Below are 461,373 nucleotides of genomic sequence, written 5' to 3' on the forward strand. Positions count from 1 at the left end.
TGCCTGATGCAGACATTGATAAAGCAGCCAAAGATGCTGCTGAAGCTCGGCTAGCTAACGCTGGTCAAGTTTGCACGGCAGCCAAGCGTTACTTGGTTAGTGACGAAGTTTATGATGAATTTTTGGATAAAGTTAAACAAGCCTTTGATAGTTATCAATTCGGTAATCCACTAGATGAGAAAACTACTTTAGCACCGCTATCATCGCAGAGCGCGAAAGATAATTTGCAAGAACAAGTAGAGAAAGTTGTTGCAGGTGGATCTGAAATATTGTACGGTGATCTGACTAAAAATGAAGGACCTGGATTCCAGTTTTCACCGTTGATATTGACGGGGATGACTCATGATAATCCAATGTACGACGAAGAATTATTTGGACCAGTTGCACAAATTTATCGTGTGAGCTCGGAAGAAGAGATGGTTGAGATAGCTAACGATTCTCGCTATGGGTTAGGTGGTGCAATTTATACAGCTGATGTCGCTCATGGGAACGAATTAGCTACTAAGATTGAAACCGGACAAGTGGCAATTAATCAAGTACTAGATGAACAAGCCGAAGTACCGTTTGGTGGCGTGAAAGACTCTGGATACGGTAGAGAGCTCAGTGATTGGGGGCTCTTTGAGTTTGCTAACGTCAAGTTGGTGTTGAACTAGAACTGATAGTTTGGATTATTTGTACAGATAGTACTGATTTCAGAATTAAATAATTAAAAAAGCAACTAAATTCATCGTGAATTTAGTTGCTTTTTGTCTAGATTTGACATTTATTGCTATGAATTCTAATTAATAGAAGACAGAGGTAACCAAGCGAAAACTTTTTTAATTTCATTATCCCAGAAGGTCCAATCATGATCACCAGGAGTAACTGAGTAGGTTTCGTTCATGCCCAATGAATTCATAAAGTCAGTGAAATGGTCATTAGAGTCACGCATAAAATCATGATCACCAATTGACCGATACCACTGTATTTCTTTAAGTTGATCATTCGGCGCAGCTAGTGCCAAGTTCTCTAAGTAGTTTTTCGGTAAACTTGGACCGAAAACACGTGATATATCAGGCATGATTGGAATGATATCACTTAAATTAACAGCAGGCGATAGTGCTGCAACTGCGCTGAACCATTCAGGGTGTTTAAAACCAAATTTTAATGCACCGAAGCCCCCCATTGAATTACCTATAACAAAGTTTTGGTTACGCAATGTACTTAGTGGCAGCATACGCCGTAATTCAGGTATCATTTCTTCGGTTAAATAAGTCCAGTAGGGTAGGCCATTGGTTTCATCCATATAAAAACTACGATATACATTAGGCATAATCACAGCAACTTGATATTGCGTTGCCAGATTTTCAATAGTTGTAAAACGATACCAACAAGATCCGTTTTCGCCTAGTCCATGTAGCAACCAAATAGTTGGTAGTGGCTTGTTAGGTAGATTATCCGGTAAGATAACACTAATTTTTAAATGTTCTTGTAAAACTGCTGAGAAGCGCGTGATATGAGTTAAAGACATTGTTCCTCCAAATTGTTCTTCCTTCAATAAAAATATCGCCTATTTTATTTAGTCTGAATAGTAAACATTTGCTTTTATATTTTGGCGATGATTACCAAAATGTTCACCAAAAAGTGTTAGACCACCATAGACATCATTTTTAATTGGTAACACCGACATTTTTAAGGTTAACCGTGAACTGTCAGATAGATTTAAGTCGCTAATTTTAACGTTTGAAATACTATTACTATCAATAGAAGTATCAAGTTCACCGACTCGGAGGTGTTTGAGTAGACCGTATTGGCTAAACTTTTCCGGCCACAAATCGGGCGTGTAATTACCTTGAACATCAGAATAATTACCAGGTAGTTCGGTTTCACCAATATAGTTATCATTGATCCAAAAGCCGATTCTAGAGTGCCAGTTATTGTTAGATAGCGGAAATTCACTCGCCATTTCTAACTCAAATTCAATCATCTCAATTTTACTATCGGCTGGTAGTTCGTTCGGGATGATGTATTCAATTGTTCCCTGAGTAAACCACAAAATTTGTGAACGAAAACGTTCAGCTGAGAAGAATGCATTCACATCGTCCATTTTAGAAATTAATGAGCTTTCAGATGATAAACCACAAGATGGCACGACATGGTTGATTGCAAAATAGTTACCAATGGGAATGTCGTAAGCTTTTTTGTGGTACTCTGGAAATATTTTTTGTGGAAAATGAATATTAATCTGGTCGATATTCATAACTGGATAACTTTTTCGACTATCAGCATTTTTTTTGAAACTAATGATATTTGCTTTTTCTAAAATGTGTAAATTTTTAGAGATAGCTGCTTTACTGATATTCATTCTCTGAGCTAATTCAGTAGCAGTTACTGTCTCGCCGGAAATAATTTCCAGAATTTCCAATCTAACCTCGGAATCCAAGGCCTGATAGACATGTAAAGAATTTGGACTAATATCAATATCCATATATTTGTCTCCTTAATAAATTGGTTAACTTTTATGTTAATTATTATAAAGACAATTATCCGTATAAAGTGGATGGTTGTCAATATGATTAACCGCTTTCAATACTGTTTCAATAGCATTGACATCGCTTTCATAAAGCGTGATAATTCAATCGTTGGGATGGTTAATAATGATGTTAATTATTTAACAATGTAGGTTTATTAAGAGGGGATATTTATGAAAAAGGCACAAATTTTTGGTGCAATTATTGCATCATTTTTTTTATCATTTGGGCTAACAGAAGTGTTTAATCCAGTGGTTCATGCGGACTCTAGCAAAGAAATTGTTTTTTGGAATCCGTTTACTGGTCCAGATGGTACGAGCATGCAAAAGTTAGTGAATGAATATAACAAGACGAATCCTGAATACAAAGTGAAGAATGTGTCACTGACTGAGGCGGATATGTATTCTAAGATTCCAACAATTGTTAATTCTAAAAAGGGAATACCCGATTTACAGATTGTGCATGTGGAGCGCATTAAGGATTATGTGAATAACGGGTTATTGGACAACTATAATCCTTACTTAGACGATTTTTCTGATATTAATAAATCGAATTATGTACCTGAGGCTTGGAATAATGGAGCCTATAAGGGGAAGCGGTATGGTGTGCCATTAGATATACATACAACCTTTATGTACTACAATAAGGCATTAGTTAAAAAGTATGCACCACATGCGCTTGATGATAATATCGTCACTTTTGATGAAATTAAAGCAGCTGGTGAAAAATCTCAGAAGGATGGAATAACAGGTCTAGGATTAACCTGGTGGAAGCCTAACTTTTTATCACTATATGGCCAATTGGGGGGTCAATTAACAAAGGATGGCAAAAATCCTAATTTAAATAATCAAACATCACGTAAAGTTCTCCAAATTTATAAAGGGCTTTATGATAAAAAAATTACTTCTCAAGATGGTCAAGATCCAATGCAATTGTTCTTGACGAATAAAGAAATATTTTTCCCAGAAGGTATTTGGATGAACAATCAAATTAAAGAATCCGATGTGAAGTATGGGGTTACTAACGCAGCGCAATTATCAGATGATCCCGACAAAATGGTTAATTGGTCCTCAAGCCATCAGTTTGTACTATTAAAACAACCAAAGCGTGATAAAGCCAAGACAGAGGCGACTTTGAAGTTTCTTAGTTGGGTACGGACCAATTCATTAGAATGGGCAAAGGCTGGTCAAAACCCTGCAACGTTGGCAATTACTAAAGACAAGGAATATCGAAAAATGCAACAGTCTTTCTTATTAACTAATAAGACTGAACAAGAATCATTAAAGATATTTAATTACCGATATAACGGATACTTAGCAGACTATTTAGACCGGTATGCTTATGATTCAGTTTTTGGTAAGACTAGTATTTCTAGCTATTTGAATAAGTTACAAAACACTGTCCAGGATGAAGTGGATGCACAAATGACTGACTAGTCAAAAGGTAACTTTATTGCAACATATTGATAGGAGTAAAAAACAAATGGCAGATATTTCTTCTAAATCAGGAAATGTTAGTACAAATAGAAAAAAGACGTGGCACTTGCATGGGAAGAGTTTCCCTATATTATATTTGCTACCGCACTTAGTAGTTTTCACAATATTCTTTTTAATTCCATTAATTTTTGGTATTTATATAGCCTTTACGAAGTGGGATTTAGTTCGAACACCTGTGTTTGTTGGATGGGATAATTTCAAAACACTGTTATTTTCAGACTCAATATTTCATGACCAATTAACGAGTGGGCTATGGCACACAATTTTGTTTGTGTTGATTTCAGTGCCATTTTGTATTTTGGTACCACTACTTTTGGCGGTGGTGTTAAATACAAAACCAGCTTTTGCAAAATTCTTTCAAGGATTGTTCTATTTGCCCAGTCTATTTTCAATTTCGGCAGTGGTTATTGTTTGGTCACTAATTTTTAATCCTAATTACGGCCCCTTAAACACGTTGTTTCACTTAGACCAAGTTTGGACAGGTACACAACCATGGGCATGGATGACAATCGTTATTTTGACAGTTTGGTGGACTATTGGTGGAAATATGATTATCTACCAAGCAGCTTTAAACGGTATTCCACAAGATTATTATGAAGCAGCCGATATTGATGGTGCTTCACGATGGAAAAAATTTATTCACATCACATTGCCTAGCATTCGCGGGCAATTGTTATTTACCATCGTGACAACAACAATTGCGCAATTTAATATATATGGACAACCATTAATGATGACCAATGGTGGGCCAAATGGATCGACAACTGTATTAATGATGAATGTTCAACAAAATGCCTTTGGATCTGGACAATCGTTGGCTGGTATATCATCAGCCATGGCGGTCATTTTAGGTATCTGTATAACGATTGTTTCAATGGTTCAATTATTTCTACTGAGAAATAAAGATTAATACGGGTAGGTGAGAAAGTAATGAAAAATAAGAAACAAGGATCAGTTCAGTGGCTATCACTAATTTTTCTAATTGTATTGGGCGTTGTTTGGATTACACCATTGTTGTATGGTTTGATGTCATCGTTCAAAAGTAACCTTGAAATGCAATCGGTTGGTTTTAAATTTTTACCAATTAATTGGTTGTTTACTAATTACACCAGGTTATTGCAGAACACATCAAATACACCAGTCTTTCGCTGGTTTTTAAATTCAATTGTTATTTCAGGTGGGTCAACTATTTTGGTACTGGTTGTGACGTCGCTTTCAGCGTTTGCGTTTTCACGTTTACGCTTTAGAGGTCGTAACGTCTTATTTATGTTTTTGTTATCGACAATGATGTTCCCGCCAGTTATGAATATTATTCCGCTATATAAAATTATGACAACTTTGGGTTGGGCTAATACGCCATGGGCGATGATTTTTCCGGCTGCAACAGGAGTGTTCAATATTTTCCTAATTCGACAGTTTATGGATAATATTCCAATTGCGTATGATGAAGCCGCCAGAATTGATGGTGCGAGTGATTGGCGAATTTTCAGAATTGTTATTTTACCATTAATCAAGCCAGTTTTGTTTGTGGTTGCGCTGTTTACATTTACGGGATCATGGAATGATTTTTTGTGGCCATCAATTGTCTTTTCAGATATAAATAAGATGCCGATTACACCAGGGTTAAAGTTGTTACAAGGAATGTATGTTGCCGATATTCCAACATTAATGGCGGGAGCAATTATTGCAATTATCCCAACGTTTATTTTGTATCTTGTTGCGCAAAAGTATTTCTTACAATCAATGTCTTTGTCAGTAGGTGTAAAGGGATAGTTGTTTATGTTAGATAAAAAGTGGGATAAAAAATTATTGATTACTTGTGCTACGTGGCAATTTATCGATGGGCTCATTACAATTATTTTAGGCTTTTTAAATATGACGAAAATGTCTGATATTAGTAAAACAGTGCCAATTAGCTCATTTAATGGTTTGGTGGGTACAATGTTTATTTTAGCTGGCTTAACCAATTTATTAATTGCTTATTATTTCTTGTCACAAAAAGAAATTAACAAGTGGATCATGCCAATACTAGTTATGGAAGTGATTATTTCTTATTTCTGTATGGATATTATTGCAGTTGGAACTTTGGTACCGGCTGTGATTATTATCAGTTTAAAGAAAAAAAGACAAAAGTTAGTCAATGCGCAGTAAAGAAAGTGAGAGAAAGTATGTATCGTACAGAATATCCGGAACCACAATTTCAAAGAGAACATTGGATGAACTTAAATGGTGCTTGGCAATTTACATTTGATGATCAAGATTTAGGCATTAAAGAAGGTTGGTATCAGCAACACGATTTTGATAAAAAAATTGAAGTGCCATTTGTTTACCAAACTGAATTGAGTGGTATTGATGATCAAAGTGAACATGGCATCGTTTGGTATCAACGTCACTTCACTGTTAAAGAAGCAGAAGATTTTGCGACAATTTTACATTTTGGCGCTGTTGATTTTGAAACAGACGTTTGGCTTGATGCTCAACACATTGGCACACACGTAGGTGGACATACAAGCTTCTCTTTTGATATTACTGATTATATTTCAGCCGGTGAAGATCATGTCTTAACAGTCCGTGCAAAAGATCTGCTCCTATGTCAATAAATGGCACATCTTTTTCTAAACACTCGTTCTAATTCTGTCGGAATTAAACCAACTGATGTAATTTGAGGTTCGGATTACCAAGTCCTCAAAATTGGAAAAAGTTGTTTGAAAGGCAAACTCTCTCTTCAACAATGAGTGAAAAGCTTCAATTGGCCCATTATCATAAGGATAACCTTGTTTTGAGTATGAGTGGCTAATCTGGTGCCGTTCAAGTAAAGTTTCAACTTCGTTGCTGGTGTACTGTGAACCCATGTCAGAGTGAAAATATTGTGGCTTTTGATGACATTCAAGCGCCTGATTAATCGTTTCTACAACTAACGTCGCCTCCATCTGACGACCAATCTTGAAAGCAAGAACTTGATGAACCTTTGGTTCGTAAATAGAACTGAGATAAACCCAGGTTCCTGGACGTAATTCCAAATAAGTAATGTCAGCACGCCATATCCTTGCATTGGGCTGGTGCTTGATTAAATTGGGGCGTTGTGAATGATCCACATGAGTGCCAGGTTTTTTAAATCGCCGATTCATTAAAGAGTGAATTTCCATTTCTCTCATTAATCGTAAAATTCGTTTTGACCCAACACAGATGCCTGACTTGCGAAGCACCATCGTTATTCGTGGATAACCATAGGCACGATAATTATTTTCCCAAATTAATTTAATTTTTTCTTTGAGCTGATTATCAACACGTTCGTGTTGACTAGGTTGATATCTTTTCCAATGGTAATAGGTGCTGCGCGGTAATTTCAGTGCCGAAAGAATAATTGATAAGCGGTGTCGCAATAACTGATCTTCTATGAAGACAAGGCAATTAATTCGTCCTAATGCTTTCCCAGTAACACCGCCGCAACTTTTAAAATTTCAAGTTCCTCCTTTAATCGCTGATTTTCCTTTTGAAGTTGTTTGAATTCTTTGGACGTTACTTCAGTACCGTCTTCTAGCTCAACTGATTTAGCGCCTTTAACCCAGTTATGAATTGCGGCTGGAGAAACACCGTATTCCTCGGAAAGCGAGCGAATAGATCTTTTCTCTTCACGATGCATCTTCACAATGCTGGCTTTAAAATCATCTTGATATCGTTTCATTGGAATGCTCCTATCTTGTTTTATTAATTATGGCACAACTGTTCAGAAATTTATGTACCAAATACTAGGATAGGAGCAATCCAATTCGTGACGAAGAACTTACCAGAGGTAAACAGAACTGGACAGGGGAAAGTGCAGGTATTTGGTATACAAATACAACCGGAATTTGGCAAACTGTTTGGCTAGAAATGAAACCATTAACCAATTTGGCAAGTATTAAATATGTGACAGATATTGATAAAGGTAATGTGAACATGACTGGTGAAATTGCTAATTTTATTCCTGGTACTGAAGTTGTTGCTGATATTAAATTTAAAGATGAACAACTAGCAAAAGTAGCTATTTATCCAGAGGAAGGATCATTTGAATTAAGCGTCAATGTATTAGGTAAGCATATTTTCCGGATGGGGTACCACAATGAGGGGTGGATGTGGTCGCCTGAGCATCCAAATTTGTTTACTGTTAATTTTCAGACAACCGCACCAGGTGCGCGAACTGATCAGGTAGCATCGTACTTTGGTATGCGTAAAATTCATACTTCTAAGGGGATGGTTTATTTAAACAACCGTCCATATTATCAAAAATTAGTATTGGATCAAGGGTATTGGCCAGAAGGGTTATTAACAGCACCGAATGATGAAGCCTTTAAAAAGGATATTACTTTAGCGAAGGAAATGGGATTTAATGGTGCTAGATTGCATCAAAAGGTTGAAGATCCACGTTTTCTATATTGGGCTGATCAATTAGGGTTTATTACGTGGGGAGAATGTGCAGCAGCGCCGGTATTTACGCCTAAAGCTGAAACAACGTTGTATCAAGAATGGTTAGAAATTATTGGAAGAGACTATAATCATCCATCAATTTTGACTTGGGTTCCTATTAACGAAAGTTGGGGTGTGCCACATGTACATATTGATCGGCAACAACAACACTTTACTCAGGCTTTGTATCATATGATTCATTCATTAGATACAACCAGACTTGTACAATCAAATGATGGTTGGGCACAAACCGAAACGGATATTTGTGCGGTTCACAATTATGCTCATGGGACGAAGGACGACCTTGAAACATATAACTATTACACTGAAACATTAAGTTCTTGGGAGAAGATTATACGGAATCCGCCTGTATGGGATATCTTTGCTGATGGTTTTTCATACAAGGGACAACCCATTCTATTAACTGAATTTGGTGGTATTGGTTACAACAAACAATCACCGTCAGAAGGATGGGGTTATACAGGTGCAAAATCTGATGAGGAATTCGTAAGTGAGTACCAAAGAATTATAAGTGCGGTAAGCCAATCACATTGCTTGTACGGTATTGTCTATACACAATTAGCGGATACGGAACAAGAGGTGAATGGCCTGCTAACAGTTAATCGCGAACCAAAGGTTGATCCGAAAATTATTAAAAAAGCTAATGACTTTTTTATTCGTTCGTTTGTTGAAACGCCGCAAAAAGATGTAGAAATTGTTGATGTTTTAGATGATAACTTGGACTAAGGGTTTAGTCAGAATTTATAGAAGGATAGGGTGACATTCTAATGGTTCAAATAGCGCTGGATCACATTTATAAAAAGTATGAAAATGCTACAAATTACTCGGTGACAGACTTTAATTTGCACATTAAAGATCAAGAATTTATTGTTTTTGTTGGTCCATCAGGCTGTGGTAAGTCAACAACTTTACGTATGATTGCTGGATTGGAGGACATCTCAAAAGGTGAGTTAAAAATTGAAGACAAAGTTGTTAATAATGAGTCACCAAAAGATCGCGATATAGCAATGGTATTCCAAAACTATGCTTTGTATCCGCACATGACAGTATATGATAATATGGCATTTGGTCTTAAACTTCGTAAATATGACAAGACTGAAATCGACAGGCGAGTTAATGATGCGGCTGAAATTTTGGGATTAAGCGAGTATCTAAAGCGTAAGCCATCGGCTTTATCTGGTGGTCAACGTCAACGTGTTGCCTTAGGGCGATCAATTGTGCGTGATGCACCAATATTTTTAATGGATGAACCACTATCTAATTTGGATGCCAAATTACGTGTTTCAATGAGAGCGGAAATTGCAAAATTGCATCAACGTTTGAATACAACGACAATTTACGTTACTCACGACCAAACTGAAGCAATGACGATGGCGGACCGAATTGTGATTATGAAAGAGGGAAAAATCCAGCAAGTAGGAACGCCTCAAGAAGTCTATGATAATCCAGCAAATGTTTTTGTTGGTGGATTTATTGGATCACCAGCAATGAATTTTTTTAATGTGATTTTTAAAGGTGACCGAATTAGTGACGAAGAAGGGAATTTTGAACTTGAAGTACCGCAAGGATGTGCTAAAGTATTGAACGATAAGGGATATCAAGGTAAAAAATTGATTTTTGGAATTAGGCCCGAAGATTTACATACAGAGAATGCTTTTTTGGACACTTTCCCCAATGCGGTTGTTTCTGCGACGGTTGTCGTATCAGAATTACTTGGTGCTGAATCACAATTATATAGTAAGATTGGTAATACAGAAGTGGTTGCTAAAGTTGATGGACGTGATATTAAAGAAACTGGATCAGAATTGAAACTTGGCTTTGATCTGAACCGTTCACATTTTTTTGATTCTGAAAGTGAAGTTGCAGTCTACTAATTAATGAATAGGGTTATAACCAGTATCGGAAATTTCTGATACTGGTTTTTTAATAATAAAACTATTTTTTAAACGTTTAGATAATTTTACGTCATGAAAAATATTGTTTTGATAACATAAACAAAGTAACATGTGAATATAATTATTTGCTGGAAGGTTACCTTATGAAGTTTAAAAAACAATGTGTAATAGGGAAAAGGAATAAAATAGTTCCTGAAATAAAAGATTTTGAACAATTTTTAAAAAAGATGGGTACAAGTGATAGTTTATTATCACGTCAACAATTGACTAAGTTGACACAAACGAGTCAAGTAATGCTGCATCCGTTGCAATTACGTTTGAATGGAAAATTACCCAACCGACCATTAAATTTATCATTGATTGTTTATAAGAATGACTTACGGTTAAGGCAATTACATGTTCTTTTGCCCACGGGCGAGGTAGCCGAAATTTACCAATTTTTGAATCAGCTCAACGCGTTGTTAACAGAAGTTATTTTTGAAAATGACTTCTATGATAATCTTATGATTAAATCTGAACCAAGCGTACAAGTAGCAACAGCAGATAAGTTAAACCGTGCGAACCAGTCATTGAAACAAAGAATTAGACAGTTAACAGAAACGAAAATTCAACTAGCCTCACAGTATGAAGGTGCTCAAGCAAAGTTAAAGCAACAGTTAAATCAATTAGCGGTTAGCGATAAACAAAATCAGGCGTTACTGTTAAAAATTGAACAACTTGAGCAAACAATCAAAGATTATCAGTTTAAATTCACCAAGCAAAAAGAAGAAATGAGCATTATCCGTGAACAAATTCGTGTTAAGCAGACAAAACAGAACCAACAAAAATTGATGAAAAAGGTTCAAGTTATTGAACATGTCTGTCCGAAATTAGATGATAAACTTTTCAAAGAGGAAATTGTTGATTTACAAAAGCAAGTCGCCAAAGCACAACAAGAATTACAGATATATAGGAAACAACGTACTGCCGGTTTGCAAGTTAGTCGCTCGGAAAAGATAAGACAGTTGACCAGTGAATTGAATTTAACTTGCATTGATGATTATCATCCATTACTTCGTTTAGTTCATAAGTATAATGAATTAGTTGCTGAGGATTTAGTTTTATGGCAACAAATTCAAGGCCGTTTTGTAAAGGTCGATAATCGATGGCAATTTATTGATCAGAATAGTCAGGCTTATGAATTATCTGAACTATCTTTAAATGGCATTCTACTACAGACACTGACAACTAATTATTATTATTCAGCACGTCAACGGTCTGATACAGGTTATATCATGTTGATTAGACAATTAAATAAGCAGGTGACTGGTAGTCAAATTGAAACTCATAAAAATGAGACGAGTAGTCCGGTACGCCTAATGAATAAGCAAGTGCTAATTATCTCTTGGTGGGGTGAGACGGTTAAAAACGCAGCAAAAAAATTAAGCTATTTTGGTATAGATGTTGTCTGGTTGGATCCATCAGATATTAGTAATGATAAAATTATGCATGAGATGAATAAGACACAATATGACTTTGAGTTAATTGTCATGCGGGGCGCCCACCATGAAACGGTAACAGCAGCGCATCGTCTGCGCCGGTCTGGTAGACAAGTTAAGGTAGCAAATAATCCTGGGGCCAGTGCAATGTTTGATTACGTTAGTGGTGCGTTAGGGCTAAGTGATGGCTAGCGTATGTTTGGTGTGCTAAAAATAACTTGCAGAATGGTTAAAAAATCAGTATTATAGGTTAGGTATTAGAAAGTAAATAACTCGACATCCTATCAAGAGTCAGGGAGGGACTAGACCCCGTGATCTGACACCAACTACCGTACGGTGAAGTGGTAATTTCTAGCAGATGGGCGCATATCGACTGAACCCCGACGTGCCGCCTATGTGTGGTCGTCGGGGTTGTTTATTTTGATTTTCGCTATGTAAAGGAGATATTAATAAATCATGTCAGAAAAGCGTTTATTTACATCAGAATCAGTTTCAGAAGGACACCCAGATAAAGTATCTGATCAAATTTCAGATGCTATTTTGGATGCCGTCCTAAAAGATGATCCACAAGCTCGTACTGCTGTTGAAACATCAGTAACCACTGGCTACGTTAATGTATTTGGTGAGATATCAACGAAAGCATATGTAAACATTAATGATATTGTACGTAAGACGTTGAAGCGTATCGGATACGATGATCCTGATGCTGGTTTCTTAGCTGATGATATTCACGTGGGCGTTACACTTGATGAGCAATCACCAGATATTGCGCAGGGTGTTGATGCAGCTATTGAACAACGTGAAGATGGTGGTATTGATCCACTCGACCAAATTGGTGCAGGTGATCAAGGTCTGATGTTTGGTTTTGCAACCAATGAAACCGATGAATATCTACCATTATCAGTTGTTTTGTCACATAAGTTAGTTAAGAAGCAAGCTGATATTCGTCGTGCTGGTATTTTGGATTATTTGTTGCCTGATGCAAAGGCACAAGTAACTGTTGAACTTGATGAAAATGGTAAGCCATTCCGTATTGATACAGTTGTTTTGTCAACTCAACACCGTGCATCAGTATCATTGGAGCAATTGCGTCGTGATGTACGTGATCTTGTTATTAAGCCAATCCTACCTGCAGATATGATTGACGACGAGACACGTTACTTGATTAACCCAACAGGTCGCTTTGTTATTGGTGGACCTAAAGGGGATGCTGGTATGACCGGACGTAAGGTCATCGTTGATACTTACGGTGGTTATGCTCGCCACGGTGGTGGTGCTTTCTCTGGAAAGGATGCCACAAAGGTTGATCGTTCAGCCGCATATGCTACTCGTCACATTGCGAAGAACATTGTTGCTGCTGGTTTAGCTGAAAAGGTTGAAATCCAAGTTGCCTATGCCATTGGTGTGGCAGCACCAGTTTCAGTTAATGTTGAAACATTTGGTACTGGTAAGGTCTCTGATGATGGATTAGTTGCCGCTATTCGTGATTTGTTCGAATTACGTCCAGCTGGTATTATCGAAGACTTAGATTTGCGTAAGCCACGTTATGAAGCAACTGCTGCCTACGGTCACTTTGGTCGTCCTGAATTGGACTTGCCTTGGGAGCGTTTGGACAAGGTTGATGAATTGAAAGCTTATTTCAATAAATAATCAAATAAGTTGAGCCCCGTAAGTTGGTATAATTACCAAGACTTGCGGGGCTCAATTTGTACTCTAAGAATAGGGTCAATGAGCTGTGTTAAAATGAACATCACAAACGTTCTGCTGATGCTTGGATCGGGTGCGGTATCTTGTTTTTATGTTGAAAGGAAGGTTACGCTATCATGCAAATTACGATTTTTGGCGCAAGTGGTAAAACTGGTAGACTAGTCGTGCAACAAGCTTTAAGTCGTGGTTATCAGGTTGTTGCTTACGTTAGAGATGCAACAAAGCTATCTTTTACAGACGCAAATTTAAAAGTTGTTCAGGGCTAGTTGGATGACTTAGATATGGTCAAACAGGCAGTGACAGGTAGTCAAGCCGTTTTAAGTGCACTAGGTCCGATTGGTAAAAAAGAGAGTGATCAGCAGATTAGCGTGGAGATGGTTAATATTTTAAATGCGCTAGATACGCTTGATGTTAAACGATTTATCGCGTTATCAACCACGAGCTCACAAGACTCGCTTGATATTGATAGTATGCAATTTAAGTTAAGGTGTGGCACGATTCGTATGGGAAGACCTAGTGCTTATGAATCAATTGTTAAATACACTGCGTTAGTACGCCAGTCTAAATGTGATTGGACATTACTTAGAATTGCATCACTATTAACCAATGCGTCATTAACTAAAAGTGTACAAGTTGGCTATTTAGGTAGAGATAAATTCAAGGTTAAATTGTCACGGGCTAACCTTGCTTGGTTTATGCTAGAACAGCTAGATAGCACAGAATTTATACGTCAAGCGCCAGCAATCAGTGACTAAATTAAAACTCCGATTTAGTAAGCTTAAACAAGTTTACCAAATCGGAGTTATTTTTTTATTTAATTTGCCTGGTTGGCACGGGCCACAGCAGCTTTAATATTAACAGGTCGACCGGCTTTTCGCAGATCACTGTATTCAGCTGTTGCAGTAAATAATAAGTCGGAAGCTGAATTAACAGCCGTTTCTACGGAATCTTGAATAACACCGATGACGAAACCAATTCCAACTACTTGCATTGCAATATCATTGCTAATGCCGAATAAGCTACATGCCATTGGAATCAACAATAGTGAACCACCAGCGATACCTGAAACACCAGTTGAAGCAATTGCTGTTAAGAAGCATAGAAGTAGGGCAAGTGGAATTGAGAATTCCATGCCTAATGTATGAGTAGCAGCCAGCGTCATAATTGAGATTGTGATAGCAGCACCACCTGAGTTGGCTGATCCGCCAAGTGGGATTGAAACACTATAACTTTTTTCGTTTAACCCAAGATTCTTACAAGCATTTAAGTTGATTGGGATATTGACCGCACTACTACGAGTAAAGAAGGCGGGAATCCCTGAAACTTTTAACGTCCAGAATGCTAGGGGGAATGGGTTTTGATGGGTCAATACCCATACTAATAATGTGTAAACGACTAAGTAGACAAATATCATCGTACCAACTAATAGTAGAACTAGTTGTCCATAACGCATCACGCCATCAGTTCCTGTTTCTACTAGGGCTTGATGAATCAGACCAATGATACCAAAGGGTGCACATTGAATAATCCAACTAGCAACTTTACCAATAATACTTGATAAATCTTGAATGACTGATTTTGTTGTTTGGCTAGCCATTTGTAGAGCGATACCTATCAAAACAGACCAGAATAGAATTGTTAGATAATCGCCCTTCATTACTGCTGAAACCGGGTTTGACACAATATTAGTAATCAAATCATTCATGATTGATCCTAAATCTTTCGGTGCATCAGCGCCATTAGCTGTTGTTGACTTAGATAATGCTAATTTTATTGGGAACAAATATGAAGCAATGACTGCAGCGACGGCAGATAAAAAGGTTGCTCCTAAGTATAAAACAATGACGGTTTTAAAATGATTATGAGCACCTTTTTGATACCCCGAGATTGATGACATAATGACCATAAATACCAATAATGGTGCAATGGCCTTTAAGGCACCGATAAATAATTGTCCTAATACATCAATCCAGGTCCAGGAAGGAGCAACAACTCCAACGAAGACACCGATAATAATAGCAATTATTATTCGAGCAATTAAAGGGATTCTGATGTATTTTTGTAACATACGTTTTTCCTTCCGCGTAATTGTTCTACCCAAATTTTAGGTAAAACATTATAATATTGTTAGCTTAGTTTATCGGGGGAATAGACTAATGTCAACAAAATAATGAGAAATATTATATTTAAATGATAAAAATACCAAATTGTGAACTTTTAGTTAGTAAAAAAGGCTGAGACATTTTTGTCCCAACCTCCTCATGAGTTTATTGTATTAATGCTTAAGCGTGATGTTCATAAATTTTGCTGATTCGTGCTCTTGTTTCTTCGACTTTCTGTTGTGATTCTTGGTAGTGCTTACTAATATAGGCGTAGAACAAGATATCAACAACGTATAATTGTGACAGTAATCCAGTTGTTGATGCAAAGCGAACCTTGTCAAATTGTTGCGAGGTCGTCGTTAGCGTGACGTCGCAACCGCGAGAAACTTCAGATTTAATGTCATTGGTTAACACAATGATCTTTAATCCTAAATCAAGACTGATATTTTTAAATTGTAAAGTCTCGAAAGTCTGTCCTGATTCAGATATGACGATTGCTAAGTCTTGTTTACTTGCCGTTGCTTGCATTGTTGTTATCATTTGATGGAAATCAGCATGACAGATAACGTCTAGACCAACCCGAGTGAACTTATGCTGAATATCTTGTGCGACAAGTGATGAGGCCGTGACACCATATACGAAAATATGACGGGCATTTTCTATCAACTTTGTTGCACTTGAAAAAGCGGTAGTTTCATTTTGTGCTGTAATGACATCAGGTATTGTTTTAAAACGAGCACTGGTTTTTTCTAAAATAGTCGTAATTGATTCGTTTGCTTCAACTTCTGTTAAATCACTATTATTTTGATCACTGTTCGTTGCAACAGCGATGTCTAATTTCATCGCAGGGAAACCGCTGTAACCGAGTTTTTTTGCAAAGCGAACGACTGCCGAACTACTTGTCTGAGTGAGCTTGCCTATTTTTTCGGCAGTGGCATCGATAGCTAGTTGCGGTTTTTCTAAGAAAAAATTTGCTATTTTTCGTTCACTAGCTGTGAAATTTTTTTCTGAAGATAAACGTACAAATAACGAATTCATGATTAACCTCGTTTTGTGATTTAAGAGACGATTCTTTATGGCTCATTAACCTGTATGATAACATCACCGACTTCGACAGTTTGTTCCGCTTGGGTGGTCACTGCCTCAAAGTCGGCACTATTTGTCAGAATAACCGGCGTTATCGTTTGATAGCCTGCAGATTGAATGGCTTGTAAATCCATATTTACCAGTGGTTCGCCGGCTGATACTGTTTGGCCTTCGGTGACTAAAATGTCGTAACCTTTTCCTTCTAAGTTGACGGTATCTAGTCCCATATGAATAAGCACTTCTGCGCCTTGTTCACCCACTAAACCAATTGCATGTTTGGTAGGGAAAATGGGTTGTACCGTCCCATCAATGGGTGAAAAAATTTCGCCATTACTTGGTTGAATAGCGATACCTTGTCCCATCATACCTGTAGAAAACACTTCATCAGGCACGTTGTCTAAATTAATTAGTTGTCCTTCAGCGGGTGCTTTGATTTCAAAAGCTTCAGTATGTGCTACTGTTGGTGTTTCGTTTGTAACAGTTGATGCTGTCGTAGTGGGTGAGGTAACTGTTTGTGCTTCGCGTTTTAACTCTTTGGGAATACCAAAGAAGTAAGTCAGGATAAAACCACCAATATAACCAGCAACCAAACCAATGATGTAATAGAGTGTTTTATTGTGGGCGATCAGTGGAATTAATGCCCATCCAGATGGTCCCACCGCAATTGATCCGACATGACCGAGCATACCAATGACAGCACCACCAATACCACCACCAAGACAAGCAGTGATAAACGGACGACCAAGTGGTAGCGTAACGGCATAGATCAATGGTTCACCGACACCTAACAAACCGACAGGCAAGGCACCCTTAATATTCTGAATTAATCCTGATTGCTTATCATCTTTGCGGAGAAATAGCCATAATGCAAATGCGGCACCAACTTGTCCAGCGCCTGACATGGCTAGAATTGGCAAGAGTGGGGTACTTCCCATTTGATTAATCATTTCTAAATGGATAGGAATTAAAATCTGGTGTAGTCCAAGCATGACCATTGGTAGGAATAAGGCTCCCAGAACAAAGCCAGCGACAGGACCACCAACGTCTAAGACAACATTAATAAATTGTAGTAGTCCATCTGATACGACACCTGCGATTGGCATAATTAGATAAATAGTTGCTAAACCGATTGCTAACAGACTTAAAGTTGGCGTGATGATAATATCAACAGAATCGGGCACCCATTTATGCAATCTTTTTTCGACTAATGATAGTAACCAAACGGCAAAAATGACCCCAATGATACCACCTTGACCAGCAGCCAGTTCTTGACCGTTAAATAAGTTTTGAATAGTCGTATCCGTGGTCACGCCTGAAAGTAGGGTGACAGCCCCGACGGTACCTCCTAATGCAGGCGTTGCGCCAAGTTCAGCAGCGGCATTAATACCTGTGTAGATTGCTAGATAGGTGAATAGCCCATTTTTAATAACATTAAGCACCGTTACAAGTTGCGTCATGGTATCGCCCGTTAAAGTTCCTGCAGTTAGTAAATTTTGCAGGATAGAAGCAACTCCGGCAATGATACCAGCACCAACAAGCGCCGGTATCATGGGAACAAAAATATTTGCCAATGACTTGAGAATGTTTTTAAATTTGTTTGGTTTATTGTATTTTTGTTTTGCAGCCGCTTTGTTTTGATCCGTCTGTTCATTCAAGTTGTTATCTTCAGGTGTCTGGTTTTGACCTGGAAAATCTTCCCCTAATTTAACCCCGACAGAATCAACCATACTTTGGGCAACCTTATTTACTTTGCCAGGCCCCACAACGACTTGCAAGGTTTCATCTTCAACAACGCCGAGCACGCCTGGGAGTGCTTCTAATTCTTCAAGGTCAGCCTTACTTTCGTCTTTTAAAGTTAACCTCACGCGGGTCATACAGTGAATTAACTTTGAAACATTTTCTTTACCTCCCACATGCTGGAAAATGTCTTGTCCTAATTGATCATAGTCTTCTTTCGCCATAATAATATCTCCCCAATTAAGTAATTAAACTGATTTGTTAATAAAACCGTTGGCCTGTCGTAATTTTTCTTCAGATTCATTACGATCAACACCTGTTAGAATCATAACGATTGCTACTTTGACATTTTGACTTGCGGCAATAAAAGTTTGCTCAGCAACTTCAAAAGAGCAATCTGTTGCCTCCATGATAATGTGTTTTGCACGCTCGACTAATTTTTCGTTGGTTGGTTGAACATCAACCATTAGGTTTTTATATACTTTACCGACACCAATCATTGAGATAGTTGAAATCATATTTAATACCATTTTTTGAGCAGTACCTGATTTCAAACGAGTAGAGCCAGTTAAAAATTCAGCGCCAACGTTAACTTCAATGGCGGTATCTGCGTGTTGACTAATCAAAGCATCGGTGTTTAGGGCTAAACTAACCGTTGCTGCATGCACACTTTTCGCGTAGTCTAACCCGCCAATGACGTAAGGGGTGCGACCGCTTGCCGCGATTCCTACCACCGTATCATTTTTTGTTAAATTCAAATTTTTTAAATCATTTGGCCCTAAAGTCAGACTATCTTCAGCACCTTCCACGGCATGAATCATGGCTTTATTACCACCAGCGATTAAACCAATCACTGTATCAGGACTGACCCCAAAAGTTGGTACACATTCGGCGGCATCCAAGACGCCTAGGCGACCACTGGTGCCGGCCCCCATATAAATGATTCGACCGCCAGATTGGAGGGAGGCGGTTGTCTTTGCAATCGCGTTTTCAATAGCGGGTAGGGCCTCAGCAACAGCTAAACCTACTTTTTGATCCTCATTATTCATCAAAATGGCTGCTTCATGAATTGTTAAGCTATCTAGGTTCATGGTTTGCTGATTTCGCTTTTCTGTTGTTAAGTTAGTTAGTTCATTGAGGTCCATTAATTTCTCCTTATATGAAAGCGGTTTCTTTATACCCAGTCATTATATCGTTATAGCAATTTAATTTCAATTAATAGATTTTAAAATAATTAATTGAAATATTATTTCATAACTTGTTATAAAACGTTATTTTTTAAACATTTGAAGGTTTTGTGAAATTATTCATTAATTATTAGGCAAGGGGCTATGAAATAAATATGACAATAAAAAACAATTATTTTATATATGAAACATTTTTTTGCACATAGTAATATTATATAAAATAATCTTAAAGTATTATATGTGCTATTAATTTGATTTCAAGTATAATCTATTTGTAGTATTGAGTGCATGCGCTTTTATATTGTTTTTATTTATCTAATCAAAAACTAACTTGACGCATACTGTTATTTAAAATACAATAGGATTTGTAGAAGTAAGAAAGCGTTTCCAGAACGCAAACATGTAGGGAGATATGTTAAATGTCAGAGAATAAGATAACTGCTGGATTAGCAGCTTTGAAGGTTATGGAAGGTTGGGGTGTGCCCACTGTATACGGTGTGCCATCTGGAACTTTGAGTGGATTCATGAACGCCATGGGTGATCCTGAAAACAACGTTAAGTGGTTACAAGTTAAGCACGAAGAAGTTGGTGCTATGGCTGCCGTTATGCAATGGAAGTTTAGTGGTAAGCTTGGTGTTACTGTTGGATCTGGTGGACCTGGTGCAACACACTTGATCAACGGTTTGTACGATGCAGCAATGGATAACGTTCCTGTATTGGTAATCTTGGGTTCAAAGCCAGTTCGCGAATTGAACATGGACTCATTCCAAGAGTTAAACCAAAACCCAATGTACGAGAGCATTGCCGTTTACAACCGTCGTGTAACGACTGCTGAGCAATTACCTCACTTGGTTGACGATGCTATCCGTACTGCTATTGCTAAGCGCGGTGTAGCCGTACTTGAAGTACCTGCAGACTTTGGATTTGCTGAGCTTGATGCAGATTCAATCTACTCAACACCATTGTATTCTTCAGGACTAAAGTTCAAAAACTACCAATCAGCACCTGTTGATGAAAAGGACATTGATGAAGCGGTTGAACTATTGAACCAAGCAAAGCGTCCAGTAATTTACGCTGGTGTTGGTACAATGGGACATGGACCAGCCGTTCAAGAATTGGCTCGTAAGATCAAGGCACCAGTTATTACTACTGGTAAGAACTTTGAGACTTTCGACTGGGACTTCGAAGCTTTGACTGGATCAACATTCCGTGTTGGTTGGAAGCCAGCTAACGAGTCTGTTCTTGAAGCAGATACAGTATTGTTCGTCGGAACAAACTTCCCATTCTCTGAGGTTGAGGGTACTTTCCGTAACGTTGAAAAGTTTATTCAAATTGACAACAACCCAGCTATGCTAGGTAAGCGTCATGAAACTGATGTTGCTATCCTTGGTGATGCTGGTGAAGCAATTGATGCTATCCTTTCTAAGGTTTCATCTGTTGAAGAATCAGCTTGGTGGACTGCCAACATCAAGAACGTGCAAAACTGGCGCGATTACATGAACAAGCTTGAGCAAAAGTCTGAAGGTGATCTTCAAGCTTACCAAGTTTACAATGCTATTAACAAGTACGCTGCAGAAGATGCAATCTTCTCAACTGATGTTGGTAACGTTACACAAATGTCAATCCGTCACTTGCACATGACACCTAAGAACATGTGGCGTACTTCACCATTGTTCGCAACAATGGGAATTGGTTTGCCAGGTGGTATCGGTGCCAAGAACGTTTACCCAGATCGTCAAGTTTGGAACTTGATGGGTGATGGTGCGTTCTCAATGACTTACCCAGACGTTGTGACAAACGTTCGTTATGACATGCCTGTCATCAACGTTGTCTTCACTAACACTGAGTATGGATTCATCAAGAACAAGTACGAGGATACAAACGAGTACAACTTCGGTGTTGACTTTACTGACGTTGACTACGCTAAGATCGGTGAGGCACAAGGTGCTGTTGGTTTGACTGTTAGCCGTATCGAAGACATTGATAGTGTCATGAAGAAGGCTGTTGAATACTACAACCAAGGCCGTGTAGTTGTTATTGATGCTAAGATCACTAAGGATCGTCCAATCCCTGTTGAAACATTGAAGCTTGATACTAACTTGTACAGCGAAGATGTTGTTAAGTCATACAAGGAAAAGTACGAAGCAGAAGATCTTGTACCATTCCGTGAGTTCCTTGAAGCTGAAGGTCTAACTTCAAAGTACATCAAAGAAGATAACGGTAACAAGTTTAGCTTCTAATTAAATAGATTTATAAAGTACCATGAGCATTGCGCTGATGGTGCTTTTTTGTTGCGATAAAAAAGTGGTTGGGACGTTTACTCTGTCCAACCACTTTGAGAATATTAGAATTTAATTTCCGAAACATACGTTAGTTTTCTGCGATAATCCAGTTCGATAAAATCAGTTGGTTGCACATGGCCAGGTTCTTTATCGAAATAGGTGACATCAGCAATTTGAAGCATGGTATAAACAAACTGTGAACAAAACATGATGTTACGACGAGTGGAATGCTTTGTTACTAATCCTAGGATGTTATAAGCACTACCTGTTTGATTGATTTGTTTAATTGTATCTAAGACTTTTTGTTTCTGAGCAACTGAGACAGGTAGTCGATAAATTAACACGGATGCGTCTGCCTTTTTATGAAAGGCTTGAATCATTTCGGGGTTAAGACCAGGTGGATAAACTCGCTCACCACCGTTATAGCTGATGATAGTTGTTAAATCAGCGTCAAAGCTAAGCGAGGCGTGATTAAATTGCTTTTGGGTAAATAGTCCGATTAGTTCACTAGCGGCGCTACCAGTATTGGAAATGACGATATAGAGCGCTGGATCCACTAATGATTGTTCAGCCTTTTCGAAATAGTTAGCGTCCAAAGAACCGTTATTAATATAACGGATTGTGCTGTGTCGGTTTAAATCACTAAAAATTTCTTGGATGTTTTGAATCGATAGGGTATGGCGAAATTTACCAAAAGTATCGGTCGCTTGGTGAATACGTTGTTGATTGCGCTTCATCTGTGTGAAGGTAATTGTGCTAACTTCTTCCACTGATGGTAGATAGAAAGAGGTACTTTTTGCATGAACAACAACACCTTCTAATAAAAATGGTAAGGGTAACAGCATCGCAGCAATAAAGTGTAGTAAGAATTGGTTAGTATCTTGACTTGAAAAAACAATAGTCGCATAAAAAGTGAGTTGCAAAATCAGAGTAAGTGCGTAACTGAATAATAGCGTCAATTTTAGGCCAAAGGAATATTGCACCATTGTGAATAGTTTAATAGTTAAAAATATGAAAATGAAGATTGCGGTCAGAGCAAATAAAGGTAGTGTGCCGAATAGTGCGATAACCAACAATAGTAAAGAAGCGATTATCCAAATAAAACGTTGGTAATTAAGGATGTTGTTCATATAAAAGTTTGCCCCTGTTTGATATTAGCCCCCAAATAGAATGAAGAGATGCTTTAAATATACTACCGTATCTAATATTGAAATAGTAGATTTAATTATGTTTGCCCACAAAAAAACAAGTCATACTTGTTAGAAAATTATCGGCAATTATGACTTGTCTAAATAATATGATAATTTTTATTGCTTAAGCTTGGTTGGCGTTACCAAAGACATCGATACGATCAACCAAGGCGCTCTCAATTGCTTTAACACCAGTTGCTAATAACTTACGTGGGTCGTAATTCTTGCCTTCTAGATCATGATCAGCAAGAATGAAGTCACGCAATGCTTGATGGAAGGCTAGTTGGGCCTCGGTGTTAACGTTGACCTTTGAGACACCCATTGAAATAGCTGTTTGAATTTGATCATCCGGGATACCTGAACCACCATGTAATACAACGGGTACTTTATGACCAGCGGTTTCGTTGATAGCAGTGGTGATCTTTTGGAGATGGTCAAGTTGGAGTCCTTTCCAGTTTTCAGGGTAAGGGCCATGAATATTACCAATACCAGCAGCTAAGAAATCGATACCAGTTTCTACCATTGAAATGGTCTCCTCAACAGGTGCAATTTCACCATTGCCAATCACGCCATCTTCTTCGCCACCAATCGTGCCAACTTCGGCTTCCACAGAGACACCCTTGGCGTGGGCCAATGAAACGATCTCACGAGTTTTAGCCAAGTTTTCTTCTAGTGGTAGGTGAGAACCGTCAAACATGACTGAAGTGAAGCCAGCAGCAATTGCAGACTTTGCTGCTTCATAATTACCATGGTCAAGGTGAATGGCGATTGGAACGGTGATATTAAGCTCATGGTCAAGATTACGAATTAAATCAGCGACAGTTTTAAAGCCACCCATGTACTTAATAGCTCCCATTGAGGCAGCAACGATGGTTGGTGCTTGTTGAGCTTGTGCAACGCGCAAAATTGCTTCTGTCCATTCAAGGTTGTTGGTGTTAAACGCCCCAACCGCATAACCAGATAAACGAGCCTTTGAAACGATAGCTTCTCCTGAAACAATAGTCATTTTTTATTCCCAACTTTCTTTTTTAAATTCTGTCGTGGCGTGACGAAGTTGATATTGATTAGTTTTATTTGCCAGTGCAATATCCTCACGCAAAGTACCCTCATTAGCGTTAGCAATACTAATTAAAAAAGGTACTAGTTTTTCTGTCCACACTAATTGATCGTCATAGCCATATTGTAGCCAAAAACTGTCGATCTTAGCGTCATCCCAATCGCTGGCGCCGTGATAAGGACGGTCATCTAATAACAAACTATTAGGCATTTTTACCAAATTTTTTTTGTGGGTCATAACGACCTTCTTGTAGAATGGGCTGTTGATATCGTTACCGAAGTAATCGGTCAACCATTCAATTTTATCTTGCCAAGAACTAGGGTTTTCCCAAGGCGCAGTAGAAAGAATATATAAATCAAAGTGTTTTGCTAACTCTTTGACACCACCAATTGCACCGGGTAATGGCTTTAGGTGGCGGAAAATACCAGGGATTTGGTCTGGTTTCTTTACATTATATTTTTGGACATTTTGACTTTCGGCATTTAATACTGACAAAGTATCGACTAGCGTATTGTCCATGTCAATAAATAGTTTTTTAATAACGTTCCCTCTTTTCTGCGTATATGTACTAACGTGACACAAAATGAGTATACAGCCAAAATATTTGGAACACAAGACAGTTCTTTGTAATGGTATATGTTCACAAATTGAATGAAAATTATTTTCATTTGTGAATTTTTGACCTTTTCGACCTATATCAATAATGCTAAATTCTTATAATCGCATGGTAACAATCTTTTAAACGTTTGTGCATTTTTTGAGTATCAGTTTCTTCGTTAGTGGTCAGTATGTGAATATGTATATTGGTATATAGTAATTTTTGAGTGGTTGTAAAAAATAAAAATTATTTTCATTGTTTATAGATGGAAATTTTTGATCATAATAAAGAAAATTTACATGAGTTCCTTATTATATGGGATAATGGTAGGAAGCAATAAACGTCATTAGGTTATTGGAGGATTTAAACGATGACCGATAAAGAAAGATTACGCCAGTACCAAGATTTATTGGAAGCTGGTGCTATTACCGAAGAAGAATATAATGATATGACTAAACATCTACGAGAAAGAATTCAAGCAGATGAACAGTCAACGGATGAGCCTACAGAAGCGCCTAACTCTGATGACACGCCCTCGGCTAGTGAAGATACAGCTGACGATTCAGTGATAGATGAGACATCGGCTACTGACGAAGATGTGGCTGAAAGTCTATCAGCAGAGACGGTTGAGCTAGATGAGACAGTATCTGATGAGGAAGAATCAGCAACTAACATATCAGATGAAGAACCTACAGATCAGGTCGTTCCAGAAGTGCTTCATCCAAATGATGATCACGAAATTCAACCAGTAGTTAGTCAGCGACCAAAGCGTAATTACGATATGATTATCGCAGTGGTTGTTGTGTTGGTTGTATTGATAGGTGGCGGTATTGTCGTGGTTAAACACAACCACCAAAATGCCCAGATTGGTACTGAAACGACCAAAAAGGATACGAGTAAGTCTGATGATACGGCTGCAAAGTCATCAAAGAAAGCCACCACTAAAAAGGACGATAGTGAAAAGGAAAAGGCAAGCAGCAAGCAGAAAAAAGACTCAGAAAAAGTGGCTGCGCAATGGTCAGAGGATCAAACAAAGAAATTGGCTGATTATATGGGCGTCTGGCAGAACGCAATTGGCCAAACGTTTGTGGGAACCTATAATGGTGATACACCAGAACATTTGACATACAAGTTCCCTGAAGCATTAAAAGAAGGCAAGCTTGATGGGCATATAAAACTTGATAATGAGGATGTAAAATTTACTTGGTCAGCTAAGGCTGATAAAAAAGCGGATTATCAAGTCGTAGCGGTTGCTACTGGTTCTCGACGGGGTTCAGATAAACCAACGTCATATTTCTTTGTGATACATGATGGGCAAGGGGTTGTCTATGCAACTGAGACAGCAGATGGTGATGACCTAGAATTAACGAAAACACAGAACGCTGATTTGCAGAATAATTTCGCTGGTATTGTGGATGAAAAAGCGGATGATTCATCAGCAACGTCAGAATCACAAGCAAACATTACTTTTGATGACGATGTAACAGTATCTGAATCTTAATAAACGTATTTTAAATGGCAGCTGGGACACGAAAATGTCCTGGTTTTTTGCTAGTTTGGATAAACATAGCAACCATGTGAGTATTTATGATACACTTACTTTTAGTAAACGAACAACAAAAAAAGAGATATGAAAAAATGGAAACAACAAGATATGATATTCAACATTTAACGATGCATGTTGTGGATGAAGAAAGGACACGTGTTTTTTATGAAAAAGTTTTAGGGTTGGTAGATGTTTCATCCGATGATGAACATATCGATTATGCCTTTCGAAAGGACGAAGCACCATTTCTAACGATGTTATTAAAAGGTAAAGCACAAAGTGTTGCCCAAACGGGGTTGTACCACGTTGCGCTATTATTCCCGAATGCGGCAGAATTAGCATCATTATTACATCGTTTACTAACATTACAGGTTCCGGTTGGTGCCGGTGATCACACGGTTAGTGAGGCGTTGTATATTAATGATTTTGAAGGCAATGGCATTGAGCTTTATCATGATCGAGATCCAAAAGGGTGGCAGTGGACAGATGGTCAGGTGACGATGGGTACTAGCGAAGTGGATGCAGATGCATTGCTGAGCAAGAAAGAGTACGACTGGACAGGATTTCCGATAGGCATGAAAATTGGTCATCTTCATTTTATGGGCAATGACTTAGACGTGGCTGATCATTTCTTTTTAGAATTTCTACAAATGGATTTAGTTACTGATATGCGACCTGGTGCTAGTTTTTATTCAAATAATCATTACCACCACCATCATGCCGTTAACTTATGGCAAAGTCAGCATAGCGAACTACGTCACCTTGACGAGGCCGGTATTGTCAGTTGGCAGGTTATTGTTGACGAAAAGTATTTTTCACTACTAGCAACACGCGCTAAAGACATGCCTGGGTTAATGGAAAATACTAATGACCAAATTGATATCGTTGATCCAATGGGTTCGCTATTAACGATTATTCATGATTAATTTACATGGTTTTGTATTTCTTAATGCTTACTTTTAGTCAATGTTAACCTTCTAGGTTTATAATAAAATATGTAACAAAGTTTTGTTATAAAAAATTACCTAAATAGTAAATGAACCTGCAAACGGTATTGTGTAAGCTATATCTTTAATGCTTTTATTTTTAGAAAGAAGGGTACGATGACATCAATTTATGATTTTTCGGAAACGGAAATGAACGGTAAAGAAATTAACTTAAAAGATTACGCTGGTAAAGTTGTGATCATTGTTAATACAGCTAGTAAATGTGGATTAGCCCCACAACTTGAAGGGTTAGAATCTCTCTATCAAAAATATCGGGATGATGGCTTGGTTGTATTAGGATTACCATCAAATCAATTTAAACAAGAATTAGATACGGATGAGGAGACTAGTGATTATTGCCAAGTGCATTATGGTGTAACTTTCCCTATGACCAAGCGTGTGCTGGTTAATGGTGACGATGAAGATGGATTGTTTACGTATTTAAAATATATGTCAGGAAATGGTCCGATAAAGTGGAACTACACTAAGTTTTTGGTGGGTCGCGATGGGCAACTCATTCATCGCTATGCACCAATTACTAAACCTGAAAAGATGGAAAAAGAAATTGCTGCGGCATTAAAAATCAAGGCATAATGCCTCGATTGTGATTTTGTAAACAATAACAAATACTTGCAAAAATTATATTTTTATGATGTAAGGGTTTTCATGTTATAAAGTTCACTAACTTTGCTGTTGTGTTAATGTTTCCTGAAAACAGGACTTTAATTGTACCACTTTTAGCAAACAACACTATTGCACCATTTGAAATTAGAGAATAAAATGAAGTTGTTCATGAGATATGAATTTCATGAAATGATGATTTTAGTATTTATTTTTATAATTTATGTTTTTGGGGGTATTAACATGAAGGCAGCAGTATGGCATGGCGTAAAGGATATTCGTGTTGAAGATGTAGACTTGAAACCAGCAAAAGATGATGAAGTCGTTATTCGTGTGGCATATGCCGGAATCTGTGGTAGTGACTTGCACGAATACTTAGAGGGTCCTGTATTTATTCCGGTTGATAAGGTTGACGAATTAACTGGTGGTGAAGCACCAGTTACTATGGGACATGAATTCTCAGGTGTCATTGAGTCAGTTGGTAAGGATGTTAAAAATTATAAAGTCGGTGATCATGTTTCAGTTAATCCAACGGTTACACATGGGGAATCACCAGATGACGTCGATGTTTATGATGGTTATAGCTTTATTGGTTTGAGCTGTAATGGTGGTTTCGCTGCGCATGTTAATGTGCCAGAGGGCAACTTATATTCATTACCAGAAGAGTTCCCACTAAAGTTGGCTGCTACGATTGAGCCAACTGCCGTTGCTGTACAAGCTGTTAAAGAGGGTGGCTTGAAGTTTGGTGAGAAGGTTGCCATCTTTGGTGCTGGACCAATTGGTGTGTTAGTTGCCGCTGCTGCTAAGGCTGCTGGTGCAACTAAGATTGTGGCAGTTGATCTATCGGCTGTTCGTTTGGAAAAGGCATTGGCGATGGGAGCAACTGATGTTGTAAACCCTAGTGAAGTTGATGACGCAGTTGCAACTGTCCGTGAAATTTTAGGTGGCGGCGCAGACGTATCATTCGAAGTTGCTGGTGTACAACCTACTTTTGAACAAGCAATTGATGTGACAAAGGCTCGTGGAACAGCAGTGATTGTTTCAATCTTTGCCCACCCAATCTCATTTGATCCAATGCAATTAATGAATGCTGGTGTTAAGTTGACATCAACCATTGCATACTCACGTGAGACCTTCCAACAAACTGTTGACCTAGTTAGCTCAGGTCAGATTAATGTTGAGCCAGTTATTACAGATATCATTGGTTTGGATGACGTTGTTGAAAAAGGATTTGATCGCTTATCAACAGACAAGTCACAAGCTAAGATTTTGATTGACTTGACTAAAGAAAATTAATTTTTAAATAATGAAGCTGGAACAGATAAAATGTTCTGGCTTTTTATATTACTTATAAAAAATAGGTGTTTACAACTTCCAAAAAGTAAGTTAAGATAGTGATAACGAGATATAAGTTGTACATAGTAAATGATTTAAGGAATTTTAATATGACAAAATATGGTGTAATTATTGGATCAATTCGTAAGAACTCATACTCATTGGGTGTTGCCGAAGCATTGGTTGCCGGCTTGCCTGAAGATGCTGAAGTGACATACTTGGACATTGCAAAGTTGCCTTTGTACAACCAAGATTACGATGAAGCTTCTCCTGCTGAGTATACTGAATTCCGTGAAGCCGTTAAGGCACAAGATGCATTTATTATGGTAACGCCAGAGCACAACCGTAGCATTCCAGCCGCATTAAAGAATGCCTTGGACGTTGCTTCTCGTCCATGGGGACAAAGTGTTTGGGCAGGTAAGCCAGTATTGCCAGCTTCACAATCAATTTCTGGCATTGCCGGTGTTGTTGCACACCATGTATTACGTAACTCATTGGACTTCTTGGATATGAAGATCATGCACCAACCTGAATTGTACATTGGTAACACAATGGCTCTTGCTAATGAAGATGGTAAGATTACTAACGAAGATACAAAGGGATTCTTGGCTGGCGTTGGTGCACAATTTGCTGAATTTGCAACAAAGTAAGCAACTATTTTCAAATGTAAATCATTAAGTCAGTTATAATAACTGTCAAAGGGGTGGACAAAACAATTGTCTACCTCTTTTTGTATTAAAAATGTGTTGATTATCAGTCTGTAAAGTTTATAGCATAAACGCGTTACACACCGGCTTCAAAACGACTTTTTCCACGCTCTCTCTTTTTATTTTTCTCATTTTGTTATATGGTTGTGAGTGGAATTTATTTGAAGGAGAATGAGATGAGAAAAAAGTGGGTATTTACACTGAGTATTGTGTTATTAGGTGTTGTGATGCGGGCAACATTTACAACAATACCGGTCGTGATTGATAATGTTGCGCATTCATTTGGACTACCAGTTAGTCAACTTGGTATCCTAACAACTTTACCTTTATTAACGTTTGCAATTTTTTCGCCAACCACGAGTTATGTGACACGGCGCTTTGGTATGGAAAAGACCTTGTTAGGGGCATTACTATTGGTGCTTTTGGGTTCACTTTTACGTGTTGCCAGCGCCTCAATGCTATTTGTCGGTACAATTTTAGTGGGAATTGGTATTGCTTTTATTAATGTTTTGTTACCGGCAACATTAGTTAAATTTACGCCCAACAAAATTGGGGCTTATACATCATTGTATAGTACAACCATGACTTTAATGACGGCGATTTTTCAAATCATTGCGGTACCAATTACCAAAACGTTTAGTTGGCAAATGCTAGTCGTATTCCTTTCGGTAATTGTTTTGTTGGTTGTCGTGACGTGGATATTGCATATGTATGTGAATGTTGATTTGTCTGCTAATAAGCGTGTGCAGCAAGCTGATAATAAAACAGAGCAAGTCCATCCATGGCGTAATAAATATGCTTGGGCAATGCTAGTCATGGCCGGTATTCAATCGGCAGTTTTCTATACCAGTATCGCTTGGGTACCGACAGTTGCTCAACGTACCGGATTATCAGCCACGCAAGCTGGTTGGGTGATTGGTGTGATGTCCTTAATTGGTATTCCAGCGTCAATGTGGGTACCTAGCTTTTTAGAGCGATCTAACTATAAGCAACGGGTGCGCTTTATGACTGGGGCAACTAGTTTATGGCTGATTGCAATCATCATGATGTATAATACGCAAGCTGGCTTGATTTGGTGGTTGATTGTAACGAGCTTTATTGGCTTGGGAGGAACCGCTGTGTTTGTTTACATGGTAACTTCATATGCCATTAGAACGCGTAGTCCGCTGGAAAGTTCAGCACTATCTGGTATGGCACAAACGGGTGGCTATTTAATTGCTGCCGGAGCACCTTGGGCTTATGGTGTGTTGTTCGCCCAGTTAGATAGCTGGTTTTTGCAAACGACGGTCATGGCCGTTGCCATCATCATTTTTATTGGCTTAATGTGGTTTGTTGAGCGTGATGAAACCATTTTTGAATAAGTAATCATTTGTTGCGGAGGTCTTTTGGCTAACGCAACTTTTTTTATACGTATAAAAGTACGTCTATGTCCTTGAAAGTATTTTGGTACAATAAATTTTACTAGTCACGAAACGAGGGAAAAACATGGCTACAGCAGAATTAGAAGTGCATAGCTTAATGACCGTAGATGATTTTATGTCATTCAAAGATGATGATTTTAAACATTTACAACAAGACGTGGCATCTTTAAAGCATGAAAGTGTTCATTACAATCATGAAATTTCTGATTTAAAAAGTGATGTCCAAATTTTAAAGGTCAGTGTGACAGAGTTACAGATAGATGTGCGCTATCTAAAGCGCGATGTTAGTGACTTAAAACAGGATGTCCAAGAATTGAAATTGGATATGGCTGAAGTTAAGGTAGGTCTGAAAACAATCGTGGCAGATATGCGCTTTTTTAAATGGTTGATTGGTGTGAGTGTAGCATTGCCAAGTATGATTTGGATGGTGCAACAACTTTGTCGTCTGATTGGTTGTCCAATTGATTAATTGCCTACAACCAATAAACTAGTATAATAGGGAAAAGAATGCTAAAGATAATGAGAGAAATAAAATGAGCCATATAATCATGCCTGTACGTTTGGGACAAAAACTGACGGGGCAGGTGATCGATGTTCGCTACAATGGGTTTGGCGTTGTGATGTTGGATGATTATCCTATTCACATGGCCAATGCATTTCTTGATGAAACGGTCACTTTTGAAATTACACAAGTTAATCGAAAGTTTGCCCGCGCTGAAGTGATTGCGGTCGTAGAACCATCACCAGATCGTGTGGAGACTGGCAAGGATTACCTATTGGATGTTGGGATTGCGCCCTATATTAATTTGCGCTACGAGGCACAATTAAAGTTAAAGCAGTTCCAGGTAGAAAAGTTCTATCGAGCAGCAGGTATTGAGGCGACTATTGCGCCAACGATTGGCATGGAAAACCCAACCCACTATCGTAATAAAACAGTTGTACCTATTAAACGTGATGGGGATAAACTAGTCACTGGCTTCATTAAACGACGGACGCCCGGAGAAATTTTACCTTTGAGTGACTACTATGTGAACGATCCGGTGATTGATCAAACAATTGGGACCGTCCGTGATATTTTAAACGCACACCATGTATCTGTCTTTAGTGATGAGACCCAACAAGGCGAGATGCGCTATATTATGGTTCGTCGCGGTTACTATAGTCATGAATTAATGGTTGTTTTAGTTGCACAAACAGCAACCATTAAGGATGAAGATGCCATCGCAAATGAAATTGCGACTGTTGTGCCAGGCATTCGTAGCGTTGTTTTGAATCACAATCCCAGAGCGTTACATTTGTTAATGTCAGGTGATAATCGGACGCTATGGGGGGCAGATGCCATTCATGATACGTTGCTTGGTATTGAATTTGAAATTGGACCAAATTCATTTTATCAAGTAAATCCACAAACAACAGAAGTACTATACGCTTTAGCTGCTAAAAAGGCCGAGTTAAAGCCAACTGATACGGTTATTGATGCCTATTCTGGTATCGGAACGATTGGGTTAACAGTTGCTAGTCAGGTAAAGCAAGTACTTGGTGTGGAAGTTATTGAACGGGCGGTTATTGATGCGCAAAAGAACGTAGCGAATAATCAGGTGAAGAACACCACCTTTATTACGGCAGACGCGCCTGAACAGATGCACAGGTGGCAACAAGAAGGTATGCATGCTAATGTTATTTTTGTTGATCCGCCTCGCCGTGGTTTAACTAATGAATTACTTGATGCAGTGACTGAAATGCGCCCTGATCGTTTTGTCTATGTATCATGTAATCCGGCCACGATGGCTCGAGATGCGAGATACTTGATTGACCAAGGCTTCCACATTAAAGGGGATGTGCAACCATTGGATCAATTCCCTCAAACGGCCCATGTTGAAGTGGTTACAGTTTTTGAACCAAATAATTAAAAAAAGCGGTTGGAACATTTTTTAATGTTCCAACCGCTTTTCTAGTTGATTTTGTTTTGCTCGCTCCAATAATTAATGGCGTTGTACGACCAAGGCGCTACTTTGCGTTAAGACGTCTTGATAATAAGAAACGCTATATGAAGTGTCAGGTAATTTTGCTAAGTAACTTTTAATAGCTAGTAGTGAATCGCTATCTTCGCTAAGTAAGCATAGCAAACCATCTGTTTTTAAAACCATTAGTAGGGACTTAATAACTGTTTGAACATCAGACGCGCTACTTTGCTCATCTAATTGAAAAATGGCTGCGCCAATGGGTTCAGTTGGATCCAAGTAAGCGGGGATATTAGTAAATCCTTTGCTAATTAGATCGACACGTTCATTTAAACCACTTAAAAATAGGGAAGCTGCGACATCATCGATTTCAGACTTTGAGTCCGAAAAAGATAGGACCTTACCAGTATCACCAACTCGACTAGCTAAGAAGCGGGTGATATCACCGTGACGAATGGTTGCATCAATTGCGACGTCGCCGGGGGCCAGATATTCGTTAAGTGATATTTGTACTAGATTTTGAATTGAGCGCATTTTCGAAAACCTCTCGTGTGCGATATTTAAAAATTATTTCTTTAGACATGATTAATAAGAAAGTTCCTAAACCAAAACCGGCCAGAACATCTGAGAAATAGTGTACACCCAAGTAAACACGGCTAACAGGAATAGCAATAACTAATCCTGCAAATAAGGTCATAAAGGCGTAACGAATATTATCTTCAGATTTTAGGTAATAGTGTACCAAAACAATCAATGAACCATATAACAAGATAGCATTCAGCGCATGTCCTGATGGGAATGAGTAACCTGATTGTTCGATAACGTGGTAAATCGCTGGTCGTGGTCGGTGAAATAGATGCTTAAACAGTGACATGACTCCTAAACCAAAGACACCAACATTGACAATCATAAATATAGCCACGTCTAACTTGCGAATCAATAAGGCAATAATTGCAGTGACTACCATGACGAGTGCTGTCCATTTGGTATTTCCGGCACGTGTAATATTACGAAAAAACCAAGACCTTTCTGGAGTCAGTGGTTCACGAAGGTAGCGGAACCCAAATTGATCTAGCCAGTCAATATAGCCAAGGTGATATACATAGCCAACCGCCATGACGATAAAAATGATTAATCCAGTGCAAGCGGCAGCTATTTGTAGATAATCGAATTTTCTTAGACGCCTCATTTGAATCCCTCCTTCTCAATCATTTCTCATTTAATTAGTTTAGCACAAAATGTTCCGAAAATATGAATAATAATTGATTGGTTTAATCCTTGATGAATATTGAAAGCTCGGTCTTTTTTTGATAAAGTAAGATTATTAAAGTGAGGTTATCAATCATGGCATATCAACACAAATTAGTAGAGAAAAAATGGCAACATTTTTGGGATGAACATCAGACATTTAAAACATCAAATGTTTCTGATAAGGAAAAGTATTTTGCAATGGACATGTTTCCATTTCCTTCTGGCCAAGGGTTACACGTTGGTCACCCAGAAGGTTATACTGCAACAGACATTGTGTCACGTATGAAGCGTATGCAAGGCTATAATGTCTTACATCCGATGGGATTTGATGCTTTTGGTTTGCCGACTGAGGAGTACGCCATTAAAACTGGTGAAGATCCAAGGACAGTGACAGCTAAGAATGTTAAGACATTCCGTCACCAAATGAAATCGCTTGGCTTGTCATATGATTGGTCACGTGAAGTGAACACGACTGATCCAAAATATTATAAGTGGACGCAATGGATTTTTGAGCAATTGTACAAAAAAGGTCTTGCTTACGAAGACGAAATCATGGTCAACTGGGCACCAGATTATAATGGTGGAACGGTTGTTTCAAATGAGGAAATCATTGATGGTAAGACTGAACGTGGTGGATATCCAGTTTATCGTGTGCCAATGCGTCAATGGGCACTAAAGATTACTGCATATGCGGATCGTTTGCTCGATGACTTAGACGATGTAGATTGGCCAGATGCAATTAAAGAACAACAACGTCACTGGATTGGACGTTCTGTTGGGGCATCAGTTACATTTAAGGTGCAAGACTTTGATGACGAAATCGAAGTCTTTACGACACGTGCCGACACTTTGTTTGGTGCAACGTATCTTGTATTGGCACCTGAGCACAAATTGGTTGATTCAATTGTTAGTGCAGATCAGCAGGCTGCTGTTGACGCCTTTAAGGAAGAAATTGCTTCTAAGTCAGATTTGGAACGTACAGATTTGAACAAAGATAAAGCTGGTGTCTTCACTGGTGCGTATGCCATTAACCCGGTTAATGGTGAAGCATTGCCTATCTGGATTGGTGATTATGTCTTAGCTTCATATGGAACTGGTGCAATTATGGCAGTTGCTGCTCATGATGCACGTGATTATGATTTTGCTAAGAAATATGATTTGCCTATTCGTCCAGTTATTGAAGGTGGCGATGTTACCAAAGAAGCTTACACAGGCGATGGCAAGCACATTAATTCAGGTTTCCTAGATGACTTGGGTAAGGAAGAAGCAATCACAAAGGTGATTGATTGGCTGGAAGAGCATGATGCTGGTCAAAAGAAGATCAATTATCGTCTACGTGACTGGATCTTTTCTCGTCAACGTTACTGGGGTGAGCCAATTCCAGTTATCCATTGGGAAGATGGTGAGCAAACACTAGTTCCTGAATCAGAACTACCATTGCTTTTGCCAGATGTCGACAATATTATGCCTTCTGGTACCGGTGAATCACCTTTGGTTAACGTAGAAGACTGGGTCAATGTTGTTGATGAAAATGGTCGTAAGGGTAAACGTGAAACAAACACGATGCCACAATGGGCGGGTTCATCATGGTATTACCTACGTTACATGGATCCACACAATGAAAAGCAAATCGTTTCACCAGAAGCAGAATCATACTGGCAGAACGTCGACTTGTATATTGGTGGTGCCGAACACGCCGTGCTACATTTGTTGTATGCACGTTTCTGGCATAAGGTATTGTACGATCTAGGTGTTGTGCATACCAAGGAGCCTTTCCAAAAGTTGGCTAACCAAGGTATGATTCTTGGTGAAAACCACGAGAAGATGTCAAAGTCAAAGGGTAATGTTGTTAATCCTGATGATGTGGTTGCCGAATACGGTGCTGATACATTACGTTTGTACGAAATGTTTATGGGACCTTTGGATCAATCGATTGCTTGGTCTGAAGATGGCTTAGCTGGATCACGTCGTTGGCTTGATCGTGTATGGCGTTTGTTCATTGATGATGACGATAAGTTACGTGATCACATTACGACGATCAATGAGCATAAGTTAGATAAAGTTTATAATGAGACTGTTAAGAAGGTCACTGAAGATTATGAGAGCTTGCACTTTAACACGGCGGTCTCTCAAATGATGATCTTTGTTAATGAAGCATATAAGCAAGATAGTTTGCCAGTGGCTTACGTTGAAGGCTTTATCAAGTTGCTTAACCCAATTGCACCTCATATGACTGAAGAGTTGTGGAGCTATTTGCATGCGGATGAATCAATTGCATACGCAGAATGGCCAACTTATGATGAATCAGCATTAGTTGCTGATGAAGTTGAATTGATTCTTCAAGTTAATGGTAAGCTACGTGGTCATGTTACCGTTGCTGCGGATGCTGATCGTGACACCATCACTGCTGCTGCCAAGCAAAATGAAAATGTCCAAAAGCAACTAGATGGTGCAGAGCCTAAGAAGGTAATTGTTGTGCCCGGTAAGTTGATTAACTTTGTGATATAACAGTAGTGAAATGTACGAATTAATACAATTAAAATAATTAATACTTAGATGCTTTTTATTCTGAGTACGCGGAGGCTGGAACATTTTTGTTTCAGCCTCTACTTTTTATAGCATTTTTGTAGAGACGGCCGTTTAGTATGTTGAACTGCCTAAAACGTTAGCAAAAAGTCGTTAGAGTGGGCGGAAATCTTTGCGACGGTGCCGTTTTTAAAACAATGGTCAACACGAATTGATTAATCATTAACCCATTATTTGTAGAAAAACATCTACAAACAATGGGTTTTCTTGTGTATAATAGGTTACTAGGTTGTCATTGGCGCTATAGTTCAACAGGATAGAACAAGGACCTCCTAAGTCTTAGATCACAGTTCGAGTCTGTGTAGCGTCATCGAAATATTAGGAAGGGGAAGTGACATGGCTGACGATAAATCACCCCAATCAAAAAAAGGCTCGTCAACGTCGCCGTTTCGGCGTGACATTAGTTTTGATGAATTAAATCAATTACTTAACGGTAAGAAAATTGATGAAATCTTTGAAGAACGTGAAGACGAAACATCTGTTGAAGATACAGTAGCAGAAGATGATATTGTTTCTGATCAGCAAGTGACAGAAGTCAAAGTACGGCCGAATGGTGTGTCAACATTTAAGGTGCATGAAGTTCCAGATACGGTTGCTCCAAAAACGAATGCTCCAACACCAACGAGTGATAATGCCACGGGTATCGAAAAAAGGCCGTTTGTTGACCCTAACCCTAAGCAAGAAGTAACTACGAGTGAAGCGGATACGTCAGATAGTCAACCTGAAGAAACAGAGACGGCCGCTAAGTCGCGTATGTTACGTGGCTCAGCTTGGATGACTATTGGTAATCTGACATCTAGATTATTAGGGGCCTTATATATTATTCCGTGGATTGCGATGATTGGGAATGTTTATTATAATCTTGCCAATTCATTGTTCTCACAAGGTTACCAAATATATAGTGTTGCCTTATTAATATCGACAGCTGGATTACCTAATGTGTTAGCCCGGCTAGTCGCAGAGTACAGTGCCTCCAAACAGTTTGATGCTGTTCGGCATGTCTTTCGGCAGGCTATCAATTTAGGAGCGATTCTAGGAATTGTTGTTGGGGCTGTTCTATACTTGTCGGCCGGATTGCTATCTCAAGGTGATCCAAACGTCGTACGAGTCATTCACGCTTTGTCAGCTGCGGTAGTTATTATCCCGATCCTGTCGATGTTACGAGGATACGTACAGGGATTCGAATTTATGGGGCTGTCAGCGTGGTCGCAATTTATTGAACAATTAGTACGTGTTATCTACATGCTAGCTCTGACCTATTGGATTATGATTGGTCATCATGGTGATTGGGTCGATGCGACGGTCCAGTCAACATTTGCTGCCTTTTGGGGAGCATTGGCTGGTATTCTGGTACTGTTACTAGGTATCGTGATGCGCCGTCGGTTCTTTGCAGAACAACGTCGTCATTCTGTTAAAACGCAAAACTTTGATGCTCGAGCTGTCTTGATAAAAATGGCTCGACAATCGGTACCTGTTATTTTTGCCGGTTCAGCGATTTCACTAGTTCAAGTGTTTGATCAATATACGTTCTTTAGAATTATCCGAGCATTTACGAATATTTCGAATGATGCAATGCAAGCAATGTATGCCCAATTTGCTTTTAATTCTAATAAGTTAGTCATGTTGGTTGTGTCACTAGCCGTTGGGATGGCAGAAACTGCCCTGCCAATGTTGGCACGCGCAAGAGAGCTTGGTAACTTAGAAAATATTGGTCGTCAAATCCAATTTGCTTTAAAGCTACTAGCATTTGTTATGGTACCAGCAGTTTTGGGGATGGTTGCAATTGCACGTCCACTTTATATTCTGTTCTACCGGACGTCGGATTTGACGAATGGTACCTTGATTTTGCAATTCGCTAGTTATTCAGCTATTTTCTTAAGCTTATATATGGTCGTATTGGCAATTTATCAAGGGTTGGGTAGATTGCGTTATACAGTTAAATTACTTGTTTTTATATTTGCCATTAAAATTATTTTGCAAGTACCATTAACGATTTGGTTGCAAGGTATGGGACCACTTGTATCAACAACGATTGCTTTCTTGGTCGGTATGGTTGTGGCTATTCGCCACCTATCAAGTCTATATCATATTGATTGGGCATCGTTTAATAATACCTTTATGGTTATCCTATTCTGGAGTTTGGTGATGTACGTGATTGTCGCACCGGTCTCTTATACACTGGGACTATTTATACCAGATACCAAGTTATTCCAGTTATTGAATTTAACAATCGCTGGTATTATTGGTGCCGCCATTTATGGTATTGCCGTACTGAAGACACACGTCGGCGAAGCTATCTTAGGTCCACGTGCCGTTTGGATAGCAAAGAAATTGCATTTAAAGTAATCGTGCCATTAGGATAAAGTTGATCTCAATTATTGGGGTCAACTTTTTTTGATTAACTCTGTGGAAAAATCTGTGCAAAACTTGCATTTTCTGTGGATAAAAGGTGGAAAAGGGTGGGATTATTCTGTCTTTTTCCACTGGTACGGTCTAATTTAATATAAAATAAAACAAATTTTTCGCTAAACATATTAAAAACTGCATGATGGCGACGGTCGCTGAAGTACCGCCAAGTTTACTTGGGTGTGGAAAACGATATTGTTCAGTTATTTTCCAAAATTTAAGATGGATAGCGTATAATTCAAAGTAATAGAAAATAAGATAAGGAAATGGGTTAACTATGACACGTTCATTTAAAGAATTAACAGAAGAACAGTTTGAGTCATTTGCACAAGCACACCCTGCTGGTAGCTATTTGCAAACAGCAGCACAAGCGCGCTTATTGGCTCGTCGTGGCTGGCAAACAAGCTTGGTTGGCTTGGTTGAAGATAACCAAGTAGTCGCAGCCGCCGTGTTGGGATGGATTCCTGTACGAATGGGTAATCTGTTCCAAATTGATGGTGGGATGCTAATTGACTTTAGTAACCAAGACTTGGTAAAGGATTTTGTTGAAGGTGTGATGGCATTTGCAAAAGAACGTCACGGTTTGTTTTTGCGAATCATGCCGAATGCAATTTATCGGCGCTTTGATGATGAAGGCCAGCAAATTGGTGATACGGAGAGCACAGTTATTGATGCTTTGACACGCATTGGTTTCGAGCATACGCCAGCTACTAAGGGATGGACAACCAATTCTTCGCCTTCATGGCAATATGTAAAGTCACTACAACCAATTTTGGAAGCGCAAGATACTAAAAAAGCTTTACGGTCATCATTAGCGAAAGATGGTAAGTACTATCTGAAGAAGACAGATCAATTTGGTATCCAGGTGCGACGGTTAAGTAAGGCTGACTTACCTGATTTCAAAGCATTAACACAAGACACAGCAAATCGCTTAAACTATCATGATAAGGACTTAGATTTTTATCAAACAGTTTTTGATGAGTATGGGGATGATGCCTATTTTGTTTTTGCAGAAATGAATTTTCCGGCATACATCAAGGGCCAACAACAAGCACGTGATCATTTAGCTGAAGTTGTGGCAAATCTTGATGCAAGAATTGCTGAGAAACCTAACTATAAAAAGTTAAAGCGTCAACGTGCAGAGTATGCTGATCAACATAAGCAACATGAAAAGCGGATTACACAAGCGAAGATGGCTCATGAGCGAGCTGGTAAGGATATTGTCACTATTGCCGGTGCGTTGTTCTTAGCCACGGCTAATGAAATGATTTATTTGTACTCAGGTACTTATGATGAGTATAAAAACTTCTACGGACCATATGCTGTCCAAGAATATGCCTTTGAACAAGCATTAAAGCGCCAAATTCCACATTACAATTTTTATGGTATTTCAGGTGTGTTTGATGGTTCCGATGGTGTCTTAGGATTTAAGCAAGGATTTTCTGGCCATGCAGAAGAAAAGGTTGGTTCGTTTGTTCGTCCAATTAATGGTCCAAAATATGCCATCTATCACTTCTTAAAGAAAATACTAGCCCGTGGGTAGTGAAACAAAAGGTGTTTTGGCATGTGTTTATCCGGTGAAAATCATTAATATGTGCTAAATACGAAAGAGGTTGAGACAAAAAAGTCTCAACCTCTTTTTAACTGTGATAAATTTTGTCGCACTCGCAGTATTCAATGGCTACTCCATAGCTACTAAATGAACATTACTTGCGCCAGAAATTGTTTGAATTTCCTGCATCAATGCCGTTAAAGTCTGGTTCATTTGGTTGATATCTAATGAAATAACAATACTGGCGACATCGTGAATAGGGACATTTTGGTTAATCGTTAGCACGCTTGCGCCAGACGCAGAAGTTATTTGCAACACCTGAGCTAATAAGCCACTCTTATCTTCCAGTAGGAACGAGATAATTGCTTTACGGTGACCGATATTTTCGTCAGGTAAAAAGACTAAATCTTTGTATTTGTAGAATGTTCCGCGACTGATACCGACTCTTTTGACCGCTTCACTGACTTGTGTAACAACGCCTTTTTCTAGTAGTAAGCGTGCTTCAATAACTTTACCAAAAGAATCCGGCAAGATTGAACTGTCAACGATATAATACTTCTCCACGGTTTATTACCTCACTTTGTACACCGTTTTTATCAATTTGAACTGGTGAAATTATCCATTGTGGAAACAACGCTTGGGCGTGAACCAATAGGCTATGAGCGGCTTGCTGGTTAGGCATAATTGCCATCAAAGTTGAGCCACTACCACTAATATACATCGTACCATATTCGCTTTCAGCAAGCTGTTTGGCCTGTTGATATTCTGGAATTAATTTCGCACGATAAGGTTCGTGAATAAGATCCTGACATGTGCGTTGTAACAAGTCAGCATCCCCAGTTTCTAATGCGTGCGTCATCATGGTGCAACGGCTGACCTGATGAATCGCAGTTGCGTAATTCATGGTTGTTGGCAAAACACGCCGTGCCTCATGTGTGCTGATGGGATAGTTTGGCACAAGGGCGACAAATTTTAGTTCATCAGAAATCGGATATTGCGCAACTACGGGTTGCTGTTGATCATTTAAAAACGAGACACATAAGCCGCCGTAAATCGATGGTGTCACATTGTCAGGGTGTCCCTCCATTTCAACAGCTAGTTTTAACAGATTAGTTGTTGAAATGGCATTATCGAACCAGATACTGGCAGCTTTGAGACCGGCAATAATACAAACGGCAGAACTACCTAATCCGCGAGCAACCGGCACTTGACTAGCAATCGTTATGTTGAGATTAGGTGTAGGCTCTTGAAGAAATTCACAACCTTTCAGAAATGCCTGGTAGACTAAATTACGATTATTTTGATAGGCAACGTCGCAACCGCTGATTTCTAGGGGTTGATCACTGGCTTCAAAATAGAATTCTGAATACATGGAAACTGCTAGCCCCATACAATCGAAGCCAACGCCGAGGTTTGCGCTAGTAGCGGGCACTTTGATTTTGAACATTAAAAATTACCTCCGCTTGTTGTTTAACGTATGCTTGCATTTTTTCAGGTGACAAAATGTTTTTGTGTCGTATTGGTAAACCGTGCAGACGGGCAAGATTGTCTGGGACAGGTGCATTGGTATAATCTGCTAATCGTTGTATTAAATCGAAACTATTAGAAGCCTTATCAACATCTGGCAAAATAGCAGGGGCGGTTGTTTCGACAAATTTATAGGGACTGGCTGTTGCTAATAAAATCATCGGTGTTTGATCATGTTGCTGATAATCACGCATTACATGATAGCCGGCAGCCGTGTGCGGATCCATTAAATAACCTTGTTCTTCATAAACCTCTTTGATTGCTGTTTGAATATCGTGATCACTACTGAATCCGCAAGCAAAATCTCGTTGCAAATTTTGTAAAAGTTTATCTGAAATTTGATAATGTCCGTTTTTCTCTAGTTGATTCATTAGTTGGTCAATATAAGCGCTATCTAATCCTGATTCGTAATATAGCAAACGTTCTAAATTGCTTGATACTTGGATATCCATACTTGGTGCAACAGTATGTAAGAAGGGTCGCTGTCGATCATAAATACCAGTTTTGAAGAAATCGGTTAATACATTATTAGCATTGGCCGCTACAATTAGTTTTTTAATTGGCAAACCAAGTAACTTGGCATAATAACCAGCTAAAACGTCGCCAAAGTTCCCAGTAGGAACCGTGAAGTTAACCAAATCACCTTGGGCAATTTCTCCTTGTTCGACTAATTGTTGATAGGCAGAAAAATAGTAGACGACTTGCGGTGCTAAGCGTCCAATATTGATGGAATTTGCACTAGAAAGGTGCAAATCACTGGCTAATGTTTCTTTAAATATGTCATTGTTAAAGATTTCTTTGACGTGACGTTGGGCGTCATCAAAATTACCAATGATAGCAGCAACGCTAGTATTTTCTCCAGCAGTCGTTAGCATTTGTTTTTCTTGAATATCACTCACGCCACCTTCTGGATAAAAAACAGCAATGCCAACGTTATTGATGTTTTTAAAACCTTCTAAAGCTGCCTTGCCAGTATCGCCGCTCGTGGCAGTTAATACGAGACTATGTTCATTTTTCTCTAGGGCTAGCTGCATGAGATGAGGCAGGAGTTGTAAGCCAATATCCTTGAAGGCGCTGGTTGGACCATGCCAAAGTTCTAAAACGTGGCAATCGTTGATTGTATGTAAAGGGGTGATTTTAGTGGTATCAAAATTTTGATAGTAGGCGTTGTGAACAGCTTGCGTAAGCTCGGTTGGCGTAAAATCTGGCAACAAAAGATGCAAGATGTTTTGCGCAAGTTGTTGATAATCTAACGGTAGTAGTTCAGTTAAATTGATTTTTTCCTGACCGAGGTTGGGGTCAACGAATAATCCATGATCAATAGCTAACCCTTGCTTCACAGCCGTTTTAGCTGAGACTGGTTGCTGACGACCTCTAGTACTAACAAATCTTCTTTTCATTTGATATCACTCCTTGCCTTTTAGTATTTATCATGATAATCTGTTCATCATAAAAAGACAAGTGTTTATATAAAATAAACATATTTTTGGAGGTGGGTTAGTTTGAATATTGCAATTTTAGGATTTGGTACAGTTGGGACAGGCGTATTTAAAATGATTAATCAGGTGCATCGTCTAACCGAAAATCTCCACGTAAAATATGTGTTTGTGAGAGAAAATAAAAAAGATCAATTGGCAGAAGCAACTGCAAGTTTTGATGAAATTATTAATGACCCAGAGGTTGAGGTGGTTGTCGAGGTTTTAGGCGGTTTAGAGCCGGCACATCAGTATATTTTAGCGGCGTTACGACATCATAAACATGTTATTACGGCGAATAAGGCTGTGATTGCTTGTTATTTAGAAGAATTCACGCAAGCTGCTGCTGAAAATCAGGTGCATTTTTATTTTGAATCAAGTGTGGGTGGTGGTACACCTTGGATTTCAGAAATAGAACGTGCTGCGCGGGTTGATGATATTGACCACATCCAGGGCATTTTCAATGGAACAAGTAATTTTATTCTTGATCGTATGGCGCAGAGTGGGGCTGCATTTGCAGATGTACTTGGTCAGGCACAAGAGCTTGGTTATGCTGAAGCTGACCCCAGTGCAGACGTTGATGGTTGGGACATTGCCAATAAACTATGCATAAGTTGCGACATTGCTTATGATTGTTTTGTGTCACCGAGTCAGGATTTGCCAGTCTTTGGTATTCGAAACATCACAGCGGCAGATATTAATGCCTTTGCTCGCCAGGGATATACGGTGAAATTAATGGGTAAGAGTCGTCAAATAGGGAATGCTTTTGATTATGCGGTCGAGCCCACACTGTATCCTAGAAATACATTTGAAGCGAATACGCGTGAAAACTATAATTTGATTAGTCTGCATGGTCAAACAATCGGCGATTTAAATTTCATTGGTCAAGGAGCGGGGCAGTTACCAACTGCTAATGCTATTATTCAAGATATTTTAGATATTGTGGAACGTCGAGACCATTTAAAACGCGGCTTTGAACGACAATTAACATTTCAAGCGAACCTAACGAAAAGTGACTATTTACTGCGGTCAACAATTAATTATCAGCAATTATTTAGTAATTATGATGCGCATCAAGTGGGTGATTATGTGCTAGTTCATCAAATCCCAGTTGGCTTGATGCATAGTTTGATGAAAAATATTCAAGAAAAAGATCCGCATGCTTGGATGGTTAATCTACCTGCTGAATCTCATGAAGGCGCTATACAGAAAGTTGCCTATAACTAATCTATTTTTAGCACAAAAAGGGTTTGGAACAATTGATTTGTTCCAAACCCTTTGTGCTAAGAATGCATGAATTGTAAGGCTGTAAATTTTATAGCCTAAACGCGTTCCAAAAGTCTGAAGCCTCAGTGTAATGTCATTTACATCATTCCCGTCCTTCGCTTTGCTACGGCCAAAAATGGCGCAAACAACATTACACACCGGCTTCAGAGCGGCTTTTGTCTCGCTCTCTTTTCTATGCACCAGCATGTTATCTGTTTATTTTTTGAAAAATCCGAATCGCCATAGAATCACTGTAATGATAACCATTAAAATGATTGTAATAACTATAGTATATAACCAACCGCCAGATTCATTGGTGAAAGGGAGTGAAACGTTTTGTCCGAAAAATCCCGAAACAATCGTGGGTACGGTGAGGACGATTGATGACACTGTCAGTAGTTTCATTGTCCAATTCAAGTTGGCATTCGCCACATTGTCAAAGGCGTTAGCGACACTTTTTGTGACTTCTTGTGATAGTTTTCCGGTATCTAATGCCTGTTGCAACTCAACTTGAACGTCATCAATACGCTCAAGCTGCTTGGTATTTAACTGCTGTTGATCATGGGTTTGTAGTGTTTTCAGAAGCACATCGTCCGTCTGTAACGAATTAATCAAGTAGATCAAGTCGGTTTGTAGTGACATTAGCTGATTAATTGCGGGTTGGGTTGGTTTTGTTGACTTAATCGTGCTTTGAATAGATAAACGTTTACGATTAATGGTTAAGATTGCTTTCATAAATTCGCTAGATAATGATTCTGTCAGATTTAGGATGATATCAATCGGTTGTGTGAATGTTTTTGGAGATAATTTGGTCAATTGATTAATGGCGTATTCAGTTTCTTTACGGGTGAATATATACAGGGTAGACTGGTCGGGTTTGTATAGAAACCCCACAGGCTCAGTAGTTGCTCGATTTGATATGGGGGTCACAATGTCAAATATCATTAAATGATAGTGATTGATTTCATCAAATTCCATACGGGCGCTTTCATAGGGGTCAATCGCATAGTTGATCAACTCATTCGGAATACCATGTTGATTAACTAGGGTGACGCGATCGTCAGGGGTCATTTCATCAACATGGTATACCGTGCATTTAGAAAATAATTGCTGTTCTTTTATCATCTATCATCAACTCTACTTTCTTCATAGGCATATGTATGTTTTGTTATTATCAGTATAACGAAATAATTAATTGGTGATGGCTTTTTTTAAAAAATTAGCAAAAAGTGGTTGGGACATTTATTTTGTCCCAACCACTTGAATATTCATTGTTAAATTTTTTCGAATCTTAAGAGATTTGGGTACCAGCTTCTAATGAGTTATCTAATTTGAAAATACTTTCAATATCAATGATGACATAAGCAGCACGTGGAAAACGTTCAAATAGACTGTCGGGCAATTTTTCCTTAGCCAAGTCATCATCTTCATGAATATGAACTTGACCTTCAAAGCGAAAGCCTTTTTGTGCAGAACGATCGGCAACGGCAACAGCGGCACGACCATTATCAGTTAAGTTATGGAATGCATGATGGAAGGTATGCTCGAAGTAGGCTAAGTGAGTATCGTCCAGAACATGGAGTGATCCCTTAGGACCGACCTTAGGCATACCGTTTTCATCGGCAGTAGCTAAAAAGGGTAACTGTTCGTTAAGCATTTGTTTCATTTCTTCGGTTAATTCAGCCATGTTAAGTCCTCTTTTCAATTATTGCTTACTAATTATAAGAGGATGTGCTTTAAAAATCAAATTTATTGGCTTAAATTGGTGGAATGTAAATACTGATAGTTGACTAACGGTATAAAAATCGGTATACTTTAACAGTTATCGATAACAAAATTGGAGGAAATAATTATGGCAACTAGATCACCATATAACACATGGGCCCGTCGTCGTCCAGTTTCACATGACTATTCAAAGAAAGTTCGCGAAGCTGAAGTTGTTAACATTCAACAATGGGCTAAGGGTAAAGCTGAATTAGAATCAAAGTAATTTGATCTATTTAGCGATAGAACCATAAGACTAACGTAGATATACGTTAGTCTTTTTTTTATAGAAATAATTCAAATTGTTATAATGAAAGTACTACGCAATACATAGATGGAGGTCGGCATGGCAAGTAAATATCCAACAGCGGAATTAGTTGGCGTGGTAATGACGCAAACTAATAGTGGTCAGTATGAACCAAAAGAAACACAACTAGATATGAATGCATTTCATAGTTGGCGCATCGGTAAACATACCAAAGGAAAGTTGCAAGAACCCGGACAATTATTTTTGACGGAAAATAATTTGGTTGTGATGTTAGTTGCAATCAAGCCATTGGCGTTTAAAAATCGACATGATATTACACCGATGGCCCGCTTTTTAACAACTTCAGGGTCTGAGGAAGTGAAAACACAATTATTAACAATCTATCATGACTAAATTGGTTGCTGGATTAAAGTAATGCTTTTTTAAGATTCTCGCGTTACACTATTAGCTACAGAATGTTTTTTGTCAATTATAGGGGGAAAATAATAAATATGACAACAGCAGAGTTTGGAGTCGTTGGACTTGCCGTTATGGGTCGCAACTTAGCATTAAATGTTGCTTCACGCGGTTACAAAGTGGCGTTATATAATCGTACATCTGGACGTACGGATGACTTGGTTGAGAAGCATCCTGATTCAGGATTTGTACCTAGCTATTCAATTAAAGAATTTGTGGCATCGATAGAAAAGCCACGCCGAATTTTATTGATGGTAAAGGCTGGTGCTGGTACGGATGCGGTCATTGAGGAATTGATACCATACTTAGATAAGGGGGATATCCTGATTGATGGTGGTAATACTTTCTTTGAGAATACCATCCGTCGTTCTAATAAATTAGAGAAGTCAGGAATCAACTTCATTGGTATGGGAGTTTCTGGTGGTGAACTAGGTGCGCTGCAGGGACCATCAATGATGCCTGGAGGTCAACGTGAAGCTTACGATTTGGTTGAGCCAGTCTTGCAAGAAATTGCCGCTAAGGCACCGGAAGATGGTAAGCCAACCGTGACGTATATTGGTCCAAATGGTGCCGGGCACTATGTCAAAATGGTGCATAACGGGATTGAATATGGTGATATGCAACTTATCGCCGAATCTTATGACATCTTAAAGCGTGTCTTAAAGTTGGATAAAGATGATTTGGCTACGACGTTTGCTGACTGGAATAAGGGTGAGCTAGACTCATATCTGATTGAGATTACTGCCGATATTTTGACACGTAATGATGATTTGGGATCTGGTAAGCCAATGGTTGATATGATCTTAGACCGTGCTGGTAACAAAGGGACTGGTAAGTGGTCATCACAATCAGCTTTGGAAGTTGGCGCACCACAATCATTGATAACGGAATCAGTTTATGCCCGTTATATTTCAGCATTAAAGACTGATCGTGTGGCTGCCGCTGATGTGCTAGCCGGACCAGAGTATGAGTTTGATGGTGACATTGCGGCTACTACTGAAGATATTCGTAAGGCACTTTACTTTGGTAAGGTGATGTCATATGCTCAAGGATTTGACCAATTACGCATGGCATCAGACAATTATGATTGGTCGTTACCATTTGGTGAATTAGCCCAATTGTGGCGTGCTGGTGCAATTATTCGTGCGCAATTCTTGCAACGCATTACCGATGCTTACGATGAAAAGCCTGAATTACACAACTTGTTGCTAGCACCTTACTTTAAGCAGATTGCGGAGTCATATCAAGCATCTGCTCGTCGTGTGATTGCTTTGGCAACCGCAGCCGGTGTACCAGTGCCATCGTTATCAGCGGCAGTGGCTTATTATGATTCATATCGTTCAGCAGTTTTGCCAGCTAACTTGATTCAAGCACAGCGTGATTACTTTGGTGCACATACTTATGAACGTGTTGATAAGCCAGCCGGTGAAATGTACCATTATTCATGGTATGACGAAGCCTAAAATAATAATCAATGATAATTGATGTTGTTTTGCAGTTTAAAACATGCTAATATTTGTCTAGCGAAAAATAAAAACGTACATTAATTGAGGAGAGACCATCAAATGTTTGATTTTATTAATAACAATAATAATAATCGTTTGAACTCAACACAATTAGTGATTGGGCGTTTTTGTAACGCTTAAACTGTGAGAACTTACGAAGCAGTCAACCAATTACTAAATTGGCTGACTGCTTTTTTGTTGATTTTTTTAATTAGGAGAATAGTTATGCCACAGCAAGTTGAATTAAAACGATCAATGGGTATTTGGTCAGGATTATCGTTAGTTGTTGGAACAGTTATTGGTTCAGGAATCTTTTTTAAACAAGCTGGCGTATTACAAACGGCTGGTTCGTCAACTTTAGGAATATTGGCTTGGTTAACTGGCGGTATTATTACTTTAGCAGCAGGCTTAACGATTGCAGAAATTGGTGCTCGTTTACCCAGGACTGGCGGCTTGTATAGTTATATTGAGTCATTATATGGTCCAGTTGCTGGTTTTTTGACTGGTTGGATGCAGGTAGTTATTTATGCACCAGCCGTGATTGCATCAATTGCTGGATATGCAGCCTTTTTGACGGCTAATTTTCTTGGGTTACCCACAAGCTCGGCAACTTGGATTGCCGTACTCTATGTTGCTTTTATTGCCGGTATTAACCTCTTTGAAAATCGAGTGGCTGCTAGTTTTCAAGTGATTACAACATCGATCAAATTAATTCCAATTGCGATTTTAATTATTTATGGTCTTTTCTTTGGGAAGGTTAACGCATTAGGACAAACTGTTTCAGACACTGTTTCTCATGGTGGCGGATTTGGTATGGCGATTTTAGCAACTTTGTTTGCCTATGATGGTTGGATTTTACTAGCGAATATCGCTGGTGAATTGAAGAATCCACGCCGCGATTTACCTCGGTCGATTGTTGGCGGAGTGAGTTTAATTGTGGTTGCTTACGTCGGCGTTTCCTTTGGGGTGTATCATGCTTTACCATCTGACCAAATTGTGGCCTTACAAAATAATGCGACATTTGCGGTGGTCCGCACAGCTTTTGGTGACTTTGGTGGCCGTGCATTAAGCATCACGATTATTATTTCTATGCTTGGTACGCTCAATGGTAAAATGATTTCCTTTCCAAGAATGGCTTATGCCATGGCACTGGATGGTTTATTCCCAAAATATTTATCTAAATTAACACCTAAAACGCAAGAGCCAACTAATGCGATTTTGACGGTCTCGTTAATGACGATTACTTTAGCAGTTTTGTACACTAATGGTGTGGATCGTTTATCAGATATTGCAATCTTTACTATTTGGATTTTTTACACGGCAGCCTTCTTTGGTGTCTTTATTTTACGTCACAAAAAACTAGATAAAGATGTTGATCCAGCAACCTTATTTAAAACGCCATTGTTCCCAGCGACACCATTGGTGGCAATTATTGGCGCATTATTTGTGATTGGTTCAACTATTATGAATGATTTTTCAGGAGCGGTCATTTCAATTGCCTTAGTACTGGTTGGATTACCTGTCTTTTACTATTACCATCATAAACGCGAACAACCGTAATATCAGTATATTGTCACTCGCTATAAAACGCGGTACACTGGCTCTATTAGATTTTGATTAGAGGTAGTGCGATATGACGTGGGTAAGACAAGCAAAGCAGTATGAGGCAGCTTTGATTAATGATTTAAATCAAATTGTTCGAATTCCGTCTGTATTGGATCCAAAAACGCAAACAACACAAACACCTTTTGGGATTGATATGATTCGTGCGTTATCCAAAATGGAGGAATTAGCTAATCGAGACGGTTTTCGTTATGGACGAGTTGATAATATGATGACATGGATTGAATTTGGACCAGCCGATGCGCCAGAGTCGTTGGGTATTTTAACGCATATTGATGTGGTTCCAGCAGGTGATGGTTGGCTCCGTCAGCCATTCAATCCGGAAGTTTTAGATGGTTTATATTTTGGGCGTGGTGCTGCAGATATGAAGGCCGACTTGATGTCAGCATATTATGCATTGAAGATGCTTGCTGATCAAGGTCGCATTTTGAAGCGCAAGGTACGTTTGATTATTGGTACTGATGAAGAAAATGGGTGGCGTGATATGCCACGTTATCTAGCACAAGAGGGTGAACCAACAATGGGCTTTTCACCGGACGGGGCTTTTGCGGTCGTCAATGGTGAGAAAGCTTTTCAAACCGTACAACTACGTTTTCCAAGTATTTCAGAAGGTCCCTATATTTTGGAACGATTTATATCAGGTAATCGGGCGAATGTTGTTCCTGGTGAAGCGAAAGCTAGAATTAACGTGCCACAGGGGATGCTGATTGCGGCCGACTTCGCTGATTTTTTGGAACAATATCCTTTCTTAGAAGGAAATGTACAACAAGTTAATGAGACGGTTCGGTTAACGTTGTTTGGTGTGCAAGCTCATGGGGCGTACCCAGCTGACGGTAAAAATGCCGGCACATATTTGGCTCATTTTTTACAGCAATATCCGTTTGGTGGCGATGCACAAGCCTTTTTGAACTTCTTGGGGACAACCATTCACCAAGATATTTATGCTAAGAACCTGGGATTAGCTTATCGTGATCAAGAGATGGGTGCTTTAACGTTGAATATTGGTGTGATGCGTTACAGCCATCGTGGTCAGGGAAGTATATTGCTTAACTTCCGTTATCCACAAGGGGTTAACCTGCAAGCCATTATTACCCAAGTCCAGCGACATATGGGTGAATTAGCGGCTGAGGTCACTAATGTGCAAGCTGGTATGCCACCACACTTAGTCGCAACTGATGATGAATTAGTAAGCACCTTGTCTGAGGTTTATGCGGCACAAACTGGCCAATATTTACCGCCACGGACATCTAATGGTGGTTCATATGCGCGGTTATTGAAAAGAGGCGTTGCCTTTGGTGGTCAATTCCCTGATGTGAAGGTAACTAGCCATCAAGCCAATGAATTTACACCAGTGGCTAATTTAACGCGATCGATGGCGATTTTTGCAGAATCGATTTGGCGTTTGTGTCAGTAAAAAATAATTTGATAAATGGCGTTTTGAGCCGGTTGTCACGTATTGGATGCGACATACTGAATTCAAAACGCTTTTTTCTTGCACGTTCATTTGCATATTAATGACAATGTAAAAAAGTTAGCTGATAACTGGTAGAATAATAGTAATAACTAGTGATATTGGAGGCAACACATGGCGTTAGAATTATTATTTGGTCGCTCAAGCGCTGACCATGAATTGGCATTATTACAGCGCATACAACAGGTTTTAGCGGCAGATAAACAAGCACAAGTATTTTATATTGTCCCAAATCATATCAAATTTGAAACAGAAATAAATGTTTTAACCAGGCTGGCAACATTAGAAGGACACCATGGTGCGGCTATTTCAGTGCCTAATGTTTCAGTCTTTTCATTAAGCCGTTTAGCCTGGTACTACATGCAAAATGATCCCATTTATCAACAGGCAAACTTGTCGCAAAATGGGCTCACGATGTTGGTCCAGACACTCCTACAACAGCATCAAGATGAATTGCAATTATATGGTAATTTATTGACTAAGCAGGGATTCATTGGCCAATTTACGACCCAATTATTAGAGCTAAAACAGTCCGGCTTAGCATGGGACGATGTCACAGCAATGGCCGATGGGCTGACAAATCAAGAGACGTTGCAGATGAAACTGCATGACTTAGCGACCATTGGCCGTTCGTTAGAAACTGAATTGACCCAGCGTGGCCAGTATTTAAGTAGTGATTTATTATTGGCCTTGAAAGTTTATTTAGCAACGGAAAAAACAGATATTTCACATCATTACTTCTTTATTAATGATTATTCGCAAATGACATCGCCTGAACGTGGCCTAGTCGAAGCATTAATTACGTATGCCGGTGGGGTAACGATTGCATTACCGGCAGATGATGGTTCGGCTAGTTTGACCGAATCAGCCATTTCTGAAAATGATTTGTTTTATCGGCCCAAACAACTTGGTCGGCAACTACGGGATGCGGCTGTTACACATCAAGTACCAGTTGTCGCAAATACGATTGCAACCCAACGTCAGATGAGTGCGGGGATGTTGGCTGTTGAAGATTTCTGGATAAAGTATGAGCAGCAGGGAATCGTGCGTGAACAATACGATGCCCAGGGAGGTCTTGAAATTTGGCAGACCCATACGCGTTATCAAGAAGTAGAACAGATGGCGCGTTTGATTCGGCAGGAAGTCGCTACCGGTAAACATCGGTACCGTGATTACTTATTAATGACGCGTGACTTGGGGCAGTATGAAAATATTGTGCCAGCGGTTTTTGCCCGTTATGACATCCCTATGTTTATGGACTTAGATCGGCCCATGTCAGCCCACCCGTTAGTCGCTTTTTTGGATAAATTACTCCATTTGGCACCGACATATACGATTACAGATGTCATGAGTTTTTTAAAAACGGAGTTGTTGATACCAGCAGACGTTTCATTGGCGGATTATCGTGAAGCACTTGCGGAAACTGAGAACTATGTGTTGGCCAAAAACATTGCTGGTTGGCAATGGACGGATAAAACGCCCTGGCAATATGATCGCCAAGCATTGACCAGTGATGATGAAGTAACTCGTGAACGGGTTGCGGGTAAAGATGCGCAATTGGCAATGATTCATGACCAAATTAGTCAAGTGGTTGCCCCGTTTTTGCATCAACTACAACATGCACAAACTGCCCGTGAAATGGCTCGTGAATTATATCAGTTTATAACGCAAATCGGTGTCCAAAAACGATTGCTTGATTGGCGTGATCAGGCGATTGCCCAAGGAGATTTGTGGGCTGCACAACAACCCGAACAAGTTTGGCGAGTATTTATTGGTATTTTGGATGATTTTGTTCAAGTATTTGATACAGCGGAAATGACCTTAGAAACGTTGCAAGATGTTTTTAAAGCCGCTTTTGATAGTGCGAATTATGCTGGTGTGCCATCCACGATGGACCAAGTGCATATTTCTGAAAGCGGAATCGTGCAACGAACTGGCTATGAAACGGTTATTGTATTCGGGGCGACGAATCATAATTTACCAGCCGTTACGCGAATTAAAGCAATCCTACATGATGGTGACCGGGCAGTTTTGCAACCAGCATTGCCTGATAATGTTTTTTTGAAAGAGACTTCGGAACAACAAATGGCCCAAGAATCATTGTTGATGTATCGTGCAATGATGGTTGCTGATCAACGGTTGATATGGACATATGCCACAAGCGATGGGGATGGGGCGCAACAACCATCTACCTATGTCACACGTATGCAAAAGCAATTTAAGTTGGATCCAATTCAATTTGATGCCTTGCCTGATCCAATGAGTAACCAGGTTGCTAATTATGTCGGTACACCCACGAGTACGATTGCCCAAATTGTGATTGCCAATCGGCAGGCTAAGCAATCTGGGACCGCGGATAATGATTTAAGTAGTGCCTGGCGTAACTTGATGCAACAGGTACAACAATTGGCACCACATCAATTACAACGATTATTAGGTAGTTTGCATTATCAAAACGAACCAGAAAAGCTACAACCAGCATTGGTCAATAAACTCTTTGGCCATGATTTAAAAGCATCGATTTCACGTTTGGAAAGTTATTCACGTAATCCGTATGAATTCTTCTTACAATATGGTTTGAGGCTACAAGAACGACAAGTTTTGCAGTTAACACCAGCTGAAAAGGGAACTTTGATGCATGCTATGTTGGAACAAGTTTTCCAAGTGTTAATTACTAACGAACAAGTACTCGGTGCATTGACTGATGACCAACTGCGTAAATTAGAACAAGATATTTTACAAGGGCTTTTGACCAGTGATGATCCAACATATGATATTTTCAATAGTTCATCACGGATGCAGTTTTTGACTCAACGGCTGGCGATGCAGGTTCATGAAACCATGACGAGTATGAAACGTGGTCAACTGCTTGACGGTGGTATTCACACAATTGGTGTTGAAGCCGGTTTCGGGTTGCCGCAAAGTAATCTAAAACCAGTTGCGTATGAGATTCCGTTTGGACACGTTAAAGTTCGTGGTAAAGTTGATCGTTATGATTTGGTTGAAACCACTGCCGGTAATTTTTTGACCATTGTCGATTACAAATCAAGCAAACGCGTGTTTGATTATAGTAAAGCTTATGCCGGGTTAGAATTACAATTAATGACCTATTGGACAGCTATGCTAATGAACAAAGATATCTTACCGGATAGTGAGATGGGGGGCGCGCTATTTTGGACACTCCAGAATCCATGGATCAGCATGAGTGATTTGACAGGAGATTCCTTACAACAATTGCAGTCAGCCGCTGATAAACAAGCGATTGATCAAGGTCGTTATCGGGGAATCTTACGCACAAACGAGGATTATATTACACGGCTAGAAAGCACGCCTGATATTGTGGCTCCTTATGCAATTGACCGGAAAAAAGATTCATCGTTTAAGAAGAGTGCTGATGTTGTTTCGGACAGTACCTTAGAGACGTTGTTGCAGTTTAACGAATACAAAATTAAAGATATTGCTGAGCAAATTATAGATGGGGCCTTTCCGTTATATCCATTCCGTGATGGTGCTGCCAATACCGGGTTGATGTATTCACCGTATAAACCAATTATGATGTTTGATGCCATGATGGGAAATCGGTATAACAACCTACAAAAGTTATCAGTCAGTGCGACGTTAGAAGCGATGACGCGTTTTATTCAGAATTATCATCAGGAACCAGAGGAGGGTCAAAAATAATGAAATTTACTGATTCTCAATCAGCAGCCATCGAGACAAAAGGTCGTAATGTGTTGGTATCAGCATCAGCCGGCTCAGGGAAAACGCGTGTCTTGGTTGAGCGTGTGATGCGTCGCTTATTGGCTGGTGAAAATGTTAATGAGTTTTTGATTGTGACGTTTACCGAAGCAGCGGCAAGCGAAATGAAAGAACGTTTAGAAGGAGAAATCCGTGCCAAGCTTATTGAGAGTACTGGTGACCAACGACAACATCTTTTGAAGCAATTGCGGCTGTTGAATATCGCTAATATCTCAACATTACATGCTTTTGCGCTACGCCTAATTGAACAGTATCATTACACGATTGATTTGGATCCACAGTTTCGACTGATGGACGATGCAGAACGCACCTTAGTGATGCTCGAAGTCTACAATACGTTGTTAGAAGAACAATATGCTCATGATGAACAGCAGACCTTTGCGACCTTCGCTGCGCAATTTACGACGAGCAGTACAGATGATAAATCTTTGCAGGAAGCAACTTTTTCTTTATATGATTTTGCGACTGCCCGTCCTGACACGATTGATTGGTTGAATCATCTATCGGATTTATATCAGGTAGGGTCAGCAGATTTCACAACTAGCCAGTTTTATCAAGAGCAGTTAAAACCACAAATTTTACAAGAATTACAAGGCATTGTTGTTAAGGCATCCGGGTTGGTTGCACAAGGACCCGATACAATGGATGCAGCCCCGGCGGTGAATCGTTTATTGAATTTGCAAGCAGATGAAACGACCTATCAACGGGCTTTGCAAGTTGTCCAAAGTGAAACCAGTGATTGGGACACTATCCGACAAACATTACGACAGTCGGAGCTGATGGGATGGGGCCTTGATGAACAAGGTAAACGTAAAAATTTCACGAAGAAACATGATCCGGCGTTGAAAGCAGCTTGGGATAAAGTCAAAGATGAACGTGAAGCATTAAAGAAGCGCTTTACGACCTTATTGGAAAAGTATTTTGTACTCGACCAAGCGGGGTTGTCATTAGCCATTGCAGGGGCTGGGTCTGTGATTACACGTTTGGTTCAGTTAACAAAAGATTTTAGTGATGACTTTTTGGCTGAAAAATTACGCCGTAAAGTGTTGGATTTTAACGATTTAGAGCATTTTGCTTTGCAGATCGTTAGCCAAGAAAAAGTGAAAACAGAATTACGGACACACTATACTGAAATCATGGTCGATGAGTATCAGGATACGAATCAATTGCAGGAGGCGATTCTGCATGAAATTACTGCGGGTGATAATTTATTCCAAGTTGGTGATATTAAGCAATCTATTTATAAGTTCCGTCAAGCGGACCCAACATTATTTGCGGGTAAATTAGCAACTTATCCAGCTGATTCAACAAGTGCCGTCATTACGTTGCAGGAAAATTTCCGCTCACAGCCTAACGTGACGAATTTTATTAACTATATCTTTGCGCAAGCGATGAGTCGTTCATTGGGTGATATTGAGTATACTGGTGAAGCTGAATTGGTTGCTGGTGCAACGTATTATCCAGAGGAGTTGCCCAAAAAAGCAGAACTTTTGCTTTATTTAGATGATGCTAGTTCAGAAGACTTGGATGCAGATACAGAAAGTAACAAGGAAGTTGAGCCAGCAACTTCTGAGGCCCCTTATACAAAGGCGACGGGGCAGATTAGGTTAACAGCATTAAAAATTCAAGAATTGGTGCAATCAAAGTTTGAAATTTATGATCGGTCTGCTGAAACGAAGCGACCAATCAACTATGGTGATATTACGATCTTGGTGCCAACGAAGAGCCAAAACTTAGATGTCTTAGATATCTTTCGTGAAATGGGCATACCAATCATGATTGATGGGACGGAAAATTATTTTCAGACAACTGAAATATCAGTGATTATGAGTTTCCTACAAGTGATTGATAATCCACATCAGGATATTCCGTTGGCAGCTGTATTACGTTCACCGCTATATAGCATTGCTGAGAATGGCCTGGCATTGATTCGCGCACAAACGCCAGATGAAGATTTTTATACGGCTGTTAAGCAATTAGCAAGTATTGAAACGCGTGTTGATGTTCCTGGTATTTCTGCTGAATTGGTAACAAAAACACAAGCACAAGTCCAACGCTTCTTAGCTGATTTAGCAGTATTTCGTGATTTGGCCGTGCAAAACCAAATTGTGACGTTGTTGTGGGCAATTTATAACCGAACTGGGTGGCTGGATTATGTTGGTGGGCTGCCTTCAGGTGCGCAGCGACAAGCCAATCTGCATGCACTGTATGAGCGTGCAGCTGCCTATCAAAAGAGTAGTTTTGTGGGGTTATATCAATTTATTAACTATGTGACTCAGTTACAGAATCAAGATAAAGACTTAGGTGAAGCCGATGCAAATGTGGCCCAAAATAGTGTGTCATTGATGACGATTCATCATTCCAAGGGATTAGAATTCCCGGTTGTCTTTCTATTAAATGCGACTCGTACAATGATTAGTCAACGAGAGACACAAGGCAGTATTATTCTTGATGCCCAGGCTGGTGGTGGGATGAATTATATTGATTTACCGCATCATCTGAAATTAAGTACCCCACAGCATGAGTATATTGCACAAGTAAAACGCCAAAATGCATATGCTGAACAATTGCGAGTGTTGTATGTGGCCCTAACCCGTGCCGAGCAACAATTATTTATAGTTGGTGCTTATGATGGTGTTGATAAGTTATGGCAAACTTGGCAGCAGAGTGCTGGGGTAACGGAGTGGATGTTGCCAGATACGATTCGCCTTGCTGGAAAATCATTCATGGATTTGATTGGGATGACGTTGATTCGCCATCCCCAAGCGCCAGAACGTATGGCACCGTTGCACGCTTATGATGAGCATGACATAATGCAGTTTGATGATATCCGAGCCAAAGCGCCTAAAAATGCTTTTGAATATGACGTGGAAGCTGTGAATACACAAGATTTAGTGACACGAGTGGCAAACTACCAACCAATGGTTGATGAAGAACCAGATACGGGGGATGTCGCACAAACGGTAACTGAAAATACCGATTGGCAGCCGGTTCTTCAATTTCAGTATCCTTACGAAACGGCAACACGCGCGACTGCCTATCAGTCGGTGTCCGAAATCAAACGATTATTTGAAGATCCTGACTTAACCGAGGGACGTCAGTTGGTTGATCGCCGGTTGGTGACGGATGATTTGGCGGGACTACGGCTGACTGATGAAGAGTTACCGGCGCCGGATTTCATGCAGGAATCGGCGACACGCTTGTCTTCAGCTGCCATTGGAACGGCGACGCATTTGGTAATGCAACGGCTAGATTTAACAGGCGGTCTGCCAACATTGGCAACAATCAAGGCGCTTATCCAAGAACTAGTTGCTGAACAATTAATTGACGATAAAATTGCGCCGTTAATTTCGGTTGATAAAATCGTACGGTTCTTTACTGATTCACCACTTGGTAAACAAATGGTCCGACATGCTGATACGTTACAACGAGAAGTACCATTTTCACTGTTGTTAGATGCAAAGCGGTTATACCGCGCGTTTGATGGTGACGATAAGGTGTTAGTACACGGGATTATTGATGGGTATTTCCAAGTGGATGATGAAATTTGGTTGTTTGATTATAAAACAGATCACGTTTCACAGAAGTCGGCGACAGATGTTTTGACTAAGCGATATGCTGGACAATTAAACATCTATGCACAAGCGCTAGTTGCGATGGGCCTACCGATGCCTAAACGATTTATTTATGCCATTAATGCCGAAAAATTAATTCGGTTGTAATGCGGTTATGTTGTAAAAATTAAACATAAAAGAGGTTGGGACAATTGTTTTGTCCCAACCTCTTTGTGCTAATAATGCATTAATTATAAGGCTGTAAATTTTATAGCATAAACGCGTTCCAAAAGCCTGAAGCCTCAATGTAATGTCATTTACGCCATTCCTGTCCACGGCCAAAAATGGCGAAAACAACATTACACACTGGATTCAAAGCGGCTTTTGTCTCGCTCTCCTTACTTTTTTAGATGACGTATATTCAATATTAATGTCAAAGCGACGAAGAACATCATCAGAATAAAGACGGATGCAAAGAGTGACTTGTATGAGCCACCATCGATCAATAAACCACCATAAAGTGGGCCGATCGCACGTCCTAAGGAAACGAACATAGTCAACAATCCTTGAGCATGACCTTTTGCAGTAGGATCACTTAATTTGTCGACCCAAGCAGGAATCTGTGGGCTAGCAAAAATTTCTCCAATAGTTAAGATAACAAAACTAACGATGAACATGGGATATGTTTTTGCTTGAATCAATACTAGGAATGATAACGCAAATAAAGTTGAGCCACCTAAAACAGTTAGGCGTAATGGTAAACGGTCAATAATTCGATTTAGTAATCCTTGGCCAAAAATAATGATGATACCATTTAAGGTCCACAAGAATGAATAATCTTTGGTTGTCATACCAAGATCGGTCATATGCGTTGCGATGACGGTTTCCCATAACATGTATGACATATAGAAGGCGAAAGCTAATCCTAAAATGGCATAGATGATAGTAGGTGTTTTGAAGGTGCTTTTTGCGGCTCGAGCGGCTGCTTGTGCGCTTTGTTTTGCCAACCCTTTAATATTAAAGTATTTGATGACAAGTATAAAAAATACGGTGTACATGATAGCGGCACTACCAAATACGTATTGAACACCGTAATCAAATAGGAAACCGACGATTGCAGTACCGGCAACCACACCAACGTTCATAAAGAGGTATTGGAAATTGAACACCTTTCTCGTATCTATGGATTGGATGGTGGTTGCGTAGGCATTTACTAAAGTGTAAATAAGACCATCTGCAAAACCAATTAATAACATAAATAGCGCGAAAACTGGCCAACTGTGCCAAAAAGTTAGCATGATTAGAATCGCTAGGGCGACGCCGACTGAGAGGGTCATGGCTTTATACGGACTCCAGCGATCAAAGAGGCGCCCACCTAACCAATTACCGAACATCATGGTTACCGAAAGCCCCATCACAACGACTCCTGATATAGTCATACTTTGATGTAAGACATTATGCATATAGAGTGTCGTGATTGGCCAAATCAGTGAAGCGCCTGTGGATTGGAAAAACGTTGTAATGTATAAAATGATGGCTTTAATTTCGACGTGCTGTGGTTTGTGCACATCGCCGTCTGGTGACGACTGACTTATCATAAATCCTCCATGAATGTGTGAACTGATATAAATGAAATTTGTGATACGATATCATTTTAAGATACCCCTTATATGTGGTATTATGCACCTAAAAAGTGTGTCTATTTGTTTTGACTCCTAGAAAAGTTTAGCATAATCTGTGGGAATTGGTATACTTAATGAAGATGAGTTTCAAATCTAGATAGAATTATTGGGGAATAAAAAATGGCGATTAAGAAACCAGAATATATTTTAGCAATTGATCAAGGAACAACCGGCACGCGAGCGATTGTTTTCAATCATAATGCCCGGCGTGTGACATCGGTTGCTATTCCAATGACGCCAGTGATCCCAAGGACTGGTTGGCTAGAACAGCGGCCGTTAGATATTTGGCATGCAACTCAGACAGCAGTTGCTGATGCGTTAATCAATGCCGGTATTCGGGGGGATGAGATTAAGGCGTTGGGAATCGCAAACCAACGTGAAACAACGATTATATGGCATCGTCAAACGGGGCAGCCGATTTATAATGCAATTAGCTGGTCATCAACACAATCACAGGATATTGCTCAAAGTATTGCTGATGATGCTGAAAAGACGGAATTGATTCGTCAAAAAACCGGTCTGCCAGTTAGTGCGTACTTCTCAGCAACCAAAATTCGCTGGATTTTGGATAATGTGCCTGGTGCTCAGGCAGCAGCCGAAAATGGAGATTTGGTTTTTGGAACGGTTGATACCTGGTTAACGTGGCAACTGACCGATGGTGCGGTTCATGCAACTGATGCGACGAATGCTGCCCGGACAATGTTGTACAACATTCATACACAAGAATGGGATGATGAATTATTAGAGATATTCAACATTCCATTAAGTATGCTACCCGAGGTCCATAACAGTAGTGAAGTGATTGGTCGCACGAGTCCTATGTCGTTCTTCGGTGGGCAAGTCCCAATTGCTAGTGTTATTGGTGATCAAAATGCTTCGATGGTCGGTCAACTGGCACTTGAAAAGGGTATGGTCAAAAATACGTATGGTGCTGGAGCATTTATGATTATGAATACTGGTAATGAACCGGTGATGTCTAATAATCGTCTAGTTACGACCATTGCTTATAAAATCGATGATCAACCTGTCTACGCCTTAGAAGGATCTATTTTTTCAGCTGGAACAGCTATTCAATGGTTACATGATCGCTTAGGAATGATTGAAACGCAATTAGATGCCTGGTCATTAGCTGAAGAATCAGACAACCATAATGAAATTTATGTGATTCCCGCATTTAATGGGTTGGGAGCACCATATTGGGATCCGAATGCACGTGGAACCGTCTTTGGTATGACACGGGGTACAAGTAAAGCTGATTTTGTAAAGGCAACTTTGCAATCGATTGCTTATCAAACTGCGGATATTTTATCAACCATGAAGAAAGACTCGGGCTATGAATTAGCGACAATGAAAGCGGATGGTTCTGTTTCACGTAATCCATACTTAATGCAATTTCAGTCGGACATTGCTCATGTTGACATTGAACGTTCCTTAGATGAGGACGCTACGCCACTTGGGGCAGCCTTTTTGGCTGGTATTGCAGTTGGTTACTGGCAGGATCTATCGGACTTACAACACTATGTCCAAGCTGGTCGTCAATTTAAGCCAAACTTGGCTGAAGAGCAACGCCAGCACTTACGTCAAGGTTGGCGTAATGCAATCAAGGCGACTCGATTTTTTGGAGAAGTCTAAAATTGTAAGCGATTTACATTGTTATAGAAAACTTGTGAAAAAAAGTTTATAATTGTTGATGAAAGTAATGATGTACTTATTTAATAATTGTTTTAAGAACTCACTAGTAAAGGAGCATTCATCGTGCCTAAAGAAATTACAACATTGTTGACGTTTTTTGGTGGGACTGGAGACTTAGCTAAGCGTAAGTTATATCCATCTACCTATAACCTTTTTAAGAAAGGTTTCTTACAAGAACATTTTGCGATTATTGGAACTGCTCGTCAGGATTTAACGACAGATGAATTCCGTGAGCTAGTTCGCACATCAATCGCTGATTTTACTGAAGATCAGGCGAATGCTGAAGAGTTTGTTTCACACTTTTATTACATTCGTTTAGATATTACGGATAAAGCTGGCTATGCTGAAATGCTTACATTGAATAATGAATTGGATGCTAAGTATGATTTGAAGGGTAACCGTATTTTCTATATGTCAGTTGCACCTCGCTTCTTTGGTACAGTTGCTAAGTATTTGAAGTCAGAGAATTTGCTAACTGAAAATGGTGAATTTAACCGTTTGATGATTGAAAAGCCATTTGGTTCTTCATATGAGACAGCTGAAGAATTGCAAAACGAATTGTCAGAAGCTTTTGATGAAAGCCAAATTTACCGTATTGATCACTATCTTGGTAAAGAAATGGTTCAAAATATTGCAGCGGTTCGTTTTGGTAATCCACTATTTGATGCGGCTTGGAACAAGGACTACATCGAAAACATTCAAGTGACTTTGTCAGAAGTTTTGGGTGTTGAAGAACGAGCTGGATACTATGATACAGCTGGTGCCTTGCGTGATATGATTCAAAATCACACGATGCAAGTGATTGGTTGGTTAGCCATGGAAAAGCCAGCATCATTTAACGATAAAGAAATTCGGGCAGCTAAGAATGCAGCCTTTGATTCTTTGAAGATTTATAACACACCTGAGGAAGTTGCGGCTAACTTTGTGCGTGGTCAATATGGTGAATCAGCAGATGGTTCACAAAAGAAATATTTGGATGAAATGGATGTACCAGCAGATTCACAAAATAATACGTATGTTGCTGGTAAACTACAATTTGATATGCCCCGTTGGGAAGGTGTACCATTCTACATTCGTTCAGGTAAGCGTTTAGCTGCGAAGTCAACCCGTGTCGATATTGTCTTTAAGAAAGGCTTGAATATCTTTGGTGAAGACGTTTCATTAGATAATCCAGTATTATCAATTTTGATTGATCCTAAGGGTGGTATTGAATTTAAGATCAATGCAAAGGATATTACGTCAGCATTTGCAACACGTATGATTAACCTAGATTGGCAAGTTTCTGATAAAGATAAGGCCGTTACTCCTGAACCATACGAGCGTATGATTCATGATGCCATGAATGGTGATGGATCAAACTTCGCTGACTGGAATGGTGTGGGAACTGCTTGGAAGTTCGTTGATGCCATTCAAGCTGCTTGGGATGCTAAGAAAGAATCATTCCCTAACTATGTTTCAGGTTCAATGGGACCAGTTGCGGCTGATGAGTTGTTAGCAAAAGAGGGCAACGAATGGGTCTTTAAGGGTTAAACTTGTTTTTAAAAATTAAATAGATTGTCGATCCTCCGTAGTGCTTGTTATTTGATAATAAGTGACGGAGGATTATTTGTTTCAAGAATAAAGGAGTCATTATGGCCAGATACACAGCAATTGAATTAACTAATATGATTATGATTGAAAATCCGCAAACACACGAAATTTTAGTCGAAAATCGACGGAATCCGGCGTGGCCAGGTGTTACTTTTCCGGGCGGACACGTAGAGGAGGGAGAGACGGTCACACAGTCAGTTTATCGAGAAGCCTATGAAGAGACCGGTTTAACAATTGCATCACCTAAAATGGTTGGTATCAAAGAATGGCCATTGGCAGATGGGGCGCGCTATATCGTCTTTTTATATAAGACTGATCAATATCAAGGTGAAATTCAAACTGGACGTGAAGGTGAAATATTCTGGACGACCCGCGAGGAATTATTGAGTGGCCAGTTTAAATTACCGCACACGTTTGCAGAGATGCTGCCCGTTTTTGATAAGCCTGAAATTAATGAATTAGCATTATATGCAACGATTGATCAGCAGCGGCAAGATATAAGTTGGCAATAATATGATAAAACACGAACGTCCGAAAAAATGCTGATTATTATAAGAACTTATCGGCTGTCTTCGGCTTTAAACGTTTTTTTAAAACGAAAAATGAACGGATATGTTATACTGTCAGTATTAAATTAAAAAATACCGAACGTTCGAGGTTATAAAATATGAAAACACGTCGAAGCGATCGCTTAGTAGATATGACACGTTATTTGCTAGAACGACCACGTACTTTAGTTTCACTAACACATTTTGCTGAAGAATATGAAAGTGCCAAATCATCTATTTCAGAGGATTTGACCATTTTAAAGCGGACATTCCATGAGCGCGGCATTGGCCTTTTGGAGACGATTCCTGGGGCTGCTGGTGGTGCCCGTTTCACACCATATATGACGAAAGATGATGCCAAAGAATTTGTGGACTCATTAGTTAATGCCATTGATGATGAGACTCGTGTCTTGCCAGGGGGCTATGTTTATTTATCAGATATTTTAGGCCAACCCTGGTTTTTGCAACGCATTGGTCGCTTGATTGCAACACAATATTTGCGCGAGCCAATTGATGCTGTTATGACGGCAGCAACCAAAGGTGTCCCAGTTGCTCAAGCAGTTGCTGAGGAATTAAATGTCCCATTCGTGATTGTCCGTAATGATACAAAGGTTACTGAAGGACCAACGATGTCGGTCAATTATGTCACTGGTCAGTCACAACGGCTAGAAAAGCTTGAATTATCACGACGTTCTTTGCCAATGGGATCACGTGTATTGATTGTTGATGACTTTATGAAGGCCGGTGGTACCATTCGTGGTATGGCTTCCTTAGTTAAAGAATTCGAAGGTCAAGTCGTCGGTTCTGCCGTTGTCGCTGAAGGCCGCGTCGAGCATCGTGTAATTGATGAATACACATCATTGATTCATGTGGATACAAATAAGGATGATGGCATTATTCACGTCACACCTGGTAATTATGCCGATGAAATTTATACCAAGTTTGAAGAAGAATTAGAAAATAAATAGTATTAGATTAAGGTGGAAGTCATGCAAAGATTTGTCATTGTTTTAGCTGCAGGAAAAGGGACCCGAATGAAGTCTACTTTACCAAAGGTGTTGCATAAAGTTGGTGGTAAGCCAATGGTACAACTGGTAGTCGATACGGTAAAAAATGCCGGTGTTGATAAAACGGTTACTGTTGTTGGCAACGGTGCGGATCAGGTAAAAGAGACGCTAGGGGATTCTTCTGAATTTGCAGTGCAAACGCAACAATTAGGTACTGGTCATGCTATTCAGATGGCCGCCCCATTGTTGGCAAGCGAACAAGGTGTCACGCTGATTGCTTCAGGGGATGCACCAATGTTTACTACCACCACTTATGAAGACCTATTTAGCTATCATGAACAATCAAATAATGCTGTTACTGTATTGACAGCCAAAGCACCAGATCCAACTGGGTATGGCCGCATTATTCGTGATGAGCAAGGTAACGTTCTACGAATCGTTGAACAAAAAGATGCTAATGATGATGAGAAAAAGGTTGATGAAATCAATACCGGTGTCTATGTCTTTGATAATCAATTATTATTTGAAAGCTTGCAACATGTTACGAATGATAATGCACAAGGTGAATACTACTTGCCTGACACATTAGAGATTTTGCGTGAAGCCGGTCAAACGGTTGGCGCCTTCCAAATTAGTGATTTTGGTGAATCAATGGGTGTCAATGACCGCGTTGCCTTAGCTAAAGCTAATCAAATTATGCGTCAACGCACTAATGAAGCCCATATGCGAGCCGGTGTCACTTTGATTGATCCAACGAACACTTACATTGATGTGGATGTCCAAATTGGGGCCGATACTGTGATTGAACCAAACGTCTATCTGAAGGGTCAAACTAAGATTGGTAGTCATGTTGTCTTAACGGCAGGAACAACCATTGTTGATTCGATTGTTGCCGATGGGGCTCAAATAGATGCCAGTCATTTGGAAAAGGCTGAAGTACGTGAGGCAGCAACGGTCGGTCCGTTTGCTCATCTACGTCCAGCAGCTTTCTTGGATCGTGAAGCCCACGCTGGTAATTTTGTTGAGGTGAAGAAGGCAACCTTAGGCGTACGCTCAAAAATGGGGCATTTGTCTTATCTGGGTGATGCAACGATTGGTGCTGATGTAAATATTGGTGCTGGGACTGTATTTGTTAACTATGATGGTATGAACAAATGGCATTCAAATGTTGGTGATCGTGCCTTTATTGGTTCAGGATCAAAAATTATTAGTCCGGTAGATATTGCTGATGAAGCGTTTATTGCCGCTGGTTCGATTATTACAGATAATGTGCCAGAGCATGCCATGGGGATTGCCCGTGCTCGCCAAACGGTTAAAGCAGATTTTTGGCAACGGACACCATTATTCAAGAAATTTAATAAATAATTATTGAATTAAGTTGATTGTCATGTTGGTCGGTTAATAATGGATTGAAGAATGCGTTGAAAAACGGTACAATGGGATTATTAAAGACTGGAATACGCACGTGAATGTGTCTATGGAGGAAAGCATGTCAACTTATTCGGATCCACATTTGAAAATATTTTCATTGAGTAGCAATCAACCATTAGCGGAAAAGATTGCTGCTGCTGTTGGTGTGGAACTATCGAAAATCAATATCGCCCGATTTAGTGATGGGGAGATTCAAATCAATATTGAAGAATCTGTCCGTGGGGATAATGTTTATATTATCCAACCAACATCAGCACCAGTTAATGACAGTTTGATGGAACTGTTGATTATGATTGATGCATTACGTCGAGCAAGCGCACGTTCAATTAATGTTGTGATGCCTTATTACGGTTATGCACGTCAGGATCGTAAAGCACGTTCTCGCGAACCAATTTCAGCAAAATTGGTTGCTAACATGCTAGAGATGGTTGGTGCAACACGAGTGTTAGCACTTGACTTGCATGCATCACAAATTCAAGGATTCTTTGATATCCCTGTTGATCACATGACTGGTGCCCCATTGTTGGCTGATTACTTAATTACAACGGGTATCGCTGATAATAATACCGTGATTGTATCTCCTGATCATGGTGGTGTTACTCGTGCACGTGCTTTGGCAGAATTATTAGGTTCACACGAACCAATCGCCATTATTGATAAGCGTCGCCCAAAGGCTAATGTTGCGCAAATTATGAATATTATTGGTGATGTTAAGGGTAAGCGTGCCATCATGATTGATGATATGATCGATACTGGTGGTACCATTACGCAAGGTGCTCAAAAGTTGAAAGACGAAGGAGCTGCCGAAGTATATGTGGTTGCAACACACGCAGTCTTCTCAGGTAAAGCTGTGGAGAATTTGCAAAACTCAGCATTTGAAAAGGTTATTGTGACGGATTCAATTAATCTACCAGAAGAAAAGAAGTTCCCTAAGTTGGTTCAAGTTTCTACTGCAGAATTGATTGGTGAAGCAATTAAGCGCATTAATGAGAACAAGGCTGTTTCGCCTTTGTTTAAGACACGCTTTCACCGTACATCTGACTAAGAAAGAAAATGATTCGTTGTTCTAGCAAAGTTTAGAGCAACGTTTTTTTATAAGAGGGGTAATGTAATGGCAAAAAAGAAGATGATTTTAGACCTAGATACTGGTGTTGATGATGCATTGGCATTAGCTTATGCATTAGCAACGCCGGATGCTGATTTAATTGGTGTGGTATCCTCATTTGGTAATACCCAAGTTGAGACTGCTGCACAAAACACCTTGAAGCTATTAGAGCTACTAGGAAAATCGGATGTACCAGTTTTTGTTGGGGCGGCACATTCTTCAACCACTGATAATTTTGAGACTATGCAGGTATCAATGGATATTCATGGTAAAAATGCCATTGGGGACGTTGCGTTACCAGAGCCTAAGACAATACCAGCAACAACATCAGCGGTTGATTTCCTGATTGCATCAGCCCATCAATATGCTGATGATTTGGTCGTAGTACCAACTGGTCCATTGACTAATTTGGCTGCAGCTTTTAAGAAGGATCCGCAAATCGCTGATTTGATTGGTAATATTACGTTAATGGGGGGCGCACTTGTTGTGCCAGGAAATGTGACACCATACACTGAGGCAAACATTAACCAAGATCCTGAAGCGGCTGACTATGTGTTTAAGCATGCTAAACATTTGGTAATGGTTGGCCTAGACGTTACCTTACAGACTTTGTTAACAAAACAAGAAACACAAAAATGGCGCGATTTAGGGACTGAAAAAGGGCGCGTTTTTGCAGACATTTTTGATTATTATATTGATGCTTATTACAACTTAGATATTAATAAGGCTGGGGCAGCCTTACATGATCCGCTCGCAGTGGGTGTGGCGGTCGATCCAAATTTTGTGACATTATTACCACTCAACATGATGGTAGATGTTAACGATGGTCGAACGATTGGTGATCCTAGCCGGTTGCGTGACCCACATAAGAACAACTATGTCGCTGTCGAGGTTGATGAACCATTTTATTTGGAGCGATTCATGAATTATACATTGGCAGTATTATCGTAATTAATGAATAGCTAAGGCTTGCAAAATGCCTTTTTGTCGTGTAATATAAGTGTTTGTGAGTTATCACTTATTGATAGCTTTCCTTGCCGGCAGGTAGTCGGCCATAGACCAAAAGGAGGAATATATAATGGCATACGAATTAACATACATTATTCGCCCTGACATGAATGCTGACGCTAAGAAGGCATTGGTTGAGCGTTTTGACAAAGTGTTGTCAGATAATGGTGCTACGGTGGTTGAGTCAAAGGACTGGTCATCACGTCGTTTTACTTTTGAAATTGCAGGTTACCGTGAGGGTCTTTACCACGTGGTTAACTTTACTGCAGAAGATGACGCACCTGTTAACGAGTTCGATCGTTTGGCTAAGATCTCAGAAGATATCTTACGTCACATGGTTGTAAAGCGTGAACTAGCATCAGCTGAGTAATTTTTAAAAATTACATTAATTTAATAAAATTTAGTGGCTAGGTCTAAGGACCTTGAAAGGAGGCTTTCCATATGATAAATCGTGTTGTTCTGGTTGGTCGTTTGACACGTGATGTTGAATTGCGTTATACGACTTCTGGTGCTGCTGTTGGGTCATTTACAATTGCCGTTAATCGACAATTTACAAATGCTAACGGTGAGCGTGATACCGATTTTGTTAATGCTGTCATTTGGCGTAAGTCAGCAGAGAATTTTGCTAATTTTACATCAAAAGGTTCGTTAGTTGGTATTGAAGGCCGTATTCAAACTCGTAATTATGAAAATCAACAGGGACAACGTGTTTATGTCACGGAAGTAGTTGTTGATAACTTCTCATTGTTGGAAAGTCGTGCTGAAAGTGAAGCGCGCCGTTCTCATAATGGTTCAAATAATACGAATAATTTTGGTGGTGGACAACAGCGTAGTCAGGGGAATTTTAATTCTTCAGCATCACAAAACCCATTTGGCGCACCAGCATCAAGTGGTAATGTGTTCAATGGCAGCTCAGCTAGTTCACAGTCATCAAATGATCCTTTCAGTGGTGGTCAAGAGATTGATATCTCTGACGATGATCTACCATTCTAAATTATTAACAACAAGATTGTCTAACGACATCATTCTATCAGGAGGAATTTAATCATGGCACAACAACGTCGTGGTGGCGGACCTCGTCGCCGTCGCAAGGTTGACTTTATCGCAGCCAACCACATTGAATACGTGGATTATAAAGATACTGAATTGTTGGAACGTTTCATTTCAGAACGTGGTAAGATTTTGCCTCGTCGTGTAACTGGAACTTCAGCAAAGAACCAACGCAAGGTTACGACTGCTATTAAGCGTGCTCGTATCATGGGTCTTTTGCCATTCGTTGCAGAAGACTAATTGCATATAAAAAAGCCAAGGCAATCGCCTTGGCTTTTTTTGACCCGTTTTAATCGATTTTCCGAGAAGTATTAGTTATAATGCTAACGTAAAGGGGGAAGCTTATGAAAAAAACATTGATGTATATTTTAGTATTTGTACTAGGTATTGTATTAGGTGGAGTCGGCGTTCATTATGCTTCGGATTACCAAAATGATAGAGCAGAGGATCAATATGAATCAAGCTATAGTGAATCACGTGCTTCATCGCTAAAGCAGAATTCAAGTAGCTCTGTAAGCAGTCAAAGTAATGACACACAAAATAGTAGCTCTGTTGCATTACCTTCACAAGAAGAAGCCAACAAGCGTGTAAGTGATGATCTTGATAAGTTCATTAAAGAACAGAAGAATGACTTGATTAAAACAGCGTCTGTTGAAGATGCGGTTGACGCATTTGAAGATTCATATGTGGATACGTATGAGGAAGAATTGCAGGCAAAGTATCCAGGCGATGCTAATGAAGACAATATTGAACGTTTGATTGATACAGCAGAAGCAACGGTTAATGTGCAACAAAAGATTTCAGATAATAAGTAATCAAAATTAATTTAAACAAAAGAAGAGTTGGGACAAAATAAGTTCCAGCTCTTTTTTTGTTGAAATCGTATGACTTAGGGTCTAAAAAACTAAGGCATAAACGCATCACGAAAGTCTGAGGTGCATTGTTACCACCAGCTTTAAAACGATTTTTGCACTATTCCTTTTATACAAATATAGATAAAAACGAACTTTATTAAAATAAAAAACAGATTAAAAACTAAATTGATAAATAAACACGAACGAAAAGTGTTGACTCGATTAATAAAGTTAAGTATTATGAAGGTGAAAAATAGGGCAAGACAATAAAAAGTAAAAGGTGGGGAAGAATGGGGACAAACGACGTTGCGATATTGATGGGGTCGATTTCAGATTGGTCAACAATGAAACTAGTATGTGAGCAACTTGAAAAGTTAGGGATATCATATGAAAAGCATGCCATATCAGCCCATCGTATGCCTAATGAACTACAAGAATTTGGACAAAAGGCACGCACACAAGGAAATAAGGTGATTATTGCTGGTGCAGGAGGTGCCGCTCATTTGCCAGGGATGATTGCAGCAAATACGACATTACCTGTGATTGGGGTGCCGATAAAAACACGAACATTAAATGGAATGGATTCATTGCTTTCAATTGTTCAGATGCCAGCGGGGACGCCAGTTGCGACAGTTAGTATTGGTGAAGCTGGTGCTAATAATGCAGCTATTTTAGCGGCGCAAATTTTGGCAGTCACACAATTGGATGTGCAAGAAAAATTAGTTACATTCAAACAGATGCAACATCAAGAATCTATCGAAAGTGAGGCGCGTTTTGATTGAAACAATTTTACCACCAGCTACTATCGGTATTGTTGGGGGTGGACAATTAGGTCAAATGATGACACTAAGTGCTAAAAGTATGGGGTATAAGGTAGGCATCCTAGATCCTACACCGGATGCACCCGCTGCCCAAGTTGCGGATTTTCAAATAAAAGCAGCTTATGATGATGAAGCAGCGTTATTGGATTTAGCCCATCGTAGTGCGGTTTTAACCTATGAATTTGAAAATGTTGCTGAAGAAACTTTAAAAAAGGCTGCGGCATATGCGACCTTACCGCAGGGTGTTAATTTACTGCACATTACAGGGCAACGTTTGCGAGAGAAAAATTTTTTGAGAGATGTACAGGTACCAGTAACAGAATTTGCAGCAGTTGTTGATGCAGCATCGTTACAAACGGCTATTACGAAAGTTGGCTATCCAGCGCTTTTAAAAACAGTTAGTGGTGGGTATGATGGCCATGGTCAGCTTGATATTAATAACTCTGCAGACTTGATAACTGCTAAGCAATTGTATGATCAAGCACCATGTATCTTAGAAGCACGTCAAAATTTTCAAGCGGAAGCCTCAATTATGGTGACACGAGATTTGCATCAAAAAACTTATACTTTTCCGTTGGTAACGAATCAACACAAAAATCACATTTTACATACAACGATTGCTGCTGATCAATTTCCTGAAACGTTACGTCAAAAAGCCAAAAGTTATGCTGAAAAAATTGCTGAAAAGCTCGATCTCTATGGTGTTTTAGGTATTGAATTTTTTGTTATTAATGATCATGAATTGATTGTCAATGAATTGGCTCCTCGGCCACATAATTCAGGTCACTATACGATTGAGGCATGTAATATCTCACAATTTGAAGCTCACATTCGGAGTATTTGTGGGTTGCCGATACCAATAATTAAGCAAGAGCATCCTGCAGTGATGCGTAATTTATTGGGAAATGACTTAACACTAGCACGAGAATTACTAAATAAACGTCCCGAATGGCATTTTCATGATTATGGCAAAGCAGAAATTAGACCACAAAGAAAATTAGGCCATATTACCGTTGTTGGCACTGATGTTGATGAATTACTTGCAAAGACCGCCATGCTAAAAGGGGAGAATTAACCATGCTTGAATTGTCAGGAGTAGAAAAACAAGAACTGTTGTATCAAGGAAAAGCAAAAGAAATGTACGCCACTACTAATCCGGAGGTTTTGTGGGTCCATTATATGGATCAAGTAACGGCCTTGAATGGTAAACGCAAGGTGCGGATGGCAGATAAAGGGAAGGTGAATTGTGCCATCTCATCACAATTATTTACCGACTTACGGACACAAGGCATTGAGAATCATTTTATTGAACAACTTGGGCCAACTGATCAATTGGTCCAGCGGGTCCAAATTATTCCTTTGGAAACGGTTGTTCGTAATTATGCATCTGGTAGTTTTGTAAAACGTTATCAAGTAGATTATTTGCAAAAATTTGAACAACCAGTCATTGAATTTTTCTATAAAAACGATGCATTAGATGACCCCTTTTTGAATGATGATGATGCTTTGGCATTGGGGGTTGCGACAAGCGATCAAATTACAGAGATTCGTAAACTTGCACGACAAGTTAATCAACATTTGATTCAAATTTTCACCAAAATGAATGTACAACTTGTTGATTTTAAACTTGAATTTGGATTAACAACAGCCGGGGATGTCATCTTGGCGGATGAATTGTCGCCTGATAATTGTCGTTTAGTTGATATGAACACAAAAGAGTCACTAGATAAGGACATTTTCCGTAAAGGATTAGGTGAAATGGTGCCGGTCTATGAAGAAATTTTGCAACGCTTACAGCACTCGGAGGAGGTCTAAAATGACAGTCGTTAAAGTTTTTGTGAACTACAAAGAATCAATTTTAAATCCAGAGGCTGAGGCAATTAAACAAGCATTAGGTCGCCTTGGTTATGATGATATTGTTGATTTAAAGGTGGGAAAGTCTTTTGAATTAACGTTTGCAAATCAATTGAGTCATGCAGAAATTGAAAATGAAGTTAATGAGATTTGTGATCGGATGTTAGCGAATTTTAACATGGAGAACTATCGCTATGAAATTAGCGACTCGGAGGCAATACAATGAGATTTGCGATTTTAGCATTTCCTGGATCTAACTGTGAGTTAGATGCCTATTATGCTGTTTCGGACGTGTTTCATGAAGAAGCAGAATTAGTTTCTTATGAAGCAGATTCGTTGATTGATTTTGATGCAGTGATTGTGCCGGGTGGGTTTTCTTATGGCGACTATTTACGTAGTGGTGCGATTGCACGTTTTGCACCGATTGTTCCAGCGTTACAACAATTTGCGAAAAGTGGAAAACCAGTTATTGGTATCTGTAATGGTTTTCAAATTCTTACAGAAGCGGGTCTTTTACCAGGTACCTTGCAAAAAAATACTGTTGCTAAATTTGTGTGTCGAGATCAACAGCTAGTTGTTGCAAATAATCAAACACCCTTTTCATCATTGTACGAAACCGGTGCAGTCATTACGTTACCAATTGCTCATGGTGATGGCAATTATTATTGTGATGCTGAAACACTTAAAACGTTAGAAGAGAATGACCAAATTGTTTTTAGGTATCAAAACAACCCTAATGGTAGTTTGGGTGGTATTGCTGGTGTTACTAATAGTGAAGGCAATGTTTTGGGCATGATGCCACACCCAGAACGAGCGGTTGAAAAAATATTGGGATCAGATGATGGTGTCCAATTATTTGCATCGATAATTAACTTTGTTAAGAAACATGAGGTGGTTAGCTATGAGTAGTGTTGGTGTTAAAACGGCAGAAATTTCACCCGCAGATATTGAAGAACAAAAACTTTATCGTTCATTGGGGCTATCGGATGACGAATATCAATTAATTAAAAATGAAATTCTAAGGCGTTTACCAAATTATACTGAAGTCGGATTATTTTCAGGTATGTGGAGTGAACACTGTTCATACAAAAATTCAAAACCAGTTTTAAAAAAATTCTTTACCACTGGACCTCGTGTTGTAAAGGGGCCAGGTGAAGGTGCCGGCATTATTGATATCGGTGATGGCCAAGGGGTAGTTTTTAAAGCTGAAAGTCATAATCATCCATCAGCAGTTGAACCGTTTCAAGGAGCAACGACTGGGGTTGGTGGTATTTTACGTGATATTTTTTCAATGGGTGCTCGCCCAATTGCAAGTTTAGATAGTTTGCGTTTCGGGACGCCTCGTACTGCAGCAGATCATTATTTAATTTCACAAGTTGTCGCTGGTATCAGTGCATATGGTAATTGTATTGGTGTTCCTACTGTAGGTGGCGATATGGCGTTTGATGATGCTTATGATCATAATCCACTGGTCAATGTGATGTGTGTTGGCCTAATGGATTTGGAAAACATTCAAGTTGGTGCAGCGGCGGGTGTCGGTAACAGTATTATTTATGTTGGTGCTAAAACCGGTCGCGATGGGATTAATGGTGCATCATTTGCATCAGCACAATTTGATTCCGAACATGAAAGTCAACGGTCTGCTGTTCAAGTTGGGGATCCCTTTACTGAAAAATTAGTTATGGAAGCATGTTTAGCAATCAGTGAGCATCATGCAGATGCTTTGGTTGGTATGCAGGACATGGGTGCTGCAGGGCTGGTATCTTCTTCAGCAGAAATGGGTTCAAAAGCTGGCGGCAATGGTATGATTTTAGATTTGGATTTAGTGCCTCAACGTGAGGCCGATATGACACCTTTTGAAATGATGTTATCAGAATCACAAGAACGAATGTTGTTATGCGTCAAGAGTGGCTGTGAAGATGAAGTATTAGAAGTATTTGACGAATATGGTGTGGAAGCAGTTGTAATTGGACATGTTACTGATAATGATAGTTATCAATTAGTGCATCATGGTCAAGTTGTTGCTGATGTGCCAGTTGATGCACTCGTATCACAGGCGCCTGTTTATCACCGTGAAAGTAAAGTGCCAGCACGAATCGAGCAAGCTAGTAAACAACAGTTTATGCCAGAAGTTTCTTCAGCCACTGAAGTTTTAATGCAAATGTTAGCTCAGTTGACAATTGCTTCGAAGGAAAGTGTTTATGAAACTTATGACTCACAAGTTCAAACGAACACGCTGGTGAAACCTGGTTCTGATGCAGCGGTTGTTAGAATTCGTCACCATGATAAGGCACTGGCAATGACAACAGATGTTAATGGACGTTACCTATATCTAAATCCACGAATTGGTGGTCAAATGGCTGTGGCCGAAGCGGCAAGAAATATTGTCGCTTCCGGAGCTGTACCACTAGGTATAACGGATTGTTTGAATTTTGGTGATCCAGAAAAGCCGGAACAATTTTATGAATTAGATCAAGCGGTGCAAGGAATGGGTGAGGCGTGTGAAAAGTTTGCCACGCCAGTTATCTCTGGTAATGTTTCTTTAAACAATGAATTCAACGATGTACCAATTTACCCAACGCCAATGGTGGGGATGGTTGGTTTGATTCAAGGACTCGAACACATTACCACTCAGGATTTCAAACAAGCTGGTGATTTCGTTTATGTCATTGGTCAAACACATCAGGATTTTAATGGTTCTGAGATTCAGCGATTGCAGACCGGTGAAATTTCAGGTCAATTATTTGATTTTGACTTGGATTATGAAGTTAAAATACAAAATCTTGTGACGCAGGCAATTCAAAATAACCTGTTGCAAAGCGCACATGATGTTTCAGAAGGTGGCTTGATTGTTGCGATTACCGAAGCGACATTTGGTAATCAGTTAGGTGTTGACTTGACGAGTAAATTATCGGTTCGTCAATTTTTCGCTGAAACGCAATCGCGTTTTGTTGTTTCTGTTAGTCCTGAAAATCAAGTGGCATTCAAACAATTAGTCGGCGCACCTGCAACGTATTTAGGTCAAGTGACTGACGATGCCCGTTTGCAAGTCACGGCGCAAGATGGTGCATTTGATCTGTCAATTGCTCAAGCATTGGATACTTGGAAAGGAGCTTTGCCATGCAGTCTGAATTAAGTCATTTGAATGAGGAATGTGGTGTCTTTGGCGTCTGGGGTACGCCAGATGCAGCATTTTTAACCTATACTGGTTTATTTGCATTGCAACACCGTGGTCAAGAAGGCGCAGGCATCACGATTAATGATGATGGACAACTTAGAACGAAACGTGGTTTAGGTTTACTTAACGATGTATTCAATGCAGCAGATCTTGAACAACTCCAAGGACAAGCAGCGATAGGACATGTTCGTTATTCAACGGCAGGTAGTAATTTACTAGAAAATATTCAACCATTACCTTTCAATTTTAGTGACACACAGTTTGCACTTGCTCACAATGGTAATTTGACAAATGCAGAGACAATTCGAAAAAACTTAGAAGATAGAGGTGCGATATATCATTCAAGTTCAGATTCAGAGAATTTAATGCATCTTATCCGATTGAGTAAAGCAACAACGTTAGATGAACAAGTTAAGGATGCTTTGCGGACAATTAAAGGTGGTTTTGCTTATTTATTATTGACGAAGGATTGTCTTTATGCTGCCCTTGATACAAATGGTTTTCGACCACTTGTTGTTGGTAAATTGCCGAATGGTGGCTTTGTGGTCTGTAGCGAAACCTGCGCCTTAGATGCTGTCGGTGCGATTTTTTTCTGTGATGTACAACCCGGTCAATTATTGCGAATTGATGAGTCAGGGTTATCAATTTCTGCTTACACGACAGACACGCAATTAGCAATTTGTTCAATGGAATTTATTTATTTTGCCCGCCCAGATTCAGATATTTACGGTGTAAATGTGCATTCTGCTCGTAAACGTATGGGAGCACTATTAGCCAAGGAACAACCAGTTGAAGCCGATTTGGTAACCGGTGTGCCCAATTCTTCTTTGTCGGCGGCCATGGGTTATGCCCAGGAGTCAGGGGTGCCTTATGAAATGGGGTTGATTAAAAATCAGTATTCTGCCCGCACATTTATTCAGCCTACTCAAAAATTACGTGAACAAGGTGTGAATATGAAATTGTCAGCTGTCAAAGGTGTTGTAGCTGGGAAACGAGTTGTTCTGGTTGATGATTCTATCGTACGTGGCACAACTAGCCGGCGCATCGTGAAGTTATTAAAAGATGCTGGAGCAGCAGAAGTTCACTTGCGAATAGCCTCACCAGCACTAAAGTATCCTTGCTTTTATGGGATAGATATTCAACACGCCAGTGAATTGATTGCGGCAAATCAAACTTTGGCAGAAATGCGACAAACATTTGGAGCGGATTCATTAGGATTTTTAAGTGTACCAAGTTTAATAAAAGCCGTTGGGTTAAATACTGGTGCACCGAATGGTAGTTTGTGTGTTGCTTATTTTGATGGTAAATATCCAACACCACTTTATGATTATCAAGAACAATACGACCAAGAGCAAGAAAAATTAGGTCGGCAAGATGAGCCTCAACATGTAACGACATCATAATATCTTAACAGGAAAGGATCATAGAATGGAGGCCTATAAAGAGGCGGGCGTTGATATCAATGCAGGATATCAATTGGTCGATCAAATAAAAAAATTAGCACACAATGAATCGTTGGGTTCGTTTGGCGGACTATTTTCGTTAGACATTGGATCATATCAAGAACCGGTTTTAGTTGCAGGAACTGATGGTGTTGGCACCAAATTGCTGATTGCAATTCAAGCGAATAAGAATACGCAAGTGGGCATCGATTTGGTGGCTATGTGTGCTAATGATGTGTTATCGCAGGGAGCCAAGCCGTTGTTTTTTCTCGACTATTTGGGAACTGGTCATTTAGATCAAGGACAAGCCAAAGATATTATAACTGGCGTGGTCGAAGGGGTGAAACAAGCTGGTGCACTGCTATTAGGTGGTGAAACGGCTGAAATGCCCGATATGTATGCTACGCAACATTATGATTTAGCGGGATTTGCGGTTGGTATTGCTGACAAAAAACAGTTATTAACAGCTGAGAATACGAAAAATGGTGATGTACTCATTGGTTTAGCATCAAATGGTTTACATTCAAACGGATTTAGCTTGGTACGTGATATTTTATTTAAACAAAATGACTTTTCATTACATGAGACATTGCCAGGTTACAAACACGATTTGCAAACTGAATTGTTAAAACCTACCCGAATCTATGTTGATGCGGTCTATCCTTTGATAGAACAAAAGCTAGTACATACCATTGCCCACATTACTGGTGGTGGACTAATTGAAAATGTTGGTCGTATTTTGGATAAAGACCAGAGTGCTGAAATAAATGTAGCGACTTGGCCAATGCCACGAATTATGCATTCGTTACAAGAATTGGGTCGGCTAACATTTACGGATATGACGCAGACTTTTAATTTAGGAATTGGCATGGTTCTAGCAGTTGATCCGGCCAATGTAGAAAAGGTGATGACGTTATTACAACAGTCAGGTGAAAGGGTTTATCAAATTGGTCGAGTTGTTTCGGGACAACAGGAAGTCAAATTGAAAGGCGAATTGCAGTGAAGTCAATAACCAAAAAAATAGCGATTTTTGCTTCAGGTGAGGGATCTAATTTTACAGCCTTATGTCAGGCATTTAAGCGTGAAAAAATGTCAGTTCAAGTTGCGTTACTAGTCTGTGATCACCAAAATGTGCCAGTATTGCAACGTGCTAAAAATGAGGGTGTCCCTACCTTGGCAGTCAATTTTCGTGACTATCCAGATAAAGCATCAGCAGAAGCTATTATTGCAGCAAGGTTAGCTGCTGAACAAATTGATTTTATTTTGTTAGCAGGATATATGCGAATTATCGGTCCAACCTTATTAGCAGGATATGCCGGTAAAATGGTCAATATTCACCCAGCATTATTACCGAGTTTTCCTGGTCGTCAGGGCATTGAGGATGCTTATGAAGCAGGCGTGTCAACAACTGGCGTAACAATTCATTGGGTTGATGCAGGTGTCGATTCGGGTCGGATTATTGCCCAGCGTCAGGTACCGATTTATAAAACAGATCAGCTTACTGATCTTGAGCAAAGGATTCATCAAGTTGAACATAAATTTTATCCATCAGTTGTTAAAGAGCTATTAGAAAAAGGAGAATTCTAAAAATGACTAAAAGAGCATTGTTGAGTGTTTCAGATAAAACAGGTTTATTGGAATTCGCGCGCCAGTTAATTGTCCTAGATTTTGAAATTATTTCAACTGGGGGAACAAAAAAAGTCCTTGAAGATGGCGGACTATCCGTTATTGGTGTTGAAGACATTACTGGTTTTCCTGAAATGCTAGACGGCCGTGTCAAAACTTTGCATCCGAAAATTCATGGTGGATTACTAGCAAAACATCATAATTCGGCGCACATGGCACAACTCGAAGAAGCGAGTATTTCACCTATTGATTTAGTTGTTGTTAATTTGTATCCTTTCAAGGAAACGATTAAAAAACCTGAAACAACTGAAGCAGAAGCAATCGAGCAAATTGATATTGGCGGGCCATCAATGTTACGTGCGGCCGCAAAAAACTTTGCCGATGTTTTGTCAGTGGTGGATACTGCCGACTATGAACGGGTGATATCATTTTTAGAAGCTGGTCAAGAAGATTTAACTTTCAGAAAGGAATTGGCAGCAAAAGTATTTCAACACACGGCGGCGTATGATGCGTTGGTTGCAAATTACCTGACAACTGAAGAATTACCTGAGAAGTTAACATTAACATATGAGAAACAACAAAGCCTACGTTATGGTGAAAATAGCCATCAATCAGCGGCTTTTTACCGTAACCCTATTCCGGCAAAGTTATCAATTATCACGAAACAATTACATGGTAAGGAGTTATCTTTCAATAATTTGAAGGATGCTAATGCAGCCTTAAATATGGTTAGTGAATTTGCAGAACCATGTGTGATTGCAATGAAGCATATGAATCCGTGTGGTGTTGGTATTGCTGATAATATTGAACAAGCTTGGGACGAGGCGTATGAATCAGATCCGATGTCGATTTTTGGTGGTATCGTTGCAGTTAATCGTGAGATTGATGCAGCGACTGCCCAAAAAATGAATGAAATTTTCTTGGAAATTGTCATTGCACCATCATTTAGTGCTGAAGCCTTGGAGATTCTTGGCAAGAAAAAGAATATTCGTTTATTGCAGGCCGACTTAAGCCATCGTGATGAGGCAGAACGTTTCGAAACGATTGCAGTTAGTGGTGGGTTACTTGTCCAGGAAACTGACCGACAAGTTGAAAAAGTGTCAGATTTCAAAGTGGTAACTAAGGCACAACCAACGGCTGCACAATTGCAAGCGTTGCAATTTGGTCAACATGTCGTGAAGTTTGTAAAAAGTAATGCCATTGTTGTCACAACAGCTACAAAAACTCTAGGCGTTGGCATGGGACAACCTAATCGCATTGATGCAACCAAGATTGCAATCCAAAAAGCGATGCCTAAAGAAGGTTATGAACATGCTATTTTGGCCTCAGATGCCTTCTTCCCAATGGACGATTGCGTTGAGTATGCCGCACAGCACAATATTAAAGCGATCGTTCAACCAGGAGGAAGTATTCGTGATAAAGATTCTATTGCGATGGCCGATAAGTATGGTATTGCCATGGTGACGACTGGTGTGCGTCACTTTAGACATTAGAAGGGGGAATCTTGATGGCTAATGTTCTTGTCATTGGCACTGGTGCCCGTGAACATGCAATCGCTGTGACTTTTCTTAATAGTGATCAGGTTGAAACAGTTTTTTGTGTGCCTGGAAACTCGGGGATGCAATCTGACGGCATTCAAACGGTTGCTATATCAGAGAAAGATTTTGAAAAAGTCGCGTTGTTTGCTCAACAGCAGCAAATTGATTTAGTATTTGTAGGTCCTGAGGCGCCTTTGGCAGATGGAATAGTGGATTTTTTGATGGCTAAAGGGTTACGAGTTTTTGGACCTAAACAAGTGGCGTCTAAGTTAGAAAGTGATAAGCAGTTTGCTAAAGAATTTATGAAACGGCATCAAGTGCCTACCGCTGACTTTGCGTCGTTTAAAGATTTTGAGCATGCATTTTCATATGCACAACAATTGTCCCTACCAATAGTCATTAAAGAGAATGGTTTAGCAGGTGGTAAGGGGGTTCAAATTGTTAAAGAAACCAATGAACTAGCCCCAGCCTTGCAAGATGCTTTACAAAAAACAGATCAGATTTTGGTGGAAGAATATCTTGATGGTGAAGAATTCTCGTTGATGTTATTTTTGGGCGGTCCAGAACCAGTTATTTTGCCAATCTCACAGGATCATAAAAAAATATATGTAGGGGGCACTGGCCCTAATACAGGTGGTATGGGTGCTTATTCACCCGTGCCCCATATTACAGATGAAGTTATTGATCAAGTTAAACAAATGGTGGTAACACCCATTATGACTGGTCTGCGACGAGAAAAATTAATGTATGCGGGGACGCTATATATTGGATGCATGTTAATGAATACAGGTGTTAAAGTGATTGAATTCAATGTTCGTTTAGGTGATCCGGAAGCTCAAATTTTGTTACCACAACTAGAGAGTGATTTTTATACTGCAATCACAAATTTGATTGTTGGGAAAGATCCACAAATGGTCTGGCAAAATCAAGAATATTATTTAGGAACTGTTGTTGTGGCATCAGGGTATCCGGCTATGCCTAAACAGCATATTGCCTTACCGGACTTACCACAAAATGTATTCTATGCGGGTGTCGTTGCAGAAAATGGCCAATTATATAGTGTTGGCGGTCGTATTTTTACACTTATTGCACATGCATCAAGCCTGAAAGAGGCCCAAAAACGTGTTAATGAAGCGTTGGAAGATTTAAATCTGGCGGGATTTTACTATCGAACGGATATTGGATTTCGTGACATCGAGGATTGAAATGAGTTTATGCTTTATTTTTTATGAGCTCTAAGTCATACATTCTAAGCATAAAAAAAGGGAATGACTATTAGTCATTCCCTTTAAATTAGTGGACAAGCAGGGGCTCGAACCCTGGACCCACGGATTAAGAGTCCGTTGCTCTACCAACTGAGCTACTTGTCCAAATGAATTAATTGTCTCGCAACAACAAATAATATATCATATAATAAGTATATGTGCAAGAGTTTTTTAAAATAAAAAAGACTGATTTAATATCAGCCTTTACGTAGTGGACAAGCAGGGGCTCGAACCCTGGACCCACGGATTAAGAGTCCGTTGCTCTACCAACTGAGCTACTTGTCCAAGTGAATTAATTGTTTCACAACAACGGATAATAATATACCATATAAAGCAGAGGTGTGCAAGGATTTTCTTTATAAAAAATTTGTACTTGCATTTTTTCTTGAGATGAGTAAAATCAGTTGATAAATAAATATGAAATACCTTGTAGATTTAATCGTTAGATAAATGGGCTAACAAGTTTCTACCGCCTACCCAATAATAGGCGACAATCCACAACTGTTTAGTAAAACTTTCGACTTTACTAGCATTTGTTGGATTCTATACAATCTAACAAATGCTTTTTTTATACAAAAAAATGGAGGAAATATGGCTGGATATAGCATTGCAAACAAATTTGTACCAATGGGATTAACCTTTCAAGACGTTACATTACCAACTGGTTATTCGGGTGATCAAGAAGATGAACTATCTATGAAAACCATCCTTACGCCAACGCTGAAATTAAATCAACCAATTTTATCGGCTGCGATGGATACGGTCACAGAATCAACAATGGCAATTGCTTTAGCAAAGTTTGGTGGTCTTGGCGTGATTCACAAAAATATGTTGATTGCGGAACAGGCGGCTGAAATTCGTTTGGTGAAAGAATCACCTGTAGATTTAAGCATTGACGTCAATGCTGCTGTTGACCAACAGGGTCGTTTATTAGTTGCTGGTGCCGTTGGTGTCACATCAAATACTCTTGAACGTGTTGAAAAATTGGTAGCGGCTGGTGCCGATGCAATTGTACTTGATTCAGCTCATGGACATTCGGCAGGTGTCTTACGTAAAATTCGTGAAGTCCGTGATGCTTTTCCTGAAATCAATATTATCGCCGGTAATGTTGCCACAAAAGCTGGTGCAATTGCACTATATGAAGCCGGTGCCGATGTGGCTAAGGTTGGCATTGGCCCTGGATCGATTTGTACGACGCGCGTTGTTTCTGGTGTCGGTGTTCCTCAAATTTCAGCCATTGCTGGGGCAGCAGAAGCAGCCCAAGAATATCATCGAACAATTATAGCTGATGGTGGCATCAAAACATCAACGGATATGACGAAAGCTATTTTAGCTGGTGGTCACGCGATTATGTTAGGGTCAGTTCTTGCAGGTACGTTTGAAACACCGGGTGAGGTATTTACGGATAAAGAGAGTGGGCGCCGCTTCAAAGCTTATCGGGGTATGGGATCGATTGCTGCTATGCAAAACGGTTCAAAAGATCGCTATTTCCAAGGTGAAGTTAACGAAGCTAATAAGATGGTACCAGAAGGCATTGAAGGGCAGACGCCATACAAAGGCACGTTACTTGATGTGTTACAGCCATTATTAACAGCAGTATCCGACGATTTGATCAACGGTGGTTTTCACGCTATTTCACAGGCTGCCAAAAATGGTCGGCTGGTAGCTACGACAGATACACAAGATTATGCAAAAGTGCCACAAAGCGTACGCATCATGCAAAACAAGGAGGAATTAGTATAATGTTTAGCCAAAATGGACTAGGACTTGATGATGTGTTGTTGGTACCAAGTGCTTCCGATGTATTACCAAATGAAATTGATATTAGTACACAGGTTGCTGAAAATATGACACTATCAATTCCGGTAGTTGGCGCAACGAGATTTGCAGCTGTGGCAAATGCAATTGATTTTGCAAAAGAAGGCACATTGGCCATTTTGCCAGTACAGTTGTCAACGCCTGAAAACGTGACCAAAATTAAGCAATTAGATAATCAATATCTAGTTGGGGTATCGGTAGAAGCTGCTGATACTGTAGATGAATTGGTACAAGCAGGTGCTGATGTTGTGCAAGTCCTACCAACTGATAATCAAAATTTTTTGGTAAAAAACATTAGTGAAATTAAATCTGGCTTTAATGCATTACCAGTCTGGATCGGACCAGTAGATGATTTGGAAATTGCAAAGCAATCATTATTAGCAGGTGCAGACACAATCATTATCGGTACAACAGCTGGTCAGCCGTTGCAGCATACGGTTACCACTGTTATGGATTTTGCAGAACAAGCGGCTAAGTTTGATAAAAACGTTATTCTTGGTTCGGATATCCAATATACTGGTGATGTGGTTAAGGCGTTGGCTGCTGGTGCGGTGGCAACGATGATTGATGAAAAAATGATTACAGATAGTGTTTCTGATAATCTTTTTCAAATTAGTGGTGGTTTGCGATCAGGTATGGGTTATACAGGATCGGATAACGTTGAAACGCTACGTCAAAAAGCACAATTTGTGCAAATCACTTCAGCTGGTTTAACTGAAAGTCATCCGCATGATATTGCATCAATTAAGGCTGCGCCAAATTATCATCATGTCTAAGTTTGAACTAATGGTGGTAAAGGTTAATAACAATAATTAGAAAAAACCGTCGGAATAAAAATTCCGACGGTTTTCTATATTAGTGGACAAGCAGGGGCTCGAACCCTGGACCCACGGATTAAGAGTCCGTTGCTCTACCAACTGAGCTACTTGTCCAAATGAATGATGTTGTTTCACAACAACGAATAATAATATACCACCTGCGAAAAAATAATGCAAGTAATAAATAGGAAAATAGTATTATTTTTTGCACAGTCAGGAGTTTTGACGATGGAAAATAGGTTAAAAGTTAAGAATGGTCGGTTGTTTTTATTAGTTTTTTAAATTTTTGATAAAGTTTTATTTTGGTAAAGCCTACTTGCATGATATAATATCAACCAGAGACCCACTCCTGGGAGGATATAGTGATGAGTAAAATATTGGTCGTAGATGACGAAAAGCCTATCTCAGATATTATAAAATTTAATTTAACTAAAGAAGGTTATGATGTCGCTGTGGCGATGGATGGTCGTGAAGCTTTAGATTTATTTGAGAGTGAGGAACCAGACTTGGTTTTGCTTGATCAAATGTTACCTGAAGTTGAAGGAACTGAAGTATTACGTCAAATTCGGACAAAATCTCAGACACCAGTTATCATGGTTACTGCTAAGGATTCGGAAATTGACAAAGTACTTGGATTAGAAATGGGTGCAGATGATTACGTCACAAAGCCTTTTTCAAATCGAGAACTATTAGCGCGAATCAAGGCTAATTTACGTCGCCAATCACCAGTTTCTGGCCAACCAGGTCAAATCGATGATAGTAGCGATATTAAAATCGGTGCATTAACTATCCACCCCGATGCCTATATGGTTTCTAAAAACGGACAAGATATTGAATTGACCCACCGTGAGTTTGAATTGTTGCATCATTTGTCAAAACATATTGGACAAGTTATGACACGTGATGATTTACTACAAACGGTATGGGGCTATGATTATTTTGGTGATGTACGTACAGTAGATGTTACCGTACGACGTATTCGTGAAAAAATTGAAGAAACCCCAAGTCATCCACAAATTTTGATGACGCGTCGTGGTGTTGGTTATTATCTGAAAGCTTCAGAAGAATAGATCATTAAATTTAAAGGCTAGTGCCTTGCCGAGTGGCATGGGACTAGCCTTTTTCGTAATTAAGGAAGGCAATATATATGCAAAGTAGTCGCAAATGGCGTCGCTTTTTTTCATCCATTCACTTTAAAATTGCACTAGTATTTACGCTAACATTAATTGTTACTTTGGAATTAGTTGGTGCCTTTTTTGTGCGCCAGTTGGAACAGCAAAGTTTAGCATCTTTTCGTGATCAAATTGCCTTGCCTGCGTATGTTGATGATTCTTTGACACAACAATTAGCTAGTAATAGCCAATCGAAAGTGAATCAGAATGTGCATACGATTCTGAACTCGACGAACAATGCGGCAATTTCAGAAGTTCAGGTCTTTGATACGGCAGGGGTATTGCGCGGAACAGATGACGTTAATAACCAAGATAAAATTGGTCAGAAGACGACCGATAAAAATATTAAAGCGGCTATTGATGGTAATAAATATCGGAAAAACCCCATTGTTACAAATAATGGGACACGTTATCAATTAGTTGTTAAACCACTTGTTAGTACAGTGAACGGAGAAAGTAACGTGGTTGGTGTCGTTATTGTCCGTGCCAGCTTAGAATCTGTTTATGATAATTTAACGAAGATATCATACATTTATTTTGCCTCATTAGTTTTTGCAGTTGTTTTGGGAATTATTATGGCGATTTTTATTTCGCGTAGTATTACACGACCAATTGCCGAAATCAGTGCCAGAACGGCTAAAATTGCCCAAGGAGATTATTCTGGTGGTATTGTTGTTCGCACAAATGATGAAATTGGTAAATTAGCGCAAGATGTGAATGTTTTAGCTGAACGAATCGAAGAAACGACTAATTCGATGGATTTTGAACGTCGACGTCTAGACTCTGTTTTGGAACACATGACTGATGGGGTCATTGCCACTGATCGACGTGGTAATATCAACATTATCAATATTGCTGCTTTACGGATGACAGGTATACCAGAAAATAAAGCGGCTAATGGACGTTCGATTTTGGATGTTTTACGTATTGCTGATCAATATAGTTTACGTGATCTATTAGATAATCGACACGAGTTGTTACTAGATTTTAGTACGGATGAACATCCATTAATGATTCGAGCATACTTCAGTCTGATTGAACGATCATCTGGTTTCATTTCAGGATTAGTTATTGTACTGCATGACGTTACGGAACAACAACGTACTGAACGTGAGCGGCGTCAGTTCGTTTCGAATGTTTCGCATGAGTTGCGAACACCGTTGACCTCTGTTAAATCATATGTTGATGCCTTACAAGATGGTGCGGTGGATGATCCTGAGGTTGCCCATAGTTTCTTACATGTTGCTCAGGATGAAACAACTCGTATGATTCATATGATCAATGATTTACTAGAATTGTCGCGTATGGATTCAGGAACCATGAAGATTGAGGAAGAGTATATTAATATTGCCGAATTGTTTAATTACATTTTGGATCGTTTTGATATGATTATTGCCAATGATGATAAGCCGGAGAAATATTATACGATTAAGCGGATGATTCCTCAGCTGCAAATATGGGTAGAAATTGATACGTCGAAATTCACGCAGGTTATTGATAATATTATGAACAACGCGATTAAGTATTCACCTGATGGGGGTGTTATTACTGCTCGTTTGGAAGATCGTGATAGTGAAGTTGTTTTGAGTATTACCGATCAAGGTCTAGGTATTCCAAAGTCAAATATGAAACAAATTTTTGATCGCTTCTTCCGTGTTGATAAAGCACGTTCTAGAGCACAAGGTGGTACTGGACTTGGATTGGCTATCTCAAAGGAAATTATCGAGCGTTTTGGTGGTCGCGTATGGGTGGAATCAACTGAAGGTGAAGGTTCAACATTCTCGATTGCATTACCATATGAGCCATATGATGAACTAGATGATGAATGGGACGATGGTACTTGGGATGAAGAAGAATAAGCAATGGCGAGTTAATATTAGATATTTCAGGCAACGCTATGGTGTGATTATCGCATTGATTATTGCGATACTGATCAGTATATTTTTGTCGGTACAATTATGGTACAGTCCTGGTCAGTCCACGAAACAACAAAGAGCTAATGAAACATCCCAAGAGAATGCGACTGGTGAAAACTTAACAAGTGTCTATAGCATTTCACAAATGGTTTTTAATCGGCAAGACAAAAACATCAGCGCGATTGATTATCGGACGTTATATGCAACAATTGTTGATCGTGTAAAAAAATGGGATGCTGGCTATAAATCGAGCGAAGTATTAAAAAAACAGGACTATCTTGATGCACTTTCGCAAGAAAAGTCAATCGTGATGACTTTTCCTGATGCGGTTTCTGGACATGTGATCAAGTCTATTTTTGGTAAGCGTATCAAGCTAGCTAATAATGCAACGATTAATCATGTGCAGGTGCCGCAAGGCGATAGTAATAAGTTCTATTTTTATGATGATCGACATCGTAAACGATATACTTATCAAATTTCAAATGCGCCAAAAAAGTTGCAACATCTAAAACCAGGCAAAAAGACGGCTGATGTTAGTTATCAGTGGGTTGGCAAACATGTGATGGCAGCAACGACAACGTCGGTTAACTTACAAAGTTACAGTTATTTGTTAGATGTCGACAGTACGGTGTCAAGATTGACCAAGCTGTTTGCAGATGGTGGTACGCGTGATGTTAATAATGGTCAAGAAATTTTAACGTATTCTAATGGTGATAATCGTCGGATGCAACATAACGTAACAACGGGGCTTATTAACTACGATGCTTATAATATTAATCGTGATGTAAATAGTCTTAGTCAGCGACAAAGTGAAGGCTATCGCTGGTTGTTGCGTCTACATCAAAATGCTGATAATTTGTATTACTTTGAAGAGCACGATAAAGGGCAAACTTTAACCTATCGTTTGTTTGTTAATGGCTTACCAATTTTTGGTCAGACGACGTATGGGACTGTGCGTGTCAAACAATTACCTAATAACCATGAACGAATTGGCATGTCGCAATATTCATTGCGGGTACCACTGCCAACGGATCAAAAAAATCAAGTTAATCTTGAACCGATGAACGATGCGATGGCTAAATTACAAAGTGTTGGTGTAGCTAGGGATGATATTGAGCAAATGACAATTGGCTATCGTTGGCAATTAGACACGGATAATCAGATCGTTACGTTGAACCCAGAATGGTGTTTTGAACAAGATCATGTTTGGCGGTCAGTCAATGAGCAAGTTAAAAGTGAGCAAGGAGGTCATTAAATGGATTTTAAAAAAGTCTTAGCGGCCTTCTTGGTAGTGTTTGTTGCGGTAGATATTTTTCTAGGTGTGCAGTGGGTACAGGAATATCCATTTAGCGATAATCGTACGACTGATCAGCAAATACTAGATGAAATGAGTGATGATGGGATTTCCTATGGTAAGTTGTCACAGAGTCGCCATACGGGTTCGTATTTGGCAGGTAAAAGTGGTAAACAAGAACTTGCTAATCAGCAAAAAAAGTTGAAGTCAGGTTGGCAATCATTATTTTCAGATGACCAATTGGTAGTCATACCAGCCACAGATGTGCAATTAGGTACGGATGAAGATAGCGATCGTGTGGCTTTAGATAAATTAGTTGCGAAAGAAAATCGGGTTATTAAAGGTGATGAGTATCAATATAGTCAGAAAATGACCGAACTCGTGCGGGCTAAAGAAAATACGTCTGCAAAACTTTATGCTTATGTAGAAAAAGTACCATCAGATAATCACCCTCTTGTGACTGGCCAGGCGCAAATCGTTTTTGAAGTTGATAGTAAGCATCGTCTACAAAAATACGAGCAGCAATATGTTAATCAATTGCAGTTCTTACGAGATGATATGCAATTGATTTCTGAGAAACAGGCACTGATTAATTTATATCAATACAATGAATTACCTAATAATAGTACGGTTAAATTGTCAAAATTAGGTTATGCGCCATTAACAACAGTCAAAGATGATATTATTTTTATACCTGTCTGGCAATTCCTGGTAGAAACCAGTAATAAAGAAACGACCCTGATTACTGTTAATGCAATAAATGGGTCGATTATGAAATAAATATTCCATCACGTGTTAGAATATAACTTATAGTGGAATCATAGATGAAAAGCGCGTTGACATCGTTGTCTTTTCTTGGTTGCCCGTAATCTCACAGAAATTAGTGGATTGCGGGCTTCTAAGTATACTTTGACAGGAGTCGTCGTATTTTCATTTAGTAAGGAGTTAGGAATGGCGAACGATTTTAAAGTATCAATGTTAGCATCTGGTAGTAAAGGTAATGTGACGTTTATTGAAACGCCACAGCATAATGTACTGGTGGACGCAGGATTATCTGGTAAGAAAATAGCTGGTTTGATGGATCAGATAGGACGGTCCCTGACAGATGTGGATGCTTTGTTTGTGACCCATGAACATAGTGATCATATCGCAGGTGTTGGTGTTTTGGCCCGTAAATACGGGATGGATATCTATGCTAATCAAAAGACATGGGCGGCCATGCAAAATAAGGTTGGTAAAATCAATCCAGATCAGATGCAATTATTTGAACCAGGACGAACAAAGTTAATGGGAGACTTGGATATTGAGAGTTTCAGTGTATCTCATGATGCAGCTGACCCACAATTTTACGCCTTCCACCATGATAATAAAACCTTTGCTATGTTAACGGACACCGGGTACGTGAATGACCGGACGATTGGTGTGATTAAAAATTCGGATGCTATTCTAATGGAAGCCAACCATGATTATGAAATGTTACGCATGGGGAGTTATGCTTGGCCGTTGAAGCAACGTATTTTGAGTGATCAAGGTCATTTGTCTAATGAGGACGGTGCATTGGCCTTGACGCAAATTCTTGGTAATCGTACAAAACATGTCTATTTAGGACACTTAAGTCAAGAAAATAACCAAAAACCACTGGCACACTTAACCGTACAATCAGTACTGGAGGAACACGATTTTGGTGTTGATCATGATTTCGGTTTATTAGATACGGATCCGTCTGTTGCAACGCAATTGATTCAAATATAGGATAAATCACTACGAGTTAAGGCGATTTAAAGGGGAATGTCTTAAAATTGTGGTTACATAGACAAACAAAAATTAAAACAGGGAAACATAAGATACGGGGCATAAATATGAAATTATCATCAGGAACAAAAGTTGTGGTAATGAGTGTCGTCGCTGGATTGATTGGTGGGGGAGCTGCTGCCGGGGGTGTGACATATTTTTCACAGGACAACCAGGCAGCCGAAACGTCAAGTAAGACGACCGCTGTCAAAGTGAATGACAATAATGTTAAAGGAACTTCAAGTGCGACTAAGGCATTTAAGAATGTGTCTGGTGCGGTCGTTTCAGTTATTAATCTACAAAAACAACAGTCGCTACAGTCAGGCATGTATGGTGGTATAACTGGTGATTCGTCTGATAGCGATTCGTCTGATCTTGAGACGGCCTCAGAAGGTTCAGGTGTTATTTATAAAAAGAATAATAATACGGCCTATATTGTGACGAATAACCATGTTGTTTCGGACTCAAATGCTATCCAAGTCTTGTTGAGTGATGGTACAAAGTTAACGGCTAAATTAGTTGGTACTGATGAGCAAACCGATTTGGCAGTATTAAAGGTGTCAGCAAATAAAATCAAGGAAGTTGCAGACTTTGCCGATTCGTCTAAGGCAGAGGCTGGACAATCAGTACTAGCCATTGGTTCACCACTAGGTTCTGACTATGCAACGTCAGTGACAGAGGGAATCGTTTCAGCAACAAAACGACAAGTTGATGCAACTGATGAGAGTGGTAATTCATTAGGGAAAGCAACCGTTTTGCAAACTGATGCAGCTATTAACCCTGGAAATTCAGGTGGCCCACTAGTTAACTTGGCTGGCCAAGTAGTTGGTATTAATTCAATGAAATTAGCATCCTCAGAAGATGGAACATCTGTTGAAGGAATGGGCTTTGCAATTCCTTCAAATACGGTCGTAAGCATTATTAATGAGCTAGAGAAGAATGGTAAGATTGAGCGGCCGGCCTTAGGAGTCTCAATGGTTGATTTGAGTAATGTTTCTACGAGTGATCAAAGCGATGTTTTGCATTTGCCTGCTAGTGTATCAGGTGGTGTTGTCGTGGTTGACACTGAGAGAGATTATCCGGCAGCAAATGGTGGCTTGACGCAATATGATGTGATTACCAAGGTTGATGGTAAGAGTGTCGATAATTCAGGTGAGCTCCGTGATGTACTGTATAAACACAAAATCGGTGATTCTGTTAAGTTAACTTACTACCACAGTGGTAAGGAAAAGACGGTGACAGTGAAGTTGGATAAATCAACGAGCTCGCTAAGTAATGCCCAATAGATAACAATAAAATGTGAGAAAGGTATGAATAAATTCGTACCTTTTTTATTTTGTAAACAAAATGAAATATTTGCGTAACATAAACGAAACAGTGATTGTTTATATTATAAATATCCGCTTTTGTTAGTGGAATTCATTACTCCCCAAAGTATATGAAAAATTACATAGTTCCCCAAACTATGTATCCCCCCTTCGCTGGTTGCGATAGTAGCCGGCGGTGGACCATCGCTGCGTTCCCCCTCTTGCACGATGGTCTTTTTTTTATCCAAAAAAGTCGTTTACAAAAGATAATTTGACTAGATGTCAATTTTTTTGTAAACGACTTTTCTTTTTATGATTGTATGTTTAATGTCAGTTGGTATTGGCCAATGACTGCATGGTTATTTAACAAAGTGTATGCGACGACTAATTCGCCATAAGGGTGATCGGACGTGATCTCATTGCTTAATTGGTCAGTTCTAACTGCAATGGGGATATTTCCTTGTGATGTTACGTAATTTGATTGGAATTCTTGACCAGGAATAAAGTGTAGTTGCACATCCGTGAAATCATTATGCCGATGTAGCAATATATCGTCGCTATGTGCTATTTTAAAAGTAACCGGTGTTGCGACACCTTGCTGATGCTCGGTATAGCGTAAGTACAGTGCATTTGTTGTTAAGGTTAATTTACCAGTTTCTTCAAAGTCAAAAGTTTCAACTTGGTCATCTTGTGTGATTTTGGTTGATAGGGAAATGGTTGTTGACCATGTTTTTCTCATAGGTTGCATATAAAACTCCTTAGAATATGATTGTTTCAGTCCATTATACAGGCTTTAATAGGGTATAATGTAATAAAAATATGTATTATTCGTCAGAATTAGAAAGGAAATCATGACGCAATTTATTAAAACAGGTTCAGAAAAGGTTTTTAGGGATCCCGTGCTGAATTCAATTCGGGTAAAAGATCAAGTCATTCTTGAGTTAATTGGGACGTCTGAATTTCAACGTCTGCGCCGAATAAAACAATTAGGGGTCGCTGGTGCTGTTTTTCATGGTGCCGAACATTCACGCTTTTCACATTCGCTTGGCGTCTATGAAATAGCAAGAAGGTTTTCGGATCATTTAGAACGCTTTTATCCTTCACAAGAACCAGGGGATGGCTTATGGGATGTTAATGAACGGTTAGTTTTGTTGTGTGCCGCATTATTACATGATGTTGGACATGGACCATATTCGCATACATTTGAACATATTTTTAATACAGATCATGAAGCCTATACGCAAGCAATTATTTTGTCACCTAGTACTGAAATTAATCAGGTGTTAGTTCAAGTGGCACCTGATTTTCCTGAAAAGGTTGCCAGCGTGATTGCTAAAACTTATCCTAATCCACAAGTTGTGCAATTGATTTCTAGTCAAATTGATGCCGACCGGATGGATTATTTGTTGCGTGATGCTTATTATTCTGGGGCAACTTATGGACAATTTGATTTGTCACGGATTATTCATGTCATGCGCCCATATGCAGGAGGCATTGCCTTTGATGAAAAGGGTTCTTATGCCATTGAAGATTATGTGGTTTCACGTTATCAGATGTATGTACAAGTTTATTTTCACCCCGTATCGCGTTCTTTTGAAGTGTTGTTACAACACTTATTAGAGCGTGCAAAATTTGTCTTTGATGAGGGCCAAAAAGATTCACGCGTTAATACGGATTTTATTTCTCCAACCTTACAACCATTATTTGCGGGCAACTTAACCTTGCAACAGTATGTGATGTTAGATGATTCCTTGATGTTAGCGAATATCAGTGCTTGGCGATATGCGGAAGATGCTATCTTGGCTGACTTAGCCATCCGATTTATTGATCGGAAACCATTGAAATCTATTGTTATTACTGATGAATCGAAAAAGTTATTACCAACAATTAAGCAGTTGATTGACTCGGCTGGGTTTGACACCAGGTACTATACAGCTGAGAACGATAGCTTTGATTTACCATATGATGCTTATAATCCAAAAGACAAAAAGCCGCGGACACAAATCGAACTCATGCAATTAGATGGTTCTTTAACTGAATTATCAACGCAAAGTGCGTTGGTTGAAGCAATGACCGGGCGGATTTTTGGTAATGCGCGTTTCTTTTTCCCACGAGAAATGCTCGTGAAACATGCTGTGGATGATATTATGGCGCCAATATATGCGGATTTTCAACGTTATGTACATAATGAGACGTTAGTTGATCCATTGAATGACGAATTAAAAGAGGAGTAGTTTTGAATCATGGGGATTAAGTTAATTACGATCGATATTGATGATACGTTAGTGAACTCTGATAAGCAGATTACTGCACGTGTCAAACATGCACTGCAAAAAGCCACGAATCAAGGAATTAAAGTCGTGTTGGCGACAGGTCGCCCACTTTCGGGAGTACAAGATTATTTAACAGAGTTGGCACTAGCTGATCAGTCGGATCAATTTGCGATTACCTATAATGGTAGTGTTGTTCAAACAACAGCTGGTGAACAAATTGGCGGTCATGAACTATCTTTGGCTGACTATAAGAAATTTAAAGGCATCGCTGATAAATTTCACTCTTATATTCAAGTAGAATCATTATCTTATGCCATTACGGCTAACACGATGGTCAATCGGTTTGCTAATGGTGAAAATAATATGGTACGTATGCCACTAAAATTTCAACCGATGGCGGAAATGACAAGCGATGAACATTATGTTAAATTTATGTTCATTGATACGGCAGAAAAAATTGATGAAATTGCTGATAATATGCCGCAAGATTTAAAAAATGAGTATTATATTGTCAAATCAACGCCTAATTTTTTAGAAGTGATGCATAAAGAATCAACAAAAGGAAATGGTTTACAATTGTTGGCTGATAAATTAGGCATTGATATAAGTGATACGATGGCATTAGGTGATCAGTATAATGATTTAACAATGATTGCAGCAGCTGGCACAGGTGTGGCAATGGCAAATGCCGTACCAGAGGTGAAGGCAACGGCGGATGTGATGACAACTTCGCAAAATGAGGATGGGGTCGGATTAGCCGTAGAAAAATGGGCTTTGAACCAATCTGTCCCAGAATTAGAAAATTAAAAGTAAAAGCATTTGCCGAAATGACAGAAATATTGTAATATTAGACATTGAGTAAGACCGCGAAAGGACGTGCAGTGATTTGGCATTAACACAATTTGACGACCAAAATAAGAATGAGCTTTCAATGATTGAAGTTGCTCGTGCAATTTTGTCTGACCGTCATGAAACCATGGGATTTAATGACTTGTTGAATGAAGTACAAGCATTTACAGGTAAGTCGGATAAAGAAATTCGGACGCGCTTAGCACAATTTTATACTGATTTGAATATTGATGGTTCATTCATTTCATTGGGTGATACAATGTGGGGACTGCGTTCATGGTACCCAATTGACTCAATTGATGAAGCTGTTCATTTAGATCTAGAAGAAGAAGTTGAAGGCAAGCCTAAGAAAAAGAAGAAGCGTAAGAAGATTAACGCATTCTTGGCTGATGCGGATGACGACGATGACGTTATTGATTACAATGACGATGATCCTGAAGATGACGACTTCGATGTTGCAGATACTGATGATGATGATGATAGTACTGACGATGACGATGATGATGACAAGAAAGATACCGATGGTGATTTTAATCATGATGAGGTTTCTGGTGGACTTGGTGACGAGATTAGTGGCATCAAGACCAACGTAGATGATGACTACGGTTCAGGTGATATTGAACATTAATCATCAATATAATTAATTGACAAATATGGGATTTTCATGTATTATTAAATTCCGGGCTCTTGTATTAAATACAAGGCGTAATCAAAGTTGATTAATGCTCCCAACGCTACCATAAGCATTGGGAGTTTTTTTATTTTTTGTTGGTATTGGCATAGAACTCGGAGGATATATTTATATGACGGCTAAATACATCTTTGTTACTGGTGGTGTGGTTTCATCATTAGGAAAAGGTATTGTTGCAGCATCACTAGGACGGTTATTAAAAAATCGCGGTTTTAAAATTGCGGTACAAAAATTTGATCCATACATCAACATTGATCCAGGAACCATGTCACCATATCAACACGGTGAGACATTCGTCACTGAAGATGGATTGGAAACAGATTTGGACTTAGGTCACTATGAACGTTTTATTGATATTGACTTAAACAAATATTCAAATGTGACATCTGGACGTGTATATTCAGAAGTTCTTGCAAAAGAGCGTCGTGGTGATTATGATGGTGCAACTGTCCAAGTTATCCCACATATTACAAATGCTCTAAAAGAAAAGATGATGCGTGCAGCTGAAACAAAGGATGCCGATATCGTGATTACCGAAGTTGGTGGAACGGTCGGTGATATTGAGTCATTGCCATTTATTGAAGCATTGCGCCAAATGAAGCGAGAAGTAGGTCCTGAAAATGTGGCTTATATTCATACTTCATTGATTCCATACTTGCGTGCAGCAGGTGAGATGAAAACAAAGCCAACCCAACACTCTGTTGCTGAATTACGTTCATTAGGGATTCAACCAGATATGTTAGTTGTTCGTACGGAGCAACATATCACAAAGGGTATGCGTGATAAGTTAGCATTGTTTACTGATGTGGCACCTGAGGCTGTAATCGAGTCATTAGATGTTGATATTTTGTACGAAGTTGTCTTGAACATGCAAAAGCAGGGGATGGATGATGTTGTTTTGAAGCGCTTAGGACTTTCAGCACCAGCCGCTGACCTAACGGAGTGGCGTGGTATGATCGATAAGATTCGTAATCTTAAGAAGAAAATCAAGATTGCACTTATTGGAAAGTACGCTGATTTACAAGATGCTTACATTTCAGTTAATGAAGCTTTGCGTTCTGGTGGTTATGCAGTCGATACTGATGTGGAAATTAGTGCGATCAATTCTGAAAACGTGACATCAGAAAATGTGGCTGAAGTACTTGCGGATGCCGATGGTGTGATGATTCCTGGTGGCTTTGGTTCACGAGGAACTGAAGGTAAGATTGCGGCTATTCAATATGCTCGTGAAAATAATTTGCCATTCCTTGGTGTTTGCTTAGGTATGCAATTAGCAACTGTCGAATTTGCTCGTCACGTCTTAGGACATGCTGATGCTAATTCTATTGAGTTAGATGAAAATACAGCGGCACCAGTTATCGCTTTGATGAACGGTCAGAAAGAGATCACAAATCGTGGTGGTACCATGCGTTTGGGATTGTACCCTGCATCATTAAAGGAAGGTAGCCTAACCAAGAAGTTGTATGGTGATCAAGCAGAGATACAAGGCCGTCACCGTCATCGTTATGAATTTAATACAACATACCGTCAAGAGTTTGAGGATGCCGGAATGATTTTTGCTGGAACTTCTCCTGATCAGAGTTTGATGGAAATTATTGAGATACCTGCTAACGACTTTTTCGTAGCAGCGCAATATCATCCAGAATTAACTTCACGTCCAAATCGTCCAGAACCTTTGTATGCTGGATTTGTTAAGGCTGCTTTGAATCATAAAGAAAAATAATTTTAAAAATGATTGATAATTTTAACTATCAGTCATTTTTTTTAGGTTATTATAGTATTCAGTTGTTATAATAGTTTAAGTGGTTGTTCTTGAAGAAGTTTATTTCTCTGTTTATGCTTTTTCCGAGTAAAAAGATAAATAAGCGACATATTCTTGTAATTTAATTGTAACTACTGTAAACTTGTTTAAGTGTATTGTTAGCAATGGTGAACGACCATTATCGTTCGGCGATAGTCGAATGGTTAATAACAATGAAAAAATTTTGAATGAATGGACCTTAATAAAGGATGATAGAGTAAAAACTCTAAAAGGATTGATAAAATGAAGAAGTTGGTAATCCATGGTGGACGACGGCTCAGTGGTGAAGTAACCATTGGTGGGGCAAAAAACTCAACTGTTGCACTAATCCCAGCAGCAATTTTAGCTGAAACACCTGTGAAATTTGATAGTGTACCTGATATTTTAGATGTTTATAATTTACAAGCTATTTTGAATTCAATGAACGTCACATCTACATTTGAAGGTGGTGAATTAATGATCGACCCAACTGATATTGTTGAGTCTGAATTGCCATCAACAGCAATTAAGTCATTAAGAGCATCTTATTACTTTATGGGATCTTTATTGGGTCGTTTTGGACGAGCAACCGTAACATTCCCAGGTGGTGATAATATTGGACCACGTCCGATTGATCAGCATATCAAGGGCTTTGAAGCCTTAGGGGCAACAGTTCATGAAGAAAACGATACTGTATTTATTAATGCAGAGAACGGTTTAAAGGCCGCTCGTATTTTCTTGGACGTTGTTTCAGTAGGTGCCACAATGAATATTATTATGGCAGCTGTACACGCTGAAGGAACAACAGTACTAGAAAATGCTGCTCGTGAACCAGAGATCATTGATCTGGCTACTTTTTTGAATAATATGGGTGCACAAATTCGTGGTGCCGGAACTGATGTTATTCGTATTACAGGTGTTGAACACTTAGAGTCTAAGAACACACATACGATTATTCCAGATCGTATTGAAGCTGGTACATATCTTGCTTTGGCAGCCGCTCAAGGAGATGGTGTGCTAGTTAAAAATGTTATTCCTGAACACTTAGAGTCATTTACAGCAAAATTGTTGGAAATGGGCGTTAAACTGGATGTTCGTGAAGACAGTATTTATGTTCCAAAATCAGTTGATTTACAGCCAATCCATGTTAAAACGGCACCTTTCCCAGGATTTGCGACTGATTTACAACAACCAGTTACGCCACTATTAACGTTGGCTGGTGGGACAAGTGTGATTCAAGAGACTATTTATCCAGAACGCACACGTCATATACCAGAATTGCAGAAGTTAGGTGTTGATATTTCAAACAATACCTATGGACAAATTGAAGTGACACAATCAAGTAATTTTCATGGTGCTCGGGTATCTGCTGCCGAAATTCGCGCGGGTGCTTCATTAGTTGCAACGGGATTAATGGCTGATGGTGTTACTGAAGTGGTTAATGCAGAGCACGTTTTGCGTGGTTATGATCATATTATCCATAAACTAACAATGTTGAATGCAGACATTCAAATTGCGGAAGAATAAAGAACATTTAAAAGTGTAAAAAATGAAATGTTGTGCAGAAATTTAGACATTGGTCTAGTGAAAGCGCACACATTTTGTTTTTTACATTTTTTTTAACAAATAATTCAAAAAAATAAGCTTAATGGTTGCTAATTACCTCTTATCAGGATAAACTAGATAAGTTACAAAAATAGGACGATTACTAATAGTAAACGCAGTATGGACGCCGGATTGTGTCTAGTTTATTGTTATGTTGATAAGTTCACGATATTGAAGAACGATTGTTGCGGCAATCGTTACCGGAGGAAAAATTTTGAAGTTTTCAGAGTTAGGTCTTACGAAAGACCTGTTAACGGCCATTGAAAAGCATGGCTATGTAGAAGCAACGCCAATCCAGGAAGAAACAATTCCCTTGACTATGGCTGGTAAAGACGTTATTGGTCAAGCACAAACGGGAACTGGAAAAACAGCGGCGTTTGGGTTGCCAATCTTAGAGATGATTGACAATGAAAATAAAGATGTGCAAGCATTGGTTGTCTCACCAACCCGTGAATTAGCCATCCAAACACAAGAAGAATTATTTAAATTAGGTCATGATAAGCACGTCCGTGTACAGGCTGTCTTTGGTGGTTCAGATATTCGTCGCCAAATTAATGGTTTGAAACATGGTGCTCAAATTGTTGTTGGAACACCTGGTCGTTTAATTGACCATATCCGTCGTGGCACAATTAATTTATCACATGTTAAGACATTGGTTTTGGATGAAGCTGATGAAATGTTGAACATGGGATTCTTAGAAGATATTGAATCAATTTTGAAGGCCGTTCCTGATGAGCGTCAAACATTGTTGTTCTCAGCAACAATGCCTGCAGCAATCAAGCGTATTGGTGTGCAATTTATGACTAATCCTGAGCACATTCAAATTGCTGCTAAGGAATTGACAACCGACTTAGTTGACCAATATTACGTACGCGTACGTGATTTTGAAAAATTTGATGTGCTAACTCGTATTTTGGATGTACAACAACCAAAGCTAGCAATTATGTTTGGTCGTACAAAGCGCCGTGTCGATGAATTGACACGTGGTTTGGAACTACGTGGCTTTAATGCTGCTGGTATCCATGGTGACTTAACACAACAAAAGCGTACCCAAGTTTTGAAGCAATTCAAGCATGGTGAAATTCAAATTTTGGTTGCAACTGATGTTGCTGCTCGTGGACTAGATGTTTCTGGTGTTGATTACGTTTACAACTTTGATATTCCACAGGATTCAGAATCATATGTCCACCGTATTGGTCGTACTGGTCGTGCCGGTGCTCATGGTAATTCTGTAACCTTTGTAAGTAATTCAGAGATGGATTACTTAAAGGATATCGAAAAGCTAACTAAGAAGCGTATGCAACCATTAAAGCCTTATACTCGTGAAGAGGCTTTGGCTGGTCGTATGAACGTAGCAGCTGATTCAGTAGCCGACATTGTTAAGTCAACTGCTGGTGTTGCTAATTCAGAACAAGTTGACAAATTAGTTGAGCAATATGATGCCCAAGAATTAGCGGCTGCCTTGTTAGGTGCTGTTGCTAATGTTGAGCAGATGGATGCTGACTTTAAGTTGTCTCATGAACGTCCATTACCACACAAGCATGGTAACTTCCGTGGTGGACGTCGTGGTGGCGGACGCCGTGGTGGTGGTGACCATCATCGTGGTGGTGGTTATCGTGGTAACCGTGGTCAACGCGAGCGTCGTTCATATGATCGTGGTTCACGTAATGGTTCAGGTGATCGCTCACAACGTGGTCATTCAGGATCTTCACGTCGCCAATCACGTAATTTTGTGATTAAAAATAACGACTAATTAATATAATTTAAGTATAAAAGGTTGAGACAAAAAGTGTCTCAACCTTTTTTGCTGTCTTTTTTATGTTCATTAAATAAAAAAATAGTCAAACATTGATGGGCTATAGAGGGTATAATGAATATAATATTTTCGGAGGTATGTACATGATTGTTGGACATGGAATTGATGCGCAGATTATTAGTCAGGTTAGTGCCGTTGCTGAACGACGCCCCGGATTTGTTGATGTTATTCTGACGCCAGCAGAACGTGCGGTTTATGATGCAAGAAAAGGCAAGCATCGTCAAGAATTTTTAGCGGGCCGATTCTCGATCAAAGAAGCCTATAGCAAAGCAATTGGGACTGGTATTGGTTCACAAGCACATTGGCAGGATATTGAAATTTTACCTAATGAAGCTGGACAACCTATTATGGTCAAGCATCCTAGACAAAACCAAGTTGTTGTACATATTTCAATTTCACATACTGGTGATACTGTTCACAGTTCAGTTATTCTAGAGAAGGCGATTGCGCCATCAGTAGCAGGTGAGAATCAAGAGAAAGTTGCGAATCAAGCCGTTATTAGTACCAGACGACCCGCTTGGATCGAAATTTCGGCCAGCGCGATTGCACAAAACATTGCTACGGTACGTGAATTAACTGGTACGCATCATTTTATCGCAATCGTGAAAGCAAATGCCTATGGTCATGGCTTGGCACAGGTCGTGACTGCTGCCAAGCAAGCTAACGTAGATGGCTTTGGTGTGGCAACTATTGATGAAGGCATTTGGCTACGTCAGTATGGTGTGATGGAACCCATATTTATCTTAGGCGTAACACCGTCTGACTATGTTGACGACCTTGTGACGTATCAATTAATACCAGTTGTCACGAGTGAAGCATGGTTGGATGCTGTAAGCCGTAAATTATCTTCTCAGGCAACCTTAGTACTATCAATTGGTGTTGATACGGGAATGGGTAGAATTGGTATCCGACATCGGGAAGAACTACAACGAGTCGTTGAGAAAATTAATCAAAATAATCAATTGATTCTGAAAGGTGTTGGGATGCATTTTGCAACAGCTGATGAAAAAGACCAGACATATTATCAACAACAGGTGAAAACTTGGCATAAATTGGTTGATGATTTACCATTACCTAGTAATATCTGGTATCATTTAGCAAATTCAGCAACATCATTGTGGCATGAGCAACCAAGTCACGATGCAATACGTGTGGGTGCTGCTATGTATGGCTTCAATCCTTCTGGTAAAGAAATAACAACAGATAAATTGACGCCAGCATTAACCCTAAAAGCTGAGCTTGTTCATGTTAAAAAAGTCGCGGCTGGTACTGCGATTTCCTATGGTGCAACGTATACAACCACGCAACCAGAATGGATCGGTACGCTACCACTCGGTTATGCTGACGGTTACGCACGTCAATTGCAGGGGATGTATGGTTTATTACCCGATGGTCGACATGTTGAAATAATTGGGCGTATTGCCATGGATCAACTGATGGTATGTTTACCTGAAGACATGCCAATTGGTACCGTTATTACGCTAGTTGGTAAAGCAGGCCAAGAAGAGATTACATTGGCAGATTTGGCGGATCATTTAGATACGATTCCGTATGAAATTGCAACTAGTTTATCAACACGCTTGCCACGAAAGTTAGTAAAGTAAAGAGAGACATATGGCTAATAAAAATGAGATGAAACGTGGTGATATTTTTTTTGCTGATTTATCACCTGTAGTTGGATCGGAGCAAGGTGGTCAACGCCCGGTCGTGATTGTTCAAAATAATGTCGGGAATCAACATTCTCCGACTGTGATTGTGGCACCAATTACAGCTAAAATAGCTAAACCCAAGTTGCCGACACATGTTGGTTTACCGGCTGAATCGGCGAATACGGGGATTGGAAAAGATTCTGTTATTTTATTGGAGCAAGTTCGAACGCTTGATAAGCGCCGTCTGCAAGATAAAATTGGCGTTGTACCAGCAGAATTGATTGTTAAAATTGATCAAGCCCTATTTATCAGTCTTGGCTTAGTATAATGAAATAATCTGTGGATGGGGTTGGGACAAAAAAGTGTCCCGACCTCTTTATGCTTAAAATGTATCAAAGGGGGGTAGACATGCATCAAGAACAGGCGACTGAACAAAAAAGGTTAGATACTGTCGTACAAAAAATAGATCAGCAATTGTTGGAAGCAAAAGACGCCTATGCAAAGGCTCACTCAGAAACACGAGCCGTTGAAAGTAACTACATTGCTAACACATCAATTAACACGGCTGAAGTTGATGATTCAATGGAGACTAATGCTGAAATTCAGCAACAACGTAATATTGTTGCTCGTGTCACAGAGACCGAAAATATTATGGCCAAATCCGTGGATACTTTAACCATGTTACGTCCAAATCCATATTTTGGTCGGGTAGATATTGTTGAAGATAACTGGCCAGAAACACTCTATATCGGGTTAGCATCCCTTCAAGATGATGATGGTGAGTTTTTAATTTATGATTGGCGGGCATCGATTAGCGGTGTTTATTATAATGGGACTTTAGGACAAGTTAGCTATCCAACTCCTAATGGTGAGCAGACTGTTGATTTACAAAAGAAAAGACAATTTGTTATTAGTGATGCCAAGATTACGAACATGTTTGATACGAATGAAACTGTTGGTGATGAAATGTTGCAATTTGCACTGGGACAGCAAAATGATGAAGTGATGCGGAACATCGTTGCAACGATTCAAAAGGAACAAAATCAAATCATTCGCGATACAACGAGTGATTTATTAGTCGTCCAAGGAGTGGCTGGTTCCGGAAAAACATCAGCTATCTTACAGCGAATTGCATTTTTACTTTTCCACGCGCGTGAAGCTCTTAATTCCGATCAAATCGTGCTTTTTTCGCCAAATCGGTTATTTTCGAGCTATATTGCTGATGTCTTACCATCATTGGGTGAGCGGAACATGCGTCAGGTCACATTAGCTGAATTTTTCAGTGCGCGTTTACAGGGATTGACGGTGCAAACTTTATTTGATCGTTATGAACAGGAGCAACAAGTGATTGGGTCGGCTAGTCGACGTATTCGTGAAGTGCTCGAAAGTGCTGATATTGTTACATTTATTCAGCAATATGTTGCGCAATTATCGACGAAGGACTTACATTTTGTTGACATTTATTATGAGGATAAGGTGTTTTTTAGTGCGACAGAGTTAGCTAGTTATATGGCATCATTGTCTGATAATTATTCAGTGCGTGAACGTATTGATAAAGTTCAAAAACATTTTATGCAGGTATTAATGGATCGTATCGATAGTTTACAAGATGCTGATTGGGTATTAGAAGAATTAGATAATTTGACAGATCAGGAATATCAAAACTTACTGGGTGACGAAGATATTGAAGAAACATTGGTATCCGAAAATGTTGATGATGTTATTTCATTGGTGGCTAAGCGGTATCTAATAAAACATTGGCAGGTTATTGATGATGCTTTGTATAATAATTTCTATCTTGATATTTATGAGCAATATGCAGCCTTCTTGACATATATGGGTACGCAAGATGAGGCACATGCCGATTGGTGGGAAGCTAAACAAGAGCGATTTGCAAGGCAATTAGAGTACCATCGCATTGACTTAGAGGATGCAGCACCGTTGCTATTTTTGCGAGATGCTTTGACCGGTGGTGGTACAAATCAGGCCATGTCATACGTGTTTGTGGATGAAATGCAAGATTATGCTTTATCACAACTGTTGTACTTAAAACACGCATTTCCCAAAGCAAAATTCACGGTATTAGGCGATTCTGAGCAAGCTTTGTTCCGGGCTGTTGAAACCCCACAAGCTCTCCTAAACAAATACGCCCAAGCCTTCGCTGCTAAACAGCCAACCTTGATTAAGTTGAATAAGGCTTATCGTTCAACACAGGAGATTATGAATTTTGCTAAGGCATTGCTACCGGATGGTGAAGATATTATCACCTTCACAAGACATGGGGATAAGCCATTATTGATTCAAACGGAAGCAACGCAGGTTGATGATGTGTTAATAGATGAAGTGGCGCGACTACGTCAAGGGTTTCAAACGGTGGCTATTTTGACTAAAACTGCTGATGAATCAACTGTGGTAATGGATGCTTTACGCAATTATCCTGAAACAGTACAATTGCTACATGCGACGGATCGTTCACGTGTGGCTAATGTACTAGTAATGCCCATTTATTTAGCAAAGGGATTGGAATTTGATGCCGTTATTGGCTATAACGTTTCACAAGAAAATTACCCGGATGGTAAAGCAACTGGCTTACTATACACTTTGGCATCACGTGCGATGCATGCGCTTAGTTTGATTAGTATTGGGCAAGTATCTGGACTGATTACACACGTGCATGAGACGATTGAAAATAAACAATTACATAATAACTGATGAAACGCTTGTTATCGTCTTCAAAAACTTTTACAATTGATTTTGACGAATTTGATTTTGTGACCATGTCACAATGGAAAGAAGAAAAATATGACTGAAAAGAAAGTTTTGTTAACTGGCGATCGCCCGACCGGTAAACTACATATTGGACATTATGTTGGTTCATTAAAAAACCGAGTTGCAATGCAAAACTCTGGTAAATATGACCCTTTTATTATGGTAGCCGATAAACAAGCATTTACTGACAATGCCCGTAATCCTGAAAAAATTCAAAACTCTCTTTTGGAAGTCGTTTTGGACTATTTAGCAGTTGGTATCGATCCCGCGAAGACAACGATTTTCGTGCAATCTGCCGTACCGGAACTATCAGAACTAACAGAATACTTTTTGAATCTAGTATCAGTGGCACGTGTGCAACGTAACCCAACTGTTAAGGCTGAAATTCAACAAAAGGGATTTGGTGAAAGTATTCCAACTGGTTTCTTTATTTATCCCGTGTCACAAGCAGCTGATATTGCCCTATTTAAAGGTCAAGTCGTACCAGTTGGAGATGACCAAAAACCAATGTTAGAGCAAACACGTGAATTGGTTCGTACGTTCAACCATTACTACAATACTGATATATTGGTAGAACCTGAAGGTATTTTTCCACCAGAAGGACAAGGACGTATTCCCGGTCTAGATGGTAATGCGAAAATGTCAAAATCTTTGGGTAATGCGATTTACCTAAGTGATGATGAAGAAACACTTTGGACTAAGGTAAAGTCAATGTACACTGATCCAACCCATGTACGTTTGTCAGATCCAGGTCATGTTGAAGGTAACATGGTATTCACTTACCTTGATATTTTTGATGAAGATAAAGCATATGTTGCTGATCTAAAGGCGCAATACGAAGCCGGCGGATTGGGCGATATGAAAATTAAAAAATATTTGTTTGAAGTATTAAACAAAGAATTAACACCAATTCGTGAACGTCGTGCACAATATGCAGCGGATAAAGACGCTGTTTTGGATATTGTGAAGGCGGGATCTGAAAGAGCCCGTAATATTGGCCAACAGACGATGGCGGAAATTCGCCATGCAATGGGAGTCGATTACTGGGGTTAATGATTAATTGATACCTTGAAGGAGCATGAAATGAGTTATTTGGCAGTCATTGACTTGGGTTCAAATTCAACCAGAATGGTGGTTGAGGAACTACAAGATGATGGAAATTTTGTTGAATTACGTCGACGCAAATTAGATACGCGTTTGGCAGAAGGCATGGATGAAAATGATGGTGAGTTGACGGACGCGGCAATGACGCGTGTTGTTGATGCACTATTAGAATTCCAGCAAGATTACATGATGTTTGATGATGTGACGGTGGTTGGCATTGCAACAGCTGCCGTTCGTGAAGCAGAAAATCAAGCTGAATTCTTGGACAAGGTTTTTCGAGCAGTCGGTGTCGAAATTCGTGTGTTAACGGGTGACCAAGAAGCTTATTATGATTATTTAGGTGCAGCTTCAGCATTGGATATACCAGATGCTTGGTTACTAGATACAGGTGGTGCTAGTGTTGAACTAGTTGGTATTGAAGATCGCATGGCCACAAATATGATGAGCCTACCTTTTGGCGCGGTCAACTTATCTGAAAAGTTTAAATTGAACGTTGCCGGGGTGGTTTCACCAGAAGTGCTTGCTAAAGCCACTAAGTATGTGAATAATCAATATGCTAAATTACCTTGGTTGGATGATACGGTTACATTACCAATTATTTTATTAGGTGGTGCTAACCGATCACTAGCTAGGTTAGATCGGGTACAACATGGCTTGGCCGCTGATTCTGATTTTCATGGTTATGAAATGACGACGGCAGCAGTCATGGCGATTTATGAAAAGTTGATCAAGATGACTAGATCAGAACGAGAAGAACTATTAGGATTAGAGGCTAATCGTGCGGATATTATGATCAGTGGGTTGTTACCCTTGGTTGAATTGATTAAACGTACAGGTTCTAATAAAGTTGTCTTTTCATCTTCAGGAGTACGCGAAGGGCTCTTACAAGAGTATCGTATGAATAATTAAAAAATAAAAGAAGTCGAAGCTTTCCGGTTCAAATCGGAAAACTTCGACTTCTTTTGTGTAAAACAGGCCTTATAGCAGAATACTAAGCGCTGGGCGTCACACTCTCATAAACGCGCTCCATCCAGCAGCATTCTTTATATAAGCCCAATTTTGACCCAGACGCTTGCAGCGTCAGGGCACAAAACAGGCCTTATAGCAGAATGCTAAGTGCCGGGTGTCACGCTCTGCATTAAAAAACCGCCGGTACGTTGACCCGCGGTTACTTTTGTTATATCTATGAACAATATAACAAGGGGAGCACTTGAGTTTGCTACCCTATATTCAATTGTAGTGGCAATGTCTAGAGGCTTAATCTGCAGATTTAAGCGACTGTCGCTAGCACCACCGAAACCAAATACATCTTGCTCGCAACTACTACTCATCCACATTTATTCGTTTAAAAAGCGAACCGTGTCGGGAGCAGCCTTCAAATCAACATACATGTTTTCACCCTTAGTTATAAGAGCTATCGTATATTGTTGAAGTAACCGATGCTAATGTCTGCAAGACTGTCAATTCATGACTTAATGTTTATCATTCAAAATGTGATACGAAGTTATATCTTGCATCATTACTGTGACACGCCCATATGGATTTTAGTAGCTAAAGCGATGTTTGAGGTTGAAAAGAAATCAATTTTCAAATCATCTACCTACCTTTCCTTTGGTACATCATTATAGTAACACGCGTTGGAAGCGGTTACAAATATAAAGTCTTGGATTAATGATCAAAATTTACAATGTGTGGGTTAGTGCCTGTTACACCAGCCTCTAATATACGCATGGTCGTTAATAATTGATCATCAGATACTAATTTTGGTTGTTCGTTAACGAGTGTTTCAAAAATAGTATCGTAAACAGAACCATAGTCACCTTGAATAGAAGGAATGAACTTTTCTAAACGATCATTATTTTGATTGTAGTAAGTAACTTTGCCATAATCTTGCGGTGCATCTTGACCGAAGCCAGGATCACCTGGCATAATACCAGTTTTCAAATCATATTCTTGTTGGTCAATATTGTGCTTGATATAAGATCCTTTAGTACCATGCAGAATCCACTTAGGATAGTGATTAACAGTTGTTTCGCTTGACTGTACAGTTGCCTTAAAAGCATCTTGGTAAAATAAGTTCACCTCAAATTGGTCGGATAATGTTGCTGATAAGTCGCGCGTTGATCTTAAATCATAGGCAACTGTTTGTGGTGCACCAAATAGTGAAACAATTTGGTCAACTAGATGAGCGCCATGGTCAAACCAGGTTGTTTCCATGGGACTACCAGTCAATTTAGCATCATTTGGTCGATAATGATCCATATGTAGTTCAAGTTCAACGGGTCGACCAACATAGCCAGCGTTTAAGACATGTTTTAATGTTAAAAAGTCACTATCAAAGCGGCGATTTTGGAACGGCATGAAAAATAGGCCTTTTTGGTTGGCTAAGTCAACCAGTTTTGAAGCTTCTTCGGCTGTTGCCACTAATGGTTTATCGACCAAGATGTTTTTTCCAGCAAGCAACAATTGGCGAGCAACTGTAAAGTGGGTTGGTGCTGGCGTTACGACGATAACTAAATCGATTGTTTTGTGAGTTATAATATCTTGGATATCTGTTGAAAAAATTGTCCCTGTTTTTTCAAGAGCCGCCCGCTCTTCAGGACGTTTGTCAATGTGCGGTGCAACAACGCGACTAATATGAAATTTATCAGGTCGTTGACGTACATATGGAATGTGATAGCGGTTGGTACTTTTTCCAAATCCAACATAAGCGATGTTAAGCATAAGTAGCCTCCAAAGTGTGTTTTGATACTATTTTCACTTAATTCATGTATTTGTGCAATAGATGTTAGAATAGTAATATGAAATAGAATGATAAGTGAGTTTTTATACAAAGGTATAAGCGATATTTTAGGAAAAACTGGAGAATCACCATGGTTAGTGAACTAAAATCAGATATTTTACATGAAGTTATTTTAAGGCGACCTGATCAAAGTCATAAAGGGGACTATGGTCATGTGCTGCTGATTGGGGGAAGTTTACAATTTGGTGGCGCTATTTTAATGGCCAGTCAAGCAAGTGTTGGAGCTGGAGCAGGGTTAACTTCAGTAGCAACTGATAAAGTGAATTTAACGGCTTTGCATGCCCGAACACCAGAAGCAATGTTTATCGACTGGGAAGATAGTGACCAGGTGGTAGAAAATATAAAAAAGAATGATGTAATTGTGATTGGACCAGGTTTAGGTACGGATCAACAAGCGGTTGATTTGGTCAAACAAGTATTTGCAACCGTCAAGCAAAATCAAATTTTGGTAGTTGATGGGTCAGCATTGACGATTATGGCGGAGCATCATTTAATGTTTCCACGTCAACCATATACGATTGCCACACCACACCAAATGGAATGGGAACGTTTGAGTGGTATTCAGCTAAATTATCAGACGGAACATCAGTTAAATGAAGTGCAACGTCAAATTCTGAATTTGGATGTATTGGTATTAAAGCAACATCACACGTTGATTTATGCGCAGGATGAACTTCGTCAGTTGTTGATTGGTGGTGCTTACCAAGCAACCGGCGGTATGGGGGATGTTTTGGCTGGTACGATTGGGGGCTTTGTTGGCCAATTCAAAAAGAGTCATTTAAAGGCAGTTGAAGCAGCTGTCTATGCGCATTCGATGATTGCTCAGGAAATGGCTAGACATAGCTACGTTGTGAAACCATCTTTCATAGCAGATGCTTTACCAAACTATATGGCACGTATTCAATCTAATTTATAAAGCATACATGGGTCGATGCGAATTTCCATAAAGAAGTGTATAATTGAAAAGAATGTTAATCGTGGAGGAGTTAAATAATGACAAAACAATGGCGTGCTGAAGCGTTGAAATATGAAGATGATTTACTAAAAGATTTAAAAGAAATGTTAGCAATCAAGTCGGTTCGTGATGATGAAGCGGCCACAGCAGATGCACCTTTGGGACCAGGTCCTAAAGAAGCATTGTTGAAGTTTGAAGAGTTTGCTAAGCGTGATGGTTTCCGTGTGGGTAACTATAAGAATTTAGTTGCTTACGCTGAGTTAGGACCTGAAGATGCTGAAGAAACAGTTGCTATTATTGGTCACTTGGATGTTATGCCAGAAGGTGATGGTTGGACAAAAGACCCTTGGACACCAGTAGTTGAAGATGGTCGTCTATATGCCCGTGGTGCATCTGATGATAAAGGACCAACCTTTGCAGCTTATTATGCATTGAAGATGATCAAGGAACTGGGACTAAAGCTAAACCGTAAATTAGTATTGGTAGTTGGAATTGATGAAGAATCTGACTGGACTGGTATGGATGAATTCTTCGCTGAGTATGGTGAACCAACGATGGGATTCTCACCAGATGCTGAGTTCCCAATTATTAACGGTGAAAAAGGAAATGTATCAGTTGTAACACGTTTTGCCGGTACCCAAGGTGGTTCATTGAAGTTGCTTTCATTTACTGCTGGTCAACGACCAAACATGGTACCTGGTGTAGCGAAAGCAACGGTTGAAACAGCCGATGCTGACGCCTTAGTAGCTGCTATGCAAGCTTACTTAGATGATGAAACTCGAGTTAAGGGTGAAGCAACAGTTGATGGTAACCAGGTAGCCGTTACCTTCTATGGTAAGCAAGTTCATGGTGCGATGCCTGAAACTGGTGAAAATGCCGGAACTTACTTGGCTAATTTCCTACAAGACCAAGACTTTGGTGGTAATGCACAAGGATTCTTGACATTCTTGGGTACTAAGTTACACGATGACACGGTTGCGGAAAAGATTGGTGCTAAGAAACATGATGAATTAATGCACGATTTGTCGATGAACGTGGGAATCCAACGCTTTACTGATGGGCAAGACGGTTTTGTTAACACGAACTTCCGCTACCCACAAAATACAACGGCCGATGCAATTGAAAAGCATGTTGCGCAGTCATTACCTGTTGGATTTGATGCAGTTGCTAAGCAAGAAGGTCATGCACAAGTGCCACATTATGTACCTGGTAATGATCCACTTGTACAAACGTTGTTACAAGTTTATCGTGAGCATACTGGCTTGCCAGCTGATGAACAAGTTATCGGTGGTGGTACATTTGGTCGCTTACTAAAGCGTGGTGTCGCCTTTGGTGCTATGTTTGAAGGTACGCCTGATACAATGCATCAAGCTGATGAATTCTATCCAGTTGCTGATTTGACACGTGCCATGGCTATTTTTGGTCAAGCAATGTACGAATTATCAAATGTGGAATAGTTTTAAAATCAAATAATTATTAAAAGTTAGCGGAGAGATATCGCTAACTTTTTTCATTTCCAATAAAAACGTGTTACAATTATGTAACAGAAATGCTAAAAACACTGCCATGACAATCAGGTAGTGTGGTGCAGGACAGGGATGGTGTTACTAACGTCACGCCATTCCTGTCCTCTGTTTTGCCATAGTTAAAAATAACGCAAAGAACGCTATATTTTGTGACCTTTACTATGACTGATTAACGAAACTATAGTAACCTAATATTGAAAACAAGTTATTATTAAAATGTTAGGGAACCTTAAGGATTAGGCAGTATACTAATAACAGTAAAAAAAGAGAGTAGAAAGAGTTATGAATCGAAAAGTTTTCGTTCTGACAGGTAATACGGGAACTGGTAAAACGACCGTTGCCAATTATTTAAATGAATTTTATGAAATGCCCAAGGTGATCACACACACAACAAGACCACCCCGGGAAGGTGAAATTGACCAAATTGACTACTATTTTGAAACCGAACAGTCTTTTGAGAATAATCATTATTTAGAAAGTGTTGCCTATGCCAATTATCGTTATGGGTCATCATATGAAGGTCTTGAACGTGCTTGGGAAAAGAGTCCATTAATTAGTATTGTTCTCGATACCGCTGGTGCAAAAACCTATTCAGAAAAATTGGGAGATGCGGCGGTCGTTATCTTTTTGACCGTCACAAAAACTGATGAACTTTTGGGTAGACTATCAAAACGAGGCGATAATTTAGAAGAAACTCGTCGACGGATGGCAAGTGAAGAATACAAACGTGATGTGCAATTACCCAAACCTTTACAAGGAATTGCCCACGTTGTTGTTAATGATGATTGGTTAAGTACAAAAGAAAAAATTGACAATATTGTTAAGCAGGCCTTAGTTTTTGACCTGGAGGAGGAGTAACATCTTATGGCATATCGAACACCACCGTTTATGACACCAGTTGCGTTAGTATCAATTATTTTAGCAGTTAGTGCTGGTAATGCAGTCGTTAATGTTTCTACAAATTCTTCCAATGGTGCCGCAAAGTCATCATCAGTATCTAGTAGTATGGTTTCATCATCAAGTGTTGAATCTTCGGTTAGCTCTTCAGATGATTCCGCTAGTGTTTCAAACGAATCGGATGTAACTGATGAAGATTCAGTTGCCGATGATACATCGGTTAGTTCGGCATCGAAATCATCAGCAAGCAACTCAAGTCAATCAACTGATGAGGCGTCTACGGATACCACAACGGATGGGACGACTGATGATGCAACCAATAATGATACCGATACAAATAATACGACTGATAACGCCACTGACAATAATACAACTGGAACAAATAATAACACGACCGGAAATGCAACCAATGACAATGCGGCACAAGGAGGAACTAATTAATGTTATCGATATTAGATTTACTTAATCATTATCTTGGTTTCTTCAACGTCAATGCTCGTTGGAAGGGGCAAATGTATACGATCCTAGCCGGTGTTGGTAATTTTTATATTTTATATCTAGCGGTACGGCATATTCAAAACGGTGCCTACTTACGAGGTGTGTTACTAGCGTTAGGATTTTTGTTTATTCTTTATTGTGTCATTTTAAATATCGTTTACTATTACACGCAGAAAACAGTGAAGTGGGATATTTCGCCAAAACTTGAGAAAGTTTTGGGTGGCCCACAAGCAGCGAAAACAACGGACAGTCAGGCAATGCCTTATGTGCCAGCCAATGGTCTTTATGATAAACAACAAGTTCTACCAGCAACTGCCGTTTCAGATGATGATATGGCTGCCGAGCTAAATAAAGTTGTTGGTCAATTACGTGAAGGTGGCCTGATTAGTGAAAATTATGGTGGCTTATCAGAGAAAGAACAGTTAGCTTTTCTAGCTACTGGTCAACAAACTATTTTTGCTAACCATCCAGGTACGCCATTACCTTACTTCCGATTGGAAGAAGAACGTGGTGGTTTGTCGATTTATGGTGGGATGAATGAAATGTTGGCGTCACGTTTGGCGCGGATTCAAACAGTTGGTTTGCAACCAGTTGACTTAGCATTAGAATCATACAATTTATATATTGCATCAGTTGTCGTGACTGGTGGACCAGGGAAGTCCCGTGGCCGTCATGATTTAATGCCTGTCGAAAAACCTTACGAGTTAGCAGTTGAGTTAGCATATACAAAAAAATAGATAATCGCACATAATTGATTATTTCTTCATGTCAACAAACTTAACAATATGTTTGACAATTAAGATAAACTCAGATTATTATTAAATTAGCGACCCGTCACGAATAAAATCGCGACGGGTTATTTTTATATACGGGATAATTTTTTAAGGTAAATTATCCATAAGGAGGAACCACTATGTCGATGATCGAATTCAAAGATGTCAACAAGTTTTATGGTGATTTTCATGCGTTGACGGATATCAATTTAAAGGTAGAAGCTGGGGAAACGGTTGTTTTGATTGGACCTTCAGGTTCAGGAAAATCAACATTGATTCGTACGATTAATGGTTTGGAGCCAGTTCAGGGTGGACAATTAATTGTAAATGGGCAGGATTTAGCTAATCCTAAGACAGATATGAACCGTACGAGAAAGAATGTGGGGATGGTTTTCCAACATTTTAATTTGTATGCAAACAAATCAGTTTTAGAAAATATCATGTTAGCACCACGATTAGTGTTGCATCGTGATGAAGAAGAAAATAAGAAAGTTGCCATGGAATTGCTTGACCGTGTTGGCTTAGCTGACCAAGCTGAAAAGTCACCATCAGCTCTTTCTGGTGGACAACAACAACGTATTGCGATTGCGCGGTCATTAGCAATGAAACCAAAAGCATTGCTATTTGATGAGCCAACATCGGCTTTGGATCCTGAGATGATCACTGGTGTCTTGCAAATTATTCAAGATATTGTGGGTGATTCTTCAATGACGACTTTAGTTGTGACTCACGAAATGGGCTTCGCTAAGGAAGTTGCCGACCGTGTTATTTTCATGGATAAAGGGAAAATCCTTGAAGATTCACCAACTAAAGAGTTCTTCTCTAACCCAAAGGAGCCACGTGCACGGGAATTCCTATCGCAAATTATTCGTTAAGGAGGCGCAACATGAAAAGTAGATTTCAAGTTGTTATGAAGACAGTTCTTGCAGCTGCTGCAGTCACCTTGTTTGCTGGGGCAACCGGAGAAACAGTCATTCACGCAGACAACGTTAAAAATGAGACGTATAATCGGGTGATGAAAACTGATCGTATGAACTGGGGTGTCAAGGGCGATACGAAATTGATGGGGCTAATGAATATCAAGTCAGGTAAGCTTGAAGGATTTGATGTTGATATGGCCAAGGAAGTTACGAAGCGTATCAATCCTGATGCGAAGGTCGAGTATACGCAGATTACTTCTGGTACGCGTGTACCTATGCTGCTAAATGGTAACATCGATGCTATTATTGCGACGATGTCTGTTACACCAGACCGACAAAAAGTTGTTGATTTTTCAGACCCTTATTTTGATGCTGGGCAGTCAATTATGGTTAAAAATTCAAGCAAGTACCATAATGTGAAGGAATTGAATACACCTAAGGCCCGTGTCTTGGCTGTGCAAGGTTCGACTTCAATTGATGAAATTAAAGACTTTGCGCCAAAGGCTAAAGTTGTTGGGTTGCAAGATTACGCAACGGCATTAACTGCTTTAAAGGCAGGTCAAGGTGATGCGCTAACGACTGATAATGGTATTTTATATGGTGTGGCTGCTGGTTCTAAAAACTTAGAAGTTCGTGGTGGTACCTTCACTAATGAGCCTTATGGTGTGGCGATGCAAAAGAAAAATCCTAAGTTAGTCAAAGCCGTGAATAAGGCAATTAAGGATATTAAGTCAGACGGTACTTATGCTAAGATGGTCCAGAAATGGTTCGGTAGCGTTAAGGGAATGGATTGGAAGGAGTTGGTTAAATAATGATCTCACTATTTCAATCACATGCTAGTGAATTTTTGACGGGATTCGGCTGGACAATTGCTTCATCAGTTCTAGCGCTGATTGGTTCGCTTATTTTAGGAACAGCTTTCGCGCTACTAGAAGTGATTCCGAACAAGCTAGCTAATATTATCGGTCGTGTCTATATTGAAGTTGTTAGAAATATTCCATTGTTGGTTATTACGATGTTTTTCTACGTTGTTATTGCTAACATTATTAAAATTAGTGGTTTTGCGGCCGGAACGTTTGGTTTAACGTTATATACTTCAGCTTTTATTGCTGAAACGGTTCGAGCAGGTATTAATGCGGTGCCAAAGGGCCAACTAGAAGGGGCGATGTCAAACGGTCTTTCTTGGTGGCAAGCAATGCGTTACATTGTTTTACCACAGGCTTTTAAGTTGGTTATTCCACCACTAGGTAATCAATTTATTAATTTGATTAAAAACTCATCAGTGCTTGCATTCGTTGCCGGGCTGGATTTAATGTACCAAGCAAATCAGATTTCACAAACGACATTTGATACATTTGGTCCATTTATCATTGTTGGTATATTCTATCTTATCCTAACAATGCCAATGAGTTATTATATGCGTTATTTGGAAAACAGACTTGAAAAGAATGGAGGTCGCGCATGAGTGGATTCTTTTCAGCATTTTCGTGGGTGAATATGCGCTTCTTGATGATGGGGCTAGGTGTGACTATCCAAGTTGCGGTAGTCTCAATTGTCTTGAGTTTCATTATTGGATCAGTGTTGGGTGTGATTAGATATGTCAAAATCCCTTATTTTTCACAAATTGTGGGATTTATTATCGACTTAATTCGTAATTTACCATTACTATTAATTATCTTTTTCACCTATTTTGCTTTGCCAAAGGTTGGTATTCACTTTGGTGTTGTCACGTCAACTATCTTCGCCTTGACGATTTTTGAGTCGGCAATGTTGGCTGAGATTATTCGTTCAGGTATTTTGGCAGTTCCTAAGGGACAGCTAGAAGGTGCCTTATCAAATGGATTAAACTTCAAACAAGCTTTGTGGCACATTATTTTGCCACAAGCATATAAGAAGATGATTCCACCAATCGTGTCACAATTTGTTTCTTTGATTAAGGATACATCACTAGCAACTATTATCATGTTGCCAGAGGTTACTTATCGTGCCCAAATTGTGTACGCACAAGAACCAAGTGCAATTATTTCAATGTTCTGTGCATTGGCAGTGATTTACTTTATCTTGAACTTCATTATTTCAAAGATTGGTGATCTATTAGATCGTCGGATGACGGCCTAGAGTTATCATTAATACAAAGAGAGCGAGACAAAAGGCTTCAGACTTTTGGAACGCGTTTATGCTATAAAATTTATAGCCTTGTAATTAAAACATTTTTAGCACAAAGTGATTGAGACCTTTATTTTGTCTCAATCACTTTTTTTATTGAAAAAATGAGAAAACGATGACCTGCTAAAATGAACTGAATATGAGAGCGCATTGTAGCTATCCGAATGTCATTATGTTGTCATACCAGCGATGATATTAACAAAAATGATGAAAATCCAAAACTTCATTAAAATGAACTTAAAAAATCGTTGACTATAAATTTGGTTTATTATATGATTATGAAAAAGTTATCACGTAATATGAATGTGGTTAAGGAATGGGGAAAATATGAATAAGACATTAAAGATTAGTGCATTGTTGTCGGGTGCAGTTATTCTAGGATCGGCTGTCGTGCCGGTTACAGCTAGTGCTGCGAAGTATAAGACGATTAATTGGACTGAAAGTGCCAATGTTGGAACAATGGACCCTTCAAAGACAACGGCAGCGATTGATTTTAACTACCTACAAGCAATTGGTGAAGGTTTGTACCGTATGGACAAGACGGGTGAGCCAAAATTGGCCGGCGCAACATCTGTTGATAAGTCAGATGATGGGTTAACCTTAACGTACCATTTGCGTGATATGAAGTGGTCTAATGGTGATGATGTGACTGCTGATGATTATGTTTATGGTTGGCAACGTACCAATGATCCAAAGACAGCTTCACAATACGCTTACTTGTATTCAGGTATTAAAAATGCTGATGCTGTGCAAGATGGTGATAAGCCAGTCACAGATCTAGGAGTTAAAGCAATTGATGATCATACGTTGGAAGTAACGCTTGATCGTCCAATGCCACAACTTGAGTCAGTATTGACGATGGCTACTTTTGAACCACAAAACAAGAAGTTCGTGGACAAGGTTGGTAAGAAGTATGGTACTGCTGCTAAGTACACGCTTTCTAATGGACCATATACAATGAAGGGCTGGACAGGTTCAAATAATAAGTTTTCTTTGGTTAAGAACTCAGATTATTGGGATGCTAAGACTGTGAAGTCGCCAAAGATTTCAATTCAAACGATCAAGGATCAAAATACAGGTTACAACTTGTATAAGTCAAAGAAAGCTGACTATACGACCCTTTCTCCTGATCAATATAAGGCCTCAAAGAACAAGAAGGATTACACGGTTATTGCGCAAGCTTCAACAGCATTCCTTGAGTTTAATGAGAATAAGAAGCCTTTGGAAAACACGAACATCCGTAAGGCTTTGTCAAAGTCAATCGATCGTAAGACCATGGCATCAAAGATTCTTGGTGGTACGGGAACACCCGCAACTTCATTTACATCAACTAAGTTAGCTAAGGATCCTGAAACTGGTAAGGACTATGCCAAGGTTGCTGGTGATAAAGAAGCTGTTGGTTATGACTTGAAGGAAGCTAAGAAGCTTTGGAAGCAAGGCCTAAAGGAAACTGGTAAGAAGAAGGTTACCTTGCAATACTTGACGGATGATACTGATGCCGCTAAGCGTTCAGCACAATTTATCCAATCACAAATGGAAAAGTTGCCAGGTTTGAAGGTGACGATCAAGACCGTGCCATTTAAGCAACGTATTTCATTATCAGATGATAAGAAGTTCGATATGGTTCAGACAATCTGGGGTGCTGATTATGCTGATCCATCAACATTCTTAGATTTGTATACATCTGATTCATCATTTAACAATGGTAGTTGGAAGAATACGGATTATGATAATGCAATGAAGGCTGCCAAGACGACTGATGTTAACGATGAAACAAAGCGTTACGCAGACTACGCTAAGGCTGAAAAGATTCTACAAGATGATGCCGCTGTTGCACCAGTTTACTATCAAGCAAAGCCATCACTATTGAACACAAAGGTTAAGGGTGTTGTTTCAAATACTGTTGGTGCACCATTCGACTGGAAGTGGGCATACAAGAAGTAATTTGATTTTTAATTAATCAAACAACGCTAAAAAGATGAGAGAGTGTGGCAAAGGTATTTGTCCGGCTCTCTCATTTTTTATCGCTAAATTTGTGAAAAAATAGCTTTAAATAAAAAAGTTTTCATTTTGATGCGAAGTATTTACTAAAGCCTAGTGAATACAGGGCGAAAGGATACATTTCATAATAGCTTTTTGAAATGTTAATCGTTATATTTTGTGATAAGATTAAATATTTATGTGAGGTTTTATAACAAACTCTTTAACATTTATGAAACCTCTGGTAAAATTAAAAACATCTAATTAATAGCTATGAGATATGAGAGTATGGTTGTTTACGGAATGACTTTCTAGCATATTATGAGTAGAACTAAAATAGGGAAGGCATGGCCATGTTCAAATATATTATTAAACGGTTAGCAATTATTGTGTTAACTTTGGTCTTGATTATTTCAGCGACATTTTTCCTAATGAAACTGATGCCAGGATCACCGTTGGCAAACGCAGAACGGTTATCTGCGAGCCAGCAAAAAATGATTGAAGCGCAATATGGATTGGATAAACCAGTTATCGTGCAATATGTGACTTATCTATGGGATGCGTTGCACTTTGACTTTGGTGTTTCATTCCAGTTTGCAAACCAAGAAGTATCAACTTTGGTAGCACAACGTCTCGGTCCATCTGCACAACTTGGACTACAAGCATTAGTCTTTGGTTTGATTGCAGGTACTGGATTAGGAGCCGCTGCGGCTGTTCGTCGTAATACGAAGACTGATACATTCCTTTCAGTGCTAGCGGTGTTGGGTATCTCAATCCCTTCATTCGTCTTTGCGGCTTTGTTGCAATACTGGATTGGTTTGAAGTTAGGTTGGTTGCCAATTGCTGGCTGGAAAGGCTTTGCAGCAACGGTATTACCAACGATTGCCTTGGGAATGAGTCCTTTGGCAACCTCAGCACGTTTCATTCGTACCGAAATGGTCGATGTGTTGGGCTCGGATTACATTGAATTAGCACGTGCAAAGGGATTGTCAAAGAACGAAATCATTTGGAAGCACGCTTTGCGTAATTCATTGATTCCATTAGTTACATTAATTGGACCAATGGCAGTTAATCTATTAACTGGATCAATTGTTGTCGAGAACATCTTCTCGATTCCTGGAATTGGTAGCCAATTCGTTGATTCAATTTTGACTAATGATTATCAAATCATCATGGGAACGACAATTGTCTACTCAATGATGTTGATGGTTGTGTTGCTATTAACTGATATCTTGTACGGTATCATTGATCCACGTATTCGTTTGGCTGAATAAGGAAGGAGTAGCTAATGTCTGAAAAAGTAAACTTAACAGCAGATGATTTTCAATTGCTTCCCGCAGATCGTCAAACTGATAGTGATAAAATTTTAAAGCCTTCAGTTAGTTTTTTGAAAGATGCTTGGCGTCGGTTGAAGAAAAATAAAGGAGCCTTTATTTCACTTTGGGTACTAGCTTTTGTTTTCGTCGTTGCCTTTGCCTCGACACCAATTGCTAACTCAAAAGTAACGGCACGACAAGATGTTACGATTCAAAACTTGCCTGCTCGATTGCCGGGAGTGTTAGGTGAAGTTCCTGGTTTCACTGGTGAAGGTAAGTTAGACGGCACAAAGATTGACCAATATGAATCTGCAGGTGTTTCTGACAAGAAAAACTATTGGTTCGGTACTGATCAATTTGGTCGTGATATTTTCAAGCGTGTGTTGTACGGTACACGTATTTCACTAGAAGTTGCGCTAATTGCCACCTTAATGGATTTGGTGTTTGGTGTGACGTATGGAATCATCTCCGGTTGGCGTGGGGGTAAAACCGATATCGTCATGCAACGTATTATTGAAATTGTTTCTTCGATTCCTAACTTAGTTGTGTTTGTGCTTTTGATCTTGATTATGAAGCCAGGAATGTTGTCAATTTCATTAGGAATTGCCTTAACCTCATGGACGTCGATGGCCCGACTCGTACGTGCCCAAGTTTTGACAGCCAAGGAGCAAGATTACATTTTGGCAGCACGAACACTTGGTTCTTCAACGTGGCGGATTGGATTACGACACTTGGTACCAAACCTTAGTTCAACAATTATCGTGCAACTAATGTTTACGATTCCATCAGCAATCTTCTTTGAGGCATTGCTTTCATTTATTGGACTAGGAATTCCAGTGCCAATGGCCTCATTGGGTACGTTGTTAAACGATGGACAAAAAGCAATGCAATTCTATCCATATCAGTTAGTTATTCCAGCTGTAATTTTGGGTATCATTATGATTGCATTTAACTTATTAGGTGATGGATTACGTGATGCGTTTGATCCACGTACAAAGGATTAATGGAAGTGAGTAGAGATATGGCAGAGAAAATTCTTGAGGTTGATGACCTTAAAATTAATTTCAATACTTATAATGGAAGTGTTCAAGCCATTCGCGACGTTTCATTTGATTTGTACAAAGGTGAAACATTAGCGATAGTGGGTGAGTCTGGTTCTGGTAAATCAGTGACGACTCGTTCTTTAATGGGCTTGTTAGCTAAAAATGCACGTGTTGAAAAAGGATCAATTACATTTAAAGGTGAGGAAATTATTGGTAAGTCTGAAGCACAAATGCAAAAAATTCGTGGTTCAGAGATTGCAATGATTTTCCAAGACCCAATGACGTCGTTGGACCCCACCATGAAGATTGGTCAACAAATTGCTGAACCATTAATCAAGCATCAACATTATAGTAAGAAAAAGGCTTGGGATAAGGCCTTGGAAATGATGAAACTGGTTGGTATTCCAAATGCAGCCGCTCATATTAATGATTATCCACACCAGTTTTCTGGTGGAATGCGTCAGCGTATTGTGATTGCGATTGCTCTAATTGACAATCCAGAAATTCTGATTGCCGATGAGCCAACAACTGCATTGGATGTAACGATTCAAGCCCAAATTTTGCGCTTGATGAAGGATATTCAAGAACAATCAGACAGTTCAATTATCTTTATTACCCACGACTTGGGTGTGGTTGCCGGTATGGCCGATCGTGTTGCAGTTATGTACGCTGGTGAAATTATTGAAATTGGTAAAGTTGATGAAGTGTTCAACTTCCCACAACATCCTTATACTTGGGGCTTGTTGAATTCAATGCCAACGACTAAGACAGAACGTGGTAAGTTAGAGGCTATTCCAGGTACACCACCAGATTTGTTGAATCCACCAGTTGGCGATGCCTTTGCTGCACGTAATCGTTATGCAATTGCTGCTGATGAAAAGGTTAAGCCACCATTCTTTAAGTTATCACAGACGCATTACGCTGCGACATGGCTATTAGACGAACGTGCACCTGAAGTTGAACCACCTCTAGAGGTGCAAAAACGTTGGGCACGCTTCCAAGCTGAACATCCAGAAGCGGATCGTTCAAAGGCCGTTGCTGTCGACAATGCTGCTGTTCTTGGAAATGGAGGTGGCAAGTAATGGCCGATGAACGTAAAAAATTAGTTGAACTGCAAGGATTAGATATTACTTTTAATGAAGGTAAGTCTAATGAAACAAAAGCGGTTCAAAATGCTTCATTTGATATTTATGAAGGTGAAACATTTGGGTTGGTTGGTGAATCAGGTTCAGGAAAGACAACTATTGGTCGGGCAATTATGAAATTGTATGAACCAACTAATGGTAAAATCTTGTTTGAAGGTGAAGACCTAGCCAAATTAAAAAAGCGTGGTAAGTTAAGTAAGTTCCATCAAGCTGTTCAGATGATTTTCCAAGATCCACAAGCATCACTTGATTTGCGTATGAAGGTGAAAGATATCGTTGCGGAAGGAATTGATGTTAATCACTTAGCTAAGAACGATGCTGATCGTTCAAAGCAGGTTGAAGACTTGTTGGAAACAGTTGGCTTGAATCGTGATCATTCTAGTCGTTATCCACATGAGTTCTCTGGTGGACAGCGTCAACGTATTGGTATTGCGCGTGCGTTAGCCGTGCGTCCTAAGTTTATTATTGCTGATGAACCTATTTCGGCCTTGGATGTTTCTATTCAAGCCCAAGTTGTTAATTTGTTGAAAGAATTACAACAAAAGCAGGGACTGACTTACTTATTCATTGCCCACGATTTGTCGATGGTGAAATACATTTCTGACCGAATCGGTGTTATGCACTGGGGGAAAATGGTCGAAATCGGTAGTGCTGATGAAGTATATAATCATCCATTACATGACTATACGCGCTCATTACTAAGTTCGATTCCGGTACCAGATCCAAGTGTTGAAGAGCAACGTGTGCCAATCGAGTATGATCCAACCGATGAATTAGATGGTCGTGATCGTCAGATGGTCGAAATTGCACCACAGCATTTTGTTTGGGCTGGTGAAGATGAAATTGCCGGTTATCAAGAACGTGCCCGTGAATTTGGTTTAATTGATTAAAAATGTGAAAAACGTACATTGAGTTTTAACTTGGTGTACGTTTTTCTGTATACAAAGGGGCTGATTTTATGGATATGTGTGTTTATGGTATAATGATACGATACAAATAAAAGAATAGGCTAGGTGAGACGGGTGAGAAAATTTACAGCGTTACCGACATTCTTTAAAAATCAACGCCTTGGTGGCTTGGCAGCCTTAGTATCATTTATTGCAATCGTGGGGACAATTTTAGCTTGGTTCGTTAATTGGATTGTAGGTATTATTTGGCTGATACTAGTCATCATTGCATTAATCGTTATTTTTAAAACACTTCAAGGCTTAAGTGAACAGACAACGCATTATATTGAAAATTTATCTTATCGTATTAATCGTGGTGAGCAAGAATCAATTATTCAAATGCCTTTAGGGGTTATCCTTTGTACTGACGAAGGTGAAATTGAATGGGTCAACCCATATATTCAGCAATTATTAGGTAATGAAGCAATTGTTGGTAGTGACTTGCAACAAGTTTCTGAACAATTGGCTGAGATCGTTAGTCTTTGGCCGGATGAAGAAAAGCGGGTGACTGAATTAGAGTGGTTAGGGCACGTATTTCAATTACAAGTACAACCAGAATTGAATGCGGTCTATTTAATGGATCGCACGACTGCGGCACAAGTAACAGCAGATTTTGAAGATCATAAATTGTTTTTGGGAATTGTCTCACTAGACAATTATGATGAGGTGACTGAGGGAATGAGTGATGCCGAGGCATCGACTTTACGTACTTATGTCACGAAAACTTTATCGGACTGGATGACAGATCACGAGATTTACGCACGGCGTTTGTCTGTCGATCGGTACTTGCTGATTGGTTATCGCTCGGCTCTAGAAAAAGCTGAAAATGATAAGTTCAATTTATTAAAAGCGATTCGTGAATCAACATCTGTGCAAAATGCTCAGATTACGTTGAGTATTGGTATTGCTTATAATGAAATGGCAATTGATACATTAGCTGAAAATGCGCAAGCAAACTTAGACTTGGCATTAGGTCGTGGTGGTGACCAGGTTGTTGTTAAATCATCGACTGGTTCCGCAAGATTCTATGGTGGTAATACAAATCCAATGGCTAAAAGAACGCGTGTTCGTGCGCGTGTTATTTCACAAGCATTGGCTGATTTGTTTGATCAAGCCGATCAAGTCTTCGTTATGGGCCACAAGCGTCCGGACATGGATTCGTTTGGTGGTGCCCTAGGTGTTCGTAGATTAGCCGAAATGTTGGGCAAACCAGCGTGGGTAGTTTACGAAGAGACCGGTCGGGAACATTCAGATATTGGTTTGTTGCTTGAACAAATGTCTGAAGATGTTGCTGATGAGAATGCATTATTAACACCAAATGAAGTTTTGACACAAATGACAGATCAAAGTTTGTTAGTACTTGTTGATCATTCAAAGCCATCGTTGTCAGAGTCGCAAGAGGTCTATGAAGCCTTAAAAAATCGGGTAGTAATTATTGACCATCATCGACGTGGTGAAGAATTCCCAGAGGAACCACAATTGGTTTACGTGGAATCGTATGCTTCATCAACTTCTGAGTTAGTGACTGAATTATTTGAATATCAACCAAGACGCGCACAAGGTTTGCGTAGATTGGAAGCGACGGCAATGTTAGCTGGTATCCAAATTGATACCAAGTCATTTACGTTACGTTCTGGTACTCGTACATTTGATGCAGCCAGCTATTTGCGTGCCGTTGGCGCTGATGGTAATTTGTTGCAGGACTTTATGAAAGAAACGGTCGATTCATATCGTAATCGAGCCCATCTCATTGAGCGGGCCCAAATTCATGGTTCAGTAGCCATTGCGGTTGGTGAAGATGATTCACAATATGATTCAGTTGTCGCTGCACAAGCGGCAGACTCATTGCTACAAATGATTGGGGTGACGTCATCATATGTTATTACCAGACGTGACAATGACACCGTGGCTATCTCAGCCCGTTCAACCGGAATCGTTAGTGTTCAACTAGTTATGGAAGCCATGGGCGGTGGTGGCCATCTAAGTAATGCGGCAACTCAGGTTAAAGATACGTCTACTGAGGAAGTTTATGAGTTACTGTTAGCCGAAATCAACAAAGATGATGATGAGCAAGAAAATTAGTAAGAAGAGGGTATGAAACAATGAAAGTTATTTTCTTAGAAGATGTAAAAGGTCGCGGTAAAAAAGGTGAAGTAAAGAATGTCCCTGATGGTTATGCCAATAACTTTTTGATTAAAAATAAAAAGGCTAAGCCAGCAACGAATACGAATGTTTCTGCCTTACGTGGTAAAAAGAAAGCTGCTGACCGTGAAGCTGCCGAAGAGAAAGCTGAAGCCGTTGCCCTGAAGAATAAGTTAGAGGATGACAAGACGGTCGTTGAGCTAAAAGCAAAAGCAGGTACCGATGGTCGTTTGTTTGGAGCGGTTTCTTCAAAGCAAATTGTCGCAGCTTTACTTGATCAATTTGGGATTAAGATCGATAAGCGTAAGATGGATATGAAAGAGCCTATTCGTGCGCTAGGTTATCGCAATGTGAAGGTCAAGTTACATCGCGACGTTGAAGCAAACATTCGCGTGCATACTGATGAACAATAATTAAATAGGCATTAAATAGAGATTTAACGGTAAAATGATACGGTTATGTCTCTATTTTTTAATTGTTAGTAATTTGGTACAATGAACAGTAGACTATTTTGGAAGGAGGTTATGTTCACATGGCTGATCAAAATGAAGGCGCACCATTACGTGTGCCACAAGATGCTGAAGCAGAGCAAGCTGTGCTGGGTTCAATTCTGTTGGCAACAGATCCCCAAGATTTATTGGCGGATATTATGACAATTCTTGAGCCCAATGATTTTTATCGGACAGCGCATCGTTTGATTTATTCAGCTATCTTAGCGCTGGATGAGACACAAAGAGCAATCGATATCTTAACCATCACTGATGAATTAGATAAAGATAATCAGGTTGAGAATGTGGGTGGCATGGCCTACCTAACTGAGTTAGCATCAAGTGTGCCGGTTGCTGGTAATGCTTTGTATTATGCTAGAATCGTGCGTGAGCGTTCAGTACGGCGTAATATGATTGATACCCTACAGGACAGTTTGACCCAAACTTATGAGGGTAGCGATTCGGTCGATGATGCAGTTGCGGACTTGTCAACAAAGTTGGATTTAATTAATGGTGGTGAGAAGAGTGCCGACTTTAAGAATATCGCCGACGTTGTTAATAAGTCTTTTGAACAAATTGAACAAAATTCACGTACTGATGAAACTGTTACGGGGTTAGCTTCAGGTTTTCCGGCACTCGATAATTTAACGACTGGTTTTCATGATGGTGAAATGGTCATTATTGCTGCGCGTCCTGCCGTTGGTAAAACGGCATTTGTATTGAACATTGCTCAAAAGGTAGCGGTTGCTGACCCGACACTACCAGTTGTTATATTTTCGTTGGAAATGCCAGATACGTCTTTGGTTAATCGTATGTTAGCGGCGGAGGGAAATATTAATTCGCAGCATATGCGAACTGGACAGTTGGAGCCTGAGGAATGGAATTCATTAGCAGTGGCAACAGGATCACTGGCTCGAACAAATATTTATATTGATGATACACCTGGTATTAAGGTGACAGAAATCAGGTCGAAGCTACGGCGCCTTTATAAACGTGAAGGTCGCTTAGGTTTAGTGATTATTGATTATTTGCAACTAATTCAAGGTACAAGTAATGAAGGGCGTCAGCAAGAGGTCTCGGCAATTTCACGTGCGATTAAGATGATGGCGATGGAGATGAACGTGCCAATCATTGCGTTATCACAACTTTCACGTAGTGTTGAGCAACGTCAAGACAAGCGACCAATGTTGTCGGATATTCGTGAATCTGGATCAATTGAGCAAGATGCGGATATTGTTGCCTTTTTGTATCGTGAAGATTATTATGAAAAGTCTAACGATGATACGGATAATCAAAACGACCCTCGTGATGAAGAACAACAAGATATTGGTGAAATTGAAGTTATTTTAGAAAAGAATCGTTCGGGAGCTCGTGGAACTGCCCGGCTATTATTTGTTAAGTCATATAATAAGTTTTCTAATATTGATTTTCATAATGAAGAACCTGGTGGATTCGGCTAAAGAAAGAGAAACAAAAATCTCAGGTATATTGTAAAGTTCGTTACAATATAGGAAGAGTTTTTTAACATAGAGTGCAGCTTAAAATTAATCAAATAATAATGAGATTTAAGCAAAGCGAGGCTAGGACATTTTGTCCCAGTCTCGCTATTTATGTGAGCAGGTAAAAAGAGGTTTATGATGCAAAGTGTTGGAAAAGGAATGTCATTACGCTGGTTATTAGCAGCGAGTTTTATTAATAGTTTTGCGATTGGTTTTATTTGGCCATTAACGTCGGTTTATTTATATAATGAGCTTTATCAAACGTTGGTAACGATTGGTTGGGTCATGATGGCTAATGCAGTTGGGCAAGCGATTGGTTCGATCATCAGTGGGCGACTGTTTGATCAGTTTAAACCTTATCGACTCATTCAGTTTGGTGTGATCACGATGATTATTCTACAAATTGCGTTTATTCTTTGGCATGGTTGGCCAACGTATGCAATCATTTTGACGTTAGTCGTCTTTTTTGGTGGCTGGTTAACAGCTTCCATTAACGCCTACGGTACACAAGTTCGATCGCATGATGGGCGCTTTGTGTTTAATATGCTTTACTTTATGAGTAATTTTGGAATGGTCTTCTCAACGGCGTTAGTTGGGCCAATTTATCCGTTTGGTATTACATGGCTGTTTGTATTAGCACTAATACTTTACGTTGTATTATTTTTTATTGTGCATAGCAAGTTTCGCATTAATTTGGGCAGTTATAAACGCGAGCAGCAAACGAGCAAGGTTACTTTACCAAAATGGAACTTGGTCCTTGTTTACTCTAGTATCTTGGGGCTTGTTGTTTTGTGGATTTCATATGCCCAGTGGCAAGGAAATCTATCAGTATATATGAATAGTGTGCTGAAATTACCACTTTGGCAATATTCAATGCTTTGGACGATTAACGGGGCTTTGATTGCGGTAATTCAATTAGGTATGAATGCACTGAACTTATCAGCTAATCGACGCTCGATGTTTGTGCAAATATTTGTGGGAATTATCATGTTTGGCTTGTCATTCCTAGTATTACCATTTAGTCGTCACTTTACTGGTTTTGCGCTAGCGATGGTGATTACGACTATTGGTGAAGCGACAGCCTTTCCAATGATTCCAGCATTAGTCAATGAACTAACACCGTTATCGTTGAAAGGGCGTTATCAAGGGTTATCGGCAGCTGCTCCCTCTGTAGGTCGGGCAGTTGGCCCGTTAGCGGGTGGTTTTATTATTCAACAACAGGGCTATAGTACTTTGTTTTATGCAGCTGCTGCGTTGACCTTTGTGGCATTTGTTGGTGTTTTGCTAAGCATTGTATTAGGTTATCGTCATACGGTTCGATATGAGGAAAGTTAAAATTAATCTATTTTTAGCGCAAAGAGGTTGGAACAATTATTTTGTTTCAATCTTTTTTTAATCAAATGATTATTATTTAACTAACTTTGTTTCGCAATTAATGTCAACTTGCTATAATTAGAATAATCTATGAAAGGACTTGGCCACGATGGAAGTATTAGAGCAAGCCTATGCAAAGTTAAATATTAGCCTTGATACCCCGTTTATTCATAAAAATGGTGAACAAGAATGGGACATGTTAATGGTGGCCATCGACCTAGCTGATACGGTGACAATTCGTACCACGACTGATCATCAGAATATTGTTGTTGAATCAACGAGTGGTTTATTACCACTTAATGAAAAAAATTTAGCGTACCAAGCAGCGCGTTTGATGCGCACGATAGCCGGTAAAGATGAGGGAATTGAAATACATATCATGAAGCGCGTACCGGTCGCTGCAGGACTGGGTGGTGGCTCTTCGGATGCCGCGGCGGTTTTACGGGGATTAAATCGTATTTGGCAACTTAATTACACTGAAGATAAGTTAGCAGTGTTGGGATTGCAGATTGATGCCGATGTACCTTTCTGTGTCTATTCTCGTCCGGCTCGTGTTCGCGGACGTGGTGAGGTTGTTGAACCCCTGACCCAGGCGTTGCCACCTTTATGGGTGATCGTTTCTAAACCAGGTATTAGCGTTTCGACGCCTAAAATTTTAAAGCTGGTAGACTATGCTAATGTGCAACATGGGGATATGGTTGGGCTGATGGCAGCAGTCAATGCTGGCGATTTCCAGTCGGCATATTGCAAAATGTTTAATGTCCTTGAATCTATTACTGGTACAAAATATCCAGAAATACTACGCTTGAAACAAAAGATGTATGATTTTGGTGCTGATGCAGCACAAATGTCAGGAACGGGGCCAACCGTATTTGCAATTTCTGAAAAGGCATCACGTGCAAAACGTATTTATAATGCCGTTAGAGGATTTGTGTCAGAAACCTATTTAGTTCGGTTAGTAAATTAAGATTTTTAATAGCAAAGAAACAAAGTTCGTGTTTTAAACATTTTAGCTTGTTTTTTTGCTTTTATTTGCATTAAAAACGAACGAAACTATTTACTTTTTGAACATTACCCATTATATTTAAAGTGTAGTTCGTGATTGACGAACAATATGAGTAAGCTTTTATAAAAAGGGGATAGAAAAATGGCTTCAAACGCAAAGATGTGGGTGGCAGGTGCCGCGGTTGTAATTATTGCAGGTGGTGCATATGCTGCTTGGTCTGGAAACAAGTCAAGTGATGATAAGAGTGATAAGACGTCAGTTGCGCTGGTAACCGATGGTGGTGGTGTTGATGATAAATCATTCAACCAGTCAGCATGGGAAGGCATGAAGTCGTGGGCAAAGGATAATGATGTGAAGCAAGGCAAGGGCGGTTATGCTTATTATCCTTCAAAGACAAATGCAGATTTTACAACGAACATGGATCAAGCACGTTCAGACGGCTTTAAGAATGTTTACGGTATTGGTTTTCAATTGGTTGCAACAATTAATGAGCAATCAAAGAAACATCCAGATACAAATTATATGATTATTGATGACGTTGCCAAGGCTCGTAAGAATACAGTATCGGTTACTTTTAAGTCTGAACAATCATCATATTTGTCTGGTGTTGCTGCTGCTAAAATGACGAAGACAGATAAACTTGGTTTCGTCGGTGGTCTGCAATCAGCTGTTGTTAAGACGTTTGAAGCCGGCTTTATTGCAGGGGCAAAGTCAGTTAATCCTGATATTCAGGTTGATGCGCAATATGTAGGTAGCTTTACCGATGCTGGTAAGGGGAAGACGATTGCTTCATCAATGTATCAAAACGGTGCTGACGTTATCTTTACGGCAGCTGGTGGTTCAGGAGCCGGGGTCTTTACTGAGGCAAAGGATTTGAATGAGGAAAAGAACGCGGCCGACAAGGTTTGGGTCGTTGGTGTCGATCGTGATCAAAATGATGATGGCGCCTACAAAGCTAAGGATGGTAAATCTAACTTTACATTGACTTCTGCTGTTAAGAAGGTTGGTAAGGCTGTGGTTGATGTTACTGACAAGACGGCTAAAGGTAACTTCCCTGGTGGTAAGCACTTAGTATATGGTTTGAGTGATAAGGGTGTTGCAATTACACGTGGCCATATGACAAGTGATGCCTGGCAAGCTGTGCAAGATGCCCGCAAGGATATTGTCAGTGGGGATGTTAAAGTTCCTGCTAAGTAATTAACAAAATATTATCATTACAATGTGTTTTATAACGCATTTTATGCCATTCCTGGTTAAACAAGTATTGTTTTTATGATACTTGTTTTTTTAATGTCCTGAAAATAGGTAAAACTTAAAACCATTGACCATATTAATGAATTTAAACGCTTTCAATTTTTATGTTTTAAATACTAAAAGATTTGTATTTTATTTATATCAACTTGACTATACCTGGTAAAAAGTATTAATTTAGTAAGGTAGGTTTTATTTAATTTTTATTATTAAGGAGAGGTCTGTTGGAAGGTAAGGAGAAGTTATTCAATAAGGGGTTTATCAGTATTACACTGGTTAATTTCTTAGTTTTTTTGGTTTACTATTTATTAATGGTAATCATTGCCGTTGTTGCTCAAGAAAATTTGGGTGCAACGTTAAGTCAAGCGGGATTGGCGTCAGGAATTTACGTTATTGGTACGTTATTAGCTCGGCTTTATGTGGGAAAGAAGCTAGAGGTTCTGGGACGTAGACAAACATTACGTGTTGGTATTGTTTTGTACTTCATTACAACATTGATGTATTTGTATATGCCATCACTGATGGTGCTTTATATCGTCCGTTTATTAAACGGATTTTTCTATGGAACTGTTTCGACAGCAACGAATGCGATTGTGACAGAATATATTCCATTATCACGGCGTGGCGAAGGGATTAATTATTACGGTTTGAGTACTAGTTTGGCAGCGGCCATTGGTCCGTTCCTAGGTATGCTATTGTTACAAGCAACTAGTATTGACTTCATTGTTATGATGTCGAGTGTTATTTTGGCATTCACCGTTGCCGGTTGCTTGATGTTGAAGGTCAATAACTTGGACTTGACGAAGGATCAACGTGCATTAGCTGACAGTTGGAAAATTAATACCTTTATTGATTCAAAAGTTGTCTTTATTGCGACAATTGCCTTTGTTATGGGACTTGCTTATTCAAGTGTGTTATCATTCTTGGCATCTTACGTTGAGACAATTGATTTAGTATCAGTTAGTTCATTTTTCTTTGTGGTGTACGCCTTAGTTATTACAGTGACCCGTCCAATGGCAGGCCGTATTTTTGATCGATATGGTGAGAACTCAGTGATGTATCCTAGTTACTTGTTCTTAGCAATTGGTTTGTTTGTGTTAAGTATAACGACCTCTGCTTGGGAATTGTTATTCTCTGGTGCCTTGATTGGGTTGGGATATGGAACGTTTATGTCAAATGGTCAAGCAGTTGCTTTGCATTTGGAGAAGGATGTCAGCCGAGTTGGTGTTGCCTTATCAACATATTTTGTTGGCTTGGACTTAGGAATCGGTGTTGGGCCTTACGTGTTAGGTGCCTTGCGTAATTTTGTTGATTTCAAACAAATGTATTTGATTGCAGCAGTGCTACCAATCATATGTGGTATTTTGTATAAATTATTCTATAAAGGTGCCAAAGATTAAAAAATATGTAATACATTAATTAATGTTCGTGTTTTACTCAAAATAATCATTTATATTAATATTATTAGGCAATAAACACAATATTATCGACTATTTGCTATGGTAAATCAATAAAACACGAAGTATGTATTTACTTTAAGTGACTTTTAAGCTATGATGAATTAGTAGCTTGAGGGGAAACGCAGAGCACATTAAAATACATATAGTGGATACAATTATTTGGCATTGATTTAATGGCCAGATATTGACCTTGATTTGTCATAATGTGAAATAAGAGGTTGGGATAAAAATTCCCCAACCTCTTTTTGTGTTTAGCATATATGGATTATCATTTTTGGGAGCTAGGTTTGTCCTTTGTATTATGGCAAGGTGAGCCCCTGACAAACATAGGCTTTTCCGTTATACTTGTTAAAAAGAGATGAGAAATTATAAGGAGAATGATTACGCATGGATAATGATGAGGAACTACGTAACGATAAATTGCTTGATGCGATAGCAGTTTTTCGTGAGGAACAAAATGAGGTCACGGAGCATAACTTTATCCAAGCATTAATTGATGCTGTATTTATTGCGCCAGTTAATTTTTCAGAACCACCCATTGTTAAGGATGATGGTGGTGTTGAAATTCCAGATAATGCGCAAATGCAGCTGGTAACGTTTGAACTAGAAAATGGTAACGGCGTTTTCCCAGTGTTTACTGATTTGGAAGCCTATAATGCACAAACTATTGAAGCTGATTTACCCGTTTACCCTTGGGCAATGGCGTTATCGGATTACTTGCCAATCTTGCAAGACGATGATACACAGAATATCGAAGGATTAGCCTTAAATCCGTTTACTAATGGCATGCCAATCACACGTGATAACATCGCTTATATAGCACAACAAATTGCTGAACAACAGCAAGCGGATGAACATGATGAAGCAGGCGACAATGAAATGGAAATTACGTCAGCTGAAGAGTTGATTCCAACGCCACTGCGTTATGAATTGATTGGAATTGCTGACGATGCAATGGGAACCATTGAAAGCATGTATCTTCTTTGGTTGACTAATAATGATGCCAATACGTCAAACTATCTATTAGTAGTGGATGGTCCAGATCGGGATGCAGTGCAAGCTCTTTACCAACAAATAGCAACAGCATTTGAAGAAAAAGCAGGTGATGAAGGCAGTGCAGTTGACATTGTTTATGCATCTGACTTCCAAGTTGATCTGTCAGAGTTTGATAGTTTATACAATCGAACTTTAGATTAAGTGAGTCGTTCTCAATAAAATAGTAATAGGAAGTTTTCTATAATAATGAATGAAGAAGTAGATTTAACAATTATCGGTGCTGGTCCAGTAGGGATGTTCGCGGGCTTCTACGCTGGTTTACGAGAATTAAAAGTGGCCATTGTTGAAAGCTTGCCCGATGTGGGTGGACAAGTTACGAATTTTTACCCAAAGAAAACCATCTTAGACGTGGCGGGATTTACAAATGTTTCTGGTCAAGCATTGATTGATGATTTAACTGAACAGCTGTCTCAATTTGATCAAACAATCTTATCAGGCGCAACTGTTACAGACATTATCCCGGATGAGGATGGTTATCAAATTAAGATGGATCAACAGTCGGGGTTCCATACAAAGGGTATTGTACTAGCCACTGGGGCAGGTGCCTTTGAACCACGCCGTATTTCAGCAGATTTGTTAGGGGATGATGTTGCCGATAATATTCATTACTCTATTCATGAACAAGATTTATTCGCTGGTAAACGTGTTTTAGTAGCTGGTGGTGGTGATTCAGCAGTCGATATGGCATTACAACTAGAATCAATTGCTGCCGAGGTTAGTCTTACGCATCGTCGCGATAAGTTTCGTGCATTAGAACACAATTTGACACAACTTGAGCACTCATCAGTAAGTATCGAGACACCATATACGATTAAAAACATTACGCGTGATGTATCAGGCGCTTTATCAGTAACCTTGCAAGTTGCCCGTGCTGAGGAAACGAAAGTTATTACGGTAGATGAAGTTGTGGTTAGTTACGGCTTCCAAACCGAGAACAAAGTGATGGCTGATTGGACGATTAAGCCAGCATTAAACGATCAAAACCGGGTTTTGGTGGCGCAAAACATGGCGACGTCAGTCAAAAATGTGTATGCAATTGGGGATGTCGCTGCTTATGATGGCAAATATGATGTGATTGCGACTGGCTTTGGTGAAGCACCAACCGCTATTAATGATTTGATGACGCATATTCTACCTGAAAAGCAAGGACCAGCACATTCCACGGCATTGACGTTGGAAAATGGGACTGTTAAACGTTAGTGATTATTTTGTGAAAAGATTACCAATTACTACTAAATATCTTGAAAATTTGTTACAATAATAACGAACAAAATTAGAAAAAAGAGGTGTACCAATGGCAAAGTTGGTTTTAATTCGTCACGGTCAAAGTGAATGGAATGCATTGAACTTATTCAATGGATGGGTTGATACAAAGTTGAGTGACAAAGGTGTTGCTCAAGCTAAGACAGCTGGACAATTGTTGGCTAAAGAAGGTATTCAATTCGACCAAGCTTATACGTCAGTTTTGACACGTGCCATCACGACATTGCACTTGGCTTTGGAAGAAACAGATCAAATGTGGATTCCAGAAGTTAAGTCATGGCGTTTGAACGAACGTCATTACGGTGCTTTGCAAGGTTTGAACAAGGCCGATGCAGCGAAGAAGTGGGGTGATGACCAAGTTCATCAATGGCGTCGTTCATATGACGTTTTGCCTCCATTGCTAGAAGAGCAATCAGAAACAATGACAATTGATGGTAAGACGTATCCTGCATTGGATCGTCGTTACCAAGATGTGCCAGCAGGTGAAATGCCAAAGGGTGAGAACTTGAAGGTAACTTTGGATCGTGTCTTGCCATTCTGGGATTCAGATATCTCAAAGGCTTTGAAGGCTGGTAAGAACGTTGTTATCGGAGCTCACGGAAACTCATTGCGTGCCTTAGTAAAGCACATTGAGCAAATCTCTGATGATGACATCATGGGTGTTGAAATCGCCAATGGTGAGCCATGGGTTTATGACTTGGATGAGAATTTGAATGTTGTTTCAAAGCAAATCTTGAAGCCTGAAGCTTAATTAGCAATTATGATAGAGACTACTGACAGTGATGTTGGTAGTCTTTTTTTGATTGGGTAATTTCGCGAATCATCTGGAAAATAAAAATCAGGATTTCCAAATTTAGGGAATCCTGATTTTTTATGTAGTCATAAAATTTTAATTGAAGAAGTTAGCTAATGCTTTTTGATGGCAAATTTTTCATGTTTAACCTTAATAATCAATTTATATAGGTTTAACCAGTCCGGCACTTCTGGCACGTTATCCCAAATCACTTGTGGCCTATCAAAATTTGGATTATAAGTATTGGATATATAAATATCTGTTTTATCATCAATGTCTTCATATGCAACGATGTTGAGATTAGTAAGAGATTGACATTCTTTCAAAACATGCTGTGTTAAAAGACGGCTTTGCGTAAAATTGACAGAAAGATAAACAGTATCTTCAAAAATGTTTGCTGGTAAGGTTGTTGAAATGTAAATACCAAATAAATAACGACATTGTTTTTCATCAAGTACTCTATCATCCGCTTGTGAGGAATGACTGAGTAGAATATCAGTTAATTGTTGGGATAAGTAATCAATACCAGGATGTGATTCCTTATGCCACATGATTGTTTTGTCACTTATAGAGTCTTGCATTGGCACAATTGGTAATATTGCTGCTGCATTAACAGCTGCTAGGTTATGTGTAAATTCATTGAATTCTTTTATATTGGCTTGGTTACCTAATATCTCTCGAGCAGTTTTTAATTGTAATGAAGTAATCCCTTGTATTTCTTTAGCATTATTTAAATGATTGATATTTTTAATTGGAAGTGAGCCATGATATAAGACATAAATTAAAAGCATATTCGTACTCTGAATAGCAAATTCGCGCGAAGTATTTAGTTTATGCATAATTCGATGTGTGAATTTTTGGATGTTTTTAGAAGTTTCATAGTTCACTAGATAATATTTTGCAGGAACGTTTTTAACGCCACGCGTTAAAGATCGAATGTAGTTGACCATTAATAATTTGGCGCAACTACGATAAACATCTTCAGGTAGTTTAAAATCCCAAATGTCCTCAGAAAGGGCGATGAAAGGTGCTAAATCAGCGGCATTGTAATCTATTAGGTAATCAAAATAGTTGAAATACGTTAATGCATCAAAGATTAAGAAACGGATTTGCATTTCATCTAAACAATTAATATTAAGATCGTTAAATAATCGTTTTCTGATTCTAAAGTAAGTGGCACTACTAATATTAAGCTTTTGTTGAATCTGTTCTTCTGTGGTATTTCGTCCTAATATCCCGTTAAAAATAAAAATTTGAAATGGGATAGATTGATCAGCGATATATGATTTTAGATTGTTAAATGTAGCATAACTAATGGTACTAAAAGTAACGTGTGTTTTATCGATTTTTAGATTTATTTCCGAGAAATGGGAACTAATTTCTTGTGCTCTTGTTAAAGTGACGGTTAGTTTATATTTACTGATATCCAATTTTTGTTGTAGTTCAATTAGTAATAAGTCATTATTTTCTGACTGAAATAGTAGCTCGAAAAAAGACAAGGTAAGTGCATTTTCCCGGCCTAGAAATGGTTTGAATTTTTTTAACATAGTAGACTCCAATAATACATACACTAACATTAAGTACAGTTCTCATCGTAAGATTTTATAGTAAAAAAACCTATCATCTCTATCATAAACTAATAAATTGTTACATAATATCGAATTATTCTCTAAATTGTGCAAAAAATGAATAGTGCAATCTAACTATTTTCCAATATATAAAAAAACAGGTAGGGATAAATCGGTTTTTAATAATAACATGGACCCTAACAAATTGTTTTTGAATATTTTTAATATCTTTTAACAGATTTAAGGGGGGCGTAGTTAACAATGGAGACGAGAAAAATAGTTCGCTTTAAAATGTATAAAGCTGGTAAAAAATGGATGTTTGCTGGTATTACAACATTAAGTTTGGGACTGGGAATTGAAGGGGCATCTCAAAGTGTTCATGCGGATGAAACGACCATTGATCAGGCTAGTACGACATTTGAACCGTCTGAATCTTCAAGTGATTCGGTAGGTTTCAAAATAGTTACTAGTGGTGATATCAATACAAGTGACGCGGCTGCAGAAACAACCAATGATGCTACAGATGTAACAAATGTCACAACAAGTTCTGCAGCGGTTAGCCAAACTGATAGTGTGGCAAGTAGTGATGCAGATACTACCAGTATTGCGGATAGTAGCATGGGTTCACCGACAGCGACTAGCTCAGCAATGACTAGTGAAGATAAACCTGTAACGGATAGTACAGCCACGTCTGATACTGCTACAAGTGACGCGATTGAAAATGAAACGACGACGTCAAAGGACACTGCAGTTGATTCAGTAAATCAAATAGCACAGTCACAAGCAAGTCCGACTACTTCTGCAGCTACTTCAAACAATGATAGTAGTGCAGTACAAAGTAGTCAGGCAAGCCAAGCAATTTCATCAGCAGCAAACACAGATAACCGTACGTCAGTCATCAATGAAAAAAATTATGTGAAAGTAAGGGACGATACACAAGCAGAAAATGCCATTACTGTAAATACGGCTCAACAGTTATCAGATGCCATTTCTAAGGGAACTTATAATACTGTCTATATTGCTAATAATATTGATATGTCTGATTTAAGTGGTTGGAAAGGAATAACTATTTCCAACTCTAGAAGTATTATGATTACTTCTTTGGCAGGCAAACGTTACACTCTTGATATGGATTCATATTATTTTACAGATAAAGGTAATGGTATTATTACTATTCAAAATTTGAATATGTTTGGTCGTAGTTATTACGGCATGATCAGGAACGCAAAAGAATACCACTTTAATAATGTGATCTATACTGGTTCACAATTTGTTTATTCACCTAATGCAGATATTTATATGCATAATAATGTGACAGTGACAACGGTTGCCCAATATAGTAATGGTATTGCTGGACATGACCAATTAAAGATGACACAAGACTCGAGTGTTAATCGTGGAAATAACCAGCAAGTTATTCAGGGAGCATCTGTCATTTTCACTACGGGTAGTCACTTTATTGCAACAACTAGTAATGGTAATGTTTTGCAACTAACTAATGGTGGTAAAGGCGCTGTTTTGGAAGCTGGTGCTACTGTTGATTTGTATCCTCATACAAATGCTAATGGTACCGGTGAGGGTGTACAAAATGGGGCATCTTACGCTATTTTAACAGATGGTAATGTTACTCTTGGGAAAGGTGCGAAGTTAAATATTTATTTAAACGTTGACCCAAGTGATGCAGGTGCATCAGGGGCTATTGCTTTAGGAAGTGGGGCAACGGTGACAGCTGCAGCTAATGCAAAAATTAATATTGTTGCTAATGGCAAATTATTAGCTGAGCCAATTTACTTTAATGGTGCCAATGCAGCAATCATTATTGGTTCGGGTGCAAGCTTCAATTTCCAAGGTAATAATCTAGGCGATTCAACAAAAAGTATTTTTAGTATCACGAAAAACAATGCAAATTTTACTATTAAAAAAGATGCATCGTTTAATGTAGCTATTGATGGTACTGGTGCGATTGCTATTTTTAATATTTCAGGTGGTGGTCAGTTCACTGTTACTAATCCAAAAGAATTTTTGATTGATCAATCAAAAAACACTAATACGGGTAGTACGATTATTAATAATGCTAGTTTAACCTTTAACGATGTGCGTGTTAAAGATGGGGATGGCTATACAAATGCAATTAAAAAGTTAACCCTAACTTTTAGTAACGGTAAAGTAACGGTTGCTAGTGTTGAGGGTAAAACACAAGATACCGAAAATAGGGTAAAAGAGCTACTAAATAACCAATCGATTAATATTTTGCACCTAATATCTGCTGGAGAAGATGTTGCTATTGATAATGTTAGATTAAACGGTACTTCATTGACTGGAAGTCTGGCAAACGGCTTGACTGGTGCTTATATCAATGTCGGTATTAAGCATAAGGATGGAACAATCGATAATCTTGGAACGATTAATCAATTGACTAGCCCTTATTGGAAAGACGATAAATATTATGCAGCTATTACTAAGGAAAATGGGCAGTTTGTTATTGATTTGTCAGGCATATCATTGGGTGATGGGGATTCAATTACGCTTTACGCAGTTAAGGACTTTTTAGAAGATATTGAGGATTACAATGTTAGTGAGCTAAGACTAGCTAATAAGAAAATTCTTGGTAAAGAAGCTTTAGTTGCATATGGTGAACAAGCTAAAAATAAAATTGATACAACAATGCCGGGATTAACGACTGCTGAAAAAGAGCAGTATAAATCTGACATTGATAATGAAGTGACAAAAGAAAGTGTAGCAATTGATGCTGCTACGACTCAAAATGATGTTGACACGTTGACAGATCAATCAAAGTTAACGATTGATGGCTACACTTCAGCAGCTGGTAACCAAAGTGCCGCAAAAATCCAACAAGCTAAGCAAGCAATCATTGATGCCGTTAATCAAACTAAGACAAAAATCGACAACGATAAGACGTTGACAGTAACTGAGAAGCAGACGCAAAAAGCTAACGTCGACAAAGCCGCTAATACTGCAAACACAGCAATTGATGCAGCAACAGGTGCGAATGGTATCGATAGTGCTGTCGCAACGGGTAAAATTAATATTGCTAATATTCACCAACCTGGTACGAGTGTTACAGATCAAAAAAATACTGCTAAAGAAAATATTCAAGCCATTGTAGATCAAATCAAGCATGAAATCGATAATGATACGACGCTGACAACAACTGAAAAGAATAAACAAAAGGCCAATGTAGACAAAGTTGCGAGTGCTGCCAATACCGCTATCGATGTAGCAAAGGGCGCTGATAACATTAACCAAATGATCGTTGACGGCAAGACAGAGATTGCTAACCAACATCAGATGGGTACAGCAGTTGCAGATCAAAAAGATGCGGCCAAGGAAGCACTACAAGCTGTGGCAAATCAAACAAAGCTGGATATCGATAACGATAAGACGTTGACGACAGCAGAGAAGAGTGCGCAAAAATCTAACGTTGATAAAGCGGTGAGTGCTGCTAATAAGGCAATTGATACATCAACAGATGCAGACGGTATTAATCAAGCAGTTAGTGAGGGCAAGGCAGATATAGCTAACCAACACCAGATTGGTACGACAGTTGCAGACCAAAAAGATGTGGCCAAAGAAGCATTACAAGCTGTGGCAAATCAAACAAAGCTGGATATCGATAACGATAAGACGTTGACGATAGCCGAAAAGAGCGAACAAAAAGCTGACGTTGATAAAGCAGTAAGTGCTGCCAATGCCGCAATTGATGCAGCAACAAATGCGGATGGCATTAACCAATGTGTAGCTGACGGCAAGACGGCAATCACGAATGTGCATCAATCCGGTCACCCAACTGATGATCAGAAGGATGCAGCCAAAGAAACCATTCAAGCAGCTGCGACTAAAGTGAAGCAAGCAATCGACAACGATAAGACGTTGACGACAGCAGAGAAGAGCGCGCAAAAATCTAACGTTGATAAAGCGGTGAGTGCTGCCAATGCCGCCATTGATGCAGCAACAAATGCGGACGGAATCAATGAATCTGTATCTGATGGCAAGATAGCAATCGAGAATGCGCATCAAGTCGGCCAAGCAACTGATGACCAAAAGGACGTTGCCAAAGAAGCAATCCAAGCAACAGCGAAAAAAGTAAAGCAAGCAATCGATAACGATAAAACTTTAACGACAGCCGAAAAGAATGCGCAAAAATCTAACATTGATAAAGCGGTTGGTGTTGCTAATGAGGCAATTAATGCAGCAACAAATGCGGATGACATTACTCAAGCAGTCGCCGATGGCAAGACAGACATTACTAACCAACACCAGACTGGTACGGCAGTTGCAGATCAAAAAGATGCGGCCAAGGAAGCACTACAAGCTGTGGCAAATCAAACAAAGCTGGATATCGATAACGATAAGACGTTGACGACAGCAGAGAAGAGTGCGCAAAAATCTAACGTTGATAAAGCGGTGAGTGCTGCCAACGCCGCAATCGAAGTAGCAACAGATGCGGATGACATTAATCAAGCAGTAGCTGACGGTCAGACGGCAATCGCGAATGCGCATCAAGCTGGTCAAGCAACTGATGACCAAAAAGATGTAGCGAAAGAAGCGATTCAAGCAACTGCAAATGAAGTGAAGCAATCAATTGATAACGACAAGACGTTGACGACAGTCGAAAAGAGCGAACAAAAAGCTAACGTTGATAAAGCGGTGAGTGCTGCTAATGAGGCAATCGAAGTAGCAACAGATGCGGATGACATTAATCAAGCAGTCGCCGATGGCAAGACAGACATTATTAACCAACACCAGATCAGTACGGTAGTTGCAGATCAAAAAGATGTGGCCAAGGAAGCACTACAAGTTGCGGCAAATCAAACAAAGCTGGATATCGATAACGATAAGACGTTGACGACAGCCGAAAAGAGCGAACAAAAAGCTGACGTTGATAAAGCAGTAAGTGCTGCTAATGAGGCAATTGATGCAGCAACAAATGCGGATGACATTAATCAAGCAGTCGCCGATGGCAAGACAGACATTACTAACCAACACCAGACTGGTACGGCAGTTGCAGATCAAAAGGAAGCAGCTAAGATAACGATTCAAGCGACAGCAAATCAGATTAAGCAAGCAATCGACAACGATAAGACATTGACGACGTCAGAGAAGAATGAGCAAAAAGCTAATGTTGATAAGGCAGTGAGTGTGGCAAACGCAGCGATTGATAAAGCAACAAATGCGGACGACATCAATCAATCTGTGGCTGATGGCAAGATAGAAATCGAGAATGCGCATCAAGTCGGTCACCCAACTGATGGTCAAAAGGACATCGCTAAAGAAGAAATCCAAGTAGCTGCGAACAAAGCAAAGCAAGCAATTGATAGCGATAGAACTTTAACAACAGTCGAAAAGAATGCGCAAAAAGTTAATGTTGATAAAGCGGTGAGTGTGGCCAATGCCGCAATTGATGCAGCAACAGATGCAGACGATATTAATCAAGCAGTTAGTGAAGGTAAGGCAAATATAGTTAACCAACATCAGAGTAGTACAGCAGTTGCAGATCAAAAAGATGCGGCCAAGGAAGCACTACAAGCTGCGGCAAATCAAACAAAGCTGGATATCGATAACGATAAGACGTTGACGACAGCCGAAAAGAGCGAACAAAAAGCTAATGTTGATAAAGCAGTGAGTGCTGCTAATAAGGCAATTGATACATCAACAGATGCAGACGGTATTAATCAAGCAGTTAGTGAGGGCAAGGCAGATATAGCTAACCAACACCAGAGTAGTACAGCAGTTGCAGATCAAAAAGATGCGGCCAAGGAAGTACTGCAAGCTGTGGCAAATCAAACAAAGCTGGATATCGATAACGATAAGACGTTGACGACAGCCGAAAAGAGCGAACAAAAAGCTGACGTTGATAAAGCAGTAAGTGCTGCTAATGAGGCAATTGATGCAGCAACAGGCGCCGATGGTATTAACCAGGCGGTAAGTGTTGGTCAGACAGCAATCGTGAATGCGCATCAAGCCGGACATCCAACTGATGACCAAAAAGATGTAGCGAAAGAAGTAATTCAAGCTGCCGCGAACGAAGCGAAGCAAGCAATAGATAATGATAAGACGTTAACGACAGCCGAAAAGGACAAACAAAAAGCTAATGTTGATAAGGCAGTGAGTGTGGCAAACGCCGCAATTGATGCAGCAACAGGCGCTGACGGTATTAACCAGGCGGTAAGTGTTGGTCAGACGGCAATCGCGAATGCGCATCAAGTTGGTCACCCAACTGATGACCAAAAAGATGTAGCGAAAGAAACAATACAAGCCGCTGCAAAAGAAGTGAAGCAAGCAATAGATAATGATAAGACGTTAACGACAGCCGAAAAGGACAAACAAAAAGCTAATGTTGATAAGGCAGTGAGTGTGGCAAACGCAGCGATTGATAAAGCAACAGATGCCGATGAAATTAATCAAGCGGTAGCTAATGGCAAGACAGTAATCACGAATGCGCATCAAGCCGGTTTCTCAACTGATGATCAAAAAGATGCAGCGAAAGAAGCGATTCAAGCAACTGCGAACCAAATAAAGCAAGCAATCGACAACGATAAAACGTTGACGAGAGCAGAAAAGAACGCACAAAAAGCTAATGTTGATAAAGCGGTGAGTGCTGCTAATGCAGCGATTGATGCAGCAACAAATGCGGACGACATCAATCAAGCGGTAGCTGATGGTGAGATATCCATTGCAAACGCACATCAAGCCGGCCGCTCAACAGATGACCAAAAGGATTCAGCTAAGGCAGAACTTCAAGCGGTAGCAAATCAAACAAAGTTGGATATTGAAAACGATGTTACATTGACGACGGCAGAAAAAAATCAGCAAAAGGCTAATGTTGATAAAGCGGTGAGTGTTGCTAATGCGGCAATCGATGTAGCAACAAATGCCGATGAGATTAAGCAAGCAGTTAGTGATGGCAAGCCAAATATAGCTAACCAACACCAGATGGGTACGACAGTTGCAGATCAAAAAGATGCAGCAAAGGGAACCATTCAAGCGACAGCAAGTCAGATTAAGCAAGCAATTGACAATGATAAGACATTGACCACAGCTGAAAAGGACGCGCAAAAAGCTAATGTTGATAAAGCGGTGATTGCTGTTAATGCAGTAATCGATGTAGCAACAAATGCGGACGACATCAATCAATCTGTAGCTGACGGTCAGACAGCAATTGCGAATGCACATCAAGTCGGTCAACCAACTGATGATCAGAAGGATGTAGCCAACGCAGCAATCCAAGCAGTTGCGAACGAAGTGAAGCAAGCAATTGATAATGATAAAACTTTAACAACAGCAGAGAAGAACGCGCAAAAAGTTGATGTTGATAAAGCTGTGAGTGCTGCCAATGCAGCAATCAATAAAGCAACAGATGCAGACGGTATTAATCAAGCAGTTAATGAAGGTAAGGCAAATATAGCTAACCAACACCAGAGTAGTACAGCAGTTGCAGACCAAAAAAATGCGGCCAAGGAAGCCATACAAGCCGCTGCAAACGAAGTGAAGCAAGCAATCGACAACGATAAAACATTGACGGCGGCAGAGAAGGACGCACAAAAATCTAAGGCTGATAAAGCGGTGAGTGTTGCCAATGCAGCGATTGATGCAGCAACAAATGCGGACTATATCAATCAAGCAGTAGCTGACGGTCAGACAGCAATCACTAATGCGCATCAAGTCGGTCACCCAACTGATAAACAAAAAGATGCAGCCAAGGGAGCACTCCAAGCGGCAGCAAATCAAACAAAGTTGGATATCGACAACGATGCCACGTTGACAACGACAGAAAAAGAACAGCAGAAGCAAAAGGTAGATGAAGCGGAAAATGCTGCAAATGCAGCGATTGATGCAGCAACAAATGCGGACGATATCAATCAAGCAGTATCTGATGGTAAGACGGCAATCGCGAACGCGCATCAAGCCGGTCAAGCAACTGATGACCAAAAAGATGTAGCGAAAGAAGCAATTCAAACAGCTGCGAACGAAGTAAAGCAAGCCATCGATAAAGATAAAACTTTAACAACAGCAGAGAAGAACGCGCAAAAAGCTAACGTTGATAAAGCGGTTAGTGCTGCTAATGCTGCAATTGATAAAGTAGCAGACGCTGATAGCATTAACCAAGCGGTAGCTGGGGGTAAGATATCCATTGCAAACGCACATCAAGTAGGTCAAGCAACTAATGATCAAAAGAATGCCGCTAATGCAACGATTCAAGCGGAAGCAAATAAGATTAAGCAAGAGATTGATAACGATGTAACATTGACGACAGTCGAAAAAGATCAGCAAAAGGCTGATGTTGATAGGGCCGTAAGTGCCGCCAATAAGGTAATTGATGCGGCAACAGATGCAGATGAAATTAATCAGGCTGTGAGTGATGGTCAAACAGCAATTGTCCATCAACACCAGAGTGGTACAGCAGTTGCAGAACAAAAGAATGCCGCTAATGCAGCAATTCAAGCGGAAGCAAATAAGATTAAGCAAGCAATCGACAATGATAAAACCCTGACGACAGCAGAAAAGAACGCGCAAAAAGTTAACGTTGATAAAGCCGTGAATGCTGCTAATAAGGCAATCGGTGCAGCAACGAATGCTGATGGGATCAAGCAAGCGGTAGCCAATAGTCAGATCGAGGTTGCTAACCAACATCAGGTTGGTACGACAGTCGCAGAACAAAAGGCTGCGGCAAAAGAAGCAATCCAAGCAGCTGCGAACGAAGCAAAGCAAGCAATCGATAACGATAAAACTTTAACAACAGCAGAAAAGAATGCGCAAAAAGCTGATGTTGATAAAGCGGTTAGTGCTGCTAATGAGGCGATTGATAAAGGAACGGATGCCGATGAGATTAATCAAGCAGTTAGTGATGGTAAGACGGCAATTATGAACGCGCATCAAACCGGTCATCCAACTGATGACCAAAAAGATGTAGCGAAAGAAGCGATTCAAGCTGCCGCGACTGAAGTGAAACAAGCAATCGACAACGATAAAACGTTGACGACAGCAGAAAAGAACTCACAAAAAGCTAACGTTGATAAAGCGGTTAGTGCTGCCAACGCCGCAATCGATAAAGCAACAAATGCGGACGATATCAGGCAATCTGTAGATGATGGTAAGACGGCAATCACAAATGCGTATCAAGCCGGCCACCCAACTGATAATCAAAAAGATGCAGCCAAGGGAGCACTCCAAGCGGCAGCAAATAAAACAAAGTTGGATATCGACAACGATGTCACATTGACCACGGTAGAAAAAGAACAGCAGAAGAAAAAGGTAGATAAAGCGATTAGTGCTGCCAACGAAGCGATTGATGAAGCGACAAATGCGGACGATATTAATCAATCTGTAGATGATGGTAAGATGGCAATCACGAATGCGCATCAAGTCGGTCAAGCAACTGACGACCAAAAGGACGTTGCCAAGGAAGCAATTCAAGCAGCTGCGAACGAAGTGAAGCAAGCAATCGACAACGATAAGACGTTGACGACAGCAGAGAAGAATGAGCAAAAAGCTAACGTTGATAAAGCCGTGAGTGTCGCCAATGCAGCCATCGATGAAGCAACGGATGCGGATGAAATTAACCAAGCGACAGTCGATGGCCAGACAGAAATTTCTAATCAACATCAGAGTGGTACAGCAGTTGCAGAGCAAAAGGATGCAGCTAAAACAACGATTCAAGCGGTAGCTAATCAAGTGAAACAAGTAATCGACAATGATAAGACGTTGACGACAGATGAAAAGAATGAACAAAAGCAAAATGTTGATAAGGCCGTGAGCGCCGCCAATACGGCAATTGATAAAGCGACAGATGCCGATGGTATTAACCAAGCGTTAGCCAACGGTCAGACAGTAATCGCAAAAGCACATCAATCAGGCCGAGCGGTTGATCGTCAAAAGAATGATGCTAAGGCAGCCATTAAAGTGATAGCAAGTCAGATTAAACAAGTAATTGATAATGATAAGACATTGACCACAGCAGAGAAGAACGCGCAAATGGCTAACGTTGATAAAGTGGTGAGAGCTGTTAATGCAGCAATTGATGCAGCAACAGATGCTAATGGAATTAATAAAGCGGTTAGTGATGGAAATCTAGCGATTGCAAATGCCCATCAATCAGGTAAATCAACTGATGACCAGAAGGATGCAGCCAAGGCAGAAATCCAAGCAGCTGCGAATGAAGTAAAGCAAGCAATCGATAACGATAAGACATTGACGGCAGCCCAGAAGAGCGAGCAAAAGGCTAATGTTGATAAGGCCGTGAGTGCTGTCAACATAGTTATTGATGCTTCGGATAGCGCGGACTATATTAATGCTACAGTGGCGACTGGCGAGGAAGATATTGCTAACCAGCACAAGCATGGGGTTACTCTAGGTGATCAAATGAATGCTGCCAAGGAAGCAATTCAAGCGGCTGCAAATCGAACAAAGTTGGCTATTGATAACGATGTGACATTGACGACAGCCGAAAAGAACAAACAAAAAGCTAATGTTGATAAAATAGCCAACGATGCTAATGCGACAATTGATGTAGCAGATAATGCGGATGATATTAATCAAGCGGTAGTCGTTGGCAATGTGTCAATTGCTAAGCAACATCAAGTGGGGATGAGTATTAATAAGCAAAAGGCACTTGCTAAAGATAAAATTCAAGCAACGGCCAATGAGACTAAACTGGCTATTGATAACGACCCAACATTAACTGCCGAGCAAAAGCAAGCTCAAAAGGCAGCAGTTGATCAGGAAGTACTTTTAGCAAATCAAAGAATAGATCGTGCACAAACTGCTGATGATATTCAACAAGTAACGATTGCTGGTGTCAATGCGGTTAAGGCACAGCATAAAGCTGGCCAAAACGTTGATAACCAAAAAGATCAAGCTAAGGTGGATATCATTGCTGAAGGTAATAAAATTAAGCATGATATTGACAAAGATGCATCACTTACTGCATCTGAAAGAGCAAAACAGAAGCATGCTGTTGATGTTGCTGTACAGCACGCTTTGCAGGCGATTGATGAAGCTAAAACTGCTGACGAGGTTAATAAAATATTGAGTGAAGGAAAGGAGAAAATTGATAAACAACACGTACCCGGTACGAATTATGGCCATGTGACGGAGTCAAATCCATATCAACATGCAGATACTAGCGCCAAAACAGTTATTCATGTGACTGAGGATGAAAAGCAACCATCATCGAGTGCTACTGACCACAATAAGAAGGCTCATAAATCAGATAATGTAAAATTACCGAATACTGGTGTTCAGACAACTGACGAAAAGCATGGAACAACAGCAATGCTAGTTGTACTATTAGCTAGTTTATTGGGTACAATAGGCGTAAAAGGTAAGAGACGTGACAATAAAAATTAATGGGTGGCAAGGTACACACAAGCAAAATTAAGTCTTGTCACATAGTAAAAGCAGTCTGATGATAAAATCGGACTGCTTTTTTACGGTGGAAATAGTGATTAATAATATGTCAAGATTTTAGTCAATAAATGACGGCATATAGTTGTCCCATAATGGAACGATAAAGCACTAGCTAATAGCGATGTAAACGGTTACACTATGATGGTGATAGATTTTATTATGTTTATTTTATAGGGAGATTTTATTATGCCATTGTTTTGGGGATCGGTAGGCATTGTTTTATTGATTTTGCTAATTGTGAAATTTAAATTAAATACATATGTCTCATTATTAGTAACCGCTGTCTTTTTAGCTTTAGTACTAGGGATTCCAGTTGATAAAATTGGACCAGCTATCGAAAACGGTATTGGCGGCCAGCTTGGTCACTTAGCCATTGTTTTCGGCCTAGGATCAATGATTGGAAAACTTGTTTCTGATACTGGTGGTGGTTATCGAATTGCACACACACTAATTCAAAAGTTTGGTCGTAAGCAAATTCAAATTGCGATTATTCTAGCTTCATTTATTGTTGGTATTGCGTTGTTCTTCGAAGTTGGGTTAGTTGTCTTACTACCAATTTTGTTTGTGATTGCTAAAGAGTTGAACGTGCCATTGCTTTACTTAGGAATTCCAATGGCTGCGACTTTGAATACTGCACACGCATTCTTGCCACCACATCCAGCACCAACTGCTGTTGCAGGCGTGTTTGATGCAAGTATTGGTCAAGTCTTGTTGCTTGGTATTATTGCGGCGATTCCAACGATTATCATTGCGGGACCAATTTTTAATATGGTACTGAAGAAGGTTTATCCAAGTGCCTATCATAAGGACACACCAAATGTTTTTGGTGAATTTAAAACATTTGCAATCGAAGAAACGCCTGGTTTTGGTATCAGTATTTTAACGTCAATGATGCCAGTTATCTTAATTGGGATTGCAACGATATTAGATCCATTCTTAGATAAAAAATCAGTTATTGGTCAAATAGTTGGCTTTATTGGTAGTCCCGATATGGCAATGCTACTGTCACTGCTCTTTGCATTATTTACCATGGGTATTTTACGTGGTGTTAAAATGTCAGAAATTGGTAACACGTTAACGGAATCAATTAAGCAAATTGCCATGATGCTATTAATTATTGGTGGTGGTGGTGCCCTTAAGGAAGTATTGATTGAGGGTGGTATTTCAGATTATGTTTCGGCATTATTTGCTAATACAGCAATGTCACCAATCATCGCTGCTTGGTTGATTACCGCTGTACTACGTGTCAGTTTGGGATCTTCAACGGTTTCAGGAATTACAGCTGCAGGATTAATTGCACCATTGGTTGCTAGTTCTTCAGTTAATCCGGCTTTGATTGTTTTGGCAATTGGTGCCGGTTCAGTATTCGCTGATCATGTTAATGATGCTGGTTTCTGGATGATCAAAGAATATTTTGGCTTGTCATTAAAGGAAACGTTGTTATCTTGGACAACGCTGACTAGTGTCCTGGCACTTGCCGGATTAGGTTCAGTGCTATTACTATCATTGTTTGTATAATGATTTAAGCAATAGAAAATTAACCGATTATTTAAATCGTTCAGTAGCTAAATTCATTGTGAATTTGGCTGCTTTTTTATATATAAAAGGTACATATTAGCATCCTGTCATAAGTAAATAACATTTTAAAAAATTAACCCTTGCATAATATCTAAATGCGACTATCATATATGTCGGACATACTTTTAGCTTTAGGAGGCAATAAACAGGAAAATGGACAGCGGAACCGATAAATCTAGTGATAGACGGCGCTTTATTGATTTAAGTAGTAGGGTTACTATTGTAAGGTTGATTAGTATATTAGCAACTATTATGTGTGTGCTCATGTATTTATCGTATATAACCGAAATTCAAAGTAACCTTGCTGGTAATCCAGTACCACTTGTTCAGCCACTAACTATGATGTTAGATGCCATGTTGTGGGCTGGATATGGATGGTTAAAAAAATACCGAGATTGGCCATTAGTGATATCAAATGTGCCAGGTATATTCTTGGGAATTCTAACTATCATTACAATCTACGTTCATTAAATTTGAATATAATTAATAGAGACAAAAGACTACTGACGATGTTCGGTAGTCTTTTTTACTAGTTAAAATATGCATTATAAAGTGAATATACGTTTAATTTATGAATAAAACGCAAAAAGCATTGCATTTAATGTATATTTATTCTATTATTTAGAAAACGTTCAAAGAGAGGGAATTGTTATGAGTAATGAGAAAGTTGTTTTAGCTTATTCTGGTGGTTTAGATACGTCAGTCGAGATTGCCTGGTTAAAAAATGCCGGCTATGATGTGATTGCATGTTGTATCGATGTTGGTGAGGAAAAAGACTTAGATAAGATTCAAGCCAAGGGGAAGCAAGTTGGTGCCATTGAATCAGTTGTTATTGATGCACAACAAGAATTTGCGGAGGAGTATGCATTAGTTGCCTTACAAGCTCATGCTTATTACGAAGGGGAGTATCCATTAATTTCAGCATTGTCACGACCTTTGATTGCCAAGAAATTAGTTGAAGTTGCTAAGCAATATGGGGCAACTGCGATTGCCCATGGTTGCACGGGTAAGGGAAATGACCAAGTCCGTTTTGAAACAGAGATCCATGCCTTAGCACCTGAGATGAAAATTGAAGATCCTATTCGTGATCAACACATGTCACGTGAAATGGAAATCGCTTATGCTAAAGAAAATGGTATTCCTGTTCCAATTACAACCGAAAGCCCATATTCAATTGATGAAAATCTTTGGGGACGTGCAAATGAATGTGGTGTTTTGGAGGATCCATGGGCCACAGCACCTGAAGATGCGTATGAGCGTACAACTGCTTTGGAAAATACGCCAGATGAACCGGACTATGTTGAGATTGCCTTTGAACAAGGTGTGCCAGTTGCTATTAATGGGCAAGAATATGCCCTAGCCGATTTGATTAAGGAATTAAACCAAGTGGCAGGTAAGCATGGAATTGGCCGCATTGATCATGTTGAAAATCGTTTGATTGGTATTAAGTCACGTGAAGTTTATGAAGCACCCGGTGCAGAAGTGTTACTAAAAGCCCATAAAGATTTGGAAGATTTGACTACGACTAAGGATCTTGCCCATTTCAAACCAATTATTGAAAAAGAGATTGCGGATACAATTTATAATGCTTTGTGGTACACACCTTTGTTTGATTCATTGAAAGCATTTATTGATGAAAGCCAAAAAGAAGTGAATGGTGTGGTTCGCGTTAAGTTGTTTAAGGGTAATGTGATTTGTGAAGGTCGTCAATCAAAGAATTCACTATATAGTCTAGATTTGGCAACATACACATCAGCTGATGCCTTTGATCAGGAATCAGCTGCCGGATTCATCAAGCTATATAGCTTACCTTCAGTCGTGCATGCGCAAGTACAACAAAAATTAGCAGATGCAGAAAAAGTTGTTTTAAAGTAGAAAGTAGGCAAAATAATGGCAACAAATCAAATGTGGGGTGGCCGTTTTGAAAAAGGAAATAGTGCTGATGTTGTAGCTTTTAATGCGTCAATTTCCTTTGACCAACGTTTAGCAAAACATGATTTGGAAGGTTCAATTGCCCATGCAAAAATGTTGACGCATACCAAGATACTTTCAGAAACAGAAGGTGCGCAAATTGTTGGCGGATTAGAAAAGTTATTGAAAAAATTAACTACGGGAGAGTTAACTTTTTCTGATACGTTCGAAGATATCCATATGAATATCGAGCATCTGTTACAACAAGAGATTGGGGATGTTGCTGGTAAGCTACATACAGCGCGTAGCCGTAATGATCAAACAGCCACTGATATGCATTTGTTTATGAAAGATGAAACGGTACAAATCATTGCATTACTAGACGAATTGTTAAACGTTGTGGTGACAAAGGCTGACGCTAACGTCAACACATTGATGGCAGGTTATACGCATTTGCAACATGCCCAGCCTATTTCATACGCTCACTATTTAATGGCGTATTATGAAATGTTTACGCGTGATAAACAAAGATTTGAAACAGCTTACCACAGTACAAATCAATCACCGTTGGGGGCTGCCGCTTTAGCAGGAACGACCTTCCCAATTGATCGGGAGGATAGTGCACAAGAATTGGGTTTTGCTGGCAACTACCAAAATTCAATCGATGCTGTGTCTGACAGAGATTACCTGTTAGATTTCCTACATGCTGCAGCGACTTTGATGATGCATTTAAGTCGATTCTGTGAAGAGATTATTCAATGGAATTCTTATGAGTTCGGGTATATTGAAATTAGTGATGAATTTGCTACTGGTAGTTCAATCATGCCGCAAAAGAAAAATCCAGATGTTGCTGAGTTGATTCGTGGAAAAACTGGTCGGGTCTATGGTTCATTGTTCTCATTGTTGACGACCCTAAAAGGTTTGCCATTAGCCTATGACAAAGATTTACAAGAAGACAAGGAAGGTGTTTTTGACACGATTGATACGGTGAAAGCTTGTGTCTCATTGTTTACGGAAATGTTGGCTACTATTCAAGTGAAATCAGATAAGTTAGCAGCTTCATTGCAGGATGATTTTTCGAATGCGACCGAGTTGGCAGATTATCTAGCTGACAAAGGGTTACCGTTTAGACAAGCGCATCAGGTAGTCGGCAAGTTAGTTCATTATGGGATTGCCAATAACTTACCCTTACAAAAAATGCCCTTAACCCAGTTACAAGAATTTGAGCCTTTGATAGCAGATGATGTTTATGATGTACTTGACCCAGAAAATGCGGTCGCCCGGCGAATTTCTTTGGGATCGACTGGCTTCGAGCAAGTGAAATATCAGATTAAAAAAGCGCAAAAAAAGTTAGCTAGTGAATGATATTGATAAAAACACATGAGTTAGATAATGCTGTCCAGCGAGACAGATCTAACTCATGTGTTTTTTATTTCTATTATTATTTTTTTGATTGGCGATGGCGATTATCATGTGCCAGGCTTAAGTAAATTAGAATTAATATAATAGCAGCACCGCTAATTGTATAAAGGTTATTAACTATCTTATGATCAGCAACTGCCCATGCTAAGTAAATGAGGGTAATTTGTAAAAACCATGAGATAAGTGATTGGCCAGCGAAAATTTTATTGAACAGTTTCATTAGTGGGTACTCCTTTTAGTATGTGTATTAGTATCAGGCAAATCACCATTTTCTGGAATGTAGTCCAGGATATCCTCAATACGTTTAGGAATTGGGATTTGTGGATCAATGTGCGGATTATTTTGATGAACTAACCGATAAGATTTTCGGTAATCCGTAGGTGATAGGCTAGTCGTCGCTTTAAATTTATGCGCAAATACTTTCGGGTCGGTAAAATAAGCAGCCGTTGCAATTTGCTTAATCGACATTTCTGTGCGGATTAATAATAATGAAGCGACTTCAATTTTTAAATGATTCAGATATTGTAACGTTGTCATCCCCGTGTATTTTTTAAATAAGCGGGTTAGGTAATCTGGATTTAAATGGACATGGGTAGATATCTCTGCAACAGATAATGTTGCAGAGATATTAACGCGTATCCATTCCTTAATATAATTAATTTTTGAACGTTCATCGGTTTGATTTTGTGATAAGAATTCTTTAAATAAATAAATCAACAACGTGGAAGTTAGGTAATCACGTTCATCAATGTAGGGTAACTTATTATTTATTGATAACATTTGATGGACAAGAATTAAAATTTGTTGATCATTTTTTAATGTGAAATGTTGTGGTAAAACAATTTTTTGATGTTTATTAGTTGCTGATTGCATGTGTTCAATTAATTCTGTGGTTGTGCTGGTGAATATTCTTTCTTTATATTGTGAAAAGAAATGGAGCCAATAAAAATCAACCGGAGCATCACTCTTACGAAAACCACCAAATTGGGTAAATGGTGGAATGACCAGTACATCGTGGGACTTAAGTGTTACCAATTGTTGTTCAATTTCTAAGTAAATAGGGCCTTTAATGCAAATAATTATTTCATAATCACCTCGATGGAACATTTGCTTATGTTGCCAATTCTGGTGGCTAATGAATTCACCACCTTTATAAAATAGCATGGTTTTGTCTAGTGTAAACGTTGAGAAAATCATAAAATCTCACCTCGATTTAAAAGTCGGAAATGGCCACTTGATATCGCATATGAACTTCACGATACTTCTATCTAAAATGCGATGATGGTACGTCGTTTTCTTAACGCGTCCCAAAACTGAAGTAGTCGGAAATGATTACCTTATGTTCAAGTATAAATCTTTTTCTGTGTTTTGAAAACGGTCACAATTATTTTGTGAATAAGTAATCAAGTGTTTGATTACTAGTAAAATAATTAGAGGGAGACAACTATCATGGAATCGAATACGAATACTAATGATCGAGTGAATAGTGAAGTTGACGCAGCAAAAAAAATGTTAGCACAAGACAAATTACCATTTCACCGTAAAATTACGTATGGATTTACAGACCTGTCAGGTAACTTATTGTACTGTATTATCAGTTCGTACATGTTATATTTTTTTACCAATGTTTTTGGTCTTTCTGTCGGAGTTGCGGGAATCTTACTATTAATTGGTCGTATATTTGATGCGATTGGTGCACCAATTATGGGAATTCTGGTGGATCATACACATAGTAAATATGGAAAGAGCCGACCATGGTTCTTATGGGGAGCATTGCCGTTTGCAATATTTGTTTGGCTGCTATTTACAACACCGGATATCAGCAACACAGCTAAGATTATCTATGCTGGTGTCATGTATATTTTGGCTGATTTTTCATATACTGCTATGTCTACACCTATTACATCGGTCTTGCCTAATTTAACAACAAATACAGATGACCGTATGCAAGCAAATTCTATTCGTTTGGTTTTGGGGAACGTTGGTAATTTCTTCGCAGTGACATTTATTATTCCGTTTGCTGACTTGTTAGGTCAGGGCAATGAGCAACGGGGTTGGTCGTTAGCTGTTGGTATTTATGCAATTGTGGCATTTATATTGTTGATTATTGCGTTCTTTGACATGCGTGAGAAAAACATTGCTAAAGAAAAAATTATTAGTATTAAGGAAAGTTTGAAAGCTACTAAAGGTAATTGGCCATGGGTAATTATTGTTTTGGCTAATTTAGCTTATTGGACAGCATACACGGTACGAAATTCGGCATTACCTTATTATTTTCAATATAATCTAGGTGATAAGTCGTTAATTTCATTCTTTAACGGTTTCTCAATTATCCAGGTTATTGGGATGGCTTCAGTACCATTTGTTGTAAAGATATTACACAAATGGGGATCAACAGTATTTTTCCTTTCTTTGACAATTGTTGGTCAAATTTGGTTAGGACTTGCGGGAAGTAATATAGTTTCGGCATTAATTGCTTGGTGTATAGCATGTATTGGTGCTGGATCAGCATGTACCATGTTTTTTGCCATGGTTGGTGATACTGTTGATTTTGGTGAATGGAAAACAGGTATTCGTGCAAATGGATTCTTAACGGCTATTGGCGCAGCATTTTGTATTCAAATGGGTTCTGGTTTAGGTTCGTTCATTGTTTCTATGTTATTAGATAGCGTCGGTTTCGATGCATCACGTGCTGCGCAATCGGCAAGTAGTCTAACGGGTATCAACCTATCTTTTGTTTGGGTACCAATTATTATTTATGTCATTAGTTTGGTATTAATGATTGTCTATCGCAAATGGGAGCATCATGAACCAATCGTTCAAAAAGAGTTGGCTGAGCGTGATATTGAAGCAGAAAAAGTTTAACTGAAAGGATTTTTAAAATATGAGTTATCAAGAGACAATCCAATTAAATCAAGTGAAAGTGACGTCAGAATTTTGGCAACGCTATCGCGATCTCGTTGTTAAGGAAGTACTGCCTTATCAATGGCAAGTTATGAATGATCAAGCAAATATCGATATTGCTGATGATCCGCAAAATAATGGTCAAGATAAAAATAGTCACGCCATTGCCAATTTAAAGATTGCAGCTGGTCGTGAAACGGGGCATCACTATGGTTTCCCTTTTCAAGATACAGATGTCTATAAATGGCTAGAAGCAGCGGCGTATTCGTTTTCATACCATCAAGATGATAATCTAAAAAAAATCACGGATGAATTAATTAATTTGATAGCTGATGCACAAGATGAGGATGGCTATCTATCGACTTACTTCCAAATTGATGAACCCGAAAGAAAGTTTAAGCGTTTGCAGCAATCGCATGAATTGTATACAATGGGCCATTATATTGAAGCCGGTGTTGCGTATTATCAAGCAACTGGGAATAAAAAGGCCCTGCAGATTGCTGAACGTATGGCAGATTGTATTGATCAAAACTTCGGATTGAAAGAAAATCAAATTCATGGTTATGATGGTCATCCTGAAGTTGAGTTAGCCCTGGTTAGACTATTTGAAGTAACACAAGAGCAACGTTACCTAGATTTAGCGCATTATTTCTTAAATCAACGTGGCCAAAATCCTGAATTTTTTGATGAGCAAATTAAATCAGATGGTGAAGAACGTGACTTGATAGCTGGCATGCGTGATTTTACGAGACGCTACTACCAAGCGGCAGAACCAATTAAAGACCAGCAAACAGCTGATGGGCATGCAGTTCGCGTTGTCTATCTATGTACCGGCATGGCAATGGTTGCTCGTCATACTGACGATCAAGAGTTATTAACGGCATGCAAGCGATTTTGGAATGACATTGTCAAGCGCCGTATGTACATTACGGGTAATATTGGTTCAACAACAACTGGAGAAGCTTTCACCTATGATTATGATTTGCCTAATGATACGATGTATGGCGAAACTTGTGCTTCAGTAGGTATGTCTTTTTTTGCAAAAGAAATGTTGAAAATTGAGGCAAAAGGTGAGTATGGGGATGTTTTGGAAAAAGAGTTATTCAACGGCGCACTAGGCGGCATGTCGTTAGATGGTAAACATTTTTTCTACGTTAATCCATTAGAAGCAGACCCAGCAGCTTCAAAGTCAAATCCAGGAAAGTCACACATTCTGACGCATCGTGCCGATTGGTTCGGTTGCGCTTGTTGCCCGGCAAATTTGGCACGATTAATTACATCGGTTGATCAATATATTTATACGGTCCACGATAATACGATTTTAAGTCATCAGTTTATTGCAAATAAAGCAAATTTCAGTGATGGTATTACTGTGACTCAGAACAATAATTTTCCATGGCAAGGGGATATTAATTACCATCTTGAAAATGATAATCACAAATCATTCCAGTTTGGTATCCGAATACCTCAGTGGTCGCAAGACAATCTAAGTGTTTCAGTTAATGGTAAACAAGCTGATGTTACAATTGAGGACGGTTTTATTTATTTAACCGTGAATCAGGCTAATATTGATATTGAGTTGACATTGAACATGACAACAAAATTGATGCGTAGTAGTAACCGTGTGAAAGATAATTTTGGTCAAATTGCCGTGACACGTGGTCCGCTAGTTTATGCGGCTGAAGAGGCTGATAATGAAATCCCTCTTTGGGATTATCATGTTGCTACTGAAGATGATGTGACAACCTATGCCTATCATGCAGACTTGCTTGGTGGTGTTGGCGTTATTCATTTGCAGGCAACAAGAGAACGACTTGATTCCGCAGATGACGCATTGTATCAGACATTAGCGGAAGCGCCGGTCAAGGATAAGGCTCGGCTAACATTAGTGCCATACTATAGTTGGACTAATCGTTCAAATGGTCAAATGCGAGTCTGGTTGTATAGATAAAAGTATTAACAAATTAAATTAATTATCTAACGTGTGACTGAAAAGCGGGTTAACCTTTTCAATCACACGTTTTTAACAATAGATACATTGGTGATTAATATTGATATGTTGATTTTCATTACATTTATTAAATAATAAAAAAGAGTGACGAATGGAGAGTTGGTTACCTTGGTTAATCCAATTGCCATTATAATTATTAGTGTTATTAGATAACCTGTTGGTTGTGTACGCATTTCTAAGTTGTTACCGGTATAATGAAGGTTGAAAGAGGGGATCAGTGCTTATGTATCAAGAACATGCTGTTTTGAATGGATTACATTGGGGTAGTATCACTGATCCAACACATGATGATATTCAAAAATTACATAAAAAGTTTGACTTAACGCCTAAATTTCAATCATACGTACAGGATCCGCGCGAACGTTCACGTTATGATTACAATGAAGCGACAGATACTAGTATGCTGATTTGGCAAGTTGTTATTAAAGACGAATTGGAGCAAGGATACCATGTGATGCCGGTAAGTTTTATTGTGACAGTTGATACCTTGATTTCGGTTGTGCCTGCACAGGCACAACAGGTCAATGACGAATTACAACATCTATTTACCCAAAAAAGTAAGCAACAACAAAGTATAATCACGATTTTATTGCGACTCTTGTGGCGTTTAAACGACCAATATATGGATCAAATAGATGATATTAATGCAATCCGTGCAGACTTAGCAAAATATCGCAAAAATCCAACCAATAAACAAATTGAAGCGCTAGCATCGCTTAGTAATCAATTAGTACACTTAACCACAGCCACTGATAACAACGTCATGGCTATTAAACAAATGAAACTGAGTGGGGATGCCGATTCTGATGCAGTGTCATCAAATAAGCGCGAACGTGAGATGGTAGCTGATGTGGAAATTGAAACAAATCAGAGTCAACAAATTACGCAAGATACTTCTGATTTGGTTGAACGGCTATCCAATACGTATAATAATATTCTGAATAATTCACTGAATGACACAATGCGCTTTTTGACAGTGTGGTCACTTATTTTGGCAGTTCCGCCCATTATTTCAGGTTTTTATGGTATGAATGTGCATTTACCGCTAGCTGTTGGCCAATGGGCTTGGGTAGGCACGTTATTTATGACAGCTGCGTTGATTGCTGCAGTGGTGTGGTTAGTGCATCGAAGAAAATAATTTTTTAATTTTAATGTTGACAAATAAAAGGCTTTATCTTACTATTTATATAAATTAATTAGTTTTTGCTGAGAAAAGATGAGTAATTGATTAGCGACTTTTGACAGAGAACCACATGAGGTGAAAAGTGGTAGAGAAGCGTCGATGAAGATGGTCTTGGAGTGCAGACAAACAGTGAGTTTATTAAATGTTATATGAGCTGTTTGCGGGTCCGCCCGTTATCGCGGACAGGTATAGCTAGTAGTAGTGTATCTGACTGAGGGTATTGTTTGAAAAAATAATACCAAATAATGGGTGGTACCACGTGAACAATTAACATCACGTCCCTAGGAAACAAGCACACACTTGTTTCCTAGGGACTTTTTTAATGCAATTATCAATTAATCATAGTCTTGTTTATTAGAAAGAGGGGATTTAACCATGGCAACATTAACAGCAACAAAATTACATTACGATATTGTCGGTAGTTTTTTGCGTCCGGATTCAGTTAAGGAAGCACGCGCAAATTTTGCGGCAAATAAGATTAGTCAAGAACAATTAACGGCAGTTGAGGATGAAGCAATTCGAGATTTAGTTGCTAAAGAAATTGATGCTGGTTTGAAGATTGTGACCGACGGTGAATTTAGACGTAGTTACTGGCATCTAGATACTTTCTGGGGCTTTTCTGGTATTGAACACACATATGCAGAGCATGGTTATTTGTTCCATGATGAAGAGACCAGAAATGATTCTGCTCAGGTAGTGGGAAAGATTGCCTTTAATCCAGAACACCATGATTTAAAAGCCTTTAATTTTTTAAATGAATTGGTAAAGGATCAACCAGGAGTGACTGCACGGCAGAGTATTCCATCACCTGCCCAATTTTATGCTGAGTTAGCGCGTGGTGCCGAAAATGAAGCTGCTCTGCAAAAGTACTATCCTAATCAAGAAGAGTTAGTGCAAGATATTGGTAACGCGTATCATGATTTGATTTTGGCATTATATGATGCGGGTTGTCGTGATGTGAAGATTGATGATTGTACTTGGGGTATGGTAGTCGATGGTGATTTTTGGCAAGAAATGACAAATGGTGAATTTAATCGTGATGCCTTACAAGACCTTTATTTAGCATTGAACAATGCGGCCATCACTGATTTACCATCAGATTTGCGCATTAGTACGCACATTTGTCGTGGTAATTATCATTCTACATGGGCCGCTAAAGGGGGTTATGCACCAGTTGCGGGCCACTTGTTTGCACAAGAAAAAGTGGATGCATTCTACCTAGAATTTGATGATGAACGTTCAGGTGATTTTGCACCATTAGCTGAAGTACCAGCAGGCACACAAGTAGTTTTGGGACTGGTTACTAGCAAGCGACCAGAACTTGAAACTAAGGAAACATTGCTTCATCGGATTGACGAAGCCACACAGTATGTTCCTTTAGAAAACTTGTCATTAAGTACGCAATGTGGTTTTGCTTCAACTGAAGAAGGAAACCAACTGACTGAACAACAACAGTGGGATAAAATTCGATTGGTTGTTGATACAGCGCAAGAAGTTTGGGGAGATTAACGTAAAAGGTCGAGACAATTGCTGTTGTCTCGACCTTTTACTATAGATAGAAATAGTGACTAATTAATGTGTGAAATCAACAACCATGCGTCCAACGATTTGGTTGTTTTTCATTTCATCAATGATATCGTTGATTTCTGATAATTGACGTGTTTGGACAATTGGCTTGACGCGTTTTTCAGCACCAAATTGGAAGGTTTCTGCTAAGTCTTGACGCGTCCCAACTAATGATCCAGCAACTTTAATACCATCAAGGACAGTCTTTGAAATGTTTAGTCCCATATCTCCTTGAGGTAGGGCAATAGCAACCAACGTACCATCAGGACGCAAGGCGTTGACTGCGGTTGTAAATGAATCGGGGCTAACAGCTGTGATAATAGCACTGTGGACGCCACCTACTTTATCTTGCAAAACTTGTGAGGCATCTTCATAAAGCGAGTTGATTGTTAAATCGGCGCCTAAATCTTTAGTGGCGGCCAGTTTATCATCATCAATATCAACTGCGGCAACATGAGCACCGAAGACATTGTGAGCATATTGTACGGCTAAATTACCTAGGCCACCAGTACCAACAACTTCGACCCATTGACCAGGCTTTAAATCACCAGTCTTGAGCCCTTTATAGACGGTCACACCAGCACAAGTTAATGAAGTTGCTTCGATTGGATCAAGTTCATCCGGTACTTTAACTGCATAGTCAGCTGGGACGATGCATTCCTCAGCCATAGCACCATCAACATTAAATCCTGAATTTTCAACATTACGACAAAGCGTCTCGCGGCCAGTGGTACAGTATTCGCAATGGCCACAGCCGCGGTAGAACCAGGCGACAGATACGCGATCACCAATGTTTAGATTCGTCACGCCATCTGCAATTTTAGTTACTTTACCAACACCTTCGTGGCCAATGATACGACCAGGAACTTTACCGAAATCGCCAGCGGCAACATGTAAATCTTTGTGACATAAACCACAATATTCCATTTTTACAAGTGCCTCACCGTATTTTAAGTCTCGCAATTCAACATCTTTAATGTCCACGTATCCATCACAATTATCTCTAACAACAGCTGCTTTCATCGTCTTATCCCCCAAAACTATTTTGTTATATTTAAACACCTAAAGCATAACAAAATAGGGTATAGAAATAAAGTGAAAACAATCACAAATAAAGCAGTTTATACTGGTTTATTTATTTGACAACGTGTTAAACAAATTAGTTGCTATTGTGTAGTGAATTTTCAATTAAATGTGTGTATTCTAAAGATAAGGGGTACTAGTTAGAGGGTATTTCTTAAGTATTTTTGTTTTGAAGGACCATGGTTTTGTTGTACGAAAGAGGGGGAAATTTATGAACTACAGTAGTGGTAATTTTGAAGCTTTTGCACACCCACGGAAGCCAGAAGGTGTTGATCAAAAATCAGCTTATATTGTCGGTGGTGGTTTAGCTGGACTATCTGCAGCGGTGTTTTTAGTTCGTGATGCGCAAATGCCGGGGGATCAAATTCATATTTTAGAAGAATTGTCGGTACCAGGAGGATCGCTAGATGGTACTGAACGACCAAATATTGGTTTGGTCACTCGTGGTGGTCGTGAAATGGAAAATCATTTCGAAACCATGTGGGACATGTATCGGTCGATTCCATCATTAGAAATTCCAGGTGCATCATATTTAGATGAGTTTTATTGGTTAGATAAGGATGACCCAAACTCATCAAACACACGTTTAATTTATAAGCGTGGCCAACAGGTACCAACTGATGGTCAGTATACCTTAGATGAAAAGTCAGTAGAACTTATCAAACTGATTATGACACCTGAGTCAAAATTAGGACGAACAACGATCGAAGAATTCTTTTCACCAGAATTCTTTGAGAGTAATTTTTGGATGTACTGGGCAACTATGTTTGCTTTTGAAAAATGGCATTCAGCTGTGGAAATGCGGCGCTATACGATGCGGTTTATTCACCATATCGATGGCTTGCCTGATTTTACGGTGTTAAAGTTTAACAAGTATAATCAATATGATTCAATGGTTTTGCCAATTATCAAATATCTTGAAGGTTTTGGCGTTGATTTCCAATACAATACGACAGTAGATAATATTGATGTTGATATTGATGACGAAAACAAGACTAAGACTGCCCGTAAACTATATTTGCATGTAGACGGCGAACAAAAGGAAGTTAAATTAACACAGAATGACTTAGTATTTGTCACGAATGGTTCGATTACTGAAAGTTCAACTTATGGTTCACACCATGAGGCAGCACCAGTCACTCACGAATTAGGGGGTAGTTGGACACTTTGGAATAATCTAGCCCAACAATCCGAAGAATTCGGTCACCCAGAAGTATTCTATGATAATTTGCCAGATCGGAGCTGGCATGTTGCAGCAACCTTGACGATTAAGAATACGGCCTTAGATCCTTATATTGAGCGTCTAACTAATCGTGATTTACATGATAATAAAGTTAATACAGGTGGTATTGTTACCATCACAGATTCTAACTGGTTAATGAGCTTTGCTGTCCATCGCCAGCCACACTTTAAAACACAGGCTGAAAATGAAACTGTTGTTTGGGTATATGCTTTGTATTCTGATACAAAGGGAAACTTTATTGATAAGACCGTTGTTGAAAGTACAGGTGAAGAAATTACCCAAGAGTGGCTATATCACTTAGGGGTACCAGAAGCAAAGATCAAAACATTGGCCAAGCAGGATAGCGTTAATGCCGTCCCTGTTTATATGCCATTTATTACATCATACTTTATGCCACGAGTTGCGGGTGACCGTCCAGCTGTAGTACCGGATGGCTCAGTGAACTTGGCATTTATCGGTAATTTTGCTGAATCACCAACACGTGATACGGTCTTTACAACAGAGTACTCGATTCGAACAGCAATGGAGTCAGTATACTCATTACTAAATGTTGAGCGTGCCGTCCCAGAAGTCTATAATTCAGTTTATGATATTCGAACATTGCTACGTGCGGTGTACTACATGAATGATAAAAAGAAGTTAGCAGATATTGATTTGCATTTGCCGAAGTTGGTGCAAAAGACTGCTTTGCGTAAAATTGATGATACTTGGGTAGCAGAGTTACTGAAAGAAGCTGGCTTGCTTTAATGTCTTGATACTAGTTATCAAAAAATGAATCTAGGAGAAATTAACGTGCCAAGTACTGAAATTAAAAATTATTGGGAAAAATTTTGCCAGTCTAATCACTTGGATACTGCAACGAACTATTCAGCGTGGGCGTACGGTAATAGTACTGAAATGGCCAATGACTTGGCAGATTTGACTGTTCGTGGTATTAAAACGGCGACGACTTCGGCGGCCGAGCTATATGAGTTTGGTGAACCTAAACCATATGTTGGTGAATATAATATTATTTTAAATGGTGATCAAAAACCTGTTTGTATTACACGAACGACGGTTGTTGAAACGATACCTTATGATTTAGTGTCAGCTGAACATGCGTACCATGAAGGTGAGGGTGATCGTTCATTAGGTTATTGGCGTAAGGTTCATGAGCCGTTTTTTAAACAAGAATATGCGCAAATGGGTCAGAATTTTCATGAAAAAATACCATGTATTTGTGAAGTGTTTGAGGTTGTGTACAGTGGTGCTGACTAGTGTGTACAACAAAAGTTATTTAGAATTTAATTCTAAATAGTACAATTTTAATCACAAAACATATAAATAAAGTAATAAACAGACGTTGATAACAGCACCTACTGGATAGGTCGTTAGTTACCAACGTCTGTTTGATTATGACGATAAAAATTTACTTTGTCTCTGTCGCATTAACTTGTGATGAATGCTTGGAGATTGATGCGTCTTGTACACCGAGAATACTTAGGATAAAGGCAACAATTGGGACACCAATAATTAGTCCCCAGGCGCCTAATAAATGCTCCATGACAATGATTGTTGCAAATGTTAAAAAGATTGGTAATTCTGTTCGAGTAGCCATTAATCTTGGGTGTAAGAAGTATGATTCAAATAGATGAATAACGGCAATTAAAATCCAAACTTCAATCATACCAGTCCATCCCAGCGCTGCGAATGAAATGACACTTAATGGAATTAGTGAAATCAAAACACCAGCAATTGGGATTAGGCCAAGAATAAAGATTAATAGCGCCATCACTAGAATACTAGGAACCTTCAGTAAGCTCAAACCAATCACCATGAGTACGGTATTGATAAAAGCAATGGTCATTTGTACTTCGATAATGCTTCCTAGAATTAAAACAAAGGTGCTTGTTAGTTCATAAACATTAGTGAAAAATTTAGGATAATTTGAATTAGCAAATTGTGTGCCAAAAATGCGTAATCTTTGCCATGAAATGGCGAAGATAAAACTAAGAAAGATTGAAAGCAATACTTTAGAAAGCACACTACCAATAACATTAAGGGTATCCCATCCGCTCTCGAGCAGCGTCCGCCAATTTTTAGTCACCTCATTCAACAAATCCAGATTTTGATAAGTGTCATTGAGATATTTTTTGACATCCGGGAAGTTTTTCATGAATTTCATGACTTCGTCAGGAATAATGGCAAATTGATTGACTAATGTGGGGACGATATACATAAAAGCTGTAACAAAAATAACTATACTAACGGTGAAAAAGATTAGTACCGAAAAACCATAAGGGATTTTAGTCCAACGGTTAATTTTGCGTGCACTTTTAACGGCTAAATAACTAAAAATGGTCGTTAATAGCACGATGCTAATTAAATCACGGATAATATATAAAATAGCTAAAATAAAAATCAAGGCAATTAGTTTCTGAACATCGGCCCGTTTAAATATTTTCTTAAAATCTGTCACACACACTACCTCATTCTTCCTATAAGGACCACTCTACTTATAAATCTTATTTAATTATAGACATAGTTATTGCGAAAAGTGCAAGCGGGTTATTGATTAGTGTATAAAAAATCAGTTAGCTAATTGATGATTATCCAGAAGGGAACCCTCGTGAGATATTATGATAACATAGCGTTATGCATTGTATTTGGTGAACTAATAACGTATAAGTTGTGAAGTAAATTCAAACAATGTTCGTTTATAAAATGAAAACCCCTTTGTATCAGTCGCTGTTAGGGTTTTGTTATTTTAAATAACGAAAAATACACTTGAAAAATAGCGAATGTTAACCGTATAATTTGAATGGTAATAAATAAAAGGATAACAGAACGTTACTTTTAACGATTCAGAAAGCGGGCAAAAATGGTTTCACGACGACTAAAAATAATTGGTGGTGTTGTAGGGGTTGTTATTATTGGCGGGGTCGCCTATGGCATGATCAATTCATCTGAGTCTTCAGATAAGAAAAATTATACGGTAGCAATGGTAACTGATGTTGGTGGTATCGACGATAAATCATTTAATCAATCAGCATGGGAAGGATTGCAAAGTTGGGGTAAGGAACACGATTTAACAAAGGGAAGTGACGGTTATAATTATTTACAATCTAAGTCACAAGCTGACTTTGCGCCCAATTTTCAACAAGCGATTCAAGGTAAGTATGATCTGATTGCTGGTATCGGGTACTCTTTGCACAATGCGACAATATCATCAGCTAATAAAAACCCAAAAACAGATTATGTTTTGGTTGATGATATTGATACCAAGAAAACAAAGAACGTTGCATCAGTCATGTTCCGTTCTGAGCAGTCATCATATTTGGCAGGTGTTGCGGCAGCGACAAAAGCTAAGGCATTAAACCAAAATACCGTTGGCTTTGTTGGTGGAATGCACAGTAACATTATTGATGCATTCGAGGCAGGTTACACTGCTGGTGTGAAATCAGTTGATAAAAACTTGGCAGTTGATGTCCAGTATGCTAATTCATTTGGTGATGCAGCGAAAGGACAAACGATTACTGATGCGATGATGGCCAAAGGTGAAAAAATTATTTTCCAAGCAGCTGGTGCTACTGGGAATGGTGTGTTTACTGCAGCAAAAGATAATAACCAGGATTTAACAGCTGATTCAAAGGATAAGGTTTGGGTCATTGGGGTTGATATGGATCAATCTAATATGGGAAATTATCAAACCAAAGATGGTAAGAAAGATAACTTTACTTTGACTTCATCAATTACTGGAGTTGGTCGTGGCTTGCATCTGATTGCAAATAAAGCCATGAAGGATCAATTCCCTGGCGGTAAGATTGTTGCATACGGTTTGAAAGAAGGCGGTGTTTCAACACCAACCAAGAATTTGACTAGCGATGAGAAGAAGGCAGTCGTAAAGGCCAAGAAGGCCATTATCAAGGGCGATATTGATGTGCCAGCCCATCCAGAAAATTCAAAGTTCAAGCAAACATTCTAAAATTGTTACATAAACGTAACTTAAAAAAATAACGAATAGACGTCATTAAATATTGTTAATATATTCATTTAAAACGTTTTATAGCAAACATTTTATAGCTTATTGTTTTGTTTGTTCGTTTCTACACGATATAACTCGCTAAAATATTCATAAAACGTTTTACTAAATTACCTTTTTCAACCGTTTGTTTATTGCGGATAGGGGAAGCTCAGGCTATACTATTCAAAGGAATTAGCGGTCTAAACGATGTTAACCTATTGTTAACTAAATAATATGAGTCGTTTAGATGAACGAAAGTTGAGGAGAAGGAAACATGGTTTCACGTCGTAATTTAGTAATTGGTGGCGTTGCTGTCATCATAATCGCTGGTGTAGGTGTAACGTTGGTTCAAAACAAGCAATCAAGCACTGATAAGAAAGATTTCTCGGTTGCCATGGTGACTGACGTTGGCGGTGTGGACGATCGGTCGTTTAACCAATCTGCGTGGAAGGGAGTTACTGACTGGGGAAAGTCACATAACTTACAGAAGGGTAAGGATGGATATAATTACTTCGCTTCAAAAACTAATGCGGATTTTGCACCAAACTTCCAACAAGGGGTTTCGGCAAATTATAATTTGTTAATTGGTGTTGGCTATGCAACTAATGATGCTTTAGTCGAATCAGCTGAGAAAAATAAAAATACAAAATATGTTTTGGTTGATGACAAGGCTAAGAAGTCGTTAAAAAACGTGGCTTCAATGATGTTTAAGCAGCATGAAGCTTCTTATCTAGCTGGTGTTGCCGCAGCGACAAAAGCACAAGACCTAGGTGATGACAAGGTTGGTTTCATTGGTGGTATGAGTTCAGCAACAATTAAAGCTTTCCAAGCAGGTTATATTGCCGGGGTGAAATCGGTTGATCCTAACATGAAAGTTGAATCTCAATTTATTGAATCATTTACGGACACAGCAAAATCAAAGACCATTGCGGATGCGATGTATACATCTGGCTCACACGTTATTTTCCAGGCGGCTGGTCCTGCAGGAAATTCAGTGTTCACATCGGCTAAAGATATTGATGCAAAGCTAGCGGCTGATGACAAACAAAAAGCTTGGGTAATCGGGGTCGATATGGATCAAAAGGACCAAGGAGTGTATAAAACTAAGGATGGTCAATCAGCAAATCTAACGTTAGCTTCAGCAGTCAAAAAGATTCCTAGTTCGGTAGTGAAATTGGCCGATCAGGCGATGAAGGGCGATTTCCCCGGTGGCAAGACAGTAACGTTTGGCTTGAAGAATGGTGGCGTTGGTCTAACAAGTGATAATTTGGATAGTGCAGAAAAGCAAGCTGTTCAAAAAGCTACGGATGACGTAAAGTCTGGGGATGTAACTGTACCAAGTAAAATGAAGTAAAAGTTAATAATCAGTACTTATATGGGGAAGCGGGGCAGTTAATGTTCGGCTTTTTCTTCGATTTCCACCTCTTTTAAGACTAGTTTATGTCAATTACATTAAAAGACGAATGATTTTTAAATAGGCGCTAGCAATACGCAAACAAAATATGTAAAATAATTGCTATATATTGAGTTTTATAGATCAGCAAGTGAATTTTTTTCAGGGAGAGAGCAAATATGGCAGATGAGCCAATTGTGTTAGAAATGCACAATATAGTTAAGCAATTTGGCGATTTTCGTGCAAATGATGAAATTAATCTGCAAGTAAGACGTGGACAGATTCATGCCTTACTTGGAGAAAATGGTGCAGGAAAATCAACCTTGATGAATCAATTATCAGGTTTACTCCAACCGACCTCTGGTGACATTTTAATTAATGGCCAGAAAATTACCGTGGATAGTCCAGCCAAGGCATCCGAACTCGGCATTGGCATGGTGCACCAGCATTTTATGCTAATGGATGCTTTCACAGTTACTGAAAACATTATTTTAGGTTCTGAACCAGTTAATGGTATGAAGTTGGATATCAAAAAGGCTAGCCAAGATATTAAGAAATTATCTGAACAATATAGATTGGATGTTAACCCGGATGCCCTAGCAGGGGATATTTCGGTTGGTATGCAACAACGTGTGGAAATTTTGAAGACATTGTATCGTGGTGCCGATATTTTAATATTTGATGAGCCAACAGCTGTATTAACACCACAAGAAATTGATGAATTGATGGCTATCATGCGCCATCTTGCCGCAGAAGGTAAGTCAATTATCTTGATTACTCACAAGTTAGACGAAATTAAGGCAGTAGCGGATCAAGTGACGGTTATTCGCCGTGGAAAATCAATTGATTCATTTCCGGTAGCTGGTGTGTCATCACAAGAATTAGCAGATATCATGGTTGGACGTTCGGTCTCTTTGTATGCGACAAAAAAGTCACCAGCACAACCTAAAGAAACGGTCATCTCATTGGATCATGTCACTGTTAAAGATGGTCGGGGTCTGACAGCCGTTAAAGACTTAAGTCTTGATATTCATGCGGGTGAAGTGGTTGGCCTTGCTGGTATTGATGGTAATGGTCAATCTGAATTGATTTCAGCCATGACGGGATTGATGCCAACGGCTTCAGGGAAAATCATGTTAAATGATAAGAACATTGCCAATAAAAAGCCACGCCAAATTACTGAAGCGGGTGTTTCTCATATTCCTGAAGATCGACAACGTTACGGGTTAGAGTTAGACATGACGCTTGCTGAAAACATTGCCTTGCAAACATATTATAAGCGACCACTTTCAAAGCATGGCGTCTTAGACTATGAAGCGATTAATAAACATGCGCGTGATTTAATTACTAAATTTGATGTGCGGACAGTGAATGAATTAGTACCAGCCGGGTCATTATCTGGTGGTAATCAGCAGAAGGCCATCATTGCACGTGAGTTAGATCGTAACGCTGATTTCATTATTGCTGCACAACCAACACGTGGACTTGACGTTGGTGCGATTGAATATATTCATCAACAACTAATTTACCAACGTAATGCGAATAAAGCCGTGATGTTGGTTAGCTTTGAATTGGATGAAATTTTGAATGTTGCTGATCGCATTGCCGTCATTTCACATGGTGAAATTACAGGTATCGTGAATGCAAATGAAACAACGAAGAATGAGCTCGGTTTGTTAATGGCTGGTATGTCATTAGACGATGCTCGCGCACAATTAGCAGGAGAATGATCTCGTGAATAAAATTAATTCATATAGTACTGGTCTCGTCGCTGCCTTGGCAGTCTTCTTTGGGTTACTGGTTGGTGCGATTATTATGCTTGTATCAGGATTTAACCCCGTTACAGGTTATATCAGTTTAATTCAGTCAGCCCTTGGTTCATCTTTAAATATTGGTGAAGTCTTACGAGCGATGACACCATTGATACTAACAGCAGCAGGATTTTTGGTGGCTCAGGCCGCCGGATTCTTTAACATTGGACTTTCTGGTCAAGTTTGGGTCGGTTGGATTGCATCAACCTGGTTTGTGTTGGCAAATCAAGGCATGAATCCTTGGATTTTAATTCCAGTTGCTGTAATTATCGGTGCACTTGGTGGGGCTATCATGGGCTTTATTCCAGGATGGTTGCGTGCTCAGTTTGGTGCTTCGGAAGTTATTACAACGATTATGCTGAATTATATTGCTTTATATGGTGGTAATGCGATCGTGCAAGGATTACCTAATAAGATGATGGCGACAACCGATATGACGAAAACATTAGATGCATCTGATTCATTACGTTGGGATTTCTTGTCGAACCTAACAGGTGGGTCGCGTTTAAATATCGGTTTTCTTATTGCGTTGATTGCGTTGTTTGCAATCTGGTTTGTTATGAAACGTACGACCCTTGGTTTTGAAATTCGAGCCGTTGGGTTAAATCCAAATGCCGCCCGCTATGCAGGTATGTCAGCTAAGCGCAATGCGATTACAGCGATGACAATTTCTGGATTGTTAGCTGGTTTGGCGGGTGCGACTGAAGGATTGGGAACTTACCTAAATATCTTTTCACAATCAGCAGCACCGCAAGTTGGTTATGACGGTATGGCTGTTGCATTGTTAGCTTCGGGTTCATTCTTAGGTATTATCTTTGCCGGCTTTTTGTTTTCCGTTTTGTCTGTTGGTGGTTTGGGAATGCCGTTAGCAACAGGTGTTCCGACTGAATTGGTTTCAGTTGTGACAGCTTCGATTATCTTCTTCATTGGTGCCAATTATCTGATTCGTTTAATTTTAGTTAAGTTAGATGAGGACGATTCGAAGGATAAAGATAAGAAGAAAAAGAATAAAGCAACAAAAGCTGCTCAAAAGGAGGCAAAGTAATCATGAGTGTGGAAACAATTTTACAATTAGTGATTTCAAGTACACTGGTTTACTCGGCACCTTTGATTTTTACCGCATTGGGTGGTACTTTCTCAGAACGCGCGGGTATTGTTAACGTTGGTCTTGAAGGAACGATGATTATGGGAGCCTTTGCAGGGGTTGTCTTTAATTTGAGTTTTGCCGACCAATTTGGTAGTGCGACACCTTGGTTAGGATTAATTGCCGGTGCTGTTATTGGTCTGATTTTCTCATTGATTCACGCGGTAGCGACGGTGACTTTACGTGCTGATCATATTGTTTCAGGTACGGTCATGAACTTGATGGCACCAGCGCTTGGTGTTTATATCATTAAGTTGATGTATGGTAAGGGACAGACTTCAATGATTTCACAAAACTTTGGTTACTGGAACGTACCAGGTTTAAGCAAGATACCTTTTATTGGTCCAATTTTGTTTACAAAAACATCATCAACCGCTTGGGTAGCAATTTTTATCGCCTTTGTGGCATCGTGGTTACTATATAAAACACGTTTTGGATTGCGCTTACGTTCTGTAGGAGAAAACCCACAAGCAGCTGATACGTTAGGGTTGAAGGTATATACGCTACGCTATTCTGGTGTGCTAATTTCCGGTGTCCTTGGTGGTATTGGTGGTGCATTATTTGCGCAATCAATTGCTGGTAATTTCTCTGCTTCAACCATTGTTGGACAAGGTTATATGTCAATGGCAGCGATGATTTTTGGTCGCTGGAATCCAATTGGTGCCATGGGAGCTGCGCTATTCTTTGGCTTTTCACAGTCAATGGCCATCGTCGGTGCGCAATTACCAGTTATTAACCAAATTCCAGCTGTTTACCTACAAGTTGCACCTTATGTGCTAACGATTTTGATATTAGTTATTTTCTTTGCTAAATCAAAGGCACCAGCAGCGGATGGAATCAATTACATCAAATCAGTTTAAAAACTTCTAGGCTAGAACAAAATAAAAAGTTCTGGTCTTTTTTGTTGCTATAATAGATGTATCCATAACTAAAAAAAGGTGGCTAATGATGATTACGACAATTGCACTAGATCTAGATAATACATTATTGAATTCTGCAAAAGAAATTTCAGCGGAAAATGAACGTGTTTTGAAACAACTACATAAAATGGGCAAACGTATCGTTTTATGTACCGGACGACCTATTCAAGGTATTCAAAGATTATTAACACAATTGGAATTATTTGAGCCAACGGATTATGCCATTACATTTAATGGCGGTTTGATTCGACATAATCAAACGCAACGTATTTTAGCGCAGACTACCATTGGTAAACAAGAAGTTGCTGCTCTGTATCAGGATGCGGAGCAACGACACTATCCGATTGATGTGATTGGTGCTGATAAAGTTTATTCAATCGTTACATTAGGCAAATCTGATTATGAATCATCAATGGGTGCGGTGTTGCCATTTGCTGATATTTCATTTGATGAACTACCGGCGGATCGCGCGTTTGGGAAAGCAGTGTGCGCGGCACCGGCAGAAGTTGTTCAGCGTGTGCGTAAAGAAATGCCTACTGAATTGACTGATCTGTTGCATATCGTACCTTCGCGTGCGGAATTGTTGGAATTCTTGCCAAATAATGTCAACAAGGCCCATGGATTGTCGCAGCTGATGGCGCACTTTGGTGAGACATTGGATAATGTGATGACATTTGGTGATGAAGAAAATGATTTTGAAATGATTGCACAAGCCGGGGTGGGGGTTGCTATGGGGAATGCGATTCCTCAAATTAAACAAGTCGCTAATGCTGAAACACTAACAAATAATGAAGATGGCGTGGCTGCTTATTTAAAGCAATACTTTGACTTGCGGTAAAATAAAGAGCCGCCAATCTACCAGTAACTGGTTAGATTGGCGGCCTTTTTTTAAGTAACTGCTAACTTTATTAAGTTATTTTTTAAGTTGCGCGACGATATTTTCTAGATGAACGCCATGTGAACCTTTCAGCATAATTTCATCATCTTGTGTCAAATCAGCTAGCAGGTCCTTTAGTAATCTGTCTGCATCATTGATTGCATATCGCTTAACTGTACCAGCTGGGTAAAGCGGTTTTAAGGCATCCTCAAGTGGTGAAATCTCTTCACCAACTAAATAGACATGGGCAATTTTGGTTGGGTCAAGGCTTTCAATCAGGCTAGCATGTAATACTGGTGAAGCTTCACCAAGTTGTAGCATGTCACCTAAAACGGCAATGCGCTTACCTTGAGTTGGCGTATCGGCAAAGAAATGGAGCACTTCTTTAGCGGCGGTTGGATTAGAGTTATAAACATCAGACAGAATTTTACCACCAAACTGGCCGTCTAACCACTCAGTACGATTTTCCGTAATTGGTGCTTCAACTAGTGCCTGTGCAATTTTTTCATCTGAGATGTGTAGTAAATGACCGACCGTAATGGCAGAAAGCGCATTGGTTACATTGTAACGTCCCGTCATTGGAATGATGAACCGTTGGGTGCTTTGGTTAGTCGTGAAACTTGCTTGCAAGGGGGTCATGTCAATGTCACTAGCAAATAAATCGTTGGTGCTGTTTAGTCCGAATGAATCGCGTAATAAGTGGGGATGCTGGCCGACACGTTCAAGCAATAAAGGTTCATCCCCATTAAATACTAAGTGACCATTTTCTTTCAAACCAGTGATGATTTCCATTTTACCGTCAGCGATGCGTGCACGTGTCTTGAAAAATTCAATATGTGCTTCACCAATCATTGTTAGTAGGGCGATGTCTGGTTTGACGAGGTTTGATAGGAAAGTTAAATCGCCAGGATGGTCCATGCCGATTTCAATCACTAGTAGTTCGGTATCGGTAGGCATAGACAGAATGGTCTGCGGCACACCAATTTCATTATTGAAGTTTTCGGGTGTTTTAACAGTTTTATAACTTGTTTGTCCGATGGCGGCAATAAAGTCTTTCGTTGTGGTTTTACCATTTGAACCAGAAACTGCAACAACTAGCGGATCGACTTGGGCAAGATAGTGGCTTGCTAATTGTTGGTAGGCTGCCAAGGTATCGGAAACAATAATGACTGGTAGATCGGTTGGGACATCTTTATGGTCAGCTTGCCATAAGGCCACTGTTGCCCCATTGTTTTTAGCCGCATCAACATACTGATGACCATCATTATCGGCCACTAAAGGTATGAATAGATCGCCAGGTTTGACTTTGCGCGAATCGAATGTGGTATTCGTAACAGTGACATCGGCCTCGTTTTTTATTGGCGCATTTAAAATGGTTGCCATTTCTTTTAGAGTTAGCTTCATTAGTTTTATGTCCTTTGTAAACGTTTTTTCTTTTATTTTACCTTGTTCAGTAAGGACCGGCAAACAAAGATAACGGTTATGGATTTTTCAAGATTTTTTTTGGTGTATGGTTTATACTATTAAAGATAGTAATTAGAAAGTTTGGACGGGTTTGTTCAAGAAAGAACTTGCTCGATAAAAAATAAGAGGTGAATTTCATGGCCAAGGAAATCGGCGTTGATTTAGGGACGGCAAATGTGCTGATTTATGTTGATGGGGAAGGCATTATTCTAAATGAACCTTCCGTAGTGGCAATCGATACAAAAACAGAAAAAATTTTGGCTGTTGGAACGGAAGCTTACCAAATGGTCGGTCGTACGCCAGGTAATATAAGAGCCGTTCGTCCGTTAAAAGATGGGGTTATTTCGGATTTTGATATGACTGAGGCAATGTTGTCACGGTTTATGTCAAAATTAAATGTCAAAGGTGTCATGTCACGACCAAATATTATGGTTTGTGCGCCAACTAACATCACTAGCATTGAGAAAAAGGCTATTATTGGGGCAGCTGAAAAATCTGGTGGTGGTAAGGTCTATTTGGAATATGAGCCCAAAGTTGCGGCAGTAGGTGCTGGATTGGACATTTTTTCGCCAATCGCATCAATGGTCATTGATATGGGTGGTGGAACGACAGATATCGCTGTGCTCTCGCTTGGGGATATCGTTACTTCTGAATCGATTCGCGTTGCTGGTGATAAAATGAATGCTGATATTACCAACATGGTGAAAAAAGATCATGGATTGATGATTGGTGAGCGAACAGCTGAACAAATCAAAATTCAAATTGGTACCGCAACACCCTTAGACGAACCAGAAGAGATGGAAGTTCGTGGTCGTGATAGCTTTACTGGTATGCCACGTACGGTGACGCTAAATGCGAATGAGGTTGAGGCATCAATGCATGATACATTAACGCAAATCGTTGAAGCAGCTCATGCAGTCTTGGGACGAATTCAACCAGAATTAGCATCAGATATTATTGACCGTGGTATTGTACTAACGGGTGGTGGTGCGTTATTGCGTGGTGTTGACAAGTTGATTGCGCAACATCTCGGTGTACCAGTTATGATTTCAGAAAAGCCACTAGACAACGTTGCTAAGGGAGCAGGAATGTTACTTGCTCACATGCATGCAAATTAAGGAAGGTAAATATGTCACGAAAAAACAAACCAGTTGCTGTCGAAATTAATGAATTAGATGATAGCGTCTCAGAAGTGATGATTAATAAGGTAACGTTAGGAACGGTTGATGAAAAGAATTCACCACTTGTTGTAACGTTTGCTGATGGTCATCAAACAACAGCAGATAATTTTGATGATGCAGTCGCAAGTTTACTTGCAGAATTTAATTTGCACCATTAATTAATCGAATAAATAAACCAATAAAATAAGGGGGAAACATGCTAAAACGTTTTTTCTCAAAAGATGGTGGTGAAATAGACTGGTCGATCATTTTCGTGGTTTTGATGTTGGCATTGATTGGTTTAGCGTCGTTGTATGTCGCTGGAACGCATGATGCTAGTGTTAATGTGACACGAATGGTGCTACTGCAATTAGCCTATTATGTCGTTGGTATCGTTGGTGTCATGATTATCATGCAGTTTGATTCCGAACAGTTATGGCGAATCGCACCTTATGCGTTTGCTGTCGGCATGGTACTGATGATTGCGGTTCTATTTTTCTACTCGAAATCTTATTATGCTAGTACAGGTGGAAAATGGTTTGCTCTGGGACCGATTACTTTTCAACCTGCTGAAATAATGAAGCCGGCCTTCATTATTCTGTTGGCTCGCGTAATTACTGATCATAATATTTCAAATCCTGATCACACCATGAAGTCAGATTGGCGCTTGTTGTGGAAAATCATCTTATGGACATTACCAGTTTTGATTGTAAATGGTAGTGATTTTGGAACTAACTTAGTCTTTATTGCCGTAGTATTTGGGATGACTTTGGTATCAGGTCTATCATGGTTATATTTAGGACCAATTATTGCTATTGTCGGTTCACTTGGTTCAGTCGCGATTTTGTTCGTTACGCAAACTTGGGGACGTCATTTACTTGAACAAATTGGCTTTAAAGCTTACCAATTTACGCGTGTGGATGCGTGGTTGAATCCACAAAATGATACTTCAAATGGTGCCTATCAATTATGGCAGTCAATGAAGGCAATCGGATCTGGCGGAGTTACCGGAACTGGCTTTAACGTCTCACATGTTAATGTGCCTGTTCGTGAGTCCGACATGATTTTCTCAGTCATTGGTGAGAACTTTGGTTTCGTTGGCGGCGTTTTGCTACTGATTTTATATTTCTTGTTGATTTATCAAATCATTCAAGTTGTTTTTGATTCATCAAATCAATTCTATGCGTATATTGCCACTGGGGTTGTCATGATGTTGTTATTCCATATTTTTGAAAATATTGGTATGAACATCGGATTGGTGCCACTAACTGGAATTCCATTGCCATTTATTTCGCAAGGTGGTTCTGCACTGATTGGTAATATGATTGGTGTCGGATTAATTATGTCAATGCGTTATCATAATAAGTCTTTCTCGCTATCTGAGCGTGAAGGCTTTTCATAAAATAAAAGAGTTGAACAAAAGGCTGACTGTACCATATTGATGGCTTGCAGCATGCAAAACTTTTGTTCGACTCTTTTTTATTATTGCTATGTTATGATAAATGTAATTATTATTAAAAAGGGATGTCACATGCTAACTATCGGATTTATTGGTGCAGGTAATATGGCACAGGCCATGATTAAAGGATGGTCAGGTAATCAAGAAATTCAACAGGTCGTTTATTCACCACATGCTGGTCAAAAAGTGGCCGACGATTTACACATTGAAGCTAAATCTTCAGCTTTGGAAGTATGGCTAGCATCTGATTTGGTCGTTCTAGCAACACCACCAGATCAGTTAGCAGCTGTTGCTCGTGAGTTACAACCAGGTATTTTAATTAAGCCAAGTGTTATTGTTGCGTCGGTTTTGGGTGGTATCTCATTAGAGCAGTTACACAAAGCATTAGGTAATACAGTGGTGGTTACGCGAGCCTTGCCTAACGTGAATGTTGCTGTTAAGTATGGTTATACAGCTTTGGCATTTGATGAGCAGGTTGATGCCGACGTCAAAGGTGCCGTTGCTGCCTTGTTCTTGGAGTTGGGCCGTACGGATGAGTTAACGGAAGAACAATTTGGTGCTGCGAGCGCGATTGCTGGCTCTGGTCCAGCCTTTGTGGCCGCATTTACTGAGGCATTCAAAGAAGCCGGGGTAGCAAAAGGTTTGGATGAAGAAGTGGCTGCTAAACTAGCCGAACAAACGGTGGCTGGGACTGCGCAACATATGACCCAGGCTAAGAAAGCACCGTTGGATTTGGCTAATGAAGTTATGACACCTGGTGGTTCAACTGCAGCTGGCTTTGATGTGTTAACGCAAGGTGGACTAAACCAATTAGTGTTAGATACCATCACGGCAACAATGGCTAAAAATGCGGAATTTGAATAAATTATATTTTTTGTGAAAAAAGGGTTGCAAACGTCTGACGAAGCTGGTATTATTATTTATGTTGTTGAGGCAACGAAATGATATTGGCTCATTGGTCAAGCGGTTAAGACTCCGGTTTTTCACACCGGCATCCAGGGTTCGACTCCCTGATGAGCTATCAAGTTAAAAGGACTGACTGAACTGAACCCCGTAAGTTGGAGTAATTTCCAAAACTTACGGGGTTTTACTATGTTTTCAAAAGAAGTACAAATTGAAGCAGTCACGATGTACCTACAAGGTATTCCGCCTTATAAAATACGGAAAAAGTTTGGTATTAAAGGAACAGACACCATTCGTAACTGGGTTACTAACATCAAGGAGCTTGGTATCTATGGGTTAAACAACGCTAGTCAAAGTAAGACAAATTATCAATATTCCTTTAAAATCAAGGTAATTAAATGGCGCCTTGAGCACAAAGCTTCGCTTCCGGTAACTGCTAAGAAATTTCATATTCGTACCCCAGCTACCATTTGGCAATGGGAAAGAGCACTGGAATCTGGGCGCCTGAAATCTAATAAGAAAAGGCGGAAAAAGATTATGACTAAGCAAGAAGATAATAAAATTAAGAAACTTGAAGAAGAGAATGAATTACTGCGTATTAAGGTAGCCTATCTGGAAAAACTCGAGGCCTTAGCACAAGAGAAAAAGAAATTACAAACCAAGACAAAGCGGTAGTAATTACTGTGTTAAGGCAGGAATTGAAATGTAAATTGAAATTAATTCTTCAAGTAGCAGAAATGTCTAGTAGTGGCTACTATGATGCTTGCAAGCGAGCATATAAAGAATATCCTCGTGATTTGATTAATGCCATTACTGCAGTTCGTAATGAAAATCCCGATTATGGTTACCGTCGTGTCACTCAGGAATTGCATAACCAAGGGTTTAATACCAACCATAAGGTTGTATTGAAAATCATGAAAATGAACGGTATTCTTTGTACTGCATTTAACCGAATAACTCGTAAGTACAATTCATATGTCGGAACAGTTGGTCGTATTGCACCAAATCGTGTTAAACGTCGATTTATAACAGACCGACCTTATCAGAAAGTGCTCACAGATGTTACTGAAATGCGTTGGGGTTCTGGAACAGTATCTGAACGAGCATATTTTACGGCCTATATTGATGTTTATAGTGGTGAGATTCTCACTTGGAATATTGATCTTCATCCAACCGTTGATTTCGTTACGAAACCACTGGATGAACTATTAAATACTAGGCCCAAATTAAATTACCGTTTGACGATTCACTCTGACCAGGGATTCCAGTATCAAAATTATGAATATGTCTCACGTTTGCAGAACAACCATGTGTTTCAAAGTATGAGTCGCAAAGCGACCTGTCTAGATAATGCTATGGCAGAGAGCTTCTTTCATATCTTGAAGGTAGGAACTGTCCATAATAACCATTATCAAAACTATGACGAGCTGAAGTCTGCCGTCAATAATTATATCTATTACTACAACAATAAGCGGATTAAAACAAAGCTGGCCGGAAAAACTCCGGTTCAATACCGAAGTCTTTCCGACCAGCTAGTTGCTTAAACTTCTCTCCAATTTTTGGGGTTCAGTTCAGACAGATTTCTGTCAGTCCTTTTTTGTTTGTAATGTGAAAAGAACGACTTCAAGGCGTCTTTGTTCACGCTCTGTATAAACGCGCTCCCTAAAACTGAAGTCTCAATGTAACGAGGTTTACGCCATTCTTGTCCTACGCGTTGGCTACGGCCAAAAATGTCGCAAACCACGTTACAACCGACTTCAAGACGTTTTAGGTCACGCTCTGCGTAGACAATCAGCGAGTACACTTACCATAACTCTATGATAAAATGAAAGCAGCTAAAATATTATCAATCAATTTGATATTGAGCGATACATAAAAGGGGATTAGGGATTTATGGTAGAAGGACAGCGCTTGGTCGACGTATTTCGACCAACTCATTATGATATTTATTTAGATATTAATCGAGAAACAAAAGTCATTGCTGGTAAAACAACGATCAAAGGATCTGCAACACAAACGGCGATTACTTTAAACCAAAAGTTCTTATCGATCAATAATGTCACCGTTGATGGTCAGACAGTCATTGCGACGACTAACGATACGGATGAGACACTGACGTTTACTGTACCGGAGCCGGGTGAAATAACCATCGTGGTTGATTATACAGCGCCATTGACAGATACGATGATGGGTATTTATCCTTCATACTACCAAATTGATGGTCAAAGAAAGCAATTAATTGGGACACAATTTGAAACAACTGCTGCCCGTCAAGCATTTCCAAGTATTGATGAACCTGCTGCTAAAGCAACTTTCTCATTGGCGATTAAATATGATGAGCATGAAAATGAGACGATTATCGCAAATATGCCTGAGGAACGTGTCGTTGACGGTGTTCACTATTTTGCCCAAACGGTTAAGATGTCAACCCACTTAGTTGCCTTTGCCTTTGGTGAGATGCAGAGTAAGTTAACTGAGACTAACAGTGGTGTGAAGATTGGGGTGTTTTCGACAAAAGCTCATCAACCAGCCGAATTAGATTTTGCCTTAGATATTGCAAAACGTTCGATTGAGTTTTATGAGGATTATTATCAAACACCATATCCTCTGCCACATTCATGGCAATTAGCCTTGCCAGATTTTTCTGCTGGAGCGATGGAAAACTGGGGCTTAGTAACTTACCGTGAAGCTTACCTAGCTATTGATGCAGATAATGCCTCGGTAGAGATGAAGCAACGTGTGGCAACTGTTATTGCACATGAGCTAGCTCACCAATGGTTTGGTGATTTAGTGACGATGCAGTGGTGGGATGACTTATGGCTAAATGAAAGTTTTGCCAACATGATGGAGTACGTGGCAATTGATGCCTTACAACCAGATTGGCATATTTGGGAGCTATTCCAAACGTCGGAAGCAGCTTCGGCATTGCAACGTGATGCTACTGATGGTGTCCAATCTGTGCATGTTCAAGTTGAAAAGCCAGCCGAAATTGATGCTATTTTTGATGCTGCCATCGTCTATGCGAAGGGTTCACGTATGTTAGTGATGGTTCGCTCATTGATTGGGGATGATGCCTTACGCCGTGGGTTGAAAGATTACTTTGAAACACATAAGTTTGCGAATGCCAAAGGAGCAGATTTGTGGGCAGCACTTGGCAAAGCCGCTGGTATTGATCTAACAGCAATGATGGCTACGTGGCTAGAACAGCCTGGTTATCCAGTGGTCAATGTTAGTGTGGTTGACGGTAAACTGACCCTTGCGCAAGAACAATTCTTTATTGGGGAGGGCATTGATCAAGATCGCCAATGGCAAATTCCTTTGAATAGTAATTATGCAGCATTGCCAGAACTGATGGTTACTAAGACATTAGAACTTGGTGATTATGAAGAATTACGACAAAATGCTGGGACACCATTCCGTTTAAATGTTGATAACACTGCTCACTTTATTGTCAATTACGAGCCAGCATTGTTGCAAGATATCTTAAATCATGTTGATAGCTTAAGTGCTATCACGCAACTGCAATTGCTGCAAGATTTGCGTTTGTTAGCTGAAGGGCGTCAAATTTCGTATGCAGTGGTGGTACCGCTATTAAAGAGCTTTGCAACAAGCCAATCAAGTGTTGTGAACACAGCACTTTATCAAGTAGTTGGTAATTTGAAAAAATTTGTGGCATCGGATTCTCCTGAAGAAAAAGCATTGCAACAATTAGTAGATACACTAAGTGCGGCACAATTCGATCGTTTGGGTTGGCATAAAAAGGCCAATGAGACCATTGATGATCAAGTTAGTCGACCAGTGATTGCTGATGCAGCTTTGTTCGCTGAAGATAAAAATGCAGTGGCATCAGCTCACGACCTTGTACAACAAAATCAACAAGCGCTTGTTCAATTGCCAGCTGACATTCGGGCAATCGTCCTTGCTAATGAAGTTAAGCACTATGGTAGCCAAGCATTGTTTGATCAACTATTGACTGATTATCGGACAACGTCAGATGGTGGTTATCAACGTGATATCATGGCTGCATTAACTAAGACGTCAGATAAAGCGTTGCTAGAGCAAATCGTTAGTCACTTTGAAGATAGTGAAACAATTAAGCCCCAAGACTTACGTGGTTGGTACAAAGGCGTCCTTGCTAACGATGCTGGTCAACAATTAGCTTGGGATTGGATTCGCGATGATTGGGCCTGGCTTGAAAAGACGGTTGGTGGTGACATGGAATTCACCACGTATATTACGGTGACTGCTCGCATTTTTAAAACAGCTGAACGTCTTACAGAATTTAAAGCTTTCTTCGAGCCAAAGTTAGACACACCGGGACTAACTCGTGAAATTACAATGGATATTAATGTTATTGCCAGTCGTGTAGCGTTGGTTGAGGAAGAAAAGCTAGCCGTTCAACAAGCAGTTAAGGCATCGCTATAAAATATTGCATAAGGAGAAATAGGATGACACGCTTATTTGTGACAGATTTAGATCAAACATTTTTAAATTCAGAACGTCAATTTAATGTGCCACGTTTTTCGGCCATTTTGGATCAACTTGATAAAAGAGGTGATCAGTTTGCAATTGCGTCAGGTCGTGACGAAAACTGGGTCCGTAATAAGTTTGGGAAATTAGTTGACCGCATTCATTTGGTTACTGGCAATGGGGCGACATGGCGTGTTAAGGGTTCAGATGAGTTACATGTTCGAAATATTGATGCGTCAGCACTGAAAAAATTAGAAGAGATTTTAATTAGTGATACTTTTGAAACGATTAGTGTTGTCGCCTTTTCTGCTGATAATATGTATAACTTGGCAGGATTACAACAATTACCCGAAAATATGCAGGACTACATGGCACAAGTTTATCCTAATATGGCGACGGTTGATCATTTAACTGATATCTCAGAACCATTGACTAGTGTTACTGGTATTTTCCCGCCTGTTCATTCTGAAGAAGCAATTGCCTTGATTGACGATAATAACTTACCATTGCATGCGACAACGTCGGGGTATGGAACCGTTGATATTTTAGCCGAAAGTGTCAATAAGGCGACGAGTTTGTCAATGTTGATTGATCAAGTTGATTTAGCACCTGAAGATTTAACGGTCTTTGGGGATGGTATGAATGATTTGGAAATGATGCAACTGGCTGGTCAGGTCTATATCATGCCAAATTCTGATGATCGTTTATTCGGTCGCGGTTACAATGTGGTGGCTAAAGATAGTGATCACGATGGTGTCTTGGAAACCCTTGAAAAAATTATGTAGATATTTAGAAGAAGCACATCATTAGCTTATGACAGGTCTGATCGTAAGTATTGGTGTGCTTTTTATTTTAAAGAAGTTAAAGGCTAGCCCTCACTGCCTTGACGTTAGTTTGTTGTAAAGGTTAAACTAAGTACCATAAATTGCACCGTAAATGAAAGCCGGAGGAAAATTAATGGCGTACTTAGAGTTACGAGATATACAAAAATCGTACTATCTTGGTAAAGAAGAGTTTCCTGTCTTAAAAGGAATCAATCTAGATTTTGAACTAGGGGAGTTTGTTTCAATTCTCGGTGAATCTGGTGGTGGTAAGTCAACTCTAATGAATATCATCGGTGGTTTGGATCGTGAGTTTGAAGGGTCTGTGACTAATGATGGTCAACTTCTAGATCACAAACAAGAAAAACAACTTGATGAATATCGTCGCGGGACAATTGGTTATATTTATCAATCATATAATTTGATTAGTCATCTAACAGTTTTGGAAAATGTGATGGTGTCGCTAGAAATGACACCACTATCACAGTCTGAGAAGGTAAAACATGCGACTTCATTATTGGAACGAGTGGGATTAGCTGAACAAATCAAAAAGCATCCCAATCAGTTGTCGGGTGGACAAAAGCAACGTGTTGCCATTGCGCGTGCGCTAGCTTCTGATCCACAAGTCATCATTGCTGATGAACCAACTGGGGCTTTGGATTCAGAGAATACAGCTGATGTATTACGAATCTTAGATGAAATTGCTGCTGAAGGCCGCTTAGTTATTGCTGTTACGCATTCACAAGAAGTTGCCGATCACGGTACGCGTATCGTACATTTGGCTGACGGTCAAATCGATGATGACCAGCGTCTGCGGGAGGCATATGACGTGCCGGAGAACGATAACCGGATGACTGATCGGCCGTTACCAGCTAGTGCGTCTTATCGAAATGCTTATAAACATTTGACCTTCAGTTTTTGGCGTAATTCATTAATTATGTTAGGAACTGCCATTGGATTATTTGCCGTTATGCTATTTTCGGGATTAGGAAATGGTGTAAAGGCTTATATTGATAATCAGGTCAACTCATTAGCAAATCCGACTGCAATTACGGTTACTCGTCATCAAGATGACGAAGACGAAAATTCGGGCATTGGTCAAGCAAGTGCTGGTGGTGGTGCAGCTGATATTGAAAAACAGATGATTTCTGATGATCAGATGAAACAAATTAAGCACGTTAAAGGTGCGAAAAATGTGCAACCTGGTTACCAATTGTCTGGTGTGAAATCAAAATTGCAAGATCAAGATTATAATCTAGGGACAGTGCAAACTTGGTCAGCAACGTATCAAAAGAAGCTTGTTAAAGCTGGCCATGTACCAGGTAAGAATGAAATCCTAGTTGATAAGAAGACGGTTGCTAAGAAGTTTAATACGAAAGATTGGCAATCAGTTATTGGTAAGACAATGACGGTTTCATGGACAACAGTGAAAGAGGATGGTCGTACACCGGTCAACATCACGAAAGATTTGAAAGTATCTGGTGTTATCGATGCCGACAAGGCCGGAACAGCTAACGTTGTTAATTATCGGACAGTGCGTTCAGCCTATAAAGAAGCTGGGGCGCCAACTAACGCAATGTTCGCAACGGTTCGGGTAGCTAACCCAGACGATGTTAAGCCATTCCAAAAAGCAATCAATAAGTTGAAGGACGACGATAATAAACGTCTATATTCAGCCATTACAGTTGGGTCGATTCTTGATACGATCAATACCATCGTGACATTGGCAACGAACGTGTTGGCTGCTATTGCGGCTATCTCACTGATTGTTTCAGCCTTGATGATTATTGTGACAATGTTTATGTCAGTTTCAGAACGTACGAAAGAAATTGGTATTTTGCGTGCGCTAGGTGAGAGTAAGAAAGACATTCGTCGTTTATTCACTTCAGAATCATTATTAATTGGTATGGCAAGTTTTGTTCTATCTGTCGTATTAGCTTATGGTATCGGAGCAATAATGAATGCAGCCTTATATAAGATTGCCAAATTTGATATGATCCAGATTTCATTCGGCAATGTCGTCACGACTTTGATATTAGCGCTAATTATTTCATTCTTGGCGGCCTTGTTGCCAGCACGTCGCGCAGCAAAGTTGAACCCAATTGATGCTTTGTCCGCTGATTAATGAAAATTAGATTGATTTAAATGATATGAAACACAGTTTGCGATACAATCGCTAAGCTGTGTTTTTTTATTGGACGTAAACTATCTGACTAGAAAAATCGGTCTAGACCGTGTAAACTTGAAGACGATTAGAAGTGAACTTCAGGCGGTTGCTATCCGCTGGCGTCATTGAAGAAATAAGGGGAATAAATCATGAGTAAAGTTTTAACACATGCAACAATCTATACTGGAGAAGCTGAGCGCCCAGTGATAAAGGATGCTTACATTCGATTTGATCAACAAATTGAAGCGATGGGACCAATGTCAGAACTCGTTGCAACTTCGGCGGATGAATTGGTTCGTGCTGATCGCCAAGTGATCGTGCCAGGATTTATTGATGTTCATACACATGGTGCTTATGGTTTTGACACGATGGATGGTGAGACGACTGACATTGTAAAGATGGTCCATGGCCAAATTTCAGAAGGTATCACAGCCGTTTTCCCTACAACAATGACACAATCAGTTGATAATATTTCAAAGGCGATGACAGCTGTTAATGAAGCTGCTGAACAAGAGCCAGCAATTGTTGGGGTTCACCTTGAAGGACCATTTATTAATCCTCACTTTAAGGGTGCACAACCAGAAAAATATATCATTGCACCTAGTAAAGAATTGGTACAGAAATGGCATGAACTATCTGGTAACCGTGTCCGTTTGATTACTTATGCACCAGAACAGGCCGAAAATGTCGCTGAGTTTGAAGATTATCTAGCTGATAATCATATTATTGGCTCGATTGGTCATTCAAATGCGACCCGTGATTTTTTGCAAAAGCAATCAAAGGCTAGTCACATCACACATTTGTATAATGCACAACGTCCAATGGCTCATCGTGAGCCTGGGGTAACTGGCCATGCTATGCTTGAAGATAATATTCGTACGGAATTGATTGTTGATGGTTTCCATGTTTATCCAGATATGGTAAATGTGGCATATAAACTTAAGTCAGCACATCGCATTGATTTGATTACCGATTCAATGCGGGCAAAAGGCCTTGGTGATGGTGAATCTGAACTTGGTGGTCAAAAAGTTTGGGTAAAAGATAAGCAAGCACGTTTAGAGGATGGCACTTTAGCTGGTTCTGTCTTGGAATTTGATGATGCTTTCCGAAATATCATGGCTTTTACGGGAGCTACTATTCACGAGGCAATTCAAATGGCGTCGGTTAACCAAGCGGTTGAATTTGGATTAGATACCAAAGGAACCTTAGCAGTTGGTAAAGATGCTGATTTAAATGTCTTTAACGCAGATTTAACTGAATTACAAACAACATATAGTATGGGCCGTCGCTTTTCAAAACAAGACGGTGTTGAAACAAAGGAGTAGAGACTATGGGTTCTCCGGTATATATTCAAATTCATGATGAAATTCATGAAGCAATAGATGCAGGTCGGTGGGTTCCTGGAGATAGAATTCCAGCAGAACGTGAATTAGCGGAACAATTCAGTGTCTCACGTATGACGTTACGCCAAGCTATTATGCTATTAGTGGATGAGGGCGTTTTAGAACGACGAGTGGGCTCAGGCACGTTCGTGTCTGAACAAAAAGTGCAGGAGCATTTGAATGGTATTACATCATTTACCGATTTAATGGCTGATGCGGGAAAACAAGCAACTTCAAAGACGGTTAGTTTTCATGTCGGACGCGCAACAAATTCAGAACAGGAACAATTGCAGTTATCATCAGATGCCCGGGTATTACGAATGGAACGTGTTCGCTATGGTGATGACGAACCGATTGCCTTTGAAGTGGCAGCAATTCCTGAGTCACTTATCGAAGGGTTATCAAGAAACGACTTAACTGCTTCACTATATCGAACGCTTGCTGAAGAGCGTGGCTTGAAAATTGGCCGTGCCCAACAAGTAGTGACTGCCGCGGCTGTTAATGAACGAATTTCTGAATATTTAGCAATTAAACGAGGTGATCCAGTTTTGATTTTGCGTCAAATTACTTATGATGCCAAAGGAACGCCATTTGAATATGTTCAAACACAATATGTTGGTTCGCGGTTTGAATTTTATATGGAAAAATCATAATAAGGTCGTGACTAACCAAATGGGATTATGATTTAACACTTGTTTATAGTTTCATATTTTGGTAAACTATTTGAAGTGTTGAAAACTGCAGCGGGCTGTCCGCAAGCTCGTCAACAATTTACCGACCCGTTTCAATTATGGCGGAGAACACGCTAGTACCCGCGCTGCAGCGGTGAAAGTTTGGGCAAATTGCACGAATGTGAGGCAACTCTCTAGAATTCAACAAAATAAAAAATTCTGGAGGACATTTAAATATGTCACGTTATACTGGTCCTAAGTACCGTTTGTCACGTCGTCTTGGTGTTTCACTCTCAGGTACTGGTAAGGAAATTGCTAACCGTAATTATGCACCTGGTGATCACGGTGCCGGCCGTCGTTCAAAGCCATCAGATTATGGTATTCAATTAGCAGAAAAGCAAAAGGTACGTTACACTTACGGTTTGACTGAGCGTCAATTCCACAACTTGTTCTTGAAGGCAGGTAAGGTTCGTAAGGGTACTCACGGTGACAACTTCTTGTCATTGCTAGAGCGTCGTTTGGACAACATGGTTTACCGTCTAGGTTTGGCTACAACACGTCAACAAGCTCGTCAACTTGTTAACCATGGTCACATCTTAGTTGATGGTAAGCGTTTGGACGTTCCTTCATACGAAGTTGCTGTTGGACAAGAAATCTCAGTCCGTGAGAAGTCACAAAAGAATGTTTACATCCAAGCTGCTGTTGAAGCACAAGCTGGAACACTACCATTCGTTGAATTTGATAAAGATACATTAAAGGGAACTTTGGTTCGCGAACCAGAGCGTGCTGAATTGGATCACGAATACAATGAAGCCCTTATCGTTGAGTACTACAACCGTATCGGATAATTTTTATTCGCTTACCGGTTTGTGGGTACACAATAAAAAAGCCAAGGCATTTGCCTTGGCTTTTTTATTACTTTAAAATGTTTATAAATTGTTTTTATTTATTTATTTGAACAAAAAAATAGTAGAATAAGTTAAAAAAGGTTAAAGAACACCAAATAAAGTCTAAACAAATGTAAAAAATTAACATGTAATAGAAGTCACGTGGTACGCTAATCTTATTAGAATTCCCGATAGTTAGGAGTATGGTGATAATTGATCACCAGATAAAAGAGTATGACACAGATTGGACACATTGTAATTGGCTTAATCATTGTAGTAGCAGCCATTTATTTGATTATCTTTGTCTCTCAACGATTGACAGCGCGAAAAGTTAATAAGTTAATTCAAAAGAAAGCCCAATTGGCTGAGATTCCAATGCGTGATCGGTTAGTTAAAGGGCGACAGTTGAGCTTAACGGGACAGTCTTTGAAGCAATTTCAATTGTTGGAAGCAAAGTATAACCATTTGGAAACAAACGAGTTTAACAATATTGATTTAAAAGCAAATACCATATTATTTGATTCGCAGGGGTTAAATTTCTTAAAGACTGCGCAAGGCATGAAAAACCTTCAGCAACAAATTCGTGATGCAGAAGCAATCATTGATGTTGTGAACCAGGGTTTAAGTGATTTAGAACAAATGGATGCTGCCCATAAACAAGCAGTTAAGGATTTAGAAAGTAAGTATCAAGAGCTTCGAAAAGTGCTGTTGTCGCAAAATTTTGCATTTGGACCAGCAATTGATAAGTTGGAAGAGATATTAGGCTCGTTAGAAGATGATTTTGCAGAGTTTGCTCGTCTGACCGAGGCTGGTGATCATGCAACGGCTGCTGGAATCTATGAAACTTTAGGTATGGAAACCAACCAATTGGAACAGCGTATTGAGCAAATACCTGATCTTTTCAATAAATTGGATGATACGATTCCGGGTCAGTTATCAGAATTGCAAGATGCATATAACAAGATGTCTGCTGAAGGATTTAGGTTTGAAACGAATATTGAGAAGGAATTGGCAAATATTCGCGAAGAATTAGAAGCAGCTTTGGATTTGTTGAAAGAGTTGACGCTCAAAAAAGTATCAGAAGAGATCACACGGATGGAAGACCGTACAGAACTCTTATACGAGACTTTTGATAAAGAAGCGAAGGCTGCCCAAACAGTTTGGGAAAATAATGAGAATTTGACCGGGTACCTTGCCCACAATAAACGTCAAAATCATGAATTATATGCCCGTTTAGATCGTTTGAACCAAGATTTTGTATTTTCAAAAGATGAAGTGGGACAAATTCGTACTTGGGAAATTCAGTTATCAAATGATACCGTCAATTTTGAAGAATTGAAGCAAAAAATTGCGCGTCATGAAGCGGTATTTTCTAACTTAATCAGTGAACAAGTTGCCATTCAAAAAGATCTTGAACGAATTGAACGCGAACAAGTTGCCCGTTGGCAAACTTATCAAGAGTTGCCAGGACAATTGGAGCAGTCAAAGAAACGGGTAACCTTGTTGTCAGACAAGTTGCGTTTGATTCAGCGATCATTCGAACGCCAAGGGTTACCAGGACTACCGGAAACCTATCTATCAATTTTTTATTCAGTGAGTGATGAATTAGAACGCGTTAAACAGCAACTTAATATGGCGCGCGTCAATGTTGATGATGCGCTACGACAGTTGAGTATCGTGACAGCAGACTTAGATACATTGCAGGAACGAACGGATGAGTTGATTGAAGCGGCTACGGTTACTGAACGCTTGGTTCGTAAAGCATTGTTGTATCGTGATAACCCTGCAGTGGCTCAGGCAACTCAGCAAGCACGGTATTACTATGAAACGGGCTATGATTATGAACAAGCTATGAAGACATTAGGTGTCATGCTTGATCAATTGGAGCCTGGATTAACTGAACGGGTTGTTCAGCAGTATCGTCAAGAGCAAGCACAGTTACAAGCAGAATTTTCTGATAATGATTAATTTTTATTAAAGTATAAAGTGGTTGGGACAAAAAGTGTCTCAACCATTTTTTGTGTAAAAATGTTGAAAAACATGTTACACACCGGCTTCAAACCGATTTTTGTCACGCACTCTTTTAAACGCGATCCAAAAATCTGAAGCTTTAATGTAACGCAATTTGCGCCATTCCTGTCCTACGCTCTGCTCCGGCCAAAAATGTCGCAAACTACGTTACATACCAGCTTCAAAACAATTTTTTTCACGCTCTCTTTTACCTTAAAAGTTACGTTTTTACTTAAAATTTTACAAAACTACTAATATCTGGTAAGCTTATATACATAAGGCATACGAAATTTTTATGAAACAAAAGGAGAGTTTATGGAAGATAAGTTACCAAGTGATCATGCGTCAACCAATGTCGAAAAAGGGTTGACAGAAGTCCAAGTGCAGCAGGCACGAGATAAATATGGAACAAATGAATTTAACGAAGCACCGAAAGAATCGTTATGGTCAAAGATAAAGCGTAGTTTAAGTGATGTGGCGACGATTATTTTGATTATCGCTGCAGTTATTTCACTGCTTACATCAATCATGGAAAATGATGGCCGTTATTTTGAAAGTTTGCTAATTATTGGAATTGTTATTATTAATTCAGTGCTATCTATTTATCAGGAAGGGCGAGCTGAAGCAGCTTTAGACTCCTTAAAAGGTCTAGAGAGTGCGGAAGCAACTGTCAAGCGTAATAACAAAGTGACTACCATTCCAATTGCCGACATTGTTGTGGGTGATGTTTTAGTTCTTGAGAACGGTGAGAAAATTTCTGCCGATGCGCAATTAATTGAATCAAGTGAGTTACGAGTTGAAGAATCTGCGTTAACTGGAGAAAGTGATGCCATCGAAAAGGACGAGACGGAAATCTCTTCTGAAGATGATTCATTAGGAGATCGTTTAGATCGTGTATACCGTGGAACAGCTGTTGTGAACGGTCGCGGAACTGGTGTAGTTACTGCTATTGGTATGCAGACTGAGATGGGTAAAATTGCCGGCTTATTAGGTAATGAAAAACGTGAACAGACACCATTACAAATTAGACTTGCCCAACTTGGTAAGCGTTTGAGTGTCATTGCGATTTTGGCAGCCCTAGTTGTTATTGGATTAGGAATTGCTTCTGGTGAGCCATTACTATCACTATTCATGACTGCCGTATCATTGGCGGTTGCCGTTGTGCCAGAAACGTTGATGATTATTGTGACGATTACATTGGCACTTGGTGTGCAAAAGATGGCCAAGCGTCAGGCAATTGTCCGTCGTCTACCAGCCGTTGAAACATTAGGTTCAGCCACGGTTATTGCATCTGATAAGACGGGTACGTTAACACAAAACAAAATGACTGTTCGTCGAGCTTGGGATGCAGAAGCAGATCATGTTTATCATGATGAAGAATTAGTCGAGCAAATTCCTGATGTATTGAAGTTTGGAGCATTGTCAACCAATGTGACGAAACCTGGTGATGAAGTATCTGGTTTACCAACCGAAGTTGCCATGGTCAATGCACTCGGTGAGTATTCTGAATATGAAGCTCTGCAAAACAAATATCCAAAGGTTTATGAAATACCATTTAATTCAACCAGAAAGCGAATGACAACAGTTCATCGTGTTGAAGATGGTTATCTAGCAGTTACCAAAGGGGCATTTGATGTCTTGTTGCCTAAGTTCCCAGCAGAAATGCATGAACAGGCAATTGAGATGAACAAAGAGTTTGGTACGAATGCCTTACGTGTTATTGCTGTCGGAGTTGTTAAGTTACCTGAAATTAGTATGGAACCAACCGCAGATGAATTAGAAAAGGGTATGACCCTATTGGGATTGGTTGGAATTATTGATCCACCAAGACCAGAATCAGCACAGGCTGTTGCGGAGGCCCGTGCCGCTGGTGTTAAGCCACTTATGATTACGGGTGATCATGTGGTCACTGCCAGTGCAATTGCGCGTGAAATTGGTATTCTAGGTGAAAACGATTTGGCCCTTTCAGGTTCAGAATTACATAAAATGTCTGATGAAGAACTTGATAAGAATGTTGACCGGTATGCTGTTTATGCTCGTGTCACGCCAGAGGATAAGATTCGAATCGTTAAATCATGGCAAAAGCGTGGGGACGTTGTTGCTATGACTGGAGATGGTGTGAATGATGCGCCAGCCTTACGTAGTGCAGATGTTGGAATTGCTATGGGTAAGACAGGAACTGACGTTGCCCGTGAAGCATCAGACATTGTCTTGACTGATGATAACTTTGCAAGTATCGTTCGTGCCGTTGAAACTGGTCGTGGTATCTATGGTAATGTTCGTAAGACTGTTAATTTCTTGATGAGTGCTAACATGTCAGAGATTATTATCATTATTGGTGCTATTCTCCTTGGTTGGGGATCGCCATTGATTGCTACGCAACTATTGTTCATTAACTTGGTTGCCGATGGGTTGCCTGGATTTGCTCTTAGTCGTGAACCAGTTCATGGTAATGTGATGAATCAAGACCCTGTTAGCCCCAAGGATAGCTTGTTTGCAAATGGTTTAGCAACTAGAATTGTTATTAATGTTGTCCTCTTTGCTGCCGTTAGTTTGTTGGCACAAGGTTATGGTGTTTATACTCATGATAGCGCCGTAGGAACGACAATGGCCTTTGTTGTTTTGTCATTGATGTCAATTTTGCACGTATTTAATATTCGTAGTGAGTCTTCAATGTTCAAGGTTAAATTTAGTGCTAACCCAATGTTAGTATTGATGGCAATTTTAGCAGCGGCTATTACAATTCTTATTGTATTAATACCAGCTACCCAAACATTGTTTAGCTTTGTACCATTGAGTGGTATGGCTTGGCTAATTACAATCGTATTATCATTGGTTCCGAATATTTATTGGGAAATTCATAAAGCGATTAAATCAGTTATATAAAAACTATAAGCACAGGATGTTCGCATCCTGTGCTTATTTTATATGGTATTACGTTAAAAAATCGCTTTTATTTATTAAATTGGTAGGATATAAAGGCTTGGATGATTAAAAGTCGAACTTTTAACGAAAGACCGTTGAAACGAATAAAGTTTGTTGTTACAATTGAATAGGTGTTGAAAAAGTTGAGAATGTTCGTGTTTTGACGAATTTAAAAATAGGAGGCCATTATGGCAGGGATTGTAGTTGTTGGTAGTCAATGGGGAGACGAAGGTAAAGGAAAGATAACAAACTTTATCTCACAAAAATCCGATATGGTAGTGCGTTACCAAGGTGGTAACAATGCCGGACATACCATTTATGTTGATGGACAGAAGTTTGAATTGTCTTCTGTACCATCTGGTATTTTCAATCCAAATCGTTTGGCGGTAATTGGAAATGGTTGTGTTGTTAATCCAAAGGCTTTATTAGACGAATTACATGAAATCCAAAAAAAGGGTGTAACGACTGAGAATCTTCGTATTTCAGATCGTGCCCATGTTATTTTTCCATATCATATGTTGCTTGATCGCTTGGCTGATGCCAAGAAGGGTGATGGCAAGATTGGTACAACTGGCCGTGGTATTGGTCCAACGTATATGGACAAGGCCGCTCGTGTAGGAATCCGTGTCGTTGATTTGTTGGACGAAGAGGTATTGCGTGAGCGTCTATCTAATGTACTTGCTGAAAAAAATGAAGTACTTGAGAAAATTTATGACCATGCGCCATTTGATCTTGAAGAATTAGTTGCAGAATATGCTGATTATGGTCAACAATTGAAGCCATACATTGTCGATACGACTGTATTGATCAATGAATACTTGGATGACCAAAAGCGCGTGTTATTCGAGGGTGCCCAGGGTGCCATGTTGGATATCGACCAGGGAACGTATCCATACGTGACATCATCATCACCTGTTGGGGGTGGCGCAACTATTGGTGCCGGTGTCGGCCCAACTAAGATTACGCGGGTTGTTGGTGTTGCTAAGTCATATACGTCACGTGTTGGGGATGGTCCTTTCCCAACGGAGCTATTTGATGAAGTTGGTGATCGTATTCGTGAAATTGGTCATGAATATGGTGTTGTTACAAAGCGTCCACGTCGTATTGGTTGGCTAGATACAGTTGTTCTTCGTCATTCAGCTCGGATCGGTGGCTTTACTCACTTATCATTAAATAGTTTGGACGTTTTGTCAGGACTTGAAACGGTTAAGCTTGCCGTGGCCTATGAACTAGATGGTCAACGCATTACGCACTATCCAGCTAACTTGAAAGATGTGCAACGTGTGACACCTATCTATGAGGAATTGCCAGGTTGGTCAGAAGACATTACGGGTATTAAGTCACGTGAAGAACTACCTGCTAACGCTGAAAACTACTTGAAGCGTGTTGAAGAATTGATTGGTGTGCCACTATATACATTCGCAGTTGGGCCATCAAATGAACAAACTATTATCTTGTTTGATATCTGGAATGAGGAATAATAAGCATGTCTGAAATGAGATTAGCACGAACGATTTTATCTGTAGATGACATTGACCAAATGGTGAAACGTGTTGCAGACGAAATCAACGAAGTACTAGTTGATGTTGAACGACCAGTATTTGTCGGTGTCATGAAGGGCGCTTACATGTGGATGGCTGACTTGATGCGGGCTATGAACCGCGAGATTGAATTGGATTATATTGATGTATCTAGCTATGTTGGTGATCAATCAACTGGTCATATCACAATTCAAAGAGACTTAAAGGTTGACCTGTCTGGGCGAACAGTTGTCATATTAGACGAAGTCGTTGATTCAGGATTAACGTTACGGTATTTAAAGGCGGACTTTGAAGCACGCGGTGCCGAAAAAGTGTATGTTGCAGTTGCAACAGATAAGCGTCAGTCGACTACTGCAGGTGGTATTACACCAGACTTTATTGGGGCCCAAGTGCCTGATGAGTTCTTGGTCGGGTACGGGATGGACTACAATGAATATTGTCGTAGTTTACCGTATGTGGCTGTTTTAGAATTATCTGAATAAAAACAACAAAGAGGTTGAGACAAAACAATGTCTCAACCTCTTTTGTGCTAAAAATGCATTAATTGTAAGGCTATAAATTTTATAGCATAAACGCGTTCCAAAAGTCTGAAGCCTCAATGTAACGCAATTTACGACATTCTTGTCCTTCGCTTTGCTTCGGACAAAAATGTCGTAAATAACGTTACACACCGGCTTCAAACCGACTTTTGTCTCGCTCTCTCTTTTATTTATTGATTAAATGTCATTATAGGGTTCGTTCGGCATATTATTTTCCAGTTGAATAGTTGTATGTTGAATGTGCATGTCATCTTGGAGCATGTGACCGAGATGAGAGAGTAACGTCATATCACCAGGATCTTTAACAACCAGATGAACGGTTAAAGCAGTTTCTGTTGTTGAGATACCCCAAATATGTAAATCATGTAAACTGATGACCTGTGGATTATCCAGGATAGCTTTTTTAACGGAAACTTCATCAATGTTTTCAGGGACACCATTGAAAATAAGTAGAACCGATTGTTTGAAAATATCCCATGATGACACGATGATAACAATACCAATAATGATGGAAACAACTGGGTCCAGCCAGAACCATTTGGTTAGCTTGGTTAGTAAACCAGCTACGACGACTCCTAGGGAAACGCCAGCATCAGCCATTAGGTGAACATAGGCACCTTTCGCGTTGATGTCCGATTTGTGATCGCCAGCCATAGCAAAGAATTTGGCTGCTAGAAAATTAACGACAATCCCAAAAGCTGATACGATCATAATCAAATTACCAGCTGGCTCGGCACCACCGTTCAGCAACTTAACAATTGCTTCATACCAGATAACAAAGACGGCAACTAGCAGGAATAGCGCGTTAATAAAGCTGGCTAGGATAGTTGCATTATGCCAACCATACGTGTGAGTATCCGTGGCTCTCAACCCAAAAACAGCCACAGCAGCCCAAGCTAGTATCAGTGATGCGACATCGCTGATACTGTGCAAAGCATCTGCAAATAAAGCTGTTGAATGGGCGTAGTGGGCAAAAATCATTTCAGCAATGATAAAAGCAGTATTTAGGATAATGCCTGTTAAATAGGGTACTTGCCTTTTTGGAACGGCTGCATGCTCGTGATGATTATGCATATTATAATTTTTCCTCCAAGTGGGTTGTTGCTAATGCAATGATTGATCGGATATGGTCGTCCTTTAACACGTAAAAAATTTGTTTGCCGTGTTTGTGGGAACTAATAATATCGGCATTCTTTAGCATTTTTAGCTGTTGCGAAATATTTGATTGCGAATAGCCAGTGGCTATAACTAAGTTTGAGACGTTCTGTTCATGATCAGCTAAAATCTTTAAAATTTTTAGTCGTAGAACATTTGAAAATAATTTAAAAAACTCTGATAATTTTTCATCCATAAACATATTATAAAACGTTAATATGTTTTTTTGAAAGAAAAAGGACCTGAAAAATAATGTTTTTTTAGATCCTTTATCGTATCGTTTAGTTTTGTTGTAAAAAGATAACCATGATGGTCAATGTCTGTAGAATGGTAAAGAATACCATCCGGTAACGTTGCTTTAAATTGAAATTAATTAATACCATCCAAGTAAAGATGATGATAATAATTGTTAGAATTGTCCAAAAATTCCAAGGTAGAGTTAGGACGTTGAGTAATAGGATAACGCCAAAAACCAGCGAAGTTAATCGTTTATTGCGCCCCTGTGTGACGAACACACTACTCATGAAGTAGAGGTAACTGAAAAATAGCGGCAATAAACTAATAATAAATGGTTGTGTTAAATATGTATTTTGTTGGTAGAAAATAACGACAGGCATAACGATAGTTGCGATACCTGAATATAAAATTAGACCAAGTACATTTTGTAAACTTAACCATGAAATATTTATTAATAGTAGGGCAATTGGGAGTAGTGCAAGTAACATGACTTGTTGCCCAGTGAATTGTTTATATAAGAAATATAAGAATAGCAATGGGAATAAAATGACTACATAGTTTATCCAACGGGAAAAGCCGCGATTAAATGTTAAAAATATTGCTATCGCTATGATGATACTATAGGTGATTAATAGTGGATTATGTTGCCATTGCCCTCCAGCCAGGTTGTTTGAATAGATGAGCGGATACACCCACCAGATAATATTTTGTGAAATAACACAAAGCAATAAGGCTATCCATTGAATATCTGATTGTTTTATTTTTTTCTGTAAGCGAGATTGGCGACTGACGGGATGTTCCGTTGTTGGTCTTTCTTTAAGTTGTTTTAAACGAGATACATTATCATGAGATTCTGGATTCATAATCATGCCTTCCTAAATCATTAAGTTAAATTTGTAAGAACTGTCTATATAATTGTAGCAAACTAACCAGCTTCCGAGTGAGTTTGGTATAATGTTTTGAGTGTTATTTTGTAAATTGATTGAAATGGAGTAACGAAATGCGTACAGTAATTGAGATGCTAAGTAAATATCGAATGCAAATTATGTATTTGATTTTTGGGGGACTGACAACTGTCGTTAACATTGTGGTCTATACAGGAGCACGTTGGTCGCATTTATCGATAAACATTGCGTATGTTCTTGCTTGGATATTGAGCGTTTTGTTTGCCTATTTAACCAATCGTAAATGGGTGTTTGATAGTCAAACAACAGGCTTTGCTAATATTTTACTCGAAATGGTTAAATTTTTCTTTGCACGCCTGGCAACGGGTGTTGTAGGATACTTAATTTTGCTATTTGGTGTACATATCCTACACCAAAATGATATGATTTGGAATATTATCCAAAATGTATTTGTAATTGTTTCCAATTATGTATTGAGTAAATTAATGATATTTAGATTGAAGGAGAAAATTGAAAAATGACGATTAAATTAATTGCAACAGATATGGATGGTACATTATTGCGTGATGATCGGACCTTTGATTATGCACGAATGGAAGACTTACTAGATGAATTGGATGCGAAGGGAATTCGTTTTGTAGCCGCCAGTGGTAACCAATATAAAATGCTTCGTTCATATTTCAATCCTGTTGATCCTAATCGTGTCACCTATGTTTCCGATAATGGGGCCTTAGTTATGGATCATGATGAGGTGGTTGCTGAAACGAATATTACCCGTGAACAAATTGATCGGGTTATTGATTGGAATAACAGTGTTAATCCAGGAATGGAAAACCTAATTGTATTATCAGGCCATAATGGTGCATATGTTTCTAACCATGCAACACCAGAAATTATTAGTATGGTAAAACAATTTTATCCGGTCGTTCACCAGGTAGAGAAGTTTAAAGATATTGATGACAATATCTTCCGCTTTACATTCGTTTGGGAACAGGGCATTGATGTCCATCAATATATTCAACAGCTACGAGCAGAATTTGGTGAAGAACTACATACCACTGGTTCTGGTTTTGGAACAGTTGATATTTTAGCACCAGGGGTAAACAAACGAACTGGTCTTGAAAAATTAGGTGAAATTTGGGATATCAAGCCTGAAGAAATGGCGGCCTTTGGTGACAATGGTAACGATTTAGAGATGCTCCGTTATGTGAAGTATCCTTTTGTTATGCCAAACGCAGAAGATTTTATGAAAGTACGTATTGATAATTTAGCGGTTAATGATAACAACCACAATGGCGTTATTGATACCATTGAGGCATTATTAGCGGGTGCCTTTGATGATCGTACAAGTAAAATTTTTGATAAGTAATAGTTAATAGGCAAATATTATGTGACAAACTGGTATAATATATAAGATTATGAAGTGTGTCATATTTCATAGTGATTATTTGTTAGAATCTTGGAGGGTAAATCGTGTTTTTTAATGACCGACATGAAGAACGTGCTGATAAACAGGCCATCGAGCTGGACGGTCAGCAGATACCACAACATATCGCGATTATCATGGATGGTAACGGACGATGGGCTAAGGGCCAAAATCTACCACGAGTTGCTGGGCATCAGCGTGGCATGGAAGTCGTTAAAGATATTACTAAAGCTGCCAGTGATTTGGGTGTGAAAGTTTTAACGTTATACGCTTTCTCAACTGAAAATTGGAAACGTCCGGAAACTGAAGTTGGATTTTTAATGAAGCTACCGGGTAAGTTTTTTGATACCTTTGTACCCGATTTAATTGCAAATAATATTCGCGTCAATGTTATCGGATATGTCGATCAATTGCCTGCTTATACACAAAAAGCTGTTAAAAACGCCGTTGCGCAAACGGCTAATAATACGGGCATGGTCTTAAACTTTGCCTTGAATTACGGTGGTCGTAGCGAAATTGTGTCCGGCGCGCAACAGCTTGCCCAACAGGTATTAAATGGTGAAATCAAGCCAGAAGATATTGATGAGACGCGGTTTAGTCAATCTTTGATGACCGCATCACTAAATAAGTATGCTGATCCTGATTTATTGATTCGCACGAGTGGTGAAGAACGGCTATCGAATTTTTTGCTTTGGCAGATTGCCTATTCAGAGTTCGTCTTTGTGGACGAACATTGGCCTGACTTTACGTCAGAAGTCTTAAAGCGTGCCATTATGATATATCAGTCACGTCATCGACGATTTGGTGGTTTAGCAGAAAATAAAAGTGATAAAAAATAGGAGATAAAATAATGAAAACACGGGTAATCACGGCAGTGGTAGCATTGGCAATTTTTATACCCATTTTGATTGCTGGTAATATCTGGATTCAAATTGCTGCTTCAGTACTTGCCGTTGTTGCTGCATCAGAAGTTGTCTTAATGCGTCGTACATTGTTAGTTGACTTTGGTGCTATCTTGACGATGCTCGGGGCGTTTATCATGACATTGCCAAACGATATTTGGCAAAATCTTGATTTACCAACGACATTACAGCCTGCTTCTTTACTTTACATATTTGTAATTTTGATGTTATTACATACAGTAGTAGCTCGCAATAAGTTTAACTTTGAGGACGCGGGTGTCTTCACATTAACAATGATGTATGTTGGTTTAGGGTTTGGCATGATGGTATCAGCGCGTGAAGCCGGTCTGGATACCTTGATGTATGCCTTTTTGATTGTTTGGATTACTGATTCTGGTGCATACTTGGTTGGTAGACAAATTGGTAAGCATAAACTAACGGCTATTTCACCAAATAAAACTTGGGAAGGTTCAATTGGTGGAAGTGTCATCGCTGTGATTGCAGCAGCAATTTATACGTATTATTTCCCACAAGCATATAGCTGGTGGATTATGCTGGTAATCAGCATTCTTCTTTCAGTTGCTGGCCAGTTTGGTGATTTGATTGAATCTGCTTTGAAGCGTTTCTATCATGTCAAAGATTCTGGTTCAGTATTACCAGGTCATGGTGGTATTTTAGATAGATTTGATTCAATGTTGATTGTTTTGCCAATCATGTACTTACTGGGTGTTTTTTAATAAGTTAATGATAAAAGGCTGATGTTAGACGTCAGTCTTTTTTGTTAGCTTGGTTTAACTGTAATAGCATAAACAACGTTACACACCGAATTCAAAGCGTCTTTTGTCACACTATGATTTATAGTATACTAACCCTACTTAGATTGGGATGGAGATAAGGAATGACAGCAATTATTACATTTATTATTGTATTTGGAGTCATCGTGATTGTTCACGAATTTGGTCACTTTTATTTTGCTAAAAAATCTGGCGTTCGAGTACGTGAGTTTGCAATTGGGATGGGACCAAAATTATTGCAAACGCAACGCAATGGGACAACTTATACTTGGCGCATTTTGCCGGTTGGTGGTTATGTGCGTATGGCTGGTCGTGCAGATACTGAAGAAGAAACGATTCAGCCTGGGATGTCGATTACTGTTGTTCTGACTGATGGTGTGGTCACCCGTATTAATTTGTCGGATGAAGAGGAGTTGGTGGGTGGCCGTACGATTACTGTTAATCAAGTTGATTTAGTTGATGATATGGTGATCGAAGGTTATTGGCCTGAAGATGGTGAGTTAGTACGTTTACCGGTCGATCACGATGCCTCAGTTGTTGAGGCAGATGGTACAGTCGTGTTAGTAGCACCAAGAGATACGCATATTGAATCGGCAAAATTATGGCAACGTGCAGTGATCAACTTTGCTGGTCCTATGAACAACTTTTTGTTGACTCTGATTTTGTTTATTGGTTTGGCATTTACGTTACCTGGTGTTTCTACAACTACAGTAGACCACGTTGCTAAAGATTCACCAGCAGCTATGGTCGGTATTAAATCCAACGATACAATCACCGAGATAAATGGTAAAAAAGTTAATTCATGGCAAGGTATGCAAAATAAGATTCAAACATTGCCTGATAAAAAAGTTTCATTGACATTTGAACGTCATGGTCAAACGAAGCATACGACGTTGACTCCCAAGGGTGTTAAAAATGGCGGGATGAAGATTGGTCAAATCGGCGTGACATCTAAACAGACAACCGCCTTGGGGGCTAGGTTACGATATGGCTTCCAAGCAACTGCGCAATCGATGACACAGATTTTCCGAGCAATTAAGAATCTTGTACAAGGATTTTCACTTAATAAGCTAGGCGGACCAGTTGCTATTTATAAAAATACTTCAGAAGTCAGCACTATGGGAATATTAGCCATTGTGTCCTTTATGGCCTGGTTGTCAGTTAACTTGGGGATGATGAATTTGCTACCTATTCCTGGATTAGATGGTGGTAAGTTATTGTTGAATGCGGTCGAAGCGGTAATTAGACGTCCGGTACCAGAAAAAGCTGAATTAGCGGTGACCTTAGTTGGTGTGGGATTATTATTTATTTTAATGATTGCGGTAACAGGAAATGATATTCTACGCTATTTCGTGAAGTAAATAGTAGGTGTTTATCAGCTATTAGAACGAAATATTTTGACTGCTAATAATATGAAACGTTTTCGGTTATATGTAGGTCAACGTGAAATAAACAAATGTGGTAAGATAGAAAAAGAATTTTAATGCGCTTTTTTGTGCAAAGATTAGGGATGGGTATAAGTCATGAAACAATCAAAGGTTTTTATTCCAACGTTGCGTGAAACACCAGCAGATGCGGAAGTCATTTCGCACCAAATGATGTTACGTGCGGGGTATGTTCGCCAAGTAACAGCGGGTGTATACGCGTATTTGCCATTGGCACAACGTGTATTAAATAAGATAAAAGCAATCATTCGTGAAGAGATGGAAAAAGTTGATGCGACAGAAATGACGGCACCAGTTCTTTTGCCTGCAGAATTATGGCAAGAATCAGGACGTTATGAGACTTACGGTCCAAACTTGTTTAAGTTAAGAAATCGTCATGGACGTGATATGATTCTTGGACCAACGCATGAAGAAACGATGACGACGTTGATTCGCGATGATATCAAATCATATAAGCGGTTGCCATTAACGATTTATCAAATTCAAACCAAGTTACGTGACGAGGATCGACCACGCTTTGGTGTTCTTCGTGGTCGTGAATTTATTATGAAGGATGCTTATTCATTCTCAATTGATGAAGCTGGTCTGGACGATGCTTATAAGAAGATGGAATCAGCTTATGTTAATATCTTCAATCGTGTCGGTTTGGACTACCGGGTTATCGTTGGTGATGCTGGTGCCATGGGAGGCTCAGATTCTAAAGAGTTCTCTGCGCCAGCAGCTGCTGGTGAAGACACAATTGCCTACTCAGACGAATCAGATTATGCAGCAAACTTAGAGATGGCTAAGGACCTGTATACACCAAACAAGTCACATGCACCATTGGCTGATTTGCAAAAGATTGCAACGCCTGACGTTGCCACAATTTCTGAATTGGCTGACTATCTACAAATTGCTGAAGATCAACTAGTCAAGACGTTGTTCATGATAGCTGATGGGGAACCTGTTATGCTTTTGGTTCGTGGTGATTATGAAGTCAATGAAGTTAAAGTGAAAAATTATTTGCAAGCTGGTGAATTACGTTTAGCAACTGAAGAGGAAGCGCAACAATACTTAGGGGCACCATTTGGGTCATTAGGTCCTGTTGGCGTTGGCGAAGAAGTGAAAATTATTGCCGATGAATGGGTCACAGATATGGCTAATATTGTCGTTGGTGGTAATGAAGCTGGTTTCCATTACTTAAATGCTAATGTTGACCGTGATTTCCGTATCGATGAAGTAACCGATATTCGTGTTGCGCGTGAAGGAAACCCAGCTATTGATAACAAGGGTCATCTACAATTTACTAAGGGAATTGAAGTTGGGCATATCTTTAAGTTAGGTACTCGTTATTCTAAAGCTATGGGTGCACAAGTATTGGATGCAAATGGTCGCCAAGCTGATGTCATCATGGGTTCTTATGGTATTGGTGTGTCACGTCTTTTGGCAGCGATTGCTGAACAAAATGCAGACGAAAATGGTTTGTCATGGCCAGCAGCTATTGCGCCATGGAATGTTCACTTGGTACCAATTAAGTACAAAAATGAAACGCAAGCAAAGTTGACAGATGAATTAAATGATAGCTTGGTAGCGGCTGGTTATGAAGTGTTAGTCGATGATCGTAATGAGCGTCCTGGCGTAAAGTTTGCTGATTCAGACTTAATTGGCTTGCCAGTACGAGTAACGATTGGTAAAAAAGCGAGTGAAGGTATTGTCGAAGTTAAGTTACGTCAAGCAGATGAAGCTATTGAAGTTCGTGCAGATGAACTTGTTTCAACGCTACAAGTTTTTCTAGATGGACATAAAAACTAAATATTATTAGGTCATTTATTCTTGTTTTAAGATTATGGCTTTATAGTGTAATTATCGATGAGGGATACAGAGATATCCTATCGATGCCCATAATGATTACTCATAACCTAGCAGGAATGCCCGTTCCTGCAACTACTCCTTAAATTTGGTATATGTGAGTATACCGTTAATAATAGATTAGGAAGCCCATCCATATCTATTATCGATGATGACATAGCACTTTGAGCTATTTATCATCAGTAGAGGAAGCAATGGCCCATTGCTTCCTCTTTTTTTGTGTCTCAGTATTAATTAATTCATCGATTTGATATTTCCATGACTCATGGACAATGTATAATAGCAATAGATTGTAAAACAAATGAAAGGGGCTATAAGTGATGGCGTTGAACCCACAAGAACAATTTCGAATATTGTTACAACAGTTGCAATATGAGGAGGTGCCCGACATCTTCCAAGAAGCAACTCTGACCAAATTGACAATTCATAAACAGTCACGAGTTTGGCAATTCCATTTTGCACTACCTGAATTACCTGATGTGACCACTTTAGCGACATTGATCAGTAAATTGCAGACAACATTTGCAAATATCGCATCTGTTAATTATGAAATTAAATTAACTTCGCAGCCACATATGACACAGGCTGTTGATTATTGGCGCTGGGTTTTACAACAACATCAAAATGAGCCAGGTGCTTTTCAACAAGCATTTAGTCAAGTGATGCCGGTTACTGAGAACGATCAACTTGTTCTCACATTTGATTCACAGGCGTGGGCAAATTATGCTCAGCAAACAGGCCTTAATTTAATTCAACAAACTTACCGCCAAATTGGTTTCGCTGAGAGGTTACCATTCGTTATTAATGTTGATGATGAACTCGTTGCCCAGTCACAAGCTGAGGCAATTGCCCAACGAGCATCACAGGATGAACAGTTGGCTCAAATGGCTCAAGTACAAATAGAACAAGCGTCGAAGCAACGCCATACCTCTAACCATGGTGGCGGTAATGGTGGTAATAACTTGGGTCGTAAGATAGCTAATGATGCTGAAATTACTGATATGGCCAATATTATTGACGAAGAACGGTCGGTAATCGTTGAAGGTTATGTATTTGATGCAGAAGTCAAAGTCCTTAAATCAGAGCGCCAACTATTGACGATGAAAGTGACTGACTATACGAGTTCGTTTATTCTTAAGAAATTCTCACGTGATGAAAATGATGAAGCATTTTTTGCGAATGTTAAGGCCGGCATGTGGATTCGAGCACGTGGTCCGGTCCAACAAGATGACTTTTTACATGACCTCACGATGATGGCGTATGATATCCAAGTTGTTAAGCATGAGCCACGTGTTGATAAATACGAGGGTGATTCAAAGCGTATTGAACTACATGCACATTCTTTGATGTCAACGATGGATGCAACTAATGGGATTAAGGATTATGTTAAACAAGCCAGTGATTGGGGCATGGACGCTATAGCAATCACTGATACTGCAGGTGCACAAGGTTTCCCTGAAGCAGCATCTTCTGCAGCCGATAATAACATCAAAATGATTTATGGAATTGAAGTTAATTTGGTTGAAGATGGTGAACCAATTATTTTTAATCCCGCCCACATAGCTTTAGATGATGCTGAATATGTTGTATTTGATGTGGAAACAACCGGTTTGTCAGCAGCCTATGACAAGGTTATTGAATTATCTGCCGTTAAGATGGTCAAAGGGAACGTGACAGCAGAGTTTTCTGAGTTTATTGATCCTGGATTCCCGTTAAGTCAGACAACTGTTGACTTGACTTCGATTACTGATGATATGGTTCAAGGCTCAAAATCAGAACAAGAAGTTTTTGCGGCCTTCCGTGAATTTTATGGGGATGCTATTTTGGTCGGTCATAATGTGACCTTTGATATGGGATTCATGAATGAAGGGTATGAACGTCATGGTATGGGATCAATTACTAATCCAGTTATTGATACATTAACCTTAGCGCGTTTCTTATACCCTAATATGCGTTCGTATCGTTTGAATACATTGGCCAAGCACTTTGGCGTTCTACTAGAACAGCATCACCGTGCGATTTTTGATTCGGAAACTACGGGACACTTAAATCGTATTTTCTTGGAAGAAGCAAATGAGTCTTATGGCATTGCGTATGCTGATCAATTAAATGATCATATGACTGACAATGATGCTTGGCGCCATGGTCGACCAAATCATGCGGTTGTCCTTGTCCAAAATCAAACCGGGGTCAAAAATCTATATAAATTGATTTCAGAATCTAATATTCACTATCTTTATCGCACGCCCCGCGTACCACGATCAGTACTGAATAAATACCGCGAAGGCCTATTATTGGGAACAGGTGATAGTTCCGGCGAATTCTGGGAAGCACTCATGCAAAAGGGATACGCTGCAGCCAAAAATAAGGCGAAATATTATGATTATATTGAAATCCAGCCGTCAGCTAATTATTTACCTCAAATTGAGGGTGAATTGATTAAGGATGAAGCACGCTTACGTGAACTAATGATGCAAGCTGTTAAAATTGGTGATGAATTAAATAAACCGGTCGTTGTGACGGGGGATGTTCACTATTTAAATCCTGAAGACAGTATTTATCGCAAGATTTTAATCAGTTCACAGGGTGGTGCTAATCCGTTGAACCGGCATAGCTTACCTGAGATGCATTTTAGAACGACCCAGGAAGTGTTAGATGATTTTAGCTGGATGAAACCAGAACTAGCAAAGAAATTAGTGATTGATAATACACATGTTGTCGCTGATATGATTGACGATGTCGAGGCTATTAAAACGGGTAATTATCCGCCAAATATGCCGACGGCCAATGACGAAATTCGTCAAAAATCATATGAAACAGCGTATCGCATGTATGGTAATCCTTTGCCTGAAGTGGTTGAGGCTCGAATTGAACAAGAATTACATTCAATTATTAAGAACGGGTTCGCGGTTATCTATTTAGTTGCTCAGCGACTCGTTTCGAAATCAAATAAAGATGGTTACTTGGTTGGTTCACGTGGATCGGTTGGTTCTTCACTTATTGCCTTGCTAATTGGTATTACTGAAGTCAATGCCTTACCACCACATTATCGTAGTGTGAATGGTGATTATGTTGAATTCGTTAATCCACGTGATTACGAATCTGGGTATGATTTACCAGAGCGTTATAGTCCGATTGATGGTACCAAATTGATCGGGGATGGTCACAATATTCCTTTCGAGACCTTCTTGGGATTCAAGGGTAACAAAGTGCCGGATATTGATTTGAACTTTTCGGGTGATTATCAGCCTTTCGCGCATAATTATATGAAATCATTGTTCGGGGAAAATAATGTTTTCCGAGCAGGAACCATTGCGACAGTTGCTGATAAAACAGCTTTTGGTTATGTTAAAGCTTATGAACGTGATCATGAAAAGCAATTTAGAGGTGCTGAAGTAGAAAGATTAGCCATGGGAGCCACGGGTGTGAAACGTACGACTGGTCAGCACCCGGCTGGAATCCTAATTGTTCCGGATGATATGGAAATTTATGATTTTACGCCTATTCAATATCCAGCCGATGATTTATCGGCCACTTGGCGAACGACCCATTTTGATTTCCACTCAATTCACGATAATATTTTGAAGATGGATATTCTTGGACATGATGATCCAACGATGATTCGTGCCTTACAGGATATGTCAGGGATTGACCCAACGACGATTCCAATGAACGATCCAGGTGTTATGAGTCTATTTTCGTCACCAGAAGTGCTAGGGGTCAATGAAGACCAAATCTTTTCGAAAACAGGTACTTTAGGTGTGCCAGAATTCGGAACAGCCTTTGTCCGGGGGATGTTGGAAGAAACCCATCCCAAGAATTATTCTGAGTTGTTACAAATATCAGGTCTGTCTCACGGGACAGATGTTTGGCGTGGTAACGCTGATGAATTGATTGAACGTGGTGTGGCGACAATTGGTACGGTTATTGGAACACGTGATAAGATTATGACCGACTTGATCAATTATGGTGTTAATCCGGAATCATCATTCCAGATTATGGAAAAAGTACGTAAAGGTAAAGGAATTATCGATGAATACCAAGCTGAAATGCGTGCAGCAGGTGTGCCAGAATGGTATATTGAATCTGGTTTGAAGATTAAATACATGTTCCCACGCGCCCATGCCGCTGCATATGTGCTGATGGCCTTGCGGATTGCGTATTTCAAGGTTTATTTCCCGATGCTGTATTACGCAGCATACTTTTCAGTCCGTGCAAGTAATTTTGATATTGTGTCAATGTCACGTGGATTAAATAGTACGAAAGCTAAAATTATGGAAATTAAACATCAAGGTAATGATGCTTCTGCTAAAGACAAGGACTTGATGACTGTACTCGAAATTGCTAATGAAGCCCTAGAGCGTGGGATTAACTTTAGCATGGTCGACTTATATAAGTCTGATTCAGATGCTTGGCTGATTGATGGTGATACATTAATTGCACCATTTAATTCGGTACCTGGACTAGGTGATAACGTGGCAAAGCGTATTGTTGCTGCAAGAGCCGAAGGTGAATTCTTATCTAAAGAAGACTTAGCGCAACGAGGTGGCATTTCAAAGACTTTGTTGCAGTTTATGGATGATAATGGGGTCCTTAATGGTATGCCAGATGAAAATCAATTGGCTCTATTTTAGCGCAGTCCCAGTTTTGAAAATTAATCATGTAAAATAGAAGGCTATTTAAAGCCTTATGGTAAGCAAGTTAAAGACCGTCAATCTAGTTAGATTGACGGTCTTTTTAGTTATTAACAGACTACTTTATCATTTAAAAAACAAATGCATATATAAAATATAAAATATTATTGACTTTTTCATTTTAAGTGTGTAGTATATATCAAGTCGGCAACGGCGTTACATGAAGTTAACTTGATGAAATAACTTAAAAGAAGTTGTTGACAAATTAAATTAACTTCTGTAATATAGATTAAGTTGTCAGCGAGACAACAACTGTTGATCATTGAAAACTGAATATCGTTTCGATGAAACAAATGTGTAGGGTCATCAAGTAATTTACTTGATACAAAACATTTGTGAAGTCAATTCACTAATAAATTCGTTTAACTTCTGTTAAACAAATAACAACAAATTGAGTTATACTCAAACTTTTAAAATGAGAGTTTGATCCTGGCTCAGGATGAACGCTGGCGGCGTGCCTAATACATGCAAGTCGAACGCTTTGTCTTTAATTGATCTGACGAGCTTGCTCTGATGTGATTTTATCTGACAAAGAGTGGCGAACGGGTGAGTAACACGTGGGTAACCTACCTCTTAGCAGGGGATAACATTTGGAAACAAGTGCTAATACCGTATAATACTAACAACCGCATGGTTGTTAATTGAAAGATGGTTTTGCTATCACTAAGAGATGGACCCGCGGTGCATTAGCTAGTTGGTAAGGTAATGGCTTACCAAGGCGATGATGCGTAGCCGAGTTGAGAGACTGATCGGCCACAATGGGACTGAGACACGGCCCATACTCCTACGGGAGGCAGCAGTAGGGAATCTTCCACAATGGGCGCAAGCCTGATGGAGCAACGCCGCGTGTGTGATGAAGGGTTTCGGCTCGTAAAACACTGTTATAAGAGAAGAACGACATTGAGAGTAACTGTTCAGTGTGTGACGGTATCTTATCAGAAAGGAACGGCTAAATACGTGCCAGCAGCCGCGGTAATACGTATGTTCCAAGCGTTATCCGGATTTATTGGGCGTAAAGCGAGCGCAGACGGTTATTTAAGTCTGAAGTGAAAGCCCTCAGCTCAACTGAGGAAGGGCTTTGGAAACTGGATAACTTGAGTGCAGTAGAGGAAAGTGGAACTCCATGTGTAGCGGTGAAATGCGTAGATATATGGAAGAACACCGGTGGCGAAAGCGGCTTTCTGGACTGTAACTGACGTTGAGGCTCGAAAGTGTGGGTAGCAAACAGGATTAGATACCCTGGTAGTCCACACCGTAAACGATGAGTGCTAGATGTTCGAGGGTTTCCGCCCTTGAGTGTCGCAGCTAACGCATTAAGCACTCCGCCTGGGGAGTACGACCGCAAGGTTGAAACTCAAAGGAATTGACGGGGACCCGCACAAGCGGTGGAGCATGTGGTTTAATTCGAAGCAACGCGAAGAACCTTACCAGGTCTTGACATCCCTTGCCAATCCTAGAAATAGGATGTTCCCTTCGGGGACAAGGTGACAGGTGGTGCATGGTTGTCGTCAGCTCGTGTCGTGAGATGTTGGGTTAAGTCCCGCAACGAGCGCAACCCTTATTATTAGTTGCCAGCATTTAGTTGGGCACTCTAGTGAGACTGCCGGTGACAAACCGGAGGAAGGTGGGGATGACGTCAAATCATCATGCCCCTTATGACCTGGGCTACACACGTGCTACAATGGCATATACAACGAGTCGCTAACCCGCGAGGGTACGCTAATCTCTTAAAGTATGTCTCAGTTCGGATTGTAGGCTGCAACTCGCCTACATGAAGTCGGAATCGCTAGTAATCGCGGATCAGCACGCCGCGGTGAATACGTTCCCGGGTCTTGTACACACCGCCCGTCACACCATGAGAGTTTGTAACACCCAAAGCCGGTGCGGTAACCTTTTAGGAGCCAACCGTCTAAGGTGGGACAGATGATTAGGGTGAAGTCGTAACAAGGTAGCCGTAGGAGAACCTGCGGCTGGATCACCTCCTTTCTAAGGAAAATCGGAATCCTACACATTCAACGAAACGATATTTAGTTTTGAGTGGTTAACACTCAGCATTAGTTCTTTGAAAACTGAATCATAATTGTAAATTTTTAAATTCATTTAAATTGATTTTTATCAATATAAATTGAGCCGAAAAAATACACCGCGTAATTTTTTGAGTTTTTTAAATAAGTTTAAAATCGCTTGTGACCATTGAGTCACAATACTCAAACGAAATCATCAACGTAAGTTGATCGGTTAAGTTATTAAGGGCACATGGTGAATGCCTTGGCACTAGGAGCCGATGAAGGACGGGACTAACACCGATATGCCTCGGGGAGCTGTAAGTAAGCTTTGATCCGGGGATTTCCGAATGGGGGAACCCAACTTGTTATGCAAGTTATCGTTTTAATGAATACATAGTTAAACGATGGTAGACGTTGTGAACTGAAACATCTCATTAGCAACAGGAGAATAAAGAAAAATCGATTCCGTCAGTAGCGGCGAGCGAACACGGAGAAGCCCAAACCAGAGTGCTTGCACTCTGGGGTTGTAGGACTACCGTTGTGGAGTTACAAATTTGTTTATTAGCAGAATCAGCTGGGAAGCTGAGCGACACTGGGTGATAGCCCCGTATGCGAAAGTAAGCAAACTCCCGTGTAGGATCCTGAGTACGGCTGGACACGTGAAATCCAGTTGGAAACTGCGAGGACCATCTCGTAAGGCTAAATACTCCCTAGTGACCGATAGTGAACCAGTACCGTGAGGGAAAGGTGAAAAGCACCCCGGAAGGGGAGTGAAAAAGTTCCTGAAACCATGTGCCTACAACAAGTTAGAGCCCGTTAATGGGTGATAGCGTGCCTTTTGTAGAATGAACCGGCGAGTTACGATAACATGCAAGGTTAAGGTGGAAAGACCGGAGCCGTAGCGAAAGCGAGTCTGAAATGGGCGACTGAGTATGTTGTTGTAGACCCGAAACCAGGTGACCTACCCATGTCCAGGGTGAAGGTGTGGTAAAACGCACTGGAGGCCCGAACCCATACATGTTGAAAAATGTTGGGATGAGGTGTGGGTAGCGGTGAAATTCCAATCGAACTTGGAGATAGCTGGTTCTCTCCGAAATAGCTTTAGGGCTAGCCTCGGAAGAAAGCGTGTTGGAGGTAGAGCACTGTTTTGGTGCGGGGCCCATCTCGGGTTACTAAACTAAGATAAACTCCGAATGCCAATCACGTATGTCCGGGAGTCAGACAGTGAGTGATAAGATCCATTGTCGAAAGGGGAACAGCCCAGATCGTCAGTTAAGGTCCCTAAGTGTGTGTTAAGTGGAAAAGGATGTGAAGTTGCATAGACAACTAGGATGTTGGCTCAGAAGCAGCCACCATTTAAAGAGTGCGTAATAGCTCACTAGTCGAGTGATTTTGCGCCGAAAATGTACCGGGGCTAAACACACCACCGAAACTACGGGTGCCACGTAAGTGGCGCGATAGGAGAGCGTTCTAAGCGCAATGAAGTCAGACCGTGAGGACTGGTGGAGCGCTTAGAAGTGAGAATGCCGGTATGAGTAGCGAAAGACAGGTGAGAATCCTGTCCACCATATGACTAAGGTTTCCTGGGGAAGGCTCGTCCTCCCAGGGTTAGTCGGGACCTAAGGCGAGGCCGAAAGGCGTAGTCGATGGCTAACAGGTTGAGATTCCTGTACCAGGTGAACATGTTTGAACGATGGAGGGACGCAGAAGGCTAACGGATCCCAGCTGCTGGAAATGCTGGGCCAAGCAATGAGTCTTAGTGTGAGTTAAATGCTTGCACTTATACGGACAAGTTGTGATGGGGACCGAAATAAAGTAGGGAAGTCTGTGATGTCACGCTGCCGAGAAAAGCTTCTAGTTAGTGTTTACCTGCCCGTACCGCAAACCGACACAGGTAGTCGAGGAGAGCATCCTAAGGTGAGCGAGTGAACTCTCGTTAAGGAACTCGGCAAAATGACCCCGTAACTTCGGGAGAAGGGGTGCTCAGCGCAAGCTGAGCCGCAGTGAATAGGCCCAGGCGACTGTTTATCAAAAACACAGGTTTCTGCAAAATCGTAAGATGACGTATAGGGGCTGACACCTGCCCGGTGCTGGAAGGTTAAAAGGAGTACTTAGTTTCGACGAAGGTACGAATTGAAGCCCCAGTAAACGGCGGCCGTAACTATAACGGTCCTAAGGTAGCGAAATTCCTTGTCGGGTAAGTTCCGACCCGCACGAAAGGTGTAACGATCTGGGCGCTGTCTCAACGAGAGACTCGGTGAAATTTAAAGACCCGTGAAGATGCGGGTTACCCGCGACAGGACGGAAAGACCCCATGGAGCTTTACTGTAGCTTGATATTGAGTGTTTGTGCAGCTTGTACAGCATAGGTAGGAGCCGTAGAAATCGGGACGCTAGTTTCGATGGAGGCAAACGTGGGATACTACCCTCGTTGTATGAACACTCTAACTCACACCACTAAGCGTGGTGGAAGACAGTGTCTGGCAGGCAGTTTGACTGGGGCGGTCGCCTCCCAAAAAGTAACGGAGGCGCCCAAAGGTTCCCTCAGAATGGTTGGAAATCATTCGCAGAGTGTAAAGGCACAAGGGAGCTTGACTGTGAGACTTACCAGTCGAGCAGGTACGAAAGTAGGGCTTAGTGATCCGGTGGTTCCGCATGGAAGGGCCATCGCTCAACGGACAAAAGCTACCCTGGGGATAACAGGCTTATCTCCCCCAAGAGTCCACATCGACGGGGAGGTTTGGCACCTCGATGTCGGCTCATCGCATCCTGGGGCTGTAGTCGGTCCCAAGGGTTGGGCTGTTCGCCCATTAAAGCGGTACGCGAGCTGGGTTCAGAACGTCGTGAGACAGTTCGGTCCCTATCCGTCGCGGGCGTAGGAAATTTGAGAGGAGCTGCCCTTAGTACGAGAGGACCGGGGTGGACGTACCACTGGTGTATCAGTTGTTCCGCCAGGAGCATCGCTGAGTAGCTATGTACGGATGAGATAAACGCTGAAAGCATCTAAGTGTGAAACTCGCCTCGAGATGAGATTTCCCATTCAGAAATGAAGTAAGACCCCCAGAGATGATGAGGTAGATAGGCTAGAAGTGGACGTGTGGTGACACATGGAGCGGACTAGTACTAATGGTTCGAGGACTTAACCAAGTAGCAAGTGGTGTAAGGCAAGAAAAAATAAGCAATTATGATTCAGTTTTGAGGGAACTAAGTTCACTCAACAAAAACGTGTCGTGATGATGGCACTGAGGTCACACCTGTTCCCATACCGAACACAGTAGTTAAGCTCAGTAGCGCCAAAAGTAGTTGGAGGATCGCCTCCTGCGAGGATAGGACGTCGCGATGCAATTGGAAGCAGTTCACAGTAATATGTGAGCTGCTTTTTTCTTTGTAGAGTATTCATAAATTGCATGTGATGCTTTTAAAGATAAAAATGAATCTAACATATTTTTCAGGTAGCCTGCTTGTTAAGGGATTTGTTATTATACAGTAAATGTTAATCCTTTGATTTGTTAAACTAATGGTATTTAAGATAGAATCTATAAAATTTATACTATATGTTGTACCTATCCTTAATAAACAATAAATTTTAGATTAACCGTTGAATAATATTTTTTCATCTATTTTGATGTTCTATTTTTATCGTAAAAACAAAGCCAACTGAATTTTTAGTAATTAAAAACGGAGGTAAACTTATGGATTTAAAACTCAAGAATAAGGTTGTTTTAGTAACCGCCTCAAGTCAGGGTTTAGGATTTGCAACAGCTAAGAAGTTTTTAGAAGAAGGTGCCAAAGTGATGATTACAAGTCATAACTTAGAAAATTTACGTTTGGCATATAAAGAATTGCAGCCAATAACATATGGAGAGCAATTGTCATATGTAGTGGCGGATTTAACTAGTACATCAGACATTGAAGATCTGTTAGCCAAGACACGTAGCAAGTTTGGCATGATTGACATTGTTGTTAATAATACCGGAGGACCTAAAAGTGCTAGTTTTGAGCAATTATATGAGGACGATTGGTCGGATGCCTATGAACTTATTTTAAGAAGTGCTATACAGATAATAAGATTAGCATTACCCGATTTGAAAAAGACACAGGGAGTAATTATTAATAGTGTATCAGCATCAACAAAACAACCATTATCTGGATTGATATTATCAAATACTTTTAGAATGGCCTATTAGGATTATCAAAAAGTTTAGCAAACGAATTTGGTAAGTATGGTATTCGGGTAAATACAATTTCTCCGGGTAAAATATTAACAAATCGTGTTCAAACGTTAGATGAGATTAAGGCAGAAAAGTATAACACATCAATTGAGAAAGTTCGTCAACAATCTGAAACAACAATTCCTTTAGGTCGTTACGGTAAGCCAGAAGAGTTTGCTAATGTTGTTGTGCTTTTAGCTTCTAGCGTCAGTCACTATGTTAACGGTAGCAATGTTGTGGTAGATGGTGGTCAAGTTCAAAGTTATTAAATGTTGTTAGATGAATTTATGTATAATGATATTGTGTGAATAATATTGATGAAATAAGTAGGGGTTAAAAATGAGTAACATCGATTTACAAAATGGCATAGACTATCGTAATTTGGGTACCGATTTTAAAGGCATGACAAATGAACAAATTATGCAAGCATTGGATCAGCGTCGTGGGGATATGATAACGGTTCTGCAAAATTTAACGCATGACTTTAATAAGGCTACAGCAGTTCGCAATCATAATGCTTTTTCAGGGCGAGAAATTGTCTTTTTAAACCCGGACAACCCAATGGATAGTAATAACCCAGAAGGTGCTAAAAAATGGAATAAAACTGGTGCTGTGGGTGCGCAACATTATGAACATATTAGTCATCATCGTATATTGGATTATCAAGAACTATTTGACCAATGGCATGCAGAAGGATATGTTATTTACGCTGTTGATAATACACCCGGCTACGAATTACATAATGTCTTTCAGGTTGAGTTTCCGAAAAAAAGTGTATTCCTTTTTGGTGAGGAACAGATTGGATTGGCTGATGAGCTAATCAAGGCGGCTGATCAGATGATTTATATTCCGCAGACCGGGTCAGTGCGTTCATTGAATGTATCAGTGGCTCATGGCGTGATTGCTGCTTTGTACACAGCCCAACATCCAGTGCCTAGCGATATATAAAAAATGCGAAACGTTCTCATATAAGATCGTTTCGCATTTTTTTATAAGTAAGTAACTTCTACAGAAGAAGTTCAAATTCTAAGTTGTTGTATTGGTCACGCTCACGTATTTGATGATAACCAAATTCCTGTTGTGTTCGTTCGAGCAGCTCTGTGTGCCAAGTAATTTTCTTAGCAAAATTTGCAAACATGTCTTCCTTTAGATGGTTTATCAAAGAAAGAAACTTTTTTGCTTCTTCAGCGGTCATTGATACATAAAAACGTTCATCATTGCCAAACTTTTTTGAAATCCGCTTTAGTTTAATGTTCATAACTTGCCGTGTATATGCGGGGTTTCTATTAAGTCGAACGCTGACATTAATATGATTGTAGTGTGAATCTCGGCTATATTGTAACAACATAGCTAGAAATCTTTCTGGATCTATTTTATTTTCGTTAGTTGCCATATTCATATCCTTAATCTTTAGAAGTTCTTCTCAATAGTATAACACGTAATAATTTTTAGAAATAACAAAAAAACTATTGCGTTATATTTCATATAGGGGTATTATATAAAAGTTGTCTTTTGCGGATGGCAAATTACAGATAGTAGTTTAATTTGTTTTAATATTGACTGAATAAGAAGGTTAATGTTTTTATAGCAAATGATATTCAATTGTTAATAATTTTCTTTAAAAGAAAGTGTTGACAAATCGAATTAGCTTCTGTAATATAGATTAAGTTGTCAGCGAGACAACAACTGTTGATCATTGAAAACTGAATATCGTTTCGATGAAACAAATGTGTAGGGTCATCAAGTAATTTACTTGATACAAAACATTTGTGAAGTCAATTCACTAATAAATTCGTTTAACTTCTGTTAAACAAATAACAACAAATTGAGTTATACTCAAACTTTTAAAATGAGAGTTTGATCCTGGCTCAGGATGAACGCTGGCGGCGTGCCTAATACATGCAAGTCGAACGCTTTGTCTTTAATTGATCTGACGAGCTTGCTCTGATGTGATTTTATCTGACAAAGAGTGGCGAACGGGTGAGTAACACGTGGGTAACCTACCTCTTAGCAGGGGATAACATTTGGAAACAAGTGCTAATACCGTATAATACTAACAACCGCATGGTTGTTAATTGAAAGATGGTTTTGCTATCACTAAGAGATGGACCCGCGGTGCATTAGCTAGTTGGTAAGGTAATGGCTTACCAAGGCGATGATGCGTAGCCGAGTTGAGAGACTGATCGGCCACAATGGGACTGAGACACGGCCCATACTCCTACGGGAGGCAGCAGTAGGGAATCTTCCACAATGGGCGCAAGCCTGATGGAGCAACGCCGCGTGTGTGATGAAGGGTTTCGGCTCGTAAAACACTGTTATAAGAGAAGAACGACATTGAGAGTAACTGTTCAGTGTGTGACGGTATCTTATCAGAAAGGAACGGCTAAATACGTGCCAGCAGCCGCGGTAATACGTATGTTCCAAGCGTTATCCGGATTTATTGGGCGTAAAGCGAGCGCAGACGGTTATTTAAGTCTGAAGTGAAAGCCCTCAGCTCAACTGAGGAAGGGCTTTGGAAACTGGATAACTTGAGTGCAGTAGAGGAAAGTGGAACTCCATGTGTAGCGGTGAAATGCGTAGATATATGGAAGAACACCGGTGGCGAAAGCGGCTTTCTGGACTGTAACTGACGTTGAGGCTCGAAAGTGTGGGTAGCAAACAGGATTAGATACCCTGGTAGTCCACACCGTAAACGATGAGTGCTAGATGTTCGAGGGTTTCCGCCCTTGAGTGTCGCAGCTAACGCATTAAGCACTCCGCCTGGGGAGTACGACCGCAAGGTTGAAACTCAAAGGAATTGACGGGGACCCGCACAAGCGGTGGAGCATGTGGTTTAATTCGAAGCAACGCGAAGAACCTTACCAGGTCTTGACATCCCTTGCCAATCCTAGAAATAGGATGTTCCCTTCGGGGACAAGGTGACAGGTGGTGCATGGTTGTCGTCAGCTCGTGTCGTGAGATGTTGGGTTAAGTCCCGCAACGAGCGCAACCCTTATTATTAGTTGCCAGCATTTAGTTGGGCACTCTAGTGAGACTGCCGGTGACAAACCGGAGGAAGGTGGGGATGACGTCAAATCATCATGCCCCTTATGACCTGGGCTACACACGTGCTACAATGGCATATACAACGAGTCGCTAACCCGCGAGGGTACGCTAATCTCTTAAAGTATGTCTCAGTTCGGATTGTAGGCTGCAACTCGCCTACATGAAGTCGGAATCGCTAGTAATCGCGGATCAGCACGCCGCGGTGAATACGTTCCCGGGTCTTGTACACACCGCCCGTCACACCATGAGAGTTTGTAACACCCAAAGCCGGTGCGGTAACCTTTTAGGAGCCAACCGTCTAAGGTGGGACAGATGATTAGGGTGAAGTCGTAACAAGGTAGCCGTAGGAGAACCTGCGGCTGGATCACCTCCTTTCTAAGGAAAATCGGAATCCTACACATTCATCGAAACGATATTTAGTTTTGAGTGGTTAACACTCAATTGGAATCTTTGTGATTCGACCTGGGACTGTAGCTCAGCTGGTTTAGAGCGCACCCCTGATAAGGGTGAGGTCGGAGGTTCGAGTCCTCTCAGTCCCATGATATGGGGAATTAGCTCAGCTGGGAGAGCACCTGCTTTGCAAGCAGGGGGTCATCGGTTCGAACCCGATATTCTCCATAGCAACCTGATGGGTTGCTATTAGTTCTTTGAAAACTGAATCATAATTGTAAATTTTTAAATTCATTTAAATTGATTTTTATCAATATAAATTGAGCCGAAAAAATACACCGCGTAATTTTTTGAGTTTTTTAAATAAGTTTAAAATCGCTTGTGACCATTGAGTCACAATACTCAAACGAAATCATCAACGTAAGTTGATCGGTTAAGTTATTAAGGGCGCATGGTGAATGCCTTGGCACTAGGAGCCGATGAAGGACGGGACTAACACCGATATGCCTCGGGGAGCTGTAAGTAAGCTTTGATCCGGGGATTTCCGAATGGGGGAACCCAACTTGTTATGCAAGTTATCGTTTTAATGAATACATAGTTAAACGATGGTAGACGTTGTGAACTGAAACATCTCATTAGCAACAGGAGAATAAAGAAAAATCGATTCCGTCAGTAGCGGCGAGCGAACACGGAGAAGCCCAAACCAGAGTGCTTGCACTCTGGGGTTGTAGGACTACCGTTGTGGAGTTACAAATTTGTTTATTAGCAGAATCAGCTGGGAAGCTGAGCGACACTGGGTGATAGCCCCGTATGCGAAAGTAAGCAAACTCCCGTGTAGGATCCTGAGTACGGCTGGACACGTGAAATCCAGTTGGAAACTGCGAGGACCATCTCGTAAGGCTAAATACTCCCTAGTGACCGATAGTGAACCAGTACCGTGAGGGAAAGGTGAAAAGCACCCCGGAAGGGGAGTGAAAAAGTTCCTGAAACCATGTGCCTACAACAAGTTAGAGCCCGTTAATGGGTGATAGCGTGCCTTTTGTAGAATGAACCGGCGAGTTACGATAATATGCAAGGTTAAGGTGGAAAGACCGGAGCCGTAGCGAAAGCGAGTCTGAAATGGGCGACTGAGTATGTTGTTGTAGACCCGAAACCAGGTGACCTACCCATGTCCAGGGTGAAGGTGTGGTAAAACGCACTGGAGGCCCGAACCCATACATGTTGAAAAATGTTGGGATGAGGTGTGGGTAGCGGTGAAATTCCAATCGAACTTGGAGATAGCTGGTTCTCTCCGAAATAGCTTTAGGGCTAGCCTCGGAAGAAAGCGTGTTGGAGGTAGAGCACTGTTTTGGTGCGGGGCCCATCTCGGGTTACTAAACTAAGATAAACTCCGAATGCCAATCACGTATGTCCGGGAGTCAGACAGTGAGTGATAAGATCCATTGTCGAAAGGGGAACAGCCCAGATCGTCAGTTAAGGTCCCTAAGTGTGTGTTAAGTGGAAAAGGATGTGAAGTTGCATAGACAACTAGGATGTTGGCTCAGAAGCAGCCACCATTTAAAGAGTGCGTAATAGCTCACTAGTCGAGTGATTTTGCGCCGAAAATGTACCGGGGCTAAACACACCACCGAAACTACGGGTGCCACGTAAGTGGCGCGATAGGAGAGCGTTCTAAGCGCAATGAAGTCAGACCGTGAGGACTGGTGGAGCGCTTAGAAGTGAGAATGCCGGTATGAGTAGCGAAAGACAGGTGAGAATCCTGTCCACCATATGACTAAGGTTTCCTGGGGAAGGCTCGTCCTCCCAGGGTTAGTCGGGACCTAAGGCGAGGCCGAAAGGCGTAGTCGATGGCTAACAGGTTGAGATTCCTGTACCAGGTGAACATGTTTGAACGATGGAGGGACGCAGAAGGCTAACGGATCCCAGCTGCTGGAAATGCTGGGCCAAGCAATGAGTCTTAGTGTGAGTTAAATGCTTGCACTTATACGGACAAGTTGTGATGGGGACCGAAATAAAGTAGGGAAGTCTGTGATGTCACGCTGCCGAGAAAAGCTTCTAGTTAGTGTTTACCTGCCCGTACCGCAAACCGACACAGGTAGTCGAGGAGAGCATCCTAAGGTGAGCGAGTGAACTCTCGTTAAGGAACTCGGCAAAATGACCCCGTAACTTCGGGAGAAGGGGTGCTCAGCGCAAGCTGAGCCGCAGTGAATAGGCCCAGGCGACTGTTTATCAAAAACACAGGTTTCTGCAAAATCGTAAGATGACGTATAGGGGCTGACACCTGCCCGGTGCTGGAAGGTTAAAAGGAGTACTTAGTTTCGACGAAGGTACGAATTGAAGCCCCAGTAAACGGCGGCCGTAACTATAACGGTCCTAAGGTAGCGAAATTCCTTGTCGGGTAAGTTCCGACCCGCACGAAAGGTGTAACGATCTGGGCGCTGTCTCAACGAGAGACTCGGTGAAATTTAAAGACCCGTGAAGATGCGGGTTACCCGCGACAGGACGGAAAGACCCCATGGAGCTTTACTGTAGCTTGATATTGAGTGTTTGTGCAGCTTGTACAGCATAGGTAGGAGCCGTAGAAATCGGGACGCTAGTTTCGATAGAGGCAAACGTGGGATACTACCCTCGTTGTATGAACACTCTAACTCACACCACTAAGCGTGGTGGAAGACAGTGTCTGGCAGGCAGTTTGACTGGGGCGGTCGCCTCCCAAAAAGTAACGGAGGCGCCCAAAGGTTCCCTCAGAATGGTTGGAAATCATTCGCAGAGTGTAAAGGCACAAGGGAGCTTGACTGTGAGACTTACCAGTCGAGCAGGTACGAAAGTAGGGCTTAGTGATCCGGTGGTTCCGCATGGAAGGGCCATCGCTCAACGGACAAAAGCTACCCTGGGGATAACAGGCTTATCTCCCCCAAGAGTCCACATCGACGGGGAGGTTTGGCACCTCGATGTCGGCTCATCGCATCCTGGGGCTGTAGTCGGTCCCAAGGGTTGGGCTGTTCGCCCATTAAAGCGGTACGCGAGCTGGGTTCAGAACGTCGTGAGACAGTTCGGTCCCTATCCGTCGCGGGCGTAGGAAATTTGAGAGGAGCTGCCCTTAGTACGAGAGGACCGGGGTGGACGTACCACTGGTGTATCAGTTGTTCCGCCAGGAGCATCGCTGAGTAGCTATGTACGGATGAGATAAACGCTGAAAGCATCTAAGTGTGAAACTCGCCTCGAGATGAGATTTCCCATTCAGAAATGAAGTAAGACCCCTCAGAGATGATGAGGTAGATAGGCTAGAAGTGGACGTGTGGTGACACATGGAGCGGACTAGTACTAATGGTTCGAGGACTTAACCAAGTAGCAAGTGGTGTAAGGCAAGAAAAAATAAGCAATTATGATTCAGTTTTGAGGGAACTAAGTTCACTCAACAAAAACGTGTCGTGATGATGGCACTGAGGTCACACCTGTTCCCATACCGAACACAGTAGTTAAGCTCAGTAGCGCCAAAAGTAGTTGGAGGATCGCCTCCTGCGAGGATAGGACGTCGCGATGCAATTGAAAGCAGTTCACAGTAATATGTGAGCTGCTTTTTTTGTACAAAATATAATTTTCTTCGTCTTTAATAACTGGTTAGGAGAAAATTATGGTAGACAATCAGGATAAATCTATTTTGTATGGTCGCTTAGCGGTATATCGTACAGAAGACTGTCATCGGCTAACTAAAAAAGCTAGCATTATACCGGCAATTGATAATGGCTACTGCGGACGTTGCCAAAGTAAAATTTTAATGCATTGGCAATTACCTGGTGATGAAAAGTACTGTTGGCAGTGCGCTAACATGGGAAGAATTACTACTAAGCATTGTTTGGTAACGATTGAGGAACCTAATGATTTTGAAACAATAGTTAATCCATGTACTTGGCAGGGAAAATTGACCTCTTTACAACAGCAGGTGTCTGATGAACAAATTAAAGCTTTAAAAGAAGGAAAGTCCCATTTAACCTATGCAGTTACAAGTGCAGGGAAGACGGAAATGTTATTTCCGATGTTAACATTAGCAATCAAACAAAAGAAGCGAATTGCAATTGTTTCGCCACGAATTGACGTTATTCTTGAATTGAAAATAAGAATTAAAGCAGCCTTTAATGTACCGTTTATTGTGTTATTTGGTGGTACTGAAGATGAGTACCGATATACGCAGTTAATACTGGCAACGACTCATCAATTAATGAAGTTTAAGCAGGCATTTGATGTCATTGTATTGGACGAAGCAGATGCTTTTCCATATGAAAATAGTCAATTGCTCGTTACATCAGTTTATCAAGCGCTAAAGAAAAACGGTATTATATTTTTTTTAACAGCAACTCTGAATACAACTTTGAAAAAAATGATTAAGCGTCAGGAAGTATTATTGTCGACATTACCACTTCGTTTTCATGGTCAACCGCTACCTAATCTTAGTGTACAAAGAGTTAATAAATGGCGTAAAAGGTTACCTATAAGAGTAGTTAGGCAAATGATACATTTAAAAAATAAGAGCATAAAATTTTTGGTTTTTGTCCCTCAAGTAAAAGACATAGAAAATGTTATCAATCAAATAAAAAACAAGAAATACGGACTAAAAATTTTAGGCACTTATGCAGCTGACGCTACTAGGTTAGAAAAAGTACAAGCAATGCGCGACGGGTTAATTGATGGTCTTGTAACAACAACGATACTAGAACGTGGTGTGACTTTTTTAGGAATTGATGTATTGATATTAGGTGGTGATGAGCCGGTTTTCTCGACGGCAACATTGATCCAGATAGCTGGTAGGTGTGGCCGCAGTGCAGACCGCCCTAATGGATTAGTTAGAGTTTATGTTCAGGAAAAAACAAAACAAGTGGTAGACGCAATTGCAGAAATACACTACTTAAACAATTTAGGAAAACATTATGAAATGTGAATTATGTCAGTTAAATATAAATAATTCATGGCAGTTGCGAGATTTTTGTGATTTTTCAGTATACAAGCCAACCTTTATTTGTAAAATGTGTTATGATAATTTTCAACAAATTGATCCCGAGAAGGCATGCTTAGAATGTCAGATTACAACAGAGCAAAAATATTGTATTGACTGTCAGCGTTGGTTTCGGTTAGGTTATCCTAAAATACATAACCAATCATTATTTAAGTATGATACACAGATGAAACGATATTTTAAGGCCTACAAATTTGAAGGCGGTTACCATCTTCGGAATGTTTTTAAACAGGTTATGCAACAAAGGCTAATTAAAGTCCAGGCGGATATGATAGTGCCAATCCCAATAACTACTGATACTTTTATGAAACGTCAATTTAACCAAGTAATTGGTTGGCTAGATGGTATGACATTTGAAGAGTTATTAATTTGTCGAGAGGTAAAAAAAGATAAACAGTCGCAAAAGACAAGGGATGAACGATTGTGTACAAAGCAACCTTTTGTTTTACGGCAACCAGGTATTAACTTGGAAAATCAGAGAATTTGCTTAGTAGACGATATTTATACAACAGGGCGTACGTTAAGGCATGCTGCACATTGTTTAATGGCAGCTGGCGCCTTGGAAGTTACATCATTAACTCTTGCCAGATAGTGATGGTGATGCTCCTTGAATGTTAACGCTTTCTTTTTTTGTTATCAATATGTTACAATATACTTACCGATAGGATACAGAAATGAATCTTTAACGGCATGTAAGATAAAAATTTTGGGGATATTATCTTATAAATTTAGTCAGACAGGAGACAGGATTATGCTAGAATTTAAGGTACGTGGTGAAAACATTGAAATCACTGATGCGATGTCAGAATACATTGAAAAGCGTATTTCTCGACTTGAGCGTTATTTAAATACTGAAGCTAGTTATATCGCTCGCGTTAATGTACGATCATACAAGGAAGGTACGTTTAAGACAGAGGTAACTATTCAATTACCATACTTGTTACTTCGTGCAGAAGATACGCAAACGGATATGTACCAGACAGTTGATTTTGTTTCTGATAAGTTAGAACGTCAAATTCGAAAGTACAAGACTAAAGTTAACCGTAAGTCTCGTGAAAAGGGTTATAAGGGATTAGCAAATACTGATTTCATGGCAGTAGATCCAACAACCGTTGCTGACGCACGGGAAGCTGAGCCCGAAGATGACGGTATAGAAATTGTTCGTAAAAAGCATGTTGATTTGAAGCCAATGGATGCGGAAGAAGCTGTATTACAAATGGAGCTTCTAGGACACGAATTCTTTATTTTCCAAGATGCTGAAACTGATTTGCCAGCGGTTGTTTATAAGCGACGTGATGGTAAGTATGCTTTACTTGATACAGTAGACTAAAATGAAATGTTCAGGTAGGTAGAATCTTTGGGGTTGTTATCTACTGAATAAGACAATTTAAAATTTTAAAGACTAGGAGTATTTCCTGGTCTTTTTATCTTTAAGTATTAAAAATGATTTATAATGACATAAAAGCTAATGAAATGTATTAAGGAGAAGAAATATGCCTAAGAAAAAATATATGACAACGCAACAATATGGGATGCTATTAAGCGAATTAATTGAAACAATCCAAGAGGCTGGCGATCGTGTAGCACCTTTTTTTGAAAAATTAGATGATGTGTTAAAAAATAATCAGTTGGCGCAACTACCAAATGAGGAATTTGTTGAAGTGGCAACTGAGTTTGAGAATGTGGTTGAAATTTATCAAGATGTATCCAAAAAATTAAATCGTGTAACGGCACCAGTTAGATTTATTGGTGCTCATCAAATGGTCAAACAAACCTTTATGGATTATACAGCTGCCACTAAAGTAATGGCTGATTCTTTAGATGTTACGTCGCAGCAAGTAAACGTAGCTGATTTTAGACAACCAGAAGCAGACCAAGATGTATATATGGATAAATTCTTAGCACAAATTCGCCGTATCTTTACAACGGTCACTGCATAATGACAAAGATGGCAGAAATGAATGATGTGTTAGACATCGATATCGCCAAAAACGTCAGCTCGCAGTTGAATTTGCCGACGCATAAAGTGAAAGCAGTGGCGGACTTATTAGATGAAGGAAATACCGTACCGTTTATTGCGCGTTACCGTAAAGAAGCAACAGGCAATTTGGACGAAGTACAAATTCGTGATATTCAATCGACTTCTAAACAATTAATCGAGTTACAAGCGCGAAAACAAACCGTTTATAAGGCAATTGTTGAACAGAATATGATGACGAAGGGGATTCAGCAGGCAATTGTTACGGCTGATACGCTGCAAAAAGTGGAGGATATTTACCTTCCTTATAAGAAAAAGCGTAAAACAAAAGCAACGGTTGCTAAAGAAGCCGGATTAATGCCCTTTGCACAATTCATTCAAACTTTTCCAAGTGGCAGTTTGCAAGATGAAGCAACTAAATATATTAATCCAGATAAAGGGATTTCAGATGTCGCGGCTGTTTTTGCGGGCGTCCATGAAATTTTTGCGGAAGTAATTGGTGAAAATGCTGGTTTGCGTGATTGGGTACGTCAGTATACTTTAAATAAAGGACATTTCGTTGCCAAACTCAAACGTGGTGCTGACAAAAAAGATGAGCAAGGTGTTTTTGAGCTGTATTACGATTTTGATGTACCTGTAAAAAAGGTCTTGAATCATCAAATACTAGCCATTAACCGTGGTGAAAGTGAGGGAATATTATCTGGTAATATTATTGCTGATGAAGATGCCATCACTCGTTATTTGAAGTTTCGTCTAGTTGGCAGTAAAAAAGGTCCGGCTACTGATATATTAGTACAGGCTGCCCAAGCTGCTTATAAACGGTTTATTGGTCCAGCCATTGCCCGCGAAATTCGGAAAACTTTATTCGGCAGGGCTAGTGGAGATGCGATTAAAGTATTTGGAACTAATCTATATCATCTGTTAATGGCAGCACCGCTTCGTGGTCAGATCGTCTTAGGATTTGATCCAGGAATTAGGACGGGTTCGAAATTGGCGGTCGTGGATAAAGCAGGTCAATTTTTAGATAAAGCAGTGATTTACCCACACAAGGCACAGAAATATGATCCTAAGGGTGCTCGAGAAACGATCATTAAGTTAGTTAAAAAGTATCAGGTGACGTTAGTGGCTATTGGAAATGGTACGGCTTCTCGTGAATCACAGCAATTTATTGCTGATATTATCCAAAATGAGCTACCGGATTTAAGATATGTGGTTGTTAATGAGGCTGGCGCTTCGGTATATTCGGCTAGTGATGTCGCACGAGCTGAATTTCCGGATTTACCAGTTGAACAGCGGTCAGCTATTTCAATTGCGCGAAGATTACAAGATCCAATGGCTGAATTAATTAAAATTGATCCACAAGCTGTTGGTGTAGGGCAATACCAACATGATTTACCAACAAAGGAACTTTCTCTAGAACTAGATAGCGTGCTAGAAACGGCCGTTAATCAGGTTGGTGTTAATTTAAATACCGCTTCACCACAATTATTGACGCATATTGCTGGTCTAACGACAACGATTGCAAAAAATATAGTTGCGTATCGAAATGAAAATGGGCAATTTCAAACCCGTTCGGAGTTAAAAAAGGTCGCTAAGTTAGGACCAAAGGCATTTGAGCAAGCTGCCGGATTTTTACGTATTCCTACGGGAAACAATCCTTTAGATAATACCGACATTCATCCGGAATCTTATCATGTAGCAGAGAAAGTGTTGCATACAGCTGCTGTGAAAGACTTGGGAGACAGTGCAAGTAGTGCTTTACATGAGTTTGATACACCGTCATTTGCACAACAATTGTCGATAGGATATCCAACACTACATGATATTATTTCTTCATTGATTGAACCTGGCCGTGATTTACGAGATGATGCACCGATGGCAACATTGAGATCTGATGTACTAACTTTAGATGACTTAGAAGTGGGAATGCAGCTTCAAGGGACAGTGCGTAATGTAGTTGATTTTGGTGCCTTTGTTGATATTGGTGTTCATGAAGATGGATTGGTGCACATTTCTAAATTATCGCAGCAACGCGTGAATAATCCACATAGTGTCGTTGCCGTCGGTGATATTGTGACTGTCTGGGTAGTTGAAATTGATAAGAAACGACAACGAATTGGCTTAACAATGGTTGCGCCAGAATAACAATTTAATATTTAAGTGGCATACTTTCTAATGGTATACGGCCATTAGAAATCTTGCATATGATAAGTATATTTGATAGTATTAACTGTGTTGATGTTTTCAACATGGTATGCGATCGTGGCGGAATTGGCAGACGCGCAGGACTAAGGATCCTGTGGTAGAAATACCGTGAGGGTTCGACCCCCTCCGTTCGCATTTTAATGAATTTACAGGTACCTGACATAACAGCGACGTGTTGTTGTGTCAGGCTTTTTTTGTATGTTAGCGTGCGACTATTATTTTCAGAATTAACTATGTATAATACTATTTATATAAAGGGAGGAACTCAATAATGGTAGTTAAACACTTTTTTTCAGATATGGATTCAACCTTGTTGGGGTCAGATAATGGTATTCCGCAACATAATATTGACATTATAAAGAACATTGATATTCCGTTTACGTTAGTTTCGGCACGAGCACCAGTAGAAATGGATTTTGCAATTGATACGTTAGATTTGAAAAGGCCTCAAATTGGCTTCAATGGTGGAATTATTTATGAAGGAACTGGTAACAACCGAAAGGTGATGCAGAAGAAAACAATTGGATTTCATGTCGCAAAGTCTTTGGTAGAAAGTGTTTGTAAAAAATTCCCAGATATTTCACTTAGTTTTTATGATGAAAATCATTGGTATGCGGAGGGAATAGACAATGGGATTAAGTTAGAAAGCGCAATAACTGGACAAACACCAACAATCGTTAATTTTAATAACTTGTTACAGGGAAACTTGGATGTTTACAAAATTATGATAGTTATTTTTGACGAAGAGACCATGCAAAGTTTGATACAGTATTTGAACAACAAAGGCGAAGAAACTGTCGTTATTCAGCGTTCTGGTAAAAACCATTTAGAGATTACTAACAGTCAGGCAATAAAAGCTAATGGTATTAAGTATGTCTTGGCGACAGAGCATATTGATGTAGAGAGTACATATGCATTTGGTGATGGTCACAATGACATACCAATGTTTGAGTTAGTTGGTCACCCTGTTGCCATGGACAATGCGGTGGCAGATCTCAAAAGACATGCGGAATTTATTACAGGTAATAATGATGATGGTGGCGTGGGTGAGTTTATAAAAAACTTGGTTTAAAAAATAGTCTTATATATTGGCTCTAACTTTTTGGACCATAATTATACTATAAAGTTTACAGCTTATAATTAATACATTTTAGTCTTATATGAAAAAGATGAGGCTAACGTTTTTCTAACTGATAGATATAATTTTTACATATTAATAGCATTATATATAAGAATTAAGGCACCGATACCAAAGAAGATCAGTCCCCAAATAATTTGTGAAATGACACTTTTATCACCAAAATAAAGGCGAATCAGTGGCGCAGTTTGGCCAAGAATGGTAATTAGTAATCCTAATATCACCAGCGCCAATCCGATTAAACTAAGCATATTTTCCTCCATGATAGATATGAATTATTTGTTAAGAGTTAGCTGTGAGGGGATAATTACTTTTTGTCTATTGATTAATGTGGTATTATAGTACCCGAATTGAGATGAGCTGTAAATGGGTATAAGTGACTCTTTTTTTATTAACTAGGAAAATAAAATGTGACTTGTTTATTTATAAGTGAATGAGGTAAAATATGTAAACTCTTGACAATCATCCTAAGGAGAGGTATGATAAGTCTTGTGGTTGTGTTAATACAAACATTCATGGAGATATACCCAAGTCTGGCTGAAGGGAACGGTCTTGAAAACCGTCAGGTCGGGAAACCGGCGCGAGGGTTCGAATCCCCCTATCTCCTTTGACATCTAATAGATGTTTTATTTATATCATAGCGGGTTGGAGCAGTCTGGTAGCTCGTCGGGCCCATAACCCGAAGGTCGTAGGTTCAAATCCTACACCCGCAATTTATGGAGATGTACCCAAGTCTGGCTGAAGGGAACGGTCTTGAAAACCGTCAGGTCGGGAAACCGGCGCGAGGGTTCGAATCCCTCCATCTCCTTCTTATAAATAACCGTGTCCCGTGGACACGGTTATTTTTTTATCAATATCATTCTGAATATATGAGGAGTTTAAGATATGCCGATACGTCGAATTCGCTATTCTCAATATGCAATAGTTATGCTTATATTAGCAGTATTATCTGCGCTGTTTTTGCCAACATTAGTGGGGACATCCACATTAATGTCGGCACATATAAAAAATATGACAATGACTATTTTTGGGATAGCCGCTGTGATGGTTGTTTATACGGATGACCGAATGATTAAGCAGGCCTTATATCAACAAAAACAGCTACGTGTTGTGACACTCTGGTTACCAATTTTAGGCCAGACTATTTGGTATTTGGCTGTTCTTTGGATTTATCTAACTAACATGACAGGGTACGCTATTTTAACGATGACCTTGCCAATCTTATTTTTAGGTATGGCTTTATTGCTTATATCATTGGGAGCCTTACAAAAGGAAACACTATCGATTATTTTAAATGCTCCCATGAAAAGAACGGCTCACCGATTGAACATTACTACGATGTTCTTGGCTATTTATGCGCTACTATTCTTTGGATTAACAACCAATTGGATTTATGGTCTAACGACTATGGCATCCGTTTTGTTGATTACTGATGCAAATTGGCCAGCGCTATGGTCTGGATGGCATCGAGAGCAAAGTTTAGAAAAACTAGCAACCAATGGTGTAAACTTTAAAAATGCTCGGGTTATTGAAAAGTTACCACAAGTAACAACGATCATTACAGAAAAAAGTGGTATTTTAACTGATAATCATATGACAGTACATTCTATCCTGTCATTGGATAAAAGATATAGTGATTTCGATATTTTAGGAATAGCGACCGGTTTATTATCAATGGACGAAAATTCAGCTTTGTCAAAGTCGATTTTACAGTATGCAGAAAATCATGGTGTCTTTCCATCAACGGCTTCTGAACCTGAAATTATTGATGGTGCTGGGATAAAAGGGGTTATTTTAAATGAACGTTTTGCAGTTTTGTCGGCAGCTGAAGTGGTGGCTGAAGGCTATGATGTCGATTTGAATGCCTTGGAAACTTACAAAATGTTGGGTAACTCAGTTAGTTATGTCGTTGATAGTTTACAAGTAATTGGTGTCATCACTTTTGGTGATACTTTAAATAAAGCCTTACTTTCTTTAGACCGGTTTTTTACTACCCGGCATTTAGATGTAAAAATTGCCTCTGGTGATACGATTGGGGCAACGATGCAATTAACGAATATTATGACTTCCTTGGACGAAGTAAAGTCAGATTTAACACCAGCTGAAAAGACAGCACAACAAGAACAGTGGACATCTCAAACTAACACGATGTTTGTGACGAATCAGGATAATTTACCAACGCAAACAGATACGATTACCGTAGCCGTGGACAGACCAGATGTTAATGCTGATATTCACGTTGCTAATGTAGCTGATTTAGAAAAATTATGGGCGACTGCTGATCGTTTGATTCAGATTGATAAGAGAATGTTATCGTTGGCTAGTTTACCAATTATTATTTTGCTCTTATTAGCAGCAGGTTTAGGTATCTTTATTTCTCCATGGTTGTATGTTGCGCCAGTTTTGGCCGTCATTATTCGTTGTGCGATGAGCTATCTTTTACGTTTACGAGTGAAACGTTAATTAATAAATTTAAAAAATATAAAACCGTTATATTAATATTGTTATCATTTTTGAAAAACGATAGCAGAAAGAAATGTTGATATGACGGTTTTTTGTCGCTTACATCTATTATTACTTTGATTGACTTATTATATAGAAAAGCCTAAAATTAAGTATGTGTTATTAAGCGCAAAAAAACACTATTGATTTGACATAAAAGTCAATTCTCTAGACAGGAGAAACAAGATGAACATAGTATTGATCATCCTGTTGTTGCTTGTCGCAATCGTAATTAGTGGTGGAATTGGTTACACGGTGGCTAAAACAAAAATTAACCATACGCTAACTGTTTCACAGCAAACGGCTACAGATATAACGAATCAAGCTGCTACTGATGCAGAGCAATTAAAGAAAAAAGCTCTTGTTGAAGCGCGCGATGAAAGCCAACGTTACCAACAACGTATTGAAAGTGAATTACAAGAACGCCGTTCTGAAGTAAAATCACAAGAAGATCGTTTGGTAAGTCGTGAATCTGTGTTGGATCGAAAAGATGCTTCTTTGCAGAAACGTGAAGAAGTTATTTCGAACAAGGAAACAAAGTTAGATCATCAACGGCAAAGTGTCAATGATAAGCAAAAACGAGCTGAAGAATTAGTTACTGAGCGTGAAGGAAAGCTTATTGAAGTTGCTAACCTGTCACGTGAAGAGGCTCGTAATCAAATCTTGTCAGAAACCAAGGAATCATTGGTTTCTGAACGAGCTAAGATGATCAAAGATAGTGACGAACGTGCTACTGCAGAAGCGGATAAGCGGGCTAAAAACCTGGTTGTCAGTGCGATTCAACGTTCAGCAGCTGATATGGTTGCTGAAACGACAGTCTCTGTTGTGACACTTCCTAATGATGATATGAAGGGTCGTATTATTGGTCGTGAAGGTCGTAATATTCGAGCACTTGAAACGGTTACTGGTATTGATTTGATTATCGATGATACACCAGAAGCGGTTGTTCTAAGTGGATTTGATCCTGTTCGTCGTGAAATCGCTAAAAACACGTTGGAGAAACTAATTGCGGATGGTCGTATTCATCCTGCCCGTATCGAAGAAATGGTTGAGAAGTCTCGTAAAGAGATGGATGAGCATATTCGAGAGGTTGGGGAACAGACTATTTTCGATTTGGGAATCCATAATATGCATCCTGACCTGGTTAAAACTGTTGGTCGGATGAATTATCGAACAAGTTATGGACAGAATGTCCTTGTTCATTCAATAGAAGTCGCAAAACTAACTGGCTTGTTGGCAGCTGAGTTAGGGGAGGACGTTACGCTTGCCAAGCGCGCAGGATTATTACACGATATTGGTAAAGCCATAGATCATGAAGTAGACGGTTCTCATGTAGAGTTAGGTGTCGAATTGACAACGAAATACAAAGAGCGTCCAGTTGTAATCAACTCGATTGCATCACACCATGGGGATGTTGAGCCAGATTCTGTGATTGCTGCTCTGGTTGCTGCTGCAGATTCAATTTCAGCAGCACGACCAGGTGCACGATCAGAGTCGTTGGAGAACTACGTTCAACGTTTGCAACAACTTGAATCTATTGCAAATGGATTTAATGGTGTTGAAAAATCATATGCTATTCAGGCTGGCCGAGAAGTTCGTGTTATTGTAGAACCAGCAGCTGTTTCAGATATTGAATCAACTGTCTTAGCCCGTGATATTAGAAACCAAATTGAAAACGATTTGGATTATCCAGGCCATATTAAAGTAACTGTTATTCGTGAATCGCGTGCCATCGAGTATGCAAAGTAAGAAATAACTAATAGAATAAGACGGAGCTAGGAATGAGATTTCTAGCTCCTTTTTCTTTGGACAAAGAATATTTGATAGAATTTAATTATAAATACATATAATTAATGGCATTCATATCAATAAAATGAAATTAATTTCATGTAAGGGGTTTACAAATTCATTGGAAACGCTTACAATAATAAATGTGTTAAGGATACGGGGGAACGTATGCAAAACTAATCAAGATTATGAAACACTAGCGGATGGGGACCGCTAGGATGTTAATTGTCGCATTTCACTCTTACTGTTCGAATGATTGTTTAATCTCAGAAACTTGCTGAAAACTCTTCTCCTTCAGAAAAAATGAGAATGATAACTTATTTAACAGTTCGAGCAGTAAGAGGGTGATGAGACGACTCTTTATCAACATCAACGCTTTCACAATCAAAAAATATTTTGTGGGTCGTCAACCACACCATGTCGCCTTGCGGATACGCAGAGCGATTTTTTTATGCATTTTATTTGCTTTGTTAGAAAATAATTATAAACAGATTATTCGCATATTTTATAGCATATCGATATACTATAGTTATTCCCCGTGGTAGTTAAACTAATGACTATCTAGTACATTTTATGTACAAAGCGTCGTAGATATACGGCGCTTTTTTATTTATAATGATTAAAACGTGTTGACAAAAATGAAAAATAGATTAAAATTGTACTTATCAATTAAACAAAGGAGCAAAAATGATGGTACATAAGATGTTAACAACTGGATCAGTGTATTTTACTTTTTGGTTTTTTTAGGTGACTATCCGAAATGACCAAAAGCATTTTTGCTAGGTTTCGGATAGAGAAAATATCCGGAACCAAATAAATATGACTTAATTATCTGTTAAGGCATATCGGGACTGGGTATTTTCAAAGAAAGTACTCAGTTTTTTATTTGGAAAAACTGAGTACTGATGACAGTCAGATAATGGATGAATAAAAACAGGAGAAATCGTATGGAAGCGCGAAAATTAAGTAAAAAAGAATTTGGCTCGGCTATTTTAAATGGGAATGCTAGTGGAATTATTGTGGCACTGATTCCAACAGCAATTGTGAGCCAGTTATTGGCAGCAATGCCTCAAATAGAGATTGTTAAGACGCTGACCATGATGGTGACGTTAGCGCAAAGTGCGTTACCAATTATCGCAGCGTTTGCGGTGGGAACTTTGCTTAAGTTCGGTACTGTTGAAAGTGCATCAATGGCCTTGGCAACATTCATTGCTTCAGGAGTCGTAACGGTTCACGGTGGACAGTATGTTATTAGTGGATCAGGTGTGATTCTGAATATTATGCTAACAACCTTTATGGCAAGTATTGTAACGATTGTCTTTCATAAGTTATTAGGACAATTACGAGCAGTGTTTGAACCATTAGCGGTTTTGGTCGTCGGTGGTGGCTTAGGGCTATTAACATTACCAGTGATGGTAGCGATTCAAGATGCGATTGGTGCGGTCGTTGATGCTGCTACACAGACAGCGCCGCTAGTTATGGGTATCTTGTTGGGTATTATTTTTGCTGTGTTGATCGTTTCACCATTATCTTCAGTTGGTATCGCAACTGCGATTGGGTTGACGGGTATTGGAGCTGGTGCCGCTAATACTGGTATTGTGACGGCTTCGCTTGTATTAGCTATTATGAGTATGAAAGAGAATTCATGGGGCCTATTTATCGCGCATTTCATGGGTTCGCCAAAAATTCAAATGGCTAATATGCTGTCAAAGCCAAAGTTATTTATTCCTGTCATAATTGCATCAGCAGTTGCGGGTGGTGTTTCTAGTGTACTAAGTATGTCAGGAACGCCCTTCTCTGCAGGATTCGGTATGTCAGGGTTCATTGGACCTATTACAGCTCTGAATGAATCAGCTGGTAGTGGGATTGGCTTACGAGTTAGCTTAACTTTCTTCATTGTACCGATTGCGATGGCCCTGATTATGAAATACATTTTTATTGATAAATTGCAATTAGTCGAGTCAAAGGACTTAAAGTTGCCAGAAGTTTAATTTTGTAATGGTTATTAGGATAACGTTTAGTTATTCTGATAGCCATTATTTTTTTGAAAATCAAAAATATAATTTGACAATCTAATATTAGATTGTGTATAGTATTGCTTGTAACATAAATGAAATAATAATTAGGAGAAAAAATCATGACTGAACCAGTTCTAAATGCCAATCAGTTAAATAAGACATATGCAAGTACGTCAGGGGTGGCACATGAAGTACTACACAATCTATCGATGACAGTCGACAAGGGAGAGTTTGTGGCAATCATGGGACCATCAGGGTCGGGAAAATCAACATTGTTAAATATTCTTTCAACGTTAATGCAGCCTTCGTCCGGATCGGTGACCATTAATAATAAAAATATTTTGCAAATGAATGATGCCGAAATTGCCAAATTCCGTGGGCAAGACATGGGATTTATTTTTCAAGATTATAATTTAATTGAGAGTTTAACAGTTCAAGAAAATATTAGTTTACCACTCACTTTGCAAAAAGTTAGCCCCAAGGACATTAAAAAGGCTGTTCAAAAAGTGGCTGAGTTGCTACACATTGAGTCTTATTTAAAACAGTATCCAACTGAATTGTCTGGTGGACAGCAACAACGAGTGGGAGCTGCACGAGCTTTAGTACACAACCCAACTCTTATTTTTGGTGATGAACCTACCGGTGCGTTAGATTCAGAGAATGCACGCGAAATGATGAACTATTTGAACCAGATTAATGAAAATGAAGGCATTTCGATTGTCATGGTAACCCATGATGCTTTCTCGGCGTCATTTGCTTCACGTATTTTGTTTTTAACAGACGGTCAAATTACCAAAACGATTAGCCGTGATAGTCGTTCAAGAGAAGCTTTCTATCAACAAGTGTTATCTGAATTAGGAAATTTCAATTAGGAGGAGCGTATGTTTGGAATTGCTTTAAAATCATTGCGGTCTAAATGGCGTGACTACATTGTCTTATTTGTTGGTCTGATTATTTCGGCTGCTATCTTTTATATGTTTAGCGCAATGGCCACGAATCGTGCATTTTTAGAAGCCAATTCGGTCGTGTCCCAGATTTCAGTTATCTTTGTTATTGGTGAAGTACTGTTAGGACTAATTACTTTTGTCTATTTAAATTTTGCAAATGGCTTTTTGTTAAGATTGCGACAATCCGAGTATGGATTAATGTCAATGCTTGGCGCAACAAAGAAGCAAATCGGTTCTTTGTTATTGCGAGAAACTTTAAGTATCGGAGTTATTGCAACGATTATTGGGATTCTGATTGGATTTGCTTTAACAGAGTTAAGTAGTCACTACTTAATGAGCCTTTTGGGTGTGAAATTAGCCCATTGGCAATCTATTTCAATGAAATCAGTGATTATTACATTGGTATTTTTCATTGTGTTATTTACGTTAAATGGTTTGTATAATCGGCATCGTTTGCGTAAGCAAGATACTTTAACCTTGTTATTAGCTAATAAGCAAGTTAATCAACCGATCGTACACAAGGTAATTGATCCATTGCTTGGTTTAATTGGTCTGGGCTTATTAGTGATTAGTTATGTTTTGATGCCTAATATTGTTAAGGTTGGCTTATCTGGTTTTGTTGTCATTTTGGTACTAAATGTTTTGGGAACATACTGGTTTGTCAGTCGAACGTTAAAAATGCTAACGAATTGGATCCGAAATTCAACGTATAGTTTGCATGGATTGCGTGCCTTTATTAATGGACAGCTTGCCTTTCGTTTGCCAGATTATCAACGAATATTGTCTTCAATTGCCGTTATGTTTGCCTTAGCATTAGGCGCAATGTCAGTTGGGCAAGGTTATTATCGTATGTTACCAAGTCAGGCTGAACAAACATATCCAGTGACAGCAGTTTATGCCACAGATAAAGTTAATACAGACAACTTGAAAGGTGTGCAATGGCAGCAAGATTACCAATATGTTGTTAAAGGACAAACTGTCTATTTTAATGCAACAGAGTTTAATGAACATAAGTTACCAACAAAAGTATCAGCAAAAAACGGGTCAGGATTGCAGACAAAGTGGGTAACTGGTGATTGGTTAAAAAAGAAGGCAGCCTATGATTACACATTAGATGGTATTGCTAATCAAATTCTAAATCAGCAGTATGGTGCTAAAGCCGTTGTGACAGAAAATGCATCAGAAATGATGACGCATGGGGTACCTCGTACGATGCAAATGGTTAAGGTATCTGACATGATGGCCAATGATCAGGCATTATCACATAACCAAAAGTTACAAGAAAAAATTGTTGGGACAAAGTCAGAGTTTGCTACCGGCTCATATGCAACTTATAGTCAGTTGAAGGGGATTTTTGGTGGTATTGAATTCATGGGAATATTCCTAGGAATTGGCTTTTTGGCAATGTTGGCGGCGACGTTAATGTTTAAGACCTTGTCAGGCGTTGCCGACGATAAGAATCGTTACCGTGTGTTAGCGATGATTGGTACGAGTGAGAAAAAAATCACGCAAACAATTGCGGTTGATTTGGGTATCTTATTTGTTATCCCAATGGCGATTGGTATTTTAGATGTTATATTCGGCTTGCAAATGTTTGCGCCATTAATGGCCGGTGCAAGCAATGCCTATCTTGGTTTCGTACCTTCTCTAATAGGCATCGTATGTTTGTACACTATCTATTATTGTTTAACAGTTTGGATGTATCGTCGATTAATTAAAAAGTAATTCGCCATTTTTTCAGAGAATACGTTATAATAGGAGCATATTCAAAATGTTGTGGAGTTAATAACGAAAGTTAAAGACATCGATGCCACACAAAAACGTCTACCTAAACGCGCAAGGTAGGCGTTTTTTTTATGTTGATATATTTTTTATAGGCCATTAATTTTAGTGAAAAGCGTAAACGTTTGAAATGCTTTTATAACAATATTTGTAAACGATTGCAATTAATGCGGTAATCGATTAAAATACCAGTATACTATAAAATTTTAGGGGGAATTGCCAAATGGCATTACTTGGTGCAATTGAAGCAGGTGGAACGAAGTTTGTGGTGGCCGTCGCGCCAGTTGAAGAACCAGAGTCTGTGGTTGCTTGTGAAAGTTTTCCAACAGAAGATGGTGTGACTACTATCCAAAAAGTACAGGAATTTTTTGATCAATATGAAGATATTGCGGCAATTGGCATTGCTTCATTTGGACCAATTGATGTCAGAACTGATAGTGCGACATATGGGTATGTGCTAGACACGCCTAAGCGGGGATGGTCAGGATTTGATTTTCTTGGTGCAATGAAAGAATGGCGAGATATCCCTTATTATTGGACAACTGATGTTAATGCTGCTGGTTGGGCGGAGTATGTTTCAGGTTCTGCTGCAGATGTTGATAACATTGTCTATCTAACTGTTGGGACTGGTGTTGGTGCAGGAATTATTGCAAATGGTCAATTTGTTGGTGGTTATTCACATCCCGAAGCTGGTCACATTGTGATGGCTAAGCACCCTCAGGATCACTATGCTGGTCATTGCCCTTTCCATGGTGATCACTGCTTGGAAGGATTGGCAGCTGGACCCGCTATGGAAGAGCGCTGGGGAGTTTCAGCGAAAGAACTACCTGATGACCACTTAGCTTGGCAGATAGAGGCATTCTATTTGGCACAAGCAGCTGTTACTTATACGGCAACTCTTCGTCCAGAACGAATCGTCTTTGGTGGTGGTGTACCACACCGGGATATTTTGTTACCAATGGTTCGTCAGTCTTTTGCTGAACAATTGCACGATTATTTGGCAGTACCAGAATTAGATAATTATATTGTTTCTGTGGGTAATGGTGATAATGCGGGTATTTATGGTTGCTTCTATCTTGCAAAAGAACTACTAGGTGATTAAACCGGACTTAGAGGAAGGGCGTTTGACATCAACTTTTGGTAATTAACGTGAGATGCGTTATAATGGTTGAGTCGCCCAGCTCGATAGTCAATAAAAAGTGAGAAGTAATATGTTAACCGTCATCAAGCAACATGAGGATAGAAATGTAATTGTCTATGATTATTACATTGAAGGTCGACAAAATGTTTATGTTGATACGGGACATATCACAGTGAAAGCAATGGGTGGGTTCGCAACGTGGCGAGCCATAAATGACCAAAATGAAAAGTATTTAAAACAAGCCCTCACGGCTCTCGTGATGAAAAGAAATCAGGATGGCGGTGTTTATCCCGATATTATAAGAGTTGTGCTTGGAGAGAAAAAAGAATGAAAGGGTAGGTTTAATTACTATCTACCTCAGGTATAAAGATCGAAATAACCATCTTTAGAAGGATGAATTTCGATCTTTTTTAACGAATCGTTAAACTGTTTTTCTCTTGACACGATTATCTAGTGTATGGCATTCTTAAATTTGATTATAAAAATCTAAATATATAGAGGTTTAAACGATGTTCGATATTATTAAGGCAGTTATTCTGGGAATAGTTGAAGGTATTACAGAATTTCTGCCAATTAGTTCTACGGGTCATTTAATTTTGGCAGATGAATTTATCCAAATGAGACAGTCAACACAGTTTACGGATATGTTCAATGTGGTGATTCAACTTGGTGCCATTCTGGCGGTCGTTGTTATTTATTTCAATAAATTAAATCCCTTGTCTACTAAGAAAAATGCAATTGAAAAGCATGATACTTGGCTCCTATGGTTGAAGGTATTGGTTGCCGTAATTCCGTCAGTGATTATTGGGTTATTGTTGAATGACTGGATGGATGCGCATCTAATGAACTGGCAAGTTGTTGCTGCAACACTCTTGATTTACGGTGTTTTGTTCATTGTTATTGAAAATCGTAATGAAAAGCGTACGCCTCATTTTACGAGTTTAAACAATTTACCTTACCAAACAGCATTTATTATTGGAGCCTTTCAAGTGCTTTCGTTAATTCCAGGAACTTCAAGATCTGGGGCAACAATTTTGGGAGCTATTTTGATTGGTACATCTCGTTTTGTAGCAACGGAGTTTTCATTTTTCCTTGCTATTCCGACGATGTTTGGTGCTTCCTTCCTAAAAATATTTAAGTATTTTAGTCATGGTGGTGCATTTACTGGGACACAAACAATGGTCTTAATCACCGGAACAGTGGTATCATTCATTGTTGCTTACCTATCGATTAGATTCTTGCTTAATTATATTAAGAACAACGATTTTAAGGCGTTTGGTTGGTATCGTATCGTATTAAGTATTTTTGTTATTGCTTATTTTGGGTTTTTAGCAAAGTAAAATTAGATATTAATTAGAAAAATGATTGAGTTTATCATTCTTTATGCTATACTGAATGTAAGTCATCAACCTTATTCATATTTTCTACTCTTAAATAGATGATGGACAGTGGTTTTGCGTTACCTTATGGGTGACCAATGCCACTTTTTTTGATGGTTTTTTAAATTAAAGGTTAATTTTAGTCAGGTTTATATTTTATTTAAGTCGGTGCCTTTATTATAAGTATTGTTGATAAGGAAAGCCCATTCCTATCAACAGCCCACACTCATAGAAATTTACCTAATCGTTTAAAGAATTACGCTTTAAACAACCTACTCCTTAATAGATCGCTGTTTATGTATAATGAACAGCTTGATCCAAAAACGTCTATCTTGCCCGGATAGGCGTTTTTGTTATATTCATAAGAAAAATCTAATTTTTTGTATATATCTTGATTTGAATAGGGTAATCATTTAGTTTAGATGTTAATACATATTTATAGACAAAAAGGAGCTCGCATGGGTGATAAATTGAAGCATCAAAAGTGGTCCCGTTGGATATGGGTTTTGGTTATTATTATTTTGATTGGTATTGGTGGGTTTTACGGCCATAAAGTATATCGTGAAAGCCATCCGAAGTTGTTAACGAATACGCAAATTAAATCTAATTTGGGTGTTCATTTAAGTAATAAATTGATTTCTGAACAAGATAATTTAGAAAAGAACTATTCACAGGCGGAAAAAGATAGTAAGTATACAACTGACAATATGTTTGTGAAAACAAATCCGTATAAAACATCACCATTAACGGCTTTGGCGATTTTTCATACCGATGAAGCTGCAAAGGTAAGTTACACCGTTGTTGGTAAGTCGAGTGGCACATCGATTACTAATAGTACAAACAAAAATACAAAAAAGCACCGCATTAATGTGGTAGGGCTATATGCAAATACGGCTAATAAGGTCGAATTTACAATTACTTATAAAGATGGTCGTGTCGAAAAGAAAACAGTTGAGATGCAAACCCAACCATTACCTAAGGCTTTGGCTGATGTAAATATTAATGTGAAGATGGCTGATAAAAAACAAATGGCCATTGGACAAAATGGTTTAACGGTCTTTACCCGAACAACCAAAGAACCGTTTGCGATTGATGCGGATGGACAGATTCGTTGGTTTTCAACGGAATATAATCAACATATTTTTAAAACATTGAAGAATGGTCATTTGTTGATTCTTCGTAAGCAAGATAACAGTAAGCTTGTTTATAATGATTTAGTTGAGACTAATTATTTGGGTAAGATTTATCGGAACTACCAATTCAGTAATAAAACATCATCAACTGAGAATCTAAAGGCTAAGAATAAATCAGATGGTGAAACAACTGCTATTCATCATGATGTGATCGAATTACCAAATGGTAACTTGTTAGCCACAGTTTCTGATGGTTCGAAGTTTATTGAGGATACAATGGTTGAAATTAATCGTAAAACTGGTAAAGTTGCCCGCGTGATTGACTTTAAGCGTATTTTCCCAATGGATACTTATGCCCAATATGATGCAACAAAACGTTCTGATGGTAAGGTTGACTGGTTACACCAAAATGCGATTAATTATGATAAAAAGGATAACAGCATTATCATTTCTTCACGTCACCAAGATTTGATTATGAAGTTTAACTATAAGACCATGCAACCAGTTTGGATTCTATCAGGGCGTGATAAAACTGATTGGCCAAAGAAGTGGCAGAAACATGTTTTGAGCTATGCAAAGGGCACTACGATTAATGGTGGTCAGCATGATGCTCGCGTGATAGCTGGTTCACAAAAAGATGGTCAAGAAACGATTTCATTCTATGATAATAATTATGCCGTTTCATATGGTGATAAAAAGACGTCAGGTAAGTATTCAGCCGGTCGTGAGTTAAAAATTGATTTGAAGACTATGACTGCCAAAGAAGTCCGATCATATGGTCAAGCATTAGGCGAAGCTAATTTTACTGACCGAATTGGTTCAAATCGACAACTAGATAATGGTAATTCCTTAATTGACTTCGGTTATTTAAATGCTAAGAATGGGGATGCTTCTAATATTATCGAAGTAACTCGTGATGGTTATCAAGTATTTAATGTTGAGCTTTCAAACTTGCAATCGAAGGGTTATGTTTACCGTTCTTACCGGATTAACATTTCATAGCCAATCGTTGTCACATTGCATAATGGTGGCGAAAGCGATAAACTTAAGTGATTATTAGAAAAAGGTGGTTAAAAAATGAGTGAAATTACCCAAGAACAATTAGCAGCATTTAAAAAATCTGTCAATGAAAGTTCTAAGTCAGAAGTTTTACGTGGTGCTATTACCACTAATGGTATCTTAAAGTCAGCACGTGATAATCAACGTGCTGGTGAATTGACACCAACATTTAGTGTTGATTTGGAAAGTTCACCAGTTGCTAATCAGTTGCGATCAGGACGTTGCTGGATGTTTGCCGCATTAAACACAATGCGTCATGATATGAAGTCAACGCACGGTTTGCCAGGCGACTTTGAATTATCACAAAGTTACACATTCTTCTGGGATAAGTTAGAGAAAGCAAATTATTTCTATAATAATATTTTGGCAACCGCAGATAAGCCAACAACTGACCGTGAAGTGAGCTTCTTGTTAGCGACACCACAACAAGATGGTGGCCAATGGGATATGATTGTTGCCATCATTGAAAAATATGGTGTTGTACCACAATCAGCTTTCCCAGAATCACAAGCATCATCTCACTCTGCTGAACTTAACCGTTTGTTCAACGGTAAGTTACGTAAAGATGCCATTACATTGCGCCAATTAGTTGCACAGAATGCTACTGACGATGAAGTATCAGCTAAGCTTGAGGCGTTCAATAAAGAAAACTACCATATGCTGTCATTAACATTTGGTGAACCACCTTTGACATTTGATTTTTCATTCCGTGATAAGGATGACGAATTCCATCGTGAGCAAGGTATTACACCACAAGACTTCTTCAAGAAGTATGTTGGCTGGAATCTTAGTGACTATATCTCAATCATTAATGCACCAACTGATGATAAGCCATACAAACAAACATACGGTGTTAGTATGTTAGGTTCTGTTGTTGGTGGTCGTGACGTTAAGCATTTGAATCTTGATTTGGCGACATTTAAGGAATTAGCCATCAAGCAACTTTCTGCTGGCGAAAACGTTTGGTTCGGTGTTGATATGGGACCAAAGTTAGATCGTGAAGCTGGATTAATGGATACGGAATTGTATGACGAGGATAGCTTGTTCGATATTGATTTCAGTATGACTAAGGCAGAACGCTTGGATTATGGTGACTCATTGATGACTCATGCGATGGTCTTAACTGGTGTTGACCTTGTAGATGGCAAGCCAACAAAGTGGAAGGTTGAGAACTCATGGGGTGATAAGAATGGCCACAAGGGTTACTTTACAATGTCTGATGAGTGGTTTGACCAATTTACGTATCAAGTTGTTATTAAGAAGGAGTATCTTCCTGATGAACTACGTGATATCTATGAAAATAGTGAACCTAAAGAATTAGCACCATGGGATCCAATGGGTGCATTAGCATAAAAGTTTTTAAATTGACCGAAGACGTCCAATCAATGAGGACAACGTCTTCGGTTTTTTAGTTATAACTTATGTTATAGTGATTATCAAAAAGTGGAAAATAATGAGGAAATTATGTTAAAAGATGATTTGAAACAGACATTGACGACAATCAATGCCACCCTGGATACCAAACAATTAAATAAGATTTTAAAGCCGGTATTAGAACTGGGGATGCAGCGAGGATACGAAGCAGCTTATTTACTGATTGTTGGTTTAAGCGAAGGTGTTCAGGCAGAAAATCAGTCAGCTGCTTGGATAGATCGTGTAGAGCATGCCGCGCGTAATGATTTTAAAAAATTATGGGAGACTGAGCAACACAAGGAATTAGATGACCAAATTAATAGTATGCTGGCGGAAGAATACCACGCCGTTACTGCCCACCATGATAATCAGTTAGTTTTTGAAAGTATCATCATGCCTTATTTTAATGGCTGGTTTTTAGGTTATTACTACGCCTTGTTAACTTTAATTTCAGAGGTACAAGCCGCTCAAGAGGCTAACGAAGAGACTTTGAAGAAACAAGTTTCAGATCAAGCGATGCAAGCCGTAGAAAGTGAACGTGCGAAGTTTCAACACCAGATGTTTTATCAGAATGGTGTGTTAAGAGATATCTTGTCTGTTTTAGAAAAAAGATAACGCTTACCAGAGTGTTATATAAAATGGTTGACAATTAAAATTATCGGGTGTAAATTAGCATCAACAATTAAATTTAAATTAAAAAGTGATGAAGAGAAGTATCATTTTAATTTGTAATCAGAGAACTGTTGGTTGGTGTGAAACAGCTTGCAAGTAAGATGATTATCATCTCGGAACTATGTCGTTGAAAGGTTATTAGATGACATTGGGTGCGCCCATTATAGTGTCAGCGTATGATAAATGTCGTACGTGTGAGATAGTATCAGTGATGATGCTATAAAGTAAGGTGGTACCGCGCGTAAGCGTCCTTTTAGCTATTGTAATAGATAGTTAAAAGGACGCTTTTTAATTTGATAGTAATTATTGGTAATTAAAGGAGGTGAGGACATATGGAATCGGTGATTAAGAGCTCAAAAGAAAGTCCAAGCCAGATTAGTCTTTTGATGCAATTGACAAGTCGTTTTAACGATTTTGTATTAGTAAAATATGACGTATTTGTCCTCACACGACTGACATAAGTGGGGATGAGCCAAATAGTATCTATGGAGGATATATTTATGAACCAAGCAATGCCAGAATTATCAACGAAAGAAGAATTATCACAGTCAGAACAAGAATTAGTAGAGCACTTATTTAAGGCTTATCAGACACACGAGCCACTGCAAGAGTCTGATTACGAGGGTGTTGTTACTGATGAGGAGACGGCATACCAAGTTCAGCGTCATTTAACTGAATTAAAAAATGAAGCAGTTGGGGGCTACAAGGTATCGCTTACTAGTCAGGAAACTCAGGACATGTTTGACTCAGATTCACCGTTGTATGGTGCCCAAGTTAAGAGCCACTTTGTTTCATCACCGACAACATTATATCGGAGTGACTTAATGGAGCCATTAGCAGAGGTCGAAATGTTATTTACAGCAAAGGAAGACCTTAATAGTAATGACTCACTGGCTGACTTACTGCATAAGACTAAGGTTGCACCAGCTGTTGAGGTCCCTGACTCACGCTTCAGTGATTGGTTCCCAAGTCTGTCAAAGTATATGGTGATGTCTGATGCAGCTGTTGGAGGATACGTTGTTTATGGTCAAGAAGTTGATGCAGATCAATTGTTTAACAATGTGGATGAACTTGCTGATGTAAAATGTGAATTATTCTATAATGGAGAGAAATTAAAGGACGGTGTTGCTTCAGAAGTACTTGGTAACCCATTAAATTCACTTCATTGGTTGGCTGAAAAGCTTGAACAACAGGGAACGCCTTTAAAAGCTGGGCAACGCGTTTCAAGCGGGACATTTTTATTACCAGAGTCACTAGGTGATGGTAACTGGAAGGCAACTTTCAACAAAGGATTAGGTGCAGTGTTTTTTGATGTTGTAGCTGATTAAAACGAAAAAGCATGTGTTAGGTTTTAGACATAATGGCATTAGATTTGATACAGGTTTTTTAATCATTAATGGGTACACTGATTAGTTGTTATGGCTAATCAGTGCTTTTTATTTCTTACATATGTTAATGTTTACATATGTTCAAAACAACATATGATGAACAAAGGGGATTAATTGATGAATTTAGGGGTATTGGTTATTACATTTTTAGGTGTAAATTTTGATTTTTTCTTTATGTTATTATTTCTATTAAAGAAATATCGGATATCACAAGTTATCATGGGTTACTTGATTGGTGTTATTATTTTGCTGACAGCTAGTTATTCTGCTGGTGCAGTGTTAGCATCATTTTTACCAGAGTGGGTATTAGGAATATTAGGTGTTTTGCCAATTTACATGGCTATTCATGATAATGATGAGGAACAGAATAATAATAGTAAGCAGTCGCCTATTTTAACAGTATTATTAACGTATTTATCAGTTTGCTCGGGCTGTGTTCTAGCGATATTTTTGCCCGTCATGGCAGGTGCAAGCTTGAACAACTTTTTCTTTGCCCTTTTAATTATCGCATTATTAACTATTGTTATTGTTTTTATTGTTAAGCTAGTAGCAGATATGAAAGTCGTTACTGAACTAATGGATCGTTATGGTGAAGTACTGATGAAAGTTTGTTATGTCCTAATTGGTGTATATGTATTTTGGGATAGTGGGTTAATTAGTCATTTAATCGCACTATTATAGAAAGTGAGTGGCAATGATTGATGATAAACATTTAAACGAAATGAACAAAATTATGAAGTTATTGAGCAATCCTGTGAGAGTGCAAATGCTTTATGTTCTAGAAAATAATAAAATGAGTGTTAATGAATTATGTGAGCTGTTAGGCGTTGAACAATCGGTTATTTCTCATAATTTAGCCTTATTACGTGAACACCAATTAGTTATGGCTGAAAGACAGGGAAAATATAATTATTATCAGCTTAATGATCCGCATATATTGGATATTATTAATGAAACTCTGGCACACGTTGATCATGTGTTACGTGGCAAGCAGCACGGGAAATGATTATTAGCTAACCGCTATGCTATTAGTAATAGAAAAGAATGAATTTATAGGAGGTGGTAATGATGAATATGACTGAAATGATGAAACAAAATCAAGGATATTATTCAAACAATAAAGATATGCCTTCAAAATTACAGGAGAAAGCAAAATTTCTGTGCTGGAAATATAATCAAACAAGCCCTTTGGAGAAAGATAAGCGACAGTCTCTGTTGCAAGAACTTTTCGGTGAATGCCATCCATTAACTTTTATTGAACCATCATTTCGATGTGATTACGGGTTCAATATTCATACTCATGGCTTAACAGTTATTAACTATAATTGCGTAATTCTTGATACGTCACCAGTACATATTGGTGAAAATACTTTTATTGGGCCGGGCACTTGTCTCGCGTGTGCAGGACATGCGATAGATGCCAAACAACGTGCTGCTGGTGTTGGCACATCTGCACCAATAACCATTGGCCGAAATGTCTGGCTTGGTGCCAATGTAACGATTTGTGGCGGAGTTTAAATCGGTGAAGGTAGTATTATCGGGGCAGGAAGTGTTGTTACCAAAAATATCCCGGCAGGAGTGATCGCTGTGGGTAATCCATGTAAAGTATTACGTCCTATTACAGAAGAGGATGAGTTACAACCGACGGATTTCTAAAAAATCAAAGCCATATTCACAAAGATAGGTGCCTAATCTATGGAACAAATTTACGAAACGAGCATACAGTTACTATCACAGCAAAAAAGAGCCAGATGTGACTGATAATGGTGACCATAATGTGAGATGAGCTCAGGGCTTTACAAACTGGAAACGCACACCGTATAATTAATACATACAAAAAAGCCTGTAAGGTGGTCGAGACCTTACAGACGACCGAGTTTGAGAGTATGCTTAGATTTAGCGCTGATTAGTCTTTAAGGCTTATCAGCGTTTTTCTTTATCTCATAGGCTTTTGCTAAGTTAATAGCAAGCTTGCCCAGAGCGCCTAGCACATAGCTGGAGGCACGATACTTTAGTTATTATTAAATAAATCACCTAATAGAATGGGTGTAATCATAGCGCTTAATATTTTTTCAAATTCTTGCGGGCTTTCTTGAAAACCATGTTTTGCCCAATCATTGATTAGGCTGGTTATTAGGGACAATATACCCATAAAAGCATAATGCTGTGGAACGGTCACTTTTTTAATAAGCTTGTTAGTTTCCCAGATACCTTGATCTAATTTAAGTAGTTTGGAAAGAAAGGCTGGATCACCTTTATCACTGGCTAGTAATTCAAATTTTTGTCCATTTTGATAAATATACTCTACTAATTTGTGATAATATTCTTGCATTATTTTTTTATTGGGCTGACTTGCAGTTATTTCGTTCAAAGGTACATCTAAGGATACTTCATGAAATCCTTGAAATAAATCTTCTTCCACTGCATCTAATAAGTCATTTTTGTTATTAAAGTAAGTATAAAAAGTGCTTCGATTAATCTTTGCGGTTTGTAAAATTTGTTTCACAGATAAACTAGCGTATCCTTCAAGAGCCAAGTTTTGCCAAAAGGCACTCTTAATTTTTTTTGAGTTTGTAAAACACTAAAATTTTTTTGGTTAGTCATGAGTAGTGATGCCTCCATTATTCCAACAGTAAGCGCTTTTCTGTCGGTTGTTATTTTTAAATGATTGCTATAAACTTTATGCAAACAACAGTTGTTTGTCAATCTTTAGTTTATGTTTATATATTATTTGGAGGCGGCAAAATGGCACAAGTAGTCTTAGAAAATAAACCAGAAAGCTATGAAAAGTTAGGCGTTCAACAAGGAAAAGTGGCCGTTTGGGAAGATGGTAAACGTGATGATGATCGCGCGGGTTCTTACGAATGGTGGTATTTCGACGGTATTTTTGATGACGGATCAAAGGTTGTTATGGCATTCAATACGAAAGGACATAGTGATACTCAAAAGGAGGGAGCGCAGCCTTTAGTCATGATTAATATCACTTCTCCAGAAGGAAAAACTTATCGTACTGACCTTAATTATTCCGCTGCTGAAGCGACGTTTGCTACTGAAAATTGTGATGTGAAAATTGGACCACATCGTGTTTCTGGGAATTTAGAAGATTATGACATCCATTTTGAGCCTAAAGAGGGGATAGGCGCTGATTTACATTTAAATAGTACTTCAACGCCATGGCGACCTGGTTCTGGTTATTATAACTTTGGTAATGATCTTTACTTTACCTGGCTTTGTGTTGTTCCAACTGGGAAGCTCAGCGGAACTCTGACGTATAACGGTAAGACAGTTACGGCTAATGGGACAGGATACCATGACCATCAATGGGGTGATATTAATACTTTTGTAACTTATAATAATTGGCTATGGGCACGACAAAATTTTTCAGATTATACTATCTTAAATTTTGATATTGTTACTAGTCGTGATTATAACTATCAACGGTTGCCTATGACCTTTATTCAAGATAAAAAAGGTAATCTTATCTTTGAAAACTTTGATCCTAAAAATGTTAAATATGAAGTTTTTGAGGAATATGAACAAGAAGACACTGGCAAATTATTTCCAAAGGATTCTCAATATACTTGGGAAAAGGATGATATAAAGGTTCAGTATCGATTAAAAGTTACTAAAGAGATTGGACTTGAAAAATTGTATGCCGATGCACCTGAACCAGTGCAAAAACAGTTTGATGCGTTAGATTTATATCCGGGCTATGCTCGTGATGCAGCCATTGGAGAATTAACGATAACAACAGATGGCAAAACGATAAAGGATTCGGGAGAATTGATTTATGAATTTCCATCCGTTGGTAAAGAATATAAGCCATATATGGTAACCGATTAAAGAAAAAGATAAAGAACGATTATTAGTAAACAAGGGGGCAAGTTTAAATGGCAAGAATTCGATTAATGGATCAAAAAGAAGACTTTGAAAAGCTAGGTGTTGATCCTAACAAAATTGAAACTTGGGAAGAAGGACGTCGCGATACAGATGATCCTGAACATAACGAAGTTTGGTATTTTGATGCGATTTTTGATCAAGGTGGAAAATATATGGTAGGTTTTCGGCCAAAAAGCCCTCGTGACCTAAAGAAAAAAGGATTTTCACCAAATTTGAATATTATGATCACCACTCCAGATGGGGAAACTAGACAAGATTTTCTTAATTACCCTATTGAAGAATCACATATTGGCACTGAAAAGGCTGATTTAAAGTTTGGTCCTCATACGATGACAGGTGATTTTAAATCTTATGATATTCATGTTGAACCAGTCAATGGTGTTGGTTGTGATCTGCATTATGAAGCATTGGTGGAGCCCTTCCGGCAAAGTGGGAGTGCGGTAATTGCTCTAGGAGACAATGATGAATATTATTATACAGATTTGAATGTTCCCAAGAGTAAAGTAACGGGTACTTTAATTTATGACGGTCAAGAGCATCAGGTTAGTGGTTTAGGATATCATGACCATCAATGGATGAATATAAATCCGATGAAAGCCTGGCATCATTGGTTATGGGGACATCTTTATACCGATAAATATACCGTCATGATTTATGACTTTGTTGGGCAAAAGGAATATGATTATCAACGCGTACCGTTCTTTGGGGTTCAAGATAATGAAACTGGTAAAGTCATTTATATGACGGATGGTAATGTTAAATTAGATTCCGAAGTTCAAACTAATTCAACTGGTAAAGCCTTTCCGAAGGTAAGTCACTATACTTTCCAAAACAAAGATGATAGTAAAAAAGTTGAATTTACTGTCAAATGGGATCAAGAAATTGAAACCCGTGACATGTATCATAATGCTAAAATTGCGCAAAAATTAGTCTTTAAGGCAATGAAAATTGAACCTGTTTATATGCGTTATTTTGCTCATGGAACGCTAAAGATTACTGATGGTGACGAGGTTGATGAAACTTCTGGAGAAATGATTTACGAATATAATTATATGGGAAAACCGGACCCTCTTGCTGATGTGTAAATAGCAACGTTTGAATTATAGACATAAATCCTTATGTTATAAAGAAATAATAAAATGCGTTATTGATTGCTGAAAGTCGTGAGCAAGAGTTATGAAATTCATAAAAGATGATAACCGTTGGTGTGCTCCTGGTTGGCAATGGTTGATTATCGTAATCAGTGGTGTCTATGTTGTGTCTAGTATTATCAGGTAAAAGGACAACCTAAATTTTTGGCTTATCCTTCTAGGAGTGTTAAGTGTCAGCGTTTAGAGCGTTGGCGCTTTTCTTTTGGGCGTTGCGTTGTCTTGTAAGTAAAATAATACTTGATAAAAGACCTCACAACACTAGCAAAGCAAATAATTAGAACAACTTACTTGCCAGCCCTCAATATTAGCCACCACCTTTTAAAGCCAGTTTAGCATAATAGAGGGGACTTTTTGGCTCCCTCATATCAGTTTTAAACACAAAATAGACTATAACCTATATACTTGTTAGTGAAAGGGTGGTTAGGGTTATGACTTCAAGACAGGAACGGGCAGAAAAAAAGCAACGAAATAAAACAATGACAATTATTATAACTTTGGTTATTGTATTGATATTATTGGTTGGTGGAGTTGGCTGGGGTGTATCACACCAATTAAATAAAGACGATAAAATCGAGCCATCTAAATCATCAAGTAGCATTTCAGCAACAACCAGTGTTATCTCAGAAAGTGAAAGTACAAGCTCAGCAGTTGATAGCGAAAGCAGTTCAGTAGATACCGAGAGTTCTGTGGATAGTTCAGAAGATACTGATAGTTCTGTTACACAACATGAAACTGATATGTTAGGACGACGGCAAATGATTGTATGGGCGATTGATAAGGCTATGTACTATGACGGAGATGAAGACGTACCAGCATTAGATCATATCGTTGAAATACCTAACGGCTTCACTATATATTATGAAAATGGCGACGAATACAACGTACGTGACACAGGTTTCCAAAGGAATTTAGCACCAGAGTATAACTTTGGAGAAAATCACGGCTGGGAAATCTACCATGACCATGCAGCGGCTACTGTTCTAAAAGTACCGCAGGATGTAGGTGGTGTTGTAATACCAACGGTGGAAGATTTAGAGCAGTATGGTATAAGATGATATCCCTATAGTTATAGACTAGACACTAGCATTTATTTGCTGGTGTTTTTTGTTTAGACACTCATGACTGAAATGAATGTAGGTGGTGGACGAATGCCGCATAATCTCAATCGAGTAGCTGAAATAACCATTATCCATATGGAGAACGACCTACAGTTAAAACTATATGATTATCAAAAAGAGATTATAGAAACCGCCTTATCTTTCATACCTGACAATGTTATCCGAGTAGTTAAAGACTACTATGGTAATAAAAATGGTTGGGTAGTGGTATCTATGAATGGGTGTGTAGATGAATGCACCGCTAGGACATGGCGAGATAACTTCAAAGATGAAGCTGTTAAATGGTATATCATTTAAGGGCAAAATAAAAACGCTATTCACATCCATGAATAGCGACATATTTGTTCGGTAGGTAGTTCCGATTATTTAATTCAAGAGATACACCTGAAACCATTTTTCTATGGACTTTAATGGAATTAAACGGCTATTCTTTGTGTATCTTTGGTGTAATTAACATTGTTAAAAAGGGGTTTAACCTTGATACAACAGTATTTGTAAAACCTACTATGGAGCCGAGGTGCATTTGGTCCATCAACTTAAAGTTTGACAAAACGCTATAAATGCCTTTACGTTAGGGTTTATATCTATTATCTGAGTTTGCTATTTCCTGAATTTAACCATATATTCCCGAGTTTTCCTAAAATATTTGGCACCAAATTTGGCACTAGATTTATAGTTGCGAAAGAAGTGAAACTGACTTTTGTTCCTCGTTGGTTCTAGTTTTTTCTAACAAATGAGTATATATATCTAGCGTCATTGTGATAGAAGAGTGGCCTAGTCTTTCAGAAACGTATTTCACATCAACACCATTTGAAAGTAGCCAGCTAGCATGAGTGTGCCTAAGACCATGAAAGGTTATTCTTTTAGGCGATTTTATTTTGATTAGTACCTTCTGTAATTTTTTATTGGCAGCATTGCTCGTTTGTGGTAGACCTGTTTCATTGTTGCAGAAAATGAACTCATTATTGTTATGAATAGGCGACCATGCTTTTAGATCAATTATTAAATTATCAGGAACGCTAACTACACGATTAGATGATTTATTTTTGGTTTCTTTTACTTTGCGTGCTACCTGGTCCCACGCCTTGTTAATTGAAATAGAGTTGTTGGTTAGGTCTCCCCAAGTTAAAGCAGCCACTTCCTCATACCTTGCGCCAGTATTTAATGCCATTATGATCATCATGTCGCTAACGCTCCGTTCGAACACGGGGATACTGGTTAAGTATGTAATCAATGCTTTCATCTGAGCCTCTTCTAAAAACTTCAGTTCTTTATTTCTGCCGTCCTTACCAGTGTATGTGAGACCAATAGTAGGGTCGCTTGAAATTAAATTGTCGTATAGAGCGCTTTTAATGGATTGCACCATGTAAGTCTTTATTTTTTTGACAGTGCTGAATGCATAATCTTTAGCTAGTTCGTTAAGAAAACGCTGTAATATCGGACGGCTCAATTTATCTAACGTTATGTTGCTTAATCTTTTTGAGTAAACATGCTGAGCAAACCTGTACCACCGTTGTTGTGCGTCGCTAGAATCTATTTTGTATAACTCGTACCATGATTTAAAGTAATCAGGGAACGCCTGTTTACTATCGACTATAAATGTACCACTAACTTTATCGGCTTCCTGCAATTTAATCCATGCTTTGGCGGCACTGGAAGTTTTGAAGCCACCTTTACTTTTCTTTTTATATTTGCCGTCAACCTTATAGGATATTCGGGCTAAGTATTTCGATCCACGTTTTACGACTTCGGACATTAATTTAAACCTAACCTTTCATGTAAAAAATATAGATAGTTTATCGACATACCTAGGTCGTGGTATACTAGATACGTTAAATAAGAGCGCATAAAACCCGCTTTGTTAATATTGAGATACACGTACACGAAGATTGGGATGTCGGGGTGTGCGTGTTTTTTTGTGTCTATCTTTGATAGATAGCAGCATTATCTTTAACCTTAACAGGTTTTAAGTAGACCGCATGACCTTTCATGTCAGGCGATCCTTTTGCGTCTTTAACGGTTTTATATCCTTGAACCTTGGCTGTTACATGAACCGTATCAGGGTCTTCACGCAAATCGTCGTTCACGGTTTTTGTTTTCTTGATCCACCCCTGAGTAGCAGCAGGCACATCTGTGCTTTTTGCAATCATATAAATAGGGGAAACAGCGTCTGTAAACATTGCACCTTTATCGTCACCAATAACTAGGGACATATTAACCTTATTCTTATAGTGATCATATTTGCGAATGCTTGTTAGAAGTCCGTCAAATTCTATGAACTTACCTTTGTACTTCTTAGCAAACTTTTTCGCTGATAAATCATCATATACACTGGCATCCAGTTTGATTGGATTACTTTTTTTCTTACCTTGTGTAGCAGCGGATACCGTACCTGATGTACCAGTAGATAAGCTAATAGAGTCAGCGACTCCTGTGGCTATTAGGCCAGTAGACAATACGATAGCGGTTGTTTTGATAATTCTATTCATTGTTTCATACTCCCCAATTACAAAACTTTTTCTGCAAGTAGACGTTGCACATCTGCCAAAGCTTCGCCTTTTTTAAACTGTAAAACTTCTGATGGTTCGACTTGGCCAGATATCCAAATCTTAATTTCGCCATCCAAGTCGAAGTGGCCAGCTGTCTCAGTAGCGAACTTAGCAATTGTCCGATAGATGATTGACTTATACTCAACCTTAGTAGCAGTTAGTCCTTGTTTATCAACAATTATTAGTCGTTTATCAGTAAATATAACTAAGTCCCTAACTAACTTATATGAGTGTTCAATTACTTCATCTGGAATAAGTAACGGTTCAATTTCGGAACGCACACTATCATTTGATACTTTAGTAGCGTTGCCCATCATTCCGTCTAGTAGTCCCATTATTCAAACTCCCTAAAGCTTTTAACGTGGATCATTATTGCACGTGTCTTAATCATATATTAAATCTTTGACTAAAGGTTCAAACCAGCTTGGCAATCCAAAGTCTGCCATAAAGTTAGACCAGTTTCTGTATTCGTTGGGTGTGTCTATATATATTAGTCGAGAAATGATACGAATAGCTCGTTCGTTGGTTTCTCGCTCCTCTTTGTTCTTAATGTAAGGGGAGAATGTATATAGATATGACGGCTTGGAAAATTCAATGTGGCTAATCTCATGGGCCAATCTAAAGGCAACGCTGATACTAGACTCATAGTTATGGTTAATATTGATAAGTCGTCTATTGCAGAAAGCTACATCAGGATCCGTACTGCTTCCTGCCACTTCCGTTATTGTGATGTCAGACCTTTTGGCGGCATACAACAAACGGTCGAGTAACTCTTCGTGCATATATTATTCTCCGTTATCCATAGTCCTAAGCATAGCTAGTAATGCTTTCTTATAATCTTCCGACAAGGGCTGGCCGTTAAACATTGCCATACCTTCATCTGATAATACTTTATCCAAGTCCACAGGTTCCTCTGTGGGCTTTTTTTCGTCTGTATTGCCTAGTAGGTAATCAACTGATACGCCAAGCACGTCAGCGACTTTTTGAAGGGTGTCGTGCTTTGGAATAATACCATCAGGGTATGTTTTACTGGGCTTCCAGGTATATATGGATTTCTCTCCAATACCTGACTGTCTTGATACTTCAGAAAGGGAATAACCCTTTGCCTTTGCAATTTTTTTAATCCTATCAAATAGTGTCATTTCTCTACCTCATAGGCACACCAAAAATAAAAGTATCGAAAAAGTACCGTTTTTGTTGACGTGGTATCGTATAAGTACTATTATAGTTGCTGTACCAAGTTGTTGTACAAAGTAATAAATAATATACCCGAATAAAACAAGCTGGCAGGCGGTTTATATAAGGATATAGATTTCTTCTTTATGTGCGTAATTATAGTACTAAAAAAGTATTAAATCAACTATGTTAAACAACCTGATAACACATAAATAATACGGAGGTGCGCAAATATGGCGGACAAAAGGGATTGGCGAGAAAAACTTATCAAAGCAGATTTAACACAGGAAAAGGTTGGTGAGTTTATTGGGTTAGATAAAGGAAGAATGTCAGCGCTAGTTAAAAAAATGATTATTGGAGAAGGTAAAACAGCATCTGAACTTGATCGTAAACGTTGGCAACGAGCATTAGATTTTATCAACTTAAAGCAACGTGAGTTTAGCGAGGGGAAATAGCATGGAAAACAATGTACAAGTATTTGACGGATTAAAAGTAAAAGAAGTAAACGGGCAGCTAATGTTCGATGCAGAAACAGCAGCGATCGGAATGGGGATAGTTTCGACAGCTAAAGGATATACCAATGTTAGATGGTCCCGACTTAATGAGTATCTAAATTCTGCCAAAACTGGCAGAAAAATTTCAAAAGGCGATTTCATCACAGAATCGCAACTTTACAAATTGGCGATCAAGGCAAACAACCCAGTAGCAGATAAATTCCAGAATTGGATAACAGAAGAGGTAGTACCAAGTATTCGTAAAACAGGCAGTTATGGACAACCAAAAACTCCACGAGAAGTAATTAAAACCTTGCTTTTAGGAAACGAAGAAGTTAATCAGCGTATCGACGGCCTAACAGGCGAAGTAGACAACTTGAAAAAGAACTTCGGCATGCCAGAAGAGTTGGCTACACAAATTAAAGACAAGTTGAATAGTACGGTACGTATCCACCTAGGCTATCCAGAGTCTAGCGCATACAAAGATGCCAGTATTCGGGGTAAGGCATACAGCCGAGCATGGGGAGATTTAAAACAATACTTCGGGGTTGCCAAATACAGAAACATCCCAGCTGAACGCTTTGATGAAGCAATGACGTACGCAACACAATGGCTGCCAGATACAAACCTACGGCTGCAAATTAACGAAATAAACAATCAAACGGAATTGGAGGTATAGATATGTCGAGAAAAAAGCCAGAAATTCCATTGGAACAGCGTTTTTGGGTAGATACACCAACAGCAGCAGCTTTGCTAGGGTACGGCGAAGGAAAATTCCAAGAAATCAGAGAAGACCCCAGCTTTGTAATGGCAGGAGTTGAACGGAGAGACGGCAGATTTGCACAAGAGTTATTAAAGCAATGGGCTAACGGAGAGATATAGGAGATTGAGTATGTTGGCAGAATTTTTAATGTTTATTCAGCTATTGGGTATGGCGGTATTGGCAGCGATTCTGCCAACGATAGTCGTACTATTCGTAATCTACTTTGGATACCAGTACAGATATGAATTACTCGATATCTTACAAGCTATTCTACGGATCATTTGCTGGGTAATTATTTATTTAGTAGACGGTAAAGATAAAGCAGACGATATCAAAGTAAGAAAGCTATAAGCGAAATAAACGGGTGGCCGTCGACACAGACTGATATGTGAAAAATAGAGATTTTACACGGGTCCATATAACGCATTTCAGTCGGTGTGGGCGGTCACCAGAAAGGATAAAAAATGATTGAACATTGTATTGGTTCAACTGGTATTGCGAAATTGCATATCAAGTTTGTAAACAGAAAAGACTTAATTCTCAGGGTAGAAAAGGAACGGGTAAATGGAAATATCCAACGTGTTAATTGAACACATTAGTTTCGTTAGGGTACTAGCGATTGCAGGCATCATTGGCATGACAGACAAGGAACTAGCTGATGAACTAGGCACAGAAAAGGACACGGTTAGAATGTTCAGAAGTTTTAGAACGAGCATATTAGTCGCACCTTGGATGGCAATGAACATCAATAATTTTCTATACAAAAATAGCCATCTACTCAAAGGACTGAGTGATGGCATAGCAAATTTAGATTATTTGATTGGTAGAGAGGACCAGTAAATATGAGATTAAAAGAATTGCGTAAAACGAAAGGATTAACACAAACGCAAGTAGCTGATGAGCTAAACATGCCACAGAACACACTTTCACAATATGAAAATGAGAATCGCAAGCCTAGCAAATTAGCCCTTAAAGCGTTAGCTGATTATTATGACGTATCAATCGACTATCTAGTTGAAAGGGGCAACCAAAAATGAGACTAAAAGAGCTACGTAAAGCTAAAGGACTTCAGCCACAAGAAGCAGCAAAGAAATTGGGGATAAAACAACAAACTTATCAAAGATACGAGTTAGGCACTCGTGAGCCACGCATAGATGTGCTAATTAAACTGGCTGATTACTATGACGTATCGGTTGATTACTTAATTGAACACAAAAAAACGCCTAATCATAGCAGTGATCAGACATTGGGTAATTAAATTTAGAAGCTCAATTACCCTCTAAGAATAACACGGGGAGACAAAATATGCCAAATGACAGGATAGATCCACCAGAAGATGAATTGCCCTGGGGATACACGATATACGGCGAAGAGATAGAACTAGGCGAACTAGATATTCGAGAAATTGAACCAGGAAGATATTTAAATCCTGAGGAATTCGAACGCTATATCAAAGATAACAGCACATCAGTTAATACGGAGGAACGACAATGAATAAAACAATAGAATGGCGACCAACGCCAGAGCTAAACGAAGACTTAGTAAAAATGCAGGCACAGCTAGTGCAACCAGAAAAAACAAAGAAAGGACACTTTGGACCATATGCAGCGTTAGATGATATAGACCGTGCTATACGATCAGCCATTAAGGCCGCAGAAGTACCACTAAGTTATTCCCAATCAACAATTGCTGATTTGACTGCAAATGGGAAGGTCGTACTACAAGTTGTCACGGATATAATTCACGCATCAGGGGAAACACTACACATTGAGGGAATGCCATATGAGCAAGGGACCACGCTTAATCAAACAATGGCTAATCTAACGTATGCCAAGCGTGGAAGCCTGTCGGCAGCATTTGGAGTAGTAGCTGATGACGACGATGACGGCCAAGCAATCACAGCATTGAAGCAAGAGCAGCTAAAACAAGAGGAAGTTCGTAAAGCGATTATTGCCAGACTAAAGGAAAAACTGAAAGAAGCGCCAAAGGAAAAGTTACCACAAATATTTGCAACAGCAAGTATGACGGAGAAAAACAATAATACTACTGACTTAGATAAATTATCTGCCAATAGAGCTTCGCTAATATCTGGAGCTGCAATATTCGCAATAAACGACGCAGGTATTAAGTAATGGATTTATGGGGACGAATAACAGCCATCAAAGGTAATCAAATAGCGATAAGTCTTGAGAGCCGTGAAGAGCTGGCAAGCTTGTCCCTATTTACAACTGAAGAGCAGCCACAGGTAGTAGTTAGCGTGCAGGACGAACGACACATTAGTAAAGTACAACGTAAGAAAGCTTATGCGGTCATTGGCGAAATTGCAGACTATACAGGATATATTCCACAGGAAGCCAAAGAGTGGATGAAGTTTTTATTCACTATGGAAACAGGTAATCCATATTTCAGCTTTGCTGATACGGATATGACGACGGCCAGAGAGTTCATCTCATTCCTACTAGAATACGCATTGAAATACCATATACCAATGCGACATAGCGCACTGACATATCAAGATGATTTAGACAGGTATATGTATCAATCACTTAAGTATCGGTCATGCGTTATATGCGGCAAACATGCAGATGTGCATCACATAAGCACTATTGGAATGGGAAACAATCGGGAATTAGTCGACCACCGTAACAAGCATTTAATCGCTTTGTGTCGTGAACACCACCAACTAGCACACCAATTAGGCTGGCAAACATTCAAAAAGAAATATCACGTCAAAGGGATAATTTTAGATCCACAAATGTTAAATCAACTGGGAATAATGACCTACAAACGAATGGAGGAAATAGATGATAAACACCGTCGTAGCAACTGGCAGACTAACTAAAGATATGGAGTTGAAATACACCACGTCAGGTACAGCCGTAGCCAGCGCAACATTAGCAGTTGAACGCTCATTTACGAATAGTAATGGTGAACGTGAAAGCGACTTTATCAATTTTGTTATTTGGCGCAAGAGTGCTGAAAATATGGCAAATATGACAGCTAAAGGATCGTTAGTTGGCATCGAGGGACGACTACAAACTCGTAGCTATGATAATCAGCAGGGGCAAAAAGTATTTGTTACTGAAGTTGTCGTTAAAAATTTCTCGCTATTAGAAAGCAAAGAGGTTACTGACCAACGTAAGCAAGGTACATCAAACAATTTCAACAATAATCAAGGGAATAATAATCAGGGAAATTTCAACCAAGGGAACAATTTTAATCAAGGTAACCAAGGTGTGTTCCAACAACCACAACAGTCACAACAACGACCCCAACCTAAGCAACAACAAACTGGTTTCTCACCTAAACAAATGTATGGCAACAATCAGAACTTTGAGGATCAATTACCGTTTTAGGAGGCAATATGGCAGATAAAAGATATTTTTGGTTAAAACTCCCTGAAAACTTTTTTGGAAGAAAAGAAATTAAAGCGTTAAGGAAAATTGCTGGCGGTGACACATACACGGTTATTTACCTGAAAATGTTGCTCAAAAGTTTACAAACCGATGGAAAACTATATTTCGAGGGAGTGTCAAGTAATTTCATTGAAGAAATTGCTTTAGACATTGATGAAGATTATGAAAACGTACAAGTCACTGTTAATTATCTGCATAGCAAAGGGCTTTTGGTAGATAGTGGCACAGATGAAGTCGAGTTAGTATCTATGAAAAATATGGTTGGTTCCGAAAGTTCATCCACCGAACGTAAGCGCAGGCAACGTGAAAGAGAACGCCAATTAATTAGTTCAACTAATAACAACCGTGACAATGTCACATCTAGGTCACGGTTGGGTCACGTAGAGAAAGAGATAGATATAGATATAGAGAAAGAGATAGAGACAGAGGGAGAACAAGAGACAGAAAATACTCAGTCGTCTGTCGTCACTCCTGCCAAAACTCAACTTTTAAATACATTACAAGCTAATGGCATCTTTATCAGCCCTAATTCAATCGCTTTTGATAACTTGATTGCTTTTCATGAACAAGATGGCATGGAGATAGAAGTAATACTCAAAGCAGTCGAAGTAGCAAGTGCATCAGGTAAAAACAGCGTTAACTATATCAACGGCATTTTGAATAATAAGCTAACCAACAACATTAAGACACTTGAACAGTATGAAAAAAGTGAGCAGGTTTGGCAGAGTAACCAATCTAATCGTCAAGCAGAAAGTGATTTAACGCCCGAACAAGCTAAGTGGTTAGCTGACAGGCAAAGAAAGCGTGAGCGACATGCCAACAATTAATGACTGGGTACATCAATTAAAAAAGCGTGGCCTTGATCCGATTGTTTTGAGTGATGAACAACGAGCTGAGAAAGAAAAACAGGATGCAGTTAAATTCACACAACAATGGCAAGCACAAGACCGCAAGAAATACATTAATGCCAGTTTGTGGGGAGAAGAGACAGCTAGAACATTTCACTTTAGTGATTGGCTCCCTGAAAAACAACCCAATGAGCAAAAAGCTAAAGAAGTCGGTAATCAAGCCTATCGGATAATGCGCCAACTATCAGAAAAGCCATTTAATGTATTTTTGAATGGCGAAGCTGGCACAGGTAAGACTTCACTAGCTTTAGCAATCATGGACGGACTAGGTAGTGATTACACAAACATGTTTGTGTCTGTAATTGAATGGCGAGATAAAACTTACCAATCATTTCATGACGATAAGTTACAGCAGCAACTATCTGTAATTGAAAAATATATGCGAGATGTTGATGTCCTGATACTTGATGATTTTGGTAAGGAAACACAAAAGGAAGCCAAGGAAAAAGTGGCAAGTATGCTGTTTCGATTGGCTGATGCCCGAAAAGGTAAAACAACGATCATTACATCAAACGACAATGAATTGGCTTTGACGAAAAAGTATGACATGGCAACGTTATCTAGGCTAATACCTAGTAATCCTGATCATGTTATTGATATGGATGACATGGAAGATGTGAGGGAGGTTTAGTTTGGAAGAAGATTTAGGGAAAGGACTATTTGAATTACAGTTTCATGCTTTTGGCGAAGAGCGCTATTGGGGGCCTTATCCATTGGAACATGCAGTTGAAGCACGAGTGTGGCTGGCAGGGATCTATGAAATGCCTGTTAACGACATCAAAATTGTGCAGGTAGCGTAATGGAAAAACTGATTATTCCACTAGATGATTTCGTTATCCCTATGAAACGACAAGGGAAAATGAGACAGGTAAAAATGACCCTGAACAATTGGATCATGATACATGGCATGAATGCTGGACGAATTATTGCCAACAAACGCAAGCACCAAATACAGGCAAAAATCATCCCCAGAGTGGACCAGGCAATAGTTGATGGTCTAGAACCAATCGACAAACGGACCAAGTTTCACTTTGAGTGGTACTTTCCTGACCGACGCACAGACCTAGACAACTGGACGTTTACACACAAGTTCATATTTGACGCTTTTCAGGCCAGTTCAGTGCAAGGCAGGGTATTTATGCCTAACGACAACTTAAAGTACGTGGTGGCCACGTATGACGATTTTATGGGGGTCGACAAAGCCAATCCACGAGTAGAAATAGAATGGGGGAGTGATGATGAATAAAAAAGAACGTCATTATGCTGAATTCGCTAAATTATACAAGCAAGGTATGCGGATGAAAGATATTTCCAAAAAAGTCGGGATAAGCGTGGGGAGACTTAGTAGTGCTGAACTATACTGGCAGATATCATATCGAAAATGGCATTGCAGACAATAAGCGAGTTAACGCACGAAAAATTGATACTGATGAAATGATGCGATTAATTCATATTCTCGATCAGAGATATCATGTTGGTGATTATATTGACGGGGGTTCAGATTAGATTCACTGATGATGTGATACCTGACAGTGACCCGCAGATGATTGAACTTAGACAAGTGGTTAACGGTAACCAGTAATGGATAGGAGCAAAAAAATGAAATTATCACTAGATGAAACAAATATTATTAATGCATACCGTGACGGAGCATACGTGGATGTTGTCTTTCATAAATGTTCATCTTACGAGGATGCCAGTGACAAACTAACAAAAAATGGCTTTGGGACTTTTGAAAAAAAGGCATTCGAAGATGGAAACGTTATGCTGTACACGGATTTGATGCCAACTAATCGTATTGAAGCACACTCATTTTATGAGACTGAATACAATCACAATGGCAACGAGTAAACAAAAGAGAAAATATGCTGAATGTTGTGGCTATCTCAGCTGGATAGAAATGGTACATGATCAAAAACTGACCACGCTGGAAATCCACCGTTTAGAAGCGATGATTGAAAAAGAAAGCAACGTTTAAGTTAAATAGCCATTAATTGGCTTGTAAGGAGTTTTAGGGTTAGGGCGGGCATTTATCTAAAAGCAAATAAAACACGCCGCACAATCGAAATTAGGCGGCAAATATAGCGAGATAGGGGGGCAGCGTAATGAAAGTATATGAGAGACCAGATTATGAGGAAAAATATGCCAAATTCAAGGTGTTATACCAACAAGGAAAATCAATGGATTATATATCGCTGGCAATTGACGTGCATAAACGTTGGTTAGGCGGACCATACTTTAAAAAAAGGCTGGCTAAAGAAATCGGAAAAAATAAGATGTTTGAGAATGTGGATAGGGTGGAACGACATAACCGAAATAAAGATAAAATTAACCGCATTATGGAACTAGTGCATGGTCTTGAGGCTGACTATGGCGATGATTATGAATCGTTTGATGGAGACCCAAGGTTGGACGAATGTCACAGACTCACAGAATTGAGGCCTAAATGATTATTTTTATTAGTTTAGCGATTGCCGCAGTCACAATTTTTTATATAGCGATGAGACCAGACGACATTGTTGGTTGGGCTTTATGGCTAATAATGGTAGTAGGTCTGGTGGGAGTTGTCGCACTGTTGGGATTTATTTGTTCATCACGTGCATCAACGAATACGACCAGTTATTACGGAGACAGATACGATACGACAATCACAAATCACAACCGTTATTGGTATTTTGACAAGGATCATAAATTTACAAGTAAGAAAACAGTGCTGGTATACGACAGACAAGCACATAAAATACTAGAAAAGGGGAGGATGGGCGAATGAGTATTCCAAAATACGTGGTATTTAACACGAACAAGCTAGATAGGCATAACAGAGCGTTACCGACAGACCAAGGGGACGATTTAAACGAGTTGTTGAATGCCTATCACGGCAAGGCATACCAAATTATGAAAGTTAGAACGATAACAGATCGGGAGGAATGGTAGATTATGAGTAACTTCATAATACTGGTATTTTTTCTGATGCTAGTAGCACTAGTTTTGGCAGGGTACTTGATGGCATGAGAAAATACTATTATTTTCGAACGGACATTGAACATTGGCTGCAGGAAACGTACGACATGCAAGGCAACGTCCATTGGAAACAAACCGCAAACATTAAGATGGCATATCGCACAGATGATTTGGGGTTATACAGAAAACTATTAAAAGAACAAATGAAAGAGTACTTTTACTGGGTAGAGACTAGAGACCAATATCAAAATAAAGTATAGTTAAAAAACTGCATTCAAAAGTTGAATAGCATATCAAAATGATTATTGGTATAATGACGTGTTTAGCTTAGTGCAAGGAGATGATTTTTTGAAAAAGAGTGAACTACTAAAACCCCTGTTTAAATATCCAGGTGGAAAGAGTGCAGAATACAAGTATTTAAAAAATTTTTTTCCAAAGTTTACTAATTATGTGGAGCCATTTCTAGGTGGAGGGGCTGTCTATTGGGCAACTGAAGCTGATAGATGGACAGTGAATGATTATTCGAATGAATTAATGTCAATATATGTTTATACAAAAGAGCAAGATGAAGTCTTTTTAAATTATGTTCATGATATTGCCTATATTTGGGAAAATAAAAATGTGTTTGCGCACAAGGTAGAAAATATATTAAAAGAATCACTATTGCTTGGTGAGCTAGTTCCCGTAAAGATAGATGAGCCAATATATGATGATATTGAATGGCTGAAAGACAGAAATACTATTCTGAATAACGAAATAATTAAGAGTATTGAAAGAAAAATAAAGTCTTTACGAAGAGTCTCGGTCAATAGCCAAATTAAAAACCTAGACGATAATGCATTAGGCGTATTGGGGTCAGCTATTTATACTGATTTACGAACTATCTATAATGCGACTGCCTTTTCTGTTAGTCCACGACTAAAAACGGCATTATATTTATATCTAAGGGAATATGCGTATTCTTCAATGTTTAGGTACAATGCTTCAGGAGAGTTTAACGTACCGTTCGGCGGAAACACATACGCTAAGAAAAAATTCTTATATCGTTACCAACAAATTACTAGTGAGCCAGTAGTTAATAAGTTAAAACATACAGATCTATTGGTGGGTGACTTTTCTAAGTCTATGCCTGATAATAAAGATACGTTTATATTTCTTGATCCACCGTATGATTCAGAGTTTAGTACGTATAATTTACATGTCTTTGATGCTATGGAGCAAAAGAGGTTACATGATTTATTGATAAAAATAAAAGATGCCAAGTGGCTAATGGTCATAAAGGCCACTCCATTTATAGAAGATCTATATAGTGACGAATCTTTATTTTTGAATAAATTTAACAAAAACTATTCAGTGAATTTTAAAAATCGGAACGATCAAGATGTAGAACATTTGCTTATTACTAACTACAGCTTGGGGGAATAAAAATGGCAACGTCAGAGGAAGAAATAAAAAAAGGAGTTAGTCTGTTACTAGAGCAGTATGGACAGCTGACTACGGCTGAGGTAAAACAAAAGTTAGATACTGTTATGAATTTTGATGATGAAGATATGGAACCGTCTGGGAGTAGAAATGAGCCGTTAATTACTCAAAGGATTGGCAATATAGTGTCACATCAAAAAAAACAGGTTGAAACGTATTATAATGTTTATCAAGTTGACAAATCAGGGAGCAATGCTGTTTGGAGTATTTTAACGGGACTAAACTCGCAATCAACCTTACGACCTATCAGTCATGATGAGTTAAAAAAGAGAAGAACCAAGCGCGAACAGTTTACACCAAGAAAGATAGACTGGACTAGCTTGAACGATAGTCGGGATTTACTTGGCCAGGCTGGAGAAGAATATGCAATGCGATATGAGACTGGTAGAGTCTCAAAGTTTGCAATGAATGATTTAGACCGTATTATTCATCTAAGTATTTTACAAGGAGATGGTGCTGGGTTTGACATACTATCTTTGAATGATGACGGATCGTCTAGGTATATCGAAGTTAAAACAACTCGTAATAATCTAGATACACCATTCTATATGACCGAGAATGAACGCAGCTTTTTTGATATACATCAACAAGACGATAATCTATTCATATATCGAATCTATAACTTTGATAAGGATACAAACAGTGGAGAAATAGAAGTTATATCTGCAAAGGAACTTTTTGAACGTTTTGATTTTGATGCAACTACATATAGAGTAAGCAGAAAAATATAATAGATAAGACGAGCTCACTGATTAAATATCGGTGAGCTTTTTAATTAACTGGATTGTCCTGAGCGTAAACGGTATGATGTGTCACACAGTAAAGGACACACATGTATCAAGAATAAAAAGGGGCTATTGATATGGACGAGGAATTCTTAGATTTAGACGTATTGTTAGAGAGTGACGAATTTAAAGCAGAAATGGCAAAGGCCGATTTCTCCACTTTATCTCTTCATGTAAACAACCGCAAAGCATTATTTGAAGGTATGACACTGGACGATTTGTACGGTATTTAAAAATAATACTCTTGGCACCTTAACCACTTGGGCTGGGGTGCTTTTTTGTGTTTGAAATTAGTGAAATTTACCCCCGTGAGTGGCTGGAAACGTTGGTGTAATCAGGTAAAATAGTATTAGGGGGTGTTTGATATGGCAGATAGATTGGACGACTTACTACATGACTATTTTACTGGAAAACTAAACGTGGATATTAATATCCGCAAGCTAGAATTACAGTTTAATAGTAACCGCACCCCAGACGAAAATGTCGGTGGGGGACGGAAACAGAATGATTTTAATTATCCTGTAGAAAACAGAATGATCCGTGAACAAAACGATGAATATTTGCAGGCCATGTTGTATCAGAAAACAGTTATTGAGATGATGTTAGAAGTAACGATCGAAAGCCGCAAACGAATTCTTAAAGCTAGATATGGCCAAGGGAAAAGTTGGGTTGAGATTGGGTTAGATGAACACGTTGATGAACGGACGGTCCGAGAATGGCGAGATGATTTTAAATCAGGTCTAGGACATTGGTTAGCTTCATCAGTAGAAACCACCACCCGTTTTTGCTCCTGAATGCCCCCGAAAAAGCATAAAAAATAGCCCATAATAGGTACTGTGGAACACTTTTAAAAAAGCAGTGTATTGAGTTCCTTTTTACTTGAGAGTAAACCCCTATTTGGTTCCACTTAGACTGGTCAGTACGTGAATGCTGTCAGTCTTACTAGTCGCAATGAGCATCGGAAGCTCGCCTGTACCATACGCAGGAGGTTGTTGGTTCAACTCCAACTGCGGCAATTAAGCGGAAACGCTGTTTTTTATATAAATGCTTATTAGAGGTGCTGAAATGGATATTAAACAAATGCCGATTGCGGACGTCACGCCGTACGACAAGAACCCAAGAAACAATGACAAAGCAGTAGAGAGTACAGCCAATTCTATTAAGGAGTTTGGCTGGCAGCAACCTATCGTGGTGGATAAGAATAATATCATTATTGTTGGTCACACCCGATTAAAGGCTGCTGAAAAATTAAACCTAGATACAGTGCCAGTAGTAGTTGCTGATAACTTATCAGATGAGCAGGTTAAAGCTTACCGATTAGCTGATAACAAGACTGGCGAACTCGCTGACTGGGACATGGCTCTGTTAAGCGAAGAGTTAGAAGGTATCGCAGAGTTAGACATGAGCAACTTCGGATTCGAACCAGTAGAAGATGAAGCAGAAGTGATCGACGACGATTTCGAACAAGAACTGCCAGAGGAACCTACATCAAAGTTCGGCCAAATCTATCAGTTAGGTAACCACCGACTAATGGTTGGCGATAGTACCGATACAAAACAAGTATCTGCGCTTATGGGCGGACAAGAAGCCGACTTGCTATTAACGGACCCACCATACAATGTAGCATTGGGAATGGGTGGATCAGTTGATGAAGCTAGAAAACGTCACAGAAGGACTGATGGACTGGTTATCATGAACGACAAAATGGAGGACTCTAAATTTAGAGAGTTCCTCGTTTCTGTCTACACAGCAGCGAAAAATAATATGAAAGCTGGTGCATCATTCTATATTTGGCACGCTGATTCAGAACGGTTTAACTTTGAGGGTGCAGCAAAGGATGTTGGCTGGCAAGTACGTGAAACCTTGATTTGGAATAAAAACTCAATAACACTTGGTCGCCAAGACTATCAGTGGAAACATGAGCCATGTCTTTATGGTTGGAATGAGGGTGGATCACACGCATGGTATTCAGACCGTAAACAGAGTACTGTACTTAACTTTGATAGGCCCACAGCCAGCAAGTTACACCCAACCATGAAGCCAGTGCCGTTATTTGATTACCAAATTAAAAACAGCACAAAACAAGGGGATGCAGTATTAGACCTTTTTGGTGGATCAGGTACAACGATGATTGCCTGTGAACAAGACGGCCGTCACGCATACTTAATGGAATTAGACCCCAAGTACGCAGACGTGATTATCAATCGCTGGGAAGAGTTTACTGGCAAGAAAGCTGAATTAATACAAGAATAATGAATGGTTGTCGCAGGAGACAGGAACATAAACGTTTCTGCCTTTTTTAGTCGTTAAACAAGGAGGTGGCGTAATGGCTGTCGGGCAATATCAAAAATGGTTAGAGCCTGAAAATCTCGCCTTATTACGTGGCTGGAAAATGAAAGGTTTAACCGACGAACAGGTAGCCGAAAAAATAGGCATTAACCCAAGAACGTTAGAGAAGTGGAAATCCCAACATAGGCAGATTGGGCAGTCTTTAAAAGTAGGTAAGGAACAAGCCAACTATGCTATTGAAAACAAACTGTTTGAGAAAGCACAAAAGGGTAATATTACCGCCATGATTTTTTGGTTAAAGAATAATTACCGTGAGAAATACACGGACAGTACTTTAACATCAGAGGAGCGCCAAGCTAACGTACAGAAAACACGTAAGTTGAAAGCTGAAGCTGACTTAGCCGAAGCACGAGCTAAGGAATTTATAGAGGACACTAGTGACTACAACGAAGTCCAGCTGGTGTTTACAGATAGAACAAAGAAAGGACAAGATGATGCAGATTAACGTTGCTGATTTAAGTAACCCACATTTTGATTATTTGTTCTTTAATTCAGAGTATTCTAATTTTGTTCTGAAAGGTGGTCGAGCTTCTACCAAGTCGTCGGCTATATCAATTAAAGTTGTGACTGATTTCCTGGCAGATAAGCAGGCAAACGTTGCAGTGTTTCGTAAGATAGGGAATACCCTAGCTGGTTCTGTTTATGAGCAAATTAAGTGGGCTATCTTTATGTTAGGTTTCGAGAATAGATTTCGTTACTTGCGCTCGCCATTAAAGATTATTGATAGAGTAACAGGCAGCGGATTTTATTTCTTTGGCGTTGATGATCCAATGAAACAGAAGTCACAGAAAATAGCTAAGGGCTATGTAAGCGCCATGTGGTTCGAAGAGTTGGCTGAGTATGATAGCTGGGAAGAGGTCGACACAGTGCGTTTAACGTATACACGTGCGAAGTTACCTGGCAACAAGCAGGTCGTTACGTATTACTCTTATAACCCACCTAGAAACCCTTATGATTGGGTAAACCAGTGGGCAGAGGAACGTAAGACTATTCCTGGTTGGTTAGTTGACCATTCCACATACCTAGATGATGAGATGGAGTTCTTATCTGAACAATACGTTAATGAAATTGAACAGGCTAAGATTAACGACCCAGACTATTATCGCTGGCAGTTCTTAGGCGAGGCAGTTGGACTAGGAACTAACGTGTATAACATGGATATGTTCCACCCATTGCAAGAAATACCTAATAACGATCCAATTACTCAAGTGGCTTATGCACTAGATAGTGGGCATGCGCAATCGGCTACTACCGTATTGTTAGTGGGTATCACGGCTAAAAATAAAGCTATCTTATTAGATACGTTTTACTACTCGCCAGCAGGGCAAGCAGTTAAGTTGGCACCAAGCGAGCTATCAGTGAAGATACATGATTTTATTAATAATCAAACTGACAAACCTTGGGGTAGATTGCCTATTGTTAAACGCACGATTGATAGTGCTGAAGCTGCCTTACGTAATCAATACTTCAAAGACTATCGTATTGGTTGGCACCCAGTCGCTAAGAAAAAGAATACAACCATGATTGACAGTGTCTATTCGCTAGTAGCGAGTGGGCGCTTTTATTATTTGGATAATGAGAACAATCAAGTATTCGTTGAACAGCACCGGAATTATCGTTGGGACGAAAAAACAGTGGAAACTGACGAACCTAAGGTAATTAAGGTGGACGATCACACGGTCGATGCATTTAAGTATTTCGTATTAGATAATGCACGGCTGTTAGGACTAAAGATATAAGGAGTGAACCATGAAATTAGTTGATTCCGTTTTAAATTTTTTTCGCAGAGGAGGCGCTAAGATGGGCGTTACTAATACACTAACCAACATCACTGACCACCCACGAATTGGCGTGCCAGAGTCGGAATATGACCGCATTCGTGAGAACTTACAGTACTTTGAGGGTAAGTTTAAAGACGTGGCATACCGCAATACATACGGCGAGATTAGGCACCGACCATATACGTCTCTTAACATGGCGCAAGTATTAGTTAGGCGTATGGCTTCGTTATTGGTTAATGAACAAATGACCTTTACGATTGATAAGAATACAGCCGCTGATGATTACGTGCATGACATTTTTTCAAAGAATGACTTCATTAAGAACTTTGAACGATACTTAGAGTCTGGACTAGCGTTAGGTGGCTTGGCTATGCGCCCTTATGTAGACGGTGACGAAGTTAAGATTGCTTATGTACAAGCACCCGTGTTCTTTCCGCTACAATCAAATGCTAATGATATTTCAGAAGCAGCGATTGCAACAAAAACAACCACAGTTGAAGGACAAGATACGGTTTACTGGACGTTGCTAGAGTTTCATTCATGGGACGGCGATAAATACGTAATTGATAATGAGTTGTATCGCTCAATGGATGAGAATGCCGTTGGTGTACGACAAACATTATCAGCCAATGAAATTTATGCCGACTTAGCAGAGCATGCAGAGCTAGATAACTTTACTCGCCCATTGTTCGTCTATCTAAAGCCATTTGGTTTCAACAACCGTAATATTACTTCACCACTTGGACTATCTATCTTTGATAATGCACGCAGCACCTTGCGACAAATCAACGATACCTATGACCAGTTCCATTGGGAGGTGAAGATGGGACAAAGAAGAGTCATGGTTCCTGAAAGCTTAACTAAGATGGTTAATGAACGTGGTGAATTTGTTCAATTCTTTGATACTGATCAGAATGTTTATGTTGGTTTGAATGGTGACATGGATGATAGTACAATTACCGATTTGTCAACGGATATTCGAGCAGACCAATTCATTCAGTCAATTAATCAGTTTATCAGTACGTTAGAAATGCAGACTGGTTTATCAGCAGGCACATTCTCATTTGATGCCGCTAATGGGTTAAAGACAGCGACTGAAGTAGTATCTGAGAACTCTATGACCTATCAAACACGTAACTCACACTTGAATAACGTTGAACGTGCGTTACAGGAGTTAGTAGTCACTATCTTAGAGTTAGCAACCGCCGAGGGACTATACCACGGTGACATCCCAAAGATTGGCGATATCCAGTTTAACTTTGATGATGGCGTATTCACTGATAAGAATGTGCAACTGACTTACTACACGCAAGCAGTATCAGCAGGCCTGATTTCAAAGAAACGTGCCATTATGAAAATACTTGATGTACAAGAGAATGAAGCGTTGGATATACTACAGGAGATTGCTGATGAGTCTGAACCTGTACCTAGCGCTTTAGACCAAGATATTTATAACGACTCATCTGGTGATGAATAATGGCTAAAGTAAATGATGACCAAATGCTTTTAGGTGCTTCAGTAGTTGGTGACATTTACAGCAATATGGCGCAAGAGTTATTTATTCGTATGATTAAACGAATTAAGCAGCGTGGTGTTGCTGATTTAAAAGATAACCCTTACTTGTGGCAACTAGAAAAGCTAAACGATATGCACATGCTCAATGAAGAGAACATTGCGTATGTTGCTAAGCAGACAGGCGTTGCTCGTGAGTTGATTGATGAGATTATCCAAAACGAAGGCTTGAAGGTCTATCAGGATACTGCTGAGCAAATTGTGGCAGATACTGATGCAACCACACCAAGTTACAACAGCGTACAAGAAACGTTATCTAACTATGCGAAACAGACGTTCCTAGATATTGACAATCTAGTCAACCAAACGCTATTGACCACTAATTTGGGCAAAAACCCAGTTATGCAGGTCTATCAAAAGATAGTTGAACAATCAGTCGCAGAAGTAACAACAGGGCTTAAATCGCCTGATAAGGCGGTCTCTGATACGGTCATGAAATGGATAGACAAAGGTATTCCATCTGGTTTTATTGATAAAGGTGGGCATACATGGTCCATTGAACGATATGCAGATACTGTGATGACATCTACAACTTATCGTGTATACAACGAAATGCGCACAAGTGCTGCTGAAGAACTTGGTGTAGATACCTTTATAATGAGTTCCCATGCAGCTTCACGTCCTGCCTGTGCGCCTATACAAGGGCATGTTGTTACGAAACAGAGAAACGGTTTTGAAAGCAATGAAGCAGGCGTTGGTTATGTAGCGTCATTATATGATCACGGCTATGGAGAACCCGATGGGACGGGAGGTATTAATTGCCACCACACATTAACCCCTTTTATTATTGGTGTTAATAAGGTGCCTGATACTAAAATACCCGAGCCGAAACAAGCGATTGCTAACGGCAAGAAACAGGCTAGTCAGCGCTCGTATGAACGTGGTATTCGTGATGCCAAGTATAAGTTAGAAGCCGCTAAACAATTGGGTGACGATAAACTAACCCAGCATTACCAATCGCTATTAGGCAAGCGACGCTTAGGAATACGCAAGCTATTAGATAATAACGAGTTTTTACACCGTGACTATTCTAGGGAGCGGATATATAAGAACCAAAAATTATTAGATGTTTACAAACTAAAAATGCAACGCAAAACAAAGAATTGACCTGAATACGTCATTAAACTGTTCTTTTTTCATGCAATAAATCTGTGCGAGAGCTGGCTCGCTCATCAACAGCTTAGGAGGATGTATGAATACCGAAACGCTACAAGGTATTGGTTTAAACGATGAACAAATTCGCTCAGTTATGGCCGAATATGGGAAAGAAATTAACCCATTGAAGCAGGCACAAGCTAACGCAGAGCAGGAACGTGACTCATTAAAGTCTCAACTTGAAGATGTTAATGGGCAACTTTCTGAAGCGCAAAAGAACAGCAAGAAAGGGAGTGAATTACAAGGCCAGCTCAAGGACTTACAAAAGCAATTTGACGATTCTAAAGCCAAAGCCGAAGAGCAATTACAAGCAACTAAGAAAGATTACGAGATTGCGGCTGCGTTAAGTAAAGCTGGAGCTAAGAACGATAAGGCTGTTAAGGCGTTGTTAGATACCGAAAAGGTAAACTTTGACGATGATGGCAAGCTTATTGGCTTATCAGAGCAACTTGAAGCAGTTAAACAGGACAATGATTTCTTATTTGCTGATGAAAACGAGAGTAATACAAAGCCAACGATTACATCTAAAGGGAATCCAAACCCTGATGGTGGTAATGGTAACAAGGCATTAGCTGATTACTCATATCAAGAGTTGGTGGCCTTAAAGACCGATAACCCAACTCAATATCAAACATTAGTTGAAGGAGATAAATAATGTCAGTTACAAAATTAGAAAATATGATTGACCCCGAAGTAATGGGGGCTATGATCCAAGCAGAATTACCACAAGCATTGAAGTTCACTGGTATCGCACAACTGGATACGACACTACAAGGTCGCCCAGGAGACGAGATTACCGTACCTTCATACAAGTACATCGGTGATGCCGTTGATGTGGCTGAAGGTACCGCAATTGATTACGACTTGCTAGAAACGACAACTCGTAAGATTGGTATTAAGAAAGCTGCAAAGGGTGTTGAATTAACTGATGAGTCTGTTCTATCAGGTTATGGAGATCCAGTAGGTGAAGCACAACGACAAGTCCGCATGGCACTTGCTTCAAAGATTGACAATGATGTATTAGCAGCTGCATTAGAAGCACCATTGACACTTGCTAACGCAGACATTGATATGGACTTGATTGATAAGATTGAAGCTACTTTCGTGGATGCTCCTGATGCCATTGAGGGACAGACAACTGACCAAATGGGTACTTTGTTCTTATCTTATAAGGATGCAGCTAAGCTACGTAAAGCAGCAGCTGATAACTGGACTCGTGCCTCACAATTGGGTGACAACATTCTAGTGTCTGGTGCCTTTGGTGAGTTGTTAGGCTGGGAAATCGTGCGTTCTAAGAAGGTAGAAGATGGACAATTCGTTGCTGTTAAGCCAGGCGCTCTAAAGATTTACTTAAAGCGTGAGCTATTGGCTGAGTCTGCACGTGATATTGACCACAAGCAAACGAAGTTCAATGCTGACCAACATTATGGTGTCGCAATTGATAATGACGCATTGATCGTACGTTCTGCAGATGCACCGAGTAAGTCCGAAGGCGAGTAAAATAACGACCACGCCTACGACTGCAACGATTGAAGTGGAATAGGAGGTTACTTGATGGCTTATTTAACGTATGACGAATATCAACAACTTCATTTCCAAGATATTGACAAAGAGTCGTTTGACAAGGTTCTGATGCGTGCAACAATGGCCATCAATTCAGTAACTAACTTTCGTCTACTAAAGAATGACAAGCTCATGGATGATTGGCCAGATTGGATGAAAGAACAGTTTAAACAGGCTGTTGGCTTACAAATGGAATACGTGGCTAAAACAGGTATTGAGACGGCAGCTGATGCCAGGGATATGGGTAATATTTCTAGTTCATCTATCGGAGATACAACTGTTTCAACAGGAAAAAGCGATACAGGTTCATCTGATACAAAACTATATTTATCGCCTGATGTGCAATCTATTTTAGGTGCGCTAGGTTTGCTATACAAAGGAGTGGCTTATGTTCGTTGATAAACGGTTATTAGTTCACACAGTAAATGTGGCCAAGCCAACACCAACCAAGGATAGAACACTATATGGCGAACATGTAGAACCAACCTGGCAGGTATTAAACCACGTTCGCTTCCAAGACGTTATTAGTACGCAAGGGACTGATAACAATAAGGATCGCAGTAAACCTGCTAAGCTGTTTGTTTACCCACAATACACACCTGAAGCTACCTTTGATGATAGTTGGATAGGTGGCAAGGTTATGTTCAATAGCACTGTACACAAGATAACGAACATCAAATATTTTGGTTATCCGTTTTCCGATGGTGTGTTCAGTTATGAAATCGAGGTGGTTTAATGGCAGATTTGGCAATACACCTTAACGTTGGTGACGTTGATCAATTACTCAGTCATGCTAATAAGCAAAAGGCTAAGTTAGATTTGACCAGCCAAATGGGCAAGGATATGGAAAAGTATGTGCCGTTAAGAAAAGGTGATTTGCGAGCTAACTTAACGATCACTCCAGACCGCTTATCTTATGGTGAGGTCTATGCTCGTGCCCAGTTCTATGGCACAAATGGTATTGTTTCATTCCATAACTACACCACACCAGGAACAGGTCCTAGATGGGACAGAAAGGCTTCTAAAGATTATATGGATAGTTGGATAGATACTTTTAAAAGGGGGTTGCGTGAATGAATGACAACGACTTTATGGAGCAATTAGCGACATATCTAAATACTCATTTGAATTTGCCATTGCCCGTACAACTATCCTTTTTAACTGATGAACCCAGCATTGCTTTGTTCCCTGTTCCTGGTGGACGTACTACCACTTCTTATTGGGATACCACTAAGGAAATGGATTTCAAATGGGAACTGATGGTACAAGAGAAGTCGGCGGAAGATACTGCGGCGATTATGTGGGCCATTTATGGCGAATTATCTAAAGAAGAGTTGATGGTCACTAGCTCAAACGGTTCGTATGAATTTAACCAAATGAATTTAGATCAGCCCGAACTCGAGGGCGAAAAAGATGAAATGACAGTGTGGTCCCTATCAGGGGCTGCAAACTTGACGATTTAAGAAAGGAAACAACATGGCTAATACAGAATTTAACCTAAATTACAAAAACAAATTAGAGATTGATACGACTGGAAATACATCACTAGACGATATTGACAGTGCTACTTGGGCGCCTGTTGCAGTTGGTATCCAAACAATTACACCTTCTGCATCAGAGACAGCCGACACCACACCATACTGGACTGGAGAAGGTTTCTCTGACCACGACGTTACTGGTAAGGCTGTACAATTTGCTATTGCTGGACACCGTGTGGACGGAGATGAAGCACAAGATTACGTTGCTGAGCGCTTTACTGACGTGGGGGACTCATTGCGTACATTGGCACGTTGGACTGATCCAGCAGGCAAGCAATTAGTCTTTGTGGCTACTTTGGTATCAGTTGTGCCATTTGGTGGTGCTGCCAACGTTAAGCAAACATTCAGCTTCACACTAGCTGCTAATGGAAAGCCTAAGAAGATTGAGGATGTAACTCCGAGTAACCCCGACGAAACCGGAGGTGAGTAGAGTAACGACTACAGCCGACACCGCAACTATTGAGGCTGAGTAGAAAGGAGCATCATGGCAAAGTTTGATTTATATTTAGATGGCAAGATTGTTCAATCAAATATTGATTCCCCAGTCGTTATTAAAGATTTAAAGCCTGATACACAATATGATGATTATTCGCTAACCTTTGCTGGTAAGTCGGATGGAGAGTCTGTGTCATTCAAGACTAAGGTACAATCTGTAACAGGTGTATCTCTAGATAAGACGAAGTTGTCTATCGACACAGGTAAAACTGCTACATTGAAAGCTACTGTAGTTCCAGATAATGCTACTAACAAAGCAGTAAAGTGGGCAAGTGATAACGCTGATGTAGCTACCGTTGATAACGCCGGTAAAGTAATTGCCGTTAAGGCTGGAACTGCTAACGTTACGGCAACGTCTGATGATCAAGGTAAGGTTGCTACTATTAAGGTGACAGTTAAGGACCCAGTGGTTGCAGTTACAGGCGTATCCCTTGACCAAGCTGAACTATCAGTTGAAGAAGGTGCTACTGCACAACTTAAAGCAACGGTAGCTCCAGATAATGCTACTAACAAAAAGGTTGCTTGGAAGTCAGGTAATCCTGAAACGTTCACCATTGATGGCAATGGTAAGGTGACTGGCGTGAAGGCTGGTTCTGCTACCGCAGTTGCAACAACTGATGATGGTGGCAAGACTGCCGAGGCAAAGGTAACGGTTACTGCTAAGCCAGAACCTGAACCCGACCCAGACCCAGAAGCTCCAGCAGAGTAAACAATATAAACGCCAGTAAGCATATAAAACTACCGAATGGGTGCAAGGCCCATTTTTTTGATGCTCAAATTATAGGAGAAAATAAACATGGCAATTAATATTACAAGTTTAGTTATTAAGTCGGAAGATTTTGTTATCGGTAAAAAGACCTATACGGCTCGTTATACCAAGGAATTAGACGACAAGTATTCAGATATGATGCTTAAAGCTGGTAACTTGCTACACGACATTGAAAAGGCTGATTATGATGAAGATTTGACTTTAGATGAGCAACGAAAGATTGTTCAGGACGGCTATGCTGAAATGTTGTCCATTTCTAAGGAATACTTGGTTGCTGCGTTGGGCCAAAAAGAAGCTGACGAAATTGTACGTTATGCAGATAACCGAACGGCAACTATCACAAAGGTCGCCCAAGCTATCTTTGAAGCTGGCCAAAGCAACGAACTACGTGAAAAGTATGGTACTAATCGCAAGCAACGTCGTGGAAAGGATAATGACTAATGTTTTCATTCACTAAACGACCTGAACAAACTATTGATTTAGCTGGGCATATCTATCATGTCAATTTGGCTTTTAATCGAGTGATCAAGGCGTTTGGTGTGTTAGATGATGAAACACTAAGTGATATTGAAAAGATTGACCAGTGTTTTCATATATTTTCCGTTGATTTACAAATAGACGACTTAGCAACTAAAGGAAGTATTGTTTCTAATTTATTTACTTATATCAACGCAACGCCTTATGGCAATTTTGATGATGGTGCCGAGCAAGCCGAAGAGTCCGAAACAGCTGAAAGTATCGCTGACTATGATTTCGAACAGGACGCTGCAGCCATATATGCGTCATTCATGAGTGATTATCATATTGATTTAAACAATGAATTAGACCGCATGCATTGGGATGTTTTTAAGGCGTTGTTTGATAATTTGGGTGAAAAAACACCAATAAATCGTATTAGACAAATCCGTAATGATGACCTATCTAATTACAAGGACAATGCACAACAAGCTGGCGTGATAGCTGAAGCACAAATGTATTATCAATTAGATAAAAACAAGGCAGACGATAGCTTTAGTGGTAATGCGTCTGCTATATTTGACGGTCTATTTGCGGATAGTGAATAGTTTTGAGGAAAGGGGGACGATAAATGGCAGATGGTAAAATTAATATTGACCTGATCCTTGATGATCAAACCGATAAGACTTGGACAGACTTCAAATCAAAGGCAGAGCAGCAAGGAAAAGAGGGTTACGAAACCTTTAAGAAGTCATTTGGTAATGAGCCCTTAATCGCTAAGTTAGAAGCCAAAGCCGAAACAGAAGGCGTTGATAACTTTCAAGAGTTATTGGCTGAGATACCTGAAGAGGAACAAACTGAATTATTGGCCAAAGCTGAAAAAGGTGAAATTAAAACATTTGATGATTTATTAAATGCATTGCCCGAAGAGACGCGTACAGAGTTACAGGCTAAGGCGCACACAGCTGATATTAGAACGTTTGACGACTTACTTAATGAAGTGCCTGAAGATGTCCGTACCGAGCTAAAAGCCAAGGCTGAAAAAGGTGAAATCATTTCATTTGATGATTTACTCGCTGAATTGCCAGAGGAAACACGGACTGAATTAAAAGCTAAGGCTGAACGTGGAAAAGTCGCAAGCTTCAATCAAATTCTGAAAACTGTGCCTATGTCTACCAAGACAAAGCTGCAAGTAGATGCGCAACGCCATGGTATTGATAATTTTGATAAGTTACTAAAGAAGTTACCGAAAAAGACTCGGACTGAATTATTGGCTAAGGCTGAAAAAGGCGAAGTAATTGACTATGAAAGATTACTTAATGAAGTGCCTAAAAAGTATGTAACCAATTTACAATTGAATGATAATGCCAGTTCTGGACTACAAAATATCCAACACGAGGCACAGGAAACCAAATCTAAATTTGGTGGCTTAAAGGACATTATCAGTGGGTCATTTGTTGGGAACGTTGCTGCACAAGGTATTGGTAAAGTAACAGGCTATCTAACTGGTTTGGTTGGCGAGGCTGGTAGAGCTTCTGATGCCATGCAGGGGTTTGATGCCACTATGCAATTGGCTGGTTTTGGTAAAGGCAAAATCAAGTCTGTCGGTAAAGATGTTAAAAAGTATGCTGATGATACCGTGTATGATTTGAAAGATGTTTCAAACACTACTGCACAATTAGCTGCTAATGGTGTTGATAACTTTGAAAAGTTGACTGAGTCAGCTGGAAATCTAACGGCGGTTGCTGGTGGAACTAAAGATGATTTTAAGTCAGTTGCTATGGTTATGACTCAGACAGCTAGTACAGGAAAGCTAACTACTGAAAATTGGAACCAATTAACAGACGCTATTCCTGGTGCTTCAGGTAAATTGCAGGAAGCCATGAAAAAGAATGGTGCGTTTACTGGTGACTTTCGTGAAGCCATGGAAAAAGGACAAATCAGTGCTGATGATTTCAATAAAGCTATTGATCAGCTGGGTTCTACGGATAAAGCTAAGAAGTTTGCTAAAGGGACTGCAGAGTTTCAAGGTGCCTTTGGAAACTTAGAAGCTGAAGTTGTGAATGGTTGGCAAGAAATTATCGATGCAGTTGGTAAGAAAAATCTTACAGACATTATCAATAATCTAGCTGGAGTAGCCACTAAAGCATTTAGTGGTATCGCTAAAGGCGTTAAGGTCATGAGTGATCAACTTGGAAAGTTAAAAAAACACCCAGCTATTTTAGCTGCACTGACGACAGCATTTAAAGCTATCGGAATGGCCCTTGCTGTTTTTGTAGGTTTGAAGTCGGTTATCGGCATTATAACTGGTATCGCGAAGGCTTTTGCCTTGCTAAATGCAGTATTGAAAGCAAATATATTTGTAGCCGTTGCGTCGGCAATCATAGGACTTGGAGTTGCATTAGTTAGTCTATACAAGCACAATAAAAAGTTCCGTAATTTTGTTAATGGCATAGTTGACGCCGTGGTTGATTTTGCTAAAGGTGTTGGCAAATGGTTTGGCAATGCATTCGATATTATCGGAGACTTCTTTAAGGATATTGGTAAATCATTTAGTAATGGTGGAAAGACCATTCAAAAGTTTACTAAGTCTATTAGTAAGTGGTTTAAAGGCATTGGTAAGTCCATAGGAAATGGTGCCAGTGCAATTGGTGGCTGGTTCAGCGGTCTTGTTAAAGGCTTTCGAAAAGGCTGGAATAAGTTTATAAAGGGCGCTAAGAAACTAGCTAAAGGCTTTGGTAAGACCATACTTTATGCATTGGCTTTGCCAGTGGGTATCGCCATGACAATCACTAAGCCATTAGTAGGGGGATTAAAGAAAATAATTAATTCGCTGATTAAGTGGATTAAGAAAGCTTGGAATGGCACTGTTGGCTTCCTTAATGAGATTTGGGCGCCTATTCAAAAGACGTGGACGAAAGTTTGGAATGCTATTGCTGATTTCTTTGATGAACTTTGGAATGGAAAGCATGGTGTCAAGCGGATATTCAGTGACGCTATCAATGCGATTTCAGATGTGCTAGGCGGTTTTCTAGAAGGCATTTCAAAAGCATGGTCAAATACATGGAACAAAATTTCAGAATTCTTTAATGATGTCTGGAATGGTAAGCATGGAATTAAGCGATTGTTCAACGATGCTATCAATGCGATTAGTAGTGTTATGCATAAAGTGTTAGGTGGCATTTCAAAAACATGGAGTAAGGTTTGGGGGGCTATCGCAGACTTCTTTGGCAATATTTGGAATGGTAAGCATGGAATTAAGCGATTGTTCAACGATGCTATCAATGCGATTAGTAGTGTTATGCATAAAGTGTTAGGTGGCATTTCAAAAACATGGAGTAAGGTTTGGGGAGCTATCGCAGACTTCTTTGGCAATATTTGGAATGGTAAACACGGTATTAAAAAGACTGCTTCTAATGCTTGGAACTGGATGAGTGACAAGCTAATCGGATTTGGTACTAACGTTTCTAAGACATGGACCAATATGTGGACTGGAATTAAAGACTTTTTCAGTGATATATGGGGCGACATTAAAGGTTTGGCCAAAGATGGTATGAACGGCATTATCGGCTTCATCAATACTGGTGTTAGTGGCATTAATGGCGTTATCCATAACTTTGGTGGTAAAAAGCACACAATCAAACCCTTAAAAAAGTTGGCAACTGGTACTGCTGGTGCGCCAAGTGGATTAGCTATGGTTAATGATGGTTTCGATAGTCCCACTGGTCAAGAGTTGATCATTGATAACAAAGGACAAGGAACTATCTTGTCTGGTCGTAATCGATTGGTAAACTTCGAAGGTGGCGAGACTGTCGTGCCTGCCAGCGTTACAGAAGCAATGCTAGGTGGTCACAAGTTCGCTAATGGTACTGGTGGCTGGTTTGGTGGCGTTAAGAGTTTCTTTGGAGACGTGGCAGATGATATTAGTGACGCTATTTCATCTGCTACTGGAAAAGCCAAGGACTTCTTAAATATTGCCATGCACCCCGTGAAGTATATCGAAGATAAGGTATTCAACCCAATGACTAAAGGGTTTGGTGGCTTATCTGGTAAGGCGTTTAGCTCTTTGGGTTCTGCCGTTGGTGGAAGCAAAGGTGTTAAAGGTCAACAGAGTAATTGGTGGCATGAGCTATGGAAAATGCTCAAAGACACCATGTCTGGCGTTGGTGGCGGTGGTGGCCTAGGAGACGACTATCGTTTCAAGAATAAGAGCAAGGACGAAGGCATGCCAAGTGGTGATCCATGGGGTTACTTCTTTAGAGAATGTGTGTCGTTCGTTGCTAGTCGTCTATCCAATGTTGGTGTTAAACCAAGCCTGTTTACTGGCTTAGGTAATGGTTCTAATTGGACAAGCGCTCGTGCAAAGCATAAAAGCACACCTAGCGTTGGTGATGTGGCTGTATATTCTAAAGGTTCTAAATACGGCAACCACGTTTCAGTTGTTACTGGCGTTAATAATGGTCGGTACAGTGAAGAGGGTTATAACTATGGTGGTAATGGAAAGTATTATAAATCTAGTGGTTTAAAGTTTGGAGATGCAACGACATTCCTAGACTTCGGTAAAAGTGCCGCTAAGGGTAAGAAAAAAGCCAACAAGTCAGGCTCACCATTGCAGAAACTAATTAGATCACAAGTTGGTGGTATATTTGATTGGGTTTCAGATATGATGAGCGGCTTATTAGGTTCATTTAATGGTGGTGGCGAGCAAGCATCCGGACCAGGAGCCAAGCCTAGTGGGTCACATAAGAATTGGTTAAAGCAAGCAGGTGTCAAGAGTAACTTCGACAAATGGAATTACATTATTAACCATGAGTCTGGTTGGAACCCTAAGGCGCAAAACCCTAGTTCTAGTGCTTATGGTATCGGGCAAGCATTGCCACCTTCAAAGATGGCTTCGTTTGGTTCTGATTACATGACTAATCCAATCACGCAATTGAAGTGGATGAAGTCATACGTTAATGGCCGTTACGGCGGTATTAAAAATGCTTATGCTTTCTGGAAAAACCATCATTGGTACGCTAATGGCGGCCGAACTAATGGTGTTGGCTTAGTCGGCGAAGTAGATGGCGAAGATGAATGGGTAATTAATCCAAATCGTCGCAGTGCTGATGAGACCATTCTAGGTTCGATTAAAGAGACTGCGGACAAGCAGCCTAATAGTTTTGCAGCTAAGTTAGCACAAGTCGTTAATACGGCTAAGAGTGGTTCACAATCTAATATGATTGCTCAAGTACCACATGGATCACATGCACAAAGTGTCAACCAATCAAATAGTGGCATTGATCTGAGTGGAGATGTTCACATGGTCGTGCAATTAGACAGTGGCGAAGTTGCTCGAGCTACTTATCCAAAGATTAAGGTACTGCAAAATCAAGATATTCAACTGAAAGGACAAACAACAGGTAATATGTATGACTACTAAATTTCAAAGTGACATTTTAATTCAAAAGTTAGATGGAACTGTCTATGATTTAGGGGCAGAAGGTATTCGTGTTGTTACGTTTAACCCACCATCACCAGCCTATGCGCATACTTACGCACAGACGAGTGATTATGGGGCGTCTTTAACAGGCACACAGGTCACACAGACCACGATTCCTATAACGTTTGATGTATTTGCACACGATAATTTCGATTACGAATTACAAAGGCTCAAGGTACTAAAAATTTTTAGTAGCGTTGAGCCTTTTTACGTGATTAGTTTACGAACGCCGTTTATGCGTTGGAAAGTAGTTGCTGATGCGTTCACTTACCCTCGATTAGGTAATTATTGGAAAGCTAAAAACGTGGCAATTAGCTTGGTTTGTTATGAGGGTTTTGCAGAAAGTATCGCCACAACACTACAAAAAGCCAAAGTGAATGGCGTTGACTATGATGCAAGCCTCGGTGTGCCATTTGATGATTATCAGTACGAATTTACAACGGCAAGTTTTAAAGTCTACAATCCGTCAGTCATTCCATTATTGGCTGATGAACGACCAGTCACCATCACGTTTAAAGGTAGCGCACCAAACGGACTGACAATTACGAATAAGACCACTAACCAAGCCTTTACGTATAAAAAGGCGCTGACGGATAACGATAGTTTTAAATTAGTTGGGCTAGTTCCAATCGTTAATGGTATTCAACGGCTGGGTAATGATTACTCGAGTCGCAGTTTCCTAGACTTCACACAGGGGTACAACGATATGGAAATTACTGGTGCGAGTGGTTTCACGATTTCATTTGAAACGAGGTTTTACTATTAATGGCAAATATAGTTTATGCATATACAGCTCATCTTGATGAAGTCCCAGCAGTTGTCAATAACTTATCAATTACAGAGACATTGAATGAGTTTAGCACTTTGTCATTTAGTTTTGTGGCTAACGATCGCAATAAGATAGCTGCAGAAGCTATGTTGCCACAAACAAGAGTGCTTGTGCCTGAAACTGGCCAATGGTTCCGCCTGAGCAACGTGAGCCCCACATCTACTGGTGACGTACGCACGTATCAAGTATCAGCTGTCCATGTTGGGACGGACTTACACGATAGGTACGTGGAAAATAAATTGACTGGTTCGCAAAGTTTGGATAAGTGTATGAAGCTGATTACCAACGGTACATCATTTAAATATGTCATACACGATAAGTTCAATAACTATTCGTTTAGTGATGGTTTTGGAGCAGATTATGCTGATTCATTGTTGATGAACACGTTGAAAGATGATTTTGGATTTGAATTTTATGTTGATAATTGGACCATTCATATTTATAAAATGCTTGGCCAGACAGATGGATTTATTTTCATTGACGGCTATAATGCCAGCAAAATTCAATGGACTGAAGATTACAGTAATATTCGGACCAAAATTAAAGGGTTGGGTAAGCAAAAGGATGATGGAACGTATGAAGCTACGGCCGAATACAACAGTCCTGCTCAGACTATTTGGGGCATTAAACAAGCAGCAACCGTTCAGGATGATCGCTTCACAGATAATAATTCATTATTAGCTTATATCAAATCAAAATTGCAAGATTATCCAATCGTCCAGTACACAATGGAACAAGCTGAGTTTGAGCATCATGCGAAACTATCAGAAATTAACAACGTTGCCATTGGTAATTCTGGTCTTATTAAGGATCGTCTGGGAGTGGATGTGGATGTACGCATTATTGGTATGACCATACATCCACAGGATGCGAAACAATCTGATACTGTGACGTTTGGTAATAAACTGTTTGATTATGCTCGTAACTACACTAATTTACAAAAAGCTCGTAAAAGCAATGAAACGTTGGGTAAAACTATTTCAAAGTTACAAACCAATATAGGAAACATTATAAATACTGATGCTAATCGAAAACTATGGAACATAGGAGAGGTGGAAGAATGACACTGAACGGAATAGATGTTTCAAATTGGCAACCAGATATTGATTTATCTAAAGTATCTGCTGATTTTGTCATTGTTAAAATGACACAGGGTGTAGATTATTTATCTCCTGTCAGAACAAGTCAGTATATTGGTGCTAAAAAAACTAAAAAGTTGTTAAGCGTTTACCATTATGCCGATGGTTCCGGAGCAGAGGCGGAGGCTAAACATTTTCTAAATAATGTTAAAGATTATGTTGGAGAAGCGGTATTAGCTTTAGATTGGGAAGGTGAAGTTGTTACCAAAGGGGTTAGTTATGCTAAAACATGGCTAGATTACGTGTATAAGCAGACAAAAGTTAAGCCTTTAATCTACATGAGTAAATCAGTCACTAACGCTTACGATTGGTCTACTGTTTCTAAAGATTATGGCTTGTGGTGCGCTCAGTATGCTTCTGAAGAATCAACTGGCTATCAAGAAGATCCTTGGACAGATAACACGGTATTTGGTAGTTGGACGACACCAACAATTTATCAATATAGTTCACACGGTAATTTACCTGGCTACAACGGCAACCTTGATTTAAATAAATTTTATGGGGGTAAAGATGATTGGGCAAAGTTAGCCAAGACTGGTGATATTGTGCCAACCACCATTACACCTATTATTCAATACAGTGATGACAATGGTAACCGTGCGTATGCTTATACACATTGGCAGGCTGTTGCAGGGAAACCGGAATTAAATATTTTGGAAAGCCCTAACGGTACGAAATTTGAGCTGAGAGTGGATAACACGGGTAAATTAACCGCTGTTAAAAAGGAGTAGCCTATGTTCGACACAGAAAAATTGAATGATGTGGATGACGCATTATACAAACTTCATAAAAGGTTGTATGAGCTATATATGATAAATTATCCATCAACTTCCGATGGCCCTTTTGGAATTACTGTCGTTAATGAAAAAACCTATATTTATTTAATTGATACATTAGATCAATTAATAAGATGGCATAACTTGTTAGTGGATACTTTAACGTCATATCACATGAATCCATTTGGAAATATTAATGTTAAAAAAATTTACTATACAAATAAAGGTAGTGACTTGAACCTTTTGGTTGATGACTACAAAAAAACGTTAATCGAATTGAATAGATCACTAGATACTTTTAATCAAATTATGGAATTAAACAAACTAATAAAGGAGTAAAATTATGGCAGAAAAACAAGGCCGATATACAGTAGTTGATACAACGTTAAATAAAACGGATTCAACAGTGGTGGAAGATTTGAGTGGTCGACAAGGTGATAACGGCCGCATTGTATACTTTGCAATGAAAGACAATGGATTGCCACATGACTTAACTAACCAAGATGTGACATTAAAAGCTCGCGATTCAGCTGATAAAATTAAGGTGATCAATGGTATTAATGAGATGATTTCAGCGACTGCTGGCTTATTTTCAATGTATATTCCAAATGAAATGTATGAAGCAGTGGGTGATATTAAAGAAGCCTTTTTAACAGTTACTGATAATAAAAATACAGTTGTTTCTACCATTCCGATTATGTTCACTGTGTTTGAAAATGGTATCGTCATTTCTACGCGTGCATCACAAGATTATATCGATTCAATTCAAAAAATTATTAATGAAGTCAAAGGTAAGTTAGATGGCTTTCAGTCAGCTTATGACAAGCTGAAGGCAACGATTAATGATTATGTGAATACAATCAATAGTAATGAAGTGGCGGTTAAGAATAAGACTAATGAATTCAAAGAAAATAATATGTTTGATAAAGACGTTATTGTAAAAGGAACTGTTGAAGGAAAGGTGACTGGTGATGTAACCGGTGATCTCCATGGTAAAGCAGATGATGCCAATAAATTTGGCGGCCACACGTACGCGGAAGCACTATCACATCCAGCCTTTAAAGTTGGAACGAAATTCTTTGCACATCGTGGGGCGCAAAAGATTGCGCCAGAAAATTCTTTGGTAGCCATGCGTAAAATTGCTAATCATTCTGGTATGGAAATTGACATTCATGTAACCAAAGACGGCCATTGGGTGGTTATGCATGATGGCAACATTGACCGTATGACCACTAAGTCTGGTGCCATTAGTTCATATAATTTTGCCGATTTGCGTAAGATACCAATTAGCAATGGAAGTAAGGCAGGACAATATGAAACTTCTGAGTTGGTTATTCCAACATTAGAAGAAGCTTTGACCATTGCAAAAGACAAGCGAATTATTCCAGTTATTGAAATTAAGAAAGATTCTACTGACAATTACACCGCTGCCAATTGGGATTCCCTGATTAAAATCATTAAGAAGTTCAATGTACAAAATGAAATGATGTTTATCTCATTTGATTATGGCTCACTACAAGAGGTAAAGAAACGTCTACCAGTAGTGGAAGTATCTTATCTGGTTAATAAGGTAACAAAACAGATTCTTGATGATGCCGTTGCTTTGGGTGTTAATTCAGGTGTCGATGTAAACATCGCAGGTCTAACTGCACAAAATGTTATTGACGCTCATAATCGCAATTTGAATGTTGGAGCATGGACGCCAAATGATGATTCGAAGCGAGAAAAATTGTTGTCATGGGGTGTCGATTCTATTACCACTAATAGTTTATCTGGGGAATTACGATACGAAGAATTACAGTTGGTTAATGGTTGGAAGAACCATCCTGCAGGAAATTTTAATGCTTATGTTACTGAAATTGCTCCTCAAAAAATTCAACTACATTTTCTAGTCTATGGTGGAACACGTACTAAGAATAAGGTCATTGCAAAATTGCCAAAGTGGGCAATGCCTCATTCAGCGGTTTGGGGTATTTCAGCTACTCGTATGACTAAAGGAACTGAATCAATCACTATCTCAACTTTTGATATTGATGGTAAAGGTGATTATCCAAATACAACAGTTAAGACTGGTCTTAATTGGGATAAAGGTGACAGCAATAATGATGGTGATTGGGTAAACGGTAGCCTGACCTATTACATTTAATCGGAGGGATACATGAAGACAGTTAAAATTTTAGGCGATATATCTAATAAAGTTTCTGATACAGCTACGATATTTAGATTTCGCTTATGGAACGATAACTCAGTCCAGGATGTTTCTGGTAAAAAATTAACCTTAACCGTTGCCAACGACAGCGGTTTTTTATTTGATACGACACCAGTAAATGCTGGAACGGAAGTATGGGTTGACTTTAAAGATGAAAAATTAACGACACTAACCCCTGATGACTATCAATTAGAAATTCGTGTAACCAATGATGATGGTGATGTAGAAATTTACCCATCAGAAGGTACAATTTCATTTACTGTGGTTAAAAATTTACGCAGTTTAAAAGGAAATACAGTCCCGTACGTAACATTTGATACTGTTTTAGCAGATGTCAAAACAGCAATGGACAAAACAGTTGCTAATTATGTGAAGACGATTGCCAAAGGTGATAAGGGAGACACTGGTCCACAAGGTCCGCAAGGAATACAGGGAAAACAAGGTATCCAAGGACCAAAAGGTGATAAAGGGGACACTGGAGCTACTGGTCCACAGGGTCCAAAAGGTACCACAGGGGCGACTGGACCAAAAGGTGATAAAGGGGATACTGGTCCGCAAGGTCCTGCTGGTAAAGATGGCGTTGTGGACTACAGCAAGACTGTTAATACCACAGGGGACCAATCGGCAACAGGAACAAAAAGTTTTACTGACGTAAAAGTCAGTCACATCATGGAGGCAGATTGGTTATACAAACACGTCCCTTCAGCAGGGGCTACCCCATTCCTTGAGATGAACGACACAAACCTTGGTAACAAATATGCCATTGGGCATTACTATTCAGCATTTAGTCATGGAAGCGGTGTTACTTTAGGCGCAGGAGGGATTACAATTGTTGGTGGTGGAGAGTCTGCAAAAGGACTTGGTGATGCCATTGATGAAGGGCTACCTGATGTATCAACGTCTGGTTTGCCTATTAAAGACCACGGTGATGAGCATACCATTATCGCCTCAGACGGTTATATCTACTTCATGCCAGGTCAGCAAGCTGGATACCCGACACTTGGTCCTGCATTCCGTTTCTCAAGTGGTGGCTACTTTGACAAGTATACGGGCTCGGGTTGGACGCCTTTAATTACTCCAACTTCTACCCTACTAGCACAAGATAGTCAAGTAGTTCACAATACAGGTAATGAAACTGTTGCAGGTAACAAGACGTTTTCTGGTAATACCACGATTGGTGGTACCTTAATGACCGACTCTGGTTGGAAAAATATGTCTCTTGCCAGTGGTGTGAAAGCAACTGTTGCTCGTTACCGCTTACTGAACGGTGTTGTTTACATTCAAGTGCTGGATATTACTGCAGATGTTGGTAAAGTGTTTGCAACGTTACCTGCTGGTTACATACCTCCGCACCGGATTTGGGAGTCATGGTTTGCAGCCAATAAATCAGGAAACTTTTTAATTGATGATAATGGTGAGGTATCACGTGCGTCATCAACGACATCAGGTACTGACTCAGATACAAAGGCTTCATTTGAAGTTTCTTACCCAATTGATTAAAGGAGGACACAATGAACATAACAACATCAATCACAAATACCAGTCTTAAAAACTCAGATAAAGGGCTGGTCATCGAGTTTATCGACTTGGTGGTTAATTTTGTCGAACCAGATAATTATTTTGGTGGACAAATTCGATTAACTGAAGAAGAGGACGGTATCTCATTTCAAACAACCACGGAAGCATTACAAGATTTGGCAATTGTTAAAGCAAAGAAGTTAATTTCTGAAGCACAGGTGGTTGTGCCAGAGCCAGAGCCAGAATATGTGCCAGATGACGAACCTGTACAATCAGAAGCAACATCTGAAGCACCTGTTGCAGATACACCAGCATCAGAAGCTCCTCAATCAGAAGTAACGTCAGAAACAACGTCAGAAGCAACATCTGAAGCTGATTAAGGTGTGTGCCAATGAAAGGATTTATGCCCCATGATTTAGTAGGCTGGTTGACGACACTTGGTAGCATATCTGGTGCCGTGTGGGTGGTCATTAAGTTCACATTTGTTAAGTCGTTCAACCAATTAAATGAAACCATCAAAGAGCTTAAAAACACGATTGGCTCCGTTGACCAGCGCCTCGATGATTTAGATAAGCGGACGTTACGTTTGGAGGATTGGCGAGAATACCACTCCAAAAAAGACGATAAGTAAGGATGACACATGTTACAAAAAATAAATAATGCACTTAAGAACCCAGACGGCAGTTATTCAGGAAAGGTAGTTGCTGGTCTGGTTTCTTTGTTAATCGTACTTGTTCAACAAGTATTTGCAGTGTTTGGTATCAAGTTTAGTGGTGATTGGAACGCCATTGTTGCCGTGGTTAATACCGTGTTGACCATCTTGGGAGCATTAGGTGTACTGTCTGGTGGTGGTGTGGTTGAAGCACCAACAACTGTTAAGTTAGAAGATCCAGTCAAAGTCACTCAAGTACCCGATACGACTGAACAATTAAAATAAGGGAGATGTTATGAATAAATTAAAGCAAGCACTTGTTCTGGCAGGTGCTTTTTTAGCGTTCGCAGGTGTTGGGTACGTCTCATCTGATACTGTCCATGCTGATACACCTCGTGTGGACATGGTGGACGTGTCTAACCACAACGGACAAATGACCGCACCTGAGTTCGTGTATATGCGAAATAACTATGGTATGAAAGCTGTGGCGACCAAGATTTCAGAAGGAACAACTTTTCATGATTACACCGCACCAGGTAACATCGCAGCTGCTAAGGCTGCGGGTGTTTACATCAACGGGTATCATTTCTTGTCATCAACAACAGTAGCCGGGGCAATTGCCGAAGCTGATTATGCTGTACGAATGGCTCGAGCTGATGGATTACCTGTTGGTGCTGTCTTGGCGGTTGATATTGAGAACTCATACCAATTGTCAATGGGTTCACGTATGCAACCAGTTGCGACAGCATTTGAGAACCGTGTACGGGCGTATGGTTACCGCTCAACCACTTACACTGGTGGTTATTCAGCAAGTGTCAGTCCTGCTGGTGAAAAGGCATGGTTAGCACAATATCCATACGTGCCAACATCAGCCATGAAGCATTATAATACCGAACATGCTTGGCAATGGACGTCAAACCAAAGATTTGCCAGCTCATACGGACGTTTTGATGCTTCAATTCTGTACGACAACTTCTTCACGGCAGGTACTGATAAGGATGTTGTTGTGCCAAACGTGACACCATCTAAGCCAGTAGTGAATAAGGACACATCAGCTATCAAAAAATTTAAGAACGCTGGTAATCGCTTCACGGCTTACAAGTCATTCCGTGTTGACAAGATCGCTTATGCAAATGGCATGTGGCAAGCTATCAACTATGACCTGGCAGGTGGCAAGGATGCTAACTGGACGGCTAATGGTATTCCGCTAGCAATGTTGGATAATGTGACTCGTGGTAACTATGCAGCAACTCGCGTAGGTGATCAGGTTAAGTTCATGCGTGGTTACAACTACGGAACGATTGATCAATACGATAACAACTCAAATGGTGCTGGTATTGTTGAAGGACGATATGGCAACGTTTGGTACAATGCCAATTCATTATTAGCTAAATAAAATTAAAGCCCACTAGGTTATTCGATTGAATAGCTTAGTGGGCTTTTTGTGTTTACTGTGGTATTGATTTAGATATTTCTTTATCAGATCTTACCAACGTGTTCATAAATATAAAATAACCAATTAAAATTAACCAACTCAAATCAGACACGATGACCATAAGATTAAATATGTGACTAGTTTTATATTGTAGTGTAAGTGAATTTTTACCTTTAACACCATTAATATTTATTGTTCCAATTGGTGTCTTAGAAATAGTTATAGCATTTATTTTTTTGCCATTAAGGTGGGCAATTGTGTTTTTATATATAAAGGCAGGTACCTCAATTTGGTGAGCTTTATTTTGAATCCAAGAAATATGCAAAATTCCATGTGATCGTACATCTTTATTAAATAAACTATGTTTTTCTAAAACATGTTCTGTATATAGTCCATAGTAATCTTCTTTATTATTGAACTTAGTAATAGGTAAGTAATCTGGCGTTGTCCGATCTACTGTATTTATAAGTTGACTTAAGTCTCGATTACTCCAAGCTGCTCTTAGGTCAGTTGTTGTATTTACTGGATGACCATTCATTGGCTTTAGTCTTAAATCTTTTGGATTGATTGCAGCACTTTGCGCGATGCTAGTAGTCTGTCTGTAGTTTGAAATAACGTTGTTTGAAACTGAGGTTACTAGGCTAATAACGCTAATAACAGACATTGTAATTACTATGAACTCTAGTAATTTATTAAAATTAAAATCAGTACTATTTACTAATTCTTTCATAGCTAATAATGTACCAATTAAAACGAATATTTCGCCAACCAGTGTGAATCGGAAAGAAAATTGCAAAAAATTCCTTATTTCAGGCAAGTTTAGTTGGATAATTGGCCATGGCATTAAATTACTGCCTAAGACAAAATAAGCAAGGCCTGAAATAATTAAAATCCTGCTTAGGATAGATATTCTTTTCCAAAACATAATGATTATGGCAATCCCTAGCATAGATAAAATGGCCAATATGTTTTCAGATACTGATATATGGTTTCCTAGTAAGGAAATACCATTCGTTGATAGAACATCAAATGGATTAAAAATACTATTAGTTACATCTATGCTTGTTGGTGGCACTAAGATATTATGTGTTGATAACTGTAGATAAGGTAAAATAGTATTTAAACATAATATTATTGAAGTGAAAATCGCAATAACAAGATACTTGATCATTAACCATTTTTTGTGCGTTTGAATGAAGCCAACAACGAAGGCAGAAATCAATACAGGGATTGCAAATGCGGCGCTTAGTAAGTGACCCTGAACTTGTAAACTAACAGCTAACGCTAGCACAAGAGAGTTTTTTAATTTGAAATTACTATTTAGCATGTCTATCATAGGCAAGATTATCAAAGGTAGGAACGCTAGCCCTATTGAACGCCAACCAGATACAATTAAGAATGATGCAATAGCATTGGTACTTAAATAAATGGTTCCTAATCCAATACTTATATTTTTACTAAATCCAATTTTTCTTGAAATAAAGTAGGTAATTAAACCTGCTGTAAAAAGTACTAAAATGTTTAAGACTATCTGAAATTTAAGCCAAGAACCAGAAATCAATAGTAAAACCCCAAGTAAATAAGTTAAAAATGGACTATATAGCGCGTTTACAACACGTCCAGACTGCTGAAAAGAATATAGATTCAACGTTGAAAAATTTAAATGTTTTATTTGCAATGCAGCTTCATATATTCTGCCATAATGAAAATATCCATCAACTCCTAAAACAGGGGTTTTATTTAAAATAATTGGGCTGACTATAAAAATAGAAATAAAAAAGATAATAACTATTGGTTGAATGTGTTTTTTCATGGTACACCTCTAAAAAATTTATCAAATTTAATATACCATATATAGACAACAATATTTTCTTTATCCTTAATTAAAGTTTCCCAGTCTTGCGGTTTTTTATATAGGTAGAAAAAATTACCGCATAGTTACTGCAATAGGTGTACAATCGTTGAAGTAATAACATTCGCTAGTCCTACCAGTGGACTTCAAGTCAAACATTTGCTAGTTCATACGGACGCTTTGATGCATCTGTTTTGTACGACAACTTCTTTACAGCTGGTACTGATAAGAACGCTGTTGTGCCCAATGTGACACCAAGTAAGCCAGTGGTTAATAAAACAGATACATCAGCAATTAAGAAGTTCAAAGCTATTGGTAATCGTTTTACTGCTTATAAGTCATTCCGCGTTGATAAGATTGCCTATGTCAATGGTATGTGGCAGGCTATTAACTACGATATGGCTGGTGGTAAAGACGCCTCATGGACGGCTAATGGTATTCCGTTGGCTATGCTAGATAACGTCACTCGTGGTAATTATTCAGCGACTCGTGTAGGTGATCAGGTTAAATTTATGCGTGGTTACAATTATGGAACGATTGACCGATATGACAACGCCTCAAATGGAACGGGTATTGTTGAAGGTCGTTATGGCATGATTTGGTACAATGCTAATTCATTGTTAGCTAAATAAAATTAAAGCCCACTGGTCATTGCGACTGGTGGGTTTTTTTGTGTTATATCTATTAAATTTAGATTTGGCACTAATTTGGCACCAACTACTACTTAAATGCCTTTGTGACGGCATTTATAGCTGGTATTAAATGGAGCCGAGGGGAGTTGAACCCCTGTCCTAACATCTTGCAACTGACACCTCTACGTTCATAGTAAAACCATTTCATTCTCACTTACCGCACGCCGTTTTACCAAGCGATCGCATAAGCCAGCCTGATTATCCTCTTCTAAACTTCCGCAGACGGAGAAAGTTTAGCGCAGGTTGCTTAGTTTGAGACTTACTCTAGCACGCAACTAGTACTAAAGTAAGCAACGCCAGCTGTTTTTTAGGCAGCTAATGCGTAGTTATTGTTTGAATTTTTTGCAGTTAATTCTACTGAGTGGATTATAGGGCCACAACCCCTAAACGCAGTACCAGCCCAAACAATGCTAGTCGATTCCGTAACGACCCCGTTACGTACACACATTAGTATACCAAGCTTTTAGTAGGAGCACAAATATGATTTTAACAAAGTAAAGAATAAAATATTCGCATTTAATGATACTAAATTATTGTTTAACGTTTTTAGTTCGTGTATAATATCTATTTGGTGGTTAAATTAAATAACAAAAAACTTAAAACACGAACATTAATGCTTAGGAGTATACAATATGGAACTTACGACCGTTTTTGACTATGAAGATATCCAACTCGTGCCAAATAAATGTATTATTGACAGCCGTTCAGAGGCTGATACATCAGTAAAATTAGGAAACCATACATTTAAAATTCCTGTGGTACCAGCTAATATGCAGACTGTTATTGATGATGCTTTAGCGATGAAATTAGCCAAGTCAGGTTATTTTTATGTGATGCACCGGTTTAATCCAGAAACACGTTTGGATTTCGTACGGACATTTCATGAAGCGGGTCAAATAGCTTCAATTTCCGTTGGTGTTAAAAAAGAAGAGTATGATTTTATTGATCAGCTAAAAGCAGCTGATTTGGTACCGGAATATATTACAATTGATATTGCGCATGGCCATTCAGACTCAGTTATTGAAATGATTAAGTATATTAAGACAACATTGCCCGAATCATTTGTGATTGCTGGTAATGTGGCAACACCTGAAGCAGTCCGTGACTTAGAAAATGCTGGTGCGGATGCAACGAAAGTCGGTGTTGGCCCTGGAAAGGCTTGTATCACTAAGCTAAAGACCGGGTTTGGAACTGGTGGTTGGCAACTTGCAGCGCTACGATTGTGTGGTAAGGCGGCCAAGAAACCAATTATTGCTGATGGTGGTATCCGTTATAATGGTGATATTGCAAAATCAGTGCGCTTTGGTGCCACGATGGTTATGATTGGTTCATTATTTGCTGGTCATGACGAAACACCAGGTGATATTGTCGAATTAGATGGGGCAAAATATAAGACTTATTTTGGTTCTGCTTCACAATATCAAAAGGGTGAATATAAGAACGTTGAAGGTAAGAAATTATTGGTGCCATATCGTGGCTTGATTGAAGATACATTAATTGAGATGGAACAAGATTTACAGTCATCTATTTCATATGCAGGTGGACGTCAGTTAAACGACTTACGTTATGTGGATTATGTCGTTGTTAAAAATTCCATTGTAAATGGTGATTCGTATTAATTTATAGACACCTTAAAGAGATTGAGACAAAAAAATGTTGCAATCTCTTATTTTTTTGTTTTATGAAAGCAATAAATTAGGTATGCTAATGTTATAGGAAAAATGAAGGGAGTCATTTATGAAGCTCTTACAAAAATGGTTGATCGATAACTTTGACTGGCAATCACTTGGACTCGCTTTGTTGATTATTATTGTGACGATCATTGTAACTAAAGGCATTGTCAGTGTAATTTTTAATCAAATTCAAAAAAGATTATCGAAACGTTATGAAATTTGGCGTGATATTCTAATTGCGTTCGAAAGGCCTGTCAAAATTGTGGTTCTATTTGCTGGTCTGGTTTGGGCGCTACATGTTGCGCACGCACCACGGTTAATTCTTCATTATGTTGATGAAATTAATAAATCGGTCTTAATCTTCAGTGTGGGATATGGGTTGTATTCATTAATGGCATCACTAACTGATTTACTACAATATTTTGGTGCTAAAATTCATATTGAAGTTGATTCAATTGTGATGCCGTTCTTAAAACGTACATTGCAATTTATTGTTGTGGCATTGACCATCACGATGATTCTGTCTGACTGGGGCATTAATGTTAATGGCGTTTTCGCTGGTTTGGGATTGGCAGGATTAGCTGTTTCAATGGCCGCTCAAGATCCAATTAAAAATTTGCTTGGTGGTATTATTATCATTACTGAAAAGCCATTTCAAATTGGTGATGCTATCGAATCGCCCTCTGTTGCTGGTGTAGCAGAAGATATTACTTTCCGTTCGACTTTGATTCGAACAGCCGATGGCGCATTAGTCGTTGTCCCCAATGCAACATTGTCTAACGAACCCATTACAAATTGGTCTCGGGTAGCAAAACGGAAAATTTCATTGGTGTTTTATCTAGCTTTGGAAACCGAAACAAAAGAAATTGTGGCTGTTTCCGAAGAGGTAATGCGACAGTTATCATTGGATGAACGTTTTGATGCGGATAGTGTTAAAGCGGTAATTTCTCAAGTGACACCGTATGGCTATGAATTCAATGTCAATGTATTTGTTAATATGCATCCGGATACTGATTTTTCAGGTGATCAGGCGGATGTTAACATGTTAGTTTTGCGTGTTTTAGCAGCACATAACATCCATTTATCAGTTAACGCTAAACCTGTGGTACAGCAGTAATTGACTTTGATTTCAGAAAACGGTATAGTTTAGTACAATTAAATATTGCTTTTTTAATCGTCAGACGAGAGCTGGCAAAGGAGCGCATTATAAGTTATAAAAAGAGATAACCAATTTAAGTCGCGCCATATTTGTGGGCGACTTTTTTTATACCCTTATTGAGGAGGAGAAGATGGCGAAAGAATTTGGGCAAGTACAGGTTATTAACAATGACCAGCGAACGATGTCAAATTGGGACATGTTTGCAACATGGATAGGGGCAAATGCTAATAATGGTACCTGGTATATTGGTGGTGTGATTGCAGCGGCAGGTATGTATACTGCATCTACGACGCTAATTGTGACAGGAATTTTGTCATATGTATTTCTAACATTAGCGTGTTACATGGGCTATAAAACAGGATTACCTATGATGGCATTAACAAGAGCATCGTTTGGTCTAAAAGGATCGTTTGGCCCATCAGTCATAAATATTGTGCAATTTATCGGGTGGGCAGCGGCAAATACGTTTATTGCTGCTATCTCAATTTCGGTAATTTTTAAAGACATGTTGGGTTGGACGGCCTACGCCAATGGGGGCAAAGCTGGTTTAGTCATCGGAATCATTATTATGTCCTTATTACACTTAGCCTCGATTTCGTTAGGTGAAAAGTCTGTCCGCATGATTGAACGTATTGGAATTATTTTAGTCATTATTTTTGTTATTTGGGAGGTGATTGTTGTCTTTCAAAATGTCTCATTGAGTCAGATATTTGATTGGCAACCGCCTAAATCAGTCCGTATCTCTTCAGGGGCGGCAATCGATATTTTGGCTGCTTTCAATTTGGCTTGGGTGACAGCATCTTCTGACTTTTCTAGATTTGCGAAGAAAAAGTCGGGTGCAACTGGTTGGTCGTTCTTGGGAGCAAATTTGGGGTTATTTGGGTTTGCTTTTATTGGTCTGTTAGCAACCATTGGAACTGCAGTTATGAACAATTCATTTGATCCAAATGACTCAGACCCCTCAACGATTGCATCTAAATTAGGATTAGGAATTATTGCTTTACTAGTTATTATTATTACGTCAACGACGGCTAATGCGGTCAACTTGATGGCGGCGGGATCTGCGCTAACGAATATGTGGCATAAATTGAAACTAACCCCTGCATTGTGGATTGTTACGCTTATTGCAACGATTGTTTCATTTATTCCGCTACTATTTGCTACTTTCTTAGAGGCATTCACAACATTTTTGGACTACATCGGTATGTTTTTAGGTCCCGAAATTGCGGTATTCTTGGTTGATTACTTTGTGATTCGTAAAGGACAGTATGAATTGGCAGAGATTACCAAAGTTGATGGTAAATATTGGTACCAAGGTGGTTTTAACTGGCTAGCGATTATTTCGTGGGGTAGTGGTATCATCCTGTACTTTAGTTTAAAATCTGTTTCATGGATAAGTGAGACGATTGGTGTCACATTTGTTGCGATGCTCCTAGCAGGAATCATCTATTATCTATTGACTAAATTATTTAATGATAGAGCAAAATAAAATTTTATTTTTGAGGATTGGATTTTGATGAAATACTTGATTATCACAGAAAAGCCATCAGCTGCCAAAAACTTCATAAAAGCATTAGGGGGTCAGTCAGGTGAGTATGCTGGCTATACGTATCAAATCGTCAATCTTCATGGGCATATGATGACCTTTAAAGAACCAGAAGAAATGGTTACTGAGGACTTACGTAAAGCGTATAAGTCGTGGACCTTAAAATATTTGCCTTGGCAACTAGAACAAATGAATTGGCAGCGGACATATTTAAAACAACGTCAGCCAAGAACTGGGCGTTTAAAATCCACTAAATCTGAATTGGCAGCCCTAAAACAAGAAAGTCAACGCCATTATGATGCCATTGTAATTGCCACCGATACCGATCCATCAGGTGAAGGCGATTTGTTAGCATGGGAAGTGATTGATGCTATCCATTGGCAGGGCAAAGTATTGCGAGCAAATTTTGTTGATGAAGCACCGCAAAGCATTCGCCAAGCAATGAATCATTTAATTGACGTTTCAGATAAAACACAACACGGTCCTTATTTAAAGGGAGAAACCCGTAGTCGCTGGGATTTTGCTTCGATGCAATTGACAAGAATTGCAACAACCTCTGCTAAAAAGGCCGGTTTTAAAGTTGTTGCCCGTGAAGGACGTTTAAAGTCAGTCATTGTTTGGAAAATCTATGAACAAATGCGAGCAATTAAGAACTATGTGAAACGGCCTTTTTATGAAGTCCGGTTCAAGGATTTAGCAGGGCACGTATTTAAGCGTACTGTACCAAAAGATGAACAAGTTACCTGGCGATATCTTGATAAAGAATCTACGCAAAACGAAAAACAAAACTATCAAACTGCTGATATCGTGAATGAAAAGCATGTGAAACGACATCAAGCACCTGATAAGTTATTGGACTTAGCAGGTTTGGCAGCTATTTTGGCGCCACGTGGGTTTGATAGTAAAGAGGTGTTACGAACGTATCAGAAAATGTATGAAGCACAAATTGTTTCATATCCAAGAACTGATGATCAATCGGTGACACCAGAACAATTTGCAGAATTGCTGCCGAAAATCGATCAAATTGCTGATTTAGTTGGGGTCAATAAGCAATTACTGACGCATCGTGAGCCTCGGAAAACACATGTCAAATCACAAGGGTCACACGGGGCTAACCGTCCTGGATTGAACGTCCCTATCAGCATGCAATCATTATCGAAATACGGTGCTAGTGCTGGTGCTATTTATGAAATTTTGGCCAAAAATTATTTAGCCATGCTAGCAGAAGATTATATTTATGATCATGTTACAGCTGAACTCAGACAATATCCTAGCTTTAAAACCGCATTTAACGTGCCCATAGCTAAAAATTATAAACTCGTTTATGATGCCCAACAGGCTTTGCAAGATGATAAAGCGGATGAGAAGCAAATGAATAAACAGCTTGGTCAACAGGCAAATCCATATATCTTTGAGGGTAGTAATAAGAAACCAAGCTACCCAACGACTAAGTGGTTAATGGCCTTTTTGGAAAAGCATGACGTTGGTACTGGAGCAACCCGTGTTTCGACCCTTTCTGAGATGAGTCAAGGTACTCGTAAAATGATGATTGAAAAGAAGGGCCGTTTGACACTCACTGAAACAGGGAATGTTTCGGCTATTATGGTAGATGGTACTTGGATTGCGTCACCCAAAATCACGAAAAGGTTATTCGAAATGATGGACGAAGTTGGCGAGTTTCAGCTAACTATGGCGAAAGCGTTAGATTCAGTTAGGCAAGTAATCCAGCATGACATGCCCATTATGGTTGAAAATGCGCAGAGATTATCGGATGAATTAGGAGCGCCAAAACCTACTGCCACCAGAACTAGGTCAAAAAAGCAAACTGAGAAGATAACAGTACAATTTAAAGGGCAAGAAATTAGTTTTTCGAAAACTTGGAGTGATCATACATTTTCAGATGATGAGCTACAACAGCTACTCAATGGTGATGAAATTAGTTTTGCGGCTAAGACAAAAAGAGGGAAAAGTTATACTGCGACAGGTTATTTGGCCAAGCAGACGTACAAAGGGCATCCATTTTATGGATTTAAACTGAAACCAAGAAAAAAGTAACGGTTAAATATTAAGGAGATTAAGGATGTTAATCAAACAAGTTGTGATTGAAAATGCTACGAGACGCCAAGATGTCCGCGTGAAGAATGGTAAATTTGTGGCTATCGCGGATTCTTTAACACCAATTGCTGATGAACAAGTTATTGATGCGACAGGGAAATTAATGCTACCACCATTTGTCGATCCGCATGTTCATTTAGATGCAACGCTGACTGCTGGCCAGCCAGAATGGAATGAAAGTGGCACATTGTTTGATGGTATTCGTATTTGGGGTGAACGCAAACAAACCCTATCACATGAAGATGTTAAACAGCGGGCAATCCAGGCTTTGAAAATACAAGCGGCTCATGGCTTGCAGTTTGTACGTTCCCATGTTGATGTGACCGATCCCGATTTAGTCGCTTTAAAAGCATTATTGGAAGTTCGCGAAGAAGTGAAGCCATGGATGACTTTGCAGTTAGTTGCTTTTCCGCAGGAAGGTATTCTATCTTTTCCTAATGGTAAAGAATTGATGACCCAGGCAGCTGAAATGGGGGTAGATGCACTAGGCGCAATTCCTCATTTTGAATTTACACGTGAATATTCAGTAGATTCATTACATTTTGTTTTTGACTTAGCGAAAAAATACCATTTATTGGTAGATGCGCATACAGATGAAATTGATGACCCAGCGTCACGCGGTTTGGAAACATTAGCCATGTTGGCTCTTGAAACAGGGTTGAAGGAACGTGTAACAGCATCACATACAACGGCTATGGGTTCTTATAATGACGCATATGTGTCTAAATTAATGCGACTTTTGAAGATGGCAGATATTAATTTTGTTGCCAATCCCTTAATTAATATGTATCTAGGAGGCCGCTTTGACACGTATCCAAAGCGACGTGGCTTGACACGTGTTAAAGAGCTTGATCAAGAAGGACTGAACGTTGCTTTTGGTGAGGATGACATTCAAGACCCTTGGTACCCAATGGGGAATGGTAATATGATGGATGTTTTGCATATGGGATTGCATGCAACTCAAATAATGGGTTATACAGAAATTATGAATTCGTACCGTTTTATTACCAAGCAAGGGGCTCGCACCATGCAGGTTATGGACAATTATGGTATTGAGGTTGGTAAGCCGGCTAACTTTTTGATTTTTAATGCTGATAATTGGTACAACACTTTAAATGAACGTGCAGAATTACTTTATTCTGTACATGAAGGTCATATTTTGGTGGAAACTGAGCCAGCAAATGTGCAAGTTAATTTACCAAAATAAGGCAATATTTTCTGGAAACGTATTTTTACTTGGAATTTAACAAATTATAATTAATGAATTTTAAATTCAATGGGCGGGGTATTTTCTTGTGTTTCCGCCCATTTTGCATGGTTTTTAGTAAAAATAATTTTTATGGTGTTGCAGTGATGAAATAACAAATTAAAAAGTTTTAAGAAGCATCGTTGTATAATAGAAATTAAAGAATTATGAAATAAAAAAGTGCTGATGGTGGATATAGGTAAAAACATGAAATTGTTAATGATAGAAGATAATACATCCGTGTCAGAAATGATGGGGATGTTTTATAAAAAAGAAGCATGGGATGTTACAAATGCTTATGATGGTGAGGAAGGGCTCAGGTTATTTAATGAGAATGTCCAGTCATGGGACGTGGTTATCCTGGATTTAAACCTTCCCAAAGTTGATGGGATGCAAGTAGCATTGAAAATTAGAGAAGTATCGGCAGAAGTACCGCTGATTATGCTAACAGCTCGTGATTCGGATTCGGATCAGGTGTTGGGTTTTGAAGTTGGTGCGGATGATTATGTGACGAAACCATTTAGCCCAATTACGTTGATAGCGCGAATCAAGGCATTATATCGACGAGCAACGATGCAACCCGCTAGCCATGAAGAAGATGTTATCGATGATTTTGATGTGCAAACACGGACATTTAAATTAAATTCACGGACACGTGAAGCATACTTGAATGATGTGCTGATTCCGGATTTGACACCGAAAGAATTTGATTTACTCCGTGTGCTTTCAAAAAAGCAACGTCAGGTATTTTCACGTGACCAATTATTACAATTGGTCTGGGACTATGAATATTTTGGCGATGAACGTACAGTTGATGCACATGTGAAGAAGTTGCGTCAAAAGATTGAAAAAGTCGGGCCACAGGTTATTCAAACCGTGTGGGGCGTTGGTTATAAGTTTGATGACTCGAATGTGCCTGAAACGCAGATGAAATAACCGAGATGTGCATATGAAAAAAGGACGCGTTGAAAAATTATTAATCATACTGATCTTAGTGTTTATCTTGGCAACTGTGTTTGTATGTTTACATTTGCATGCGCTGTTAATTACGTTAATGTTAGTTTTGCTTACCACAATTGGATTATATGGTCTGATAGCGTTAAAGAAACAGTTGAGTTTAGTAGCGAAGCAGCAACATGAGTTGACGATGTTAAAAAATAAGGCCGTTATGCAACGCGAAGAAGAAGCAGCTATGTTATCGAATGCTTCACATGAAATGCGGACGCCTTTAACAACGATTGCTGGGATTGCTGAAGGGTTACAGTATGGCGTTATTAGTCCAGATGAACAGCAACATTCCTATGATTTGATTAAGGAAGAGGCAGATCGATTAACTCGGTTAATTAAGTCAACATTGTCATATGAACGATTAAGACAACAACAGTTAGAAAATCAACCGGAAAACTTTAATGTTGTCCAACTTGTTCGCCGTCAGATTGATCAATTGATCAAGCAAGCGGAGGCCGTTGGTAATGAAATTCAAGATTTAACAAAACAAGATATTTTTGTTTACGCAGATCCGGATCAAGTGGCTCAAATTTTAACAAATATTCTAGCAAATGCGATTCAATTCACAACCAATGGTATTATTACTGTCTCCGTTGAAACTGAAAATAATCAGGCTCGAATTATCATAACAGATACGGGAATCGGTATGACCGAAGACCAGTTAAGCAAGATGTGGCAACGGTATTATAAAGTTGATCCATCGCGAACAAAACGTGGTGAATCTGGGCTAGGGATGGCTATTGTGCAACAACTAGTCAGTGCTAACCATGGTGAAATCAAAGTGTCTTCTAAGTTAGGAATTGGCACGACTTTTGAAATTATTTTACCCGCAATGAATAAATAGTATTTAGCGATGCGCTTTATTTGAAATTATTTCACAAAATGATATCGATTATATTGTTTTTGAACATTTAATGTGGTATTGTTCAATGTTGTGAATATTTTTTGAATTATTGTGAAGGAGATATTATGTCGATTTTAATTGCGTTGATTCCGGCATTAGCCTGGGGATCAGTAGGGTTGGTTACCACTAAGATGGGTGGTACGGCTGCGCAAGGAACGTTAGGAATGACATTTGGGTCATTAGTCTTTGGGTTGCTAACACTGTGCGTCTTCGTTATTCCAAATTCGGGTATGTCGTTTGCATTTAACCCACGTATTTGGTTGGTTGGTTTCGTTTCTGGAATTTTTTGGGCTGTTGGAACTGCTGGCCAGTTCGTGGGGTTCAAAAAATTAGGTGTGTCGATTGGACAGCCATTATCAACTGCTGGTCAAATTATTGGTAATGCCTTGTTGGCTGCTGTTGTGTTGGGCGAGTGGCAGACTGGTCATATGTGGTTATTTGGAGCGATTGCCATTATTGCCGTTGGCTTGGGAGCTGTATTAACAGCTTTGCCTGATTCTGCAGAGCCTGCTCAAGCATCTGCTAATCGTGAAATGAAAAGTGGTGCAATTGCAGTTCTAATTTCAACTTTGGGATTTATGATGTACTTCATCTTCCCAAACTTGTTGAACAAAGTGGGTTATATAACTGATCATGTGCACAACCAAAATAAAGGGTTGGATTACATGACCGCAATTGTTGGTCCACAGTCAATTGGTCAAGTTTTGGGAGCATTTATAATTGTTATCTTCTTTATGAAAGAGGGTAAGACAATGTTTGAAAAAGGAACTTGGCGCAATATGGTCACTGGTTTGGGGACTTGGAAATGTCTTTATGTTTATTTCAGCTGCTAATCCAAATGTTGGTCAAGCGATTGCTGCCACTTTGTCACAAACAGGTGTCATTGTCGGAACATTTGGGGCTATCTTCTTACTAAAAGAGAAGAAAACGCCACGCCAAATGGTTTATATTGTAATTGGATCAATTTTGGTAGTTGTTGGAGCCATTTTAATTTCCCGACTATAGTTATTTACTAAATAAAGAGACTGGAACAAATGAAAATGTTCCAGTTTTTTTGTGCCAAAAATAACGCAAATAACGTTACACACCGGCTTCAAACCGACTTTGTTCACGCTCTGCTTAAACGCGTTCTCAAAGTCTGAAACCTCAATGTAACGAAATTTACGCCATTCCTGTCCTGCGCTTTGCTCCGGCCAAAAATAACGCAAATAACGTTACACACCGGCTTCAAACCGACTTTGTTCACGCTCTGATCTTATACATGATTTGAGCATCAAGTTTATAATCGTTATGAAAACGGTTTATTTATATCCAGTTGCTTGCAAGATAATATGCTAAAATACAATTATGTGGAGAACTTTTAAATGAATGTTTTAGGGGAATTGAAAAGAGGGAATTATAATGACAATAAGTGTTCATGAAATTGGTAAAATGCCAAATGGTGAAACTGCAGAACAAATTGTAATCGAGAATAAAAATGGTCACAAAATTGGTGTGACAAATTGGGGTGCCACATGGCAATTCTTTAAAACAAATAGTGGCCAAGATTTGATGGTTGGACTACAGACTACTGATAAATTATGGGATCAAGCATATTCAGTAGGTGATATCATTGGTCGTGTTGGTAACCGTATCACGGGGGCAACGTTTACTTTGAATGGTAAGACGTATCATTTGAAAGATAATGAATTAGGTAATGCCTTGCACGGAGGAAAAGAAAATTTCTCAAATCGGATGTGGGATTATACCCTTGATGAGGATACTAATTCAGTGACGTTTACAACGACTATGACTGAAGAAATTGATAATTTTCCTGGTACCATGCCAACTTCAGTGACTTATACATTTTCTGATGATGATGAAGTCGCATTGACTTTCTCAGCTGAATCAGATGAAGATACTTTGTATAATCCAACAAGCCACGGTTATTTCAATCCAGCAGGTATTGAAACGGATGCCCGTGATCTGACATTGCAAATCCATTCACAACGTCGTTTGGAATTAAACCCTGAGGATACAACGCCAACAGGTAACTTCCTAGATAACGCTGATACACCATTTGACTTTAACGAGCCTACTAGAATTGGGGATAATTTAGCAAAATTAGATGGTCCTTATGATGTGAAGTTCGATAATGCTTTTGAACTTAGTCAAGCGGCAGACAGGCCAGCAGCTGTTGTCTCAGATCCTAAGTCAGACCGTAGTATTGAAGTATATACAGATCGAAATGCTGTTATCTTTTTCATTGCTGATCCAGAAGTTGCCTATCATGAAGGTGATCGTCAATGGTTTGATGAACACCCATATAATACAATTGCACTAGAAGCTCAAACCTTGTCAGATGCTATTAACCATGAGGGCTTTGGTGATATTGTTTTGCCAGCAGGTAAGAAACAAACTTATCGCACAGTCTATAAATTTAATAATTTAGATTAATATCATACTTTGTGCACAAATGTACATGGAAACACTTTCATTTTTTACTGAGAAAAGCTATAATTGGTCTATACCGTAAGATGAAAAGTACTAATATAAACGATATAGAGGAAGAAGGATTTAATTATGACCACATTATCATTTGATACTTCAAAGTTGGCTTCTTTTGTGGGAGAAGAAGAGCTATCAATGATGCAACCAATGGTTAGTGTTGCAGATGAGTTGTTGCGTAAGGGCACTGGTGTTGGGTCTGAATATACAGACTGGCTACACTTGCCAACGCAATATGATAAAGATGAATTTGCTCGTATCCAGGCAGCTGCTGCAAAGATTCAAAGTGATTCAAAAGTATTAGTTGTCGTTGGAATTGGTGGATCATACTTAGGTGCTCGCGCAGCTAATGATTTCCTTAATGACTATTTTGCTAATTATTACGGTGATGAGGACCGCGACTTCCCACAAGTCTTGTTTGCCGGTAATTCGATTGCACCAGCATACTTAAACAGCTTGATTAAGTTGATTGGTGATCGTGATTTCTCAGTTAATATTATTTCAAAGTCTGGTACAACTACTGAGCCAGCAATTGCTTTCCGTGTATTTAAGCAAATGCTAGAAGAAAAGTATGGTGTTGAGGGTGCCCGCGAGCGTATTTATGCAACAACTGATGCTGCCCGTGGCTCATTAAAGACTTTAGCTGACGAAGAAGGTTATGAAGAATTTGTTGTTCCCGATGGTGTTGGTGGTCGTTTCTCAGTATTAACGGCAGTTGGATTATTGCCAATCGCTGTTGGTGGGGGCGATATCGAACAATTAATGGCCGGTGCGGCAGCTGGTGAAAAAGCATATGCTGATGCTGACTTGTCAAAGAACCCAGCTTATCAATATGCTGCTTACCGTAATATTTTGTACCGTAAAGGATATACAACAGAATTATTGATCAATTACGATCCAACATTGGCCCAATTCGGTGAATGGTGGAAGCAATTGCAAGGTGAATCAGAAGGTAAGGATGGTAAGGGAATCTTCCCTGCATCTGGAAACTTCTCAACTGATTTACATAGTTTTGGACAGTATATTCAAGACGGTCGCCGTAATTTATTTGAGACCTTGGTTCGTGTAACAGAGCCTGTGACTGACGTTACAATTCCAACAATGGATGCGGATGATGGTTTAGGTTACTTACAAGGTAAGCAAATGAGTTATGTTAATCGTACAGCTTCTGAAGGAACAATGATTGCCCACGTTGATGGTGGTGTCCCTAACATGATCGTTGAGATTGATAAGCAAAATGAATTTGCGTTGGGTCAAATGATTTACTTCTTCGAAGTAGCTGTTGGTATCTCAGGTTATTTGAATGGTATTAATCCATTTAACCAACCAGGTGTTGAGGATTATAAGCGCAACATGTTTGGCTTGCTTGGTAAGCCGGGCTATGAAGAGTTAACAGAATCATTGCAAGCACGCTTGTAATTTTATTAAGAATTCATGTACAAAAAGGTCGAAACAACTCTGTTTCGATTTTTTTGGCTGATATGTAATTTTTTTAATCTAAGAAATAAATAAAAAACATTTTGCTGAAAACATGCATAACGCTGGTTTTTAATAAAGAAAACTGATAATATAATGCAGAAAGACATAAATTTAGGAGAATTCAATCATGGCAACTATTGGTATGAATGACTTGAAAACTGGTTTAACAATTTTGTATAACCAATCAATCTGGCGCGTTTTGGAATTCCAACACGTTAAGCCAGGTAAGGGTGCAGCTTTTGTACGTTCAAAGTTGAAGAACCTACGTACAAACGCAGTGAATGAAGTAACTTTCCGTCCTGGTGATAAGTTTGAAACTGCAAATATTGATCAAACTGAAATGCAATACTTGTATGCAGATGGTGATCAACATGTGTTCATGGATAATGCAACATATGAGCAAATTTCTATTCCAGCAGATAAAATTGCAGATTCGCTAAAGTTTTTGCTAGAAAATATGAACGTTAAGCTTACAACTTACAATGGTGAAATCTTAGACGTTGAGTTGCCTAAGACGGTTGAGCTTACTGTTAAGGAGACACAACCAGGTATTAAGGGCGCAACTGCTAACGGTGGTGGTAAGCCAGCAACAATGGAAACAGGCTTGGTTATCATCGTGCCTGATTTCATCAACGAAGGTGATAAGTTAGTTGTTAACACTGATAATGGTGGATCATACACTTCACGTGCCTAGTTTTTACTAGCGAAGTTAGATATAATAACTATATCAATTGAGAAAGCGCCGACCGGCAGCCGGCCGGCGCTTTCAAGTATTTTAGGAGGTTAGTTCCGTATGGCAGAGGAGACAATCGTATTAACACACTCAAGTGATGTTTCTGGTGAAACACTAGTTAGTATGCGCGTGTTAGAGATTATCGCAGGTTTAGCGGCACAAGAAGTTGAAGGTGTTTCTCGTTTGACGGGATCACTATCTGAACGTGCACAGGAGGCGTTTGGACGACGTGTACATGGTAAAGGTGTTGCGTTACAACAAGAAGCCGAGGGCTTAATTGTAGATGTCTACGTATACCTTGATTACGGTGTGAGTGTACCGAAAGTATCACATGCAATTCAACAACGAGTAACCTCACAAGTTGCCGCAATGACAGAGTTACAAGTTAAACTTGTTAATGTACATGTTCAAGGCGTTGTTTCACAAAAAACAACGAGTTCTGTCGATGTTAACAATTTGTTTGGTGAAGAATCAGACACGGAAGGAACCAAATAATGACCGCACTAAATCGTCATCAAACTCGTCAAGCAGCCTTTCAATCACTTTTTGGTTTAGCTTTAAATCCAACGGCTGATGTTGACGCTACCATTACACAGGTTTTGGTAGGGGATCCAGAAATTGCTTGGGAAGATGACATACCAGCAGATTTAAAATCTGTGGTTTTGGGAGTCGTTGCTCATCAAGACGAATTGGATCTTATGATTACAGACCATTTATCAGCCGGATGGACGTTAGAACGTTTAAACACGACTGACTTGGTCTTGATGCGTTTGGCTTTGTATGAAGCAAAGTTTACGGACGTACCAGCAAAGATTGCTGTTAATGAAGCCTTACAGTTAGCGCATGATTTTACGGATGACAAATCGCGTAAGTTTATTAATGGTATTCTAAACAAATCCTTGACTTTAAATTAGTCTAGTGTATAATTAAATTTTGTTAGGAAATAAAGTAATGGCATACCCGCTATTCACCTAGTTAAGTTTACTTATCAGGTTAATCATTTTATCGTAAAGATGATAGATGGCGGGTTGTCGTGTGTAACGGCAAGCCGCTTTTACTTTATCACAAGTTTTTTCGGAGGTAAGGATCATAGCAAACGCACGCCAACCACAACAACATAAAGATTTAATCAATGATCGCATTCGTGCTCGTGAAGTTCGTCTGATTACTGATGACGGTGACCAAGGTGTCATGTCTAAGGCAGACGCACAACGTCTAGCTGACAATGCAGATTTGGATTTGGTATTGGTGCAAGCCAACGCTAAACCACCAGTAGCTAAGATTATGAACTACGGTAAGTTCAAATTTCAAGCACAGAAAAAGCAACGTGAACAACGAAAGAATCAAAAAGTTGTCAATGTTAAAGAAATTCGTCTTAGCCCAACTATTGATGTTAATGACTTTAATACTAAGAAGAACAATGCAATTAAGTTCTTGAACAAAGGTAATAAAGTTAAGGTATCAATTCGTTTCCGCGGACGTGCTATTACGCACAAGGAAATTGGGCGTGAAGTAATGAATCGTATGGCAATGGATCTTGAAGAAATCGCAAAGGTGGAATCAAGAACTAAGATGGAAGGGCGCAGCATGTTTATGGTGCTTGCACCCAAAGAAACTAAGTAATTAAACCAGTTTGGAGGACATATTAATGCCTAAGTATAAGACACACCGCGCTTCAGCAAAGCGTTTCAAGAAAACTGCTAATGGTGGGTTGAAGTCAGCTAACGCCTATACGTCACACCGTTTCCACGGTAAGACTAAGAAGCAACGTCGTCAATTGCGTGGAACTTCAATGATGAACCACACAACTTTGAAGACATATACGCAATTGTTGAGCCGTTAATTATTACTATTAATAATTAAGACTGGTTCCGAATAAAAAATTAGAAATTACTGGAGGAAATACCCATGCGAGTTAAGGGTGGTAACGTTACGCGTTCACGTCGTAAGAAGATGATTAAATTGGCCAAGGGTTACCGTGGTCAACGTCATATCAACTATAAAGTTGCTAAGCAACAAGTTTGGAAGTCATGGTTCTATGCATTCCGTGATCGTAAGCAAACAAAGCGCAACTTCCGTAAGTTGTGGATTGCACGTATCAATGCTGGTGCACGTATGAACGGTTTGTCATACTCACGTTTCATGAACGGTTTGTCATTGATGGGTTCAACTTTGAACCGTAAGATGTTAGCAGAATTAGCTGTTTCAGATTTCGAAGCATTCTCAGCTTTGGTTGAATCAGCAAAGAAGGCTTTGGCAGATAACGGTCAAGTTGCTGCAGAAAAGTCAGCTGCTACTTTGGAAAAGGGTGTTACTGTTAACGCTGCTGCATCAAAGACTGTATCAGAAGCTGCTGTTGCAAAGCCAACTGAAAAGAATACTGTTGCTGAAATCAAAGCATACTTGTCAGAAAATGGCATTGAATTTGCTTCTTCAGCAAAGAAGGCTGACTTGTTAGCATTGGTTTAATGCTTAGTAAGTAATAAAACGCTGTGATGTTAATCATAGCGTTTTTAGTTTGCCAAAATTTGTGGTAACAAGCAAATCAAGTAGCCAATGGTGATGGCTGGTACAAAGGCGAGAGCTTGTTTGTGAGTGAATAAATGATAAGTCAATTGACAGGCACATGCAATGGTACAGATAAACCAAAATTGTTGAAAATTAACATATAAACTTAATACTGCCAATATATCTAAATCACCATTACCAATAAAATGCTCCTGATTAAGTGTATTAATGATTAAACAGAGACAATAGATTGAAAATGTTAGCCAAATAGATGAACGGTAAAACAAGGCGGCAATTAGTAAGGGAAAGCTTAACCATAGACTGTTGATAGATTGTTCTTTAAAATCTTGGTAAGAGAGCAAACACATTATCATTAATAATAAAAAATCAAGAAGCATAAATTTACGATCCTTTTTGTTTGATTATTAAGAAAGACGCAATAAAGGGCTGTTTTGGTAAAAATGAAACGCCCGGAATTGTTTGCAAACTAAAAGCCTATCTAGCAACGTTTTTTATAGGATAAAAAGGTTGCATAAGTACCAGTATGGTGTTATATTATTAATTGTGCTTTTAGTTAGTAGGGTGTTTGCGGTTACGCGACGTGCTGAACTCGTAAACGAAAAGTACCAAATAGAGTTTCGTTTCTAGATGTATTGTTAATAAATGACACGCCTGGAAATGTGGACTTATCACTATAAAAAATAAAAAAATTGAAAGGGGACTCTTCGAAATGCCTACAATTAACCAATTGGTTCGTAAGCCTCGTAAGTCACAGAGCTCAACGTCAAAGTCACCTGCTTTGAACTATACTTATAACTCACAACACAAGAAGTCAACTCGTGTTGCTTCTCCACAAAAGCGTGGTGTTGCTACCCGTGTTGGTACAATGACACCTAAGAAGCCTAATTCAGCTTTGCGTAAGTACGCCCGTGTACGTTTGTCAAATCTAATTGAGGTTACTGCATATATTCCAGGTATCGGACACAACCTTCAAGAACACTCAGTTGTTTTGATCCGTGGTGGTCGTGTTAAGGATTTGCCCGGAGTTCGTTACCACATCGTTCGTGGTGCACTAGATACTGCTGGTGTTGATGGTCGTATGCAATCACGTTCTAAGTATGGTGCAAAGCGCCCTAAGAACAAGAAAAAATAATCAGGGAGGACTAAATAATGCCACGTAAGAGTTACACTAAGCAGGCTGAAGTTCTGCCAGATCCAATTTACAATTCAAAGCTTGTCTCACGTTTGATCAACCGTTTGATGGTTGATGGTAAGCGTGGAACTGCTTCAACTATTTTATATGATGCTTTTGATCGTGTTAAGGAAGCTACTGGTAATGAACCACTAGCAGTCTTTGAAGAAGCATTAAACAATATTATGCCCGTATTGGAAGTTAAGGCTCGCCGTATCGGTGGTTCTAACTACCAAGTTCCTGTCGAAGTTCGTCCAGAGCGTCGTGTGACATTGGGATTGCGCTGGTTGGTGCAATACTCACGTGCCCGCGGTGAGCATACTATGGAAGAGCGTTTGGCTAAGGAAATTATGGATGCTGCTAACAATACTGGTGCATCTGTTAAGAAGCGCGAAGATACGCACCGTATGGCTGAAGCCAACCGTGCCTTCGCACACTACCGTTGGTAATATTCCAATTTTGTGGCTGCAGTCAATTGACAGTAGCCACTTTTGGTGTATTTACGGTATAATAGTATAAGATAACCAAACGTTTAACGGAAATTAAGTTTAAACGTTAAGAAACTCAAGGAGAATTTACTCATGGCTAACAAGCGTGAATATCCTTTGCTACGTACGCGTAACATCGGAATCATGGCGCACATCGACGCTGGTAAGACAACGACGACAGAGCGTATTTTGTATTATACTGGTAAGATTCACAAGATTGGTGAAACACACGATGGTGCTTCACAAATGGACTTTATGGATCAAGAAAAGGAACGTGGAATCACGATCCAATCTGCCGCAACAACTGCTGTTTGGCACGGTTTCTATGAACAATATAAGAATGATCCATACCGTGTTAACATCATTGACACACCAGGTCACGTGGACTTTACTATCGAAGTTGAACGTTCATTGCGTGTTCTTGATGGTGCCGTAGCCGTTCTTGATGGTGCTGCCGGTGTTGAGCCACAAACTGAAACAGTTTGGCATCAAGCTGAGGCTTATCAAGTACCACGTCTTGTATTCGTTAACAAGATGGACAAGTTGGGTGCTGATTTTGGTATGTCAGTTGATTCATTGAAGGATCGTTTGGATGCCAATGCCAAGGCTATTCAATGGCCAATTGGTGCCGAAGACAACTTCACTGGTGTCATCGACTTGATCGAAAAGAAAGCTTTGTTCCCAACGACTGAACTTGGTGAGAAGTGGGAAGCGGGCGAAATCCCTGCTGATTACACTGACTTAGTAGAAGAAAAGTACAATGAATTGGTTGAAGCCATTGCTGATGTTGATGACGATATCATGGAAAAGTACTTAGAAGGTGAAGAAATCACTAAAGCTGAGTTGAAGGCAGCTATTCGTCGTGCAACACTTTCACTACAATTCTACCCAGTACTTGCAGGTTCAGCCTACAAGGATAAGGGTATCCAAATGATGGTGGATGCTGTTGTTGACTACTTGCCATCTCCATTGGATGTTAAGCCATATACTGCTAACGATCCTGAAACTGGTGAAGAAGTCGACTTGGTTGCTAACGATGAAGATCCATTTGCTGCCTTGGCATTCAAGGTTATGACTGATCCATTCGTTGGTCGTTTGACATTCTTGCGTGTATATACTGGATCATTGGAATCAGGTTCATACATCACGAACACGTCAAAGGATAAGCGTGAGCGTGTTGGACGTTTGCTACAAATGCATGCGACTGACCGTAAAGAAATCCCTGAAGTATTCTCAGGTGATATCGCTGCTGCCATTGGTTTGAAGGACACAACTACTGGAGATTCTTTGACTTCACCAGATCGTAAGTTGATCTTGGAGTCAATGGAATTCCCAGACCCAGTTATTCAATTAGCTGTTGAGCCTAAGACTAAGGCTGACCAAGCTAAGATGACAGTTGCTTTGCAAAAGCTTGCTGAAGAAGACCCATCATTCCGTGCAGAGACTAACCAAGAAACTGGTGATACTTTGATTTCTGGAATGGGTGAGCTTCACTTGGATATCATTGTTGATCGTATGAAGCGTGAGTTCCACGTTGATGTTACTGTTGGTGCACCACAAGTTGCTTACCGTGAGGCATTTACTAAGACGGTTCAAGCTCGTGGATTCTTCAAGCGTCAATCAGGTGGTAAAGGTCAATATGGTGATGTTATGATCGAGTTCGCACCAAACGAAGAAGGTGCAGGATTCGAATTCGAAGATGCTATCGTTGGTGGTGTTGTTCCTCGTGAGTACATCCCTTCAGTTGAAGCTGGTTTGAAGGATTCATTAAACAATGGTCCTTTGGCTGGATTCCCATTGGTTGATTTGAAGGCTAAGTTGTATGATGGTTCATACCACGATGTCGACTCATCTGAAGCTGCCTTTAAGATTGCAGCTTCATTAGCTTTGCGTGAAGCTGCTAAGACTGCTGGTGCCGTTATTTTGGAACCAGTTATGAAGGTTGATATTGTTGTTCCTGAGGAAAACTTGGGTGATGCAATGGGTCACGTTTCAGCTCGTCGTGGTTTGCTTGAAGGTCAAGAGCAACGTGGTAAGCAAGTATTGATTCATGGTAAGGTGCCACTAGCAGAAATGTTTGGTTATGCTACTACTTTGCGTTCAGCTACACAAGGTCGTGGAACATTCCAAATGGCATTTGATCACTATGAAGCAGTTCCTAAGAACGTGCAAGAAGAGATTATTGCTAAGTATGGTGAGTCAGCCGACTAAGCTTAATTTTAATTAAATAAATATGAAGAGAGACTGGACATGAAAAATGGACCAGTCTCTTTTTGTGTAACAGGCATTAATGATAATCTAGAAACTTTTATACTGTAAGATGTTTTTTCTTATTTAACTCATATCTTTCATTGTCGACTATTTTTTGATAAGTTTGTATAATTAAGGTTATGTGAAGAAAGGTGGTACTAGTTGTGGCTCAACCCATTATTGAATTTAAAAATGTTGCCAAGCAATATGATGATAATATCGTTTTGAAGTCAGTCGATTTAGAAATAGAGGCTGGTGAATTTTATACTTTATTAGGGCCGTCAGGGTCTGGTAAAACAACAATCTTACGACTCATTGCTGGCTTTTTAGAAGCAACTTCTGGTGATATTCTATTTGAAGGGCAACGTATCAATGATTTACCACCTGAGAAGCGACGGGTGAATACTGTTTTTCAAAATTATGCACTATTCCCTAATATGAACGTCTTTGATAATGTCGCCTTTGGTATGTCTATTAAGGGTAAGAAAAAAAGTGATATTAAGGCTAAAGTTGCTGAAATGCTGACACTAGTGAAGTTGAAGGGTTATGAAGACCGTGAAATTTCAGAGTTGTCTGGTGGACAACAGCAACGTGTAGCGATTGCTCGAGCATTAGCAAATGATCCAGAAGTCTTGTTGTTGGATGAGCCTTTGTCTGCCTTAGATTATAAATTACGTAAAGATATGCAATATGAACTACGTGAAATACAAAAACGGTTAGGGATTACGTTTATTTTTGTGACCCATGATCAAGAGGAAGCCTTAGCAATGTCGGATTGGATATTTGTGACGAATGAAGGTGAAATTGTGCAAAACGGTACACCAGTGGATATTTACGATGCACCAATTAACCATTTTGTGGCAGATTTTATTGGTGAATCAAATATTTTATCGGGTGTGATGCGACAGGATTATCTAGTATCTTTTGCTGGTAAAGAATTTGAAAATGTTGATGGTGGTATGCGTCCAAATGAACTTGTAGAAGTTGTCTTACGACCGGAAGACTTAGATTTGGTATCGGTCGATGACGGGAAGCTGGTGGTGACCATTGATTATCAATCATTCCGTGGTGATTATTATGAGATTACTGCGCATGATGACGATCAAAATGAATGGAAAATTCAAGCAACTAATCCAGCGGTGATTGGTGAAAGACGTGGCTTATTCTTTGATCCTGAAGACATTCATATTATGCGCTTAGATGAGTCTGAGGAAGATTTTGATGCTCGTATGGAGGAATATGAGGACTCAGAGGAGGACGTTTAGCATGAATCGTAATCGCACATTTAGTTATACAATACCTTACTACTTGTGGTTAGGGTTGTTTGTTATTGCACCAGTGGTTCTATTAGTTATTCAATCATTTGGTAATCTATCAGGGCATTTTACACTAAAAAATTATGCAGCTTATTTTAGCTCAGGTACTTATTTACGCATGACTTTTAATTCAGTCTTTTTTGCGTTTATTGTGACAGGGATAACTTTATTAATTAGTTATCCGATGGCTTATATCATGAGTCGATTAAAGCACGCCCAATTTTGGCTACTGTTAGTGATTTTGCCAACATGGGTGAATTTATTATTGAAGGCGTACGCATTTATTGGCCTATTTTCTAAGACCGGGACAGTTAACAATTTTTTGACATTAATTGGGGTGGGTCCACATCAGTTAATGTTTACTAACTTGTCATTTTTGATTGTGGCTGCATATATAGAAATTCCCTTTATGATAATGCCTATTTTTAATTCGCTGATTGAACTTGATAAAAGTTATATTAATGCGGCACGTGATCTTGGGGCAACGTCATGGCAAACCCTGACCAAAGTAATTTTTCCAATGTCAATGGGGGGTGTGAAGGCCGGTATCCAGGCAGTATTCATTCCAACATTATCATTATTCATGATTACCCGCTTGATTGGTGGTAATCGTGTCATTACATTGGGGACAGCGATTGAAGAGCATTTCTTGGTCACGCAAAATTGGGGAATGGGTTCAACTATCGGAGTTATTTTAATCGTGGCAATGGGTCTGACGATGTTCCTAACTAGGGATCGCAAAAAGAAGGGAGCAAGACATGGCAAATAAGTCGAAAAAATGGTCTAATATCTACTTAATTTTTGTATTTATTTTGATGTATGCACCAATCTTTTATTTAATTTTTTATTCATTCAATAAGGGTGATTTTATGGCCGATTTTTCAGGATTTTCATGGCGTCACTATATTGATATGTTTGCTGATACACGTTTGATGCAGATATTGGTCAATACATTTATTGTGGCGTTGTTATCTGCTTTAATCGCAACCTTGGTCGGCCTTTTTGGTGCATTAGGGATTTATAATACAAAACAACAAAACACTAAAAACGTTCTATTATCGTTAAATAATATTTTGATGGTGTCACCCGATGTTATTATCGGTGCTAGCTTTTTAATTTTCTTTACCATGGTTGGTTTGAAATTAGGATTTGGTTCAGTGGTTCTAGCACATATTGCCTTTTCAATTCCCATCGTTGTTTTGATGGTTTTACCAAAACTAAACGAGATGAATCCGGCGCTAGTTGATGCAGCGCGTGACTTGGGAGCAAATAATTATCAGGTCTTATCACGGGTTATTTTACCGTATGCTTGGCCAGGAATTTTATCGGGCTTCTTTATGGCTATTACATATTCTCTAGATGATTTTGCGGTGACTTTTTTTGTCACGGGGAATGGTTTTTCAACCCTTTCTGTTGAAATCTATTCACGTGCTCGACAAGGAATTGATTTATCAGTTAACGCTCTGTCAGCTTTGATGTTCTTATTGTCATTAATTTTAGTAGTTATCTATTATTTTATTTCTAACTATAGTTCAAAGGGAAGTAAGAAAAAGCGTGGTGCAAGAATGGTGGTGCATCGGTAATGAAAAAAATTATTTGGTTAACAGGAATTATTTTAACGGCTGTTTGTGTACTATTCGGTATTAATTTAGCTTTTCAACATGCTGAAGATACTGATACGAGTGCTAAAAGTTCAGGTAACCGAACACTAACGATATACAATTGGGGAGACTACATTGATCCAACATTGTTAAAAGAATTTCAAAAAGAAACTGGCTATAAAGTTGATTATGAAACATTTGATTCTAATGAAGCGATGTATACAAAAATCAAACAAGGTGGTACGCATTATGATTTGGCAGTTCCCTCAGATTATATGATTCAAAAAATGAAAGCAGCTAATCTGTTAGTACCATTAGATCATAGTAAATTAACCGGGTTAGCTAATTATGATAAACAATTTATGAACCAATCTTTTGACCCCAATAATAAGTATTCAATACCTTATTTTTGGGGAACATTAGGAATTGTTTATAATGATAAATATGTTAAGCCTGGCGAAATAACAACTTGGCATGATTTATGGCAACCTAAGTACAAAAAAAATATTATGCTAATTGACTCGTCTCGTGACATCATGGGGATGGCACTGGCTTCAAGTGGTCAGTCAGTAAATACAAAAAGTATTCCTGAGTTAGCAGCTGCAAAAGGGAAATTGGATACGCTGATGCCTAATGTGAAGGCCATTGTTGCCGATGAAATTAAAACCTATATGGCCCAGGATGAAGCGGCAATAGCAGTTGATTATTCTGGTGATGCGTCTGAAATGATTGCGGAAAATAAACATTTACATTATATTGTGCCTAGTGGTGGTGGTAATTTATGGTTTGATAATATTGTTATGCCTAAGACTGTTACTAATAAACGTGCAGCGTATGCTTTCCTTAATTTCATGAGTGAACCTAAGCATGCGGCACAAAATGCTGAATATGTTGGTTATGCCACACCAAATAAGCAGGCTGTTAACTTACTACCGAAATCGGTTAAGAATAATAAGGCATGGTATCCACCCAAAAGCACCTTATCACAATTAGAGGTTTACCAAGATTTGGGGCCAACATGGGTTGGTAACTACAATGATTATTTCTTAGAATTTAAGATGACAAATCGTTGATTTCGGTTATTATTTTATCTTTTGGCTAAGTAATTGATTATACAATGGTTCGTATAGTGTATGCTTTATAGTTAATAAAGAATGGGAGTTAACAAAATGAAGAAGGGTCGGTCAGAAATGATTGTAGCTGGTATGGTGACTATTGTTGTTCTAGCTGCCATTGGGGTTGCATTCTTATCATCGCATGCTAGTAAGCAACCAACTACACAATCAAATCATACTTTGTCAAAAAAAGAGTTAAATAAACGCTCTTTGCCACAACTTTCAAATACTGTTCATAAAAATGAGGCGGTTGTTGAAATTAAAACAACGGCAGGGACTATGAAAGTCAAACTGTTTAAGAAATATGCACCATTGGCAGTTAAAAATTTTGTGAAACATGCACAACAGGGTTATTACAATAATACGACTTTCCATCGTGTGATTAATGATTTCATGGTACAAGGTGGTGACCCAACTGGTACGGGAAGTGGTGGGTCATCAATTTGGAAGGACAAGAATTCAAAAATTGATTCTGGATCAGGGTTTAAAAATGAAATTTCTGCTTCCTTGTATAACATTAGAGGCGCTTTATCAATGGCTAATGCAGGTGCTGACACTAATGGCTCGCAATTTTTTATCAATCAGAACCATGAAGATGCATCTGCTCAGATAAAGAAAAGTGATTATCCTGATAAAATCGTTAAGGCGTATGCTAAGGGAGGTAATCCTTCGCTTGATGGTAACTATACGGTATTTGGCCAAGTTATTGATGGGATGGATGTTGTCGATAAAATTGCTGATGCTGAAGTTAAAGACAATGCGGACGGTTCTGAAAAATCATTACCTGTGGATCCAGTTAAGGTCTTAAGTACGGTGGTTACAACTAAATAAGCATAGTAAGAAAAAAGATTTCATTTTTTATAACGAATTTATGTTACAAATTTTGTGAGTCTATAATTAATATATGCTAAATAAAACAGGGTTGAGACAGCTATTATGTCTTGAAGTGCCCCATAATTGTTAGACACAAAAATCTAACGATTATGGGGTATTTTTCATGACTAAATATTCAACTGATTTTAAAATTAATGCCGTGCAACGTTACTGTAAGGGAAACATCTCGTTAAATGCGCTCGCAGCAGAATTAAAATTGTCAGACGAGAATTTACTTAGAGGATGGGTAAATCTTGCTAAGGAACAAGGCCTTGAAGCATTAGCAGTTAAACATCATAGAAGGCGTTATGATCTAGACTTCAAGCTGAAAGTGGTAGAATACTATCAAACTCATGCTGTGGGAGTTAGTAAAGTTGCCGCTATTTTTAACATCTCAGCTTCACAAGTTTATAGCTGGGATAGAGCTTTTAAGCTAGGTGGGTTAGCTGCATTAATTCCTCGTCAAAAAGGAAGGCCTAGCTTAATGAAAAAGAAACCAGTAAAGTCTACACATCAGTCAGCACTTTCACTAAGTGAAAAACAAGCCTATGAAGAAGAAATATTACGTTTAAAAGAACAATTATTTCGAACAGAAATGGAACGAGATATATTAAAAAAATTACCACCCCGGTCGGATCTCTCTCAAACAAAGCCAAAACACTAGCAGTTGATTCTGTCCGGGGAGACCGTAAGAATAGATGCACAGTTAATGACCTACTAACATTTTTTGATTTGAAACATGCGACTTATTATGATGAGAAAAAACGATTATTAAAGACTAGTAAGTATCAACAGATTCAAAATATGATTCAAAACATTTTTCTGGCTAGTCACAAAACCTACGGTTATCGCCGTATTCATCGTCAACTTTTAAATCAAGGTGTTAAAATTTCTGCTAATACTGTCCTTAAATTGATGCATACATTAGGGATTAAAAATCATATATACCGTAGGCATACCAGTTCATATAGTTCATACAAGGGCAACATTGGTACTAAAGCACCTAATTTTCTGAAGCAAACGTTTAATGCCACCCAGCCTTATACGGTCATTCATACCGATGTGACCCAAGTGCGGTTAACTAATCAACATTGGGCCTATATTTCAGCAATGACAGATGAAGCAACCAAGGAAGTGTTGGCATTACAGGTTAGTGCGCACCCAGATAAGCAATTAATTATGAAAACGATAGACCAATTGTGCGCTAATTTACCAAGTGGTACAAAGTCGATTATTCATTCCGATCAAGGCTGGCATTATCAACAGAAAGATTATCAAGCCAAGTTAAAAGCTTTAGACTTTATTCCCAGTATGTCACGTAAGGGGAATTGTTTGGACAATGCCCCCATTGAAAGCTTTTTTAATCTGTTAAAACGGGAAAGTCTTAACCAACAACATATTAAAAATATTGCAGAATTAAGTGTTATTGTCGACAAATACGTCCATTGGTTTAACCATGAGCGTATTTCGTTGAAAACAAAAGGCCTGCCTCCGATTGCATATCGGGAACAGGTCTTAGGTAATTAAAATTTATTTAAATGTCTAACTTTTTTGTGGCACTTCATCTCAACCCTGTTTTTTATTTTAAATTAAATCAGTTGCTACTTAACAAAATCTTCTTGCTTAGAACCTGAATAAGCCATTGCCGTGTTGGTAACAATCAGTTGGAAATAATTGTCAAAGCCAGGTTGATTATAACTACGTAACAGACCAGCAAAGTCAGCAGGTGACCACTCAGAAACACTGATGGCGCCATCCTGATATTGTAGAGAATGAGCAATTGATGAAGTGCTTTCGACTAAATAGAACGTATCATTGGTATCTAAGTATAACAACTGTAGTTTGATATTTCGGTTAGCCCCCAAAGCTACTGTAGATGTTAGGAAAGGGTCGTCTAACCAACGTTTGCTTAAATGTCCATGTCGAAACTTGTGAATAGTTTCTAGTGTATTACCGATAATTTTCATAATTCCCCCTCTATCTTGACAATAATTAGAAATATAAAATTATTATAACCTAAATTTAATAAATGTGCATTTAGTTCTATTAATTATAGGTATAAAAAGTATCAGTAGATAACAAAAATACCAACCACATTGTGGTCGGTATTTATTTTTACTGCACGATTAAAATATCTACTTTAGAATTTTGAACAACAAAAGTCGCAACTGAACCGACAAGTAGTCGTTCCAGAGTGTTTAAGCCAGATTTACCCAACATAATTAAACCAGTGTTGTGGTCTTTAGGAAAATCACGAGCGATAACAGTTTTAGGTGATCCAAAACGAACGTGGATGTTAACTTCTTTAGCACCTTGCTGGCGTGCAATATCTGCATACTTTGATAACTTTTCTTCTGCATCTTGCACTAGTTGGTAAACAACATCACCAGAAATTGACATACCAGCTAATCCTGAAATTGAGTTAGTATCAATGACATACAACAAATCTAAAACAGTTTGGTTACGTACCGCAACAGCGGCTGCTTTTTCAACTATGGCCTCAGAAATCTTTGAACCGTCAATTGGTGCCAAAATATTCTTGTATGCAATTTTGTCCTCTGCCATGGCAGTCACCATCCTTATAAATTAATTATTAAATATATAAATTTCTTTATATGCTTATATTATATACCTTATAACAGGTTAATGTAAGCGCCATCTTAAAATTTGAGATGATAATAATACATGAATACGGTTTCTATAATTATAAAAATGTAAATTTGAATAAGAATGTTTGTTTTTATTCAATGGTGTGTTAGTATTATATCTATGCGATGAGTCGAGAGGATCTTAAATGATCTTTGATAAACGGCCCTCATTAACAGTCGTATTACTGGAGGGTGTAAAGCAAGTTGTGGAACTTGCTTTGCTACACATGACTACCTTTGGGTTTTCCTGATGGGTGTACGTTGACTGATGGGTAACCATCACGTGAGCTAGGACGCGTCAATCTTAGCAATGCCAAATGAAACACACTGTCTGAAAATGACGGTGTGTTTTTTTATGTAATTATTTATGTTTGGGTAACATGTATTTTAAAACTATGCTTGTTTAAGCTATTTTCTGTAAAATGGTATATAATAATGGGGAGTTGAATATATCTTTAACGGTACAAGGGGGGACGTATCAAATGGAAAAATTAATTCAAATTCGTGTCGAAGAAGAGGTGCGTAATGCAGCTGATGCTGTATTTAAAGAAAATGGGTTAACGACACAACAGGCAGTTAAAATGTTTTTGACCCAGGTGGCTCACAGTGGTGAATCACCATTTAATGACCTGTTTCGCGCAAAACATAAGTAATTATATTAATAGATTGTGATAAAGCTAGAAATGGATGCGTCCGTTTCTAGCTTTTGTTTTATGTTAACGGATAATACAAATTACAGGACATTTAGCCAAATATGGGTGTAATTTTGATATACTGGTGCTAAGAATAACTGGAGGATATACATGAAGACAGTTACTTTTAAAAATTTTTCTTTTTGGCAACGGATTATTATTAATACAGTGATGTTGTTGGCGATGGCGGGATTATTTAGAAATGGTCTCTACATTAGAAACATTTGGACGGCAATATTAGCTGCTGTTATCCTAGGAATTTTAAACGCCTTAGTAAAACCAGTATTACATGTACTGGCTTTACCATTTACGATTATATCGTTTGGCTTGTTCGGACTAGTCATCAATGGTGTTGTATTATGGCTAACTGCTTGGGTTGTTGGCGACGGCTTTAGATTTGCTAGTTTTGGCTGGGCAGTATTTATTGCTATTGTTATGTCCGTGGTCAATATGATAATTTCTAGTTACTTTAGTAAAGAAGATAAGCAATAATTAAGACAGGTAATAGAAAATGGCAAAAGAATTAACAGTAAAAGATTTATTGGATAATACTCGCCTGAAAATTGTGACGGGTGAAGAATACTTGGATCGCAAAATCACAACACCAGATATTTCAAGACCAGGTCTTGAAATGACAGGGTATTTTAACTATTATGCACCTGAGCGAATTCAATTGATGGGGATTACGGAGACTTCATTTTCTCAACGTATGAATCATTCAGAATTGTTACTGATTGCAAGAAAAATGATGCAGCCAAACACACCAACGTTTGTTGTATCAACCGGACGAGAGCTACCAGAAGAGTTTATGCAAGCGGCGCAGGAAAATCATATTCCGGTGCTTGCAACTGAATTAACATCATCAAAAATATTAGCCAACATGACTTACTTCTTAAGTGGTGGGTTAGCTGAACGTCAGTCAGTACATGGTGTGCTGGTTGATGTCTTTGGTCTTGGTGTGTTGATTACTGGTGATTCAGGTGTTGGAAAATCAGAAACCGCATTAGAATTAGTACAACGTGGTCATCGTTTAATCGCTGATGATCGTGTTGACGTGTATGCACAAGATGAAGAACGTTTGGTTGGGGAGCCACCAGCAATCTTACGTAACTTAATGGAATTACGTGGTGTTGGTATTATTGATGTCATGGACTTATTTGGTGCTGGTGCCGTACGCTCGCATGCTACGATCGCCTTTAATTTGCACCTTGCAAAGTGGCATGATGATCAAGAAGTGGATCGTCTAGGTAACGGTGAAGAAGTTATTAACATTCAAGGCGTGGGGTTACCACGTTACGTGCTACCTGTTCAAGCAGGCCGTAATTTAGCCGTTCTAATTGAGACTGCTGCAAAAAACTTCCGTGCTAAGCAAATGGGATTCGATGCGACTGAAACATTTAATAATAATCTTAATAATTTAATTGCTGAAAATTCAAATTAGGTGATTAATACTGTGATGTAGCGGTCTATTAATGATAAGATTGCCAAGTTATTAGAATATGGTATTATTATGATATTGTCGCTCATGCAATTAAAAGGAGGAATCTCGTGAGTAACGAAATTATTGCAGTTCTAGGTGCCGGCTCGTGGGGAACCGCACTGGCCAATGTTGCTGCTGAAAATGGGCATGACGTTCGTTTGTGGAGCCATCGAGCATCACAAGTGGCTGAAATCAATGAGACACATCTAAATACAAAATATTTAGGTGATAACCCATTAAATGAGGGGATTGTTGGTTTTTCAGATATGCAATCTGCTGTAGAGAATGCAGATATTGTGTTGAGCGTTGTGCCCACTAAGGCAACACGCGAAGTTGCCCAGCAACTAGTTACGGTCCTAGCGAATATAGACCATAGCGTTATTTTAATGGCTGCAACTAAGGGGCTAGAACCAGGCACATATAAGCGAGTATCAGAGATGCTTACTGAAGAAGTACCTGCTAAGTACCTAAAGGGACTGGGTGTGATTTCAGGGCCTTCTCATGCTGAAGGGGTCATCAAACACGATCCAACTTTGGTCTCAGCGGCTAGTAAAGACGTTGTCGCTGCTGAAAAAGTCCAAGCGGCATTTAGTAACCAAGTATTTCGTGTGTATACTAACACTGATGTAATCGGTGCCGAAATTGGTGGTGCGTTAAAGAACGTCATTGCTATCGGGGCTGGTGCCTTGGCAAGCCTGGGCTATGATGCAAACGCCAAAGCAGCCTTGTTTACCCGTGGTTTAGCTGAAATTAGTCGTTTAGGGCAAGCCTTTGGGGCTAATCCGATTACCTTTATGGGGTTGTCTGGTGTGGGGGATTTATTTGCCACGGCGACTTCAGTACATTCTCGAAACTTTCGAGCGGGTGTACAATTAGGTGAAGGTAAAAAACTATCAGATGTTATTGAAGATATGGGGATGGTTATTGAAGGGATTTCAACAACCAAGGTTGCGCATGAATTAGCACAAAAAAAACATATTGAAATGCCAATCACATCGGCAGTTTATCGTGTACTTTATGACAACGTAGATGTTAAAGAAGCGATTCAAACATTAATGGGACGTCCAGTCTCGCAAGAAGGGAAGTAAATTAATCATGAAACCAGTACGTAAAGCGATTATTCCAGCGGCAGGATTAGGAACACGTTTTTTGCCTGCAACGAAAGCATTAGCAAAAGAAATGTTGCCAATTGTCGATAAGCCAACTATCCAATTCATTATTGAAGAAGCTTTGGCATCAGGGATTGAGGATATTGTCATCGTTGATGGTAAGTCAAAGCGTTCAATTGAGGATCATTTTGATTCAAATCCTGAATTGGAGAATAACTTACGTGAAAAGGGTAAGGACGAGTTACTAAAGATTGTTCAAGAGACAACGGATATTAACTTGTACTTTATTCGTCAATCACATCCTCGTGGTTTAGGGGATGCTGTATTGACTGCTAAGTCATTTATCGGTGATGAGCCATTTGTTGTGATGTTGGGTGATGATTTGATGAGTGATGAAGAGCCTTTGACAAAGCAATTGGTTGATCGTTATAACACAACTGGTGAATCAACTTTAGCTGTTATGAAGGTGCCTCACGACCAAGTATCTGAATATGGTGTGATTGCCCCTGAAAAAGAAGTTGAAGAGGGTCTCCACCAAGTTAACACCTTCGTTGAGAAGCCAAAGCCAGAAGATGCACCATCTGATTTGGCAATTATTGGTCGTTATCTACTAACCCCAGAAATCTTTGAAGAACTTGAGAAGACTGAGCCAGGTAAGGGGAACGAAATCCAACTAACTGATGCAATTGATTCCTTAAACAAGCGTCAACATGTTTATGCGCATGAATTTAAGGGTAGCCGTTACGATATTGGATCAAAGATTGGTTTCTTAACGACGAACATTGAATTTGGTCTAAAGCACCCACAAACGAGTGAAGACTTGAAAGCATATATCAAGGAACTAGCCGCTAAATTAGACTAATCAATGATGTATCAATACTGAAAACTGCGAGTTTTTGACATCTGTCGGCTCGCAGTTTTCATTTACAAAAAGTAAGCCAAAAAACTTGCTTTCTAAATCAAAGAATGTAAAATAATGTAGTAGAAAGTCGAGAAGACGATAATAAGCAAGCGCTTGAAGGGGAGGTGTTGTTATGACCCAACACTATGACACAATAATTTTAGGTGCAGGTCCTGGTGGCATGACGGCGGCAACGTATGCTTCACGTGCAAACCTGTCTGTACTAATGATTGATCGCGGGATATACGGTGGTCAAATGAATAACACAGCCGAGGTCGAAAATTATCCTGGCTTCAATAGCATATTAGGTCCAGACCTTTCTGAAAAGATGTATCAATCTTCAACACAATTTGGCGCTGAATATGCTTTTGGAACAGTCTTACATGTCCAAGCACAAGATGACGGTTCATGGCGTGTTGTGACGGATATGGATGAATACACAACTAATTCAGTCATTGTAGCAACCGGTTCTGATTATAAGAAACTAGCTGTACCTGGTGAGGATGATTATTCAGGACGCGGTGTATCTTACTGTGCTGTTTGTGATGGTGCATTCTTCCGTGGTCAGCATGTTATTGTTGTTGGTGGTGGAGATTCTGCAGTTGAAGAAGCAACTTATCTAGCTGGTTTGGCCGATAAGGTAACTGTTTTTCATCGCCGAGACAAGTTAAGAGCCCAACAAATCTTACAAGAGCGTGCTTTTGCTAATGATAAGATTGAATTTGTTTGGAATACTGAAGTTGAAGAGATTTTAGGTGATGATAAAAAAGTTACGGGTGTGCGTGTGCATAACAATGTAACTGATGAAGTTTATACCGTTGATGCTGCCGGTGTCTTTATTTACGTTGGGGTGTTGCCAGTTTCAGATGTTGTCGCTGATTTGGGTATTACAAATGAACGCGGTTGGATCGAAACAAATGAGCGTATGGAAACAGCATTGCCTGGTATTTATGCACTGGGTGATGTTCGTGAAAAAGAATTACGACAGATTACAACAGCCGTTGGTGATGCCGCAGTTGCTGGACAAAATGTTTTTTCATATAATGAAAATTTCAAACTACAACAGCAGAAAATGACAGAAGCATAAGGTAGTGATTTGAGTGAGGTTGAGACAAGGTATTGTCTCAACTTTTCTTTTTCACTAATTGAGGGGGACACAATATGACAACCTTTTATTTTGTACGTCATGGCCAGACTTTGGCCAATGCCGCTGGATTAAAACAAGGACAAATCAATTCGGACATCACCCGCTTGGACGATACTGGTAGGCGACAAGTTAACGAGTTGGCCAAGCATTTTGATATTAGTTTTGCAGATTCTTTAGTAATCAGTCCTTTACATAGGACTGCACAAACTGCGGATATTCTTAATGAAACGGCAGGGATACCGGTTAGAACAGATGAACGGGTATTAGAAATTTCATATGGGGAATGGGATGGTAAGCAAAATCAACAGCTAATAGCTGATTTTCCAGATGTTTTTAATCCGGTCTTGCATGATGTGACAGAAAATTATACAAAATATGCTGTCAGTGGTGAAACATTTTCGCAAGTTGTTAACAGGGTAAATCTTTTTTTGAATAAAGAGACCAAACAAAATCCCGATGACCAAATCATTGTTGTTACCCATGGATTTACCATTAAGGCGGTATTAATGGCAATTTTTGGCATGAATCATGTAACCAATAATATACCGGAACCAGATAACGCTAGTGTAACTAAGTTAAAGCAAGCTGCTAATGGCGATCGTTACTTGTACTATTTCAATCGGAATTAGAGATAGAATATGTTTTTTTGGTAAAATATTAATGTCTTTTTGTGGTGAGCATGCGTATAATATTTTTTGAATAGTAATTAGGAGGAGAGCAAAGCATGGCGCAAGGCGTAAAAATTGTTGCTTCATCTCATTATGTTCCGAAAAACATTGTGACCAACGATGATTTGGCTACAATTATGGATACAAATGATGAATGGATTCAAGGACATACGGGAATCAAGACTCGGCATGTTTCGTTACAGGGAGAAAATACGTCGGATCTAGCCACTAAGGCGGCGCAACAAGCGCTTGCTCAAACAGCGATTGCACCAGCAGATATTGGGCTAATCATTGTGACGACATTTACACCTGATGGTTTTGCACCATCAACTGCAGCATTAGTACAAAGAAATTTACAGGCTGAAAATGCTTGGGCATATGATATTTCGACAGCATGTGCGGGATTTATTTTTGGCTTGAGCACAGCTGATAAATTTTTAAAAGCTGGTACAGCAAAATATGCGTTGGTCATATCCGCTGAAGTTAATTCTAAGATGATGGATTTCAAGGATCGTGCCTCATCAGTCTTTTTTGGTGATGGTGCTGGTGCATTCATATTAGAGACTAGTAAACAGTCGCTTTTGATGGCAGAAGAAATGCATACGATTGGTAATGAGGAAGTGGTACACTCTGGTGTTATTCAGCCATTACATGAACTTTCTGCGGATAACTATCCAAAAACAACGGCCTTTCATCAGGAAGGACGTCAAGTGTTTAATGAAGTTGAGCGGTTGATTCCTGATCATATTACCAATTTTTTGCATCAAAATGGCTTGGAACCAGCGGATGTTGATTATTTTATTCCACATCAAGCTAATCTTAGAATTATTGAAATGATTGCAAAAAAATTAGAACAGCCAATGGAAAAATTTGTGACGAATGTGACTAAATATGGGAATACATCGTCAGCAGGAATTGCGATGGGATTAGATGAATTGCGCCAAAACACTGTATTGACAGGCAAAAAGGTGTTATTAACGGGATTTGGTGCCGGATTTACATATGGCAGTATCTTGTGCCAATTTTAATTATAGCTGTATAATAGAAATGAGGAGGCAGAATGGACTATAGTCAGATGTTAGAACAACTAAGATCAGGTGAATTAGATAAATTTGTGGTCACTTCAAAAGAGTTTTCTGATTTTTATGTTGTATGGCGCGATTATCCCTATCAAAATGCGATTAGGGGAACTGCCGAACGTGGTGGTATAATTACATATACAGCAAAAGATGACGAAGCATCATAGAATAAAATTTATAGCTTAATAATTACAAATTGTATTTTATGAAAAAATATGTAAGCGCTTGCTAATATACCTTATACCTGATAAAATGAATGCATGAAGGTTGGTTATAATTGATTGTTGAAAGCATAATTTAACTTAACCCAAAGTAAAAGAATAATATTTAAATTTAGAGGAGATTATCACCATGGAATCACGCGAATTTCACATTGTAGCCGAAACTGGTATTCATGCTCGCCCAGCAACTTTGTTGGTACAAGCAGCTTCAAAGTTCTCATCAAATGTTACGTTGTCATACCAAGGTAAGGATGTTAACTTGAAGTCAATCATGGGTGTTATGTCACTAGGTGTTGGTCAAAATGCAGATGTTAAGATTTCTGCTGAAGGTGATGACGAGGCCGATGCCTTATCAGCTATTGCAGAAACAATGTCAGCAGAAGGTTTGACAGACTAGTTTCGTAGATTAAGTTAAACAGGTTCTAGGGGAAATAGAATGACTAATAAAATTACCGGAATTGCTGCATCAAATGGTGTTGCAATTGCAAAAGCTTATAAGTTAGTTGACCCTGATCTGTCTTTTGAGACTCGCACAATCGACGATACTCAAGGTGAGAAAGACCGCATCCGTGCGGCCTTTTTGTCTTCAAAGGCAGATTTGGAAGAAATTCGTACAAAAGCTGAAGAGTCAATGGGCGCTGATGAAGCCGAAGTGTTTACTGCGCATATTATGGTTACTGAGGATCCGGAGCTTTTGAGCAATATCAATGATAAGATTGATAGCGACAAAACGAATGCCGAGGCAGCCTTGGTAGCTGTGACAGACATGTTTATTGGCATGTTTGAGAGTATGGCGGACGATAATCCATATATGGCCGAACGTGCTGCTGATATTCGTGATGTGACTAAGCGTGTGTTAAGTCATTTGCTTGGCAAGGAGTTGCCAAATCCTGCGTTGATCAACGAAGAAGTGGTCATTATTGCCCAAGACATGACGCCTTCGGATACAGCACAACTGGACCGTCGTTATGTGAAAGGGTTTATCACAAATGTTGGTGGTCGTACGGCACATGCTGCGATTATGGCCCGTACTTTGGAAATCCCAGCAATTGTTGGTTCTGAGGTTGCTACTAAGGAAATCGCTGATGGCGATACTGTTGTCTTAGACGGTTTAGATGGTCTAGCATTAGTAAATCCAACAGCTGATGAGATGACTGCCTACCAAGCAAAGGGAGACCAATATGCTGCTAAAAAGGCTGCATGGGCTAAGTTGAAAAACGAGAAGTCTGTTTCAGCTGATGGCAAAGAGTTTATCATCGGGGCGAACATTGGTACGCCTAAGGACCTTGGTGGTGTGGCTGATAACGGGGCTGAAGGTGTTGGCCTATATCGTACCGAATTTTTATACATGGATTCGACTGAATTACCAACCGAAGAGGATCAATTTGAATCATACAAAAAGGTCCTTAAGAGTATGGATGGTAAGCCAGTGACAGTTCGTACGATGGACATTGGTGGTGATAAGCATTTACCATACTTACCATTACCTGAGGAAGATAATCCTTTCTTAGGATATCGAGCTATCCGTATTTCTCTTGATCGAGATGATATTTTCCGTACGCAGTTACGGGCGTTAATACGGGCATCAGTTTATGGACAACTATGGATTATGTTCCCAATGGTGGCAACATTGCCAGAATTCCGTGCTGCCCGTGATATCTTTAATGAGGAAAAAGCCAAATTAATTGCTGAAGGTACTCAAGTGTCAGACGACATTAAGCTTGGTATCATGATCGAAATTCCTGCTGCTGCAGTTTTGGCAGATAAGTTTGCGCAAGAAGTGGACTTTTTCTCAATTGGAACGAATGACTTGATTGGTTACTCGATGGCAGCAGATCGTGGTAATGATCGCATATCATACTTGTACCAGCCATATAATCCATCAATTTTACGCTTAGTAAAGAATGTGATTGATTCTGCGCATAAGTATGGTAAGTTCGCTGCAATGTGTGGTGAGATGGCAGGTGATCCAGTTGCACTACCAATTCTTGTTGGTATGGGACTAGACGAATTCTCAATGTCTGCAACTTCTATCTTGCAAGCACGTTCTTTGATGAAACAATTAGATACAAAAGATATGGCAAAATTAGCTGACAAAGCTGTAGATGCCGAAACAAATGATGAAGTTGTTGCTTTAGTGAAAGCTAATGTTGCAGCCGACTAGTTGATAAAAATTGTGAGAGCGACCAGAAATGGTTGTTCTTTTTTTGTGCACAATTATTAATTGTGGCATGTTATTAGCGACTTTTAACTTAAATATGTTAGCGGTAACATAATACAGACTAAAGTATACTATTATGAGAATTTATGTATACTATTTACATGTTTAAATAGGATAATTGGGATTGTTTTAGTATCGTTTAACGAAATTTATTAAATGGAAGCGCTTTCTTAAATTAGTGGTTTCATATTGAATATTTGATTGGCCTCATATATGCTAAACCCATCAATGAATAACTGGGGGAATAGACAGATGGCTACAAAATGGTGACAAAATGAGGTTGTGTATCAAATTTATCCGCGCTCTTTTCAAGATACTAACCATGATGGTATTGGTGATATTCAAGGGATGATCAATCATCTAGATTATATCCGTGATTTAGGGGTCACAATGATTTGGGTTTCACCAATCTATAAATCGCCGATGGTCGATATGGGATATGATATTGCTGATTATCAAGATATTGATCCACAATTTGGACCGCTTGATGACTTTAAAACATTTTTGTCAGAAGCTAAAAAACGTCATATTAAGGTAATCATGGATTTAGTTGTTAATCATACGTCTGATCAACATGATTGGTTTAAGCAAGCGTTAGCAGATCCGCAAAGTAAATATCGAGATTATTTTATTTTTAAAAAGACAAAAAATGGGGAAGTGCCAAATAACTGGCGTAGCATTTTTGGTGGTTCTACTTGGGAACCAGTTGTTGGTGAATCTAATACGTATTACTTCCATACTTTTGCGCCACAACAACCAGACCTTAACTGGGAAAATCCTGCGTTACGTAAGGAAATATACCATATGATCAATTGGTGGCTTGAGTTAGGCGTTGCGGGCTTTAGAGTGGATGCAATCACGCATTTGAAGAAGGACTTGGACTGGGCTAGTTTACCTGCTGATGGCAGTGATGGGTTGGTATCAGTTATTAAGAAGGGTCAAAATCGACCAGGAATTGATGTATTCCTAAAAGAATTGCAGAAAGAAACCTCTGATAAATATGATGCTGTCACAGTCGGTGAAGCATATGGGGTGCCTGAAGAAGACCTGATTAAATATATCGGACCAAATGGCTATTTCTCTATGATTTTTGATTTTTCATATATGAATATTGATGTTATAAACACTGATGAATGGTATCGCGGTCGCAATCAATGGTCAGTTAGTGATTTACGAGAGGCCCTGTTTTCATCACAACAAGTTGCTAGTAAGGTTAAGGGGACATTGGCTAATGTGTTAGAAAACCATGATCAGCCTAGAGTTTTATCAAAGTTAGTCCCAGATAAACAAAATCAAACGCCAGCAGCAGCTAAGGCCTTGGCAACGATGTATTATTTTTTGCCGGGGATACCGTTTATCTATCAAGGGCAAGAGTTGGGGATGAAAAATTTTGTCCGTGACGACATTTCGGAATTTAATGATGTTTCATCAATTAATAACTATCAAATGGCCTTGAAAGATGGTTATTCTAAGGAGAGAGCATTGGCGGCCATTAATGATAAATCACGTGATAATGCACGAGTGCCGATGCAATGGGATCATACTGAATTTGCCGGATTTTCTGACGTTGCACCGTGGTTAAAGATGGGGTCAGATAGAACAGGCATTGATGTCCAAACGGAATTAGCCGATAAAAACTCTGTTTTAAATTACTATAAGAAATTAGGGGCATGGCATCATGATCCAGTGTGGCAGAGAGTTATCACAACTGGTGATTTGCAGCCATTGCCATCACTACCTGAAACCGTCATTGGGTATCAGCGAATATTAGATGAACAAGTATTAACAGTACTCGTAAACCTAAGTTCTGATGCCATACAAATTGACAGAAACAAAAATGGTGTGATTTTAGAAAAAGTAGGGAACGTCACAATTAACGAAAAAAATATCAGTATGGCAGGGTATGGTGCCGTTGTGATAGGGCTTAATGCCTCAAGGTAAATGTGAATAAAAAGTTAAAATCTTTGTTTAGGTAGACTGCTATTAATATCAAAAATACTGAACGGCTCATTACGCATATTTGGATTAGAAAGCGTGGTATAATCAGAATAAGCACGATGAGGGGTGGTAAAAGATAATGTTACGACGACCAATTGTTATTGCAAATTGGAAAATGAATAAATTGCCAAGTGAGGTAAAGCGCTATATTGCTGAGATTTCACCGAAATTGGCGGTTTATCCACATGTTGATGCCGTACTAGCAGGACAGGATGTATTGTTAAATGCAATGGTAACTGCTGCCAAAGGAACAGCTGTTGAAATTGGGGCCGAAAACATGTATTGGCAGGATAAGGGAGCTTATACTGGTGAGACAAGTCCAGCGGCACTTGCTGATTTAGGTATTAGTCGCGTGATTATTGGCCATTCTGAGCGCCGTAATTATTTTCGTGAAACTGATGAGATGGTTAACCTAAAGACATTGGCGGCATTACGGAATGGGTTGTCACCTATTATCGCAATTGATGAAGCTGTGCAATTGGAGTCACTCAATGACCATGCACACTGGATTGTGAATCAGGTAGTTGAATCCTTAAAGGGAGTCACTCATGAAGAAATGGGTCGATTAATGTTAGCGTATGAACCGACAGCAGCGATTGGTTCTGGTCAAGCAATGGGACCTGATGCAGCACAAAAGAGTTTACGTGTGATTCGGCAGACAGTTGCCGATATGTTTGATCAGGATGTTGCTGATCATGTGCGTGTCTTGTATGGTGGTTCAGTCAAACCAGCAAATGCTTATGAGCTATTAAAGCAACCTGATATTGATGGTGTATTAGTTGGGGATGCTGCACTCGATGCAGCGACATTTATTGAGTTAATTAGTTTAGCGGAGCAGGCAAAACGTAATTTATAAAATAAAAATACGAGTGAGAATGGCGCAACCTGTGCTTATCTCACTCGTATTTTTATTTTTAATCGACAGAAGAAATTGCCGTATCAGGTGTTGGTGGGACGACTGAAGTTTCAGCTGTCTGACTATTTATGTCGTTATTCTGTTGTTCTTCTGAACTGTTATTGTTGTTAGTAGTTGAGGAATCAGAATCATTAGTATTTGGTTCTGATTCATTCGAAGAACTACTTGGTACGTTAGATGTTTCACTATTAATTGGGTCACTAGATGAGCTTGGTATGTCACTAGATGAATCCTCGCTAGATGAATCTTCATTAGAAGAACTTTCACTAGGTAAGCTTTCGCTAGAAGATGAGCTAGTAATAACAGAGCTAGAGCTGTTTGGTAAGCTTGATGAGTCCGGGTCACTTGACTCGCTCGGTAGGTTTGATTCACTTGAACTAGGTTGGCTAGTCATGGTTGAACTCGATTGTGAGCTAGGGGTGGATGTTGTCGTTTGATCAGCGGTATTATCTCGCTTAGTGGTCGTTGCTCGGGCAGACGTTTCTTGGTCAGAGGTTGGCCGAGATGAGTTAGAATCTTGTGGATTTATAGAAGTCATCACAGCTCGATTAGGATCGACAGCTTCCTCAGAGTTGCTAGAAACAACAGACACGCCACTCGCTGCTAATCGCGAACTAAATTTTTCTAAATTAGATTTAGATTCAGCTTGTGATTGTTTTTGGGATTGTGAATGGCTTGCTTGTTCCTTAGGATTTATTAGCCAACCAGAGAATGCCTGTGACGTACTAAGAAAGCAAACTGGGATGGCAAATAATAACCCTAATAGTAATGAAATAGTAAAAATTGCTCGTTTCATAAATCCCCCCGAAAAACAATAATGCAATGACAAGTACAGTTTAACGTGCTTAACAATTACATGACAGTCAATTATATAACAAAATGACAACAAATAACTTGCAAATCAATGACTAAGATGATAAAAATTATTAATAATAATTAGTTAACGTTTTGCTAATTATGATGATAATGTGAATTTTTTATGTCCCTTATTTAACTTAAAAACGTCGTTGTTAGCATATACTGTGAATTATGTTACAATAAGTCCCGAGGGATATTCCCATATATAACTATACTTTCAAGAATAAGTAAGGAGAAGACAACATGTCTGCAATTACTGATATTTATGCACGCGAAGTTTTGGACTCACGTGGTAACCCTACTGTTGAAGTTGAAGTTTACACTGAATTAGGTGGCTTTGGTCGTGGTATCGTGCCATCTGGTGCTTCAACTGGTGTTAACGAAGCTGTCGAATTACGAGATGGTGACAAGGGCCGTTTCCTAGGTAAGGGAACTTTGAAGGCTGTTGAGAATGTTAACAAGGTAATCAAGGACAAGTTGGTTGGTATGGATGTTACCGATCAAGTTTTGTTGGATCACACAATGATCGACTTGGATGGTACGCCAAACAAGGGTAAGTTGGGTGCCAATGCTATCTTGGGTGTTTCAATTGCTGCTGCTCGTGCTGCAGCTGATGAACTAGGTACACCATTGTACAACTACCTTGGTGGATTTAACTCAAAGGTTTTGCCAACACCAATGATGAACGTTGTTAATGGTGGTGCTCACGCCGATAACTCAGTTGATTTCCAAGAATTCATGATTATGCCAGTTGGTGCAAAGTCAATTGCTGAAGCTGTACGTATGGGTTCAGAAACGTTCCATGCATTACAAGCTTTGCTAAAAGAATCTGGTCACTCAACTGCTGTTGGTGATGAAGGTGGTTTTGCCCCTAACTTTACTTCAAATGAGGAGCCTTTCCAATACTTGTTGAACGCGATCGAACGTGCTGGCTACAAGCCAGGTAAGGATGTGGCAATCGCCTTTGACGTTGCCTCTTCAGAATTCTATGATCATGAAAAGAAGATTTACACATTAGCTGGTGAGCCTGATAAGAAGGAATACACAACTGATGAGTTTATTGACTACCTAGAAAACTTGATCGAAAAGTACCCAGTTGTATCTGTTGAGGATCCTTTGGCAGAAGCTGAAGATTTGAACGATGAAGAACAATGGGATAACTGGTCAAAGTTGACTGAGCGTCTTGGTAACAAGGTACAAATCGTTGGTGATGACTTCTTTGTTACAAACACTGACTACTTGTCAAAGGGTATCGCTAAGGGAGCTGCTAATGCGATCTTGATCAAGGTTAACCAAATTGGTACTTTGACGGAAACTGTTGAAGCTATCGAGATGGCCAAAGAAGCTGGTTACACAGCTATCGTTTCACACCGTTCAGGTGAGACTGAAGATACAACGATTGCTGATTTGGTTGTGGCAACTAATGCTGGTCAAATCAAGACTGGTTCAATGTCACGTACTGACCGTATTGCTAAGTACAACCAATTGATGCGTATTGAAGATTTGTTGAGTGACAAGGTTGCTGAATACAAGGGTATCAACAGCTTCTACAACATTGACAAGTCTGCACGTGATGGCATTGTTAGCTACGAAGCAAAGTAATTAATTATTTATAATAACTAAAGGTGAGACCGAGCGAAATATGTTCCGTCTCACTTTTTTTATTGAGACAATTTATTACCTATGTTATGCTATAAAAGTATATATGATTAAAGATAGAAGAAAGAGGAGGCACCGAGATGTACGACACACTATTAACGGCAATGATTGTAGTGGGTGCACTGATTATTATTGCAGTTATGATGCAACCATCTAAGCAACAGGATGCTTTGTCAGCATTGTCAGGTGGCGGTGGTGGTGACTTGTTTGCAACCCAAAAGGCCCGAGGATTTGTTGCTGTGATGCAACGAATTACAGCAGTCCTTGCAGCAATCTGGTTTATTTTGGGATTGGCGCTTGTTTACCTTTCTTCACATTAAAAATTTACCAGTGCGCAAGACCTCTCGTGACATATTGTACGAGAGGTCTTTCATTTTAAGAATAGCGAGAAATTAATGGATTTACAAAATTTACAAGACCAATTATTTGGCTTTTTGAAAGGAAATCCGACCCAAGCGTATCCAGCACAAACGTTAACAGATGGGTTGCGATTAAATGATGCGAATGCTTTCAAATCAGTTGTACAAGCTTTAGCAGCTTTGGAACGTGCTGGCAAAGTTAAAGTTAATGATGCAGGTGCATTTCAATATAATGCAGATCATGAAGGAGTCATTGGTACATTTAAATCTAATGACAAAGGGTTCGGATTTGTTCATTATGATGAAAAAGCACCGGATGTGTTTGTTAACCCAGATAATACGGCTTTTGCAACACAAGGTGATGAAGTGCGTGTCAAGTTGCTTAATAAGGGCGACGATAAGCGTGGTCCTGAAGGTAAGATCGAAGAAATTATTACACGTGGCCGCGAACATGTTGTTGGCGAATTCTCCTTAGGTAGTGCTTACAAAGGCTATGTCGGTAGTATACGTTTGACTGATAAGAAGTTTTCTTCCTTTGAGTTTTTAGTTAAAGAGGGGGGCTTGGTTGCGACAGATGGTGAAGTGGTTATGGCTTCAATCGCAACGTATCCTTCTGCGGAAATGCCCAAACACTTTACAGGTGTAATTACAGAGAAAATTGGTTATAAGGATGATCCAGGTGTTGATATCTTGGAGATTGTTTATAATCATGATGTGCCACACGTATTCCCTAAAGATGCGATGAAACAAGCCGAGGCCATTCCTGATGAGGTATTGGATAGTGAATGTGAGGGTCGTGAAGATATTACTGATCAACCATTAGTAACCATTGATTCTATTGAGTCAAAGGATTTGGATGATGCAGTCGTTGTATGGAAACTGCCAAATGGTAATTTCCATTTGGGTGTCCACATTGCTGACGTCTCACATTATGCGGTTGAAGGCACACCATTAGATGAAGAGGCTTATAATCGAGGCACATCTGTTTATCTAACGGATCGTGTGATTCCAATGTTGCCTCGTAAAATTTCAAATGGGATTGCTTCATTAAATCCAGGCGTTGATCGACTAGCTATGTCAGCTGAAATGGAGTTTACACCAAAAGGTAACTTAGTTAGTCACCGTCTGCACACCTCAGTGATGCGATCACATGCGCGGATGACTTATAAAGCAGTTAATGCAATCTTAGATGGTGATGAAGAGACTCGTTCTGAGTATGCGGAACTAGTGCCAATGTTTGAAGAGATGGCTGAATTGCACGATATTTTGTCGGCAAAGCGTACTGCTAGAGGTGCTATCGAGTTCGATGCGCCTGAGGCAAAGATTATTGTTGATGAAGAGGGTAAGCCAACGGATATCGAATTGCGTGAACGTGGTTTATCAGAGCGAATTATTGAATCATTTATGTTAGCAGCTAATGAAACTGTTGCCATGCATTTTGACCTAGCTAAGGTACCATTCTTGTATCGTATACACGAAGCACCAGATGCTGATCGTGTGCAGAGCTTTGTTGATTTTGTTAAAGCCTTAGGTGCACCAGTTAAATTGGATCCTGAAAACGTCAAGTCAACTGATTTGCAAGCTATTCATAATTTCTTTGTGGATCGTCCTGAAGAGCAGATGGTTTCGACAATGATGTTGCGGACAATGAAACAAGCAAAGTATTCAAATGATCCATTGGGTCACTTTGGTATTGGGGCAGAATATTATACACACTTCACTTCACCAATTCGACGTTACCCTGATTTAACGGTTCATCGTTTGATTAAATGGTACGAGAAAAATGGTTTGGGTGAAGAGGCACAGGCTAAGTATGCCGATAAATTAGCCCAAATTGGTGAGGATACATCAGTTAAGGAACGCCGTGCGGTTGATACTGAACGTGACACTGATGCAATGAAGAAGGCCGAATTCATGATGGATAAGGTCGGCCAAGAGTTCGATGGCGTTGTGAATGGTGTTTTGAAGTTTGGCATGTTTATTTCGTTGGAAAACACGGTTGAAGGTTTGATTCATGTGTCTAACTTTACGGATGATCAGTATGTCTATGATGAAGCTCATATGGCATTGATTGGTCGTCGCTTGCACCACATTTACCAGATTGGTCAACCAGTTAAGGTACGTGTTGTTCGTGTTGATAAAGAACAAGCATCGATTGATTTCGTATTAGTTGATCCAGATGAAGCACCAGTCACAGATATTAAAGTACCTGATGAACATCGAGGAGCCTTTGGTAAAAACCGTGGTGGACGTCGGCAACATGATAAGCGAAATCATTCATCAAAGGGGAACAAGACCCATAATGATGGTAAAGCTTTTGGCGCTTATCAAAATAAGCGTAAGCCGGATTCAAAACATCAAGGAACTAATCGTAAAGGACGTCATAAGTAATTAGAATTAGGGGGTTGTCATGGCTAAGAAAAAGCGGCGCACACATGGTGCGTTGGCAACTAATAATAAGGCACGATATAATTATGCGATTGCTGAAACCTATGAAGCTGGTTTGGAACTGACCGGTACGGAAATCAAATCAGTTCGTGCCAGAAAGATTACGATAGGGGATGGCTTTATACAAATTCGTGATGGACAAGCTTGGTTAGATAACGTGCATATTAGCCCGTTTGAACAAGGTAATCGATTCAATCACGATCCACTACGTAGTCGGCGATTGTTATTACATAAAAAAGAAATTAAAAGTTTACAAGTAGCTGTTGCGCAACAAGGAAAAACAATTGTACCCTTAAAAGTTTATCTAAAACGTGGGTTTGCAAAAGTTTTGATTGGTGTTGCAACGGGTAAGCGAAACTATGATAAACGTGAAACAATCAAAAAGCGCGATCAAGATCGTGAATTACATCGAACACTAAAGAAACGTTATTAATAATTCCTAAAAAACTGGTTTAATTTGGATGCCAATGTGCAAAACTAATTAAATCAGTTTTTTTGTTGTATCATAAAATGCGCCATATGTCAGGAAAACTAACATTAAATAACCCTTTATGAATTGAAGAGCGTAAAATGTGTTGGTATGAATGTGAAAATAATAGTCTTGGAGGAAATAGACAATGCGCAAGTGGTTAATTAGTTTAATGGCATTGGTGGGACTAGCAGTCGGTATTATCGTTAGTGTACCCGCTGCCCACGCAGCAACGCCAAATTATACCATTACAACTGATACAACATTTCCACCGTTTGAGTTTCAAACGGATGGTGGTAAATATCGTGGAATTGATATGGATATGTTGAAAGAAATTTCAAAACGTGAGAACTTTACCTATACGTTAAAGCCAATGAGTTTTAATGCTGGTGTGCAGGCAGTGCAGGCCGGACAAGTGGATGGTATCGTTGCTGGTATGTCAATTACAGATGAGCGTAAAAGTACTTTTGATTTTGGAACACCATACTATAAGAGTGGTATTGTGATGGCTGTGTCACCTAAATCAGATATCAAAGGTTTGTCTGATCTAAAAGGGAAAACAGTTGCTGCTAAAACGGGTAGTGCTGGGGCAGATTATGCTCGTGAAATATCAAAGAAGTATGGGTTTAAAGTAACTTTCTTCAATGATTCAAATACTATGTATAATGATGTGGCAATCGGCAATACGGTTGCTGCTTTCGAAGATCAACCGGTTATGGCATATGCGATCAAGCAAGGTACAAATCTAAAAATTGTTACGAAACCAGCTAAAGGAAACTGGTATGGATTCGGAGTTAAAAAAGCTGCCAATGCAGAGCTATTAAAGAAGTTTAACGCAGGTTATGACAAAATTGTTAAAGATGGCACTTATGACAAAATCGTTAAGCGGTACCTAGGAGACGGTGGTTATAACTACAAGAAAAATGCAGCTGATCAAACGACAGATAAGACGACAATTTGGGATTTGGTCAAAGAGAATCAGAGTGCTTTATTAAATGGTTTAGTTAAGACGCTCGAGTTGACCATGGTTGGTATCATTCTGGCAGCTATTTGGGGTATCTTCTTAGGAATTTTGGGCGTTATGCCAAGCAAGTTAGCACGTGGCCTATCAACGACGATTATTTATATTTTCCGTGGCCTACCAATGCTTGTGTTAGCTTTCTTTATCTATATTGGAATTCCTAATTTGACCGGACAAAAAATTCCAGCATTCACAGCGGGAGTTATTACATTGATCTTAAATGAAGGAGCCTATATTGGTGCGTTTGTAAGGGGCGGATTTAAATCAGTTGCGCCAGGTCAACTTGAAGCAGCCCGGTCACTTGGATTGCCTTATGGTAAAGCAATGCGGAAAGTTGTCATGCCACAAGGAGTTCGCTTGATAATTCCAAGTTTCATTAATCAATTTATTATTACGTTAAAGGATACGTCAATCTTGTCAGCAATTGGTATTATTGAATTAACGCAAACAGGTACTTTGATTATTGCTCGTAATTTGCAAGGATTCAGAGTTTGGTTAATGATTGCAGTATTATATCTTATTGTTATTACACTATTAACTTGGTTATCAAATTGGGTAGAAAAGAGGATCAAATAATGGCAACAGTTATTGAAGCACGCGATGTTCATAAGAGTTTTGGTAAAAATGAAGTGCTAAAAGGATTGAGCTTGTCTGTTGAAGAAGGGGAAGTTGTCGTAATGATTGGCCCTTCTGGTTCTGGTAAATCTACATTTTTACGTTCGTTGAATAAGCTTGAGGACATTAATAGTGGTGAGATTACTATTGATGGGCAAAATGTTAGTCAACCAAAGGTAAATATTGATAAAATCCGTGAAAAAGTGGGGATGGTTTTTCAACATTTTAACCTTTTCCCACATCTAACCGTGATGGAAAACATGATTTTAGCACCGGTCCAATTAGGAAAAATGACTAAAAGTGAAGCGACAGCGCATGCTAAGCAACTTCTAGAGCGGGTAGGTTTGGCTGATAAAGCTGATGTTAAACCAGATACCTTGTCTGGTGGTCAAAAACAACGTGTTGCCATCGCTCGAGCTTTGGCAATGAATCCAGAAATTATGTTGTTTGATGAGCCTACCTCAGCATTGGACCCGGAGATGGTTGGTGATGTCTTATCAGTTATGAAAGAGTTAGCTAAAGAAGGTATGACGATGATTGTGGTGACCCATGAAATGGGATTTGCGAAACAAGTAGCTGATCGCGTTGTCCTTTTTGCTGATGGCTATATTCGTGAAGCAGGTACACCGACAGAAATTTTTAATAACCCACAGGATCCACGTACACGTGATTTCCTAGATAAAGTTTTGAATGTATAAACTTTTTGACAATGTTTAAGGGGGCACCAATCAACCAGGCTAATGGTTGATTGGTGCCCCCTTTTTATGGTTATAGGCAAGCCTTATGGGTGATTGATTATTACTCTTTAGGTAAATATTTTAGTGAATTAGAATTGATAAATGGCGTTAATGTTGGGGCTGGCGCATTAAAAATACTTGGCCGAGCCAGTGGATGACCATGGGCAATAAATTGCCAGCGGTCTAAAAAAGCAATAATTAATAATAAAAGTGGTTCTTGGTTGGTTTTTGCGATATGGATAGACAAACGTTGATCCCTGATTGGGTTAGCGGTAGCTAGCTGCTGTCTGACCGTTTTTATTTGAAAGCGGCGTTTTTCAAGGCTACCAAGTACCAGCCAGTTTAAATTGTTTACAAATAATAATTCATGTAATTTTAGAGACAATCCTATTGATCCGACCGTTTGTTGTTGATTCGTTAAAATAAAACGAGGCAAGATACCACTCGAAACTTGGGTGATTTCAGCAAGCGGGTCGTAAGACTGGTCATAGATAGTGAGCTTGTCATGACGTTGACCAATTTGTCCCGAAATAATATATTTTATATCATTCGTATAGGTTGTGAGAGTCGTTATACCGTCAAACTGTTCGCGGATTTTCGACATTAGTAAATCATGCATATCAATACCTCGTTATATCATGAAGATAGTACGATAAAAATTTTCAAGTCGATGTATAATATGGTTTCATTTTTTGGGGATAATTGATGCCCCTTCAACTTTTATTTTAACATAACCCTGTTTGAACTGACTTTTGTCAGTATAATAGGGTTAGTTATGAATTTATTAATTAAGAATAGGAGTTAATATGCCAGAATTATTACCAAAGGACTGGGCAGAAGCATTGCAACCAGTGTTACAGCCGAATTATATTGGTCGTGTGCAAGAATTTCTAGATACTGTCTATTTAATCGATACGGTTTATCCAGAACGACAAAATGTATTTGCTGCGTTAAAAGAAACACCACTAGATAAGGTGAAAGTTGTTATTCTAGGTCAGGATCCTTATCCAAATCCCGACCAAGCGCAAGGCCTGAGCTTTTCTGTGCCAGCAACGATGGCATTGCCTAAGTCTTTAATTAATATATACAAAGAGTTGGTTGATGATTTAAATGTTGATGCACCAAAGGATGGTGATCTACGGCGATGGGCAAAGCAAGGCGTTTTATTATTAAACACGGTTTTGACAGTTCCAGCTCATCATGCTGGTGGCCATGCTGGTGAAGTATGGGAACCACTGACTGATGAAATTATTAAATTAGTGGCGCAACGTGATCAAGCCACGGTCTTTATTTTGTGGGGAAAGCAGGCCCAAAATAAAAAATCGTTGATTCAAGGTGAAAAAAACTTAGTACTACAAGCACCTCATCCAAGTCCATTATCTGCGTACCGTGGTTTCTTTGGTTCTAAACCATTTAGTCAAACAAATGACTTTTTGCAAAAAAATAATCGTTTACCAATCAAGTGGGCCTAGATAAAAAATGCTGTTTCTTACATGCAACACTTAGAAACGGCTATATATCAATGGATGAAAAGCCTGTATGGTATAATAAATTGTGTAATACAATAATAATTTAGAAAAGAGACGGGGGTTTGTTGATCATGGAGTTGTTTGAGCAATTAGCAAATAAAATTAAGGGACAAAATAAGACACTTGTATTTCCTGAGGGGGAAGATGCTCGCGTTCAAGGTGCAGCAGTACGATTAGCTGCTGACGGATTGGTTAAACCAATCTTATTGGGAAAGCAGTCATTAATTGATGCAACTGCTGAAAAACATCAATTTGATTTATCAAACTTAACAGTTATTGACCCGGCTAGTTATCCTGATGATAAGTTGAAGAAAATGATTCATGAACTTGTTGAGCGCCGTCATGGCAAGACAGACACAGCAACTGCTAAGAAGTGGGTTGCTGACGTAAATTATTTTGGTACGATGCTGGTTTACATGAACTTAGCTGATGGTATGGTATCCGGTGCGACACATCCTACTGGTGATACTGTGCGTCCAGCATTACAAGTAATAAAGACTGCCCCAGGTTCATCGCGTATTTCTGGTGCGTTTGTGATGCAACGAAACGATGAGCGTTATATTTTTGCTGATGCAGCTATCAATATTGATATTGATGCGCAAACAATGGCTGAGATTGCAATTCAGTCAGCCAAGACAGCCAAAGTCTTTGGGATTGATCCAAAAGTTGCTATGTTGAGTTTCTCAACAAAGGGATCAGCTAAGGCACCACAAGTTGATAAGGTTACCAAGGCAACTGAAATTGCTAAGGAATTGGATTCGTCATTAGCGGTTGATGGTGAGTTACAATTTGATGCAGCATTTATACCAGAAGTTGCTCAGTCAAAGGCTCCTAAGTCAGAAATCGCTGGCCAAGCAAATGTCTTTGTATTCCCTGATTTGCAGTCTGGTAATATTGGTTATAAAATTGCCCAACGATTAGGTGGATTTGAAGCAGTTGGTCCAATTTTACAAGGGTTAGCTAAGCCAGTTTCAGATTTGTCACGTGGCGCCAATGAAGAGGACGTCTATAAAGTCGCTATTATTACGGCTGCGCAAGCATTAGAAAATTAGATAAAGTAGCAAATAAAAGCGACATAACACATATTCGTTGGTGATTTTACAGATGATAGGTGTTATGGCGCTTTTTAATATGAAATGAAGTAGGAGGTGTCGTGGATGTGTACAAGTATTTTTCAAGTTGCGCGTGATGGCGTGCATATTTTATCACGAACGATGGATTGGCCACGTTTAGAAAATTCACCAATGTTTGTACCAAGAAAATATCAGTGGCATTCATCATTTAATCGTCATTTGATGCAAAATAAATATGCGTTTATTGGTGGGGGAGAATTAAGTAATAAACGTACGGATGTCGCTGACGGCGTTAATGAGTATGGGTTGTGCGCACAAAAATTGACCTTTGGGAATGGGGCTCATTTTGTAGATGAAATTGATGATGATAAAGTACAAATTGCACCTTTTGAATTTGTATTTTGGCTTTTAGGGAATTTTAAATCAATTGCTGATATTACTGAGCACATCGCCGACATACAATTAATGTCTGAAAAAAATAGCGTTATTAAGTATGGTAATCCTGAACTACACTATGCAGTTACTGATCCGACTGGAGCAGTTGTGGTCATTGAGCCAACCGAATGGCCAATGAAAATTGTCCCTAATCCATTGGGAATAGTGACTAACAGTCCTTATTTTGAGCGCCAAATTCAGCAGTTGGAAAAATATGTTGATTTTAAGCCGGGATTCAAAGCTGGTACAATCCCCGTCAATTCAACGAAAGTAACGACTGGTAATCTTTCAGGTAAGGCAACACCACCGGGATCTTATTCACCTGGTGCGCGCTTTTTAAGAGCCGCTTATTTAAAAGAACGTGCTGACCAGCCCGCTGACGAAGACGAGGCGATTATCACTAGTTGGCATTTGTTAGACAGCGTGACTGTACCACAAAACTTAACCCATCAACAAACATTTTCAGTTTATCGGGCAGCTACAGTAGCTGAGAGTCGTAGTTATTATTTCCAATCCTATCATCAAGGAGAAATGTCTAAACTTCAATTGACGGATGATATGTTAATGTCTACGGAGGCAATTGTTTACGATCTGCCAGACAAATTAACGGTCAATCAGTTGAATTAATTAACAACCCCAAAAAGCTCAGTGAAATTCTAAGATGAGCTTTTTTATTTTGTGCGCTGACATTGTTTGTACGCTGTAATCGATTGCTGAAAAATGGTATACTTTTAATTATGAGAATATTAGTGAATACAGTGAATGAAACACAAAAATTAGCTGCCAAGTTGGCAAAAAATGTGGCTGCTGGAGACACAATTCTATTATCAGGGGACTTAGGAGCAGGTAAGACTACTTTTACACAAGGATTTGCAAAAGAACTAGGAATTAAGAGGCCAGTTAAAAGTCCAACATTTACTTTGGTACGTGAATATCAAACATCAGAATTTCCTTTATATCATTTAGATGTTTATCGTCTTGGTGAAGAAGGAAATGCCGAAGATTTAGGATTATCTGAGTATTTTGGTGGCGATGCAGTTGCCTTAGTTGAATGGTCACAATATATTAAACCTGATTTGCCCGATGATGTGTTGAAAATTTCGTTTGAAAGGGTCGCTAGCCAAGAAACTCAACGGTTAATTACGATAACAGCAACTGGTAAGCAATCAACACGATTATTAGCTGCAATGGAGGAATAATGGAGATATTTGTACGGCCTGCTGATAGACAGGATGCAGTAAAACTAATGGGACTGTTATTTCAATTACAAGATGAGTCTAGTACATTTATGCTTGAACAAGATCCTGAAACGATTGAAGTGGCAGATGAAGCTGATAATATTGATATTTTGCAGACGACAACAAATAATATTATGTTAGTGGCCGCTACTGATGAGGGGCAGCTTGTTGGGTTAGCTTCGGCTGCCGCCAAGGCTAAGCAGCCAAGAGTTGCTGAAGTTGGTGTTGCCGTGTTAAATGAGTATCAAGGAAATGGTTTGGCACAAGCAATGATGGCTGAAATATTAGATTGGGCGACGACTTTTAGTTCGGTAAACCAATTAGTGTTAACTGTGCAAACAATCAACGAGGTTGCCATCCATATTTATGAGAAGCTTGGCTTTAAGCGAATACCAGAATCCGAAAGTGAAGTTTTGAATAGCAATCATGACTTGGTACCAGCTTTTGACATGTCATGGATAGTAAATGATTGACGAGGTGTACATATGAATTTTGTGGCGATGGATTTTGAAACTGCAAGTGCCAAACGATACAGTGCGGTATCGCTTGGCTTGGCAGTTGTGCGTGATAATAAACTTGTAGACGAATTTTATACATTAATTAAACCGGATAGTTTTTTTGACAAACGTAATACTCGGATTCATGGCATAACTGAGGCGGATGTTCTTGATGCACCCACTTTTCCAGAAGTTTGGGAACAGGTGCAGCAATTTTACACGCCTAATCAGTTAGTCATTGCCCATAATGCATCCTTCGATAATGGTGTTTTGCGTGAAACACTGACGCATTACGGAATTGGCGTGCCACATTATTTATCTTTAGATACTGTACGTACATCGCGAAAGCTTTATCCAGAATTACCAAATCATAAATTGAATACGGTATCAGCAGCGTTAGGAATTGATTTGCAGCATCATCATAATGCACTTGATGATACAGTAGCGGCAGCTGAAATTTTAGTACGACAAGCCACTGATTTTGGTGTTGAACCGTTGAAACAGTTGGTTAAAGTGATTTAATTAAGGAATTAAAAAATGAAGATGTTGAATGAGATGTTTCCAAGTTACAACATTCAGGCGAATGTTAATTTAGGAAATTATACGAATACCCGTGTTGGTGGACCAGCTGATTGGTGCTTTTGGCCAAAAACACAGCACGAATTGCAACAAGTGGTTCGTTTTGCAAATGAGGCTAATTTACCAATTACTGTGTTAGGAAATGCATCCAATCTAGTGATTACGGATGATGGTCGTCAAGGAGTGGTTATCTTTTTGACAGAAATGCACCAAATTAAAGTTTTTCAAAATAATATTACCGCTGAAGCAGGCGCATGGATAATTGACGTTGCGCAAATGGCTTATGACTATTCACTAACTGGTTTAGAATGGGCTGCAGGAATTCCAGGATCTATCGGTGGCGCTGTTTTTATGAATGCAGGCGCATACGGCGGTCAAATTGACCAGGTCGTACAAAGTGTGGATGTGATTACACCGATGGGCGAAATAAAAACCTATCCAGTCGCTGATTTAGCCTTTGGCTATCGTCATAGTTTAGTACAAGAAACTGGCGATATTATTATCAGTGCAACTTTTGCAATGCAATCCGGTAAACGAGCAGAAATCGGTGGTAAGATGACTGATTTTAACGAACGTCGGGCACAAAAGCAGCCCTTAGAATTTCCATCTTGTGGTTCGGTCTTTAAGCGACCAACAGGATACTTTGCGGGTAAATTAATTATGGATTCTGGCTTACAAGGTTGTCAGATTGGTGGGGCACAAGTCTCTACAAAGCATGCTGGTTTCATTGTTAATCGTGGCCAGGCAACTGGTAGTGACTATGTCAACTTAATTAAGCATATTCAGCATGTCGTGTATGAAAAGTTTTCAGTAAACCTAGAAACTGAAGTTAGGGTACTAGGCAGAAAGTAAGAAAAAGGAGCGTAGGTATGGCTTTACTGCAAACCGTTGTGGGCCTGACATTTTTGGTCGTTTTAGGTAATGTATTAGGCTACTTTCTAAAAAAAGTACCAGTCAGTTTAATCCAAATTGGATTAGGATTATTAGTTGCAATATTTCTAGATGTCGAAATAAAACTTGATACAGAATGGTTTTTACTTTTGTTTATCGCACCGTTGCTATATTCGGATGCGTGGCGTTTTCCCAAAAAAGAGCTTTGGGAATTGAGAGGACCAATTTTTGGTAATGCAATCCTGTTAGTATTTATTACCACGATTGTTGGTGGTTTTTTAATTTATTGGATGGTACCACAGTTACCACTTCCCGTCGCATTAGCCATTGCGGCTATTTTATCACCAACTGATCCGGTAGCGGTGTCAGCAATAGCTTCTGAAGCAAAGTTACCACCTTCAATTATGCATTTAGTCGCTGGCGAAAGTTTGATTAATGATGCCAGTGGGTTGGTCGGGTTTAAATTTGCTGTTGCAGCTGCAACAGCTGGTACATTTTCACTTTGGCAAGCAACAGGTGAGTTCTTTTATGTTTCTATTATGGGAGCTTTAGTTGGAGCCTTAATGGGATTCTTAATTAACGGCATTGGTGATTGGTTGTCATCACATGCTATTAATGATGTTTCTTTACGAGTTGTTATTCAGTTATTTACACCGTTCTTAGTCTACATCACTGCCGAAGAAATCAATGCTTCAGGTGTTATTGCTGTGGTTGTTGCGGCAATTATTTTAAATATTCATACAAAGCATGATGTTGACTACACTGGTGAATTACACGTGGTTGGTATTAATACGTGGAATGTTTTTGGGTACTTACTGAACGGATACATATTTGTTATCTTAGGAATTGAATTCCCATTAGCAACGCATATCGGGAAAGTTATCCCACTGCCGATGGCCATTTTGTATTCAGTAATTACTTGGTTTATTATCTTTGGGATTCGTGTTATTTGGACGTATGTCACGCAATGGGTACGTTTGAAAAACCACAAGCATGAAACAGCTTCATGGCGAGTGGCAATTACCTCAGGATTAACTGGTGTTCGTGGTGCCGTAACGATGGCCGGAGTTTTATCCGTGCCACTTGTTACCGATAGTGGGGAGCCTTTCCCACAACGAGCATTGATGCTGTTTATTGCAGCAATCACAATTATTCTGTCTCTGGTCGCTGCCATTGTATTATTGCCGATAGTTGGAGGCACAAAGAAAACGCAGGTACCACCTGGTACTAAAAAAGCTAAAGCGAAAGTCGCACAGCACATGTCAGAGCCACGTGCGCGGGTCTATGTTCTACAGTCAGCTGTACGAGAAATTGAAGCACGTCGACGTGAATCAAATCAAATTGTCATTTATGAAATTATAAGACGATATCAAATTGAAATTCGGCAGTTACAATTGCAATTTATGAAAACGGATAAACTCAGTCCAATTTTGGATGCTGAAATGGCATTACGTCAAATTGGTCTTGAAGCAGAACGTAGCGCCATTCAGGGGTTGTTAGTTGACGAACGAATTACGCCATTAGTATTTGCTAGTGAAGGACGTCGTATTGATCGATCAGAATCTGAGCTGGATGATTTGGTTACCCATGATCGCGCAAAGCGAACTTGGCGTCAGATTCGACGTTTCTTGTTAAGTTTTGGTCGCATGATTCGTGTGTGGTTAAGTGATACTTCGTCAGATGCTCTTTTGACTGAATATGAATTGGCAAGACATGAAGCTGCCAAAGAGGCAATTGCAGCAATTTCAAAATACATTAGTACTGATGAAGCCCAAGATTCGCATCTCGATCAAACTGCAGCGTATAATTTAATTATTATGTATCGTTCACGCTTAGAACGGGAACGTCATGGTGGTAATGGTGTGCAGAGTGAAGAAGACCTAAAGTTAGAGTTAGAGCTAGTTGGGTTAAATGCACAGCGTGATGCAGTGCAACATCTAACAGAAGCGCATTTTATTTCGAATACAACAAGTAGGAACATTCGACAAAACATTAACTTTACGGAAGCAGGAAAGTTGACTAATTTGGAAGAATAGGAGTTTGTATGAATTTTGATATCGATACATTATTAAAAAATATAAACATTGTCCGTATTATTGATGTCATCATTGTGTGGTGGGTGCTATATCGATTAATGATGTTGATTCGTGGTACCAAGGCAGTAACTTTACTGCGTGGTGTTGGAATTGTTATCATAGTGAAGGTTGTTAGTTGGTACTTCGGTTTAGCTACAATTTCATGGGTAACAGACCAAATTATTAATTGGGGAGTTATCGCGCTGGTTATTGTTTTTCAGCCCGAAATTCGACGTGGATTAGAACATCTTGGTCGCTCGGGTTTGTTCAGGCAAAAACAGGCTTATCAATCCGAGAAGCGTTTAGTTAATGAATTGGATGATGCGATTCAATATATGTCTAAACGACGAATTGGTGCTTTAATCTCAATTGAGATGGAGACGGGATTGGAAGAATATATTGAAACTGGTATACCGATTGATGCTGAAGTTTCAAGCCAACTATTGATCAATACTTTTATTCCGAATACGCCCTTGCATGATGGGGCGGTTATTTTAAAGGATAATCGTTTAGCGACTGCGGCCGCTTATTTACCACTGTCAGATAGCGCCACGATTCCTAAAGAACTTGGAACGCGTCATCGTGCATCAGTGGGAATTTCAGAGGTAACCGACGCCTTGACAATCGTTGTGTCTGAAGAAACGGGTGCGGTATCAATTACTAGAAATTCAGAGTTAATGCAGTCATTATCGCGTGAAGATTATCGCAAATATTTGACTCGTCAACTCGTTACATCAGATGAGACGGCTGATCAATCTTGGTGGACACAATTACGATCATTCTTAAAACGAGGAGATAAGTAATATGAAACGACGTACTGATAAAATCGTGTATAGTCTGTTGACATTAGTTGTCGCCGTCTTTATGTCTGCATATACTGATTCGCAATCAACGGCCTCTAATCGTCGCTCTAATGATGATACTAGCCAACTATCTACTATTGGTAAAATAACATCATCTCAGTCTGAAACGGTTAGTGTTCCTATTCAATTTTCAGGAATTAACACGGATGATTACTATATTAGTGGTGCACCAGATAATGTTGCTGTGACAATAAGTGGACCGTCAGCGTTAGTGACAGCTGCTAAAAATACGAAGAACTTTCAAGTATCAGCAAACTTAAAGAACTTATCAGATGGTACGCATACAGTTAGCCTTAAAGTTACCGGTTTAAATAAGGATTTGACGTATAAGCTCAAAACACCTAAGGTAACATTGACCATGTATAAGCGAACTTCTTCATATTATTCAGTGAAAACTAATTATAATAAGGATGCTATTGCTGACGGTTATACAGTCGGCACAGTTACTTCATCAGTGAACAACGTGCAAATTATGGGACGCCAAGCAGCAATTAATGCAGTGGATAATGTTGTGGCTGATGTACAATTGAAGCGAGATACCAAGAAGACCGTCAGACAAAAGGTAACGCTACAAGCAGTCGATGTTAATGGTAATCCAGTTGATGTCGCTGTGTCACCTCAGGTAACGACAGTTAAGGTCCCAGTCAAAACAGGTAATGGTACAAGACAAATACCATTGGACCTAAAGACGAAAAATGGTAATGCTTCAGAGTTTTCATTGTCTGGATCCATTAATGAAGTCGCCGTACAAGGGAATACTGATGTATTAGACAAGATTAAGAATGTCGAGGCTGTTGTAGACTTATCAGGAGTAACGACAACAACAGAAAAAGATGTCACGATTAAAGTGCCAGATGGTGCCGAAAGTGTCGATCCAAAAACAGTATCGGTGGTTATAACGCCGAAGGAGTAGAAAGAGAAATATGGTTGAATTACATTATTTTGGAACTGATGGCGTGCGGGGCATTGCCAATAAAGAATTGACGCCTGAGTTAGCATTTCGTCTAGGACGCATGGGTGGTGCAGTATTAACACGCCATGCCGTTGATCACCGGCCACGAGTGCTTGTTGGACGTGATACAAGAATGTCAGGACCATTATTGGAACATGCATTGATTTCTGGCTTACTCTCTGTTGGTATTGAGATTCAACGGTTAGATGTGATTTCCACACCAGGTGTTGCTTATTTGGTTCGTGCACAAAAAGCTGATGCTGGTGCGCAAATTACGGCGTCACACAATCCAGCAGCGGATAATGGTATTAAGTTTTTTGGTTCTGATGGTATGAAGTTATCGGATGAACTAGAAGCTGAAATTGAAGCCTTGCTTGATGCACCAGAAGATACGCTACCACGTCCAGCAGCTGAAGGATTGGGAACGATTTCTGACTTTAAAGAAGGAACAGCCAAATACTTAGAATACTTGCAGACAACAATTCCAAGTAGTTTAGATGGTATGAAATTGGCTATTGATGCTGCTAACGGTGCGACGTCAGGCTTGGTAGCTAACCTATTTGCCGACATGGGAGCGGACTTTGAGACAATGGGTACATCACCAGATGGTGTGAACATTAATCAAAATGTTGGGTCAACGCATCCAGAGGCATTGGCTGACTTTGTGCTTGAGAATGAAGCGCAAGTTGGTCTAGCTTTTGACGGTGATGGTGATCGTTTGATTGCCGTAGATGAAAAAGGACAAATTATTGATGGTGATCAAATTATGTTTATCGTCGGTAAATATATGTCGTTACACGGTCGTTTGAAGCAAGACACTATTGTAACGACTGTGATGTCTAACATCGGTATGTACAAAGCAATGTCAGAAAATGGTCTTAATTCTGTGAAAACTGCAGTGGGAGACCGCTATGTTGTTGAAGAAATGATTAAGTCTGGATACAATTTAGGTGGTGAACAATCTGGACATGTTGTCTTCTTGGATTGGGCCACGACTGGTGATGGGATGTTAACAGCGTTACAGTTGTTACACGTGATGCAAGAAACGGACAAACCATTATCTGAACTAGCTGCAGAAATGACGGTCTACCCACAAAAGCTTGTGAATGTGAAAGTTAAGGAGAAGAAGGCAGCATTATCAAATGAGTCAATCAAGCAAATTATTGCTGAAGTTGAAGCCGAAATGGGAAATGAAGGTCGCGTACTGGTTCGCCCATCAGGTACACAAGACTTACTACGAGTTATGGCCGAAGCACCAACTCGTGAAACTGTTGATGAATATGTTGATCGCATCGTCGCGGTTGTTGAACAAGAGGCTGGTGTTGATTAATGTCAGCAGATTTTCAAACGTTAGATATTATTGAAGAAATTACACGCAATGATGGGTCAACGTATAAGGAAATTGGTAACCTGTTGCACAACGGTCAAGCTGAGTATGCTGTTGAAGAGGGTATGATCAAGAAAGTTCGCATTTTAAAAATTAACATACCGCATTCCAAGAATGTCGAAAGTTACGAAAAATTTGTTAATGATAACTTTGAAATACCTGCAAACATTGCGATTTCAAAATATACTGAATGGCAACGGACACCAGAGATGGATGCTGTTGTTGAAAAGATTTTAGCTGAAAATAAAGTGAGCTAACTTTAAGAACCATGAAATACGATTACATCTTGAAATTATCAAGTGTCATGATTGTATTTCATGGTTCTTTTTTTGTTTAGTCAGTAGTTAAGGCATTCTTTATTGTTGACATACCATTATACGTCATATAACATAATAGTATACAGTATATAATATAAGGGAATAAGGCGAATGCCCTTGAATATTCAAGTACCATGCTTTTTCCGTTATAAACAGAAATTTGTTATTATAGGTAGTAAGCAATTTTGTGAAAGGTTGACCAGTAATGAATATCGGATTATTTACAGATACCTATGCACCTCAAGTTTCTGGTGTTGTATCATCAATTCAGACACTCCGACAACAACTAATAAACCGTGGACATCGGGTATATATTTTTACATCAACTGACCCTAATGTCCCCAAAGAAGTTTTAGAACCCGATGTTTATCGTTTTCCAAGCTTTCCGTTTATAGGGTTTAAAGATCGTCGGTTATCATATCGTGGCGCAATTCAAGCAATTCAGTTAGCTAAAAAACTTGAGCTTGATATTGTGCATACACAAACAGAGTTTTCATTAGGGTTAATGGGGAAATTAGTCGCTAGACAATTAAAAATACCCGTTGTGCATACTTTTCATACAAATTATGAAGATTATTTACATTATGTTGCTAATGGTAAGATTATTCGACCAGCTAGTGTGGCAGTGATTGCACGTAGTTACATGGCTGGTATGACTGGTGTCATTGCGCCATCTCGGCAAACATTTGATACGTTAACAAAATATAAAGTTTCTGCACCCATTGAGATTATCCCCACTGGTGTCAATGTGCAGCATAATGAGCAAGAGGATAAAAGTACTTATTTACGTGAAAAATTGGGCTTAGATAGTGAAACCCCTGTTGTTTTATCATTAGGACGAGTTGCTTTTGAAAAAAACATTGATACGGCATTGACTGTATTTGCTGAGGCGTTAGATCAAGTCCCCGATGCGATGTTTGTGATTGTTGGTGATGGACCAGCAATGTCTGCCTTAAAGGACCATGTGCGTTCGTTAGAAATTGCCGACCATGTCATTTTTACTGGAGAAGTGGACCATCAAGAAGTATATGGTTATTACAAATTAGCGGATGTTTTCTTATCAGCTTCTGTATCAGAAACGCAAGGATTAACTTTTATTGAGGCAATGACAGCTAATACACCAGTTGTTGCTATGCGTAGTCCGTATTTAGAAACGGTTGTCCTGGACGAAAATATTGGTTCACTTGCCGATGACAGCTATGATTTATTAGCACCACTAGCCATGTATTTAAATGCAAAGAAACAGCAACAGGTTATTGGCAATCCAACAACGCGACAGAAAGTATTGCATGACATTGATCAAGTAACTTTTGGACAACGAGTGTTAGATTTTTACTCTGAGGCATTAGTTGTGTACCATGAAGAGGAGGATATGGAAGAGGCTGATAGTAATGATTTTGAGTATGCAAAATCATTTTTGTCTAGACCTCCTTTCCATAAAAATGAAAAATGATTCGAATCACAATGTTCTCTGCGGCTGAAACTGTCCCTGGTCAAGGAGTAGGATCTGCTTATCGGGAACTAGTTAACTTATTAACTGATAGGTTTCCAGACAAGTTTGATTTAAAATTTAATAGCTTATCAAGGACTGATATTAGTCACTATCACACCATCAATTTTGGGTTCTTTTTAAATACCTTTTTACCAGGGAGAGGTACAAAAATTGGCTATGTGCATTTTTTACCAGAAACCTTGGAGGAGTCCATTAATTTGTGGTCACCAATTAAAAAGATCTTTTATTGGTATGTGATGACATTTTATAAGCGGATGGATCAAATTGTGGTAGTGAATCCAGTATTTATTGATAAATTAGTTGCGCTAGGTGTTGCTAAAGAAAAAATTACTTTTATTCCTAATTTTGTCTCAAAGGATGAATTCTTTCCTGTACCGGATAATCAAAAGGCAGGTATTCGTCAAAAATTATCTTTACCGGAAGATTCATTTATTGTTTTAGGGGTTGGACAAGTACAAGTTCGCAAAGGGGTGTTGGATTTTATTCAACTAGCCAAAGATAATCCAAAATGGACATTTGTTTGGGTTGGCGGTTTCTCCTTTGGGGCAATCACAGCTGGTTATGAAGAATTAAAAAAAGTTGTTGATAATCCACCAAAAAATTTAACTTTTCCAGGCATAGTAGATAGAGACCTGATGAACGACTATTATAATGCTGCAGATGTTTTCCTGTTACCAAGTTATACAGAGTTATTCCCCATGTCTGCTTTAGAGGCATTCAGTACAGGAACACCAACAATTTTACGCGACTTGGACTTATACCGTGCCATTATTGATGGGTACTATTTGCCAGCCAATGATAGGGCGGGCATGCAGACCCAGCTTGATCAGTTAGCAACTGATCAAGAATTACAACATCAGGTTGCTAAACAGTCATTAGCCGCCTCTGAATATTATTCAGCAACACATGTTTCTAGAATTTGGGAAGATTATTATATAAATCAGGTTCATGAAAAAACTGACGGAGGACATGAATGACAAGGCGAAACGGCATTGTATTTGTTCTGATGATGGTGGCTGGTATCGCTATATTTGCTTGGTCCTTTCGGGATATCAGTATGGACCAACTGATGCAAGACCTACGCGGTACTAATTGGTGGTGGCTCTTAGTTGCATTACTAGCCATGGTTATTTATTTATTGCTGGAATCAATTGTTGTGAAGGTTTTTGTTGATGATTCTAATGAGAAGTTATCATGGCCTGATGCAATTCGGGTTCCTTTGGTTGAACAGTTTGGGAATGGTATCACACCATTTGCAGCAGGTGGTCAACCCATGCAATTAATTACGCTTATACAGGCGGGGATAGATCCTGGACGAGCAGGGTCAATTTTATTGATGAAATTTGTTGTTTACCAAGCAATGATTGTCATTAATTTCTTTATTGCCATTATCGTTGGCTATCAATTTATTGCTGATAAGCTAAAGGCATGGTCTTTATTTGTTATTTTAGGATTTATTATTCACTTGATTGTAATTATTGCGTTATTATTAGCCATGTATTGGCCAGGACTAACTAGAATGCTTGTTAAACTAGTATTTAAGCCGATTAAATGGATTAAACCGACAAAGGCAGTGCAATGGCAACAAATTGTGGATGAAAAGATTAAGAACTTTCATTCTGAAAGTATTAGAATGAGTCATGATTGGGGGGCGTTAGTTAAATCTTTTGTTTTGACATTGATACAATTAATGTTCTATTACTTGATTCCGTATTTCATTCTATTAGCTTTAGGTGTGTCACATGTTAATATCATTTTAGTGATGTCGCTACATGTATTAATTGTTATGGTGATTTCTTTGTTTCCAATTCCTGGTGGTACAGGTGGGGCTGAAATCGGATTTTCAATGCTATTTTCAACTTTTTTGCCCAACGCAGGTTTATTAGTCTGTGCGATGGCATTGTGGCGTATTATTACCTATTATTTAGGAATGTTTGCTGGTATTATAGCCTTTAATATCAAATCTAAACAGCGAGGTTAGAAGTATGTTGGCGGAAAATGATTTAAATAAAATTGTGCGAAGAATTCAGGCCATGCGGCGTGATGATCGAACAACCGTTCAACAACGTGATTTTAGTGTGTTTGGTGTTCCTGTTGTGACCGTGTTGTATGATTCTGTATCAGGTATCTTCGCACTAGAAACAACGGAAAGAAAACAGCGTCGTTTTGCTTTTGATGATGTTGATTTGTTAGCAATTGACATTTATGAAGCATTGGTTGAATTCAAAGAATCGTTCTAATAAACCATAAGATATGTTTATGGTGTTTTTTATACAATGTTAGGTTGTTAACCATAATTTGGTTATTTGTATTCAACATAAGAGACAGTTAAAAAATATTTGGAGAGAATAAAATGCAACGAGTTATGTTAGCCATTAAGAAAAAATGGCCAGATTTCAACGATACCGTTGGCTTCTTCTTGCTATCTGTATTCTTAGTATGGCTAAAAACATACTGGGCATATAAGACAAGCCTTTCTTTAGGTGTTAGTGGCACCTTGCAAGAATTTATCTTAATCATTAATCCACTACCAACAGCGATTATACTATTGAGTATTGCCCTGTATTTTAGAGGTAAATTGGCCTACTGGCTAATGGTTCTGATAAATTTGATCCAGTCAATTTGGCTGTTTGCTAATATGCTGTATTATCGAGAATTTTCAGACTTTTTGTCATTAAATATCATTAATTCCGGTGGTTCAGTTGATAATAACTTGGGTAAATCAATCACAGGTATTATTAGCCCATTTGACTTTTTAGTATTCTTGGATATTATTATTCTGGTATTACTATTAGTTTTCAAACGAATTAAGTTTGATAAAAAGGTTGTTCAAAAGCGGTTTGCTGCTTTGATGACAATCTTTGGAATTGTGTTGATGCTTGTCGGCTATGGTATATCAAGTAAAGATCGTTCAGGTTTATTGACAAGAACATTTGATAATAATTATATTGTTAAGTATCTTGGCTTAAATGAATATGCAGCATATAATGTTTTCAAAACGAAACAAACTGCGGACATCAAAAAAGATGCGTCCGCTGATGACCTTAACAAAATCAAGGATTATCTGAAGGACAATAAGACCTTACAAAATTCAACTTACTTTGGTAAGGAAAAAGGGAAGAATGTGATTGTCTTCCATCTAGAGTCATTTCAACAATTTTTGTTAGATTATAAAGTTGATGATGTAGAGGTTACGCCTAATTTGAATAAGTTCTATCATGATCAGAGTACATTGTCATTTGATAATTTTTACAACCAAGTTGGTCAGGGTAAGACAGCTGATGCGGAAATGATGCTTGAAAATGGGTTGTTCGGTACAGCATCGGGTTCTGCGATGGTCAATTATGGAACATCTAACACTTATCAAGCGGTACCAGCTATCTTAGATCAACAAGGTTATACATCGGCAGCGTTCCATGGGGATGTCGCTTCTTTCTGGAACCGTGATAATTCTTATAAGTCTTGGGGATACGATTACTTCTTTAGTAAGCCATATTATAAAAATGCAAATAATTCAGATTATAATATTGGATATGGTATGAAGGACAAGATCTTCTTAAAAGACTCTGCCAAGTATTTAGAACAATTACCACAGCCATTTTATTCAAAGGTCATTACGGTCACAAATCATTATCCATATGACTTAGATAGCAAAAATGCGTCTATCGCTAAAACAAAGACGAACGATAAGACCGTGGATGGCTATGTACAAACGGCTCGTTATTTGGACCAATCCTTTGGTGAATTCTTAAGTTGGCTCAAAAAATCTGGTCTTTATGATAATTCAATGTTGGTTCTATATGGTGATCATTATGGTATTTCAGAAAATCACAAATCGGCAATTGCAAAGTTAACTGGTAAGAAGAGCGTTTCAAGCTATGACTTAGCTAATTGGCAAAAGGTACCATTCATGGTTCATGCGCCAGGCTTGAAGGGTGGCATTAACCATACTTATGGTGGTGAAATTGATGTTATGCCAACATTATTGCATCTGTTAGGTGTTTCAACTGATAAAAATATTCAGTTTGGACAGGACTTGTTAGCAACAAATCGTCGTCAGATAGTACCATTTAGAAATGGTGATTGGGTTTCTGCTGAATTTATGAAGTATGGTGGTAGTTATTATGTAACAACCACTGGTACAAAGATTAATCCAAAAGAAGATCCCCGTGCGAAAGATATTATCGATGACACACAGAAATACGTGGATAAGATGTTGACGTATTCAGATAATGTACAAACAGGTGATCTGTTACGTTTCTATAAGCCTGATGGCTTTAAGAAAGTTAATAGTAAAGATTATTCATATCAAAAAGCTAATGGACTGAAGCAGCTAAAGAAGGCTAATAAGAATAGTGATACATCAGCTAAATCAAAAAATGATAATCAAACAACATTAAAAGATTATATAACTGATGCGCCAGAACTAGGTGGTAAACCACAAACTATCCAGGAAGCATCATCTAGCCAAGATGATGAAAATGAAGATAGTGATAGTAGCTCGTCATCTGATACTGATGAAAATCAATAATTTTTTGAATCACTAGTTGTTAATAAATTTAAAACGATAAGCTCACTGTAACTTACCCTTGTAATGGGGTACTTACAGTGAGCTTTTTAATGTTCGCTAAAAAGATGATAAAACTTGTTGTTGACGAACGTTCATTTCTAAGGTATATTATATGAGCGGTCGAAAAACCGACATTGTACAAATTATTGATGATAAGAAAGTTGTTGACTTTTAAAAATCATGTCTGTATAATAAATTAAGTTGTCGACAGGACAACAACTGTTGATCATTGAAAACTGAATATCGTTTCGATGAAACAAATGTGTAGGGTCATCAAGTAATTTACTTGATACAAAACATTTGTGAAGTCAATTCACTAATAAATTCGTTTAACTTCTGTTAAACAAATAACAACAAATTGAGTTATACTCAAACTTTTAAAATGAGAGTTTGATCCTGGCTCAGGATGAACGCTGGCGGCGTGCCTAATACATGCAAGTCGAACGCTTTGTTTTTAATTGATCTGACGAGCTTGCTCTGATTTGATTTTATCTGACAAAGAGTGGCGAACGGGTGAGTAACACGTGGGTAACCTACCTCTTAGCAGGGGATAACATTTGGAAACAAGTGCTAATACCGTATAATACTAACAACCGCATGGTTGTTAATTGAAAGATGGGTCTGCTATCACTAAGAGATGGACCCGCGGTGCATTAGCTAGTTGGTAAGGTAATGGCTTACCAAGGCGATGATGCGTAGCCGAGTTGAGAGACTGATCGGCCACAATGGGACTGAGACACGGCCCATACTCCTACGGGAGGCAGCAGTAGGGAATCTTCCACAATGGGCGCAAGCCTGATGGAGCAACGCCGCGTGTGTGATGAAGGGTTTCGGCTCGTAAAACACTGTTATAAGAGAAGAACGACATTGAGAGTAACTGTTCAGTGTGTGACGGTATCTTATCAGAAAGGAACGGCTAAATACGTGCCAGCAGCCGCGGTAATACGTATGTTCCAAGCGTTATCCGGATTTATTGGGCGTAAAGCGAGCGCAGACGGTTATTTAAGTCTGAAGTGAAAGCCCTCAGCTCAACTGAGGAAGGGCTTTGGAAACTGGATAACTTGAGTGCAGTAGAGGAAAGTGGAACTCCATGTGTAGCGGTGAAATGCGTAGATATATGGAAGAACACCGGTGGCGAAAGCGGCTTTCTGGACTGTAACTGACGTTGAGGCTCGAAAGTGTGGGTAGCAAACAGGATTAGATACCCTGGTAGTCCACACCGTAAACGATGAGTGCTAGATGTTCGAGGGTTTCCGCCCTTGAGTGTCGCAGCTAACGCATTAAGCACTCCGCCTGGGGAGTACGACCGCAAGGTTGAAACTCAAAGGAATTGACGGGGACCCGCACAAGCGGTGGAGCATGTGGTTTAATTCGAAGCAACGCGAAGAACCTTACCAGGTCTTGACATCCCTTGCAAATCCTAGAAATAGGACGTTCCCTTCGGGGACAAGGTGACAGGTGGTGCATGGTTGTCGTCAGCTCGTGTCGTGAGATGTTGGGTTAAGTCCCGCAACGAGCGCAACCCTTATTATTAGTTGCCAGCATTTAGTTGGGCACTCTAGTGAGACTGCCGGTGACAAACCGGAGGAAGGTGGGGATGACGTCAAATCATCATGCCCCTTATGACCTGGGCTACACACGTGCTACAATGGCATATACAACGAGTCGCTAACCCGCGAGGGTACGCTAATCTCTTAAAGTATGTCTCAGTTCGGATTGTAGGCTGCAACTCGCCTACATGAAGTCGGAATCGCTAGTAATCGCGGATCAGCACGCCGCGGTGAATACGTTCCCGGGTCTTGTACACACCGCCCGTCACACCATGAGAGTTTGTAACACCCAAAGCCGGTGCGGTAACCTTTTAGGAGCCAACCGTCTAAGGTGGGACAGATGATTAGGGTGAAGTCGTAACAAGGTAGCCGTAGGAGAACCTGCGGCTGGATCACCTCCTTTCTAAGGAAAATCGGAATCCTACACATTCGTCGAAACGATATTTAGTTTTGAGTGGTTAACACTCAGCATTAGTTCTTTGAAAACTGAATCATAATTGTAAATTTTTAAATTCATTTAAATTGATTTTTATCAATTAAATTGAGCCGAAAAAATACACCGCGTAATTTTTTGAGTTTTTTAAATAAGTTTAAAATCGCTTGTGACCATTGAGTCACAATACTCAAACGAAATCATCAACGTAAGTTGATCGGTTAAGTTATTAAGGGCGCATGGTGAATGCCTTGGCACTAGGAGCCGATGAAGGACGGGACTAACACCGATATGCCTCGGGGAGCTGTAAGTAAGCTTTGATCCGGGAATTTCCGAATGGGGGAACCCAACTTGTTATGCAAGTTATCGTTTTAATGAATACATAGTTAAACGATGGTAGACGTTGTGAACTGAAACATCTCATTAGCAACAGGAGAATAAAGAAAAATCGATTCCGTCAGTAGCGGCGAGCGAACACGGAGAAGCCCAAACCAGAGTGCTTGCACTCTGGGGTTGTAGGACTACCGTTGTGGAGTTACAAATTTGTTTATTAGCAGAATCAGCTGGGAAGCTGAGCGACACTGGGTGATAGCCCCGTATGCGAAAGTAAGCAAACTCCCGTGTAGGATCCTGAGTACGGCTGGACACGTGAAATCCAGTTGGAAGCTGCGAGGACCATCTCGTAAGGCTAAATACTCCCTAGTGACCGATAGTGAACCAGTACCGTGAGGGAAAGGTGAAAAGCACCCCGGAAGGGGAGTGAAAAAGTTCCTGAAACCATGTGCCTACAACAAGTTAGAGCCCGTTAATGGGTGATAGCGTGCCTTTTGTAGAATGAACCGGCGAGTTACGATAACATGCAAGGTTAAGGTGGAAAGACCGGAGCCGTAGCGAAAGCGAGTCTGAAATGGGCGACTGAGTATGTTGTTGTAGACCCGAAACCAGGTGACCTACCCATGTCCAGGGTGAAGGTGTGGTAAAACGCACTGGAGGCCCGAACCCATACATGTTGAAAAATGTTGGGATGAGGTGTGGGTAGCGGTGAAATTCCAATCGAACTTGGAGATAGCTGGTTCTCTCCGAAATAGCTTTAGGGCTAGCCTCGGAAGAAAGCGTGTTGGAGGTAGAGCACTGTTTTGGTGCGGGGCCCATCTCGGGTTACTAAACTAAGATAAACTCCGAATGCCAATCACGTATGTCCGGGAGTCAGACAGTGAGTGATAAGATCCATTGTCGAAAGGGGAACAGCCCAGATCGTCAGTTAAGGTCCCTAAGTGTGTGTTAAGTGGAAAAGGATGTGAAGTTGCATAGACAACTAGGATGTTGGCTCAGAAGCAGCCACCATTTAAAGAGTGCGTAATAGCTCACTAGTCGAGTGATTTTGCGCCGAAAATGTACCGGGGCTAAACACACCACCGAAACTACGGGTGCCACGTAAGTGGCGCGATAGGAGAGCGTTCTAAGCGCAATGAAGTCAGACCGTGAGGACTGGTGGAGCGCTTAGAAGTGAGAATGCCGGTATGAGTAGCGAAAGACAGGTGAGAATCCTGTCCACCATATGACTAAGGTTTCCTGGGGAAGGCTCGTCCTCCCAGGGTTAGTCGGGACCTAAGGCGAGGCCGAAAGGCGTAGTCGATGGCTAACAGGTTGAGATTCCTGTACCAGGTGAACATGTTTGAACGATGGAGGGACGCAGAAGGCTAACGGATCCCAGCTGCTGGAAATGCTGGGCCAAGCAATGAGTCTTAGTGTGAGTTAAATGCTTGCACTTATACGGACAAGTTGTGATGGGGACCGAAATAAAGTAGGGAAGTCTGTGATGTCACGCTGCCGAGAAAAGCTTCTAGTTAGTGTTTACCTGCCCGTACCGCAAACCGACACAGGTAGTCGAGGAGAGCATCCTAAGGTGAGCGAGTGAACTCTCGTTAAGGAACTCGGCAAAATGACCCCGTAACTTCGGGAGAAGGGGTGCTCAGCGCAAGCTGAGCCGCAGTGAATAGGCCCAGGCGACTGTTTATCAAAAACACAGGTTTCTGCAAAATCGTAAGATGACGTATAGGGGCTGACACCTGCCCGGTGCTGGAAGGTTAAAAGGAGTACTTAGTTTCGACGAAGGTACGAATTGAAGCCCCAGTAAACGGCGGCCGTAACTATAACGGTCCTAAGGTAGCGAAATTCCTTGTCGGGTAAGTTCCGACCCGCACGAAAGGTGTAACGATCTGGGCGCTGTCTCAACGAGAGACTCGGTGAAATTTAAAGACCCGTGAAGATGCGGGTTACCCGCGACAGGACGGAAAGACCCCATGGAGCTTTACTGTAGCTTGATATTGAGTGTTTGTGCAGCTTGTACAGCATAGGTAGGAGCCGTAGAAATCGGGACGCTAGTTTCGATGGAGGCAAACGTGGGATACTACCCTCGTTGTATGAACACTCTAACTCACACCACTAAGCGTGGTGGAAGACAGTGTCTGGCAGGCAGTTTGACTGGGGCGGTCGCCTCCCAAAAAGTAACGGAGGCGCCCAAAGGTTCCCTCAGAATGGTTGGAAATCATTCGCAGAGTGTAAAGGCACAAGGGAGCTTGACTGTGAGACTTACCAGTCGAGCAGGTACGAAAGTAGGGCTTAGTGATCCGGTGGTTCCGCATGGAAGGGCCATCGCTCAACGGACAAAAGCTACCCTGGGGATAACAGGCTTATCTCCCCCAAGAGTCCACATCGACGGGGAGGTTTGGCACCTCGATGTCGGCTCATCGCATCCTGGGGCTGTAGTCGGTCCCAAGGGTTGGGCTGTTCGCCCATTAAAGCGGTACGCGAGCTGGGTTCAGAACGTCGTGAGACAGTTCGGTCCCTATCCGTCGCGGGCGTAGGAAATTTGAGAGGAGCTGCCCTTAGTACGAGAGGACCGGGGTGGACGTACCACTGGTGTATCAGTTGTTCCGCCAGGAGCATCGCTGAGTAGCTATGTACGGATGAGATAAACGCTGAAAGCATCTAAGTGTGAAACTCGCCTCGAGATGAGATTTCCCATTCAGAAATGAAGTAAGACCCCTCAGAGATGATGAGGTAGATAGGCTAGAAGTGGACGTGTGGTGACACATGGAGCGGACTAGTACTAATGGTTCGAGGACTTAACCAAGTAGCAAGTGGTGTAAGGCAAGAAAAAATAAGCAATTATGATTCAGTTTTGAGGGAACTAAGTTCACTCAACAAAATAAACGTGTCGTGATGATGGCACTGAGGTCACACCTGTTCCCATACCGAACACAGTAGTTAAGCTCAGTAGCGCCAAAAGTAGTTGGAGGATCGCCTCCTGCGAGGATAGGACATCGCGATGCATTAATGGACGTTTAGCTCAGCTGGGAGAGCACCTGCCTTACAAGCAGGGGGTCACAGGTTCGATCCCTGTAACGTCCATTGGTCGCATGGTCTAGTTGGTTATGACGTTCGCCTGTCACGCGAAAGATCACGGGTTCGAATCCCGTTGTGACCGTTTCAAATTAGGTATTACATCATTATTATAGGGGTATAGTTTAGCGGTAGAACAACGGTCTCCAAAACCGTCGGCGGGGGTTCGATTCCCTCTACCCCTGCCATGGCGGTAGTGGTGAAGTGGTTAACACACCGGTTTGTGGTTCCGGCACGCGTGGGTTCGATCCCCATCTACCGCCCTAGCTTGATGTAATATTTAATATGATGCCGTTGTGGCGGAATTGGCAGACGCGCTGGACTCAAAATCCAGTTCTCGCAAGGGAGTATGGGTTCGACCCCCATCGACGGCATAACATACCCTAGGGGTTCTTTATTCAAGAATTCTTAGGGTTTTATTTTTGTTTTATAAATTGTTTATATAGAAGATAATAAGTGTAATACTAGGGTAGTATGAATCTTATGTGAAGGAGACATAAACATGGCAAATGATCCGATTACCAGTGACACGCATCAACAATTAATGGCAGATTTTAGTGCCGGTGGACCACAAGTTGGTGAAAAAAATATCACGTTAAAAGAAGGCTTTGACGTGCGTGATGCTTCGGGGGAAGAACAAAATTATACGCAATGGGATGTTATTCATCGCGCAGATGAGACTTATTGGTCACCTTTAAATGGTGACCGTAAAACGTTGTATGATATTACTGATTATGAAATTAAAAGTAAGAAAAGTGATCAGTGGATTAGTATTGCAGAATGGTTTGATTCTGACGAATTATAAAATGTAATCATTAGAAATGAAGTGTATATAAAAAAGGGATTCCTGAACCACCATTCAGGAATCCCTTTTTGTGTGTAGAAAATTGATGCTTATTTTTGAGACATAACTAGTCTTTTAAAGAGTCGTACGATAAAGGTTAAACAAATAATTAGCAGACCAATGAAGAAACTAACTTTACCTAAATGACCGCCGGGCGTGTGATAAGACAAATTGATATTATTCTTACCCGCAGTTAGGGGAATCCCAATAAAACCATTGCCAAGGTTAATTAGATTAGCATGGGTACCTTTAGCCGTCCAACCATGACTATAAGGAATAGTAGTTGCTAGTATTCTAGGTTTATCGACGGTAACAGATGTCGAAAGTTGATTATCATCCAGCGTATAACTTGGTGCTGTTTGTTTCATGTGCTTTGCCACTTTATTAAAACTTTTGCCTGTTGGGATTGCTTTCACTTGTAAATCAAAGTCATATTGCCCGACCTTATCAAAGGATAGGGGGATAAAAGTTTCTTTATTTACTGAATTGGCTTGGCCAAGATTTAATGTAATATTCTTTTTCGGATTATAAAATGATAGATTTGACTTTCCAGTTTGAGTAAATGTGTTGTTTATACCATTGTAATTAGTCGAAATAGTATAGTTATTAATTTCTTTACCAATACCACTAAAATTTTTCTTATACCAATTCCAAGTAAATGCTTGTTCATTATATTGTCGATCAATTAAGTTTTGTGCATTTCTGGCATCTTGGGTGTGCTGATAACGATATTGATTTAATGCGACTTGTTGCTGTTGTTTTAAATGATAGGGTTTAAAATGGATATTCGATATTTCCAAGTGTAATTCAGTACCTTTTAAAGTTTTGGAAGGACTGAGATAAAAGCCTTCAGGCAACCAGTCTGTATTTGTTTTGTACGTAATATGTTGTTTTTTCTTTGCTTTTTTTGTTAAATCAGTTCTTATTAAACCAGTAGCAACTTTTTGACTAAATTTTGATTTGTCTGAAGATGAATGACCAGGTAACACCACGCTATCAGCCATTGAAGCTTCTTTTTCTGTTGGTGATAGGGTATTATAGTATTTTTGGCTCAAGTAATAGTCTGGTAGATATACCAGTGGATAGGCATTCTCAGAGTGGTTAATTGTCTGACCATTAACAATCTGATTAGTCTGTGTTTGATAAGAGTTAGGCGTTAATGTGTCCGGGTTTTCATAACGGTCAGAAACGCCTAATACATTACTAATAATATTTCGTGAATCAAGATCGCCAGTAATATCATTAGGATTAGATGAACTGATACCAAGTGGAGCTAACCCGTGGCTAACTGAACCACTCTGCAATGACCAGTAGCTTTCAACATTGTTCAACCTGCTAAGAAGCGGAAGGTTGGTTGCCGGTGCAATACCGGTTGCATTATTTAATTGGTTATCCACGTAAGATCGACTTATTTGTTTATCATTTTGATTTTTATAATTATTTTGTTGATGCAGCAACTGTTTAACCACTTGATTTGGTAATAAATCGGTTGCTTTGGGATTGGTATTACTTGTATGATTACGAGTCACCAAGAAAAATGCATTAAACATGACCAATAAAACTAGCCACACTGGTTTAAGTGTGACATTGGACTGCATGAGCCATAATAAAGCTAATGAGGCAAAATATAGAGCAATCATCATACCATAGCGACTATTTAAATTAAAATTACTTATGACAAATAATGAAAGACTTGCTAATACACCAGTAATAAAAAAGCTTAGATAGTCTTGCTTATTTAAAGTATGTAACTGCGCCATGAGATGTAGGACCATTAAGCTAATCGGTAATGATAATAGGAATAACCAACGATTAGATGGCGAAGACCCACCATTAAAAATGGCCGCAAATATGGGGAAACAAAGACTGATTAAGCTGGCTAACCATAAATAATTAAATAGTCGATATTGTTGCCAACGTCGTAAACCAAATACGATTGCCATGATACTAATGGCTGTAAAGCCACCGGTTAACCAAAAAGATGGCGTGGCCTGATTGGCAATTAGATTACCAGGCAACGAAAAATAATAGTAGGCAGGGTATACGGTTAATCCATTTGCAATGCTGCTATTTGATCGTGCCGAATTGAGAACAGCATCCACACTAGGTAATAATAAGGGTGCAGCTAGTAAGCTAGCAATTAACCCTGAGAGTAAAGTTTTAATAAATGTTCGCCAACTTGGCCAACTTTGTTTTTTAATATGATAGCCAAGACAATAGATGCCCAGGCCAATCATCATCATAAAGGCAAAATAGAAATTATTCCACAGTGTCCAGAAAAGCACTATTGTTAAGAAACTATATTTTTGCTTAGATAAAGCAATATCTAATGCTAGAATGAGTAGCGGAAAAATAATTAAAGGGTTGATAAAAAACGGATGTTCAAACGCTGAGAATGCGGTATATCCTGAAAATATATAGCCAAATACAGCGATTTGATAGTGCCATGTTGGTCGATTTTTGAACCAATGTTGCGCAGTTAACAAAAAAGTAATGCCGGCTAGGTAAAGGCGCACGATAACCATCCAGTTGTAGTATGCAATTAGGTGCGCTTTAGAAACCAAGACAGCGCCATAGCTGAATATATCCCCTAAAGTGTAGTAAGAAAAAGTCTGGTAATAATCAGCTCCCAAGCCAATTTGCCATTGCCAATTAGTTGGTAACGTGTGGTTATGAACAATGTTTTTTAAGTCTTCTTGCCAGTGCACTAAGGCTGGAAAGTGTTGTGCGATACCATCTGACTGCCAAATTAATGACGTATCTGTAAAGTAGTAAGGCGCAAAAATAAACATCGACAGAATGCCGAAAAGAATTGTATATATGATTACTGGTCGGTTAGACCATTTCAACCAAGGGTGCATGTTGATACCTCCAAAAGACTATCAAAATATTATAGCATTTTCAGGGTTAATGAAGCGTAAAAATGCCAGTAATTAGCCAATGATAATCGCTCTGAAAGCCTGACAGATAAATAATTTAAAGTAAGTGTGTAACCGTTTACAGATGATAGAAGATAGTCTATAATTACACAAGTACAGTAATGTTTGTACTTTTGAATTATTATATAAATAAGGAGCGTGGCAATTATGGTAAATTTCATTATTGCTAGTCATGGTGAATTTGCTGCGGGTATCCGACAGTCAGGTCAAATGATTTTTGGTGAGCAAGAGAATGTTCAAGTAGTAACATTTATGCCCAATGAGGGTCCGGAAGATTTGACGAAAAAGTTTGAGGATGCTCTTGCAACATTTGAACCTGAGGGACAAGTATTGTTCCTCGTTGATTTGTGGGGTGGATCACCGTTTAACGCTGCATCTCGAATTCAAGCCTTGCATGAAGACCGGATGGCCATCATTACAGGGTTAAACTTGCCAATGTTAGTAGAAGCTTATGGGGCTCGTTTCACGATGGAAACAGCTGCTGAAATTGCAAGTTACTTGATGCCAGTTGCACGAGATGGTGTAAAGACCTTACCTGAAACTGAAGAGCCAGCATCATCTACTACAGATTCTGCAGAAGAAGATGATCAACCAGTTGTTGAGGCTGGGGATATCGATGAAGTTATCCATACTGGTTCAGCAACGATGGATGTTCGTTTAGCACGTATTGATTCACGCCTATTGCATGGACAAGTAGCAACTGCATGGACAAAGGCTGTGACACCAAATCGTATCATTGTTGTTTCGGATGGTGTGTCAAAGGATGAGCTACGTAAGACATTGCTTGTTCAAGCAGCACCTGTTGGTGTTAAGGTAAATGTTATTCCTATTCAAAAGCTGATAGATGTCTGGGATGATCCACGGTTTAGTTCAGTAAGAGCTTTGCTATTATTCGAAACACCACAAGATGTTGCGAAGGCAGTTGAGGGCGGTGTTAAGTTTGATGAAGTTAACATTGGTTCAATGTCTCATTCAGAAGGTAAGCGTATGTTAACAAACGCGGTTGCCGTTGATGATGAGGACGTTAAGACATTGGAATATCTACGAGATAATGGTGTGACTTTTGATGTTCGTAAAGTGCCAGCCGATCAAGGTAGAGATGTTTTTGACTTATTAAAGAAGTCGTAATTTGTTATTAATTAAATAGTAGAGAAATTATTCGGGAGGATAACGCATGATTTCAGCGTTTTTCGTAGTTCTATTCGCATTCCTAGCTGGAATGGATGGGATTTTAGATCAGTTTCAATTCCACCAACCATTGGTTGCCGCAACTTTAATTGGGTTAGCTAACGGACACTTAACTGAAGGAATTATCCTTGGTGGAACGTTGCAAATGCTTGCTCTAGGTTGGATGAACATCGGTGCCGCTGTTGCACCCGATGCGGCCTTAGCTTCAACTGTATCAGCATACCTAGTAACGGGTCCAGCACAAGTTAGTGTTGATACTGGTATGGCGATTGCTATTCCTTTGGCGGTTGCTGGTCAAGTTTTGACGATTGGTGTTCGTACGATTACAGTTGCTTTGGCTCACATTGTTGATAAACAAGCCGAAAAGGGTAATCTACGTTCGATCGAAGCTATCCACTGGACAGCTTTGGCATTACAAGGGTTGCGTATTGCAATTCCAGTTATCGTCGTAATGGCGGTTGGTGCTGGTCCTGTTAATAGCGCATTGAATGCTATTCCTGATGTGATTACAAAGGGATTGGCTGTTGCCGGTGGCTTCATTGTTGTCGTTGGATATGCAATGGTTATTAACATGATGGCAACTGCTGAACTTTGGCCATTCTTCTTCTTAGGGTTCGCATTGTCAGCTGTTTCAGAATTGAACTTGATTGCCATGGGTATGATTGGTCTTGTATTGGCTTTGATTTACCTACAATTGTCACCAAGATTTAATGGTGGATCAGGTAATGGTGGCGGTTCAAATGGGTCAAATGGTGATCCAATTGATGCCATTTTAGATAATTACTAAGCTTGGAGGATAGTACATCATGAGTGAAAATGAAAAAGTCGAAGTTCACTTGCGCAAAAGTGATCTTGTAAATACTTGGTGGCGTTCAACATTCTTGCAGGCTTCATGGAATTATGAGCGTATGCAAAACGTTGGTTGGGCATTCTCATTGATTCCGGGTATCCGTCGTTTGTATAAGTCAAAGGAAGACCGTGCCGCTGCAATGAAGCGTCATTTGGAATTCTTTAACACACATCCATATGTAGCTTCACCTATTTTGGGTGTTGAGCTTGCTATGGAAGAGCAACGTGCAAACGGTGCACCAATTAATGATGAGGCCATGAACGGAGTTAAGGTCGGAATGATGGGACCTTTGGCTGGTGTTGGAGATCCAATTTTCTGGGGAACGATGCGTCCAGTTCTAGGAGCGTTTGCTGCTGGTATGGCACAAGGTGGCTCAGTGATGGGTCCAATCATCTTCTTCGTTGTTTGGAATCTAATCCGTATGTTGTTCCTATGGTATACGCAACAATTAGGTTATAAAGAAGGTACAAACATCACGCAGGACCTTGGTGGTGGTGCGATGCAAAAAATCACCACTGGTGCTTCAATCTTGGGTATGTTTATCATGGGAGTTTTGGTCCCTCGTTGGACGACGATGAACTTCCCGGTTGTTATGTCAAAGGTTAAGGTGCAAGATGGTGCGGCTGCTGATATTCCTGCACTAGCACAGTCAATTAATGGTGGTGATGTTTCTGCATCACAGATTGCTAAGGTTGTTACCCAAATTCAAGACGAACAGTCGTTAACTGCTTACAAAGTCACAACTTTGCAAGACACATTGGATGATTTATTGCCTGGATTGGCACCATTGTTGTTGATGTTTATTGTTTTGTGGTTGCTACGTAAGCGGGTATCAGCTATCACAATTATCTTTGGATTGTTTATCGTTGGTATCTTGGCATACGCCTTCGGTATTATGGCATAGTACAATTTGAAGTAAATTTGTTAGAATGAAAGATGAGGCAGTGGGCGACACTGACCCATCTTTTTTTATATAAAATAGGAGAACGATAATGGTTCAAGCATTAAACACAAAAATAATATTGTCAGGTAATGCGAATGCAATGATGTCACCTGTTAACATTCAACAAGGTAAAATGTTTTATGGTGACCGTGGGATGGAATTCCGAGCTAATACCCATGGTGGCTATATTCAAATACCGTGGAAAAATGTTAAATCTGTTAGCATGGAAATCATTTTAAAGTTTTATTATCGTGGTTTTTTTGTAACGACCACTGATGGTAAAACATTTGAGTTTGTCGGCGGAAAAGCCAAAAAAGCCGTTAGTGTATTTCGTGAATACTTAAAACCTGAACAAATTATGCGTCGTAAGGGGGCTATGGAACGTAAGCGAAAATGATTTGTGCTAAAATGAGCAAAGAGGGGGGATGAATTAATGAAGACTTTACACTTATATGTTGTACGTCATGGGAAGACGTATTTTAACCGTTATAATAAGCTACAGGGTTGGGGGAATTCACCTTTAGTGGAGTCAGGTATTAAAGATGCCTATCAAGCTGGTCACAAATTATCTCAAGTACACTTTAAAGCAGCCTATAGTTCAGATACTACTAGGGCAATGGATACTGCCAAGATTATTTTAGATGAAAACAAAAATAGTCGCGATATTAGTTTGATTACAGACGCAAAGTTTCGGGAAGAGTTTTATGGTTCTTTTGAAGGGGCTAATATGGATGTGGCTTGGACTAGTGCTGGTGCGCCAGTCGGGTTACGCACTTATGCAGAAATAGTGGATCAATACGGTGTTGATAAAACGAAAGATTTATTAAAGGACGCTGATCCATGGCATGATGCCGAAAATAGTGAAGAATATTGGCAACGTGTGCTAGCTGGACTGAAACGCATATTGACTAATCCTGTTTTAGATGATGGTGATAATGTGCTTTTGATTAGTCATGGTAATACATTGATTTCACTGGCTGATCGATTTGGTGAAGGTAAAATTGCCGTGCATGAACGTCCTGCTAATGGTTCGATTTCTCAAATGGAATTGAATAAAGATGGACTTTCAATTATTACATATAATAATGAGCCGGTGCAGGATTAATTAATGAATTTTCAGAATTATAGGGTGGGACATTTTATTTGGTGCCAGCCTATTTTTTTATGAAATTCGGAATAAACCTTTATGACATGATATACTTATTGACGTCATAAAGGAGGCAGCAATATGGGCCGTAAGAAAAATATTCCAATTGGGACTGCAGTAGTCATTGTCGGTCTTTTAATTTTACAGCAAACTGGTGTGATTAATATTGATGATCAAACAAATAATAACAGTCATCAATCTGCTTCATCAGCAAAGGTTAATAAAACGGTAAATGTTAAAGACGGGGTTAGTTATGGTACAGTTACCGATACTCATCCGAGTGAATCACTAGCCAAAACGGTATTAACAGATGATGTTGTTAAACAGTTAAATGCGAATAAAGTGTCATTTAATAAGACTGGTGCTTATATTGTTAATGATAACCAAACAAATTTGAATGCACAGGTTAACGTCGCACCATATGTTCAATTAGCGCAACAGGACAGTCTTGGTCGACCAGGAGTAGCAAATGCATTCTTAAATAGAACTAGTCGGCAATATCAATCACGATCAGAGACTGGAAGCTCACGAACTATTGAACCAGTTGGCTGGCAGCAGGCAACAATTGGTGGTCGTTATAATACATTGTATAATCGAGGTCATTTGATTGGGTATGCCTTGGCGGGTAGTATTAAATCGTTCGATCCTTCTGAAGCGAATCCACAAAATATAGCAACACAGACGGCATGGGCTAATCAGGCATCAAATGGCAATTCCGAGAATACAGGGCAAAATTATTATGAAACACTTGTTCGAAAGTCACTCGATAATAATCGTAATGTGAGATATAGAGTGACACCGGTTTATATTGGCGATAATTTGGTGCCATCAGGTAATCATATGGAAGCAAAGTCTAAAGATGGTCAATTGCAATTCAATGTTTTTGTACCTAATGTTCAGCCGGGTGTTGAAATAGACTATGCAACTGGTAATAGTACGGTGGTTAAGTAATTTACAAAATATTTTGGCATCCTTGAATTGCTGATAGTCAGTTCAAGGGTGCCAATGTTTAACTATGCATTAGATTGTCTTTTATATAAAAAATGTATAATTACTTTTTGATGGTGTATTAATTTTATAGTGTGTTAATAAACTGGTAAAAACGATTTAAATCATAATATCATTGATGTGTTCTCACCAAAATTATGTATTTAGAATATGGGGGAGTAGGAAAGTGAAAGAATTTTTTGGAATTATTGGTGGCATGGGAACGGTGGCGACAGAAAATTTTGTTCATACTGTAAATCAATTAACTGAAACGCATAAAGACCAAGATTATCTAGACTACATTGTTTTTAATCATGCTTCTATTCCGGACCGAACAGCCTATATATTCGATCATACAAAGCCTAATCCATTACCTTTGTTACAATCGGATGTTGAGAAATTAAATGACATAGGTGTTTCGTTCATTGTTATGACTTGTAATACAGCTCATTATTTTCGGTCAGAATTACAAAAGGCATCTAAAGCGCCAATTCTAAGTATGCCTAATATAGCGGCAAGCGCTTGCCAAACGAGCACTAATAAAGATAGTAAAGTCGGCATCATGGCCACTGATGGTACGATTTCTGCAGAAATATACCAGAAAGAATTAATTGACAAAGGTGTGCAACCGGTTATACCGGATGCACATCATCAGCAATTGGTTATGTCATTAATTTATGATGACATTAAAAATAAGGATTTTGTGAACCGTGAGAAATATCATCAATTGATTACGTATTTCTTTCAAACGCTTGATTGTGAGTACATTATTTTAGGATGTACTGAACTGTCGGTTGCTCAAGAAAAAGAGCCATACCCATCTGAGTATATCATTGATGCACAAAATGAATTGGCAAAGTATGTTGTGAAGCATGCTGAATAAGATATTTAATTTTAAAAATTATCTTAGAAAATTTGAAATAACTAGGCAAAAATATGTTGTAAACTGCAATAGAAGTTTACAACATATTTTTTATTTGAATGGAAAAGTGTAATTATTGTGAAATAATTGGTTTTCTAATTAAATGATTATATTAAATAAAAATTATCATTTAACTTATGGTAACGCTTACAACAAAATGCATTAAGATTAAAAAGTAACATAATAAATTCACGTCACGAGTAAAACGTTTTATTAAAACGTTTACATAGAATGATTTAGCCTATATAATCATATTTGTTCATGACATGGCAAACAATTATGCATTAGACGTTGAAAGAAGAAGGTTTAAAGTGTAATTATTTTTTGGTTTTTAGTTAAAACGTTTTAATTTCAAAATCGTAATATCATATAAAAAATATGGGGAAAAATGATGGCAAAGATAATAACAGTTTTAGGGTCAACAAACATTGATAAGGTTGTTTCAGTTCCGAGGTTTGCTAACAGTGGGGAGACTTTGCACACTAATAATTATTTAAAAGAAGCTATGGGTGGTAAAGGTTGCTCCTATGTCAATAAATGGCACATCTTTTTCTAAACACTCGTTCTAATTCTGTCGGAATTAAACCAACTGATGTAATTTGAGGTTCGGATTACCAAGTCCTCAAAATTGGAAAAAGTTGTTTGAAAGGCAAACTCTCTCTTCAACAATGAGTGAAAAGCTTCAATTGGCCCATTATCATAAGGATAACCTTGTTTTGAGTATGAGTGGCTAATCTGGTGCCGTTCAAGTAAAGTTTCAACTTCGTTGCTGGTGTACTGTGAACCCATGTCAGAGTGAAAATATTGTGGCTTTTGATGACATTCAAGCGCCTGATTAATCGTTTCTACAACTAACGTCGCCTCCATCTGACGACCAATCTTGAAAGCAAGAACTTGATGAACCTTTGGTTCGTAAATAGAACTGAGATAAACCCAGGTTCCTGGACGTAATTCCAAATAAGTAATGTCAGCACGCCATATCCTTGCATTGGGCTGGTGCTTGATTAAATTGGGGCGTTGTGAATGATCCACATGAGTGCCAGGTTTTTTAAATCGCCGATTCATTAAAGAGTGAATTTCCATTTTTCTCATTAATCGTAAAATTCGTTTTGACCCAACACAGATGCCTGACTTGCGAAGCACCATCGTTATTCGTGGATAACCATAGGCACGATAATTATTTTCCCAAATTAATTTAATTTTTTCTTTGAGCTGATTATCAACACGTTCGTGTTGACTAGGTTGATATCTTTTCCAATGGTAATAGGTGCTGCGCGGTAATTTCAGTGCCGAAAGAATAATTGATAAGCGGTGTCGCAATAACTGATCTTCTATGAAGACAAGGCAATTAATTCGTCCTAATGCTTTCCCAGTAACACCGCCGCAACTTTTAAAATTTCAAGTTCCTCCTTTAATCGCTGATTTTCCTTTTGAAGTTGTTTGAATTCTTTGGACGTTACTTCAGTACCGTCTTCTAGCTCAACTGATTTAGCGCCTTTAACCCAGTTATGAATTGCGGCTGGAGAAACACCGTATTCCTCGGAAAGCGAGCGAATAGATCTTTTCTCTTCACGATGCATCTTCACAATGCTGGCTTTAAAATCATCTTGATATCGTTTCATTGGAATGCTCCTATCTTGTTTTATTAATTATGGCACAACTGTTCAGAAATTTATGTACCAAATACTAGGATAGGAGCACATCTTAATCAGGGTGTTGCTGTTGCACGATCAGGTGTAAAGACCAATATGATTACTAAAGTTGGTCAGGCATTCGATATGCAAAAAAATATGCATGTTGAGAATCTAAGAACTGAGTATGTGACGCGTTCGGAAACAGCAGAGACTGGTCAAGCGTACATTACAGTTTCTGAGGAGACGGGGGGATAACACTATTTATATTTATGGAGGTGCCAATGCTGATATGACTGCAGCAGATGTTCGTCAACACAGCAGTGCTATTAAGGAATCTGATTTTGTTATTGCACAACTTGAGACGTCTATTGAGACAGTTATAGAAGCATTTAAAATTGCCCATGAAAATGGTGTGAAAACTATTTTAAATCCAGCGCCAATGCCAGAAGTAGGGGGGCTACCAGAAGAGTTACTTCAGTTAACAGATATTATAGCGCCGAATGAGCATGAAACATATTTGTTAACTAACGTTGAAATCAGTGATGAAAATTCAATGCGTCATAATGCGGTTTACTATTTTAAGCGAGGAATTGATACAGTCATTATTACTTTGGGCTCAAAGGGCTCATTCTATATGCGAGATAATGGAGAAATGTCAATGGTCCCAGCCTTTAAAACCAAAGCAATAGATACAACAGCAGCAGGTGATACATTTATTGGGGCTATGTCAACCCGTTTAAATAAGGATTTGACTAATATAGAAGAGGCAATGATTTATGGATCTGCAGCCTCATCAGTTACTGTTTCACGTTCAGGCGCTCAGCCAAGCATTCCGCATGAAAATGAAGTTTTGGCTATTCTAGCAGCTCACGACAAGTAAAAATTAAGGGGAATAAGAAAAATGCGTAAAACTAACTTATTAAATACTAAATTATCATCAGCAATTTCAGAAATTGGTCATACACAATGGCTGACCATTGGGGACTCAGGATTGCCTATTGCTAATGATGGACGTAAAATTGATCTTTCAGTTATTCGTGGGTTACCTTCATTTATTTCAGTTTTGGCAGCCACTTTATCTGAGATGAAAGTACAAAGAGTGTTTTTGGCGGAAGAAATAAAAAGTGATAATGTCGAACAACACAGAGCTATTTTAGACTTGTTAGATACAGATGTTGAGGTAGTCTATATTGCACATGATGAATTAAAAAAAATGAGCCGTGACGAGAATAATATTGCAACAGTGCGTACTGGCGAAACAACAGCATTTTCAAATATTATATTGGAATCAAATGTTGACTTTACTGGTGAGGCAATTAAATAGGAGATAGTTAAATGAATTTAGTTGGATTATTCTTTTCATTGTTGGCCATTATTGGTTGGAGTGCTTACCCAACTTTAGTTTCTAAGTTTGGTGGTAATTCTATTCAAGGAATTTTTTGGGCAACTTGGGGGACTTTGATTGTTGCTACTATCCTACTACTTGTTCGTGGGTTGAGTGTTCCGACTGGCGTTGATTTTTGGTTATCTGTTGCATCAGGTGCTTCATGGGCATTTGCCAATGTTTTGACAATTGCTGCCTTCAGTCTAAAAGATTCTGCTGGTAATATACTTGGTTCATCAAAAGCAATGCCAATTTCAACAGCTTTTCAAATTTCAGCCAATGTACTTTGGGGTGTTATTATGCTTGGAAACTGGCCAAGTTTCACAGCAAAACTTCTTGGATTCCTAGCAGTTATTGTTATCTTAATTGGTGCATATTTAACCACTTATCAAGAAACAAAAACTGAAGATAATAATGCATTATTATTAAAAGCCGTTGGAATTTTGCTTGTTGCTCAAATAGGATATTCACTATATGGAATTTTGCCACAATATACTTCAAATGGCACAGATGGTATGCATATGTTTTTGCCTCAAGCAATTGGTATGGCCGCATTTGGGTTGTTATTAGGTATTTTTGATTTAGTAAATAACCACCATAATATCTTTGTGGATAAAATTACCTATAAGCAGATTATTTCAGGATTTTTCTTTGCAATGGCTGCATTTGGGTATTTGGTATCAGCACAGCCTGAGATGTTAGGGTTAGCTACAGGGTTTGTTTTGTCACAAGTTTCAATTGTCGGTGCGACGGTATCAGGTATTATAGTAATGAAGCAGTCTAAGACCAGGAGAGAATGGTTAGTTATCAGTATAGGTCTAGTATTAATTCTATTAGCTGCTGCTGTTACTTCGTTCCTATAATTATTTATTTAGACAGAGGGTTAAAAAATGGAGGATTTCGGAAAAGTAGCTGCAGCAACGGCAGCATTAAGATACGTATCAAATAATATGGTAATCGGATTAGGTAGCGGTAGCACTGCAAATATTTTCATTGAAAAACTAGCGAATCGGGTCAAAAGTGAAAAAATGAAAATTAGGTGTGTTGCTACATCCATTTCATCAAAAGAACTTGGTACAAAATACGGCTTAAATGTTGTTGAACTAGATAGTGTGGATACAATAGACATAACTATTGACGGAGCTGATGAGGTTGACGATGATCTAAATGGTATTAAAGGCGGCGGGGCAGCGCTATTTTACGAAAAAATCGTTGCAAAGGCATCAGATAAAAATATATGGATTGTAGATTCGTCCAAGCAAAGTGCTAAATTAGGTTCATTTAAACTACCGATTGAAGTGTTGCCGATAGGGAGTGCACATGTTTACCGTTATCTTGATACTGAGTTAGGATTACATCCAACATACAGAAAAAACAAAGATGAATCATTACTAACAACAGATTCAAATAATTTTATTATTGATGTTGATATATCTAATGTCTCAGATCTTTATGATTTATCAAATAAGTTAATTAAACATGTTGGTATTGTTGAGCATGGTCTATTTTTGGATATTTGTGATACGTTGATCGTTGGGGATGCCCCCATTCAAATAAAGCATCGTAAGAATTAAATCGTAATAAGTATAAAGCTAATTAAATGCTAAATTTAAACCGAACCCTGTGAGTTGTTATGCCTACAACTTACAGGGTTCGGTTTAATTAGCCTATTTATTAAATAGTATGAAAAGGTAATGAAATAGATAAATTTATTAAAATTATCACCTTTATGAATTATAAATTTAATGGTTTTTCTTGATTATGAATTATGTTGGCTTCTTATTGATGTTTTTTTGTTTATGAGAAAGGCAAAATAAAAAGCGTGAAGTTTTTATTTTCACGCTGAAAGTATAGAATTATTTTTATTTTAGAAATTTTTGCTTAAATATTGTCGTTTATTTTTCGATTTCGGAAAAATAGATATGAACTAAACCCGATAAAGCTACCAACTGAAACTATTAATAGTAATTCGTTTTTATTGTTAGTAGATGTCAGTTTAATAGTATTAGTTCCTTTGGTTAGTTTTACTCTCAATAACTTAGTAGATAAGCTTTGGGTTTGGACATTATTTACCCAGATATTATAATTTTTACCGTTATACATAACAACAGGTAAGGAAACTGTTTTATTTTTATTCGCCTTGACCTTAAAGGAAACACTATTGTTAGTTAACTTTTTTTGTTTAGGTACGGTGATGTTTTCGTCAAACAATACACTAACATTAGTTTTAGATCCTTTAGCAGGTAAGTAATCAGAAAAAGTACTGCGATTTTTTAATGTCGTGTAATAGTTGCTTGAGTTCAAAGGTTGACGATAAGTCCAATAGTTATAATGGTTCTGATAAACTGCCGATAGAGAAAATGCGATGATCAACAGGTTTAACAAGACTAGCCGCTTCGTACTAACCGTATGATGATTTAGAAATAAAACAAAGCCAATACTGATTAACAGGCCAATAATGACAAAAAGGCGACCATAAAACTGAATGATGCTAAGTGGGGTGTTGACGAGAGATTCTGTAGGCCACCAGTTAAAGATGAATAGATAAATAACTCCTGCACTGATAATCCATATTTTCCAAGTTGAATTTTGCTGTGCTTTATATGCAAGAATAAGTAAGCTAATTAATAATATGGTAACTGGTAAGCCTAGGTTCCAGCCTATGGAATTTTCAGATTTAATATCATTATTCAATAACGTTGTGAGCATTGTGTTCATGTCCAACATTTTTATTGTTTTAAAGGGTTCTACAATATTATTTAATAGATAAACATCTAGTAAGTTATATATGGCATATAAACCAATTAGTATACCAACAAGTCCTGCTTTACAGAAGGCTATTAACTTATGACGTGTCATATTCTTTGTCACACATCGATGAAGAATACTAATAAAAATAATGAAAAGACCAAATATAAAGGAAATGATATGGGTATTTATCAATAGTCCCATTCCTAATCCAAGAACTAAAAACCCAGTTTTTTTGGCATCGTATATTTGTAAAATTCCTAAAAATACTAAGGGTATAAATGCGTGAGCTATCGATTCACCAAATGCAGAGCGAGAGTACAAATCTATAAAATGATAATTATTAAACTGATAAATTACCACGCCAGTATAGATGATGATTCGACTAGATGAAATATAACTCATGAGGGATTTGGCTGTTGATATTGTAATGATGTTTAGGATAAGAAAACCAGCTGCTAACCCCCATATGGGATTTTGAAATATTAAATTAGGAATTATAAATATTAGACCTGTTAGCCAGGGATACAGTGAATTGATAGCGACACCGATGGCTGAATTTTGTGAGACATATTTAAAATTTAGCGTATTGGGGATTGAATTATCTTTTAGTGAATCTGCAATAGATTGAAAACGGGCAAGATGATAGACACCATCTGTAGAAATATTATAAAAGTGACTTAAGAAGGGCACAATTGTCGCAATAACACCCAGCGCAACAATCAACATAATATCAATGTAATTTACTTTATTCTTCAAAAATCCGTAGAGACTCATCTCATACTATCCTCCAATTTTGCTTAAAACTATTTAAAATATATCAATTAAACATTTTAATATTACTCGTATTGTTTGTATATGTAAAATTAAAATTTAATGAATATGATATTAAATGGTCAAGTATGTTAACAATCTGGATAAATAAGATAGAAGTGTTTGATATATCACTAAGGATGGCAAGAATGCACTGTACAGTAATACTGCAACGAATTACCAATCTGTAAGATGATAAAAGCACAAAATAAAAGTCGCTTGGCAGCTATACCAAACGACCTCATGAATTTACAAAATGACATGTGCAATATGATTTTTAATAATGATTTTTGTCCCTAACTGATCTGAGAGCTTAGCTAATCTTTTTAGTATGGTGTCGCTTTCGTCTAAGACTGGCCAACCTTTTCGATTATCATGTTGTGAATAATCAAATCCTAATTTAACGGGAGCAAAGGACAACGCTGTTAACTTACCATTATGTGTTTGCCAATATGGGATGACGGATTCATATAGTTTTGGATCGACATGCATACCACGAGTATTACCAGCCCATTGTGCGTTGAATAATTCTGCAATGGTTGCATCAGGTGAAAGATCAAAACTTTCAAAGTAGTCGGCAGGTGCTTTAGTTAAATCTTGAATATTTAAAATAAAATCGCCTAAAGAATAAAAAATAGGACTCTCTTTATAAATTTCAAGCCCTCTAATTGTATGGGGCCCGTGACCAACAATTGCGTTAGCGCCATAATCAATGCATTTATGGGCAAATTCTTTTAAAAAATCGGGTAAGGATTCACGATTTGTATCTTGCATTTCGTGACAATGGATTGAAATAAGCACGTAATCCGCTTGTGCCTTGGCTTCTTCGATTTGTTTTTTAAAACGGTCTAAATCTTTTTGGACAACATTGGTTTTATGCCCCGTGTTATCGGAAACTTTAAAGTTATATTTGCCAAGCGTTAGCACATCGTCAGGCACTGCTGGTGCAAAACCATTTGCTCTAAGAAATTTATTTTCATCATCTGCGTGGGTAGCCTGAATTACTTGCTGAAGATTTTCAGCTTGGTCACTAGTAACATAGTAGGTATCTTCGTAGCGTAGTGGATTTAATCCGGGTCTGCCAGGCATATATGATGATGCTTGTCCAGCCATGGCAGCTGGATTAAAAGTGCTAGTGGCAGCTATTACGGCAACTCTGCCAGTTGGTGATTCATAGTAGACAGGTTGCGATGCTTCCTGTAAATTTTTTCCTGCACCCGCAAGTGGAATATCTGCTGCAGCGACATTTTTTAAAGTAATTTCCAAGCCGCCATATGAATAATCTAGCGTGTGATTATTGGCAAATGAAGTCATATTGAAACCAAAATTTTTAATATCTTGTAATACAGTAGGAGGTCCACACAAATAACCACCACCACTATATTGTGAACCATAAGATTCATAATTATGTAATGTAGTTTCTAAATTAAAAAAACGGGTATCTCCTTTGGACAAAAATTCCTGGACTTTTTTGAATCCGGGATAGCCACCTTTTGGCATATGCCGTTGGATAATAGCGTCTCCAACAGCAGTAAAAGACATTTCCATAAATTTTTCCTTTCTAAGAATAAATTTTAATTTCTTTTTTAAGATGAGCGTGATGCAAGTAATAATTTATCAATTAATCTGATAGCTTTAAGTCCCATGCAGGTATTTCGAATTGACCGTATGCCTTGTTGATTTGTTGTTTAACGCTCTTAGTTTGATAGGCTTTTACAAGATCCTTATATTCTTGTTTGTCTTTATTTTCTTTAGCAATTGCGATGACGTTAATATATGGCTCGGTATCTTTATTTAGCTCTTCCTTGAATAGAGAGTATTTTAGGCTAAGCTTACTTGAAGAGGCAAAGCCACCATTTACCACGGCTGCGTCAATACTGTCTAGAGAACGAGCGGTCTGGCTACCATCAACTTCTTTAAGTTTTAGATTTTTAGGATTTGATGTAATATCTTTTACTTGCGCAAGTGACTTACCAGAATCAAGTTTAATTAATCCGGCACTTTGTAATAGTTTCAGTCCACGTGCCTCATTGGCAGCATCATTGGAAATTGCTATTGTAGCACCGTTTTTAATTTCATCAACAGAATTTACCTTTTTAGAATATAAGCGAAGTGGGGTAATGATGGTCTTACCAGCAGAAGTTAATTTATTGCCATTAGCTTTGTTATATTGGTTTAAAAAGTCTTGCGTTTGAAAAGCGTTAGCATCAATTTCGCCATTCGCAACGGTTTTATTAGGCTGGTTCCAATCGGTAAATTCCTTTGTTTTAACGGTCAAATTATATTTATCTTTGGCTTCTTTTTTGACAGTGTCCCAAATTTTTGTATCCTTGTCTGATGTTCCTACAACACCAACAGTGACCGTCTTTGATCTATCAGCACCACCATTGAAAGCATAGTATCCGCCAACGCCAATACCAATAACAACTAATGCACTAAGTGAATATTTGACTGCTTTGTTCATAATATTTTCCTCTTTTATCTTGTATTATTTTAAAAATTTACGGGCAACTTGCGGTGCGGATACGGGTCAATAATTCATAAATAACCACCTGAAATTTGAAGCTTTTCTAGTTTTTTCAATTAATAGATCCCCCTGAATATAAAAAAATTAAATATTATAAAATAAAAGGCAATAAAAAAACTTCCGTCCTTAAAAAGGACGAAAGCTTCGTTTTACCACCTTTATTCATACTTTTCTCGCAAAAAGTATCTCTACAACTTACAAACATAAGTTAGACGATAACGGGTCTTCACGTAACAATAGCTTACACAATTGTTAATGCTCCGAGCTCATCTTCATTTTCTTTTATTTGCGGTTTTCTCAGCATACAACCTTCTCTGGACAAACTAATCGAAAAATACTCTTCTCTTCATCACATTTTTGTTTAATAATATTATAATCAAAAATATACATTAATTTTAATTTATTAGCAACCGCTTTTTATATTTTGTATCAAGCAACAAGTCTTTTTTAAGTAAATGTAGTTAATACATGTGAAAAATAAAAATGGTGGTTCGTTTTTAGTATTGCGATATGACTGCCATTCGTCCGCTATTTCCGATTAGTAGTGCTGGCTTATCCCAAGTTTAAAAATGATTTGACATTTATTCTTTAGCAAGTTATATTCTAATATAATAAATCTAATTAAAATTTAATATTTTATTTGCGTAGAAGAGAAGAGTAGAGAAGTAAGTAAGGGTGAAAAGCGACCATCGATGGTGAAAGGATGGACTAGAAAGTTTCTTGAAGATGGGCTCTGAGCATTTATCGAAAGTGAAAGCTTGAGATACGTAGGGAACACGATAAAGTTCCAGGCATGTTTGTGCTTTAGAGGTATCAATGGTGACATTGATATAAAAAATGGGTGGTAACACGGTTAAAGGCCGTCCCTATGCAGTATGACCTGTATAGGGACGGCCTTTTTGTGTGGAGAGGAAAGTAAATGGTAAAGATTAATTCAGCCTGTAAAACATAATTTCAATGATTAAACAGCAACTTAGGTTAACTGGTGAGGGGGTGGATGAGCAATTTGAGATTAGATGCAAAGCAAGCAACACAATTTGTGGAACAAATATTTAATGGTTACGGATTTTCAAAAAGAAATAGTTCTTTAATAGCAGCTAGTTTAATAGATGCAGATTTGCGCGGTATTACGTCGCACGGTATCCAACGGTTATCAATGTACGATAGGAAAATACAAGCGAAGTATATTATGCCCGATGCTATCTGGCGGATTATCAATCAAACAGAAACGAGTTTACTGGTAGATGCAAATCAAACGATGGGGCAGTTGGTGTCGATTTTTACCATGAACGAAATTATTGAGAAAGCGCAAAGTCATGGTATTGCGGTTGGCGTAGTGAAAAACTCCAATCACTTTGGTGCCGCTGGCTATTATGCTCGTATGGCCGCAAAAAAAGGTTTGATTGGTATTGCAGCAACTAATTCCAATCCTTTACTGGTACCACCAAATGCAAGAGAACCGTTTTTAGGGAGTAATCCATTGGCCTTTGCGTTTCCAACCAAAAAAGATCCCTTTGTATTTGATGCAGCAACTTCGACGGTTTCTTTGGGGAAGATTGAAGTGTTGTTAAAAAATAATCAAAAAATTCCAGGTGAGTGGGCTGTTGATGGGAACTATCAGCAACAAAAGGATCCCCAGACAATTTTAGACGATCTTTCAAGAGATAATCGCATTGGTGGTATTTTGCCACTTGGTGGATTACGTGAAGATAATTCAAACTATAAAGGGTTAGGAAATGCAATGATTATTGAATGTTTAACGGCTATCTTAGCGCAAGGTTCTATTTCTGCAGATTTAGGTAATAAAAATCATGATCTTAGCCATTTCTTTTTGGCACTGGACCCGTGTCTATTTGGATCACTCGATGAAACAGAAAACAATTTGTCACAGATGTTAACTAGGATGCGTCACATGTCACATCTATCAGAAGAACCGATAACGCTTCCTGGTGATAAGGAAATTCATGCTTATGAAGAAAACCAAGTAAAAGGGATTGCCATTGATCAACGAACATTTGATGAATTAAACGTCATTGCTAATAGATTGGATGTGCCTAATTTGCGTAATTTTGATGCTGTAAAGGGATAAATATTTTGATAAACACATGACAATGCATGACAGCGGTTTTAAAGGGGAACAATAAGATGAATAACGATGAAGTATTAACAGAAATTATTAGATTAAGACATGAGTTTCACAGTCATCCTGAATTATCTAATCAAGAGTTTAAAACAACTGAAAAGATATCGGAAATTTTAACAAATTGGGGGATTCCAATCGTATCTACAGATTTAAATACAGGATTATTGGCAGAAATTAAAGGTGATGATTCAGGACCAATGATTGCTTTGCGTGCGGATATTGACGCTTTGCCTGTAAAAGAAGCGTCTGAATTATCTTATCAGTCAGAAAATGTCGGTGTGATGCATGCCTGTGGACATGATCTTCATTTTTCGAGTTTACTAGGGGCGGCATATCTGTTGAATAAACAAAAGACTGAGTTAAAAGGAACCATTAGATTATTATTTCAGCCTGCTGAAGAAGCTGGTCATGGTGGTGACCAAGTGCTTGAAAAGCATGTTTTAGATGGTGTGCAAGCAATTGTAGGATTTCATAATAACCCGAATCTTCCGGTCGGCCAAATTGCGCTGCAGAAAGGTCCGTTGATGGCAGGTTGTTATCGCTTTATTGTAAATATTCATGGCGCAGTATCACATGGTGCACGTCCTGAAAAGGGTAAAGATCCAATTGTTGTACAAGCGGCTATTATTTCACAACTGCAAACTATTGTGAGTCGAACCAGCAATCCTTTTGATGCTGTAGTCGTTAGCGTGACTAAGGTTCGGGCTGGTGAAACATGGAATGTGTTGCCAGATACTGCAACCTTTGAAGGTACTGTTAGAACTTTTTCAGATGAAAATACGGCTTTGGTGAAAAAAAGATTTTACGAAATTGTGCAAAATACAGCCGCTGCCTTTGGACAAACAGCAGATATTGATTGGAGCATTGGTGCTTATCCTATTAAAAATGATCCGATTATTACGAATGTTGTAAAAAATGGTCTGACGTCACCAGTCAGCACGCCGGAACTAACGATGACGGGGGAAGATTTTGCCACATTTGAAGCAGAAATTCCAGGTACTTTTGCTTTTATCGGATCAAATGGACAAGCTGCAGCAGCGGACTTACATGACCCTCATTTTGTGGGAAAGGATGGCACAATACAGCCAGCTATTGATTATTTTGTTCAAAGCGCCAAAAGCTTGCTAGATTACTTTAATACTGAGAAGACTAATTAGATGAACGATTTAATAATAAGTGTTTTGAATTTTAGAAGAGATAATCCTGTTAAATTGATAAGGATGATTGGGGAATAGGGAGGCAGTAACTAATGAAAAAGATTCTTGTATATCATGTCCGTGATGACGAACAGGCTTTCATTGATGAGTGGGCAGACCAACATAAAATTCATGTTGATAGTGTTCCTGATGAATTGCACGATAGTACGATCGATTGGGCAAAAGGATATGATGGGGTTGTTTACAAGCAAAGAAGTATTTTGAGCAATACTCCCGATTTATATAGAAAACTACATACATTTGGCATTAAGCAGTTGGCAATTCGATCGGCGGGGATTGATTCTGTTAACTTGCAGTGGGCCAAAGAAAATGGACTCAAAATTACAAATGTGCCGTCATATTCTCCGTCAGCTGTAGCGGAATTGGTTTTAGCACAGACCATGCAATTAATTCGTCATGTGCCGCAGTTTAATGAGCGATTGAATCATAATGACTATGTTGTTAATGGATTAAGATCCCGCGAATTATCTGAACTAACAATTGGTATTGTTGGTGTTGGTCGTATTGGCGCAACGGTTGCGAAAATTTTTCACGCCTTAGGAGCAACGGTATTAGGAAACGATATCACTGCTCCTAGAGAAGACTTGAAGGGAAACCTTACATATACTTCTAAAGAAGAGCTATATAAAAAGTCTGATATTATCACCAGTCATGTTTACTATGCAGAGCAGAACTTTCATATGATTGGTGAAAAACAATTTGCATTGATGAAAGATACAGCATTCTTTATTAATGATTCAAGAGGACCGGTTGTTGATACGCAAGCATTGTTATCGTCATTGCAACACAAGCAACTGGCTGGTGCGGCTCTGGATGTTGTTGAAGGTGAAACTAATATTTTTAATTTGAAATTTGAAGATGAGACACCAGAAGCACTATATAACACATTAAGAGAACTACCAAACGTCTTATTAACACCACATATTGGCTTCTTTACTGATATTGCCGTTGAAAACATGGTCAAACAATCATTAGATGATGCGTTAGCGATTATTGATGGTCATCAAAGTAGCCATGAAATTAAATTATGAATCTTTAGGGGAAAGTATATGGTATTGATTAGAGAAATGACAGCAGCAGATTATGATTCAGCATACAGACTTTGGGAGTCTGTTCCCGGAATGAATTTAGCGTCCCTCGATAATTCGGCACAAGGCATCGCACAAGTTATTCAGGCTAACCCAGGTCTATGTTTTGTTGCCGTTGAAGGTGAAGGTGAAAAGGTCGTCGGCACAGCTTTGGGTGCAACCGATGGCCGCAAGGGATATTTGTATCACGTTGCGGTCGCGAAAGATTACCAAGGATATCATATCTCGACTGAATTAATTAATCATGTGAAAAAAGGATTCCGTCGTCAAAATATTAAGAAAATTGGTTTATTTGTGGTCGTTGATAATCAGGAAGGCAAAAGTTTTTGGCAACATCACGGCTTTACCGAAAGAGAAGATATTGAATATTTAGATTTGGATTTATAAAAAACTTAGGTGGAAATTAAATTATGAAAAAACATCATTATACATTATGGGTCATCAGTTTAGTAATTATCGTCGCTATTGTCGTTGGTGGTGCGCTATTATTCAAAAAGAGTACGACAAAAACCGATTCTAATAACAAAACCATTAAGATTGCTACCGCTGGTACGATTTTTCCAAATGCGTATAAAGAAAATGGCAAGTTAACAGGGTATGATGTCGAGATTGCACAAGCGGCTGCGAAAGCAGAGGGCTATAAGGTGAAGTTCACAACGACTGATTTCGATGGGGTCTTTGGTCAGGTTGATGCTGGTCGTGTCGATACAATCGCTAATGATATTGGCGCTACGCCTGAACGTAGAAAAAAGTATATTTTTTCAGACAAATATAATAAAGAAACAACTAATATCGCCGTTAAAAATGGGACACATTATCAGCAGATTAAAGAACTTGAGGGCAAAACGGTTGCTACAAGTGGGGCTGGAAACAATTTCATTGAAACGCTAAAAGAATATGATCCTCAAGTTAAAATCAAAGTTTATGAGACTCGTGATCAGGCTGTGCAAGCATTAATCACTGATAGAGTTGATGGCTTGTTGTACTCTCGAGGAACATTAAGCGCTCTGATTAAACAGCAAGATCTTAAATGGCGCGTGATTGATGAAGACGCATCATCACCGCAAGCAATCGCTTATCCTTTTAAGGACGACGAGGCAGGACATAAATCTAGAGCGGTCTTTAATAAAGGATTAAAGAAAATCAAGGCGGACGGTACCCTAAATAAAATTTCAGATAAATATTTTGGGTACGATATGACGCAAGTAATATCAAAGAAGTAAGTTAGGGAGTTTATTTTATATGAAATTTGATTGGAGTTATTTTGTTAACTTATTTCCACAGCTTATAAAATATGTGCCACTAACGTTGTTAATGGCTATTATCGCAATGTTGATTGCTGTGATTTGTGGTGTCCTGTTAACGCTGCTACAACTAGTTAATGTGCGGCCTGTAAAGTGGTTAGTTAAATTATATGTTTCTTTTTTCCGTGGGATTCCGACACTGGTTTTACTATTCATTGTTTATTATGGACTACCTCAAATTATGCCAATCTTTAAGGGTGTACCGGCAACAACGGCAGCAATTGTGGGCCTGGGTATTAAAGAATCCGCTTATTTAGTTGAAATATTTAGAGCAGGAATTGCCTCCGTTGATCAAGGCCAAATTGAAGCCGGTAAATCGCTGAATTTTCGCAATTCTAAAATTTTCTTGAATATCGTCTTACCACAAGCTGCCCTCAATGCATTACCTGCCACAGGAAATACATTTGTATCTTTACTCAAGGAAACTTCTTTAGCCTTTGCACTAGGTGTTACTGAAATATTTGCTCAGGGTAAGCTTTTAGCAAGTGCATCATTAAAATTTTTTGAAGTCTACGTTGCGGTTGGCTTGATTTATTGGGTACTGATTATTATTTATTCATGGTTACAACGAATTATTGAGAATTCACTAGGAGCACCCTATAGGAGGATTACAAATGACATTGATACAATTAAAAAATCTGTCAGTTAAAATTGGACAAAAACAGGTGCTAAGGAATATTGATTTGGATATTCCAGAAGGGTCAGTCACGGCGATTGTTGGTCCGAGTGGTTCTGGGAAAACGACCCTGTTACGTACATTGAATTTATTACAAGTTCCAAGTGAGGGGACGATTGAAGTTGATGGTGTTTTAGCAACGGCTAACCATATTTCAAAAGACACTACTAGAAAAATACGTGACAAATCAACAATGGTCTTTCAACAGTTTAATTTATTTAAAAATTTAACGGCCTTAGGAAATGTGATGTCTCCATTGATTTATAATAAAATCGCTAAATTTGATGAAGCAGAGAAAATTGCGCAACAGACCTTAGCCAATTTAGGACTAGAGCAGATTGCTGATCAATATCCAGTTACTTTATCAGGTGGTCAGCAACAGCGTGTTTCCATTGCTCGGGCATTGGTTTCAAAACCTAAAGTTGTGTTGTTTGATGAGCCAACGTCAGCTTTAGATCCAGAATTGGTAGCTAGTGTTTTAAATACGATTGCAACATTAGCCTTGCAAAATATTACGATGGTGATTGTCACACACGAAATTGAATTTGCACGACAAATTGCAAATCAAGCAATTTTTGTTGAAGATGGTGCTATCGTTGCACAGGGGGATGCTAAAACTTTATTATCAGCTGAAGGGGATGGGCGCGTATCGGCGTTCGTCAATTCATTAGATAATCGAGCACATATTGAGGCCTTTCAATAATTGAAAAATAACAGATAGTGCATTTATTTTGAATTGCAATACTATCAATACAAATAATAAAACAACACCAGCAAGAAAAACTTGTTGGTGTTGTTTTATATATAGTACGATATTCTATATGGAGGAAATACTTCGTTATGAGTAGAGATGAAAAATTAAGGTGGGCCAACATAATAGCTAAAGTAGTATTAACAATAATATTGGTTACTTTAACTATTGTCTTAACGGTGAAAGATTTTTAGTAATGACAGAAAAGAACGCGCAAACTGAAGCAAACAAGCGTTGGCAAGACAAGAATAAAGAACATGCTAAGTATTTACAATATAGTACTTACGCACGATCGTTCATTCGAAAGCTGGCAACTGAAGATGATTTGGAAGAATTGGAGAAATTGATAGCGGATAGACGTGACAAAAAGATATGAAATTCATAAAAGACTTTAGCATGATAATCGCTGGTGTACTACTGATGTTGTATATAATCACTGGCTGGCAATGGGTGTTTATGATAATAAGCGTTGTCTATGTTGCGTTTAGTATTATCAGGTATAGGGACACCCCAAACTTTTGGTTTATTTTTCTAGGCTTGTTAGGTGTGCTATTAGGAATTGCAACAATAGTAACCATGATATAAGGAGGCAATATGGTAGTTAATCTATTAATCATCCTTGTTATTGTGATAGTCATCATTGCTCTGCTCTCTATACCATACATAGACGGGTACCGCAGAGCCTATGAAGAGCTAACTTACAAGGGGATGAGCCACAGAAAGGCGAAAGTCATTTCATCGGTGTGGGCGTTCATCTATATTTTTTAGTTGAATGGTTTTAATAAATAAGTTGTTATAAGTAAATTTAAAGGTAAAAATATTAGATGCGTATATTTAAAAAAAGTTCTTTTTGGTTAATAATTTTATTATTAATTTCCATATCAGAGCATTTGTGGGTTTTAAAAATTCATCTCTTCGGAGTTGGTATTAATCTATTCTGGTCAATAGTAAATATTGCTTTAATTTTAATGATATTAGATGAACATCAGTAGTTTGTATGAGCTACTGGAAGTCTTTGTTATATATTTTGATAGCGGTGACTAATATCATGTACCAGCTTTGGTACTAGAAGTGCCAAAGCGCGTAGGTGGTATTGTAATCTTATTCAAATAATATGTGATAAGGTAACGCGATCTTTGTTAAAAATAGTTATAGATATTAACGACAACCATAGTTTTGGCAAACACTAGCATTTATTTGCTGGTGTTTTTTTATTTAGATACTCATAATTAATAACGGTCTATGTTGAACTATGTGACATAGCAAGTATGGTTGTTCTCATTATGTAATTGTCTTGATTGACAAACTAGTCAGTTCACTACTGAATTTTTCGCCATAAAATGTTATATAAACATATTCTATGAGCAAATTATATAATTAAAGCCTACTATGGTAATTGTGAATGAATCTTTAGATGGACCACCCTCACAAGGTGGGAGAATCGTTGTAAAGATGAAATTGCTAAAGGGCATATCGTTTAAGGGCAAAATAAAAACGCTACTCACATCCATGAATAGCGACATATTTGTTCAGTAGGTAGTCCCGATTAATACACTGGAAGTCATTTTTCAGCGGAATTTAATGGAATAGAACTGCTCTACTCGGTGTTTCTTTGGTGCAAGTAGCCTTACTATAAAGCCTTTAAAAACTGATACAAAGGCATTTCTAAACTTTACTATGAACCCGGGGGGAATCGAACCCTCATCTCCGGAACCGGAATCCAACGTGATATCCATTACACTACGGGTCCACAACAGGTTAAATTATAGCCTATTAAAATAGTATTTGCAAGACTAGCAAAGAGCTTGTCAAAGCTATTAGTTAGGTTAAACCTTGCAATTTGTTAAGTTTAGCTTTATCATAATAGTTATAAAAATAAAATTAAATTCAAAAAAATGAACATAGAAAAGGTGGAAAATATGGCATCATCAGAAGGAAAGGCCACGATGGGCCGGAATATAAAAAGATACATTAAACAAAATGAAATGACGGCTGCTCATCTGGCTGAGGTCATTGGTGTATCAACTGCAACTATTTCTGATTGGTCAAACGGGAAAACGTATCCTAGAATTGATAAAATCGAAGCGATGGCTGATTTCTTTGGCGTATCAAAGTCAGATCTTGTTGAGGAGCCAAATCAAACTTCGCAGTCGACCGTAACTGATGAACCTGTATTAATGGCTGCACATTGGGGACTGGATATTTCCGGATTACCTGATGAAGAACGTTCACGCGTGATTGACAGGGCTAAGTCTTATATAGAAGGATTAATTGCTGACTACGAGGATCGGAATGGGAACAGATAGTTATGATGATCTATTAATTAGGGTGGAAAATGATCTCATTAGTTTGGGGATGACACCGGTTATTCTAGATACAATGCCTTTAAAAGAAAATTCAGGCTTAGATGGTGTTGCTTATTTAAAAGGTGATAAGGCATATATCTTTATTGATAAAACATTGTCGACCTTTGATAAAGCGAAAACTTTGGTTGAGGAATATCACCATGCAATTTCGGATATTGGCAATCATATGGATTATGATGCTACGCTTGCTCATAACGACGAAATCGTCGCTCGCGAGTCAGTGATCAAGTATATGACGCCGGAAAAAGTAATGATGAGAATTGCTCATGAATATGAAGACCAACCTTTTGAAGCCTGGATGTTATGTGAGTATTTGGGGTATCCGTTAGATTTTGCTCAAGAAACAGTTAACTTATATAGAAGGAACGGACTATTAAATTAAAGCAGTCGACCTCTTGAAATTAGGTTAAAGTTAATATATACTATAAATAGTCCTAAAGGGATTCCTTTAGGACTTTAATTAACAAATTACATTAAGTTTAAACTAATTGTCAGGAGGCAGTTTATGAGTAATGATATGATTTCGTTCTTAATAATTTTGGGGACACTGACAAGTGCGTGGATTGCTGTAATGGCATTTATTTCAATGATTGAATTTCTAATTGATGGTAATGTTCATCGGGTAGTACGTGGCATCAAGTTATTATTGCGTTATAGCCTAATTAGGTTAGGTGGTGTTGATGGCAAAGAGGCACATCGTATTTTATTAGGTAAGTAAAGTTTGTGTTTTCACAATTTCGTCAACTTTATATAATAATAAGCCGGATAAACGTTAAAAAAGCTGATAATTATAAATTGTCGTTTCTTAGTCAATCAAAGAATTAAGTGAATTAATATTCAAGCAAATATGACGCAGTTTCTACCTATCTATCGTATAATACATGTAACGGATGGGTTTAGACTTAGTGAACGCTAAGTAGTTCATCTGTAGCAGGGTTTAATTTCAAATTGTATGAAATTAAAGCATAACAATAGTTGTACGTTTGTTTGCGAAATTGTAAACAAAGTCGTATAATATTCCATGTAGAAACGTTACAAAAGAATTTTTTTCTGGGAGGAATCTTAATAATATGACTGTTAAGATTGGTATCAACGGTTTCGGCCGTATTGGTCGTTTGGCATTTCGTCGTATTCTTGAATTGAAGGGTACAGCGGACGACATTGAAGTTGTTGCAATTAACGATTTAACTAATCCTGCTATGTTGGCATACTTGTTGAAGTATGATTCAACTCATGGTACTTTGGACGCTGAAGTTTCAGCTGACGAAGATGGTATTGTCGTTGACGGTAAGAAGATCCATGTATACGCTGAGCGCGATGCAGCTAACTTGAAGTGGGTTGCTAATGACGGTGTTGAGATTGTATTGGAATCAACTGGTTTCTATACATCAGCAGAAAAGTCACAAGCACACTTGGACGCCGGAGCAAAGAAGGTATTGGTTTCAGCACCAGCTGGAAACGTACCAACTGTTGTTTACGGTGTTAACCAAGACACATTGACTGCAGACGACAACATTGTTTCTGCTGGTTCATGTACCACGCAATCACTTGCACCATTGGCAAACGCCTTGGACAAGGAATTTGGTATTGAAATTGGTTTGATGACTACTGTTCACGCCTTTACTGGTACACAAATGATTTTGGATGGACCTAAGGGTAAGAAGATGCGCTCAAACCGTGCAGCTTCTGTAAACACAATTCCTCACTCAACTGGTGCTGCTAAGGCTATTGGTCTAGTTGTTCCATCAGTTGCTGGTAAGTTGGATGGTCACGCACAACGTGTTGGTGTTGTTGACGGTTCTGTTACTGAGTTGACATCTGTATTGTCAAAGACTGTTTCTGCTGAAGAAGTTAACGAAGCAGTTAAGAAGTATGAGAATGCTTCATTTGGATACAATGATGATGAAATTGTTTCATCTGATATGATTGGCGACACACACGGTGCCGTATATGATCCAACTTTGACTAAGGTTATCACTGTTGGTGATAAGCAATTAGTACAAACTGCTGCTTGGTATGATAACGAGTATGGTTTCACTTCAAACATGATCCGTACTTTGTTGCACTTAGCAACACTTTAATAGTTACTTAACTATTATTGAAAACGGGTGGTTTAGTAATAGTCTGAACCGCCCGTTTTTTATATAAGATTTGTAGTATTTGAAGTAAAAAGAAAGAGGGATTCCATGGCAAAATTAACAGTTGAAGACCTAGAATTAAAGGGTAAAAAAGTATTAATGCGTGTTGACTTCAATGTTCCCCTAAAGGAAGTTGACGGACAACAAGAAGTGGCAAACGATAACCGTATTGTTGCAGCACTACCATCGATTAAGTATGTGTTGTCACAAGGTGGTCGTGCAGTATTGTTCTCACACTTAGGACGTATTAAGAGTGAAGATGATAAGCCTGCTCTATCAATGAAGCCTGTTGCACAACGTTTGGCTGATCTACTTGGTCAACCTGTAACTTTTGTACCAGCTATTGAAGGTCCAGAATTGGAAGATTCAATTAACAAGTTAGAAGATGGCCAAGTGTTGATTTTCGAAAACACTCGTTATGCTGACGTTGTTGATGGTGAGGTTGTTAAGCGCGAATCAAAGAATGATCCTGACTTAGGTGCTTACTGGGCATCATTAGGTGATGTATTCGTAAACGATGCCTTTGGTACTGCTCACCGTTCACACGCATCTAATGCTGGGATTGCCGCAAACGTTGCTCAAACAGCAGCCGGCTACCTGATGGAAAAAGAGATTAAGTTCTTGGGTGGTGCTGTTGAAAATCCAGAGCGTCCATTTGTTGCCATCATTGGTGGTGCTAAGGTTTCTGATAAGATTACCATTATTCAAAACTTGTTGGAAAAGGCTGACAAAGTTATTGTTGGTGGTGGAATGGCTTATACTTTCGCCGCTGCAAAGGGTGAAAAGATTGGTAACTCATTATACGAGGAAGACAAAGTTGAACTTGCTAAGCAATTAATTGCTGACGCTGGTGAAAAGTTGGTATTACCTGTTGATGCGGTTGCTGCTGATAAGTTTGCTAACGATGCTGACTCATATGTTGCAGAAGGTGACATTAAAGATGGCTACATGGGTCTTGATATTGGTCCTAAGTCAGTTGAACTATTTAAGTCAGTGCTTGCCGGTGCCAAGACAGTTGTCTGGAATGGACCTATGGGTGTATTCGAGATGGATAACTTTGCCAAGGGTACATTAGCTATTGGTGAAGAATTAGTTAATGTAACTGAGAATGGTGCAACGACAATTGTTGGTGGTGGTGATTCAACTGCCGCCGTTCAACAATTGGGTGTTGCTGATAAGTTGAGCCACATTTCAACTGGTGGTGGTGCTTCTCTTGAATACCTAGAAGGTAAGACATTGCCTGGAATTGCAGCAATTTCTGAGAAGTAATTTTAAAATAATAAATAAAGGAACTGGGACATTATCTGATGTCCCAGTTTTTTCATTTAGTAAGGATTATTTTTGGTAGTAAAAGAGTTCACTATGACAAAGTTGATTAGAATGTGGTAGACTATTCCAAATAGTAATAATTGGGGAACTACATAATGGATATTCATAAATTTAAGGTCTTTCTAGATTTAGCTGAAACTGGGAATTATTCTGAAACGGCTGATAGGTTGTATACAACGCAAGGTAATATTTCTAAGCAAATTTTGTCTTTGGAAAAGGAATTAAAAACACAGTTATTTAAACGTGAGCATCGTCATATTTCATTGACTGAATCAGGACGGATTACTGAAATGTATGCCAAAAAAATCATTCATGAGTTTGATGCACTACAACAAACATTGGTGCAACATGATTCTGAATCAGATAACGTATTGACGATTCATACGATGCCAACATTTTCTAATTACCGTGGCTTTTCATTGATGAGTGACTTCCATAAAAGACATCCCGAAATTACATTACATTTCTCTGAAACGAAAGATAGTTTATTGATCCAGTCGTTAGAAGATAATCAAGCTGATATAATTTTTGGTCATTACACACCAGCTGTTAATGGCAAATTAGAAACGTTGTTGACTGATCAGGATAATTTAGTTTGTGTGTTGCCGGCTAATCATCCACTATCTGCCAATCGTGTAATTTCATTAGATGATTTGATGAAAGAAGAATTATTATTACTTGAAGGCGAGGAAACAATAATTTTTAATAAGTTTGGTGCTGTTGGTGAGAAGAAACAATTGGCATCTGCGGTGGCTTATCAAGGTGAACGAATTGATATCATATTGAACATGGTCCTAAATGGTATGGGTATCGCCTTAATGATGGAAAAAAGAGTTGATATGACGAATGATGGACAGATTGTTAAACGTAAAATCGCCACAAATACGACAAGTGATTTTGGTTTTATGAGGATGAAACAAGTCCATGAGTCTAAGGCTAATGGACTATTTTGGAAATATATTACTCAAGTACTTAATCACGATATTATTTAAAAACCATTTTATTAGTATGTGTGGTAATATTATAATATAAAAATTAAATATAATCGCAAAGGGGAGCCAAGTTGGCTGAGAATGAGTAGAACTCTAGACCCTTCGTACCTGTTTTAGTTATTTAAGCGTAGGAATTGTGTAAATGTGTCAATTATTGGCCTCTTTGTGATGATTTTTTTATTGCAGGGAGGTCTTTTTTTATTGCCCAATTATTTTGAAATTATATTACTTAAATTTATCGGGGGAAAACAAGAATGAATCCAAAAGTTAGAAAAATAACTTATTTAGCGGTGATGGTTGCGTTAGATGTTGTACTATCACCAATCTTACGAATTGAGGGCATGGCGCCGATGTCTAGTGTGATTAACATCTTAGCGGGTGTTCTTATGGGGCCATTGTACGCAACAATTATGGCGATTTGCTGTGGAATTATCCGGATGATGATGATGGGGATTCCACCACTGGCTTTGACGGGGGCTGTTTTCGGTGCTTTATTAGCAGGCCTTGGGGCCCGCTGGACGCATAGTATTTACGGTTCTATCATTGGTGAAATTATTGGTACTGGAATAGTCGGTTCATTGCTATCTTATCCAGTTATGGTCCTTTTCACGGGTACCAAAACAGACTTGTATTGGTTATTGTATACACCACGATTCTTAGGTGCAACGCTTATGGGGGCAGTGGCAGCCTGGCTCATTTGGCAGCAAGCTAAAAAGATATCTTTGTTTAAAGATATGATACGTATTTTTAATGGAAAGGGGTATGTCGTTAAATGAAAAAAATAAAGATTCCGTTGCAAACTGCACCGCTAATTCATTGTATTACAAATGCTATCTCGGTAGAGACGGTCGCAAATGCGTTACTTTACATTGGTGCTAAGCCAATCATGACTGAGGATACACGTGCTTTTGATGATTTAATCCGCCAAACCAATGCCTTACTATTAAATTTGGGTAGCTTATCATCAACTAAGGAACAAAGCATACTGGCTGCGAGTGAAGTAGCAGATGGTAAAGAGCCAATCGTGCTTGATGTTGTGGGCATTGCAAGTGCAAAATCAGCTATGCAAATTGCTAAAGTTGTTATGGAAAAGAAGCCAACAATTATTCGCGGTAATATTTCAGAAATGCGGGCATTATGTGGTTTAGTAACAAATGGTCGTGGTGTTGATGGTAGCCCATTAGACCAGACTGATGATGAACTAGCTAGATTGATTGTGGCATTGAAACAGTTGCCACAAGAGTCAGTTTATGTAGCAACTGGCGCGAAAGATATTGTAGTGGCTAAGGACAATGCTTGGATATTAAGTAATGGTGTGCCGGAATTGGACCGGTTTACTGGCTCAGGGGATATGTTAAGTGGTTTATTGGCAGCGTTGTTGGGTGCTGGTGCATCCCCCGAAGACGCAGCTGTTCAAGCGGTTAGTTATCTCAACATTTCAGGTGAAATGGCGAAAACTAAGGCAACTACGGCAGGCATCGCAGAATTTCGGCAACTATTTCTAAATGAACTTTCATTATTAGGTATCGATAATACCGATTGGACAAATCAAATAAGGGGAACAAAAAATGGCAAAACAATTATATTTAGTGACAGCAAGATATGGGGAGACGGAGAGTGAATTCTTAAATAAAGTTGAGACCGCCTGTGCCAATGGCGTTACCCTGGTACAATTACGGGAAAAGAACTTATCAACTCGGGATTACTATGAGCTGGCTTTGAAGGTAAAACAAATAACAGATCGCTATGGGTTGAAACTAATTATTGATGACCGAATCGATATTTGCCAAGCGGTTGATGCAGGTGGGGTCCATATTGGCGATGACGAATTACCAGTTAGTGTGGCACGCCAGTTACTTGGCAAGGAAAAATTATTAGGTGTTTCTGCCAAGACAGTTGCCCGTGCAACGGAAGCGGCAGCAGAAGGCGCAGATTACTTGGGGACTGGGGCAATCTTTCCAACCCAAACAAAAGTTGTTACCAAGCAAACGTCGGTTGATACACTGCGGGAAATTACCGCGGCTGTTAATATTCCGGTCGTTGCTATTGGTGGCATCACAGAAGATCGCATCATGACATTTAAAGGAACGGGCATTGCTGGCATTTCCGTCGTGAGTGAAATTATGAAAGCGGATGATATTGCGCAAAAAGTTCAACATTTAAAAAAGAAGCTTGAACAGTTATAATGTATTGAAGACTGAGATAATAATTAATTATTACTCAGTCTTTTTTATATTCCTTTGATTTTAAAGAAATAATCTTGTGATAGGCAGTTAAGTGCTGAATAAAGGAGTTATGGTCATGATAAAATTCAGTGATGTGGTAAAGACATACCAAGAAAAACAGGTCGTTAATAAACTAAATTTAACGGTTGCCTCGGGTGAGTTTTTTGTTTTGGTTGGTCCAAGTGGTAGCGGTAAAACAACAATTTTAAAGATGATTAATCGGTTGATTGAACAATCCGCAGGTGAAATATTGATTGATGACATAAATGTTAATCAAGTTGATACAGCTAAGTTACGAAAAAATATTGGATATGTTCTACAGAATATTGCCCTTTTCCCTAATCTAACAATTACCCAAAATGCTGGTATTTTATTAGAGGCCCAAGGAGTGAAACGTGATAAACGAGAAACTTTAGTTAACCAACTATTAGATAGGGTGGGTTTGCCACATGAACAATATGGCTCACGAATGCCGAGCGAATTGTCAGGTGGTGAACAGCAACGAGTGGGAATTGTTAGAGCATTAATTACAAAGCCAGATATTATTTTAATGGATGAACCTTTTAGTGCCCTTGATCCATTATCAAGAAAGCAGTTGCAGGATTTGATTTTGGATTTGTATGAGGAATTGAAACCAACGATTCTATTTGTTACGCACGATATGCATGAAGCATTACGGTTAGGAACTAGAATAGGTGTGTTGGTTAACGGTCATTTAGAACAGGTTGGATCACCAAACAAAATTATCAGTGAACCAGCGAACAAAACAGTTTCATCATTATTTGATAATCAACGCGTAACCCTGATTTCAGACATGCAGTCAGCAGGATTACTACATCCGCTACATTCAGAGTATCCCGTACAAACGACACAATTATCAGCAACACAAACAATTCAAGAACTAGCAATGGCCTTACGTGGAGTCGATCAAGTCATTATTGACCAACAGTATGTTGTAACGGCGGATGATGTGTTGCAGTATATTGGTCAACAATAAGGGGGATGGGATGTTAAATGATTTGATGAATTTATTTACAACGCAATCAACAGATATTTTGGTTGCACTGCGTGAACATGTGTTACTTTCAGTAGCGGCTATTTTTATCGCAGCTGTCATTGCTGTACCGTTGGCAATCGCTTTGATGAAGCATCGCCGCGCTGGTGAAGTTGTTTTACAGATAGCAGGTGTTATCCAAACGATCCCCAGTTTAGCGGTATTGGGAGTCCTGATTCCATTTGTTGGTATTGGTACAGTGCCAGCGATTATTGCATTGGTATTATATGCGATTATGCCAATTTTTCAAAACACCTATGCTGGTTTAACAGAAATTGACCCGAATTTGACTGAAGCAACGGAAGCATTTGGCTTTTCATGGCCATTTAAATTATTCAAAATCCAGTTACCGCTTGCTATGCCAATGATTCTATCAGGGTTGCGAATTGCGACAGTTATGGTCATTGGAACAGCCACCTTAGCAGCTTTGATTGGTGGTGGTGGTTTAGGAACCTTTATTATGATTGGAATCCAAACTAATGACAATGCGCAATTACTTTTGGGTGCAATCCTATCAGCACTATTGGCACTTATTTTTTCTTGGGGAATCAAACTAATCGGTAAGTTGTCTCTTAAGAAAATGGGCATTCTTTTGGCGAGTCTTGTTGCATTAGGTGGTGTTTATTTTGGTGGCCAAGCAATCGTACAGCCTAGAGGAACGATTACCATCGCGGGTAAATTGGGCGGTGAACCAGAAATCCTAATTAATCTATATAAGGAACTCATTGAAGCAGATAATCCACGCTTAGATGTCAAATTGAAGCCAAATTTTGGTGGGACAACCTTTATTTATAAAGCTTTAAAGGGTGGTGACGTTGATATCTATCCCGAATTCACGGGGACCGTTTTACAAACGTTGGTGAAGGGAGAACATGTTAGCCATCAACCCAAGCAAGCTTTTAACGATGCAAAGCGTGCGATGAAAGAACAGGATAACTTGGCTTATTTAGCACCGATGAAGTATCAAAATACGTATGCTTTAGCCGTTCGTCAAGCAGATGCTAAAAAGTATAATTTGAAAACAACGAGTGATTTAGCAAAAATGTCATCGCAATTAACAGCTGGTTTCGACCATGATTTTTATGAATTAAAAGATTCATATCCGGGCATGAAAAAAGCTTATCAGTTGCAATTTAAACGAGTTACCAGCATGTCTTCGAGTTTACGTTATAAAGCGTTAGTTAATAAACAAATTGATGTTACTGATGCTTATACAACCGATCCACAATTGAAGCAGTATAAGTTAGTGACTTTGAAAGATGATAAGCAATATTTCCCACCATTCCAGGGAGCGCCATTAGTTAGAAAAGCCATCCTAACAAAGTATCCAAGTGTGAAGGAAAGTTTGGCTCGTTTAGACGGTAAGATTACCAATCAGGATATGATTGATATGAACTATCAGGTTACTGTCCAGCATAAACAAGCTGATAAAGTAGCACATCAATATCTAGTGAAACATCATTTATTAAAGTAATATGGCTAATTTATACGTAATTTAACATGTTGTGATGGTACAAAACTGTTAGAATGGTAGTATTATTCAGAAGGAGTGTGGGTATGGTTGAGCATTGGGTAGTTTTAATAGTGGAGCTTGTGTTCATTTTTAACACGCTAGCTGCTATTTTAACTGTTTTTAGAGATCGGTACCGTGACATTACGTCTATCTGGGCATGGATGTTAGTGTTGCTATTATTCCCAATAATTGGATTTCTAATTTATTATTTATTTGGTCGTAAATTATCAGGTGATCGTATATTTACGATGCAGACACAGCAAACGTTAGGGATTGATCGGATTGCAGAAAATCAGCAACAAGAAGTCTTGTCAGCTGTAGATCCGAATCATTTTGTTGAAGAGCAGTCATTCATTCGCTTATTTCTACAAAATGAACAAGCAATTTTGACCAACCAGAATGAAGTTGATGTCCTAACTGATGGTAATGATATGTTTGAAAAAATGTTTGCTGATATTCGTGCAGCAAAACATCATATAAATGTTGAATTTTATACGATTTATAATGATCAAATCGGTAATGAGTTAGTTGATTTATTGACAGAAAAAGCTGAAGCTGGCGTTCGTGTGCGAGTTATTTTTGATGCGTGGGGATCTAGCGGTCGAAATTCAAGAATGTATAAGCGATTGCGAGCAGCTGGTGGCAAAGTTGAGGCGTTTCTAATGCCGAAGTGGCATTTGTTTTCATTACATGTTAACAATCATGACCACCGTAAGCTGGTGATTATTGATGGTAACATTGGTTATATCGGTGGCTTTAATGTTGGTGATCAATATCTGGGGCGCTTAAAAAAGTTTGGTTATTGGCGTGATACGCATCTTCGGGTAGTCGGGGATGGTGTGCTAGCAATGCAAAGTCGCTTTTTCACAGATTGGAATGCAACGACCGATAATGAAAAGGTAGAGTTCAGTGAAAATTATTTTCCATCCATTAATGCAAGTGGTGATGTGGCGATGCAAGTTGTTTCTTCAGGTCCTGATGCTGATACGAGACAAATTTACCAAGGCTACTTACGGATGATTTCTATGGCACATGAGAGTATTACGATCCAGTCGCCATATTTCATTCCCAATTCAGCTATTATGGACGCGATTGAAATTGCAGCTAGGTCAGGTATCAGAGTCCGTGTGATGATTCCGTCAAAGCCAGACCATATGTTTGTTTATCGGGCAACTGAGTATTATGCTAGTGTATTAGCTCAGGAAGGCATTGAAGTTTATGCCTATAATAAAGGATTCCTGCATTCTAAGACGATTGTGATTGACGATAAAATCGTATCAGTTGGTAGTGCCAACATGGACATTCGTTCTTTTGCATTAAATTTTGAGGTAAATGCCTTTCTTTATAGCCGGAACTTAGCGTTACAAATGAATCATATTTTTGAGAAAGATTTGGAAAATTCAACGTTGTTGACACCAAAATATTTTGCTAAACAGTCACCATGGTTACGATTTAAGCAATTCTTCTCTAGATTATTAACGCCTATTTTGTAACATATCATGCTAGATTGTAATTATATAAAAAAGACAGAACGCATCATCGGTTTGATGAAGGGTTCTGTCTTTTTTTATGATTTAGGTATTATGCTGGTTGGTTTAAGTCATTCTTGCGACTAAAGAAACTAACTAGTAAGAAGAAGATTCCTAATAAATCAGTATAAATTCCTAAAATAATTTGCATATCATGGGTCGAGTAGCCTGTGAATAGTACCAAGAATAGCCCTAGGCAAAGGCCAACGGCACCAATTACCAAGCCGACTAAACGTTGCCAACCGACTAGTAATTCAGGTACCCATGTTTGGGCTAAATTACTAGTTGCATTAAATAGGATCCAAAAGCCGAATACGAGTCCAATAAAGTCTTTCGCAACGTCTTGGCGGAATAAGAGAACAAGTCCCATTACAAGACTCAACAAGGCACTCATTAGGTGTGAACCACGTAAATAGGTACTGTTACGAAATAACATTAGATCAATGATGGCAATGAAAATTGAAAATAATCCAAATAGTATTGAAACAGCTAATAACCAATCGGGGTTAAAGACAAAGGCAAAAATTCCTAAAATAATTGAAATAACACCAGCAGTAGCCAATAATTTACGAACAAAATATGAAATGATTGGTTTATGAGGAAGTTGATGTTGTTCTGAACGACTTTGGGTCACTTCCTCACCACCGGCTTCAGATTGTTGTACTTCTGGCAAATTAGCCATAGCTATGCCTCCTTTTAGATTGAGTTGTTTAAATTGAGTGTAATTGAAAATAGAGTAAAATACAATTGAAGACCAATTTAAAATAAAAAATATTAAATATTTATAATAAAAGGAATATGAAGGATGATTGAAATAATTATAATCCTGGTGCTACTTATCCTATTTGGGTATACACAGTATCGCCAGAAAAAGTTTGATAAATCAGTTGAAAGAAAAGCGAAATCCTTAACAGATAAATTAAAGGACAAGAATAACCATTAGGACACTACCATGATGATAAGAATACTTGTATAATAGTATGGACAGAAAATACAAAGAATAGGAGCGCAATAATGAATATAGAAGAAATGCAGGCGCGCCAAAAACATATCCGTAATTTTAGTATTGTTGCCCATATCGATCATGGAAAGTCGACGATTTCAGATCGTATTTTAGAAGCAACTCATACGGTTACTGAGCGAGAGATGCAAGATCAATTACTAGACACGATGGAATTGGAACGGGAACGTGGTATTACGATAAAGATGAATGCCGTCGAGGTCCATTATCATGCCAAAGATGGTGAAAATTATATTTTTCATCTAGTTGATACACCAGGACATGTGGACTTTTCTTATGAGGTGTCACGTTCATTGGCTGCTGCTGATGGCGCAATTTTGGTTGTTGATGCAGCCCAAGGGGTGGAAGCCCAAACTTTGGCAAATGTTTATTTAGCGATTGAAAATGATCTAGAAATTTTGCCTGTTATTAATAAAATAGATTTACCAGCTGCTGATCCTGAAGCAGTACGCACAGAAATTGAAGATGTGATCGGTATTGATGCCTCTGATGCTGTATTGGCCTCAGCCAAAAAAGGAGTTGGTATTCCAGAACTTTTGGAAAAAATCGTGACTGATGTTCCAGCGCCTCAAGGTGATCTTGATGCGCCACTACAAGCCTTAATTTTTGATTCGGCCTATGATTCATATCGAGGTGTTATTTTGACCGTTCGAGTGATGAGTGGTGTGTTGCGTCCGGGTGAAAAAATTAAGTTTATGAACTCAGGAGCAGAGTACGAAGTGACCGAGGTTGGTGTTAATTCACCTATGCCAATTAAACGTGAGTTATTAATGGCTGGAGATATTGGTTACGTGGCAGCCTCAATCAAGAATATTCGTGATGCGCGTCCTGGAGATACATTGACGCACGTGAAGCAACCAGCTGCGGAACCATTACCTGGTTATCAGCCAATGACACCGATGGTCTATTCTGGATTATATCCAACTGATAATGCAAAATATAATGATCTACGAGATGCATTGGAAAAGCTACAATTAAATGATGCCTCACTTGAATTTGAACCAGAAACATCACAAGCACTTGGCTTTGGGTTCCGTACTGGATTCTTAGGCTTGTTGCACATGGATGTTATTCAAGAACGTTTGGAACGTGAGTTTGACTTAGATCTAATTACAACGGCGCCGTCAGTTACTTATCATGCTTATACAACAGATGGTGAAATGGTGGAGGTTTCTAACCCATCAGAATTACCAGAGGTATCAGAGATTAAATATATCGAAGAACCATTTGTCCTGGCACAAATTATGGTACCTAATGACTATGTCGGTGCGGTTATGGAGTTAGCACAGTCAAAGCGTGGTGAATTTGATACCATGGATTATTTGGATGCAAATCGGGTTAATGTTAAATATTACATGCCATTATCAGAAATTATTTTTGACTTCTTTGATAAATTGAAATCAAATACACGTGGGTATGCTTCGCTAGATTATGAACTATCAGGATACCGTCAATCTGAATTAGTTAAAATCGATATTCTATTGAATAATGAAAAAGTGGATGCCTTGAGCTTCATTGTGCATCGTGACTTTGCACAAGAACGTTCTCGTGTGATTACGAAGAAATTAAAGGAAATCATTCCACGACGAAACTTTGAAATTCCAGTCCAAGCTGCTGTGGGGTCAAAAATTGTTGCTCGTTCAACAATTAAGGCTTATCGTAAGGATGTTACCTCTCGAATTCATACAGGTGATCCAGATCGTCGTGCAAAATTGTTGGATAAGCAAAAACGTGGTAAGAAGCGTATGAAAGCAGTGGGAACTGTGGAAGTGCCGCAGGAAGCCTTTATGGCTGTGCTTAAATCAGACGAAGAATAGTTGCTTTATTGGCAAAAAAATTAATCAATTTTTCGGCTGGTTTATAGTGAAAAACTATCATTTTTTGGTTATTTATGTTACTATATTCTAGTTAAATAATCTGACTCTGGTTTTTATAAAACTAGGGCAATAAGGAGAAAATAATGAAGGCTGAAATTCATCCAGATTACCACCAAGTGGTATTCGTTGACTCAACTACTGGTTACAAGTTCTTGTCAGGTTCTACTCGTACTTCTGACGAGACTATCGAATTTGAGGGTGCTACTTACCCAATGATTCGTGTTGAAATTACTTCAGATTCACACCCATTCTACACAGGTAAGCAAAAGTTTACTACTGCAGATGGTGCTGTTGATAAGTTCAACAAGAAATATGGTCTTGCTTAATCACAAGTCCTTACAAAAGCCGTTGCATAGCGCTAATTGCCTATGTGGCGGTTTTTTTGTGTGATTTTAAAAGTGTTTCTTATTGTCAAAAAATATAATAAAGTGTCAAAAATAGGGAACCTTTGGGAACTATTTTTTGAACACATTTAGCAACTTTTCTTCTTCATTTTCTCGTGCGCTTTAAACAAATAGATTTTATGCATAAAAAATAGACAGTTTAAAGACATGTCCAGGTCTCATTATTAATTTTATTTGTTAATTATTCAAATCGATAGACATATCATATTCATGAGTTGAATTATCATCGTCATAGTCTTCTGTTTCATAGTCTGCATCAAACTTTAAACGGAAATTATTAATGGCATCTGCAGAATCTAATGAACCAATTGGTACAGTGACTGTTCCGGTTTTCTTTGCATTAGCAGCAATTTCACCATCCCAGTTTTCATCAGTATCGGCCTCATGCTGTTCACCGTTATCAAATACAAGGGTACCTTGAGTAGGGTAAGTATCGATATCTTGAGTTGGTGCAATGGTCATGTTAATTCTGATAAAGCCATTCGTATCAAACTTACCGTCATCGACAGAATCATATTCATAAGTTTTTGCCAATTTATAAACTGTCACATTGTTAATAGTTATATTAGTTCCTGCCCAGACATCGTCAGTGTAATTTACCGAATAGGTCTTTGAATCTTTTACATCATACTTTTCGTAGTTAACTTCAATTGATTTATTCTTTGAGTCTTCAGAACTTGATGAAGCAGTTGAGGAAGCCTTTGCACTAGAAGAAGGTGTTGCTTGAGGTGCTTCTGTTGCTTTGTCGATTGCGTTTGAATATATTGATTGTGTTACTAACACAGTGATAAAGGCTAATACAGAGAGACCGACACCTATCCAAGAAAGAATTTTTTTATGTTTTCTATTGAATAATAGCCCAACTATTCCAAATATTAATCCAATAACTGCAACAATTGCAGCAAAATTATTAATAAATGGTACCCATGATAGTACCAGTGCCACAACACCGATAATTATAGAAATAATGCCCAATACCTTTTTCTCTGGTAGCTTTTCCATGAGAAACATACTCCTTAACAGCTTTTAACGTGGATCATTGTTGCACGTATATTTTATGTTACTTCTATTATATCCTGAATAGTACCCATAAATGAAGGAAAATTATCATATCTATATAATTAAAATATCCATTCGATTTATCAGAATATATAATTTTACCAAAAACAACTATGGCATGCGCGAGTGTTTTATGGTTTCTATACGTACATCATTTCGCTAAAAATCAAGTTGACAAAGAAATCATTGATGCGTACAATAACGGGTATCAGTAGGAGACTTCATTGTATGTCAGAGAAGCTACGGGAGCTGTGAGTAGCGCAGGTGGAGTAACTGAACTATTTTTAAACATTGAAATAAACGAAAGAGAGTTGATTCGTGGTAATCAACTAATTTTTGGGTGGTACCGCGGAGAAATTTCGTCCCAGTAAATAGGTTTTATGCCTGTTTACTGGGATTTTTTTATGCAGATAGGAGCAAAACAATGGGGTATTAAGGCATACAAGTCATGCAGGTGGGCTTACTCGTTATCGACTTAATTAGAAATAGCGCATTAATGACAAAAATTATTTCATAAAATAGAGGAGAACAGGTAATGAATAAGCCGATGACATTTAAACAGAGTATTTTATTATTATTAGGATTAGTTTTTATTTTTAGTGGTAGTATCCTCGGATTTGGGTTATCACCCAATGTGCCACTTGTGATTAGTATTATTGCAGTCATGATATTTGCGATAATTCGCCGAACATCTTGGCAAACAATCCAGGAACAGTTATTAAAGGGGATTGAAAAAGCGCTGGCACCATTATTTTTGTTTCTTTTGATTGGTATGTTGATTGGATTATGGATGGCAACTAATACCATTCCATCGTTATTATGGGTTGGACTAAAAATTGCCAATGTGCAGTGGTTTTTGCCGAGCGCATTATTGATTATGGCACTGATGGGTACGATGATCGGTTCTGCTTTTACAACGATAGCGACGGTAGGGGTTGCATTGATGGGCGTGGGAACCGCGATTGGATTTGACCCAGGTATCGTAGCTGGTGCTGTACTGTCTGGTGCGATTTTTGGTGATAAAAGTTCACCATTGTCCGATTCAACAAATCTAGCATCGTCAATCGCTGGGACTGACTTATTTGCACACATTAAGAATATGATGTGGACGACAATTCCAGCATTATTAGGATCATTATTGATTTTCGTTATTCTCAATCAGCATCAAATCATTAAAGGTAGCATGAACGATTTGCAAAAGTTAGCGGATTTGTTAACGCCTACATGGTGGTCAGCATTGCCAATTGTATTGCTATTTATGATGGCGTGGCGTCATGTGCCAGCGATTCCAACATTATTGGTTAACATTACCGTGACAGGAATTATGTTTATGTTAAATCATACGCCGCAGCAGTTAGCCGATGTCATTATGAATGGTTCAAAAACAACTATTAAGAATGACCTACTAGCAGAATTGTTGAACCGCGGGGGCATGCTTTCTATGATGCCAACGGTGATCATTATTATGCTGGCACTCGCATTAGGTGGTCTATTAACTGAACAAGGTGTTTTAAAGGCAGTTATGACACCATTAGTCAAGCGCATTAAAACAAAGGCAGGTGTGATTACTGGTACATTGGTGACAGGCATTTCGGCTAATTTCCTAATTGGTGAGCAATACTTAGCGACGATTTTACCTGGACAACTTTGGCGTGATACCTTTATTCGGTTGAAAGTAAGTCGGTTGACTTTAGGAAGAACGTTGGAAGATTCAGGGACGGTAATTAATTATTTAGTACCTTGGGGTGTCGCTGGTAGTTTTGCTGCACAAACGTTAGGTGTGCCCGTGACTGCTTTTGCACCATTTACTTTTTTCGCACTACTATCACCTGTCTGTTCGCTAGTCAGTGCATGGACTGGGATTGGACAGCTTAATCCTGATGATGAATAGCTTGCCAAGCTAATTGATGGGCGCCACGGTTTTGTTTTTCTGGTATCCAGGTGCTAATGATTAAATGATAGCGATCATAATAATGTAGTAATTGTGCTAATTGGGTACTAAAGTGCTTCGCATAGCGTTTATGAATACTGTCGATAACAATTTTAGAGTCGGCATAGTACATGATGGTATCGGTATCACTGCTAAGCGTTTCTAACACTTGGAAGGCCCAAATAGCAGCTGCGAATTCTGCTTCATGATTTGACATATTTCCTAGATAGTGATGCCGTTGAATTTGTTGTCCATCATATAAAATGACTAGACCGGCACCACTATTACCAGGGTTTCCTTGGCTAGCAGCATCTGAATAAACTTTGATTAACATGACAAGTACCTCCAATTTCATTATACTAGATGATAGAAACATTCTCAGATGGTTTACAAACAACATGCTTATTAGTAGATCAGAAAGGACATAAGAATGAAGGGATATTACCAACCAGCAGGCCTACTTGGCTGGGTCAACTGGCTGTGGATTCTAATGATCGCCATGTTTGGCCTCGTCATGCTATTAGAGGTTACGCACCTCAACGTTTGGACAATTGGTGCTGTGGTAGTTTTCATTATTGTTGCACTATTAACTTATTTTAGAAGAAGAGTCGCATTGGCTACAGACGCACTTTGGATTTTACCAACGTTTGGCGTTCATACAGATAAATTTCGTTTTTCTGAAATGTCGCATGTGCAGTTTACGAAAAGGACTGTTTCGTTCAGTTATGATGGTGAATATTATAATTTCTGGATGAACCGACGCTTTTTGAACAGCTTAAGAAAAGAAATTGAAGGAAAAACAAATGACTGAGGAATCACTGACAATCACAGACCAGAAGGGACGCTTGGATAAAGTTGTCGCAGATGCATTTACGGAATACACACGAACACAAGTATCAAAGTGGATCGATGAAGGTGTCTTAACGGTCAATAAGGAAAACAAGAAACCAAATTATAAAGTACGTCCTGATGATGTCATATCATTTGTTGTGCCAGAACCAGTTACTTTGGATCTTAAGCCAGAGAATTTACCGCTGGATATTGTCTACGAGGATGACGACTTATTAGTGGTTAACAAGCCACAGGGGATGGTCGTTCATCCGGCTGCTGGTCATCCGAATGGTACTTTAGTCAATGCTTTAATGTACCATACTGACCTGTCATCGATTAATGGTGTTGTTCGTCCAGGAATCGTGCACCGTATTGATAAAGATACGTCAGGTTTACTGATGGTTGCCAAAAATGATCAAGCACATGAGGCCTTGTCATCAGATTTAAAAAACAAGAAAAACTTGCGCCAATATTATGCTTTGGTGCATGGTGAGTTTTCTGAGAATAAAGGTACGATTAAAGCACCGTTGGGACGTTCAAAGACCAATCGTAAGAAACAAGCTGTTATTGCGGGTGGTCGCGATGCCGTCACTCATTTTGAAGTTGTTAAACGATATGTAGGTTATACCTTATTACGAGTAACCTTAGAAACTGGCCGCACACATCAAATTCGTGTACATATGGCCTATATTGGTCATCCAGTGGCCGGCGACCCATTATATGGACCAAAGAAAACGTTGGCGGGCAATGGACAATTCCTGCATGCGGCTACCTTGGGATTAACGCAACCAACAACAAAAGAAGCATTAACATTTGAGGCACCTTTACCACAGTATTTTGTTGACGCAATGGCAGAATTAGAACCTTATGCAGAAGAAAATAACTGATAGTACGCAAACCGCGTTGAACATGATAAAATAGCCTTAGATAAACTGAATGAATGAAACTTTCTTAAAGTAATCCCGTGAGTTTACTAGGAGGTAACGTAATGAATAAGACCGAATGAGACGTTATCCTTTTTAGAAGTGATGGTGTCTCTTTTTATTAGTTGGAATCAATGGAGAAAAGGAATAGATTATGGCAAAAGAAATTGTTGATGCAATGGCGATGCAACGAGCACTCACAAGAATTACATATGAGATTATCGAAAAGAATAAAGGAGTGACAAATCTCGCTATTGTCGGGATAAAGACACGTGGCGTCTTTATTGGTCAACGGATTGCTGATCGCTTGCAACAATTAGAAGGAGCGACAATTCCTGTGATACCACTTGATATTACACATTATCGTGATGATGATGCTGAACGAGCTGGTGAAAAATCATCTTTTAATGTAGATATCGATAACAAGCGAATTATTTTAGTTGATGATGTGCTATTTACTGGTCGGACGATTCGAGCAGCCTTAGATGCCATTATGGACAATGGACGACCTGCAGCTGTTAACCTAGCAGTCTTGGTGGATCGAGGCCATCGTGAATTACCAATCCGTGCTGATTTTGTTGGCAAAAATATTCCAACAGCAACTTCTGAAAAGATTCGCGTTAATATGAAAGAATTTGACGGCCAGGACGGTATTGAAATCCGTTAGTTTTTCAACGGTTAGACGGGAAGGAGGGATCGTTTAGCATTCGCCAAACGAGATCTACGTCATGACAACACGTTATTTAATTTTACAAGATGGTACGGTATACGAAGGTGAAGCTTTTGGGGCACCAGCAACGACTTTTGGTGAACTAGTTTTCAATACAGCGATGACTGGCTATCAAGAAATTATCACGAATCCAATTTACTACAATCAAATTATTATGTTTACGACACCGACAATTGGTGCGGCCGGTATTAATCATTATGCAGATGAAGCAATTGTGCCAGCAGTCAAAGGGGTGGTCGTACGTGAAATCGCGGAAATCTCAACTAATCGTATCCGAGCACTTAGCTTAAATGATTATTTGAAAAGACATAATATTCCTGGTATTTCACAAATTGATACACGAGCATTAACACGACATTTACGTGAAACCGGGGTGCAAAAGGCATCAATTGTTGATCAACCAGATGACCATGCCTTTGATCAATTGCGTGCAATGGTATTGACTAATCAACAAATTGCGCAGATTTCGACGCCGAAAGCTTATGCTAATCCCGGACGTGGCGCAAATGTTGTCGTGCTAGATTTTGGTCTTAAGAGTGGTATTTTACGAATGCTAAGCGACTTCGATGCTAATGTGACCGTATTGCCTTTTTCAGCGACATTTGATGAGGTAGCCAATCTTGATCCAGATGGTCTGGTCATTTCATCTGGACCGGGTGATCCGGCACAAGTTCCTGAAACAGCGCTTGATCTGATTCGTGAATTTGAGACACGCGTGCCATTGTTTGGTATTGGTTTGGGTCATGAATTATTTGCAATAGCCAATGGGGCTAAAGTCAGTGAATTGACTTCAGCTCATCACGGTATGAATCATCCAATTCGTGAGCAAATCACGAAAGATATCATGTTTGCAACCCAAGGACAGGCGTACTATGTTGATGCAAAATCGATTAAAGATACGCCTTTGTTTGTAACCCATATCGATATTACTGATAACCAAATTCAAGGATTACGCCATCGAGATTATCCAGCATTTAGTGTACAATTTTTTCCAGACGCGGCTCCTGGACCATTAGAAGAAACGCAGGCATTCGCTGAGTTTATGGAAATGGTGATGGCCCGTCGAGGAGGTGGAACGATATGACAGAACGAGTATTAATCATTGGTGGTTCCGCTAACGATTTTGGCCGAGAAACTGAGGGGGATGTTGCAGCTTATCAGGTTGTTCATGTACTGAAACAATATGGTCATGAAGTGGTTGTGGTTGATGACAACCCGTATTCTTTTACTAGCGCACGTCACGATATCCAAGTCATTGAACAAACATTAACAGTTGAAAATCTGGTTCAAATTATTAATGATGAGCATATCACAGCGATGGTTGCGTCGGTAGGTGGGTCAACAGCCACACGATTAGGTGCTGATATCCTGAAACTTATGGGTAACGGTGCACCAACGGTTTTGGGGTTATCATTACCGGTCATGCAAGCCACTCAAAACACAAAATACCTACACGAGCGTTTGCAACAACTAAATATTCCAACAGTCCAGTCACGGCTTGCTAGTAATGTGGGCGAGGTTTTTGACGCAACCAGAGATTTTGAATTACCAGTTGTCATTAGACCAGTTGCGCCAATGGGCCAAACATTACGATTACAGGTTGAAGATACAGATGATTTAGAGGAAGCGGCCGAAACCGCCCTTGCTCGTTCAATTACACATCAGGTAAATATTGACAAGAGTATTCGTGGGTACCAAGAGATTTCTATGTTGGTTATTCGTGATAAGAGTAATTCGACCATTTTAATTGGTGGTGTCGAGGATATGGATCCAGTTGGGATTCATTCAGCAGATTCAATTGCGATAACCCCAATTCAAACCTTGCCAGACCCGGTTTATCAAAAATTACGTGCGGCAGCATTCAAGGTTATTAGAGGCTTTGATGTTGTGGGACTATTAGAAGTCCGTTTTGCAGTGGACCCTAAAAATAATGAATATGTTATTACCCGTGTGACACCTTACTTTGACCGGACAGCAGCCTTGTTGGTGGCTGCGACAGGTTATCCACTGGTTCCGGTGGTGGTTCGGTTAATGCTAGGTGAAAATATCGAAGATGTTCAGACACCGGTTATTGGGGCTAACCACACCGCATTATTAGAGCCAACGATGGATCACATTGTGATTCGTTTTCCCATTTTTTCATTTGGAGATTTTGAATCAAATGGTGTTAAAACAGAACACCGGTTAAATACAGTTCAAAAGTCAGTCGGGGCAACCATGGGAGTTGGTCGTAGTGTTGAAGAAGCCTTAGAGAAAGCTATTCGTGCGGCACACTTTAATAATCGTAATTTTTCACCAACTGTGATGAATGCGATAACTGATAATGAAATTATTGAGCAGTTGATTTACCCGCGTGATAATCGAATCTTTGTATTAATGGAAGCATTGCGTCGTGGTTATACGGTTGATGAATTAGCAGAAATGACGAAAATAAATGCTTTTTATTTCTATAAGTTGTCTCAAATCAATAAATTAGAAGAAACCGTTAAGAACAATGCTTGGCAAACAGATGTTTTGAAATTAGCAAAGTACTACGGCCTTTCAGATGGTTTAATTGCTCGCTTATGGGATGCCAAGTTTGAAGAGATACGTCGTTATCGTTGGGATAATGGTATTTTGCCAACCTTTAAGGCGTTTGAATCCTCTGCTGGTGAATTCGAAGAAGCAGCTAATCAATACTATTCTACTTTTGAGTCAGAAAATGAAAGTAATCGTTTAGGACGTCATTCTGTATTAGTCATTGGTTCTGGGGGATTCCGTTTAGGGGATGGAGCAGCCGCATCCTATGTGATGGCGATGGTCGTCAAAGAACTACAAAACCAAAATATCAGTACGATTCTGATGAATAATAATCCGACGGACTTGATGTTTATGTCAGAGTTAGGTAGCAAAAAATATTATGAGCCGTTAGAAATTTCTGACGTTATGAATGTCATTGAAATCGAACAACCTGTGCAAGTATTTGTACCAGGTAATCGTATTAAACTAATAAAGAGTTTGCGGAAAAATGGTGTTAACGTCCAGGTAATTGCTAAGGAAAAATACCTGCCAAGTAGTATGAAAGATGACTTACCATATACAGTAATCAACTACTTTTATGATGGACAAACTATCTATCTAATTGGCTTGGGTTATCAAAGTAACCAAGGAATTATTTTAGACCAAACTATGATGTCAGAGGAATTGTGGGAACGACTACCAAGACCACGAATGAGCTCTGAAACACCGGGGCTTTATCAATTGATTATTAATCAATTACCAAGTTATGATGAAAATCCGGCAATGATTGTGCGACCAATGCCGTTTACTGTGGTGGCTTTCTTAGATAAGGTCACGGGAATAGATTGGTTACGTTTAGTTATTCGTTATATGTTAAATCGACAAACGTATTCCGAACAACAGTTTTTGGCGCAACTAAGTTCATTAAATTGGCGTGTACCAAAGGCACAACTCGAGTATTGGGATGCAGATTTTGCGGAACATATGGAAATTAATGAAGAATTGGATAATGGTCGTTATGCGATTGGCGCAACTTACCGTATAATTTAAGTAACAGTTGTGTTTATATGGTAAACTAGACAAGTTGAATTAAAAAATTTCTAGAAAGAAGGCACTACCGATGTGGAAAAAAGTATTAGGCGTGCTCGTCGTAATTGCGGTGGGTGTTGGGCTGGCTGCTTGGGGAATTGGCCCAAAGTCGCTCGTAACGACCGATGCAGGTAATGTTTCACAAGCTGAATATTACAAAAAGTTAAAAAGCTCTCCAGAAGGGCAAGAAGAATTGGCTAATATGATCATTCAAAAGGTTTTGGATGATAAATATGGAGATAAGGTTTCAAAGAAATCGATTGAATCACAATACGATGATGCCAAGTCACAATATGGTTCTCAATTCTCACAAGCTTTGTCACAAAACGGCATGACTGAGGATAGTTTCCGTGATTCATTGCGCATACAAGCTTTAGAAAAGCAAGCAGTGATTGCAGATAAGCATTATTCAAATAAGCAACTACGTCAGGCTTACAAAGAATATCAACCAAAGGTCAATGTATCAGTCATTTTGACTTCATCAGAAGATGATGCTAAAAAGGTTATTTCTGAACTTGACAAGGGTGGTGACTTTGCTAAGTTGGCCAAAGAAAAGTCAACTGATACTAATACCAAGAAAAATGGTGGTAAGATGACTGGCTTTGATTCAACTGACACGAATCTTGAAGATGATTTCAAGACAGCTGCTTTCAAGTTGAAGAAGGGTGAATACACGAAGACACCAGTTAAGTCAAATTCATCACAAGGTTACTTTGTTATTAAGATGAATTCAAAGAGTGACAAGAAGTCATTCAATTCTTTGAAGACAAAGATGAAGAATATCTTAGTTGAAAAGACGATGTCAGATACGTCTGAAGTTCAAGCAATTGTTGGTGAAGAATTGGGTAAGGCAAATGTAAACATTAAGGATTCAACATTACAAAATGTTTTGTCTACTTACACGCAAGCCGCCGCAACAGCTAAGACATCAAAGAATAGTTCATCTTCTGAAAGCTCAAGTTCTTCATCAGAAGCTTCTTCAAGCTCTGACTCAAGTTCATCCGCCTCATCAGAGAGTTCAAGCTCTGACTCAAGTTCATCCGCCTCATCAGAGAGTTCAAGTTCTGACTCAAGTTCTAGTTCAGACGACAATAAGTAATAGATGTTAAATAAATCAGGCTAGCACATTTTTGTTCTAGTCTGGTTTTTTTATTGGATAAATTGCTGAAAGAAATTCGGATTTAAGTTACAATGGTTGTTGAATATAATAATTTGTTCGGTTTTTCAAAAAGAAATAAGAGGTAAAAAAAGGATGCTTGATCGTTACACACGCCCGGAAATGGGACGTATTTGGTCGCTTAACAATCAATACCAATCGTGGTTAGATGTTGAAATAGCTGCTACGGCAGGATGGGTTTCAGTTGGTCATGTGCCAGCAGAGGACTTAGCTGCTATTCGTGCTAATGCAAAGTTTGATACTGATCGCATTGCAGAAATTGAACAGTCAACGCGGCATGATGTGGTTGCTTTTACCAGAAATGTTTCTGAATCATTGGGCGAAGAGCGTAAGTGGATCCATTATGGACTAACTTCAACGGATGTTGTTGATACGGCGCAAGCGTTGAGATTACGACAAGCTAACCAGGTCATCAAGGATGATTTAAAGGCATTAAAAGAAACGTTAGCTGAATTAGCATTAAAGTATAAAGACACGGTTATGATGGGACGTACACATGGTGTGCAGGCTGAACCAACAACGTTTGGTTTAAAGATGGCGCGATTCTACCAAGCAGCCGTACGTAACATTGAACGTTTTGATAAAGTTGCTGCGGCCATTGAAACAGGTAAACTTTCAGGGGCTGTTGGAACTTTTGCCAATATTCCACCACAAGTTGAAGAAGTAGCTATGAAAGAACTAGGACTAACACCACAACCAATTGGTTCACAGGTATTGCCACGCGATTTACATGCAGATTACATGACAACGATTGCGGTTATTGGTGCTAATTTGGAAGAACTAGCAACGGAAATTCGTGGTTTACAACGTTCAGAGATTCATGAAGTTGAAGAAGGATTCCGTGGTGGGCAAAAAGGTTCATCAGCAATGCCCCATAAACGTAATCCAATTGGTTCTGAGAATGTTGTTGGTTTGTCACGTGTCTTACGTGGTTATGCAGTAACCGCACTTGAGGACGTGACATTATGGCACGAACGTGATATTTCACATTCTAGTGCGGAACGTATTGTGCTTGTTGATGGCACAACTGTCTTGGACTATATGTTGCATCGTTTGACAAATATTTTGCGTAACCTACAAGTATTTCCGGATACGATGAAGCAAAATATGGGTCGCACATATGGCTTGATTTACTCACAACGTTTGCTATTGAAATTGGTAGACGCTGGTTTATCACGTGAAGCAGCTTATGATACGGTGCAGCCATTAACAGCCGAATCTTGGGATAATAAGCGACAATTCCGTGAGTTGGTAGATGCTGATGAGACCATCAACGCTAATTTGACACATGAGCAGATAGATGACGCCTTTGATTATCACTGGCACCTTAAGCATGTGGATGATATTTATAAGCGATTAGGGTTATTAGAAAAGTAAAATTGCATACTTTTTAAAATTGGCAGATATATGATGACGAATGTAATTACTTTAAAAATAGTTACATTCGTCATTTATTTTTTATTTGATAGATATTATTTGCACTGTCTATAAATACCAGTTATTATAGAGAAAATATAGAAACGGGGGATTATATTTATGGCAGTAGAAGACGATGTAAAAGGAAAAGTAGACGAAGCTTCAGGTAAGGCAAAAGAAGTTGCTGGTGTTGTTTCTGATGATGAAAAGTTAGAGGCTGAAGGTAAGGCACAAGGCGTAGCTGGTAAGGCACGTAGCGCTTTCGGTGACGCTAAAGACAAAGCAGAAGAAGTAGCTAAGAACGCGAAAGACAAGACAGAAGATGCAGTTGATAATCTGAAGTCAAAGTTTGATAAGGAGAAGTAGCAGACAAGATAAAAGGCTTTCGTCTTTTATCCAGTTTATTTCTCATAATGGCGATCAGGACATTTATTAATGTTCTGGTCGCTTTTTATTTTGAATATAATCACGATAATTTTAATAAAATATTAGATAAATTCGACGAATGTGTATAATAAGTTGACATTTTAGACAAAAAGCAATAACATTTGAATATCGAATATTTCGATGTTCGAAATAAATTTTGGAAGGAGCACAACTGTGGCAGTTCTATCTACGACAGAGATTATGGATTTAATTCCAAATCGTTATCCTATCTTGTACATGGATTATGTTGACGAGATGACCCCAGGAGAATCATTGGTTGCAACGAAAAACGTCACAATTAATGAACAATTTTTCCAGGGACATTTCCCAGGTAATCCAGTGATGCCGGGAGTGCTAATTATTGAATCATTAGCGCAAGCAGCTTCGATTTTAATTTTATCGTCACCACAATTTGTTGGTAAAACAGCTTACATGACTGGCATCGATAACGCGAAGTTTAAGAGAATGGTTAAGCCAGGCGATATAGTGAAGTTACATGTTGAATTTGGTAACTTACGTGAAAATATGGGAACAGTGCAGGTTAAAGCAGTAGTTGATGGTAAGTTGGCTACTAGCGCTGAACTGATGTTTGTCGTTTCACCTGAAGATAAGTCAGCTAGTGACACGGAGAAATAAGTATGACCGCACATGAAGAAGATTCTTTTGAAAAAATGAATGAATCCTTGGTGGATGTCTTTAATAATGTGATGTGGATTGAAGAAGCGTCACTGCGTAAGTCACGTTTTAAGGATATTTCTATTAAGGATATGCATACGATTGCAGCAATCACGATGTATGACACACGGACCGCTTCGCAATTATCGCAAACGATGCATCTAACGCCTAGTGCAATGACTAGTGTGATTGATAAGCTTGAAAAAAAGGGTTATGTGGTTCGTACTCGTGATAGCAAAGATCGGCGTGTTGTTCGAATTGGTTTGACGCATAAAGGACGTACTGTTTTTCGTGCTCATGAGGCCTTTCATCGTGGCATGGCCCATTCATTGTTTGATTCATTAGAGGAAGGTGAAGCACCCGTGGTTGAAAAAGCCGTTGGTGATTTGCAAGATTATCTTCATGAGCTAATACAGTTTTAATTGAGGACATTATGGAACGATTTACAATTGTTGAGTCCGCTCACGTGGTACCTGAACGTATTGTTACAAACGATGAATTGGCAACGTTTATGGATACGTCAGATGAATGGATTCATTCACGAACAGGTATTCACCAACGGCATATTGTGTCAAATGAGAATACTAGCGATTTAGCAACAGCTGTTGCTGATAAGCTCTTGGCACAAGCTGATTTATCAGCAGATCAACTGGATTTTATTGTGGTTGGGACAATGTCACCAGATCATTTAACACCAAGTGTCGCCCAACAAGTGCAAGGTCGAATTGGTGCAACGAATGCTTTTGCATTTGATTTGTCAGCGGCTTGTTCGGGCTTTGTGTACACGCTTAGTATGGCTAGTAAGTTATTAGCAACTAATTATCAACGTGGTTTGGTCATTGGTGCTGAAGTGCTAAGTAAGTTGGTAGATTGGGAAGATCGTTCGACAGCCGTTCTTTTTGGCGATGGTGCTTCAGGCGTTTTGTTACAGCAGGCTTCAACAGAGACTGGTTTATTAGCGGAATCGCTAAAAACATATGGTAATCAATCGGAGTTCTTGACAGCGGGTCGTCAGCAAAATACGAATCATTTTGCTGGTAACATTGTGACAGCAGATCCTTACTTTCATATGAACGGACGTGAAGTTTATAACTTTGCAACCCGCCAAGTACCGGTTGTTTTATCTCAGGCATTGGAGAAAGCACAATTAACGGCAGATGACATTGATGTATATGTACTACATCAAGCAAACGCCCGAATTATTGCCAGCATTGCAAAAAGGTTTGGTCAATCGATTGAGAAATTCCCAATAAATGTGACCGACTATGGTAATACCAGTGCAGCAAGTATTGGTATATTGCTTGATGAACTACGGACAAATGGTGTGGTTCATCAAAATCAAAAGATTGCTTTAGCTGGTTTTGGTGGTGGCCTGACAGCAGGTGCCCTAATTATCCAGTTATAATTTATAAAAATTAATTCACTATTTAATAAACGAAAAAGAGGAAAATAACATGACTGAAACAGAAATTTTTAACAAAGTAAGCGAAATCTTGGTTGACCAATTTGATTTGGAAGATGATGAAATTAAGTTAACTACTAACCTAAGCGAAGATATTGATGCAGATTCACTTGACTTGTTCGAAGTTTTGAACCGTGTTGAAGACGAATTTGATATTAAGTTGGCTGTTGCCGAAGAAATTCAAACTGTACAAGATTTGGTTAATAAGGTAGCAGAACAAGTAAACGCCTAAGTAGTCGACGTAGTTAGAAGGGACGATATTATGAGCTTTGAGCTAAATAATCCACTATTTGAAAAGTTGGGCATGAAGTATCCTATTATCCAAGGCGGTATGGCTTGGGCTGGAACTGGTCATTTGGCTGGATCGGTTTCAGAGGCTGGTGGATTAGGTATTATCGGAACTGGGTATTGGAAGGCTGACAAGGTACGTGAAGAAATTCACCGTGCGCGTGAAGTCACGGATAAACCTTTTGGGGTTAACGTGATGCTATTGTCACGTCATATTCGTGAAGTATTTGATGTTGTGATTGAAGAAGGTGTGAAAGTTGTTGCTACTGGTGCCGGCGATCCATCACCTTTTATTGATGAATTACACAGTCATGATATTTTAGTTATTCCTGTTATTCCATCCGTTGGTCTTGCCAAAATGATGGAAAAGAAGGGTGTCGATGCCGTTGTTGCCGAGGGTATGGAATCTGGTGGTCACATCGGTAGTTTGACAACAATGACGCTGATACCTCAAGTTGTTGATGCTGTGGATATCCCAGTTATTGCTGCTGGTGGAATCGGAGATGGACGTGGTGTTGCAGCTGCTTTCATGCTTGGTGCATCCGGTGTGCAAATGGGAACTCGTTTCTTAGCATCTGAAGAATCAGAGGTTCATGAAAACTTTAAGAGTGCAGTTGTGAAAGCTAAGGATATTGATACATTAGTGACTGGTGAAATTATGGGAAACCGTGCTCGTGTGCTAAAGACAAAGATGTCAAAGAACTTTGTTAAGCAAGAACGAGTTGAAATTCAAAAGCCCAAGCCAGATGCTGACGCCATCGAGGATTTGGAAAACGGTTCGCTACGGCGTGCTGTGATTGATGGTGACAAAACCACCGGTGCTTTCATGGCTGGACAAGTTTCTGGATTGATTAAAGAACTAAAGCCAGTATCACAAATTTTGTCAGAGACCTGGTCTCAGGCAGAGAATCTTTTGAAGTAACAATATTGGAGGACATATGAAAATTGGCATTTTAATGAGCGGACAAGGGGCTCAAAAAGTTGGCATGGGTGCTGATTTATATGAGCAAGTCCCTGCTTATAAAGAGACAATTGATGAAGCTAGTCGTGTACTAGGTTATGACATCATGTCAACTATTGTTAATGACGAAGAAAACGTTAAGCAGGCAAAGTACACGCAACCAGCAATTCTAGCGATGAGTACTGGTATTTATCGCGCACTGGCTGATGTTATGCCAAAACCAAAAGCAACCCTTGGCTTGAGCCTAGGTGAGTATAGTGCTTTGGTAGCAGCGGATGTATTAACTTTCGATCAAGCAATGCGGATTATCAAAGATCGTGGTGCTTATATGCAACAAGCTGGCGAAGATAATCCAGGTAAGATGGTCGCTGTTATGACAGACGATCAAGATTTGGTCATTGCAACGATTAAAAAGTTACAAGCAGCTGGTAAACGTGTTTATCCAGCAAATTATAATACATTTAATCAACTAGTTATTGGTGGTGTTGAGGCGGATGTGGATGCTGCAGTAGCGGCATTGACAGATGCAGGCATTGAACGAATGGTTGCGTTGCCGGTTTCAGGACCGTTCCACACACCATTGATGCAATCAGCAGCTGATCAATTGACAACGCGTATCGCAGATGAAACTTTTGCACCGATGGCATTTGATGTTTATTCAAATACGACTGGTGAGAAGTTTTCAGATGTTAAAGCGACATTATTAGATCAGATTGTTTCACCAACTTACTTTGCGCAAGCATTGCAAGCAATGGTCGATGATGGTGTTGATACATTAATTGAATTTGGCCCAAGTGATACGCTTTATAAATTTGCTCGTAAAATTGTCGGTAAAGATATCAAGCGTTATAAGGTCACTAATTTTAAGACGTATCAAGAAGTTCGGAACATGCTAGCAGCAGAATAGGAGACGAAGTAATGAATCTCGAAGGGAAAACAGTCTTAGTTACAGGGTCAACTCGTGGTATTGGTTTGGCCATTGCCCAAGCTTTTGATAAAGCTGGCGCACGTGTTATTTTGCACGGTCGTTCAGCACCCAAAGCAGAGGTATTAGCTAAATTTAGTGAAGATACAATGGCGATTACAGCAGATATTGCCGACGATGCGAGTGTTAAAACAGCATTAGATGGGTTATTTGCTGAAATTAAAGGGATTGACATTCTAGTTAACAATGCTGGAATTGTGAACGACAAACTCACAATGGGAATGAAGTCAGCAGATTTCGCACAGGTTGTAAATACTAACTTAAATGGGACATTCAATGTCACACAACCTGTGTTTAAGAAAATGTTGCGTGCCCGTACTGGACAGATTATTAACATGGCTTCTGTTGTTGGTTTGATGGGAAATGTTGGTCAGGCCAATTACGCTGCTTCTAAGGCAGGTATCGTTGGATTAACCAAGTCGCTTGCTAAGGAAGGTGCAATGCGTGGTATTCGTGTGAATGCAATTGCACCAGGTATGATCGTCTCAGATATGACGGATGCCTTATCAGACAAAGTGAAAAATCAAGTACTGGAAGCAGTACCGTTAAAACGTTTTGGTGAAGCAACTGAAATTGCAAATACAGCTGTTTTCTTGGCTCAAAACGATTACATTACCGGCCAAACAATTACGGTCGATGGTGGGTTATATATTTAAGCAACGCGTACGTGCGCTTTTGCACTTATTTATTTTTATTGACTTTTTTCGTACGTATAGAATTGCTGAAACATAAAGGAGAACAAGATGACACGAGTTGTTATTACAGGTTTAGGTGCTGTTACACCCGTTGGAAATAGTACTGAAGATTTTTGGAATGGTATTTTTAACGGTGAAGTTGGTATTGCACCAATCACAAAATTTGATGCAACAGAAACAGGTGTGACTGTTGCCGGTGAAGTTAAAGACTTTGATCCTTCTGCACGCGTTGGTAAGCGTGAATCACGTAAGATGGATCTATTTTCACAATATGCTGTTCACGCTGCTGGTGAAGCACTTGAACAAGCTGATTTGGCTGATGGCGTTGATAATCCAGACCGTTTTGGTGTAATTATGGGAACTGGTATCGGTGGTTTAACAACTATCGAGCAACAAGTTATTAAGATGCATGATAAAGGGCCAAAGCGTGTGAGCCCAATGTTTGTACCTAATGCTATTCCAAATATGGTTTCTGGTAACGTTTCAATGCGTTATGGTGCCAAGGGAATTAACTACACGGTTTCTACGGCATGTGCTAGTGCCACAAATGCGATTGGTGAGGCGTTCTGGCGTATCCAATCTGGCAAGATGGATGTCATGATTACTGGTGGATCAGAAGCTTCAGTTAATGAAATGGGAATTTCTGGATTCGCAGCCTTAACAGCTTTGTCAACTGAACCAGATCCATTAAAGGCTTCAACACCATTTGATGTTAACCGTCATGGTTTTGTGTTAGGAGAAGGTTCAGGTGTATTGATTCTTGAATCATTGGAGCACGCCCAAGCACGTGGTGCCAATATTATTGCTGAAATTGTTGGTTATGGTTCAAATGCTGATGCTTATCACTTAACGAGTCCAACTCCTGATGGTTCAGGACCTGCTGGCTCAGTTAAATTAGCCTTGGATGATGCTGGTATTCAACCAGATGATATTGACTATGTGAATGCTCATGGAACAGCTACTGGCGCAAATGATGCAGCTGAATCAAAGGCGATGGAAGCTGTGTTTGGTAAGAATGGTGTCTTGGTTTCTTCAACTAAGGGGATGACCGGTCATCTATTAGGTGCCGCCGGTGCGATTGAAGCCATTGCAGCGATTGGATCTCTTGTCCGTGAAGAATTGCCAGTTAATGTTGGCCTAACTGAACAAGATCCTGAAACAGCTGGTGTGACACTGGTTAATGATGATAATAAGCATGTCGCACCAAATTATGTGCTATCAGCAAATTATGGCTTTGGTGGCCATAATGCAGTGGTTATTTTTAAGAAATGGAGTGAAAAGTAATGGGTTTGCAATTAGACGAAATTCGAACGTTAATGCAAGACTTAGAAAAAAGCTCATTGCGTGAATTTTCATTACAATCAGAAGATTTTAGCTTACATTTAAGTAAGAACGAAATGACACAACCAGTTGTCACAACACCTGCGCAATCTGAAACGGTTACACAAACTGTGGCATCTGACAAGAAAACGGCTGAAGGCACCGCTGACTTGGGCGCTGATAATAGCGTCTTAGTTGAAGCACCTTTGGTTGGAACAGTTTACTTGAAGCCAAAGCCAGATGCTGCGCCTTTTAAAGAGGTTGGTGATCATGTGCAAGTTGGTGAACAAGTTGCGATTATTGAAGCAATGAAATTAATGACGCCTGTTAAGAGTGAAGTAACGGGTGTGATTAAGGAAATCTTGGTTGAAGAAGAAGATGTTGTTGATTACGGACATGCTTTGTTCCGTGTCCAACCGGATGCCTAGGAGGATTTGATATGTCAGTGTTAAATACACAACAAATTCAAGAAATTTTGCCACATCGTTACCCAATGTTAATGTTGGATACCGTAGAAGAGTTGGTACCTGGTGAAAGCGCTGTTGCGATTAAAAATGTCACGATCAATGAAGAAATTTTCCAGGGACATTTTCCAGGTGATCCAACGTTTCCAGGTAATTTAACAATTGAGGCTTTAGCCCAAACTGGGGCAGTCGTTTTGTTGTCAATGCCTGAATACAAAGGGAAAACGACGTACTTCGGTGGTATTAAGAAGGCTCGCTTCCGTAAAATGGTTCGTCCTGGTGATCAAGTGAGATTAGAAGTTAAGTTGACCCGTTTACGTGGCCCTATCGGGGAAGGTAAGGGAACAGCATATGTGGATGGCAAGCGAGTCACCACAGCTGACTTAACATTTATTGTTGGAGATTAAGTATGTTCAAAAAAGTTTTAGTGGCGAATCGAGGAGAAATTGCGGTTCGTATCATTCGTACACTGAAGGAAATGGGCATTAAATCTGTCGCTATTTATTCTTCAGCCGATGCGGATAGTCTTCATGTGCGATTAGCAGATGAAGCAATTGCCGTTGGTGGACCAAGGTCAAAAGACAGTTACTTAAATATGAAGAATATTTTAAGTGCTGCTGTATTGACTGGTGCTGAGGCTATCCATCCAGGCTATGGTTTCTTATCTGAAAATGAAGCCTTTGCTGAAATGGTGGGGGCCGTTGGTCTTAAGTGGATTGGACCAAGTCCTAAGGTATTGGAATTGATGGGAAACAAAGCAAACGCGCGTGAGTCAATGCGTGAAGCTGGTGTACCAGTCATTCCGGGATCTGAAGGCTTTATTCATAATGCCAGTGAAGCGAAAAAGGTGGCTGAACGAATTGGTTATCCTTTGTTACTAAAAGCTGCTGCCGGTGGTGGTGGTAAAGGTATGCGTTTTGTTTATGCAGAAAACGAATTAGCCGATAAATTTGATGATGCGCAACATGAAGCGAAAGCCGCTTTTGGTGATGGGCATATGTATGTTGAGAAGGTCATGACAAATGTGCGTCATATTGAGATGCAGATTATTCGAGACCAACAAGGTAATGTGCTATATTTCCCAGAACGTAATTGCTCATTACAGCGTAATAATCAAAAAGTGATGGAAGAAAGTCCAGCAGTTGGTGTGACACAAGCAATGCGTGATGAATTGGGAGCTATCGCGACCAAGGCTGTCAATGCATTGGATTATGAAAACACCGGAACACTGGAGTTTTTGGAAGATCATGAGGGCAATTTCTACTTCATGGAAATGAACACGCGCATTCAGGTTGAACACCCAGTTACTGAGTTGGTTACTGGTGTTGATTTGATAAAGATGCAGGTACAAGTCGCTGCAGGTGAAGTGTTAACAATGCATCAATCAGACATTAAAGTGAATGGGCATGCGATTGAAGTACGATTAAATGCTGAACAACCAGAGCGTAACTTTGCGCCAAGTGCTGGAAAGATTAATTTTGTCTTTCTGCCAACTGGTGGACCTGGTATACGTATTGATTCTGCGATTTACTCAGGTGACATTATTCAACCATTCTACGATTCAATGATTGGAAAGTTACTGGTACATGGTGATGACCGTGATGAAGCAGTAATTAAGATGAAACGTATTTTGGATGAAATGGTCGTTGATGGTGTTAATACGAATGCTGATTTCCAAGAAGCATTGTTAAATGACGGTGTTGTCGCCAAAGGATTGTTTACAACGCAGTACCTTGAGCAGGAATTTTTACCAAAATGGCAAAAAAGTTTAACAACAGGTGAATAGGAGGCAAGTAATGGATTTATTTAATAAACCAAATGCCAAATTGCCTAAAATTAAAAAGGATGCGCATGTTGATGCTCAAATTCCGGATGGCTTATTTTTAGCATGTCCATATTGTGGTGAACAATTATATTCTAAGCAATTGGGTGACCATCGTGTTTGTCCAAACTGTGGGTATGGCTTTCGTTTGCAAGCATATGAGCGTGTTCGTTTAATGAAAACGGCATTTGAAGAGTGGGATGCAGACTTAACACTAGGAGAGACAGACTTTCCTGGTTATGCCGAAAAGTTAAGTCGTGCAAAATCACAAACGAAGCTTAATGAATCAGTTTTGACTGGGCAAGCTGTCATTGAAAATGAGACAGTTGCGTTAGGAATTATGGATTCTTACTTTATGATGGGGTCATTAGGAACCGTAACGGGTGAGAAAATTACGCGCTTGTTTGAAAAAGCAACGACGCAACAATTACCAGTTATCTTATTTACGGCTTCTGGTGGTGCCCGTATGCAGGAAGGTATTAATTCTTTGATGCAAATGGCTAAGGTTTCGGCAGCAGTGGCCGCACATCAGGAAGCTGGTTTGCCATATTTTGTGGTACTAACTGATCCAACGACTGGTGGTGTGACTGCCTCATTTGCAATGCAAGGGGATGTTACTTTAGCTGAACCGCATGCATTAGTTGGTTTTGCTGGTAAGCGTGTGATTGAGCAAACCATTCATGAAAAAGTACCTAAGGATTTTCAGCGTGCTGAAACAGTGTTGGAAAATGGTTTCATTGATGCGGTTGTACAACGTAAAGAACTGCCAACAGTCTTGGCACAACTCGTTAAATTCCATCAACCACAAGGAGGCCGTTAATCATGGTTAGTTTATTTAGACGTGAATTAACACCCGTCCAAATTGTTAAGCGTGCACGTGAGGACCGATTTATGGCCCGTGAAATTATTTCAGGCATCTTTACTGATTTCTTTGAGTTGCATGGTGATCGTTATGCTGGTGATGACAAAAGTGTCATCGGCGGTCTGGCAAACCTTAACGGTAAACCAGTGACGGTGATTGTGATTGACAAGGGTTCGGATATCAATGATAAGTTGGCCAAGCGTAATGGTTCACCTGAACCTTATGGTTATCGTAAGGCAATCCGTTTAATGAAACAGGCGGCTAAGTTTGGTCGACCAATTATTACTTTCATTAATACACCGGGAGCTTTTCCAGGAAAAACTGCCGAAGACCAGGGGCAAGGTGAAGCGATTGCACAAAGTATTTTGGAGAGTTTGAAATTACCAGTGCCAATGATTGCCATTGTTTATGGTGAAGGTGGTTCTGGTGGTGCCCTTGCCTTGGCAACGGCTGATCAAGTGTGGATGTTCCAAAATTCGACTTATTCAGTTCTTTCGCCTGAAGGATTTGCATCTATTCTTTGGAAGGATGCAAAACGTCGTGATGAAGCGGCTGCGGTGATGGGTCTAACGCCCAATGATTTGCTAGATAATCATGTTATCGAGTACATTGTACCTGAAAGCCGTTCACATTCACGTGTCTTTTCACTGATTCGTGCAAAATTATCTGAGGAAATTAAGACATTGGCTAATATGCCAACAAATGATTTGATTGCCCAACGACGGGCACGTTTTCGTAAATTTTAATTATAAAACGAGGTTAGGAAAATTTTTCCAGCCTCGTTTTTTTGTAATTTATATTGACGTATTATGTTGACCTCTGCCATCACCGGCCTTTTTCTATCTTTTTTTAGCTTTTCTCGGTAAAATATACTTAATATTAGGGGGATGAGGAGGACTATGCAGTGACTGATAGGCAAATGGCGCAAAAGCAACAAGCCGGAGAATTTGCGGCGACGCTGATTACAGACGGTATGATTGTTGGTTTAGGGACCGGTTCAACTGTACGTTTTTTTATTGAAGCATTGGCAGACAGAATTAATAGTGAAGGGTTGGATATTACTGGTGTCACAACATCTAACAAAACTTCTTCACTGGCTAAGTCATGGGGAATCAAATTAGCTTCAGTTGATGAAGTATCCAAAATTGATTTAACGATTGATGGGGCTGATGAAGTTGATCACCAATTAAACGGCATCAAGGGTGGTGGTGCAGCGCTATTATTTGAAAAAATTGTTGCTCTGAATTCGGCGAAAAACATTTGGATTATTGATGAATCAAAATATCATGATGTGATTGGTCAGTTTCCATTACCTGTTGAAGTGGTGCCTTATGGTAGTCATCAGTTGTTACAAAGATTTTTGGCAGCAGATATGCAGCCAACTTTTCGACGGACGATGACAGGTGAAAGGGTAACCACTGATGCAGGTAATTATATTATTGATTTGCACTTAGATCGCATTGCGTATCCCAAAAGTTTAGCGTATTTTTTGGAACAAACGGTTGGGGTCGTCGAGCATGGTTTATTTTTGGATACGGTTGATGAAGTCATCATTGGTGGCAATCAACCGACATTAATTTCTAATACAAAGCCATCATGTTAGACTAAATAACACTATAATCCTATGGTACAATGAGATTAGTTATATCGGGGAACACAATAACAAAGGAGAATGACAGAAATGACTTGGCAAGATAATTTTCAAGTATGGACAAAACACAATGATTTACCAGAATATTTAAAAAAAGACATGGATGCGTTGGCAATAGATGAACAACAAGCAGAAGATGCTTTTTACCAACCATTGTCATTTGGAACTGCTGGTATGCGAGGCCTGTTAGGTGCAGGAATCAATCGTATGAACATTTACACCGTCCGACAAGCTACAGAGGGGTTAGCTCGTTTGATGGATTCATTATCTGAAGATGTGAAAAAGCGCGGCGTTGCGATTTCATATGATTCACGTCATTTCTCACAAGAATTTGCTTTTGAAGCAGCCAAAGTTTTGGGTGCCCATGGGATTAAGGCCTACGTCTTTGAATCACTACGCCCAACACCAGAACTATCTTTCACTGTGCGTCATCTTAATGCCTATGCGGGTATTATGATTACAGCTTCGCACAATCCAAAAGAATACAATGGTTATAAAATTTATGGTGAAGATGGTGGCCAGATGCCACCAAAGGAATCGGATATTATCACAGCATCGATTCGTGAAGCCGACATGTTTACGGTACCAGTAAAGCCACAAAAGGAACTAGAATCAGCCGGTTTGTTGGTAACTATTGGCAAGGATGTTGATGATGACTATTTGTCTGAAATCAAGACGGTTACGGTTGATCAAGAATTGGTCAATAAAGAAGGCCGTGATATGAAGTTAGTCTATTCACCACTTCATGGAACGGGAGCTTTGATTGCCGGTCAGGCATTAGCTAATGCTGGCTTTAAGAATGTGACGATCGTGCCGGAACAAGCACAACCAGATGGTGATTTTCCAACAGTCACGCTACCAAATCCTGAAGATCCAGCTGCATTAGCCATGGGGATTGATTTGGCTAAGCAACAAGGTGCTGATGTGGTGATTGGTGTTGATCCAGATGCTGATCGGATGGGAACGGCTGTCCGACTACCATCAGGTGAATATCAATTATTAACAGGTAATCAAATTGGGGCTATTTTGCTACACTATTTATTAACTGCTAAGCAAACAGCTGGTACGTTACCAGCGAATGGTGTGCTTGTTAAATCAATTGTGTCATCAGAGTTTGCGGCAGATATTGCAAAGAGCTTTGATATTGAAACCATTAATGTATTAACTGGCTTCAAGTATATTGCTGAGCAGATTCAAAACTATGAATCAACGCATGAGCACACTTTCTTGTTTGGTTTTGAAGAATCATATGGTTATCTTGTTAAACCATTTGCTCGTGATAAAGATTCTGTTCAAGCAACTGTTTTGTTAGCGGAAGTAGCAGCTTACTACAAGTCATTGGGTAAGACACTGTATGACGGTTTGCAAGACTTGTTCAAGACATATGGTTACTTTGTTGAAAATACACAATCACTAACATTTAAGGGAATCGATGGTGCGGAGAAGATTGCAGCATTAATGGCGAAGTTCCGTGCTGAGCAACCCGCTTCATTTGGTGATATTGCGGTCACAAAGTTTGCTGACTTTACGTTACAAACAGAGACTGACACGCAAACGGGTGTGACAACGCCAATGACGTTACCAAAGGCAAATGTACTGAAGTATTGGTTGGCCGATGGTTCATGGGTAGCTGTGCGTCCTTCTGGTACTGAGCCAAAAATTAAGTTATATGTTGGTACTAAGGGTGTGACACAACAAGCGGCTGATGATAAATTAACAGCTATTCAGCAATCAATTACTGATTATGTTGATTAATACATTCTAAGTATAAGAGGTTGGAACATTTTCTTTTGTCCCAACTTTTTTGTTATTAAAGGTTTATTGTGCCACATGCGTTTGATAAAAAAATAAATAATAGGCGATGGATATTTTTGAGCATGTTACAATGTAGGGTAGTGACTATAAAGCATCTTATGATTAGTTCATAAAGATTGGAGAAAATGATGATTGGATGGATTATTGTCGGTATTGTGGTTGTCTTGGCCTTATTATGGGTAGGGATTTATAACGGTCTTGTACAGGCACGTATGCGTACACAAGAATCATGGAGTCAGATTGACGTACAGTTAAAGCGACGAAATGATTTGATTCCAAATTTGGTAGAGACGGTCAAGGGATCGGCTAAATTCGAGCAAGGAACTTTAGAGAAAGTTGTCAGTCTGCGTAATGCATTAACACAAACACCAACTGATGACCATCAGAAAACAATGGCACTCTCAGACCAACTGACTAACTCTTTGAAGTCAGTTTTTGCAGTTGCTGAATCGTATCCTGATTTGAAAGCATCAAATCAATATAATAAGTTGATGGAAGAATTGACGAATACAGAAAATAAAATTGCTTATTCACGTCAGTTATTTAATACCACAACTGCCACATACAATACAAAATTGCAGTCGTTCCCAACAAACTTTGTTGCTAAGATTCATAGCTTCAAACCTAGTGAATTCTTGGAAACACCAGCAGAAGAACGAGAAATGGTCAGCGTCTCATTTGATGAACGTGGCCTTTAAGAGGTAATCGACCATGTTATTTGAACAAATTGCAAAAAATAAACGCAAGACAATTGTGTTGTTTGTTGGTTTCTTTTTGTTCATGGGAATCGTTGGTGCAGCGCTAGGGTATTACATGCTTGGTGAATGGGTACCTGGTGTGATCATAGCGGTCGTAACAGGAATTGTTTACGCTGTCTATATGTTTGGTCAGTCAACAGATGTGGTGATGGGAATGAATCATGCCCAGGAAATCACGAGTGCGGATCAAGCGCCTGACTTATGGCATATCGTGGAAGATATGGCGTTAGTCGCAAATGTGCCAATGCCACGTGTGTTTATTATTGATGATCCAAGTCCTAATGCTTTTGCAACAGGGAATGATCCTGAACACGCAGCGGTCGCCGCAACTTCAGGAATTATGTCAGTATTAACGCGTGAGGAATTAGAGGGTGTCATGGCGCACGAGATGACACACGTTCGTAACTATGATATTCGAATTCAAACAATTGCCGTTGCTTTGACATCTGCAATAGCCATGTTGGCTAACTTCGGGACTCATTTTTGGTACTTTGGTGGTAGTCGTAATCGTGATAATAAAGAAGGCAATGTTATTGCATTAATTGCTTCGATTGCCGTGCTTGTATTGGCTCCGGTTGCGGCAACGCTAGTCCAGTTGGCGATTTCGCGAAATCGAGAATTCTTGGCAGATGCCGGTGCAGTGGAATTGACGCGTAATCCGCAGGGAATGATCAATGCATTGAATAAAATTTCGAATAGTGAACCAATGTCAGATGAAAATGTTTCACCAGAAAGTGCCGCATTGTATATTTCGAACCCATTACAAACAAAAAAATTAACCAATCTATTTTCAACACATCCACCAATGTCTGAAAGAATTTCGGCATTACAAAAAATGTGATGATTAATATATTTTAAGCATAAATGATAATATGACAAAAGACATTTTGAAGTCAGTGTAAATGATGTTACATGGGAAAATCAGTCTTTTGTCATAGGTTTATGCTTTTTTCTTTGGCTCTGTGTCAAATAGCGTGAAAAACAGTAAAATCGATTAATTAGGTTTGTGAAAAGCGACTGTGAATCTGACAGATTATATCAGATTCATGGTCGTTTTTTGTGTTAATAAGTTCATGAAGTTTACTTTAATTTGGTGACGATTAAATAGTTGTAGACGAATTCTGAAAAAGTAATTATGTGGGTTACCATAGCCGTAGGCCGTCCGGCCAATCTGTTTAATACGACGATTTGTTCCTTCAATACGTCCATTGGAAGCAGGATTTGAAAAGGCATTCTTAATACCTTTATAGTTTTTCTTGTAGCTTAAAATAACCTGATCCATTGCAGAATGGTTTGGTTTATACTGAGCTACAATTGCGGAGAAGTCATCAAAGGAATGATTCTGCTGGGATGTTAATATTGCTTGATAAACTTCATAAGCTTGCTTAAAGTGATGCGATAAACCAAACACTAGTTGTAAAGCATCCTGAGGGTACATGTATTCATTAATGCCTTTGAACCAACGAGTTTGGTTTAAATCCAGTTTGGTAAGGTTGGTAATGAAGAACTGCCAATTTGATTTCAGTAATTTGTAAACACGACTGTGTTTATTGTTAATGGCTCGTTGGATAGTGATTCTTGTAGATTGCACAGCTTTCATTGCCAGTTGAATAATGTGGAAACGATCAATAATTATTTGAGCATTGGGAAACATCTGTCTTAGAGGAGTACTATAGTTAGCGTTCATGTCTGTGACAACGTACTCTACTCGTTGTCGATTAGTTAAAGCATAATTCGACAAGTACTTTCGGATATTTGTGCTTGTTCTATTTGGGAAAAGCTCAATTAGTTCACTAGTACGACCATCGATCATTTCAAAACTATATTGATACTTAGCGTAATGAAATTCATCAACACAAATAACCGTTGGTAATTTTTTAGTGTAATTTGTTTGGTAGGCCTTGGCTGCGTGATGCATTAACTGATTCACTTTACTTGTTGATAAATGTAAAATATAGGCAATATTTTTTTCGGAAATATCACGTTTAGCCAAATCAATGATTTGGTGTAGTAAGGGTCGTGAGATTGATGACCTTTCCATAAAATCTGGTGATTGTGCAACAAAGGTACTCCGGCAACGACGACATTGGTAACGTTGTTTCGTTAAATATAAAATTTGTTGATAACCATTAGTGGTAGGTAATTTATACTTAGCGCTATCAGTACCCGATAAGTATAAATGATCAGTTAAACTAAAACCGCATTGTGGGCAGTATTCAGGAGGAGTAGCTAGACTGGCTTTATATAGTAAAACTAAATGATGATAATGCCCGTAAGGGACTAACTCATTGAAATTACCATCTTCAGAAATTATAAATTTAATATTTTTGTCTGTTAAACCAACTGAATTTAGGATAGAATCATTAATGGACATCAATAAATACCTCGTATCTGTTTTTTTCGTCGATTACATTTTACGCCGGTATCTTATTGGTGTCTTTTTGTTTGTGAAAAAGGCGAAATAAAAAGCGTGAAATTTTTAGTTTCACGCTAGAAAGTATAGAGCCTTTTCTTTTGGCTTTTGGATTCCCTGTGATACAATTGAATGATTGTTGGTCGTCGAAAAGGCCAAAAGAAGGAGAAAATGATGAAAAAGAAAGCCCCTGTGGTTAAGAATCAAGAATTTGATGCTGAAGTAATTGATTTAACTTACCAAGGAAATGGTGTTGTTAAAGTTGATGATTTTCCGGTATTCGTGACGAATGCGGTGCCTGGCGAAAAGATTCGCGTAGGTATTACAAAGGTTACTAGTAATTACGCCTTTGGACGGGTGGTAAAGACGATTGAGTCATCACCAAACCGTAATCATATGGTAAATACAGCTGCTTTAACAACTGGTATTGCACCATTAGCACACCTAAAATATGATGCACAATTGAAGTTCAAGCAACAACAGATTGCCGAATTATTCAATAAGCAACATGTTGATGTTAATGTGGCACCTACTATTGGTATGGAAAATCCAACGGGTTACCGTAACAAAGCACAAATTCCAGCTCGTGAAATTAAGGGACAATTAACGACTGGATTCTTCCGCCGTGGTTCACATCGGTTGATGCCAATCGAGGATTTTTATATTCAAGATCCCGAAATTGACAAAGCCATTGTTATTATTCGTGATATTTTACGAAAGTTCCATATTGCAGCTTATGATGAAGTTCATCATAAGGGTGTTATTCGTAATATTATGGTTCGTCGTGGTTATTATTCACACGAGATGATGGTTGTGCTAGTGACACGTTCAAAGCGTATTCCTGGTGCAAATATTATCATTCCACAAATTAAAGAAGCACTACCAGAAGTGACTTCAATTATTCAAAATATAAACCAAGATAAGACCAATGTTATTTTGGGTGATGTTAACCATGTATTGTGGGGAAACAAAGTGATTAAGGATACTTTGTTTGATAAGACTTTTGCGATTGGACCAAATTCATTCTATCAAGTTAATCCACAAACAACCGAAGTGCTTTATAAGTTAGCAGCTGATAAAGCTGAGTTAACAGGTAATGAAACCGTTATTGATGCTTACTCAGGTATTGGAACGATTTCATTAACGATTGCTGATAAGGTAAAGTCAGTACTTGGTGTGGAAGTTGTGCCAGCAGCTATTGATGATGCTAAGCGTAATGCAGATTTAAACAATGTTCATAATGTTAAATTTGAATTAGGTAAGGCCGAAGAAAAGATGGTTGCATGGCAACAAGATGGTCTACAACCAGATGTTATCTTTGTGGATCCGCCACGTAAGGGATTGACGCCTGAGTTAATTGATGCAGCTTCGGCGATGGCACCAAAGAAAATTGTGTACATTAGTTGTAATCCAGCAACATTAGTACGTGATATTGTGCAATTCGAAGAAAATGGCTACACGATTAAAGGGGATGTGCAACCAGTTGACCAATTCCCACAAACAACGCATATCGAGTCAGTAACTGTACTTGAGCGTGATTAATTATTATTTAAAAGCATGAATGAAGAGCAGGCTGAGGCAAAAGAATGTCACAGCCTGTTTTATGCTTAAAATGTATCAATTATCAGTCAGACATTTTACTGCATAAATGTGTGCCAAATTTATTTTAGAATAATTTATCAGCTGAGAGATAGCTAATTTTATTGTTGATGATGATATAATTAATACTAACTAAACGTATAAGTAATACACAAGGGAGACTAATTATGGCATACAAACTTGGAATCATTGGCACCAATTGGATTACAAAGCAATTCGTACAAGCGGCTCACGAATCAGGTCAATATGTGCTAAAGGCAGTATATTCACGTCATGAAGATACTGGTAAGCAATTTGCTCAACCATTTAATGTTGATGATGTTTATACTGATTTAGAAGCTTTCTATAATAGTGGTATCAATGTTGTTTACATTGCATCACCTAATAGTGTGCACTTTGAACAGGTTAAAGCAGCCATAAGCCATGATATTCATGTGATTGTGGAAAAAACTGCTTTTTCTAACCCAACGGAGTATGCTGCAATTTTAGAGCTACTACATGATCATCCCAATGTACGTTTATTTGAGGCAGCCCGTCATATCCAGCAGGCTAATTTTAAAGTTATTGAACAGCAAGTGGCCCAAATGGAAAAAATTGCTGGGGCAACTTTTGTTTATGAAAAGTATTCATCTCGTTTTGATGACTATCTAGCGGGTAACGAACCCAATGTACTAAGTCGTCGCTTTAGTGCGGGGGCTTTGACAGACTTGGGTGTGTACCCAATCTATGCTGCTATTAAACTATTTGGTGCACCAAAACAAAGTCATTATTTTGCGACACCATTACGTAATGGTGCTGATGGCCGCGGTATCGCTATTCTACGTTATGATGATTTTGATGTGACGATCGAGTTTGGTAAGGGATCTAATAGTCATTTACCATCTGAAATTCTAGGTCGACGTGATACCCTGGTGATTGGTGATATAGCCGAAGTACTTGATGTAACTTATTATGATGACGAAGGTGCTGCCCATCAATTAAGTCAGGAACCATTGGCAAATCCGATGACTACTGAAGCGGTTAAATTTGCTGATATGATGACAAACCCAGTCGATACAGCGGAAGACTATCAAGAATTATTAGCCTTAAGTAAAACCGTAAACCAGGTACTATTTGATTTACGTCAAGATGCTGGGATTGTATTTCCTGCTGATAAATAATAATGAAACATAATACGAAGGAGATAAAATGGATTCCCGTTTTGAAGAACGTTTAACAAGTGTTGGATTCACCACGCTAACGCCAATTCAATCAGCTGTTGCTGAACCCTTGGCAAATGGTCAATCAATTGATGCACTTGCACCAACAGGAACAGGAAAAACACTGGCCTTTACCTGGCCACTGTTACCTAAATTGGTGCCTGAAGATGGCGAACAATTATTAATATTAGCGCCATCACAAGAATTAGCCATGCAAACAACACGGGTTGTCCGTGATTGGGCGAACGTACTGTCATTGAAAGTGTTGTCACTAACTGGTGGGGCCAATATCAAACATCAATTGGATCGCTTAAAAAAGCATCCAGAAATTTTGATTGGAACGCCGGGCCGGGTCAGTGAGTTGATTAATAATGGTAAACTAAAATTAAAAAGACTAAGAACGTTAATTTTAGATGAAGCTGACGAGTTGTTGCGCGATGACACAGCAAACCAAATTGATACTATTTGGGATGCGATTGATGATGATGACGTACAAGTTGCGTTATTTGGTGCGACTGAAGTTGATCAGTCAACTGCTAGTGGTCTATTTAATCGTGAATTTTTACGGATTGATCAACGACAGTTTGCCATTCCAACAGCAATTAAGCATGAGTTTTGGTTAACGGCACGTGATCAACGGCAAAAAAGATTACGTCAATTAGCAGCAGAAAAGCGCTTCCAAGCCATTGTATTCTTTAATACAACGAAGCAATTAAAGATAACTGCTAGTTTTTTGGCGCATGAACATGTAGCCATGGCGACTTTGGCGCGTGGTGATTCAAGTACTACAAGGGCAAAATCACTCACGAACTTCCGTCAGGGTAAAGCAAAGTTTTTGTTAACTACTGATGTTGCGGCAAGAGGACTTGATATTCCCGATTTGCCAGCAGTAATAAATTTCGACTTACCACGTGATGGGGAGACTTACACACATCGTGCCGGTAGAACTGGGCGTATGGGGAAAGTTGGTACCGTAATTTCTTTCGGTAATGATCATGATTTTCGTGATTTGAAGAAAATGGTTGCTGTTGATATTCAGGCCATCTCTGGTGGTAAAGGGTTACCAAAGACAGAGAAAGCGCCAGTTACCGAAAAAGCGCTAGTTACAAAAAAAGCGGCTCATAAAAATCAAGATGAGACGCATGTGGCTCGTCCGAAATCAAAGTCACCAAAGGTTGACCAGCCTAGAAAAAAGAAAGTTGCAACTACCGATAGTGTTTCACGCCAAGAACGTTTTGCTAAAGAAAAGCGCGCCAAGCGTAAGCATCGTAAAAATAAAGGTAAGCCAAAGCATAATTAATAAGTATGTTGAGAGCGAAATAAAATCAAGTATTTCGTTCTTTTTTTTATGGTCAATCCACTATTTCGGAAACGTTTTCACAAGTTGTCTGTTTGTGAATAAAAAATTGTTATTTCATTCACAAAAAGCGCTGCATATGGTATGATTATAGGTAATGAGAGATTCACAATATTTGAGATAGATTGTGAAAATAGGTAAATTTTGAAAAAGAGGTCGAAATAAATGGTTGAACATGATATTCCTAGAGCAACGGCAAAGCGATTGCCAATTTACTATCGCTACTTAAAACTGTTGTTAGACTCTGGGACTGTCCGCGTTTCATCAAATGAATTATCTGATGCAGTAAAGTTTGATGCGGCAACAATTCGACGTGATTTTTCTTACTTTGGCGCATTAGGTAAGCGTGGATACGGTTATGATGTCGAAGCCTTGATGACGTTCTTTGGTGAAATTCTTAATCAAGATACGTTAGCTTCTGTTGCGTTAGTTGGAGTAGGAAACTTAGGTCAAGCTTTGTTGAATTTCAATTTCCATCAAAGCTCAAACGCACGCATTGCAGCAGCATTTGATGTTAATCCTGATATTGTTAATACCATTCAGTCAGGAATTCCAGTGTACAGTCTAGATGATTTAGAGAAACAAATTACGGATCAGCGCATTGATGTTGCGATTGTAACTGTACCTGCTGATGTTGCGCAGGATGTGGCTAAGCGTTTAGCAACTGCAGGTGTGCGTGGTATTTTGAATTTCACGCCATTGCGTTTGGATGTACCAAAGTCAATTCGTGTTCAGAACGTTGACTTAACTAATGAGCTACAAACGCTTTTGTATTTTATAAATAATTTTGGTGAAAAGTAGGTTTTTACCCAAATTATAATTAATTGTAAATAAAGATGGGGTTACGACAGTTTTTAGTCGTAACCCCTTTTTCTCTTAAAATTTGTTAATTATAGGCTGGCTTCAAACCAACTTTTGTCTCGCTTTGCATAAACGCGTTCCAAAAGTCTGAAGCCTCAATGTAACGCCATTTACGATATTCCTGTCCTTCGCTGTGCTCCGGTCAAAAATATCGCAAACCACGTTACACACCGGCTTCAAACCAACTTTTGTCTCGCTCTAATATTAATCGTTAATATAAATGAAGTCTGCAGCATGTTGTGTAACTTGGAGCTTTCTATCACCAGAAACCAATACTAATGGACCGTCAAAAGGTAGACGCTCTTTAATTGTCCACGTGCTGTTTAGGTCTAGTTGTAAAGTCTCGGTATATTGTAATAACTCTAAGTCTTCAGTGAAACTGTTAATAGTAACAGTTTCATTATCGTTAGCTTCACGTAATGCTCGTAATGATTTTGGATGGTAGTGGTGCTCAATATCGGGAATGACAAGCCCATGAGGACTTAATTCTGGGAATCCTAAATATTTATCTAGCGCGTTAATAAATTGATCGTTTGCATCATGATCTAGATTGTCAGCATTCGAATGCGCTTCTGAAATTGATAAGCCAAGCTTCATTGCGCCAAATGTTTCGATTAAACGGTGTGATCGGATCAAACGAAGGGCGGTTGCACGACCAGGTTTTGTTAAAGTAACCCCATAGTAAGGGACTACATCGACTTCACCAGCTTCTTGGAGTTTTGCTAACATGTTAGAAACTGATGAAGGGGTGACATTTAAATGTTCAGCAATCTGGTTATTTGAAATTTTTGTTGATTCATCGCCGACACTTAACTCTAGGATAGTTTGTAAGTACTGGGTTTTAGAAATAGATTCAGGCATAATGTAAAAATTCCTCGTTTGTTGTGTAATAGTTAATGTTGTTAATTATATCACGGAAAAAATGATTGTGTTTTTTTCGCAGGTAAAAAAATAATATGTTTGATAAAACATTTAGGATAGGTTATCATAATTATGGAAAATTAAATTAGCAACTGACAACAGTCAGTAACAAGTTTTGGAGGCTAGATTATGCAGGAAACAAAAGTGCGCCAAGAGAACAAGTTAGTTGGATGTGCCGTCATTCGGCAATTATTGCAAAGCTCACGTGACATTTCTGAGCAGACTGTTCATCAACTAGTTGAATTACTAGAGTCTACGGTTGATTGCCAGCAAGAAGTTTTTGTTGGTCAGGTATATGATAGTTGTGTCTACAGAATCGGTTGTGGTAATGTTTATTCGGAAACAAAATTAAAATTTGCCACACCGGATGTCCGCAATAAGTTTGCCAGTTCATTTGAGGCTGCCTGTCAGGAGGTCAGTTTGCGTGTTCATCGAAGTTACTAATAATAGGTTAAAAACTATTTTCTAATTTCTATAATTAGTCATTTGGATGGATAATTATGAATATTACAGCCCGGTACTATAAAGTAGTGGGGCCTGAGTTCAAAGGGGGTTGGGACATTTATTTGTCCCAACCCCCTTTATGCTTAAAATACATTAATCATAACTTTATAAATTCTAATTATAAACGTTTTTTATTTGTCATTCCTTAAACTAATGTAAATGTTTTATATTTTTTGGTGTAGCTGCTCAATTGTTTGATTGTTAAGCAAAAAATATAACAAAATACTTTGGATAGGTAAAAAGACAAGTTGTTTAATCACTCGTACCCATAACAAAGACATAATAGTTTCATTATTATGAATATTACCAATTATCACGACCCATAATGTATTGCATAGGACGTTGACGACTACAAGAACAATACTTACTGTTATGATGATTCGAAGCCAAGATAACGTTTGTTGCTTATAGAAGGAAAAACCGTAAATAGCAGCTGCTAAGACAGCAGATAGGGTAAATCCCCAAAAATAACCGTAACCATTGAGTAAGCTACTAATCACATCAGTAAAAATCGCAACTAGCATTCCCCAGGCAGGACCATACCATTTCGCAATCATACCGACAATTAAAAAAGTAAAACCAACTTTAAGTGTGGCAGTCCCTAATGAGAAGCGACTGATGACTAAATGTAGGGCGATTAAAATGCCCAGCATAGCCAATTGTTTTGTACGTAAACGTGGTAAACCATATTCTAATGTTTTCATTTGAAAACACCTCCTTTTTTTTGGAGGGTTTCACTTATTACAGTGAATGTGATCAAGACATCGCGGTAATCCTTCGTCCATGGCTCACATTCCGTTTCCATGGCACTTAACGCATCTTAATCTACCCTGTGCATCTAACAAAGTTATATTATACTGCAAAGAATTTAAAAGTAAAATGAATTTCTAAAAAGCAAAACAAACGTCAAGGGTTTAAAATGTTTAAAAAGTTGGTAAAATGTTTTAATAAGGGTAATTCATGGATATAAAAATGAGGACTGTCTACAAAGGGGCCGGATATGGGAAAAGTTTCAATTAGAGATGTTGCTAGTTTAGCGGGTGTATCAATCGCGACAGTATCACAAGTATTAAATGGCAAAGGAGCCCGTTTTTCTGAAAAAACAAAAGCGAAAGTCTTGGCGGCCCGTGATGAAATTGGCTATGTACCAAATGCAAGTGCCCGTAGTTTAAAACAAGGGGCTAAGATACTAATTGGTGTCGTCGTACCGAGTTTACGTAATCCGTTTTTTGGTGATTTAGTGCAACACATGCAAGAAAATATTCCTGATAACGTCTCATTATCAATTATGACGGCAGGAGCTGGTCAGGCTGATCAAACCATTGAAATATTGGTTAATTCAGGTGTTCATGGTATTATTATGGCAGGTCAATTGGCACAACCTGTTGCTATTGCTAGTAGTTTGAAAAAGCGCGGCATAGCCTTAGTGGTTCTTGAGAATCATGACGGATTAGTTGATGCAGATGCTGTTTTTGCTTCTGATAAAATGGGTGGTCACCTGGTGGCTGAACATCTGTTAGCTCTCGGTCATAAACACGTTGTGCTGTTAGGAAATCAAGTTTATACTGACAACTTGCAATATCGAACAGCAGCATTTAAAGAGACGATGTTGGCTGCAGGGGCGAAAGTGAGTGAAGTTGCAACACGCAATTTGACAAAGCATGCTGGTCGCGCAGCTGCAATGGCCGTTTCGATTACACAAGCTACTGCAGCGTTCGCATTAAATGACGAACTTGCTATCGGCTTAATTGCTGGACTTAATGCACATGGTATTCAGGTACCTAATGATATGTCAGTTATTGGCTATGACGATACTGACTATGCTGAGTTTTTCAGACCTGCATTAACGACTGTTGAACAGCCACTATGGTTAATTGCTGAAGCGGCCATGAAAACGGTGGTGGCACGTATTAATCATCCTGATACCGAACGACAAGTGGCTGCATTTGATACGAAATTAATTGTTAGAGAATCAACTGCACCACTATCATAGATATGGTAAGGTAAGTGTAACAAGGAGGTCATTTTATAATGACAGGATTGTTCAAACGAACACGCGAACTAATAAAGTCACCGATAGGAGTCTATAAGCGCCAGACCATTATGTCAGCAGCTTTATCAACCCAAGTAACACATCTTATGAATGATGGTTGGGTGCCAAAGTCAATCGCTGCTTATGTTGATGATATTGTCAATAATGAGCAATTGAACGACCAAACAATGAATCAAATTTTATCGGAAAAGTGGGGCGAAGCACATCGAATTGGTTCATCGCTTTTTACGACCATGTTTACAGCTGGATTTCATCGTGGCGGTGTACCAGCAGCTGATCGCCTGGAAGTGATATACAAATTGCTAGGTATGACGGTTAGTCCGACTAATTTTGTGAGAATGTCACGGTTAGGTGACTGGGACTCAAAAGACAAGATTAAGGACGTTGACTTGTATTATTTGCATCTCGAAACGATTGATGAGGTGCAAGACTATTTTGAATTTGTTAAACAAGTTGCCTATATGGTACGACTAAAGCATCATGCTTGGAATGGTATTCGTTCAAAGTATGAAACTAGTCGACAATTAAGTACGATCATGGACAATCAATTGCGATACTATCTTAGCAAGCCAATTGTGGATTTTATTTTACGTAATGACTGGCGTCAAGAAGATGTTGCTGAGGAAACCTTACAGTTGACTGGCACACCGGTGTCGTATCCTAATGTTGCCTTTCATAATCGTGGGGTTGCTAAGCAGGATAATGTCAAGATGGCATTACCAGGGTATCATCTAGAATTGATTTTTAATAATCAAGGTCACTTGGTATCGATGTGGGAGGCATTAGAAGCTCATCAGACGATTGATGAATATGGTGTACTTGCTTTTTCAGAAGTACCAGATGATTATTCATTAGCTGAACTACAGATGATTGCCAATACGGAATCAACCAATTATGCAAATGCTGGTGGTCCGATCCACCAGTCATTAGATGTAAAGCCTGCTAATCGTTACGCGGGTCTTGAATCAGATTTACGTAATTATGCGAAAAAACAATTTTAAAGAATTATAAGTTAGAAATTTTAACGATAAGCAGCTGAGTTTTTATAAATTCAGCTGCTTTTTTGTATATATATTTATTTAAATAAAAAACAATCCAAAATAATGAATAAAAATAAATAAATCACTTGATTTTTGCATAAAATAATTATAGTGTAGATGATGATCAAGTAATTAAGGTGATTTACAAAAGGGGTAATTTGAGAATATGAGAAAATTGGGGAAGTTTGCAGCTATGGCTGCTTCAGCGACGATGTTAGGCAGTATTATCATACCAGCAACTTCAGCATCAGCATCATCTACGGGTAAGACGATTCATTGGTCAGAAGGGGCAGCTTTGCCAACGATGGATCCAGCTAAATCTACAGCGACCGTTTCGGGAAATGCGATTGGTGCCACTAGCTTGCCATTAGTACAGTTTGGTCAAGAAAATAAAATTGAAAACGAAGCTGCAAAAAGTTATGAAAAGTCAGATGATGGATTAACTTATACCTTTCATTTACGTCATGATTTGGAGTGGGAAAATGGGGATGACCTAACGGCTAAAGACTTTGTTTACGGCTGGCAACGATCAATTACTCCGAAAACGGCAGCAGAATATGCTTACTTGTTAGAGGTTGTTAAAAACGGTGAAGCGATTGAAAAAGGTGACAAGGATCCTTCTGAATTAGGTATAGAGGCAGTAGATGATTATACGTTGCAAGTCACGTTGGAATCGCCAGCTTCATATTTTATACAAGAACTTCCAATGGAAGTCTTCTTTCCGCAAAATCAAAAATTTGTGGAGAAAAAAGGTGACAAATTTGGTACTTCTGCTGCAAACTATCTATCAGCGGGTCCTTATAAACTTAAAGGATGGACAGGGTCAAACAATAGATATGCGTATGTGAAAAATGATAAATATTATGATGCAGATAAGGTAAAAACGAAAAAAATTACCGTTCGTACCATTAAAGATCAGAATACTGGGTATAACTTATATCAGGGAAAGAAGCTTGATTTTACAACACTTTCTCCAGATCAAGTGCAGGCTTCAAAACATAAACAAGGATATACAAAAATTAAAACTGGTTCAGTAGAATCCTTGCAAATGAACCAAGAAAAGGTGCCTGAGTTTAAAAATACTAAGATACGTCAGGCTGTTTCTTATGCAATTGATCGTAAGGCACTGTCAAATAAAATTGTGACAGGATCAGCCACGCCAGCAACAACATACACACCTAAAAATTTGGTCAATAATCCTAACAATAACAAGGATTTTGCTTCTGATGCTGAGTTGGATGGGGCCATTAAGTATGATAAGACAAAGGCAAAAAAGTTATTTAAAGCTGGTATGAAGGAAGCTGACAAGTCGAAGCTGTCAGTTCAATTGTTGACTGATGATGATGATACGTCAAAACGTGTGGCACAATTCTTGCAAGAACAATTAGAAAAAAACTTAGATGGTATGGACGTGACAATTAAAACGGTACCAATGAAACAACGTTTGAAGTTAAGCATGGACGGTAATTTTGAATTGTTAAACTTTGGTTGGTTAGCTGATTATGCGGATCCTTCATCTTTCTTAGATTTGTTTAAATCTGATGCCTCATACAATTATGGTAAGTGGCATAATACGGAATATGACGCACTTTTAGAAAGTGCTGAAGTGCAAAATGCTAATAATAAAAAGGCACAGTATAATGATTTTAAGAAGGCCGAACAGGTTCTTGAAAAGGAAGTTGGTACAGCACCATTGTATTATCGGTCGACATCTGCATTGATGAATCCAAAAATTAAAGGAATTATTGCCAATCCTACTGGTGCGCCATTTAATTTCAAATATGTTGTTAAACGCTAACGGCTATTGGAACGCGTTTATGCTATAAAATTTATAAACTTATAATTAATGCATTTTTAGCACAAAGAGGTTGGGACAATTGTTTTGTCCCAACCTCTTTTGTATTATTATCAATGTCAACTTACAGGATTCATGACAATCTAGGTTTTATTATCATTAAAAGCTAAAAAACAGCGTTATAAATGACCCGTACGGCTTCGTTCATACGATCGACTGGGACACCAATCATTGTCGAAATTTGTGAGGCACCTTGATTGATCATTGGTAGATTGATGCCGGCCTCAGCCAAAGACGAAGTTATTTTGCTAAATGTACCAATATGTTGTTGCATACCTTCACCGACGATCATAATGATGGCATAGTCATCTAACCAATCTAGTTCATCTGGCGCGATAATGGCGTAGAGATCATGGCTAATATGGGCTTTGATTTCAGGCGTTAATTGTGCTTTATCAAAGATGATGGTCATATCATCGATTCCAGAAGGCATATGCTCATAACTCACATTATATGTTGCCAAAATTTGTAGTATTTTCAAAGTAAAACCGACTTCACGGTTCAGCAAATAACGATGCAAGTACAAAGCGGCAAAGCGATTGTCATTGGCGATACCCGTGACAGGATTTTCAGAATCAATCTCATGATTAGGCATGATCATGGTACCCGGAGCTTGTGGATCGTTGGTGTTTTTGACATTAATTGGTATATTCGCTTCAATGACCGGAATAATTGCTTCATCATGGAAAACCGCAAAACCAGCATAAGACAATTCACGCATCTCGCGGTAAGTCATTTTTGAGATTGGTTGTGGGTGGGAAACAATCTTTGGGTTAGCGGAATAAATTGCTGATACGTCAGTGAAATTTTCATACAAATCCGCTTGCAGACCTCTTGCTAAAATTGCGCCAGTAATATCAGAACCACCGCGGCTAAACGTTGCAGCATAACCATCATTGGTATAGGCGATAAATCCAGGAACAATTAGGAGACTCGTGTCATCAAATTGATACTGATTGATGGCATGATAACTTTCTGGATCTAGGCGGGCAGCACGTGGCGAGCCAGTCACAGTAAGTCCTAATTCGGCTGGTGAAACAAAGCTGGCTGGCATGCCTTTTTCTTGCATAATTGCTGCTAGTAACTGGGCATTTAATAGTTCACCATGTCCCATGAAAGCGGCATAGAGATGATTAAATGATGGATAGTGCACGCGGTTGAGGTGAACGAGTTGTTGCTTAATCTGTAAAATGATCTTATTATCTTCTAACGAAAAGTGCTGAGCAATCTCTTGATAACGTGCTAATATTGTCGTCATAATTTCATCGGTGTAAGCGCCAGCAATTGTTTGATCAGCGTAAGTTTTTAGTAAGTCGGTCACTTTGATGTCACCATCAAAACGCTTCCCCGGAGCTGATACGACAACGACCCGACGATCATTGTCTGCTGTAATAATATCCAAAACTTTTTGGAATTGTGCGCCTGTTGCCAGGGATGAACCACCAAATTTTACGACTTTCATTGTTTCTGCCTCCAATTGAATTCCTAATTGGCACTAATTAAAAGTGAAAAAAAGATTAATGTCAAGTGTTGACACAACCATAAAATTAATATACTCTAATATTACGTTAATGATTAATAGAGGTTGCAACCAACAACAGTCACTTAGTGGAGTTCACACAGACAATGATACTAAGTAAAAGGGGCGGTTGCCGAAATGATACAGATTGTGTAACCCGTATCGTTGGGCTAATAGCGAAAAACTATTAGACTGTCGCTGAATAAGCGGGGAGCTATTGTCACAGTCTTAAGGAATAGAAATGTGTCCGATTGACAGTGCAATAGTACTGTCAGTCGGTTTTTTTTATGCAATAAATTTAACAGCAAAGGGGCCATTATCATGGTAGTAGCAGCAACAAGACCAACAAGAATTAAAATATCACAAGTGGCAGTCACACATAATGTGGCCGTTACTCGTCAGGCAAGCGGTGCGAAGTTTATGTTTTTAGCCGTGAAAGCCAACGCTTATGGATTTGGTCTGATACCAATGGCACAAGCTGCAGTCAAAGCAGGGGTTGATGGTTTAGCTGTTGCCGTGTTAGATGAGGCCTTAGCTTTACGACAAGCAGGCATTACGGTACCAATTCTTATCTTGGGAATTACGTTGCCACAATATGCCAAGTTGATAGCTGATAATAATTTAATTGCAACGGTTAGTGATTTAGCTTGGTTACAATCAGCTCAGAAAAATTTGGATGAACATCAGGCGACTTTACAAGTTAATTTAGGCGTCGATACAGGCATGGGCAGAATTGGTTTTCGTAATCGTGAGACATTATCTGAAGCAATCGCGTACTTACAATCGCACACGACTTTCTTTAAATATCAAAGCATCATGACTCATTTTTCAGAATCTGATTCATTAGCCACAGATTATTTTCAAAAGCAGTTGGCAAATTGGCATCGCTTAACGGATGATCTGCCAATGCCACCGATGGTTCATTTAGCAAATTCTGGGGCCGCAATGTATCATGCCGATGAATTACCAACTGATTATATTCGTGCGGGGACAGTTGTTTATGGTATTGAACCATCACGTGGTGAGGTTTTGCCAGATAATTATTTAAAACCCGTTCTAACTTTAGAATCAGAACTTGTCTATGTGAAAAAGATGCCAGCCGATGTGGGGATTAGTTATGGTCATAAGTACTACACCCATGAAGGTGAATGGGTTGGTACGTTACCAATCGGTTATGCCGATGGTTTGCCACGGCCAATTCAAGGCTTTGAAGTATTAGTAAATGGTAAAAAGGCACCTATTATTGGACAAATAGCAATGGATCAAATGATGATTTCATTACCAGAAGAATTACCAGTGGGGACTGTCGTGACGATTATTGGTAAGCAAGGGCAGTATGAAAATACAATTGAAGATATTGCGCAACATGTGGGACTAGCCCCTTGGGTCGTCGCTACAGGATTACAAGATCGACTGATGCGCGTGCTTGTTGATTAAAAGGGAGAAATAGTAGATATGTCAAAACCATATGAAGTCAATCAGAACGGTGAACTAACAATTGGTGGCGTTACGGCGACAGAATTAGCCTCACAGTATCAGACACCACTTTATGTGTATGATGTAAATCATATGCGTCAGCAGATGCGAGCTTTCAAAGCCGTATTTATGAAAAGAAAACTTGATTATGCTGTTTCATACGCATCTAAAGCCTTTGCAACGGTTGCTATGTATGAGGTTGCCGCACAAGAAGATGTCCATTTAGATGTTGTCTCGGGTGGTGAGATTCAAACAGCCTTAGCAGCAAATTATCCAATGAATCATGTATCTTTTAATGGTAATAACAAGTCGGTTGCTGAGCTGGAAATGGCAGTTGATAGTGGTCTAGGAACGATTATCCTTGATAACTTTTATGAATTAGATATTTTACATGATGTGTTGAGTGAACGGGACAAAAAGCAAGATGTCCTATTAAGAATCACGCCAGGAGTTGAAGCGCATACCCATGATTATATTTCTACTGGTCAAACTGATAGTAAATTTGGCTTCGATGTCGCAAGTGGTCAAGCTTATACAGCACTTCAAAAAGCAATTGCTGATCCATATATCAATGTGTTAGGTGTTTCAGCTCATATTGGGTCACAAATATTTGATGTGACTGGTTTCCAGATGGCTGCCGCAAAGTTGGTCGACTTAGTTCATGAATGGGGCTTTGACCCACAAGTTATCAATACCGGTGGTGGTTTTGGTATTCGTTATACAGAAGATGACAAACCATTGCCAGCGACCGAATTTGTTGAGGCCATTATTGATACGATTACAGAGAAAACGACGTCATATGGGATGTCAATGCCAGCCATTTGGATTGAACCAGGACGAGCAATTGTTGGTCCCGCTGGTTATAACCTTTATACAATTGGTGCCAAGAAAGATGTGCCCGGTATTCGAACATACCTATCAGTTGATGGTGGGATGGGTGATAATATTCGGCCAGCTTTATATGAAGCAAAGTACGAAGCAGTCTTGGCAAATAACCCACAAGCACCCACAGAACAAGTTGTTCGGGTTGCTGGTAAATATTGTGAATCGGGGGATGTCCTGGTTTGGCAACAAGAATTACCAAAAACGAAGCCTGGGGATGTGTTAGCAGTCTTGGCGACTGGTGCTTACGGCTACTCAATGGCATCAAATTACAATCGTAATCCACGACCAGCAGTTGTCTTTGTCGAGGATAGCCACTCACAATTAGTTGTTGAACGAGAAACATATACTGACATGATTCGCTTAGATAAGCATTATCAATAAAAAAATCGCAAGTAGGAGACAAATCAAGATGAATAATTTAGATGCACAAGAAATTATCAATTACATTGCAACTGCCCCTAAAAAGACACCAGCAAGAGTAACTTTAGCGGGAGATTTAGCCGATATTGAATGGCCGACAACGGTGCAGGCTTTTATTGAAACCAAAACTGGTACCGTAATTGGTGACTATCAAGATATCCAGCCTGTCCTTGCCGCAGCAGCGGATCAAATATCGGATTATCATGTGGAATTATTGGCGCGAAATAGTGGTGTACCATTGTTGAACTATGAAAACGTTGCCGCTCGAATTGAGCCAGGTGCCATTATTCGTGATCAGGTGGCAATCGGTGAGAATGCCGTTGTGATGATGGGAGCGGTTATTAATATCGGTGCTGAAATTGGCGCTGGTACGATGATTGATATGGGTGCTGTTCTTGGTGGACGTGCAACTGTTGGTCAGCACAGTCATGTTGGTGCGGGAGCGGTGCTCGCAGGGGTCGTTGAACCAGCCTCAGCAACACCGGTGACGATTGGTGATAATGTATTGATTGGTGCCAATGCAGTGGTTATTGAAGGGGTTCAAGTTGGTGATAATGCGGTTATTGCAGCTGGTGCAATTGTTACCAAGGATGTACCAGCAAACACGGTCGTTGCTGGTGTGCCAGCTAAAGTAATCAAGGAAATTGATGAAAAGACCCAGGCAAAGACTGCGCTAGTTGATGCCCTAAGGTCACTATAAGCGGAGGTAGATATGACGATTACAGATTTAAATTTAATTGATATTCGTCGCCATTTACATGCACACCCTGAATTGTCATTGGATGAGTTCGAGACACAGCGTTATTTAAAAAATATTGTGACGGCTTGGCAATCATCTTGGTTGACTATTCGAGAAATACCAGCGTTACCGACAGCTCTGTTGGTACGATTGACCGGTAAGCATCCTAAACGAACGATTGGCTATCGAGCAGATATTGATGCGCTACCTATTACAGAAGAGACTGGCTTACCTTTCTCTTCAGAACGTGCCGGGGTCATGCATGCATGTGGACACGATATTCATATGACTGTTGCCCTAGGGGTTTTAGCCCATTTTGCTGAGCAACAACCGGAAGATAATATGGTCTTTTTGTTCCAGCCAGCTGAAGAGGAACACGCTGGCGGTAAACAACTTTATGAATTAGGGACATTTGTTGATGAATGGCGACCAGATGAGTTTTACGCCTTACATGATCAGCCCGCTATGCCAGCCGGCCAGATTGCTACTCGTCAAGGCACTTTATTTGCCGGTAGCGCAGAAATTCACTTAACGATTAAAGGACAAGGTGGTCATGCAGCCTTTCCACATCGATCACAGGATGTGATTGTTGCCGCAGCTGCTTTTGTCATGCAAGTTCAGACGATTGTCTCGCGTAATGTTGATCCAGTTCATGGTGGTGTGGTAACGGTTGGTATGGTACAAGCTGGTAACATTGGTAATGTCATTCCAAATGAAGCAAAGTTAGCGGGTACGATTCGCGCGTTTGACCAGTCAGAATTAGAAATGATGCAACAACGTGTCAGAGAAATTGCGCAAGGGTTGGCGACTGTGTATGGTGTCGAATTTGATTTACAATTAGAACAAGGCGGTTATTGGCCTGTTAATAATGATCCCGATATCACCCGTGAGTTTATTCAGTACATGGCAAATGATGATGAGATTGATTTTACAACTTGTGAACCAGCTATGACGGGAGAGGATTTTGGGTACATTATTAACCAAATCCCAGGAACGATGTTTTGGCTTGGGGTCGGCGATGTTGACCATAGTTTACATGACAGTCGATTAAGTCCAAATGAAACAGCGATTGAAACAGGTGTTAAGGCAATTATTAAGTATTTGTCTTGGCGGATGTCAGCATAGAAAGTGTGAATAAAATGTACGAAGATATTTCTTTAATTACAGCAATTATTACACCATTTACTAATGATAATACGATCGATTATCCAGCGTTAGATTCATTAACTGAACGATTGATTGCCGAAGGGACTCAAGGATTTGTTATTGGTGGTACGACCGGTGAGTCACCAACATTAACGCATGATGAAAAAATTTCGTTATATGCTTATTTTGCCGCAAAAGTTGGTGACCGTGGTCCGGTCATTGCGAACGTCGGTGATAATAATACCGCCCATTCCGTTGCATTTGCCAAAGAAGTCAGCGAGGTTTCGGGTGTTGATGAGGTGTTAGCAGTGACGCCCTATTACAGTAAGCCTAATCAAAAGGGGATGATTGCGCATTTCCAGGCTATTGCCGATGCATCTAATGTCCCCGTTATGATTTATAATATTCCTGGTCGTACCGTGGCCGGATTGAATAATGAGAGTGTTTTGGCATTAGCCGAACATCCTAATATCAACGCGGTTAAGCAAGTGACAAGTATTGATGACTTAGCCTATCTTGTTGATCATGCACCCGAGGGATTTAAAGTTTATACCGGTGAGGATTCACAGACACTAGCTGCTAAGGCAGTGGGGGCGGCCGGAACGATTTCAGTGGCTGCACACTTATATAGTAAGGAAATGACCGATTTGTTCCAAGCACTTGCCGAGGGAGATGTTGCAAAGGCTGGTGCACAACAACGTTGGTTAACGCCACGTATGTCAGCTCTGTTCAGTTATCCATCCCCAGCACCAGTAAAAGCGGTGCTTGCACATCAAGGTGAGGTCAAAAACGTGACTCGCTTGCCAATTCTGTCATTAGATAACGCAGAGACCGAAGATGTATTAGCAAAACTTGATCGGAAGGAATAATAATATGACAACCGTATTTTTAGCTGGTGGTTTCGGTAAAATGGGCCGTGCCATTCAGCAGATGATTCAAGATGCAGCTGATTTAGAATTAGTCGGTATATTATCAGGATCATCGCATGAAAGTGAATTACCTGTTTTTACGTCATTAGCAGATATTGACGTGACCGCAGATGTTTGGGTCGACGTTACCCAACCAGAGGCCGCTTTTGCTAATGGACAGTATGCGCTAACGCATGGATTTCAACTAGTTGTTGGGACCAGCGGGTTACAAACTGAACAAGTCACGACTCTAAAAACTTTAAGTGAAAAAGAACAGCAATCAGCCTTGATTGTGCCCAACTTTTCATTGTCGGGGGTTTTGTTGATGCAATTTGCCGCGCAAGCAGCCAAGTATTTACCTGATGCAGAAATTTTGGAAATTCATAATCCTAAGAAAATTGATGCACCCTCTGGGACAGCGCGTGCGACTGCGCAAGCAATTGCTAAGGCACGCCAACAAGCCCCAGTGGCAACGAATACATCGGATCCAGCACGAGGTGATCAAATTGATGGTGTTGACGTTCATGCCATGCGGTTACCCGGGTATGTTGCTGAAGAAGAAGTTGTCTTTGGTGCACCTGGCGAAACTTTGCGGATAAAACAGACGTCGTTTACTCGTGAGTCATTTATGGGTGGGGTCGGATTAGCTATTCGCCAGATTAACACCATTGCAGGATTACAAATTGGGTTAGAAAAGGTATTATAGATATTAAAAAGTAGGCAAGGAGCCAAGGGGAGTTAAAAAATGGTTGAATTAAGTGCAGCGTTAGAAGGACAGTGCAACAAAGTATTAGCGGCGACGGTACCTTCGCCAATCCGTGTAGTAGATGATAAGTTTTCACAAATTGATGGTATTTTGAAATTAACACTAGGTGAGCCTGATTTCGCAGCACCAGAACATATTAAACAAGCAATTATTCGTGATGTACAAGCAAACGATTCACATTACTCACCTTCACAAGGTATCATGCCATTACGTGAAGCAATCTCAGATTACTTAGTTGAACGTTTTGATACACCAAGATATGATCCAGCTACTGAGATTAGCGTAACGGTGGGAGCTGCTGAAGCAATCAATGCGGCATTCCAAGCTTTGTTCAATCCTGGGGATGAATTAATTATTCCAACGCCAACCTTCCCATTGTATGAGTCGGTTGCCCAAACGTCAGACATTAAAGTGGTCGGCCTAAATACAGCTCCTGATTTCATTGTGACACCTGAAAAGTTAAAGCATGTCTTAGCTGAGCATCCAAATGCCAAAGCTATTTTGCTTAACTATCCATCAAATCCAACTGGTGTCACTTATTCTGAAGACGAATTAAAAGAATTAGTTGCTATTTTGCGGGAACATCAATTATTAGTAATTGCTGATGAAATTTATGCTGAATTGGTTTATGATGCCAAGCATACTTCAATGGCTCGTCTTTTGCCTGAGCAAACAGTATTGATTAGTGGGGTCTCAAAGTCACATGCGATGACTGGTTATCGCATTGGTTATGCTGTTGGACCAGCTAAACTAATGAAGCAGGTTGGTAAAGCACATCAATCAATGCTTGCTACTGCACCAGGTCCTATGATGGCCGGTGCTTTAGAAGCCTTGCGTAACGGTCGTGAAGATCCTGTCAAGATGCGTGCTGTTTATGAAGAACGTCGTGACTTGGTTTTGAAGGGCTTGGCAGAAGCTGGCTTTACGGCGGCTCGACCTGGTGGGGCTTTCTACATTTTTGCGAAGATTCCAGAATTTTTGAATACTAATGATATTGAATTTGTTTATGACTTGGCAGATTCTGTCAAATTGGGGGTTGCACCTGGTTCAATTTTCGGTGCTGGTGGTGAAGGTTATATTCGTATTTCTTACGCTGCATCAACTGAAGATTTGGAATCGGCTATTACCCGTTTAAAGCACTACGTTGATTTAACAAGATAAATCTGTAACTAGTGAAGTGGGGGAGAAAAATAAAATGACAAATGAAGCAGGTTACGTTGTAGCTATTTTGGGAGCAACTGGTGCCGTTGGTACCCGAATTTTAGCACAGTTAGAACAGTCAACGATTACAGTTAAATCACTGAAATTGCTAGCATCTGTCCGCTCAGCTGGACAGACCCGTCAATTTAGAGGGCAAGATATTGTTGTTGAAGAAGCAACGCCAGACTCATTTGACGGTGTTGATTTGGTATTAGCATCTGCTGGCGGTAGTTTAGCAGGTAAACTATTGCCAGAAGCTGTTAAGCGTGGGGCTGTAGCAGTTGATAATTCGTCACGCTGGCGGATGGATCCTAACGTACCACTTGTGGTACCAGAGGTTAATCCCGAAGCCTTGGCAAGTCATCAAGGGATTATTGCTA

407 protein-coding genes, 17 tRNA genes, 9 rRNA genes, 1 other RNA gene, 3 pseudogenes, 5 riboswitches and 1 other annotated feature (2 of these 443 only partly in view) are annotated in these 461,373 nt (G+C 39.2%); of the genes and pseudogenes, 378 read left to right on the forward strand and 59 right to left on the reverse strand.

The window, feature by feature from the left end; translation table 11 throughout:
* Nucleotides 1–653 carry the 3' end of an aldehyde dehydrogenase family protein gene (locus FOL01_RS01230; protein ID WP_075268929.1) on the forward strand. The gene continues 718 nt to the left of window position 1, outside the view, so the window shows 653 of its 1,371 coding nt (coding positions 719–1,371); the start codon falls outside the window, past its left edge; its stop codon occupies nucleotides 651–653.
* A 125-nt stretch (nucleotides 654–778) separates the two neighbouring features.
* Here the strand turns inward: FOL01_RS01230 and FOL01_RS01235 are convergent, their stop codons facing one another.
* Together FOL01_RS01235 and FOL01_RS01240 are read right to left on the reverse strand one after the other, a co-directional pair.
* The gene (locus FOL01_RS01235) at nucleotides 779–1,510 is read right to left on the reverse strand and encodes an alpha/beta hydrolase (protein ID WP_075268930.1); all 732 of its coding nucleotides are present in this window, start codon (nucleotides 1,508–1,510) and stop codon (nucleotides 779–781) included.
* Nucleotides 1,511–1,558: 48 nt separating this feature from the next.
* Nucleotides 1,559–2,467, reverse strand: coding sequence for an ArsR/SmtB family transcription factor (locus FOL01_RS01240; protein WP_075268931.1), 909 nt, complete (start codon nucleotides 2,465–2,467; stop codon nucleotides 1,559–1,561).
* Nucleotides 2,468–2,683: 216 nt separating this feature from the next.
* Here FOL01_RS01240 and FOL01_RS01245 point away from each other — a divergent pair, with 216 nt between their 5' ends.
* Genes FOL01_RS01245 through FOL01_RS01265 form a run of 5 tightly spaced genes read left to right on the forward strand, consistent with a single transcriptional unit; the run spans nucleotide 2,684 to nucleotide 6,606 of the window.
* Entirely contained in the window at nucleotides 2,684–3,946 is a 1,263-nt protein-coding gene (locus tag FOL01_RS01245; RefSeq protein WP_075268932.1) for an extracellular solute-binding protein, read from the forward strand.
* A gap of 46 nt (nucleotides 3,947–3,992) precedes the next feature.
* Entirely contained in the window at nucleotides 3,993–4,916 is a 924-nt protein-coding gene (locus FOL01_RS01250) for a carbohydrate ABC transporter permease (protein WP_207649845.1), read from the forward strand.
* Between the two features lie 20 nt (nucleotides 4,917–4,936).
* Entirely contained in the window at nucleotides 4,937–5,779 is an 843-nt protein-coding gene (locus tag FOL01_RS01255) for a carbohydrate ABC transporter permease (protein ID WP_075268933.1), read from the forward strand.
* 6 nt (nucleotides 5,780–5,785) lie between these two features.
* Nucleotides 5,786–6,157 (forward strand): hypothetical protein, encoded by a 372-nt coding sequence (locus FOL01_RS01260; RefSeq protein ID WP_075268934.1) that lies wholly within the window; start codon nucleotides 5,786–5,788, stop codon nucleotides 6,155–6,157.
* A gap of 17 nt (nucleotides 6,158–6,174) precedes the next feature.
* Entirely contained in the window at nucleotides 6,175–6,606 is a 432-nt protein-coding gene (locus tag FOL01_RS01265; RefSeq protein WP_083603391.1) for a sugar-binding domain-containing protein, read from the forward strand.
* 15 nt (nucleotides 6,607–6,621) lie between these two features.
* On the opposite strand, the gene FOL01_RS01270 is transcribed toward FOL01_RS01265, so the two are convergent.
* Nucleotides 6,622–7,691 (reverse strand): IS3-like element IS1163 family transposase gene (locus FOL01_RS01270; RefSeq protein ID WP_100078221.1). Its coding sequence is split into 2 segments (ribosomal slippage): nucleotides 6,622–7,463 and nucleotides 7,463–7,691, totalling 1,071 coding nucleotides; the frame shifts between segments, so codons are not numbered across the junction.
* Between the two features lie 188 nt (nucleotides 7,692–7,879).
* On the opposite strand from FOL01_RS01270, the gene FOL01_RS01280 reads away from it, so the two are divergent.
* From FOL01_RS01280 to FOL01_RS01305, 5 genes and pseudogenes are all read left to right on the forward strand, one after another.
* Nucleotides 7,880–9,199 carry a glycoside hydrolase family 2 TIM barrel-domain containing protein gene (locus FOL01_RS01280; protein WP_237342639.1) on the forward strand — a complete coding sequence of 440 codons (1,320 nt, stop codon included), beginning with the start codon at nucleotides 7,880–7,882 and terminating at the stop codon, nucleotides 9,197–9,199.
* Between the two features lie 41 nt (nucleotides 9,200–9,240).
* Nucleotides 9,241–10,347 (forward strand): ABC transporter ATP-binding protein, encoded by a 1,107-nt coding sequence (locus tag FOL01_RS01285; protein ID WP_075268936.1) that lies wholly within the window; start codon nucleotides 9,241–9,243, stop codon nucleotides 10,345–10,347.
* A 164-nt stretch (nucleotides 10,348–10,511) separates the two neighbouring features.
* On the forward strand, nucleotides 10,512–12,038 hold the full coding sequence (locus tag FOL01_RS01290; RefSeq protein ID WP_075268937.1) for a hypothetical protein: 1,527 nt from the start codon (nucleotides 10,512–10,514) through the stop codon (nucleotides 12,036–12,038).
* Nucleotides 12,039–12,124: 86 nt separating this feature from the next.
* A riboswitch (SAM riboswitch) is annotated at nucleotides 12,125–12,211 on the forward strand.
* A 91-nt stretch (nucleotides 12,212–12,302) separates the two neighbouring features.
* Nucleotides 12,303–13,496, forward strand: coding sequence for a methionine adenosyltransferase (gene metK / locus FOL01_RS01295; protein ID WP_075268938.1), 1,194 nt, complete (start codon nucleotides 12,303–12,305; stop codon nucleotides 13,494–13,496).
* Nucleotides 13,497–13,669: 173 nt separating this feature from the next.
* A pseudogene (locus tag FOL01_RS01305) lies at nucleotides 13,670–14,308 on the forward strand (NAD(P)-dependent oxidoreductase).
* A 59-nt stretch (nucleotides 14,309–14,367) separates the two neighbouring features.
* Here FOL01_RS01305 and sstT read toward each other — a convergent pair.
* From sstT to murQ, 4 genes are all read right to left on the reverse strand, one after another.
* A complete protein-coding gene (sstT, locus tag FOL01_RS01310; protein ID WP_075268941.1) occupies nucleotides 14,368–15,621 on the reverse strand; it encodes a serine/threonine transporter SstT in 1,254 nt (417 codons plus the stop codon).
* A gap of 214 nt (nucleotides 15,622–15,835) precedes the next feature.
* A complete protein-coding gene (locus FOL01_RS01315; RefSeq protein WP_075268942.1) occupies nucleotides 15,836–16,693 on the reverse strand; it encodes a MurR/RpiR family transcriptional regulator in 858 nt (285 codons plus the stop codon).
* 35 nt (nucleotides 16,694–16,728) lie between these two features.
* Entirely contained in the window at nucleotides 16,729–18,702 is a 1,974-nt protein-coding gene (locus FOL01_RS01320; RefSeq protein ID WP_075268943.1) for a glucose PTS transporter subunit IIA, read from the reverse strand.
* A gap of 24 nt (nucleotides 18,703–18,726) precedes the next feature.
* Nucleotides 18,727–19,623, reverse strand: coding sequence for an N-acetylmuramic acid 6-phosphate etherase (gene murQ / locus FOL01_RS01325; protein ID WP_075268944.1), 897 nt, complete (start codon nucleotides 19,621–19,623; stop codon nucleotides 18,727–18,729).
* A gap of 461 nt (nucleotides 19,624–20,084) precedes the next feature.
* Between murQ and spxB the strand changes: the two genes are divergently transcribed.
* Nucleotides 20,085–21,905 carry a pyruvate oxidase gene (gene spxB / locus FOL01_RS01330; protein ID WP_075268945.1) on the forward strand — a complete coding sequence of 607 codons (1,821 nt, stop codon included), beginning with the start codon at nucleotides 20,085–20,087 and terminating at the stop codon, nucleotides 21,903–21,905.
* Nucleotides 21,906–22,009: 104 nt separating this feature from the next.
* Here spxB and FOL01_RS01335 read toward each other — a convergent pair whose 3' ends face one another.
* The 3 genes from FOL01_RS01335 to FOL01_RS01345 all read right to left on the reverse strand — a co-directional run bounded on the left by FOL01_RS01335 (nucleotide 22,010) and on the right by FOL01_RS01345 (nucleotide 24,713).
* Entirely contained in the window at nucleotides 22,010–23,077 is a 1,068-nt protein-coding gene (locus tag FOL01_RS01335; protein ID WP_075268946.1) for a UbiA prenyltransferase family protein, read from the reverse strand.
* Nucleotides 23,078–23,261: 184 nt separating this feature from the next.
* On the reverse strand, nucleotides 23,262–24,143 hold the full coding sequence (locus FOL01_RS01340; RefSeq protein ID WP_075268947.1) for a class II fructose-bisphosphate aldolase: 882 nt from the start codon (nucleotides 24,141–24,143) through the stop codon (nucleotides 23,262–23,264).
* A 3-nt stretch (nucleotides 24,144–24,146) separates the two neighbouring features.
* Nucleotides 24,147–24,713: a 5' nucleotidase, NT5C type gene (locus tag FOL01_RS01345; protein WP_075268948.1), complete on the reverse strand. Its 567-nt coding sequence runs from the start codon at nucleotides 24,711–24,713 to the stop codon at nucleotides 24,147–24,149.
* Between the two features lie 449 nt (nucleotides 24,714–25,162).
* Here FOL01_RS01345 and FOL01_RS01350 point away from each other — a divergent pair, with 449 nt between their 5' ends.
* The 8 genes from FOL01_RS01350 to rlmD (FOL01_RS01385) all read left to right on the forward strand — a co-directional run bounded on the left by FOL01_RS01350 (nucleotide 25,163) and on the right by rlmD (FOL01_RS01385) (nucleotide 33,318).
* Nucleotides 25,163–26,293: a DUF4767 domain-containing protein gene (locus FOL01_RS01350; RefSeq protein WP_075268949.1), complete on the forward strand. Its 1,131-nt coding sequence runs from the start codon at nucleotides 25,163–25,165 to the stop codon at nucleotides 26,291–26,293.
* A 137-nt stretch (nucleotides 26,294–26,430) separates the two neighbouring features.
* Nucleotides 26,431–27,264, forward strand: coding sequence for a VOC family protein (locus FOL01_RS01355; protein WP_075268950.1), 834 nt, complete (start codon nucleotides 26,431–26,433; stop codon nucleotides 27,262–27,264).
* Between the two features lie 177 nt (nucleotides 27,265–27,441).
* Complete coding sequence (locus FOL01_RS01360) at nucleotides 27,442–27,918, forward strand: glutathione peroxidase (RefSeq protein ID WP_075268951.1); 477 nt, start codon at nucleotides 27,442–27,444, stop codon at nucleotides 27,916–27,918.
* A 270-nt stretch (nucleotides 27,919–28,188) separates the two neighbouring features.
* Entirely contained in the window at nucleotides 28,189–29,241 is a 1,053-nt protein-coding gene (locus FOL01_RS01365) for a 2,3-butanediol dehydrogenase (RefSeq protein WP_075270597.1), read from the forward strand.
* A gap of 149 nt (nucleotides 29,242–29,390) precedes the next feature.
* Nucleotides 29,391–29,930: an NADPH-dependent FMN reductase gene (locus FOL01_RS01370; protein WP_075268952.1), complete on the forward strand. Its 540-nt coding sequence runs from the start codon at nucleotides 29,391–29,393 to the stop codon at nucleotides 29,928–29,930.
* 233 nt (nucleotides 29,931–30,163) lie between these two features.
* Nucleotides 30,164–31,348, forward strand: a complete 1,185-nt coding sequence (locus tag FOL01_RS01375) for an MFS transporter (RefSeq protein WP_169823038.1) — start codon at nucleotides 30,164–30,166, stop codon at nucleotides 31,346–31,348.
* 124 nt (nucleotides 31,349–31,472) lie between these two features.
* The gene (locus FOL01_RS01380; RefSeq protein WP_075268954.1) at nucleotides 31,473–31,877 is read left to right on the forward strand and encodes a coiled-coil domain-containing protein; all 405 of its coding nucleotides are present in this window, start codon (nucleotides 31,473–31,475) and stop codon (nucleotides 31,875–31,877) included.
* Nucleotides 31,878–31,941: 64 nt separating this feature from the next.
* Entirely contained in the window at nucleotides 31,942–33,318 is a 1,377-nt protein-coding gene (rlmD, locus tag FOL01_RS01385) for a 23S rRNA (uracil(1939)-C(5))-methyltransferase RlmD (protein ID WP_075268955.1), read from the forward strand.
* 72 nt (nucleotides 33,319–33,390) lie between these two features.
* Here the strand turns inward: rlmD (FOL01_RS01385) and FOL01_RS01390 are convergent, their stop codons facing one another.
* Together FOL01_RS01390 and FOL01_RS01395 are read right to left on the reverse strand one after the other, a co-directional pair.
* Nucleotides 33,391–33,903: an rRNA methyltransferase gene (locus tag FOL01_RS01390; protein ID WP_075268956.1), complete on the reverse strand. Its 513-nt coding sequence runs from the start codon at nucleotides 33,901–33,903 to the stop codon at nucleotides 33,391–33,393.
* Nucleotides 33,866–34,558 (reverse strand): phosphatase PAP2 family protein, encoded by a 693-nt coding sequence (locus tag FOL01_RS01395; RefSeq protein ID WP_075268957.1) that lies wholly within the window; start codon nucleotides 34,556–34,558, stop codon nucleotides 33,866–33,868. The genes FOL01_RS01390 and FOL01_RS01395 overlap by 38 nt, the downstream gene beginning before the upstream one ends.
* 155 nt (nucleotides 34,559–34,713) lie before the next feature.
* Between FOL01_RS01395 and leuS the strand changes: the two genes are divergently transcribed.
* The 4 genes from leuS (at nucleotide 34,714) to FOL01_RS01415 (ending at nucleotide 41,155) form a co-directional block, all read left to right on the forward strand.
* Complete coding sequence (leuS, locus tag FOL01_RS01400; protein ID WP_075268958.1) at nucleotides 34,714–37,128, forward strand: leucine--tRNA ligase; 2,415 nt, start codon at nucleotides 34,714–34,716, stop codon at nucleotides 37,126–37,128.
* A 315-nt stretch (nucleotides 37,129–37,443) separates the two neighbouring features.
* Nucleotides 37,444–37,516: transfer RNA gene (locus tag FOL01_RS01405), tRNA-Arg, on the forward strand.
* Nucleotides 37,517–37,542: 26 nt separating this feature from the next.
* Nucleotides 37,543–39,552 carry a putative polysaccharide biosynthesis protein gene (locus FOL01_RS01410; RefSeq protein ID WP_083603393.1) on the forward strand — a complete coding sequence of 670 codons (2,010 nt, stop codon included), beginning with the start codon at nucleotides 37,543–37,545 and terminating at the stop codon, nucleotides 39,550–39,552.
* Between the two features lie 337 nt (nucleotides 39,553–39,889).
* Nucleotides 39,890–41,155: an aminoacyltransferase gene (locus tag FOL01_RS01415; protein WP_075268959.1), complete on the forward strand. Its 1,266-nt coding sequence runs from the start codon at nucleotides 39,890–39,892 to the stop codon at nucleotides 41,153–41,155.
* Nucleotides 41,156–41,293: 138 nt separating this feature from the next.
* On the opposite strand, the gene FOL01_RS01420 is transcribed toward FOL01_RS01415, so the two are convergent.
* From FOL01_RS01420 to thrC, 3 genes are read right to left on the reverse strand one after another with little or no spacing between them, the layout of a single operon-like run.
* A complete protein-coding gene (locus FOL01_RS01420; protein WP_075268960.1) occupies nucleotides 41,294–41,728 on the reverse strand; it encodes an ACT domain-containing protein in 435 nt (144 codons plus the stop codon).
* On the reverse strand, nucleotides 41,706–42,611 hold the full coding sequence (gene thrB / locus FOL01_RS01425) for a homoserine kinase (protein WP_075268961.1): 906 nt from the start codon (nucleotides 42,609–42,611) through the stop codon (nucleotides 41,706–41,708). Before thrB ends, FOL01_RS01420 begins: the two co-directional genes overlap by 23 nt.
* The gene (gene thrC / locus FOL01_RS01430; RefSeq protein WP_075268962.1) at nucleotides 42,583–44,091 is read right to left on the reverse strand and encodes a threonine synthase; all 1,509 of its coding nucleotides are present in this window, start codon (nucleotides 44,089–44,091) and stop codon (nucleotides 42,583–42,585) included. The genes thrB and thrC overlap by 29 nt, the downstream gene beginning before the upstream one ends.
* Nucleotides 44,092–44,193: 102 nt before the next feature.
* Here thrC and FOL01_RS01435 point away from each other — a divergent pair, with 102 nt between their 5' ends.
* Nucleotides 44,194–45,393, forward strand: coding sequence for a homoserine dehydrogenase (locus tag FOL01_RS01435; protein ID WP_075268963.1), 1,200 nt, complete (start codon nucleotides 44,194–44,196; stop codon nucleotides 45,391–45,393).
* Between the two features lie 255 nt (nucleotides 45,394–45,648).
* Here FOL01_RS01435 and FOL01_RS01440 read toward each other — a convergent pair whose 3' ends face one another.
* Nucleotides 45,649–46,557: a magnesium transporter CorA family protein gene (locus FOL01_RS01440; RefSeq protein WP_075268964.1), complete on the reverse strand. Its 909-nt coding sequence runs from the start codon at nucleotides 46,555–46,557 to the stop codon at nucleotides 45,649–45,651.
* Nucleotides 46,558–46,723: 166 nt separating this feature from the next.
* The gene (locus FOL01_RS01445) at nucleotides 46,724–47,119 is read right to left on the reverse strand and encodes a pyridoxamine 5'-phosphate oxidase family protein (RefSeq protein WP_075268965.1); all 396 of its coding nucleotides are present in this window, start codon (nucleotides 47,117–47,119) and stop codon (nucleotides 46,724–46,726) included.
* 165 nt (nucleotides 47,120–47,284) lie between these two features.
* On the opposite strand from FOL01_RS01445, the gene FOL01_RS11175 reads away from it, so the two are divergent.
* The 7 genes from FOL01_RS11175 (at nucleotide 47,285) to addA (ending at nucleotide 60,000) form a co-directional block, all read left to right on the forward strand.
* Entirely contained in the window at nucleotides 47,285–47,422 is a 138-nt protein-coding gene (locus FOL01_RS11175; protein ID WP_165845925.1) for a hypothetical protein, read from the forward strand.
* Between the two features lie 120 nt (nucleotides 47,423–47,542).
* Nucleotides 47,543–47,857, forward strand: coding sequence for a DUF7671 family protein (locus FOL01_RS01450; protein ID WP_075268966.1), 315 nt, complete (start codon nucleotides 47,543–47,545; stop codon nucleotides 47,855–47,857).
* A 98-nt stretch (nucleotides 47,858–47,955) separates the two neighbouring features.
* Nucleotides 47,956–49,383: an NADP-dependent phosphogluconate dehydrogenase gene (gene gndA / locus FOL01_RS01455; protein WP_075268967.1), complete on the forward strand. Its 1,428-nt coding sequence runs from the start codon at nucleotides 47,956–47,958 to the stop codon at nucleotides 49,381–49,383.
* A 267-nt stretch (nucleotides 49,384–49,650) separates the two neighbouring features.
* The gene (locus FOL01_RS01460) at nucleotides 49,651–50,985 is read left to right on the forward strand and encodes an APC family permease (protein ID WP_075268968.1); all 1,335 of its coding nucleotides are present in this window, start codon (nucleotides 49,651–49,653) and stop codon (nucleotides 50,983–50,985) included.
* A gap of 73 nt (nucleotides 50,986–51,058) precedes the next feature.
* A complete protein-coding gene (pepV, locus tag FOL01_RS01465) occupies nucleotides 51,059–52,462 on the forward strand; it encodes a dipeptidase PepV (RefSeq protein ID WP_075268969.1) in 1,404 nt (467 codons plus the stop codon).
* A gap of 171 nt (nucleotides 52,463–52,633) precedes the next feature.
* Nucleotides 52,634–56,200 carry a PD-(D/E)XK nuclease family protein gene (locus tag FOL01_RS01470; protein WP_075268970.1) on the forward strand — a complete coding sequence of 1,189 codons (3,567 nt, stop codon included), beginning with the start codon at nucleotides 52,634–52,636 and terminating at the stop codon, nucleotides 56,198–56,200.
* Nucleotides 56,200–60,000, forward strand: a complete 3,801-nt coding sequence (gene addA / locus FOL01_RS01475; RefSeq protein ID WP_075268971.1) for a helicase-exonuclease AddAB subunit AddA — start codon at nucleotides 56,200–56,202, stop codon at nucleotides 59,998–60,000. The genes FOL01_RS01470 and addA overlap by 1 nt, the downstream gene beginning before the upstream one ends.
* Nucleotides 60,001–60,230: 230 nt before the next feature.
* Here addA and FOL01_RS01485 read toward each other — a convergent pair whose 3' ends face one another.
* A complete protein-coding gene (locus tag FOL01_RS01485; protein ID WP_075268973.1) occupies nucleotides 60,231–61,430 on the reverse strand; it encodes an MDR family MFS transporter in 1,200 nt (399 codons plus the stop codon).
* 204 nt (nucleotides 61,431–61,634) lie between these two features.
* On the opposite strand from FOL01_RS01485, the gene glpK reads away from it, so the two are divergent.
* From glpK to purD, 22 genes are all read left to right on the forward strand, one after another.
* A complete protein-coding gene (glpK, locus tag FOL01_RS01490; RefSeq protein WP_075268974.1) occupies nucleotides 61,635–63,146 on the forward strand; it encodes a glycerol kinase GlpK in 1,512 nt (503 codons plus the stop codon).
* 123 nt (nucleotides 63,147–63,269) lie between these two features.
* The gene (gene zwf / locus FOL01_RS01495) at nucleotides 63,270–64,736 is read left to right on the forward strand and encodes a glucose-6-phosphate dehydrogenase (protein ID WP_075268975.1); all 1,467 of its coding nucleotides are present in this window, start codon (nucleotides 63,270–63,272) and stop codon (nucleotides 64,734–64,736) included.
* 101 nt (nucleotides 64,737–64,837) lie between these two features.
* On the forward strand, nucleotides 64,838–65,308 hold the full coding sequence (locus tag FOL01_RS01500; RefSeq protein ID WP_075268976.1) for an 8-oxo-dGTP diphosphatase: 471 nt from the start codon (nucleotides 64,838–64,840) through the stop codon (nucleotides 65,306–65,308).
* 155 nt (nucleotides 65,309–65,463) lie between these two features.
* Nucleotides 65,464–66,312 carry a pur operon repressor gene (gene purR / locus FOL01_RS01505; RefSeq protein WP_075268977.1) on the forward strand — a complete coding sequence of 283 codons (849 nt, stop codon included), beginning with the start codon at nucleotides 65,464–65,466 and terminating at the stop codon, nucleotides 66,310–66,312.
* A 21-nt stretch (nucleotides 66,313–66,333) separates the two neighbouring features.
* Complete coding sequence (gene glmU / locus FOL01_RS01510) at nucleotides 66,334–67,716, forward strand: bifunctional UDP-N-acetylglucosamine diphosphorylase/glucosamine-1-phosphate N-acetyltransferase GlmU (RefSeq protein WP_075268978.1); 1,383 nt, start codon at nucleotides 66,334–66,336, stop codon at nucleotides 67,714–67,716.
* A gap of 124 nt (nucleotides 67,717–67,840) precedes the next feature.
* Nucleotides 67,841–68,827 (forward strand): ribose-phosphate diphosphokinase, encoded by a 987-nt coding sequence (locus FOL01_RS01515; protein WP_075268979.1) that lies wholly within the window; start codon nucleotides 67,841–67,843, stop codon nucleotides 68,825–68,827.
* Nucleotides 68,828–68,893: 66 nt separating this feature from the next.
* Entirely contained in the window at nucleotides 68,894–69,838 is a 945-nt protein-coding gene (locus FOL01_RS01520) for a nucleoside hydrolase (protein ID WP_075268980.1), read from the forward strand.
* Between the two features lie 127 nt (nucleotides 69,839–69,965).
* Nucleotides 69,966–70,265, forward strand: a complete 300-nt coding sequence (gene rpsF, locus FOL01_RS01525) for a 30S ribosomal protein S6 (protein WP_075268981.1) — start codon at nucleotides 69,966–69,968, stop codon at nucleotides 70,263–70,265.
* 71 nt (nucleotides 70,266–70,336) lie between these two features.
* A complete protein-coding gene (ssb, locus tag FOL01_RS01530) occupies nucleotides 70,337–70,888 on the forward strand; it encodes a single-stranded DNA-binding protein (protein ID WP_075268982.1) in 552 nt (183 codons plus the stop codon).
* A 54-nt stretch (nucleotides 70,889–70,942) separates the two neighbouring features.
* Nucleotides 70,943–71,185, forward strand: coding sequence for a 30S ribosomal protein S18 (rpsR, locus tag FOL01_RS01535; protein ID WP_002828737.1), 243 nt, complete (start codon nucleotides 70,943–70,945; stop codon nucleotides 71,183–71,185).
* Between the two features lie 104 nt (nucleotides 71,186–71,289).
* Nucleotides 71,290–71,760 carry a hypothetical protein gene (locus FOL01_RS01540; protein ID WP_075268983.1) on the forward strand — a complete coding sequence of 157 codons (471 nt, stop codon included), beginning with the start codon at nucleotides 71,290–71,292 and terminating at the stop codon, nucleotides 71,758–71,760.
* Nucleotides 71,761–72,089: 329 nt separating this feature from the next.
* Nucleotides 72,090–72,581: a 5-(carboxyamino)imidazole ribonucleotide mutase gene (purE, locus tag FOL01_RS01545; RefSeq protein WP_075268984.1), complete on the forward strand. Its 492-nt coding sequence runs from the start codon at nucleotides 72,090–72,092 to the stop codon at nucleotides 72,579–72,581.
* On the forward strand, nucleotides 72,574–73,695 hold the full coding sequence (gene purK / locus FOL01_RS01550) for a 5-(carboxyamino)imidazole ribonucleotide synthase (protein ID WP_083603394.1): 1,122 nt from the start codon (nucleotides 72,574–72,576) through the stop codon (nucleotides 73,693–73,695). The genes purE and purK overlap by 8 nt, the downstream gene beginning before the upstream one ends.
* Nucleotides 73,696–73,697: 2 nt before the next feature.
* A complete protein-coding gene (purC, locus tag FOL01_RS01555; RefSeq protein WP_075268986.1) occupies nucleotides 73,698–74,435 on the forward strand; it encodes a phosphoribosylaminoimidazolesuccinocarboxamide synthase in 738 nt (245 codons plus the stop codon).
* 1 nt (nucleotide 74,436) lies between these two features.
* Complete coding sequence (gene purS / locus FOL01_RS01560) at nucleotides 74,437–74,700, forward strand: phosphoribosylformylglycinamidine synthase subunit PurS (RefSeq protein WP_075268987.1); 264 nt, start codon at nucleotides 74,437–74,439, stop codon at nucleotides 74,698–74,700.
* Complete coding sequence (gene purQ / locus FOL01_RS01565; protein WP_075268988.1) at nucleotides 74,697–75,383, forward strand: phosphoribosylformylglycinamidine synthase subunit PurQ; 687 nt, start codon at nucleotides 74,697–74,699, stop codon at nucleotides 75,381–75,383. Before purS ends, purQ begins: the two co-directional genes overlap by 4 nt.
* Nucleotides 75,376–77,610 carry a phosphoribosylformylglycinamidine synthase subunit PurL gene (purL, locus tag FOL01_RS01570; protein ID WP_075268989.1) on the forward strand — a complete coding sequence of 745 codons (2,235 nt, stop codon included), beginning with the start codon at nucleotides 75,376–75,378 and terminating at the stop codon, nucleotides 77,608–77,610. Before purQ ends, purL begins: the two co-directional genes overlap by 8 nt.
* Entirely contained in the window at nucleotides 77,595–79,055 is a 1,461-nt protein-coding gene (gene purF, locus FOL01_RS01575) for an amidophosphoribosyltransferase (protein WP_075270599.1), read from the forward strand. The genes purL and purF overlap by 16 nt, the downstream gene beginning before the upstream one ends.
* 25 nt (nucleotides 79,056–79,080) lie before the next feature.
* The gene (gene purM / locus FOL01_RS01580) at nucleotides 79,081–80,097 is read left to right on the forward strand and encodes a phosphoribosylformylglycinamidine cyclo-ligase (protein WP_075268990.1); all 1,017 of its coding nucleotides are present in this window, start codon (nucleotides 79,081–79,083) and stop codon (nucleotides 80,095–80,097) included.
* On the forward strand, nucleotides 80,094–80,681 hold the full coding sequence (gene purN, locus FOL01_RS01585; protein WP_075268991.1) for a phosphoribosylglycinamide formyltransferase: 588 nt from the start codon (nucleotides 80,094–80,096) through the stop codon (nucleotides 80,679–80,681). Before purM ends, purN begins: the two co-directional genes overlap by 4 nt.
* Before the next feature lie 2 nt (nucleotides 80,682–80,683).
* Entirely contained in the window at nucleotides 80,684–82,213 is a 1,530-nt protein-coding gene (purH, locus tag FOL01_RS01590; RefSeq protein WP_075268992.1) for a bifunctional phosphoribosylaminoimidazolecarboxamide formyltransferase/IMP cyclohydrolase, read from the forward strand.
* Nucleotides 82,214–82,227: 14 nt separating this feature from the next.
* Nucleotides 82,228–83,463: a phosphoribosylamine--glycine ligase gene (purD, locus tag FOL01_RS01595; protein ID WP_075268993.1), complete on the forward strand. Its 1,236-nt coding sequence runs from the start codon at nucleotides 82,228–82,230 to the stop codon at nucleotides 83,461–83,463.
* Nucleotides 83,464–83,555: 92 nt separating this feature from the next.
* On the opposite strand, the gene FOL01_RS01600 is transcribed toward purD, so the two are convergent.
* Nucleotides 83,556–83,628 (reverse strand) — tRNA-Lys (locus FOL01_RS01600).
* A gap of 107 nt (nucleotides 83,629–83,735) precedes the next feature.
* A tRNA-Lys gene (locus tag FOL01_RS01605) sits at nucleotides 83,736–83,808 on the reverse strand.
* Between the two features lie 126 nt (nucleotides 83,809–83,934).
* A riboswitch (purine riboswitch) is annotated at nucleotides 83,935–84,037 on the forward strand.
* Between the two features lie 77 nt (nucleotides 84,038–84,114).
* Between FOL01_RS01605 and guaB the strand changes: the two genes are divergently transcribed.
* Nucleotides 84,115–85,266, forward strand: a complete 1,152-nt coding sequence (gene guaB / locus FOL01_RS01610) for an IMP dehydrogenase (protein ID WP_075268994.1) — start codon at nucleotides 84,115–84,117, stop codon at nucleotides 85,264–85,266.
* Nucleotides 85,266–86,117 (forward strand): IMP dehydrogenase, encoded by an 852-nt coding sequence (locus FOL01_RS01615; RefSeq protein ID WP_083603395.1) that lies wholly within the window; start codon nucleotides 85,266–85,268, stop codon nucleotides 86,115–86,117. The genes guaB and FOL01_RS01615 overlap by 1 nt, the downstream gene beginning before the upstream one ends.
* 83 nt (nucleotides 86,118–86,200) lie before the next feature.
* Here FOL01_RS01615 and FOL01_RS01620 read toward each other — a convergent pair.
* A tRNA-Lys gene (locus tag FOL01_RS01620) sits at nucleotides 86,201–86,273 on the reverse strand.
* Between the two features lie 251 nt (nucleotides 86,274–86,524).
* On the opposite strand from FOL01_RS01620, the gene yycF reads away from it, so the two are divergent.
* From yycF to FOL01_RS01650, 6 genes are all read left to right on the forward strand, one after another.
* The gene (yycF, locus tag FOL01_RS01625) at nucleotides 86,525–87,229 is read left to right on the forward strand and encodes a cell wall metabolism response regulator VicR (RefSeq protein WP_075268996.1); all 705 of its coding nucleotides are present in this window, start codon (nucleotides 86,525–86,527) and stop codon (nucleotides 87,227–87,229) included.
* A gap of 77 nt (nucleotides 87,230–87,306) precedes the next feature.
* Nucleotides 87,307–89,190 carry a cell wall metabolism sensor histidine kinase WalK gene (gene walK, locus FOL01_RS01630; protein ID WP_075268997.1) on the forward strand — a complete coding sequence of 628 codons (1,884 nt, stop codon included), beginning with the start codon at nucleotides 87,307–87,309 and terminating at the stop codon, nucleotides 89,188–89,190.
* Nucleotides 89,177–90,502, forward strand: coding sequence for a two-component system activity regulator YycH (gene yycH / locus FOL01_RS01635; RefSeq protein ID WP_075268998.1), 1,326 nt, complete (start codon nucleotides 89,177–89,179; stop codon nucleotides 90,500–90,502). Before walK ends, yycH begins: the two co-directional genes overlap by 14 nt.
* Entirely contained in the window at nucleotides 90,503–91,321 is an 819-nt protein-coding gene (gene yycI, locus FOL01_RS01640; RefSeq protein ID WP_075268999.1) for a two-component system regulatory protein YycI, read from the forward strand.
* Nucleotides 91,322–91,492: 171 nt separating this feature from the next.
* Nucleotides 91,493–92,293, forward strand: coding sequence for an MBL fold metallo-hydrolase (locus FOL01_RS01645; protein ID WP_075269000.1), 801 nt, complete (start codon nucleotides 91,493–91,495; stop codon nucleotides 92,291–92,293).
* 107 nt (nucleotides 92,294–92,400) lie between these two features.
* The gene (locus tag FOL01_RS01650) at nucleotides 92,401–93,618 is read left to right on the forward strand and encodes a S1C family serine protease (RefSeq protein ID WP_075269001.1); all 1,218 of its coding nucleotides are present in this window, start codon (nucleotides 92,401–92,403) and stop codon (nucleotides 93,616–93,618) included.
* A 331-nt stretch (nucleotides 93,619–93,949) separates the two neighbouring features.
* Here FOL01_RS01650 and FOL01_RS01655 read toward each other — a convergent pair whose 3' ends face one another.
* Nucleotides 93,950–94,387: a YwiB family protein gene (locus FOL01_RS01655; RefSeq protein WP_083603397.1), complete on the reverse strand. Its 438-nt coding sequence runs from the start codon at nucleotides 94,385–94,387 to the stop codon at nucleotides 93,950–93,952.
* A 103-nt stretch (nucleotides 94,388–94,490) separates the two neighbouring features.
* On the opposite strand from FOL01_RS01655, the gene FOL01_RS01660 reads away from it, so the two are divergent.
* From FOL01_RS01660 to FOL01_RS01710, 11 genes are all read left to right on the forward strand, one after another.
* On the forward strand, nucleotides 94,491–95,873 hold the full coding sequence (locus FOL01_RS01660) for an HD domain-containing protein (protein ID WP_075269002.1): 1,383 nt from the start codon (nucleotides 94,491–94,493) through the stop codon (nucleotides 95,871–95,873).
* Nucleotides 95,874–95,882: 9 nt separating this feature from the next.
* Nucleotides 95,883–96,719 (forward strand): Cof-type HAD-IIB family hydrolase, encoded by an 837-nt coding sequence (locus FOL01_RS01665; protein ID WP_075269003.1) that lies wholly within the window; start codon nucleotides 95,883–95,885, stop codon nucleotides 96,717–96,719.
* A 79-nt stretch (nucleotides 96,720–96,798) separates the two neighbouring features.
* Nucleotides 96,799–97,389 (forward strand): DNA-directed RNA polymerase subunit delta, encoded by a 591-nt coding sequence (gene rpoE / locus FOL01_RS01670; RefSeq protein ID WP_075269004.1) that lies wholly within the window; start codon nucleotides 96,799–96,801, stop codon nucleotides 97,387–97,389.
* A 175-nt stretch (nucleotides 97,390–97,564) separates the two neighbouring features.
* On the forward strand, nucleotides 97,565–99,175 hold the full coding sequence (locus tag FOL01_RS01675; RefSeq protein ID WP_075269005.1) for a CTP synthase: 1,611 nt from the start codon (nucleotides 97,565–97,567) through the stop codon (nucleotides 99,173–99,175).
* A 321-nt stretch (nucleotides 99,176–99,496) separates the two neighbouring features.
* Nucleotides 99,497–100,759, forward strand: a complete 1,263-nt coding sequence (locus FOL01_RS01680) for a UDP-N-acetylglucosamine 1-carboxyvinyltransferase (protein WP_075269006.1) — start codon at nucleotides 99,497–99,499, stop codon at nucleotides 100,757–100,759.
* 292 nt (nucleotides 100,760–101,051) lie between these two features.
* The gene (gene cshA, locus FOL01_RS01685) at nucleotides 101,052–102,590 is read left to right on the forward strand and encodes a degradosome RNA helicase CshA (protein WP_075269007.1); all 1,539 of its coding nucleotides are present in this window, start codon (nucleotides 101,052–101,054) and stop codon (nucleotides 102,588–102,590) included.
* Between the two features lie 146 nt (nucleotides 102,591–102,736).
* Entirely contained in the window at nucleotides 102,737–104,257 is a 1,521-nt protein-coding gene (alr, locus tag FOL01_RS01690) for an alanine racemase (protein ID WP_075269008.1), read from the forward strand.
* A gap of 10 nt (nucleotides 104,258–104,267) precedes the next feature.
* Complete coding sequence (locus FOL01_RS01695; RefSeq protein ID WP_075269009.1) at nucleotides 104,268–104,630, forward strand: type II toxin-antitoxin system PemK/MazF family toxin; 363 nt, start codon at nucleotides 104,268–104,270, stop codon at nucleotides 104,628–104,630.
* An 80-nt stretch (nucleotides 104,631–104,710) separates the two neighbouring features.
* Complete coding sequence (gene helD, locus FOL01_RS01700; RefSeq protein WP_075269010.1) at nucleotides 104,711–107,014, forward strand: RNA polymerase recycling motor HelD; 2,304 nt, start codon at nucleotides 104,711–104,713, stop codon at nucleotides 107,012–107,014.
* Between the two features lie 90 nt (nucleotides 107,015–107,104).
* Nucleotides 107,105–108,124: a tryptophan--tRNA ligase gene (gene trpS, locus FOL01_RS01705; protein WP_075269011.1), complete on the forward strand. Its 1,020-nt coding sequence runs from the start codon at nucleotides 107,105–107,107 to the stop codon at nucleotides 108,122–108,124.
* 30 nt (nucleotides 108,125–108,154) lie between these two features.
* Nucleotides 108,155–109,084, forward strand: a complete 930-nt coding sequence (locus FOL01_RS01710; protein ID WP_075269012.1) for a Ppx/GppA phosphatase family protein — start codon at nucleotides 108,155–108,157, stop codon at nucleotides 109,082–109,084.
* 759 nt (nucleotides 109,085–109,843) lie between these two features.
* Here FOL01_RS01710 and FOL01_RS01720 read toward each other — a convergent pair.
* Nucleotides 109,844–110,899: a Gfo/Idh/MocA family oxidoreductase gene (locus tag FOL01_RS01720; RefSeq protein ID WP_075269014.1), complete on the reverse strand. Its 1,056-nt coding sequence runs from the start codon at nucleotides 110,897–110,899 to the stop codon at nucleotides 109,844–109,846.
* Nucleotides 110,900–111,048: 149 nt separating this feature from the next.
* Between FOL01_RS01720 and FOL01_RS01725 the strand changes: the two genes are divergently transcribed.
* The 24 genes from FOL01_RS01725 to gpmA all read left to right on the forward strand — a co-directional run bounded on the left by FOL01_RS01725 (nucleotide 111,049) and on the right by gpmA (nucleotide 137,434).
* Nucleotides 111,049–111,894, forward strand: coding sequence for an NAD(P)H-hydrate dehydratase (locus tag FOL01_RS01725; protein ID WP_075269015.1), 846 nt, complete (start codon nucleotides 111,049–111,051; stop codon nucleotides 111,892–111,894).
* Between the two features lie 77 nt (nucleotides 111,895–111,971).
* On the forward strand, nucleotides 111,972–113,390 hold the full coding sequence (pepV, locus tag FOL01_RS01730) for a dipeptidase PepV (protein ID WP_075269016.1): 1,419 nt from the start codon (nucleotides 111,972–111,974) through the stop codon (nucleotides 113,388–113,390).
* A 351-nt stretch (nucleotides 113,391–113,741) separates the two neighbouring features.
* Complete coding sequence (locus FOL01_RS01735) at nucleotides 113,742–114,317, forward strand: AAA family ATPase (protein WP_075269017.1); 576 nt, start codon at nucleotides 113,742–113,744, stop codon at nucleotides 114,315–114,317.
* A gap of 6 nt (nucleotides 114,318–114,323) precedes the next feature.
* Nucleotides 114,324–114,797, forward strand: a complete 474-nt coding sequence (locus FOL01_RS01740) for a hypothetical protein (RefSeq protein ID WP_075269018.1) — start codon at nucleotides 114,324–114,326, stop codon at nucleotides 114,795–114,797.
* A complete protein-coding gene (locus FOL01_RS01745) occupies nucleotides 114,797–115,591 on the forward strand; it encodes a DUF6681 family protein (protein ID WP_075269019.1) in 795 nt (264 codons plus the stop codon). Before FOL01_RS01740 ends, FOL01_RS01745 begins: the two co-directional genes overlap by 1 nt.
* A 176-nt stretch (nucleotides 115,592–115,767) precedes the next feature.
* Complete coding sequence (locus tag FOL01_RS01750) at nucleotides 115,768–116,502, forward strand: amino acid ABC transporter ATP-binding protein (RefSeq protein WP_075269020.1); 735 nt, start codon at nucleotides 115,768–115,770, stop codon at nucleotides 116,500–116,502.
* Between the two features lie 11 nt (nucleotides 116,503–116,513).
* Nucleotides 116,514–117,359, forward strand: coding sequence for a glutamate ABC transporter substrate-binding protein (locus FOL01_RS01755; protein WP_156834965.1), 846 nt, complete (start codon nucleotides 116,514–116,516; stop codon nucleotides 117,357–117,359).
* The gene (locus FOL01_RS01760) at nucleotides 117,359–118,012 is read left to right on the forward strand and encodes an amino acid ABC transporter permease (protein ID WP_075269021.1); all 654 of its coding nucleotides are present in this window, start codon (nucleotides 117,359–117,361) and stop codon (nucleotides 118,010–118,012) included. Before FOL01_RS01755 ends, FOL01_RS01760 begins: the two co-directional genes overlap by 1 nt.
* Nucleotides 118,009–118,665 carry an amino acid ABC transporter permease gene (locus tag FOL01_RS01765; protein WP_075269022.1) on the forward strand — a complete coding sequence of 219 codons (657 nt, stop codon included), beginning with the start codon at nucleotides 118,009–118,011 and terminating at the stop codon, nucleotides 118,663–118,665. Before FOL01_RS01760 ends, FOL01_RS01765 begins: the two co-directional genes overlap by 4 nt.
* A 375-nt stretch (nucleotides 118,666–119,040) precedes the next feature.
* Nucleotides 119,041–120,657, forward strand: coding sequence for a peptide ABC transporter substrate-binding protein (locus FOL01_RS01770; protein WP_075269024.1), 1,617 nt, complete (start codon nucleotides 119,041–119,043; stop codon nucleotides 120,655–120,657).
* A gap of 389 nt (nucleotides 120,658–121,046) precedes the next feature.
* Nucleotides 121,047–121,967, forward strand: coding sequence for an ABC transporter permease (locus tag FOL01_RS01775; protein WP_075269025.1), 921 nt, complete (start codon nucleotides 121,047–121,049; stop codon nucleotides 121,965–121,967).
* 14 nt (nucleotides 121,968–121,981) lie between these two features.
* Nucleotides 121,982–123,013, forward strand: a complete 1,032-nt coding sequence (locus tag FOL01_RS01780) for an ABC transporter permease (protein ID WP_075269027.1) — start codon at nucleotides 121,982–121,984, stop codon at nucleotides 123,011–123,013.
* Nucleotides 123,014–123,030: 17 nt separating this feature from the next.
* The gene (locus tag FOL01_RS01785; RefSeq protein ID WP_075269029.1) at nucleotides 123,031–124,134 is read left to right on the forward strand and encodes an ABC transporter ATP-binding protein; all 1,104 of its coding nucleotides are present in this window, start codon (nucleotides 123,031–123,033) and stop codon (nucleotides 124,132–124,134) included.
* Entirely contained in the window at nucleotides 124,134–125,087 is a 954-nt protein-coding gene (locus FOL01_RS01790) for an ABC transporter ATP-binding protein (RefSeq protein ID WP_075269030.1), read from the forward strand. The genes FOL01_RS01785 and FOL01_RS01790 overlap by 1 nt, the downstream gene beginning before the upstream one ends.
* 123 nt (nucleotides 125,088–125,210) lie before the next feature.
* Nucleotides 125,211–127,226 carry a DHH family phosphoesterase gene (locus FOL01_RS01795; RefSeq protein ID WP_075269032.1) on the forward strand — a complete coding sequence of 672 codons (2,016 nt, stop codon included), beginning with the start codon at nucleotides 125,211–125,213 and terminating at the stop codon, nucleotides 127,224–127,226.
* Nucleotides 127,227–127,246: 20 nt separating this feature from the next.
* Entirely contained in the window at nucleotides 127,247–127,699 is a 453-nt protein-coding gene (gene rplI, locus FOL01_RS01800; protein ID WP_075269033.1) for a 50S ribosomal protein L9, read from the forward strand.
* 119 nt (nucleotides 127,700–127,818) lie between these two features.
* Nucleotides 127,819–129,234, forward strand: a complete 1,416-nt coding sequence (gene dnaB / locus FOL01_RS01805) for a replicative DNA helicase (RefSeq protein ID WP_075269034.1) — start codon at nucleotides 127,819–127,821, stop codon at nucleotides 129,232–129,234.
* 174 nt (nucleotides 129,235–129,408) lie between these two features.
* Nucleotides 129,409–130,608, forward strand: coding sequence for an MDR family MFS transporter (locus FOL01_RS01810; RefSeq protein ID WP_237342641.1), 1,200 nt, complete (start codon nucleotides 129,409–129,411; stop codon nucleotides 130,606–130,608).
* A 148-nt stretch (nucleotides 130,609–130,756) separates the two neighbouring features.
* A complete protein-coding gene (gene ispE, locus FOL01_RS01815) occupies nucleotides 130,757–131,614 on the forward strand; it encodes a 4-(cytidine 5'-diphospho)-2-C-methyl-D-erythritol kinase (RefSeq protein WP_075269037.1) in 858 nt (285 codons plus the stop codon).
* Nucleotides 131,615–131,794: 180 nt separating this feature from the next.
* Nucleotides 131,795–132,850 (forward strand): BMP family lipoprotein, encoded by a 1,056-nt coding sequence (locus FOL01_RS01820; RefSeq protein WP_075269039.1) that lies wholly within the window; start codon nucleotides 131,795–131,797, stop codon nucleotides 132,848–132,850.
* Between the two features lie 278 nt (nucleotides 132,851–133,128).
* On the forward strand, nucleotides 133,129–134,304 hold the full coding sequence (locus FOL01_RS01825; RefSeq protein ID WP_083603399.1) for an MFS transporter: 1,176 nt from the start codon (nucleotides 133,129–133,131) through the stop codon (nucleotides 134,302–134,304).
* 447 nt (nucleotides 134,305–134,751) lie between these two features.
* Entirely contained in the window at nucleotides 134,752–135,561 is an 810-nt protein-coding gene (locus FOL01_RS01830; protein ID WP_075269042.1) for an SseB family protein, read from the forward strand.
* Between the two features lie 45 nt (nucleotides 135,562–135,606).
* A complete protein-coding gene (locus FOL01_RS01835; protein WP_075269043.1) occupies nucleotides 135,607–136,620 on the forward strand; it encodes an NAD(P)/FAD-dependent oxidoreductase in 1,014 nt (337 codons plus the stop codon).
* A 94-nt stretch (nucleotides 136,621–136,714) separates the two neighbouring features.
* Nucleotides 136,715–137,434 (forward strand): 2,3-diphosphoglycerate-dependent phosphoglycerate mutase, encoded by a 720-nt coding sequence (gene gpmA, locus FOL01_RS01840; protein WP_075269045.1) that lies wholly within the window; start codon nucleotides 136,715–136,717, stop codon nucleotides 137,432–137,434.
* A gap of 155 nt (nucleotides 137,435–137,589) precedes the next feature.
* Here gpmA and FOL01_RS01845 read toward each other — a convergent pair whose 3' ends face one another.
* Entirely contained in the window at nucleotides 137,590–139,023 is a 1,434-nt protein-coding gene (locus tag FOL01_RS01845; protein WP_075269046.1) for a helix-turn-helix domain-containing protein, read from the reverse strand.
* A gap of 282 nt (nucleotides 139,024–139,305) precedes the next feature.
* On the opposite strand from FOL01_RS01845, the gene FOL01_RS10965 reads away from it, so the two are divergent.
* The 5 genes from FOL01_RS10965 (at nucleotide 139,306) to argH (ending at nucleotide 155,325) form a co-directional block, all read left to right on the forward strand.
* Nucleotides 139,306–150,411 (forward strand): DUF1542 domain-containing protein, encoded by an 11,106-nt coding sequence (locus FOL01_RS10965; protein ID WP_075269048.1) that lies wholly within the window; start codon nucleotides 139,306–139,308, stop codon nucleotides 150,409–150,411.
* 246 nt (nucleotides 150,412–150,657) lie between these two features.
* Nucleotides 150,658–151,989, forward strand: a complete 1,332-nt coding sequence (locus FOL01_RS01855) for a gluconate:H+ symporter (protein ID WP_075269049.1) — start codon at nucleotides 150,658–150,660, stop codon at nucleotides 151,987–151,989.
* Between the two features lie 213 nt (nucleotides 151,990–152,202).
* Nucleotides 152,203–152,520, forward strand: coding sequence for a SemiSWEET family transporter (locus FOL01_RS01860; RefSeq protein WP_075269050.1), 318 nt, complete (start codon nucleotides 152,203–152,205; stop codon nucleotides 152,518–152,520).
* A 180-nt stretch (nucleotides 152,521–152,700) separates the two neighbouring features.
* On the forward strand, nucleotides 152,701–153,924 hold the full coding sequence (locus FOL01_RS01865; protein ID WP_075269051.1) for an argininosuccinate synthase: 1,224 nt from the start codon (nucleotides 152,701–152,703) through the stop codon (nucleotides 153,922–153,924).
* Between the two features lie 15 nt (nucleotides 153,925–153,939).
* Complete coding sequence (gene argH, locus FOL01_RS01870; protein WP_075269052.1) at nucleotides 153,940–155,325, forward strand: argininosuccinate lyase; 1,386 nt, start codon at nucleotides 153,940–153,942, stop codon at nucleotides 155,323–155,325.
* Between the two features lie 276 nt (nucleotides 155,326–155,601).
* Here argH and FOL01_RS01880 read toward each other — a convergent pair whose 3' ends face one another.
* Nucleotides 155,602–156,546 carry an AraC family transcriptional regulator gene (locus tag FOL01_RS01880; RefSeq protein WP_237342642.1) on the reverse strand — a complete coding sequence of 315 codons (945 nt, stop codon included), beginning with the start codon at nucleotides 156,544–156,546 and terminating at the stop codon, nucleotides 155,602–155,604.
* A 285-nt stretch (nucleotides 156,547–156,831) separates the two neighbouring features.
* Between FOL01_RS01880 and FOL01_RS01885 the strand changes: the two genes are divergently transcribed.
* The 4 genes from FOL01_RS01885 to FOL01_RS01900 all read left to right on the forward strand — a co-directional run bounded on the left by FOL01_RS01885 (nucleotide 156,832) and on the right by FOL01_RS01900 (nucleotide 162,989).
* Nucleotides 156,832–158,247 carry an MFS transporter gene (locus FOL01_RS01885; RefSeq protein ID WP_075269055.1) on the forward strand — a complete coding sequence of 472 codons (1,416 nt, stop codon included), beginning with the start codon at nucleotides 156,832–156,834 and terminating at the stop codon, nucleotides 158,245–158,247.
* A 19-nt stretch (nucleotides 158,248–158,266) separates the two neighbouring features.
* On the forward strand, nucleotides 158,267–160,237 hold the full coding sequence (locus tag FOL01_RS01890) for a glycoside hydrolase family 127 protein (protein ID WP_075269056.1): 1,971 nt from the start codon (nucleotides 158,267–158,269) through the stop codon (nucleotides 160,235–160,237).
* A 283-nt stretch (nucleotides 160,238–160,520) separates the two neighbouring features.
* Nucleotides 160,521–161,435 carry a magnesium transporter CorA family protein gene (locus FOL01_RS01895; RefSeq protein WP_075269057.1) on the forward strand — a complete coding sequence of 305 codons (915 nt, stop codon included), beginning with the start codon at nucleotides 160,521–160,523 and terminating at the stop codon, nucleotides 161,433–161,435.
* A 420-nt stretch (nucleotides 161,436–161,855) separates the two neighbouring features.
* Nucleotides 161,856–162,989 carry a 5-methyltetrahydropteroyltriglutamate--homocysteine S-methyltransferase gene (locus FOL01_RS01900; RefSeq protein WP_075269058.1) on the forward strand — a complete coding sequence of 378 codons (1,134 nt, stop codon included), beginning with the start codon at nucleotides 161,856–161,858 and terminating at the stop codon, nucleotides 162,987–162,989.
* 63 nt (nucleotides 162,990–163,052) lie between these two features.
* On the opposite strand, the gene adhP is transcribed toward FOL01_RS01900, so the two are convergent.
* The gene (gene adhP / locus FOL01_RS01905; protein ID WP_075269059.1) at nucleotides 163,053–164,069 is read right to left on the reverse strand and encodes an alcohol dehydrogenase AdhP; all 1,017 of its coding nucleotides are present in this window, start codon (nucleotides 164,067–164,069) and stop codon (nucleotides 163,053–163,055) included.
* A gap of 271 nt (nucleotides 164,070–164,340) precedes the next feature.
* Here adhP and FOL01_RS01910 point away from each other — a divergent pair, with 271 nt between their 5' ends.
* Together FOL01_RS01910 and FOL01_RS01915 are read left to right on the forward strand one after the other, a co-directional pair.
* Nucleotides 164,341–166,119: an oleate hydratase gene (locus FOL01_RS01910; protein ID WP_075269060.1), complete on the forward strand. Its 1,779-nt coding sequence runs from the start codon at nucleotides 164,341–164,343 to the stop codon at nucleotides 166,117–166,119.
* Nucleotides 166,120–166,143: 24 nt separating this feature from the next.
* Nucleotides 166,144–166,629, forward strand: a complete 486-nt coding sequence (locus FOL01_RS01915) for an ASCH domain-containing protein (protein WP_075269061.1) — start codon at nucleotides 166,144–166,146, stop codon at nucleotides 166,627–166,629.
* A 151-nt stretch (nucleotides 166,630–166,780) separates the two neighbouring features.
* On the opposite strand, the gene FOL01_RS01920 is transcribed toward FOL01_RS01915, so the two are convergent.
* Entirely contained in the window at nucleotides 166,781–167,830 is a 1,050-nt protein-coding gene (locus tag FOL01_RS01920) for an AI-2E family transporter (protein WP_075269062.1), read from the reverse strand.
* A gap of 402 nt (nucleotides 167,831–168,232) precedes the next feature.
* Here FOL01_RS01920 and FOL01_RS01925 point away from each other — a divergent pair, with 402 nt between their 5' ends.
* The 6 genes from FOL01_RS01925 to FOL01_RS01950 all read left to right on the forward strand — a co-directional run bounded on the left by FOL01_RS01925 (nucleotide 168,233) and on the right by FOL01_RS01950 (nucleotide 175,481).
* Entirely contained in the window at nucleotides 168,233–169,336 is a 1,104-nt protein-coding gene (locus tag FOL01_RS01925; RefSeq protein WP_075269063.1) for a BMP family lipoprotein, read from the forward strand.
* A gap of 313 nt (nucleotides 169,337–169,649) precedes the next feature.
* Nucleotides 169,650–170,729, forward strand: coding sequence for a BMP family lipoprotein (locus FOL01_RS01930; protein ID WP_075269064.1), 1,080 nt, complete (start codon nucleotides 169,650–169,652; stop codon nucleotides 170,727–170,729).
* Nucleotides 170,730–170,947: 218 nt separating this feature from the next.
* Nucleotides 170,948–172,498 carry an ABC transporter ATP-binding protein gene (locus tag FOL01_RS01935; protein ID WP_075269065.1) on the forward strand — a complete coding sequence of 517 codons (1,551 nt, stop codon included), beginning with the start codon at nucleotides 170,948–170,950 and terminating at the stop codon, nucleotides 172,496–172,498.
* A 4-nt stretch (nucleotides 172,499–172,502) separates the two neighbouring features.
* Complete coding sequence (locus FOL01_RS01940) at nucleotides 172,503–173,624, forward strand: ABC transporter permease (protein WP_075269066.1); 1,122 nt, start codon at nucleotides 172,503–172,505, stop codon at nucleotides 173,622–173,624.
* Nucleotides 173,625–173,626: 2 nt separating this feature from the next.
* Nucleotides 173,627–174,583, forward strand: coding sequence for an ABC transporter permease (locus tag FOL01_RS01945; protein WP_075269067.1), 957 nt, complete (start codon nucleotides 173,627–173,629; stop codon nucleotides 174,581–174,583).
* Nucleotides 174,584–174,671: 88 nt separating this feature from the next.
* Nucleotides 174,672–175,481 (forward strand): Cof-type HAD-IIB family hydrolase, encoded by an 810-nt coding sequence (locus tag FOL01_RS01950; protein WP_083603400.1) that lies wholly within the window; start codon nucleotides 174,672–174,674, stop codon nucleotides 175,479–175,481.
* A gap of 75 nt (nucleotides 175,482–175,556) precedes the next feature.
* On the opposite strand, the gene FOL01_RS01955 is transcribed toward FOL01_RS01950, so the two are convergent.
* Nucleotides 175,557–176,924 carry a UDP-N-acetylmuramoyl-tripeptide--D-alanyl-D-alanine ligase gene (locus FOL01_RS01955; protein ID WP_075269069.1) on the reverse strand — a complete coding sequence of 456 codons (1,368 nt, stop codon included), beginning with the start codon at nucleotides 176,922–176,924 and terminating at the stop codon, nucleotides 175,557–175,559.
* Between the two features lie 197 nt (nucleotides 176,925–177,121).
* On the opposite strand from FOL01_RS01955, the gene mreB reads away from it, so the two are divergent.
* The 17 genes from mreB (at nucleotide 177,122) to FOL01_RS02045 (ending at nucleotide 197,862) form a co-directional block, all read left to right on the forward strand.
* Nucleotides 177,122–178,102 carry a rod shape-determining protein gene (mreB, locus tag FOL01_RS01960; protein ID WP_075269070.1) on the forward strand — a complete coding sequence of 327 codons (981 nt, stop codon included), beginning with the start codon at nucleotides 177,122–177,124 and terminating at the stop codon, nucleotides 178,100–178,102.
* An 11-nt stretch (nucleotides 178,103–178,113) separates the two neighbouring features.
* The gene (locus FOL01_RS01965; RefSeq protein ID WP_075269071.1) at nucleotides 178,114–178,323 is read left to right on the forward strand and encodes a DUF2969 family protein; all 210 of its coding nucleotides are present in this window, start codon (nucleotides 178,114–178,116) and stop codon (nucleotides 178,321–178,323) included.
* Nucleotides 178,324–178,361: 38 nt separating this feature from the next.
* Nucleotides 178,362–179,546, forward strand: coding sequence for an FtsW/RodA/SpoVE family cell cycle protein (locus FOL01_RS01970; RefSeq protein ID WP_075269072.1), 1,185 nt, complete (start codon nucleotides 178,362–178,364; stop codon nucleotides 179,544–179,546).
* Between the two features lie 93 nt (nucleotides 179,547–179,639).
* Nucleotides 179,640–180,467 carry a pyrroline-5-carboxylate reductase gene (gene proC, locus FOL01_RS01975; protein ID WP_335673830.1) on the forward strand — a complete coding sequence of 276 codons (828 nt, stop codon included), beginning with the start codon at nucleotides 179,640–179,642 and terminating at the stop codon, nucleotides 180,465–180,467.
* Nucleotides 180,468–180,552: 85 nt separating this feature from the next.
* Nucleotides 180,553–180,624 (forward strand) — tRNA-Glu (locus FOL01_RS01980).
* Between the two features lie 71 nt (nucleotides 180,625–180,695).
* Nucleotides 180,696–181,181 carry a helix-turn-helix domain-containing protein gene (locus FOL01_RS01985; protein ID WP_075269074.1) on the forward strand — a complete coding sequence of 162 codons (486 nt, stop codon included), beginning with the start codon at nucleotides 180,696–180,698 and terminating at the stop codon, nucleotides 181,179–181,181.
* Nucleotides 181,182–181,216: 35 nt separating this feature from the next.
* Nucleotides 181,217–182,050, forward strand: a complete 834-nt coding sequence (locus FOL01_RS01990) for an IS3 family transposase (RefSeq protein ID WP_083603401.1) — start codon at nucleotides 181,217–181,219, stop codon at nucleotides 182,048–182,050.
* Nucleotides 182,051–182,399: 349 nt separating this feature from the next.
* Nucleotides 182,400–184,931 carry a M1 family metallopeptidase gene (locus FOL01_RS02000; protein WP_075269077.1) on the forward strand — a complete coding sequence of 844 codons (2,532 nt, stop codon included), beginning with the start codon at nucleotides 182,400–182,402 and terminating at the stop codon, nucleotides 184,929–184,931.
* 23 nt (nucleotides 184,932–184,954) lie between these two features.
* On the forward strand, nucleotides 184,955–185,761 hold the full coding sequence (locus tag FOL01_RS02005) for an HAD-IIB family hydrolase (RefSeq protein ID WP_075269078.1): 807 nt from the start codon (nucleotides 184,955–184,957) through the stop codon (nucleotides 185,759–185,761).
* A gap of 172 nt (nucleotides 185,762–185,933) precedes the next feature.
* Nucleotides 185,934–187,922, forward strand: coding sequence for an ABC transporter ATP-binding protein/permease (locus tag FOL01_RS02010; protein WP_075269079.1), 1,989 nt, complete (start codon nucleotides 185,934–185,936; stop codon nucleotides 187,920–187,922).
* Nucleotides 187,923–188,113: 191 nt separating this feature from the next.
* A complete protein-coding gene (gene nagA, locus FOL01_RS02015) occupies nucleotides 188,114–189,289 on the forward strand; it encodes an N-acetylglucosamine-6-phosphate deacetylase (RefSeq protein WP_075269080.1) in 1,176 nt (391 codons plus the stop codon).
* A gap of 5 nt (nucleotides 189,290–189,294) precedes the next feature.
* Nucleotides 189,295–189,999, forward strand: a complete 705-nt coding sequence (locus FOL01_RS02020) for a GntR family transcriptional regulator (RefSeq protein WP_075269081.1) — start codon at nucleotides 189,295–189,297, stop codon at nucleotides 189,997–189,999.
* A gap of 254 nt (nucleotides 190,000–190,253) precedes the next feature.
* Nucleotides 190,254–190,865, forward strand: coding sequence for a 30S ribosomal protein S4 (gene rpsD / locus FOL01_RS02025; RefSeq protein WP_075269082.1), 612 nt, complete (start codon nucleotides 190,254–190,256; stop codon nucleotides 190,863–190,865).
* A 273-nt stretch (nucleotides 190,866–191,138) separates the two neighbouring features.
* Nucleotides 191,139–192,872 (forward strand): septation ring formation regulator EzrA, encoded by a 1,734-nt coding sequence (locus tag FOL01_RS02030; RefSeq protein ID WP_075269083.1) that lies wholly within the window; start codon nucleotides 191,139–191,141, stop codon nucleotides 192,870–192,872.
* Between the two features lie 357 nt (nucleotides 192,873–193,229).
* The gene (locus tag FOL01_RS02035) at nucleotides 193,230–195,800 is read left to right on the forward strand and encodes a cation-translocating P-type ATPase (protein WP_075269084.1); all 2,571 of its coding nucleotides are present in this window, start codon (nucleotides 193,230–193,232) and stop codon (nucleotides 195,798–195,800) included.
* A gap of 227 nt (nucleotides 195,801–196,027) precedes the next feature.
* Nucleotides 196,028–197,320, forward strand: a complete 1,293-nt coding sequence (locus FOL01_RS02040) for an adenylosuccinate synthase (protein ID WP_075269085.1) — start codon at nucleotides 196,028–196,030, stop codon at nucleotides 197,318–197,320.
* Between the two features lie 5 nt (nucleotides 197,321–197,325).
* A complete protein-coding gene (locus FOL01_RS02045) occupies nucleotides 197,326–197,862 on the forward strand; it encodes a phosphoribosyltransferase (protein ID WP_075269086.1) in 537 nt (178 codons plus the stop codon).
* Nucleotides 197,863–198,096: 234 nt separating this feature from the next.
* Here FOL01_RS02045 and FOL01_RS02050 read toward each other — a convergent pair whose 3' ends face one another.
* From FOL01_RS02050 to FOL01_RS02060, 3 genes are all read right to left on the reverse strand, one after another.
* On the reverse strand, nucleotides 198,097–198,993 hold the full coding sequence (locus tag FOL01_RS02050) for a cation diffusion facilitator family transporter (RefSeq protein WP_075269087.1): 897 nt from the start codon (nucleotides 198,991–198,993) through the stop codon (nucleotides 198,097–198,099).
* Nucleotide 198,994: 1 nt separating this feature from the next.
* Nucleotides 198,995–199,270, reverse strand: a complete 276-nt coding sequence (locus tag FOL01_RS02055; RefSeq protein ID WP_169823039.1) for an ArsR/SmtB family transcription factor — start codon at nucleotides 199,268–199,270, stop codon at nucleotides 198,995–198,997.
* Nucleotides 199,271–199,355: 85 nt separating this feature from the next.
* Nucleotides 199,356–200,174, reverse strand: a complete 819-nt coding sequence (locus tag FOL01_RS02060; protein WP_075269089.1) for a hypothetical protein — start codon at nucleotides 200,172–200,174, stop codon at nucleotides 199,356–199,358.
* A gap of 137 nt (nucleotides 200,175–200,311) precedes the next feature.
* On the opposite strand from FOL01_RS02060, the gene FOL01_RS02065 reads away from it, so the two are divergent.
* The 13 genes from FOL01_RS02065 (at nucleotide 200,312) to FOL01_RS02120 (ending at nucleotide 218,489) form a co-directional block, all read left to right on the forward strand.
* Nucleotides 200,312–200,737 carry a GtrA family protein gene (locus FOL01_RS02065; protein ID WP_075269090.1) on the forward strand — a complete coding sequence of 142 codons (426 nt, stop codon included), beginning with the start codon at nucleotides 200,312–200,314 and terminating at the stop codon, nucleotides 200,735–200,737.
* Nucleotides 200,734–201,585, forward strand: coding sequence for a Cof-type HAD-IIB family hydrolase (locus FOL01_RS02070; RefSeq protein ID WP_075269091.1), 852 nt, complete (start codon nucleotides 200,734–200,736; stop codon nucleotides 201,583–201,585). Before FOL01_RS02065 ends, FOL01_RS02070 begins: the two co-directional genes overlap by 4 nt.
* 104 nt (nucleotides 201,586–201,689) lie before the next feature.
* A complete protein-coding gene (locus FOL01_RS02075; RefSeq protein WP_075269092.1) occupies nucleotides 201,690–202,481 on the forward strand; it encodes an undecaprenyl pyrophosphate synthase in 792 nt (263 codons plus the stop codon).
* An 11-nt stretch (nucleotides 202,482–202,492) separates the two neighbouring features.
* The gene (locus FOL01_RS02080) at nucleotides 202,493–203,281 is read left to right on the forward strand and encodes a phosphatidate cytidylyltransferase (RefSeq protein WP_075269093.1); all 789 of its coding nucleotides are present in this window, start codon (nucleotides 202,493–202,495) and stop codon (nucleotides 203,279–203,281) included.
* Nucleotides 203,282–203,442: 161 nt separating this feature from the next.
* The gene (gene rseP / locus FOL01_RS02085) at nucleotides 203,443–204,699 is read left to right on the forward strand and encodes an RIP metalloprotease RseP (protein ID WP_075269094.1); all 1,257 of its coding nucleotides are present in this window, start codon (nucleotides 203,443–203,445) and stop codon (nucleotides 204,697–204,699) included.
* Nucleotides 204,700–204,861: 162 nt separating this feature from the next.
* Nucleotides 204,862–206,574 (forward strand): proline--tRNA ligase, encoded by a 1,713-nt coding sequence (locus FOL01_RS02090; RefSeq protein ID WP_075269095.1) that lies wholly within the window; start codon nucleotides 204,862–204,864, stop codon nucleotides 206,572–206,574.
* A 377-nt stretch (nucleotides 206,575–206,951) separates the two neighbouring features.
* Complete coding sequence (locus FOL01_RS02095; RefSeq protein WP_075269096.1) at nucleotides 206,952–211,265, forward strand: PolC-type DNA polymerase III; 4,314 nt, start codon at nucleotides 206,952–206,954, stop codon at nucleotides 211,263–211,265.
* Nucleotides 211,266–211,736: 471 nt separating this feature from the next.
* Nucleotides 211,737–213,311, forward strand: a 16S ribosomal RNA gene (locus tag FOL01_RS02100).
* Nucleotides 213,312–213,561: 250 nt separating this feature from the next.
* Nucleotides 213,562–216,477, forward strand: a 23S ribosomal RNA gene (locus FOL01_RS02105).
* 79 nt (nucleotides 216,478–216,556) lie between these two features.
* A 5S ribosomal RNA gene (rrf, locus tag FOL01_RS02110) occupies nucleotides 216,557–216,673 on the forward strand.
* Together the 16S, 23S and 5S rRNA genes form the textbook arrangement of a ribosomal RNA operon.
* A gap of 349 nt (nucleotides 216,674–217,022) precedes the next feature.
* Nucleotides 217,023–217,517, forward strand: coding sequence for an SDR family NAD(P)-dependent oxidoreductase (locus tag FOL01_RS11425; RefSeq protein WP_250637861.1), 495 nt, complete (start codon nucleotides 217,023–217,025; stop codon nucleotides 217,515–217,517).
* Between the two features lie 41 nt (nucleotides 217,518–217,558).
* Nucleotides 217,559–217,810 (forward strand): SDR family oxidoreductase, encoded by a 252-nt coding sequence (locus tag FOL01_RS11430; RefSeq protein WP_250637863.1) that lies wholly within the window; start codon nucleotides 217,559–217,561, stop codon nucleotides 217,808–217,810.
* Nucleotides 217,811–217,880: 70 nt separating this feature from the next.
* Nucleotides 217,881–218,489 (forward strand): TrmH family RNA methyltransferase, encoded by a 609-nt coding sequence (locus tag FOL01_RS02120; RefSeq protein WP_075269097.1) that lies wholly within the window; start codon nucleotides 217,881–217,883, stop codon nucleotides 218,487–218,489.
* 58 nt (nucleotides 218,490–218,547) lie between these two features.
* On the opposite strand, the gene FOL01_RS02125 is transcribed toward FOL01_RS02120, so the two are convergent.
* Entirely contained in the window at nucleotides 218,548–218,934 is a 387-nt protein-coding gene (locus FOL01_RS02125; protein WP_075270602.1) for a hypothetical protein, read from the reverse strand.
* A gap of 452 nt (nucleotides 218,935–219,386) precedes the next feature.
* Here FOL01_RS02125 and FOL01_RS02130 point away from each other — a divergent pair.
* The 12 genes from FOL01_RS02130 to FOL01_RS02185 all read left to right on the forward strand — a co-directional run bounded on the left by FOL01_RS02130 (nucleotide 219,387) and on the right by FOL01_RS02185 (nucleotide 231,242).
* A 16S ribosomal RNA gene (locus FOL01_RS02130) occupies nucleotides 219,387–220,961 on the forward strand.
* An 89-nt stretch (nucleotides 220,962–221,050) separates the two neighbouring features.
* A tRNA-Ile gene (locus FOL01_RS02135) sits at nucleotides 221,051–221,125 on the forward strand.
* 6 nt (nucleotides 221,126–221,131) lie between these two features.
* Nucleotides 221,132–221,204 (forward strand) — tRNA-Ala (locus FOL01_RS02140).
* A 203-nt stretch (nucleotides 221,205–221,407) separates the two neighbouring features.
* Nucleotides 221,408–224,324, forward strand: a 23S ribosomal RNA gene (locus tag FOL01_RS02145).
* A 79-nt stretch (nucleotides 224,325–224,403) separates the two neighbouring features.
* Nucleotides 224,404–224,520, forward strand: a 5S ribosomal RNA gene (gene rrf, locus FOL01_RS02150).
* Between the two features lie 90 nt (nucleotides 224,521–224,610).
* Nucleotides 224,611–225,912, forward strand: coding sequence for a DEAD/DEAH box helicase (locus FOL01_RS02155; RefSeq protein WP_083603403.1), 1,302 nt, complete (start codon nucleotides 224,611–224,613; stop codon nucleotides 225,910–225,912).
* A complete protein-coding gene (locus tag FOL01_RS02160; protein ID WP_083603404.1) occupies nucleotides 225,902–226,579 on the forward strand; it encodes a ComF family protein in 678 nt (225 codons plus the stop codon). The genes FOL01_RS02155 and FOL01_RS02160 overlap by 11 nt, the downstream gene beginning before the upstream one ends.
* A 159-nt stretch (nucleotides 226,580–226,738) precedes the next feature.
* Nucleotides 226,739–227,317 (forward strand): ribosome hibernation-promoting factor, HPF/YfiA family, encoded by a 579-nt coding sequence (gene hpf / locus FOL01_RS02165; protein ID WP_075269098.1) that lies wholly within the window; start codon nucleotides 226,739–226,741, stop codon nucleotides 227,315–227,317.
* A gap of 163 nt (nucleotides 227,318–227,480) precedes the next feature.
* Complete coding sequence (locus FOL01_RS02170; protein ID WP_075269099.1) at nucleotides 227,481–227,927, forward strand: hypothetical protein; 447 nt, start codon at nucleotides 227,481–227,483, stop codon at nucleotides 227,925–227,927.
* Complete coding sequence (locus FOL01_RS02175) at nucleotides 227,927–230,110, forward strand: Tex family protein (RefSeq protein ID WP_083603405.1); 2,184 nt, start codon at nucleotides 227,927–227,929, stop codon at nucleotides 230,108–230,110. The genes FOL01_RS02170 and FOL01_RS02175 overlap by 1 nt, the downstream gene beginning before the upstream one ends.
* Nucleotides 230,111–230,221: 111 nt before the next feature.
* Nucleotides 230,222–230,305, forward strand: a tRNA-Leu gene (locus FOL01_RS02180).
* A 136-nt stretch (nucleotides 230,306–230,441) separates the two neighbouring features.
* Entirely contained in the window at nucleotides 230,442–231,242 is an 801-nt protein-coding gene (locus FOL01_RS02185) for a Cof-type HAD-IIB family hydrolase (protein ID WP_075269100.1), read from the forward strand.
* A gap of 134 nt (nucleotides 231,243–231,376) precedes the next feature.
* On the opposite strand, the gene FOL01_RS02190 is transcribed toward FOL01_RS02185, so the two are convergent.
* A complete protein-coding gene (locus tag FOL01_RS02190) occupies nucleotides 231,377–231,559 on the reverse strand; it encodes a hypothetical protein (RefSeq protein WP_075269101.1) in 183 nt (60 codons plus the stop codon).
* A 266-nt stretch (nucleotides 231,560–231,825) separates the two neighbouring features.
* Here FOL01_RS02190 and FOL01_RS02195 point away from each other — a divergent pair.
* From FOL01_RS02195 to FOL01_RS02280, 18 genes are all read left to right on the forward strand, one after another.
* Nucleotides 231,826–231,915, forward strand: a tRNA-Ser gene (locus FOL01_RS02195).
* Nucleotides 231,916–231,947: 32 nt separating this feature from the next.
* Nucleotides 231,948–232,021 (forward strand) — tRNA-Met (locus FOL01_RS02200).
* 5 nt (nucleotides 232,022–232,026) lie between these two features.
* Nucleotides 232,027–232,116, forward strand: a tRNA-Ser gene (locus tag FOL01_RS02205).
* Between the two features lie 203 nt (nucleotides 232,117–232,319).
* A complete protein-coding gene (locus FOL01_RS02210; RefSeq protein ID WP_207649846.1) occupies nucleotides 232,320–233,771 on the forward strand; it encodes an ATPase P in 1,452 nt (483 codons plus the stop codon).
* Nucleotides 233,772–233,996: 225 nt separating this feature from the next.
* On the forward strand, nucleotides 233,997–235,559 hold the full coding sequence (gene rny, locus FOL01_RS02215; protein ID WP_075269103.1) for a ribonuclease Y: 1,563 nt from the start codon (nucleotides 233,997–233,999) through the stop codon (nucleotides 235,557–235,559).
* 986 nt (nucleotides 235,560–236,545) lie between these two features.
* Nucleotides 236,546–237,589: a PTS sugar transporter subunit IIC gene (locus FOL01_RS02220; RefSeq protein WP_075269104.1), complete on the forward strand. Its 1,044-nt coding sequence runs from the start codon at nucleotides 236,546–236,548 to the stop codon at nucleotides 237,587–237,589.
* Between the two features lie 146 nt (nucleotides 237,590–237,735).
* Nucleotides 237,736–238,488 carry an ABC transporter ATP-binding protein gene (locus tag FOL01_RS02225; RefSeq protein WP_075269105.1) on the forward strand — a complete coding sequence of 251 codons (753 nt, stop codon included), beginning with the start codon at nucleotides 237,736–237,738 and terminating at the stop codon, nucleotides 238,486–238,488.
* A gap of 9 nt (nucleotides 238,489–238,497) precedes the next feature.
* Nucleotides 238,498–240,288, forward strand: coding sequence for an FtsX-like permease family protein (locus FOL01_RS02230; protein ID WP_075269106.1), 1,791 nt, complete (start codon nucleotides 238,498–238,500; stop codon nucleotides 240,286–240,288).
* Nucleotides 240,289–240,568: 280 nt separating this feature from the next.
* Nucleotides 240,569–241,447: an ROK family protein gene (locus FOL01_RS02235; RefSeq protein WP_075269107.1), complete on the forward strand. Its 879-nt coding sequence runs from the start codon at nucleotides 240,569–240,571 to the stop codon at nucleotides 241,445–241,447.
* Between the two features lie 109 nt (nucleotides 241,448–241,556).
* Nucleotides 241,557–241,817: a hypothetical protein gene (locus tag FOL01_RS02240; protein ID WP_075269108.1), complete on the forward strand. Its 261-nt coding sequence runs from the start codon at nucleotides 241,557–241,559 to the stop codon at nucleotides 241,815–241,817.
* 178 nt (nucleotides 241,818–241,995) lie between these two features.
* Nucleotides 241,996–242,826 carry an undecaprenyl-diphosphate phosphatase gene (locus FOL01_RS02245; RefSeq protein ID WP_075269109.1) on the forward strand — a complete coding sequence of 277 codons (831 nt, stop codon included), beginning with the start codon at nucleotides 241,996–241,998 and terminating at the stop codon, nucleotides 242,824–242,826.
* Nucleotides 242,827–243,323: 497 nt separating this feature from the next.
* Complete coding sequence (locus FOL01_RS02250) at nucleotides 243,324–245,000, forward strand: aryl-sulfate sulfotransferase (RefSeq protein WP_075269110.1); 1,677 nt, start codon at nucleotides 243,324–243,326, stop codon at nucleotides 244,998–245,000.
* 75 nt (nucleotides 245,001–245,075) lie between these two features.
* Nucleotides 245,076–246,410: a C1 family peptidase gene (locus FOL01_RS02255; protein ID WP_075269111.1), complete on the forward strand. Its 1,335-nt coding sequence runs from the start codon at nucleotides 245,076–245,078 to the stop codon at nucleotides 246,408–246,410.
* Nucleotides 246,411–246,521: 111 nt separating this feature from the next.
* Complete coding sequence (locus FOL01_RS02260) at nucleotides 246,522–247,085, forward strand: hypothetical protein (protein WP_075269112.1); 564 nt, start codon at nucleotides 246,522–246,524, stop codon at nucleotides 247,083–247,085.
* 79 nt (nucleotides 247,086–247,164) lie between these two features.
* Nucleotides 247,165–247,398 (forward strand) — a binding site (T-box leader).
* Nucleotides 247,399–247,642: 244 nt separating this feature from the next.
* On the forward strand, nucleotides 247,643–248,470 hold the full coding sequence (locus FOL01_RS02265) for a 2-keto-4-pentenoate hydratase (RefSeq protein WP_418385072.1): 828 nt from the start codon (nucleotides 247,643–247,645) through the stop codon (nucleotides 248,468–248,470).
* Nucleotides 248,471–248,647: 177 nt separating this feature from the next.
* Nucleotides 248,648–249,211 (forward strand): cadmium resistance transporter, encoded by a 564-nt coding sequence (locus FOL01_RS02270; protein WP_075269114.1) that lies wholly within the window; start codon nucleotides 248,648–248,650, stop codon nucleotides 249,209–249,211.
* 13 nt (nucleotides 249,212–249,224) lie between these two features.
* Nucleotides 249,225–249,536 (forward strand): ArsR/SmtB family transcription factor, encoded by a 312-nt coding sequence (locus FOL01_RS02275; RefSeq protein WP_075269115.1) that lies wholly within the window; start codon nucleotides 249,225–249,227, stop codon nucleotides 249,534–249,536.
* A gap of 59 nt (nucleotides 249,537–249,595) precedes the next feature.
* Nucleotides 249,596–250,048, forward strand: a complete 453-nt coding sequence (locus tag FOL01_RS02280) for a sugar O-acetyltransferase (protein WP_207649847.1) — start codon at nucleotides 249,596–249,598, stop codon at nucleotides 250,046–250,048.
* Between the two features lie 493 nt (nucleotides 250,049–250,541).
* Here FOL01_RS02280 and FOL01_RS02285 read toward each other — a convergent pair whose 3' ends face one another.
* Entirely contained in the window at nucleotides 250,542–251,066 is a 525-nt protein-coding gene (locus tag FOL01_RS02285) for a TetR/AcrR family transcriptional regulator (protein WP_075269116.1), read from the reverse strand.
* Between the two features lie 209 nt (nucleotides 251,067–251,275).
* On the opposite strand from FOL01_RS02285, the gene FOL01_RS02290 reads away from it, so the two are divergent.
* From FOL01_RS02290 to FOL01_RS02305, 4 genes are all read left to right on the forward strand, one after another.
* On the forward strand, nucleotides 251,276–252,373 hold the full coding sequence (locus FOL01_RS02290; protein WP_075269117.1) for a lipocalin-like domain-containing protein: 1,098 nt from the start codon (nucleotides 251,276–251,278) through the stop codon (nucleotides 252,371–252,373).
* 47 nt (nucleotides 252,374–252,420) lie between these two features.
* Nucleotides 252,421–253,515 carry a DUF7065 domain-containing protein gene (locus tag FOL01_RS02295; protein WP_075269118.1) on the forward strand — a complete coding sequence of 365 codons (1,095 nt, stop codon included), beginning with the start codon at nucleotides 252,421–252,423 and terminating at the stop codon, nucleotides 253,513–253,515.
* Between the two features lie 494 nt (nucleotides 253,516–254,009).
* On the forward strand, nucleotides 254,010–254,636 hold the full coding sequence (locus FOL01_RS02300) for a hypothetical protein (RefSeq protein WP_075269119.1): 627 nt from the start codon (nucleotides 254,010–254,012) through the stop codon (nucleotides 254,634–254,636).
* 63 nt (nucleotides 254,637–254,699) lie between these two features.
* Nucleotides 254,700–254,996 (forward strand): DUF722 domain-containing protein, encoded by a 297-nt coding sequence (locus tag FOL01_RS02305; RefSeq protein ID WP_156834967.1) that lies wholly within the window; start codon nucleotides 254,700–254,702, stop codon nucleotides 254,994–254,996.
* 373 nt (nucleotides 254,997–255,369) lie between these two features.
* On the opposite strand, the gene FOL01_RS02310 is transcribed toward FOL01_RS02305, so the two are convergent.
* The 5 genes from FOL01_RS02310 to FOL01_RS02330 all read right to left on the reverse strand — a co-directional run bounded on the left by FOL01_RS02310 (nucleotide 255,370) and on the right by FOL01_RS02330 (nucleotide 258,390).
* A complete protein-coding gene (locus tag FOL01_RS02310) occupies nucleotides 255,370–256,455 on the reverse strand; it encodes a tyrosine-type recombinase/integrase (protein WP_075269121.1) in 1,086 nt (361 codons plus the stop codon).
* A gap of 166 nt (nucleotides 256,456–256,621) precedes the next feature.
* Nucleotides 256,622–257,188, reverse strand: coding sequence for a DUF4839 domain-containing protein (locus FOL01_RS02315; RefSeq protein WP_075269122.1), 567 nt, complete (start codon nucleotides 257,186–257,188; stop codon nucleotides 256,622–256,624).
* 17 nt (nucleotides 257,189–257,205) lie between these two features.
* The gene (locus tag FOL01_RS02320) at nucleotides 257,206–257,583 is read right to left on the reverse strand and encodes a PH domain-containing protein (protein WP_075269123.1); all 378 of its coding nucleotides are present in this window, start codon (nucleotides 257,581–257,583) and stop codon (nucleotides 257,206–257,208) included.
* A 48-nt stretch (nucleotides 257,584–257,631) separates the two neighbouring features.
* Nucleotides 257,632–258,030 (reverse strand): ImmA/IrrE family metallo-endopeptidase, encoded by a 399-nt coding sequence (locus tag FOL01_RS02325; protein WP_075269124.1) that lies wholly within the window; start codon nucleotides 258,028–258,030, stop codon nucleotides 257,632–257,634.
* Nucleotides 258,031–258,033: 3 nt separating this feature from the next.
* Complete coding sequence (locus FOL01_RS02330) at nucleotides 258,034–258,390, reverse strand: helix-turn-helix domain-containing protein (protein WP_075269125.1); 357 nt, start codon at nucleotides 258,388–258,390, stop codon at nucleotides 258,034–258,036.
* A 267-nt stretch (nucleotides 258,391–258,657) separates the two neighbouring features.
* Here FOL01_RS02330 and FOL01_RS02335 point away from each other — a divergent pair, with 267 nt between their 5' ends.
* From FOL01_RS02335 to FOL01_RS02560, 51 genes are all read left to right on the forward strand, one after another.
* The gene (locus FOL01_RS02335; protein WP_075269126.1) at nucleotides 258,658–258,879 is read left to right on the forward strand and encodes a hypothetical protein; all 222 of its coding nucleotides are present in this window, start codon (nucleotides 258,658–258,660) and stop codon (nucleotides 258,877–258,879) included.
* Between the two features lies 1 nt (nucleotide 258,880).
* Nucleotides 258,881–259,597 (forward strand): ORF6C domain-containing protein, encoded by a 717-nt coding sequence (locus FOL01_RS11180; RefSeq protein WP_075269127.1) that lies wholly within the window; start codon nucleotides 258,881–258,883, stop codon nucleotides 259,595–259,597.
* Nucleotides 259,598–259,599: 2 nt separating this feature from the next.
* Nucleotides 259,600–259,800 carry a hypothetical protein gene (locus FOL01_RS02345; RefSeq protein ID WP_075269128.1) on the forward strand — a complete coding sequence of 67 codons (201 nt, stop codon included), beginning with the start codon at nucleotides 259,600–259,602 and terminating at the stop codon, nucleotides 259,798–259,800.
* 4 nt (nucleotides 259,801–259,804) lie between these two features.
* Complete coding sequence (locus FOL01_RS02350) at nucleotides 259,805–260,032, forward strand: hypothetical protein (protein WP_156834968.1); 228 nt, start codon at nucleotides 259,805–259,807, stop codon at nucleotides 260,030–260,032.
* A gap of 213 nt (nucleotides 260,033–260,245) precedes the next feature.
* Complete coding sequence (locus FOL01_RS02355) at nucleotides 260,246–260,521, forward strand: hypothetical protein (RefSeq protein WP_075269130.1); 276 nt, start codon at nucleotides 260,246–260,248, stop codon at nucleotides 260,519–260,521.
* A 2-nt stretch (nucleotides 260,522–260,523) separates the two neighbouring features.
* Nucleotides 260,524–260,718, forward strand: coding sequence for a type II toxin-antitoxin system RelB family anti-toxin (locus tag FOL01_RS02360; protein WP_075269131.1), 195 nt, complete (start codon nucleotides 260,524–260,526; stop codon nucleotides 260,716–260,718).
* On the forward strand, nucleotides 260,715–260,939 hold the full coding sequence (locus FOL01_RS02365; RefSeq protein WP_075269132.1) for a helix-turn-helix domain-containing protein: 225 nt from the start codon (nucleotides 260,715–260,717) through the stop codon (nucleotides 260,937–260,939). Before FOL01_RS02360 ends, FOL01_RS02365 begins: the two co-directional genes overlap by 4 nt.
* A 47-nt stretch (nucleotides 260,940–260,986) precedes the next feature.
* Nucleotides 260,987–261,175, forward strand: a complete 189-nt coding sequence (locus FOL01_RS02370) for a hypothetical protein (protein WP_075269133.1) — start codon at nucleotides 260,987–260,989, stop codon at nucleotides 261,173–261,175.
* A complete protein-coding gene (locus FOL01_RS02375; RefSeq protein WP_075269134.1) occupies nucleotides 261,172–261,813 on the forward strand; it encodes an ERF family protein in 642 nt (213 codons plus the stop codon). Before FOL01_RS02370 ends, FOL01_RS02375 begins: the two co-directional genes overlap by 4 nt.
* Nucleotides 261,813–262,523 carry a putative HNHc nuclease gene (locus FOL01_RS02380; protein ID WP_075269135.1) on the forward strand — a complete coding sequence of 237 codons (711 nt, stop codon included), beginning with the start codon at nucleotides 261,813–261,815 and terminating at the stop codon, nucleotides 262,521–262,523. Before FOL01_RS02375 ends, FOL01_RS02380 begins: the two co-directional genes overlap by 1 nt.
* Complete coding sequence (ssb, locus tag FOL01_RS02385; protein WP_075269136.1) at nucleotides 262,486–263,037, forward strand: single-stranded DNA-binding protein; 552 nt, start codon at nucleotides 262,486–262,488, stop codon at nucleotides 263,035–263,037. The genes FOL01_RS02380 and ssb (FOL01_RS02385) overlap by 38 nt, the downstream gene beginning before the upstream one ends.
* 8 nt (nucleotides 263,038–263,045) lie before the next feature.
* Nucleotides 263,046–263,924, forward strand: coding sequence for a putative phage replisome organizer (locus tag FOL01_RS02390; protein ID WP_075269137.1), 879 nt, complete (start codon nucleotides 263,046–263,048; stop codon nucleotides 263,922–263,924).
* A complete protein-coding gene (locus FOL01_RS02395; protein ID WP_075269138.1) occupies nucleotides 263,911–264,636 on the forward strand; it encodes an ATP-binding protein in 726 nt (241 codons plus the stop codon). Before FOL01_RS02390 ends, FOL01_RS02395 begins: the two co-directional genes overlap by 14 nt.
* Nucleotide 264,637: 1 nt before the next feature.
* Complete coding sequence (locus FOL01_RS10970) at nucleotides 264,638–264,805, forward strand: hypothetical protein (RefSeq protein WP_156834969.1); 168 nt, start codon at nucleotides 264,638–264,640, stop codon at nucleotides 264,803–264,805.
* Nucleotides 264,805–265,251 carry a hypothetical protein gene (locus FOL01_RS02400; RefSeq protein ID WP_083603409.1) on the forward strand — a complete coding sequence of 149 codons (447 nt, stop codon included), beginning with the start codon at nucleotides 264,805–264,807 and terminating at the stop codon, nucleotides 265,249–265,251. Before FOL01_RS10970 ends, FOL01_RS02400 begins: the two co-directional genes overlap by 1 nt.
* Before the next feature lie 101 nt (nucleotides 265,252–265,352).
* Nucleotides 265,353–265,511 carry a hypothetical protein gene (locus FOL01_RS10975; RefSeq protein ID WP_156834971.1) on the forward strand — a complete coding sequence of 53 codons (159 nt, stop codon included), beginning with the start codon at nucleotides 265,353–265,355 and terminating at the stop codon, nucleotides 265,509–265,511.
* Between the two features lie 93 nt (nucleotides 265,512–265,604).
* Entirely contained in the window at nucleotides 265,605–265,856 is a 252-nt protein-coding gene (locus FOL01_RS02405; protein ID WP_075269139.1) for a hypothetical protein, read from the forward strand.
* Nucleotides 265,843–265,983 carry a hypothetical protein gene (locus tag FOL01_RS10980; protein WP_156834972.1) on the forward strand — a complete coding sequence of 47 codons (141 nt, stop codon included), beginning with the start codon at nucleotides 265,843–265,845 and terminating at the stop codon, nucleotides 265,981–265,983. The genes FOL01_RS02405 and FOL01_RS10980 overlap by 14 nt, the downstream gene beginning before the upstream one ends.
* A gap of 127 nt (nucleotides 265,984–266,110) precedes the next feature.
* Nucleotides 266,111–266,455: a hypothetical protein gene (locus tag FOL01_RS02410; protein WP_075269140.1), complete on the forward strand. Its 345-nt coding sequence runs from the start codon at nucleotides 266,111–266,113 to the stop codon at nucleotides 266,453–266,455.
* Entirely contained in the window at nucleotides 266,452–266,775 is a 324-nt protein-coding gene (locus FOL01_RS02415; RefSeq protein WP_075269141.1) for a hypothetical protein, read from the forward strand. Before FOL01_RS02410 ends, FOL01_RS02415 begins: the two co-directional genes overlap by 4 nt.
* A 238-nt stretch (nucleotides 266,776–267,013) precedes the next feature.
* Entirely contained in the window at nucleotides 267,014–267,226 is a 213-nt protein-coding gene (locus FOL01_RS10985; protein ID WP_156834974.1) for a hypothetical protein, read from the forward strand.
* An 88-nt stretch (nucleotides 267,227–267,314) separates the two neighbouring features.
* On the forward strand, nucleotides 267,315–268,391 hold the full coding sequence (locus FOL01_RS02420; RefSeq protein ID WP_075269142.1) for a DNA adenine methylase: 1,077 nt from the start codon (nucleotides 267,315–267,317) through the stop codon (nucleotides 268,389–268,391).
* A 2-nt stretch (nucleotides 268,392–268,393) separates the two neighbouring features.
* Nucleotides 268,394–269,179 carry a protein NO VEIN domain-containing protein gene (locus FOL01_RS02425; RefSeq protein WP_075269143.1) on the forward strand — a complete coding sequence of 262 codons (786 nt, stop codon included), beginning with the start codon at nucleotides 268,394–268,396 and terminating at the stop codon, nucleotides 269,177–269,179.
* 131 nt (nucleotides 269,180–269,310) lie between these two features.
* On the forward strand, nucleotides 269,311–269,466 hold the full coding sequence (locus FOL01_RS10990; protein WP_156834975.1) for a hypothetical protein: 156 nt from the start codon (nucleotides 269,311–269,313) through the stop codon (nucleotides 269,464–269,466).
* 132 nt (nucleotides 269,467–269,598) lie between these two features.
* Entirely contained in the window at nucleotides 269,599–270,027 is a 429-nt protein-coding gene (locus FOL01_RS02430; RefSeq protein WP_075269144.1) for a DUF722 domain-containing protein, read from the forward strand.
* Nucleotides 270,028–270,298: 271 nt separating this feature from the next.
* Nucleotides 270,299–271,486: a DNA modification methylase gene (locus FOL01_RS02435; protein WP_075269145.1), complete on the forward strand. Its 1,188-nt coding sequence runs from the start codon at nucleotides 270,299–270,301 to the stop codon at nucleotides 271,484–271,486.
* A gap of 73 nt (nucleotides 271,487–271,559) precedes the next feature.
* A complete protein-coding gene (locus FOL01_RS02440) occupies nucleotides 271,560–272,027 on the forward strand; it encodes a hypothetical protein (RefSeq protein ID WP_075269146.1) in 468 nt (155 codons plus the stop codon).
* Entirely contained in the window at nucleotides 272,014–273,321 is a 1,308-nt protein-coding gene (locus FOL01_RS02445; protein WP_075269147.1) for a PBSX family phage terminase large subunit, read from the forward strand. Before FOL01_RS02440 ends, FOL01_RS02445 begins: the two co-directional genes overlap by 14 nt.
* Before the next feature lie 61 nt (nucleotides 273,322–273,382).
* The gene (locus tag FOL01_RS02450) at nucleotides 273,383–274,840 is read left to right on the forward strand and encodes a phage portal protein (RefSeq protein ID WP_083603410.1); all 1,458 of its coding nucleotides are present in this window, start codon (nucleotides 273,383–273,385) and stop codon (nucleotides 274,838–274,840) included.
* Nucleotides 274,840–276,042, forward strand: coding sequence for a phage minor capsid protein (locus FOL01_RS02455; protein WP_075269149.1), 1,203 nt, complete (start codon nucleotides 274,840–274,842; stop codon nucleotides 276,040–276,042). The genes FOL01_RS02450 and FOL01_RS02455 overlap by 1 nt, the downstream gene beginning before the upstream one ends.
* Before the next feature lie 85 nt (nucleotides 276,043–276,127).
* The gene (locus FOL01_RS02460) at nucleotides 276,128–276,745 is read left to right on the forward strand and encodes a phage scaffolding protein (RefSeq protein ID WP_075269150.1); all 618 of its coding nucleotides are present in this window, start codon (nucleotides 276,128–276,130) and stop codon (nucleotides 276,743–276,745) included.
* Nucleotides 276,745–277,590, forward strand: coding sequence for a N4-gp56 family major capsid protein (locus tag FOL01_RS02465; RefSeq protein ID WP_075269151.1), 846 nt, complete (start codon nucleotides 276,745–276,747; stop codon nucleotides 277,588–277,590). Before FOL01_RS02460 ends, FOL01_RS02465 begins: the two co-directional genes overlap by 1 nt.
* A gap of 54 nt (nucleotides 277,591–277,644) precedes the next feature.
* The gene (locus FOL01_RS02470) at nucleotides 277,645–278,052 is read left to right on the forward strand and encodes a head-tail connector protein (protein WP_075269152.1); all 408 of its coding nucleotides are present in this window, start codon (nucleotides 277,645–277,647) and stop codon (nucleotides 278,050–278,052) included.
* Entirely contained in the window at nucleotides 278,042–278,389 is a 348-nt protein-coding gene (locus FOL01_RS02475) for a putative minor capsid protein (protein WP_075269153.1), read from the forward strand. The genes FOL01_RS02470 and FOL01_RS02475 overlap by 11 nt, the downstream gene beginning before the upstream one ends.
* On the forward strand, nucleotides 278,389–278,730 hold the full coding sequence (locus tag FOL01_RS02480; RefSeq protein WP_075269154.1) for a minor capsid protein: 342 nt from the start codon (nucleotides 278,389–278,391) through the stop codon (nucleotides 278,728–278,730). The genes FOL01_RS02475 and FOL01_RS02480 overlap by 1 nt, the downstream gene beginning before the upstream one ends.
* Nucleotides 278,727–279,116: a phage tail terminator protein gene (locus FOL01_RS02485; RefSeq protein ID WP_075269155.1), complete on the forward strand. Its 390-nt coding sequence runs from the start codon at nucleotides 278,727–278,729 to the stop codon at nucleotides 279,114–279,116. Before FOL01_RS02480 ends, FOL01_RS02485 begins: the two co-directional genes overlap by 4 nt.
* 13 nt (nucleotides 279,117–279,129) lie before the next feature.
* Nucleotides 279,130–279,621, forward strand: a complete 492-nt coding sequence (locus tag FOL01_RS02490) for a phage tail tube protein (RefSeq protein WP_075269156.1) — start codon at nucleotides 279,130–279,132, stop codon at nucleotides 279,619–279,621.
* A gap of 54 nt (nucleotides 279,622–279,675) precedes the next feature.
* Nucleotides 279,676–280,395, forward strand: coding sequence for an Ig-like domain-containing protein (locus tag FOL01_RS02495; protein WP_075269157.1), 720 nt, complete (start codon nucleotides 279,676–279,678; stop codon nucleotides 280,393–280,395).
* Between the two features lie 87 nt (nucleotides 280,396–280,482).
* Complete coding sequence (locus FOL01_RS02500) at nucleotides 280,483–280,896, forward strand: hypothetical protein (RefSeq protein ID WP_075269158.1); 414 nt, start codon at nucleotides 280,483–280,485, stop codon at nucleotides 280,894–280,896.
* A complete protein-coding gene (locus FOL01_RS02505; protein WP_075269159.1) occupies nucleotides 280,896–281,519 on the forward strand; it encodes a Gp15 family bacteriophage protein in 624 nt (207 codons plus the stop codon). Before FOL01_RS02500 ends, FOL01_RS02505 begins: the two co-directional genes overlap by 1 nt.
* 23 nt (nucleotides 281,520–281,542) lie before the next feature.
* Nucleotides 281,543–286,333, forward strand: coding sequence for an aggregation-promoting factor C-terminal-like domain-containing protein (locus FOL01_RS02510; RefSeq protein ID WP_075269160.1), 4,791 nt, complete (start codon nucleotides 281,543–281,545; stop codon nucleotides 286,331–286,333).
* The gene (locus FOL01_RS02515) at nucleotides 286,323–287,159 is read left to right on the forward strand and encodes a phage tail domain-containing protein (RefSeq protein ID WP_075269161.1); all 837 of its coding nucleotides are present in this window, start codon (nucleotides 286,323–286,325) and stop codon (nucleotides 287,157–287,159) included. Before FOL01_RS02510 ends, FOL01_RS02515 begins: the two co-directional genes overlap by 11 nt.
* On the forward strand, nucleotides 287,159–288,286 hold the full coding sequence (locus FOL01_RS02520; RefSeq protein WP_075269162.1) for a phage tail protein: 1,128 nt from the start codon (nucleotides 287,159–287,161) through the stop codon (nucleotides 288,284–288,286). The genes FOL01_RS02515 and FOL01_RS02520 overlap by 1 nt, the downstream gene beginning before the upstream one ends.
* Nucleotides 288,283–289,092: a GH25 family lysozyme gene (locus FOL01_RS02525; RefSeq protein ID WP_075269163.1), complete on the forward strand. Its 810-nt coding sequence runs from the start codon at nucleotides 288,283–288,285 to the stop codon at nucleotides 289,090–289,092. Before FOL01_RS02520 ends, FOL01_RS02525 begins: the two co-directional genes overlap by 4 nt.
* A gap of 3 nt (nucleotides 289,093–289,095) precedes the next feature.
* Complete coding sequence (locus FOL01_RS02530) at nucleotides 289,096–289,476, forward strand: hypothetical protein (protein ID WP_075269164.1); 381 nt, start codon at nucleotides 289,096–289,098, stop codon at nucleotides 289,474–289,476.
* A 4-nt stretch (nucleotides 289,477–289,480) separates the two neighbouring features.
* Entirely contained in the window at nucleotides 289,481–291,283 is a 1,803-nt protein-coding gene (locus FOL01_RS02535; RefSeq protein ID WP_075269165.1) for a glycerophosphodiester phosphodiesterase family protein, read from the forward strand.
* Nucleotides 291,284–291,295: 12 nt separating this feature from the next.
* Nucleotides 291,296–292,846, forward strand: coding sequence for a collagen-like domain-containing protein (locus FOL01_RS11490; RefSeq protein ID WP_075269166.1), 1,551 nt, complete (start codon nucleotides 291,296–291,298; stop codon nucleotides 292,844–292,846).
* 11 nt (nucleotides 292,847–292,857) lie between these two features.
* The gene (locus FOL01_RS02545) at nucleotides 292,858–293,244 is read left to right on the forward strand and encodes a hypothetical protein (RefSeq protein WP_075269167.1); all 387 of its coding nucleotides are present in this window, start codon (nucleotides 292,858–292,860) and stop codon (nucleotides 293,242–293,244) included.
* A gap of 11 nt (nucleotides 293,245–293,255) precedes the next feature.
* The gene (locus FOL01_RS02550) at nucleotides 293,256–293,495 is read left to right on the forward strand and encodes a hypothetical protein (RefSeq protein ID WP_075269168.1); all 240 of its coding nucleotides are present in this window, start codon (nucleotides 293,256–293,258) and stop codon (nucleotides 293,493–293,495) included.
* Nucleotides 293,496–293,504: 9 nt separating this feature from the next.
* On the forward strand, nucleotides 293,505–293,801 hold the full coding sequence (locus FOL01_RS02555) for a phage holin (protein ID WP_156834976.1): 297 nt from the start codon (nucleotides 293,505–293,507) through the stop codon (nucleotides 293,799–293,801).
* Nucleotides 293,802–293,811: 10 nt separating this feature from the next.
* Nucleotides 293,812–294,912, forward strand: a complete 1,101-nt coding sequence (locus tag FOL01_RS02560; RefSeq protein WP_075269169.1) for a GH25 family lysozyme — start codon at nucleotides 293,812–293,814, stop codon at nucleotides 294,910–294,912.
* Nucleotides 294,913–294,964: 52 nt separating this feature from the next.
* Here the strand turns inward: FOL01_RS02560 and FOL01_RS02565 are convergent, their stop codons facing one another.
* Nucleotides 294,965–296,764, reverse strand: coding sequence for a putative glycosyltransferase family protein (locus FOL01_RS02565; protein ID WP_075269170.1), 1,800 nt, complete (start codon nucleotides 296,762–296,764; stop codon nucleotides 294,965–294,967).
* Between the two features lie 233 nt (nucleotides 296,765–296,997).
* Between FOL01_RS02565 and FOL01_RS02570 the strand changes: the two genes are divergently transcribed.
* Nucleotides 296,998–297,435, forward strand: coding sequence for a lytic exoenzyme target recognition domain-containing protein (locus FOL01_RS02570; RefSeq protein WP_075269171.1), 438 nt, complete (start codon nucleotides 296,998–297,000; stop codon nucleotides 297,433–297,435).
* A 128-nt stretch (nucleotides 297,436–297,563) separates the two neighbouring features.
* Here FOL01_RS02570 and ssrA read toward each other — a convergent pair.
* Nucleotides 297,564–297,928: a transfer-messenger RNA gene (ssrA, locus tag FOL01_RS02575) on the reverse strand.
* Between the two features lie 199 nt (nucleotides 297,929–298,127).
* Here ssrA and FOL01_RS02580 point away from each other — a divergent pair.
* The 17 genes and pseudogenes from FOL01_RS02580 to FOL01_RS11460 all read left to right on the forward strand — a co-directional run bounded on the left by FOL01_RS02580 (nucleotide 298,128) and on the right by FOL01_RS11460 (nucleotide 314,314).
* Nucleotides 298,128–299,114: a GMP reductase gene (locus FOL01_RS02580; protein WP_075269172.1), complete on the forward strand. Its 987-nt coding sequence runs from the start codon at nucleotides 298,128–298,130 to the stop codon at nucleotides 299,112–299,114.
* 118 nt (nucleotides 299,115–299,232) lie between these two features.
* The gene (locus FOL01_RS02585; RefSeq protein ID WP_075269173.1) at nucleotides 299,233–300,285 is read left to right on the forward strand and encodes a mechanosensitive ion channel family protein; all 1,053 of its coding nucleotides are present in this window, start codon (nucleotides 299,233–299,235) and stop codon (nucleotides 300,283–300,285) included.
* 172 nt (nucleotides 300,286–300,457) lie between these two features.
* A complete protein-coding gene (locus FOL01_RS02590) occupies nucleotides 300,458–301,816 on the forward strand; it encodes a cytosine permease (protein ID WP_075269174.1) in 1,359 nt (452 codons plus the stop codon).
* Nucleotides 301,817–301,840: 24 nt separating this feature from the next.
* Complete coding sequence (locus tag FOL01_RS02595; protein ID WP_156834977.1) at nucleotides 301,841–303,928, forward strand: DNA topoisomerase; 2,088 nt, start codon at nucleotides 301,841–301,843, stop codon at nucleotides 303,926–303,928.
* A gap of 25 nt (nucleotides 303,929–303,953) precedes the next feature.
* Complete coding sequence (codA, locus tag FOL01_RS02600; RefSeq protein ID WP_075269176.1) at nucleotides 303,954–305,195, forward strand: cytosine deaminase; 1,242 nt, start codon at nucleotides 303,954–303,956, stop codon at nucleotides 305,193–305,195.
* A gap of 246 nt (nucleotides 305,196–305,441) precedes the next feature.
* The gene (locus FOL01_RS02605) at nucleotides 305,442–306,170 is read left to right on the forward strand and encodes a response regulator transcription factor (RefSeq protein WP_075269177.1); all 729 of its coding nucleotides are present in this window, start codon (nucleotides 305,442–305,444) and stop codon (nucleotides 306,168–306,170) included.
* Nucleotides 306,171–306,183: 13 nt separating this feature from the next.
* Nucleotides 306,184–307,086 (forward strand): sensor histidine kinase, encoded by a 903-nt coding sequence (locus FOL01_RS02610; RefSeq protein WP_075269178.1) that lies wholly within the window; start codon nucleotides 306,184–306,186, stop codon nucleotides 307,084–307,086.
* Between the two features lie 125 nt (nucleotides 307,087–307,211).
* Nucleotides 307,212–308,151: pseudogene (locus FOL01_RS02615) on the forward strand (GRP family sugar transporter).
* Between the two features lie 396 nt (nucleotides 308,152–308,547).
* The gene (locus FOL01_RS02620; protein ID WP_075269179.1) at nucleotides 308,548–309,582 is read left to right on the forward strand and encodes an aldose epimerase family protein; all 1,035 of its coding nucleotides are present in this window, start codon (nucleotides 308,548–308,550) and stop codon (nucleotides 309,580–309,582) included.
* Between the two features lie 126 nt (nucleotides 309,583–309,708).
* Entirely contained in the window at nucleotides 309,709–311,052 is a 1,344-nt protein-coding gene (locus tag FOL01_RS02625) for a glucose-6-phosphate isomerase (protein WP_075269180.1), read from the forward strand.
* A gap of 187 nt (nucleotides 311,053–311,239) precedes the next feature.
* On the forward strand, nucleotides 311,240–311,806 hold the full coding sequence (efp, locus tag FOL01_RS02630; protein ID WP_075269181.1) for an elongation factor P: 567 nt from the start codon (nucleotides 311,240–311,242) through the stop codon (nucleotides 311,804–311,806).
* A gap of 99 nt (nucleotides 311,807–311,905) precedes the next feature.
* Nucleotides 311,906–312,340 carry an Asp23/Gls24 family envelope stress response protein gene (locus FOL01_RS02635; RefSeq protein ID WP_075269182.1) on the forward strand — a complete coding sequence of 145 codons (435 nt, stop codon included), beginning with the start codon at nucleotides 311,906–311,908 and terminating at the stop codon, nucleotides 312,338–312,340.
* Complete coding sequence (nusB, locus tag FOL01_RS02640) at nucleotides 312,340–312,759, forward strand: transcription antitermination factor NusB (RefSeq protein ID WP_075269183.1); 420 nt, start codon at nucleotides 312,340–312,342, stop codon at nucleotides 312,757–312,759. Before FOL01_RS02635 ends, nusB begins: the two co-directional genes overlap by 1 nt.
* 175 nt (nucleotides 312,760–312,934) lie before the next feature.
* Nucleotides 312,935–313,468, forward strand: coding sequence for a translation initiation factor IF-3 (gene infC, locus FOL01_RS02645; protein ID WP_075269184.1), 534 nt, complete (start codon nucleotides 312,935–312,937; stop codon nucleotides 313,466–313,468).
* Nucleotides 313,469–313,493: 25 nt separating this feature from the next.
* Nucleotides 313,494–313,688 carry a 50S ribosomal protein L35 gene (gene rpmI / locus FOL01_RS02650; RefSeq protein WP_075269185.1) on the forward strand — a complete coding sequence of 65 codons (195 nt, stop codon included), beginning with the start codon at nucleotides 313,494–313,496 and terminating at the stop codon, nucleotides 313,686–313,688.
* Nucleotides 313,689–313,753: 65 nt separating this feature from the next.
* Nucleotides 313,754–314,167 (forward strand): annotated as a pseudogene (rplT, locus tag FOL01_RS02655) (50S ribosomal protein L20); the annotation flags it as partial.
* A complete protein-coding gene (locus tag FOL01_RS11460; protein ID WP_257787100.1) occupies nucleotides 314,144–314,314 on the forward strand; it encodes a HeH/LEM domain-containing protein in 171 nt (56 codons plus the stop codon). The pseudogene rplT and the gene FOL01_RS11460, both read left to right, overlap by 24 nt.
* 44 nt (nucleotides 314,315–314,358) lie before the next feature.
* Here the strand turns inward: FOL01_RS11460 and FOL01_RS11575 are convergent, their stop codons facing one another.
* Complete coding sequence (locus tag FOL01_RS11575) at nucleotides 314,359–314,751, reverse strand: prepilin peptidase (protein WP_075269187.1); 393 nt, start codon at nucleotides 314,749–314,751, stop codon at nucleotides 314,359–314,361.
* 332 nt (nucleotides 314,752–315,083) lie between these two features.
* On the opposite strand from FOL01_RS11575, the gene rpsL reads away from it, so the two are divergent.
* The 10 genes from rpsL to FOL01_RS02710 all read left to right on the forward strand — a co-directional run bounded on the left by rpsL (nucleotide 315,084) and on the right by FOL01_RS02710 (nucleotide 324,715).
* On the forward strand, nucleotides 315,084–315,506 hold the full coding sequence (gene rpsL, locus FOL01_RS02665; protein WP_075269188.1) for a 30S ribosomal protein S12: 423 nt from the start codon (nucleotides 315,084–315,086) through the stop codon (nucleotides 315,504–315,506).
* Nucleotides 315,507–315,523: 17 nt separating this feature from the next.
* A complete protein-coding gene (gene rpsG / locus FOL01_RS02670) occupies nucleotides 315,524–315,994 on the forward strand; it encodes a 30S ribosomal protein S7 (protein ID WP_075269189.1) in 471 nt (156 codons plus the stop codon).
* Nucleotides 315,995–316,126: 132 nt separating this feature from the next.
* Nucleotides 316,127–318,244, forward strand: coding sequence for an elongation factor G (gene fusA / locus FOL01_RS02675; protein WP_075269191.1), 2,118 nt, complete (start codon nucleotides 316,127–316,129; stop codon nucleotides 318,242–318,244).
* A 203-nt stretch (nucleotides 318,245–318,447) separates the two neighbouring features.
* Complete coding sequence (locus FOL01_RS02680; protein WP_075269193.1) at nucleotides 318,448–319,548, forward strand: ABC transporter ATP-binding protein; 1,101 nt, start codon at nucleotides 318,448–318,450, stop codon at nucleotides 319,546–319,548.
* A 1-nt stretch (nucleotide 319,549) separates the two neighbouring features.
* Complete coding sequence (locus FOL01_RS02685) at nucleotides 319,550–320,368, forward strand: ABC transporter permease (RefSeq protein WP_075269195.1); 819 nt, start codon at nucleotides 319,550–319,552, stop codon at nucleotides 320,366–320,368.
* Complete coding sequence (locus FOL01_RS02690; protein WP_075269197.1) at nucleotides 320,358–321,182, forward strand: ABC transporter permease; 825 nt, start codon at nucleotides 320,358–320,360, stop codon at nucleotides 321,180–321,182. Before FOL01_RS02685 ends, FOL01_RS02690 begins: the two co-directional genes overlap by 11 nt.
* Nucleotides 321,182–322,273: an ABC transporter substrate-binding protein gene (locus tag FOL01_RS02695; RefSeq protein ID WP_075269199.1), complete on the forward strand. Its 1,092-nt coding sequence runs from the start codon at nucleotides 321,182–321,184 to the stop codon at nucleotides 322,271–322,273. Before FOL01_RS02690 ends, FOL01_RS02695 begins: the two co-directional genes overlap by 1 nt.
* A 96-nt stretch (nucleotides 322,274–322,369) precedes the next feature.
* Nucleotides 322,370–323,146: a peptidylprolyl isomerase gene (locus FOL01_RS02700; RefSeq protein ID WP_075269202.1), complete on the forward strand. Its 777-nt coding sequence runs from the start codon at nucleotides 322,370–322,372 to the stop codon at nucleotides 323,144–323,146.
* Nucleotides 323,147–323,312: 166 nt separating this feature from the next.
* Nucleotides 323,313–323,852: a helix-turn-helix domain-containing protein gene (locus FOL01_RS02705; protein WP_075269203.1), complete on the forward strand. Its 540-nt coding sequence runs from the start codon at nucleotides 323,313–323,315 to the stop codon at nucleotides 323,850–323,852.
* Entirely contained in the window at nucleotides 323,807–324,715 is a 909-nt protein-coding gene (locus FOL01_RS02710) for an IS3 family transposase (RefSeq protein WP_237342652.1), read from the forward strand. The genes FOL01_RS02705 and FOL01_RS02710 overlap by 46 nt, the downstream gene beginning before the upstream one ends.
* Nucleotides 324,716–324,789: 74 nt before the next feature.
* Here the strand turns inward: FOL01_RS02710 and FOL01_RS02715 are convergent, their stop codons facing one another.
* Entirely contained in the window at nucleotides 324,790–325,155 is a 366-nt protein-coding gene (locus FOL01_RS02715; RefSeq protein WP_075269207.1) for a hypothetical protein, read from the reverse strand.
* A 148-nt stretch (nucleotides 325,156–325,303) separates the two neighbouring features.
* The gene (locus tag FOL01_RS02720; RefSeq protein WP_075269208.1) at nucleotides 325,304–325,753 is read right to left on the reverse strand and encodes a universal stress protein; all 450 of its coding nucleotides are present in this window, start codon (nucleotides 325,751–325,753) and stop codon (nucleotides 325,304–325,306) included.
* Nucleotides 325,754–326,318: 565 nt separating this feature from the next.
* Here FOL01_RS02720 and FOL01_RS02725 point away from each other — a divergent pair.
* The 13 genes from FOL01_RS02725 to tpiA all read left to right on the forward strand — a co-directional run bounded on the left by FOL01_RS02725 (nucleotide 326,319) and on the right by tpiA (nucleotide 338,208).
* Nucleotides 326,319–326,489, forward strand: a complete 171-nt coding sequence (locus FOL01_RS02725; RefSeq protein ID WP_075269209.1) for a type II toxin-antitoxin system RelB/DinJ family antitoxin — start codon at nucleotides 326,319–326,321, stop codon at nucleotides 326,487–326,489.
* Between the two features lie 150 nt (nucleotides 326,490–326,639).
* The gene (locus tag FOL01_RS02730; RefSeq protein ID WP_075269211.1) at nucleotides 326,640–327,020 is read left to right on the forward strand and encodes a phage holin family protein; all 381 of its coding nucleotides are present in this window, start codon (nucleotides 326,640–326,642) and stop codon (nucleotides 327,018–327,020) included.
* A 19-nt stretch (nucleotides 327,021–327,039) separates the two neighbouring features.
* Entirely contained in the window at nucleotides 327,040–327,969 is a 930-nt protein-coding gene (gene hprK / locus FOL01_RS02735) for an HPr(Ser) kinase/phosphatase (protein ID WP_075269212.1), read from the forward strand.
* A 107-nt stretch (nucleotides 327,970–328,076) separates the two neighbouring features.
* On the forward strand, nucleotides 328,077–329,096 hold the full coding sequence (locus FOL01_RS02740) for an NAD(P)H-dependent glycerol-3-phosphate dehydrogenase (protein WP_075269214.1): 1,020 nt from the start codon (nucleotides 328,077–328,079) through the stop codon (nucleotides 329,094–329,096).
* Nucleotides 329,097–329,103: 7 nt separating this feature from the next.
* Nucleotides 329,104–329,979 carry a UTP--glucose-1-phosphate uridylyltransferase GalU gene (gene galU / locus FOL01_RS02745; protein ID WP_075269216.1) on the forward strand — a complete coding sequence of 292 codons (876 nt, stop codon included), beginning with the start codon at nucleotides 329,104–329,106 and terminating at the stop codon, nucleotides 329,977–329,979.
* 172 nt (nucleotides 329,980–330,151) lie between these two features.
* Complete coding sequence (gene trxB, locus FOL01_RS02750) at nucleotides 330,152–331,105, forward strand: thioredoxin-disulfide reductase (RefSeq protein ID WP_075269218.1); 954 nt, start codon at nucleotides 330,152–330,154, stop codon at nucleotides 331,103–331,105.
* A gap of 74 nt (nucleotides 331,106–331,179) precedes the next feature.
* Nucleotides 331,180–331,794: a histidine phosphatase family protein gene (locus FOL01_RS02755; protein ID WP_075269220.1), complete on the forward strand. Its 615-nt coding sequence runs from the start codon at nucleotides 331,180–331,182 to the stop codon at nucleotides 331,792–331,794.
* A gap of 95 nt (nucleotides 331,795–331,889) precedes the next feature.
* A complete protein-coding gene (locus FOL01_RS02760) occupies nucleotides 331,890–332,861 on the forward strand; it encodes a beta-ketoacyl-ACP synthase III (RefSeq protein WP_075269222.1) in 972 nt (323 codons plus the stop codon).
* A gap of 32 nt (nucleotides 332,862–332,893) precedes the next feature.
* Nucleotides 332,894–333,079 (forward strand): protein YkzS, encoded by a 186-nt coding sequence (locus tag FOL01_RS02765; protein WP_075269224.1) that lies wholly within the window; start codon nucleotides 332,894–332,896, stop codon nucleotides 333,077–333,079.
* Between the two features lie 184 nt (nucleotides 333,080–333,263).
* Nucleotides 333,264–333,530, forward strand: coding sequence for a phosphocarrier protein HPr (locus tag FOL01_RS02770; protein WP_075269226.1), 267 nt, complete (start codon nucleotides 333,264–333,266; stop codon nucleotides 333,528–333,530).
* 39 nt (nucleotides 333,531–333,569) lie between these two features.
* Nucleotides 333,570–335,297 carry a phosphoenolpyruvate--protein phosphotransferase gene (ptsP, locus tag FOL01_RS02775; protein WP_075269228.1) on the forward strand — a complete coding sequence of 576 codons (1,728 nt, stop codon included), beginning with the start codon at nucleotides 333,570–333,572 and terminating at the stop codon, nucleotides 335,295–335,297.
* A gap of 339 nt (nucleotides 335,298–335,636) precedes the next feature.
* Nucleotides 335,637–337,295, forward strand: coding sequence for a glycoside hydrolase family 13 protein (locus FOL01_RS02780; protein ID WP_237342643.1), 1,659 nt, complete (start codon nucleotides 335,637–335,639; stop codon nucleotides 337,293–337,295).
* A gap of 136 nt (nucleotides 337,296–337,431) precedes the next feature.
* The gene (tpiA, locus tag FOL01_RS02785) at nucleotides 337,432–338,208 is read left to right on the forward strand and encodes a triose-phosphate isomerase (RefSeq protein ID WP_075269230.1); all 777 of its coding nucleotides are present in this window, start codon (nucleotides 337,432–337,434) and stop codon (nucleotides 338,206–338,208) included.
* A gap of 58 nt (nucleotides 338,209–338,266) precedes the next feature.
* On the opposite strand, the gene FOL01_RS02790 is transcribed toward tpiA, so the two are convergent.
* Nucleotides 338,267–339,064, reverse strand: a complete 798-nt coding sequence (locus FOL01_RS02790; protein ID WP_075269231.1) for a hypothetical protein — start codon at nucleotides 339,062–339,064, stop codon at nucleotides 338,267–338,269.
* 305 nt (nucleotides 339,065–339,369) lie between these two features.
* Between FOL01_RS02790 and eno the strand changes: the two genes are divergently transcribed.
* From eno to FOL01_RS02820, 6 genes are all read left to right on the forward strand, one after another.
* The gene (gene eno, locus FOL01_RS02795) at nucleotides 339,370–340,728 is read left to right on the forward strand and encodes a phosphopyruvate hydratase (protein WP_075269232.1); all 1,359 of its coding nucleotides are present in this window, start codon (nucleotides 339,370–339,372) and stop codon (nucleotides 340,726–340,728) included.
* Between the two features lie 137 nt (nucleotides 340,729–340,865).
* Nucleotides 340,866–341,105 (forward strand): preprotein translocase subunit SecG, encoded by a 240-nt coding sequence (secG, locus tag FOL01_RS02800; RefSeq protein ID WP_075269233.1) that lies wholly within the window; start codon nucleotides 340,866–340,868, stop codon nucleotides 341,103–341,105.
* 75 nt (nucleotides 341,106–341,180) lie between these two features.
* Nucleotides 341,181–343,535, forward strand: a complete 2,355-nt coding sequence (rnr, locus tag FOL01_RS02805) for a ribonuclease R (RefSeq protein ID WP_075269234.1) — start codon at nucleotides 341,181–341,183, stop codon at nucleotides 343,533–343,535.
* Nucleotides 343,536–343,554: 19 nt separating this feature from the next.
* A complete protein-coding gene (gene smpB, locus FOL01_RS02810; RefSeq protein ID WP_075269235.1) occupies nucleotides 343,555–344,025 on the forward strand; it encodes an SsrA-binding protein SmpB in 471 nt (156 codons plus the stop codon).
* 184 nt (nucleotides 344,026–344,209) lie between these two features.
* Nucleotides 344,210–345,658: an ABC transporter substrate-binding protein/permease gene (locus FOL01_RS02815; RefSeq protein ID WP_075269237.1), complete on the forward strand. Its 1,449-nt coding sequence runs from the start codon at nucleotides 344,210–344,212 to the stop codon at nucleotides 345,656–345,658.
* Entirely contained in the window at nucleotides 345,658–346,395 is a 738-nt protein-coding gene (locus FOL01_RS02820; RefSeq protein ID WP_075269238.1) for an amino acid ABC transporter ATP-binding protein, read from the forward strand. Before FOL01_RS02815 ends, FOL01_RS02820 begins: the two co-directional genes overlap by 1 nt.
* Before the next feature lie 100 nt (nucleotides 346,396–346,495).
* Here FOL01_RS02820 and FOL01_RS02825 read toward each other — a convergent pair whose 3' ends face one another.
* Nucleotides 346,496–347,053: an LURP-one-related/scramblase family protein gene (locus FOL01_RS02825; protein WP_075269240.1), complete on the reverse strand. Its 558-nt coding sequence runs from the start codon at nucleotides 347,051–347,053 to the stop codon at nucleotides 346,496–346,498.
* 187 nt (nucleotides 347,054–347,240) lie between these two features.
* Here FOL01_RS02825 and FOL01_RS02830 point away from each other — a divergent pair, with 187 nt between their 5' ends.
* The 26 genes from FOL01_RS02830 (at nucleotide 347,241) to FOL01_RS02955 (ending at nucleotide 370,546) form a co-directional block, all read left to right on the forward strand.
* On the forward strand, nucleotides 347,241–347,906 hold the full coding sequence (locus FOL01_RS02830) for a uracil-DNA glycosylase (protein ID WP_075269241.1): 666 nt from the start codon (nucleotides 347,241–347,243) through the stop codon (nucleotides 347,904–347,906).
* A 128-nt stretch (nucleotides 347,907–348,034) separates the two neighbouring features.
* Nucleotides 348,035–349,015, forward strand: a complete 981-nt coding sequence (gene pta / locus FOL01_RS02835) for a phosphate acetyltransferase (RefSeq protein WP_075269242.1) — start codon at nucleotides 348,035–348,037, stop codon at nucleotides 349,013–349,015.
* 105 nt (nucleotides 349,016–349,120) lie between these two features.
* Nucleotides 349,121–350,098: a linear amide C-N hydrolase gene (locus FOL01_RS02840; RefSeq protein ID WP_075269243.1), complete on the forward strand. Its 978-nt coding sequence runs from the start codon at nucleotides 349,121–349,123 to the stop codon at nucleotides 350,096–350,098.
* Between the two features lie 110 nt (nucleotides 350,099–350,208).
* Complete coding sequence (tsaE, locus tag FOL01_RS02845; protein WP_075269245.1) at nucleotides 350,209–350,670, forward strand: tRNA (adenosine(37)-N6)-threonylcarbamoyltransferase complex ATPase subunit type 1 TsaE; 462 nt, start codon at nucleotides 350,209–350,211, stop codon at nucleotides 350,668–350,670.
* Entirely contained in the window at nucleotides 350,670–351,182 is a 513-nt protein-coding gene (locus tag FOL01_RS02850) for a GNAT family N-acetyltransferase (RefSeq protein ID WP_083603412.1), read from the forward strand. The genes tsaE and FOL01_RS02850 overlap by 1 nt, the downstream gene beginning before the upstream one ends.
* A gap of 12 nt (nucleotides 351,183–351,194) precedes the next feature.
* Nucleotides 351,195–351,728, forward strand: a complete 534-nt coding sequence (locus tag FOL01_RS02855; RefSeq protein WP_075269247.1) for a 3'-5' exonuclease — start codon at nucleotides 351,195–351,197, stop codon at nucleotides 351,726–351,728.
* 15 nt (nucleotides 351,729–351,743) lie between these two features.
* A complete protein-coding gene (gene murB / locus FOL01_RS02860; protein WP_075269248.1) occupies nucleotides 351,744–352,637 on the forward strand; it encodes a UDP-N-acetylmuramate dehydrogenase in 894 nt (297 codons plus the stop codon).
* A gap of 17 nt (nucleotides 352,638–352,654) precedes the next feature.
* Complete coding sequence (locus FOL01_RS02865) at nucleotides 352,655–354,712, forward strand: Na+/H+ antiporter (protein ID WP_075269249.1); 2,058 nt, start codon at nucleotides 352,655–352,657, stop codon at nucleotides 354,710–354,712.
* Between the two features lie 8 nt (nucleotides 354,713–354,720).
* Complete coding sequence (cdaA, locus tag FOL01_RS02870) at nucleotides 354,721–355,554, forward strand: diadenylate cyclase CdaA (protein WP_075269250.1); 834 nt, start codon at nucleotides 354,721–354,723, stop codon at nucleotides 355,552–355,554.
* 1 nt (nucleotide 355,555) lies between these two features.
* Nucleotides 355,556–356,527 (forward strand): CdaR family protein, encoded by a 972-nt coding sequence (locus tag FOL01_RS02875; protein ID WP_075269251.1) that lies wholly within the window; start codon nucleotides 355,556–355,558, stop codon nucleotides 356,525–356,527.
* Between the two features lie 10 nt (nucleotides 356,528–356,537).
* Nucleotides 356,538–357,896, forward strand: coding sequence for a phosphoglucosamine mutase (gene glmM, locus FOL01_RS02880; RefSeq protein ID WP_075269252.1), 1,359 nt, complete (start codon nucleotides 356,538–356,540; stop codon nucleotides 357,894–357,896).
* Nucleotides 357,896–358,210, forward strand: coding sequence for a hypothetical protein (locus FOL01_RS02885; RefSeq protein WP_075269253.1), 315 nt, complete (start codon nucleotides 357,896–357,898; stop codon nucleotides 358,208–358,210). The genes glmM and FOL01_RS02885 overlap by 1 nt, the downstream gene beginning before the upstream one ends.
* 265 nt (nucleotides 358,211–358,475) lie before the next feature.
* A complete protein-coding gene (locus tag FOL01_RS02890; protein WP_075269254.1) occupies nucleotides 358,476–359,723 on the forward strand; it encodes a glycosyltransferase family 4 protein in 1,248 nt (415 codons plus the stop codon).
* Entirely contained in the window at nucleotides 359,720–360,760 is a 1,041-nt protein-coding gene (locus tag FOL01_RS02895; RefSeq protein WP_075269255.1) for a glycosyltransferase family 4 protein, read from the forward strand. Before FOL01_RS02890 ends, FOL01_RS02895 begins: the two co-directional genes overlap by 4 nt.
* Complete coding sequence (locus FOL01_RS02900; RefSeq protein ID WP_075269256.1) at nucleotides 360,757–361,764, forward strand: lysylphosphatidylglycerol synthase transmembrane domain-containing protein; 1,008 nt, start codon at nucleotides 360,757–360,759, stop codon at nucleotides 361,762–361,764. Before FOL01_RS02895 ends, FOL01_RS02900 begins: the two co-directional genes overlap by 4 nt.
* 4 nt (nucleotides 361,765–361,768) lie before the next feature.
* Nucleotides 361,769–362,023 carry a DUF1797 family protein gene (locus FOL01_RS02905; RefSeq protein ID WP_075269257.1) on the forward strand — a complete coding sequence of 85 codons (255 nt, stop codon included), beginning with the start codon at nucleotides 361,769–361,771 and terminating at the stop codon, nucleotides 362,021–362,023.
* Nucleotides 362,024–362,136: 113 nt separating this feature from the next.
* Nucleotides 362,137–364,314 carry an LTA synthase family protein gene (locus FOL01_RS02910; protein ID WP_075269258.1) on the forward strand — a complete coding sequence of 726 codons (2,178 nt, stop codon included), beginning with the start codon at nucleotides 362,137–362,139 and terminating at the stop codon, nucleotides 364,312–364,314.
* A 417-nt stretch (nucleotides 364,315–364,731) separates the two neighbouring features.
* Nucleotides 364,732–366,306 (forward strand): 16S ribosomal RNA (locus FOL01_RS02915).
* A gap of 249 nt (nucleotides 366,307–366,555) precedes the next feature.
* Nucleotides 366,556–369,472 (forward strand): 23S ribosomal RNA (locus tag FOL01_RS02920).
* An 82-nt stretch (nucleotides 369,473–369,554) separates the two neighbouring features.
* Nucleotides 369,555–369,671, forward strand: a 5S ribosomal RNA gene (gene rrf, locus FOL01_RS02925).
* 6 nt (nucleotides 369,672–369,677) lie between these two features.
* Nucleotides 369,678–369,750, forward strand: a tRNA-Val gene (locus FOL01_RS02930).
* Between the two features lie 2 nt (nucleotides 369,751–369,752).
* A tRNA-Asp gene (locus FOL01_RS02935) sits at nucleotides 369,753–369,826 on the forward strand.
* A gap of 29 nt (nucleotides 369,827–369,855) precedes the next feature.
* Nucleotides 369,856–369,929: transfer RNA gene (locus tag FOL01_RS02940), tRNA-Trp, on the forward strand.
* A gap of 2 nt (nucleotides 369,930–369,931) precedes the next feature.
* Nucleotides 369,932–370,004, forward strand: a tRNA-His gene (locus FOL01_RS02945).
* 27 nt (nucleotides 370,005–370,031) lie between these two features.
* Nucleotides 370,032–370,115: transfer RNA gene (locus tag FOL01_RS02950), tRNA-Leu, on the forward strand.
* A gap of 128 nt (nucleotides 370,116–370,243) precedes the next feature.
* Entirely contained in the window at nucleotides 370,244–370,546 is a 303-nt protein-coding gene (locus FOL01_RS02955; RefSeq protein ID WP_075269259.1) for a hypothetical protein, read from the forward strand.
* A gap of 89 nt (nucleotides 370,547–370,635) precedes the next feature.
* On the opposite strand, the gene FOL01_RS02960 is transcribed toward FOL01_RS02955, so the two are convergent.
* Nucleotides 370,636–373,446 carry a YfhO family protein gene (locus FOL01_RS02960; RefSeq protein WP_075269260.1) on the reverse strand — a complete coding sequence of 937 codons (2,811 nt, stop codon included), beginning with the start codon at nucleotides 373,444–373,446 and terminating at the stop codon, nucleotides 370,636–370,638.
* Between the two features lie 225 nt (nucleotides 373,447–373,671).
* Here FOL01_RS02960 and FOL01_RS02965 point away from each other — a divergent pair, with 225 nt between their 5' ends.
* From FOL01_RS02965 to FOL01_RS02995, 7 genes are all read left to right on the forward strand, one after another.
* The gene (locus FOL01_RS02965) at nucleotides 373,672–374,652 is read left to right on the forward strand and encodes a mannose/fructose/sorbose PTS transporter subunit IIB (RefSeq protein ID WP_075269261.1); all 981 of its coding nucleotides are present in this window, start codon (nucleotides 373,672–373,674) and stop codon (nucleotides 374,650–374,652) included.
* Nucleotides 374,653–374,698: 46 nt separating this feature from the next.
* Complete coding sequence (locus FOL01_RS02970; protein WP_075269262.1) at nucleotides 374,699–375,499, forward strand: PTS mannose/fructose/sorbose transporter subunit IIC; 801 nt, start codon at nucleotides 374,699–374,701, stop codon at nucleotides 375,497–375,499.
* Between the two features lie 19 nt (nucleotides 375,500–375,518).
* The gene (locus FOL01_RS02975) at nucleotides 375,519–376,466 is read left to right on the forward strand and encodes a PTS system mannose/fructose/sorbose family transporter subunit IID (protein WP_075269263.1); all 948 of its coding nucleotides are present in this window, start codon (nucleotides 375,519–375,521) and stop codon (nucleotides 376,464–376,466) included.
* Between the two features lie 88 nt (nucleotides 376,467–376,554).
* Nucleotides 376,555–376,902, forward strand: a complete 348-nt coding sequence (locus FOL01_RS02980; RefSeq protein WP_075269264.1) for a DUF956 family protein — start codon at nucleotides 376,555–376,557, stop codon at nucleotides 376,900–376,902.
* A 36-nt stretch (nucleotides 376,903–376,938) separates the two neighbouring features.
* Entirely contained in the window at nucleotides 376,939–377,610 is a 672-nt protein-coding gene (locus tag FOL01_RS02985; RefSeq protein ID WP_075269265.1) for a histidine phosphatase family protein, read from the forward strand.
* Between the two features lie 123 nt (nucleotides 377,611–377,733).
* On the forward strand, nucleotides 377,734–378,603 hold the full coding sequence (locus FOL01_RS02990) for a DNA/RNA non-specific endonuclease (protein ID WP_075269266.1): 870 nt from the start codon (nucleotides 377,734–377,736) through the stop codon (nucleotides 378,601–378,603).
* A gap of 223 nt (nucleotides 378,604–378,826) precedes the next feature.
* Nucleotides 378,827–379,522 (forward strand): aspartate/glutamate racemase family protein, encoded by a 696-nt coding sequence (locus tag FOL01_RS02995; protein ID WP_075269267.1) that lies wholly within the window; start codon nucleotides 378,827–378,829, stop codon nucleotides 379,520–379,522.
* Nucleotides 379,523–380,113: 591 nt separating this feature from the next.
* On the opposite strand, the gene FOL01_RS03000 is transcribed toward FOL01_RS02995, so the two are convergent.
* A protein-coding gene (locus FOL01_RS03000; RefSeq protein WP_156834980.1) for an IS3-like element IS1163 family transposase occupies nucleotides 380,114–381,183 on the reverse strand; the annotation gives its coding sequence in 2 pieces (ribosomal slippage) (nucleotides 380,114–380,955 and nucleotides 380,955–381,183; 1,071 coding nt in all).
* A 126-nt stretch (nucleotides 381,184–381,309) separates the two neighbouring features.
* On the opposite strand from FOL01_RS03000, the gene FOL01_RS11435 reads away from it, so the two are divergent.
* From FOL01_RS11435 to rpiA (FOL01_RS03025), 5 genes are read left to right on the forward strand one after another with little or no spacing between them, the layout of a single operon-like run.
* Nucleotides 381,310–381,450: a hypothetical protein gene (locus tag FOL01_RS11435; RefSeq protein WP_250637862.1), complete on the forward strand. Its 141-nt coding sequence runs from the start codon at nucleotides 381,310–381,312 to the stop codon at nucleotides 381,448–381,450.
* Between the two features lie 10 nt (nucleotides 381,451–381,460).
* Nucleotides 381,461–382,075: a PfkB family carbohydrate kinase gene (locus FOL01_RS03010; RefSeq protein WP_250637864.1), complete on the forward strand. Its 615-nt coding sequence runs from the start codon at nucleotides 381,461–381,463 to the stop codon at nucleotides 382,073–382,075.
* A 21-nt stretch (nucleotides 382,076–382,096) separates the two neighbouring features.
* A complete protein-coding gene (gene rbsD, locus FOL01_RS03015) occupies nucleotides 382,097–382,519 on the forward strand; it encodes a D-ribose pyranase (RefSeq protein ID WP_075269269.1) in 423 nt (140 codons plus the stop codon).
* A gap of 11 nt (nucleotides 382,520–382,530) precedes the next feature.
* Nucleotides 382,531–383,442, forward strand: coding sequence for a GRP family sugar transporter (locus FOL01_RS03020; protein WP_075269270.1), 912 nt, complete (start codon nucleotides 382,531–382,533; stop codon nucleotides 383,440–383,442).
* Between the two features lie 27 nt (nucleotides 383,443–383,469).
* A complete protein-coding gene (gene rpiA / locus FOL01_RS03025) occupies nucleotides 383,470–384,153 on the forward strand; it encodes a ribose-5-phosphate isomerase RpiA (protein WP_075269271.1) in 684 nt (227 codons plus the stop codon).
* A gap of 307 nt (nucleotides 384,154–384,460) precedes the next feature.
* Here the strand turns inward: rpiA (FOL01_RS03025) and FOL01_RS03030 are convergent, their stop codons facing one another.
* The 3 genes from FOL01_RS03030 to FOL01_RS03040 form a co-directional block, all read right to left on the reverse strand.
* On the reverse strand, nucleotides 384,461–386,104 hold the full coding sequence (locus tag FOL01_RS03030) for a putative glycosyltransferase family protein (RefSeq protein WP_075269272.1): 1,644 nt from the start codon (nucleotides 386,102–386,104) through the stop codon (nucleotides 384,461–384,463).
* Nucleotides 386,105–386,389: 285 nt separating this feature from the next.
* Nucleotides 386,390–387,688, reverse strand: a complete 1,299-nt coding sequence (locus FOL01_RS03035; protein WP_083603413.1) for a CapA family protein — start codon at nucleotides 387,686–387,688, stop codon at nucleotides 386,390–386,392.
* A gap of 73 nt (nucleotides 387,689–387,761) precedes the next feature.
* Nucleotides 387,762–388,604, reverse strand: coding sequence for a MetQ/NlpA family ABC transporter substrate-binding protein (locus FOL01_RS03040; protein ID WP_075269273.1), 843 nt, complete (start codon nucleotides 388,602–388,604; stop codon nucleotides 387,762–387,764).
* Nucleotides 388,605–389,673: 1,069 nt separating this feature from the next.
* On the opposite strand from FOL01_RS03040, the gene FOL01_RS03045 reads away from it, so the two are divergent.
* From FOL01_RS03045 to FOL01_RS03080, 8 genes are all read left to right on the forward strand, one after another.
* Nucleotides 389,674–390,756, forward strand: a complete 1,083-nt coding sequence (locus tag FOL01_RS03045; RefSeq protein ID WP_075270608.1) for an Ldh family oxidoreductase — start codon at nucleotides 389,674–389,676, stop codon at nucleotides 390,754–390,756.
* 26 nt (nucleotides 390,757–390,782) lie between these two features.
* The gene (locus FOL01_RS03050; RefSeq protein WP_237342644.1) at nucleotides 390,783–391,967 is read left to right on the forward strand and encodes an amidohydrolase; all 1,185 of its coding nucleotides are present in this window, start codon (nucleotides 390,783–390,785) and stop codon (nucleotides 391,965–391,967) included.
* Between the two features lie 92 nt (nucleotides 391,968–392,059).
* Nucleotides 392,060–393,058 (forward strand): D-2-hydroxyacid dehydrogenase, encoded by a 999-nt coding sequence (locus FOL01_RS03055; protein WP_075269275.1) that lies wholly within the window; start codon nucleotides 392,060–392,062, stop codon nucleotides 393,056–393,058.
* Nucleotides 393,059–393,076: 18 nt separating this feature from the next.
* On the forward strand, nucleotides 393,077–393,502 hold the full coding sequence (locus FOL01_RS03060; RefSeq protein ID WP_075269276.1) for a GNAT family N-acetyltransferase: 426 nt from the start codon (nucleotides 393,077–393,079) through the stop codon (nucleotides 393,500–393,502).
* A 23-nt stretch (nucleotides 393,503–393,525) separates the two neighbouring features.
* A complete protein-coding gene (locus FOL01_RS03065) occupies nucleotides 393,526–394,338 on the forward strand; it encodes a transporter substrate-binding domain-containing protein (RefSeq protein ID WP_075269277.1) in 813 nt (270 codons plus the stop codon).
* A gap of 19 nt (nucleotides 394,339–394,357) precedes the next feature.
* Nucleotides 394,358–395,068 carry an amino acid ABC transporter permease gene (locus FOL01_RS03070; protein ID WP_075269278.1) on the forward strand — a complete coding sequence of 237 codons (711 nt, stop codon included), beginning with the start codon at nucleotides 394,358–394,360 and terminating at the stop codon, nucleotides 395,066–395,068.
* The gene (locus tag FOL01_RS03075) at nucleotides 395,034–395,798 is read left to right on the forward strand and encodes an amino acid ABC transporter ATP-binding protein (RefSeq protein WP_075269279.1); all 765 of its coding nucleotides are present in this window, start codon (nucleotides 395,034–395,036) and stop codon (nucleotides 395,796–395,798) included. The genes FOL01_RS03070 and FOL01_RS03075 overlap by 35 nt, the downstream gene beginning before the upstream one ends.
* A gap of 244 nt (nucleotides 395,799–396,042) precedes the next feature.
* Entirely contained in the window at nucleotides 396,043–396,222 is a 180-nt protein-coding gene (locus FOL01_RS03080) for a hypothetical protein (protein ID WP_075269280.1), read from the forward strand.
* Between the two features lie 1,302 nt (nucleotides 396,223–397,524).
* On the opposite strand, the gene FOL01_RS03090 is transcribed toward FOL01_RS03080, so the two are convergent.
* Nucleotides 397,525–397,596 (reverse strand) — tRNA-Arg (locus FOL01_RS03090).
* A gap of 169 nt (nucleotides 397,597–397,765) precedes the next feature.
* Between FOL01_RS03090 and FOL01_RS03095 the strand changes: the two genes are divergently transcribed.
* The 12 genes from FOL01_RS03095 (at nucleotide 397,766) to cls (ending at nucleotide 408,956) form a co-directional block, all read left to right on the forward strand.
* Nucleotides 397,766–398,152: a helix-turn-helix transcriptional regulator gene (locus tag FOL01_RS03095; protein ID WP_075269282.1), complete on the forward strand. Its 387-nt coding sequence runs from the start codon at nucleotides 397,766–397,768 to the stop codon at nucleotides 398,150–398,152.
* Nucleotides 398,139–398,594 carry a hypothetical protein gene (locus tag FOL01_RS03100; protein WP_075269283.1) on the forward strand — a complete coding sequence of 152 codons (456 nt, stop codon included), beginning with the start codon at nucleotides 398,139–398,141 and terminating at the stop codon, nucleotides 398,592–398,594. Before FOL01_RS03095 ends, FOL01_RS03100 begins: the two co-directional genes overlap by 14 nt.
* A 123-nt stretch (nucleotides 398,595–398,717) precedes the next feature.
* On the forward strand, nucleotides 398,718–398,930 hold the full coding sequence (locus FOL01_RS03105; RefSeq protein ID WP_075269284.1) for a hypothetical protein: 213 nt from the start codon (nucleotides 398,718–398,720) through the stop codon (nucleotides 398,928–398,930).
* Between the two features lie 352 nt (nucleotides 398,931–399,282).
* Nucleotides 399,283–400,293: a type I glyceraldehyde-3-phosphate dehydrogenase gene (gap, locus tag FOL01_RS03110; RefSeq protein WP_075269285.1), complete on the forward strand. Its 1,011-nt coding sequence runs from the start codon at nucleotides 399,283–399,285 to the stop codon at nucleotides 400,291–400,293.
* A gap of 105 nt (nucleotides 400,294–400,398) precedes the next feature.
* On the forward strand, nucleotides 400,399–401,619 hold the full coding sequence (locus FOL01_RS03115; RefSeq protein ID WP_075269286.1) for a phosphoglycerate kinase: 1,221 nt from the start codon (nucleotides 400,399–400,401) through the stop codon (nucleotides 401,617–401,619).
* Nucleotides 401,620–401,774: 155 nt separating this feature from the next.
* Nucleotides 401,775–402,671, forward strand: a complete 897-nt coding sequence (locus FOL01_RS03120) for a LysR family transcriptional regulator (RefSeq protein ID WP_075269287.1) — start codon at nucleotides 401,775–401,777, stop codon at nucleotides 402,669–402,671.
* Between the two features lie 49 nt (nucleotides 402,672–402,720).
* Nucleotides 402,721–402,822, forward strand: a riboswitch (TPP riboswitch).
* A 103-nt stretch (nucleotides 402,823–402,925) separates the two neighbouring features.
* A complete protein-coding gene (gene thiW / locus FOL01_RS03125; protein ID WP_075269288.1) occupies nucleotides 402,926–403,447 on the forward strand; it encodes an energy coupling factor transporter S component ThiW in 522 nt (173 codons plus the stop codon).
* Entirely contained in the window at nucleotides 403,444–404,292 is an 849-nt protein-coding gene (thiM, locus tag FOL01_RS03130) for a hydroxyethylthiazole kinase (RefSeq protein WP_075269289.1), read from the forward strand. Before thiW ends, thiM begins: the two co-directional genes overlap by 4 nt.
* Nucleotides 404,240–404,857, forward strand: a complete 618-nt coding sequence (gene thiE / locus FOL01_RS03135; protein WP_075269290.1) for a thiamine phosphate synthase — start codon at nucleotides 404,240–404,242, stop codon at nucleotides 404,855–404,857. The genes thiM and thiE overlap by 53 nt, the downstream gene beginning before the upstream one ends.
* 115 nt (nucleotides 404,858–404,972) lie before the next feature.
* Nucleotides 404,973–405,893, forward strand: coding sequence for an ATP-binding cassette domain-containing protein (locus FOL01_RS03140; protein ID WP_075269291.1), 921 nt, complete (start codon nucleotides 404,973–404,975; stop codon nucleotides 405,891–405,893).
* Nucleotides 405,894–405,903: 10 nt separating this feature from the next.
* Entirely contained in the window at nucleotides 405,904–407,424 is a 1,521-nt protein-coding gene (locus tag FOL01_RS03145; RefSeq protein WP_075269292.1) for an ABC transporter permease/substrate-binding protein, read from the forward strand.
* 83 nt (nucleotides 407,425–407,507) lie between these two features.
* Nucleotides 407,508–408,956 (forward strand): cardiolipin synthase, encoded by a 1,449-nt coding sequence (gene cls, locus FOL01_RS03150; protein ID WP_075269293.1) that lies wholly within the window; start codon nucleotides 407,508–407,510, stop codon nucleotides 408,954–408,956.
* Between the two features lie 88 nt (nucleotides 408,957–409,044).
* Here cls and FOL01_RS03155 read toward each other — a convergent pair whose 3' ends face one another.
* Nucleotides 409,045–409,674, reverse strand: coding sequence for an HdeD family acid-resistance protein (locus FOL01_RS03155; RefSeq protein WP_075269294.1), 630 nt, complete (start codon nucleotides 409,672–409,674; stop codon nucleotides 409,045–409,047).
* A 332-nt stretch (nucleotides 409,675–410,006) separates the two neighbouring features.
* On the opposite strand from FOL01_RS03155, the gene lepA reads away from it, so the two are divergent.
* Both lepA and FOL01_RS03165 read left to right on the forward strand, forming a co-directional pair.
* Nucleotides 410,007–411,830 (forward strand): translation elongation factor 4, encoded by a 1,824-nt coding sequence (lepA, locus tag FOL01_RS03160; RefSeq protein WP_075269295.1) that lies wholly within the window; start codon nucleotides 410,007–410,009, stop codon nucleotides 411,828–411,830.
* Between the two features lie 143 nt (nucleotides 411,831–411,973).
* On the forward strand, nucleotides 411,974–412,216 hold the full coding sequence (locus FOL01_RS03165) for a type B 50S ribosomal protein L31 (RefSeq protein WP_075269296.1): 243 nt from the start codon (nucleotides 411,974–411,976) through the stop codon (nucleotides 412,214–412,216).
* Between the two features lie 255 nt (nucleotides 412,217–412,471).
* Here the strand turns inward: FOL01_RS03165 and FOL01_RS10860 are convergent, their stop codons facing one another.
* The gene (locus tag FOL01_RS10860; RefSeq protein ID WP_083603415.1) at nucleotides 412,472–413,296 is read right to left on the reverse strand and encodes a DUF4190 domain-containing protein; all 825 of its coding nucleotides are present in this window, start codon (nucleotides 413,294–413,296) and stop codon (nucleotides 412,472–412,474) included.
* Nucleotides 413,297–413,888: 592 nt separating this feature from the next.
* On the opposite strand from FOL01_RS10860, the gene FOL01_RS03175 reads away from it, so the two are divergent.
* Nucleotides 413,889–415,244, forward strand: a complete 1,356-nt coding sequence (locus FOL01_RS03175) for a Na+/H+ antiporter NhaC family protein (protein WP_075269297.1) — start codon at nucleotides 413,889–413,891, stop codon at nucleotides 415,242–415,244.
* Here FOL01_RS03175 and FOL01_RS03180 read toward each other — a convergent pair.
* Nucleotides 415,225–415,617: a ribonuclease HI family protein gene (locus tag FOL01_RS03180; RefSeq protein ID WP_083603416.1), complete on the reverse strand. Its 393-nt coding sequence runs from the start codon at nucleotides 415,615–415,617 to the stop codon at nucleotides 415,225–415,227. The two genes, FOL01_RS03175 and FOL01_RS03180, sit on opposite strands and share 20 nt — an antisense overlap.
* Nucleotides 415,618–415,713: 96 nt before the next feature.
* Here FOL01_RS03180 and FOL01_RS03185 point away from each other — a divergent pair, with 96 nt between their 5' ends.
* The 25 genes from FOL01_RS03185 (at nucleotide 415,714) to htpX (ending at nucleotide 438,973) form a co-directional block, all read left to right on the forward strand.
* Complete coding sequence (locus FOL01_RS03185; RefSeq protein ID WP_075269299.1) at nucleotides 415,714–416,094, forward strand: EbsA family protein; 381 nt, start codon at nucleotides 415,714–415,716, stop codon at nucleotides 416,092–416,094.
* A complete protein-coding gene (locus tag FOL01_RS03190; RefSeq protein ID WP_075269300.1) occupies nucleotides 416,087–417,001 on the forward strand; it encodes an RluA family pseudouridine synthase in 915 nt (304 codons plus the stop codon). The genes FOL01_RS03185 and FOL01_RS03190 overlap by 8 nt, the downstream gene beginning before the upstream one ends.
* Before the next feature lie 190 nt (nucleotides 417,002–417,191).
* The gene (pyrR, locus tag FOL01_RS03195) at nucleotides 417,192–417,704 is read left to right on the forward strand and encodes a bifunctional pyr operon transcriptional regulator/uracil phosphoribosyltransferase PyrR (RefSeq protein ID WP_075269301.1); all 513 of its coding nucleotides are present in this window, start codon (nucleotides 417,192–417,194) and stop codon (nucleotides 417,702–417,704) included.
* Nucleotides 417,705–417,765: 61 nt separating this feature from the next.
* Entirely contained in the window at nucleotides 417,766–418,851 is a 1,086-nt protein-coding gene (locus FOL01_RS03200; RefSeq protein ID WP_075269302.1) for a carbamoyl phosphate synthase small subunit, read from the forward strand.
* The gene (locus FOL01_RS03205) at nucleotides 418,848–421,316 is read left to right on the forward strand and encodes an ATP-binding protein (protein ID WP_075269303.1); all 2,469 of its coding nucleotides are present in this window, start codon (nucleotides 418,848–418,850) and stop codon (nucleotides 421,314–421,316) included. Before FOL01_RS03200 ends, FOL01_RS03205 begins: the two co-directional genes overlap by 4 nt.
* A gap of 70 nt (nucleotides 421,317–421,386) precedes the next feature.
* Entirely contained in the window at nucleotides 421,387–422,454 is a 1,068-nt protein-coding gene (locus tag FOL01_RS03210; RefSeq protein ID WP_075269304.1) for a peptidylprolyl isomerase, read from the forward strand.
* A 153-nt stretch (nucleotides 422,455–422,607) separates the two neighbouring features.
* Complete coding sequence (purB, locus tag FOL01_RS03215; protein ID WP_075269305.1) at nucleotides 422,608–423,909, forward strand: adenylosuccinate lyase; 1,302 nt, start codon at nucleotides 422,608–422,610, stop codon at nucleotides 423,907–423,909.
* A 159-nt stretch (nucleotides 423,910–424,068) separates the two neighbouring features.
* Complete coding sequence (locus tag FOL01_RS03220; protein ID WP_075269306.1) at nucleotides 424,069–424,314, forward strand: CsbD family protein; 246 nt, start codon at nucleotides 424,069–424,071, stop codon at nucleotides 424,312–424,314.
* Nucleotides 424,315–424,548: 234 nt separating this feature from the next.
* Nucleotides 424,549–425,010 carry a 3-hydroxyacyl-ACP dehydratase FabZ gene (gene fabZ / locus FOL01_RS03225; protein ID WP_075269307.1) on the forward strand — a complete coding sequence of 154 codons (462 nt, stop codon included), beginning with the start codon at nucleotides 424,549–424,551 and terminating at the stop codon, nucleotides 425,008–425,010.
* A gap of 2 nt (nucleotides 425,011–425,012) precedes the next feature.
* Nucleotides 425,013–425,471, forward strand: coding sequence for a MarR family winged helix-turn-helix transcriptional regulator (locus FOL01_RS03230; RefSeq protein WP_075269308.1), 459 nt, complete (start codon nucleotides 425,013–425,015; stop codon nucleotides 425,469–425,471).
* An 11-nt stretch (nucleotides 425,472–425,482) separates the two neighbouring features.
* Nucleotides 425,483–426,454 (forward strand): beta-ketoacyl-ACP synthase III, encoded by a 972-nt coding sequence (locus FOL01_RS03235; RefSeq protein ID WP_075269309.1) that lies wholly within the window; start codon nucleotides 425,483–425,485, stop codon nucleotides 426,452–426,454.
* Nucleotides 426,455–426,503: 49 nt separating this feature from the next.
* Nucleotides 426,504–426,743, forward strand: a complete 240-nt coding sequence (locus FOL01_RS03240; protein WP_075269310.1) for an acyl carrier protein — start codon at nucleotides 426,504–426,506, stop codon at nucleotides 426,741–426,743.
* A 30-nt stretch (nucleotides 426,744–426,773) separates the two neighbouring features.
* Nucleotides 426,774–427,721: a DUF561 domain-containing protein gene (locus FOL01_RS03245; RefSeq protein ID WP_075269311.1), complete on the forward strand. Its 948-nt coding sequence runs from the start codon at nucleotides 426,774–426,776 to the stop codon at nucleotides 427,719–427,721.
* Nucleotides 427,722–427,737: 16 nt separating this feature from the next.
* Nucleotides 427,738–428,667, forward strand: coding sequence for an ACP S-malonyltransferase (locus FOL01_RS03250; RefSeq protein WP_075269312.1), 930 nt, complete (start codon nucleotides 427,738–427,740; stop codon nucleotides 428,665–428,667).
* 11 nt (nucleotides 428,668–428,678) lie between these two features.
* Nucleotides 428,679–429,401 (forward strand): 3-oxoacyl-ACP reductase family protein, encoded by a 723-nt coding sequence (locus FOL01_RS03255; protein WP_075269313.1) that lies wholly within the window; start codon nucleotides 428,679–428,681, stop codon nucleotides 429,399–429,401.
* A gap of 87 nt (nucleotides 429,402–429,488) precedes the next feature.
* On the forward strand, nucleotides 429,489–430,724 hold the full coding sequence (fabF, locus tag FOL01_RS03260) for a beta-ketoacyl-ACP synthase II (protein ID WP_075269314.1): 1,236 nt from the start codon (nucleotides 429,489–429,491) through the stop codon (nucleotides 430,722–430,724).
* Nucleotides 430,724–431,188 carry an acetyl-CoA carboxylase biotin carboxyl carrier protein gene (gene accB / locus FOL01_RS03265; RefSeq protein ID WP_075269315.1) on the forward strand — a complete coding sequence of 155 codons (465 nt, stop codon included), beginning with the start codon at nucleotides 430,724–430,726 and terminating at the stop codon, nucleotides 431,186–431,188. Before fabF ends, accB begins: the two co-directional genes overlap by 1 nt.
* A gap of 11 nt (nucleotides 431,189–431,199) precedes the next feature.
* A complete protein-coding gene (gene fabZ / locus FOL01_RS03270) occupies nucleotides 431,200–431,631 on the forward strand; it encodes a 3-hydroxyacyl-ACP dehydratase FabZ (RefSeq protein ID WP_075269316.1) in 432 nt (143 codons plus the stop codon).
* A gap of 2 nt (nucleotides 431,632–431,633) precedes the next feature.
* Nucleotides 431,634–433,010: an acetyl-CoA carboxylase biotin carboxylase subunit gene (accC, locus tag FOL01_RS03275; protein ID WP_075269317.1), complete on the forward strand. Its 1,377-nt coding sequence runs from the start codon at nucleotides 431,634–431,636 to the stop codon at nucleotides 433,008–433,010.
* Nucleotides 433,011–433,020: 10 nt separating this feature from the next.
* Nucleotides 433,021–433,866, forward strand: coding sequence for an acetyl-CoA carboxylase carboxyltransferase subunit beta (locus FOL01_RS11440; protein WP_075269318.1), 846 nt, complete (start codon nucleotides 433,021–433,023; stop codon nucleotides 433,864–433,866).
* A 2-nt stretch (nucleotides 433,867–433,868) separates the two neighbouring features.
* Nucleotides 433,869–434,654 carry a carboxyltransferase subunit alpha gene (accA, locus tag FOL01_RS11445; RefSeq protein WP_075269319.1) on the forward strand — a complete coding sequence of 262 codons (786 nt, stop codon included), beginning with the start codon at nucleotides 433,869–433,871 and terminating at the stop codon, nucleotides 434,652–434,654.
* Nucleotides 434,655–434,827: 173 nt separating this feature from the next.
* The gene (rpiA, locus tag FOL01_RS03290; protein ID WP_075270610.1) at nucleotides 434,828–435,511 is read left to right on the forward strand and encodes a ribose-5-phosphate isomerase RpiA; all 684 of its coding nucleotides are present in this window, start codon (nucleotides 434,828–434,830) and stop codon (nucleotides 435,509–435,511) included.
* A 78-nt stretch (nucleotides 435,512–435,589) separates the two neighbouring features.
* Entirely contained in the window at nucleotides 435,590–437,314 is a 1,725-nt protein-coding gene (locus FOL01_RS03295; protein ID WP_075269320.1) for a phospho-sugar mutase, read from the forward strand.
* A gap of 188 nt (nucleotides 437,315–437,502) precedes the next feature.
* A complete protein-coding gene (locus FOL01_RS03300) occupies nucleotides 437,503–438,072 on the forward strand; it encodes a LemA family protein (protein WP_075269321.1) in 570 nt (189 codons plus the stop codon).
* Nucleotides 438,073–438,085: 13 nt separating this feature from the next.
* Nucleotides 438,086–438,973, forward strand: coding sequence for a zinc metalloprotease HtpX (gene htpX / locus FOL01_RS03305; RefSeq protein ID WP_075269322.1), 888 nt, complete (start codon nucleotides 438,086–438,088; stop codon nucleotides 438,971–438,973).
* Between the two features lie 192 nt (nucleotides 438,974–439,165).
* Here htpX and FOL01_RS03310 read toward each other — a convergent pair whose 3' ends face one another.
* The gene (locus FOL01_RS03310; RefSeq protein ID WP_075269323.1) at nucleotides 439,166–440,506 is read right to left on the reverse strand and encodes an ISL3 family transposase; all 1,341 of its coding nucleotides are present in this window, start codon (nucleotides 440,504–440,506) and stop codon (nucleotides 439,166–439,168) included.
* 213 nt (nucleotides 440,507–440,719) lie between these two features.
* On the opposite strand from FOL01_RS03310, the gene rlmD (FOL01_RS03315) reads away from it, so the two are divergent.
* The 4 genes from rlmD (FOL01_RS03315) to FOL01_RS03330 all read left to right on the forward strand — a co-directional run bounded on the left by rlmD (FOL01_RS03315) (nucleotide 440,720) and on the right by FOL01_RS03330 (nucleotide 445,501).
* On the forward strand, nucleotides 440,720–442,087 hold the full coding sequence (rlmD, locus tag FOL01_RS03315; RefSeq protein ID WP_075269324.1) for a 23S rRNA (uracil(1939)-C(5))-methyltransferase RlmD: 1,368 nt from the start codon (nucleotides 440,720–440,722) through the stop codon (nucleotides 442,085–442,087).
* Between the two features lie 224 nt (nucleotides 442,088–442,311).
* Complete coding sequence (locus tag FOL01_RS03320; protein ID WP_075269325.1) at nucleotides 442,312–443,304, forward strand: Gfo/Idh/MocA family protein; 993 nt, start codon at nucleotides 442,312–442,314, stop codon at nucleotides 443,302–443,304.
* Nucleotides 443,305–443,332: 28 nt separating this feature from the next.
* Nucleotides 443,333–444,643 carry a DEAD/DEAH box helicase gene (locus FOL01_RS03325; RefSeq protein WP_075269326.1) on the forward strand — a complete coding sequence of 437 codons (1,311 nt, stop codon included), beginning with the start codon at nucleotides 443,333–443,335 and terminating at the stop codon, nucleotides 444,641–444,643.
* Between the two features lie 222 nt (nucleotides 444,644–444,865).
* On the forward strand, nucleotides 444,866–445,501 hold the full coding sequence (locus FOL01_RS03330; protein ID WP_075269327.1) for a redox-sensing transcriptional repressor Rex: 636 nt from the start codon (nucleotides 444,866–444,868) through the stop codon (nucleotides 445,499–445,501).
* Nucleotides 445,502–445,765: 264 nt separating this feature from the next.
* On the opposite strand, the gene FOL01_RS03335 is transcribed toward FOL01_RS03330, so the two are convergent.
* On the reverse strand, nucleotides 445,766–446,422 hold the full coding sequence (locus FOL01_RS03335) for a metal-dependent transcriptional regulator (protein WP_075269328.1): 657 nt from the start codon (nucleotides 446,420–446,422) through the stop codon (nucleotides 445,766–445,768).
* A 189-nt stretch (nucleotides 446,423–446,611) separates the two neighbouring features.
* Here FOL01_RS03335 and FOL01_RS03340 point away from each other — a divergent pair, with 189 nt between their 5' ends.
* The gene (locus tag FOL01_RS03340; protein ID WP_075269329.1) at nucleotides 446,612–446,926 is read left to right on the forward strand and encodes a hypothetical protein; all 315 of its coding nucleotides are present in this window, start codon (nucleotides 446,612–446,614) and stop codon (nucleotides 446,924–446,926) included.
* Between the two features lie 224 nt (nucleotides 446,927–447,150).
* Here FOL01_RS03340 and FOL01_RS03345 read toward each other — a convergent pair whose 3' ends face one another.
* Nucleotides 447,151–447,690: a folate family ECF transporter S component gene (locus tag FOL01_RS03345; protein ID WP_075269330.1), complete on the reverse strand. Its 540-nt coding sequence runs from the start codon at nucleotides 447,688–447,690 to the stop codon at nucleotides 447,151–447,153.
* A gap of 38 nt (nucleotides 447,691–447,728) precedes the next feature.
* Nucleotides 447,729–447,821: riboswitch (THF riboswitch) on the reverse strand.
* 165 nt (nucleotides 447,822–447,986) lie between these two features.
* On the opposite strand from FOL01_RS03345, the gene rbsR reads away from it, so the two are divergent.
* The 3 genes from rbsR to FOL01_RS03360 all read left to right on the forward strand — a co-directional run bounded on the left by rbsR (nucleotide 447,987) and on the right by FOL01_RS03360 (nucleotide 451,877).
* A complete protein-coding gene (rbsR, locus tag FOL01_RS03350; protein WP_075269331.1) occupies nucleotides 447,987–448,979 on the forward strand; it encodes a ribose utilization transcriptional repressor RbsR in 993 nt (330 codons plus the stop codon).
* Nucleotides 448,980–449,017: 38 nt separating this feature from the next.
* On the forward strand, nucleotides 449,018–450,040 hold the full coding sequence (locus FOL01_RS03355; RefSeq protein WP_075269332.1) for a DUF3114 domain-containing protein: 1,023 nt from the start codon (nucleotides 449,018–449,020) through the stop codon (nucleotides 450,038–450,040).
* Between the two features lie 205 nt (nucleotides 450,041–450,245).
* Entirely contained in the window at nucleotides 450,246–451,877 is a 1,632-nt protein-coding gene (locus FOL01_RS03360) for a peptide ABC transporter substrate-binding protein (RefSeq protein ID WP_075269333.1), read from the forward strand.
* A gap of 163 nt (nucleotides 451,878–452,040) precedes the next feature.
* Here FOL01_RS03360 and FOL01_RS03365 read toward each other — a convergent pair whose 3' ends face one another.
* Nucleotides 452,041–453,396 (reverse strand): aspartate kinase, encoded by a 1,356-nt coding sequence (locus tag FOL01_RS03365; protein ID WP_075269334.1) that lies wholly within the window; start codon nucleotides 453,394–453,396, stop codon nucleotides 452,041–452,043.
* 109 nt (nucleotides 453,397–453,505) lie between these two features.
* Nucleotides 453,506–453,678: riboswitch (Lysine riboswitch) on the forward strand.
* Between the two features lie 96 nt (nucleotides 453,679–453,774).
* On the opposite strand from FOL01_RS03365, the gene alr (FOL01_RS03370) reads away from it, so the two are divergent.
* The 8 genes in view from alr (FOL01_RS03370) to FOL01_RS03405 are tightly spaced (at most 39 nt apart) and all read left to right on the forward strand, a layout consistent with a single transcriptional unit that may run on beyond the window.
* Entirely contained in the window at nucleotides 453,775–454,890 is a 1,116-nt protein-coding gene (gene alr / locus FOL01_RS03370; RefSeq protein WP_075269335.1) for an alanine racemase, read from the forward strand.
* An 18-nt stretch (nucleotides 454,891–454,908) separates the two neighbouring features.
* Complete coding sequence (lysA, locus tag FOL01_RS03375) at nucleotides 454,909–456,195, forward strand: diaminopimelate decarboxylase (RefSeq protein ID WP_075269336.1); 1,287 nt, start codon at nucleotides 454,909–454,911, stop codon at nucleotides 456,193–456,195.
* A 28-nt stretch (nucleotides 456,196–456,223) separates the two neighbouring features.
* The gene (gene dapD, locus FOL01_RS03380; RefSeq protein ID WP_075269337.1) at nucleotides 456,224–456,934 is read left to right on the forward strand and encodes a 2,3,4,5-tetrahydropyridine-2,6-dicarboxylate N-acetyltransferase; all 711 of its coding nucleotides are present in this window, start codon (nucleotides 456,224–456,226) and stop codon (nucleotides 456,932–456,934) included.
* Nucleotides 456,935–456,946: 12 nt separating this feature from the next.
* Complete coding sequence (locus FOL01_RS03385) at nucleotides 456,947–458,098, forward strand: N-acetyldiaminopimelate deacetylase (protein WP_075269338.1); 1,152 nt, start codon at nucleotides 456,947–456,949, stop codon at nucleotides 458,096–458,098.
* A gap of 14 nt (nucleotides 458,099–458,112) precedes the next feature.
* Complete coding sequence (gene dapA / locus FOL01_RS03390) at nucleotides 458,113–458,988, forward strand: 4-hydroxy-tetrahydrodipicolinate synthase (protein ID WP_075269339.1); 876 nt, start codon at nucleotides 458,113–458,115, stop codon at nucleotides 458,986–458,988.
* Between the two features lie 4 nt (nucleotides 458,989–458,992).
* The gene (dapB, locus tag FOL01_RS03395; protein WP_075269340.1) at nucleotides 458,993–459,733 is read left to right on the forward strand and encodes a 4-hydroxy-tetrahydrodipicolinate reductase; all 741 of its coding nucleotides are present in this window, start codon (nucleotides 458,993–458,995) and stop codon (nucleotides 459,731–459,733) included.
* A gap of 39 nt (nucleotides 459,734–459,772) precedes the next feature.
* Entirely contained in the window at nucleotides 459,773–460,954 is a 1,182-nt protein-coding gene (locus FOL01_RS03400; RefSeq protein ID WP_075269341.1) for a pyridoxal phosphate-dependent aminotransferase, read from the forward strand.
* Between the two features lie 34 nt (nucleotides 460,955–460,988).
* Nucleotides 460,989–461,373: the beginning of an aspartate-semialdehyde dehydrogenase gene (locus FOL01_RS03405; RefSeq protein ID WP_075269342.1), read on the forward strand. It continues 689 nt past the right edge of the window; the window shows 385 of its 1,074 coding nt (coding positions 1–385); the start codon lies at nucleotides 460,989–460,991; its stop codon lies off the right edge, out of view.

This window comes from Weissella thailandensis (assembly GCF_001932615.1).
Classification (GTDB): Bacteria; Bacillota; Bacilli; order Lactobacillales; family Lactobacillaceae; genus Weissella; species Weissella thailandensis.

What these genes read in the sequence shown, in the direction of transcription:
- FOL01_RS01235 (WP_075268930.1), bottom strand. Translation starts at nt 1,510, where the DNA reads ATGTCTTTAACTCATATCACGCGCTTCTCAGCAGTTTTACAAGAACAT.
- FOL01_RS01240 (WP_075268931.1), bottom strand. Translation starts at nt 2,467, where the DNA reads ATGGATATTGATATTAGTCCAAATTCTTTACATGTCTATCAGGCCTTG.
- FOL01_RS01245 (WP_075268932.1), top strand. Translation starts at nt 2,684, where the DNA reads ATGAAAAAGGCACAAATTTTTGGTGCAATTATTGCATCATTTTTTTTA.
- FOL01_RS01250 (WP_207649845.1), top strand. Translation starts at nt 3,993, where the DNA reads ATGGCAGATATTTCTTCTAAATCAGGAAATGTTAGTACAAATAGAAAA.
- FOL01_RS01255 (WP_075268933.1), top strand. Translation starts at nt 4,937, where the DNA reads ATGAAAAATAAGAAACAAGGATCAGTTCAGTGGCTATCACTAATTTTT.
- FOL01_RS01260 (WP_075268934.1), top strand. Translation starts at nt 5,786, where the DNA reads ATGTTAGATAAAAAGTGGGATAAAAAATTATTGATTACTTGTGCTACG.
- FOL01_RS01265 (WP_083603391.1), top strand. Translation starts at nt 6,175, where the DNA reads ATGTATCGTACAGAATATCCGGAACCACAATTTCAAAGAGAACATTGG.
- FOL01_RS01280 (WP_237342639.1), top strand. Translation starts at nt 7,880, where the DNA reads ATGAAACCATTAACCAATTTGGCAAGTATTAAATATGTGACAGATATT.
- FOL01_RS01285 (WP_075268936.1), top strand. Translation starts at nt 9,241, where the DNA reads ATGGTTCAAATAGCGCTGGATCACATTTATAAAAAGTATGAAAATGCT.
- FOL01_RS01290 (WP_075268937.1), top strand. Translation starts at nt 10,512, where the DNA reads ATGAAGTTTAAAAAACAATGTGTAATAGGGAAAAGGAATAAAATAGTT.
- metK (WP_075268938.1), top strand. Translation starts at nt 12,303, where the DNA reads ATGTCAGAAAAGCGTTTATTTACATCAGAATCAGTTTCAGAAGGACAC.
- sstT (WP_075268941.1), bottom strand. Translation starts at nt 15,621, where the DNA reads ATGTTACAAAAATACATCAGAATCCCTTTAATTGCTCGAATAATAATT.
- FOL01_RS01315 (WP_075268942.1), bottom strand. Translation starts at nt 16,693, where the DNA reads ATGAATTCGTTATTTGTACGTTTATCTTCAGAAAAAAATTTCACAGCT.
- FOL01_RS01320 (WP_075268943.1), bottom strand. Translation starts at nt 18,702, where the DNA reads ATGGCGAAAGAAGACTATGATCAATTAGGACAAGACATTTTCCAGCAT.
- murQ (WP_075268944.1), bottom strand. Translation starts at nt 19,623, where the DNA reads ATGGACCTCAATGAACTAACTAACTTAACAACAGAAAAGCGAAATCAG.
- spxB (WP_075268945.1), top strand. Translation starts at nt 20,085, where the DNA reads ATGTCAGAGAATAAGATAACTGCTGGATTAGCAGCTTTGAAGGTTATG.
- FOL01_RS01335 (WP_075268946.1), bottom strand. Translation starts at nt 23,077, where the DNA reads ATGAACAACATCCTTAATTACCAACGTTTTATTTGGATAATCGCTTCT.
- FOL01_RS01340 (WP_075268947.1), bottom strand. Translation starts at nt 24,143, where the DNA reads ATGACTATTGTTTCAGGAGAAGCTATCGTTTCAAAGGCTCGTTTATCT.
- FOL01_RS01345 (WP_075268948.1), bottom strand. Translation starts at nt 24,713, where the DNA reads ATGGACAATACGCTAGTCGATACTTTGTCAGTATTAAATGCCGAAAGT.
- FOL01_RS01350 (WP_075268949.1), top strand. Translation starts at nt 25,163, where the DNA reads ATGACCGATAAAGAAAGATTACGCCAGTACCAAGATTTATTGGAAGCT.
- FOL01_RS01355 (WP_075268950.1), top strand. Translation starts at nt 26,431, where the DNA reads ATGGAAACAACAAGATATGATATTCAACATTTAACGATGCATGTTGTG.
- FOL01_RS01360 (WP_075268951.1), top strand. Translation starts at nt 27,442, where the DNA reads ATGACATCAATTTATGATTTTTCGGAAACGGAAATGAACGGTAAAGAA.
- FOL01_RS01365 (WP_075270597.1), top strand. Translation starts at nt 28,189, where the DNA reads ATGAAGGCAGCAGTATGGCATGGCGTAAAGGATATTCGTGTTGAAGAT.
- FOL01_RS01370 (WP_075268952.1), top strand. Translation starts at nt 29,391, where the DNA reads ATGACAAAATATGGTGTAATTATTGGATCAATTCGTAAGAACTCATAC.
- FOL01_RS01375 (WP_169823038.1), top strand. Translation starts at nt 30,164, where the DNA reads ATGAGAAAAAAGTGGGTATTTACACTGAGTATTGTGTTATTAGGTGTT.
- FOL01_RS01380 (WP_075268954.1), top strand. Translation starts at nt 31,473, where the DNA reads ATGGCTACAGCAGAATTAGAAGTGCATAGCTTAATGACCGTAGATGAT.
- rlmD (WP_075268955.1), top strand. Translation starts at nt 31,942, where the DNA reads ATGAGCCATATAATCATGCCTGTACGTTTGGGACAAAAACTGACGGGG.
- FOL01_RS01390 (WP_075268956.1), bottom strand. Translation starts at nt 33,903, where the DNA reads ATGCGCTCAATTCAAAATCTAGTACAAATATCACTTAACGAATATCTG.
- FOL01_RS01395 (WP_075268957.1), bottom strand. Translation starts at nt 34,558, where the DNA reads ATGAGGCGTCTAAGAAAATTCGATTATCTACAAATAGCTGCCGCTTGC.
- leuS (WP_075268958.1), top strand. Translation starts at nt 34,714, where the DNA reads ATGGCATATCAACACAAATTAGTAGAGAAAAAATGGCAACATTTTTGG.
- FOL01_RS01410 (WP_083603393.1), top strand. Translation starts at nt 37,543, where the DNA reads ATGGCTGACGATAAATCACCCCAATCAAAAAAAGGCTCGTCAACGTCG.
- FOL01_RS01415 (WP_075268959.1), top strand. Translation starts at nt 39,890, where the DNA reads ATGACACGTTCATTTAAAGAATTAACAGAAGAACAGTTTGAGTCATTT.
- thrB (WP_075268961.1), bottom strand. Translation starts at nt 42,611, where the DNA reads ATGTTCAAAATCAAAGTGCCCGCTACTAGCGCAAACCTCGGCGTTGGC.
- thrC (WP_075268962.1), bottom strand. Translation starts at nt 44,091, where the DNA reads ATGAAAAGAAGATTTGTTAGTACTAGAGGTCGTCAGCAACCAGTCTCA.
- FOL01_RS01440 (WP_075268964.1), bottom strand. Translation starts at nt 46,557, where the DNA reads ATGATAAAAGAACAGCAATTATTTTCTAAATGCACGGTATACCATGTT.
- FOL01_RS01445 (WP_075268965.1), bottom strand. Translation starts at nt 47,119, where the DNA reads ATGGCTGAATTAACCGAAGAAATGAAACAAATGCTTAACGAACAGTTA.
- FOL01_RS11175 (WP_165845925.1), top strand. Translation starts at nt 47,285, where the DNA reads ATGGCAACTAGATCACCATATAACACATGGGCCCGTCGTCGTCCAGTT.
- FOL01_RS01450 (WP_075268966.1), top strand. Translation starts at nt 47,543, where the DNA reads ATGGCAAGTAAATATCCAACAGCGGAATTAGTTGGCGTGGTAATGACG.
- gndA (WP_075268967.1), top strand. Translation starts at nt 47,956, where the DNA reads ATGACAACAGCAGAGTTTGGAGTCGTTGGACTTGCCGTTATGGGTCGC.
- FOL01_RS01460 (WP_075268968.1), top strand. Translation starts at nt 49,651, where the DNA reads ATGCCACAGCAAGTTGAATTAAAACGATCAATGGGTATTTGGTCAGGA.
- pepV (WP_075268969.1), top strand. Translation starts at nt 51,059, where the DNA reads ATGACGTGGGTAAGACAAGCAAAGCAGTATGAGGCAGCTTTGATTAAT.
- FOL01_RS01470 (WP_075268970.1), top strand. Translation starts at nt 52,634, where the DNA reads ATGGCGTTAGAATTATTATTTGGTCGCTCAAGCGCTGACCATGAATTG.
- addA (WP_075268971.1), top strand. Translation starts at nt 56,200, where the DNA reads ATGAAATTTACTGATTCTCAATCAGCAGCCATCGAGACAAAAGGTCGT.
- FOL01_RS01485 (WP_075268973.1), bottom strand. Translation starts at nt 61,430, where the DNA reads ATGATAAGTCAGTCGTCACCAGACGGCGATGTGCACAAACCACAGCAC.
- glpK (WP_075268974.1), top strand. Translation starts at nt 61,635, where the DNA reads ATGGCGATTAAGAAACCAGAATATATTTTAGCAATTGATCAAGGAACA.
- FOL01_RS01500 (WP_075268976.1), top strand. Translation starts at nt 64,838, where the DNA reads ATGGCCAGATACACAGCAATTGAATTAACTAATATGATTATGATTGAA.
- purR (WP_075268977.1), top strand. Translation starts at nt 65,464, where the DNA reads ATGAAAACACGTCGAAGCGATCGCTTAGTAGATATGACACGTTATTTG.
- glmU (WP_075268978.1), top strand. Translation starts at nt 66,334, where the DNA reads ATGCAAAGATTTGTCATTGTTTTAGCTGCAGGAAAAGGGACCCGAATG.
- FOL01_RS01515 (WP_075268979.1), top strand. Translation starts at nt 67,841, where the DNA reads ATGTCAACTTATTCGGATCCACATTTGAAAATATTTTCATTGAGTAGC.
- FOL01_RS01520 (WP_075268980.1), top strand. Translation starts at nt 68,894, where the DNA reads ATGGCAAAAAAGAAGATGATTTTAGACCTAGATACTGGTGTTGATGAT.
- rpsF (WP_075268981.1), top strand. Translation starts at nt 69,966, where the DNA reads ATGGCATACGAATTAACATACATTATTCGCCCTGACATGAATGCTGAC.
- ssb (WP_075268982.1), top strand. Translation starts at nt 70,337, where the DNA reads ATGATAAATCGTGTTGTTCTGGTTGGTCGTTTGACACGTGATGTTGAA.
- rpsR (WP_002828737.1), top strand. Translation starts at nt 70,943, where the DNA reads ATGGCACAACAACGTCGTGGTGGCGGACCTCGTCGCCGTCGCAAGGTT.
- FOL01_RS01540 (WP_075268983.1), top strand. Translation starts at nt 71,290, where the DNA reads ATGAAAAAAACATTGATGTATATTTTAGTATTTGTACTAGGTATTGTA.
- purE (WP_075268984.1), top strand. Translation starts at nt 72,090, where the DNA reads ATGGGGACAAACGACGTTGCGATATTGATGGGGTCGATTTCAGATTGG.
- purC (WP_075268986.1), top strand. Translation starts at nt 73,698, where the DNA reads ATGCTTGAATTGTCAGGAGTAGAAAAACAAGAACTGTTGTATCAAGGA.
- purS (WP_075268987.1), top strand. Translation starts at nt 74,437, where the DNA reads ATGACAGTCGTTAAAGTTTTTGTGAACTACAAAGAATCAATTTTAAAT.
- purQ (WP_075268988.1), top strand. Translation starts at nt 74,697, where the DNA reads ATGAGATTTGCGATTTTAGCATTTCCTGGATCTAACTGTGAGTTAGAT.
- purL (WP_075268989.1), top strand. Translation starts at nt 75,376, where the DNA reads ATGAGTAGTGTTGGTGTTAAAACGGCAGAAATTTCACCCGCAGATATT.
- purF (WP_075270599.1), top strand. Translation starts at nt 77,595, where the DNA reads ATGCAGTCTGAATTAAGTCATTTGAATGAGGAATGTGGTGTCTTTGGC.
- purM (WP_075268990.1), top strand. Translation starts at nt 79,081, where the DNA reads ATGGAGGCCTATAAAGAGGCGGGCGTTGATATCAATGCAGGATATCAA.
- purH (WP_075268992.1), top strand. Translation starts at nt 80,684, where the DNA reads ATGACTAAAAGAGCATTGTTGAGTGTTTCAGATAAAACAGGTTTATTG.
- purD (WP_075268993.1), top strand. Translation starts at nt 82,228, where the DNA reads ATGGCTAATGTTCTTGTCATTGGCACTGGTGCCCGTGAACATGCAATC.
- guaB (WP_075268994.1), top strand. Translation starts at nt 84,115, where the DNA reads ATGGCTGGATATAGCATTGCAAACAAATTTGTACCAATGGGATTAACC.
- FOL01_RS01615 (WP_083603395.1), top strand. Translation starts at nt 85,266, where the DNA reads ATGTTTAGCCAAAATGGACTAGGACTTGATGATGTGTTGTTGGTACCA.
- yycF (WP_075268996.1), top strand. Translation starts at nt 86,525, where the DNA reads ATGAGTAAAATATTGGTCGTAGATGACGAAAAGCCTATCTCAGATATT.
- walK (WP_075268997.1), top strand. Translation starts at nt 87,307, where the DNA reads ATGCAAAGTAGTCGCAAATGGCGTCGCTTTTTTTCATCCATTCACTTT.
- yycH (WP_075268998.1), top strand. Translation starts at nt 89,177, where the DNA reads ATGAAGAAGAATAAGCAATGGCGAGTTAATATTAGATATTTCAGGCAA.
- yycI (WP_075268999.1), top strand. Translation starts at nt 90,503, where the DNA reads ATGGATTTTAAAAAAGTCTTAGCGGCCTTCTTGGTAGTGTTTGTTGCG.
- FOL01_RS01645 (WP_075269000.1), top strand. Translation starts at nt 91,493, where the DNA reads ATGGCGAACGATTTTAAAGTATCAATGTTAGCATCTGGTAGTAAAGGT.
- FOL01_RS01650 (WP_075269001.1), top strand. Translation starts at nt 92,401, where the DNA reads ATGAAATTATCATCAGGAACAAAAGTTGTGGTAATGAGTGTCGTCGCT.
- FOL01_RS01655 (WP_083603397.1), bottom strand. Translation starts at nt 94,387, where the DNA reads ATGCAACCTATGAGAAAAACATGGTCAACAACCATTTCCCTATCAACC.
- FOL01_RS01660 (WP_075269002.1), top strand. Translation starts at nt 94,491, where the DNA reads ATGACGCAATTTATTAAAACAGGTTCAGAAAAGGTTTTTAGGGATCCC.
- FOL01_RS01665 (WP_075269003.1), top strand. Translation starts at nt 95,883, where the DNA reads ATGGGGATTAAGTTAATTACGATCGATATTGATGATACGTTAGTGAAC.
- FOL01_RS01675 (WP_075269005.1), top strand. Translation starts at nt 97,565, where the DNA reads ATGACGGCTAAATACATCTTTGTTACTGGTGGTGTGGTTTCATCATTA.
- FOL01_RS01680 (WP_075269006.1), top strand. Translation starts at nt 99,497, where the DNA reads ATGAAGAAGTTGGTAATCCATGGTGGACGACGGCTCAGTGGTGAAGTA.
- alr (WP_075269008.1), top strand. Translation starts at nt 102,737, where the DNA reads ATGATTGTTGGACATGGAATTGATGCGCAGATTATTAGTCAGGTTAGT.
- FOL01_RS01695 (WP_075269009.1), top strand. Translation starts at nt 104,268, where the DNA reads ATGGCTAATAAAAATGAGATGAAACGTGGTGATATTTTTTTTGCTGAT.
- helD (WP_075269010.1), top strand. Translation starts at nt 104,711, where the DNA reads ATGCATCAAGAACAGGCGACTGAACAAAAAAGGTTAGATACTGTCGTA.
- trpS (WP_075269011.1), top strand. Translation starts at nt 107,105, where the DNA reads ATGACTGAAAAGAAAGTTTTGTTAACTGGCGATCGCCCGACCGGTAAA.
- FOL01_RS01710 (WP_075269012.1), top strand. Translation starts at nt 108,155, where the DNA reads ATGAGTTATTTGGCAGTCATTGACTTGGGTTCAAATTCAACCAGAATG.
- FOL01_RS01720 (WP_075269014.1), bottom strand. Translation starts at nt 110,899, where the DNA reads ATGCTTAACATCGCTTATGTTGGATTTGGAAAAAGTACCAACCGCTAT.
- FOL01_RS01725 (WP_075269015.1), top strand. Translation starts at nt 111,049, where the DNA reads ATGGTTAGTGAACTAAAATCAGATATTTTACATGAAGTTATTTTAAGG.
- pepV (WP_075269016.1), top strand. Translation starts at nt 111,972, where the DNA reads ATGACAAAACAATGGCGTGCTGAAGCGTTGAAATATGAAGATGATTTA.
- FOL01_RS01735 (WP_075269017.1), top strand. Translation starts at nt 113,742, where the DNA reads ATGAATCGAAAAGTTTTCGTTCTGACAGGTAATACGGGAACTGGTAAA.
- FOL01_RS01740 (WP_075269018.1), top strand. Translation starts at nt 114,324, where the DNA reads ATGGCATATCGAACACCACCGTTTATGACACCAGTTGCGTTAGTATCA.
- FOL01_RS01745 (WP_075269019.1), top strand. Translation starts at nt 114,797, where the DNA reads ATGTTATCGATATTAGATTTACTTAATCATTATCTTGGTTTCTTCAAC.
- FOL01_RS01750 (WP_075269020.1), top strand. Translation starts at nt 115,768, where the DNA reads ATGTCGATGATCGAATTCAAAGATGTCAACAAGTTTTATGGTGATTTT.
- FOL01_RS01755 (WP_156834965.1), top strand. Translation starts at nt 116,514, where the DNA reads ATGAAAAGTAGATTTCAAGTTGTTATGAAGACAGTTCTTGCAGCTGCT.
- FOL01_RS01760 (WP_075269021.1), top strand. Translation starts at nt 117,359, where the DNA reads ATGATCTCACTATTTCAATCACATGCTAGTGAATTTTTGACGGGATTC.
- FOL01_RS01765 (WP_075269022.1), top strand. Translation starts at nt 118,009, where the DNA reads ATGAGTGGATTCTTTTCAGCATTTTCGTGGGTGAATATGCGCTTCTTG.
- FOL01_RS01770 (WP_075269024.1), top strand. Translation starts at nt 119,041, where the DNA reads ATGAATAAGACATTAAAGATTAGTGCATTGTTGTCGGGTGCAGTTATT.
- FOL01_RS01775 (WP_075269025.1), top strand. Translation starts at nt 121,047, where the DNA reads ATGTTCAAATATATTATTAAACGGTTAGCAATTATTGTGTTAACTTTG.
- FOL01_RS01780 (WP_075269027.1), top strand. Translation starts at nt 121,982, where the DNA reads ATGTCTGAAAAAGTAAACTTAACAGCAGATGATTTTCAATTGCTTCCC.
- FOL01_RS01785 (WP_075269029.1), top strand. Translation starts at nt 123,031, where the DNA reads ATGGCAGAGAAAATTCTTGAGGTTGATGACCTTAAAATTAATTTCAAT.
- FOL01_RS01790 (WP_075269030.1), top strand. Translation starts at nt 124,134, where the DNA reads ATGGCCGATGAACGTAAAAAATTAGTTGAACTGCAAGGATTAGATATT.
- rplI (WP_075269033.1), top strand. Translation starts at nt 127,247, where the DNA reads ATGAAAGTTATTTTCTTAGAAGATGTAAAAGGTCGCGGTAAAAAAGGT.
- dnaB (WP_075269034.1), top strand. Translation starts at nt 127,819, where the DNA reads ATGGCTGATCAAAATGAAGGCGCACCATTACGTGTGCCACAAGATGCT.
- FOL01_RS01810 (WP_237342641.1), top strand. Translation starts at nt 129,409, where the DNA reads ATGATGCAAAGTGTTGGAAAAGGAATGTCATTACGCTGGTTATTAGCA.
- ispE (WP_075269037.1), top strand. Translation starts at nt 130,757, where the DNA reads ATGGAAGTATTAGAGCAAGCCTATGCAAAGTTAAATATTAGCCTTGAT.
- FOL01_RS01820 (WP_075269039.1), top strand. Translation starts at nt 131,795, where the DNA reads ATGGCTTCAAACGCAAAGATGTGGGTGGCAGGTGCCGCGGTTGTAATT.
- FOL01_RS01830 (WP_075269042.1), top strand. Translation starts at nt 134,752, where the DNA reads ATGGATAATGATGAGGAACTACGTAACGATAAATTGCTTGATGCGATA.
- FOL01_RS01835 (WP_075269043.1), top strand. Translation starts at nt 135,607, where the DNA reads ATGAATGAAGAAGTAGATTTAACAATTATCGGTGCTGGTCCAGTAGGG.
- gpmA (WP_075269045.1), top strand. Translation starts at nt 136,715, where the DNA reads ATGGCAAAGTTGGTTTTAATTCGTCACGGTCAAAGTGAATGGAATGCA.
- FOL01_RS01845 (WP_075269046.1), bottom strand. Translation starts at nt 139,023, where the DNA reads ATGTTAAAAAAATTCAAACCATTTCTAGGCCGGGAAAATGCACTTACC.
- FOL01_RS10965 (WP_075269048.1), top strand. Translation starts at nt 139,306, where the DNA reads ATGGAGACGAGAAAAATAGTTCGCTTTAAAATGTATAAAGCTGGTAAA.
- FOL01_RS01855 (WP_075269049.1), top strand. Translation starts at nt 150,658, where the DNA reads ATGCCATTGTTTTGGGGATCGGTAGGCATTGTTTTATTGATTTTGCTA.
- FOL01_RS01860 (WP_075269050.1), top strand. Translation starts at nt 152,203, where the DNA reads ATGGACAGCGGAACCGATAAATCTAGTGATAGACGGCGCTTTATTGAT.
- FOL01_RS01865 (WP_075269051.1), top strand. Translation starts at nt 152,701, where the DNA reads ATGAGTAATGAGAAAGTTGTTTTAGCTTATTCTGGTGGTTTAGATACG.
- argH (WP_075269052.1), top strand. Translation starts at nt 153,940, where the DNA reads ATGGCAACAAATCAAATGTGGGGTGGCCGTTTTGAAAAAGGAAATAGT.
- FOL01_RS01880 (WP_237342642.1), bottom strand. Translation starts at nt 156,546, where the DNA reads ATGCTATTTTATAAAGGTGGTGAATTCATTAGCCACCAGAATTGGCAA.
- FOL01_RS01885 (WP_075269055.1), top strand. Translation starts at nt 156,832, where the DNA reads ATGGAATCGAATACGAATACTAATGATCGAGTGAATAGTGAAGTTGAC.
- FOL01_RS01890 (WP_075269056.1), top strand. Translation starts at nt 158,267, where the DNA reads ATGAGTTATCAAGAGACAATCCAATTAAATCAAGTGAAAGTGACGTCA.
- FOL01_RS01895 (WP_075269057.1), top strand. Translation starts at nt 160,521, where the DNA reads ATGTATCAAGAACATGCTGTTTTGAATGGATTACATTGGGGTAGTATC.
- FOL01_RS01900 (WP_075269058.1), top strand. Translation starts at nt 161,856, where the DNA reads ATGGCAACATTAACAGCAACAAAATTACATTACGATATTGTCGGTAGT.
- adhP (WP_075269059.1), bottom strand. Translation starts at nt 164,069, where the DNA reads ATGAAAGCAGCTGTTGTTAGAGATAATTGTGATGGATACGTGGACATT.
- FOL01_RS01910 (WP_075269060.1), top strand. Translation starts at nt 164,341, where the DNA reads ATGAACTACAGTAGTGGTAATTTTGAAGCTTTTGCACACCCACGGAAG.
- FOL01_RS01915 (WP_075269061.1), top strand. Translation starts at nt 166,144, where the DNA reads ATGAATCTAGGAGAAATTAACGTGCCAAGTACTGAAATTAAAAATTAT.
- FOL01_RS01925 (WP_075269063.1), top strand. Translation starts at nt 168,233, where the DNA reads ATGGTTTCACGACGACTAAAAATAATTGGTGGTGTTGTAGGGGTTGTT.
- FOL01_RS01930 (WP_075269064.1), top strand. Translation starts at nt 169,650, where the DNA reads ATGGTTTCACGTCGTAATTTAGTAATTGGTGGCGTTGCTGTCATCATA.
- FOL01_RS01935 (WP_075269065.1), top strand. Translation starts at nt 170,948, where the DNA reads ATGGCAGATGAGCCAATTGTGTTAGAAATGCACAATATAGTTAAGCAA.
- FOL01_RS01945 (WP_075269067.1), top strand. Translation starts at nt 173,627, where the DNA reads ATGAGTGTGGAAACAATTTTACAATTAGTGATTTCAAGTACACTGGTT.
- FOL01_RS01950 (WP_083603400.1), top strand. Translation starts at nt 174,672, where the DNA reads ATGATTACGACAATTGCACTAGATCTAGATAATACATTATTGAATTCT.
- FOL01_RS01955 (WP_075269069.1), bottom strand. Translation starts at nt 176,924, where the DNA reads ATGAAGCTAACTCTAAAAGAAATGGCAACCATTTTAAATGCGCCAATA.
- mreB (WP_075269070.1), top strand. Translation starts at nt 177,122, where the DNA reads ATGGCCAAGGAAATCGGCGTTGATTTAGGGACGGCAAATGTGCTGATT.
- FOL01_RS01965 (WP_075269071.1), top strand. Translation starts at nt 178,114, where the DNA reads ATGTCACGAAAAAACAAACCAGTTGCTGTCGAAATTAATGAATTAGAT.
- FOL01_RS01970 (WP_075269072.1), top strand. Translation starts at nt 178,362, where the DNA reads ATGCTAAAACGTTTTTTCTCAAAAGATGGTGGTGAAATAGACTGGTCG.
- proC (WP_335673830.1), top strand. Translation starts at nt 179,640, where the DNA reads ATGATAAATGTAATTATTATTAAAAAGGGATGTCACATGCTAACTATC.
- FOL01_RS01985 (WP_075269074.1), top strand. Translation starts at nt 180,696, where the DNA reads ATGTTTTCAAAAGAAGTACAAATTGAAGCAGTCACGATGTACCTACAA.
- FOL01_RS02000 (WP_075269077.1), top strand. Translation starts at nt 182,400, where the DNA reads ATGGTAGAAGGACAGCGCTTGGTCGACGTATTTCGACCAACTCATTAT.
- FOL01_RS02005 (WP_075269078.1), top strand. Translation starts at nt 184,955, where the DNA reads ATGACACGCTTATTTGTGACAGATTTAGATCAAACATTTTTAAATTCA.
- FOL01_RS02010 (WP_075269079.1), top strand. Translation starts at nt 185,934, where the DNA reads ATGGCGTACTTAGAGTTACGAGATATACAAAAATCGTACTATCTTGGT.
- nagA (WP_075269080.1), top strand. Translation starts at nt 188,114, where the DNA reads ATGAGTAAAGTTTTAACACATGCAACAATCTATACTGGAGAAGCTGAG.
- FOL01_RS02020 (WP_075269081.1), top strand. Translation starts at nt 189,295, where the DNA reads ATGGGTTCTCCGGTATATATTCAAATTCATGATGAAATTCATGAAGCA.
- rpsD (WP_075269082.1), top strand. Translation starts at nt 190,254, where the DNA reads ATGTCACGTTATACTGGTCCTAAGTACCGTTTGTCACGTCGTCTTGGT.
- FOL01_RS02030 (WP_075269083.1), top strand. Translation starts at nt 191,139, where the DNA reads ATGACACAGATTGGACACATTGTAATTGGCTTAATCATTGTAGTAGCA.
- FOL01_RS02035 (WP_075269084.1), top strand. Translation starts at nt 193,230, where the DNA reads ATGGAAGATAAGTTACCAAGTGATCATGCGTCAACCAATGTCGAAAAA.
- FOL01_RS02040 (WP_075269085.1), top strand. Translation starts at nt 196,028, where the DNA reads ATGGCAGGGATTGTAGTTGTTGGTAGTCAATGGGGAGACGAAGGTAAA.
- FOL01_RS02045 (WP_075269086.1), top strand. Translation starts at nt 197,326, where the DNA reads ATGTCTGAAATGAGATTAGCACGAACGATTTTATCTGTAGATGACATT.
- FOL01_RS02050 (WP_075269087.1), bottom strand. Translation starts at nt 198,993, where the DNA reads ATGCATAATCATCACGAGCATGCAGCCGTTCCAAAAAGGCAAGTACCC.
- FOL01_RS02055 (WP_169823039.1), bottom strand. Translation starts at nt 199,270, where the DNA reads ATGGATGAAAAATTATCAGAGTTTTTTAAATTATTTTCAAATGTTCTA.
- FOL01_RS02060 (WP_075269089.1), bottom strand. Translation starts at nt 200,174, where the DNA reads ATGAATCCAGAATCTCATGATAATGTATCTCGTTTAAAACAACTTAAA.
- FOL01_RS02065 (WP_075269090.1), top strand. Translation starts at nt 200,312, where the DNA reads ATGCGTACAGTAATTGAGATGCTAAGTAAATATCGAATGCAAATTATG.
- FOL01_RS02070 (WP_075269091.1), top strand. Translation starts at nt 200,734, where the DNA reads ATGACGATTAAATTAATTGCAACAGATATGGATGGTACATTATTGCGT.
- FOL01_RS02080 (WP_075269093.1), top strand. Translation starts at nt 202,493, where the DNA reads ATGAAAACACGGGTAATCACGGCAGTGGTAGCATTGGCAATTTTTATA.
- rseP (WP_075269094.1), top strand. Translation starts at nt 203,443, where the DNA reads ATGACAGCAATTATTACATTTATTATTGTATTTGGAGTCATCGTGATT.
- FOL01_RS02090 (WP_075269095.1), top strand. Translation starts at nt 204,862, where the DNA reads ATGAAACAATCAAAGGTTTTTATTCCAACGTTGCGTGAAACACCAGCA.
- FOL01_RS02095 (WP_075269096.1), top strand. Translation starts at nt 206,952, where the DNA reads ATGGCGTTGAACCCACAAGAACAATTTCGAATATTGTTACAACAGTTG.
- FOL01_RS11425 (WP_250637861.1), top strand. Translation starts at nt 217,023, where the DNA reads ATGGATTTAAAACTCAAGAATAAGGTTGTTTTAGTAACCGCCTCAAGT.
- FOL01_RS02120 (WP_075269097.1), top strand. Translation starts at nt 217,881, where the DNA reads ATGAGTAACATCGATTTACAAAATGGCATAGACTATCGTAATTTGGGT.
- FOL01_RS02125 (WP_075270602.1), bottom strand. Translation starts at nt 218,934, where the DNA reads ATGGCAACTAACGAAAATAAAATAGATCCAGAAAGATTTCTAGCTATG.
- FOL01_RS02155 (WP_083603403.1), top strand. Translation starts at nt 224,611, where the DNA reads ATGGTAGACAATCAGGATAAATCTATTTTGTATGGTCGCTTAGCGGTA.
- FOL01_RS02160 (WP_083603404.1), top strand. Translation starts at nt 225,902, where the DNA reads ATGAAATGTGAATTATGTCAGTTAAATATAAATAATTCATGGCAGTTG.
- hpf (WP_075269098.1), top strand. Translation starts at nt 226,739, where the DNA reads ATGCTAGAATTTAAGGTACGTGGTGAAAACATTGAAATCACTGATGCG.
- FOL01_RS02170 (WP_075269099.1), top strand. Translation starts at nt 227,481, where the DNA reads ATGCCTAAGAAAAAATATATGACAACGCAACAATATGGGATGCTATTA.
- FOL01_RS02175 (WP_083603405.1), top strand. Translation starts at nt 227,927, where the DNA reads ATGACAAAGATGGCAGAAATGAATGATGTGTTAGACATCGATATCGCC.
- FOL01_RS02185 (WP_075269100.1), top strand. Translation starts at nt 230,442, where the DNA reads ATGGTAGTTAAACACTTTTTTTCAGATATGGATTCAACCTTGTTGGGG.
- FOL01_RS02190 (WP_075269101.1), bottom strand. Translation starts at nt 231,559, where the DNA reads ATGCTTAGTTTAATCGGATTGGCGCTGGTGATATTAGGATTACTAATT.
- FOL01_RS02210 (WP_207649846.1), top strand. Translation starts at nt 232,320, where the DNA reads ATGACAATGACTATTTTTGGGATAGCCGCTGTGATGGTTGTTTATACG.
- rny (WP_075269103.1), top strand. Translation starts at nt 233,997, where the DNA reads ATGAACATAGTATTGATCATCCTGTTGTTGCTTGTCGCAATCGTAATT.
- FOL01_RS02220 (WP_075269104.1), top strand. Translation starts at nt 236,546, where the DNA reads ATGGAAGCGCGAAAATTAAGTAAAAAAGAATTTGGCTCGGCTATTTTA.
- FOL01_RS02225 (WP_075269105.1), top strand. Translation starts at nt 237,736, where the DNA reads ATGACTGAACCAGTTCTAAATGCCAATCAGTTAAATAAGACATATGCA.
- FOL01_RS02230 (WP_075269106.1), top strand. Translation starts at nt 238,498, where the DNA reads ATGTTTGGAATTGCTTTAAAATCATTGCGGTCTAAATGGCGTGACTAC.
- FOL01_RS02235 (WP_075269107.1), top strand. Translation starts at nt 240,569, where the DNA reads ATGGCATTACTTGGTGCAATTGAAGCAGGTGGAACGAAGTTTGTGGTG.
- FOL01_RS02240 (WP_075269108.1), top strand. Translation starts at nt 241,557, where the DNA reads ATGTTAACCGTCATCAAGCAACATGAGGATAGAAATGTAATTGTCTAT.
- FOL01_RS02245 (WP_075269109.1), top strand. Translation starts at nt 241,996, where the DNA reads ATGTTCGATATTATTAAGGCAGTTATTCTGGGAATAGTTGAAGGTATT.
- FOL01_RS02250 (WP_075269110.1), top strand. Translation starts at nt 243,324, where the DNA reads ATGGGTGATAAATTGAAGCATCAAAAGTGGTCCCGTTGGATATGGGTT.
- FOL01_RS02255 (WP_075269111.1), top strand. Translation starts at nt 245,076, where the DNA reads ATGAGTGAAATTACCCAAGAACAATTAGCAGCATTTAAAAAATCTGTC.
- FOL01_RS02260 (WP_075269112.1), top strand. Translation starts at nt 246,522, where the DNA reads ATGTTAAAAGATGATTTGAAACAGACATTGACGACAATCAATGCCACC.
- FOL01_RS02265 (WP_418385072.1), top strand. Translation starts at nt 247,643, where the DNA reads ATGAACCAAGCAATGCCAGAATTATCAACGAAAGAAGAATTATCACAG.
- FOL01_RS02270 (WP_075269114.1), top strand. Translation starts at nt 248,648, where the DNA reads ATGAATTTAGGGGTATTGGTTATTACATTTTTAGGTGTAAATTTTGAT.
- FOL01_RS02275 (WP_075269115.1), top strand. Translation starts at nt 249,225, where the DNA reads ATGATTGATGATAAACATTTAAACGAAATGAACAAAATTATGAAGTTA.
- FOL01_RS02280 (WP_207649847.1), top strand. Translation starts at nt 249,596, where the DNA reads ATGATGAATATGACTGAAATGATGAAACAAAATCAAGGATATTATTCA.
- FOL01_RS02290 (WP_075269117.1), top strand. Translation starts at nt 251,276, where the DNA reads ATGGCACAAGTAGTCTTAGAAAATAAACCAGAAAGCTATGAAAAGTTA.
- FOL01_RS02295 (WP_075269118.1), top strand. Translation starts at nt 252,421, where the DNA reads ATGGCAAGAATTCGATTAATGGATCAAAAAGAAGACTTTGAAAAGCTA.
- FOL01_RS02300 (WP_075269119.1), top strand. Translation starts at nt 254,010, where the DNA reads ATGACTTCAAGACAGGAACGGGCAGAAAAAAAGCAACGAAATAAAACA.
- FOL01_RS02305 (WP_156834967.1), top strand. Translation starts at nt 254,700, where the DNA reads ATGACTGAAATGAATGTAGGTGGTGGACGAATGCCGCATAATCTCAAT.
- FOL01_RS02310 (WP_075269121.1), bottom strand. Translation starts at nt 256,455, where the DNA reads ATGTCCGAAGTCGTAAAACGTGGATCGAAATACTTAGCCCGAATATCC.
- FOL01_RS02315 (WP_075269122.1), bottom strand. Translation starts at nt 257,188, where the DNA reads ATGAATAGAATTATCAAAACAACCGCTATCGTATTGTCTACTGGCCTA.
- FOL01_RS02320 (WP_075269123.1), bottom strand. Translation starts at nt 257,583, where the DNA reads ATGGGACTACTAGACGGAATGATGGGCAACGCTACTAAAGTATCAAAT.
- FOL01_RS02325 (WP_075269124.1), bottom strand. Translation starts at nt 258,030, where the DNA reads ATGCACGAAGAGTTACTCGACCGTTTGTTGTATGCCGCCAAAAGGTCT.
- FOL01_RS02330 (WP_075269125.1), bottom strand. Translation starts at nt 258,390, where the DNA reads ATGACACTATTTGATAGGATTAAAAAAATTGCAAAGGCAAAGGGTTAT.
- FOL01_RS02335 (WP_075269126.1), top strand. Translation starts at nt 258,658, where the DNA reads ATGGCGGACAAAAGGGATTGGCGAGAAAAACTTATCAAAGCAGATTTA.
- FOL01_RS11180 (WP_075269127.1), top strand. Translation starts at nt 258,881, where the DNA reads ATGGAAAACAATGTACAAGTATTTGACGGATTAAAAGTAAAAGAAGTA.
- FOL01_RS02345 (WP_075269128.1), top strand. Translation starts at nt 259,600, where the DNA reads ATGTCGAGAAAAAAGCCAGAAATTCCATTGGAACAGCGTTTTTGGGTA.
- FOL01_RS02355 (WP_075269130.1), top strand. Translation starts at nt 260,246, where the DNA reads ATGGAAATATCCAACGTGTTAATTGAACACATTAGTTTCGTTAGGGTA.
- FOL01_RS02360 (WP_075269131.1), top strand. Translation starts at nt 260,524, where the DNA reads ATGAGATTAAAAGAATTGCGTAAAACGAAAGGATTAACACAAACGCAA.
- FOL01_RS02365 (WP_075269132.1), top strand. Translation starts at nt 260,715, where the DNA reads ATGAGACTAAAAGAGCTACGTAAAGCTAAAGGACTTCAGCCACAAGAA.
- FOL01_RS02370 (WP_075269133.1), top strand. Translation starts at nt 260,987, where the DNA reads ATGCCAAATGACAGGATAGATCCACCAGAAGATGAATTGCCCTGGGGA.
- FOL01_RS02375 (WP_075269134.1), top strand. Translation starts at nt 261,172, where the DNA reads ATGAATAAAACAATAGAATGGCGACCAACGCCAGAGCTAAACGAAGAC.
- FOL01_RS02380 (WP_075269135.1), top strand. Translation starts at nt 261,813, where the DNA reads ATGGATTTATGGGGACGAATAACAGCCATCAAAGGTAATCAAATAGCG.
- ssb (WP_075269136.1), top strand. Translation starts at nt 262,486, where the DNA reads ATGATAAACACCGTCGTAGCAACTGGCAGACTAACTAAAGATATGGAG.
- FOL01_RS02390 (WP_075269137.1), top strand. Translation starts at nt 263,046, where the DNA reads ATGGCAGATAAAAGATATTTTTGGTTAAAACTCCCTGAAAACTTTTTT.
- FOL01_RS02395 (WP_075269138.1), top strand. Translation starts at nt 263,911, where the DNA reads ATGCCAACAATTAATGACTGGGTACATCAATTAAAAAAGCGTGGCCTT.
- FOL01_RS02400 (WP_083603409.1), top strand. Translation starts at nt 264,805, where the DNA reads ATGGAAAAACTGATTATTCCACTAGATGATTTCGTTATCCCTATGAAA.
- FOL01_RS02405 (WP_075269139.1), top strand. Translation starts at nt 265,605, where the DNA reads ATGAAATTATCACTAGATGAAACAAATATTATTAATGCATACCGTGAC.
- FOL01_RS10980 (WP_156834972.1), top strand. Translation starts at nt 265,843, where the DNA reads ATGGCAACGAGTAAACAAAAGAGAAAATATGCTGAATGTTGTGGCTAT.
- FOL01_RS02410 (WP_075269140.1), top strand. Translation starts at nt 266,111, where the DNA reads ATGAAAGTATATGAGAGACCAGATTATGAGGAAAAATATGCCAAATTC.
- FOL01_RS02415 (WP_075269141.1), top strand. Translation starts at nt 266,452, where the DNA reads ATGATTATTTTTATTAGTTTAGCGATTGCCGCAGTCACAATTTTTTAT.
- FOL01_RS10985 (WP_156834974.1), top strand. Translation starts at nt 267,014, where the DNA reads ATGAGAAAATACTATTATTTTCGAACGGACATTGAACATTGGCTGCAG.
- FOL01_RS02425 (WP_075269143.1), top strand. Translation starts at nt 268,394, where the DNA reads ATGGCAACGTCAGAGGAAGAAATAAAAAAAGGAGTTAGTCTGTTACTA.
- FOL01_RS10990 (WP_156834975.1), top strand. Translation starts at nt 269,311, where the DNA reads ATGGACGAGGAATTCTTAGATTTAGACGTATTGTTAGAGAGTGACGAA.
- FOL01_RS02430 (WP_075269144.1), top strand. Translation starts at nt 269,599, where the DNA reads ATGGCAGATAGATTGGACGACTTACTACATGACTATTTTACTGGAAAA.
- FOL01_RS02435 (WP_075269145.1), top strand. Translation starts at nt 270,299, where the DNA reads ATGGATATTAAACAAATGCCGATTGCGGACGTCACGCCGTACGACAAG.
- FOL01_RS02440 (WP_075269146.1), top strand. Translation starts at nt 271,560, where the DNA reads ATGGCTGTCGGGCAATATCAAAAATGGTTAGAGCCTGAAAATCTCGCC.
- FOL01_RS02445 (WP_075269147.1), top strand. Translation starts at nt 272,014, where the DNA reads ATGATGCAGATTAACGTTGCTGATTTAAGTAACCCACATTTTGATTAT.
- FOL01_RS02450 (WP_083603410.1), top strand. Translation starts at nt 273,383, where the DNA reads ATGGGCGTTACTAATACACTAACCAACATCACTGACCACCCACGAATT.
- FOL01_RS02455 (WP_075269149.1), top strand. Translation starts at nt 274,840, where the DNA reads ATGGCTAAAGTAAATGATGACCAAATGCTTTTAGGTGCTTCAGTAGTT.
- FOL01_RS02460 (WP_075269150.1), top strand. Translation starts at nt 276,128, where the DNA reads ATGAATACCGAAACGCTACAAGGTATTGGTTTAAACGATGAACAAATT.
- FOL01_RS02465 (WP_075269151.1), top strand. Translation starts at nt 276,745, where the DNA reads ATGTCAGTTACAAAATTAGAAAATATGATTGACCCCGAAGTAATGGGG.
- FOL01_RS02470 (WP_075269152.1), top strand. Translation starts at nt 277,645, where the DNA reads ATGGCTTATTTAACGTATGACGAATATCAACAACTTCATTTCCAAGAT.
- FOL01_RS02475 (WP_075269153.1), top strand. Translation starts at nt 278,042, where the DNA reads ATGTTCGTTGATAAACGGTTATTAGTTCACACAGTAAATGTGGCCAAG.
- FOL01_RS02480 (WP_075269154.1), top strand. Translation starts at nt 278,389, where the DNA reads ATGGCAGATTTGGCAATACACCTTAACGTTGGTGACGTTGATCAATTA.
- FOL01_RS02485 (WP_075269155.1), top strand. Translation starts at nt 278,727, where the DNA reads ATGAATGACAACGACTTTATGGAGCAATTAGCGACATATCTAAATACT.
- FOL01_RS02490 (WP_075269156.1), top strand. Translation starts at nt 279,130, where the DNA reads ATGGCTAATACAGAATTTAACCTAAATTACAAAAACAAATTAGAGATT.
- FOL01_RS02495 (WP_075269157.1), top strand. Translation starts at nt 279,676, where the DNA reads ATGGCAAAGTTTGATTTATATTTAGATGGCAAGATTGTTCAATCAAAT.
- FOL01_RS02500 (WP_075269158.1), top strand. Translation starts at nt 280,483, where the DNA reads ATGGCAATTAATATTACAAGTTTAGTTATTAAGTCGGAAGATTTTGTT.
- FOL01_RS02505 (WP_075269159.1), top strand. Translation starts at nt 280,896, where the DNA reads ATGTTTTCATTCACTAAACGACCTGAACAAACTATTGATTTAGCTGGG.
- FOL01_RS02510 (WP_075269160.1), top strand. Translation starts at nt 281,543, where the DNA reads ATGGCAGATGGTAAAATTAATATTGACCTGATCCTTGATGATCAAACC.
- FOL01_RS02515 (WP_075269161.1), top strand. Translation starts at nt 286,323, where the DNA reads ATGACTACTAAATTTCAAAGTGACATTTTAATTCAAAAGTTAGATGGA.
- FOL01_RS02520 (WP_075269162.1), top strand. Translation starts at nt 287,159, where the DNA reads ATGGCAAATATAGTTTATGCATATACAGCTCATCTTGATGAAGTCCCA.
- FOL01_RS02525 (WP_075269163.1), top strand. Translation starts at nt 288,283, where the DNA reads ATGACACTGAACGGAATAGATGTTTCAAATTGGCAACCAGATATTGAT.
- FOL01_RS02530 (WP_075269164.1), top strand. Translation starts at nt 289,096, where the DNA reads ATGTTCGACACAGAAAAATTGAATGATGTGGATGACGCATTATACAAA.
- FOL01_RS02535 (WP_075269165.1), top strand. Translation starts at nt 289,481, where the DNA reads ATGGCAGAAAAACAAGGCCGATATACAGTAGTTGATACAACGTTAAAT.
- FOL01_RS11490 (WP_075269166.1), top strand. Translation starts at nt 291,296, where the DNA reads ATGAAGACAGTTAAAATTTTAGGCGATATATCTAATAAAGTTTCTGAT.
- FOL01_RS02545 (WP_075269167.1), top strand. Translation starts at nt 292,858, where the DNA reads ATGAACATAACAACATCAATCACAAATACCAGTCTTAAAAACTCAGAT.
- FOL01_RS02550 (WP_075269168.1), top strand. Translation starts at nt 293,256, where the DNA reads ATGAAAGGATTTATGCCCCATGATTTAGTAGGCTGGTTGACGACACTT.
- FOL01_RS02555 (WP_156834976.1), top strand. Translation starts at nt 293,505, where the DNA reads ATGTTACAAAAAATAAATAATGCACTTAAGAACCCAGACGGCAGTTAT.
- FOL01_RS02560 (WP_075269169.1), top strand. Translation starts at nt 293,812, where the DNA reads ATGAATAAATTAAAGCAAGCACTTGTTCTGGCAGGTGCTTTTTTAGCG.
- FOL01_RS02565 (WP_075269170.1), bottom strand. Translation starts at nt 296,764, where the DNA reads ATGAAAAAACACATTCAACCAATAGTTATTATCTTTTTTATTTCTATT.
- FOL01_RS02580 (WP_075269172.1), top strand. Translation starts at nt 298,128, where the DNA reads ATGGAACTTACGACCGTTTTTGACTATGAAGATATCCAACTCGTGCCA.
- FOL01_RS02585 (WP_075269173.1), top strand. Translation starts at nt 299,233, where the DNA reads ATGAAGCTCTTACAAAAATGGTTGATCGATAACTTTGACTGGCAATCA.
- FOL01_RS02590 (WP_075269174.1), top strand. Translation starts at nt 300,458, where the DNA reads ATGGCGAAAGAATTTGGGCAAGTACAGGTTATTAACAATGACCAGCGA.
- codA (WP_075269176.1), top strand. Translation starts at nt 303,954, where the DNA reads ATGTTAATCAAACAAGTTGTGATTGAAAATGCTACGAGACGCCAAGAT.
- FOL01_RS02605 (WP_075269177.1), top strand. Translation starts at nt 305,442, where the DNA reads ATGAAATTGTTAATGATAGAAGATAATACATCCGTGTCAGAAATGATG.
- FOL01_RS02610 (WP_075269178.1), top strand. Translation starts at nt 306,184, where the DNA reads ATGAAAAAAGGACGCGTTGAAAAATTATTAATCATACTGATCTTAGTG.
- FOL01_RS02620 (WP_075269179.1), top strand. Translation starts at nt 308,548, where the DNA reads ATGACAATAAGTGTTCATGAAATTGGTAAAATGCCAAATGGTGAAACT.
- FOL01_RS02625 (WP_075269180.1), top strand. Translation starts at nt 309,709, where the DNA reads ATGACCACATTATCATTTGATACTTCAAAGTTGGCTTCTTTTGTGGGA.
- efp (WP_075269181.1), top strand. Translation starts at nt 311,240, where the DNA reads ATGGCAACTATTGGTATGAATGACTTGAAAACTGGTTTAACAATTTTG.
- FOL01_RS02635 (WP_075269182.1), top strand. Translation starts at nt 311,906, where the DNA reads ATGGCAGAGGAGACAATCGTATTAACACACTCAAGTGATGTTTCTGGT.
- nusB (WP_075269183.1), top strand. Translation starts at nt 312,340, where the DNA reads ATGACCGCACTAAATCGTCATCAAACTCGTCAAGCAGCCTTTCAATCA.
- rpmI (WP_075269185.1), top strand. Translation starts at nt 313,494, where the DNA reads ATGCCTAAGTATAAGACACACCGCGCTTCAGCAAAGCGTTTCAAGAAA.
- FOL01_RS11575 (WP_075269187.1), bottom strand. Translation starts at nt 314,751, where the DNA reads ATGCTTCTTGATTTTTTATTATTAATGATAATGTGTTTGCTCTCTTAC.
- rpsL (WP_075269188.1), top strand. Translation starts at nt 315,084, where the DNA reads ATGCCTACAATTAACCAATTGGTTCGTAAGCCTCGTAAGTCACAGAGC.
- rpsG (WP_075269189.1), top strand. Translation starts at nt 315,524, where the DNA reads ATGCCACGTAAGAGTTACACTAAGCAGGCTGAAGTTCTGCCAGATCCA.
- fusA (WP_075269191.1), top strand. Translation starts at nt 316,127, where the DNA reads ATGGCTAACAAGCGTGAATATCCTTTGCTACGTACGCGTAACATCGGA.
- FOL01_RS02685 (WP_075269195.1), top strand. Translation starts at nt 319,550, where the DNA reads ATGAATCGTAATCGCACATTTAGTTATACAATACCTTACTACTTGTGG.
- FOL01_RS02690 (WP_075269197.1), top strand. Translation starts at nt 320,358, where the DNA reads ATGGCAAATAAGTCGAAAAAATGGTCTAATATCTACTTAATTTTTGTA.
- FOL01_RS02695 (WP_075269199.1), top strand. Translation starts at nt 321,182, where the DNA reads ATGAAAAAAATTATTTGGTTAACAGGAATTATTTTAACGGCTGTTTGT.
- FOL01_RS02700 (WP_075269202.1), top strand. Translation starts at nt 322,370, where the DNA reads ATGAAGAAGGGTCGGTCAGAAATGATTGTAGCTGGTATGGTGACTATT.
- FOL01_RS02705 (WP_075269203.1), top strand. Translation starts at nt 323,313, where the DNA reads ATGACTAAATATTCAACTGATTTTAAAATTAATGCCGTGCAACGTTAC.
- FOL01_RS02715 (WP_075269207.1), bottom strand. Translation starts at nt 325,155, where the DNA reads ATGAAAATTATCGGTAATACACTAGAAACTATTCACAAGTTTCGACAT.
- FOL01_RS02720 (WP_075269208.1), bottom strand. Translation starts at nt 325,753, where the DNA reads ATGGCAGAGGACAAAATTGCATACAAGAATATTTTGGCACCAATTGAC.
- FOL01_RS02725 (WP_075269209.1), top strand. Translation starts at nt 326,319, where the DNA reads ATGGAAAAATTAATTCAAATTCGTGTCGAAGAAGAGGTGCGTAATGCA.
- FOL01_RS02730 (WP_075269211.1), top strand. Translation starts at nt 326,640, where the DNA reads ATGAAGACAGTTACTTTTAAAAATTTTTCTTTTTGGCAACGGATTATT.
- hprK (WP_075269212.1), top strand. Translation starts at nt 327,040, where the DNA reads ATGGCAAAAGAATTAACAGTAAAAGATTTATTGGATAATACTCGCCTG.
- galU (WP_075269216.1), top strand. Translation starts at nt 329,104, where the DNA reads ATGAAACCAGTACGTAAAGCGATTATTCCAGCGGCAGGATTAGGAACA.
- trxB (WP_075269218.1), top strand. Translation starts at nt 330,152, where the DNA reads ATGACCCAACACTATGACACAATAATTTTAGGTGCAGGTCCTGGTGGC.
- FOL01_RS02755 (WP_075269220.1), top strand. Translation starts at nt 331,180, where the DNA reads ATGACAACCTTTTATTTTGTACGTCATGGCCAGACTTTGGCCAATGCC.
- FOL01_RS02760 (WP_075269222.1), top strand. Translation starts at nt 331,890, where the DNA reads ATGGCGCAAGGCGTAAAAATTGTTGCTTCATCTCATTATGTTCCGAAA.
- FOL01_RS02765 (WP_075269224.1), top strand. Translation starts at nt 332,894, where the DNA reads ATGGACTATAGTCAGATGTTAGAACAACTAAGATCAGGTGAATTAGAT.
- FOL01_RS02770 (WP_075269226.1), top strand. Translation starts at nt 333,264, where the DNA reads ATGGAATCACGCGAATTTCACATTGTAGCCGAAACTGGTATTCATGCT.
- ptsP (WP_075269228.1), top strand. Translation starts at nt 333,570, where the DNA reads ATGACTAATAAAATTACCGGAATTGCTGCATCAAATGGTGTTGCAATT.
- tpiA (WP_075269230.1), top strand. Translation starts at nt 337,432, where the DNA reads ATGTTACGACGACCAATTGTTATTGCAAATTGGAAAATGAATAAATTG.
- FOL01_RS02790 (WP_075269231.1), bottom strand. Translation starts at nt 339,064, where the DNA reads ATGAAACGAGCAATTTTTACTATTTCATTACTATTAGGGTTATTATTT.
- eno (WP_075269232.1), top strand. Translation starts at nt 339,370, where the DNA reads ATGTCTGCAATTACTGATATTTATGCACGCGAAGTTTTGGACTCACGT.
- secG (WP_075269233.1), top strand. Translation starts at nt 340,866, where the DNA reads ATGTACGACACACTATTAACGGCAATGATTGTAGTGGGTGCACTGATT.
- rnr (WP_075269234.1), top strand. Translation starts at nt 341,181, where the DNA reads ATGGATTTACAAAATTTACAAGACCAATTATTTGGCTTTTTGAAAGGA.
- smpB (WP_075269235.1), top strand. Translation starts at nt 343,555, where the DNA reads ATGGCTAAGAAAAAGCGGCGCACACATGGTGCGTTGGCAACTAATAAT.
- FOL01_RS02815 (WP_075269237.1), top strand. Translation starts at nt 344,210, where the DNA reads ATGCGCAAGTGGTTAATTAGTTTAATGGCATTGGTGGGACTAGCAGTC.
- FOL01_RS02820 (WP_075269238.1), top strand. Translation starts at nt 345,658, where the DNA reads ATGGCAACAGTTATTGAAGCACGCGATGTTCATAAGAGTTTTGGTAAA.
- FOL01_RS02825 (WP_075269240.1), bottom strand. Translation starts at nt 347,053, where the DNA reads ATGCATGATTTACTAATGTCGAAAATCCGCGAACAGTTTGACGGTATA.
- FOL01_RS02830 (WP_075269241.1), top strand. Translation starts at nt 347,241, where the DNA reads ATGCCAGAATTATTACCAAAGGACTGGGCAGAAGCATTGCAACCAGTG.
- pta (WP_075269242.1), top strand. Translation starts at nt 348,035, where the DNA reads ATGGAGTTGTTTGAGCAATTAGCAAATAAAATTAAGGGACAAAATAAG.
- FOL01_RS02840 (WP_075269243.1), top strand. Translation starts at nt 349,121, where the DNA reads ATGTGTACAAGTATTTTTCAAGTTGCGCGTGATGGCGTGCATATTTTA.
- tsaE (WP_075269245.1), top strand. Translation starts at nt 350,209, where the DNA reads ATGAGAATATTAGTGAATACAGTGAATGAAACACAAAAATTAGCTGCC.
- FOL01_RS02850 (WP_083603412.1), top strand. Translation starts at nt 350,670, where the DNA reads ATGGAGATATTTGTACGGCCTGCTGATAGACAGGATGCAGTAAAACTA.
- FOL01_RS02855 (WP_075269247.1), top strand. Translation starts at nt 351,195, where the DNA reads ATGAATTTTGTGGCGATGGATTTTGAAACTGCAAGTGCCAAACGATAC.
- murB (WP_075269248.1), top strand. Translation starts at nt 351,744, where the DNA reads ATGAAGATGTTGAATGAGATGTTTCCAAGTTACAACATTCAGGCGAAT.
- FOL01_RS02865 (WP_075269249.1), top strand. Translation starts at nt 352,655, where the DNA reads ATGGCTTTACTGCAAACCGTTGTGGGCCTGACATTTTTGGTCGTTTTA.
- cdaA (WP_075269250.1), top strand. Translation starts at nt 354,721, where the DNA reads ATGAATTTTGATATCGATACATTATTAAAAAATATAAACATTGTCCGT.
- FOL01_RS02875 (WP_075269251.1), top strand. Translation starts at nt 355,556, where the DNA reads ATGAAACGACGTACTGATAAAATCGTGTATAGTCTGTTGACATTAGTT.
- glmM (WP_075269252.1), top strand. Translation starts at nt 356,538, where the DNA reads ATGGTTGAATTACATTATTTTGGAACTGATGGCGTGCGGGGCATTGCC.
- FOL01_RS02885 (WP_075269253.1), top strand. Translation starts at nt 357,896, where the DNA reads ATGTCAGCAGATTTTCAAACGTTAGATATTATTGAAGAAATTACACGC.
- FOL01_RS02890 (WP_075269254.1), top strand. Translation starts at nt 358,476, where the DNA reads ATGAATATCGGATTATTTACAGATACCTATGCACCTCAAGTTTCTGGT.
- FOL01_RS02895 (WP_075269255.1), top strand. Translation starts at nt 359,720, where the DNA reads ATGATTCGAATCACAATGTTCTCTGCGGCTGAAACTGTCCCTGGTCAA.
- FOL01_RS02900 (WP_075269256.1), top strand. Translation starts at nt 360,757, where the DNA reads ATGACAAGGCGAAACGGCATTGTATTTGTTCTGATGATGGTGGCTGGT.
- FOL01_RS02905 (WP_075269257.1), top strand. Translation starts at nt 361,769, where the DNA reads ATGTTGGCGGAAAATGATTTAAATAAAATTGTGCGAAGAATTCAGGCC.
- FOL01_RS02910 (WP_075269258.1), top strand. Translation starts at nt 362,137, where the DNA reads ATGCAACGAGTTATGTTAGCCATTAAGAAAAAATGGCCAGATTTCAAC.
- FOL01_RS02955 (WP_075269259.1), top strand. Translation starts at nt 370,244, where the DNA reads ATGGCAAATGATCCGATTACCAGTGACACGCATCAACAATTAATGGCA.
- FOL01_RS02960 (WP_075269260.1), bottom strand. Translation starts at nt 373,446, where the DNA reads ATGCACCCTTGGTTGAAATGGTCTAACCGACCAGTAATCATATATACA.
- FOL01_RS02965 (WP_075269261.1), top strand. Translation starts at nt 373,672, where the DNA reads ATGGTAAATTTCATTATTGCTAGTCATGGTGAATTTGCTGCGGGTATC.
- FOL01_RS02970 (WP_075269262.1), top strand. Translation starts at nt 374,699, where the DNA reads ATGATTTCAGCGTTTTTCGTAGTTCTATTCGCATTCCTAGCTGGAATG.
- FOL01_RS02975 (WP_075269263.1), top strand. Translation starts at nt 375,519, where the DNA reads ATGAGTGAAAATGAAAAAGTCGAAGTTCACTTGCGCAAAAGTGATCTT.
- FOL01_RS02980 (WP_075269264.1), top strand. Translation starts at nt 376,555, where the DNA reads ATGGTTCAAGCATTAAACACAAAAATAATATTGTCAGGTAATGCGAAT.
- FOL01_RS02985 (WP_075269265.1), top strand. Translation starts at nt 376,939, where the DNA reads ATGAAGACTTTACACTTATATGTTGTACGTCATGGGAAGACGTATTTT.
- FOL01_RS02990 (WP_075269266.1), top strand. Translation starts at nt 377,734, where the DNA reads ATGGGCCGTAAGAAAAATATTCCAATTGGGACTGCAGTAGTCATTGTC.
- FOL01_RS11435 (WP_250637862.1), top strand. Translation starts at nt 381,310, where the DNA reads ATGATTACTAAAGTTGGTCAGGCATTCGATATGCAAAAAAATATGCAT.
- rbsD (WP_075269269.1), top strand. Translation starts at nt 382,097, where the DNA reads ATGCGTAAAACTAACTTATTAAATACTAAATTATCATCAGCAATTTCA.
- FOL01_RS03020 (WP_075269270.1), top strand. Translation starts at nt 382,531, where the DNA reads ATGAATTTAGTTGGATTATTCTTTTCATTGTTGGCCATTATTGGTTGG.
- rpiA (WP_075269271.1), top strand. Translation starts at nt 383,470, where the DNA reads ATGGAGGATTTCGGAAAAGTAGCTGCAGCAACGGCAGCATTAAGATAC.
- FOL01_RS03030 (WP_075269272.1), bottom strand. Translation starts at nt 386,104, where the DNA reads ATGAGTCTCTACGGATTTTTGAAGAATAAAGTAAATTACATTGATATT.
- FOL01_RS03035 (WP_083603413.1), bottom strand. Translation starts at nt 387,688, where the DNA reads ATGGAAATGTCTTTTACTGCTGTTGGAGACGCTATTATCCAACGGCAT.
- FOL01_RS03040 (WP_075269273.1), bottom strand. Translation starts at nt 388,604, where the DNA reads ATGAACAAAGCAGTCAAATATTCACTTAGTGCATTAGTTGTTATTGGT.
- FOL01_RS03050 (WP_237342644.1), top strand. Translation starts at nt 390,783, where the DNA reads ATGACAGCGGTTTTAAAGGGGAACAATAAGATGAATAACGATGAAGTA.
- FOL01_RS03055 (WP_075269275.1), top strand. Translation starts at nt 392,060, where the DNA reads ATGAAAAAGATTCTTGTATATCATGTCCGTGATGACGAACAGGCTTTC.
- FOL01_RS03060 (WP_075269276.1), top strand. Translation starts at nt 393,077, where the DNA reads ATGGTATTGATTAGAGAAATGACAGCAGCAGATTATGATTCAGCATAC.
- FOL01_RS03065 (WP_075269277.1), top strand. Translation starts at nt 393,526, where the DNA reads ATGAAAAAACATCATTATACATTATGGGTCATCAGTTTAGTAATTATC.
- FOL01_RS03070 (WP_075269278.1), top strand. Translation starts at nt 394,358, where the DNA reads ATGAAATTTGATTGGAGTTATTTTGTTAACTTATTTCCACAGCTTATA.
- FOL01_RS03075 (WP_075269279.1), top strand. Translation starts at nt 395,034, where the DNA reads ATGACATTGATACAATTAAAAAATCTGTCAGTTAAAATTGGACAAAAA.
- FOL01_RS03080 (WP_075269280.1), top strand. Translation starts at nt 396,043, where the DNA reads ATGACAGAAAAGAACGCGCAAACTGAAGCAAACAAGCGTTGGCAAGAC.
- FOL01_RS03095 (WP_075269282.1), top strand. Translation starts at nt 397,766, where the DNA reads ATGGCATCATCAGAAGGAAAGGCCACGATGGGCCGGAATATAAAAAGA.
- FOL01_RS03100 (WP_075269283.1), top strand. Translation starts at nt 398,139, where the DNA reads ATGGGAACAGATAGTTATGATGATCTATTAATTAGGGTGGAAAATGAT.
- FOL01_RS03105 (WP_075269284.1), top strand. Translation starts at nt 398,718, where the DNA reads ATGAGTAATGATATGATTTCGTTCTTAATAATTTTGGGGACACTGACA.
- gap (WP_075269285.1), top strand. Translation starts at nt 399,283, where the DNA reads ATGACTGTTAAGATTGGTATCAACGGTTTCGGCCGTATTGGTCGTTTG.
- FOL01_RS03115 (WP_075269286.1), top strand. Translation starts at nt 400,399, where the DNA reads ATGGCAAAATTAACAGTTGAAGACCTAGAATTAAAGGGTAAAAAAGTA.
- FOL01_RS03120 (WP_075269287.1), top strand. Translation starts at nt 401,775, where the DNA reads ATGGATATTCATAAATTTAAGGTCTTTCTAGATTTAGCTGAAACTGGG.
- thiW (WP_075269288.1), top strand. Translation starts at nt 402,926, where the DNA reads ATGAATCCAAAAGTTAGAAAAATAACTTATTTAGCGGTGATGGTTGCG.
- thiM (WP_075269289.1), top strand. Translation starts at nt 403,444, where the DNA reads ATGAAAAAAATAAAGATTCCGTTGCAAACTGCACCGCTAATTCATTGT.
- thiE (WP_075269290.1), top strand. Translation starts at nt 404,240, where the DNA reads ATGGCAAAACAATTATATTTAGTGACAGCAAGATATGGGGAGACGGAG.
- FOL01_RS03140 (WP_075269291.1), top strand. Translation starts at nt 404,973, where the DNA reads ATGATAAAATTCAGTGATGTGGTAAAGACATACCAAGAAAAACAGGTC.
- FOL01_RS03145 (WP_075269292.1), top strand. Translation starts at nt 405,904, where the DNA reads ATGTTAAATGATTTGATGAATTTATTTACAACGCAATCAACAGATATT.
- cls (WP_075269293.1), top strand. Translation starts at nt 407,508, where the DNA reads ATGGTTGAGCATTGGGTAGTTTTAATAGTGGAGCTTGTGTTCATTTTT.
- FOL01_RS03155 (WP_075269294.1), bottom strand. Translation starts at nt 409,674, where the DNA reads ATGGCTAATTTGCCAGAAGTACAACAATCTGAAGCCGGTGGTGAGGAA.
- lepA (WP_075269295.1), top strand. Translation starts at nt 410,007, where the DNA reads ATGAATATAGAAGAAATGCAGGCGCGCCAAAAACATATCCGTAATTTT.
- FOL01_RS03165 (WP_075269296.1), top strand. Translation starts at nt 411,974, where the DNA reads ATGAAGGCTGAAATTCATCCAGATTACCACCAAGTGGTATTCGTTGAC.
- FOL01_RS10860 (WP_083603415.1), bottom strand. Translation starts at nt 413,296, where the DNA reads ATGGAAAAGCTACCAGAGAAAAAGGTATTGGGCATTATTTCTATAATT.
- FOL01_RS03175 (WP_075269297.1), top strand. Translation starts at nt 413,889, where the DNA reads ATGAATAAGCCGATGACATTTAAACAGAGTATTTTATTATTATTAGGA.
- FOL01_RS03180 (WP_083603416.1), bottom strand. Translation starts at nt 415,617, where the DNA reads ATGTTAATCAAAGTTTATTCAGATGCTGCTAGCCAAGGAAACCCTGGT.
- FOL01_RS03185 (WP_075269299.1), top strand. Translation starts at nt 415,714, where the DNA reads ATGAAGGGATATTACCAACCAGCAGGCCTACTTGGCTGGGTCAACTGG.
- FOL01_RS03190 (WP_075269300.1), top strand. Translation starts at nt 416,087, where the DNA reads ATGACTGAGGAATCACTGACAATCACAGACCAGAAGGGACGCTTGGAT.
- pyrR (WP_075269301.1), top strand. Translation starts at nt 417,192, where the DNA reads ATGGCAAAAGAAATTGTTGATGCAATGGCGATGCAACGAGCACTCACA.
- FOL01_RS03200 (WP_075269302.1), top strand. Translation starts at nt 417,766, where the DNA reads ATGACAACACGTTATTTAATTTTACAAGATGGTACGGTATACGAAGGT.
- FOL01_RS03205 (WP_075269303.1), top strand. Translation starts at nt 418,848, where the DNA reads ATGACAGAACGAGTATTAATCATTGGTGGTTCCGCTAACGATTTTGGC.
- FOL01_RS03210 (WP_075269304.1), top strand. Translation starts at nt 421,387, where the DNA reads ATGTGGAAAAAAGTATTAGGCGTGCTCGTCGTAATTGCGGTGGGTGTT.
- purB (WP_075269305.1), top strand. Translation starts at nt 422,608, where the DNA reads ATGCTTGATCGTTACACACGCCCGGAAATGGGACGTATTTGGTCGCTT.
- FOL01_RS03220 (WP_075269306.1), top strand. Translation starts at nt 424,069, where the DNA reads ATGGCAGTAGAAGACGATGTAAAAGGAAAAGTAGACGAAGCTTCAGGT.
- FOL01_RS03230 (WP_075269308.1), top strand. Translation starts at nt 425,013, where the DNA reads ATGACCGCACATGAAGAAGATTCTTTTGAAAAAATGAATGAATCCTTG.
- FOL01_RS03235 (WP_075269309.1), top strand. Translation starts at nt 425,483, where the DNA reads ATGGAACGATTTACAATTGTTGAGTCCGCTCACGTGGTACCTGAACGT.
- FOL01_RS03240 (WP_075269310.1), top strand. Translation starts at nt 426,504, where the DNA reads ATGACTGAAACAGAAATTTTTAACAAAGTAAGCGAAATCTTGGTTGAC.
- FOL01_RS03245 (WP_075269311.1), top strand. Translation starts at nt 426,774, where the DNA reads ATGAGCTTTGAGCTAAATAATCCACTATTTGAAAAGTTGGGCATGAAG.
- FOL01_RS03250 (WP_075269312.1), top strand. Translation starts at nt 427,738, where the DNA reads ATGAAAATTGGCATTTTAATGAGCGGACAAGGGGCTCAAAAAGTTGGC.
- FOL01_RS03255 (WP_075269313.1), top strand. Translation starts at nt 428,679, where the DNA reads ATGAATCTCGAAGGGAAAACAGTCTTAGTTACAGGGTCAACTCGTGGT.
- fabF (WP_075269314.1), top strand. Translation starts at nt 429,489, where the DNA reads ATGACACGAGTTGTTATTACAGGTTTAGGTGCTGTTACACCCGTTGGA.
- accB (WP_075269315.1), top strand. Translation starts at nt 430,724, where the DNA reads ATGGGTTTGCAATTAGACGAAATTCGAACGTTAATGCAAGACTTAGAA.
- fabZ (WP_075269316.1), top strand. Translation starts at nt 431,200, where the DNA reads ATGTCAGTGTTAAATACACAACAAATTCAAGAAATTTTGCCACATCGT.
- accC (WP_075269317.1), top strand. Translation starts at nt 431,634, where the DNA reads ATGTTCAAAAAAGTTTTAGTGGCGAATCGAGGAGAAATTGCGGTTCGT.
- FOL01_RS11440 (WP_075269318.1), top strand. Translation starts at nt 433,021, where the DNA reads ATGGATTTATTTAATAAACCAAATGCCAAATTGCCTAAAATTAAAAAG.
- accA (WP_075269319.1), top strand. Translation starts at nt 433,869, where the DNA reads ATGGTTAGTTTATTTAGACGTGAATTAACACCCGTCCAAATTGTTAAG.
- rpiA (WP_075270610.1), top strand. Translation starts at nt 434,828, where the DNA reads ATGGCGCAAAAGCAACAAGCCGGAGAATTTGCGGCGACGCTGATTACA.
- FOL01_RS03295 (WP_075269320.1), top strand. Translation starts at nt 435,590, where the DNA reads ATGACTTGGCAAGATAATTTTCAAGTATGGACAAAACACAATGATTTA.
- FOL01_RS03300 (WP_075269321.1), top strand. Translation starts at nt 437,503, where the DNA reads ATGATTGGATGGATTATTGTCGGTATTGTGGTTGTCTTGGCCTTATTA.
- htpX (WP_075269322.1), top strand. Translation starts at nt 438,086, where the DNA reads ATGTTATTTGAACAAATTGCAAAAAATAAACGCAAGACAATTGTGTTG.
- FOL01_RS03310 (WP_075269323.1), bottom strand. Translation starts at nt 440,506, where the DNA reads ATGTCCATTAATGATTCTATCCTAAATTCAGTTGGTTTAACAGACAAA.
- rlmD (WP_075269324.1), top strand. Translation starts at nt 440,720, where the DNA reads ATGAAAAAGAAAGCCCCTGTGGTTAAGAATCAAGAATTTGATGCTGAA.
- FOL01_RS03320 (WP_075269325.1), top strand. Translation starts at nt 442,312, where the DNA reads ATGGCATACAAACTTGGAATCATTGGCACCAATTGGATTACAAAGCAA.
- FOL01_RS03325 (WP_075269326.1), top strand. Translation starts at nt 443,333, where the DNA reads ATGGATTCCCGTTTTGAAGAACGTTTAACAAGTGTTGGATTCACCACG.
- FOL01_RS03330 (WP_075269327.1), top strand. Translation starts at nt 444,866, where the DNA reads ATGGTTGAACATGATATTCCTAGAGCAACGGCAAAGCGATTGCCAATT.
- FOL01_RS03335 (WP_075269328.1), bottom strand. Translation starts at nt 446,422, where the DNA reads ATGCCTGAATCTATTTCTAAAACCCAGTACTTACAAACTATCCTAGAG.
- FOL01_RS03340 (WP_075269329.1), top strand. Translation starts at nt 446,612, where the DNA reads ATGCAGGAAACAAAAGTGCGCCAAGAGAACAAGTTAGTTGGATGTGCC.
- FOL01_RS03345 (WP_075269330.1), bottom strand. Translation starts at nt 447,690, where the DNA reads ATGAAAACATTAGAATATGGTTTACCACGTTTACGTACAAAACAATTG.
- rbsR (WP_075269331.1), top strand. Translation starts at nt 447,987, where the DNA reads ATGGGAAAAGTTTCAATTAGAGATGTTGCTAGTTTAGCGGGTGTATCA.
- FOL01_RS03355 (WP_075269332.1), top strand. Translation starts at nt 449,018, where the DNA reads ATGACAGGATTGTTCAAACGAACACGCGAACTAATAAAGTCACCGATA.
- FOL01_RS03360 (WP_075269333.1), top strand. Translation starts at nt 450,246, where the DNA reads ATGAGAAAATTGGGGAAGTTTGCAGCTATGGCTGCTTCAGCGACGATG.
- FOL01_RS03365 (WP_075269334.1), bottom strand. Translation starts at nt 453,396, where the DNA reads ATGAAAGTCGTAAAATTTGGTGGTTCATCCCTGGCAACAGGCGCACAA.
- alr (WP_075269335.1), top strand. Translation starts at nt 453,775, where the DNA reads ATGGTAGTAGCAGCAACAAGACCAACAAGAATTAAAATATCACAAGTG.
- lysA (WP_075269336.1), top strand. Translation starts at nt 454,909, where the DNA reads ATGTCAAAACCATATGAAGTCAATCAGAACGGTGAACTAACAATTGGT.
- dapD (WP_075269337.1), top strand. Translation starts at nt 456,224, where the DNA reads ATGAATAATTTAGATGCACAAGAAATTATCAATTACATTGCAACTGCC.
- FOL01_RS03385 (WP_075269338.1), top strand. Translation starts at nt 456,947, where the DNA reads ATGACGATTACAGATTTAAATTTAATTGATATTCGTCGCCATTTACAT.
- dapA (WP_075269339.1), top strand. Translation starts at nt 458,113, where the DNA reads ATGTACGAAGATATTTCTTTAATTACAGCAATTATTACACCATTTACT.
- dapB (WP_075269340.1), top strand. Translation starts at nt 458,993, where the DNA reads ATGACAACCGTATTTTTAGCTGGTGGTTTCGGTAAAATGGGCCGTGCC.
- FOL01_RS03400 (WP_075269341.1), top strand. Translation starts at nt 459,773, where the DNA reads ATGGTTGAATTAAGTGCAGCGTTAGAAGGACAGTGCAACAAAGTATTA.